At 45.8% G+C, this 461373-nt stretch carries 476 protein-coding genes, 1 tRNA gene, 16 pseudogenes, 10 riboswitches and 3 other annotated features (2 of these 506 only partly in view); of the genes and pseudogenes, 363 read left to right on the top strand and 130 right to left on the bottom strand.

What is annotated here, in order from left to right:
* From metH to BTR1S_RS05335, 3 genes are all read right to left on the bottom strand, one after another.
* A protein-coding gene (gene metH, locus BTR1S_RS05345; RefSeq protein WP_006636790.1) for a methionine synthase crosses the window boundary here: on the bottom strand, positions 1–43 show its start. 3374 nt of this gene lie to the left of the window's left edge; only the first 43 of its 3417 coding nucleotides appear in the window; it begins with the start codon at positions 41–43; its stop codon lies off the left edge, out of view.
* Positions 27–1865 (bottom strand): bifunctional homocysteine S-methyltransferase/methylenetetrahydrofolate reductase, encoded by a 1839-nt coding sequence (locus BTR1S_RS05340; protein ID WP_006636791.1) that lies wholly within the window; start codon positions 1863–1865, stop codon positions 27–29. The genes metH and BTR1S_RS05340 overlap by 17 nt, the downstream gene beginning before the upstream one ends.
* Positions 1866–1942: 77 nt before the next feature.
* Positions 1943–2054, bottom strand: a riboswitch (SAM riboswitch).
* Between the two features lie 82 nt (positions 2055–2136).
* The gene (locus tag BTR1S_RS05335; RefSeq protein WP_029418678.1) at positions 2137–2628 is read right to left on the bottom strand and encodes a YajQ family cyclic di-GMP-binding protein; all 492 of its coding nucleotides are present in this window, start codon (positions 2626–2628) and stop codon (positions 2137–2139) included.
* Positions 2629–2780: 152 nt separating this feature from the next.
* Between BTR1S_RS05335 and BTR1S_RS05330 the strand changes: the two genes are divergently transcribed.
* Positions 2781–3629 (top strand): CvfB family protein, encoded by an 849-nt coding sequence (locus BTR1S_RS05330; RefSeq protein WP_006636793.1) that lies wholly within the window; start codon positions 2781–2783, stop codon positions 3627–3629.
* A gap of 39 nt (positions 3630–3668) precedes the next feature.
* Here the strand turns inward: BTR1S_RS05330 and BTR1S_RS22410 are convergent, their stop codons facing one another.
* Positions 3669–3794, bottom strand: a complete 126-nt coding sequence (locus tag BTR1S_RS22410) for a DUF3941 domain-containing protein (protein ID WP_155910104.1) — start codon at positions 3792–3794, stop codon at positions 3669–3671.
* A 149-nt stretch (positions 3795–3943) separates the two neighbouring features.
* On the opposite strand from BTR1S_RS22410, the gene BTR1S_RS05325 reads away from it, so the two are divergent.
* The gene (locus tag BTR1S_RS05325; RefSeq protein WP_006636795.1) at positions 3944–4153 is read left to right on the top strand and encodes a spore germination protein; all 210 of its coding nucleotides are present in this window, start codon (positions 3944–3946) and stop codon (positions 4151–4153) included.
* A 94-nt stretch (positions 4154–4247) separates the two neighbouring features.
* On the opposite strand, the gene BTR1S_RS05320 is transcribed toward BTR1S_RS05325, so the two are convergent.
* Positions 4248–5108, bottom strand: a complete 861-nt coding sequence (locus tag BTR1S_RS05320; protein ID WP_029418677.1) for a DegV family protein — start codon at positions 5106–5108, stop codon at positions 4248–4250.
* A 185-nt stretch (positions 5109–5293) separates the two neighbouring features.
* Between BTR1S_RS05320 and BTR1S_RS05315 the strand changes: the two genes are divergently transcribed.
* Together BTR1S_RS05315 and BTR1S_RS05310 are read left to right on the top strand one after the other, a co-directional pair.
* Complete coding sequence (locus BTR1S_RS05315; protein WP_006636797.1) at positions 5294–6136, top strand: YitT family protein; 843 nt, start codon at positions 5294–5296, stop codon at positions 6134–6136.
* Between the two features lie 13 nt (positions 6137–6149).
* Positions 6150–6602 carry a BsuPI-related putative proteinase inhibitor gene (locus BTR1S_RS05310; RefSeq protein ID WP_029418676.1) on the top strand — a complete coding sequence of 151 codons (453 nt, stop codon included), beginning with the start codon at positions 6150–6152 and terminating at the stop codon, positions 6600–6602.
* A gap of 64 nt (positions 6603–6666) precedes the next feature.
* On the opposite strand, the gene guaC is transcribed toward BTR1S_RS05310, so the two are convergent.
* The 4 genes from guaC to BTR1S_RS05295 form a co-directional block, all read right to left on the bottom strand.
* Complete coding sequence (gene guaC / locus BTR1S_RS05305; RefSeq protein ID WP_029418675.1) at positions 6667–7647, bottom strand: GMP reductase; 981 nt, start codon at positions 7645–7647, stop codon at positions 6667–6669.
* Positions 7648–7837: 190 nt separating this feature from the next.
* The gene (locus BTR1S_RS05300) at positions 7838–8035 is read right to left on the bottom strand and encodes a DUF3813 domain-containing protein (protein ID WP_006636800.1); all 198 of its coding nucleotides are present in this window, start codon (positions 8033–8035) and stop codon (positions 7838–7840) included.
* Position 8036: 1 nt separating this feature from the next.
* A complete protein-coding gene (locus BTR1S_RS22730; RefSeq protein ID WP_006636801.1) occupies positions 8037–8177 on the bottom strand; it encodes a hypothetical protein in 141 nt (46 codons plus the stop codon).
* Between the two features lie 97 nt (positions 8178–8274).
* Complete coding sequence (locus BTR1S_RS05295) at positions 8275–9087, bottom strand: Cof-type HAD-IIB family hydrolase (protein ID WP_029418674.1); 813 nt, start codon at positions 9085–9087, stop codon at positions 8275–8277.
* 124 nt (positions 9088–9211) lie between these two features.
* On the opposite strand from BTR1S_RS05295, the gene BTR1S_RS05290 reads away from it, so the two are divergent.
* The 11 genes from BTR1S_RS05290 (at position 9212) to BTR1S_RS05240 (ending at position 20713) form a co-directional block, all read left to right on the top strand.
* Positions 9212–9979 carry a prolyl oligopeptidase family serine peptidase gene (locus tag BTR1S_RS05290; protein WP_029418673.1) on the top strand — a complete coding sequence of 256 codons (768 nt, stop codon included), beginning with the start codon at positions 9212–9214 and terminating at the stop codon, positions 9977–9979.
* Positions 9980–10046: 67 nt separating this feature from the next.
* Positions 10047–10355: a metal-sulfur cluster assembly factor gene (locus tag BTR1S_RS05285; protein WP_006636804.1), complete on the top strand. Its 309-nt coding sequence runs from the start codon at positions 10047–10049 to the stop codon at positions 10353–10355.
* A gap of 58 nt (positions 10356–10413) precedes the next feature.
* Positions 10414–10809, top strand: a complete 396-nt coding sequence (locus BTR1S_RS05280) for a VOC family protein (RefSeq protein WP_029418672.1) — start codon at positions 10414–10416, stop codon at positions 10807–10809.
* Between the two features lie 208 nt (positions 10810–11017).
* Positions 11018–12055: an N-acetyl-gamma-glutamyl-phosphate reductase gene (gene argC, locus BTR1S_RS05275; protein ID WP_029418671.1), complete on the top strand. Its 1038-nt coding sequence runs from the start codon at positions 11018–11020 to the stop codon at positions 12053–12055.
* An 18-nt stretch (positions 12056–12073) separates the two neighbouring features.
* On the top strand, positions 12074–13294 hold the full coding sequence (gene argJ, locus BTR1S_RS05270) for a bifunctional ornithine acetyltransferase/N-acetylglutamate synthase (RefSeq protein WP_006636808.1): 1221 nt from the start codon (positions 12074–12076) through the stop codon (positions 13292–13294).
* 13 nt (positions 13295–13307) lie between these two features.
* Entirely contained in the window at positions 13308–14084 is a 777-nt protein-coding gene (argB, locus tag BTR1S_RS05265) for an acetylglutamate kinase (protein WP_006636810.1), read from the top strand.
* Positions 14081–15238 (top strand): acetylornithine transaminase, encoded by a 1158-nt coding sequence (argD, locus tag BTR1S_RS05260; RefSeq protein ID WP_006636811.1) that lies wholly within the window; start codon positions 14081–14083, stop codon positions 15236–15238. The genes argB and argD overlap by 4 nt, the downstream gene beginning before the upstream one ends.
* A gap of 68 nt (positions 15239–15306) precedes the next feature.
* The gene (locus tag BTR1S_RS05255) at positions 15307–16371 is read left to right on the top strand and encodes a carbamoyl phosphate synthase small subunit (protein WP_029418670.1); all 1065 of its coding nucleotides are present in this window, start codon (positions 15307–15309) and stop codon (positions 16369–16371) included.
* A complete protein-coding gene (carB, locus tag BTR1S_RS05250) occupies positions 16364–19462 on the top strand; it encodes a carbamoyl-phosphate synthase (glutamine-hydrolyzing) large subunit (RefSeq protein WP_029418669.1) in 3099 nt (1032 codons plus the stop codon). The genes BTR1S_RS05255 and carB (BTR1S_RS05250) overlap by 8 nt, the downstream gene beginning before the upstream one ends.
* The gene (gene argF, locus BTR1S_RS05245; RefSeq protein ID WP_006636814.1) at positions 19450–20400 is read left to right on the top strand and encodes an ornithine carbamoyltransferase; all 951 of its coding nucleotides are present in this window, start codon (positions 19450–19452) and stop codon (positions 20398–20400) included. Before carB (BTR1S_RS05250) ends, argF begins: the two co-directional genes overlap by 13 nt.
* Before the next feature lie 133 nt (positions 20401–20533).
* Positions 20534–20713 (top strand): YjzC family protein, encoded by a 180-nt coding sequence (locus tag BTR1S_RS05240; RefSeq protein ID WP_006636815.1) that lies wholly within the window; start codon positions 20534–20536, stop codon positions 20711–20713.
* 79 nt (positions 20714–20792) lie between these two features.
* Here the strand turns inward: BTR1S_RS05240 and BTR1S_RS05235 are convergent, their stop codons facing one another.
* Complete coding sequence (locus BTR1S_RS05235; RefSeq protein ID WP_006636816.1) at positions 20793–20978, bottom strand: YjzD family protein; 186 nt, start codon at positions 20976–20978, stop codon at positions 20793–20795.
* A 238-nt stretch (positions 20979–21216) separates the two neighbouring features.
* Between BTR1S_RS05235 and BTR1S_RS05230 the strand changes: the two genes are divergently transcribed.
* The 4 genes from BTR1S_RS05230 to BTR1S_RS05215 all read left to right on the top strand — a co-directional run bounded on the left by BTR1S_RS05230 (position 21217) and on the right by BTR1S_RS05215 (position 23847).
* Positions 21217–21951 carry a hypothetical protein gene (locus BTR1S_RS05230; RefSeq protein ID WP_006636817.1) on the top strand — a complete coding sequence of 245 codons (735 nt, stop codon included), beginning with the start codon at positions 21217–21219 and terminating at the stop codon, positions 21949–21951.
* 90 nt (positions 21952–22041) lie between these two features.
* Positions 22042–22614 carry a hypothetical protein gene (locus BTR1S_RS05225; protein ID WP_029418668.1) on the top strand — a complete coding sequence of 191 codons (573 nt, stop codon included), beginning with the start codon at positions 22042–22044 and terminating at the stop codon, positions 22612–22614.
* A gap of 85 nt (positions 22615–22699) precedes the next feature.
* The gene (locus BTR1S_RS05220) at positions 22700–23653 is read left to right on the top strand and encodes a BMP family ABC transporter substrate-binding protein (protein ID WP_029418667.1); all 954 of its coding nucleotides are present in this window, start codon (positions 22700–22702) and stop codon (positions 23651–23653) included.
* A 5-nt stretch (positions 23654–23658) separates the two neighbouring features.
* Positions 23659–23847: a ComZ family protein gene (locus BTR1S_RS05215; RefSeq protein ID WP_006636820.1), complete on the top strand. Its 189-nt coding sequence runs from the start codon at positions 23659–23661 to the stop codon at positions 23845–23847.
* Positions 23848–23890: 43 nt separating this feature from the next.
* Here the strand turns inward: BTR1S_RS05215 and BTR1S_RS05210 are convergent, their stop codons facing one another.
* A complete protein-coding gene (locus BTR1S_RS05210) occupies positions 23891–24142 on the bottom strand; it encodes a hypothetical protein (protein WP_029418666.1) in 252 nt (83 codons plus the stop codon).
* A gap of 169 nt (positions 24143–24311) precedes the next feature.
* On the opposite strand from BTR1S_RS05210, the gene BTR1S_RS05205 reads away from it, so the two are divergent.
* The 9 genes from BTR1S_RS05205 (at position 24312) to BTR1S_RS05165 (ending at position 34167) form a co-directional block, all read left to right on the top strand.
* Positions 24312–25250, top strand: coding sequence for a beta-ketoacyl-ACP synthase III (locus BTR1S_RS05205; protein WP_006636822.1), 939 nt, complete (start codon positions 24312–24314; stop codon positions 25248–25250).
* A 21-nt stretch (positions 25251–25271) separates the two neighbouring features.
* Positions 25272–26510 carry a beta-ketoacyl-ACP synthase II gene (gene fabF / locus BTR1S_RS05200; RefSeq protein WP_029418665.1) on the top strand — a complete coding sequence of 413 codons (1239 nt, stop codon included), beginning with the start codon at positions 25272–25274 and terminating at the stop codon, positions 26508–26510.
* Between the two features lie 80 nt (positions 26511–26590).
* Complete coding sequence (locus BTR1S_RS05195; protein WP_029418664.1) at positions 26591–27379, top strand: DUF2268 domain-containing putative Zn-dependent protease; 789 nt, start codon at positions 26591–26593, stop codon at positions 27377–27379.
* 178 nt (positions 27380–27557) lie between these two features.
* Positions 27558–28532, top strand: coding sequence for an ABC transporter ATP-binding protein (locus BTR1S_RS05190; RefSeq protein WP_006636825.1), 975 nt, complete (start codon positions 27558–27560; stop codon positions 28530–28532).
* A gap of 4 nt (positions 28533–28536) precedes the next feature.
* Positions 28537–29559 (top strand): ABC transporter ATP-binding protein, encoded by a 1023-nt coding sequence (locus BTR1S_RS05185; protein ID WP_006636826.1) that lies wholly within the window; start codon positions 28537–28539, stop codon positions 29557–29559.
* Positions 29560–29668: 109 nt separating this feature from the next.
* Positions 29669–31315, top strand: a complete 1647-nt coding sequence (locus tag BTR1S_RS05180) for a peptide-binding protein (RefSeq protein ID WP_006636827.1) — start codon at positions 29669–29671, stop codon at positions 31313–31315.
* An 87-nt stretch (positions 31316–31402) separates the two neighbouring features.
* The gene (locus BTR1S_RS05175) at positions 31403–32353 is read left to right on the top strand and encodes an ABC transporter permease (RefSeq protein ID WP_006636828.1); all 951 of its coding nucleotides are present in this window, start codon (positions 31403–31405) and stop codon (positions 32351–32353) included.
* A 17-nt stretch (positions 32354–32370) separates the two neighbouring features.
* Positions 32371–33285: an oligopeptide ABC transporter permease gene (gene opp4C, locus BTR1S_RS05170; RefSeq protein ID WP_006636829.1), complete on the top strand. Its 915-nt coding sequence runs from the start codon at positions 32371–32373 to the stop codon at positions 33283–33285.
* Between the two features lie 129 nt (positions 33286–33414).
* Positions 33415–34167, top strand: coding sequence for a YjbA family protein (locus BTR1S_RS05165; protein ID WP_006636830.1), 753 nt, complete (start codon positions 33415–33417; stop codon positions 34165–34167).
* Positions 34168–34394: 227 nt separating this feature from the next.
* On the opposite strand, the gene trpS is transcribed toward BTR1S_RS05165, so the two are convergent.
* On the bottom strand, positions 34395–35384 hold the full coding sequence (gene trpS, locus BTR1S_RS05160; protein WP_006636831.1) for a tryptophan--tRNA ligase: 990 nt from the start codon (positions 35382–35384) through the stop codon (positions 34395–34397).
* Positions 35385–35436: 52 nt separating this feature from the next.
* Positions 35437–35659 (bottom strand) — a binding site (T-box leader).
* Between the two features lie 460 nt (positions 35660–36119).
* On the opposite strand from trpS, the gene BTR1S_RS05155 reads away from it, so the two are divergent.
* From BTR1S_RS05155 to spxA, 7 genes are all read left to right on the top strand, one after another.
* Positions 36120–37748 carry a peptide ABC transporter substrate-binding protein gene (locus tag BTR1S_RS05155; protein WP_006636832.1) on the top strand — a complete coding sequence of 543 codons (1629 nt, stop codon included), beginning with the start codon at positions 36120–36122 and terminating at the stop codon, positions 37746–37748.
* Between the two features lie 99 nt (positions 37749–37847).
* On the top strand, positions 37848–38783 hold the full coding sequence (locus tag BTR1S_RS05150; protein WP_006636833.1) for an ABC transporter permease: 936 nt from the start codon (positions 37848–37850) through the stop codon (positions 38781–38783).
* Positions 38784–38787: 4 nt separating this feature from the next.
* A complete protein-coding gene (locus BTR1S_RS05145; RefSeq protein WP_029418663.1) occupies positions 38788–39705 on the top strand; it encodes an ABC transporter permease in 918 nt (305 codons plus the stop codon).
* A 13-nt stretch (positions 39706–39718) separates the two neighbouring features.
* Complete coding sequence (locus tag BTR1S_RS05140) at positions 39719–40786, top strand: ABC transporter ATP-binding protein (RefSeq protein ID WP_006636835.1); 1068 nt, start codon at positions 39719–39721, stop codon at positions 40784–40786.
* A gap of 1 nt (position 40787) precedes the next feature.
* The gene (locus BTR1S_RS05135) at positions 40788–41711 is read left to right on the top strand and encodes an ABC transporter ATP-binding protein (protein WP_006636836.1); all 924 of its coding nucleotides are present in this window, start codon (positions 40788–40790) and stop codon (positions 41709–41711) included.
* A gap of 208 nt (positions 41712–41919) precedes the next feature.
* Complete coding sequence (locus BTR1S_RS05130) at positions 41920–42498, top strand: GNAT family N-acetyltransferase (RefSeq protein WP_006636837.1); 579 nt, start codon at positions 41920–41922, stop codon at positions 42496–42498.
* A 177-nt stretch (positions 42499–42675) separates the two neighbouring features.
* On the top strand, positions 42676–43071 hold the full coding sequence (gene spxA, locus BTR1S_RS05125) for a transcriptional regulator SpxA (protein ID WP_006636838.1): 396 nt from the start codon (positions 42676–42678) through the stop codon (positions 43069–43071).
* A gap of 32 nt (positions 43072–43103) precedes the next feature.
* On the opposite strand, the gene BTR1S_RS05120 is transcribed toward spxA, so the two are convergent.
* Entirely contained in the window at positions 43104–43766 is a 663-nt protein-coding gene (locus BTR1S_RS05120) for a TerC family protein (RefSeq protein WP_006636839.1), read from the bottom strand.
* Between the two features lie 168 nt (positions 43767–43934).
* On the opposite strand from BTR1S_RS05120, the pseudogene BTR1S_RS22405 reads away from it, so the two are divergent.
* The 4 genes and pseudogenes from BTR1S_RS22405 to pepF form a co-directional block, all read left to right on the top strand.
* Positions 43935–44060 (top strand): annotated as a pseudogene (locus tag BTR1S_RS22405) (hypothetical protein); the annotation flags it as partial.
* Positions 44042–44680: an adaptor protein MecA gene (mecA, locus tag BTR1S_RS05115; RefSeq protein ID WP_006636840.1), complete on the top strand. Its 639-nt coding sequence runs from the start codon at positions 44042–44044 to the stop codon at positions 44678–44680. The pseudogene BTR1S_RS22405 and the gene mecA, both read left to right, overlap by 19 nt.
* A gap of 178 nt (positions 44681–44858) precedes the next feature.
* On the top strand, positions 44859–46007 hold the full coding sequence (locus BTR1S_RS05110; protein WP_029418662.1) for a competence protein CoiA family protein: 1149 nt from the start codon (positions 44859–44861) through the stop codon (positions 46005–46007).
* A 213-nt stretch (positions 46008–46220) separates the two neighbouring features.
* Positions 46221–48041, top strand: a complete 1821-nt coding sequence (gene pepF, locus BTR1S_RS05105) for an oligoendopeptidase F (RefSeq protein ID WP_006636842.1) — start codon at positions 46221–46223, stop codon at positions 48039–48041.
* Between the two features lie 75 nt (positions 48042–48116).
* On the opposite strand, the gene BTR1S_RS22725 is transcribed toward pepF, so the two are convergent.
* The 5 genes from BTR1S_RS22725 to BTR1S_RS05085 all read right to left on the bottom strand — a co-directional run bounded on the left by BTR1S_RS22725 (position 48117) and on the right by BTR1S_RS05085 (position 51527).
* On the bottom strand, positions 48117–48284 hold the full coding sequence (locus BTR1S_RS22725) for a hypothetical protein (RefSeq protein ID WP_006636843.1): 168 nt from the start codon (positions 48282–48284) through the stop codon (positions 48117–48119).
* 410 nt (positions 48285–48694) lie between these two features.
* Positions 48695–49528 carry a protease adaptor protein SpxH gene (spxH, locus tag BTR1S_RS05100; protein WP_373870167.1) on the bottom strand — a complete coding sequence of 278 codons (834 nt, stop codon included), beginning with the start codon at positions 49526–49528 and terminating at the stop codon, positions 48695–48697.
* A gap of 56 nt (positions 49529–49584) precedes the next feature.
* The gene (locus BTR1S_RS05095; protein ID WP_006636845.1) at positions 49585–49983 is read right to left on the bottom strand and encodes a globin domain-containing protein; all 399 of its coding nucleotides are present in this window, start codon (positions 49981–49983) and stop codon (positions 49585–49587) included.
* 287 nt (positions 49984–50270) lie between these two features.
* Positions 50271–50942 carry a lytic transglycosylase domain-containing protein gene (locus BTR1S_RS05090; RefSeq protein ID WP_006636846.1) on the bottom strand — a complete coding sequence of 224 codons (672 nt, stop codon included), beginning with the start codon at positions 50940–50942 and terminating at the stop codon, positions 50271–50273.
* 12 nt (positions 50943–50954) lie between these two features.
* Positions 50955–51527: a CYTH domain-containing protein gene (locus BTR1S_RS05085; protein WP_029418660.1), complete on the bottom strand. Its 573-nt coding sequence runs from the start codon at positions 51525–51527 to the stop codon at positions 50955–50957.
* Positions 51528–51650: 123 nt separating this feature from the next.
* Here BTR1S_RS05085 and BTR1S_RS05080 point away from each other — a divergent pair, with 123 nt between their 5' ends.
* Genes BTR1S_RS05080 through BTR1S_RS05065 form a run of 4 tightly spaced genes read left to right on the top strand, consistent with a single transcriptional unit; the run spans position 51651 to position 54403 of the window.
* Positions 51651–52016, top strand: a complete 366-nt coding sequence (locus tag BTR1S_RS05080) for a UPF0738 family protein (protein ID WP_006636848.1) — start codon at positions 51651–51653, stop codon at positions 52014–52016.
* 30 nt (positions 52017–52046) lie between these two features.
* Positions 52047–52682: a GTP diphosphokinase gene (yjbM, locus tag BTR1S_RS05075; protein WP_006636849.1), complete on the top strand. Its 636-nt coding sequence runs from the start codon at positions 52047–52049 to the stop codon at positions 52680–52682.
* An 18-nt stretch (positions 52683–52700) separates the two neighbouring features.
* Positions 52701–53501 (top strand): NAD kinase, encoded by an 801-nt coding sequence (locus BTR1S_RS05070; RefSeq protein ID WP_006636850.1) that lies wholly within the window; start codon positions 52701–52703, stop codon positions 53499–53501.
* 59 nt (positions 53502–53560) lie between these two features.
* Positions 53561–54403: an RluA family pseudouridine synthase gene (locus tag BTR1S_RS05065; protein ID WP_206702871.1), complete on the top strand. Its 843-nt coding sequence runs from the start codon at positions 53561–53563 to the stop codon at positions 54401–54403.
* Between the two features lie 15 nt (positions 54404–54418).
* Here the strand turns inward: BTR1S_RS05065 and prpE are convergent, their stop codons facing one another.
* Positions 54419–55159: a bis(5'-nucleosyl)-tetraphosphatase PrpE gene (prpE, locus tag BTR1S_RS05060; RefSeq protein WP_006636852.1), complete on the bottom strand. Its 741-nt coding sequence runs from the start codon at positions 55157–55159 to the stop codon at positions 54419–54421.
* 278 nt (positions 55160–55437) lie between these two features.
* On the opposite strand from prpE, the gene BTR1S_RS05050 reads away from it, so the two are divergent.
* From BTR1S_RS05050 to BTR1S_RS05005, 10 genes are all read left to right on the top strand, one after another.
* On the top strand, positions 55438–57282 hold the full coding sequence (locus BTR1S_RS05050; protein WP_006636853.1) for a monovalent cation:proton antiporter family protein: 1845 nt from the start codon (positions 55438–55440) through the stop codon (positions 57280–57282).
* 58 nt (positions 57283–57340) lie between these two features.
* Positions 57341–57449, top strand: a riboswitch (TPP riboswitch).
* 86 nt (positions 57450–57535) lie between these two features.
* Positions 57536–58237: a thiaminase II gene (gene tenA / locus BTR1S_RS05045; protein ID WP_029418658.1), complete on the top strand. Its 702-nt coding sequence runs from the start codon at positions 57536–57538 to the stop codon at positions 58235–58237.
* Positions 58212–58829 carry a thiazole tautomerase TenI gene (gene tenI / locus BTR1S_RS05040; protein ID WP_006636855.1) on the top strand — a complete coding sequence of 206 codons (618 nt, stop codon included), beginning with the start codon at positions 58212–58214 and terminating at the stop codon, positions 58827–58829. The genes tenA and tenI overlap by 26 nt, the downstream gene beginning before the upstream one ends.
* Positions 58813–59925, top strand: a complete 1113-nt coding sequence (gene thiO, locus BTR1S_RS05035; protein WP_006636856.1) for a glycine oxidase ThiO — start codon at positions 58813–58815, stop codon at positions 59923–59925. The genes tenI and thiO overlap by 17 nt, the downstream gene beginning before the upstream one ends.
* The gene (gene thiS, locus BTR1S_RS05030) at positions 59922–60125 is read left to right on the top strand and encodes a sulfur carrier protein ThiS (RefSeq protein WP_006636857.1); all 204 of its coding nucleotides are present in this window, start codon (positions 59922–59924) and stop codon (positions 60123–60125) included. Before thiO ends, thiS begins: the two co-directional genes overlap by 4 nt.
* A 2-nt stretch (positions 60126–60127) precedes the next feature.
* Complete coding sequence (locus BTR1S_RS05025) at positions 60128–60895, top strand: thiazole synthase (protein ID WP_029418657.1); 768 nt, start codon at positions 60128–60130, stop codon at positions 60893–60895.
* On the top strand, positions 60892–61902 hold the full coding sequence (locus BTR1S_RS05020; RefSeq protein ID WP_029418656.1) for a thiazole biosynthesis adenylyltransferase ThiF: 1011 nt from the start codon (positions 60892–60894) through the stop codon (positions 61900–61902). The genes BTR1S_RS05025 and BTR1S_RS05020 overlap by 4 nt, the downstream gene beginning before the upstream one ends.
* 24 nt (positions 61903–61926) lie before the next feature.
* Positions 61927–62745, top strand: coding sequence for a bifunctional hydroxymethylpyrimidine kinase/phosphomethylpyrimidine kinase (gene thiD / locus BTR1S_RS05015; protein WP_006636860.1), 819 nt, complete (start codon positions 61927–61929; stop codon positions 62743–62745).
* Positions 62746–62913: 168 nt separating this feature from the next.
* The gene (fabI, locus tag BTR1S_RS05010) at positions 62914–63690 is read left to right on the top strand and encodes an enoyl-ACP reductase FabI (RefSeq protein WP_006636861.1); all 777 of its coding nucleotides are present in this window, start codon (positions 62914–62916) and stop codon (positions 63688–63690) included.
* A 105-nt stretch (positions 63691–63795) separates the two neighbouring features.
* Positions 63796–64275, top strand: a complete 480-nt coding sequence (locus BTR1S_RS05005; RefSeq protein WP_006636862.1) for a CotO family spore coat protein — start codon at positions 63796–63798, stop codon at positions 64273–64275.
* Between the two features lie 27 nt (positions 64276–64302).
* On the opposite strand, the gene BTR1S_RS05000 is transcribed toward BTR1S_RS05005, so the two are convergent.
* From BTR1S_RS05000 to BTR1S_RS04980, 5 genes are all read right to left on the bottom strand, one after another.
* Positions 64303–64752, bottom strand: coding sequence for a CotY/CotZ family spore coat protein (locus tag BTR1S_RS05000; RefSeq protein WP_006636863.1), 450 nt, complete (start codon positions 64750–64752; stop codon positions 64303–64305).
* A 159-nt stretch (positions 64753–64911) separates the two neighbouring features.
* Positions 64912–65394 carry a CotY/CotZ family spore coat protein gene (locus BTR1S_RS04995; protein ID WP_006636864.1) on the bottom strand — a complete coding sequence of 161 codons (483 nt, stop codon included), beginning with the start codon at positions 65392–65394 and terminating at the stop codon, positions 64912–64914.
* A 130-nt stretch (positions 65395–65524) separates the two neighbouring features.
* Positions 65525–66031 carry a spore coat protein gene (locus BTR1S_RS04990; RefSeq protein WP_006636865.1) on the bottom strand — a complete coding sequence of 169 codons (507 nt, stop codon included), beginning with the start codon at positions 66029–66031 and terminating at the stop codon, positions 65525–65527.
* A 67-nt stretch (positions 66032–66098) separates the two neighbouring features.
* On the bottom strand, positions 66099–66446 hold the full coding sequence (locus tag BTR1S_RS04985) for a hypothetical protein (RefSeq protein WP_006636866.1): 348 nt from the start codon (positions 66444–66446) through the stop codon (positions 66099–66101).
* Positions 66447–66493: 47 nt separating this feature from the next.
* Positions 66494–66880, bottom strand: coding sequence for a spore coat protein (locus tag BTR1S_RS04980; protein ID WP_029418655.1), 387 nt, complete (start codon positions 66878–66880; stop codon positions 66494–66496).
* A 161-nt stretch (positions 66881–67041) separates the two neighbouring features.
* Here BTR1S_RS04980 and BTR1S_RS04975 point away from each other — a divergent pair, with 161 nt between their 5' ends.
* The 4 genes from BTR1S_RS04975 to spoVIF all read left to right on the top strand — a co-directional run bounded on the left by BTR1S_RS04975 (position 67042) and on the right by spoVIF (position 68522).
* On the top strand, positions 67042–67410 hold the full coding sequence (locus BTR1S_RS04975; RefSeq protein WP_081605349.1) for a DUF1360 domain-containing protein: 369 nt from the start codon (positions 67042–67044) through the stop codon (positions 67408–67410).
* Between the two features lie 293 nt (positions 67411–67703).
* Positions 67704–67913, top strand: coding sequence for a protein YjzK (gene yjzK, locus BTR1S_RS04970; RefSeq protein WP_006636869.1), 210 nt, complete (start codon positions 67704–67706; stop codon positions 67911–67913).
* A 79-nt stretch (positions 67914–67992) separates the two neighbouring features.
* Positions 67993–68130 (top strand): YjcZ family sporulation protein, encoded by a 138-nt coding sequence (locus BTR1S_RS04965; protein WP_006636870.1) that lies wholly within the window; start codon positions 67993–67995, stop codon positions 68128–68130.
* A gap of 134 nt (positions 68131–68264) precedes the next feature.
* A complete protein-coding gene (gene spoVIF, locus BTR1S_RS04960) occupies positions 68265–68522 on the top strand; it encodes a sporulation-specific transcription regulator SpoVIF (RefSeq protein ID WP_006636871.1) in 258 nt (85 codons plus the stop codon).
* Positions 68523–68559: 37 nt separating this feature from the next.
* Here spoVIF and BTR1S_RS04955 read toward each other — a convergent pair whose 3' ends face one another.
* Positions 68560–70842 carry an ATP-dependent helicase gene (locus BTR1S_RS04955; RefSeq protein ID WP_029418654.1) on the bottom strand — a complete coding sequence of 761 codons (2283 nt, stop codon included), beginning with the start codon at positions 70840–70842 and terminating at the stop codon, positions 68560–68562.
* A 115-nt stretch (positions 70843–70957) separates the two neighbouring features.
* Here BTR1S_RS04955 and BTR1S_RS04950 point away from each other — a divergent pair, with 115 nt between their 5' ends.
* The gene (locus BTR1S_RS04950) at positions 70958–71215 is read left to right on the top strand and encodes a hypothetical protein (RefSeq protein ID WP_029418653.1); all 258 of its coding nucleotides are present in this window, start codon (positions 70958–70960) and stop codon (positions 71213–71215) included.
* A gap of 117 nt (positions 71216–71332) precedes the next feature.
* On the opposite strand, the gene uptA is transcribed toward BTR1S_RS04950, so the two are convergent.
* From uptA to BTR1S_RS04915, 7 genes are all read right to left on the bottom strand, one after another.
* Entirely contained in the window at positions 71333–71920 is a 588-nt protein-coding gene (gene uptA, locus BTR1S_RS04945) for an undecaprenyl phosphate transporter UptA (protein ID WP_029418652.1), read from the bottom strand.
* Positions 71921–72014: 94 nt separating this feature from the next.
* Positions 72015–73001, bottom strand: coding sequence for a UDP-glucose 4-epimerase GalE (gene galE, locus BTR1S_RS04940; RefSeq protein ID WP_006636875.1), 987 nt, complete (start codon positions 72999–73001; stop codon positions 72015–72017).
* Positions 72998–73888, bottom strand: a complete 891-nt coding sequence (gene galU / locus BTR1S_RS04935) for a UTP--glucose-1-phosphate uridylyltransferase GalU (RefSeq protein WP_006636876.1) — start codon at positions 73886–73888, stop codon at positions 72998–73000. The genes galE and galU overlap by 4 nt, the downstream gene beginning before the upstream one ends.
* Positions 73889–73916: 28 nt before the next feature.
* Positions 73917–74312 carry a GtrA family protein gene (locus BTR1S_RS04930; RefSeq protein ID WP_029418651.1) on the bottom strand — a complete coding sequence of 132 codons (396 nt, stop codon included), beginning with the start codon at positions 74310–74312 and terminating at the stop codon, positions 73917–73919.
* A gap of 243 nt (positions 74313–74555) precedes the next feature.
* Complete coding sequence (locus tag BTR1S_RS04925) at positions 74556–74975, bottom strand: GNAT family N-acetyltransferase (RefSeq protein ID WP_029418650.1); 420 nt, start codon at positions 74973–74975, stop codon at positions 74556–74558.
* A gap of 9 nt (positions 74976–74984) precedes the next feature.
* Complete coding sequence (locus tag BTR1S_RS04920; RefSeq protein ID WP_006636879.1) at positions 74985–75494, bottom strand: YjcG family protein; 510 nt, start codon at positions 75492–75494, stop codon at positions 74985–74987.
* A gap of 65 nt (positions 75495–75559) precedes the next feature.
* On the bottom strand, positions 75560–76276 hold the full coding sequence (locus BTR1S_RS04915; RefSeq protein ID WP_034325816.1) for an esterase family protein: 717 nt from the start codon (positions 76274–76276) through the stop codon (positions 75560–75562).
* A 263-nt stretch (positions 76277–76539) separates the two neighbouring features.
* Positions 76540–76657: riboswitch (SAM riboswitch) on the top strand.
* Between the two features lie 66 nt (positions 76658–76723).
* Between BTR1S_RS04915 and BTR1S_RS04910 the strand changes: the two genes are divergently transcribed.
* Complete coding sequence (locus BTR1S_RS04910; protein ID WP_006636881.1) at positions 76724–77842, top strand: methionine biosynthesis PLP-dependent protein; 1119 nt, start codon at positions 76724–76726, stop codon at positions 77840–77842.
* On the top strand, positions 77839–79014 hold the full coding sequence (gene metC, locus BTR1S_RS04905; protein ID WP_006636882.1) for a cystathionine beta-lyase: 1176 nt from the start codon (positions 77839–77841) through the stop codon (positions 79012–79014). The genes BTR1S_RS04910 and metC overlap by 4 nt, the downstream gene beginning before the upstream one ends.
* A gap of 53 nt (positions 79015–79067) precedes the next feature.
* Here metC and BTR1S_RS04900 read toward each other — a convergent pair whose 3' ends face one another.
* On the bottom strand, positions 79068–80267 hold the full coding sequence (locus BTR1S_RS04900; protein ID WP_006636883.1) for a DUF819 family protein: 1200 nt from the start codon (positions 80265–80267) through the stop codon (positions 79068–79070).
* Between the two features lie 189 nt (positions 80268–80456).
* On the opposite strand from BTR1S_RS04900, the gene BTR1S_RS04895 reads away from it, so the two are divergent.
* The 10 genes from BTR1S_RS04895 (at position 80457) to BTR1S_RS04850 (ending at position 90561) form a co-directional block, all read left to right on the top strand.
* Positions 80457–80529: transfer RNA gene (locus BTR1S_RS04895), tRNA-Val, on the top strand.
* Positions 80530–80721: 192 nt separating this feature from the next.
* On the top strand, positions 80722–81504 hold the full coding sequence (locus BTR1S_RS04890) for a hypothetical protein (RefSeq protein WP_029418648.1): 783 nt from the start codon (positions 80722–80724) through the stop codon (positions 81502–81504).
* Between the two features lie 1641 nt (positions 81505–83145).
* Positions 83146–83691, top strand: coding sequence for an SMI1/KNR4 family protein (locus tag BTR1S_RS04885; protein WP_006638610.1), 546 nt, complete (start codon positions 83146–83148; stop codon positions 83689–83691).
* Between the two features lie 171 nt (positions 83692–83862).
* A complete protein-coding gene (locus tag BTR1S_RS04880) occupies positions 83863–85755 on the top strand; it encodes a T7SS effector LXG polymorphic toxin (protein ID WP_029418647.1) in 1893 nt (630 codons plus the stop codon).
* On the top strand, positions 85752–86201 hold the full coding sequence (locus BTR1S_RS04875) for an SMI1/KNR4 family protein (protein ID WP_029418646.1): 450 nt from the start codon (positions 85752–85754) through the stop codon (positions 86199–86201). The genes BTR1S_RS04880 and BTR1S_RS04875 overlap by 4 nt, the downstream gene beginning before the upstream one ends.
* A 293-nt stretch (positions 86202–86494) precedes the next feature.
* Complete coding sequence (locus tag BTR1S_RS04870) at positions 86495–86959, top strand: SMI1/KNR4 family protein (RefSeq protein ID WP_029418645.1); 465 nt, start codon at positions 86495–86497, stop codon at positions 86957–86959.
* A gap of 689 nt (positions 86960–87648) precedes the next feature.
* On the top strand, positions 87649–87921 hold the full coding sequence (locus BTR1S_RS04865; protein ID WP_006638604.1) for a hypothetical protein: 273 nt from the start codon (positions 87649–87651) through the stop codon (positions 87919–87921).
* 133 nt (positions 87922–88054) lie between these two features.
* A complete protein-coding gene (locus tag BTR1S_RS04860; RefSeq protein ID WP_006638603.1) occupies positions 88055–88486 on the top strand; it encodes a YrhA family protein in 432 nt (143 codons plus the stop codon).
* A 529-nt stretch (positions 88487–89015) separates the two neighbouring features.
* On the top strand, positions 89016–89282 hold the full coding sequence (locus BTR1S_RS04855; protein WP_006638602.1) for a hypothetical protein: 267 nt from the start codon (positions 89016–89018) through the stop codon (positions 89280–89282).
* Between the two features lie 130 nt (positions 89283–89412).
* Entirely contained in the window at positions 89413–90561 is a 1149-nt protein-coding gene (locus BTR1S_RS04850; protein WP_006638601.1) for a Rap family tetratricopeptide repeat protein, read from the top strand.
* Between the two features lie 180 nt (positions 90562–90741).
* On the opposite strand, the pseudogene BTR1S_RS21630 reads toward BTR1S_RS04850, so the two are convergent.
* A pseudogene (locus tag BTR1S_RS21630) lies at positions 90742–91373 on the bottom strand (IS3 family transposase); the annotation flags it as partial.
* 608 nt (positions 91374–91981) lie between these two features.
* On the opposite strand from BTR1S_RS21630, the pseudogene BTR1S_RS04840 reads away from it, so the two are divergent.
* Both BTR1S_RS04840 and ybaK read left to right on the top strand, forming a co-directional pair.
* Positions 91982–92949, top strand: a pseudogene (locus BTR1S_RS04840) (alpha/beta fold hydrolase).
* A gap of 577 nt (positions 92950–93526) precedes the next feature.
* The gene (gene ybaK / locus BTR1S_RS04835) at positions 93527–94009 is read left to right on the top strand and encodes a Cys-tRNA(Pro) deacylase (protein ID WP_006638599.1); all 483 of its coding nucleotides are present in this window, start codon (positions 93527–93529) and stop codon (positions 94007–94009) included.
* A 205-nt stretch (positions 94010–94214) separates the two neighbouring features.
* On the opposite strand, the gene ynzI is transcribed toward ybaK, so the two are convergent.
* The 3 genes from ynzI to BTR1S_RS04825 all read right to left on the bottom strand — a co-directional run bounded on the left by ynzI (position 94215) and on the right by BTR1S_RS04825 (position 95596).
* Complete coding sequence (ynzI, locus tag BTR1S_RS22720) at positions 94215–94382, bottom strand: small membrane protein YnzI (protein WP_006638598.1); 168 nt, start codon at positions 94380–94382, stop codon at positions 94215–94217.
* A 282-nt stretch (positions 94383–94664) separates the two neighbouring features.
* Positions 94665–95039: a UPF0715 family protein gene (locus BTR1S_RS04830; protein ID WP_029418643.1), complete on the bottom strand. Its 375-nt coding sequence runs from the start codon at positions 95037–95039 to the stop codon at positions 94665–94667.
* Positions 95040–95158: 119 nt separating this feature from the next.
* Positions 95159–95596 (bottom strand): Lrp/AsnC family transcriptional regulator, encoded by a 438-nt coding sequence (locus BTR1S_RS04825; protein ID WP_006638596.1) that lies wholly within the window; start codon positions 95594–95596, stop codon positions 95159–95161.
* Positions 95597–95747: 151 nt separating this feature from the next.
* On the opposite strand from BTR1S_RS04825, the gene BTR1S_RS04820 reads away from it, so the two are divergent.
* Positions 95748–96749 carry an oxidoreductase gene (locus tag BTR1S_RS04820; RefSeq protein WP_006638595.1) on the top strand — a complete coding sequence of 334 codons (1002 nt, stop codon included), beginning with the start codon at positions 95748–95750 and terminating at the stop codon, positions 96747–96749.
* 608 nt (positions 96750–97357) lie between these two features.
* The gene (gene bla, locus BTR1S_RS04815; RefSeq protein ID WP_006638594.1) at positions 97358–98158 is read left to right on the top strand and encodes a subclass B1 metallo-beta-lactamase; all 801 of its coding nucleotides are present in this window, start codon (positions 97358–97360) and stop codon (positions 98156–98158) included.
* A 514-nt stretch (positions 98159–98672) separates the two neighbouring features.
* On the opposite strand, the gene BTR1S_RS23095 is transcribed toward bla, so the two are convergent.
* Entirely contained in the window at positions 98673–98750 is a 78-nt protein-coding gene (locus BTR1S_RS23095; RefSeq protein WP_224254524.1) for a putative holin-like toxin, read from the bottom strand.
* 130 nt (positions 98751–98880) lie between these two features.
* On the opposite strand from BTR1S_RS23095, the pseudogene BTR1S_RS04805 reads away from it, so the two are divergent.
* Positions 98881–99159 (top strand): annotated as a pseudogene (locus BTR1S_RS04805) (dihydroxy-acid dehydratase); the annotation flags it as partial.
* Between the two features lie 109 nt (positions 99160–99268).
* On the opposite strand, the gene BTR1S_RS04800 reads toward BTR1S_RS04805, so the two are convergent.
* A complete protein-coding gene (locus BTR1S_RS04800; protein ID WP_006638592.1) occupies positions 99269–100183 on the bottom strand; it encodes a class I SAM-dependent methyltransferase in 915 nt (304 codons plus the stop codon).
* Positions 100184–100419: 236 nt separating this feature from the next.
* On the opposite strand from BTR1S_RS04800, the gene BTR1S_RS04795 reads away from it, so the two are divergent.
* Complete coding sequence (locus BTR1S_RS04795; RefSeq protein WP_029418642.1) at positions 100420–101205, top strand: alpha/beta fold hydrolase; 786 nt, start codon at positions 100420–100422, stop codon at positions 101203–101205.
* 47 nt (positions 101206–101252) lie between these two features.
* On the opposite strand, the gene BTR1S_RS04790 is transcribed toward BTR1S_RS04795, so the two are convergent.
* The gene (locus BTR1S_RS04790; RefSeq protein WP_034325808.1) at positions 101253–101747 is read right to left on the bottom strand and encodes a YoqH family protein; all 495 of its coding nucleotides are present in this window, start codon (positions 101745–101747) and stop codon (positions 101253–101255) included.
* A gap of 306 nt (positions 101748–102053) precedes the next feature.
* Here BTR1S_RS04790 and BTR1S_RS04785 point away from each other — a divergent pair, with 306 nt between their 5' ends.
* The 4 genes from BTR1S_RS04785 (at position 102054) to BTR1S_RS04770 (ending at position 103899) form a co-directional block, all read left to right on the top strand.
* Positions 102054–102329, top strand: coding sequence for a hypothetical protein (locus tag BTR1S_RS04785; RefSeq protein ID WP_006638588.1), 276 nt, complete (start codon positions 102054–102056; stop codon positions 102327–102329).
* 166 nt (positions 102330–102495) lie between these two features.
* Positions 102496–102834: a hypothetical protein gene (locus BTR1S_RS04780; RefSeq protein WP_155910102.1), complete on the top strand. Its 339-nt coding sequence runs from the start codon at positions 102496–102498 to the stop codon at positions 102832–102834.
* Between the two features lie 45 nt (positions 102835–102879).
* Positions 102880–103209 carry an HIT family protein gene (locus tag BTR1S_RS04775; RefSeq protein WP_006638585.1) on the top strand — a complete coding sequence of 110 codons (330 nt, stop codon included), beginning with the start codon at positions 102880–102882 and terminating at the stop codon, positions 103207–103209.
* Positions 103210–103335: 126 nt separating this feature from the next.
* Positions 103336–103899, top strand: a complete 564-nt coding sequence (locus tag BTR1S_RS04770) for a maltose acetyltransferase domain-containing protein (protein ID WP_006638584.1) — start codon at positions 103336–103338, stop codon at positions 103897–103899.
* A gap of 246 nt (positions 103900–104145) precedes the next feature.
* Here the strand turns inward: BTR1S_RS04770 and BTR1S_RS04765 are convergent, their stop codons facing one another.
* Both BTR1S_RS04765 and BTR1S_RS04760 read right to left on the bottom strand, forming a co-directional pair.
* Positions 104146–104493 carry a hypothetical protein gene (locus BTR1S_RS04765; protein WP_006638583.1) on the bottom strand — a complete coding sequence of 116 codons (348 nt, stop codon included), beginning with the start codon at positions 104491–104493 and terminating at the stop codon, positions 104146–104148.
* Between the two features lie 92 nt (positions 104494–104585).
* Positions 104586–105536, bottom strand: coding sequence for a LysR family transcriptional regulator (locus BTR1S_RS04760; protein WP_006638582.1), 951 nt, complete (start codon positions 105534–105536; stop codon positions 104586–104588).
* A 341-nt stretch (positions 105537–105877) separates the two neighbouring features.
* Between BTR1S_RS04760 and BTR1S_RS04755 the strand changes: the two genes are divergently transcribed.
* A complete protein-coding gene (locus tag BTR1S_RS04755; protein ID WP_029418639.1) occupies positions 105878–107704 on the top strand; it encodes an assimilatory sulfite reductase (NADPH) flavoprotein subunit in 1827 nt (608 codons plus the stop codon).
* 26 nt (positions 107705–107730) lie between these two features.
* Positions 107731–109449: an assimilatory sulfite reductase (NADPH) hemoprotein subunit gene (gene cysI, locus BTR1S_RS04750; RefSeq protein ID WP_029418638.1), complete on the top strand. Its 1719-nt coding sequence runs from the start codon at positions 107731–107733 to the stop codon at positions 109447–109449.
* A gap of 68 nt (positions 109450–109517) precedes the next feature.
* On the opposite strand, the gene BTR1S_RS04745 is transcribed toward cysI, so the two are convergent.
* Positions 109518–110390 carry a LysR family transcriptional regulator gene (locus tag BTR1S_RS04745; protein WP_006638579.1) on the bottom strand — a complete coding sequence of 291 codons (873 nt, stop codon included), beginning with the start codon at positions 110388–110390 and terminating at the stop codon, positions 109518–109520.
* Positions 110391–110490: 100 nt separating this feature from the next.
* Between BTR1S_RS04745 and BTR1S_RS04740 the strand changes: the two genes are divergently transcribed.
* Complete coding sequence (locus BTR1S_RS04740) at positions 110491–111369, top strand: DMT family transporter (protein WP_006638578.1); 879 nt, start codon at positions 110491–110493, stop codon at positions 111367–111369.
* Between the two features lie 66 nt (positions 111370–111435).
* The gene (locus tag BTR1S_RS04735; RefSeq protein WP_006638577.1) at positions 111436–111813 is read left to right on the top strand and encodes a VOC family protein; all 378 of its coding nucleotides are present in this window, start codon (positions 111436–111438) and stop codon (positions 111811–111813) included.
* Positions 111814–111859: 46 nt separating this feature from the next.
* Here the strand turns inward: BTR1S_RS04735 and BTR1S_RS04730 are convergent, their stop codons facing one another.
* Positions 111860–112408, bottom strand: coding sequence for a DL-endopeptidase inhibitor IseA (locus BTR1S_RS04730; RefSeq protein WP_006638576.1), 549 nt, complete (start codon positions 112406–112408; stop codon positions 111860–111862).
* 591 nt (positions 112409–112999) lie between these two features.
* On the opposite strand from BTR1S_RS04730, the gene BTR1S_RS04725 reads away from it, so the two are divergent.
* From BTR1S_RS04725 to BTR1S_RS23085, 3 genes are all read left to right on the top strand, one after another.
* Positions 113000–113770 (top strand): 3D domain-containing protein, encoded by a 771-nt coding sequence (locus BTR1S_RS04725; protein ID WP_006638575.1) that lies wholly within the window; start codon positions 113000–113002, stop codon positions 113768–113770.
* A gap of 62 nt (positions 113771–113832) precedes the next feature.
* A complete protein-coding gene (locus tag BTR1S_RS23090) occupies positions 113833–114171 on the top strand; it encodes a peptidase G2 autoproteolytic cleavage domain-containing protein (RefSeq protein ID WP_236836042.1) in 339 nt (112 codons plus the stop codon).
* Positions 114149–114595 carry a peptidase G2 autoproteolytic cleavage domain-containing protein gene (locus tag BTR1S_RS23085; protein WP_029418636.1) on the top strand — a complete coding sequence of 149 codons (447 nt, stop codon included), beginning with the start codon at positions 114149–114151 and terminating at the stop codon, positions 114593–114595. The genes BTR1S_RS23090 and BTR1S_RS23085 overlap by 23 nt, the downstream gene beginning before the upstream one ends.
* A gap of 21 nt (positions 114596–114616) precedes the next feature.
* Here the strand turns inward: BTR1S_RS23085 and BTR1S_RS04710 are convergent, their stop codons facing one another.
* The 3 genes from BTR1S_RS04710 to BTR1S_RS04700 all read right to left on the bottom strand — a co-directional run bounded on the left by BTR1S_RS04710 (position 114617) and on the right by BTR1S_RS04700 (position 117162).
* The gene (locus BTR1S_RS04710; protein ID WP_029418635.1) at positions 114617–116041 is read right to left on the bottom strand and encodes an MDR family MFS transporter; all 1425 of its coding nucleotides are present in this window, start codon (positions 116039–116041) and stop codon (positions 114617–114619) included.
* An 18-nt stretch (positions 116042–116059) separates the two neighbouring features.
* Entirely contained in the window at positions 116060–116635 is a 576-nt protein-coding gene (locus tag BTR1S_RS04705; RefSeq protein WP_006638573.1) for a TetR/AcrR family transcriptional regulator, read from the bottom strand.
* A 113-nt stretch (positions 116636–116748) separates the two neighbouring features.
* The gene (locus BTR1S_RS04700) at positions 116749–117162 is read right to left on the bottom strand and encodes a YrvL family regulatory protein (protein ID WP_006638572.1); all 414 of its coding nucleotides are present in this window, start codon (positions 117160–117162) and stop codon (positions 116749–116751) included.
* 163 nt (positions 117163–117325) lie between these two features.
* Between BTR1S_RS04700 and BTR1S_RS23550 the strand changes: the two are divergent.
* Positions 117326–118154, top strand: a pseudogene (locus BTR1S_RS23550) (peptidoglycan recognition protein family protein).
* A gap of 96 nt (positions 118155–118250) precedes the next feature.
* Here the strand turns inward: BTR1S_RS23550 and BTR1S_RS04690 are convergent.
* The 4 genes from BTR1S_RS04690 to BTR1S_RS04675 form a co-directional block, all read right to left on the bottom strand.
* Entirely contained in the window at positions 118251–118580 is a 330-nt protein-coding gene (locus tag BTR1S_RS04690; RefSeq protein WP_006638570.1) for a tRNA-binding protein, read from the bottom strand.
* Positions 118581–118617: 37 nt separating this feature from the next.
* Positions 118618–119520, bottom strand: coding sequence for a DMT family transporter (locus BTR1S_RS04685; RefSeq protein ID WP_029418634.1), 903 nt, complete (start codon positions 119518–119520; stop codon positions 118618–118620).
* A 402-nt stretch (positions 119521–119922) separates the two neighbouring features.
* Positions 119923–120330 (bottom strand): immunity 70 family protein, encoded by a 408-nt coding sequence (locus tag BTR1S_RS04680; protein WP_029418633.1) that lies wholly within the window; start codon positions 120328–120330, stop codon positions 119923–119925.
* A gap of 52 nt (positions 120331–120382) precedes the next feature.
* Positions 120383–120652: a hypothetical protein gene (locus BTR1S_RS04675; protein WP_029418632.1), complete on the bottom strand. Its 270-nt coding sequence runs from the start codon at positions 120650–120652 to the stop codon at positions 120383–120385.
* Between the two features lie 265 nt (positions 120653–120917).
* Here BTR1S_RS04675 and BTR1S_RS04670 point away from each other — a divergent pair, with 265 nt between their 5' ends.
* A complete protein-coding gene (locus BTR1S_RS04670; RefSeq protein ID WP_006638566.1) occupies positions 120918–121547 on the top strand; it encodes a poly-gamma-glutamate hydrolase family protein in 630 nt (209 codons plus the stop codon).
* Between the two features lie 20 nt (positions 121548–121567).
* Here the strand turns inward: BTR1S_RS04670 and BTR1S_RS04665 are convergent, their stop codons facing one another.
* A complete protein-coding gene (locus tag BTR1S_RS04665; protein WP_411803010.1) occupies positions 121568–122191 on the bottom strand; it encodes an ImmA/IrrE family metallo-endopeptidase in 624 nt (207 codons plus the stop codon).
* 152 nt (positions 122192–122343) lie between these two features.
* Positions 122344–122697: an HTH-type transcriptional regulator Xre gene (gene xre, locus BTR1S_RS04660; protein WP_006638564.1), complete on the bottom strand. Its 354-nt coding sequence runs from the start codon at positions 122695–122697 to the stop codon at positions 122344–122346.
* Positions 122698–123003: 306 nt separating this feature from the next.
* On the opposite strand from xre, the gene BTR1S_RS23070 reads away from it, so the two are divergent.
* From BTR1S_RS23070 to BTR1S_RS04575, 18 genes and pseudogenes are all read left to right on the top strand, one after another.
* Positions 123004–123252 (top strand): hypothetical protein, encoded by a 249-nt coding sequence (locus tag BTR1S_RS23070; protein WP_029418630.1) that lies wholly within the window; start codon positions 123004–123006, stop codon positions 123250–123252.
* Between the two features lie 24 nt (positions 123253–123276).
* Positions 123277–123459 (top strand): YjzJ family protein, encoded by a 183-nt coding sequence (locus BTR1S_RS23765; RefSeq protein ID WP_488168112.1) that lies wholly within the window; start codon positions 123277–123279, stop codon positions 123457–123459.
* A pseudogene (locus BTR1S_RS21610) lies at positions 123390–123619 on the top strand (ATP-binding protein); the annotation flags it as partial. The gene BTR1S_RS23765 and the pseudogene BTR1S_RS21610, both read left to right, overlap by 70 nt.
* Before the next feature lie 248 nt (positions 123620–123867).
* Complete coding sequence (locus BTR1S_RS04650; RefSeq protein ID WP_029418629.1) at positions 123868–124218, top strand: XkdD/Y8K6 family phage-associated protein; 351 nt, start codon at positions 123868–123870, stop codon at positions 124216–124218.
* Complete coding sequence (locus BTR1S_RS04645; protein WP_029418628.1) at positions 124215–124418, top strand: XtrA/YqaO family protein; 204 nt, start codon at positions 124215–124217, stop codon at positions 124416–124418. Before BTR1S_RS04650 ends, BTR1S_RS04645 begins: the two co-directional genes overlap by 4 nt.
* 111 nt (positions 124419–124529) lie before the next feature.
* A complete protein-coding gene (locus tag BTR1S_RS04640; RefSeq protein ID WP_029418627.1) occupies positions 124530–125033 on the top strand; it encodes a sigma-70 family RNA polymerase sigma factor in 504 nt (167 codons plus the stop codon).
* Positions 125034–125451: 418 nt separating this feature from the next.
* On the top strand, positions 125452–125592 hold the full coding sequence (locus BTR1S_RS04635) for a hypothetical protein (RefSeq protein WP_155910100.1): 141 nt from the start codon (positions 125452–125454) through the stop codon (positions 125590–125592).
* A gap of 94 nt (positions 125593–125686) precedes the next feature.
* Positions 125687–126034, top strand: coding sequence for a cell wall-binding protein YqgA (gene yqgA / locus BTR1S_RS04630; RefSeq protein WP_006638559.1), 348 nt, complete (start codon positions 125687–125689; stop codon positions 126032–126034).
* Between the two features lie 246 nt (positions 126035–126280).
* Positions 126281–127100: pseudogene (locus tag BTR1S_RS04625) on the top strand (glycerophosphodiester phosphodiesterase family protein).
* Positions 127101–127153: 53 nt separating this feature from the next.
* Positions 127154–127423 carry a hemolysin XhlA family protein gene (locus tag BTR1S_RS04620; RefSeq protein WP_006638557.1) on the top strand — a complete coding sequence of 90 codons (270 nt, stop codon included), beginning with the start codon at positions 127154–127156 and terminating at the stop codon, positions 127421–127423.
* Between the two features lie 14 nt (positions 127424–127437).
* Positions 127438–127701 (top strand): phage holin, encoded by a 264-nt coding sequence (locus BTR1S_RS04615; protein ID WP_006638556.1) that lies wholly within the window; start codon positions 127438–127440, stop codon positions 127699–127701.
* A 39-nt stretch (positions 127702–127740) separates the two neighbouring features.
* A complete protein-coding gene (locus BTR1S_RS04610) occupies positions 127741–128814 on the top strand; it encodes a peptidoglycan recognition protein family protein (RefSeq protein ID WP_029418626.1) in 1074 nt (357 codons plus the stop codon).
* A gap of 428 nt (positions 128815–129242) precedes the next feature.
* Positions 129243–129929, top strand: coding sequence for a GntR family transcriptional regulator (locus tag BTR1S_RS04600; RefSeq protein ID WP_029418625.1), 687 nt, complete (start codon positions 129243–129245; stop codon positions 129927–129929).
* A 13-nt stretch (positions 129930–129942) separates the two neighbouring features.
* Complete coding sequence (locus BTR1S_RS04595; RefSeq protein ID WP_029418624.1) at positions 129943–130959, top strand: zinc-binding alcohol dehydrogenase family protein; 1017 nt, start codon at positions 129943–129945, stop codon at positions 130957–130959.
* 16 nt (positions 130960–130975) lie between these two features.
* Positions 130976–132073 carry a mannonate dehydratase gene (uxuA, locus tag BTR1S_RS04590; RefSeq protein WP_029418623.1) on the top strand — a complete coding sequence of 366 codons (1098 nt, stop codon included), beginning with the start codon at positions 130976–130978 and terminating at the stop codon, positions 132071–132073.
* Positions 132049–132897, top strand: a complete 849-nt coding sequence (locus tag BTR1S_RS04585; protein ID WP_006638550.1) for an SDR family oxidoreductase — start codon at positions 132049–132051, stop codon at positions 132895–132897. The genes uxuA and BTR1S_RS04585 overlap by 25 nt, the downstream gene beginning before the upstream one ends.
* A 19-nt stretch (positions 132898–132916) precedes the next feature.
* On the top strand, positions 132917–133933 hold the full coding sequence (locus BTR1S_RS04580; protein WP_029418622.1) for a zinc-binding alcohol dehydrogenase family protein: 1017 nt from the start codon (positions 132917–132919) through the stop codon (positions 133931–133933).
* A gap of 27 nt (positions 133934–133960) precedes the next feature.
* Entirely contained in the window at positions 133961–135229 is a 1269-nt protein-coding gene (locus BTR1S_RS04575; RefSeq protein ID WP_006638548.1) for an MFS transporter, read from the top strand.
* A gap of 299 nt (positions 135230–135528) precedes the next feature.
* On the opposite strand, the gene BTR1S_RS04570 is transcribed toward BTR1S_RS04575, so the two are convergent.
* The 4 genes from BTR1S_RS04570 to BTR1S_RS04555 form a co-directional block, all read right to left on the bottom strand.
* A complete protein-coding gene (locus BTR1S_RS04570) occupies positions 135529–135702 on the bottom strand; it encodes a type II toxin-antitoxin system SpoIISB family antitoxin (RefSeq protein ID WP_029418621.1) in 174 nt (57 codons plus the stop codon).
* Positions 135702–136448: a type II toxin-antitoxin system SpoIISA family toxin gene (locus BTR1S_RS04565; protein ID WP_006638546.1), complete on the bottom strand. Its 747-nt coding sequence runs from the start codon at positions 136446–136448 to the stop codon at positions 135702–135704. The genes BTR1S_RS04570 and BTR1S_RS04565 overlap by 1 nt, the downstream gene beginning before the upstream one ends.
* Before the next feature lie 112 nt (positions 136449–136560).
* Positions 136561–137559: an inorganic phosphate transporter gene (locus BTR1S_RS04560; protein WP_006638545.1), complete on the bottom strand. Its 999-nt coding sequence runs from the start codon at positions 137557–137559 to the stop codon at positions 136561–136563.
* A gap of 12 nt (positions 137560–137571) precedes the next feature.
* Entirely contained in the window at positions 137572–138189 is a 618-nt protein-coding gene (locus BTR1S_RS04555) for a DUF47 domain-containing protein (protein ID WP_006638544.1), read from the bottom strand.
* Between the two features lie 327 nt (positions 138190–138516).
* Here BTR1S_RS04555 and ggt point away from each other — a divergent pair, with 327 nt between their 5' ends.
* From ggt to BTR1S_RS04435, 24 genes are all read left to right on the top strand, one after another.
* On the top strand, positions 138517–140277 hold the full coding sequence (gene ggt / locus BTR1S_RS04550) for a gamma-glutamyltransferase (protein ID WP_006638543.1): 1761 nt from the start codon (positions 138517–138519) through the stop codon (positions 140275–140277).
* Between the two features lie 302 nt (positions 140278–140579).
* A complete protein-coding gene (locus tag BTR1S_RS04545) occupies positions 140580–141605 on the top strand; it encodes a sulfate ABC transporter substrate-binding protein (RefSeq protein WP_029418620.1) in 1026 nt (341 codons plus the stop codon).
* Between the two features lie 21 nt (positions 141606–141626).
* Complete coding sequence (gene cysT, locus BTR1S_RS04540) at positions 141627–142466, top strand: sulfate ABC transporter permease subunit CysT (protein WP_034325803.1); 840 nt, start codon at positions 141627–141629, stop codon at positions 142464–142466.
* Positions 142467–142471: 5 nt separating this feature from the next.
* Positions 142472–143323 carry a sulfate ABC transporter permease subunit CysW gene (gene cysW, locus BTR1S_RS04535; protein WP_006638540.1) on the top strand — a complete coding sequence of 284 codons (852 nt, stop codon included), beginning with the start codon at positions 142472–142474 and terminating at the stop codon, positions 143321–143323.
* A gap of 4 nt (positions 143324–143327) precedes the next feature.
* Positions 143328–144395, top strand: coding sequence for a sulfate/molybdate ABC transporter ATP-binding protein (locus BTR1S_RS04530; RefSeq protein ID WP_006638539.1), 1068 nt, complete (start codon positions 143328–143330; stop codon positions 144393–144395).
* 149 nt (positions 144396–144544) lie between these two features.
* Positions 144545–145189 carry a YesL family protein gene (locus BTR1S_RS04525; protein WP_029418618.1) on the top strand — a complete coding sequence of 215 codons (645 nt, stop codon included), beginning with the start codon at positions 144545–144547 and terminating at the stop codon, positions 145187–145189.
* A 12-nt stretch (positions 145190–145201) separates the two neighbouring features.
* Entirely contained in the window at positions 145202–146941 is a 1740-nt protein-coding gene (locus BTR1S_RS04520) for a sensor histidine kinase (protein WP_006638538.1), read from the top strand.
* The gene (locus BTR1S_RS04515) at positions 146941–148119 is read left to right on the top strand and encodes a response regulator (RefSeq protein ID WP_006638537.1); all 1179 of its coding nucleotides are present in this window, start codon (positions 146941–146943) and stop codon (positions 148117–148119) included. Before BTR1S_RS04520 ends, BTR1S_RS04515 begins: the two co-directional genes overlap by 1 nt.
* A 151-nt stretch (positions 148120–148270) precedes the next feature.
* On the top strand, positions 148271–149569 hold the full coding sequence (locus tag BTR1S_RS04510) for an ABC transporter substrate-binding protein (RefSeq protein ID WP_006638536.1): 1299 nt from the start codon (positions 148271–148273) through the stop codon (positions 149567–149569).
* 27 nt (positions 149570–149596) lie between these two features.
* Positions 149597–150517, top strand: a complete 921-nt coding sequence (locus BTR1S_RS04505; RefSeq protein ID WP_173400957.1) for a carbohydrate ABC transporter permease — start codon at positions 149597–149599, stop codon at positions 150515–150517.
* Positions 150518–150520: 3 nt separating this feature from the next.
* A complete protein-coding gene (locus BTR1S_RS04500) occupies positions 150521–151408 on the top strand; it encodes a carbohydrate ABC transporter permease (RefSeq protein WP_006638534.1) in 888 nt (295 codons plus the stop codon).
* An 18-nt stretch (positions 151409–151426) separates the two neighbouring features.
* Positions 151427–152461: a glycoside hydrolase family 88/105 protein gene (locus BTR1S_RS04495; protein WP_029418617.1), complete on the top strand. Its 1035-nt coding sequence runs from the start codon at positions 151427–151429 to the stop codon at positions 152459–152461.
* 46 nt (positions 152462–152507) lie between these two features.
* Positions 152508–154805, top strand: coding sequence for an AraC family transcriptional regulator (locus BTR1S_RS04490; protein WP_006638532.1), 2298 nt, complete (start codon positions 152508–152510; stop codon positions 154803–154805).
* 13 nt (positions 154806–154818) lie between these two features.
* Positions 154819–155535: a rhamnogalacturonan acetylesterase gene (locus tag BTR1S_RS04485; RefSeq protein ID WP_006638531.1), complete on the top strand. Its 717-nt coding sequence runs from the start codon at positions 154819–154821 to the stop codon at positions 155533–155535.
* Positions 155522–156214, top strand: coding sequence for a YesU family protein (locus BTR1S_RS04480; RefSeq protein WP_006638530.1), 693 nt, complete (start codon positions 155522–155524; stop codon positions 156212–156214). Before BTR1S_RS04485 ends, BTR1S_RS04480 begins: the two co-directional genes overlap by 14 nt.
* A 20-nt stretch (positions 156215–156234) precedes the next feature.
* Positions 156235–156906 carry a YesL family protein gene (locus BTR1S_RS04475; RefSeq protein ID WP_006638529.1) on the top strand — a complete coding sequence of 224 codons (672 nt, stop codon included), beginning with the start codon at positions 156235–156237 and terminating at the stop codon, positions 156904–156906.
* Positions 156907–157019: 113 nt separating this feature from the next.
* The gene (locus tag BTR1S_RS04470) at positions 157020–158888 is read left to right on the top strand and encodes a rhamnogalacturonan lyase (protein WP_006638528.1); all 1869 of its coding nucleotides are present in this window, start codon (positions 157020–157022) and stop codon (positions 158886–158888) included.
* A 121-nt stretch (positions 158889–159009) separates the two neighbouring features.
* Positions 159010–159309, top strand: coding sequence for an SGNH/GDSL hydrolase family protein (locus tag BTR1S_RS04465; protein ID WP_006638527.1), 300 nt, complete (start codon positions 159010–159012; stop codon positions 159307–159309).
* 175 nt (positions 159310–159484) lie between these two features.
* Complete coding sequence (locus BTR1S_RS04460; protein ID WP_029418615.1) at positions 159485–160126, top strand: rhamnogalacturonan acetylesterase; 642 nt, start codon at positions 159485–159487, stop codon at positions 160124–160126.
* A gap of 2 nt (positions 160127–160128) precedes the next feature.
* The gene (locus BTR1S_RS04455) at positions 160129–162129 is read left to right on the top strand and encodes a beta-galactosidase (RefSeq protein ID WP_029418614.1); all 2001 of its coding nucleotides are present in this window, start codon (positions 160129–160131) and stop codon (positions 162127–162129) included.
* A 182-nt stretch (positions 162130–162311) separates the two neighbouring features.
* Positions 162312–164897 carry an exo-rhamnogalacturonan lyase family protein gene (locus tag BTR1S_RS04450; protein ID WP_029418613.1) on the top strand — a complete coding sequence of 862 codons (2586 nt, stop codon included), beginning with the start codon at positions 162312–162314 and terminating at the stop codon, positions 164895–164897.
* Between the two features lie 99 nt (positions 164898–164996).
* A complete protein-coding gene (locus BTR1S_RS04445; RefSeq protein WP_029418612.1) occupies positions 164997–166514 on the top strand; it encodes an extracellular solute-binding protein in 1518 nt (505 codons plus the stop codon).
* A gap of 39 nt (positions 166515–166553) precedes the next feature.
* The gene (locus BTR1S_RS04440; protein ID WP_006638522.1) at positions 166554–167507 is read left to right on the top strand and encodes an ABC transporter permease; all 954 of its coding nucleotides are present in this window, start codon (positions 166554–166556) and stop codon (positions 167505–167507) included.
* Positions 167508–167525: 18 nt separating this feature from the next.
* Entirely contained in the window at positions 167526–168413 is an 888-nt protein-coding gene (locus tag BTR1S_RS04435) for a carbohydrate ABC transporter permease (protein WP_029418611.1), read from the top strand.
* A 44-nt stretch (positions 168414–168457) separates the two neighbouring features.
* On the opposite strand, the gene BTR1S_RS04430 is transcribed toward BTR1S_RS04435, so the two are convergent.
* Entirely contained in the window at positions 168458–169765 is a 1308-nt protein-coding gene (locus BTR1S_RS04430; protein WP_006638520.1) for an APC family permease, read from the bottom strand.
* 338 nt (positions 169766–170103) lie between these two features.
* Here BTR1S_RS04430 and BTR1S_RS04425 point away from each other — a divergent pair, with 338 nt between their 5' ends.
* Positions 170104–171063 (top strand): ring-cleaving dioxygenase, encoded by a 960-nt coding sequence (locus BTR1S_RS04425; protein ID WP_029418610.1) that lies wholly within the window; start codon positions 170104–170106, stop codon positions 171061–171063.
* Positions 171064–171149: 86 nt separating this feature from the next.
* Here the strand turns inward: BTR1S_RS04425 and BTR1S_RS04420 are convergent, their stop codons facing one another.
* Positions 171150–172445, bottom strand: coding sequence for a S1C family serine protease (locus BTR1S_RS04420; RefSeq protein ID WP_006638518.1), 1296 nt, complete (start codon positions 172443–172445; stop codon positions 171150–171152).
* Between the two features lie 167 nt (positions 172446–172612).
* Here BTR1S_RS04420 and proG point away from each other — a divergent pair, with 167 nt between their 5' ends.
* The 10 genes from proG (at position 172613) to BTR1S_RS04370 (ending at position 183056) form a co-directional block, all read left to right on the top strand.
* Positions 172613–173434 (top strand): pyrroline-5-carboxylate reductase ProG, encoded by an 822-nt coding sequence (gene proG / locus BTR1S_RS04415; RefSeq protein ID WP_006638517.1) that lies wholly within the window; start codon positions 172613–172615, stop codon positions 173432–173434.
* 190 nt (positions 173435–173624) lie between these two features.
* Positions 173625–174449, top strand: coding sequence for a D-aminopeptidase DppA (gene dppA / locus BTR1S_RS04410; protein WP_006638516.1), 825 nt, complete (start codon positions 173625–173627; stop codon positions 174447–174449).
* 16 nt (positions 174450–174465) lie between these two features.
* Complete coding sequence (locus BTR1S_RS04405) at positions 174466–175392, top strand: ABC transporter permease (protein WP_006638515.1); 927 nt, start codon at positions 174466–174468, stop codon at positions 175390–175392.
* A gap of 5 nt (positions 175393–175397) precedes the next feature.
* On the top strand, positions 175398–176360 hold the full coding sequence (locus tag BTR1S_RS04400) for an ABC transporter permease (protein ID WP_006638514.1): 963 nt from the start codon (positions 175398–175400) through the stop codon (positions 176358–176360).
* A 3-nt stretch (positions 176361–176363) separates the two neighbouring features.
* Positions 176364–177362, top strand: coding sequence for an ABC transporter ATP-binding protein (locus BTR1S_RS04395; RefSeq protein WP_006638513.1), 999 nt, complete (start codon positions 176364–176366; stop codon positions 177360–177362).
* Between the two features lie 3 nt (positions 177363–177365).
* Positions 177366–179012: a peptide ABC transporter substrate-binding protein gene (locus BTR1S_RS04390; protein ID WP_155910097.1), complete on the top strand. Its 1647-nt coding sequence runs from the start codon at positions 177366–177368 to the stop codon at positions 179010–179012.
* Between the two features lie 84 nt (positions 179013–179096).
* Entirely contained in the window at positions 179097–180020 is a 924-nt protein-coding gene (locus BTR1S_RS04385) for a S66 peptidase family protein (RefSeq protein ID WP_006638511.1), read from the top strand.
* A gap of 23 nt (positions 180021–180043) precedes the next feature.
* Complete coding sequence (locus BTR1S_RS04380; RefSeq protein ID WP_029418608.1) at positions 180044–181132, top strand: dipeptide epimerase; 1089 nt, start codon at positions 180044–180046, stop codon at positions 181130–181132.
* A gap of 3 nt (positions 181133–181135) precedes the next feature.
* Positions 181136–182023 carry a C40 family peptidase gene (locus BTR1S_RS04375; protein WP_029418607.1) on the top strand — a complete coding sequence of 296 codons (888 nt, stop codon included), beginning with the start codon at positions 181136–181138 and terminating at the stop codon, positions 182021–182023.
* A gap of 19 nt (positions 182024–182042) precedes the next feature.
* Positions 182043–183056 carry an ABC transporter ATP-binding protein gene (locus BTR1S_RS04370; RefSeq protein WP_006638508.1) on the top strand — a complete coding sequence of 338 codons (1014 nt, stop codon included), beginning with the start codon at positions 182043–182045 and terminating at the stop codon, positions 183054–183056.
* 42 nt (positions 183057–183098) lie between these two features.
* On the opposite strand, the gene BTR1S_RS04365 is transcribed toward BTR1S_RS04370, so the two are convergent.
* Positions 183099–183965 (bottom strand): dimethylarginine dimethylaminohydrolase family protein, encoded by an 867-nt coding sequence (locus BTR1S_RS04365; protein WP_029418606.1) that lies wholly within the window; start codon positions 183963–183965, stop codon positions 183099–183101.
* A 188-nt stretch (positions 183966–184153) separates the two neighbouring features.
* Here BTR1S_RS04365 and BTR1S_RS04360 point away from each other — a divergent pair, with 188 nt between their 5' ends.
* The 10 genes from BTR1S_RS04360 (at position 184154) to BTR1S_RS04315 (ending at position 192837) form a co-directional block, all read left to right on the top strand.
* Positions 184154–184672 (top strand): acyl-CoA thioesterase, encoded by a 519-nt coding sequence (locus BTR1S_RS04360; protein ID WP_006638506.1) that lies wholly within the window; start codon positions 184154–184156, stop codon positions 184670–184672.
* Between the two features lie 134 nt (positions 184673–184806).
* A complete protein-coding gene (locus tag BTR1S_RS04355) occupies positions 184807–185544 on the top strand; it encodes a DUF421 domain-containing protein (RefSeq protein ID WP_029418605.1) in 738 nt (245 codons plus the stop codon).
* A gap of 250 nt (positions 185545–185794) precedes the next feature.
* On the top strand, positions 185795–187087 hold the full coding sequence (locus BTR1S_RS04350) for a pectate lyase family protein (protein ID WP_006638504.1): 1293 nt from the start codon (positions 185795–185797) through the stop codon (positions 187085–187087).
* 143 nt (positions 187088–187230) lie between these two features.
* Positions 187231–187752 carry a DinB family protein gene (locus tag BTR1S_RS04345; protein ID WP_034325799.1) on the top strand — a complete coding sequence of 174 codons (522 nt, stop codon included), beginning with the start codon at positions 187231–187233 and terminating at the stop codon, positions 187750–187752.
* A gap of 48 nt (positions 187753–187800) precedes the next feature.
* Positions 187801–187902, top strand: a riboswitch (guanidine-I (ykkC/yxkD leader).
* A gap of 61 nt (positions 187903–187963) precedes the next feature.
* On the top strand, positions 187964–188293 hold the full coding sequence (locus BTR1S_RS04340) for a DMT family transporter (RefSeq protein WP_029418603.1): 330 nt from the start codon (positions 187964–187966) through the stop codon (positions 188291–188293).
* Positions 188293–188607 carry a DMT family transporter gene (locus BTR1S_RS04335; RefSeq protein ID WP_006638501.1) on the top strand — a complete coding sequence of 105 codons (315 nt, stop codon included), beginning with the start codon at positions 188293–188295 and terminating at the stop codon, positions 188605–188607. Before BTR1S_RS04340 ends, BTR1S_RS04335 begins: the two co-directional genes overlap by 1 nt.
* Positions 188608–188709: 102 nt before the next feature.
* Positions 188710–189612: a formyltetrahydrofolate deformylase gene (gene purU / locus BTR1S_RS04330; RefSeq protein WP_029418602.1), complete on the top strand. Its 903-nt coding sequence runs from the start codon at positions 188710–188712 to the stop codon at positions 189610–189612.
* Positions 189613–189670: 58 nt separating this feature from the next.
* Positions 189671–189883: a binding site (T-box leader), on the top strand.
* Positions 189884–189943: 60 nt separating this feature from the next.
* Positions 189944–191041, top strand: a complete 1098-nt coding sequence (gene proB / locus BTR1S_RS04325) for a glutamate 5-kinase (protein ID WP_029418601.1) — start codon at positions 189944–189946, stop codon at positions 191039–191041.
* Between the two features lie 13 nt (positions 191042–191054).
* Positions 191055–192302 carry a glutamate-5-semialdehyde dehydrogenase gene (locus BTR1S_RS04320; RefSeq protein WP_006638498.1) on the top strand — a complete coding sequence of 416 codons (1248 nt, stop codon included), beginning with the start codon at positions 191055–191057 and terminating at the stop codon, positions 192300–192302.
* 109 nt (positions 192303–192411) lie between these two features.
* Positions 192412–192837 carry an organic hydroperoxide resistance protein gene (locus BTR1S_RS04315; RefSeq protein ID WP_029418600.1) on the top strand — a complete coding sequence of 142 codons (426 nt, stop codon included), beginning with the start codon at positions 192412–192414 and terminating at the stop codon, positions 192835–192837.
* Positions 192838–192892: 55 nt separating this feature from the next.
* Here BTR1S_RS04315 and BTR1S_RS04310 read toward each other — a convergent pair whose 3' ends face one another.
* Positions 192893–193345, bottom strand: a complete 453-nt coding sequence (locus BTR1S_RS04310; RefSeq protein ID WP_006638496.1) for a MarR family winged helix-turn-helix transcriptional regulator — start codon at positions 193343–193345, stop codon at positions 192893–192895.
* 165 nt (positions 193346–193510) lie between these two features.
* Between BTR1S_RS04310 and ohrB the strand changes: the two genes are divergently transcribed.
* Positions 193511–193924: an organic hydroperoxide resistance protein OhrB gene (gene ohrB, locus BTR1S_RS04305; protein WP_006638495.1), complete on the top strand. Its 414-nt coding sequence runs from the start codon at positions 193511–193513 to the stop codon at positions 193922–193924.
* Positions 193925–193993: 69 nt separating this feature from the next.
* Entirely contained in the window at positions 193994–194638 is a 645-nt protein-coding gene (locus BTR1S_RS04300; protein WP_029418599.1) for a hypothetical protein, read from the top strand.
* Positions 194639–194686: 48 nt separating this feature from the next.
* Here BTR1S_RS04300 and guaD read toward each other — a convergent pair whose 3' ends face one another.
* Entirely contained in the window at positions 194687–195157 is a 471-nt protein-coding gene (guaD, locus tag BTR1S_RS04295) for a guanine deaminase (RefSeq protein WP_006638493.1), read from the bottom strand.
* A 145-nt stretch (positions 195158–195302) separates the two neighbouring features.
* Here guaD and BTR1S_RS04290 point away from each other — a divergent pair, with 145 nt between their 5' ends.
* Positions 195303–195935 carry a histidine phosphatase family protein gene (locus BTR1S_RS04290; protein WP_006638492.1) on the top strand — a complete coding sequence of 211 codons (633 nt, stop codon included), beginning with the start codon at positions 195303–195305 and terminating at the stop codon, positions 195933–195935.
* Positions 195936–196014: 79 nt separating this feature from the next.
* Here BTR1S_RS04290 and BTR1S_RS04285 read toward each other — a convergent pair whose 3' ends face one another.
* The 4 genes from BTR1S_RS04285 to isp form a co-directional block, all read right to left on the bottom strand.
* Positions 196015–196710, bottom strand: coding sequence for a WXG100 family type VII secretion target (locus tag BTR1S_RS04285; RefSeq protein WP_029418598.1), 696 nt, complete (start codon positions 196708–196710; stop codon positions 196015–196017).
* Entirely contained in the window at positions 196711–197022 is a 312-nt protein-coding gene (locus BTR1S_RS04280; protein ID WP_006638490.1) for a hypothetical protein, read from the bottom strand. It abuts the gene before it with no gap.
* A gap of 206 nt (positions 197023–197228) precedes the next feature.
* Complete coding sequence (gene metE, locus BTR1S_RS04275; RefSeq protein ID WP_029418597.1) at positions 197229–199517, bottom strand: 5-methyltetrahydropteroyltriglutamate--homocysteine S-methyltransferase; 2289 nt, start codon at positions 199515–199517, stop codon at positions 197229–197231.
* 149 nt (positions 199518–199666) lie between these two features.
* Positions 199667–199859, bottom strand: a riboswitch (cobalamin riboswitch).
* Positions 199860–199988: 129 nt separating this feature from the next.
* Entirely contained in the window at positions 199989–200942 is a 954-nt protein-coding gene (gene isp, locus BTR1S_RS04270; protein WP_006638488.1) for a serine protease Isp, read from the bottom strand.
* A 260-nt stretch (positions 200943–201202) separates the two neighbouring features.
* Between isp and BTR1S_RS22395 the strand changes: the two genes are divergently transcribed.
* The 3 genes from BTR1S_RS22395 (at position 201203) to BTR1S_RS04255 (ending at position 203793) form a co-directional block, all read left to right on the top strand.
* The gene (locus BTR1S_RS22395) at positions 201203–201388 is read left to right on the top strand and encodes a transcriptional regulator SplA domain-containing protein (protein ID WP_224254526.1); all 186 of its coding nucleotides are present in this window, start codon (positions 201203–201205) and stop codon (positions 201386–201388) included.
* A gap of 143 nt (positions 201389–201531) precedes the next feature.
* Positions 201532–201696: riboswitch (M-box (ykoK) riboswitch) on the top strand.
* A gap of 261 nt (positions 201697–201957) precedes the next feature.
* Positions 201958–203313: a magnesium transporter gene (gene mgtE / locus BTR1S_RS04260; protein WP_006638485.1), complete on the top strand. Its 1356-nt coding sequence runs from the start codon at positions 201958–201960 to the stop codon at positions 203311–203313.
* 87 nt (positions 203314–203400) lie between these two features.
* Positions 203401–203793 carry a hypothetical protein gene (locus tag BTR1S_RS04255; RefSeq protein ID WP_029418596.1) on the top strand — a complete coding sequence of 131 codons (393 nt, stop codon included), beginning with the start codon at positions 203401–203403 and terminating at the stop codon, positions 203791–203793.
* A gap of 43 nt (positions 203794–203836) precedes the next feature.
* On the opposite strand, the gene BTR1S_RS04250 is transcribed toward BTR1S_RS04255, so the two are convergent.
* Positions 203837–204169 carry a MerR family transcriptional regulator gene (locus BTR1S_RS04250; RefSeq protein ID WP_006638483.1) on the bottom strand — a complete coding sequence of 111 codons (333 nt, stop codon included), beginning with the start codon at positions 204167–204169 and terminating at the stop codon, positions 203837–203839.
* 193 nt (positions 204170–204362) lie between these two features.
* On the opposite strand from BTR1S_RS04250, the gene ykzB reads away from it, so the two are divergent.
* The 3 genes from ykzB to BTR1S_RS04240 all read left to right on the top strand — a co-directional run bounded on the left by ykzB (position 204363) and on the right by BTR1S_RS04240 (position 205437).
* Positions 204363–204518 carry a protein YkzB gene (ykzB, locus tag BTR1S_RS22710; RefSeq protein ID WP_006638482.1) on the top strand — a complete coding sequence of 52 codons (156 nt, stop codon included), beginning with the start codon at positions 204363–204365 and terminating at the stop codon, positions 204516–204518.
* Positions 204519–204622: 104 nt separating this feature from the next.
* Positions 204623–204802: a Fur-regulated basic protein FbpA gene (locus BTR1S_RS04245; protein WP_006638481.1), complete on the top strand. Its 180-nt coding sequence runs from the start codon at positions 204623–204625 to the stop codon at positions 204800–204802.
* Positions 204803–204975: 173 nt separating this feature from the next.
* Positions 204976–205437: a MarR family winged helix-turn-helix transcriptional regulator gene (locus tag BTR1S_RS04240; protein WP_006638480.1), complete on the top strand. Its 462-nt coding sequence runs from the start codon at positions 204976–204978 to the stop codon at positions 205435–205437.
* 3 nt (positions 205438–205440) lie between these two features.
* Here BTR1S_RS04240 and BTR1S_RS04235 read toward each other — a convergent pair whose 3' ends face one another.
* The 3 genes from BTR1S_RS04235 to BTR1S_RS04225 all read right to left on the bottom strand — a co-directional run bounded on the left by BTR1S_RS04235 (position 205441) and on the right by BTR1S_RS04225 (position 210670).
* Positions 205441–207288 (bottom strand): DNA ligase D, encoded by a 1848-nt coding sequence (locus tag BTR1S_RS04235; RefSeq protein ID WP_006638479.1) that lies wholly within the window; start codon positions 207286–207288, stop codon positions 205441–205443.
* Positions 207289–207291: 3 nt separating this feature from the next.
* On the bottom strand, positions 207292–208164 hold the full coding sequence (gene ku / locus BTR1S_RS04230) for a non-homologous end joining protein Ku (protein ID WP_006638478.1): 873 nt from the start codon (positions 208162–208164) through the stop codon (positions 207292–207294).
* Positions 208165–208267: 103 nt separating this feature from the next.
* Entirely contained in the window at positions 208268–210670 is a 2403-nt protein-coding gene (locus BTR1S_RS04225) for an EAL domain-containing protein (RefSeq protein ID WP_029418595.1), read from the bottom strand.
* A gap of 260 nt (positions 210671–210930) precedes the next feature.
* On the opposite strand from BTR1S_RS04225, the gene BTR1S_RS04220 reads away from it, so the two are divergent.
* The 5 genes and pseudogenes from BTR1S_RS04220 to BTR1S_RS04205 all read left to right on the top strand — a co-directional run bounded on the left by BTR1S_RS04220 (position 210931) and on the right by BTR1S_RS04205 (position 214743).
* Positions 210931–211554 (top strand): DedA family protein, encoded by a 624-nt coding sequence (locus tag BTR1S_RS04220; protein ID WP_006638475.1) that lies wholly within the window; start codon positions 210931–210933, stop codon positions 211552–211554.
* Positions 211555–211833: 279 nt separating this feature from the next.
* Complete coding sequence (locus BTR1S_RS04215) at positions 211834–212601, top strand: TerC family protein (RefSeq protein WP_006638474.1); 768 nt, start codon at positions 211834–211836, stop codon at positions 212599–212601.
* Positions 212602–212902: 301 nt separating this feature from the next.
* Complete coding sequence (gene sigI / locus BTR1S_RS04210) at positions 212903–213658, top strand: RNA polymerase sigma factor SigI (RefSeq protein WP_006638473.1); 756 nt, start codon at positions 212903–212905, stop codon at positions 213656–213658.
* A pseudogene (locus BTR1S_RS23690) lies at positions 213655–213723 on the top strand (anti-sigma factor domain-containing protein); the annotation flags it as partial. The gene sigI and the pseudogene BTR1S_RS23690, both read left to right, overlap by 4 nt.
* 207 nt (positions 213724–213930) lie before the next feature.
* On the top strand, positions 213931–214743 hold the full coding sequence (locus BTR1S_RS04205; protein WP_241749014.1) for an anti-sigma-I factor RsgI family protein: 813 nt from the start codon (positions 213931–213933) through the stop codon (positions 214741–214743).
* A gap of 12 nt (positions 214744–214755) precedes the next feature.
* Here BTR1S_RS04205 and BTR1S_RS04200 read toward each other — a convergent pair whose 3' ends face one another.
* Positions 214756–214953: an alpha/beta-type small acid-soluble spore protein gene (locus BTR1S_RS04200; RefSeq protein ID WP_006638471.1), complete on the bottom strand. Its 198-nt coding sequence runs from the start codon at positions 214951–214953 to the stop codon at positions 214756–214758.
* 127 nt (positions 214954–215080) lie between these two features.
* A complete protein-coding gene (locus tag BTR1S_RS04195) occupies positions 215081–215800 on the bottom strand; it encodes a DUF1836 domain-containing protein (protein WP_006638470.1) in 720 nt (239 codons plus the stop codon).
* Positions 215801–215939: 139 nt separating this feature from the next.
* Between BTR1S_RS04195 and htpX the strand changes: the two genes are divergently transcribed.
* From htpX to ykzE, 5 genes are all read left to right on the top strand, one after another.
* A complete protein-coding gene (htpX, locus tag BTR1S_RS04190; protein ID WP_029418592.1) occupies positions 215940–216833 on the top strand; it encodes a protease HtpX in 894 nt (297 codons plus the stop codon).
* 154 nt (positions 216834–216987) lie between these two features.
* Positions 216988–218337 carry a TrkH family potassium uptake protein gene (locus BTR1S_RS04185; RefSeq protein WP_006638468.1) on the top strand — a complete coding sequence of 450 codons (1350 nt, stop codon included), beginning with the start codon at positions 216988–216990 and terminating at the stop codon, positions 218335–218337.
* Between the two features lie 100 nt (positions 218338–218437).
* The gene (locus BTR1S_RS04180; RefSeq protein ID WP_029418591.1) at positions 218438–220432 is read left to right on the top strand and encodes a penicillin-binding transpeptidase domain-containing protein; all 1995 of its coding nucleotides are present in this window, start codon (positions 218438–218440) and stop codon (positions 220430–220432) included.
* Between the two features lie 104 nt (positions 220433–220536).
* Entirely contained in the window at positions 220537–220689 is a 153-nt protein-coding gene (ykzP, locus tag BTR1S_RS22705) for a protein YkzP (RefSeq protein ID WP_167373798.1), read from the top strand.
* Positions 220690–220696: 7 nt separating this feature from the next.
* Entirely contained in the window at positions 220697–220879 is a 183-nt protein-coding gene (ykzE, locus tag BTR1S_RS04170) for a protein YkzE (RefSeq protein ID WP_029418590.1), read from the top strand.
* Positions 220880–221101: 222 nt separating this feature from the next.
* Here ykzE and BTR1S_RS04165 read toward each other — a convergent pair whose 3' ends face one another.
* On the bottom strand, positions 221102–222127 hold the full coding sequence (locus tag BTR1S_RS04165) for an acyltransferase family protein (RefSeq protein ID WP_006638464.1): 1026 nt from the start codon (positions 222125–222127) through the stop codon (positions 221102–221104).
* Positions 222128–222419: 292 nt separating this feature from the next.
* Here BTR1S_RS04165 and BTR1S_RS04160 point away from each other — a divergent pair, with 292 nt between their 5' ends.
* The 3 genes from BTR1S_RS04160 (at position 222420) to BTR1S_RS23060 (ending at position 225337) form a co-directional block, all read left to right on the top strand.
* Positions 222420–224633: a PAS domain-containing sensor histidine kinase gene (locus tag BTR1S_RS04160; protein ID WP_029418589.1), complete on the top strand. Its 2214-nt coding sequence runs from the start codon at positions 222420–222422 to the stop codon at positions 224631–224633.
* Between the two features lie 4 nt (positions 224634–224637).
* Entirely contained in the window at positions 224638–225135 is a 498-nt protein-coding gene (locus tag BTR1S_RS04155) for a methylated-DNA--[protein]-cysteine S-methyltransferase (RefSeq protein WP_029418588.1), read from the top strand.
* An 88-nt stretch (positions 225136–225223) separates the two neighbouring features.
* The gene (locus tag BTR1S_RS23060; RefSeq protein ID WP_006638461.1) at positions 225224–225337 is read left to right on the top strand and encodes a hypothetical protein; all 114 of its coding nucleotides are present in this window, start codon (positions 225224–225226) and stop codon (positions 225335–225337) included.
* An 8-nt stretch (positions 225338–225345) separates the two neighbouring features.
* Here BTR1S_RS23060 and mtnA read toward each other — a convergent pair whose 3' ends face one another.
* The 3 genes from mtnA to BTR1S_RS04140 all read right to left on the bottom strand — a co-directional run bounded on the left by mtnA (position 225346) and on the right by BTR1S_RS04140 (position 228717).
* Positions 225346–226428 carry an S-methyl-5-thioribose-1-phosphate isomerase gene (gene mtnA / locus BTR1S_RS04150; RefSeq protein ID WP_006638460.1) on the bottom strand — a complete coding sequence of 361 codons (1083 nt, stop codon included), beginning with the start codon at positions 226426–226428 and terminating at the stop codon, positions 225346–225348.
* A 12-nt stretch (positions 226429–226440) separates the two neighbouring features.
* Positions 226441–227628 carry an S-methyl-5-thioribose kinase gene (mtnK, locus tag BTR1S_RS04145; protein ID WP_029418587.1) on the bottom strand — a complete coding sequence of 396 codons (1188 nt, stop codon included), beginning with the start codon at positions 227626–227628 and terminating at the stop codon, positions 226441–226443.
* Between the two features lie 84 nt (positions 227629–227712).
* Positions 227713–227856: riboswitch (SAM riboswitch) on the bottom strand.
* A gap of 81 nt (positions 227857–227937) precedes the next feature.
* Positions 227938–228717: a carbon-nitrogen family hydrolase gene (locus BTR1S_RS04140; RefSeq protein ID WP_029418586.1), complete on the bottom strand. Its 780-nt coding sequence runs from the start codon at positions 228715–228717 to the stop codon at positions 227938–227940.
* 94 nt (positions 228718–228811) lie between these two features.
* Between BTR1S_RS04140 and BTR1S_RS04135 the strand changes: the two genes are divergently transcribed.
* The 5 genes from BTR1S_RS04135 (at position 228812) to BTR1S_RS04115 (ending at position 233306) form a co-directional block, all read left to right on the top strand.
* Entirely contained in the window at positions 228812–230002 is a 1191-nt protein-coding gene (locus BTR1S_RS04135) for a pyridoxal phosphate-dependent aminotransferase (RefSeq protein WP_029418585.1), read from the top strand.
* Positions 230003–230052: 50 nt separating this feature from the next.
* A riboswitch (SAM riboswitch) is annotated at positions 230053–230153 on the top strand.
* 87 nt (positions 230154–230240) lie between these two features.
* A complete protein-coding gene (gene mtnW / locus BTR1S_RS04130; protein WP_006638456.1) occupies positions 230241–231458 on the top strand; it encodes a 2,3-diketo-5-methylthiopentyl-1-phosphate enolase in 1218 nt (405 codons plus the stop codon).
* Positions 231449–232156: a 2-hydroxy-3-keto-5-methylthiopentenyl-1-phosphate phosphatase gene (gene mtnX / locus BTR1S_RS04125; protein WP_100244890.1), complete on the top strand. Its 708-nt coding sequence runs from the start codon at positions 231449–231451 to the stop codon at positions 232154–232156. Before mtnW ends, mtnX begins: the two co-directional genes overlap by 10 nt.
* Positions 232114–232740 (top strand): methylthioribulose 1-phosphate dehydratase, encoded by a 627-nt coding sequence (locus BTR1S_RS04120; RefSeq protein ID WP_029418584.1) that lies wholly within the window; start codon positions 232114–232116, stop codon positions 232738–232740. Before mtnX ends, BTR1S_RS04120 begins: the two co-directional genes overlap by 43 nt.
* A gap of 26 nt (positions 232741–232766) precedes the next feature.
* The gene (locus BTR1S_RS04115; RefSeq protein WP_029418583.1) at positions 232767–233306 is read left to right on the top strand and encodes a 1,2-dihydroxy-3-keto-5-methylthiopentene dioxygenase; all 540 of its coding nucleotides are present in this window, start codon (positions 232767–232769) and stop codon (positions 233304–233306) included.
* 39 nt (positions 233307–233345) lie between these two features.
* Here BTR1S_RS04115 and fosB read toward each other — a convergent pair whose 3' ends face one another.
* Positions 233346–233798: a metallothiol transferase FosB gene (gene fosB, locus BTR1S_RS04110; protein ID WP_373870170.1), complete on the bottom strand. Its 453-nt coding sequence runs from the start codon at positions 233796–233798 to the stop codon at positions 233346–233348.
* A 1-nt stretch (position 233799) separates the two neighbouring features.
* Positions 233800–234099, bottom strand: coding sequence for a YkvA family protein (locus tag BTR1S_RS04105; protein ID WP_006638451.1), 300 nt, complete (start codon positions 234097–234099; stop codon positions 233800–233802).
* 202 nt (positions 234100–234301) lie between these two features.
* On the opposite strand from BTR1S_RS04105, the gene BTR1S_RS04100 reads away from it, so the two are divergent.
* Positions 234302–234535: an aspartyl-phosphate phosphatase Spo0E family protein gene (locus BTR1S_RS04100; RefSeq protein ID WP_006638450.1), complete on the top strand. Its 234-nt coding sequence runs from the start codon at positions 234302–234304 to the stop codon at positions 234533–234535.
* Between the two features lie 62 nt (positions 234536–234597).
* Here the strand turns inward: BTR1S_RS04100 and kinD are convergent, their stop codons facing one another.
* Positions 234598–236109 (bottom strand): sporulation kinase KinD, encoded by a 1512-nt coding sequence (kinD, locus tag BTR1S_RS04095; protein ID WP_006638449.1) that lies wholly within the window; start codon positions 236107–236109, stop codon positions 234598–234600.
* Between the two features lie 237 nt (positions 236110–236346).
* Between kinD and mhqR the strand changes: the two genes are divergently transcribed.
* The gene (gene mhqR, locus BTR1S_RS04090; protein WP_006638448.1) at positions 236347–236808 is read left to right on the top strand and encodes a MarR family transcriptional regulator MhqR; all 462 of its coding nucleotides are present in this window, start codon (positions 236347–236349) and stop codon (positions 236806–236808) included.
* 23 nt (positions 236809–236831) lie between these two features.
* On the opposite strand, the gene motB is transcribed toward mhqR, so the two are convergent.
* The 3 genes from motB to BTR1S_RS04075 all read right to left on the bottom strand — a co-directional run bounded on the left by motB (position 236832) and on the right by BTR1S_RS04075 (position 240695).
* The gene (gene motB, locus BTR1S_RS04085; protein ID WP_029418581.1) at positions 236832–237614 is read right to left on the bottom strand and encodes a flagellar motor protein MotB; all 783 of its coding nucleotides are present in this window, start codon (positions 237612–237614) and stop codon (positions 236832–236834) included.
* Positions 237607–238410 (bottom strand): flagellar motor stator protein MotA, encoded by an 804-nt coding sequence (motA, locus tag BTR1S_RS04080; protein WP_006638446.1) that lies wholly within the window; start codon positions 238408–238410, stop codon positions 237607–237609. The genes motB and motA overlap by 8 nt, the downstream gene beginning before the upstream one ends.
* 191 nt (positions 238411–238601) lie before the next feature.
* A complete protein-coding gene (locus tag BTR1S_RS04075; RefSeq protein ID WP_006638445.1) occupies positions 238602–240695 on the bottom strand; it encodes an ATP-dependent Clp protease ATP-binding subunit in 2094 nt (697 codons plus the stop codon).
* A 239-nt stretch (positions 240696–240934) separates the two neighbouring features.
* Here BTR1S_RS04075 and BTR1S_RS04070 point away from each other — a divergent pair, with 239 nt between their 5' ends.
* From BTR1S_RS04070 to BTR1S_RS04030, 11 genes and pseudogenes are all read left to right on the top strand, one after another.
* Positions 240935–241969, top strand: a complete 1035-nt coding sequence (locus BTR1S_RS04070; RefSeq protein WP_006638444.1) for a YkvI family membrane protein — start codon at positions 240935–240937, stop codon at positions 241967–241969.
* Between the two features lie 70 nt (positions 241970–242039).
* Positions 242040–242084, top strand: a riboswitch (PreQ1 riboswitch).
* 102 nt (positions 242085–242186) lie between these two features.
* A complete protein-coding gene (queC, locus tag BTR1S_RS04065) occupies positions 242187–242846 on the top strand; it encodes a 7-cyano-7-deazaguanine synthase QueC (protein ID WP_006638443.1) in 660 nt (219 codons plus the stop codon).
* Position 242847: 1 nt separating this feature from the next.
* Positions 242848–243288 (top strand): 6-carboxytetrahydropterin synthase QueD, encoded by a 441-nt coding sequence (gene queD / locus BTR1S_RS04060; protein ID WP_029418580.1) that lies wholly within the window; start codon positions 242848–242850, stop codon positions 243286–243288.
* Positions 243281–244012: a 7-carboxy-7-deazaguanine synthase QueE gene (gene queE, locus BTR1S_RS04055; RefSeq protein WP_029418579.1), complete on the top strand. Its 732-nt coding sequence runs from the start codon at positions 243281–243283 to the stop codon at positions 244010–244012. The genes queD and queE overlap by 8 nt, the downstream gene beginning before the upstream one ends.
* 19 nt (positions 244013–244031) lie before the next feature.
* A complete protein-coding gene (gene queF, locus BTR1S_RS04050; protein ID WP_006638440.1) occupies positions 244032–244529 on the top strand; it encodes a preQ(1) synthase in 498 nt (165 codons plus the stop codon).
* A gap of 310 nt (positions 244530–244839) precedes the next feature.
* Positions 244840–245706: a hypothetical protein gene (locus tag BTR1S_RS04045; protein WP_006638439.1), complete on the top strand. Its 867-nt coding sequence runs from the start codon at positions 244840–244842 to the stop codon at positions 245704–245706.
* Between the two features lie 170 nt (positions 245707–245876).
* Positions 245877–246032 (top strand): DUF8370 family protein, encoded by a 156-nt coding sequence (locus BTR1S_RS23760; RefSeq protein ID WP_488168113.1) that lies wholly within the window; start codon positions 245877–245879, stop codon positions 246030–246032.
* 401 nt (positions 246033–246433) lie between these two features.
* A pseudogene (locus BTR1S_RS21595) lies at positions 246434–246634 on the top strand (tyrosine-type recombinase/integrase); the annotation flags it as partial.
* Positions 246635–247059: 425 nt separating this feature from the next.
* Positions 247060–247439 (top strand): annotated as a pseudogene (locus BTR1S_RS04040) (DUF6262 family protein).
* A 180-nt stretch (positions 247440–247619) separates the two neighbouring features.
* Complete coding sequence (locus BTR1S_RS04035) at positions 247620–248567, top strand: helix-turn-helix transcriptional regulator (RefSeq protein ID WP_029418578.1); 948 nt, start codon at positions 247620–247622, stop codon at positions 248565–248567.
* A gap of 149 nt (positions 248568–248716) precedes the next feature.
* The gene (locus tag BTR1S_RS04030) at positions 248717–249121 is read left to right on the top strand and encodes a VOC family protein (RefSeq protein ID WP_006638436.1); all 405 of its coding nucleotides are present in this window, start codon (positions 248717–248719) and stop codon (positions 249119–249121) included.
* Between the two features lie 332 nt (positions 249122–249453).
* Here BTR1S_RS04030 and BTR1S_RS04025 read toward each other — a convergent pair whose 3' ends face one another.
* The 4 genes and pseudogenes from BTR1S_RS04025 to BTR1S_RS04020 form a co-directional block, all read right to left on the bottom strand.
* Positions 249454–249915: a hypothetical protein gene (locus tag BTR1S_RS04025; RefSeq protein ID WP_029418577.1), complete on the bottom strand. Its 462-nt coding sequence runs from the start codon at positions 249913–249915 to the stop codon at positions 249454–249456.
* A gap of 10 nt (positions 249916–249925) precedes the next feature.
* Complete coding sequence (locus BTR1S_RS23055; protein ID WP_255265703.1) at positions 249926–250105, bottom strand: DNA/RNA non-specific endonuclease; 180 nt, start codon at positions 250103–250105, stop codon at positions 249926–249928.
* A complete protein-coding gene (locus BTR1S_RS23050) occupies positions 250068–250532 on the bottom strand; it encodes a DNA/RNA non-specific endonuclease (protein ID WP_255265704.1) in 465 nt (154 codons plus the stop codon). Before BTR1S_RS23050 ends, BTR1S_RS23055 begins: the two co-directional genes overlap by 38 nt.
* Positions 250533–250637: 105 nt before the next feature.
* Positions 250638–251430, bottom strand: a pseudogene (locus tag BTR1S_RS04020) (ribonuclease YeeF family protein); the annotation flags it as partial.
* Between the two features lie 293 nt (positions 251431–251723).
* Between BTR1S_RS04020 and BTR1S_RS23545 the strand changes: the two are divergent.
* Positions 251724–252844, top strand: a pseudogene (locus tag BTR1S_RS23545) (Rap family tetratricopeptide repeat protein).
* Between the two features lie 185 nt (positions 252845–253029).
* Positions 253030–253230 (top strand): annotated as a pseudogene (locus BTR1S_RS04010) (preQ(1) synthase); the annotation flags it as partial.
* Positions 253231–254141: 911 nt separating this feature from the next.
* Here BTR1S_RS04010 and BTR1S_RS04005 read toward each other — a convergent pair.
* Positions 254142–254609 (bottom strand): DinB family protein, encoded by a 468-nt coding sequence (locus tag BTR1S_RS04005; protein ID WP_224254528.1) that lies wholly within the window; start codon positions 254607–254609, stop codon positions 254142–254144.
* A 155-nt stretch (positions 254610–254764) separates the two neighbouring features.
* Between BTR1S_RS04005 and BTR1S_RS04000 the strand changes: the two genes are divergently transcribed.
* Positions 254765–254947, top strand: a complete 183-nt coding sequence (locus BTR1S_RS04000; protein ID WP_006638429.1) for a helix-turn-helix domain-containing protein — start codon at positions 254765–254767, stop codon at positions 254945–254947.
* Between the two features lie 17 nt (positions 254948–254964).
* Here the strand turns inward: BTR1S_RS04000 and BTR1S_RS03995 are convergent, their stop codons facing one another.
* From BTR1S_RS03995 to BTR1S_RS03990, 3 genes are all read right to left on the bottom strand, one after another.
* Positions 254965–255333: a hypothetical protein gene (locus BTR1S_RS03995; RefSeq protein ID WP_029418576.1), complete on the bottom strand. Its 369-nt coding sequence runs from the start codon at positions 255331–255333 to the stop codon at positions 254965–254967.
* Between the two features lie 434 nt (positions 255334–255767).
* Positions 255768–255863 carry a hypothetical protein gene (locus BTR1S_RS23030; protein ID WP_236835980.1) on the bottom strand — a complete coding sequence of 32 codons (96 nt, stop codon included), beginning with the start codon at positions 255861–255863 and terminating at the stop codon, positions 255768–255770.
* A gap of 71 nt (positions 255864–255934) precedes the next feature.
* A complete protein-coding gene (locus BTR1S_RS03990; RefSeq protein ID WP_006638427.1) occupies positions 255935–256696 on the bottom strand; it encodes an MBL fold metallo-hydrolase in 762 nt (253 codons plus the stop codon).
* 211 nt (positions 256697–256907) lie between these two features.
* On the opposite strand from BTR1S_RS03990, the gene BTR1S_RS03985 reads away from it, so the two are divergent.
* Both BTR1S_RS03985 and BTR1S_RS03980 read left to right on the top strand, forming a co-directional pair.
* Positions 256908–257318 carry an Lrp/AsnC family transcriptional regulator gene (locus tag BTR1S_RS03985; protein WP_029418575.1) on the top strand — a complete coding sequence of 137 codons (411 nt, stop codon included), beginning with the start codon at positions 256908–256910 and terminating at the stop codon, positions 257316–257318.
* A gap of 270 nt (positions 257319–257588) precedes the next feature.
* Positions 257589–258068, top strand: a complete 480-nt coding sequence (locus BTR1S_RS03980; RefSeq protein ID WP_029418574.1) for a GNAT family N-acetyltransferase — start codon at positions 257589–257591, stop codon at positions 258066–258068.
* Between the two features lie 277 nt (positions 258069–258345).
* Here BTR1S_RS03980 and BTR1S_RS23025 read toward each other — a convergent pair whose 3' ends face one another.
* Both BTR1S_RS23025 and BTR1S_RS03970 read right to left on the bottom strand, forming a co-directional pair.
* Entirely contained in the window at positions 258346–258654 is a 309-nt protein-coding gene (locus BTR1S_RS23025) for a GNAT family N-acetyltransferase (protein WP_326190794.1), read from the bottom strand.
* A 206-nt stretch (positions 258655–258860) separates the two neighbouring features.
* Complete coding sequence (locus tag BTR1S_RS03970; protein WP_006638423.1) at positions 258861–259049, bottom strand: YkvS family protein; 189 nt, start codon at positions 259047–259049, stop codon at positions 258861–258863.
* A gap of 168 nt (positions 259050–259217) precedes the next feature.
* Here BTR1S_RS03970 and ykzS point away from each other — a divergent pair, with 168 nt between their 5' ends.
* The 6 genes from ykzS (at position 259218) to BTR1S_RS03940 (ending at position 265744) form a co-directional block, all read left to right on the top strand.
* Positions 259218–259412, top strand: coding sequence for a protein YkzS (gene ykzS / locus BTR1S_RS03965; protein WP_006638422.1), 195 nt, complete (start codon positions 259218–259220; stop codon positions 259410–259412).
* A gap of 231 nt (positions 259413–259643) precedes the next feature.
* Positions 259644–260246, top strand: coding sequence for a cell wall hydrolase (locus tag BTR1S_RS03960; protein WP_006638421.1), 603 nt, complete (start codon positions 259644–259646; stop codon positions 260244–260246).
* Between the two features lie 129 nt (positions 260247–260375).
* Positions 260376–261716: a polysaccharide biosynthesis protein gene (locus tag BTR1S_RS03955; RefSeq protein ID WP_006638420.1), complete on the top strand. Its 1341-nt coding sequence runs from the start codon at positions 260376–260378 to the stop codon at positions 261714–261716.
* Positions 261717–261791: 75 nt separating this feature from the next.
* The gene (gene stoA / locus BTR1S_RS03950) at positions 261792–262289 is read left to right on the top strand and encodes an endospore biogenesis thiol-disulfide oxidoreductase StoA (protein ID WP_006638419.1); all 498 of its coding nucleotides are present in this window, start codon (positions 261792–261794) and stop codon (positions 262287–262289) included.
* 260 nt (positions 262290–262549) lie between these two features.
* Complete coding sequence (locus BTR1S_RS03945) at positions 262550–264457, top strand: heavy metal translocating P-type ATPase (protein ID WP_029418573.1); 1908 nt, start codon at positions 262550–262552, stop codon at positions 264455–264457.
* Between the two features lie 201 nt (positions 264458–264658).
* Positions 264659–265744 (top strand): M24 family metallopeptidase, encoded by a 1086-nt coding sequence (locus BTR1S_RS03940; RefSeq protein ID WP_411803013.1) that lies wholly within the window; start codon positions 264659–264661, stop codon positions 265742–265744.
* A 99-nt stretch (positions 265745–265843) separates the two neighbouring features.
* Here the strand turns inward: BTR1S_RS03940 and BTR1S_RS23020 are convergent, their stop codons facing one another.
* Positions 265844–265978 carry a hypothetical protein gene (locus tag BTR1S_RS23020; RefSeq protein ID WP_006638416.1) on the bottom strand — a complete coding sequence of 45 codons (135 nt, stop codon included), beginning with the start codon at positions 265976–265978 and terminating at the stop codon, positions 265844–265846.
* A gap of 487 nt (positions 265979–266465) precedes the next feature.
* Between BTR1S_RS23020 and BTR1S_RS23540 the strand changes: the two are divergent.
* Positions 266466–266543, top strand: a pseudogene (locus tag BTR1S_RS23540) (peptidoglycan binding domain-containing protein); the annotation flags it as partial.
* Between the two features lie 66 nt (positions 266544–266609).
* On the opposite strand, the gene BTR1S_RS03930 reads toward BTR1S_RS23540, so the two are convergent.
* A complete protein-coding gene (locus BTR1S_RS03930) occupies positions 266610–266837 on the bottom strand; it encodes a hypothetical protein (RefSeq protein WP_006638415.1) in 228 nt (75 codons plus the stop codon).
* Positions 266838–268037: 1200 nt separating this feature from the next.
* Here BTR1S_RS03930 and BTR1S_RS03925 point away from each other — a divergent pair.
* The 7 genes from BTR1S_RS03925 (at position 268038) to splB (ending at position 275836) form a co-directional block, all read left to right on the top strand.
* On the top strand, positions 268038–269009 hold the full coding sequence (locus BTR1S_RS03925; RefSeq protein ID WP_006638414.1) for a LacI family DNA-binding transcriptional regulator: 972 nt from the start codon (positions 268038–268040) through the stop codon (positions 269007–269009).
* A 133-nt stretch (positions 269010–269142) separates the two neighbouring features.
* Positions 269143–269988 carry a glucose PTS transporter transcription antiterminator GlcT gene (gene glcT, locus BTR1S_RS03920; RefSeq protein WP_006638413.1) on the top strand — a complete coding sequence of 282 codons (846 nt, stop codon included), beginning with the start codon at positions 269143–269145 and terminating at the stop codon, positions 269986–269988.
* 222 nt (positions 269989–270210) lie between these two features.
* On the top strand, positions 270211–272310 hold the full coding sequence (gene ptsG / locus BTR1S_RS03915) for a glucose-specific PTS transporter subunit IIBC (RefSeq protein WP_029418570.1): 2100 nt from the start codon (positions 270211–270213) through the stop codon (positions 272308–272310).
* A gap of 99 nt (positions 272311–272409) precedes the next feature.
* Positions 272410–272676 (top strand): phosphocarrier protein HPr, encoded by a 267-nt coding sequence (locus BTR1S_RS03910; protein ID WP_006638411.1) that lies wholly within the window; start codon positions 272410–272412, stop codon positions 272674–272676.
* Positions 272676–274394, top strand: a complete 1719-nt coding sequence (gene ptsP / locus BTR1S_RS03905) for a phosphoenolpyruvate--protein phosphotransferase (RefSeq protein WP_006638410.1) — start codon at positions 272676–272678, stop codon at positions 274392–274394. The genes BTR1S_RS03910 and ptsP overlap by 1 nt, the downstream gene beginning before the upstream one ends.
* Before the next feature lie 112 nt (positions 274395–274506).
* Positions 274507–274734: a splAB operon transcriptional regulator SplA gene (gene splA / locus BTR1S_RS03900; RefSeq protein ID WP_029418569.1), complete on the top strand. Its 228-nt coding sequence runs from the start codon at positions 274507–274509 to the stop codon at positions 274732–274734.
* A 73-nt stretch (positions 274735–274807) separates the two neighbouring features.
* Positions 274808–275836, top strand: a complete 1029-nt coding sequence (splB, locus tag BTR1S_RS03895; RefSeq protein ID WP_006638408.1) for a spore photoproduct lyase — start codon at positions 274808–274810, stop codon at positions 275834–275836.
* 97 nt (positions 275837–275933) lie between these two features.
* Here splB and BTR1S_RS03890 read toward each other — a convergent pair whose 3' ends face one another.
* Positions 275934–276608 (bottom strand): GNAT family N-acetyltransferase, encoded by a 675-nt coding sequence (locus tag BTR1S_RS03890; RefSeq protein WP_029418568.1) that lies wholly within the window; start codon positions 276606–276608, stop codon positions 275934–275936.
* Between BTR1S_RS03890 and BTR1S_RS23685 the strand changes: the two are divergent.
* From BTR1S_RS23685 to BTR1S_RS22375, 4 genes and pseudogenes are all read left to right on the top strand, one after another.
* A pseudogene (locus BTR1S_RS23685) lies at positions 276539–277750 on the top strand (HAMP domain-containing protein); the annotation flags it as partial. The gene BTR1S_RS03890 and the pseudogene BTR1S_RS23685 overlap by 70 nt on opposite strands.
* The gene (locus BTR1S_RS23680; protein ID WP_373926317.1) at positions 277745–278692 is read left to right on the top strand and encodes a methyl-accepting chemotaxis protein; all 948 of its coding nucleotides are present in this window, start codon (positions 277745–277747) and stop codon (positions 278690–278692) included. The pseudogene BTR1S_RS23685 and the gene BTR1S_RS23680, both read left to right, overlap by 6 nt.
* A 106-nt stretch (positions 278693–278798) precedes the next feature.
* The gene (locus tag BTR1S_RS22380) at positions 278799–279584 is read left to right on the top strand and encodes an SDR family oxidoreductase (RefSeq protein WP_029418566.1); all 786 of its coding nucleotides are present in this window, start codon (positions 278799–278801) and stop codon (positions 279582–279584) included.
* A 12-nt stretch (positions 279585–279596) separates the two neighbouring features.
* Positions 279597–280469: an NAD(P)-dependent oxidoreductase gene (locus tag BTR1S_RS22375; RefSeq protein ID WP_006638404.1), complete on the top strand. Its 873-nt coding sequence runs from the start codon at positions 279597–279599 to the stop codon at positions 280467–280469.
* Between the two features lie 56 nt (positions 280470–280525).
* Here BTR1S_RS22375 and BTR1S_RS03870 read toward each other — a convergent pair whose 3' ends face one another.
* A complete protein-coding gene (locus tag BTR1S_RS03870; protein WP_006638403.1) occupies positions 280526–281269 on the bottom strand; it encodes a CAP domain-containing protein in 744 nt (247 codons plus the stop codon).
* Between the two features lie 350 nt (positions 281270–281619).
* On the opposite strand from BTR1S_RS03870, the gene BTR1S_RS03865 reads away from it, so the two are divergent.
* A complete protein-coding gene (locus tag BTR1S_RS03865) occupies positions 281620–283728 on the top strand; it encodes a peptidoglycan D,D-transpeptidase FtsI family protein (protein WP_006638402.1) in 2109 nt (702 codons plus the stop codon).
* Between the two features lie 160 nt (positions 283729–283888).
* Positions 283889–285700: a PAS domain-containing protein gene (locus BTR1S_RS03860; protein ID WP_006638401.1), complete on the top strand. Its 1812-nt coding sequence runs from the start codon at positions 283889–283891 to the stop codon at positions 285698–285700.
* Between the two features lie 21 nt (positions 285701–285721).
* Here the strand turns inward: BTR1S_RS03860 and BTR1S_RS03855 are convergent.
* Both BTR1S_RS03855 and BTR1S_RS22700 read right to left on the bottom strand, forming a co-directional pair.
* A pseudogene (locus tag BTR1S_RS03855) lies at positions 285722–286902 on the bottom strand (aminotransferase A); the annotation flags it as partial.
* 188 nt (positions 286903–287090) lie between these two features.
* Positions 287091–287246, bottom strand: coding sequence for a protein YkzT (locus tag BTR1S_RS22700; RefSeq protein WP_162148085.1), 156 nt, complete (start codon positions 287244–287246; stop codon positions 287091–287093).
* A gap of 173 nt (positions 287247–287419) precedes the next feature.
* Between BTR1S_RS22700 and BTR1S_RS03850 the strand changes: the two genes are divergently transcribed.
* From BTR1S_RS03850 to BTR1S_RS03840, 3 genes are all read left to right on the top strand, one after another.
* Positions 287420–287941, top strand: a complete 522-nt coding sequence (locus BTR1S_RS03850; protein ID WP_006638398.1) for an RDD family protein — start codon at positions 287420–287422, stop codon at positions 287939–287941.
* Positions 287942–288020: 79 nt separating this feature from the next.
* Positions 288021–289337 carry an MFS transporter gene (locus tag BTR1S_RS03845; RefSeq protein WP_006638397.1) on the top strand — a complete coding sequence of 439 codons (1317 nt, stop codon included), beginning with the start codon at positions 288021–288023 and terminating at the stop codon, positions 289335–289337.
* Positions 289338–289399: 62 nt separating this feature from the next.
* Positions 289400–290320 carry a chemotaxis protein gene (locus BTR1S_RS03840; protein WP_006638396.1) on the top strand — a complete coding sequence of 307 codons (921 nt, stop codon included), beginning with the start codon at positions 289400–289402 and terminating at the stop codon, positions 290318–290320.
* Between the two features lie 27 nt (positions 290321–290347).
* Here the strand turns inward: BTR1S_RS03840 and BTR1S_RS03835 are convergent, their stop codons facing one another.
* The 4 genes from BTR1S_RS03835 to BTR1S_RS03820 form a co-directional block, all read right to left on the bottom strand.
* A complete protein-coding gene (locus BTR1S_RS03835) occupies positions 290348–290809 on the bottom strand; it encodes a YkyB family protein (protein ID WP_006638395.1) in 462 nt (153 codons plus the stop codon).
* Between the two features lie 139 nt (positions 290810–290948).
* A complete protein-coding gene (locus BTR1S_RS03830; RefSeq protein WP_006638394.1) occupies positions 290949–292250 on the bottom strand; it encodes an MFS transporter in 1302 nt (433 codons plus the stop codon).
* Positions 292251–292334: 84 nt separating this feature from the next.
* Positions 292335–292835 carry a L,D-transpeptidase family protein gene (locus BTR1S_RS03825; protein WP_029418564.1) on the bottom strand — a complete coding sequence of 167 codons (501 nt, stop codon included), beginning with the start codon at positions 292833–292835 and terminating at the stop codon, positions 292335–292337.
* A 181-nt stretch (positions 292836–293016) separates the two neighbouring features.
* The gene (locus BTR1S_RS03820) at positions 293017–293880 is read right to left on the bottom strand and encodes a metallophosphoesterase (protein WP_006638392.1); all 864 of its coding nucleotides are present in this window, start codon (positions 293878–293880) and stop codon (positions 293017–293019) included.
* A 143-nt stretch (positions 293881–294023) separates the two neighbouring features.
* On the opposite strand from BTR1S_RS03820, the gene fadH reads away from it, so the two are divergent.
* From fadH to rok, 18 genes are all read left to right on the top strand, one after another.
* On the top strand, positions 294024–294788 hold the full coding sequence (gene fadH, locus BTR1S_RS03815; RefSeq protein ID WP_006638391.1) for a 2,4-dienoyl-CoA reductase: 765 nt from the start codon (positions 294024–294026) through the stop codon (positions 294786–294788).
* A gap of 68 nt (positions 294789–294856) precedes the next feature.
* Positions 294857–296077: an EAL domain-containing protein gene (locus tag BTR1S_RS03810; protein ID WP_006638390.1), complete on the top strand. Its 1221-nt coding sequence runs from the start codon at positions 294857–294859 to the stop codon at positions 296075–296077.
* A 110-nt stretch (positions 296078–296187) separates the two neighbouring features.
* Positions 296188–296799 (top strand): DUF3993 domain-containing protein, encoded by a 612-nt coding sequence (locus tag BTR1S_RS03805; RefSeq protein ID WP_162148086.1) that lies wholly within the window; start codon positions 296188–296190, stop codon positions 296797–296799.
* A 428-nt stretch (positions 296800–297227) separates the two neighbouring features.
* Entirely contained in the window at positions 297228–297470 is a 243-nt protein-coding gene (locus tag BTR1S_RS03800; RefSeq protein ID WP_006638389.1) for a YkuJ family protein, read from the top strand.
* Between the two features lie 10 nt (positions 297471–297480).
* Complete coding sequence (locus BTR1S_RS22695) at positions 297481–297630, top strand: hypothetical protein (RefSeq protein ID WP_169802084.1); 150 nt, start codon at positions 297481–297483, stop codon at positions 297628–297630.
* Between the two features lie 58 nt (positions 297631–297688).
* Positions 297689–298207: a ribonuclease H-like YkuK family protein gene (locus tag BTR1S_RS03795; protein ID WP_006638387.1), complete on the top strand. Its 519-nt coding sequence runs from the start codon at positions 297689–297691 to the stop codon at positions 298205–298207.
* Positions 298208–298345: 138 nt separating this feature from the next.
* Positions 298346–298525, top strand: a complete 180-nt coding sequence (abbA, locus tag BTR1S_RS03790; protein ID WP_006638386.1) for an antirepressor AbbA — start codon at positions 298346–298348, stop codon at positions 298523–298525.
* A gap of 183 nt (positions 298526–298708) precedes the next feature.
* The gene (gene cbpB, locus BTR1S_RS03785; protein WP_006638385.1) at positions 298709–299152 is read left to right on the top strand and encodes a cyclic-di-AMP-binding protein CbpB; all 444 of its coding nucleotides are present in this window, start codon (positions 298709–298711) and stop codon (positions 299150–299152) included.
* A gap of 176 nt (positions 299153–299328) precedes the next feature.
* Positions 299329–300204 (top strand): transcriptional regulator CcpC, encoded by an 876-nt coding sequence (gene ccpC, locus BTR1S_RS03780; RefSeq protein ID WP_006638384.1) that lies wholly within the window; start codon positions 299329–299331, stop codon positions 300202–300204.
* Between the two features lie 130 nt (positions 300205–300334).
* Positions 300335–300814 (top strand): flavodoxin, encoded by a 480-nt coding sequence (locus BTR1S_RS03775; RefSeq protein ID WP_006638383.1) that lies wholly within the window; start codon positions 300335–300337, stop codon positions 300812–300814.
* On the top strand, positions 300804–301697 hold the full coding sequence (locus BTR1S_RS03770; protein WP_006638382.1) for a WD40/YVTN/BNR-like repeat-containing protein: 894 nt from the start codon (positions 300804–300806) through the stop codon (positions 301695–301697). Before BTR1S_RS03775 ends, BTR1S_RS03770 begins: the two co-directional genes overlap by 11 nt.
* Positions 301698–301715: 18 nt before the next feature.
* Positions 301716–302168, top strand: coding sequence for a flavodoxin (locus tag BTR1S_RS03765; RefSeq protein ID WP_006638381.1), 453 nt, complete (start codon positions 301716–301718; stop codon positions 302166–302168).
* Between the two features lie 176 nt (positions 302169–302344).
* Positions 302345–303055 (top strand): 2,3,4,5-tetrahydropyridine-2,6-dicarboxylate N-acetyltransferase, encoded by a 711-nt coding sequence (gene dapD, locus BTR1S_RS03760; protein ID WP_006638380.1) that lies wholly within the window; start codon positions 302345–302347, stop codon positions 303053–303055.
* 68 nt (positions 303056–303123) lie between these two features.
* Positions 303124–304248: an N-acetyldiaminopimelate deacetylase gene (locus tag BTR1S_RS03755; RefSeq protein ID WP_006638379.1), complete on the top strand. Its 1125-nt coding sequence runs from the start codon at positions 303124–303126 to the stop codon at positions 304246–304248.
* Between the two features lie 62 nt (positions 304249–304310).
* Positions 304311–304556 carry a YkuS family protein gene (locus BTR1S_RS03750; RefSeq protein WP_006638378.1) on the top strand — a complete coding sequence of 82 codons (246 nt, stop codon included), beginning with the start codon at positions 304311–304313 and terminating at the stop codon, positions 304554–304556.
* 291 nt (positions 304557–304847) lie between these two features.
* Positions 304848–305390 carry a biofilm-specific peroxidase AhpA gene (gene ahpA, locus BTR1S_RS03745; protein ID WP_006638377.1) on the top strand — a complete coding sequence of 181 codons (543 nt, stop codon included), beginning with the start codon at positions 304848–304850 and terminating at the stop codon, positions 305388–305390.
* A gap of 88 nt (positions 305391–305478) precedes the next feature.
* Entirely contained in the window at positions 305479–305937 is a 459-nt protein-coding gene (locus BTR1S_RS03740; protein ID WP_006638376.1) for a TlpA family protein disulfide reductase, read from the top strand.
* Positions 305938–306482: 545 nt separating this feature from the next.
* Positions 306483–307073 carry a transcriptional regulator Rok gene (gene rok, locus BTR1S_RS03735; protein WP_006638375.1) on the top strand — a complete coding sequence of 197 codons (591 nt, stop codon included), beginning with the start codon at positions 306483–306485 and terminating at the stop codon, positions 307071–307073.
* 135 nt (positions 307074–307208) lie between these two features.
* On the opposite strand, the gene BTR1S_RS03730 is transcribed toward rok, so the two are convergent.
* Positions 307209–308165 carry a coiled-coil domain-containing protein gene (locus BTR1S_RS03730; RefSeq protein ID WP_006638374.1) on the bottom strand — a complete coding sequence of 319 codons (957 nt, stop codon included), beginning with the start codon at positions 308163–308165 and terminating at the stop codon, positions 307209–307211.
* Between the two features lie 153 nt (positions 308166–308318).
* Here BTR1S_RS03730 and mobA point away from each other — a divergent pair, with 153 nt between their 5' ends.
* From mobA to moaD, 6 genes are all read left to right on the top strand, one after another.
* Positions 308319–308906 (top strand): molybdenum cofactor guanylyltransferase, encoded by a 588-nt coding sequence (gene mobA / locus BTR1S_RS03725; protein WP_006638373.1) that lies wholly within the window; start codon positions 308319–308321, stop codon positions 308904–308906.
* A gap of 118 nt (positions 308907–309024) precedes the next feature.
* A complete protein-coding gene (locus BTR1S_RS03720) occupies positions 309025–310038 on the top strand; it encodes a MoeB/ThiF family adenylyltransferase (protein ID WP_006638372.1) in 1014 nt (337 codons plus the stop codon).
* A gap of 18 nt (positions 310039–310056) precedes the next feature.
* Positions 310057–311349, top strand: coding sequence for a molybdopterin molybdotransferase MoeA (locus BTR1S_RS03715; RefSeq protein WP_006638371.1), 1293 nt, complete (start codon positions 310057–310059; stop codon positions 311347–311349).
* Positions 311316–311852: a molybdopterin-guanine dinucleotide biosynthesis protein B gene (mobB, locus tag BTR1S_RS03710; RefSeq protein ID WP_006638370.1), complete on the top strand. Its 537-nt coding sequence runs from the start codon at positions 311316–311318 to the stop codon at positions 311850–311852. Before BTR1S_RS03715 ends, mobB begins: the two co-directional genes overlap by 34 nt.
* Positions 311831–312328, top strand: a complete 498-nt coding sequence (locus BTR1S_RS03705; RefSeq protein ID WP_006638369.1) for a molybdenum cofactor biosynthesis protein MoaE — start codon at positions 311831–311833, stop codon at positions 312326–312328. Before mobB ends, BTR1S_RS03705 begins: the two co-directional genes overlap by 22 nt.
* Complete coding sequence (moaD, locus tag BTR1S_RS03700; RefSeq protein ID WP_006638368.1) at positions 312321–312554, top strand: molybdopterin converting factor subunit 1; 234 nt, start codon at positions 312321–312323, stop codon at positions 312552–312554. Before BTR1S_RS03705 ends, moaD begins: the two co-directional genes overlap by 8 nt.
* Before the next feature lie 30 nt (positions 312555–312584).
* Here the strand turns inward: moaD and BTR1S_RS03695 are convergent, their stop codons facing one another.
* Positions 312585–312965 (bottom strand): Rok-like winged helix domain-containing protein, encoded by a 381-nt coding sequence (locus tag BTR1S_RS03695; RefSeq protein ID WP_006638367.1) that lies wholly within the window; start codon positions 312963–312965, stop codon positions 312585–312587.
* Positions 312966–313229: 264 nt separating this feature from the next.
* Here BTR1S_RS03695 and BTR1S_RS03690 point away from each other — a divergent pair, with 264 nt between their 5' ends.
* The 12 genes from BTR1S_RS03690 (at position 313230) to lepB (ending at position 326940) form a co-directional block, all read left to right on the top strand.
* The gene (locus BTR1S_RS03690) at positions 313230–314987 is read left to right on the top strand and encodes an ABC transporter ATP-binding protein (protein ID WP_006638366.1); all 1758 of its coding nucleotides are present in this window, start codon (positions 313230–313232) and stop codon (positions 314985–314987) included.
* A 10-nt stretch (positions 314988–314997) separates the two neighbouring features.
* Positions 314998–316818 carry an ABC transporter ATP-binding protein gene (locus BTR1S_RS03685; protein WP_006638365.1) on the top strand — a complete coding sequence of 607 codons (1821 nt, stop codon included), beginning with the start codon at positions 314998–315000 and terminating at the stop codon, positions 316816–316818.
* 97 nt (positions 316819–316915) lie between these two features.
* Complete coding sequence (gene yknW, locus BTR1S_RS03680) at positions 316916–317599, top strand: YknW family membrane protein (protein ID WP_006638364.1); 684 nt, start codon at positions 316916–316918, stop codon at positions 317597–317599.
* Complete coding sequence (locus BTR1S_RS03675; RefSeq protein WP_006638363.1) at positions 317600–318739, top strand: efflux RND transporter periplasmic adaptor subunit; 1140 nt, start codon at positions 317600–317602, stop codon at positions 318737–318739.
* Positions 318736–319428: an ABC transporter ATP-binding protein gene (locus tag BTR1S_RS03670; protein WP_006638362.1), complete on the top strand. Its 693-nt coding sequence runs from the start codon at positions 318736–318738 to the stop codon at positions 319426–319428. The genes BTR1S_RS03675 and BTR1S_RS03670 overlap by 4 nt, the downstream gene beginning before the upstream one ends.
* A complete protein-coding gene (locus BTR1S_RS03665; RefSeq protein WP_029418562.1) occupies positions 319425–320618 on the top strand; it encodes an ABC transporter permease in 1194 nt (397 codons plus the stop codon). Before BTR1S_RS03670 ends, BTR1S_RS03665 begins: the two co-directional genes overlap by 4 nt.
* A 229-nt stretch (positions 320619–320847) precedes the next feature.
* A complete protein-coding gene (yknW, locus tag BTR1S_RS03660; RefSeq protein WP_006638359.1) occupies positions 320848–321501 on the top strand; it encodes a YknW family membrane protein in 654 nt (217 codons plus the stop codon).
* 180 nt (positions 321502–321681) lie between these two features.
* Complete coding sequence (yknW, locus tag BTR1S_RS03655) at positions 321682–322341, top strand: YknW family membrane protein (RefSeq protein WP_029418561.1); 660 nt, start codon at positions 321682–321684, stop codon at positions 322339–322341.
* A gap of 292 nt (positions 322342–322633) precedes the next feature.
* On the top strand, positions 322634–323389 hold the full coding sequence (locus BTR1S_RS03650; RefSeq protein WP_006638357.1) for a DeoR/GlpR family DNA-binding transcription regulator: 756 nt from the start codon (positions 322634–322636) through the stop codon (positions 323387–323389).
* Positions 323386–324297: a 1-phosphofructokinase gene (gene pfkB / locus BTR1S_RS03645; RefSeq protein ID WP_006638356.1), complete on the top strand. Its 912-nt coding sequence runs from the start codon at positions 323386–323388 to the stop codon at positions 324295–324297. Before BTR1S_RS03650 ends, pfkB begins: the two co-directional genes overlap by 4 nt.
* Before the next feature lie 18 nt (positions 324298–324315).
* A complete protein-coding gene (locus tag BTR1S_RS03640; protein WP_006638355.1) occupies positions 324316–326208 on the top strand; it encodes a PTS fructose transporter subunit IIABC in 1893 nt (630 codons plus the stop codon).
* 171 nt (positions 326209–326379) lie between these two features.
* Positions 326380–326940 (top strand): signal peptidase I, encoded by a 561-nt coding sequence (gene lepB, locus BTR1S_RS03635; protein ID WP_006638354.1) that lies wholly within the window; start codon positions 326380–326382, stop codon positions 326938–326940.
* A gap of 43 nt (positions 326941–326983) precedes the next feature.
* Here the strand turns inward: lepB and BTR1S_RS03630 are convergent, their stop codons facing one another.
* Both BTR1S_RS03630 and BTR1S_RS03625 read right to left on the bottom strand, forming a co-directional pair.
* Positions 326984–327253: a hypothetical protein gene (locus BTR1S_RS03630; protein ID WP_006638353.1), complete on the bottom strand. Its 270-nt coding sequence runs from the start codon at positions 327251–327253 to the stop codon at positions 326984–326986.
* 12 nt (positions 327254–327265) lie between these two features.
* Entirely contained in the window at positions 327266–327508 is a 243-nt protein-coding gene (locus tag BTR1S_RS03625; RefSeq protein ID WP_006638352.1) for a hypothetical protein, read from the bottom strand.
* 177 nt (positions 327509–327685) lie between these two features.
* Between BTR1S_RS03625 and BTR1S_RS03620 the strand changes: the two genes are divergently transcribed.
* Complete coding sequence (locus BTR1S_RS03620; protein WP_006638351.1) at positions 327686–329305, top strand: ABC-F family ATP-binding cassette domain-containing protein; 1620 nt, start codon at positions 327686–327688, stop codon at positions 329303–329305.
* Positions 329306–329362: 57 nt separating this feature from the next.
* Complete coding sequence (locus BTR1S_RS03615; protein ID WP_029418560.1) at positions 329363–329737, top strand: YybH family protein; 375 nt, start codon at positions 329363–329365, stop codon at positions 329735–329737.
* Between the two features lie 152 nt (positions 329738–329889).
* On the opposite strand, the gene BTR1S_RS03610 is transcribed toward BTR1S_RS03615, so the two are convergent.
* From BTR1S_RS03610 to mreBH, 3 genes are all read right to left on the bottom strand, one after another.
* Positions 329890–331122 carry an aminopeptidase gene (locus BTR1S_RS03610; RefSeq protein ID WP_006638349.1) on the bottom strand — a complete coding sequence of 411 codons (1233 nt, stop codon included), beginning with the start codon at positions 331120–331122 and terminating at the stop codon, positions 329890–329892.
* A gap of 86 nt (positions 331123–331208) precedes the next feature.
* The gene (locus BTR1S_RS22370) at positions 331209–331340 is read right to left on the bottom strand and encodes a protein YkpC (RefSeq protein WP_006638348.1); all 132 of its coding nucleotides are present in this window, start codon (positions 331338–331340) and stop codon (positions 331209–331211) included.
* Positions 331341–331413: 73 nt separating this feature from the next.
* Positions 331414–332421 carry a rod-share determining protein MreBH gene (gene mreBH, locus BTR1S_RS03605; protein WP_006638347.1) on the bottom strand — a complete coding sequence of 336 codons (1008 nt, stop codon included), beginning with the start codon at positions 332419–332421 and terminating at the stop codon, positions 331414–331416.
* Positions 332422–332722: 301 nt separating this feature from the next.
* On the opposite strand from mreBH, the gene abhA reads away from it, so the two are divergent.
* The 4 genes from abhA (at position 332723) to ade (ending at position 337142) form a co-directional block, all read left to right on the top strand.
* Complete coding sequence (gene abhA / locus BTR1S_RS03600) at positions 332723–333010, top strand: transcriptional regulator AbhA (protein ID WP_006638346.1); 288 nt, start codon at positions 332723–332725, stop codon at positions 333008–333010.
* A 204-nt stretch (positions 333011–333214) separates the two neighbouring features.
* Positions 333215–334546, top strand: a complete 1332-nt coding sequence (locus tag BTR1S_RS03595) for an ATP-binding protein (RefSeq protein ID WP_029418559.1) — start codon at positions 333215–333217, stop codon at positions 334544–334546.
* Positions 334547–334618: 72 nt separating this feature from the next.
* Positions 334619–335281, top strand: coding sequence for a potassium channel family protein (locus tag BTR1S_RS03590; protein ID WP_006638344.1), 663 nt, complete (start codon positions 334619–334621; stop codon positions 335279–335281).
* A gap of 148 nt (positions 335282–335429) precedes the next feature.
* Positions 335430–337142, top strand: a complete 1713-nt coding sequence (ade, locus tag BTR1S_RS03585) for an adenine deaminase (RefSeq protein WP_373870198.1) — start codon at positions 335430–335432, stop codon at positions 337140–337142.
* A gap of 53 nt (positions 337143–337195) precedes the next feature.
* Here the strand turns inward: ade and rnjA are convergent, their stop codons facing one another.
* Together rnjA and BTR1S_RS03575 are read right to left on the bottom strand one after the other, a co-directional pair.
* Entirely contained in the window at positions 337196–338863 is a 1668-nt protein-coding gene (rnjA, locus tag BTR1S_RS03580; protein ID WP_006638342.1) for a ribonuclease J1, read from the bottom strand.
* Positions 338864–338867: 4 nt separating this feature from the next.
* Entirely contained in the window at positions 338868–339077 is a 210-nt protein-coding gene (locus tag BTR1S_RS03575) for a DNA-dependent RNA polymerase subunit epsilon (RefSeq protein WP_006638341.1), read from the bottom strand.
* A gap of 398 nt (positions 339078–339475) precedes the next feature.
* Between BTR1S_RS03575 and BTR1S_RS03570 the strand changes: the two genes are divergently transcribed.
* On the top strand, positions 339476–340249 hold the full coding sequence (locus tag BTR1S_RS03570) for a Cof-type HAD-IIB family hydrolase (RefSeq protein ID WP_006638340.1): 774 nt from the start codon (positions 339476–339478) through the stop codon (positions 340247–340249).
* 39 nt (positions 340250–340288) lie between these two features.
* On the opposite strand, the gene def is transcribed toward BTR1S_RS03570, so the two are convergent.
* Both def and BTR1S_RS03560 read right to left on the bottom strand, forming a co-directional pair.
* Positions 340289–340843: a peptide deformylase gene (def, locus tag BTR1S_RS03565; RefSeq protein WP_006638339.1), complete on the bottom strand. Its 555-nt coding sequence runs from the start codon at positions 340841–340843 to the stop codon at positions 340289–340291.
* Positions 340844–340967: 124 nt separating this feature from the next.
* Entirely contained in the window at positions 340968–341096 is a 129-nt protein-coding gene (locus BTR1S_RS03560; RefSeq protein ID WP_006638338.1) for a YjcZ family sporulation protein, read from the bottom strand.
* A 304-nt stretch (positions 341097–341400) separates the two neighbouring features.
* On the opposite strand from BTR1S_RS03560, the gene BTR1S_RS03555 reads away from it, so the two are divergent.
* The 5 genes from BTR1S_RS03555 to lpdA all read left to right on the top strand — a co-directional run bounded on the left by BTR1S_RS03555 (position 341401) and on the right by lpdA (position 347414).
* Positions 341401–342024 (top strand): YkyA family protein, encoded by a 624-nt coding sequence (locus BTR1S_RS03555; protein ID WP_051056687.1) that lies wholly within the window; start codon positions 341401–341403, stop codon positions 342022–342024.
* Between the two features lie 397 nt (positions 342025–342421).
* Positions 342422–343537: a pyruvate dehydrogenase (acetyl-transferring) E1 component subunit alpha gene (gene pdhA, locus BTR1S_RS03550; protein WP_006638336.1), complete on the top strand. Its 1116-nt coding sequence runs from the start codon at positions 342422–342424 to the stop codon at positions 343535–343537.
* Positions 343538–343540: 3 nt separating this feature from the next.
* Positions 343541–344518 (top strand): pyruvate dehydrogenase complex E1 component subunit beta, encoded by a 978-nt coding sequence (gene pdhB / locus BTR1S_RS03545; protein ID WP_006638335.1) that lies wholly within the window; start codon positions 343541–343543, stop codon positions 344516–344518.
* A gap of 153 nt (positions 344519–344671) precedes the next feature.
* On the top strand, positions 344672–345997 hold the full coding sequence (locus tag BTR1S_RS03540) for a dihydrolipoamide acetyltransferase family protein (protein WP_029418558.1): 1326 nt from the start codon (positions 344672–344674) through the stop codon (positions 345995–345997).
* Between the two features lie 4 nt (positions 345998–346001).
* Entirely contained in the window at positions 346002–347414 is a 1413-nt protein-coding gene (lpdA, locus tag BTR1S_RS03535; protein WP_006638333.1) for a dihydrolipoyl dehydrogenase, read from the top strand.
* A gap of 32 nt (positions 347415–347446) precedes the next feature.
* On the opposite strand, the gene BTR1S_RS03530 is transcribed toward lpdA, so the two are convergent.
* A complete protein-coding gene (locus tag BTR1S_RS03530) occupies positions 347447–347818 on the bottom strand; it encodes a hypothetical protein (RefSeq protein WP_029418557.1) in 372 nt (123 codons plus the stop codon).
* 421 nt (positions 347819–348239) lie between these two features.
* Between BTR1S_RS03530 and BTR1S_RS21560 the strand changes: the two genes are divergently transcribed.
* Positions 348240–348359 (top strand): GapA-binding peptide SR1P, encoded by a 120-nt coding sequence (locus BTR1S_RS21560; protein ID WP_006638331.1) that lies wholly within the window; start codon positions 348240–348242, stop codon positions 348357–348359.
* Positions 348360–348405: 46 nt separating this feature from the next.
* On the opposite strand, the gene BTR1S_RS03525 is transcribed toward BTR1S_RS21560, so the two are convergent.
* The gene (locus tag BTR1S_RS03525; protein WP_029418556.1) at positions 348406–349878 is read right to left on the bottom strand and encodes an aminotransferase class I/II-fold pyridoxal phosphate-dependent enzyme; all 1473 of its coding nucleotides are present in this window, start codon (positions 349876–349878) and stop codon (positions 348406–348408) included.
* A gap of 240 nt (positions 349879–350118) precedes the next feature.
* On the opposite strand from BTR1S_RS03525, the gene BTR1S_RS03520 reads away from it, so the two are divergent.
* A complete protein-coding gene (locus BTR1S_RS03520) occupies positions 350119–350391 on the top strand; it encodes a UPF0223 family protein (RefSeq protein ID WP_006638329.1) in 273 nt (90 codons plus the stop codon).
* A gap of 39 nt (positions 350392–350430) precedes the next feature.
* On the opposite strand, the gene BTR1S_RS03515 is transcribed toward BTR1S_RS03520, so the two are convergent.
* A complete protein-coding gene (locus BTR1S_RS03515; RefSeq protein WP_029418555.1) occupies positions 350431–351066 on the bottom strand; it encodes a YktB family protein in 636 nt (211 codons plus the stop codon).
* Positions 351067–351306: 240 nt separating this feature from the next.
* Here BTR1S_RS03515 and BTR1S_RS03510 point away from each other — a divergent pair, with 240 nt between their 5' ends.
* The 3 genes from BTR1S_RS03510 (at position 351307) to BTR1S_RS03500 (ending at position 352887) form a co-directional block, all read left to right on the top strand.
* On the top strand, positions 351307–351495 hold the full coding sequence (locus BTR1S_RS03510; protein WP_029418554.1) for a YkzI domain-containing protein: 189 nt from the start codon (positions 351307–351309) through the stop codon (positions 351493–351495).
* Positions 351496–351638: 143 nt separating this feature from the next.
* Complete coding sequence (locus BTR1S_RS03505; protein ID WP_006638325.1) at positions 351639–352433, top strand: inositol monophosphatase family protein; 795 nt, start codon at positions 351639–351641, stop codon at positions 352431–352433.
* Complete coding sequence (locus tag BTR1S_RS03500; RefSeq protein WP_006638324.1) at positions 352426–352887, top strand: GNAT family N-acetyltransferase; 462 nt, start codon at positions 352426–352428, stop codon at positions 352885–352887. Before BTR1S_RS03505 ends, BTR1S_RS03500 begins: the two co-directional genes overlap by 8 nt.
* A gap of 219 nt (positions 352888–353106) precedes the next feature.
* Here BTR1S_RS03500 and BTR1S_RS03495 read toward each other — a convergent pair whose 3' ends face one another.
* Complete coding sequence (locus BTR1S_RS03495) at positions 353107–353295, bottom strand: YlaF family protein (protein ID WP_029418553.1); 189 nt, start codon at positions 353293–353295, stop codon at positions 353107–353109.
* A 155-nt stretch (positions 353296–353450) separates the two neighbouring features.
* Between BTR1S_RS03495 and typA the strand changes: the two genes are divergently transcribed.
* Positions 353451–355289, top strand: a complete 1839-nt coding sequence (gene typA, locus BTR1S_RS03490) for a translational GTPase TypA (protein WP_006638322.1) — start codon at positions 353451–353453, stop codon at positions 355287–355289.
* A gap of 56 nt (positions 355290–355345) precedes the next feature.
* On the top strand, positions 355346–355669 hold the full coding sequence (locus tag BTR1S_RS03485) for a YlaH-like family protein (protein WP_006638321.1): 324 nt from the start codon (positions 355346–355348) through the stop codon (positions 355667–355669).
* 53 nt (positions 355670–355722) lie between these two features.
* Here BTR1S_RS03485 and BTR1S_RS03480 read toward each other — a convergent pair whose 3' ends face one another.
* From BTR1S_RS03480 to BTR1S_RS03470, 4 genes are all read right to left on the bottom strand, one after another.
* Positions 355723–356220, bottom strand: a complete 498-nt coding sequence (locus BTR1S_RS03480; RefSeq protein WP_006638320.1) for a MarR family transcriptional regulator — start codon at positions 356218–356220, stop codon at positions 355723–355725.
* Between the two features lie 73 nt (positions 356221–356293).
* Positions 356294–357790, bottom strand: a complete 1497-nt coding sequence (locus tag BTR1S_RS03475) for a monooxygenase (RefSeq protein ID WP_034325785.1) — start codon at positions 357788–357790, stop codon at positions 356294–356296.
* A 148-nt stretch (positions 357791–357938) separates the two neighbouring features.
* Positions 357939–358145: a YlaI family protein gene (locus BTR1S_RS21555; RefSeq protein ID WP_006638318.1), complete on the bottom strand. Its 207-nt coding sequence runs from the start codon at positions 358143–358145 to the stop codon at positions 357939–357941.
* Positions 358146–358266: 121 nt separating this feature from the next.
* Positions 358267–358881: a YhcN/YlaJ family sporulation lipoprotein gene (locus BTR1S_RS03470; RefSeq protein WP_006638317.1), complete on the bottom strand. Its 615-nt coding sequence runs from the start codon at positions 358879–358881 to the stop codon at positions 358267–358269.
* 154 nt (positions 358882–359035) lie between these two features.
* On the opposite strand from BTR1S_RS03470, the gene BTR1S_RS03465 reads away from it, so the two are divergent.
* A complete protein-coding gene (locus tag BTR1S_RS03465) occupies positions 359036–360364 on the top strand; it encodes a PhoH family protein (RefSeq protein ID WP_029418551.1) in 1329 nt (442 codons plus the stop codon).
* Between the two features lie 51 nt (positions 360365–360415).
* Here the strand turns inward: BTR1S_RS03465 and BTR1S_RS03460 are convergent, their stop codons facing one another.
* Complete coding sequence (locus tag BTR1S_RS03460) at positions 360416–360898, bottom strand: hypothetical protein (protein WP_029418550.1); 483 nt, start codon at positions 360896–360898, stop codon at positions 360416–360418.
* A 119-nt stretch (positions 360899–361017) separates the two neighbouring features.
* Between BTR1S_RS03460 and glsA the strand changes: the two genes are divergently transcribed.
* The 4 genes from glsA (at position 361018) to pyc (ending at position 367376) form a co-directional block, all read left to right on the top strand.
* Positions 361018–361947 carry a glutaminase A gene (gene glsA / locus BTR1S_RS03455; protein WP_029418549.1) on the top strand — a complete coding sequence of 310 codons (930 nt, stop codon included), beginning with the start codon at positions 361018–361020 and terminating at the stop codon, positions 361945–361947.
* 106 nt (positions 361948–362053) lie between these two features.
* Positions 362054–362335, top strand: coding sequence for an Fpa/YlaN family protein (locus tag BTR1S_RS03450; protein WP_006638313.1), 282 nt, complete (start codon positions 362054–362056; stop codon positions 362333–362335).
* Between the two features lie 308 nt (positions 362336–362643).
* Positions 362644–363855, top strand: a complete 1212-nt coding sequence (gene ftsW, locus BTR1S_RS03445) for a putative lipid II flippase FtsW (RefSeq protein WP_006638312.1) — start codon at positions 362644–362646, stop codon at positions 363853–363855.
* A 77-nt stretch (positions 363856–363932) separates the two neighbouring features.
* A complete protein-coding gene (pyc, locus tag BTR1S_RS03440) occupies positions 363933–367376 on the top strand; it encodes a pyruvate carboxylase (RefSeq protein ID WP_029418548.1) in 3444 nt (1147 codons plus the stop codon).
* An 89-nt stretch (positions 367377–367465) separates the two neighbouring features.
* On the opposite strand, the gene BTR1S_RS03435 is transcribed toward pyc, so the two are convergent.
* Positions 367466–368380: a COX15/CtaA family protein gene (locus tag BTR1S_RS03435; RefSeq protein ID WP_006638310.1), complete on the bottom strand. Its 915-nt coding sequence runs from the start codon at positions 368378–368380 to the stop codon at positions 367466–367468.
* A gap of 405 nt (positions 368381–368785) precedes the next feature.
* Between BTR1S_RS03435 and cyoE the strand changes: the two genes are divergently transcribed.
* From cyoE to ctaG, 6 genes are all read left to right on the top strand, one after another.
* Positions 368786–369712, top strand: a complete 927-nt coding sequence (gene cyoE, locus BTR1S_RS03430; protein WP_006638309.1) for a heme o synthase — start codon at positions 368786–368788, stop codon at positions 369710–369712.
* 275 nt (positions 369713–369987) lie between these two features.
* Positions 369988–371055, top strand: a complete 1068-nt coding sequence (gene coxB / locus BTR1S_RS03425) for a cytochrome c oxidase subunit II (protein WP_006638308.1) — start codon at positions 369988–369990, stop codon at positions 371053–371055.
* 32 nt (positions 371056–371087) lie between these two features.
* Entirely contained in the window at positions 371088–372956 is a 1869-nt protein-coding gene (gene ctaD / locus BTR1S_RS03420; protein ID WP_006638307.1) for a cytochrome c oxidase subunit I, read from the top strand.
* The gene (gene ctaE, locus BTR1S_RS03415; protein ID WP_006638306.1) at positions 372956–373579 is read left to right on the top strand and encodes a cytochrome c oxidase subunit III; all 624 of its coding nucleotides are present in this window, start codon (positions 372956–372958) and stop codon (positions 373577–373579) included. Before ctaD ends, ctaE begins: the two co-directional genes overlap by 1 nt.
* Before the next feature lies 1 nt (position 373580).
* Positions 373581–373910 (top strand): cytochrome c oxidase subunit IVB, encoded by a 330-nt coding sequence (ctaF, locus tag BTR1S_RS03410; RefSeq protein WP_006638305.1) that lies wholly within the window; start codon positions 373581–373583, stop codon positions 373908–373910.
* Between the two features lie 28 nt (positions 373911–373938).
* Positions 373939–374829, top strand: a complete 891-nt coding sequence (gene ctaG, locus BTR1S_RS03405) for a cytochrome c oxidase assembly factor CtaG (RefSeq protein ID WP_006638304.1) — start codon at positions 373939–373941, stop codon at positions 374827–374829.
* Between the two features lie 51 nt (positions 374830–374880).
* Here the strand turns inward: ctaG and BTR1S_RS03400 are convergent, their stop codons facing one another.
* Positions 374881–375240 (bottom strand): YugN family protein, encoded by a 360-nt coding sequence (locus BTR1S_RS03400; protein WP_006638303.1) that lies wholly within the window; start codon positions 375238–375240, stop codon positions 374881–374883.
* A gap of 169 nt (positions 375241–375409) precedes the next feature.
* On the opposite strand from BTR1S_RS03400, the gene BTR1S_RS03395 reads away from it, so the two are divergent.
* Together BTR1S_RS03395 and BTR1S_RS03390 are read left to right on the top strand one after the other, a co-directional pair.
* Entirely contained in the window at positions 375410–375856 is a 447-nt protein-coding gene (locus tag BTR1S_RS03395; RefSeq protein ID WP_006638302.1) for a CBS domain-containing protein, read from the top strand.
* 149 nt (positions 375857–376005) lie between these two features.
* Positions 376006–377052, top strand: coding sequence for a CAP domain-containing protein (locus tag BTR1S_RS03390; RefSeq protein WP_029418546.1), 1047 nt, complete (start codon positions 376006–376008; stop codon positions 377050–377052).
* A 26-nt stretch (positions 377053–377078) separates the two neighbouring features.
* Here BTR1S_RS03390 and BTR1S_RS03385 read toward each other — a convergent pair whose 3' ends face one another.
* The gene (locus BTR1S_RS03385; RefSeq protein ID WP_006638300.1) at positions 377079–377954 is read right to left on the bottom strand and encodes a LysR family transcriptional regulator; all 876 of its coding nucleotides are present in this window, start codon (positions 377952–377954) and stop codon (positions 377079–377081) included.
* A gap of 181 nt (positions 377955–378135) precedes the next feature.
* Between BTR1S_RS03385 and BTR1S_RS03380 the strand changes: the two genes are divergently transcribed.
* From BTR1S_RS03380 to coaD, 9 genes are all read left to right on the top strand, one after another.
* On the top strand, positions 378136–379590 hold the full coding sequence (locus BTR1S_RS03380; protein WP_029418545.1) for a sodium:solute symporter family protein: 1455 nt from the start codon (positions 378136–378138) through the stop codon (positions 379588–379590).
* Positions 379572–380816: a Zn-dependent hydrolase gene (locus BTR1S_RS03375; protein ID WP_029418544.1), complete on the top strand. Its 1245-nt coding sequence runs from the start codon at positions 379572–379574 to the stop codon at positions 380814–380816. The genes BTR1S_RS03380 and BTR1S_RS03375 overlap by 19 nt, the downstream gene beginning before the upstream one ends.
* 2 nt (positions 380817–380818) lie before the next feature.
* Positions 380819–381811 (top strand): dimethylarginine dimethylaminohydrolase family protein, encoded by a 993-nt coding sequence (locus BTR1S_RS03370; RefSeq protein ID WP_006638297.1) that lies wholly within the window; start codon positions 380819–380821, stop codon positions 381809–381811.
* 97 nt (positions 381812–381908) lie between these two features.
* On the top strand, positions 381909–382307 hold the full coding sequence (locus BTR1S_RS03365) for a YlbD family protein (protein ID WP_006638296.1): 399 nt from the start codon (positions 381909–381911) through the stop codon (positions 382305–382307).
* A gap of 14 nt (positions 382308–382321) precedes the next feature.
* The gene (locus BTR1S_RS03360; protein ID WP_006638295.1) at positions 382322–382561 is read left to right on the top strand and encodes a YlbE-like family protein; all 240 of its coding nucleotides are present in this window, start codon (positions 382322–382324) and stop codon (positions 382559–382561) included.
* Between the two features lie 265 nt (positions 382562–382826).
* Positions 382827–383276, top strand: coding sequence for a regulatory iron-sulfur-containing complex subunit RicF (gene ricF / locus BTR1S_RS03355; protein WP_006638294.1), 450 nt, complete (start codon positions 382827–382829; stop codon positions 383274–383276).
* A 68-nt stretch (positions 383277–383344) separates the two neighbouring features.
* On the top strand, positions 383345–383617 hold the full coding sequence (locus BTR1S_RS03350; RefSeq protein WP_006638293.1) for a YlbG family protein: 273 nt from the start codon (positions 383345–383347) through the stop codon (positions 383615–383617).
* A 286-nt stretch (positions 383618–383903) separates the two neighbouring features.
* Positions 383904–384470, top strand: coding sequence for a 16S rRNA (guanine(966)-N(2))-methyltransferase RsmD (rsmD, locus tag BTR1S_RS03345; protein ID WP_029418543.1), 567 nt, complete (start codon positions 383904–383906; stop codon positions 384468–384470).
* Positions 384463–384948 (top strand): pantetheine-phosphate adenylyltransferase, encoded by a 486-nt coding sequence (coaD, locus tag BTR1S_RS03340; protein ID WP_006638291.1) that lies wholly within the window; start codon positions 384463–384465, stop codon positions 384946–384948. The genes rsmD and coaD overlap by 8 nt, the downstream gene beginning before the upstream one ends.
* A gap of 17 nt (positions 384949–384965) precedes the next feature.
* Here the strand turns inward: coaD and spoVV are convergent, their stop codons facing one another.
* Positions 384966–386186, bottom strand: a complete 1221-nt coding sequence (gene spoVV, locus BTR1S_RS03335) for a dipicolinic acid transporter SpoVV (RefSeq protein WP_006638290.1) — start codon at positions 386184–386186, stop codon at positions 384966–384968.
* Between the two features lie 322 nt (positions 386187–386508).
* Between spoVV and BTR1S_RS03330 the strand changes: the two genes are divergently transcribed.
* Complete coding sequence (locus BTR1S_RS03330; protein ID WP_029418542.1) at positions 386509–387531, top strand: SepM family pheromone-processing serine protease; 1023 nt, start codon at positions 386509–386511, stop codon at positions 387529–387531.
* A gap of 19 nt (positions 387532–387550) precedes the next feature.
* On the opposite strand, the gene BTR1S_RS03325 is transcribed toward BTR1S_RS03330, so the two are convergent.
* Complete coding sequence (locus tag BTR1S_RS03325; RefSeq protein WP_029418541.1) at positions 387551–388798, bottom strand: nucleotidyltransferase; 1248 nt, start codon at positions 388796–388798, stop codon at positions 387551–387553.
* A gap of 219 nt (positions 388799–389017) precedes the next feature.
* On the opposite strand from BTR1S_RS03325, the gene BTR1S_RS03320 reads away from it, so the two are divergent.
* From BTR1S_RS03320 to gerR, 3 genes are all read left to right on the top strand, one after another.
* A complete protein-coding gene (locus BTR1S_RS03320) occupies positions 389018–389533 on the top strand; it encodes a YceD family protein (RefSeq protein WP_006638287.1) in 516 nt (171 codons plus the stop codon).
* Between the two features lie 23 nt (positions 389534–389556).
* On the top strand, positions 389557–389730 hold the full coding sequence (gene rpmF, locus BTR1S_RS03315) for a 50S ribosomal protein L32 (protein WP_003181522.1): 174 nt from the start codon (positions 389557–389559) through the stop codon (positions 389728–389730).
* A 155-nt stretch (positions 389731–389885) separates the two neighbouring features.
* The gene (gerR, locus tag BTR1S_RS03310; protein ID WP_029418540.1) at positions 389886–390491 is read left to right on the top strand and encodes a sporulation-specific transcriptional regulator GerR; all 606 of its coding nucleotides are present in this window, start codon (positions 389886–389888) and stop codon (positions 390489–390491) included.
* 34 nt (positions 390492–390525) lie between these two features.
* Here the strand turns inward: gerR and BTR1S_RS03305 are convergent, their stop codons facing one another.
* Positions 390526–391005 (bottom strand): N-acetyltransferase, encoded by a 480-nt coding sequence (locus BTR1S_RS03305; RefSeq protein ID WP_006638285.1) that lies wholly within the window; start codon positions 391003–391005, stop codon positions 390526–390528.
* 185 nt (positions 391006–391190) lie between these two features.
* On the opposite strand from BTR1S_RS03305, the gene BTR1S_RS03300 reads away from it, so the two are divergent.
* The 25 genes from BTR1S_RS03300 to BTR1S_RS03180 all read left to right on the top strand — a co-directional run bounded on the left by BTR1S_RS03300 (position 391191) and on the right by BTR1S_RS03180 (position 422966).
* Positions 391191–392075, top strand: coding sequence for a 2-dehydropantoate 2-reductase (locus BTR1S_RS03300; RefSeq protein WP_006638284.1), 885 nt, complete (start codon positions 391191–391193; stop codon positions 392073–392075).
* An 84-nt stretch (positions 392076–392159) separates the two neighbouring features.
* Positions 392160–393776 carry a bacillithiol biosynthesis cysteine-adding enzyme BshC gene (gene bshC / locus BTR1S_RS03295; protein ID WP_006638283.1) on the top strand — a complete coding sequence of 539 codons (1617 nt, stop codon included), beginning with the start codon at positions 392160–392162 and terminating at the stop codon, positions 393774–393776.
* Between the two features lie 125 nt (positions 393777–393901).
* Complete coding sequence (gene mraZ / locus BTR1S_RS03290) at positions 393902–394333, top strand: division/cell wall cluster transcriptional repressor MraZ (RefSeq protein ID WP_006638282.1); 432 nt, start codon at positions 393902–393904, stop codon at positions 394331–394333.
* A gap of 68 nt (positions 394334–394401) precedes the next feature.
* Positions 394402–395340, top strand: a complete 939-nt coding sequence (rsmH, locus tag BTR1S_RS03285) for a 16S rRNA (cytosine(1402)-N(4))-methyltransferase RsmH (RefSeq protein WP_029418539.1) — start codon at positions 394402–394404, stop codon at positions 395338–395340.
* A 31-nt stretch (positions 395341–395371) separates the two neighbouring features.
* A complete protein-coding gene (ftsL, locus tag BTR1S_RS03280; RefSeq protein ID WP_006638280.1) occupies positions 395372–395728 on the top strand; it encodes a cell division protein FtsL in 357 nt (118 codons plus the stop codon).
* Between the two features lie 6 nt (positions 395729–395734).
* Positions 395735–397885, top strand: a complete 2151-nt coding sequence (locus tag BTR1S_RS03275; RefSeq protein ID WP_006638279.1) for a penicillin-binding protein — start codon at positions 395735–395737, stop codon at positions 397883–397885.
* Between the two features lie 152 nt (positions 397886–398037).
* On the top strand, positions 398038–399960 hold the full coding sequence (locus BTR1S_RS03270; RefSeq protein ID WP_006638278.1) for a stage V sporulation protein D: 1923 nt from the start codon (positions 398038–398040) through the stop codon (positions 399958–399960).
* A gap of 210 nt (positions 399961–400170) precedes the next feature.
* Positions 400171–401637, top strand: coding sequence for a UDP-N-acetylmuramoyl-L-alanyl-D-glutamate--2,6-diaminopimelate ligase (locus BTR1S_RS03265; RefSeq protein ID WP_006638277.1), 1467 nt, complete (start codon positions 400171–400173; stop codon positions 401635–401637).
* Between the two features lie 133 nt (positions 401638–401770).
* Complete coding sequence (gene mraY, locus BTR1S_RS03260) at positions 401771–402745, top strand: phospho-N-acetylmuramoyl-pentapeptide-transferase (RefSeq protein ID WP_006638276.1); 975 nt, start codon at positions 401771–401773, stop codon at positions 402743–402745.
* The gene (gene murD, locus BTR1S_RS03255) at positions 402746–404101 is read left to right on the top strand and encodes a UDP-N-acetylmuramoyl-L-alanine--D-glutamate ligase (protein WP_006638275.1); all 1356 of its coding nucleotides are present in this window, start codon (positions 402746–402748) and stop codon (positions 404099–404101) included.
* A 56-nt stretch (positions 404102–404157) separates the two neighbouring features.
* Positions 404158–405258: a stage V sporulation protein E gene (gene spoVE, locus BTR1S_RS03250; protein WP_006638274.1), complete on the top strand. Its 1101-nt coding sequence runs from the start codon at positions 404158–404160 to the stop codon at positions 405256–405258.
* Between the two features lie 78 nt (positions 405259–405336).
* Positions 405337–406437 (top strand): undecaprenyldiphospho-muramoylpentapeptide beta-N-acetylglucosaminyltransferase, encoded by a 1101-nt coding sequence (gene murG / locus BTR1S_RS03245; RefSeq protein ID WP_029418538.1) that lies wholly within the window; start codon positions 405337–405339, stop codon positions 406435–406437.
* A gap of 24 nt (positions 406438–406461) precedes the next feature.
* Positions 406462–407373, top strand: coding sequence for a UDP-N-acetylmuramate dehydrogenase (gene murB / locus BTR1S_RS03240; protein WP_029418537.1), 912 nt, complete (start codon positions 406462–406464; stop codon positions 407371–407373).
* A gap of 203 nt (positions 407374–407576) precedes the next feature.
* Positions 407577–408368, top strand: a complete 792-nt coding sequence (locus tag BTR1S_RS03235; RefSeq protein WP_029418536.1) for a cell division protein FtsQ/DivIB — start codon at positions 407577–407579, stop codon at positions 408366–408368.
* A 29-nt stretch (positions 408369–408397) separates the two neighbouring features.
* A complete protein-coding gene (locus tag BTR1S_RS03230; protein WP_411803015.1) occupies positions 408398–409057 on the top strand; it encodes a DUF881 domain-containing protein in 660 nt (219 codons plus the stop codon).
* Positions 409058–409082: 25 nt separating this feature from the next.
* On the top strand, positions 409083–409808 hold the full coding sequence (locus tag BTR1S_RS03225) for a DUF881 domain-containing protein (protein ID WP_006638269.1): 726 nt from the start codon (positions 409083–409085) through the stop codon (positions 409806–409808).
* Complete coding sequence (locus tag BTR1S_RS03220; protein ID WP_029418534.1) at positions 409808–410176, top strand: small basic family protein; 369 nt, start codon at positions 409808–409810, stop codon at positions 410174–410176. Before BTR1S_RS03225 ends, BTR1S_RS03220 begins: the two co-directional genes overlap by 1 nt.
* A gap of 167 nt (positions 410177–410343) precedes the next feature.
* Positions 410344–411645, top strand: coding sequence for a cell division protein FtsA (gene ftsA, locus BTR1S_RS03215; RefSeq protein ID WP_006638267.1), 1302 nt, complete (start codon positions 410344–410346; stop codon positions 411643–411645).
* A 34-nt stretch (positions 411646–411679) separates the two neighbouring features.
* The gene (gene ftsZ / locus BTR1S_RS03210; protein WP_006638266.1) at positions 411680–412819 is read left to right on the top strand and encodes a cell division protein FtsZ; all 1140 of its coding nucleotides are present in this window, start codon (positions 411680–411682) and stop codon (positions 412817–412819) included.
* Between the two features lie 368 nt (positions 412820–413187).
* Positions 413188–414696, top strand: coding sequence for a S8 family serine peptidase (locus BTR1S_RS03205; RefSeq protein WP_029418533.1), 1509 nt, complete (start codon positions 413188–413190; stop codon positions 414694–414696).
* A 197-nt stretch (positions 414697–414893) separates the two neighbouring features.
* Entirely contained in the window at positions 414894–419201 is a 4308-nt protein-coding gene (locus tag BTR1S_RS03200) for a S8 family peptidase (protein WP_029418532.1), read from the top strand.
* A 202-nt stretch (positions 419202–419403) separates the two neighbouring features.
* Positions 419404–420333 (top strand): sigma-E processing peptidase SpoIIGA, encoded by a 930-nt coding sequence (spoIIGA, locus tag BTR1S_RS03195; protein WP_006638263.1) that lies wholly within the window; start codon positions 419404–419406, stop codon positions 420331–420333.
* 61 nt (positions 420334–420394) lie between these two features.
* Entirely contained in the window at positions 420395–421114 is a 720-nt protein-coding gene (sigE, locus tag BTR1S_RS03190; protein WP_006638262.1) for an RNA polymerase sporulation sigma factor SigE, read from the top strand.
* A 139-nt stretch (positions 421115–421253) separates the two neighbouring features.
* The gene (sigG, locus tag BTR1S_RS03185; RefSeq protein WP_006638261.1) at positions 421254–422033 is read left to right on the top strand and encodes an RNA polymerase sporulation sigma factor SigG; all 780 of its coding nucleotides are present in this window, start codon (positions 421254–421256) and stop codon (positions 422031–422033) included.
* Between the two features lie 135 nt (positions 422034–422168).
* Complete coding sequence (locus BTR1S_RS03180) at positions 422169–422966, top strand: ABC transporter ATP-binding protein (RefSeq protein WP_006638260.1); 798 nt, start codon at positions 422169–422171, stop codon at positions 422964–422966.
* Positions 422967–423075: 109 nt separating this feature from the next.
* Here the strand turns inward: BTR1S_RS03180 and BTR1S_RS03175 are convergent, their stop codons facing one another.
* The gene (locus BTR1S_RS03175; RefSeq protein ID WP_029418531.1) at positions 423076–424197 is read right to left on the bottom strand and encodes a response regulator aspartate phosphatase; all 1122 of its coding nucleotides are present in this window, start codon (positions 424195–424197) and stop codon (positions 423076–423078) included.
* 463 nt (positions 424198–424660) lie between these two features.
* Here BTR1S_RS03175 and BTR1S_RS03170 point away from each other — a divergent pair, with 463 nt between their 5' ends.
* From BTR1S_RS03170 to BTR1S_RS03030, 30 genes are all read left to right on the top strand, one after another.
* On the top strand, positions 424661–425545 hold the full coding sequence (locus tag BTR1S_RS03170) for a putative RNA methyltransferase (protein WP_029418530.1): 885 nt from the start codon (positions 424661–424663) through the stop codon (positions 425543–425545).
* 84 nt (positions 425546–425629) lie between these two features.
* On the top strand, positions 425630–425863 hold the full coding sequence (locus BTR1S_RS03165) for a YlmC/YmxH family sporulation protein (protein WP_006638257.1): 234 nt from the start codon (positions 425630–425632) through the stop codon (positions 425861–425863).
* A gap of 155 nt (positions 425864–426018) precedes the next feature.
* Entirely contained in the window at positions 426019–426858 is an 840-nt protein-coding gene (gene pgeF, locus BTR1S_RS03160) for a peptidoglycan editing factor PgeF (protein WP_029418529.1), read from the top strand.
* A 7-nt stretch (positions 426859–426865) separates the two neighbouring features.
* Positions 426866–427561, top strand: coding sequence for a YggS family pyridoxal phosphate-dependent enzyme (locus BTR1S_RS03155; protein WP_006638255.1), 696 nt, complete (start codon positions 426866–426868; stop codon positions 427559–427561).
* A complete protein-coding gene (sepF, locus tag BTR1S_RS03150; RefSeq protein WP_006638254.1) occupies positions 427558–428010 on the top strand; it encodes a cell division protein SepF in 453 nt (150 codons plus the stop codon). Before BTR1S_RS03155 ends, sepF begins: the two co-directional genes overlap by 4 nt.
* Positions 428011–428017: 7 nt before the next feature.
* Positions 428018–428293, top strand: coding sequence for a YggT family protein (locus BTR1S_RS03145; RefSeq protein WP_006638253.1), 276 nt, complete (start codon positions 428018–428020; stop codon positions 428291–428293).
* A gap of 131 nt (positions 428294–428424) precedes the next feature.
* Positions 428425–429201: a YlmH family RNA-binding protein gene (locus BTR1S_RS03140; RefSeq protein ID WP_029418528.1), complete on the top strand. Its 777-nt coding sequence runs from the start codon at positions 428425–428427 to the stop codon at positions 429199–429201.
* Positions 429202–429295: 94 nt separating this feature from the next.
* On the top strand, positions 429296–429790 hold the full coding sequence (locus BTR1S_RS03135; RefSeq protein WP_006638251.1) for a DivIVA domain-containing protein: 495 nt from the start codon (positions 429296–429298) through the stop codon (positions 429788–429790).
* A 61-nt stretch (positions 429791–429851) separates the two neighbouring features.
* Positions 429852–430082, top strand: a binding site (T-box leader).
* Between the two features lie 49 nt (positions 430083–430131).
* A complete protein-coding gene (gene ileS / locus BTR1S_RS03130) occupies positions 430132–432894 on the top strand; it encodes an isoleucine--tRNA ligase (protein ID WP_006638250.1) in 2763 nt (920 codons plus the stop codon).
* Between the two features lie 174 nt (positions 432895–433068).
* Positions 433069–433434 (top strand): TraR/DksA C4-type zinc finger protein, encoded by a 366-nt coding sequence (locus BTR1S_RS03125; protein WP_006638249.1) that lies wholly within the window; start codon positions 433069–433071, stop codon positions 433432–433434.
* A gap of 45 nt (positions 433435–433479) precedes the next feature.
* A complete protein-coding gene (lspA, locus tag BTR1S_RS03120) occupies positions 433480–434019 on the top strand; it encodes a signal peptidase II (RefSeq protein WP_224254490.1) in 540 nt (179 codons plus the stop codon).
* 1 nt (position 434020) lies between these two features.
* Entirely contained in the window at positions 434021–434935 is a 915-nt protein-coding gene (locus BTR1S_RS03115; protein ID WP_006638247.1) for an RluA family pseudouridine synthase, read from the top strand.
* Positions 434936–435118: 183 nt separating this feature from the next.
* Positions 435119–435667, top strand: coding sequence for a bifunctional pyr operon transcriptional regulator/uracil phosphoribosyltransferase PyrR (pyrR, locus tag BTR1S_RS03110; protein ID WP_006638246.1), 549 nt, complete (start codon positions 435119–435121; stop codon positions 435665–435667).
* A gap of 279 nt (positions 435668–435946) precedes the next feature.
* On the top strand, positions 435947–437251 hold the full coding sequence (gene pyrP, locus BTR1S_RS03105; protein ID WP_029418527.1) for a uracil permease PyrP: 1305 nt from the start codon (positions 435947–435949) through the stop codon (positions 437249–437251).
* A gap of 149 nt (positions 437252–437400) precedes the next feature.
* Positions 437401–438321 carry an aspartate carbamoyltransferase catalytic subunit gene (locus tag BTR1S_RS03100; RefSeq protein ID WP_029418526.1) on the top strand — a complete coding sequence of 307 codons (921 nt, stop codon included), beginning with the start codon at positions 437401–437403 and terminating at the stop codon, positions 438319–438321.
* Positions 438305–439591, top strand: a complete 1287-nt coding sequence (gene pyrC / locus BTR1S_RS03095) for a dihydroorotase (RefSeq protein WP_006638243.1) — start codon at positions 438305–438307, stop codon at positions 439589–439591. Before BTR1S_RS03100 ends, pyrC begins: the two co-directional genes overlap by 17 nt.
* Positions 439588–440682: a carbamoyl phosphate synthase small subunit gene (locus tag BTR1S_RS03090; RefSeq protein ID WP_006638242.1), complete on the top strand. Its 1095-nt coding sequence runs from the start codon at positions 439588–439590 to the stop codon at positions 440680–440682. Before pyrC ends, BTR1S_RS03090 begins: the two co-directional genes overlap by 4 nt.
* A complete protein-coding gene (gene carB, locus BTR1S_RS03085) occupies positions 440667–443882 on the top strand; it encodes a carbamoyl-phosphate synthase large subunit (RefSeq protein ID WP_006638241.1) in 3216 nt (1071 codons plus the stop codon). The genes BTR1S_RS03090 and carB (BTR1S_RS03085) overlap by 16 nt, the downstream gene beginning before the upstream one ends.
* On the top strand, positions 443879–444649 hold the full coding sequence (locus BTR1S_RS03080; RefSeq protein ID WP_029418525.1) for a dihydroorotate dehydrogenase electron transfer subunit: 771 nt from the start codon (positions 443879–443881) through the stop codon (positions 444647–444649). The genes carB (BTR1S_RS03085) and BTR1S_RS03080 overlap by 4 nt, the downstream gene beginning before the upstream one ends.
* Entirely contained in the window at positions 444649–445584 is a 936-nt protein-coding gene (locus BTR1S_RS03075; RefSeq protein ID WP_006638239.1) for a dihydroorotate dehydrogenase, read from the top strand. The genes BTR1S_RS03080 and BTR1S_RS03075 overlap by 1 nt, the downstream gene beginning before the upstream one ends.
* The gene (gene pyrF / locus BTR1S_RS03070) at positions 445553–446272 is read left to right on the top strand and encodes an orotidine-5'-phosphate decarboxylase (protein ID WP_006638238.1); all 720 of its coding nucleotides are present in this window, start codon (positions 445553–445555) and stop codon (positions 446270–446272) included. Before BTR1S_RS03075 ends, pyrF begins: the two co-directional genes overlap by 32 nt.
* Positions 446269–446901 (top strand): orotate phosphoribosyltransferase, encoded by a 633-nt coding sequence (gene pyrE / locus BTR1S_RS03065; protein WP_006638237.1) that lies wholly within the window; start codon positions 446269–446271, stop codon positions 446899–446901. Before pyrF ends, pyrE begins: the two co-directional genes overlap by 4 nt.
* A 190-nt stretch (positions 446902–447091) precedes the next feature.
* Positions 447092–447197: riboswitch (SAM riboswitch) on the top strand.
* A 115-nt stretch (positions 447198–447312) separates the two neighbouring features.
* Positions 447313–447417, top strand: a complete 105-nt coding sequence (locus tag BTR1S_RS21550) for a YezD family protein (RefSeq protein WP_071583799.1) — start codon at positions 447313–447315, stop codon at positions 447415–447417.
* A gap of 87 nt (positions 447418–447504) precedes the next feature.
* Positions 447505–448206 (top strand): phosphoadenylyl-sulfate reductase, encoded by a 702-nt coding sequence (locus BTR1S_RS03060; protein ID WP_029418524.1) that lies wholly within the window; start codon positions 447505–447507, stop codon positions 448204–448206.
* Positions 448207–448217: 11 nt separating this feature from the next.
* Positions 448218–449282 (top strand): sulfate permease, encoded by a 1065-nt coding sequence (gene cysP, locus BTR1S_RS03055; RefSeq protein ID WP_006638234.1) that lies wholly within the window; start codon positions 448218–448220, stop codon positions 449280–449282.
* A gap of 25 nt (positions 449283–449307) precedes the next feature.
* Positions 449308–450444 (top strand): sulfate adenylyltransferase, encoded by a 1137-nt coding sequence (gene sat, locus BTR1S_RS03050; RefSeq protein ID WP_029418523.1) that lies wholly within the window; start codon positions 449308–449310, stop codon positions 450442–450444.
* 16 nt (positions 450445–450460) lie between these two features.
* A complete protein-coding gene (gene cysC, locus BTR1S_RS03045) occupies positions 450461–451054 on the top strand; it encodes an adenylyl-sulfate kinase (protein ID WP_029418522.1) in 594 nt (197 codons plus the stop codon).
* A gap of 157 nt (positions 451055–451211) precedes the next feature.
* Entirely contained in the window at positions 451212–451985 is a 774-nt protein-coding gene (cobA, locus tag BTR1S_RS03040) for a uroporphyrinogen-III C-methyltransferase (RefSeq protein WP_029418521.1), read from the top strand.
* A gap of 1 nt (position 451986) precedes the next feature.
* Complete coding sequence (locus BTR1S_RS03035; RefSeq protein ID WP_006638230.1) at positions 451987–452772, top strand: sirohydrochlorin chelatase; 786 nt, start codon at positions 451987–451989, stop codon at positions 452770–452772.
* Entirely contained in the window at positions 452753–453247 is a 495-nt protein-coding gene (locus BTR1S_RS03030) for a precorrin-2 dehydrogenase/sirohydrochlorin ferrochelatase family protein (RefSeq protein ID WP_006638229.1), read from the top strand. The genes BTR1S_RS03035 and BTR1S_RS03030 overlap by 20 nt, the downstream gene beginning before the upstream one ends.
* A 20-nt stretch (positions 453248–453267) precedes the next feature.
* On the opposite strand, the gene BTR1S_RS03025 is transcribed toward BTR1S_RS03030, so the two are convergent.
* Positions 453268–454983, bottom strand: a complete 1716-nt coding sequence (locus BTR1S_RS03025; protein ID WP_006638228.1) for an Rqc2 family fibronectin-binding protein — start codon at positions 454981–454983, stop codon at positions 453268–453270.
* 144 nt (positions 454984–455127) lie between these two features.
* Between BTR1S_RS03025 and BTR1S_RS03020 the strand changes: the two genes are divergently transcribed.
* The 7 genes from BTR1S_RS03020 to priA all read left to right on the top strand — a co-directional run.
* The gene (locus tag BTR1S_RS03020; protein WP_006638227.1) at positions 455128–457800 is read left to right on the top strand and encodes a calcium-translocating P-type ATPase, SERCA-type; all 2673 of its coding nucleotides are present in this window, start codon (positions 455128–455130) and stop codon (positions 457798–457800) included.
* A gap of 75 nt (positions 457801–457875) precedes the next feature.
* Positions 457876–458751 carry a YicC/YloC family endoribonuclease gene (locus BTR1S_RS03015; RefSeq protein ID WP_006638226.1) on the top strand — a complete coding sequence of 292 codons (876 nt, stop codon included), beginning with the start codon at positions 457876–457878 and terminating at the stop codon, positions 458749–458751.
* A gap of 77 nt (positions 458752–458828) precedes the next feature.
* Positions 458829–459098, top strand: coding sequence for an extracellular matrix/biofilm regulator RemA (remA, locus tag BTR1S_RS03010; RefSeq protein WP_003181657.1), 270 nt, complete (start codon positions 458829–458831; stop codon positions 459096–459098).
* Positions 459099–459106: 8 nt separating this feature from the next.
* Positions 459107–459721 carry a guanylate kinase gene (gmk, locus tag BTR1S_RS03005; protein ID WP_006638225.1) on the top strand — a complete coding sequence of 205 codons (615 nt, stop codon included), beginning with the start codon at positions 459107–459109 and terminating at the stop codon, positions 459719–459721.
* Positions 459722–459724: 3 nt separating this feature from the next.
* Complete coding sequence (gene rpoZ / locus BTR1S_RS03000; RefSeq protein ID WP_006638224.1) at positions 459725–459925, top strand: DNA-directed RNA polymerase subunit omega; 201 nt, start codon at positions 459725–459727, stop codon at positions 459923–459925.
* A gap of 81 nt (positions 459926–460006) precedes the next feature.
* Entirely contained in the window at positions 460007–461224 is a 1218-nt protein-coding gene (gene coaBC, locus BTR1S_RS02995) for a bifunctional phosphopantothenoylcysteine decarboxylase/phosphopantothenate--cysteine ligase CoaBC (RefSeq protein ID WP_029418520.1), read from the top strand.
* Positions 461221–461373 carry the start of a primosomal protein N' gene (priA, locus tag BTR1S_RS02990; RefSeq protein WP_029418519.1) on the top strand. The gene runs 2265 nt beyond the window's last position, so only the first 153 of its 2418 coding nucleotides appear in the window; the start codon lies at positions 461221–461223; its stop codon lies beyond the right edge, outside the window. The genes coaBC and priA overlap by 4 nt, the downstream gene beginning before the upstream one ends.

Here is a 461373-nt window from a genome sequence, read left to right as displayed (position 1 = left end):
GAACGAGAATTTTTTTCTTCAGCTGGTCATTGATGATAGACATTAGTCGTCTCCTTTTCTTTCTGATGGATATATGCTGTAAGCTCGGCGGTCAAATCAGAACGCAAAAACGGTGTGATCAAATAAATGCCGTTGAACAAATCGCATGCGGCATCTAGCAGCGAACGGGCGATGGCGAGCCCTTCCTCAGCCTGCTTTTGTTTATCATCACCTGCGAGCGCCATTTTTTCGCGAATCGCATCAGACAGCTTAATCCCGGGAATTTCGTTGTGGATAAATTCCGCATTCCGGCTGCTTGTGAGCGGCATGATCCCGATGTAGATCGGCGTTTTGAGGTGCTTTGTTTCCTCACGGATTTTGATGAGCTGTTCTTCGGAATAGACGGGCTGGGAAATAAAATAGTCTGCGCCGCAGGCGATTTTTTTCTCGATCCGTTTGACCGCTTTGTCGATGTGTCTGACGTTCGGATTAAAGGCGGCCGCCACAGAGAAATTCGTTTTTTTGCCGAGCGGCTTTCCCGAATAGGACAAGCCTTCATTAAATTGTTTGATGAGGCTGATCAAGTCGAATGACGTCAAGTCGTAGACCGATGTCGCTCCGGGGAAATCGCCGATTTTCGACGGGTCCCCGGTAATCGCCAAAACATCCGAAAGCCCGAGTGTATCAAGGCCCATCAAGTGGGACTGCAGGCCGATCAGGTTACGGTCCCTGCACGTAATATGGATGAGCGATCTCATATCAAGCCGCTGCTTTAATAGGGCGCCGCAGGCCACATTGCTGATTCTCGGTGTGGCAAGCGAATTGTCCGCCAATGTGAGGGCGTCAATGCCGGCTGACTGCAGCTCCTTTGCGGCCCGTATGAATTTTTCAAAGTTTAATTGTTTAGGCGGATCCAGCTCGACGATAATGGAGCGCTTTTCTTTTGCCAGCTCGTTTAAAGCGGGCTCCGTCCTCGCGTTTTGTACGGCCGCTGCCGCTTTCTTCCGGATTTTGACCTGTTTTTCGGTGACCGGCGGAAGGTCTTTGACCGCTTCGGCCATCGCCCTGATGTGGTTCGGGGTCGTTCCGCAGCACCCGCCGATGATACGCGCGCCCTGATTGCGAAATTCGATCGCGCTGTTTCTGAAATATTCATCATCCGTTTCATAGACAAGCCGTCCTTCGACAAGGGACGGAAGGCTGCTGTTCGGATAGACGGAAAGGTAGGCGTCCTCCAACAGAGGAACCTCTTCGAGCGCTGTGATCATGTGATAAGGGCCGAGGCGGCAGTTGATGCCGACAACGTCCGCCCCGAGGCCCGCCAGCAGCTTCAGTCCCTCGCTGAGAGGGGTTCCGTCTTGAAGAACGCCTTCTTCATGCATGGATACATTCACGATGATCGGGAGTTCTGTTTCTTTTCTGGCAATCTTCAATACTTCCCGCGCTTCTTCCAGATCATAATAGGTTTCCAGAAGAAGACCGTCCGGCTGTTCATTCAACAGAAGATAAAGCTGTTCGCGGAAGCTTCTTTTGATGTCATCGAGCGAATACGCGTTTTTATTAAACGTCCGGATTCCGCCGAGCGTTCCAAGAACATAGGCTGATCCGGCCGCTGAACGGGCAAGCCGGACGGCTTTTTCATTGATTTGCTTTGTTTCGTCTTCAAGGCCGTATCTGGACAGCTTGATATAATTTGCGCCGTACGTGTTGGTTTGGATGATGTCCGCACCTGCCTGTACATACGCTTCATGAATGCGTTTCACTTCATCCGGCTTTGAGATGTTCAGCTCTTCGAAGCAGCGGTCGATTCCGTAGGAATAAAGCAGCGTCCCCATCGCACCGTCGGCTATTAACGTTTTCCGTTTTATATCCTCCAAAAAACTCATTGTTCTCCCCCTTGACATTCAGTGATAAATAAAAAAGTCTTCTGAAGAAGAAGACTTTTGAGTGACGCATATCCTTCTTCTTATCTTCCAAGCAGTCCGCTTGCTGGATTTAGCACCTTGGTCATGAACATTCATTCACCGGTTGCTGAGGCTTCATCGGGCCAGTCCCTCTGCCTCTCTTGATAAGAACGGTATTCAGTTTTAAAGAAATCTGATCGCTTTTACTCAATTTACCGAAAATCGGGGGATTAATCAACAGTAAATTAAGAATTTATCGAAAATTTATAAATTGAACATCAATCGGAAGATCGGCGTCCCTCACCATGGAGATGATTTGCTGGAGATCGTCTTTATTTTTTCCGGTTACCCTGATTTGATCATCTTGCACTTGGGATTTAACTTTAAGCCCCGATTTTTTGATCAAGGTGTTGATTTTCTTCGCGTTTTCTTTGTCGATGCCCTGAACCAGTTTTCCACGCTGTCTGATCGTTCCGCCTGAAGCGTTTTCCAGCTTGGAATACTCGATGTTTTTCGTCGGGACATTCCGTTTGATCAGCTTGCTGACGAGGACATCCTTCAGCTGGTTCATTTTAAATTCGTCGTCTGATACGAGCACAAGCTCGTCCCCTTCGAGTGTGATGCTGCTTTTCGAACCTTTGAAATCATAGCGTGTGCCGATTTCTTTCAAAGCGGTTTGGATTGCGTTTTGAACTTCGGGCAGTTCTACCTTTGACACGATGTCAAATGAGCTTTCTTTAGCCATGTGAAAAAACCTCCATCCATTTTACTTATGAATCAATTATAGTAGAATAAGGTGAAACTTCCAATATGAGCGGTTTTGCCTGGCCGTGATCTGGCAATAATTTAAACATTGGAGGAATACTGAAACAGGCGGATAAGAAAGGAAGAAGAAGTATGAAACCAGGGCAGCAATTAACATTGAAAATAGATCATAAAGCAGACTACGGATACTTTTTGACGGATGGAGAAACAGTCATCCTTCTTCACAACAGTGAGATAACCGAGGATATTGAAGAAAAAGAAGAGGTCGATGTCTTCATATCTATCGATCATGAAGGACGCCTGGCGGCTACGATGAGAAAGCCGCTGATCAGCGCTGATCATTACGGCTGGGTGGAAGTCGTCGATGCGGTCGATGACATGGGCGTTTTCGTCGATGTCGGACTCACGAAGGATGCATTGGTTGCAACTGAACATCTTCCGCCCTACGAATCTGTCTGGCCGAAAAAAGGGGACAGGCTTTATTGCATGCTGAAAATCACGAGCCATGGAAGAATGTTTGCCAAGCCGGCTCCTGAAGATAAAATGACCGAGCTGTTTACGGATGCTTCACCCGACTTGATGAATAAAGAGCTGTCCGGAACGGTCTACCGTCTGATCGCTTCAGGCTCTTTTATGATTTCCGACAGCGGGATCAGGGGCTTCATCCACTCCTCTGAAAGAAAAAGGGAGCCGCGCCTTGGAGAAAAGCTGACGGCCAGAGTCATCAAGGTAAAGGAGGACGGCTCTGTCAATTTGTCGCTCCTGCCGAGAAAGCAGGACGCCATGCCGGTTGACGCCGAGGAGATCCTGACGTATTTGAGATCGAGAAACGGGGCGATGCCATATTGGGATAAAAGCGACCCGGAGGACCTTAAAGCGCGGTTTAACATGAGCAAGGCGGCGTTTAAAAGAGCGCTCGGCCACCTGATGAAGCAGGGAAAGATCTATCAGGAAGACGGCTGGACATACGAAAAAAAATAGTGAGGGAGGCGGCGTTTAAAAGAAACGCCGCCTGTTTTTTTATAAATGATGGGGTTTTTTGGAGTCCTGATGCTTTCCAGCCTGCCTGTTCTTTTCAGCGAGCAGGTTTTTTTGATGGTTGACGGCGTTGTTGTCCACCGGTTTTTTATCATCGTCTTTCGTCACGTATAGCACCTCCCAAACATGCTTCACGTATAGATTGCTCACAGGGCCTGAAACTATGTGCTCTGCTTTTTATATCGTTTTTGCCGGGAAGTTTATACCTTCTAAAAAAAACGGCATAAAATACATATTATATGAAAAGGAGAAATGGTATGAAACATTGCTGCTCGATCTATATTCATCAAGTGTCAGACGGCGGGGTCGTCAATTTTGGCGGGGCGTACAGGATCAATCCGATCATGACGTCAAAAACGGTTGAAGGGTCAGGCGGATCGAATACAGGAATTACGTTTGCGGACACGGGAATAACAGATACGAATGTTATGGATGATGACGTTTCTGACGGGCAAATTCTTCCGTAAGGCATTAAAAATCGACGGCTCCTTGTCAAAGACAGGGAGCCATCAGCCTGCATGAGAATCAAACGGCTTCTGCGGCCGGTTCAAGCCGAAAAGATCATCTTTTTTCTTTTCCGGAGAAAAAGACTGCCAATGTGCCCGGACCGGCATGTGCGCCGATGACAGAGCCGATCATGTTGACAACGATGTCTTTCGGATGAAATTCGGCTTCGATGAGGCGCTTGATTTCGCTTGCCGATTCTTCATCATCACCGTGGCTGATGCCGATCGTCTGGCTGCTTAAATCCCGGCCTCTTTCTTTCATCAGTTCAATCATCCGTTTCAGGAGCTTTTTTCTGCCCCTGATTTTCTCGAGGGGGACAAGCTTTCCATCTTCGACATGCAAAAGCGGTTTGATATTCAAAAGTCCTCCGACAAAAGCGGATGCTTTGCTGATTCTGCCGCCTCTTGCCAAATAAGTCAAATCGTCGACTGTGAAAATATGTTCGAGATGGTCGCAAAACTCCTTTACAGACATTTCGATTTCTTGTATTGTATTGCCGTTAGCAGCAAGTTCCAGCGCGTGCTTGACGGCAAGGCCGTAGCCTAATGAAGCGCATTTTGAATCAACGACCCGCAGGTCAAAGTGAGGAAACTCCTCCTTAACCTCGTTTGCCGCCATCACGGCTGTCTGATATGTGCCGGAAAGCTGAGAAGAAAAGGCGATATATAAAGCGGGATTTCCTTCTTTTGCAAGCCGGCTGAACATGTCTGTCAAAAGCTGCAAAGACGGCTGGGAGGTTTTGGGCGCTTTCCCTCGGCGCATCGCTTCATAGACTTCTGCGGGCTGAATCGTCAGCAGGTCGTCATACTCCTTTTCGTCAAGAAGCACCCGCAAAGGAATAAAGGAGATGCGATTCTCATCATAAAAAGATCTAGGCAGATCGGCCGCACTGTCGGCTATCAAATGAACGGTCATGTAAACCCCTTCTTTCATCAAAATGTTCAAGATCAGAAGAACGGCGCTCGCCGCCACTTGCATATAATCCGGCGGAAAATTCGCTTCGTCTTTTGATCAACTATATCATATAATTTTGCTATGGCGTTTTCAAAATATGGTTTTTAGGGTAAACCAAATATATAGAATAAGCGGAGGAACTCAATATGGTAATAGCGGAAGCAAAAAAACTGTTCATTGTCATCATAGGCGCCTTATTAAATGCCATCGGCTTAAATTTATTTTTAATCCCTGCCGATGTCTACGCAAGCGGTTTTACTGGTGTTGCGCAGCTTTTATCAAGCGCGCTTGACCAGTACAGCCCCATTTACTTTTCAACGGGAACGCTGCTCTTTATCTTAAATATCCCAGTCGGCATTTTGGGGTGGCTGAAGGTCGGGCGTTCATTTACGGTTTACAGCGTGTTAAGCGTTGCGCTGACGACCGTTTTTCTCGGAATGCTCCCTGAACTGAGCCTGTCAAACGATATTTTGCTGAACGCTGTTTTCGGCGGGGTGATTTCTGCGGTCGGGATCGGCCTGACGCTGAAATACGGAGCCTCCACAGGAGGTCTTGACATTATCGCGATGATCCTTGCGAAATGGAAGGATAAACCGGTCGGGACCTATTTCTTTATTTTAAACGGAGCCATCATTTTGACAGCAGGATTATTGAATGGTTGGGAGAAAGCATTATATACGCTCGTTACACTTTATGTGACCACGAGGGTGATTGATGCGATTCACACCCGCCACGCCAAACTCACCGTCATGATTGTCACAAAGAAAGCGGAGGAGATAAAGGAAGCCATTTACGGCAAAATGGTCCGCGGCATTACGACCGTTCCGGCCAAAGGCGCTTTTACGAATGAACAAAAAGAGATGATGATTATCGTCATCACAAGGTATGAGTTATACGATTTAGAAAAAATTATTAAAGAAGTGGATCCAAAGGCTTTCACAAATGTTGTGCAAACAACCGCGGTTTTAGGGTTTTTCCGTAAAGACTAGAAAGGGTGAATCAATGAGGCTTGCTTTAGTGATCGTGCTTTTGCTGTTTATTGGAGGATGCGGACAAAACCGGGAGAGCGGACCTGTTAAGGAGGTATCAGGGGAAATGAATAACGGAAGTGTTGTGTTGACGGTTGAGCCGGTGCAAAAACAGGATGAAATCGAATTTAACATGTCAGTTGTGAACCATTCGGATGAAGCGGTTGAGTTTGAATTCAGCAGCGGACAGAAGTTTGAGCTGATCGTAAGCGACAAGGAAGGAAATGAAAGATACCGCTATTCAAAAGGAAAAATGTTTACACAGGCTTTTCAAAAGATGACCTTACAGCCAAAAGAGACATACGATTTTACAGATGTCTGGAAGGAAGTGCCTGAGCCGGGTGCATATGATGTGAATGTCACATTTTTGGGAAGAACGGAACAGCTTGGTGTGCTGAGGGCGGGCAAAACGTTTGAAGTGAAATAAGAAGCGCCTCATCGAATGTATAAAACAACAGAGGCATCCGGCGACGGATGCCTCTGAATATTTGTTAATACTTGTCTCCGTTGAAAATGGAGTTCTTGACGATCACATAGTCGACATTACGGATCGCATCGAGTTTGTTTCCTCCCGCATAAGAAATAGAGGATTGAAGATCCTGCTCCATTTCTGTCAGCGTATCCTTGATCGAGCCTTTATGCTCGACATGCATTTTCTTGCCTTCGACATTCTTTCTTTCCCCTTTTTGATACTCTGAGGCTGAACCAAAGTACTCTTTGTAAAGCTTTCCGTCTTTTTCAATTGTTGCCCCGGGCGACTCTTCGTGCCCGGCGAATAATGAACCGATCATCACCATTGTGGCGCCGAATCTGATCGATTTGGCAATGTCTCCATGAGTGCGGATGCCGCCGTCGGCGAAAATCGGCTTGCTTGCCGCTTTGGCGCACCAGCGCAGCGCGGCCAATTGCCATCCGCCTGTTCCAAATCCCGTTTTGATTTTGGTGATGCATACTTTCCCCGGTCCGATGCCGACTTTCGTAGCATCTGCTCCGGCGTTTTCCAGCTCTCTTACCGCCTCCGGCGTTCCTACGTTTCCGGCGATGACAAAGCTCTCAGGCAAATGTGCTTTGATATGCTGAATCATCGTGATAACAGCGTTTGAATGTCCGTGGGCGATGTCAATCGTGATGTATTCAGGCGCCGCATGTTCCTCTGCTAGCCGCTTTATAAACTCATATTCCTCATCCTTGACCCCGACGCTTATGGAAGAAAATAACCCGCGGGATTTCATATCTTGTATAAACTCAAACCGTTTTTCAGGCTCGAAACGGTGCATTACATAAAAGTAACCGTTTTCAGCAAGCCAAATCGCCAGTTTTTCATCTATAATCGTCTGCATGTTGGCAGGCACTACAGGCAGTTTAAATCTCCGTCCGCCAAGCTGAACCGATGTATCGCATTCAGACCGGCTGCTGACGATGCATTTTGCAGGAATTAATTGAATATCTTCATAATCAAATACGTTATCCATAGTATTCACCCCTAAAAACGAATATTAATTTATAAATAATACATAATGTTCGCCTTTAATAATGTAACCTCTTTTGTTTCCGATGTCAAACGTTTTTATGCCGGATGGGGAAAATAATGGCGTGGAAGTTTGAAGATCGGGTCATCAAAAAAGGAGCTGTGCCGATGACACAGACTCCTGTTTGCGTTTTTTAGGACAATCGATCAAGCTGATCCTGAAGATCGTGAAGCTGGCTCCGCTCTGCGTCAGTGGAATTGGCGTATGCCGAGGAAAGTGCGTTTTGCGCCCTTTCAATCGCTTTTTCCCGTTCGCCGGATTCTGCGCTGTTTGCCATTGTTTCAGCTTCGCGTACAGCCGCTTTTGCCATTTGAAATAATTCGTTCCTCACTTTACAGCCCTCCGCATTCCGTCGGGCCGGATCGCTGCTCCGCTTCTTCCAGTGTGGATCTGTAAGGGAACCTCGCAGCATGCTGTTTGAGCGAGTCTTTGCCTTGCTGAATAAACCTTTTCGATTTGCTTCGTTTACCCATCCTGACTGCCCCCTAAAAACGAGTTGGACGGTCTCTCAAACCGTCTTCCATAGTATTGCCGTTTGAAAAACCTGTTTATGAATGGCAAATTATAAAGTTATAACGAGAAATAATCCTTTAAAAAGACTGCAATGCCGTCTTCTTCATTCGATTTTGCAACCTGGTCGGCGACGTTTTTCACACCTGTGATCCCGTTGCCCATCGCCACGCCGCATCCCGCAAACTCAAGCATTTCCAGATCATTGTCTTCATCCCCGAAAGCGATGACCCGCTCCCGCGGAATGCCGTAGTAATCGGTGATCTTCTGCAGTCCGACCGCTTTGTTAATGCCGCTTTTGATCAATTCGATGACATGCCACGGTGCGGCCCATCTTCTATGGTCGACCATTTCCGCATGAACATCCGACAAATAGGAGCGGATCGCGGGTACATCCTCTTCCTTGGCGTGGATCAAGACGCTAGTGACATCTTCGCCGAGGTTTTTTCTTAAATCACCGACCGTGATATTCGGATTGCCCATTGTAAACACATCGATCAATTTCTCGTCATGGTAATGAAAATACACATCGTCCATGATTTCAGCCAGGATATTATGGACGTTGTACGATTCGCTGACTTCGATAATCTGTTTGACTGCGTCAAGATCAAGCGACGTATGGAATCTTCCCCAGCTCTCATCTTTCGGATGATGGACGAACGCTCCGTTGAAATTCACGATCGGCGTATCGAGCTGAAGCTGGTCATAGTACACCGCGCTTGCCCTGAACGGCCTGCCCGTGGAAATGCACACATAATGCCCATCTTCCTTCAGCTTCCGGATGACTTCGCTTGAGCTTTCGGAAATGGTTTTGTCATCTTTTAATAATGTACCGTCTAAGTCCAATGCAATTAAATATGGTTTCGTTTCCATAAATGCTCCTTTTAACCGTAAATTTAAAAGTTTCTGTCTTACCTATAGTGTATCTTTTTACCTTCTTTATTGTCTACATGTTAAACTGGTGGTGATGGATATCCTAAAGGAGGAAGAAACAGTCGTGATCATTGTTGATAAACAGAACATTTCGGGAATCCCTTTTTTACATATTGTAAAAGAGGAAAAAAAGGAGAAAGCTCTTCCTCTTGTTTTCTTTATACACGGTTTTACAAGCGCAAAAGAACACAATCTGCACTTTGCTTATCTGCTTGCGGAGAAGGGAATGCGGGCGGTTTTGCCTGAAGCGGCATATCATGGGGAAAGGGATGGGCACCTTTCCCAGGAGAAGCTGGCTGCCAGGTTTTGGAGCATTGTCACCAATGAAATTAAAGAGCTTGACGTGCTGAAAAAACATTTTCATGAGGCCGACTTGATAGAAAATGGCCGCATCGGTGTTGCGGGAACATCGATGGGCGGAATCGTGACGCTTGGCGCTCTGACTCAATACGATTGGATCACCGCCGCCGTCAGCCTGATGGGCTGTCCTTCCTATATAGGACTTTTTGATGAACAGCTTGCCTTCTTCAAAGAAAAGCAGGTTGAAATCCCCGTAACTGAAGAACAAATCGCACGGCAGCGTGAGGAATTAAAGCGGTTCGATCTCTCCCTGCAGCCGGAAAAGCTGCAAACAAGGCCGCTTCTTTTTTGGCATGGCAAGCAGGACAGCGTTGTTCCGTTCGCGCCGGCCCGCAGCTTTTATGAATCCGTCCTCCCTCAATATGAAAACAGGCCGGATCTGCTCCGGTTTATCGCGGATGAACGCGCCGGCCATAAAGTGTCGAGAAAAGGCCTTTTGAAAACGGTTGAATGGTTTGATACCCATCTTTAAAAAAAGCACTTTCGTTTTAGAAAATATCAAAAGTGCGTTATACTGATGAAAAAAGGAGTGAAGAAGTGTGGATGAAGCATTGAAAGAAAACATCATGGGCGCTCTTGAACAGGTCGTTGACCCTGAACTGGGCATCGATATTGTGAATCTTGGCCTTGTGTATGATGTGGAGATGGATGAAAACGGAAAAACGGACATCACGATGACCCTGACTTCCATGGGCTGCCCGCTCGCCCCGATTATCGTGGATCAAGTCAAAACCGCGCTGGCCGATTTACCGGAAGTCAAAGAGGTTGACGTCAATATCGTCTGGAATCCGCCTTGGACGCGGGATAAAATGTCAAGATACGCGAAGATCGCGCTTGGTATACAATAAGAAAAAAGAGCCTGTCACCCGTTGAACAGGCTCTTTTTTTAAAAGGAGACTGCCATAGATGACAAAAGTGAAACCATTTTTGATGTTCCAGGGACATGCCGAAGAAGCCATGAATCATTACATATCATTGATAGAGGATTCAGAAATCAGGGGCCTTGTCCGCTACGGAGCAAATGAACCGGGGGAAGAGGGAAGCGTAAAACAAGCCGCCTTTTCATTAAAAGGACAGGAATTTATGTGCATGGACAGCAATGTCAAACACGATTTTACGTTTACACCATCGTTTTCAATCTTTATAACCTGCGATACGGAAGAGGAAATAGACCGGCTTTATCAAGGGCTGGCTGACGGCGGAAGCATTTTAATGCCGCTCGGCGAATACGGATTCAGCAGAACATTTGGCTGGGTCGCCGACAAGTTCGGCGTATCATGGCAGCTTAACTTGCCATACTGAATATTACACAGCGAAGGGACGCTTTTTAGAGGCGTTCCTTTTTTCTTTTTCGGGAAAAACATGTGCGATTGAAATGGATCCGCACATCAAACCAGCAGGGGGAAATGATGAAAACTTAAAGAAAAAATATTAAATATACAATTGAATTAATTTTTATTCATGCTATAATGTTAACTAATTTCACAAAGACCAAGAAGGTGAATTTGTTTTGAAAATAGGTATTATCGGCGCTACAGGCTATGGGGGAGCCGAGATTGTGAGGATTCTCAGGTCTCATCCTTATGTGGATGAATGCATACTATATTCATCGAGTGATGAAGGGGTTCCGTATCATCAGTCATATCCGCACCTTTTCAAATTGACAGACCAGATCCTCAAACCGATCGAGATCGAGCGGATTGCAGGTGAAATTGATTTTTTATTTATGGCAGCTCCACCGGGAGTATCCAGCAGGCTGACACCTCAGCTTGATTCATATGATGTGCCGGTCATTGATCTGTCAGGCGACCTCAGGATCAAAAATCCGGATGTTTATGAAAATTGGTATAAAAGGGATTCCGCTCCCCGGCATGTGCTTGAAAAAGCGGTTTACGGACTGTCCGAACTGAATCGGGAAGAAATCAAAACGGCAACGTACATCGCCAATCCGGGATGTTTTCCGACCGCTGTGCTTCTCGGTTTAGCCCCGCTCATCAAAAACGGGCTTGCAAACGAATCATTTATTATTGTCGATGCAAAGACAGGAGTGTCCGGAGCCGGCAGAAAGGTTTCGGTGGGAACTCATTTTTCCGAGGTTAATGACAATTTTAAAATATATAAGGTAAATGAACATCAGCATACACCCGAAATCGAGCAGGTTCTCGGAAGCTGGAACCCGGCGTGTCAACCGATTACGTTCAGTACGCATTTGGCTCCCATGACAAGGGGAATTATGGCGACCATTTATACAGAGCTGAAGGAAAGTATGACAGTTGACCGCCTGCAGCGTTTTTTTTCTGATTTTTACAAAGATTCCTATTTTGTGAGAGTTCGCAAATCGGGCGAATTCCCGGCAACGAAGGAAGTGTACGGCAGTAATTTTTGCGATATCGGCGTTGCCGTTGACGAACGGACGAACAGGGTGACGATCGTAGCGGTGATCGATAATTTAATGAAGGGAGCCGCAGGGCAGGCCGTTCAAAACTTTAACTTGATGAACGGCTGGAGCGAGACGGCGGGACTTGATTTTACGCCAATTTATCCATAAGACGGGAGAGAATGAACCATGATTCAGGTGAGTGAAGACAGCATCAAAAAAACAGACGGAAGCATTGATTCGCCGAAGGGCTATCAGGCAAAAGGCATTCACTGCGGACTCCGCTATTCCAAAAAGGACATGGGGATAATCATCAGCTCGGTGCCGGCAGTGAGCGCCGCCGTTTATACGCAAAGCCATTTTCAAGCTGCTCCGATCAAGGTCACGCAGGACAGTCTCAAAAAAGGCGCACATCTTCAAGCGGTGGTGGTCAACAGCGCAAATGCCAATGCATGCACAGGGGAGCAGGGGCTTTTGGATGCCTATGAAATGCGCCAAAAAACCGCCGACATCCTTGGCATTGAGCCGGAGCTTGTAGCGGTTTCTTCAACGGGTGTCATCGGCGAATATCTTAATATGAAGAAGATCCGGGAAGGGATCAGCCTCCTTGGTCAAACAAAACCGTGTGAAGGCGCGTTTGAGGAGGCGATTTTGACGACGGATACGGTCGCAAAGAAAACATGCTTCGAATTAATGATCGGAGACAAAAAAGTGACGATCGGCGGCGCGGCGAAAGGGTCCGGCATGATCCATCCCAATATGGCGACAATGCTCGGCTTTGTCACAACTGATGCATCTGTTGAGGAAGGCGCGCTTAATAGAGCTTTAAGAGAAATCACGGATGTGTCGTTCAACCAGATTACAGTCGACGGGGATACGTCCACGAACGACATGGTACTTGTCATGGCGAACGGCTGTGCGGAAAACGAATGTCTTCATGAGGCCCATGAAAAATGGCCTGTGTTTAAAAAAGGCTTGGAGCTTGTTTGCAAGGATCTCGCCAAACAGATCGCAAGAGACGGGGAAGGAGCGACAAAATTGATCGAAGCCCGGGTGACAGGCGCCAAAAGCAATCTCGAAGCCCAGGTTATCGCCAAAAAAATTGTCGGCTCCAATCTTGTTAAAACAGCGATATATGGAACAGATGCCAATTGGGGCCGAATCATCGTTGCAATCGGAGACAGCGCGGCATCTGTTGCGCCTGAACAGCTGGAAATTCATCTTGGCGGCCAGTGCCTTTTTAGGAACAATGAGCCTCAGCCGTTTTCCGAAGAGCTTGCAAAAGAATATTTAAAGAAAAGCGAAGTTCAAATCATCGTGCAGATGTCTGAAGGAGAAGGAACAGGTACGGCCTGGGGCTGCGACTTAACTTATGAATATGTCAAAATCAATGCGAGCTATCGTACGTAAAAAGGGGAAACCAATGGGAAAAACAATCGTTTTTAAATGCGGTGGAAGCGTAATTCGAGAACTTTCCGATGAATTTTTTGAGAATATGAAAGAGCTGGCCGAAGAAGGCTGGAAAATCGCCGTCGTTCATGGCGGAGGACCCGATATCACGAATATGCTGAAGAAATTAAAAATAGAGACGGAGTTTGTCAACGGACAGAGGAAAACGACAAAACCGGTTTTGGAAGTGGCAGAAATGGTGCTGTCCGGTTCCATCAATAAGTTTTTTGTTGCAGAGCTTGTAAAGCACGGGCTTTCAGCCGTCGGTGTTTCTGGTAAAGACGGAGGCCTTCTTGTCGCCGATTATCTAAATGAAAATCAATACGGTCAGGTCGGCCGGATTAAAAAGGTGAATGGCCGGATGGTTGAAACGCTGATGGAACAAGGATTCATTCCAGTCATCGCGCCATTGTCGATGACGGAAAACTGTGAGACGCTCAATGTAAACGCCGATTTGGCGGCGTCGGCCGTCGCCGGTGCCCTGAATGCCGATAAATTAATGTTTGTCACAGATGTCAAAGGGATTATGAAAGATGAAAACATGATCTCTTCGATCACACCGGAAGAAATCAAACGGTACATTTCCGACGGAGTGATTCACGGAGGAATGATTCCGAAGGTAAACTCCGCTGTGGCGGCGCTGACCGATCAGGTGGATGAGGTAATGATTGTCAGCGGAACAGGGTCTTTTCTTGCAAAGCATACGTTCATCGGCACAAAAATCAGGAAACAGAAGGAGGCCGTATCGTGAGTTATTTATTTCAGGCATACAGCCGCTGGAATATCCATATCAAACAAGCGAAAGGCACGATTGCCGTAGATGAAAACGGCAAAACCTATCTCGATTTCGTTCAGGGAATCGCTGTCTGCAACCTGGGACATTGCCCGGATCCGGTGGCAGCCGCGATAAAAAAACAGCTTGACGACGTCTGGCATGTTTCGAATTTATTTCAAAACGGGCTGCAGGAAACAGTCGCTCAGAAATTGGCGAACAACAGTGCAGGCGATCTTGTGTTTTTCTGCAACAGCGGAGCGGAAGCGAATGAAGCGGCAATTAAATTGGCACGCAAACATACGCAAAAAACGAAAATCATCACGTTTCAGCAGTCTTTTCACGGCAGAACTTACGCCGGAATGGCCGCCACCGGGCAGGAAAAGATTAAACACGGATTCGGCCCGATGCTGACCGGCTTTCACTATCTCCCATATAATGAACCAGATGCATTCAACGAGCTGAGTGATGAAGAGGACATCGCAGCGGTCATGCTTGAGACGATCCAAGGGGAAGGCGGCGTCATTCCGGCAAGCGGCGAATTTTTACAAGAAGTGCAGGCTTTCTGCCGGAAGAAACAGGCTCTTCTTATCATTGACGAGGTTCAGACGGGGATCGGCCGTACAGGAAAAGCTTTCGGTTACCAGCATGAAGGGCTGTCGCCGGATATCATCACCGTCGCAAAAGGACTCGGCAGCGGTTTTCCGGTCGGAGCTGTCATTGGGAAACAAGACCTTTCAGCTGCATTTTCCCCAGGGTCACACGGCACGACATTCGGCGGAAACATGCTGGCAATGGCAGCGGCAAACGCCACATTGGATATCATTTTTGAGAAACGTTTTCTCGATGAGGTCAGCGAAAAGGGCGAATGTTTGCGGGAGGAACTGCAAAGCATGCTTCAATTCCCGCTTGTGAAAGAGATCAGAGGGAAAGGCCTGATCGCCGGCATTGAATGCAAAAAACCCGTTCAGCCATTGATTGAAGAGCTTCAAACAGAAGGATTGCTCGTCCTTCCGGCAGGTCCGAATGTCATCAGACTTCTTCCGCCGTTGACCGTGGAGAAACATGAAATCACCGAAGCGGTTGAGAAGCTGAACAATGTCTTTTCACGGCATTCGACCGTAAAACAATAATTTTTTTTCGTTATCTAAGTATAAAAATTCATGAAAAATATTATTTATTCATCAGAGGTGGGCAGAAGATGGAAGGATATTTAGTTCTAGAAGATGGAACCTCCTTCAGCGGAGAATTAGACGGCCGGGAAGGCTGTACAGGGGAAGTCGTTTTTTTCACAGGGATGACCGGTTATCAAGAGGTGCTGACAGATCCTTCATATAAAGGGCAGATCATCGTTTTTACGTATCCATTGATCGGCAACTACGGCATCAATGCGAGCGACTTTGAAAGCAGGAAGCCGCAGGTGAGAGGCGTGGTCGTCTATGAGGCGTGCGGGCACTTTTCCCACCATCAGGCGACGAAAAGCCTGCGGGATTACTTGAAAAAATGGAACGTTCCGCTGCTCTCTCATGTTGATACAAGAGCGGTCGTCAAACATATCAGGGCAAAAGGGACGCTGAATGCCGTTCTGACCGTCCAAAAAGACAGCCTGCCCGCTTCAAGGAGCCGGGAAAATGTTGCCGCACAGGCCGCCGGACAAAGTGGAACCGGCACGTTCGGAGACGGCCCGACACATATCGCGCTGATCGATTTCGGCTATAAAAAATCGATCGCCTCATCACTTGCAGAACGCGGCTGCAAAGTGACGGTCGTTCGTTACCAGGAGATGGACAGCGTCTTAAAACTGAACCCGGATGGGGTCGTCCTATCGAACGGCCCCGGTGATCCAAAAGCCATTATGCCGTACATGGATACACTCCGGAACATCATCGCATCCTATCCGACCCTCGGCATCTGCCTTGGACACCAGCTGATCGCTCTCGCTTTTGGAAGCGATACTTACAAGCTTCCATTCGGCCACAGGGGGGCCAATCATCCGGTGATGGACAGGGAAACCGGCCGCGTTTTCATGACGAGCCAGAATCACAGCTATGTTGTTGATGAAGCGACCATTAACAGAAAGGAATGTTCGGTCAGGTTCCATCATGTAAACGATGGTTCTGTAGAAGGGCTGGTCCACAACACATTGCCCGTGATGTCTGTTCAGTTTCATCCGGAAGCCCATCCGGGCCCGGCTGAAAGCGAATGGATTTTCAACGAATATATGCAGAAATTGAACGAAGCAAGGAGAGAAATCGCCCATGCCTAAAGATCACAGCATAAAAAGCATACTTGTTATCGGATCAGGACCGATCATCATCGGGCAGGCCGCGGAATTTGACTATTCGGGAACACAAGGCTGCATGGCGCTAAAAAGCGAAGGATTCCGCGTCATTCTCGTCAACAACAACCCGGCGACGATCATGACGGATGAATCATTTGCCGATGAAATCTACTTTGAACCGCTGACGGTCGAAAGCCTCACCCAGATTATCAAACGGGAAAAACCTGACGGACTGCTTGCGAATCTGGGCGGGCAAACAGCATTAAACTTAGCTGTAGAGCTGGAAAAAGCGGGCATTTTAAAAAAATACCATGTAAAGCTGCTCGGAACGTCTGTGGAAACGATTGAAAAAGGAGAAGACAGAGAAAAATTCCGCGCCCTCATGAAAGAACTGAATGAACCGGTGCCTGATTCTGAGATCGTCGACAATAAAGAAGATGCGCTTCGTTTTGCGCTCTCCATCGGTTTTCCCATTATCGTCCGTCCGGCTTACACATTGGGCGGCAAAGGCGGGGGGATCGCAAAGACGAAGGAGGAATTCATGCCTTTGATCGAAAGCGCCCTTCTCGCGAGTCCGATTCATCAATGCCTTGTCGAAAAAAGCATTGCCGGCTATAAAGAAATCGAGTATGAAGTGATGCGCGACAAAAACAATACATGCATCACCGTCTGCAATATGGAAAACATCGATCCCGTCGGCATTCATACAGGGGATTCGATCGTTGTCGCGCCGTCACAGACATTAACAGATGCCGATTATCAAATGCTCCGCTCTGCAAGCTTAAAGATTATTTCGGCGCTCGATGTCATCGGAGGCTGCAACATTCAATTCGCGTTAGACCCTGAGAGCAAAAACTATTATGTCATCGAAGTCAATCCGAGGGTCAGCCGTTCATCCGCCCTCGCTTCAAAAGCGACTGGCTACCCGATTGCAAAAATGGCGGCCAAATTGGCAGTCGGCTACACGCTTGATGAGCTGAAAAACCCGCTGACAGATTCGACATATGCCAGCTTTGAACCGGCTCTTGACTATGTCGTTGTTAAATTCCCGCGCTGGCCGTTTGACAAATTTAAAAATGCCGACCGCAAGCTTGGCACAAAAATGAAAGCGACAGGGGAGGTCATGGCGATTGACCGCAACATTGAAGCGGCTTTGCAAAAAGCTGTTGCATCCCTGGAACTGAAAACACAAGGGGCCCATTTGCCCGAGCTTTCCGGCTTTTCCTCCGCTGCTTTGCAGGGAATTTTGAAAACTCCTGATGACCGCCGTTTTTTCGCAGTCATGGAACTGTTGAGCAGGGGAATTTCAATTGAAGAGATCCATGAGAAAACAAAAATAGACCCCTATTTCCTCCATGTTTTCTCAAATATCATTGATCTTGAGAACGAGCTGATGAAGGACGGGGATGAGCTCCCTTGCGATCTGTTGAAAAAGGCGAAAGAAAAGGGATTTACTGACTGCACAATCGCTTCTTTGACCGGAAAAACGGAAGAAGAGGTGAGATCCCTCCGCAAACAACAGGGAATTACCGCTTCATTTAAAATCGTCGATACGTGCGCCGCTGAATTTGATGCGAAAACGAATTACTTTTATTCGACATACTACGGAGAAAGCGACGGGGATATCTCGCGAAAAACAAAAAAACGGGCGCTTATCATCGGCTCCGGACCGATCAGGATCGGACAGGGGGTCGAATTTGACTACAGCGCCGTTTACGGCGTGATGACGCTGAAAAGCCTCGGCTTTGAAACAATAATGCTTAACAACAATCCGGAGACCGTCAGCACGGATTACGAAATGGCGGACCGCCTGTATTTTGAACCGATCACGCCCGAGCATATTCTAAATGTCGCAGAAGCTGAAAATATCGATTTTGCGATCGTCCAGTTCGGCGGCCAATCTGCCATCAATGTGGCAGATGCGATCGAAAAAGCGGGTATCGTCCTGTTGGGAACCTCATCGGAAACACTTGACGTCCTCGAGGATCGGGATCAATTTTATCAGCTCCTCGACGAACTCGGCATCCCTCATGCCAAAGGGGAAACGGCATCATCAAAATCAGAGGCGCTGCAAAAAGCAAACGGCATCGGTTATCCGGTGCTGATCAGACCGTCCTATGTCATCGGCGGAATGGGAATGATGATCGTGCATTCTGAGGGGGAACTGGCAGAGCTGCTCGACGGCACAGCCGTGATGCCGTATCCGATCCTGATTGATCAATACATTTCAGGGAAGGAATTTGAGATTGACCTTGTCAGCGACGGACAGGATTTTTATATCCCGACTTATATCGAACACATTGAAAAAGCCGGCGTCCATTCCGGTGACAGCTATGCGGTATTGCCCGGCCCTTCCGTTACGTCCGGCATGAAGCGCGCAGCCGAAGGCGCGGCCGGAAAAATCGTCCGCAGCCTCGGCTTTAAAGGGATCATGAATATTCAATTTATCGCTGATCCCGATAAACCGGATCAGCTGCTCATTCTTGAAGTCAATCCGAGAGCGAGCCGAACAGTTCCCGTCGTCAGCAAAGTGATGGGAGTGCCGATGATTCCCCTTGCGGCAAAGCTTCTCGCCGGATCAAGCTTGCAAGAGCTCAATCCCGTCAAGAAAAACCGTCATGGGGTGGCCGTGAAATTTCCGGTCTTTTCATCTCATGCCATCCATGACGTCGATCTGAAGCTGGGACCTGAGATGAAATCAACGGGAGAAGGAATGTATGTCGGGTACAATCCGGAAAGCGCGATGAAGAAAATTTTCGCCGATGTGTGGAATGAAAAAGGATCGATCTATTTCAAGGGGGATGAAGAGCTGAAATCCCTTGCTGAGCAGGCGGGATTCATCGTTCAGACATCCGGTTTCAAAGATTGGATCAAACGGACGGACAAAGCGCTTCATATCAATTTGACAGATTCGAACGAAGCCAAACGGGAGCGGAAGGAAGCAATAACCCACGGCGTGGGCATCATGACGGAAGAAGAGACGGTGCGCGCCTTTTTAAGAAGCGGATGCGGGGCGACACAGGCTGTCTCGCTAAAGGATTTATATAAAAAGGAAGTGGAAACATGTCTACTGTAAAAATCGGTGAAACGCTCAAGATCAATTTGTCCGGCAAGGATTTTTTAAGCTTAAAAGATGTCTCAAAAGAGGAGATTTTGTATCTCCTTCAGGAAGCCGCCGCCATGAAAAACGACAAAATTCAAAACATCTTCAAAGGTAAAACATTGGCGATGATTTTTGAAAAATCATCGACGAGAACAAGGGTTTCATTTGAAGCTGGAATGGCGCAGCTCGGCGGAAATGCCCTGTTTTTAAGCAGCAAAGACATGCAGCTCGGCAGAGGGGAAACCATCGCCGACACGGCAAAGGTGCTGTCGGGGTATGTTGACGCGATCATGATCCGCACCTTTGAACACGAAAAAGTCGAAGAGCTTGCCAAACACGCGGCTATTCCGGTCATCAACGGTTTGACAGACATGTTCCATCCTTGCCAGGCGCTTGCCGATCTTTTGACGATTCAAGAGATAAAAGGCGGCTTCAACGGACTGAAAGCTGCCTATATCGGAGACGGAAACAATGTCGCACATTCGCTGCTAATCGGCTGCGCGAAGGTCGGCTGCGACATCACCGTCGCTTCTCCTGAAGGATATGAACCTGATCAGGACGTTGTCAAGCTGGCAAAGGGCTATGCCGAAGAAACGGGTGCACAAGTCAGCATCACAAATGATCCGGTGTCCGCCGTCAAGGATGCAGATGTCATCTACTCCGACGTATTTACAAGCATGGGCCAGGAAGCGGAAACAGAGGAGCGCCTGAACAACTTTGCGCCATACCAAGTGAACAGCACGCTCGTATCGCATGCCAAACCGGACTATATCTTCCTGCATTGCCTTCCGGCGCACCGCGGCGAAGAAGTGACCGCAGATATTATCGATGGACCGAATTCAGCCGTGTTCCAGCAGGCTGAAAACCGTCTCCATGTACAAAAAGCTTTGCTTAAGGCGCTGCTGTCTTAATTGAAAAACTGCTGATCTCTAGGGATCAGCAGTTTTTTTGGGGGGATACGCCCGTTTTTTGGAAAAGCTGCCTTGGGATACGGATGGAAGGAGAAAAACGGGGCAGACTATTTTCTAAAAGGAGTGAAGAAAAATGGGACAGCAGCATCAATTCCGCCCGGGGCAAAAAGCGCCGAACAACGGCATCTATGTGGAAATTGGCGAGACAGGGAGCATGGTCAAAAATCCGCAGCAAATCAAGCTGACGGCCGGCGAATATTTTCCAGAGACATCCAATCATAACCGTCTGTGGACATATAAAAGAAAGCCTTAAAAAAACAACCGTCCTCATGCGGGACGGCTGGGATGACACAAAACAAACTTAAAAACCCCGCCTTTGGACGGCAGGGGTTTTAATGTTGATTTGCATCCTTTTGAACGGGCATAATTTCTCCAAGAACAATGACGATAACGGTGATGATGATCCCCATGATCGAACTGAGCGTAAAGTCGTATTCTGCACCGCCCATGGCTCCGATAATATAGCAAGCCATTTGTGTCAAAATGAACGTCCAAATGAAAGTTACGATAAATCTCACGTTTCCACCTCGTCCTTCTCATTCGATTCTAAAGCTTATCATATCACACATACAGTAAACTAGAAAGGACATTTTAGTGAACACGGCAGAACCAAAGCTTTTCGTTTTCAGAAATATCAGACGTTTGGTTTTGTAAAATTGATTTTCATCATGAAGACTGGGACTTTTCCTTATTCGTTTCTAGCATGCTCCACATAAGATAATGTGCAGATTACGGCAGGAAGGAGGCAGGCAAGTGATGAAAATAACGGAACGTTTTTTCAAAGTCGATTCAGAATGGAACGTCATTCATCTTCCATACAGACCAAACGGTTTCGCGATATTTATTTTCGGCGACAGGAACCATTTCGTTGGGAAGGACTCAAGCTTCTGGCTCCAGCACTACGGCAGAAACCAGCTTCTCCAAAGTTTAAGAAACAAGGGCTACACCCTTGTGAACAGCAATTTATTCGGCAGGCACTGGGGCTCTGAAAAAGCGGTTTCATATGCGAAACAGCTGATCCACTATGTGTTCAGACAGGAAATTTTAAACGAAAAAATTCATCTGCTTGCAGAAGGAACAGGCGCGCTGATCGCTGGTGAACTTCTTCGCTCGATTCCGGATCAAATCCGTTCTGCCGCGATGCTCAATCCTTGCCTTGATCTTCAGGCTCATCATGATCGTGAGAAGGAAAATAAATTTTTCTACAAGCGGTTTATTAAAGAAATTGCGGAAAGCTACGGTATAACTGAGCGGGAGGCCGCCCATTACCCGTTCCAATCGATCTCCCCGTATCATAATCTCGTGCCTGTCCACATCTGGCAAAAGCTGAACGGCTCCCCATATCCCTACATGCTCCACGCCAAAACATTTGAGGAGCGCCAGATGCAAGGCGGGCACCGCGTGGAGCTGACGCTGCATTTGTCTGATCATCCCAGCCGCATTTATTCAGCGATAGCGAGCTTTTTCAAAACGCATGAAAAAGTTTTATAGAGAATAGAATAATAGCAGCCCATGTTTCAATAGGGCTGTTTTTCGCTGTTTAAAACAGCAGAAAAACTGATTCGAAAGGTGGTCTTTAGGATGAAATCGGCACTGGTGTATGGAGCAGACGAATTCTTCGGCCTTTCATTTTGCGAACATCTGATGGAGGAAGGCGTCAGCGTTGACGTTAAATTGGCAAAAGCTAGTGATGACATCAAGCGGCTTTATTTTGAAGAACGGCTGATGTGGCTGGTGAGAAACCAGCATTTTCGCCTGATTGAACAAGAACTGGAAGGCGATTATGACAAGATTTTCATTCAATATACTGGCTGCATGCCTGAAGAAGCGCTTGACGTTTTACCTGAAAACAAGCCTGCTTTTCTACTGGTGTACGAACACCTGCTGGAGGATGTAAAGGAAGCGGCGGAACAAAAGGGCGTCGAAATGATCGTGCTTCCGGATATGTACGGGCCCTGGGATATAAGAAATGAGGACAAAGAAAACAGGGAGTCCGCCTTTTTTGTAGACGATGTCGCTGCACAGCTCGCCTTTTATGCCATTCAAAAAAGCCCTTCACTGCTGCGGTTTGAACGGCAAACCGCAGACGAAGAAGCCGCTGCTAAAATTGAGGAATGGAAAAGACAAATGACTACATTTTTCGACAAAAAATAAGAAAGATCTTCCTTAGTTGTACGTGAAAGGATACAATAAAGATAGATTTCATTTGTTGGTTTTTTGAAAGGGAGTTGAACATGGCATGGTGTACAGGCTTGGCGTGATTTTTTTGATTCTCCTTGTCATGAGCGGCTGCGGACAAACGCCGCTGAATGGGAAAATTGAAAAAGTCGGGTTGCTTGTCCCTGATACAATAAGCGATCAAGTATGGGGAACCAAAGGATATAAAGGATTATTAAGAATACAGTCTGTCTACAATGTCGATGTCTATTATAAAGAAGGAATCGATAATGAAGCCGCAGTCAAAATGGCTGTAGAAGACTTTCAGAAAAAAGGCGTCAACTTAATTTTCGGACATGGAAGCGAATATGAAAAAGTGTTTAACAGCATAAGCGGAAACTATCCCGATATTCATTTTGTGCTGGTGAACAGCAAAGCCGAGCATAAAAATGTGACAAGCATCACCTTTGACGGAAGGGCGATGGGGTTTTTTGGCGGCATGACCGCTGCACATCAATCAAAGTCGGGGAAACTCGGCATACTGGCCACACATTCGTGGCAGCCTGAAGTGAAAGGATTCATCGAAGGTGCGAAATACATCAATCCGGACATTAAGGTCAAAACAGAATATGTCGGGCAGTGGGACGACTCCGAAAAGGCCGTCGCCAAGTATGAAAAGATGAAAAAAGCGGGCGCGGATGTTGTGTATCCCGCCGGGGACGGGTATAATGTCCCTGTCATAGAACAAATCAAAAAAGACGGTCTTTATGCGATCGGCTATGTCAGCGACCAGTCGGAGCTGGGCGAGAACATCGTGCTCACAAGCACCATTCAGCATGTTGATGAAGCTTATGAGCTCATCGCAGACGAATTCAATAAAGGGACGCTTAAGGGCGGCCGGCGGATTTTTGACATTCAGGATGGTGTGATAGAGATGGGCGAATTCAGCCCGATTGTCGATCAGTCATTCCAGGAAAAAATAAAAGGGCTTATCGAACAATACAAAAAAACAGGAAAACTGCCAAATGAGAGGTGATCCAGATGCAGCATGAAAAATCAATGGAATTTTTACAAATCGCCATGAAATACGTGCCGGAAGCAAAGGAAGAAATGGAGAAGGCGGGAATTGAGCTCTCGCCGGAGATGCTTCAGCCGTTTATGACGCTGTTTACCAAAGTGATGGCGGAAGCGTACGAACTTGGCAAAACGGATGCTGGATCAGATTCTTAATCTGGGTGCTGCAGGAAAAGCCACTTATATCTGAAGTGGCTTTTTACATGGAAATCTTATTTTTTAAGGAGCTTACCATCGAGCCGATTTCCTTAAAGACAGGCTTCAATTCATCGATGGAATCCATTATTTGTCCGACCTGATCCAGAATGTGCATATAATCGGGTTCATTGAGTTCTTCCGTTTCCTCTTCATTTTCTATGTCAGGCCGTTCTTCATGTGTAGACTGATTTTCACGGTTGTTGGACGGATTTGCGCCAAACATCATTTTCGTGAAAAAATCGTCAGCCGCCATCCTTATGAGCCTCCCTTCATCTTTATACCTTTACTATATGAAGGTATCGGTCTGCTAGATTAGACGTATATATTGCCAACTGAAAAAAAATAGGGTAGGATTAGTACCAGATACTAATAATTACTCATAACATTAGTTGGAAAAAATCATGAATAAAGGAGTCTTTCCTATGAAAGCTGGAATTATTGGAATTGGCCGGTATATCCCTGAAAAAGTGCTGACTAATTTCGACTTGGAAAAAATGGTTGAAACATCTGACGAATGGATTCGTACAAGAACTGGAATAGAAGAAAGAAGAATCGCAGCCGAAGAAGAGATGACATCTGATATGGCTGTTGCCGCCGCTAAGAGAGCGCTGGAAGATGCAAACATCAAGGCGGAAGATCTTGATATGATCCTCGTTGCGACCGTTACTCCTGATCAGGCATTCCCGACGGTTTCCTGCATGATTCAAGAAAAGCTCGGTGCATTTAACGCGTGTGCGATGGATATCAGCGCCGCCTGCGCCGGATTCATGTACGGCCTTGTGACCGCCAAACAATTTATCGAAGCGGAAACATATAAACACGTACTTGTCATCGGTGTGGAAAAACTCTCCAGTATTACCGACTGGGATGACCGCAATACAGCCGTTTTATTTGGAGACGGGGCAGGAGCCGCGGTTGTCGGACCTGTCAGCGATGACAGAGGCATTCTGTCCTTTGAGCTCGGCGCTGACGGCAGAGGCGGGAAGCACTTGTACTTGGACGAAAAAGATCATACAATCATGAATGGCAGAGAAGTGTTCAAATTTGCCGTGCGCCAAATGGGAGAATCCAGTGTGAAGGTTATCGAAAAAGCCGGATTAACGAAAGAGGATGTCGACTTTTTAGTGCCGCATCAGGCAAACATTCGGATTATGGAGGCGGCGCGGGAACGTTTGGAGCTTCCGGTTGAAAAAATGTCCAAAACAGTTCATAAATACGGAAACACATCAGCTGCCTCGATTCCGATTTCTCTTGTGGAAGAGCTTGAAGCTGGTAAAATAAAAGACGGTGACGTCATTGTGATGGTCGGTTTCGGCGGAGGCTTGACATGGGGAGCCATTGCCATGCGCTGGGGCCGCTAGAAGAAAGGTGAGGTGCAACTTATGAATAGTAAAAGAGTAGTCATTACCGGATTAGGAGCTTTATCACCTCTTGGTAATGACGTCAAAACAAGCTGGAGCAACGCGGTGAACGGAGTTTCAGGAGTTGGCCCGATTACAAGGGTTAATGCGGATGAGTACCCCGCAAAAGTAGCCGCAGAGCTGAAAGATTTTAAGATAGAAGACTATATGGATAAAAAAGAAGCAAGGAAAATGGACCGCTTCACCCAATATGCGGTCGTCTCTGCGAAAATGGCTGTTGAAGATGCCAAGCTTGACATCAATGACAACAATGCCGACAGAGTCGGCGTATGGGTCGGTTCAGGCATCGGCGGCCTGGAAACGCTTGAACAGCAATTTGAAACATTTTTGACGAAAGGACCGAGACGGGTCAGCCCGTTTTTCGTTCCGATGATGATTCCTGACATGGCGACTGGGCAAATTTCAATCGCGCTCGGTGCAAAAGGAGTCAATTCATGTACGGTTACCGCTTGTGCGACAGGTACGAACTCAATCGGAGACGCTTTTAAGGTCATCCAGCGCGGCGACGCGGATGTGATGATCACGGGAGGAACGGAAGCGCCGCTCACCAGAATGTCCTTTGCGGGCTTCTCAGCCAATAAAGCGCTCTCTACAAATCCGGACCCGAAAACGGCAAGCCGTCCATTTGACAAAAACAGGGATGGTTTCGTCATGGGGGAAGGAGCAGGAATCATCGTTCTTGAGGAGCTTGAGCACGCATTAAACCGGGGAGCTTACATCTACGCTGAAATTGTCGGCTACGGCTCGACAGGAGATGCATACCACATCACGGCTCCTGCGCCAAACGGAGAAGGCGGCGCCAGAGCGATGAAAGAAGCGATCAAAGACGCCGGCCTGTCACCTGGTGAAATCGACTACATCAATGCGCACGGAACAAGTACGCCATACAATGACAAGTATGAAACGATCGCGATCAAAGAAGTATTCGGAGAGCACGCGTATAAGCTTGCCATCAGCTCAACGAAATCGATGACAGGGCATCTGCTCGGAGCTGCCGGGGGAATCGAAGCGATTTTCTCTGTGCTCGCCATCAAAGAAGGAATTATACCTCCGACAATTAATATTCAAACACCTGATGAAGACTGTGATCTGGACTATGTTCCAGATAAAGCGCGCCGCCAGGACGTAAATGTCGTGCTCAGCAACTCGCTTGGCTTTGGCGGACATAACGCGACACTAATCTTTAAAAAATTTCAATAACCGTATGAAAACGGCTGCCATCCAAGATGGTAGCCGTTTTTTTCAGCCTGCATAACATACAGGTGAGAGGAGTGACCTGGATGAGTGTCGAACAAACATATGAATGGTATGAAAAAGCTTCATCAATTCGGGAGTTGTCCTTCTATCTTCTGCCTTATTTTAAAGAGGCGAAAGCTGATCAAAGCATGACATTGATCAGCCATCTTCAGGCCCATGGAATGCTCCGCTATTGGTCAGACGGACAGAAGGTGATGAAGGAGCTCAAGGAAAAAGGTGTATTTGAGCATGTGAAAAAAGAGGAACGGCTGCTCAGAAAACGGTGGAAGGGCCCGGATGTTCCGATCATCATCCTTCCTGTCGATGAAAGAAACAGAAAAATACGGGTCGTATTCGGCTCTAAATCAGGCCTTGCCTTTCATGACAAATTATTTTTATTTCTTTCAGCGCATATTTCTCCCTCCTCGATCTCAGCCATCATGACCCATGAGTACAACCATGTTTGCCGGTTAGAAAATATGCCGAAAGAGGAAAAAAATATGACGCTTCTTGATACAATCATTCTCGAGGGAATGGCGGAAACCGCCGTCCATGAAAGATTGGGCGAATCGGAAACCGCCGGCTGGACATCGTTTTATTCAGAAAAACAGCTCGAGCATTTCCAAAATCGACTGGTTCAGCCCCATTTCGAGCTGCGTCGGCAAGATGGCCGGTTATTCTCCAATATTTTATTCGGAAAAGGTTATTATCCTGATATGCTCGGGTATGCTGTCGGTTTTAATATTGTAAAAAAATATTTGTCCGTCAAGAAATTAAAGGTTGCCGATGTGTTGTCGCTTCCATCCGAGGACTTTATAGATCCAACGCTTTAATATATTAAAATATTGGTATTTAATTAATATTATGACAAAACATCTAAAAATTCCTTGCTTTTGTAATGATTATGTAATAATATACAACTATAAAATTTTAAGATAATTCAGTATTATGTTGTGCAATTAGATTCATATCCAATCTATTTAACTTCTGGTCTATGGAAGGGGAATCCGGATGAGCGCATTGCTGGAAGTCAGCGACCTGAAAACCTATTTTTTTAGAAAAAAACAGCCGATACCTGCGGTTGACGGAGTGGATTTTTCGATAAAAAAAGGAGAAACCGTGGCATTGGTCGGAGAATCAGGATCTGGAAAGAGCATCACCTCTTTATCGATTATGGGGCTTGTCGGGAGCTCCGGCGGGAAGATCATGGAAGGGTCCATCAAACTGGAAGGCCGTGATCTCGTTACATACAAAGAACCGGAATTATGCAAGATCCGCGGAAATGAAATCTCGATGATTTTTCAGGAGCCGATGACATCCCTTAATCCGGTATTAACGATCGGTGAACAAATCACAGAGGTGTTAATTTATCATAAAAAACTATCTAAAAAAGAAGCGGAAAAAAAGGCGGTTGAATTACTGAAGCTTGTCGGTTTTTCTAGAGCCGAACAGCTGATGAAAGATTACCCGCACCGCTTGTCCGGCGGCATGAGGCAGCGGGTGATGATCGCGATAGCCCTTAGCTGCAATCCGAAGCTGCTCATCGCCGATGAACCGACAACGGCGCTCGATGTCACAATCCAAGCCCAGGTGCTGGAGCTGATGAAAGATTTATGCGCCAAATTCGGTACATCGATTCTTCTGATTACACACGATCTCGGCGTCGTCTCGGAAATCGCTGACCGCGTCATCGTTATGTATTGCGGACAAGTTGTTGAAAACGCCACGGTCGATGAATTGTTTGACAATCCCCTGCATCCCTATACGCAAGGGTTGTTAAATTCCATTCCGGTAATAGACGGTTCGATTGAAAAGCTGACGGCCATCAAGGGAAATGTGCCTACGCCTGACAACCTTCCGACAGGCTGCCGCTTTGCTCCGAGATGTCCAAGCGCCACTGATAAATGCTGGGGCTCTCAGCCGGACCTGAAAACCCGGGCCGACGGACGGACCGTCAGATGCTTCTTATATGAGGAGGGGGAATGAGGGGATGACTGCATCAGCGGAACAAGTACAGCAGGCACAGACGATAAAACATGATGAAACCCTTTTAGAGCTGAAAGACGTCAAAAAGTATTTTCCGATCCGATCAGGGATCTTTCAGAAAAAGATCGGGGATGTCAAAGCGGTTGACGGCATCAGCTTTTCGTTAAAACGCGGCGAAACGCTCGGAATCGTCGGGGAATCGGGGTGCGGAAAATCGACTGCCGGGCGGACGATGATCAGACTCTACAAACCGACAGCCGGACAAATCCTTTACAAAGGCCGGGACATTTCCGCCCTGTCGGAAGAAAGCTTAAGAAAAAGCGTCCGCAAAAATATCCAAATGGTTTTTCAGGACCCGTTTGCCTCTCTGAATCCGAGAAAAACCTTGCGATCCATCATCAAAGAGCCCTTTAACACCCACCACATGTACAATTTCAAAGAGCGCAATGAAAAAGTGGAAGAACTTTTGGAAAAAGTCGGCCTGCATCCATCGTTTGCAAACCGCTATCCGCACGAATTTTCCGGCGGACAGCGCCAGCGCATCGGGATCGCGCGGGCGCTTGCCTTAAACCCTGAGCTCATCATCGCCGATGAACCGGTTTCGGCTTTGGACGTGTCGATCCAGGCCCAAGTCATCAACCTGATGGAAGAGCTTCAAGACGAATTTAACCTGACCTATCTGTTTATCTCCCACGATTTAAGCGTCGTCCGCCATATCAGCGACAGGGTGGGCGTGATGTACCTCGGCAAAATGATGGAGCTGACAGATAAGCATGAGCTGTATGACAATCCGCTTCATCCGTATACACAGGCACTGCTGTCCGCCGTTCCGGTCACAAGAAAGAAGGGACGCGCAAAGCGGGAGCGGATCGTTCTGAAAGGGGAGCTGCCGAGCCCTGCCAATCCGCCGCGGGGCTGCGTCTTCCATACGAGATGTCCGGCCGCAAAAGCGGAATGCCGAGAAAGGGAGCCCGCTTTCAGGGAAGTGAAATCAAACCACTTCGTGGCATGCCACCTTTACGAATAAAGGGAACGGCCGTCACATATTTAATCCTTGAGAGGGGGAATGTCTTTTTTCAAAATCGGGGGTCAATTCGGCCGGGAAAACAATAGCTCAAAAAGGGGGAATTCGCAAAATGAAGATGCGTAGAAAAACTGGATTTTCGTTTTTAAGTCTGCTGCTGATCTTATCGGTGTTTCTTTCGGCCTGCAACAGCGGCGAAGTCGGAGGGGAGCAGAAAGAAGGCAAATCTGACGGCAAGCCGCAGCAGGGCGGAGACCTTGTCGCCGGATCAACGGGTGAGCCGACGCTGTTTAACGCGCTGTATTCAACAGATACGGCAAGCTCTGATATTGAAAGGCTCCTCTATAATACCCTTTTGGATACCAATGAAAAGCTGGAGGTCGAAAAACAGCTTGCCGAGGATGTAAAGGAGTCGGAGGACGGCCTGACGTTTGACATCAAGCTCAAAAAAGGCGTCAAATTCCACGACGGCAAGGAAATGACCGCCGATGACGTCGTGTTTACGTACAGCATTCCGTTGAGCAAAGACTATGTCGGCGAGCGCGGCTCAAGCTTTAAAATGCTTAAATCCGTCACGAAAAAAGGCAAATATGAAGTTGAGTTTAAACTGAAGCAGCCAGATCCTTATTTTTATAATGTAACGCTGACAAGCTATGGCATCCTGCCGAAGCACATTTTGAAGGATGTTCCGATCAGCGAGCTTGGCGAGCATGAATTCAACCGTAAGAATCCGATCGGAACCGGCCCGTTTAAATTCAAAGAATGGAAGCAGGGTCAATACGTCAAAGTTGAAGCGTTTGACGATTATTTCGCCGGACGAGCGCATCTGGACTCGATCACATATAAAGTCATCCCTGATTCAAATGCGGCGCTGACACAGCTTCAAGCCGGTGATATCGATTATTTTGTCATCACGCCGGGACCTGATTATAAAACCGCCGAAAAATTTAACAATGTAAAAATCGATACAGATTTAGGGTTGAATTACAGTTACATCGGCTGGAATGAAAAGAACGAGCTCTTTAAAGACAAGAAGGTCCGCCAGGCGCTGACGTATGCGCTCGACCGCCAGGCGATGGTCGATCAGGTTCTTGACGGAGACGGGAAAATCGCCAACATTCCTGAAAGCCCGCTGTCATGGAATTATCCGGACAATGAAGCAGGGATTAAAACGTTTAACCACGACCCTGAAAAAGCGAAAAAAATGCTGAAAGAAGCCGGCTGGTCTGATACGGACGGCGACGGCATTTTAGACAAAGACGGCAAAAAATTCTCCTTCGTCATCAAAACAAACCAGGGCAATAAGACGAGAGAAGACCTCGCAGTTGTCGTTCAGCAGCAGCTAAAAGAAATCGGCATCGAGGCGAAGCCGCAAATCGTCGAGTGGAGCGCTTTGATCGAACAGATGAATCCGCCGAATTGGGATTTCGATGCGATCATCCTAGGCTGGAGCCTTGCCACATTCCCTGATCAAAGCACGATCTTCCATTCGAAAGAAGCGGAAAAAGGGCTGAACTATGTGTGGTATCAAAATAAAGAGCTAGATAAGCTGCTTGACGAGTCCAAAACGCTGAAAGACCGTGAGGATTATAAAAAGGCGTATGAAAAGATCTACAAAATATTGGCGGAAGATCAGCCGTACACGTTCCTGTACTATACGAATTACCACAGAGCGATGCCGGCCAACATGAAAGGCTTTGTTTTCCATCCGAAGGAAGATTTCTATAAAGCCGAAAACTGGTGGCTGGATCAAAAATAAAGGAAATTCCCTTAAGGGGAGGGAAGTTTTTCGGCACGCTTCCTTCCCCTTCATTCTTAAGAATTTTGATAAAAAAGGGGATAAAAGATGATTACATATATCATTCGCAGGACGCTCATGTCGATTCCGATTTTGCTTGGGATTACCATTTTGTCATTCGCGATTATGAAAGCCGCCCCGGGAGATCCGATGGCCTTAATGATGGATCCGACCATCAGCGCCGCCGACCGGGAAAAGTTCATCGAAAAATACGGATTGAATGAACCGGAGCACATTCAATATTTAAAATGGCTCGGCAACATGATTCAGGGGGATTTCGGCACTTCGATCATCAGAAAAGGAATGCCTGTTTCCGAATTGATCATGGCAAGGCTTCCGAATACGCTATTATTAATGCTTGTTTCGACCATTCTCGCTCTTCTCATCTCAATTCCGTTCGGGGTGCTTTCGGCGAGGCGCCCGTATTCGAAGCTGGATTACGGGATTACGTTTACATCGTTTATCGGACTTGCCGTCCCGAATTTTTGGCTTGGGTTGATCCTGATTATGTTTCTCGCGGTCAATTTAGGCTGGTTCCCGACAGGAGGCGTCATGACGATCAATTCAGATTTCAGTTTATGGGATCGCGTCCATCACTTGATTCTGCCCGCGTTCGTACTCGCAGCCGCTGACATGGCGGGGCTCACCCGCTATACAAGGTCAAGCATGCTCGACGTGCTCAGGCAGGATTACATGCGGACGGCCAGAGCGAAAGGGTTTAAAGAAAACCGGGTTGTGTACAAGCATGGGCTTCGAAACGGGCTGCTGCCGGTGATCACGATTTTTGGACTGATGATTCCTTCCTTTATCGGCGGAGCCGTCGTTACGGAACAAATTTTCAGCTGGCCCGGCCTCGGAAAGCTGTTTGTCGATTCCGCTTTTCAAAGAGATTATCCGGTCATCATGGCCATGACCGTCATTTCTGCCGCCCTTGTTGTCATTGGAAATTTAATTGCGGATATTCTCTATGCGGTCGTCGATCCGCGGATTGAGTATTAAGAAGAGGAGGACTCGTCATGACACAGCCAAACCCATCGACGCCTTCACCGGAGATCAGACTGCAGGAAAACGTCGCACCAAAGCCGGAAACAATGACAAAAATCTTTTTTGAGAAGTTTTTCAAAAATAAGCTGGCCGTGCTCGGCGGAATCCTGTTATCCATCATTATCCTGTCGGCTATATTTGCGCCGGTGATTGCTCCGTATCCGCCGGAACAGCAGAATCTGCTGGACAAGCTCAAGCCCCCGAGCGCTGAGCATTTGATGGGAACGGACAAGTTTGGCCGCGATATTTTCAGCCGCCTGCTGTATGGTGCTCAGGTATCCTTGCTTGTCGGCTTTGCTTCTGTACTCGGTTCAATCACAATCGGCACCGTGATCGGTGCGATCGCCGGCTATTTCGGCGGGATCATCGACGCGATCATGATGCGGCTGGTCGATATTGTATTATCAATACCCGACATATTCCTGTTAATTACGCTTGTGACCATTTTTCAGCCTGGTGTAGACAAGCTGATTTTAATTTTCGCCCTGACAAGATGGACGACGACGGCGCGGCTCGTCCGTGGAGAATTTTTATCGCTGAGGTCGAGAGAGTTTGTCCTCGCCGCGAAAACGATCGGGACAAGAAGCCATAAGATCATTTTCTCCCACATCCTGCCGAACGCGATGGGGCCGATTATCGTTGCGGCCACGCTGTCCGTCGGAACGGTCATTCTATCGGAGTCGGCGCTCAGCTATCTCGGCTTCGGCGTTCAGCCGCCGATGGCCAGCTGGGGAAACATGCTCCAGGATGCGCAAAACTTCACGATTATGATTCAGGCGTGGTGGTATCCGCTGTTCCCTGGACTGATGATTTTAATCACCGTTTTATGCTTTAACTTTGTCGGAGACGGACTGCGCGATGCGCTTGATCCGAAGAATATTAAATAAGAAAGCCGGGGCGCGGCCGCCCTTGGCTTTTTTTCATGCAGCTTTGCCATAATCTTTGCCGGATGGAATAAATTCCTTCCCCCTTGCCTATACTGTGGACAACAGTTTTTATAAAGTGAGGGGTTAGAAATGTTATTTCTTCATGATGTGTGGGTGAACTGGTTTGAGGGAGAAGAAAATGGCTACAACGTCTGCCACTTTCATGAATGGCGGAAGGAAGACAGCGTGGAACTGCTTGACCAGGTCCCTTTGCTGAGGGTTTCGCCGGTTTTGTTCAACTACATAGAAAATGACCTATCAGAGCTTCCGCCGGAATTATTAAATGAGGTCCATCAAAAAGCGTATATTCGCAAAAACCATGAGCGTACACAGCTTGACCATTGCTTCGTTGTGACGGATGGCATCGGAATCCTTGCGGTCGATACGGCCGGCTATTCGATACCGGTCAGAAAAAGCCGTCTCATTCCGAGGCAGGAGCAGCTTGTATATGAAATGGTGAAGGACGTCGAGCCGCAGGAATATGAATTTTCGCCGGAAAAGCTGCAATCTTCAAAGGAATACCACATTCTATCATTATCACCGGAGCATGTCAGAGGACTAACAAGAAAAGAACGCCAGCTGAAACAGCTGTTATTCATGGCGCTTGATCAGCTGAAAGGGCTCAAAAACCGCGCCGAGATCGCCTACTGGTATACGGAATGGAATCCTTACATGTATGAACAGATTAAACGGATGACATTTGAAGAAATCTGGGACATGCTTTTCAATGAAACAATCGACGGCTGGTCGGAGAAACACCGGGATTTCTGTGAAAATTTAATTAAAGGGCAGCCGTTTTTTGAAAAGCTTTGGGAAATTGAAAATGAGTCAAAAGTCAACTAAATTCAAGAAGGCTGTCGGTAGAAGCGGCGGTCTTTTTCAATGGCTTCCTTTAAAATCAAAAAAGGAAGCCGGTCATTTTTCAGACGAAAGCCATGTTTTCTAAAGCATTTACTTATAGGAAGATCGAGTGTGCCAAGCGGCTGAATCAGTGTATCAGGTTTATGCGTCTGTTCTTTATGAAAAACACCTTCTGATTGTCAAAGGACAATTGAGAAGGTGTTTTTTGTTTAGCGTCTTTTGCGGCCGAGGCCCATCGCATTCTCCATTTTTTTCAGCATCTTTCCGGCCGTTTTGTTCGCGCGTTCAGCGCCTTCGTCCAGAATTTGGTCCAATTCCTCGGATTCGATCAATTCATAGTACCGGTCCTGAATCGGTTTCAGCGCATTGATCACCGTTTCAGCCAGGTCGCTTTTAAATTCGCCGTAGCCTTTGCCTTCATATTTGGCTTCAAGCTCTTCAATTGTGACCTGTCCAAGGATGGAATAGATCGTCAGAAGGTTGGACACGCCGGGTTTATTTTCTTTATCATATTTGACGACTCCCTCAGAATCGGTGACGGCGCTTTTGATTTTTTTCTCCAGCTGTTTTGGATCGTCAAGAAGAGTAATGAACGCTTTTTGGTTCGGGTCCGACTTGCTCATTTTTTTGAGCGGATCGGCAAGCGACATAATGCGGGCGCCGACTTTCGGAATTTTCACTTCTGGCACCGTAAAAATGTCATTGTATTTCTTGTTGAAGCGCTCCGCCAGATTCCGGGTCAGTTCCAGATGCTGTTTTTGGTCCTCTCCGACAGGAACGACGTCTGTGCTGTAAAGCAGGATGTCGGCCGCCATTAAAGGAGGATATGTCAACAAGCCTGAGACGACGGCTTCTTTCCCCTTGGCTTTGTCCTTAAACTGCGTCATGCGCTCAAGCTCGCCGATGTAGGCGACGCACTGCATCATCCAGCCCGCCTGTGCGTGCGCAGGCACCTCGGATTGGATAAACAGCGTCGCTTTTTTCGGATCAAGTCCGACAGCCAGGTAAAGCGCAGCCAGATTGCGGATGTTCTTTCTCAGCTCGAGGCGGTCCTGAGGCACTGTGATTGCATGCTGGTCAACGATGCAAAAATAGCAGTTGTAATCATCCTGCAAATCAACAAATTGCTTCATCGCTCCGATGTAGTTGCCAAGCGTTACAGAACCGCTCGGCTGAATTCCGGAAAAAATCGTTTTCATGAAAATCCCTCTTTTCATTTCAAAATAAAAAGGCCCATTCTTCCCTTAACACAAAAGGGACGAATGAACCGCGGTACCACCCTGATTATTTCATTATGGTCAAAATGAAATCACTTTAGACGTTGTTAACGAAGTCTTCTCCGGCTGAGCCTACTTGCAAATCGTTCGGTCAGCTGCTCCAAAGCCCATTCCACATTCGCCATTATCCGCTCCCAGCGCCGCGGACTCTCTTCAAATGGGAAGAAATGTGTACTCTTCTTTTTCATCGCATTTTATTCATAATTTTATTATATATAAATTTGAAATAAAAGTCACCCGTGTTGAAAAAAAGAATCTGACAATGGGATGAACAAAGTTTCCCGCACCGTGGAAAGTTCTGTATAAAGAATGGGTAATGTTATACGTAAAAAACGTTTCCCGCTGTAAAAAATGACCGATCATTTTAACGAGTTCATGCTTTAAAACAGAGAAGTGTATTCATATCTTTGGCAGATTTGCTGACAAACCTAAATAGTTTGAATAAAAAAATAATTGAAAATTAATATTGCAATAAATTATTCTATTAATTATAATGAATTTGTTCACCTCGGTGTTACAGGTTCTTTACATAATAAATATTCAGAAAAGACGAAACAGAGGAAAAAGTATGGCAAGTGGTCCTATTACTTTTTTATGATAAATCTGAATGTTAAGGAGTAAGGAACTAAAAAAATATGAAACAGGGGGGTTTCTCATTTGAAGAAGCGTTGGTCACTCATCAGTTTAGTTCTTATGTTCACTCTCGTATTAAGTGCCTGCGGTTTCGGCGCAAGTTCTGGCGACGGCGGCAAAAAAGACAGCAAAGGAAAAGACACCCTGAACGTCAATATTAAAACTGAGCCGTTTTCATTAAATCCAGGCCTTGCAAACGATTCAGTTTCTGGAAACGTGCTTCGTCAGACTTTCGAAGGATTGACTACAATCGGAAAAGACGGAAAGCCGGTCGAAGCGGCAGCGGAAAAAATCGAAATCAGCAAAGACCAGAAGACATACACGTTTACAATTCGCGATGGTGCGAAATGGTCAAATGGTGATCCTGTAACAGCAGAGGATTTTGAATATGCCTGGAAATGGGCGCTTGACCCTAAAAACGAATCACAATACGCATACCAGCTTTACTACTTAAAAGGCGGTGAAGCAGCGAACACCGGCAAAGGAAAGATTGACGATGTCGGCGTTAAAGCGGTCAATGACAAGACATTGAAGGTCGAGCTTGAAAAACCGACACCGTACTTCACTGAACTTACAGCATTTTATACTTACTTGCCGGTCAATAAAAAAGTCGCTGAGAAACATCCGAAATGGTATACAAAAGCAGATGAAAATTATGTATCCAACGGACCTTTCAAATTAACATCCTGGAAGCACAGCGGGAATATCGTACTGGAGAAAAACGACCAGTACTGGGATAAAGATTCTGTAAAACTGAAAAAGATTAACATGGCGATGGTCAACGATGCTAATACTGGGCTGAACATGTATAAAAAAGGTGAGCTTGATTTCGTCGGACAGCCTCTTGACGAGATTCCGACAGACGCGATTCCAAGCCTCAAAAAAGAAGGCCTGAACATTGATCCGTTCGCATCTGTTTACCTTTACAAATTCAATACAGCAGCGGCTCCGTTAAACAATGTCAACATCCGCAAAGCCTTGACATACGCGATCAACCGCGAGGCGATCGTCAAGAACATCACACAGGCGGAGCAGATTCCTGCGACTGGATTCGTGCCTCCGGCGGTCACCGGATTTGAATCAAACAAACCATATTTCAAAGATCATGATGTTGCAAAGGCGAAGGAATTTCTGAACAAAGGCTTGAAAGAGCTCGGTCTGAAAAAAGCGTCTGATCTGCCGAAAATCACGCTTTCCTACAACACGGATGAAGCGCATCAAAAAATCGCTCAGGCTGTACAGGAAATGTGGAGCAAGGATTTAGGCGTTAAAGCTGAATTAAGCAATGAAGAATGGAACGTATACATTGATAAGCTCCATACCGGAAACTATCAAATCGCCCGTTTGGGCTGGGTCGCCGATTTTAACGACGGTATGAACTTCCTTGAAACATACCGCGACAAAGAAGGCGGAAACAACGATACGAACTGGGAGAACGCGGAATACAAAAAACTTCTTTCAAAAGCTTCAACTGAAACAAACGAGGAAAAACGCATCGAGCTGATGAAAGAAGCCGAAGCCATCATCATGGATGAGCTGCCGATCGCTCCGATCTACTTCTACACCATGCCTTACATGCATGATAAGAGTTTAAAAGACTTTGTTTTGACAGGTACCGGAGAGATCTATTTCAAAACCGCGCATTTTGAATAAAACTGCATCACAAAGTATATGGGGGCTTTTGGGACTTTCCCCCATATACTTTTATTTATGATAAAAGGTTAATAGACTGAATATTCGGAGGTGTGTAAAATGATTAAATTTTTAGGTCGTCGTCTTGTTTATATGCTGATTTCTCTATGGGTGATTGTCACAGCCACCTTCTTCCTGATGAGGTCGATACCTGGCGGACCTTTTTCAGGCGAGAAGAAGCTTCCTCCTGCAATAGAAGCCAGCCTCAATTCTTACTATGGTTTAGACCAGCCCCTATTTAAACAATATCTCGACTACCTGGTGTCCGTGGCGAAGTGGGATTTCGGTCCATCATTTAAATATAAAGGACAAACCGTGAACGAATTAATCAACTCCGGTTTTCCGATTTCTTTTACACTGGGAATGGAAGCGATTTGCCTCGCATTGGCTTTCGGCGTATTATTCGGCGTGATCGCGGCGTTGAAGCGAAATAAGTGGCAGGATTATACAGCGATGATCATCGCTGTTATTGGCATCTCTGTGCCGAACTTCATCATGGCCGCGCTTCTGCAGTATGTATTGGCGATGAAGCTTGGCTGGTTCCCTGTCGCACAGTGGGAATCATGGGGACATACCGTATTGCCGGCAATCGCCGTGTCATCGATGCCGATGGCGTTTATCGCCCGTCTGACTCGCTCAAGCATGCTGGAGGTGCTGAGCAGCGACTACATCCGTACGGCGAAGGCGAAAGGCTTGAGCACGTTTGCGGTTACCGTCAAACATGCGATCAGAAACGCGATCATGCCGGTTGTTACATATATGGGACCGATGGCGGCCTCTATTTTAACAGGGACGTTCGTCGTTGAAAAAATCTTCGGCATACCCGGACTCGGCATGCACTTTGTCACAAGCATAACGAACCGCGATTATACAGTGATAATGGGCGTCACCGTGTTTTTCGGCGCGATTTTACTGCTTTGCGTCCTCATTGTTGATATTTTATACGGCTTAATTGATCCGCGCATTAAACTGTTTGGCGCTAAGAAAGGGGAGTAAAAGGATGCAGCAAATACCTAAAGACATGTTTGAGCCTGCAGCTGTTGACCAGAGCGAAGCGGAAAAAATCTCAAAGAAAAACCTTTCTTTTTGGACAGACGTATTCTTAAGATTTAAAGAAAACAAGCTGGCGATGTGCGGTCTTGTCGTTCTTATCCTCATAGCTCTGATGGCCATCTTCGCGCCGGTATTCTCGAGCCATGAATATCAGACGACAGATTTAACCAACACGAATAAACCGCCAAGCGCTGAGCACTGGTTTGGTACTGATGACCTTGGAAGGGACGTGTTCGTCCGTACATGGGTCGGCGCACGCATCTCGCTGACAATCGGCCTTGCAGCGGCGTTGATCGACGTTTTGATCGGTGTCATCTGGGGCGCGATTTCCGGCATTAGAGGCGGACGCACAGATGAGATCATGATGAGGATCGCGGATATTTTATGGGCGATTCCTTCCCTGTTGATGACAATCCTTCTTCTCGTCGTAATGGGAAAAGGGCTGATCACCATGATCGTCGCGATGGTCATTACCGGATGGATCAATATGGCGAGAATCGTGCGCGGACAAGTGCTTCAGCTTAAAAACCAGGAATTCGTGCTTGCTTCAAGAACATTGGGCGCGAAAAACTCGCGGATCATCAGAAAGCACCTGCTTCCAAACATCATGAGCCCGATTTTGGTGACGATGACATTAACTGTCCCTACGGCGATTTTCTATGAAGCATTTTTAAGCTATCTTGGTCTCGGCGTTCCGCAACCTTTGGCAAGCTGGGGAACGATGGCAACCGATGGTGTGCAGGGCTTGGAATATTATCCTTGGCGCTTGTTCTTCCCGGCTACATTTATCTGCCTGACCATGTTTGCATTTAACGTTATCGGCGACGGATTGCGCGATGCTTTAGATCCGAAGCTGCGTAAATAAAGGAGTGAGAATGATGAAACACTTACTTGAAGTGAAAGATTTAGCCATTTCGTTTAAAACATATGCCGGAGAAGTCCAGGCCATCCGCGGCGTTAATTTTCACGTTGACAAAGGAGAAACGCTGGCGATTGTCGGAGAATCCGGATCGGGCAAAAGCGTCACTTCACAAGCGATCATGAAGCTGATTCCAATGCCGCCGGGCTATTTTAAAAGCGGACAAATTTTATTTAACGGACAAGATCTCGTGCCTAAATCGGAAAAAGAAATGCAATCGATTCGCGGCAAGGAGATCGGCATGATCTTTCAAGATCCGATGACTTCCCTAAACCCGACGATGAAAGTAGGGCGCCAAATCACAGAAGTGTTGTTTAAGCATGAAACCATTTCAAAAGAAGACGCGCATAAGCGGGCAGTTGAACTTCTCAGCCTGGTGGGGATACCAATGCCTGAACGGCGCGTGAACCAATATCCGCACGAATTCAGCGGGGGAATGAGACAGCGGGTTGTCATCGCGATGGCGCTTGCCGCCAATCCGAAGCTTCTGATCGCCGACGAACCGACGACAGCCCTTGACGTTACGATCCAGGCGCAAATTTTGGAGCTGATGAAGGAGCTGCAGAAAAAGATTGAAACATCGATCATTTTCATCACGCACGATCTCGGCGTTGTTGCGAACGTGGCGGACAGAGTAGCCGTCATGTATGCCGGACAGATCGTGGAGATTGGAACGGTTGATGAAATTTTCTACAATCCGAAGCATCCGTACACATGGGGGCTGTTAGCTTCAATGCCTAGCCTTGATCATAACGGAGAAGAGGAACTGATGGCGATACCGGGATCACCGCCTGATCTGACCAATCCGCCGAAAGGCGACGCGTTTGCATTAAGAAGCCCTTATGCCATGAAGATCGATTTTGAACAGGAGCCGCCAATGTTCAAAATTTCTGATACGCATTATGTAAAATCCTGGCTCTTGCATCCTGATGCGCCAAAGGTTGAACCGCCCGCGGCTGTCAAAAGCAAAATGAGGGAGTTTAAAGATCACTACGAAAAACCGGTTCAAGTGAAAGAAGGTGAATGATATGGCAGAAAAACTGCTCGAAATCAAGAACTTAAAACAGCATTTCACAACGCCAAAAGGAACTGTGAAAGCTGTTGACGGAATCTCATTTGACATTTATAAAGGGGAAACACTTGGTCTCGTCGGGGAATCGGGCTGCGGAAAATCGACGACAGGGCGCTCCATCATCCGGTTGTACCAAGCAACCTCTGGTGAAGTGTTCTTTAAAGGAAAGAATGTGCACGGCAAAAAATCCGCCAAAGAGCTTCTCGAATTCAACCGGAAGATGCAGATGATCTTCCAGGATCCATATGCTTCATTAAATCCGCGGATGACGGTTGCGGACATTATCGCTGAAGGGATCGACATCCACGGGTTGGCCAAAACGAAAAAGGAGCGTCTGGAACGGGTCCACGAACTTTTAAAGCTGGTCGGATTGAATAAAGAACACGCCAACCGCTATCCGCATGAATTTTCCGGAGGTCAGCGCCAGCGGATCGGAATCGCAAGGGCGCTGGCGGTAGAACCGGAGTTTATCATTGCCGATGAGCCGATTTCAGCGCTTGACGTATCCATCCAGGCTCAGGTCGTCAATTTAATGAAAGATTTGCAGAAAGATAAAGGGCTGACATACTTATTCATCGCCCACGATTTGTCAATGGTGAAATACATCAGCGACCGGATCGGCGTCATGTATTTCGGCAAGCTTGTCGAATTGGCGCCGGCAGACGAATTATACGAAAATCCGCTTCATCCTTATACACAGTCGCTTCTTTCAGCGATTCCTCTTCCGGATCCGGATTATGAACGGACACGGGTTCGAAAAACGTACGATCCGTCCGTCCATAAATTGAAAGACGGCGAACAGATGGAGCTTCGCGAAGTGAAGCCGGGTCATTTTGTCATGTGTTCCGAGGAAGAATTTGCAGCATATCAGTCAAAATAAAAGCACAGAAGGCAGCCGAAACGGCTGTCTTTTTTTATATGCTTTTTCAAAAAAAATTGAAACTTTCAGGTGAAACATCCGTCTTAGTATATAAGCAACAAGTTGTTGCCCTTGCTCCTATTCTTTGCAAGAGATATTGGTTTAATTTCATGAGAAAGCGGGTATATCTAAAGTGTGAATCAAAAGAACATCCATAAGGAGCAAATAAATGAACTGGTATGAGAAGCTTAGCGAGTATTTTCCTGTTGAAGAAATGAAGTCGAAAAAGCATATGGAAGCATTATTAAGGGAACGAAGCGATATCTACCATAAAGAGGAAGGCAGGCATCACGTCTTGATGTATGCCGAGTTTGATTCCTTTATATTCATCGACTATTTATTCGTTTCAAAAGATGCAAGAGGCCAGGGGCTCGGTTCAAAACTGATAGAGAACCTCAAAAAGAAAAACAAACCGATACTCCTTGAGGTTGAGCCTGTTGATGAAGATGATGCAGATACAGCGAAGCGTCTTGCATTTTATCAAAAGGAAAACTTTAAACATGCTGAGTCAATCGGCTACCGCCGCCGGTCGCTTGCCACCGGCAAAGTCAATAAAATGGAGATACTTTACTGGTCCCCAAAATCGAATACAGAAGAAGAAGTATTTGAAGCGATGAAAAAAACGTACGAAAAAATCCATACATACAAAGATGAAAAATGGTATGGAGAATCGTTTGAAGATGTGGATGAAGTCTTAACAATCATCGACGAAGAAAAACAAAAAAACATTTTCGATGAGTTAAACTAAATGAGAATGAAATCTGTTTTTAAAAAAGAAAAATCGCAGGATTGTCAAAAAATTTCTTTTGTGTACTGTTCACACTTACTTTTTTATAGTATAATATTCTATAAAGATTACTTTTTTAGATTTATTTCAATTTAATAATAAGCTGATTTCATTCTACTTTTCAAGGAGTGAAGAATTATGGTTACATTATATACATCACCAAGCTGTACGTCTTGCAGAAAAGCGCGCGCATGGTTAGAAGAGCACGACATTCCGTTTAAAGAAAGAAATATTTTTTCAGAGCCTTTATCAATTGATGAAATAAAAGAAATCCTTCGGATGACTGAGGATGGAACAGACGAGATCATTTCAACACGTTCTAAAGTGTTCCAAAAGCTGAACGTCAACCTGGAAACAATGCCTCTTCAGGAGCTGTACCAGCTGATCAATGAGCATCCGGGCCTTTTGCGCCGTCCGATCATCATCGACGAAAAACGCTTGCAGGTCGGATACAATGAAGATGAAATCCGTCGTTTCCTTCCGCGTAAAGTCCGTACATTCCAATTGAGAGAAGCGCAGCGCTTGGCAAATTAAAAAAAGAAGGCTGAACGATTCAGCCTTCTTTTTTAATGTTTTTCAATCATCTGTTCATAATAAATGCTGGCCAATATGACAAAAATAACCGCAAGGACCGGAAAAAGCATTTCAAGGGTGCTGTGTCTTGCCATAAAGGATGACAGTTCCTGCTCCCTGACGATCATTTCACCGCCTGTAAATGCCAGCAGCCCGCTTCCGGCGTAAATGAGCAGCGGGAATTTGGAAAGGGCGCCCTGGATGAGTTTGCTCCCCCAGATAATTACAGGCACCGAAACCATCAGACCGACTACGACGAGCATTAAGCGGCCGTGGGATGCACCGGCAACTGCAATGACATTGTCAAGGGACATAAATAGATCGGCGATTACGATAATCCGAATCGCTTTCCATAAAGATGTCCCGCCTTTGACATGCTGTGCGTCCTTTTTTTCAATCAGGAGCTGGTATCCCAAATACAGAAGGAAGATCCCTCCGATAAATTGCAGATAAGGAACCGCAAGCAGATATACCGCTGCCGTTGTCAGTATAATCCTCATGAAAATGGCAATACATGTGCCGATGATGATCGCTTTTTGTCTTTGGACGGGAGGCAGATTCCTGCTTGCCATGGCGATGACAACCGCATTATCGCCGCCGAGAATCAGGTCGATCCCGATGATGACAAGGAGCGGCATCAGTAATTCGTGTTCCATCAACTGGCACCTCGCTTTTGCATTGTGGGCTCATTCACTGTGTTTGTCGTTTGCTGCTTGTACAACTAATATATGAAGCGGATGAAAAATTATGTTAGGCCGTCGTTTGATGCATTTTTATTTCTTTTATGTCTTTTTTATCATAAAATAGAAATGAAAGATTGATCACGCCACAGGGTTAAGAAGTGGACGTAAAGGGTAAAGTGTAGTAAAGTACAATTAATTGGGAGCTTAGTTATCCCTTCAACATCTTACAAAGAAGGGAAGGTTGGCAAATGGAAATCGAAAGAATAAATGAACATACGGTTAAGTTTTATATTTCCTATGGTGATATAGAGGACCGCGGGTTTGACAGAGAAGAAATTTGGTACAATCGAGAACGCAGTGAAGAGCTATTTTGGGAAATGATGGACGAAGTGCACGAAGAAGAAGAATTTGCCGTAGAAGGCCCCCTTTGGATTCAAGTGCAGGCCCTTGACAAGGGATTGGAAATCATTGTGACGAAAGCTCAGCTTTCCAAAGATGGACAAAAGCTTGAACTGCCGATTCCTGAAGATAAAAAGCAAGACACAGCTGAGGAAACCCTTGACGCATTGCTGGACGATTTTCAAAAGGAAGAACAATCCGAAGAGCAAAAACTTCAGTTCGTCCTGAAATTTGATGATTTTGAGGATGTCATCTCATTATCAAAAATGACCATCAGCGGCTGTCAAACGACGTTATATTCACATGAAAACCGCTATTATTTATTTGTGGATTTCATTGAAATGCCTGATGAAGAGATTGAGAATCAGCTGAGCATTTTGCTTGAATATGCTTCAGAATCGAAGATGACGATTCATATGCTGAAGGAATATGGAAAACTGATTGCGGCTGATCATGCCCTTCATACGATAAACGAACACTTTGCATAAAAAACCGATTTTACTTTAAAATCGGTTTTTTTGCGTTTTATTGGAGATATTTTCGCCTTCGAATCAGCCGTTTTTCCTGAAAATCACCCCGCCATTATTCCGTTTCAAAAGGTTTTGAAGAAAAGGAGCATTGCGCAGATGTGTTGAATAGTTACAGGACAGAAAGGAGAGAATCAATGTGTTCAGCGCAGAGCTTGACGGGGGACGCCTGATTTGTTTGGCTGATGGCTACAAAGCGGATGAACTCAGACAACTGAGAAAGAAACAAAGGTTTTACTGCCCGGTCTGCCATCATGAAGTTGATCTCAAAGTAGGTGACATAAAGCTTCATCATTTTGCACATAAGCCTGATTCGGCATGCACCGTTTCCCATGAACCGGAAAGCCTTTATCATTTGAAAGGAAAACGCCTTTTATACGAATGGCTCAAGCAGCAGAGGATAAAGGCGGTACTGGAACCGTATTTGCGGCAGATCAGTCAGAGGCCGGATGTGCTTGTGGACGACGGAAAAAGGAAAACAGCGATCGAATTTCAGTGCGCTGCTCTCAGTATGACAGAATATCAAAAAAGAACGTCCGGTTTTCTGAAACAAGGTATTCAGCCGTTTTGGATGATCGGCGGTAATCGGTTCAAACGTTTATCAAACAGCTTTTTTCAGCTTTCAGCCTTCCATTGGCAGTTCTGCGAAGAAAGCGGGATGCCTCCAAGGCTCGTGTTTTTTTGCCCCGAACAAAAAGCCTTCCTCATCCTTGAGCATTTAATCCCGTTTTTGACAAACAAGACATCCGCATCATGCCGTGTGCTTCCGCTTCAGCAAACAGACTTACAAGCTTTATCTTCTATTCAAAAACCATCTCCTTATCAGCTTGAGGGCTGGAAAAGAAATGTCCGCAGCTTCAGAATGAAGCCCCCGCGCTTTTTATCAAAGGATGCCAGACAAATAGCGGCGCTGTTTTATGAAAACTTCCAGATTCCCCTGCCGTTTTTTCCATCAGAAGTATTCCTCCCCGTCGCGTCAGGCTCTATTTTTGTTCAGCCGGTTTATGTGTGGCAAGGCTATCTTTATCTGTTTTTGATGAAGCATTCTTCCTTCCGCCTGAAGTCTGCAGTCCTTTATTTGAATCAGCTTGTCAGACACGAAGAGCTGAAGCTGAGGTGGAACAAGCGGGAGAAGGCGGTAAGCGCCGTCACTGAATATATTCGCCTGTTGCATGACAAAGGTTTTTTGACAAAGGAGAACGACATGTATATTCCCGCGCGTCAGGTTTCCCCCGGGCTTCGGCTTGAGGAGCTGTTAAAAAGGGACGCCCGCTATTTTTCCGAATGATCATCAGGCCTTTCGATCAAGCTATAGAAAGGAAGGTGGTGTCTCTGTCTGTTTCCGATCAAAAGATGTGTATTTTGTTTTCTGATTGCTGCATCAAGTATGATTTTTTTCGCAAATGATTTGACAAAAGGCGGTGAAAAAACAGAAGATAAAACCAATACAAGTTTATTGAACATCAATGGACTTGGAGTAAAGAAAGCGAGGGGATTTACAGTGGCTGAAGAAAACCAAACGAAAAAACTGCCTGCAAGAGATGAGGTGAAGCAAGAGGACACGTGGAGACTCGAGGATATCTTTCCATCTGATGAAGCCTGGAATGAGGAATTTCAAGCGGTTAAAGAGCTGCTGCCTAAGCTCTCCGAATTTAAGGGAAGGCTCGGCCATTCCGCCGACGATTTATATGAAGCATTGACATATCAGGACAAGGTCATGGAAAGGCTCGGGAAGCTGTATACTTACGCTCATATGCGCTATGATCAGGATACAGGCAATTCATTTTATCAGGGTCTGAATGATAAAGCCTCCAACCTTTATACACAGGCTGCCAGCGCGACAGCTTATATGGTGCCGGAGATTTTATCGATACAGGAAGACAAGCTTCAGCAGTTCCTTTTAGAAAAAGAGGAACTAAAGCTCTACTCGCATGCGCTTGAAGAAATCAACAAAGAGCGGCCCCACGTGTTGAGCGAACAGGAAGAAGGGCTGCTCGCAGAGGCGTCAGATGTTCTGTCATCTCCGTCCACAACATTCGGCATGCTCAACAACGCCGATATGGAATTTCCGGAAATCACCGATGAGAACGGGGAAAAACGCCAGATCACACACGGAAACTACATCACCTTTTTGGAAAGCGAGAACCGCGACGTCCGCCGCGACGCATTCAAAGCTGTGTATGATACGTACGGCCGCTTTAAAAACACGCTTGCATCAACGCTCAGCGGCGCCATCAAAAAAGATAATTTTTATGCAAAGGTTAAACATTATCAATCGGCCAGGGAAGCGGCCCTGTCGCGCAACAGCATTCCCGAAGAGGTCTATGATAATCTCGTCAGCACGATCAATAAACACCTGCCGCTTCTTCACCGCTATGTTGAGCTCAGAAAAAAAGTGCTCGAACTTGATGAAGTGCACATGTATGACCTCTACACGCCGCTTGTAAAAGATTCCGGCATGAAAGTGACGTACGGGCAGGCGAAAGATTACATGATCAAAGGGCTCGCTCCTTTGGGTGAAGAATATACATCCATCCTCAAAGAGGGGTTAAACAACCGCTGGGTTGATGTATATGAGAACAAAGGAAAACGGAGCGGGGCTTATTCTTCAGGCGCATACGGAACAAATCCGTATATTTTGATGAACTGGCAGGACAACGTTAACAACCTGTTCACGCTTGTCCATGAATTCGGCCATTCCGTCCACAGTTATTATACGAGAAAGCATCAGCCGTATCCGTACGGGAACTACAGCATCTTTGTCGCTGAAGTGGCTTCAACGACAAATGAGGCCCTTCTGGGGGACTATCTGCTGAACACGGTCGATGATGAAAAACAACGCCTTTATATTTTAAACCATATGCTTGAAGGGTTTAAAGGGACGGTTTTCAGACAAACGATGTTTGCCGAATTTGAACATGCGATTCATGTCAAAGCCCAAGAAGGCGAGCCGCTTACACCTGAACTTTTAACGAGCATCTATTATGATTTAAACAAAAAGTACTTCGGAGAAAATATTGAAATTGACAAAGAAATCGGTCTTGAATGGGCGAGAATCCCTCATTTCTACTACAATTATTATGTATATCAATATGCGACAGGCTACAGCGCCGCCCAGGCCTTGAGCCAGCAGATTTTAAAGGAAGGGAAGCCGGCGGTTGACCGCTACATCGACTTCCTGAAAGCCGGAAGCTCTGATTACCCGATTGAAGTGCTCAAAAAAGCGGGAGTCGACATGACGACTTCAGATCCGATCGAAGCTGCATGCAAAAAGTTTGAAGAGCAGCTGAATGAAATGGAAGAGCTCCTGCTAAAAAAATAAAAAAGCTCCCTTATCGGGAACGCCTTTGAGGCTGCCGGCACAACCGGCGGCCTTTTTCTTTAAAAGGAGGCGGGCCTAAAACCCTTTAAATGTCTTGCGGTGATTGAAGCGGCTGATCGTAAAAAGGATCGATACAAACAACAGGGGGGACGTAATATAAAGAGGGAGCATATGCATCCAGCCTAAAATATTCAAAAAGAAAAAAACGACAGTCAATGCTACCCCGAACACAATATGAAGCATAAAAACCCTCCTATGGACTGATAAAATTTTTGAGGTGCGGAAAATAGCTTATAAAGTCGTATGAACCCGCGTTCCACCGCCTTTTTTTACAGACAGACGGCCGGGTTTTTCTGTCCTACTTTCATCATATGATGGGCATCTACCTTTTATGTTTTGTGACAAATATGTGAAAAGTAATAAAATCAGTTGTCAAAACTCGACATGATTTGATATTATAAAGATGTGAAATTGATCACAAACAAACATTTACCCCTTTGTTTGACCGTGAAAAATTTCTCCCATCCCCTTTGTTGTCGTTAAGACATACTAGAAACCGCGCTTATCCCGGCGCGGTTTCTTAATACTTTCAAATAGAACAAATGTTCCTGTGTCATCCATAAAAAAACACGGGAAACCCCGTGTTGTGTTGATTATTGACAGAGCGGTCCGGCATCGGCGTCTTCATTGGCATAACGCCAAAACATGCCGTGCTTGGCTTCAACTCTTTTGACCTTTCCGGAAAAAGCGAGTTTCTTCATTTCACGCTCTACTTGTTCAAGCGTCCAATCATAAACCACGGCGATTTCTTTGTCTGCAACAAATTGAAAGTATTCGACAAATAATTCGAGTGGCGGAGTTTGCGATGGCTTCGGCTCATCTCCAAGCATTTCAAAAAGTACTTCTTCGTATATGTCATATGAATAAAGTCCGGTTACTTTTAAGCCTTCTCCTTCGCGGTGGCTGTTGAAAAAGGTGAGCGTCGGAACGGATGTGACTTCCATTTCGGCGGCGATTTTCATATCGCATTGCAGCGCTTTTACCGCGCTTTGCGAATGAAGGTCTTTTTTGAATTCATTCGAATCGAGCTGCGTACTTTCGGCAATATTGAACAGCACCTGTTCATCGGTAATATCCTGTTTGTTGAGAAACAAACGCTCCTGCATGCTTCGCAAAAACTGCAATCCGGCTTTTCGGCCCTGAAGCTCCGCCGCTTTCAGCGCCAATGAAGCCAAATATGGAGCGGAAAGGGGATTGTCAAACCACAGGCTTCCGTCGCATGACATGCCCGATTTGCTCGCAATCTTTTCCCAGGCTTCTGCGAGGCGGCGCTTTTTGCGTTTCTGAACATTTAGCGCCGTAATGCTGCAGGCGGCGATCATTCGCAATGTGAAAAAACGTCCATAGCGGATTTTCAATTTTTTGATAGCAGGCTCCAAAGCCCAGCATTCCGGGGATAAAGGGTCAACAAACATATAGATTTCCATCGGCTTTTGCGGATGTCCATGGCAATGGGAGAAAAATTGGTCACGCTGATTCAGTGTCAATGCGAACCATCCTCCATTTTAGGCGTGTTTACCATATGCCTGGCTGTTAAAGTCAACCTTTCAAAAAGAAAATCCCTGATATCGCCCTGTAAACCGACATGATCCATTGCCTCATTCATGCATGATAACCAGGCATCCGCCCGTTCCGGTGTAATCGGGAATGGAAGATGCCGGGCTCTCAGCATCGGGTGCCCGTGCTCCTCTGTATAAAGGGGCGGACCGCCTAAATATTGTGTTAAAAATTGCTTTTGTTTTCTCGCTGTTTCCGTTAAATCATCCGGAAATATGGGGGAGAGCAGCGGATGCCGTCCCACTCGTTCATAAAAAGTATCAACAAGTTGCGATAGAAGTTCTTCTCCAATCGCTTCATAAGGTGCGTTAAACGATTGTCCCATGTTGACTACTCCTTTTAAAATGGCTAATAGGAAAAAATGACGGTTCCTATTGCAAAAAATATTTATATTGTGGATCATTTATTATTTCACGATTGTATATATTTATTTTAGCAACCCGGTGCGGATTCTACAAACAAACCGACTTCAGCATTCGCCGGGGAGGCGCTGTTTTTGTTTCAAATATCATATCATATCCGCTTGTTAAATGTGTATTTTTTATATCAGGAGGATAAATTTGGAGGTTTTTATAGGAGAAATAAAAAAACCAGAAAGAAAACCTTTCTGGCTTATGCGTAGTAATTTGCTGTAATCTTTTTTACATAGTTTTGCGTTTCTTTGAATGGAGGAATGCCTCCGTACTTTTGAACATTTCCGGGACCGGCGTTGTATGCCGCCAATGCAAGGTGAACATTTCCGCTGTAGCGGTCAAGCATTTGTTTTAAATATTTTGTTCCGGCTTCAATATTTTGAACGGGGTCAAAGGCGTTTGTGACCCCCAGCGCTTTCGCGGTTGAAGGCATCAGCTGCATCAGGCCGATCGCGCCGGCAGGGCTGACCGCCTTCTGCTGATAGCCAGACTCTTGTTTGACTACCGAATGAATCAGTTTTTCATCAACGCCGTACTTTTGAGCGGCTTTTTTGATGATCTCATCAATATTTTTATTTTGTCCGCCAAAAGAAACCGCGCTTGTTCCAGCGGCTGGAGAAACGTCGGCCGCACTAGGCTTGTCAGCCGCCAAAGCTTGGGCCGGCTGCGTCTGTACGGAGGAAATGGCCCCGGTCTGAACGTGCGGAAGATTTCCTGTTCCTGACTGCAAGCCGCCGCCGGAATTCATTACATACTGGTTTAAAATCGAACTGAAATCAAAGCCCGTATCCTCTGAACCGCTGCCAGGCGTTTGATAAAACGACCGTAATGCCTGCAGCTCCAAAAGGGCGGTCAAATTGTTGATGTTCATTATGTTCCCACCTTATATATTTTTCAGTTTTTGCTCGTAAAAACGGACGATTTTGTTTTTTGTATCGCGTTTTGGGATGCCGAATGATTTCAACAGTTTGGCGAAATCAAGTTTACCCTGTTCATAGTCAGCGACTTCAAATTCTATTTCGTAGTCCTCTACCTTTAAGTATCGGCTGCGATCTAAAACAATTAAGCCCTCCGGCCGTTTTTTTTCTGCGCGGTCTGTTACAAGCGTACCGAAATATGCGAGGTTCCCAGGTTCGATGCCGAGATCTTTCAAACGGTCGTACACGGGTCCTGTTGGAATGCAGAATTGTTCGAGATTCGGCGGGGAGGGCAGCTTTTGGTGGGTTTCCGTCAAGCCGACGGGCGCCGGTTCTTTCAGTGTCAACACATGAACATCTTGTTTTTGGCGGATTCTGAGTGCCGCGCCTTTTTCTTTCAACGAAAATTCTTTTGTATCAAAATAATGATTTTGCTGTGTGACAAACTGCTCTGAGGTGAATTGATAGTATGTTGAAATTTGTTCAAATTCTTCTTTTGTCAGCATATTTTTAAATTCTATTTCAAGCTCCTGGCTCATTTTTTGGCTCCTCTCAGCTGCTGAAATCACATTTTCCTTATTATCTCTTGGATATGAACGTTTATCAATATTGAACTTGATGTGATAAAATGAATCTGTACTTTTATTGTAAAGGAGAACATTATGCAGAACAGAATTGAGATTACAGAAGCGGATCTGCAGAATGACCGGCTTGTTTTGACAAGCGATCTAAAGGATGGGGAACAGCGGAAACCGGCCGGACGGATGCTTGCAGACTCTGATCATTTTGCATTTGTATACATACTTGAACAAGGCGATTCTTTCCAATATGTGATGTTAGATGAAAGGATATGGTCCGATATGAAGTCGGCCCTTGATCAGCATATTCCTGTGTTTTTGAATATCGGAGACCGGCAACTGGAGCTTATCGGGCTTCATGATGAGCTTCGATACCTGATAGAAAATATTAAAGATAATGCAAACTATGGCGAAGAAATGGAGGAAAGAGTGAAGCGGGTATTCCTCTAGAAAAAAGGCGATGAAATTGGGGGAAGGTTTATGGATGAAAAACAATGGGAGCGTTTTTTAGCGCCGTACAGGCAGGCTGTTGAAGAACTGAAAGTAAAGCTGAAAGGGATAAGGGCACTTTATGAATACGAGGAGGAGCATTCGCCCATTGAGTTTGTGACCGGGAGGGTGAAGCCCGTGCCGAGTATATTGGAAAAGGCGAAACGGAAAAACATTCCGCTGCATAACATCGAAACGATGCAGGACATTGCTGGGCTCCGGATTATGTGTCAATTTTTTGAGGATATCCAAATCGTCAAGCAGATGCTTTTGGCGAGAAAGGATTTCACTGTCGTGGATACACGCGATTATATCGCGGAGCATAAAGAAAGCGGCTATCGTTCGTATCATCTTGTGATTTTATATCCTCTGCAGACGATAAACGGAGAAAAGCAAATTTTGGTTGAAATTCAAATCCGAACGCTGGCAATGAATTTTTGGGCGACGATTGAGCATTCTTTAAATTATAAATACAGCGGCAACATCCCCGAAAAAGTGAAATTAAGACTGCAAAGGGCTTCAGAAGCAGCTTCAAGACTTGATGAAGAGATGTCTGAGATCAGGGGTGAAATTCATGAAGCACAGGCGGTTTTCTCACGGAAGAAAAAGGACGAGGATGACGGCTAGGGGAAAGGAGAAATCATGATGAAATTTGCGGTATCGTCAAAAGGAAATCCGGTTTCCGATACATTGAAAAGCAGAATTCAAACGTATCTGCTCGACTTCGGCCTTGAGTGTGATGAGGAAGAGCCTGATATCGTCATTTCCGTCGGAGGGGACGGAACGCTTTTGTACGCTTTTCACAAGTACAGCAGCCGTCTCGATAAAACGGCATTTGTCGGGGTTCATACCGGCCACCTCGGCTTTTATGCAGACTGGGTTCCGGACGAGATTGAAAAGCTGGTGATCGCCATTGCCAAAACGCCGTTTCAAATCGTGGAATATCCGGTTCTGGAAGTGATCGTCCGCTACAATGACGGTGCAAAAGAAGCCCGGTACCTGGCCCTTAACGAGTGTACGATCAAAAGCATTGAGGGGACGCTTGTCACCGATGTCGAAATAAAAGGGGAGCTTTTTGAAACATTTCGCGGAGACGGGCTCTGCCTGTCAACTCCTTCGGGAAGCACGGCATATAACAAAGCGCTTGGCGGTGCGATCATACACCCGTCAATCAGGGCGATCCAGCTCGCTGAAATGGCATCGATCAACAACCGGGTGTTTCGGACGGTCGGTTCGCCGCTCATTCTGCCTGAGCACCACACATGTGTGATCAAACCCCTCAATGATGTTCATTTTCAGGTTGCGGTTGATCACTTAACATTGCTGCATAAAGACGTCAAATCGATTCAGTGCCGCGTGGCGAACGAGAATGTCAGATTTGCGCGGTTCCGCCCGTTTCCGTTTTGGAAAAGGGTGCAGGATTCCTTTATCGGCAAGGGAGAGTAGGAAGGTTTACCGTGAATGATTTTACATTGAGACTAACGATTACAGCGCAGGAACATGGCATGCTCCTGAAAGAGTATGTACAGCGAATGGGTATTTCAAAGAGGATGCTTGCAGATATCAAATTCGGAGGCGGAGATCTTCTCGTCAACGGGGAGCATGTCACGGTCAGATATGTTCTTCAGGAAGGAGACGAGCTTGTGATTCTGTTTCCGCCTGAAAAGGTCAGCGAATCTTTGCAGCCGGAAGCGATCCCGCTTGACATCCTGTTTGAAGACGGCCATGTTCTTGTGCTGAATAAAAAGCCTTTTCTTTCATCAATCCCTTCGCGGGAGCATCCGTCAGGAAGCCTTGCGAACGGGCTCATTCACTATTACCGGCAGACGGGCTGCCAGGCGACCGTTCATCTTGTCAGCAGGCTTGATCGCGATACATCAGGGGTGATGCTTGTCGCCAAGCATCGTTTTGCTCATTCCCTTTTGTCCGGCCTGCAAAAAAAGGGGGAAGTCAAACGGCAATACCGCGCCGTCGTTCACGGTTTGATCAGGGAGGAATCCGGAACGATCGACGCCCCGATCGGCAGAAAAGCAACAAGCATTATTGAACGGGCGGTTATTCCGGAAGGCCAAAAGGCGGTAACTCATTTCAAGGTGAACAGCCGCATCGGACAGCTGACAGATGTTTCGCTAAGCCTTGAAACCGGAAGAACCCATCAGATCCGCGTCCACATGAGCCATATCGGACACCCGCTGTGCGGTGATACGCTTTACGGGGGCACGCGGGATGCCATCAAAAGACAGGCGCTTCACAGTGAGAGGCTGACGTTTATTCATCCGCTGACAAGGGAGAAGCTGACGTTTTCTGCGCCGCTTCCGCAGGATATCCAGCAATTATTGGAGAGCTAAAACAGCTCTCTTTTTTTATGGATTAGCGCGAAATCTTGTTTCATCATAAGGCATTGAGGAGGGGACGGACTCAGTTTGCAGTTCGGGAAATCTGAAGGCGGTCAGCCTGTTGCCGAATACGCATCCCGTATCAATATTAATCGTATGGTGAACCATCCGCGGAGCTTTGACCGGTGTATGGCCGTAGACGACCCATGGTTCGCCCCGGTAATGTACGGCCCAGTCCCGTCTGACCGGACGGCCGTCAGGCAGCGTCTCTCCGGTGATATCGCCGTATAGAACAAATTGTTTGATCTTTCCTGATGGCTTCTTTCCGATGTATTCCGCTTTAATCCCGGCATGGGCAACGACAAGCTCGCCCTGATGCAGGATGTCATAAAGCGGCGCCTGTTCATAGAGACGCATGAAAAGCGCTCTGATATGCTCTTGTTTTTGTGGGGAAAGCTGTCTGTATTCGGCAGCTGTCGTTTCCAGCCCGTGCATGAGTTTAACCGGATTTCCTTTGAAGAAGCGGTAGAGCTTGTTGCAATGGTTGCCGGGGACATAGCGGGCCGCTCCTTTTTCTACAGCGGATGCCACAAATTCAATGACGGCAATGGATTTCGGCCCCCTGTCCGTCAGGTCTCCGAGAAAGACAGGCGTTCTGTTCTCGGGATGGACGGGCACACCCGTTTTGAGAGAATAGCCGAGCTTTTCCAGCAATGCTGTCATTTCATCATAACATCCGTGAATATCTCCGATCACATCGTATTTCACGTCTTTCACCTCACATTGGCAGTTGTGTATATGATAACCCTCATTTGCTTTGTTTATTGGACATCATACCTCGTTTATGCGCTTTTTTCACCTTCAAAAATTTCCGGCGGAGAAAATCAGGCATATCACTTTTATTTCTCGGCCAGCATTGTTAAAATCGATTTTTACACTTGTGAGAAAAGAAAAGCCAGCCGCTCTTTTCTTTCAAAATAAGACCTTTTTATCAGAAAAGGGGAACACTATACTACCCGTAAACCGGTTTTTAGGAGGTAACAATTATGGAGCATACATCTGTATCATCTTTAGTCGTCGTACTCATTGTCGCATTTTTGACCCCCATCCTGCTGCATCGATTAAAACTGAGCATGCCTGTCGTTGTGGCGGAGATCATCATGGGTCTTGTTATCGGAAAAAGCGGTTTGAACCTTGTGGCACAACATGATACGTGGCTTGAGACGCTCTCGATGCTCGGATTTATATTCTTGATGTTTTTAAGCGGTTTGGAAATCGATTTTTCTGTATTTGAAAGGGGAAAGAAAAAGCAGGTTCTCCAAAACGGAAAAGCGGCGCCAAATACCTTTAAAACGGCTGCTATTATCTTTGCCGGGATTTTTATTTTGTCGCTCGGGCTTTCTTACAGCTTTGTACTGGCGGGCTTTATTGACAATGCCTTTTTAATGACGCTGATCATTTCAACGATTTCGCTCGGGGTCGTCGTTCCGACCTTGAAGGAAGATCGTCTGATGAAGACGAACATCGGCCAGATTATTCTTCTTGTAGCGGTGATTGCCGATCTTGTAACAATGATTCTGTTGGCGGTCTTTGCCTCGATATATGGAGACGAAAGCAGCAATATGTGGCTGTTGATCATATTGTTTGCCGCAGGTGTCGTTCTTTATCTTTTCGGGAGAGTGTTTAAAAACCGCTCGTTTATTGAAGTCATGTCAAAAGGAACGATTCAAATCGGCACAAGGGCGATTTTTACCTTGATCATCGTGCTTGTGGCGCTTTCGGAATCGCTGGGCGCGGAAAATATCCTCGGCGCATTTCTGGCCGGTGTTCTCGTGTCACTGCTTTCTCCGAATAAAGAACTGGTCCAGCAGCTTGATTCATTCGGCTACGGCTTTTTGATTCCGATCTTTTTCGTGATGACGGGAGTCAAGCTTGACATTTGGTCGTTATTTGAAAACCCGAAAATATTAATCATGATCCCGCTGTTATTTGTGGCGCTTTTGATCAGCAAGGTCGTTCCCGGGCTGTTTTTGAAGAAGTGGTATGATACAAAAACCGTGCTGGCTTCAGGATTTTTGCTGACGTCAACATTGTCTCTCGTTATTGCCGCGACTACGATCGGCGAACGGATCGGTGTCATAGACGCGCAAATGTCGGGCGCGCTTATTCTTGTGGCCGTGATCACCAGCATCATTACCCCGATCGGCTTCAAAAAGTTAATGCCGAAAGCGCAAAAGGACAAAGAGCAAAAAACGATCACCTTTATCGGCGCCAACCAAATGACGCTGCCGGTTACACTTGAGCTTTCTCCTGAAGAATACCATGTCAGAATTCTGCATGTGCATCAGGAAAAGAAAGAGGAAAAACTGTCAGAGTCCGTTTTTGATGTGGAGGTTTTGCCTGACTATGAGTTCGGAACACTTGAATCATACGGCGTTTTTGAGACGGACATTCTTGTTGTAGCGACGGGCAATGAAGAGCGGAATACCGGAATCGCGCTGTTTGCCAAAGAGCAAAACGTCGAAAGAATCATTGCGAGCGCTGGTTCGCCTGCAGCCGAGTCCGAATTGAAAGAAAACGGAATTGATACATTCTCCATCCTGTTATCAACGAAAACAATGCTTCGCGCACTAATTGAGGCTCCGGGTGTCATGAAGCTTTTGGCGAATCAGGATGCATCATTGTACCAGATCAATATGAACAATGAGAGGTTTGACGGAGTGCTGCTAAGGGAGTTCCCGTTTACGGGGGATGTCATTTTCGTCCGGATTTTCCGGGATGTTGACAGCCTGGTTCCCCACGGCGATACAAGGCTGCAAATGGGTGACAGGCTGATCGCCACGGGTTCGCGCGAATATATCGCGGAATTGAAAAAAACGCTTGAAGACTGATGCTTGACCATTTTCTATTTCGTGTTAAGATAAAAGTATAACTGAATGAAAAAGAAATGTTTTCCACTAGGGGAGTCCTTGATAAGGGCTGAGATAAAAGTGTGACTTTTAGACCCTCATAACCTGAACAGGTTCAAACCTGCGTAGGGAAGTGGCAAGGTATTTGATATGGTTGTTATATGCAAATTCCAAACCACTTTTCCTGCGGGGAAAGTGGTTTTTTCATTTTCTGAATTGAAGGAGGAGCCTCGAAATGAAGTTTTCAGAAGAATGCCGGAAAAGCGCTGCAGAATGGTGGGAGGGCAGCTTTGTCCATCCGTTTATCCAAGGAATTGGAGACGGCTCTTTGCCGGTCGACCGCTTTAAATACTATGTTCTCCAGGATTCCTATTATTTGACCCATTTTGCCAAGGTTCAATCCTTCGCCGCGGCGTATGCGGATGATCTGTATACAACGAGCCGGATGGCGGAGCATGCAAACGGAACTTATGAAGCAGAGCTTTCCCTGCACAGAAAATTCACCGAATTATTGGGAATTACGGAAGAGGAAAAGAATGCGTTCAAGCCGTCGCCCACTGCATATGCGTATACATCCCACATGTATCGTTCTGTGATGAGCGGGAATTTTGCGGAAATACTCGCCGCTTTGCTTCCTTGTTACTGGCTTTACTATGATGTCGGGGAAACGCTGAAAACGTGCAGCCCTGAGAATGACATTTACAAGGAGTGGATTGCGACATACGGAGGAGACTGGTTCAAAGAACTGGTGATCGAACAGGTCAATCGTTTTGACGAACTGGCTGAAAAAAGCACTGCCGGCATCCGTGCGAAAATGAAGGAAAACTTCGTCATTTCAAGCTATTATGAATACCAATTTTGGAATATGGCGCATAAAAAAGAGGGCTGGTCAAAAGGCGGGGTGGAACAGCTTGAGACTTCACGCGATCACCGATAACCGGCACACTTTGGAGGAGCTTGCAGCCAGCATCATATCGATAAAGGACATAGCCGACTTCATCCATATCAGAGAGAGGTCAAAAACGGTCCATGAATTGTCTGAATTAATTGAACGCCTGCTGGCAGGCGGAGTCGATAAACGGAAGCTCATCATCAATGACAGGGTGGATGTCGCCTTGTTTCACAATATACACCGCGTCCAGCTGCCTTCCCACGGTTTTTCGGTTAAATGTGTAAGAAATCGTTTCCCGCATTTGAAAATCGGAAAGTCCGTACACTCTGTTGAAGAGGCGGTGCAGGCTGAGAAAGAAGGAGCGGATTACGTACTGTTCGGCCATATTTTTCAAACAGACAGCAAAAAGGGGCTGTCAGAGAGGGGAACCGGCAGCCTGAAGGAGATCAAAAAAGCTGTCGCCATCCCCGTCATTGCCATCGGGGGAATAACCGAACATCGCCTTCCAGAGGTAAAGCAGGCCAACCCTGACGGCATCGCCGTGATGTCCGGGATTTTTTCAAAAGACCGGCCCGCTGAAGCGGCTGAACGACTTGCATGTCTTGTGAAGGGAGATCTATATGAAAAAGCGCTATGAAACGATCATCATCGGCGGAGGAATCATCGGTGCGTCGATTGCCTATCATCTTGCGAAAGCGGGAAAACAAACAGCGGTGTTTGAAAGCGGAGAAATCGGGAAGAAAGCGACCCGGGCGGCTGCCGGAATGCTCGGCGCCCATGCCGAATGCGATAAACCGGGCACATTTTTCGAGTTTGCGAGAGCCAGCCAGTCGGCGTATAAGCGGCTGGCCCCTGAATTGAAAAAAATAAGCGGCATCGACATCAACCGGCATGACGGGGGAATATTAAAACTCGCCTTTACTGAAAGCGACCGGGTGCGTCTTGCGGCAATGGCTGAGCTCGATTCGGCTGAATGGCTGACGGCCGAAGAAGTATTTGAAAAAGAGCCGCATGCCGCCAAAGGAATCATCGGCGCGAATTTTATCCGGGATGATGTTCATGTTGAGCCTCTTTCTGTTTGCAGGGCTTTCGCCAAAGGGGCAAAGCTGTTTGGCGCGGATATCTTTGAGCATGCCCCTGTTTTATCAGTCGAAGCGGCATCAGGGGGCGGAGTGCGCATAATGACGGCTTCAGGCGCCGTTGAGGCGGAGCACGCGGCAATCGCAAGCGGTGTGTGGAGCGGCGTCTTTTTTAAGCAGCTCGGTTTAAACAAAAGCTTTTATCCGGTAAAAGGCGAGTGTCTGTCTGTTTGGAATGACACCATTCCTTTAACAAGAACGCTTTACCATGATCATTGCTACATTGTTCCGCGCCGCAGCGGAAAGCTTGTCATCGGCGCCACAATGAAACACGGAGACTGGAATGACAAGCCTGACCTGAACGGAATCGAAGCGGTGGTCAAAAAGGCGAAAATGATGCTGCCCGAGATCGGCGGCATGAAAATCGATCAATGCTGGGCCGGGTTAAGGCCTGAAACAGAGGACGGCAATCCGTATATTGGCCGGCACCCTGAAAATGGCAGCGTTTTGTTTGCGGCGGGCCATTTCAGAAACGGCATCCTCCTGGCGCCAGCAACCGGTGAGATGATCACGGATATGATTGTGGGCCGGCCGGTCAATCCGGCCTGGGAAGAAGCGTTCAAAGTGGAGCGGAAGGAGGCTGTGCATAAGTGATTATTCAGCTGAATGGACGGAAAATAGACTGGAAGAATGACGGGGGAACGATTTATGACCTGCTCGCTTCTTATCAGCTGGAAAATCGGGTTGTCGTCGTAGAGAGAAACAGACAAATTATAGGGAAAGAAACATATCAAGAAATCAAACTGGAAGAAAACGATGTCATCGAAATCGTTCATTTTGTCGGAGGGGGATAAACATGTTAAAAATCGCTGATCAACAGTTTTCATCAAGGTTATTGCTTGGAACAGGAAAGTACCCGTCATTTGAGATTCAAAAAGAGGCGGTGCGCGTATCAGAGTCGGAGATTCTCACGTTTGCCGTCAGACGGATGAATATTTTTGAAGAATCACAGCCCAATTTTCTCGAACAGCTTGATTTAAGCCGCTATACACTGCTGCCGAATACGGCCGGCGCAAAAACGGCTGAGGAAGCGGTGCGCATTGCAAAGCTGGCAAAAGCATCCGGGCTTTGCGACATGATTAAAGTGGAAGTGATCGGCTGCGACCGTTCGCTTCTGCCCGATCCCGTAGAAACATTAAAAGCATCAGAGGCGCTGCTTGAAGAAGGCTTTATCGTGCTTCCGTATACATCGGATGACGTCGTGCTGGCAAAAAAACTTCAAGAGCTTGGCGTGCATGCGATTATGCCGGGAGCATCTCCGATCGGCTCCGGACAGGGGATTATCAATTCTCTCAATCTTTCATTTATCATCGAGCAGGCTGAAGTTCCGGTGATCGTCGACGCCGGTATCGGCTCTCCTAAAGACGCGGCATACGCAATGGAGCTTGGGGCCGACGGCGTTCTTTTGAACACGGCGGTGGCAGGTGCAAAAGACCCCGTGAAAATGGCGCTTGCCATGAAGCTTGCCGTCGAGTCCGGGAGACTTGGATACCTTGCGGGAAGAATTCCTGAAAAAGACTATGGCATCGCTTCAAGCCCTGAAGAAGGGATGCTGACGACTTGAACGGTAGGTATTCAAGGCAGGAGCTGTTCCGGCCGATCGGTCCTGACGGCCAAAAAAAATTGCAGGGCGCCCATGTGCTGATCATCGGAGCGGGAGCCCTTGGGTCGGCGAGCGCTGAAATGCTTGTAAGAGCCGGAGTCGGTTCGCTTACAATCGTTGACAGGGATTATGTCGAATGGAGCAATCTTCAGCGCCAGCAGCTCTATACGGAACAGGATGTCAAAGACCAAATGCCGAAGGCGGCCGCAGCTGAAAACAGGCTTCGCCTGATCAACGGCTCTGTCCGGGTTAACGGCATCGTCACCGATGTCACGGCGGAAAAAGCGCTCAGCCTTGCAGAAGGCGCATCATTGATCATTGATGCCACAGATAACTTTGAGACCCGGCTCGTGGTAAACGATGCGGCCGTCAAATCGGGCATCCCGTTTTTATATGGAGCGTGTGTGGCAAGCTACGGGATTGCGTATACAGTCATCCCGGGCAAGACGCCGTGCCTGCATTGTCTTTTGGGACACCTGCCGGCGAACACGATGACGTGCGATACATCCGGCGTCATCAGCCCGATCGTCCAGCAGGTCGCCGCTTATCAAGTGACAGATGCGCTTAAGCTCTTGACAGGGCATGAACCATCCGGAATGCTCCGCTCATTTGATATATGGACAAATGAAAGGTCCGAGGTTCGAGCGGACGCTCTTAAAGATCAAGCATGTCCGACGTGCGGTACCCGTGAATTTCCGTTTCTTTCACCGGAAAATGAAACAAAAGCGGCTGTGCTTTGCGGGCGGCAAACGGTTCAGATCAGACCTGCCGCAAAACAGCCGCCCGGACTGGAGGAGCTGGCCGTCCGCCTAAGAAAAGCGGGCTTGGAAGTAACGGGAAATCCATATCTTGTGTCAGGCAGGGCTGAAGACTTCAAATTCGTCATTTTCCGGGATGGCAGGGCTTTTATTCATGGGACAAATGACATCAACCGGGCAAAAACGATATATCACAGATGGATTGGCTAAAGGCCTAAAAGGAGTGCAGACAACATGAGCATATGTAAAGCGTTGACAATCGCCGGATCTGATTCGGGGGGAGGCGCGGGGATACAAGCTGACCTCAAAACATTTCAGGAGCTTGGTGTGTACGGCATGTCGGCTTTGACGGCGGTAACCGCGCAAAATACACAAGGTGTGCACGGCGTTTTTTCGCTGTCTCCGGAAGCGCTTGGCCAACAGATTGAAGCCGTCGCCGAAGATTTGCGGCCTGACGCCATTAAAACGGGAATGCTTTGGAACGCGGAGATGATTGAAGCCATTGTAAAACAGCTTGAAAAACACGATTTGAGGAATGTGATTGTCGATCCCGTCATGATTGCCAAAGGCGGGGCATCGCTGTTAAATAATGAAGCCGTTGAAACGCTGAAACAGCGGCTGCTGCCAAGGGCTTTTGCGGCGACGCCGAATATCCCTGAGGCTGAGGTGCTGACAGGCAGAAGCATCAAAACGATGGAAGACCGAAAAGAGGCGGCCCGCGATTTGTATAAAATGGGCGTCCGCTATCCGATTATAAAAGGAGGGCATCAGCCGCAGCAGAAAAAAGTGACCGACCTGCTTTTTGACGGAGAGGCCTTCATTGAAATAACAAATCCTTTTATTGAGACAAAAAATACGCATGGAACAGGCTGTACGTTTTCAGCTGCCCTGGCAGCGGAAATCGCCAAAGGAAGCGGCATTCATGAAGCTTTTGAAACCGCAGAATCGTTTGTGCACGAAGCGGTGGCCCACAGCCTTGATATCGGATCCGGACACGGGCCGACCAATCATTTTGCATATCAAAAATCGCTGCAGGGAGGGAGTCGGCTCTAGCTGATCCTTCCTTTGCAACGGCGGGCGGGTTTTGCAGCGGAACGCCCGCTTTTTTTGATAAAAAGTCTCTCATGGCGATTATGAAATTGTCAGCCTGACACAGTTTGTGATACTATATATTATGATCAGGTACTAATAAAATGTTAATCATTAGGAGGATTTATACATATGAACGTATCACTAGAAGGCCGCAATATTGTCGTCATGGGTGTTGCGAATAAACGAAGCATCGCTTGGGGAATTGCCCGTTCCCTTCACAATGCCGGTGCAAGGCTGATTTTTACATATGCCGGTGAGAGGCTTGAAAAATCGGTTAAGGAATTGGCTGATTCTTTGGAGCGCAATGATTCGATTGTTCTGCCATGCGATGTTACAAACGATCAGGAAATTGAAAAGTGCTTTGCCAAAATCAAAGACGAAGTCCAAGTGATCCATGGGATTGCCCATTGCATCGCCTTTGCGAACAAAGAAGAGCTCGCAGGAGAATATTTGAACACGAATCGCGAAGGCTTCCTTCTCGCCCATAATATCAGCTCTTACTCGCTGACGGCGGTTGCCAAAGCTGCGCGCGGCATTATGACTGAAGGCGGAAGCATTGTCACGCTTACATATCTCGGAGGAGAGCGCGTCGTTGCAAACTACAACGTCATGGGCGTCGCAAAAGCCTCCCTTGATGCCAGCGTGAAATATTTGGCAAACGATCTCGGAAAAGAAGGAATCCGTGTCAACAGTATTTCTGCCGGACCGATCCGCACGCTGTCCGCAAAAGGAATCAGCGATTTTAATACGATCCTGAAAGAAATCGAGGAGCGCGCTCCGCTTCGCCGTACAACAACACCTGAGGAAGTCGGCGACACAGCCTTATTCTTATTCAGCGATCTTTCCCGCGGAATGACAGGCGAAAACCTGCATGTTGATTCCGGCTACCATATTATCGCCCGATAAAAACGTATGAAAAAGCGATCCGTTTCAAGGATTGCTTTTTCTTTTCTTCTGATTTTTCCTTTTCCGTCATATAGATATACCATGAACGGATCGGAGGGATAAAAGATGTCTAATAAGAAAAACGATGCGGAGCAAAAGCCGCTCATGTATATTGTACAGCCTGATTATGATGCGGCAGAGGCAAACATGCAGGACATTCTCATCAAAAGAAAAAAAACGGCAAAAGAAAAAGCACTTAAAGATAAGGAAAAACGAAGCGAAGAACATGCAGAAGAACCGGTTTCAAAGGAGAAAGAGGCGGCTGAAGCAGTTCAAAACAGGGAGGCGGACAGACCTGCAAAAGGAATAAAGCCGATTAAGAAACCGCTCAGTAAAATGACGATAACCGAAAAAATCGATTTTTTAACAAGCCTGCCGGGGAATATGCCGAAAACGCTTTGTCTTATTGAAGCAAATGGAAAGACCTACAGGGGGACGCTCATCGAAAAAAAAGGCGATTCTGTCTTCGTGCGGACATCAAGCAAAGGCGATCCTGCTGAGCTGGCGATCGCAAGCATTACTTCGCTCCACCCGCTCGGTTTCTAGCACAAAAAAAGTCCCGTTGCAGGGACTTTAATTTGTGCGGTTGATCAATTGCGGGTTTAAACATTCGATTGCACAGAAGCATTCCAGATCCACTTCGATACAGAAGCTTGTTTTTTCTAAACGAAACACATCGCAAATTTTATCTTTTTCATCTGTGAAATCAAGAATGCGGCGGTTTTCGTCAAAGGCGATCAACAGCCTCAGCGTCGCGCAGCAGTCTTTGATGTTTTCAACTCTGAAAAAAACGGTGCTGAAGCAAGGGCCTGCTTCAAGTTCTCCTACGTTTCCGAAAGCGACAAACGGCTTTGATTTAGATGTGTATATAATAAACGGAATGGTATCGCCGAGATTTCGCGTTGGAGACAGCAGGTTGCTGAAACAGCTTGTCGGGCAGCCATCTTCTTCAATGGCGTTTTGCAGCTCATGGATCTTTTCAACTGCATCGCATACGCAGTTATCGCCTGAAAATATCGTCATGTTATGATCCCTCCTAAATCATGGATTTTCGCTTCGTTTTCAAGACGGCCGGGCTTTTCTATTGGTAAAAGGAGCTGCCGAGAGCCGGCAGCTTTCGTGAGTAAGGCATGCACCAAGCCGTTTTCCGGGTTATACGGCTAAGGATGCAATCTGAATGGTTTAACCGTGATTGTGTTTTTTGTCTGCTGCGCGATCTACGAGATCAGGTGACAGACATTGAATAGCACAGAAACAAGTCAAGTCGACTTCGATGCAAAAGTCCGTTTTTTCAAGCCCGAAAAAGTCAGGGTCACAAGGGTGGCAAACGCTGAGCGTATCGCCGTTTATGTCCACAGGCCTCAGGATTGAAAGAGTTGCGCAGCAATCTTTTAAACTTTCTGCCCGAAAGAAAATAGATTCGAAGCACTGCATATCATCTGAAAATCCTCCGACATTTCCAAAGGTTGAAAACAGGCCGCCCTTTTTGTCATACAAAAGGAACGGAATCGTGTCTTTTCCGGAAACAGTCGGATTCAGCAAGTTGCCGAAGCAGCTTGTCGAGCATGCCGCTGTTTCCTCGACTGCTTCCTGCTCTTCAATAATCTGCTCAACTGCTTCACATACACAATTTTCATGCCGGCCATGGTTTTTTCCGCAGCTCATGGATTTCAGCTCCTTTATATAGGATATTTGACTTTAGTCTTTAACAACATATGTACCCGTGCCCTTGTTGGTGTGGGTAATCGTCTATAAAAATGAAGAAAAGCAGAGCGGGTTGGCTCTGCTTTTTGTATTAAAGAATGCCGACAATAAGCGTTGCGATGATAACTGTAAGTGTTTGGACCGCTGTGGTGATCAATGCAGCAACGTCTGTATCTTCTGTTGTTACTGTGACATCGCGTGAATTGTCGATTACCAGCTTTTGGCGGTTCGTTTGTTTGTTGGCTGATACTTGCAGCAAATCTTGCGATACAAGCTCCGCCAATTCAAAGTCATCAATAATGGCGAGAACAACTGTAACGATTGCTGTCTGAATAGATGTCAGTACAGATGCGACGACTTGGGTATCCTCTGTAGAAACTCTGATATCGCAAGAATCTTTAATAATGATCGTTTCATCTGAAAGCTGCTTGTTAAGGTTGAGCTGATCCAATTCCTGATTGATGAATGCATCGTCTTTGCCGCATTTGCAATTATAGTCGTCACACAGCTGTTTCTTAGGGAATCTCGGATAATACTCGGTTCCCGGATGCTCGCATTCAGGATCAAGCGCAACCCAAGAATATGGTCTTGTTTCCATTTGTATTCCTCCTTCCATTTACTATTATTAAATGTTTGAAGCTTTGAACTTGTATATGGCAAATACCCTAATCCAAATCCCCATTTTTTTCTTCGTTTGCTGCATGATTTTCCTGCTGTCTTCTTTGTTTGAGTTTTTCTCTTAATTTATTTGAACGGTTTCTTCTTCGTTTTGATCTGTCTTCGGATTGCAACGTGTTATCCGACTTGTTCTTTTCTTGTTTTTTCTTCTGCTGCTTGATGACGGCTTCAGACTGTGCTTTCAAATCATCGAGCATTTTTAAAATATTGTTCTTTTCTTCCTCAGACAGCGTCCGTACATTGTCCTTTGAGACCCCGTGTTTTCTAAGGATATTTGTCACGAGCGTACTCATTAATGGATTGACATCTGCTTTGAGTTTTTCTTTATCTGACAATTGATTCTCACCTCAATTTCTAAAGAATATTAGAAAGAAAGAAGGATTTAAAGTATGTCAAGTTCTGTTAAAAGAGCGGTCAGAACGTCAGTCAAGATTTGAACAGAAACTGCGATTTCCAACGAAGAAAGTGTAATTTCGACATGTCGGCTGCCTATTACTTGAATGATCGTCTTTTTCTTGGTTTGCAATCTGTGTACGGCCAGAATTTGTTCCGAGATGAGATCGGCTGTATCCGGATCTTCGATCGTCAGCTGCACCGCCAGAATAATCAGTGTGATGACAATTGCCTGTAGAGAGAGAGCGGCTGTTATGTTTGTCGTGTTTACCGTAACATGTTCAGAATCTATGATTTCAATAAGCTGTTCATATTCCCTGGAGATGTCGTCGAATGTTTCCGTATAGAGTGCTTCGGCATTTTCTTGAAACGACATAACTTTCACTCCTTTCTTATCCACACTTTATTAAATGCAAATTGGTTCCATAGCGGAATGAGAAAAACATACAATTCCGCACCCAAATTTAGCGGCAGCACGCGTTTTTCAAATCATGTTCAGCACGGATGCGGCATATATTTAGAGATCAGACGATATTCATGAGGGGGAGCCATGTGATACAAAGCTGGTTTTTATTGATATTATTTTCGCTTGCGGTGTTTCGGCTGACGCGTCTTGTCGTGTTTGACACGATCACGGCTCCATTGCGAAGCCTGTTTCACGAAGAGGTTGAAGAAAAAAATGAAGCAGGACAGGTTGAAACATATATTGTCATTAAAGGAAAAGGCCTGAGAGCCTGGATCGGTGAACTGTTAAGCTGTTATTGGTGCACAGGGGTCTGGTGTACTGCTTTTTTGCTTGTGTTCTACGCGCTGATTCCAGATGTTGCCGAATGGCTGATCCTGCTGCTTGCCATTGCCGGCCTGGCAGGGGTGATGGAAACGATCGTGTCAAAATGGCTCAGTTGAATGGGGGTTTGTCACAGCAACTTATGAAAAGATGAGTCATATAATGGGATATACGAATGAGAAAGGAAGGAATAGCAATGAGACAAGTGAAAAGGCGGCATCACGGCCGGTTGGCGAATACTTCCAGCAACAATCAATCCACTTTCTCAAAAAAAGTGAAGAAAAAAGGATGCGGATGCGGCAAAAAAAGAAGAGCCCAATAATTTTTTTCAAAAAAAGCCGGAAAAAGATCCGGTTTTTTTGTTTCCATTCTCCCTCTTCATGCATACATAATCATGAGGAGGGAGATCCGCGTGAATCTATTTGAACAGCTGATAGACTCGGTTTACCGCAGGCATGATCAATCTCAGGCGGACCATGAACGAATTATGAAGGAGCAGCAGAGGGAATTGGATCAATTGGACCAGTCGGCAGAACGGTTTGGACATCAAGTCGAACAGTTCGCTGAAACATCTGAAGCATGGCTGGGAGAGGATGCGGGACTGCCGGGCGTATTTAAATAATCCACACAAGCCCTATGCATCTATCCAAGCGAACTCTATCAATTTTCATATGGTATAGGGAGAAAAGGAGGTGCTTTAGATGGGCTTTTATGGCGGAGGAGTTCCTATTGGCTATGGCAATGGCGGCTATGGCGGCAATAGCTATGGCTCAACATTTGTATTGATCGTTGTTTTATTTATTCTTCTCATCATTGTCGGCGCTTCTTTTAGATACTAGTCTTTTAAAAAGAAGGGAGCATAGGGCGCGGCAGTTCTGTGCTCTCTTCTTATAAAAGAATCGGCTGGGAAAGGCACGCGGCGTTTCCAAAAGACATATGATAGCGTATCACTCCCAAAAAAGGAGGCAGGGATATGGACAATCAATTTTTCAAAAACATTGAAAAGAAAACAGGCGTCAGCATGTCGGACGTGATGCAGCTGGCGAACTCTTTGCAAAACGCCAACTTCAAGGATGAAAAAACGGTCCGCAGCGTTATTAAACGCGTTGCCAAATTGGCGAATAAACGGGTTCCAAAAGAAATGGAAGACCGGATTGTCGAATCGATTGTTAGCGGAAAAGAAAAAATGGATTTCAATACGATCGCTAAAATGATGAACAGCAAAAAATGAACACCGCGCCTTCCGGTAAGGGAGGGCACGGTGTTTTTTAACGCGATTGAAGTTCAGCCGCCTGCGGCTGTTTTCTTAAAATCGGCTGCAAAAATCTTGAACGGTAGGCCGTTCTGCTTCTTCTGACCGATGGGACGCTGATATACAGGTTGTCTTCCGCCCGGGTCATGGCGACATAAAGGAGCCTTCTTTCTTCTTCCAAGGCGGTTTCATCACCCTTTCTTGCCGATTCCAATGCGAAGTCATGGGGGATGGAACCGTCGACCGCTCCCAGGATATAGACCGTTTTAAATTCAAGCCCTTTGGCGCGGTGGATCGTTAACAGCTGGACTCCCTTTCCGTCGGGTTTTTGTTTCTCGGCTGCTCTCATATGATCAACATGCGCCAGAAATTCAGGGATCGTTTTGAATCTCTTCGCTGCCGTTTTCAAATCGCGCAGATCATCTGAGCCTTTTTCCAGCTTGTTTCCTTCATTGCCGCGTTTTTTCAGATAGTCGGAAAAGCCCATTTTTTCTTCAGCAAACGTCATCGCTTCGACAGGCTTCATCGTTTTCAGGCTGCTGAAAAAGGGAACGATTTTTTTGATTTTTTCAAGCTGGAACGGTTTGATATCGGTCAATTTTACGAGCGCCTGCACCATCGTACAATCCTCTGTGATTGAGAGCGCCTTTAGCGTATTTAAAGCGGACTGCTTTAAAAAGAGGGCCGGCAATAGCTGTTTGACGGCTTCTGTATCATCTTCATTTTGGCTTAAATAAAGATAGGCGAGCATTTGCCGGACGATCCGCCTGCTGTAGAAGGACTGGACGCCCTGGTCGGCCGTATAGGGAATCGCCGACTCGTGAAGGCGTTCATAAATGGCGCGGCCGCCGCTGTTTGTCCGATAAAGGACGGCGAAATCCTGCGGTTTGGCGCCCATTTGAATTTTCTCGCGGATATCGGAGACGATCATGATCGCTTCTTCCTCTTCATCATACGGATAAAATAAAAGCGGTTTTTTGACATCGTCCCGCACGGCTTCCAGTGTCTTGGCCCAGCGGTTTTTGTTTCTTTTGACGACCGCCTCCGCGCTTGCGACAATGGGGTGGCTTGACCTGTAATTCGTCGCCAGATGAATCGTTTTTGCATCCGGAAAGTCCTTTTCAAAATCAAGAATAAAAGAAGGGCTGCTGCCTCTGAACGCATAAATCGACTGATCATCATCACCGACACAGGTGATGTTGTTTTCAGGGCTGGCCAGAAGCCTGATAATCGCATATTGGACGGGATTGATATCCTGGAATTCATCGATCAAAATCGCATGAAACCGCGATTGGTATCTCTGCAAAACATCCGGACGTTCTTGAAACAGCTCATAGCATGCGGAAGCCATATCATCAAAATCGAATTGGCCGCGTGATTTTTTTTGCTCTTCATAATGGCAGAACAGCCGGTGCACCCGCTTCTCCCATTCGTCCTCAAGCGGAATGCGCTCCCCGGGAAGATAGGCGTTTTTCCAATAGCCGATCTGCTGGATCGCCTGGTCGATCGGAAAATCTTTTTCATCAAGCCCTTCGTCGGCCAATGCCATTTTGATGTACTGCTCTTTTTGCCACTCCCATTTCAGCAGGCGGTCTCCATTCCATTTCGCAGGATCATGATGATAGAGAATTTTATAAAACAGGCTGTGAAATGTTCCGGTTACAAGGCGGCTGACCGTACGTTCCGCCAAGCCGTACTGCGAGGCCATCCGCTCTTTCATTTCCTTGACCGCTTTTGTGGTGAAGGTGACAAGCAGGATGGCAGCAGGCGGTATCTCAAGATGTGACAGCATATAAGCCGTCCTCGCCGTTAATACCCGCGTTTTCCCGCTTCCGGCGCCGGCCAGTACGAGAAGAGGGCCTTCCGGAGCGGAAACGGCCTCAAGCTGTTTTTCATGTAAAGAAACATTCGGAAACATTTGCTCAGCCGATGTTTCGGCTTTGGGAAAAAAATGTTTATGAACAGCCGCCTCTCTCGGAGGCTCCCAAACGCTTGCCGGTGTCTGCGATTGCTCTGTGATCGGTTTTCCTTTCGGCAGGCGGAACACGCCGCTTTCCGTATAAGCCGTTTCTTCTTTTGGCTGATCGTTGAGGCATGCCGCTTCACATTCAGAAAAATCACCTGTTTCCCTGTGAACAAAATGCGGTTCTTCATGGATTGTCAATGCCAACCGAAGCGGCATGCCGCATGTTTTGCATGTAATATGGTCTTTTCTTGCCTCGTCAAAGAGGAATTGAAAATGTTCTCGCGAATATGTATGTAGATGGATGTCTCTGTTATTTAAACGTGCGCATTTCAAAAAGAAGTCCTCCAGTAATTGGTAGTCGTCTTCTTATGGGACAACGTCTATCATATCAAATGACAACCATTTAAAACAGTAGATTTTTGGGAATGCGAGCATGGGAGGAGATACGATGGGATATTTGCCGCCGGTTTACCATGATCAGTATGTACAATACGCCAATCGCACCATCAGCCAGAAATCAAATTATGCATATATCCAAAAAACGGCCTTCGTGCAAAGCAAAAGGTCTTACCGAGAAGTAGAAAAACGAGTGGAAAACCAGACATCTGCAGAAAGAAGAGTGCAGGAACAAAAACGGAAAAAAGGAATGAAGCAGAGAATCTCAGAAAAGAGAAACATAGGCCGTTATGTGAATGAATCGGTTTAATGGCATAGAGCGAATTCCGTGGTGCCTGTTCTGCGGCGGCACGCTGTCATATTTGACAGCTGTCCGGCGGCGGCCTCCCGGATAAGCGAAAACCCCGGCGGTCTGCCGGGGTTTTCATTATTTTTTGCGCAATGTTTTGAGTCCGAAATATAAGATGATTAAAACCGCTGCTCCAAGCATTATCGGAGTTGTATACGTTTTAGCCACATTTTCAACATGATCCCACCGGCTTCCGAGCTGTATTCCGAGGTAAACAAACAAAATCGACCACGGGATGATGGCGAGCACCGTCAGACCGGTGAATTTCAAGAGCGGCATCTTGGCAATTCCGGCGGGAATGGAGATGGCATGCCGGACGACCGGAATGAAACGGGCTGAAAATACGACGCCGCCCCCGTATTTTTCAAACCATTTTTCCGCTGTTTCAATATGATGTTTTTGAATCAGTAAGTATTTTCCGTATTTGTATAGAAACGGCCGACCGCCGTAATAGCCGATCCAGTAGAGAAACAATTGGGCAATCGTTCCTCCGATGACTCCCGCGATGATGGCACCGATAAAAGTGATGGAGCCGTTTGACACCATATACCCTCCGTATGCCAGCACAATTTCGCTCGGGATGATTTCAATCATTAAACCGATCGCTATCCCAAGATAACCGAGATCGGTCAGCCACATTAAAATGTCATTCACTATGCTTCCCATTTTTGTTTTTTCACCCTGCCTTTTTCATTCATCAGCCGAACATTTGGATCATACGGCGTGACTTTTCTCCGTTTGGACGGGAAACAAGCGAATATCAAAACCCGTTCGGATGTGTTTTGTGCCACTCCCAAGCGCTTTGAATCATGGTTTGTAAATCGCTGTATTTCGGCTTCCATCCGGTATCTGTCTGAAGCGCCCGGCTGTCTGCCACAAGCACCTGGGGATCGCCCGCTCTGCGCTTGTCCGTTTGTTTTGGGATGTTTCTTTCCGTGACGTTTTCAGCTGTTTCCATCACGTCTTTCACGGAATGTCCGGCCCCTGTCCCTACATTATAAACATTTTGTTTCAGTCTGTCTTCATACAAAGCATCAAGAGCTGACAAATGGGCCGCCGCCAGATCGAGGACATGAATATAGTCTCTGATGCAGGTCCCGTCGGGTGTCGGATAATCATCGCCAAAGATTGAGATTTTTTCTCTGCGGCCAAGCGCCGTCTGCAGGATGAGAGGGATGAGATGGCTTTCAGGATCGTGGTCTTCGCCGATGATCCCGTCCATGTCCGCGCCTGCCGCATTAAAATAGCGGAGAGCGGCCCATTTGACATGATGCGTTTTCCCGACCCAATGCAGGTATTTTTCAATCATCAGTTTTGATTCGCCGTAAGGGTTGACAGGCTGGAGCGGAGCGGTTTCCCGGATCGGCTTGTCCCCTGCGATGCCGTAAACGGCCGCTGTTGATGAAAACACGATGTGTTTGACGCCTTCACTGATGATATGTTCAAAGAAAGAACAGGATTTTATTGTATTTTCTCTGAAGTAGAGTTCCGGTTTTTCAATTGATTCCGATACAAGGCTTTTTGCCGCAAAATGGATGACGGCATCAATTTCGTGCTTTCTTATGATCGATGTCACCAATCCGTGATCGCTGATATCACCCTCGTAAAAGTGAGGGGTGTGAACGGCTTCACGGTGTCCTGTGGACAGGTTGTCAAGCACAACGGCGTTTATGTTTTGTTTTTTTAATGCCAGAACGGTATGGCTTCCGATGTATCCGGCTCCTCCGGTTACGAGCACTGACTTCATTGTAAAGCTCCTTTCTGCGTTTCTCTTTTGAGGACATTCTCCATGTAGGCCAGCAGTTTCGGCCGCATCTCATCCCGCATGAGCCCCATTTCGATGCTTGCTTTAAAGCAGCCAAGCTTGTCGCCGATATCAAAACGGCTGCCTTCCAACTGCCGGGCATAAATGTTTTGTTCCCGGCATATGTCTCTTAACGCGTCTGTCAGTTGTATTTCATTCCCCGCGCCTTTTTGGGTACGCTCAAGAACAGGGAAAATGGATGGCTCTAAAATATAGCGTCCCATGACGGCGATATTCGAAGGCGCTTCTCGAACAGCCGGTTTTTCGACCAAGTCTTCGATGTCATATACTTTATTTTTCTGCGTGGCTGTCTGAATGATCCCGTATTTGGAGACATCGGCCGGTTCGACACACTGAACGCCGATGACAGATGTTTTATATTCTTTATATACGTCGATGAGCTGCTGCAAGGCCGGTTTTTCCGAGATCATGATGTCGTCGCCGAGCAGGACGGCAAACGGCTCATCACCGATGAAATGCCGCGCCGACAAAACCGCGTGTCCGAGTCCGAGCGGCTCTTTTTGGCGGATGTAATGGATGTTTGCTAAGTCGGCAATGTTCTGAATCTCTTTTAATAGATCATGTTTGTTTTTATTTAATAGATTCTGTTCGAGCTCAGCAGACCGGTCGAAATGATCTTCAATCGAGCGCTTGTTTCTTCCTGTAATGATGAGAATATCTTCTATGCCTGATTGAACGGCTTCCTCCACAATATATTGAATGGCAGGTTTATCAACGATCGGCAGCATTTCTTTCGGCTGCGCTTTTGTCGCAGGCAGAAATCTCGTTCCCAACCCGGCTGCGGGAATAACGGCTTTTCTTATTGTCATGATTATTCACTCCTGTTCATTTCAATTCTTAAGAATTTGTTTCAGGTTCTTGAAACACCCATAGGCGGTTACCGATAAAATTCATCACCATTCCTCCGAGGGTCGCTATGATTTTGCTGGAAAAGAGAGACAAGCCCCCTTTTTGAAGACCGTAGAGGATAAGAAAGGTGATCCCTGAAGCTGCAAGGTTTATCAGGAGAAAACGGAAAATCTCTTGTCCGCGGACCTTTTTTTTCACCCGGAATGTCCACGTGCGATTCCAGATATAGCTGTTTGCCATGCCGGCGGTATATGAACAAACCTGTGCGAGAAGGTAGGGGACATTGACCGCCGTAAGCAGGAAAAATACCCCGAAATCAATCAATGTGTTTCCGGCTCCGACAGTGCTGAAGCGGCATAAGGTGGCGAATTTGGTTTTCATCATAACGGCATTCGATTTTTACCTCCCAACAGGAGAAACGGGCTGTGCACCCTTCCTGAAAGCTTACACATAACCTTAGCGAATAATGTTGAATAAACGATAAACAAAAGATGAACAAACTATGAAATATTGAGGGGCGGGGGAAAAGAAAAACCGTTCCGGATGTGGAACGGTTCATTGGCCCGCAGGAGGAGATATTGGCGGCGTGCGGCACCTGAAGCCCGCTTTTACGCGCCTTGCGGGAAGTTATTCTTTGATCATTTTGACGTGAGGAATATCCGCGTCTAAAAATTCTTCGGAGGCGACTTTGTAGCCGTGTTTTTCGTAAAAAGGAACGGCTTGTGTCTGGGCGTTCAGCATGAATCGGGAAGCGCCCTGTTTTTTCGCTTCCGTTTCCAGCGCCTCCATAATCAGATTGCCGATACCTGAGGAACGGTGGCTTTTTAAAACACAGATTCGCTCCAGCTTTCCGTACCCGTCAACAAGGCGAACGCGGCCGGCTCCGACCGGTTCTTTTCCGTCATAGATGACAAGGTGTGAAGATTCCTGTTCGAGATGATCCATTTCTTCTTCCGGTGAAACATGCTGTTCTTTGATAAATACTTCTGTTCTGACAAAAAAAGCGTCTTTAAGCTGCTGATCATTCTTGACGATGACGGATTTCACTTGTTGTCTTCACACTCCTAAAATAAATGTTTCATAAACGGTCCAAGAGCCGTTGTCCAATTGATAAAGCAGGTGAAAGCGGTCGATGATTTCTTCATGTGTCGCGTCTCTCATTTTAAGCGTTCCAAGGACATCGGAATGCTCATCATCAGAAAGGTTTTGGGCAATCGTCACATGGGGAACAAACGCATACTCCGGCTTGTCTTCCAAAACGCCGCTGTACATTTTTTCATGCAGCTCCGTTAATTCCGCTGTCGGTTCCGCTTTCATATAAATCACATTATTGACCGGGGCAAAAGAACTGAACTTTGTAATTTTCAGCCTGATCGGCTTCAGCTCTTTAGAAAGTTCTCTCAGGTGTGCAACGACTTTGCCGATATCTTCTTCAGAAGATTCAAACGGTGTTCTTAATGTGAGGTGGGGCGGGATTAAAGCGTAATTCGGATCATAGCGTTTCCGGTAGGAATTTGCAATGTCCTGAAGTTTTTTTGATGGGAATAGCACAATACCGTATTTCATTTTGTTCCCTCCTTAGACAATTTATATGGTTTTAGTATATCAAAGATCAGCTTAGATACGGAGAGCTAAAGCATTTTTTTTAAGGCGGGCGTGATTAAAGGCTGCCAGTACGTCCACTTATGGTCTCCGTCAAATGTTTCAAAGTGATAGTTCATGTTCTCGTTTTGAAGCAGCTCCTTCAGTTTTTCATTTGGAGCGGTAAAGTCCAAAATTTGATTGTCGGTCGTTTTGACTTCGGTTTCTTTTACGCCGATTTGGTGGTACACCGAAATGAGCTGCAGCGAAGCGGAGGTTTCGACTTTTTCAAGCACATGGCTGTCGACGTACGGGGACTGCATAATGACATTACCGAACATATTCGGGTAATCGAGCGCAGTCATGAGGGACACGGTTCCCCCGAGTGAATCTCCGATCAGCGTCCTGCCAGATCCGACTTGATATGTTGGATATTCCCGGTCTGCGAAAGGAACCAGTTCATGTGCCAAAAAGCGCTTATACGCTTCGAATTTCGGCCCTTCCGGATGGTATGTGTGCCTTCTTTCCTGAACGCTTTTGTAAGGGACGCCGATGACGATGCACCGTTCAATTTCACCGTTGTGTAACAGTTCTTCGATCTGCCGGCTGATGCGGCCCAAACGGAAATAGTCATGACCATCCTGGGCGATGATGACATGGTATTTGTAGAGCGGGGAATAGCTGGAAGGCAAATAGACCAACAGCTCCATTTCTTCGCCGAGCTCTTTTGAGTAAAGCTTTTTTTCCTGAATGACTCCTGTTTTCATAGTCAAGCTGAATTCCTCCAGAAAGTAGGTTGTTAACGTTTCCAACATTGTAACACGAATAGTGCGAAAATTCTCTTCGTAACTGCAATTTTCGGCTGACCCGGGTTGCGTCCGGACTACATTAGTCTGCCGCTACAATGTGGCAAGCTTTTTCTGATCCGGGATTTCATCATATCATATCAAGGAGATAAAGATTCAAAAAAGGCTCTTGAAAATTCTCCTGAATTGGGGTAAAGTAAAGAACAATCAGAAAATTAAAGACATTCTTATCACGAGAGGTGGAGGGACTGGCCCTTTGAAACCTCAGCAACCGGCTGCACCTGACAATGTCAGTGCACCAAGGTGCTAAATCCAGCAAGCGACATGCTTGGAAGATAAGAGGAAGCGTTTATCCAACCCCTTCTTCTTATGAAGAAGGGGTTTTTACTTTTAAAAGGATGGTGTCATATGACTGAACATGTACAAACAACACTGGCGCAAATCGGAAACCGCAGCGATGAAATAACGGGAACCGTCAATCCGCCGGTTTATTTCTCCTCCGCATACCGCCATAAAGGAATCGGAGAATCCACCGGATTTGATTACATCCGCACAAAAAATCCGACAAGACAGCTTGTGGAGGACGCAATCGCAAAACTCGAAGGCGGAACGCGCGGCTTTGCGTTCAGTTCCGGCATGGCCGCCATTCAGACGATTATGGCGCTGTTTCAAAGCGGAGATGAGCTGATCGTCTCCTCGGATTTATACGGGGGGACATACCGCCTGTTCGAAAACGAATGGAAAAAATACGGACTGCGCTTTTTGTACGATGATTTCTCAGACGAGGACTGTATCAAATCAAAAATCACGGAAAACACGAAGGCGCTTTTTGTAGAAACCCCGACAAACCCGCTCATGCAGGAAACCGATATTAAAAAAGTCGCGGAAATCGCCAAGGAGCACGGCCTGCTGCTGATTGTGGACAATACGTTTTACACCCCGGTTTTGCAAAGGCCGCTTGAGCTTGGGGCTGATCTTGTCATTCACAGTGCGACAAAGTATTTAGGCGGCCACAACGATCTTTTGGCTGGACTCGTCGTGGCAAAAGGCGAAGAGCTGTCAGAGGAAATGTTTCAGCATCAAAACGCCATCGGCGCTGTTTTATCCCCGTTTGATTCATGGCTGCTCATGAGAGGCATGAAGACGCTTGCCCTCAGAATGAGGCAGCATCAGGAAAACGCCCGGGAGCTCGCCGCGTTTTTGGAGGAACAGGAGGAGGTTGCAGACGTTCTTTATCCAGGAAAAGGCGGGATGCTGTCATTTCGCGTTCAAAAAGAAGAATGGGTCAACCCGTTTCTGAAAAGCTTGCAAACGATCTGCTTTGCTGAAAGCCTGGGCGGGGTTGAGAGCTTTATCACATATCCGGCGACACAGACCCACATGGATATTCCCGAGGACATCCGGATCGCGAACGGCGTCTGCAACAGGCTGCTGCGCTTTTCGGTCGGAATTGAGCATGTAGCCGATTTGAAGCATGACCTCAAGCAGGCATTGCAGAAAGTAAAAGAGGAGGCGGTCAACGCATGAGCAAGGGGAGCTGGACGTTCGAAACTAAACTCGTACACAACCAATCAAAAACAGACGGAGCAACAGGAGCCGTCAGCGTGCCGATCCAGCACGCATCGACCTTTCATCAAAGCTCGTTTGACCAGTTCGGCGAATATGATTACAGCCGTTCCGGGACTCCGACGAGAAAAGCGCTTGAAGACGCGATCGCCGAGCTTGAAGGCGGGGCGCGCGGGTTTGCTTTTTCTTCAGGCATGGCCGCCATCTCCACCGCTTTTTTGCTTTTATCAAAAGGAGATCACGTTCTGGTCACAAAAGATGTCTACGGCGGCACGTACCGGATGATTACCGATGTATTGAGCCGCTTTGGTATTGAGCATACTTTTGTCGATATGACCGATTTAAATGAAATTGCACTAAACATCAAGGAAAACACAAAGGTGATTTATCTTGAAACCCCTTCGAACCCGACGCTCGGGATCACGGATATCAGGGGCGTCGTCAAGCTTGCCAAAGCGCACGGCTGTCTGACTTTCCTTGACAACACGTTTATGACCCCGGCGCTTCAGCGGCCGCTTGAGCTTGGTGTTGATATCGTCCTGCACAGCGCGACGAAATTTTTAAGCGGGCACAGCGATGTCTTATCAGGTCTTGCCGCCGTCAAAGATGAAAAGCTCGGTGAAGCTCTCTATAAGCTGCAAAACTCTTTCGGAGCGGTTCTTGGCGTGCAGGACTGCTGGCTCGTCCTAAGAGGATTAAAAACGCTCCAGGTGCGCCTCGAAAAAGCAAGCCGAACAGCTCAGCAGCTCGCCGAATTTTTTGCAGACCACCCGGCTGTCAAGCAGGTGTATTATCCGGGGCTATCTTCACATCCGGGCGCCTCTGTGCATAAGCACCAGTCAAACGGCGCCGGCGCGGTTCTCTCTTTTGAGCTGGAGAATGCTGAAGCCGTTAAAAAAGTCGTGGAGAATGTTACTCTTCCGGTTTTTGCCGTCAGCTTGGGGGCGGTTGAGTCGATCCTTTCCTATCCGGCGAAAATGTCACATGCCGCAATGCCGAAAGAAGAGCGGGAAAAGCGGGGAATTACCGATGGCCTGCTGAGGCTCAGCGTCGGTGTGGAAAACGCGGATGATTTGCAGGAAGATTTTGCGCAAGCCTTGCAAGCTGCAGCAGGGACGCTTGCCCGGTCATGAGCGGGCAAGCGAAAAGGCCGGGAATTTGCTGAACACCCCGGCCTTTATTCGTTTTAAAGCAGACTGGCAAACCAGGTCCCCATGAAGGTTCCGACATAGTTGCCAATGAGGTAGCCGAACGTCCCGACCAGCATGATCGGGGCGACAAGCTCGCGCCAGCCTTTCCCGATCGCCATCGCCGCTGCAGTGGTCGGACCGCCGACTGCGGCGTTGCAGGCCAGGAGAATCTCTTCGAGCCGAAAGCGGAGCGCCTTGCCGGCCGCCAATGAAACCAACAGGTTGGTCATCGCAACGACAAAAACAAACGCTAAAAGGAGAGGCGCATTCGTCAGGATGATTCGCAAGTCCGCAGGAATGCCGATCACGACAAAAAATAAATAAATCAGATAAGTGCCGATTTCCTGTGCACCGCGAAGCTTTTGAAAGTAGCGGGGAAAAGCAAACGTCGCGGAAAGCGTCAGCGTTGTCAGAAGCAGAAACTGATCGCCGAGAATTCCGGATAAAAACTGAATGAAAACCGACCCGCCGTCAGATGGGAAAAGCCCTTTAAAAAAAGAAGCCGCTTTAACTGAAACGGCAACAATCGCGAATGCCGTTCCCAGATTCATGGCAATGTCTCTGAGCGACATGTCTTTTCTCTTCCAGTATGATTCGGCCCGATTTTTTCCGGAATCGGAAATACAGGCAGAGGGAAACCGTTTTTGAAACCATTTTAGCGACGGTATACCCATCAAAATAAAAAAGAGCAGTGCCATCATAAAATTATCGGCAACAACGGTTGAAGAGACATATTCGCCCGGAGTTTGAAACTTTGCCGCCATCGCCGCAAAATTAACACCGCCGCCGATATAAGAAGCGCTGATCATTCCGCCGATTTTATCAAGGTATGGAATCTGATGCCTGAACAAGAAAAACGCAAGTATACTGCCGATGACCGTGCCGACGGAGCTGATGCAGAAAACGAGCAGAAGCCGTCCGCTTTCTTTGAAGATTTTCCGTACATTGATTTGAAAAAGCAGCAAAGGAATCGCAAGCGGAACGACATACGTCCACACCGCGTCATAAACGGGCGACTCGGTCGGAAGAACGCCGACATTCGTAAAGAGCATCGCCCCACCAAGCGCGATCACCGCCCCGGATACAGCCGAAGCCCAGCGGTATCGCTGCTCCAAAAAGATGCTCACAGCCGCCCACACCGCAATAAACCCCCAGAGCACCCACATATCATCAGGTGAAATCAAAGACGAATTCATGTAAGACCCCCTCTTCGCATTGAATATTTTGAATTAACTGATAATAAAACAGTGTAATAGGGAACAGAGGATTGATCAATAGCAAACATTCGCAAACATAAAAAAATGAAAAAAAGTAGTTGACGAAACAATATAATCTGCATATAATAGAACTTGTCAGTAAGACAAATACCCAGTGTTACATATCATGATTCCGTAGCTCAGCTGGGAGAGCGCTACCTTGACAGGGTAGAGGTCGCTGGTTCGAGCCCAGTCGGAATCATACCCAAAACCCTTGCATAGCAAGGGTTTATTTTTTTTGTTCTTTTCTAAAAAACAGCTCGAAAAATTCAATTAAGTAAGCGGAACTTTTTGGCTGGTACCTGCCTGTAAGACCGTGGGTGCCAGGATATATAACTTAGATTGCGGGGCATACTTACAATTTAGTATAATTTTACCTATAGGAGGGGGAGAATTGAAAGAAACACCATTTTACAAAACAAACTGGTTTACCATACTTATGATAATTGTACTTTTTCCAGTCGGTTTAATTCTAATGTGGGTTAATAAAAAATGGACGGTTTTAACACGCATTGTCGTTAGTTCCGTAGTTGTTGTTTTAGCCGCGTTAGGGTATTTTACTCAAAGTCCGCAGTCGGAACAAGTTACAGCACAGGTCAAGGAACATAAAGAAAAAACAAAGCCTGCGAAGGCACCTAACAAAGAGGAAAAACCTCAAAACAATCAAGTAGTAATAAAAGATAATGGAATAAAAAATATAAAAGAAGAGACAAAAAGCGAAAAAGAAGAGCCCGAAGTGACAGACAAAGAAAAGAGTAAAGAGGAGATACAAAAAATAATTGAAAACACTGTCGGTAAAAAATCTGGTAATGAACCGAAGATAAGTGACTTGGAAGTATCGGATCTTCTGGAATCGGATACAAAAACCGTTAGGGCAGTCAACGCAACTTTAAACGGCAAGGATAACCTCACCACAAACATGATTAAAAAAGGGATGCTTATAGAAGCCGAAAAGGTTTTCCCGAAAATTTTCGAAGATAAAAAAGTAGGTCGAGTTATTCTTACGTGGAAATTCCCATTAATTGATACGAAAGGTAATTCGGAATCGAAAAAAGTGCTATCGATTCAAATTGAACGAAAAACAAACAATAAAATCAATTGGGATAATTTCGATCGCGATAACTTTGCAATCGTCGCCGATCATTATTACGAGCATCCCGCGCTAAATAAAGAATAACATACCGCCCTGTCCTTAATCGGATGGGGCGCTTTTTTACGTTAAAACAATTCCTTAAAAATACTTGAGGGTACCGGCGCGCTACAGTCTATAATTGGTATTAATAGAATAAGAACGTTTATAAAACAAGCGTTGACTTAACGCTAATATACCAACGTTTGACTTATCGGATCACTATCGGCTACCTTGGCAAGGTAGAGGGGGCCAGTCGGAATCATACCAAAAACATTAGTATGAAGCCATTCTCGAGATATTCGAGAATGGCTTTTTACTTTTCACTTTAAATAACATCTAAATCGTAGCAGCGATAAAGAAATCGAATACTTATTTCATCATCCAAACGCATTTGCTGTTAATCATGTATGGAATTGATTCGATTGTTGATTCTTTATAGGGGATCATTAAGAATTTTTCATCGACGAAACTCATCACATCATGTGATCAAGTTTTGATAGCAGGCAATACGATCCGATTTTTTAACAATGGGTGTATTTCATTAAGAAATAAAGTATAGAGATTAAGCAATCCTTTTTAGGCATTGACACAATTGTGTAAAGACAATCTGCAAGAACATAAGCAGTCAAATACAATCTTAATAATAAATAAGAAGGAAGTGATTGGCTTGTTTCACCGTCAATATCCTGTAAATCCATATTCTTATCCTATAAGCCCATATTCTTTTCCCATCAACCCATATCTCATGTATGCCAGTGGTCGTCCGTGCCCCGTATTGCCTCCTGGCGCCTGCCAATATATATTGAATGATGAAGGTTATTGTGAATTAGTGTGCATTCAGTAGAAACATTCATTTTACATGGGAAGTATCGCAGCTCTCCATCATCCTACCCTTTTTAAAAAAACTATTTTTCACTAGGAAAAGCCTTGAGTCTTGAAATTTTTGGGCTGTGATCACGCCGCGTTAAATATCCGGTTAAACCAAAATTCCTTGGCAACTCAATTTTTATAACGATTAATAAATTGTGCGGAGGAGAAGGGAAATTAAAATCGAAGGTAAACTATCGAGAATGTCCAAAGTTCCGACGTTAAATCTCTTTTGAGCTAATGTTAAGTCAAGGACGACAGGGAGCAAGCATATTGGCAGATGAACGACTAAGGGAAGAACCCCCTACTTACCAGGCTCACTTTATAAGCAGCTAATGAGTCTTCTCAAGATTTCCATGAAGTAACTGAGCGGTATATTTTGAGCCATCCATAATGTTTTGGTAAGGATCATTCGCATTATTTACCACGAGAATCTTAGCTGGGCCAGACATGAGCTGCATCAAGCCCATATCCCAGCATGTTAACGAAAGCTTCAGTGTTGAAGTTTAATTCCTTTAATTGCGGTGATTAGGTCAGGATTAACACGTATTTGGAGAAGAATACTTGAATAAGACCCATCAGAAGAAAAAGTACCAGACGATGATCCGACAAGAGGAGGTTACAAGCCCAGTTTGAGGAATATATCCAGATTTGATTTGCTGTTTAAGCAATTTGATCTGCTCTTGTATTAGCATTTCTTGTTCATTCTGATAGGTTTCTAGAGATGTCCCGGTTTCGTTTAGAGAAGAGAGTTGGCAGATCGGCCATCTGCAAGCATTTCCTACTATCCTATATTCATCGATATGTGAGGTGTTGCCTTTGACTACTTTTGTAGACAAAACTGTGAATAGCTTGAAAAGTCTTTTAGATCACAATGGAACAATTAAACTATTTGGCTCAGAAGGGTATATTACCGAGTTTCAAGTTACCTTTTCTAATTACGGAGCACGGGATGAAATTCAAAGTTTTGAATTGATACACAGCATATCCTTCCCCAAAGATTACAAGAAATTTTTAGAACAACATAATGGTGCTCGGATTTTCGACATTATTTCAGATGGTGAGAATATAGGTGGAGGGTTGCATTTATTTAGCCTTGAAGAAATTGAAGAAGAATTAGAATATGTGGAATTGTTTGAGGGTATTAACGGGATTCCAATAGGTCATCTCTTGGAAGAATGTCACCTTATAATTGACAAGGATAGACTTAAACAGGGTGATCCTAACTATCTCTATTTATTTGAGGATGGTCTAGACTACAAGTCACTAAATCTTAACTTTGAGATATTTTTAGATCGTTACATTATGTGTCAAGGAGAAGCGTTTTTGGAATGGAGTTACAGAACTGCGGAAAATTATGGATAATGCGGAAGACAGTCAGTATTGGCTGTCCTTTTTTGTACCTAAATAGAATAGTTTTTTTGACCTAATTAATAAGATTCATTTTCATGGATGAACAGGATTTATTCACCAATCCCCTTCTATAAAGTGGTAAACTTTATACTGATTGTAACTTTAGTATTAGAGGGGAATGCCATGAAAACTCTTGACGTTCAGGCGCTGCACGATGCAATTGATCACACGCTAAAACAATTAAAAAAACAGTCGGATGAAATGGCTAAAGTCAAAAAAAGTGTTGAAGCCATCACATCTCTTGACGATGCTTTAAAAGGAAAAGGCGGAGACGCGATTCGTGCCTTCTACGAAGAATGCCATACACCGTTTCTCAAGTTCTACGAAACTTTCATTGATGAATACGAATCAGCTTTAAAAAAAATCAAAAATGCGCTGAATTCTCTTGAACCGAATCACAACGGATATATATCGCAAGCCTTTCTCGATCATGACTTAGAAAACAGCTTGAACGCGGCCGATCGAACAACAAAAAATCTGGTCTCCAAAGCCAACGCCACGATCGCGAAAGTCAGCCATATTGTCGATTTGCCGGATTTGAATGACAACGATTTTCATGAACACAATCAGAAAGCGAAAAAGGAAATCAGCAACACTCTCGAGAAGCTCCATGCTTTTGACAGGGAGCAGACCAACGCTCTCAATACCGCTGAATCAGATCTTGAGACGATGCAAAACTACATAACAAGGCTTGAAAAAATGTATACGGGGTCTAAAATTGAAATCACCGGCTATCAAAAAGGCTTGATTTTAAAACCGGATGAGATGGATGCTTTGCGCGGGGATCAAGAGACAGCGATGGGAGTCATGTTGGCTAAACTAGATAAGAGATCAAAGCTCGAAAAAGAAGTTAGCGAAGTTAGTGAACATGATGTTAAAATATACAAGTTAAAAAAGAAACTTGATAGGACAATTGACAATGGTGAATATATTAAAATTGCTGATGAGATTGGATATGACAATCTAACAACTGAACAAAAAGTGATTTACAATCTAGCTAAATTTAATAAAACCGGCGATGATATTCTTAAAGGTATCGGCGTAGGTCTCAAAGATGTGGCAGTTGATACAGCTACCGGCATATGGGATACAGTAACCCATCCAATAGAAACCTTAGAGGGCATTGGTTATACCATTACACATCCTGTTGACACATTCAATGTCATGAAAAAGGGGATTGAAGAGTCCTTTGAGCGGGATGTCATCAATGGTGATGCCGAAAGCAGAGCGAGATGGTTCACCTATGCTACTGGAATGGTTGGCACATCTATTGTCGGTACCAAAGGTGCAGATAAAGTAGGAAAGGTTGCAAAGGCAGGGAAGGCCGGTCAGGCTGGAGCCAAAGCAGCGGAAGTTTCCAAGAAGGCTGTTGGAAACGGCATCAAGGCTTCTAAAAAGTCAATCCAAAACGCAGCATCAAAGCTAAAGGAAGTACAAATTCACAATCCTTTCGCTCCGCAAGTTCAGCTTGCTGGGGGAGGAAGGCTTCCTTATAATGTTTTTGATGGTCAGAATATTAAGAGCAAGTTAATACAACAAGCAAAGAAAATCTCTGATCTAAGCAGAAAACCGTTTGCAGGTGGGAATATTTCGGTACCATGGTTAAATAAAGAAAGGTATAATGCAGTTGAAGTCAAAGGTAAAGTAAAACCAAGAGGAAATTTAAAAGATGTTGACAGGAGGATTTATCAACTTAAAAACATTGACTTCAACATGAAGCATCCAAATAAAAATATAACTAATTTGGAATTAATGAAAAGCGGAAAAGCGCCCATTGGGGAAGATGGCAAACCAATTAATTTACATCATTTAATACAAAAAGAGCCTGGGACAATGTTGGAGATACTTCATACCACTCATAAAAAATACCATAAAGTACTGCACCAGTTAGTGGAGAAGGGGGATAGCTTTAGAAATAATCCTGAACTGCAACAACAATACGATAGTTTCAGAAGAAAATACTGGATGTGGAGAGCGGAAGAATATGAAAAGAGCTTGAAAGGTGGATCTCAATGATTACCAAAGAATTAATTATAGACTTTATTAACAAGCATGCTAATCCCCATGATTTTACAGGAGGAATTAATGAGGAAAAAATTAAAAAAATTGAAGAAGACTTACAAACCTCTCTTCCTGAAAGTTATAAATGGTTTTTAAGAAACTATGGCTCAGGCGGCTCTTTTGGCGTCGAAATATTGGGGCATGGACTCGTATCCCCTGAAGTCGTAGAGTTCACCAAAGACTATAGGGAACTTTATAATTTACCAAATCACATTGTCGTAGTCGTTGATGTGGATGCATTTGCTTATTGCTTAGATACACAAAAAATGGATGATGGAGAGTGTCCTGTAGTTACATGGGTTTATCAAAGCGGATATGATCACCAAAAGGCTTCTAACTTCCTTGAGTTTTTATGGGAATATTTAAATCAAGCTAAAGAAGATTGGTACGAGGAAGAATAATTTAATATATTCAAGCTCAAGCACTTAACCTTTGATTAAGTGCTTTTTTGTTTAAATCAAGAAAAATCCGATGAGGATGATGGTCGTCATCTTCATAGAAGGAGCAGCTGGAAAATATGAAAAATTGAGCCTGCTTAGTCAAAAGAGCTCACCCAGAGCACTATGATAGAAGAACCTGGCGCAATGCCAGAAATTCCAAATAGCTGGCACACTAAATATAGCAAGGTATTACATGAATTAAAAGGAAATGGAGAGCTAAACAATTAGAGAATCAAGATTTAGAGGTGATTTTAGTGAACTATTCGCAAGTTGAACAATTCATAAAAGAAAATGTTGAAGATGATGACTTTACAGGTAGAATTAGCATCGAAAAAATTAATGAAATTCAAGAAAGCCTAAACGTAAAACTACCCGAAAGTTATAAATGGTTTTTAAAAAACTATGGGGCTGGTGGAATTTATGGTGTGGATATTTTAGATCATGGAAAAGTTTCACCCAGAGTAGTAACAGTTACTGAAAACTACAGAAATCACTATGGTTTAATTGATGGTATCGTAGTGATTGAATACATAGATGAATTCTCTTATTGTCTTGATACAAATAAGATGGAAGGTGGAGAATGTCCAGTTATACTTTGGGAGAATCAAGAGGATTATGGTCGAACAGTAGCTGATAATTTCCTTTATTTTTTTATGGAAGAGCTTGAGGAATCTAAAGAAAACTGGGAAGAAGACGAAGATTGGGAAGATGAAGAGTAATCAAAGTAGCCTCATCCTTATTAAGGGTGAGGTTTTTATTTTTGGAAATTGTAAGAAGGGATTTTCGTTCAAATAATTGTTAAACATAAAAAAGCCCTATAAACTATAAGTAAATAATGGTTTTTAGGAGATGGGGACGTGTTAAATGAAAAAGAAGCACTCCGATAAGAGTTGAGCAGCTTAAAGATGCTGAGATTAATGTCATGCGTAAACTTCGAATGAGATTTACGCAAAGTTGTATGAATTAGACAGTCAAGATGATTCATCCATAACGAATAAAAACATCATTAATTGAGCTGGTAAGTAAAAGATTTAGTTTCCACCCTTAGAAAGCATAAACTTCGCACAAAAGCATCGTGAAGCAGCATAAAGATTTTACAGCAACATAGGTAAAATAAGAGGCTATAAGCTTCAAAAAGAAATTGAGAATGCCAATAATCAACATGACAACTTTTATGCAGGGATTGATGAAATTCCACCTGGTAGTTGAACAATAAAAGATAATTGGGATCACCTAATTTACAGGTCATTGATAAAGCATTTGAGAAAATGAAGAAGATTGGTACAGATAAGTATAAGGGGGCCACTTCATCAGCTATAATAATGATGTATTTGAATAAAGACAGATCAATAGCTGCTTCATATCCTTCATATAGTAAATAGCCTTCTTAAAAGGAGAAAAATAACTTATGAAGCATTTTTATCAATTTGAAAAAGACCCATTCGGTGATTTAAGAATAATCTTGCCAAAAGAAATTAATATTTTTTCTGATTTCATTGAAAATATTATGACAATAGACCAAGCAGATGAGTATATTGATTATCTGAATAAAGTTTTAAATGGAGAATATGAAGATTTTGAAATTCAACTCAATGCGGCAAGCGTAAGCATAAAAAAAGATGTAACCGTTGTTGAACATTTTTATAGAAATGAACCACCGTATAAAAATAAAATTTCCTGAAAGAGATTAATTATGTGAAACGGAAATACCATTGGGAAATGGGACTCATGAGTACAGAACAGCAGAAGAAGATTTTATTAAAAGCGCCTTGTAAAAAAAGAAGAAGAATTTAAAAGAGTGAGCAGGTGATTACATGTTATCCCATTTATTGCAGCGTATCGAAGAGATTGAAAATCAGTATCAAAAATCGATAATGACACCTGCAAATGAAAAAAATATTGAACTGGTTAAAGAATGGATTTCTAAAAACATTAAAAAAAACCTTTGGATAAAGGAATATGGAGATTTTTTAAGAAAAGCGGATGGATTAGAGTTCAATGGCTTGATTATTTATAATGCAAACCCTAATGACGTCAATAATGGAATTATCGGCGCAAATGAAATATGGCACGAAAACGAATGGAACAATAGATATTTATTTTTGGGGGATTCTGATATCTCTTGGTACTGTTTTGATATTGACTATAATGTTTTTGTTGAATTAGATAAACCGAGCGGAGATGTGGTTGAAGAATTCACAAGTTTCAACAAAATGATTGAAGAGGCAATAAACAGTGTAATTTAAGTGAATGACTAAGGCTCTCTGTAAGGGAGCTTTTTCTTGAGAGTTGTGGATGAGATTGATCAGCTCCAAATTTCTCGAAAATTCTGTGAAGAGCATCAAACAAATTGGATTTAATCAAAGCGTTTATAGTTAATAGAAACAAGTATTAGAATGACAGAATATTTTGAGAAAATTGCAACAAAAATGGTTGCCTTTATCTCTTAGTCAAGGTGCTACAGCGGTACTTTGGGCAAGAAAGCTTAAGCAATTGACAGACTAATTTTTATGCAAGGATTGATGAAATTCATCCGGTAGTTGAAAAGACTATCGACGGTCGATATGTTCTCAGAAAAAATAAAGTGAACACAATGAATGAAAGTCCTTCTGAGTAAGGGCTTTTTTGTTTAGAGACTGTTAAATTGACGTATCATAAAAGGAAACGTATATTCGGTTGTGGTGAGATATGAATCCTGTTATTTCTAATGAATGAACAAATGCTATTCACGAAAAATTCATTATTGATCTTTGTATTCATGCAATAGAGATAAGGATGAAGAAAGCCGAATCAGATAAAAGTAAAGAACTGATCGAATATTATGAGGATAAATTAAACAAGCTTTTTTCGATAAGAAAACAACTTAATAATTATTTAAGAAAGGAAAACACAAAGATTCAAGAAGTTGTCGTATGTGATGATATGTTTGAGGAGTATCCTTATTATATAAGAACTGAAGAAGGAGGAATAAAGGAGGGGGCTGCGAGGTATTGGAAAGCTGCGTTGAAGTTGCATATGAAGAATAAATTGAAAGAGCTGTAACTAGATGATTAATTTGTCGATATATTCACTTTCTTTTGAAAATTCCTAAATAATTTCTGTGTCATTCCCTTCTTGTGCTATAATTCTTAATATATGGAAAACGAAAGAATATAGGAAAGGGGTTTGAAAGTTGCCAAGTGAAAGTGTAATTCCTTATGATTTAGTAGCCACTAAAATGAATTTTTGGTATAGCAGGATTAAGAATAACGACATCGGTAATGCGGAGAAAGTTAGAAGAGAAATACAACAAGAGATAAATCAAATGGAAGAGAACCAAGATGTCCTTATCTATTACTCTCTATTAGAGTTTAGACATAAACTTATGCTAGCATACATTTACCCCAACGCAGTCAAAGACATTAAGGAAACCTACGGTGACATCAGGGGCTACGTCGGAAACAGAGAATTGAACGGAATGTTAGAATATTATTACTATTTCTTTACTGGAGAATACCATTTCCGACAAAAAGAGCTTACACACTCATTAACATATTACCGAAAAGCAGAAAAGTGCCTTGATACTATAGATAAAGATAATATAGAACTCGAAAAGGCTGAATTTTATTTTAAACTTTCAGAAATTTTTTATCATATGAAACAGACACATTTTTCAATGAATTATGCGATGCATGCATATGACATATTTAAAAATCAGCCGGAAGTTGACGGAAGTGCTACATACGGTGTCAAAAAAGTACGATGTCAATTCATAATATTCGGAAACTTGGCAGATTGTTATCAATACGGCAAAGCCTTGAAACAGGCGCATGAGGCTTATAATGAGGCTAAAAGACTTCACGGAAAAGAAAAGAATCGTGGACATTTATTACGTTCCTCGCTGTTTAATATTGGTTTATGTTATAATAATATGGAAGAACTGGACGCATCTGTTTCCCATCTTTTTAAAGCACTTGAAATAACCAAACCAGAAAACCATGATTTTATGGCAAGAACGTTGTTCCTCATTGCCTATATTAAGGGAAAACAAAAAGACCTTACGGGGGCTGAGACATTTTATAGACGATCACGGGAAATTGCAGAAAAGTACAAAAATGACGTGATACTTGCTAAGTTAAAGATGGTGAAAGGGCTGTTCTTATCCGAGGACTTAGGATTAGTAAGGGAAGCGTTCAAGATCTTCGAGTCGAAAGATATGTATCCTGACATGGAACACTATGGTGAGTCGATTGCGGACATCTTAGTGAACAAAAAAGATGCTTGGGGTGCTACTGACTTTTATCGACTGGCAATTGAGGCAAAAAGACAAAAGCAAAATTAGTCATCTGTGCAGTTCTTTTATTAGGTGTCGTAACTACGGTAGGTGCTTCACTTGTTAGCCAACAATGATACGATCAAAGTCGCGGAAAGAACTGAAACTTAATTTCAACCTACAATATCGATTAAAGAAAACCCGCCTTTTGGGACTGACCCCATTTTGAGACAGGGATTAAAACACCTTTTATACAGCCAATTGCCGATAGTTTATCGGTGATTGGTTGTTTAGTTTCGTTTGAAAACGAATATTGTTATAATATAGAACGTTTCAGACTTTAGCGAGGAATGAAACGATTCGATGGAGGCATTATTGGACAGGCTCATGGTAATGCCTCTTGCTTTTACGGCTTTCTGATACTCATAAGAAGTATACACGGAGCCTTGGTCACTATGTAGAACACAGTTCTCAGGCAATACTGGGAGCTGGTCAAGTGTATGTAAGACAGAGGCAGTATCTTGCTTTTCTCCAATGCTGGAAGCAATGACTTCTCCATTGTACAAGTCCAATATACTGGACAGATACAATTGTTTCTGTCCATAAGGCAAGTACGTGATATCCGTTGCGAGTTTTTTGAGAGGACGTTCGGAATAAAGTCCCGTTCCAAAATATTCTGAGCCACGGCATACGGCTGCCCCGTATTCCTGCCGTTTCTTTACCTAAACACGGCACTGCCAATGATTCTTCTGCATAATACGTTGAACAGTTTTATGGTAAATGCGCATTCCCTGTTTTAGTATGGCAGTGATTTTGCGATATCCGTATCGATACTTGTGCTTTCGGCGCAACGTGCCGATTTGTTTTTCAAGATCTGACTTGATGATTTCACGCAAAAGCAAAACCCCTCAACTGAGGGAGTTTGATTTTGAAGCTTTTTATCCTGAATTGCATATTTGTTGAGATAGTGATTCTTTGTGACATCGGTACCTTTATGGTCTAACAATTGGGGAACATCTCTAATTCCATCTATACTCCAGCTATTTGACGATTAGCCTTTAACGAATTAAGAAGGGATTGTAATACACCAAACTGGTCAGACAGCATTGTAACTTAAAGATATGAAAGTTTAATAGGGGAATTTGGACAAAGAAGAAATTTACAGAAATAGAACGCCGTCAGAAGTTTGTGATTGAGAAAGTGAGTTTTATAAAGTAAGGGTTAAAAGATGCACAAAAGACAGTCAGCATTGGCTGTCTTTCTTTTTTGAATTCAAACGGGGAGGAGTTGTTAACCTGGATGATTTGATTCATTTTCGTGGTAGGGCATGATTTATCCACCAATCGGTTACCGTGAAATAGTAAAATAATAATTGATAATGAGGGATGAATAAAGGTTTTTGATTCTAAAGCTGAACATAAGAGATTTATTATATGAAATAGACTAATTACAATAAAAATAAACACCCCTATAAACAGGAGGACATAAAGTGTTTTTTTCAACATTCATAGATCGGTTGGCCTTATATGATTTACACAGAAAAAGAAGTAAGGATAAACATTTTTCTGCTTTTTCGTTGGATACAATTGCTAGAGATGAATTCTACAAATCAAAAATTGCTGATGTCTCAATTATTCTGGATGAATCAAGAAAAAAATATATGGTTGGAACATTCAGCTATGAATCCTTAATTCCATCAGGGGATCTCGTCAACGATACTTTAAAAGGGGAGGTTTTTTTTAACAAAACGGATATAGATAAACCCAATGTTATCTTTGTCCACGGCTGGCGAATGGATTCATACGATCGAATAAAAAAATCTTTCATCATCGCATAATGAAAGATTTAGGTTGGAACATGTACTACTTTTCTCTCCCCTATCATTTTGAAAGAGAGCCGGAACATTCACGGTATAGCGGTGAATTGATGATCAGTGCGAATATTGATCGTACAGTTGAATCGACAAGACAGGCTATAGTAGATTTGCGAGCATTAATCCACTGGATAAAAGCAAATAAAACAGGTCCTGTTATCTTAGTTGGGGTAAGTCTAGGAGGATGGATTGCCAATTTAATTGCTACCCTTGAATCTCAAATTGATGTAGTGGCATCAATATTTTATGCCAATCGCCTTTCTTATTCGATATGGAATACAATTCCAGGTAAATTCATAAGAGAAGAATTAGAACAACATGGAGTGACTTATGAAGATTTAATAAGATATTGGGAAATCACAGATCCTAGTCAAGCCGTGCCAAAAGTTAACAAGGATCACATTCTGCTGATTTCTGCTAAATATGATCAATATATTGATATAAAAGATGCTGATTCTTTGTGGGAAAGTTGGGGAAAACCCGAAAGATATCTCTACAATTGCGGCCATGCCGGTATTGTTCTTTGCCGCAAAAAGCTAGCGTTAGATACGCTTTCTTTCATCCAAAAAAAATTAAAAAGGTAAAGATAAGATGCTTATACTCACGGCGTTGCTTTGGCTTACGAGTTCTAATCTTTTTTTCACAAACCCAGAAGATGAAAAAACCAGATGGGGAAGCCACATTAGCTTTTGTGGGGGGTTTTGGGGAAGGAGTGTTCTTCTATCTTATAATTTGGATCATTTCAAATGGATCTGAAACCAGAAAAAATGTCGAATCCATTGTTTTGATTTTAAAGTCTGGAAATTCGGCAAGTTCAAGTAACATGAAGGCCAGCCATCTTATGATCCCGCGAAATATTAGGTTGTCAGCTTTTAGAAGGAATAAGAAAAGAATATAAGTTAATAGAAGGCTTTTAAATAGCATACAGAAAAAAGGCGGCGATTCTATGCGAACGTATTATAATCAGAACAGATTCATCGCTGAAAAGCCTCCTTGCTTTCGTTAGCATGCCTGCAATCCGCGATACGTATGACTTTCTTTTTCAAAAGATACAGATTAGTAGAATATGGCTGTCTCTAATGTTAGTATATGATTATATATGGTTACTTCTTGACCGTAATTAAAGAGACAAAAAAGTTTTTTTGATCGTGGGGGAAGAGCATGGCGAAAAAAATGGCAAAAACAAATGCGGTTCGTTTGATAGAACAGCAAAACATCTCCTATGAGTTATTAGGCTACAAAACAGAAGATGGGCAAACGGTAGATGGCATCTCTGTCTCGGAGAAAATTGGTTATCCCGTCGAGTATGTTTATAAAACATTAGTTGCAACAGCGGGAGCCAATCAATATTACGTCTTTGTTGTACCCGTGGCAGAGGAATTAGATTTAAAAAAGGCGGCAAAGGCAGCAGGTGAGAAGAAAATAGATATGATCCCAATGAAGGAGCTTCTGGGGGTAACTGGCTATGTTCGCGGTGGCTGCTCACCGATTGGCATGAAAAAATCGTTCCCGGCCTATATTGATGCAACCGCAGAAACCCTTGATTTTATCATTGTCAGTGCAGGAAAAATCGGCATGCAGCTAAAGTTAGCACCTCAAGATTTAGCCAAAGCATGCCATGCGAAGTTTGCAGCAATTGTATAAGCAAAGATCGTGATCTTCTGTACGATTCATATTTATTTTTCATCTTAAAAAAGCTTCCCATTTCCCATCTCCCGGGTATGGGCAGCTAAGCGATCATGTTCATTGACGGCTCGCGAAAATTCATTTGGCTTCTGTCAGTGTTATCTTAGCCTTGTGATAAAGGAAAGAAGTAACTGCTTTTTTTAGAAAATGCATCCACGGCGTATTAAAATCCTTGAAGAGTATAAAAAAAATAAATGAATAACACTATTATTGTTACAACAACGAAAACTTCCTTAAAGTAGTTTTTCTCATCCTCTTTCGCTTGTTTCTGTTTTTTCATCTTTTCTCTGTACTTTCTTTGTATTTCTTTCTTTTTAATTTCAATTTTCATGATAAGACTCCTTTCTGAGCCATATACCAGTCATCAACTCGTCAACTTCTTCAGCCATTTTTTCTTTTCTGAATAACCAAATTAGAAACCGCTTCATCCCAGGATTGCAAACACATCCCCCGCACCTTCCTTGTCTTTTGCAGGCAACGATATTCTGCCACTGTTTAACATGTTTAATATCAGCCGCCGCTAATCAAAAAAAGTGGCCAAATCCTTGCTGCAGATAACGAAATCGCCTGCTGGGACATTCCCCGTCATCATTTTTAAAGGAGCTCATCTATTCTATTTCTTCTGAAAAAAGACGGAATCCCAAAACCAATAAATGAGAGCCGAAAGAAAGCTGAAAAGGTACAGTTTATACCATACAAACACAATGAGGCCATTACCCAGCAATAAGGCCGCGGTCGCACAAACGGCAAAAGAGATGATGAAGTAAGCAACCAAATATCGGCTGCTAAATTTTTGGGGGCTGCGATTTAAAAAGATTTGAACCGGTGCAGCAAAAATAAAATAAGCTGCAAACATGAAAAAACTTATCGCCATAAAAGATGCAAAACCATTATTCTCTAGAAACATCACTGTGTAAACGATTGTTGCGGATACAACAGAAAAGGCGGCGGTACACAAATAACTAAAAATTCCACTCAACATTCGCATTAGTTAACTCCTTTTCCGAAACAACTTTCAAAACAGCTCAAAAGCTAGCGCAAAAACGCCATCAAGTTTTTCATCCTTGTCAGCCTCAGGGCCTGGTTTTAACAGAAAGTCACACAATGTTATTCGCCATTATCGGGGATCAGGAGCTTATGTTCGATCGCCTCTGAAAGCACGATAAGCGTTGAAGAAAAACCGTACGGGCTGCATGAATCAAGAAAAGCGGTTAGCGATTCCATCGATGCGGTGATGATTTTCATCATAAAATTATACTCCCCGCTGATCCGGTACAATTCGATGACATCCGGGGATTGCGAGCAAAATTCCTGAAAGTCCAGACAATTGGTTGTCTTGAATAGCACGAATGCCGTGACGTCTTTACCGAGTTTCTTAGGCGAAAGAATCGTCTTGTAGCCGGCGATGATTCCCTTCTCTTCGAGCTTGCGCATCCGTTCGGTTACGGCCGGTTGTGTCATCGCGATCTTCCGGCCGATTTCGGCAATCGGCATTCGCGCGTTCTCATGAAGCAGTGATAGTATTTTACTGTCGATGCTGTCCATAGAGTTTTCTCCTTTATTTTATATTCCATAACGGTTTTTTTATCTTTAATATGAAGAATTCTTCTCCATTATAGCATGATTTATATATGTACATTGTAGATATAACCTTATAAAATGTCATTCAAAGATAAATTGAAGGAGTGGATTTCAATTGATTACCACAACATCACTTAACCTGGATACCCCTCTCACCATTGGCGGCATCGAACTTCGCAACCGATTCATCATGGCGCCCATGCAGCAGTACAAAGGCTCGCCGGAAGGTTATGCGACAGAACATCACGTTCAGCATTATTCAAGAAGAGCAAAAGGTATCGGCTTGATGATCGTCGAATCGACGGCTGTATCCGATAATGGCAGACTGTGGCCTAACGATATCGGCATTTATTCGGATCGACACACCGAGATGCTGAAGAGAGTAACCGATGCCGTTCATACCCGGGATACACCGATATTCGTTCAATTATCTCATGGAGGAAGAAAGTCGGCGCCGGAAGTGACGGATCGGCTGATTGCGCCAAGTGCAATCCCCTATGACGAATCATACGGAAAGCCTGCGGAATTGTCGATTTCCGAGATTGAGGCGCTTATTGAGGATTACCGGATGGCCGCCAGACGCAGCATTATGGCGGGTTTTGACGGAATTGAGGTGCATGCCGCTCACGGATTTTTGATTCATCAGTTCCTGTCGCCGATCTCCAATCTCCGAAATGACGCATATGGAGGGACGCGCCTCGGCAGGATGAAATTTTTGAAAGACACGCTTGCCGCCATTCGTTCTGAAACCGGCCGCAATTACCCGGTTATCGTGCGGATCTCTTCGACCGATTACATCGATGGCGGCCTAAATCCACAGGAACACGCGATGATACTCAAATCACTCGAAGCGGACGGCCTGCTTGACGGAGTTGACGTATCTTCCGGCGGCCTGCTGCCCATCCAGCCGGCCGATATCCATCCAGGTTACCAGTTGCCCGACGCAGCCGCCATTAAGCAGCATCTTCAAATACCTGTCATCGCCGTCGGAAAAATCTATACGCGCAGTTTTGCAGACCGGATCATCAGGGACGGACTGGCGGATGCCGTCGCGATCGGACGACCGCTGCTGGAAGATCCCGATTTCGCACAGAAAATGATCGGTTTAAAGGAGTGAAGCTTTCGGATAGAGCCAAAAAGAAACCGGCTGCCATTCATTCACCAAGCTCATAAGCATACCGCGGACAATGATCAGATTCCTTGAAATAAAAGGGGATATCAGAGTCGAAACACTTGTACAGAAGGCAGCAATTCGATCCCAGTCGGAATCGTACACAACGGTTAGAGATGTTATATCAACGTTTCTAGCCGTTTTTGCTTGCACGGTTACATGCGCAGGGTAGCGGCCCTTACAATTTCACCGAAGTGGAGACGCAGAGTTTGTCCCCAAATAGAACGGGTAAACGCGTGAAGAAGGAGCGCATGCTGCGAAAAACTGCGGTGATAAAAAATCGGAAAGGCATACGGAATCTACGATAGGGCAGTCGAAGAAAATGACGGACTCTTAGAAAAGCGCAATCCAAAAACGCGATGAGTAGGTACGTTATCCGAAAATAATTGTCTGCATGCAGGACGAGTTTTTGGAGTTTGACGACAGCTCATTTTTACAGAGCGTGAATCAGTGATTGATGAGCGTATAGACAAGGATTTCATTCTGTAATGTCTAATATGTTTGATGTCAACGAACTTTTTTGTTGAAATCCAATGGAGAAAGGTGAGATTCATTTGAACATTAGCAATGGGTGGATTGGAAAAGCTGTGGTTCATTTATTACTCATATTATCTGTTGCTGTGGCATCGTTCGGCTATCAAGCGATCGCCCACTCTAAAACTTCATCTCCAGCTCAGATTAGCAACCCGGAAAAGTCAATTGTATTAACGAAATTGAATGACAAAGTATGGGCGCATACATCGTATAATGATTGGAACGGCACAACCTATGACCACAATGGGTTAATCGTATCCACTTCAAAAGGAGCCGTCCTGATTGATACAGCATGGGGGGACGACCAAAAAACTGAAGAACTGTTAAAGATGATCAAAAAACATTTGAACAAAAAAGTTGTTCTGGCACTGATTACTCATGCGCATGATGATAGCATTTCAGGCATTCGGGCGCTGCTGAATGAAGGAATCGATGTGCGCAGTACACATTTGACAGCAAAGCTGGCTAAGGAATATGGATATCCTTCGCCAAATCCGACACTTGATGCAAACCCAGTGATGAAAGCCGGCGGCACAGTGATTGAAGCCTTTTATCCTGGTGAAGGCCATTCACAAGACAACATTACGGTTTGGCTTCCGAAATATAACATATTATTCGGCGGATGTATGATCAAATCATTAGATGCAAAAGATCTCGGAAATCTTTCTGACGCAAATGTAGAACAATGGGATGACTCCGTTAAAAAAGTAATCGAAAAATATCCACATGTCAAAACGGTTGTACCCGGACATGGGAACTGGGGAGATAAGAGCTTGCTCTTCCACACAATTGATTTGATCAACCAACATACCCAAAGCTAACCAAACTATGTTTCAACAGAAAGTCTAGAATGTAAACCCGTCGAGTTCAGTTCAAGCGCTCCTGGAAGAATGCGGGAAATGATCAGGTTTACCGCAGGCGCTAAAGGTACAGAAATAAAGATATAACGGACTTACTCTGGCAAAGACAAGGAGACATTGTTGACCTGAATGTTGAGTCAGCCCTTGCTGCAGGCTCGGCGGTGTTGGAAGAGGAAGTGCCGTTTCCGCGAAATTGAATGGCATGCTTGAAGCGGGCAATGGAGTCAACATAAAATGTAAATTGTTTTATGTTTACTTTTGATTCAACTGTGATACTATATAATTATAAAAAAGTAAACCAAAGCATCTTGTGACACCATTATGCTTATGTTCTGCTTAGAATCTGCATATACTAAAAAGGACCCGACTGCGGTCAACAGTCGAGTCATTCGTACAAAGCGGCCCGACAAGGGCTTGGCTCATATGTCATTTGAAATAGACTTTCCCTTTGAACTTTGGCGGGCTCAAGGGAAGTCTATTTTTCTTTGTTAGACAACACGGCAATTAACATGCCAAAAGCAATCATTAAAGAGATGACTTCATATGTTGTCATACGCATCACCCCCTTTCTAAGGGGATGAGCCAACTTCCCTTGAGTGAGCCGAAACTTTGTACAAAGAATATTTTACCATAACACTCTCAGTTGCCGGGAGTGTTTTTTGCTGTTCAAAAACAGCAATTTTGGGGGATTTTCGGGCGGTTCCCGCGGTTTTGTCGTCGGCCATGTCGCGCCTGAAGCCCAAGTAGGCGGTCCGATTGCATATCTTCAAACAGGCGATATCGTCACCATTGATAGTCAAACCCAGGAGATTTCATTCCAAATTACAGAAGAAGAGCTGAACCGACGGCAAGATCATTGGATTCAGCCTAAGCTAAAAGCATCTTCAGGGGCGCTTGGAAAGTATGCACGCTTAGTATCACCAGCGTCAAAAGGCGCAGTCACAGATATGTTTGAATCTTAAGAAAGTGGATGCATTTTCTCAGGCCATTCATTAGCCTGTTTTTCTTAATAGACAATTCATAAAAAACCGCTCAATCATCCTAACGATTGAGCGGCAATGCAAAGAGAACTTATTTTTTTACGGCATGGATATAATGAATCGTTTCGAATGCCGATAAATCATCCGTTCGATTCTTGAAGAAACGGTCATTTATTTCGGCTGGCGATACATGATCATAAATGAGCAAGCCGGCTGTTTCCAACATGTTCTCGATTTCATCATAAGCGAAACAAGATTTCATTGGCTCCCCGCTTGCTGCTGCCATTTTCACCATGTTTTCAACCCGATTGGATATTCCTTTTTCTTCAAATAATGTTTCATCTGCATAATCAAAAACGATAGAACTGCCTGATGGAACTTCGGCAAACAAATGATTGATCAAGTTTGAGATTTCTTCTTTTGTTAAATAATATGAAACACCTAAAAGGCTAAAGAATGTTTTTTTGTATTCAAACCCTTCATCTAGCAAATGTTGATAGGAAAACGTTTTGGTGAAGTCCATCGAAACAAAATGAAGATGACCCGGAATTTGTAAATCGGCCTCATCCAGTCTTTTCTTTTTAAATTGCTGTGTAGCTGGATAATCGACTTCAAATATGTCTAAGCGGTTTTTCAATTCTGGATGCCGGAAACAAAACGTATCTAAACCGGCGCCTAGTATGACATACTGTTTTAATCCCAACATCACTTCATGAAGCAATACTTTTTCGCAATACGCAGCACGTGCCAAGGGTGTTGGAGAAAGCTGGACTTGAGTGATCCATTTCAACATGTTTTCCGGCTCATCTTGAAATCTTTGAGCAATATCTTTGTTGAAAAACTGTATTCCTTGAATCATATTTTGACTGATATCCGCAAACTCTTTTTCGGTAATGAGATCTTTTGCAATAAAATCATCGAAAATTTTGGGTGTGTCGTATGCGCTGTGATATGCCCGCCCAAAAGCTGATATTAAGGAAGTTAAACTGGACTCATTTTGTTTCATCGCATGATCCTCCTGCATAAAAAAAGATTCCCCCGGCCAGGAGAATCTCATTATACACAAAAAAATCATATAGTTAAATTATAGCATAAATAATTTTTTTTGTCAATATAAAATTGATCAGATGACGATATTTTTTATCCGCCGCAATTAAGGATTCTGCATAAAACAAATACACATTCATTTCTGTTCATCAAAGCGAGTATCTTAATGGTAAGACGTGTGATGGAGGATGTGACGTGGGATACTTTGTTTATGTAGAACCAGGCGTAAAGCTATATGTGGAGGATATCAATCCCGAAAGCAGCAAGACCATCGTTTTTTTACATGGCTGGCCGTTAAGCCATAAACAGTTTGAGTATCAGTTTAATGTTCTGCCGGAAAAAGGATTCCGCTGTATAGGAATTGATTGGAGAGGATTCGGGCATTCGGATAAGCCGATGAGCGGCTACAATTACAATCGATTGGCGGCTGATATTCGCCATGTAGTGGGCGCGCTTCAATTAAACAATGTCACACTCGTCGGCCATTCAACAGGGGGAGCCATCGCGATCCGGTATATGTCCCGGTATAATGGTTATGGAGTATCTAAACTTGTCCTTGTAGACGCTGCAGCTCCTGTGGGCTTCACGAAAGAGACTGCTGATCAATTGCTTCAGCAAGCGTTGCGTGACCGCCCTAAAATGATGCGTGACGTAACAGACACTTTTTTCTTTCGGTATATAACAGAATCATTCTCAGACTGGTTTTTTCAATTGGGGCTGCAGGCGGCAGGGTGGTCAACCAAAGCGGTTATCAAGATGTTAAGGGATGAAAAGCTTTATACTGATCTGCCGAAACTATCAGCACCTGCTTTTATCATTCACGGGATTCACGACAAAGTGATTCCATTTGCACAAGCTGAAGAACTGCATCAAAGCATCAGGAATTCGCAGCTGATCCCCTTTCATTACAGCGGCCACGGCCCTTTCTGGGAAGAGCGGGAAAAATTTAATCGCATCTTGACGCAGTGTATTGGAGAATAGCCGCGACAACGGGATGATCCAGGCTTATCATCGGGAACTTCCCCGCTTCAGCTTCGGCATCCGGATAAAGTATTTTGTAAAACAGCGGGGCCCAACCTTTGGGTTTTCGAATCAGAAAGGCGCACTTGCACTTGCGTATTCGCGGGAAGCTCTAATGATATCTCATCAAATTTGCCTGCCCAAGGAGTTCCGCCAAACCAGCTTGGGGCATCTTCCTTAACAGGATACATCTTAAATCGCCAACTGATTTCACCGGGGATCTGCGCGAATCCTTCATAGCGGTCATACTCTCCAAATGAAGAAGGAAGGGGCATCCAGTCGGCATAGATGCCTACACTTTGCCGTTCCCGAACAGGACTCATCGGCAGATCTGTATACGGTTTTTTCACTTTCGTAATCAAAGCAGCACCCCGGGCATTGGGGATATCCCTGACCGGATGAAGAACAATGCTGCATGGATAGGTGAACGTTTGCGCCTGGATTGTTCCTGCGTGAAGTAAGAATATGATCAGCAAAACCGTCAGCCTTTTGAACAATATCATCGCCTCCACATCTGGCCATAGTTTACCCGATCTCTTGTTCAGAAATTCCTCAAGAATGGTTTAAGACTTTTGATACAGTAAGGGAAATAAGCGGGCTTATAAAAGACCGCTTTTTTTTATTCCTGTTTTCTCCTTCTTCAGCCCCAAAAAATAATATCATGTAGAAAGTATTTCACGTTGAAGGTAAATTGTGGGATAATATCATCAGCAGAATATATCTAAAGACCTGCTGCTCTTTATCTGTGAAGCAGATATTGGCCGTTTACATCAATATTTGAATCGATCACTTGGAAGGGGGCAAATTATATGAATAACAGCCCGACAACAGTAAGAGCGCTCATTTTTCAAACGCATATTAAAAGATTAAAAGAATTAATGACCAAACGGCTTGATCAATCAATCACCAAAGCTGAGCGCCGTGAATTGGCGAAGCTCCATGACGACTGCATTGACATGATGGCAAATGTTTTTCAAAACGGTTGTTCTTTGGATAAAGATTTGATATCGAAAGAAGAAGCGGAAGAAACGATTGCGCTGCTTCATAAAATCATAAAAAGCAGCGGCTCCTTTTCGGATGAGTGATCCGTGAGAAAAAAGCCCCGAAATAACCTACATGCAATTGATGCAGTACTTAATCAGAAACAGGACAATAAGCTGAAAAATCGAGGAAAAGAAAATGAAAAAGTGCTTCAAACGATTCCTTTTTGGATTTGTGATATTTTGTATATTAGGAGGGGTGGTCGCGGGATTGCTCGAAGGGAAATATAAAGAAGGGGATGAGCTGAAATTGGGCTCAGCCATTTACGGGGCTGATACCGTTGAAAATTGGAAGGAAGCCAAGAATCACGGGAGGTTCAATATATTCGACGAAGATGGAGTTGCCATAAAGTCAATACCGCGGCATCAAAGAGTCAAAATCATAAAATTGATCAAAAAAGATGACATGGCTTTGGTGAAAATGTTAGATGGCGCTTATCAAGGCACACAATGGTGGGTGAAAACATCAGAGTTAAAAAAGGAAAAAAGCGCAGGCAGCGGCGGCATCCATACTCACCGCAAAACCAGCCACAGCCATCATCATCATTAATGCCGTATCTGCGTGTCTATATATTTAGATTAAGGAGGATGCAAGATGACTGAAGATTTTTATTGTGATGAAGTGCTCAGCGGGAAAACCGAGGTACATAAAGTGATAGAGACTGAAAATGTATTAGCCTATTACCATACAAGACCTTTTTATCCGGTTCACATTGTAGCGATCCCAAAAAAGCACATCTCTTCCCTTATTACTTTAAAAGAAGAGGATCATGAGCTGCTGCTTGAATTACTGGATGTTGTTCAAAAGGTTGCTGCAATGGTAACGGAAGAACACGGCGCTTGCAGGGTGATAACAAATCTAGGCGATTATCAGGATTCAAAACATCTTCATTGGCATATCGTTTTTGGAAAGCCTTTAAGGTAACTGAATTGTTCGCTTCGGCGGGAGCCGCCTGTTTATCAATGTGGTCCGGGAATTCAGCTTAATCCAAATCATAATATGGTAAAATGATTGTCGAAACAAAAGGGTTTTACAGGGGAGATGAGGCGAATGAAGTCTGAAAAAGAGAAGATGTTAAACGGGGAACTGTATAATGCGGCTGATCCGGTTTTGCGACAAGAAAGATCAAACGCGCGCAGGCTAACAAGTGAATTTAATCAAACTTCGGAAAAAGACGATCATAAAAGAATCGGCCTGCTGAAGGAACTGTTTGGTTCAACAGGAGACGAGGTATACGTAGAGCCGACCTTTCGCTGTGATTACGGCTATAACATTCATGTCGGAGAGAATTTTTATGCGAATTTTGACTGCGTGTTTCTCGATGTCTGTGAAATCCGGGTGGGCGACAACTGTTTGATCGGGCCTGGCGTACATATCTATACGGCAACACACCCATTGAATCCGTCTGAAAGGATCAGCGGAGCGGAGTCGGGAATTCCGGTGACGATCGGCCATAATGTATGGATCGGCGGACGGGCCGTGATCAATCCCGGAGTGCATATCGGCGACAATGCGGTGATCGCTTCCGGGGCGGTTGTGACAAAAGATGTGCCGGCTGGCGCAATAGTAGGCGGGAATCCCGCAAGAATCATCAAACAGCTGGAAGATAAATAGCATCAGAAAAAACACCGATTTTCAATTGATTGGTGTTTTGGTTTTGCCAACATTCAGCTGTTCTAGGATCGGCTATGCGTCTTCGGGCTGCAAATGCAGTATTGCCACCCGAAGACGCATAGCCGATATTCTCTAAAAGTCCTGAAAAAGCGAACCAATATGATCTGCTCCCCTCCAATGCAGGTCAGGTTAAAGAACTACTAAACCCCCGATATATCAGGATATCGGGGGTTTTATTGCTGAAGGCTACCTTGTAACCGTGATATTATTAATGATCGTCTGGCCCAGTGTATTTGTATAGGAAAATATCGCTTTTCCAGGGCTGACGGCTTTTACATAGACGCGGTCTGAGACAATTCTGACCGTAATCGCGCTTCCGCTGTATGAAATGTTCTTAATTCCGACATATTGGTCTTCCTGTCCAACTTTCATCGGCCTGTTGATGACGGCAGCCTGCGGGGAAATGATGCTCTGAATAGAGTGATTCGCCGTTTTCGCCGTCTCTTGGGCCTGAACATGCAAGGGATTTCCTGAAACTGCAAAAGCTCCGGCAAGCAAACATGAAGCAACTAAACCTTTCGTTAACAACTTCATATCATCATCCCTTTTCCATTTGATAATTCCAGGATATGGGTTGTGCGGACGGGAGTCAATGTTTGGAAGCGATGATTCACATGATCGACAAATCAATACAAACAATTGTGTGAAGAGGGAGGATTTGAAGCGCCGGTATCATATTCGTCTCCCGCTTCCAAGTTTGTTCTTTTGTTCAGGGCATTGATAAAAATCTTCACGTTTTTCTTATCCTGCATAATGGGTGAATAAATATATGAAAGCATTCGATTAAATGTTTGATGTTTCAGCTTGATCACAGTCAGGTTTCCGTGCTGTACGTCTCTTTCAATGACGCTCCGCGACAAGAGGGAAAGCCCGACACCCGTCATCAGCGTTTCTTTGATTCCCTGGTTGCTGCTTATCGTCAGAAATGATTTCACTTTCAACCCATTTGAACGGATCACGTGATTAAGATATTCACGCGTTCCTGATCCGACTTCCCGCGTCACCCATGTTTGATTCTGAAGGTCGGCCATCGTCACTTCGCTTTGGCTAGCAAGCGGATGATCGCTTGAAGCAGCGATGAATAGTTCGTCTTGCATAAAAGCGTGGACAGAAAGATCTTTTTCATTTGTCTGTCCTTCGATTAAACCGATATCTACCTTATAGCGGCGGACGGATTGCACGATTTCTTCTGTATTCCCGATAACGGCTTGGAGTTCAAGTTCGGGGTAGTCTGCTTGAAGATCAAACAGCAAAGAGGGAAGAATATATTCTCCAATCGTAAAGCTTGCCCCGATTTTCAGCTCGCCTTTAATGGAATGGTGATGATCGAGAATGTCCTGCTTTGTCTGTTCGTAAATGGCAATCATTTGTTTGGCGCGGTCATATAAAATCTCGCCCGTAGGGGTGATTTTTAGAAATTTCGGCGAACGCTCGAACAGCTTGGTTTGGAATTCTTTCTCAAGGTTTTTAATGTGCATGCTTACGCTTGGCTGGGACATGAGAAGGATTTCGGCGGTTTTTGTAAAGTTTTTCACCTCGGCGAGGGTGACGAATGTCTTTAGTGCATCATAATACAAAACAATCCCACCTTATTATTAAAGATATTAATAGCTGTGATAATTAATATATATTTTACTAATGTTGAGTATTCCAGTAAACTTTAAAGTAGAATCTTTTTTAGGAAATGTTTATCAGGTGCTTGATCAGCCAAGTTCTTATACAGTTTTCAGAAAAATCAGGCTGAGGTGAACGCATACACCCTTTCTTGTAAAAGAAAATGTTCCTAAAACGAAGCCATGTTTTTGCGTTCCCTGCGTCATTAAAACCGATTTCGTTTATCGGAATAGTTGATAATAGGGGCCGTGTTCTGCTGTTACCAACAGTCATCATTTTTTATTCCTTAGTGAGGTGGATATCGTTGCAACTTCAGGTAATGAACAGTCCGTTTAATCAGGAGCAGGCAGAGCTTCTCAACCGTCTTCTGCCGACTTTGACAGAATCGCAGAAAGCTTGGCTGAGCGGTTTTTTGGCCGCTTCCCAGTCATTTGAAGCAGCAGCGGCGCTGGAAACGCCGGCAGCGGAAATTCCGGCCGCTGAACCGGTGCAGCCTGTTTCAAAAGAAGTGACCATTCTTTACGGATCACAGACTGGAAATGCTCAGGGGCTTGCGGAGAATGCGGGCAAAAAGCTTGAAGAGCGAGGCTTTCAAGTAACCGTTTCATCCATGAGCGACTTTAAGGCAAACCAGTTGAAAAAAATACGAAACCTGCTGGTCGTCGTCAGCACGCACGGAGAAGGCGATCCGCCGGATAATGCCCAGTCATTCCATGAGTTTCTTCATGGCAGACGGGCTCCTAAGCTAGATGATCTCCGTTTTTCCGTATTGGCTCTTGGAGACAGTTCATATGAGTTTTTCTGCAAAACGGGAAAAGATTTCGATCAGCGGCTGGAAGAGCTCGGCGGAAAAAGGCTCCATCCCCGTGTTGACTGCGACGTTGACTTTGATGATTCTGCGTCCGCTTGGCTGGAAGGCGTTCTGGGCGGTTTGAGCGAAGCCGGGGGACAAGGTAAAAGCGCCGCTCCGAATCAGGCGGCAGCTCCTCAAACGGCTGATGCGGTCTATTCGAGAAAAAAACCGTTTCAAGCAGAAGTGCTGGAAAATTTGAATTTAAATGGACGCGGTTCAAATAAGGAAACGCGCCATCTCGAATTATCGCTCGAGGGGTCCGGTCTCACATACGAGCCGGGAGATGCGCTCGGCATTTATCCGGAAAATGACCCGGAACTTGTCGATATGCTGTTACAGGAAATGAAGTGGGATCCGGATGAAGTCGTCACCGTTGATAAACAAGGGGAACGGCTCCCGCTGAAAGAAGCGCTGACATCTTATTTTGAAATTACGGTGTTAACGAAGAAGTTTCTTCGGCAGGCAGCGGCACTTACCGAGAATGAAAAGCTGCGGGAGCTTACGGCGCCTGGCAATGAAGACCGCTTAAAAGAGTATATTCACGGACGCGATTTGCTGGATTTCGCCGGGGACTTCGGACCGTTCAGTGCGTCGGCGCAAGAGTTTGTTTCGATTCTCCGGAAAATGCCTCCGCGCCTTTATTCGATCGCCAGCAGCATCGCGGCGAATCCGGATGAAGTCCATTTGACGATTGGGGCGGTTCGCTACAATACGCACGGCAGAGACCGGAAAGGAGTCTGCTCGATTCTATGTGCCGAACGGCTTCAGCCTGGCGACACATTGCCGGTTTTCATTCAGCCGAACAAAAATTTCAAGTTGCCGGAAAATCCGGACACACCGATCATCATGGTCGGACCAGGCACAGGCGTTGCGCCGTTCCGTTCGTTTATGCAGGAGCGCGAAGAAACCGGGGCGAAGGGGAAATCGTGGATGTTCTTCGGCGACCAGCATTTTGTCACGGATTTTCTCTATCAGACAGAGTGGCAAAAGTGGCTGAAAGACGGTGTGCTGACGAAGATGGATATCGCATTTTCCCGCGATTCGGAGGAAAAAGTATATGTCCAGCACCGGATGCTTGAGCATAGCAAAGAACTGTTTGAGTGGCTTCAAGAGGGAGCGGCATTCTATATTTGCGGCGATAAGAACCATATGGCGAAAGATGTTCACAACACCTTGCTGGACATTATCGAAAAAGAAGGCGGCATGAGCCGCGAGGAAGCGGAAGCCTACTTGGCAGAGATGAAGCAGCAAAAACGCTATCAGCGTGATGTATACTGATTTTGACTGAAAGGGGTTTTTCCAAGATGGGGAATCAAATATTAAAAGCGCCGGAAGGCCCGCCAAGCGATGTTGAACGCATTAAAAGAGAAAGCAATTATTTGCGCGGCACGCTGAAGGAATCGATGCTCGATCAGATCAGCGCCGGAATTTCCGATGACGATAACCGCCTGATGAAACATCACGGCAGCTATTTGCAGGATGACCGCGATCTTCGCAATGAGCGCCAAAAGCAAAAGCTTGAGCCTGCATATCAGTTCATGCTTCGCGTCCGGATGCCGGGCGGGGTGGCGAAGCCTGAGCAATGGCTTGTCATGGATGAGCTTGCCAGCCGGTATGGAAACGGGACATTGAAGCTGACGACAAGGGAAACCTTTCAAATGCACGGTATTTTAAAATGGAATATGAAAAAAACCATTCAGAAAATCAATTCCGCGCTGTTGGATACGATTGCGGCGTGCGGCGATGTCAACCGCAATGTGATGTGCGCTTCAAATCCATACCAGTCGGACATTCATGCCGAAGTCTATGAATGGTCGAAAAAATTGAGTGATGATTTGCTGCCGCGTACGCGCGCGTATCATGAAATTTGGCTTGATGAAGAAAAAGTCGCCGGCACCCCGGAAACCGATGAAGTCGAACCAATGTACGGACCGCTTTATCTGCCGCGGAAATTCAAAATCGGGATTGCCGTTCCGCCGTCAAATGACATTGACGTGTTTTCACAGGATCTCGGTTTTATTGCCATCGTGGAAGATGACAAGCTCATCGGTTTTAATGTGGCAATCGGCGGCGGAATGGGGATGACCCACGGCGACAAGGCGACATATCCTCAGCTTGCCAAGGTCATCGGCTTCTGTAAACCGGAGCAAATCTATGATGTGGCAGAAAAAACGATTACGATTCAGCGTGATTACGGAAACCGTTCTGTCCGCAAAAATGCCCGGTTCAAGTACACGGTTGACCGCCTCGGATTGGAAACGGTCAAAACCGAACTTGAAAACCGCCTCGGCTGGAGTTTAGCCGAAGCAAAGCCGTATCATTTCGACCATAACGGCGACCGCTACGGCTGGGTAAAAGGTGTGAAGGGAAATTGGCATTTTACGCTGTTTGTCGAAGGCGGACGAGTGACAGACTATGCTGATTACAAGCTGATGACCGGATTGCGCGAAATCGCCAAGGTCCATACCGGCGAATTCCGGCTGACCGCAAACCAGAACCTGATCATCGCCAATGTATCAAGCCAAAAAAAGAAAAAAATCAGCGAGCTGATTGAGCAGTACGGCTTGACGGACGGAAGGCATTATACGGCGCTCCGCCGCAGCTCGATGGCGTGCGTCGCTCTGCCGACATGCGGACTGGCAATGGCTGAAGCGGAACGGTATTTGCCGGCATTGATTGATAAAATTGATGAGATCATAGAAGAAAACGGGCTTCGGAACGAAGAGATTACCATCCGCATGACAGGATGCCCGAATGGCTGCGCCCGTCATGCGCTCGGCGAAATCGGCTTTATCGGCAAAGCGCCGGGCAAGTACAACATGTATCTTGGCGCCGCATTCGACGGCAGCCGTTTGAGCAAAATGTATCGGGAAAACATCGGTGAGGAAGAAATTTTAAAAGAACTTCGTACAATTCTTCCGCGTTATGCGAAAGAACGCAAGGAAGGCGAACACTTCGGGGATTTCGTCATCCGCGCCGGAGTGATTAAAGAAACGACAGACGGCACGAACTTTCATGATTGAGCACATGGAATGAAAACCGCCTTGGCTTTTTGACCAAGGCGGTTTTTTTGTGTATCAAGGCTACCGATTTAGATTACGTCTGTTTTCAACACCTTAATAAACTCATGCGCCGCCGGCGTTACGTCATCGAATGAGTGCGCGATGACGCCAATATCGCGGGTGATCCGGGGAAAGATGTCCTTTTTGATCAATTGATGCGGTACAGATGAAAGTGTAAAGTTTGAAATAATGCCTATGCCCAAGTTGTTTTTAACCATATTAATCAAGGTTTCGGCATTTTGGACAGTCAAGTTTTCCTTTAATTCAATACGGTGCTGCTGGAACGTGTTTGACATCGCGATTTCATGACCGCCTTTGCAAAAAATAAGGTCATCTTGATATGTGTTGAGGTCGATATGCTTTGCCTGTTTTAATTCGTCATATTGCGGCGGAATGACGGCCACCATATAGTCGTTGCACAATAGTTGATGGTCAAACGGTTCAAATGGAGATGCCGCGATCCCGATATCAACCGTCCGATCCTCGACCCATCCTTTGATTTGCTCAGAGGTCCCCTCAACCAATTCTATGCGGATCAGCGGGTAGTTTGATCTGAATGCCGCAATCGCCTGCGGCATGATATTTGTTGAGACGGCAGGAAATGAACCGATTTTCACCTTCCCGCTTAACAGCTTGTTTTCCCGGTTGGCTACTTGATATATTTTGCTTTCAATCCCCTTCATTTGCCTCGCCAGCAGCAAAATTTCCTTTCCGACGTCAGTCAGCATCAAACCATGATGTTTATCTCTGATCAATAATTTGAGCTGCAGCGAGCTTTCCAGGTTTTTAATCGCTTTGCTTACCGCCGGCTGAGAGATGAACAATTCTTTTGCCGCTTCTGTAATATTCAATGTCTCTGCCACTTTTACAAATATGTGAAGATGGTTCATGTTCATAACCATTTGGTTATACCTCCGATAATAAAAAAGTATTTCAGTTATATATAAATGTAACATATGATAGAAACCAGCACGATATTTCAACAAGAAAGGCGGCTGGATAATGGTAAAAGTCATGCTGGGAATCATATCTGTCACACTTATTTGGGGTTATACCTGGGTTGCGATGAAAGTAGGAATCCACGATATCCCCCCGCTTTTGTTTTCGGCTTTGCGCCTGTTCATCGGGGCGGTTCCTTTATTTCTCATTCTCTTCATTCAAAGAAAAAAACTTTCCATCGGAAAAGAACATGTCAAAAGCTATATCATCATGAGCCTGCTGATGGGTCTGGGCTATATGGGGATCTTAACGTATGGCATGCAATTTGTCGATTCAGGGAAAACCTCTGTTTTGGTGTATACAATGCCTATATTTGTTACGGTGATCAGCCATTTTACTTTAAACGAAAAAATGAATGTGTATAAAACGATCGGGCTGATATGCGGCTTCTTCGGACTGTTATTTATATTTGGAAAAGAAATGCTGAATGTCGATCAAAGCGCTGTATTTGGAGAACTGTGCGTCCTTGCGGCAGCGCTTAGCTGGGGAATCGCGAATGTGTTTAGCAAGCTTCAATTCAAGCATATCGATATCATTCATATGAATGCCTGGCATCTTATGATGGGAGCCGTCATGCTATTGGTTTTTTCCTTTATATTGGAACCCGTCCATTCAGCCGAGTGGACATATCAGGCGGTATGGTCATTGGTGTTTAATGGTTTGCTTTCGACCGGTTTTACATTTGTCGTATGGTTTTGGGTGCTTAATCAAATCGAAGCGTCAAAAGCGTCCATGGCATTAATGTTCGTTCCGGTATTGGCTCTTTTCTTTGGATGGCTGCAATTGCACGAACAGATCACCACGAATATCATTATCGGCGCACTGCTGATATGCTGCGGCATCTTTATGAATACATTCAAATTTTCCCGACATAAAATATGAAATTTTTATGTATATACATTTCCCGGGAGTGATATATGGTAATATCAACTGGGAGGGATGGAAAAAATGAAAATCGAACACATCGCAATCTGGACGAAACATTTAGAGGAAATGAAAGATTTCTACACAAGATTTTTTAAGGGAACAGCAAACGAAAAATACATCAATCCGAAAAAACAATTTGAATCCTATTTTATACAGTTTCAGTCAGGAACCCGGCTTGAGCTGATGAGACGGCCGGATTTGACGCCGGGAAAAGAGGAAATGGAAGGCTATGCACATATGGCGTTCTCCCTGGGCTCCCGTGAAAAGGTAGATGAGATGACCCGCCGGTTAAAGGAGGAAGGGGTGCCTGTTGTTGGAGAGCCCCGTGTGACAGGAGACGGCTATTATGAGAGTGTCATCCAAGATCCAGACGGCAACCTGGTCGAACTGACGGTATAACAATGAAAAAAGCTAATGTCTGCATGTGAGACATTAGCTTTTTTGTTTAGATGGCGGCATCCAGCTGATTGATTTTCCATTTGCCGTTTTCCTTGGTGAATGTGATGTTTCTTTTTGCTGAAGGCGATCCGTCCTTGGCAGGCACGGTAAATTTATATGTGCGGGCATTGCCTTTTTTGGAGATGAGTTTGAATGTTGAATGCTCCCAATCCAACAGGTTGTCCCCATCACCGACTGGAACGGCCATTTTTCCTTTATAGCTGATGATATTGTATTTCTTAAAGCCTTTTTTGATTGCATCTTTTGTAAACACGGGAGTCAGGTAGTCGGTCAGCTTCGCTTTTGTACTAAATTCACTGCACATATAAACATATGAAAGATTTTGATATTCGAATATGTTAGTTTGGCATGTTGATTTTTTGGCTTTCGGGTTATGGCCGCTCATTGTATTCCAAAAATGTTCACGGGCCTGCAATGTCATCGTTAACACCTGTTTTTTCGTTAATTCCCCTGATGTATGATTTTTAGCAGCAGTTGTCGTATGGATAGGTAAAACCAATAAAGCAGCTAACATAAAAACGATAAACTTTTTCACTGTTCTTCTCTCCTTAAGAAAAAATATATCTCTTATGTTACAAATGTTACAATAATTACGGAAAGATTACAAGATATTTTCGAAGAAAATTTTTCCGGCTGCTTATGAAACCGTCATCATCAGTTATCATTGATAAATTGAACAGCAACCCTCCCTTACGGTGAGACCGCCGCTATGAAAAGTGTAAATGGGAAGCAGGATGCGACAGCTCAATCCGGCGGCCTTTTTAACCCGCAAAAGAGTTGGTGAAGCGGACGGTCTTTTTTTTCCTTACTACACAATACCCCAATCCCTCCTTCTTTATTCAGGAATATCCGGATTTGAGAGAATGGTTGTGGATCAGGCGAAACGGCCCAGATAGAACGGAGGATGCCAGCCATAGCGATTAAAGAACAGCCGTGTTACCATTGGCGAATCAGAAACAGGAGGATAGTCCCTACGGGAGAAAATACGAAATTTTAAATAAAATCAAATTATTTCAGTAAAAAAACTGTAACCAAATTCATACCAATCTGTCATGGGGATGACATTTTCCTATGTTACGATCTTTCCTGTTAGTTTCTAAAGAGCTAACAAGGGAGGATTTAACTTATGAAGAAGACAATAATGTCCTTGGCTGCAGCCGCAGCTATGTCAGCGACTGCATTCGGAGCAAGCGCCTCAGCAAAAGAAATTACGGTTGAGAAAGGGGACACGCTCTGGGGGATATCCCAAGACAACGGGTTGAACCTAAAGGACTTGAAAAAATGGAATCAGCTTTCATCAGACATCATTTTTCCTGGTCAAAAGCTGAACATTTCTTCTCAAGAAGAAAACTCTGATCAGAAGCAGTACACCATCAAACCTGGAGATACATTATCAAAAATCGCTCAAAAGTACGGTGTTTCTGTGAACGATCTTAAAGGATGGAACAACCTCAAATCGGACTTGATTTTTGCCGGAAAAACCATGGCGATAACCGGAGATGGGGCGGGTGTGAAAGCACCTGTAAAACAAGCAGCCGTCCAAAGCGAACAGCCTGCGGCACCTGTAAAACGGCAAGCAGCTCCAAGCAGTCAGCCTGAAGCGGCTGCAAAAGAAATCACCGTTAAAGCTACTGCATATTCGGCAAATGACGGCGGCATTTCAGGCATTACAAAAACAGGAGTCGATTTGAATGCCAATCCGGATGCTAAAGTCATCGCAGTTGACCCAAACGTGATTCCGCTTGGTTCCAAAGTGTATGTTGAAGGCTATGGCGAAGCGACCGCTGAAGATACCGGAAGCGCCATAAACGGACATAAAATCGATGTATTTATTTCAAATAAAGAAGACGCGCTCAACTGGGGCGTAAAAACCGTTAAAGTGAAAATATTAGATTGATATAGAGAGACGCGGAATTCCGATTCCGCGTCTTTTTGATTGTGTCATACATTTGCCGCCTATTGAAAACTGTAAAGATATATAAAGGCAGCGGTATCATCGGTTCGAGGGAGTCCCATGCGACAGGCAATAATAATTTTGTTGCAGGATCGGTGCGCGGAAGGGCGGATGGAACGGCACAATCGTCAGCCCTTTCTTCATACAATACGATAAACCCCAACTCAGATTCGATAGCGATGGGATGGGCTGCCGGCAGCACACCTTCCTCAGTGAACCGGAAGATTGAATTGCTTGCGAGAAACGGCACGATTAACCCTTTTCAAGACTACTGCGAGTATTTTGAAAGTCTGACGGGTGAAAAGATTCCGGCGGGGACGCTTGTCGCCCTCCGAAGGCGGTAAGATCAGACCGGCTGAAAAGGGCGACAATCTGCTCGGCGCAATCCTCGGGGAAGCAAGCTTTCATTGGTCCGGCCGCTGCGTCAAAAATGAGTTTGGCGGATATGTTTATGAATGGCAAAAAGGCCTTGACGGTCAAATGCTCTTGTTTCCTAAAGAAAATCCCGACTACCTTCCTGGACAAGACTATAAATCTAGAAAAGAACGCGAAGAATGGAATGTGGTCGGTCTCGCCGGACAAGTGTATGTCAGATGTGATGAGGCGGTCAAGGCAGGTGATCTTATAGAGGCTGACGGCGGAATGGCTGCAAAAGCAGATCTGCCGGGACAGCGCTGGCAGGTCATGAACATCACCTCAGAATATGACAGCGTGCGGAGCTTTGGAATTGCCCGCGTATTTATTCGATTAAAAAAGCAGTCCGGCTAATAAAAGCCGGGCTGCTTTTTTTTATGCATTCTGCGTGTCTTCATGTTTGTCCTTGATCAGGAAAGAAAGCGCCAGCGCAACAATGGCAAAGCCGATTGCGACATAATAGACCGTATGAACGCCTGCGGTCATTCCCTGCATTTGCAGGTCCTTTTCGCTTGTTAAAGCCGATTGATGAATGAACCGGTTTGAAACGGTTGTCAAGATTGTCGTGTATAAAGCGGGGCCGATCGCGCCCGATACTTGGTTGACCGTATTCATAATCGCCGAGCCGTGAGGGTATAAAGGCTTTGGCACTTGATTTAATCCAAGTGTCATCACCGGTGCCATCGTGAAGCCGACGCCGAGTGTAAAGCCCGCATAAAGCATCATTGCGGCTGCCATCGAGGTTTCGCTCGAAATATGTGTAAACAGCCAAAGCACAACGGTGACAATGATTAAACCGGTGAGAAGCAGCGGCCTAAAACCGAGCTTATCAAAAAGGCGCCCCGCTACGAGAGAGGTCAGGGCGAGAACCAGGCCGCCAGGCAGCATCAACAGGCCGGTGTATAACGGTGACAGCTCAAGCGCCATTTGGAAGTAAAGCGGCAAGATCAGCATCATCGAAAATTGCAGCATCATTACGAGCCAAACAAGGATGACCGCTGTCGAGAACACTTTTGACCGGAAAGGCCGCATATCCAGCATCGGTTCTTTTAGTTTGAGCTGACGGCTCACAAATAAAATCAATCCGATCATCCCGGCCGCAAGTCCAATGATGACCTTCGGACTGCTCCATCCGGCTTCCTCTCCGGCGTTGCTGAAGCCAAACACGATTCCTCCGAAACCAATTGTAGATAACAAAATCGATGTGATATCAATTTTCGGACGGGTCAATTCGGTTACATTTTTTAATCGGAATGCTGCATAAAAGATCATGAAGAGCGAGACGGGCAGCATCATGAAAAAGACGATCCGCCATGAATAATGTTCGACAATATAGCCGGAGATGACAGGGCCGATCGCCGGTGCGAATAAAATGACAAGGGTCAGCATCCCGGTCATCGTTCCGCGCTTATGGGGAGGAACCAAGGTCAGGATCACGTTCATGACCAGCGGCAAAATAAGTCCCGTCCCCGACCCTTGAATAATTCGTCCTGCCAGAACGAGAGGAAAGGCAGGCGCCACGCTTGCCAAAAAGGTTCCCAATGTAAATAAGCTCATCGCGGAAAGAAACAGCTGCCTTGTCGTAAAGCGCTGCATTAAAAACGCGGTAACCGGCACCGCGATCCCGATCATCAGCATGTATCCGGTTGACAGCCATTGGGCCGTATTCGCGGAGACGCCAAAGTCTTCGATAATCTTCGGCAATGCCACATTCATGACCGTTTCATTAATCAGAGCAAGGAAATTGCCTACAATTAAAATTGCGATAATCATGAAAGTGCTTTTTTTAGTGTGTTCCATTCGATTTCCCACCCTTGATTATTGTTGTAACAAAAAAGGAATTTGTTCAGCAGCGGCGTGTAACGGCCGCCCGTTCTTTTTCGTGATCGACAGCACATATGCGCCCTCTATCATCGCCTGTATCGCTGTGCTCAGCGTTTTGGCTGTTTCTTTCTCATAGCCGGACTGTATCAGTTTTTCCTCATAGATAAGCCGCCATCCTTCGTACACGCGGTCACATTCTGTTCTGAGCGTTTCGCTGAAAGACCATGTTTCCGAAGCGAATGATGTGATCGGGATGTCTTCGTAATCCTCCATCATGTATTCCTCAAATCCTTCAGCCATCATTCGAATATAGGTTTGAAACGCTTCCGCCGGATCGGTTGATTGGCTGATGGCTGACTTGATATACGTTTTGACCGTTTCACCGGTCATTTTGATCGCTTCGGCGGCAAGCTCTTCTTTGCCTTTCGGGAAATAATAATAAATCGATCCCCTCGGGGCGCCGCTTTCGGCCGTAATTTGATTTAATCCGGTCGCATGATAGCCTTGCTTGCGGAATAACCGTGAAGCTGTGCGCAATATTTTATCCCGGCTGCTTGTTTGGTCTTTCATCCTATCACCTTCTTAATATACTGATCGGTCTATATAATTGTAACGAAAAAAAGCCCCCTCTTAGAAGGCCCTTTTTTGAAATGATTGGAATGGCCTATTTTATCATGCACTTTTTATTCTGCCTCTACGTTTTTCTTTTCTTCAAGATCTTCAAAAGCCTGCTGGATTACGAATAAAAACATACAGGCAAGGAATTCAACATCAAGAGGGATGCTGATGCCTTTTATCACTTCATCGGCAATATGGATCGCAAGCCATGTAAAAAAGCATTCGACCACAAATGTTATAAATTTATGCCCGATCAGCAGGTTGAGAAACTTTTCAGGAATTTCAAATATGAAACCAAGCCCGAAACTTAAAAGAATAAACAACAAAAGAGAACCCGGCGAATCATATGTAACACCGAAAATCGCGAAAAAGCCGGTGACATCAAAAAAATAGCCGCCGATGATGATGGCAAGGGCAAAGATGATCAGCAAAAAGATAAAAGTAACGACAAGCATATGTCCAAGTATATGTTTCATCATTTGGCATTCATTCCTAATCTGGGAGTATACTTCTGATCATAACAAAAAAATATTCAATTGTAATTTACAATCGTAGTAAATATAATCAAACCTTATGAATACTAGGGGGAAAGGGGATATTTTAAAAAACTCTCCCAAAACTTCCCCCAGCTGCTTTTAAAGCTTGGCTAAATGCCTCCATGCCAGTTTTCTAAAAACAAATCTCAACACAATGCAATTGGCGTTGAAATGTGTGTGGAAAGTAACGGCAAGATTCACAGCGTAACTGTTCAAAATGCTGCTGAATTGGTCGCTGGTCTTGCAGACGTTACGGCCTTTCTACAGACAGAATCGTCCGGCATTATGATGTGACAAGCAAAAACTGTCCATCGCCGTGGGTGAGCGATTCCAGCCAGCTTGCTGCCTTCCGGAAGAAAGTTGACAGCCTGCTCGGGAATAAAACTGTATCAAAAACGACGGCACCCACGGCCCAACCGGTCAAATCCACAGGATCGACTATCCTTAAAAAAGGATTGTCCGGCTCAAGTGTAAAGGCGCTCAAAAACGTTTGATTGCCACGGGCTTCTCGCTGCCGAAGTACGGGGCCGATGGCTCTTATGGTGATGAAGCCGTGCAGGCCGTCAAATCCCTTCAAAAGAAAGCCGGGATTATGGCGGACGGCATATACGGACCGGCTACCGAAAAGGCGCTCACGGCCATTGAAGCGAAAAAGAAAAAGCCATCCTCAAGCGGCAATAAATCATCCTACACCCTGCCGTCCGGCATCTATAAAGTCAAAAGTCCGCTCATGAAAGGAACAGCCGTCCGGCAGATTCAGGAGGCTTTAGCTGCACTTTATTTTTATCCGGACAAAGGCGCCGAAAATAACGGGATTGACGGCTATTTTGGGAAGAAAAAGGCGAACGCGGTCAAACGGTTCCAGATGATGAACGCCAGACGGAATCTATGGACCGAAAACGAGAGCAGTCCTTGAAAAGTTGTTAAAGCTATAAATTTTCTTTATTTTTATCTGAAACAATAAAATTTTGTTCTATATCATAAAAAAAGAACACAGATAAATTATATTATCTGTGTTCTAAATGTTTGAGTTATCCTAACCGGTCACCATTTTCCACTTTTTGTTGTGGCTCTATAAGAACAACGCCTTGCTTTGAATATACACCCATTACTAAAACTTCTGAACTGAAATCAGCAACTCTCATAGGGGGAAAGTTAACTACTCCTAATACTTGTTTGCCAATTAAATCATCCAAATCATAACAATCTGTTATTTGAGCACTACTTTGTTTAACACCTATTTCTTCTCCAAAATCAACCCACAGTTTATAAGCTGGTTTTTTTGCTTTAGGGAACGCCTCTGCTCTGATAATTTCTCCAACACGCATATCTAGCTTTTGAAAATCGTCGAAAGTTGCCATAGTATGCCTCCTAAATTTCACATTTGTTTTCCATTATCTATTGAGATATTGAATGGCTTTGTTCTTTTTGGCTATCTTTAATGACAGTTAAGACACCAAAGAGAATTAAAACAGAACCTATCCAAAAGGTTATACTAATCACTTCACCTAGTATTAACCATCCTAATAATGTTCCAACAACAGGTTGGAAGAAAAAGAAAACTCCTCCGCTGGAGGCATTTAGCATTTGTAATCCACGGTTCCATAATAGAAATGCAATAGCTGTCGAAATTACACCCAGATAAATTAATCCTCCCCATATGGTTGGATTAATTAGTTCATTAAATTTTATTTGTGGCAACTTTGGTATGACAAAAGGAGTTAAAACAACAACAGCGATTAAAGTAGCATAGGTTGTGACAACAATTTGCGAATAACCACCAGGTAGACGTTTAATAAGCACGGACATTAACGCCCATGTTAATGCTGCAATAATAAGTGATATTCCACCAAGAGTGCTACTCATATCAATATCGTCAATTCCAACAATGGTAATCACACCTGTAGTTGCTAGAATAACTGAAATCATCTTTTTAATGCTTAAACGTTCTTTAAGGATTAAACTAGCAAACACAACCATAAAAGCTGGTGTTGTAGAAGTTATAATTGCCCCCATTTGGGCCGTAGAAAGCATTGTACCTGTTTCTTGGGTGACAATGGAAATGACATACCCAATAATTGCAATAGCAATTAATATGCCGAAGTGCTGCCCTTTAATTCTCCAGCTTTGTTTAGTCACCAGGCCAATTATGACTAATGCAACAAGTGCCAATAGATATCGCATCCATACAAGTTCTAATGGTGGTATCACTGCCACTACTACTTTAACGACAACGTACATACCTCCCCAGATACATGAAGCTAATATTAAAAATAAAGAACCAATAAGCGTATTTTTCATTTTTGTTCCCTCCATTTTTTAGGCTTGTTTAAGCCTTAACGGAGAGAATTCCAAATAGCACCTTCTCTCCGTTAAGAGCGGGAGAGTGCTGTTGGAACATCATTTTCAAATAAAGGGGCGTAAAACATACTACTCAACTCCTTTAAGAAAAATAAATAATAAATTTAGCATAACAAATATATTTATATATGCAAGATCAGGTCTTTAATTTTAATGGGAAATGATTGATTTTTAAATTGAGTATTCACTTTATTCAGTTATAGAGGCGCTTCTCTGGGTTTCGTCAACAATTTTCGTCCTTTCGTTCATCTTACATGTTTTCACCTCAAATAAAATTATGAACGAATGTTCGCTCGTAGTGTGTATGAGCCGAAGACGAAGGCCTCTTCACAGAGGGCTCATTTATACATTTTGAATTGTCATATCGCATTTATCTTCCTCTGAAGCATCCATTGCTTTGTATAATACTTCAAAAAAAGTTTTGCCGTCACTTGTTGCAAAGTAATTTGATAAATTGGTTACTTTAGGACTTATATTGTTTCCCCAAGGAGGATTTTTTGATAAGTCTTCAATATCCCATATAACCATTTCAGGTGCGAGTTTAGAAAGCTCTGCTTCAATCTCTTTTAAATTCTCTCGTGCTTCCGGAACATCGCTCCATTTTAGCTTATTATGGTATAAATCATTCATGAGCAAAGGATGTTTTGTTCCCCAACCATCTTTTTCTAAATGATATGAAATAGTCGAAAAAAACGAATGAACAAAGTCGCCATGTCCAGCTTCATAAAAGAAACAGTCCAACTCATTCATGGTGTCATCTCCTTGAGATGATTATATAGGAACGTTTGTTCTTGTTTCAGGATTAGAAACTGAATTGGGCATCAAGTTCATTTAATCCCTCAGAAGTGTTTTTGTCAGGCCAGAAATCCCACTTAACTCTTACAGAATTGATGTCTTCAGGCTTACTTAACTTTTTGATTGGGAAAAGAACAAAGCCGTCTGTTTTCGCTCCAGACATGATATCCCCATCGAAGTTCTCACTATGAACACTGGCTTTAATTTGCTCTCTTTTGTGAACATCGGTCAGTTGAAATGTCTTTCTTGCTTTTATTATCGATAATGAAATGGACACCTATCATACTTTATCACCTGATTCAAGATCCTGCTTTACGATACTGACTTGATCGATACTAAACTTCACGTTATTCTTATCCACAGACCAACCAACTTTATGGTTTATGGTATCATCTAAATTTTCTTTTTCGTCCCCAATGGCAAAGGGTTTAGGCGATTTTGTCTCGACATTTTAAAAACCAATAATATTATAATTTACAATCGTCTTGAGTCCCGGTAAACTACATGAAAAACAGGACAATCAGGAGAGGGAAAAACGAAGAATGAACAGGGCAGCTGCTGATCAATACGCTAGTTTCAAAGAATTGTCACAAAATGAAATCGAAGGAACTGATTACAGGGTTTTTGCACAAGCTGCAGGGAACAGCCTGCTCGTCATGTCTCCTCATGGAGGGGGGATTGAACCTGGAATCAGCGAGATTGTCAAAGCTTTTGCCGGTGGTTATTCCGTTTATTTGCTTGAAGGGATTAAATTGCGCGGGAATCATGTGCTTCATGTGACAAGCGACCATTTTGACGACCCGCGTGCCATAGAGATGGCTGCGGGACATGAATATGTTTTGGCTTTTCACGGCTATTATGAGCTTTCGCATTGTCGAACATTAGTTGGGGGAACAGATCGAAAACGCGCAGAGGTATTCGTCGATTCGCTGAGGAGGCACGGCTTTTCAGCCGAATTATTGGAAAAAAGCGCACGTCTTTCGGGTACATCCCCGAAAAGCATCAACAATCGATGCAGAACAGGACTAAGCGTGCAATTTGAAATCAGCACCGCCCAGCGAAAGGCGATGTTTGACCGTTTCAGCAGAAAGGGGAGGGACGCTTCTAAAAATGAAGTCTTCGATCGATATATAAAAGCAGTCAAAGAAGGAGCGGCTGACGCTTACGGATGAGCGCAGCCGGCTGTTTTCGGCTATTTTTCCAGAAGGTATTCCGCTTGCTTTTCGGCAGCAATCCACTTTTTTGCTTTTTTTGTGAAAGGGTACTGATGTCGGTTTTTTCTTTTAAAGCGCGTGAATTCATCTGCCTTATCAAACCGGTCAATGGTCCGCTCTGCAGAAGGTTCTGCATCCTCAAGAAGGCTTGTCTTCCATGCTTTGTGGAACTGGATTCCGATTTGCCGCTTTTCAAATAGTTCCATTCGTTTGGCGGCAAACTCTTCTGTCACATTGAAAAGATCGGCGATCATTTTGACCGCATGGCAGCGAAGTTCGGGAAAATCCAATTTCAGAAGCATAAAGGTCGGAACGCAGAAATGATACATGAATTGATTGGCTTGAAACTCCTGCAGTTCGCGGAACATCTTATTCATATTTAATTGGTTTCCCGCATGTTTTAATACATGGCACAGTTCATGGGCAAAATCTTCCCACTGCTTTTCTTTGGAAAGCCTGCTGTTGAGAATGATGCTGTACATGCCGTCATGCTTGATCATCATGCTGTTCACATCTTCATAATGCACCCAAATATTAAGGGAAGAGGCGATCCGCTGCATGTCAATTTGATACGGTTCAGTAAAACCAAACTTAAGGTACATATTTTTTACGTATTCTTCTAGGTGAGATAAATAAAATTCCAATACGAAGACACCCCTTCGAACAAATGTTCTATTTTTCTGGGAAAGAAAAGCCCTTAAAGGGCCCTATACACTCACATAGACTATCATCTGTTATGTTGAATAGAAATTCCTTATTTATCCTGTCTATCCCCGGGTTTCCGCTTTTTCTCTTTTTCCTTTAAATATTGAATAAATTCAATCGCCTGCTGCCTGCTTTCAGGCGAAAACTCCTGCATGTCCCGATATGCGATTTGAAGATCGGGATCTTCAAACCTTTCTTCAAGAGAACGGCCATTCTCTGTCCCCGTTAATAAATAGTCTATCGTCACTTTATAGTAATCAGCCAATTTTTTCAATGTTTCATAATCCGGCTCGCTTCTTCCATTTTCATAATGGGAATAGCGCGCCCTTGAAACGCCGATCTGCTTCGCTACCTCTTCCTGCGTCCGTTTTCCTCTAAGATTTTTCAGTCTGCCGCCAAGCATAGAATGACCTCTCTTCCTCAATTCGGCATTATGTTATTTATTATAGATACAAAATGTATCAAAATAAACATTTGATAAAAAAAGTATCAAAAAAATGTTGATGATAAGAATTGTATCGTATATAATCAAAAATAAACGATACGTATTGTATCATGGATGAGGGAGTGAAGCATTTGCGGAAACGTTTAATTGAAGAACGATCCAAGCGGGGACTGACGCAAAGGCAGGTGGCGAAAGGCTGAATATTTCTGAAGTTATGTTCGAAAAATCGAAAGGGGTACACGAAACTTTGGCAGGGAAACGATAATGAAGTTTGAAACGCTATATTTCGTAGCAGACCGCGAGCTGTTTCCTGATCTTTTTCAGGCAGGTTTTGATAAATTTCGTATCGATGTAAAGAAAGTGCCGGACATGAACATTGAACATCCGTTCATTACCCAAATACGGACATACGGCTATCCACGGGAAGCTTTGCAAAGAAAACGCATGAGAAAGGACCTGTTTTCAAGGGGTATGCATGGCAGAAAGAAGGAAATAGGATGCAGACGATCTTGATTCCATACAGCGGGGCTCGGTTCGATCTGGAGGCTCTGTGAAGCCGGTGCCTTTATCGCATTTGCGAAAAATGGAATGCCTGTCTTGCAATTTGAAAACAAAGGACAATATGAGCGGTATGTAAAGCTTCAGCTGGGAGCGGAAAGCCGAGGGCGACCGAGTCGCGGGTTGAGCAAACCTACTCTGTTATTAATTACCGGTACTTGAACCATAAGCCGATCCTGCTTTTAAGCGAACTTGATGTTGAACAAATCGTCGGCATAGATGAAGCGCTTGGTACGAGACTGTTTGAAATGTGCCAGGATTACCTTGTCACATGAAAGGGAACTCTTTTGACATCAATCATAGACTGGAGGGAATGGTCTGATGTGCCGTTTGTGCAAAGGACACAATTCCGTTTATCAGGACATCGGCTGGGGGGCGTTTTTCAGCTCCTGCCCGAAAGCAAAGCGGAGATCTAACGGAGACAATCAAAGCTGTATTAAAAATGAAAACAAGGGTGAAGCAAAGTGCTTAAATGTCTGAAAGCGATCGTTCTCATTATGCTGATTTCGGCAAAAAGAGACGCACAAATCAAAAGGTGGCATGAAGAAGACGGAAAGTGAGGAAGAAATAATGGGGAAAGAAGCTTTGGCGTACAGCCCGTTACCGTGGCGCGTCGTCAAAACGAATACGGATGTATATATTTATTCCGCGTACAGTGATGTCGAGAAAAAACGTTTTCCATATTCAAATGGAAGATTAATAGCAAAGGTCGGCGATTATACAGCTTTTTCACAGGAAAAAAACGCTTATTTAATCGCTGCCGCCCCCGAGCTGCTGATTGCAGCAAAGCTTTCTCTCGCTTATCTAAACGGAAGGGAGCCGATCGAACCCGGCTCCGTTGAAAGCAAATTGAAGGGCGTTTTACAAAAGGTGATCACCAAAGCGGAAGCATTTGAACATGAAGAGGAGGAGAGCAATTGAAACAGCCAACACCATTAAAAGCGATTCATGGTACAACTGTCGGGAGCCAGATCAAAGAAGGAAAGGTGACAGTGATCGTGCTTGATGGAGTAAACGGTGCGGCATGGCAGACTGATGCGCCTGAGCACGGAAAAACCGTCATTGAAACAAGAAAGGGAGACCTTGCAAGAGTCGAGTTTGAAATCGGCTATAGGTTTTAGTTTAAAACATCATACGTCCAAGACGGAAAGCCTGCGGACACTGATCATAATGCACAGCATGTGCAGCTGATTGGTGTCCTTTTTTATGTTGAAAAACGGAGGATCACAAAAATGGAAGATTTACTTTTTGAATACAAAAGGACATTAAAAGCGACAAGAACATTATATCGGCCTCTTCAGGATGAAGAGTGGCTGACGCCGGAGCAGCTCAAAGATAAAAAACTGATCAGAAGCATGATCGCCGATTTGGAATATGTCGTCGATTGGCTTGAACAAGGGAGAGAACCGGGAATCAGGCGGGCTATAGACAGACGGGATTCCTATAAACGGATGCTGATCAAAGATCCGCGAATCATGGACACGTTTTCTGAGGGAATCCGCTTTGAGCCGGCGCATGAGGTATCGGCGGCTGACAAAGCGCGGATCGAAGCGGCCCTATCCGTCCTGACGGCCCGGGAAAAAGAAATATTCATTTTGCACAAGGTTGAGCGTTTTTCCTACGAACGGATTGCCGCGATGCTCGGCATCAAAAAATCGACTGTACAGACAAATGTGAAGCGTGCGCAAGCGAAAATGGCAAAGCAAATAGAAAAACCCGCCAATCGCCTGGCATAAAAATGATCATTCTTTTGTCATACGTTTGCCACCTATAAGTGAAGAGAGAAAACCGCGTCATCAGCTTCGATGAAAACAGATGTTGACTGTAAAGATACGAATTGAAAAGAGGAGGGGACGACGTACGATGCCAAGAACGAGGGCCATGCAAAGAGATGAGGCATTCCGGCTCTATCGACAATACGAAGGAAATATTACAAATCGTTTCACCAGATGAGCTCGGCGTTTCCAACAAAAAGATCAGCGCCTGGAAAACTCTCGACCGCCGAAGGACGCATTAGAAAATGACAGAGAACAGCGCGAAAGAGATGACGGCTGGACAAGCTCCATTCTTAACGAAGAGTTGAATGAGCGCCCTACGCTGTTTTGTAAAAGTTTCAATGCCGATCCCCACTGCGAGTTTCTTGAAAAGTCAAAAATGGCAAAAGCAATATACGTATTGAAACTGTTTGCAGAGGCGGTTGTTCCTTATGTGTATGTCAAAATTGCAGGTCTTTCCGACGCTCTTGAAGAAACGAGCAATTTGCATTTGGTGCTTTTGCAGTTTCGGAGAAGCTGAAAAATACGTTTTATTAGAGGCGGTTTTCTTACTTTAGATCAGCTATTGCAGGTTTCATTAGAATGCACAAAAACCAAAAAAGGAGAAATGTTTTATGCCTTGTTCAGATTACTATGATACTTATGTTTTAAAGATTTGTACAGATGCTGATTCCTATTCACCGAAAGCAACTTCTATAGACGTTGTTGCAAAATATGGAGGCGGCAGTATTGCGAATTTTAAATATACGCTTTCGGCTGAAGTTTGGAATAAAGATTATTGGGAATCTCGTAAGTTGCTAACAGGAACTTTTAAATTACAGACACCGACAAAAGTGTTTAAAATTTCACAGCTTAAATTGAAGAAAGGAAAAAATAGTGTTCGTATTAAAGGGTATTTTCACGATACCGTTAATGGAGGGAATTTCCAAGTGAAAACACCTGCTTTTATTGTTAAACGATAAGTTTAAATGCCCAGCACCCTCGGCTTAAGCTGAGGGTGTTGTTTTATTGGAATCTAATTAAATAAGCGAAAAAAAAAGGAGAAAAAGTATCCCGGTTTTTTTTTGCCCTGTGACAAACCGTTGGTACTGAAGAAATCAAAAGATCGGCGCTCATTCTATAAAACTGGTGCTTTAAGGATTTATTTAAGAATATTTTCAAAGAGGAAATTTTTGATATTGATAGTAAAGTATGATATTTTTGATCTTATGAAAAACTTTATTTACCTACTCATTATCGCTCTATTCATTTTAATAAGCGGCTGAGAATTCTACAAAATCAGCCCCCGAGGACAGGTACCATCCTTTAATGATTGCCCACAGGGGAGCTTCTTCGTTAGAACCGGAGCATACGCTATTATCCTATCAACGTGCAGTCAAAGATAAAGCGGATGACATCGAGATCGATCTGCGGCAAACGAAAGACGGAAAACTCGTTGCAATACATGATAAGGATGTCGCCAGAACGACAAACGGAAAGGGGAAAGTTCACGATTTAAAGTTATCAGAGCTTAAAAAGCTTGATGCCGGCAAGGGGCAGAAAATATTGACCATCGAAGAGATCATCAAAACATTCGGGAAGTCAACAAACTATTACATTGAAACGAGAGAAGACGAAAACGGGCAATTGGTCATGGAAAAACAGCTGGCTGATATTCTTGAAAAGAATGATTTAATTGCGGAAAACAAAGTCGTTGTAGAATCGTTCAGCGAAAAAAGCTTGCGGAAAATACGTTCAATCAACAAGGACATTCCGTTGACCCGTCTCCTGCGCGATGACGAAGTCAGCCGTTTAACACCTGATTCGTTAAGAAAAATGAAAACGTACGCCTCCGCAGTCGGACCGAATGCCAAATTGGTCAATGAAGCCATTGTCAAAATGATTCATAAGGAAAACATGCAGATTCATGTGTTTTTTGATGCGGAGAGTGAGAATGGCTTAACAAAGAAAATGCTTCACTCAAAAGTTGATGGATTGTTTACCAATCATCCAGCTTACACTAGGAAACAATTAGACTCGTCTATGTAGACGGGTCTTTATTTTGCCCTCGTTCCTGAGGAGGTGGACAGGAGGAATGCAATATGCCGCAAACGCCGGAATTAGACGTGTTTCAAAAAAGGATCACAGAGCTGAAAGCTGATCAAAAAACGCTCGAGCAGCGCGTCAGTACACTGGAGAGGTCATCTGACCGACACGATCAGCAGATTATGTCGATTAATGAAAAGCTCAACAAAATTGAAGAAAATACAACATGGATTAAGCGCAGCATTACGGGCGCGATCGTCACGGCGGTCAGCACCGGCATCATCAGCGGGGCCATCGCCGTTTTTTATAACCTTTTGCAGAAATAAGGAGGAAAACGCGTATGAAAAGCTTTGACAAAGGCACAGTGGTTCGCACGGCGCTTCTTTTTATTGCATTGGTAAACCAGACGTTGATCATGTTCGGTAAAACAGCCTTGCCGATCAGCGAGGATCAGGTCAACACATTGGCAGATGCCTTATATGTAGCTGGTTCCACGGTGTTTACAATCGTTACGTCTCTTGTCGCCTGGTATAAAAACAATTATGTCACTGACAAAGGAAAGCTGCAAAAAGAGATTTTGCAACAAAAAGGACTGACGAAATGAGGCTGCCGGCAGGGCAGCCTTTTTTCAGGAGTGGTTCAATTGGTTAAGGTTGTGAAAAACTTTGTGAAAGTCAATCAGTACACCCGGCCCGGACTGAAATTGTCGGGAGTGAAAGGCATCGTCATGCACTGGACGGCAACACCCGGGGCGTCCGCATTAAATGAAAGGAATTACTTCAACAGTACTTGCATTGCCGATGAACGCCACGCTTCGGCTCATTATTTTGTCGATCGGAGCGAAGTGCAGCAGATCATTCCGGAGGATGAAGTCGCCTGCCATGCGCATGACGGGAACCGCTGCTATGTAAGCTTCCTAAAGCCGAATGCCAACACGGCGGCAATCGGCGTCGAAATGTGCGTCGAAAAAGACGGTAAAATTCACAGCGAAACCGTTCAGAACACTGCCGAACTAGTCGCGGATTTGTGCAAGCGCTACGGGCTTTTGACTGACAACATCGTCCGCCACTATGATGTGACGAACAAAAACTGTCCGGCGCCATGGGTAAGCGATTCAAGCCAGCTTGCGGCATTCAGAAAAAAAGTCGGCACCCTCCTGGGGAACCAAACGGCAGCGAACACAACGGCGGCAACGAGTCAATCGTGCAAATCGACAGGGACGATTCTGAAAAAAGGCTCGTCAGGCTCAAGCGTAAAGGCTCTGCAAAAACGGCTGATTGCCGCAGGCTTCCCTTTGCCGAAGTCCGGTGCCGACGGCTCTTTCGGAAATGAAACCGCACAGGCGGTGATGTCTCTTCAAAAACAAGCCGGGATCACGGCCGACGGCATTTACGGCCCCGCCACCGAAAAAGCGCTGGCTGCCGTCGCCTCAAAGAAAAAGTCATCTTCAACCAGCAAGACATCTTATACACTGCCCTCCGGCATCTATAAAGTCAAAAGCCCGCTGATGAAAGGGACGGCCGTCCGGGAAATTCAAGAGGCGCTCGCGGCTCTTTATTTTTACCCGGATAAGGGAGCAAAAAACAACGGCATTGACGGATATTACGGACCGAAAACGGCGGATGCGGTGAAACGGTTTCAGATGATGAACGGATTGGCTGCCGACGGTATTTATGGACCGAGGACAAAGGCGAAAATTGAATTGTTATTAAAATAAACAGGCTCTCTGTCATGAGAGCCTGCGGGTATCGAATTGTCCAGGAACTTTTCATAAATAAATCGCAAATAAACCTGCCAAAACAGCCGTCATAAAGTAATCGTCCCCATCCATTTTCGTACCGTTTTTAACGAGAACATTCATTGCCCAATTCATTTTTGTGCCTTCAGCTGTCTTTTTAACAAGATTTTTTCCAATGTTATAATACATAACCTTAAATATAGAAAATCCAACTGAACAGAAAAAATAGAGTAAGACAAACTTACCGAAAAAAATAAGCATTGTGTGCTGGTCACTCCCACAACAATAGTTTGCCAACATCAAAATTTTAACATATGAAGTTCGCCTTTTTATTTTTGAACTTTCAAAAAACAGCTACCGTACTACCATACAAGTATGGTAGTATAAGAAAGAAGGGAGGTGGGATCATGAACATCACTCACTCAAGCGTACGGTCTACAAGGGATCAGGTTTATTATTTGCTTAAGGAAGAGATTATGAAATTTCGGCTCATACCGGGAAGCCACATTTCTGAAAAAGAAATTTCCGAAAAATATGAGGTGAGCAGAACGCCGGTCAGGGAAGCTTTTCTTCAGCTGTCAAAAGAAGGGCTGCTTGAAATTTATCCTCAAAAAGGAACGCGGGTATCGCTGATCGACCTTGATTTGGTGGAGGAAGCGAGATTTATGAGGGAAAACCTTGAAAAGGCGGTTGCCGAATTAGCGTGCCGAGATTTCCCGGGGCAAACGATGATCGAGCTTGAGCAAAATGTGAAGATGCAGGAGATGTCGATCGATCAGAAAAATTATGAGAGTCTGTTTGATTTGGATGAAGCGTTTCACAAAATGATTTTTGAAGGATGCCGCAAAGCGAATATTTGGTCAGCGATCGAGCAAATGAACGTACCGTTTAGGAGAATCCGCTTTTTAAGACTTGCTGCAGATTTTAACTGGGACACGATTTATGAGCAGCACGCGGCCCTCATCAAAGCGATCAAAGCACAACAGCCGTCAGAAGCCCGCCGGATTGCTGAAGAGCATTTAAAGCTGGTCATTGTGGATAAGGAGATGCTGATCGAAGAATTTCCCGGTTATTTTAAAAAGAAAGCGCTTTAAAAGGAGGGGCTGCATGAAAGCAGCGGTAATGACAAAGCCCTTTTCGATTGTTTTTCAAGACCTGCCCCGTCCCGAGCCCGGCGGCCATGAAGTTCTTGTGAAAGTCAAGGCCGCCGGTATTTGCGGAAGCGATGTGCATTTTTACGACGGCTCAAACCCTTATGCACAATATCCGCAAATCTTTGGACATGAGCTGTCCGGCATCATTGAAAAAACCGGGGCTCAGGTGAAGGGCAGATCGCCTGGGGAACGGGTCGTGATTGAACCTGCCATTCCGTGCGGAAGCTGCTATCCCTGCCGAAAAGGGAGAACGAATGCCTGTGTGAACATTGATATGATCGGGTCAGTGCGCAGAGGGGGATTTGCGGATTATATCACCGTCCCGGAAACGCATGTTCATCCCATTCCGGAACAGATGGATTTTGCGACGGGCGCTTTATGCGAGCCGTTTGCGATTGGTGCCCAAGCGATCACGCGCGCAAACATTCATAGCGGTGAAACGGTTGTCATATTGGGGATGGGTCCGATAGGATTAACGATTTTGGGACAGATTAAAAAACGGTTTCAAGCGGTTGTGATCGCCGTTGATCCAGTACGCGAACGTCTGGAGCTGGCGAAATCATTCGGCGCTGATACGGTTATTCATCCACATGAAGAAAATGCGGAACACACTGTTTCCAAGCTGACGAATGGGGAAGGCGCCGGCATTGTCATCGAAGCGGCAGGAATTCCCGCGACCATCGAACAATCCATATATTTAGCTGCTGCGGGCGGGAGAATTGTCATTGTCGGCTTAACAGGAGAACATGTGACGGTCCCTGGCCTCCTTCTGACAAAGAAAGATATTGAAATACACGGAACAAAGCACAGCGTCAATCAATTTCCGGATGTCATTCGATTTTTGCATAGGAATCCGCAGCTGGCCGAATCTTTCATCACTGAAATCATGCCGTTTACGAAAATCGAAGAGGCGCTGAAAAAAGCGAAGAACCATCCCGATCAGGTGACAAAAATCATATTATCTTATTGAACTGGAGGGGCAAGCGATGAAAATGGTGTTCAGATGGTATGGAAAAGGAAATGATACCGTCACCCTTGAGCAAATCAGGCAAATACCAGGTGTTGAAGGGATCGTTTGGGCGCTTCATCATCTCCCCGCAGGTGAGGAATGGCCGCTGGAAGATATCATGGAGATCAAGCGGGTTTGCGGAGAGCACGGCTTTCACACCGATGTTGTTGAAAGCGTTAACATTCATGAGGATATTAAGCTTGGACTGCCGACGAAGGATCGTTATATCGAAAGGTACAAACGAACAATCGAAAACCTGGCCAAGGCGGGCGTGAAAGTGATCTGCTACAATTTTATGCCGGTATTTGACTGGCTCCGTACCGATTTGTACAGAAAAGCGGAAGACGGTTCGACCGCCTTGTTTTATGAACACGCAAAAGTCGACCAAATCGATCCTTTTGAACTTGTTGATAAAATCGCAAACAACGTGGAATTTACGATGCCGGGCTGGGAGCCTGAGCGGCTGGAACATTTGACAAAGCTTTTTGAAGCGTATCAACACGTGACAGAAGAGGATTTGTGGAACCATCTTCAATACTTTTTGGAGCAGATCATTCCAACCGCTGCGCGCTGCGGGATCAAAATGGCGATTCATCCGGATGATCCGCCATGGCCGGTTTTCGGGCTTCCACGCATTATCACCTCCGGGGAAAGCATCGGGCGTCTGCTTCGGCTTGTTGACGATCCTTCCAACGGCGTCACCCTTTGCAGCGGCTCCTTAGGCGCCAATCTGGAAAACGATATTATCCGGATTATCAAAACGTATCCTGATCGGATTCCGTTCGCACATATCCGCAATGTGAAAGTTTATGACAATCAAGATTTTATCGAAACGTCCCATAGGACGACGGATGGTTCTGTTGATATTTGCGGGATTGTCAAAGCCTATCATGACATAGGCTTTTCAGGCTATGTGCGTCCTGACCACGGGCGCCACATTTGGAATGAAAATTGCAGGCCGGGATACGGGCTGTATGACAGGGCGCTAGGAATCATGTATTTATGGGGCATTTGGGATTCGCTGGAAAGAGAAAAACGGGGGGCTTCACAATGCTTGAAATCCATCAATATTTAAAGGGAAAAACGGCTGTCATCACCGGCGGCAGCGGCGTGCTTTGCGGCGAAATGGCGCGGGAACTCGGGCGCCAAGGCATGAAGGTTGCGATCCTGAACCGGAATGTTGAAAACGGGGAGCTTGTAGCCGGCGAAATACAGAATGCCGGCGGCGAGGCGATCGCAGTCGAGTGTGACGTGCTAAATGAAAAAAGCGTTGAACGGGCGGAGCATCTCGTAACACAACGTTTCGGCGGCTGCGATCTGCTGATCAACGGAGCCGGCGGCAACCAGCCAAATGCAACGACATCGAATGAAACCCTGCATCCGGATCACCTCTTACACGAACATGTCACCACGTTTTTTGATTTGCAAGTCGAAGATTTTCAATTTGTTTTCAATTTAAATTTTCTCGGTTCCTTTATTCCAACGCAACGATTTACGAAAACGATGTTGAACAGAAAGGGGGCTTCAGTCATCAATATCTCCTCGATGAGCGCCCAGGTCCCGATGACGAAAGTACCCGCATACAGCGCCGCAAAGGCCGGCATTGAAAATTTTACAAAGTGGCTTGCCGTCTATTTGGCTGAAACGGGAATCCGCGTCAATGCCATTGCTCCGGGCTTTTTCCTGACCAAACAAAACGAGCGGCTTCTACTTGACGATAACGGCGGATTGACGCAGAGAGCGGAAAAGATTATCTCACGCACTCCAATGAAACGGTTTGGACAGCCTGAAGATTTATTGGGAACTTTGCTATGGCTGGCGGATGAAGGGATGTCAGGCTTTGTCACGGGCATTACAGTACCGGTTGATGGAGGGTTTATGGCTTATACGGGAGTCTAGTGATAGGAGGGCGAACCGGATGAAACAAATCGTGTGTGAAAAACCTTATCATTTCAGCATGATCGAAGTGAAAGAGCCTGAACCGACTGATGGTGAAGCACTGGTCAAAATCAAACGCATAGGCATCTGCGGGACTGATTTTCACGCCTATTGCGGCAGACAGCCGTATTTTTCATATCCAAGGGTGCTTGGTCATGAGCTGGCAGGCGAAATTGCCGACATTCACGGATCCAAGAATCTGAAGCCGGGCGACCCGGTCACAGTCATTCCTTATTTGGAATGCGGGAGCTGTGCCGCCTGCCGAAGCGGCAGGCCCAATTGCTGCATGAATCTTAAAGTGCTCGGGGTTCATATTGACGGAGGGATGCAGGAGTATGTGAAGATTCCTGCGGACTGCTTGATCAAAACGGAGAATCTGACATACAGCGAAGCGGCGGTCGTCGAGTGTTTAAGTATTGGTGCCCATGCCGTCAGAAGGGCGGATGTCCAAAAAGGAGAAACTGTGCTTGTCATTGGAGCGGGGCCCATCGGGCTCAGCGTGATGAAATTTTCCAAATTGAAAGGGGCAAAAGTGATCGCGATGGATATCCGCCAAGAACGTCTGGCATTCAGCCGGATGTGGGCGGAGGCTGATGAAGCCGTCATTGCGGGGGACCGTGCATGGGCTGAGATCAAGCGGATCACAGGCGGCGATTTTCCTCAAGCGGTTTTCGATGCGACAGGCCATTCCGCTTCCATGAACGAGGCTTACAAGTACACCGCGCACGGGGGACGTCTTGTATTTGCCGGGCTTGTCAAGGATCACCTTTCGTTTCCGGACCCCGAGTTTCACAAGAGAGAGCTGACCATATTGTCGAGCCGAAATGCTTTGCGGAGCGATTTTGAAATGGTGATTCAAACCATTGCGGACGGCTTGGCCGACGCGGAGCGTTTTATTACCGGATACCTTCCGTTCAGCAGGGTTGCTTCCGGCATTGAATCAGCGCTTGCTCGAGAAGGAAATCCGGTGAAGGTTGTAATCGGTTTGTCGGAATGAGCAAAAATGCAGAAAGAGGGGTTGCCCATGTTTTCAAACGGCCGTGGCTTTGTGCTTGTGATGCTTTTTTTGGCAGGGGTGATTAATTACTTGGATCGTTCGGCGCTGTCTGTCGCCGCCCCGTTTATTCAGGAAGACCTGCACATCAGCCCCGCGCAAATGGGGATGCTGTTCAGCAGCTTTTTCATCGGATATGCGGTGTTTAATTTCATTGGCGGCTGGGCTTCTGACAAATATGGAGCAAAACATACGTTATCGGCGGCAATGGTTGTATGGTCGGTATTCAGCGGAGCCATTGCGCTAACATACAACTTTGCTTCATTGTTTATCATCCGCGTCATCTTTGGAATGGGAGAAGGTCCTCTTTCAGCAGCCACAAGCAAGGCGGTCAACAATTGGTTTCCGAAAAAGGAAAGGGCGAGGGCGCTCGGAATGGCCATGTGCGGAACTCCGCTCGGAGGGGCTGTGTCGGGGCCGATCGTCGGGCTGATTGCGATCCATTGGGGCTGGAAAGCTTCCTTTGTTCTCATTATGCTGATTGGACTGATTTGGACCTGGTTTTGGATGACGCTTATAAAAGACAGGCCGACAGGGGTTCAAAGCGCTGTCGAGGGGAAAGAAGAGCCTCGGGAAAAAGGGGCCGGCATTCCGTTGTCCTTTTATTTAAAACAGCCGACGATCCTTTTTACCGCATTTGCTTTTTTCTCATATAATTACATTCTGTTCTTCTTCTTAACATGGTTTCCGAGCTATTTAACGACCGCCCGCGGGCTGAGCATCCACGATATGAGCATAGCGACGATCATTCCTTGGGTTGTCGGGTTTATCGGTCTTGCATTAGGCGGATTTATTTCAGATTATATCTTCAAGGTGACGGGGAAGCAGATGTTTTCGAGAAAAGCTGTTCTTGTCGTTTGTCTTTTGGCGGCGGCGGTATGCATCGGGGTGGCCGGAGTGGTGACGACGGCATACGGAGCGGTCGCATTAGTGGCATTGTCCGTTTTCTTTTTATATTTGACAGGCATCACGTATTGGGCGATTATTCAGGATATCGTCCATCCTGACCGTGTCGGGGGTGTGGGCGGGTTCATGCATTTTCTCGCAAATACGTCAGGGATTATCGGACCGACTGTCACGGGATTCATTGTAGAGTACAGCGGCGCCTTTACGAGCGCGTTTTTGCTTGCCGGGGGGCTTGCGGTGGCAGGTTCGCTTTGCGTCGCATTCTTTGTAAAACCGATAAAGGCTGATCGGTTGCCGCAATCGCTCTCATCAGAAGAACATTTTTTATCATAGCAAATCATTTTGAAAGCGCTGACATCAAAAGGGAATTCCCAGCTTGGATTGCCGTCATGCCAAGCTGGGGTTTTTTGCGGGTCAGCTCTTCTTTTTTCGTCTGTTTAACGCCTTTATCACCTTCTCGCTTCTTTTCCTGAGGAGAGTCGTATAGTCTGAGAGGCCAAATTTTGCAAAATCGACGTGTTTCACATGCTTCTTCATTTTTTTCACAGCATCACCTGATTGGATTCATTTGGTTTATTGTATGTATGAACGGGGAAAACGGAATAAGGACGGGAGCAATTTCCCGTCCTGAGTCAGGCATTTTTTCGTTTATACTCATCAATCAGCCGTGCATTTTGTCTGAAAATCCGTTCGGTATGAGGGCTGAGTTCATATTTGGCGATATTTGTTCTCGATTGTTTTTTAAATACTTTCCACGCGCCGCGCTTGATTGAACGGTCTTCGTCGTGCTGAAAAACCGGCTCCATCATTCGTCACCTTCCTCTTCGTATGGTAGCAGGAGATCATAGATGCTCGTTAAAGAAGTAAACAGAAGATAATCAAATTCAGTGACAAGGTCCTCGGAAGTCAGTTTCATGACATAGTCGTATTCATGGATAGAAAATGGAATCAGGACCATTTTTCCGTTTTCTTCGTAATATACATCTTTTCGCTCCAGCTTTTCCTGAACAGCGAAACGGTTTTCCATGTGTTCAAGCAAATGATCTTTGCTCTGCTCTGAATTATATTCACAGAGTGAGGCAGATATATTCATTTTTTCGGCAAACCGTTTAATGAGTTTTTCAATGCCTTCTGCATAAGCTTCTATATCTCCATAATAGATGTGAATCGGTTCGTTTTTCAATAGGTATTGGAACGTTTTCAGCCTGTTTTGATAGGTGTGAAGCAGGTCGTTGTTTTCTTCGAGCAGCTCTCTTGTGTCTGTCGCCAGTTCATTGCTGCCCAGTTTTTTAAAGTAGGCGTTTAAGAAAATAAATGCATCGGTCAGCGTGAAAAAAACGGCGACGATCAGATAATGAAGCGGGTCTGTAAAAAGGGACTGCGGATTGTACGTCCAGTAAATCACGGCGCCGATTACATAAAGGAGATACCAGGTTTTCCGGATGGCAATCGTTTTTTCTTTCATCTTTTTTTCAAAGCGCCACACGGCAAAAACGTACAGAGCCAAAGCCAGAACGATAACCCAAACTGAGAATTGATAAAAAAGCAGCATGACTTGTTCCCTCTTCCCGAGAAATGAGTGCAGTACTGCTTCTATAGATATGCCGAAAATCTCTTAAACATGAAAACTCCCGCCCAGATGTTTTTGGACGGGAGCTGATGTATTAAAAGAACAAATCCAGAATAAAGTAGGCAAATGCGCCGAGAGTTCCTGCAATCGGAAGGGTAATCACCCATGTGATGACCATTCGCTTGGCCGTACCCCAGTTGACGCCTTTCACCCTGTGGGCGGAGCCGACTCCGAGAATCGATGAAGAAATAACATGAGTCGTGCTGACAGGCAAGTGAATGATTGTGGCCCCAAAGATGATCGCAGCGCCCGTTAAGTCGGCGGAAACACCGTTGACAGGGCGGAGCTTCATGATTTTGCCGCCGACGGTTTTAATGATTTTCCAGCCGCCGACAGATGTTCCAAGACCCATGGCCAAGGCGCATGCGAATTGCACCCAAAAAGGGACATCGTGCGTGTTGTGCATGCCGCCGGCAATCAATGCCATCGTAATGATCCCCATCGATTTTTGGGCGTCGTTCGTTCCGTGTGTGTAGGATTGCAGCGCCGCTGTCGCGATTTGCACCCGGCGGAACTGCTTGTTTGTTTTGGCAAGGTTGCTGTTTTTAAAAATAAGTTTGACGATGGTGTAGACGATATATCCTACAACAAAGGCGAGAATCGGTGATAAAATAAGTGCTTCGATAATTTTAATAAATCCGCTGTATTTAATCGCGCCGAATCCGTCTGATGCGATAACAGCTCCGGCAATCGCCCCAATAATCGCGTGGGAAGAGCTGCTTGGAATGCCGAAGTACCATGTGACGAGATTCCACGTGATTCCGGCGATCAGAGCAGCCAGAATGACCACTGATCCGTTCTGCAGTTTAAAAGGATCGGCGATATCGCTCGTGATCGTTTTCGCCACCCCCGTGAACGTCATGGCGCCGACAAAGTTCATTAGGGCAGCCATGATAATGGCGTGCCTAGGTTTTAAAGCTTTTGTCGATACCGAGGTGGCGATCGCATTTGCAGTATCATGGAACCCGTTGATAAAGTCAAATGCCAAAGCAAAGATGACAATCAGTATGGTTAACACAAATAAAAGATCCATTATAATCCCTCGTTACGCATTTTTCATTATGATGGTTTCTAAATTGTTTGCTACACTTTGGCATGAGTCCGCGATTTCTTCAAGCGTTTCATAAATTTCCCGGTATTGAATGACTTTAATTGGATCTGTTTCCGTACCAAATAGGTTTTTTAATGATTTGCGGTGAAGATTGTCGCAGTTATGTTCGTATTCTTTAATTTTGATGGCATGAGGCTGAATTTCCTTCAGGCGGTTGTCAGCCATCAATTCGATTGTAATCAAAATTTCTTTCGCACATTCTCTGATATAGCCGCTGAATTTGTCAATGTGTTCGTCTGATGACGTAATCGAGAAAATTTCCATCATGGCTGAAAAGTGTTCGATTCCGTCGAGCACATCGTCAAGGCTGTTTGTCAGCTGAAGGATGTCTTCGCGCTCAATCGGTGTGATAAAAGCCTTGTTCAGTTCCTTAATCATCGTATGTACATAGTTATCTCCTTTTGTCTCATACTCTTTTAAGGTATCTGCAAATTCTTTAAGGGTCGTTTGATTCGTCACTTTATAGTTAACAAAATACTCGGCTGTTTCGTCTAAATTCTTTGCAATTTCCGTCAAAAGTACAGAAAACTTGTCTTTTTTTCTTTTCAACATTTGTAACCCTCCATTGTTTAAATGAGACAATGCACACATCAAAATATTATATTACTTTTTGTCGAAAAAAAACAGGTACAGTCGAAAAAAACAATTAATTTTCAGACGTTGTGATGTTTTTGTAAACAGTATGGCCGAAAAGAAAAACGAAATTTACTTATGAATAGTCTGTTTTTCCTTCCTTCAATTATGCCTGAAGGATCATTGCCGGTTTGTTTTTTAAAAAAACGGGAGTTTTGGTTTAAAATTATCGAATATTGGGATTTTTCTTTATCTTCTGTCCATTTTCTTGTTATAGTAGTAATAAACTGGAAAGGGAGTGAGCAGATGAGACGTTTTGCTATCATGGTTTTTGTTGTTTGTTTAGCGGTTGGTTGCTTTTTCAGTCCAGTTTCGAAAGCAGAGGGCCCGGCTGACAATGGGGATAAGGTTGCCGTCGGAAAAGACGGAATGGTGGCTACAGCCCATCCGTTGGCATCTGAAATTGGTGCGGAAGTGTTGAGAAAAGGCGGAAATGCGATTGATGCGTCGATTGCGATTCAATTTGCCCTGAATGTCACAGAGCCGATGATGTCGGGACTTGGGGGCGGCGGATTTATGATGGTCTACGACGGAAAAACGAAGGAGACTTCGATCATCAACAGCCGTGAGCGTGCACCTCAAGGCGCAACTCCGGATATGTTTTTAGATGAGGACGGCAAAGCGATTCCTTTTTCAAAGCGATCAACACACGGAAATGCAGTCGGTGTCCCGGGGACGCTGAAGGGACTTGAAGCGGCGCATGAAAAATGGGGCACAAAAAAAATGAAGGACCTGATTACTCCTTCGATCAAGCTTGCCGAGGAAGGGTTTCCAATCGATTCGGTGCTGGCTGATGCGATTGAGGAACATCAGGACAAGCTGAGCAAAACGGCTGCGAAAGATATTTTTGTTCCGGACGGAAAACCGCTGAAAGAGGGGGATATTCTCGTTCAAAAAGATTTGGCGAAAACGTTTAAATTGATTAGAGAAGAAGGGTCAAAGGCTTTTTATAAAGGAAAGATCGGCAAGGCGGTCGCGGATGTCGTGCAGGATTTCGGAGGGTCCATGACAGCGGACGATCTGGCCCGCTATGAGGTGACAACCGATAAGCCGATCTGGGGAGAATATCATGGCTATGATATTGCGAGCATGCCTCCTCCGAGTTCAGGCGGGGTTTTCATGCTGCAACTGCTGAAGCTGATCGATGATTTTCACGTTTCCCAGTATGATCCGAAGTCATTTGAGAAATATCATCTCTTGGCGGAAACGATGCACCTGGCCTATGCGGATAGAGCGGCATATGCCGGAGATCCCGAGTTTGTCAATGTTCCGCTGCAGGGTCTGCTGGATGACGATTATATTAAGGAGCGGCAAAAGCTGATCAGCCTCGATTCGGTAAACCGCGACGTGAAAGAGGGCGATCCGTGGAAATATGAAACAGGCGAGCAGAACTATAAAATCGTGCAGCAGCCTGATGATAAAAAGATCGGAGAAACGACGCACTTTACTGTCACAGATCAATGGGGCAATGTCGTTTCATATACGACCACGATTGAACAGCTTTTCGGAACCGGAATTATGGTTCCTGAATACGGATTGTTTTTAAACAATGAACTGACCGATTTTGATGCGGTGCCGGGCGGAGCCAATGAAGTGCAGCCGAATAAAAGGCCGCTGTCCAGCATGACGCCGACCATTGTCTTTAAAGATGACAAACCTGTGCTGACAGTCGGCTCGCCTGGAGGAACGACGATCATCGCGTCCGTTTTCCAGACGATCCTCAATTATTTTGAATACGGCATGAGCCTTCAGGACGCGATTGAGGAGCCCAGGATCTACACGAACAGCATTTCTTCCTACCGTTATGAATCCGGAATGCCTGAAGATGTGAGACTGAGGCTCAATGAATTTGGCCATAAGTTTGGAACGAGTCCGGTCGATATCGGCAATGTGCAGAGCATTTTCATTGACCGGGAAAACAAATCATTTATGGGTGTCGCCGATTCCAGCAGAAACGGGACGGCGGTCGGCGTAAATATTAAAAAATCGGCAAAAGCAAAAAAATAGAAGGCTGAGAAGGCTTGATTGGGCGAAACCCCAGTCAAGCCTTTTGCATGCGGAAAAATATATTTTAAAACATAGTTGACTTGTAGGAATACTTTGAATATTATTGAGATAAATTTGAGCTGAAAAAAGCCTGCTGATCGGAAAACCGAAGGCCCTTGACATGTCTACCACACATATGTCAAGGGTTTTTTTGTACCGATTAAGGGCTTGCCGGGCGCGTTTTTCGCCATTTTAGAGAAAAGAAGAGTAGCGAAACCGCCTATATCAACATATAAAAATAACATTTAAAGGAGGGCTATTTGATGAAATGGTTCAGAAATATTTCGATGCTATTACTCGTTTTTACACTGGTTGGAGCGGGCTGCTCAAGCGGAAACACCCAGTCTTCCGATTCAGATTCCATCGAGCTTTTGAATGTTTCCTATGATCCGACAAGGGAGCTTTATCAGGAATATAATCAGGCCTTTCAAACGTATTGGAAACAAAAGAGCGGCCAAAACGTGACGATTAAGCAGTCACATGGAGGATCGGGCAAACAGGGGAGATCCATCATCGACGGACTTGAAGCGGACGTGGCGACTCTGGCGCTGGCTTATGATATCGACAGCATCGCAGCGCAAGGCCTTTTGTCTAAAAATTGGCAAGAAGAGCTGCCTGACAACTCAACCCCTTATACATCAACGATTGTTTTTCTTGTGAAAAAAGGCAATCCCAAACAGATTAAGGACTGGGACGATTTGGTCAAGGATGGTGTGTCAGTCATCACTCCGAATCCAAAAACATCGGGGGGCGCAAGGTGGAACTACCTGGCTGCCTGGGCATATGCTGATAAGGCCTATAAAGGAAACCAGAAACAAATAGAGTCCTATATGAAAGATTTATACGGCCATGTGGAAGTGCTGGATTCCGGGGCCCGCGGAGCGACGACGACATTTGTCGAACGAGGGCTGGGCGATGTGCTGATTGCCTGGGAGAATGAAGCATATCTCACGTTGAATGAGCTTGGGAAAGATAAATTTGAGATCGTCTACCCATCGATCAGCATTTTGGCTGAACCGCCTGTCGCGGTTGTTGATAAAGTCGCCGAGCGGAAAGGGACGGAAAAGGCTGCAAAAGCATACCTCGAATATTTATATTCCGAAAAAGGCCAAGAGATTGCCGCCAAGCATTACTACCGGCCGAGGGATCAAAAAGTGCTTCAAAAATTTCAAAAACAGTTTCCGCGCGTTGAGATGGCCAATGTAAATGATGCCTTCGGCGGCTGGAAAAAGGCTCAAGAAAAGCATTTCAACGACGGCGGAATATTTGATCAATTGTACAGAAAATAAAAAGAGCTGGAGGTGTAAAAAATCAAAACAGCAGGTGCGCGGTATACAAAAAGAAAAAACATATTTCCCGGATTCGGCATCAGTTTCGGAATCACGATGGCATATCTCGGCATGATTGTCCTCATTCCTTTAACAATGGTGTTTATGAAAACGGCCTCGATGGGATTTCACGATTTTTGGCAGGCGGTTGCCGAACCAAGAGTGGCGGCTTCCATCAGGCTGACGGTGTTGACGGCTCTGGCGGCCGCCATTGTCAACGCCGTGTTCGGCCTTTTAATCGCTTGGGTCATGACCCGTTATACGTTTCCCGGAAAAAAACTGCTAGACGGGCTTGTCGATCTTCCGTTTGCACTGCCGACCGCAGTCGCAGGTATCGCGCTTACGTCACTTTACTCGCCAAATGGGTGGATCGGGCAATTTTTGCATGTCAAAGTTGCGTTTACACCGCTCGGAATCATCATCGCCTTAGTGTTTATCGGTCTTCCTTTTATCGTGAGAACTGTGCAGCCGGTGATTGAAAATATTGAGAAAGAAGTAGAGGAAGCATCAGCCATTCTCGGGGCGGTTCCTCGCCAAACCTTCAGGAAAGTGATTTTTCCCCAGCTGCTTCCTTCTCTGATTACAGGGTTTTCGCTGGCATTTGCCCGCTCCCTCGGCGAATACGGCTCAGTCGTCTTTATCGCCGGCAATATACCGTACAAAACGGAAATTACGCCGCTGATAATCATGACGAAGCTTGAACAGTATGATTACAGCGGGGCAACGGCTGTGGCTTGCGTCATGCTTGTCATTTCATTCTTACTGCTGCTGGTGATCAATCTCTTTCAGTGGCGCATATCAAATCGGTGGGTAAGGAGCTGACAAAATTGAACGTCCAGACGCAAATTCAAACACATCAATCATTTGGCACGAAAACCACGAAGGCGGTGCTGGTCGCCATCGTCTATCTATTTCTATCGATCTTTTTGCTGCTGCCTCTTGCCGCCATTTTTATTAAGGCTTTTGAAAAGGGAGCGGATGTTTATCTGGCGTCCATTACAGACCCGGGCGCTCTGTCGGCCATCAGGCTGACGCTCATTGTGCTGGCGATAACCGTGCCGCTCTCGGCCGTCTTCGGCATAGCGGCCGCCTGGCTGGTGACGAAATATGACTTTAAAGGGAAAAACGTTCTTGTCACATTGCTCGATTTGCCTTTCGCGGTATCGCCCGTGATTGCCGGACTTGTATTCGTTCTTCTCTTTGGAACGACAGGAGTGTTCGGTCCATGGCTGTTGGACCATGGCGTAAAGATTGTCTACTCTCTGCCGGGAATTGTGCTGGCAACATTGTTTGTGACGCTCCCGTTTGTCGCGCGCGAGCTGATTCCTTTTATGCAGAGCCAGGGATCGTCTGAAGAAGAGGCATCGCTGACCCTCGGAGCAGGGGGCTGGAAAACATTTTGGTACATTACACTGCCGAACATCAAATGGGCCCTGCTGTACGGCGTGATCTTATGCGGAGCGAGGGCGATCGGCGAATTCGGCGCCGTATCTGTTGTATCCGGCCATATTAGAGGCGAGACGAATACCATGCCGCTCCACATCGAAATTTTATATAACGAATACCAATTTTCAGCCGCATTTGCCGTCGCTTCATTAATGTCTATTTTGGCATTAATTACATTGGTGCTGAAAAATATTCTCGAGAAAAAGACAAAAACGGCAGGAAAAGGAGCTTAGTAATATGGGAATCTCAATCAAACATGTTTCCAAGTCGTATGGTGAATTTCATGTGTTGAAAGATATCAATCTTGAAATCAAAAAAGGAGAGCTGATTTCCCTGCTGGGGCCGTCGGGGTCCGGGAAAACAACCTTGCTCAGGATCATTGCCGGGCTCGAACAGGCTGATCAGGGAAGCATTTTGTTTGAGGGGGCTGATCAAACAAATGTACATGTGAAAAACCGCAATGTCGGATTTGTTTTTCAGCATTACGCCCTTTTTCGCAATATGACCGTTTTTGAAAATGTGGCCTACGGTTTGAAAGTCCGCCCCCGCAAAGAAAGACTTTCAAAAAAGGAAATCAAGCAAAAAGTTGATGAACTGCTGAACATTGTCAGACTCAAAGAGTTTGGCGAAAGATATCCTTCACAGCTTTCCGGCGGACAGAGGCAAAGGGTTGCACTCGCCCGCGCCCTTGCTGTCAATCCCCAAGTGCTGCTGTTGGATGAACCGTTCGGCGCATTGGATGCAAAAGTAAGGAAAGAATTGAGGCGCTGGCTTCGAAAAGTGCATGACGAATTTCATATTACAAGCGTCTTTGTCACCCATGACCAGGAGGAAGCGCTTGACATTTCAGACCGCGTCGTGATTATGAACGACGGAAGGATCGAGCAGGTCGGCACACCTGAAGCTGTTTATGAAATGCCTGAAAATCCGTTCGTGTACGATTTTCTTGGGACAGTCAATCAATTTAAAGGCCGGCTTGACAGCGGTTATATTTATGATGGGAATTTCAAGTTTGAAGTGCCCGGGGATGTGAAGACGATCAAGACAGCTGCCAGCGGAGTCGGGTTTGCAAGACCTCATCATTTTATCGTTGAAAAAACACCGAACGATGAAAGCGGAATTCATTGCCAGGCGGAACACATCCGGGCGATCGGCTCGACGGTTCAGCTTGAGCTGAAACGAACGGACACCGGGGACATCATCGAAATTGAATTGACAAAAGAGTATTTTCTCAAGCTTCAAATTACAGTAGGGGACGATTTATATGTACGGCCAAAACAGCTGAAAGTCTTCTGCTCTTCGTAAAACCCCTGTTGGGAGCCGTTTGGCTCCCATTTTTCAGCCTCAAGAAAGCAGGAATTATTTGACGGGAATCGAAATATACAAAATCAGACTTTGTTCTGCAAAATGTAAGCGTTTCCGTTGGGTTTGAGATGAGGTAAGGGAGTGGTGTCATGATTCACGTATTGTCGAACGGATTTTACCGGTTTTGCGACTGGGTGATGAGGCTTGCGCTTCTGAATTTGCTGTGGATCGGTTTTTCTGCTGCTGGATTGGTCATATTCGGATTGGCTCCGGCGACTTGCGCCATGTTTGCCGTCACAAGGCAATGGGCGATGGGAAAGACGGATATCCCTGTTTTTCAGACGTTTTTTAGCGAATTTAAAAAACAGTGGGGAAGATCAGTTATTCTCGGACTGGTGTTATCGCTCATCGCCCTTTTGCTGTATGTCGATTTTTCAATCGCCGCCGTCTATTTTCGCGACCAGCCCGCCGTATTAAGCTTATTCATCAGCCTTTTTATGATATATGCCATCATCCTCTTATACGTTTTTCCGATCGATGCCCACTATGATGTGAAACAGATCGAGGTGCTGAAATACAGCTTTATCATCGGCTTTTCCCGCCCGCTCACTTCTTTGTTGATGATGATCAGCGCTTTTGGTTTCGTCCTGCTCGCTTTATTCCACGTCGCATTTCTTTTGTTTTTCAGCGGGAGCGCCCTGAGTCTTGTTCTGAACAAACTGGCGATTCGCGCTTTCCGTGCAGTTGACAGCCGCCATGAGAAAAAACAGGCTTCCTTCATGCGCTTGAAATGAAGGTGTTTGTCCGTGAACCGGTTGCAGCATTTAAAAATTAAAGATCAATTGTTTATTCTGATTTCATTCATTATGGCGGTTTCGCTGATTTTGATTTTGAGCGGCGTCCAATACACTTTTCGGGTGTATGACCAGCAAATCTACAGAAAATCGTCACAGGTGCTGATGATGTCATCAAAAAGCATTGAAGATGAACTAAAAAAAATTGAAGATGTTTCTTATCAAATCACAACAGATCAAAACATCCAAACCAACCTCCTAAAAGCGGGGCAAGACCAAAATAAATACGACCGGTACAAAATCAAGAGAGACATTTGGGACAAGCTTTCCGAATACACCGGATCAAAACGATACATTAAATCCATTCATTTATTTGACGCTTATCAAACGGAATATTCAGCAGGGGCAAGCTTAACAGAGGCGCTTAAAAGGCAGATCGACAGGCTGATTGAAAAAGCGGCGGAACGGAAAGGGGGGAATGCGTGGGTGACAATGCCCGGTGTAAACGGCGAGCTTTTATCAGCCAGGCAAATCCGCTCATATCATCATTTGAATTTTGATCATTTAGGAATCGTCCTGATCGTGGCCGATTTAAAAAGCATTGTCGGCGATCTCCCGCAGGACTGGGGGGAAGGCGCAGGCAAGATTGCCATGTCGGATGGAACGAAACTATTTTTTTCAGAAAGCCCTTTGAAAAAAATGGACGCTCTCCGATTATCCTCCGCTGATCAAAACGGATATGACATCGTGAACAAAAACGGCCGGCGGTTTTTTGTTTCATATGTCAAATCATCATATGAGAATTGGACATATTGGAGCCTGATTCCCTTTGACGCGATGTTTTCGAAAATAACTGCGATGAAGTCCATATTCATCTCCCTTTTTATACTCTTCTTTTTCACAGCTGTCCTTTTTGGAAGAAAAATGGCAAGAGGCATGACAAGCCCGATTGAAAAGCTGGTCGCCGCCATGAAAAACGTGCAAAACGGAGATTTTAAAACAGAGCCGCTCCCTAAGGCGCCTCCTGAGCGCCAGGACGAAGTCAGCGTATTGAACCGCGCTTTCATTACAATGGTTGAACGGATCAACCAATTGATAGCGGAAAATTATGAGAAGCAGCTCATGATTAAAGAGACGGAGTTTAAGGCTCTTCAGGCGCAAATCAATCCCCACTTTTTATACAACACATTGGAGTCGATCAACTGGCTGGCCAAGATGAACAGGCAGCCGCAAATTTCCAAAATGACAGAATCTCTCGGCTTTTTGCTGCGAAATGCCGTCAATATGAAATCAGATGTCTTAACAATCGAGGAAGAGGCTGACATTGTCCTTCACTACTTCACGATTCAGCAGTTCCGCTTTGCGGAAAGGCTGGTGTATGAAGTGGAAATCGATCCTATTGTCAAAATGTGCCCCGTCCCGAAAATGATTCTTCAGCCTTTGGCTGAAAATGCGATTACATATTGTCTTGAGCCTGTCCTTGACCCTTGCCGAATCAGCATAAAGGCATGGAAAAGCGGGGGATTTGCCTATTTGACAGTAAAAGACAACGGCCCCGGCATGGACGAAGATTTTTTGGACAAAGCAAAAAAAGGCCTTGTCCAAACAAGGGGCAAAGGCATCGGGCTGCAAAATATCGATGAACGGATGAAGCTGATGTTTGGCGGGGGCTATGGATTGCATATCTCAAGCCAAAAAAACAAGGGGACAGAGATCACCATTAAAATACCATTTCAAAGCGGGGTGTCGTGATGTATAAAGTTCTGCTTGCAGACGATGAACGGATCATTCTTGAGGGCATCTCAAGCATGATCCAGTGGAAGTCATTCGGTGCGTCTTTGGTCGGCGCGGTGCAGAACGGAATTGAAGCCTACCAGCTGATCTTGCGCGAACGTCCGCATATTGTCATCAGCGATATTAAAATGCCGGGAATGGGCGGACTTGAATTGATCGAGAAGGTTTCCCGAGACCACCCGTCGATCCGGTTTATTTTACTGACCGGTTTCGGCCAGTTTGAATACGCGAAAAAGGCGATGACATACGGAGTCAGACATTATCTGCTCAAGCCGTGCAATGAAAATCACATCACAGCTTCGCTTGAAAGCGTGATCGACGAATTGAAGAAAGAAGAATCGGCAGAACGGGTGAAAACGGAATTGGATCTCGTCCGTCCGCACATCCAAAAACACGCGTTACGAGAGCTGATCAAGGGTGACAAAAGCGATGCCGATGCATATTTGCGCTTTTTTCCCGATGGAAAGGACATCAGGATTGTCTTGTTTTCTGTTCAGGGCGAAGGCGGCGGACATTTGTCCACACTTGAAAAGCTTGCGGGCGGCATCCTGGCATCCTCGGCCATCGCAGCAGTCCTGATCAAGGGTGTGCTTGTTATTGCCGCAGATGGTGAAGAACACCCGGATCGGCTCAGGGATAAAATCGAACACATAAAACATCAGGCGGGCAAACAGCTGCAGGTTCAGCTGCAAGCTGCCGTCAGCCGGAACGGAGACATCAGGGAAGCGGCTGCATTATATGACCACGCGTCCGGCGGGCTCGACAAACAGCTTGTCAAGCCGGGCGGACAAACATCGGTTTTGATTAACAAAATGCTTGACCTGGTTCAAAAAGAAGCGGCCAATCCGAAGCTCTCATTAAAATGGGCGGCCCGCAACATGCTGTATATGAATCCCGATTATCTCGGCAAGCTTTTTAAGCAGGAAACAGGCGAGAAGTTTTCAAGCTATGTCGCAAGAGTGCGGATTGAAAAAGCGATGGCTATCATGAAGCATACGGGCGGCATCCCAATCGGAGAACTGGCCGAGAAATTAGGATTCGGCGACAATCCGAAATACTTCAGCCTTGTCTTTAAAAAATACACCGGCTATACGCCGTCTGAATATCGGAAAAAGAATGAAAAATCGAGACGATAAGCTGCCGGCAGAGAATCCGGCGGTTTTTTATGTGCAAAAAATCGCCGACATCTCTGTTTTTTTAACATTATTCTCTGTTTTTTGAGTTTCTGGAAGAGGTGCCATGAAATTAAAATGAAATGTAAGCACTTACAAAAAGAGGGGGATGTTGATGAGGAAATTCGTACCATTCTTTTTATGCGCCGTGCTGATGCTTGGCCTATACGGATGCAGTTCAAACAGTGAAGAAACGGCCGGCGAAGGCGGCAAAAAATCGATCACGCTCAGGGTCGCCTGGTGGGGCGGACAGCCGCGGCACGACTATACGACGAAGATCATCGAGATGTATGAAAAGGAACATCCGCATGTCAACATTGAGGCCGAATTTGCGAATTGGGATGACTACTGGAAAAAGCTTGCCCCGATGTCTGCCGCGGGTCAGCTGCCAGATGTGATCCAGATGGACACCGCATATTTGTCTCAGTACGGGGGGAAGGGCCAGCTTGAAGATTTGGCGCCTTATTTGAAAGACGGAACGATCAATACCGATTCGATCGATGACAAAGTGATCGAAGGCGGGAAGATCGACGGCAAACTGTACGGTTTTACGCTGGGCGTCAATGTTCTGTCGGTGATTTCCAATGACGAGCTTTTCAAAAAAGCAGGCATCAAGATCAAGGATGACAATTGGACATGGACCGATTTTGAAAACGCCGCGCTCAAAGTGCAGGAAAAGACGGGCCAATACGGATCAAACGGAATGCATCCGCCTGACGTCTTTTTCCCTTTTTATCTCAGAACGAAGGGGGAACGCTTTTACAAGGAAGACGGAACGGGTCTCGCCTATACGGATGACAAGCTGTTTGCCGATTACTTCAAGCGGCAGGTGAAGCTTGTCGAAGCCAAAGCTTCTCCAACGCCTGATGAAAGCGCGCAGGTGAAGGGGATGGAGGATGACTTTATCGTGAAAGGCCGGACGGCTGTGACATGGAACTACTCCAACCAATATTCGGCGTTTGCCCAACTGACGGATGCGCCTCTGTCCCTGCATCTGCCGCCTGAGCACTTGAAAGAAAAAGCGCTCTTTTTAAGGCCGAGCATGCTGTTTTCGGTTCCGAAAAGCTCAGAGCATAAAAAAGAAGCGGCGAAATTCATCGACTTTTTCGTCAACAGTGAAAAGGCCAACTCTCTGATGAAAGGAGAACGGGGCGTCCCGGTTTCGTCAAAAGCGGCTGAAGCGGTCAAGTCTGAATTAAATGAAGCGGAAAAAAAGATTTTTGAATATGTTGAACGGGCATCTCAATATGCCGGAGAGGCCGATCCGCCGGAGCCTGTGGGGAGCGCAGAAGTGATCAAACTGTTGAAGGATACGTCTGACCAGATTTTATACAAAAAAATAACACCTGAACAAGGTGCAGAGAGATTCAGAAAAGAGGCGGACGCCATACTCAAACAAAATCAAGGAAAGTAAGCCGAACATGGGATCATCTCGGCTACAATCAGTCAGGAGGATGCGGATTTGAAGAACAAACAGCGAAAAGACAACCTGGCGGGCTATGCCTTTATTTCTCCGTTTATTATCGGGTTTCTCTGTTTTACCGTCATTCCGATGGGGGCATCGCTGTTTCTGTCGTTCACCAATTACGACCTGTTTACGGCACCTAAGTGGATCGGCTTGGACAACTATAAAACGATGCTGACGGAAGATGAGAAATACTGGGGTTCCTTGAAGGTGACGTTTACCTACGTTCTCGCCGGGGTGCCGCTGAGGCTTGCTTTCGCGCTTTTCATCGCGGTGATATTGAACAGGGCGGAAAAAGGAGTCGGGATTTACCGGACGCTCTTCTACCTTCCGTCCATTATCGGCGGAAGCGTGGCCGTCGCGATTATGTGGCGCAATGTGTTTGGAAATGACGGTGTTATTAATGCGCTGTTGTTTTTTATCGGCATTGACAAGAAAATTCTGTGGTACCAGGATCCGACGAGTGCGTTATGGACCTTGATCCTTTTGTCGGTTTGGCAATTCGGTTCATCAATGCTGATTTTTTTGGCCGGACTGAAGAATATTCCGCCGATGTACCAGGAGGCGGCTAGCGTTGATGGCGCAAACAGAGTGCAGCGGTTTTTTCTGATTACCCTGCCGCTGCTCAGCCCGATCATTTTTTTCAATCTGGTCATGCAGACCATTTCCGCGTTCATGACCTTTACACCGGCCTATATTATTTCCAAGGGCGAAGGCGGCCCGCTCGACGGGACGCTGCTTTATTCCCTTTATCTGTTCCAGCGCGCCTTCAACTTTTTCCAAATGGGCTATGCTTCTGCAATGGCGTGGGTGATGCTCATTCTGATCGGGCTTGTGACCTTCATTTTATTTAAAACATCATCCTTATGGGTGCATTACGAATCAAAGGAGGGATGACATATGGACCCGATGCAGGATATTCAAAAGGAAGCTGCCGCTTTTCCGGCGGAAAAAGGAAAAAGCAAGACGGGCCGGGCGGTCTTCCACATCCTGACCTCGTGCCTTGCCCTTTTTCTTCTATACCCGATCATTTGGCTTTTTGCCAGCTCATTTAAAGAAAGTGCGAGCATTTTTGCAACATCTCATTCACTGATTCCCGATCCCTTTGTTGTGGGCAATTATGCAGAAGGGTGGAAAGGGATTGCAGGGCAGCCGTTTATCACATTCATTAAAAATTCGCTGATCATCGTCGGACTGTCGACGGTTGGCGCCGTTTTGTCTTCCGCCTTGATCGCATACGGGTTCGCCCGGATTCCGTTTAAAGGAAAAGCGTTTTGGTTCGCCTGCATGATGGTGACGATGATGCTTCCTCACGAAGTGCTGATGATTCCGCAGTACATCATTTTCGCGAAGCTTGATTGGCTGAATTCCTTCAAGCCGATCGTCGTTCCGCAGTTTTTCGGACACGCGTTTTTCATCTTTTTGATGATCCAGTTTATCAGAACGATTCCTGTTGAACTGGATGAAGCGGCAAGAATAGACGGCTGCAGCCGTTTCGGCATCTTTTTCAGGGTGATCCTTCCGCTGATCGCCCCTGCGCTTGCGACTTCTGCGATCTTTTCGTTTTATTGGAAATGGGAAGAGCTGATCAATCCGCTTCTATATTTAAATAAACCTGAGCTGTACCCCGTTTCCCTTGCGCTGAAGCTGTTTTTAGACACGGAAACGGCGTCAAACTGGGGGGCGATGTTTGCGATGTCGGTCGTGTCGCTGCTGCCCGTCGTACTCGTCTTTTTTGTATTTCAAAAATCGATCGTTCAAGGCATCAGTATGAGCGGATTAAAATAAAAAAGGGGAGATATATACATGCCGAAGCTTGTTTTTGATGAAGAAAAGCTGTATGAGGTGATCGATAGAATCGTAAAGCGGACGTTTGACATGGATTTTGATTGGGACTGGCCGGGAGGCGTTGCTTTTTACGGTGTGGCGGAAGCGTATGAAGCTACAAAAAATGAAGAATACCTCCGCTTATTGAAAGAATGGGTGGATGAAAGGCTTGAAGACGGCCTGCCAAAGCTTTCGATCAACGGTGTATCAATCGGACACACGCTATTATCGCTGTATCAGGCAACAGGCGATGAGCGCTATCTGGATACGGCGAGGCAGATGGCGGATTATGTCCTTCATGAAGCGCCGCGGTTTGGCGACGGAATCCTCCAGCATACTGTCAATTCCGAAAAGGACGTTTTTCCTGAGCAGGCATGGGTGGATACGATGATGATGGCCGGGCTGTTTTTGCTCAGGATCGGAAAACTTGCGGGCAATGAAGACTATTTTGAAGACGGTCTGCGGCAGTTTCACGGACATGAGGAGTTTTTGCAGGATATGGATACCAATTTGTATTACCATGCATGGGATCATCAGGCGAAAAACCATATGTCAGGGATCTTTTGGGCGAGGGGAAACGGCTGGGCCGCGCTGACGATGGCCAAGGCGCTGCCTTTGATTGATGTGCAACATCCGTCTTATATGATCATTGACGGTTCATTGAGAGATCTTTTGAGCGCGCTCGTCAGGCTGCAGCATTCTTCAGGATTATGGCATACAGTGCTTACTGATCCCGACTCCTATCTTGAGGTCTCAGGTTCGGCCGGAATTGCCGCCGGTCTGCTTGCAAAGGGTTCTTTATACCACAAATACATTCAGAAAACCTTGAGTGCGGTCACAGAAGCCGTCCGCGATGACGGCCGGGTCGAGCGTGTGTCCGCGGGAACGGCGGTCATGCGGGATGTCCAGGGCTATAAGGATGTCCCGTACAAACGCATTCAAGGATGGGGCCAGGGCCTCGCGCTGACCTTCCTGGCCGATGTCGTCCGCTCGACATCACGCGTCTTTCAATAACAATTGATCAAGAAACATTCTTTTTATTTGCAGTGGGGTGAAAGGGATGAAAAAGCTGCATCAAAGACATGTTTCACGGCGAAAGGGGACCTATTTTAAAAAAAGCTTTGTGCTGTTATTGCTGATTACGTGTATTCCCGGTTTATTGACGGGGGCGGGCATCTATTTTTTCTCAGCGGCGAAAATTGAAAAAGAGCTCCAGCATCTGCATGAAAGCCAGGTTTCCCGGCAGATCAGCCAAATTGATGACAAGCTGGAAGGCCTTGAAATCATGCTTTCCCAACTGGCATACGATACCCGGCTGATGAACGGACTGGCCGATGCCGATTTCGAGAGAGACTTCCAAACGACATACAGGCTGTCAAAGTCGCTGTTTTTGCTTCAGGATCAAAATCCGCTTATTAAGAGGGTGGAGCTATTCATTCAAGACCAGGAGCCGCTGCTTTTAAACCCGGAATACAGCGGATTTATCGACAAAAAAGCATTAAAGGCCTATGATTCGCTATTGGCCGGCGACGAAAACGTCTATTGGCAAGAACGTTCATCTGATATAACCCTTGTCCACAAAATACCGGGAGGCGTCTCAAAACCGTTCGGCGCCCTTATTTTAACGCTTGACAGAAGGGAAATGAAACATTTGCTCAAAAGCCTTTCCCCTTATTCAAAAGGAACGGCGCTGCTTTTCAATCGAAAGCAGCAGTCCGTTTCAACGGAAAAGAAAAGCGGTGAAAGCCATTTTGAAAGCGTTTTAAAAGAGAAGGTTGAACAGCAGCGGAAAAAACAAGGATCATTTTTGATTAGGTGGAAGGGCGGCGCATACTCCGTGTCTTATGGACAGATGGCAAGGCTCAACCAGAAATGGACTTATGTTTCCGCATCGCCAATGTCCTCGATTACGGCTCCGGTGTTGTTTTTATCAAAACTCGTCGCCTCAGTCAGCATTGCCGGTATTGTGGTGGCGGTCTTCTTGACATGGTATGCCTCAAACAAAATCTACTCGCCGGTTGCGAGGCTGATACAGCTCTGTTCGGGCGAAGAGAAAAAATCGGGCATCCCTGTTCACCGGGATGAATTTCGTTGGCTTGAAAAACGATGGAATGATATGTCACATGAAAGCGGAAGGCTGAGAAAGCAGGTGGTCAACCAGAGTTCAGAAGCGGCAAGCGGATTTTTCCAACGCCTGCTGCAAGGGCATGTTGCCGGTGAATCAGAAAAAAACCTGGAAACGCGTTTAAAGAACTGCGGCTGGAATGCAGCAGACAGGGTGTTCATCATCGTCGATATTCAGCTGACAGGGCTGTATGGCGGAAACGGTTCCTTTTCAGATAACGATGAAAGCTTGGCCGAATTTATGCTTGGCAACATGACAAGAGAGCTGGCCGCAAACACGTTTACACACGTCTATATCACAGATGCGCGCTCTCTATCGCTTGCACTGCTTTTGATGCAAAGCCGGAAGACGGATGTGCAGAAGGCCGTCGCTGATTTCGTCAGCGAACTGACGCAGACGGTTCACGCATTTTCAGGACTGCATGTCACGGCGACGATCTCAAAGCCGGTGACCATGGTAAAAGACATTCCTGTTATATATGAAGAGGTAAAGACGGGAAAACGATACAGACAGTTTGAAAATTCGAGCCAGATGATCGATTTAAACGAGCGGGAAGAACGGATTCCCGGCGAGTCCTATTATCCGTTTGCCCTTGAAAAACAGGTGATTCAGGCCATTCGTCTTGAGAAAAAGGAGGAAGCCGGACAGTTGATTGCGCGTTTTATTCAGGAGCTTGCTGAAAAAGGAAAAACGGAAGTCCGCATTCAGCCCGGAATGCTTCAATTGTTTGCAAAAATTCAGGAAGAAATTTTACATTCAGGTCTCCATCCCTATGAATTATTCAACCAAAGCCATTTGATTCGGGAACTGTCGGATCTCAGAGAGCCGACGCGTGCCGTCTCCTGGCTGATGGAGCGGATTGTCGGCCCATACCTTAAAGAGCTTGAAGGAAGAAACAACAGACAGCAAAAACGGCTTGTCGAACAGGTGCTGGTCATGATTCATGAAAACTACATGAAGGACATCTCGCTTGAGAGCTGCGCCGATGAGGCGGGGACGAATTCTTACACGTTAAGCAAGGCGTTCAAACATGTGACAGGGATTAATTTTATTGATTATGTGACACGGCTCCGTATTGAAAAAGCAAAAGAGCTGCTGCTTGAAACAAATAAAAAAATCCATGATGTTTCTGAAGAAGTCGGCTACAGGCACAGCTATTTCAACCGGATTTTCAAAAAGCAGGTCGGGATTCCCCCGAGCCGGTACAGACAGATTCACCAGGAATCATCGTGAAAGGGAGGATACAATGGAGAAAATAAATGAAAAGCCGAAGGCGTCCATGTATTTGGCAGGGGATTCGACAGTTGCCGACTGCCCTCCGCATGAAGCTCCGATGGCTGGCTGGGGGCAGCTTTTGCCGGCATTTTTCACAAAGGAGGTCAACATTGTCAATCTGGCCAAAGGCGGGGCGAGTTCAAACAGCTTTATTGATGAGGGAGTGCTTGATGCCATCGCCGGCCGCCTTTTGCCGGGGGATTATTTGTTCATCCAGTTCGGCCACAATGATCAAAAATCATACGGAACAGATCCCTTTACATCCTATCAGGAACAATTGTCCCGCTATATCCACACCGCCAGGAACAACCAGGCCTATCCCGTCCTCGTCACACCGGTGCAGCGCCGGCATTTTGATGAAAACGGCGGCATTGTGAACACTCTCGGCGACTTTCCGAAAGCCATGATGGAGCTCGCCGAATACCTTCAAGTCGCGATGATCGATTTGTGGTCAAAAACAAAAGCGCTCTATGAATCTCTCGGTATCGAAGGATCGAAACGGCTGTTTGTCCATTTTCAGCCTGGCGAGCATCCGCATTATCCGGACGGCATAATAGACAACACCCATTTTTCCGAAGAAGGAGCCCGCCAAACGGCAGGGCTTGTCGCTGAAGCGATCAGGGAGCTCGGGCTTGATTTGCGGGCATATCTTCAGCCGGAAGGGAGGGAGTCCCATGTCCAGCCTTGATGCCAAAGAAGGAGACATCATCTATCAAAACCGCCTGTCATCAAGTGAAGATCTCCGCGGCTGGGTGATGGAGGGAAAAGGAAAGGTTCGTTTTCCGGAGGGCAGAATGCAGTTGGAAAACGAGCTCGACCCAGAGCATTATGGAGATGATGCGCATTTTGTTTATTGGTGTCCTGAGACATTTCCGGATGAGATCATCATCAAATGGGATTTCTATCCTGTAAGAGAACCGGGGCTGTGCATGATATTTTTCGCTGCTGCCGGCCTCCACGGGGAAGATTTATTTGCTCCGCGCCTTGCGAAGAGAAGGGGAAAATATCCGGAATATCATTCAGGCGACATCAATGCCCTGCATCTATCCTATTTCAGACATAAACATCATGATGAGAGGGCGTTTAGAACGTGCAATCTCCGTAAAAGCCGGGGATTTCATCTTGTAAAGGAAGGAGCCGATCCTCTTCCGCCCGCTGATGATGCTTTGCCTCCTTATCGAATGAAGCTGGTCAAAGACAGAGCATATGTATCCTTTTCGATCAACGGTCTGCCGATTCTCGAATGGACGGATGACGGCAGGCGATACGGCCCGGTCTATGGCGGAGGGAAAATCGGCTTCAGGCAAATGGCGCCGCTCGTGGCGGACTATGCCAATTTTGAGGTGCGCCGCTTGCTGCGGGACTAGATGGAAAGGTGGATTGATCCATGCGGGAAAAAGGCGCGATGGCGATGATTTACGGCTGCTGCGAAGCGGCCGCCAGAATCGCCTGGCTGAACGGGCTGTGGCTTCTATTTACATTGTGCGGCGGCATTGTGTTGGGCTGGGCCCCGAGCACGGCCGCCATGTTTGCCGTTGTTCGCAAATGGCTGAGGGGGCATGCGGATGTGCCGGTGTTTCAAACCTTTTATCAAACGTATAAAAAAGAATTCATCAAAACAAACGGACTCGGGCTTATCCTTGCAGCCATTGGATGGATGCTGTTCGTCAACCATCAATTTTTTCAAGGCAGGGCGGATTTGTTTTCGATCATGGTCAGTTATTCAACATGGCTTGCGGGCGTGTTGTATATCATGGTGCTCATGTATATTTTTCCGCTCTATGTTCATTTTGAAATGCCGTTTGTCCGGTACTTTTCTCAAGCTGTGCTGATTGGCATGCTTCGCCCTCTGACCACGATCGCCATGGCCGCATCAGGTGCGGCGGTCGTCTATGTCCTCATGACTGTTCCGGGCTTGATTCCGTTTTACGGCATCAGTTTATTCGCCCTTGTCTGGATGTTTCTCGCTCACCGCTGCTTTCTCGGATTGGGGAATGCTGCCTCTGCAAAAAAAGATAAACAGGCAAAAAAGTACGGATATACAGATGCTGAATATTAAAAGCGTTATTTTCCGTTATCTGCCGATTGCAAGAAAGTACAATTGAATAAAAATGGAAGTCATAATAGAATCCGTTTAAGTAAGCGCTTACAAAATAGCGAAGGGAGACTGTTATGAACAAAGGCAGAAACAGATGGAGGAAACTGCTGACGGCTGCATCTCTTCTGACACTCATGCTGGTTCCAGCTTTATCGGAAAAAGCGGAAGCGGATGCGGGCCGGACGCTGCAGGCGAGACAAATGGAATCACTGAAGCGGGGGCTTGTCGCTGTCAAAACGGATAACGGCGTTTTTATCAGCTGGCGGCTGCTCGGAACGGAGCCGTCCTCCGTTTCGTTCAATGTGTATCGAAACGGACAAAAACTCAACAACGCTCCGATAACATCCAGTACGAACTTTCTTGATTCAAATGGGAATGTAAATTCATCGTATGAAGTGAGGGCCGTGGTAAACGGCGAGGAGCAGCCGTCCTCTGAAAAGGCCGCAGTCTGGGGGGAGAACTACAAATCGGTTCGGCTGCAAAAGCCGTCCGGCGGGCGAACGCCTGATGGCGTCTCATACAGCTACAGCGCGAATGATGCGAGCGTCGGCGATCTTGACGGCGACGGTGAATACGAGATCATTCTTAAATGGGACCCTTCAAATTCGAAAGACAATTCACAAGACGGGTATACCGGAGAAGTATTCATTGATGCTTACAAGCTGGACGGCACCCGGATGTGGAGAATCGGCTTGGGCAAAAACATCCGCGCCGGCGCCCATTATACGCAGTTCCTCGTCTATGATTTTGACGGTGACGGAAAAGCGGAAATCGCGATGAAGACGGCTGACGGAACGAAAGACGGAAGAGGGAAGGTGATCGGGAGCGCTGATGCCGATTACCGCAACGCTCAAGGCCGGATATTGTCGGGGCCGGAATATTTGACGATCTTTAAAGGCGATTCAGGACAAGAGCTGGCAACCGTAGACTATGAACCGGCCCGCGGAAACGTAGCGGATTGGGGAGACAGCTACGGGAACAGGGTTGACCGTTTTCTCGCCTGTGTCGCGTATCTTGACGGAGAGAGACCGAGCCTTGTCATGGCGCGCGGCTATTATACGAGGACGGTATTAGTCGCTTACAACTGGAGGGGCGGGAAGCTGACAAAACTGTGGACATTTGATTCAAATTCCTCCGGAAATCATGGGTATGCCGGACAAGGCAATCATAATTTGAGTGTCGCAGACGCCGACGGCGATGGAAAAGACGAGATTTTGTACGGCGCCATGGCGGTTGACCATGATGGAAAAGGCTTGTATTCGACTGGATGGGGGCACGGAGATGCGATGCACGCCAGCGACCTTGATCCGGCAAGGGCCGGAATGGAGGTGTTTCAAGTCCACGAAAACAGCGGTTCCCCTTACGGATTGTCACTCCGTGATGCAGCGACAGGAAAACTCCTTTGGGGCGTCCATGCCGGCAAGGATGTCGGACGCGGGATGGCGGCCGACATTGATCCGCGCCATCCTGGAGCTGAGGTGTGGGCGAACGGCGGACTGTATACGGCAAAAGGGGTAAAGATTTCGAGCACCCTTCCTTCTTCAACGAATTTTGGCGTCTGGTGGGACGGTGATCTTCAGCGGGAACTTCTCGACAGCAACAGGATTGATAAATGGGATTACAAAAATTCCAAAACGATCAATCTGCTGACGGCTGCCGGAGCTTCTGCAAACAATGGGACTAAGGCGACGCCTGCTCTCTCGGCCGACTTGATCGGAGACTGGCGCGAAGAAGTGATATGGCGCACAGATGACAGCAGTGCGCTCAGAATTTACACGACGACTAATGTGACAAATCATCGCATGTACACGCTGATGCATGATGCTGTCTACCGCCTTGGAATCGCCTGGCAAAACGTCGGCTACAACCAGCCGCCGCATACCGGTTTTTATTTGGGTGAAGGCATGTCTGCCCAACAGAAACCGAATATTTATACACCCTGATTAAAAAGAGAATCAAAAATGAAGGGACAGCTTCGTTCCAGACATACCGATCCAAACACGACATTTCAGGATTATTTGAAAACATATATCGACCGGACCCGGGGAAAAAGGCGGACGGCCAGTGCTTGTCACAACCCAGAGCAAGCGGACATTCGATGAGAACGGCGTGTTTTACAACAGCATCGGAGAGTACCCGAATGCGATGAAAGAACTCGGGCGAAACATGAATGTTCCTGTGATTGATCTGAATCGGAAAAGCATCGCGTATTACAATGCCATCGGGGTTGAAGCGACGAAACAAGTGTTTATGTTTTTAAAGCCTGGAGAAAGCCCGAATTATCCTGACGGAGTGGAGGAAAGGGTTCATTTTCAGGAGTACGGCGCCAATCCAGAAAAACAAAAAAGTATGATTGTGATCTAAAATCCGTTCCCATAAAATGAATAGTAAGCGTTTTCTCGCCTTAGTGTGACGCATCAGGAAAATGGCGGACGCGAGGACAAAAGATGGACAGCCGCGTCCGTCAAATCTTCCGCTTTTTTCAATAGAATTGAAAGGTTGTTTCGTAAGAGATTTGATCAAAAAGGAGTGATAGAATGTGACAACGATTTATTTGGCCGGGGATTCAACGGTCCAGAACTATCAAGCGAACTCGCCTCAAGGCGGATGGGGGGAATTTCTTCAATCTTATTTGTCGGAGGATGTTCAGGTCGTCAATCGGGCAATCGGAGGAAGGAGTTCAAAAACCTTTGTGGAAGAAGGAAGGCTGGCGGCTATCCTGGAGGTCATCAAAAAAGGCGACTGGCTGTTTGTCCAGATGGGCCATAATGATTCATCAAAAGACAAACCCGAACGCTATACTGATCCGTACACCACATACAAACAATATTTAAGGATGTATATTGAAGGAGCGCGCCAAAAGGAAGCCACACCGCTCCTCATTACCCCTGTTGCCAGGCTTCACTACGAGAACGGCGTGTTTTTAAACGATTTTCCTGATTATTGCATTGCCATGAAACAGCTTGCAGAAGAAGAACATGTCCTCTTAATCGACCTCATGAATAAAAGTCTTCAGCACTTTGCGGAAAAAGGATACAGTGACATTTTTAAATATTTCATGATTTCAGAAAATGTAAACGATTATACCCACTTTACGAAAAAGGGCGCCTGGGAAATCGCAAAGCTTGTCTCATCAGGTATGCAGGAGCTCGGGCTGCCGTTTGTCAAAGAGACGGTGTGAGCATGAAACAGCAAAAGCTGTACCACGGTGCCTGTTTTTATCCTGAGTTATGGAATGAAGCCGTCCTCGAAGAAGATATCCATATGATGAAAGAAACGGGGATCAATGTTGTCAGAATCGGCGAATTTGCCTGGTCAAAAATGGAGCCGGAAGAAGGGTGTTTTGATATCAGTTTTTTTGCGCATGTCATTCGCAAACTGGCCGCCAATGAAATTGAAACCGTCATGTGCACGCCGACTGCCACTCCGCCGATCTGGCTGACCCACGGCCATCCCGAAAGAATGCATGTCAATGAAAAAGGTGAAACGATGGGACATGGATCAAGGCAGCATGTCTGTACGAACCATCCGTATTTCAGAGAGCGGGCGCGGCTGATCACTGAGCATATTGCCAAAGAAATCGGCGGGCTGCCGGGGCTTGCCGGCTGGCAGCTTGACAATGAATTGAAATGCCATGTCAGCGAATGCATGTGCGAAACATGCAAAACATTGTGGCACAAATGGCTGAAGGAACGGTATCAATCGATTGACCGGCTGAATGAGGCATGGGGGACCGGCGTCTGGAGCGTGACGTATCAGACCTTTGAACAAATCCCTCAACCCGGTCCGACTCCATTTTTGCATCATTCATCTTTAAAAACGATGTATCAGCTGTTTTCCATGGAAAAAATCACTGAATTTGCCCACGAACAAGCGGCGGTGATCAGAAAGCATTCAGACGCTCCGATCACCCATAACAGCAGTGTCATGTTTGGCGTAAATAATGAGGACCTGTTCAGCGGCCTTGATTTTGCCTCCTTTGATACGTACGCTTCCCAAGAAAACAGAGCCGCTTTTTTGTTCAATTGTGATTTATGGAGAAACATGAAAAAAGGACGGGCTTTTTGGATTATGGAAACAAGTCCTTCCTACAGCGCTTCACTTGAAAGCTATGCGCTGCCTCATGAAGACGGCTATTTGAGAGCTGAAGCGGTATCTTCTTATGCCTTGGGGAGTGAGGCCTTTTGCTATTGGCTGTGGCGGCAGCACAGAGCCGGCTCTGAACAGCCGCACGGTTCAATTCTCAGCGCTTGGGGCGAGCAGGATGTGGGCTATCGGAATGTGCTTGAAGTCGAGCGCGCCAGAAAAGAGATTGAGGATGCCGTGCTCTCGACTGTTCCTGTTCAGGCTGAAACGGCTGTTGTCTATTCAGACCGGGCGAAGGCTTTTTTAAAGACTGAGCCTCACCGCCAGCTCCACTACAGGTCGCTCATCACCGATTTTTATGACCGGTTTTTATCATTGGGCATCCATAGAGACGTGATTTTGGAAGGCAGCACGCTTGCCGGCTATAAGCTGCTGTTTACCCCGTTTATTCATTATTTACCGCCGGAATTCATCAAAAAGGCATCAGCATTCACGGAAAACGGCGGAATTTGGATCACCGGACCTTTGACAGGCGGGCGGACGGAACATCATACCATCCATACCGACTGCGGGCTTGGACCTTTAGAAACATACGCCAGGGTCAAAACGCTGTTTACGTTTCCGCTGCATGAGCGGCGCACAGTGGGGAGCGCTTTTGGGATCAAGGCTCCGCTCAGTCTGTGGAGTGCTGTTTTTGAAGCAGATCCGGCAGAGGCGGTCGGCATCATTGAACAAGGACCGGCCTCAGGGAAGGCTTTTATGACAGAGCATAAACGGGGCAAAGGAAAAATCGTCATGCTCGGTTCGATGCCGGCAGGAGAAGCCGGGGACATGATGCTGAAGAAGATGATCAGCCACTACGCCGAAGAGGCCGGTGTGACACTTAACATGAATGTGACGCCGGGCACAATCGTCGCCCCGCGCATGGGTCCGGACGGTACTCTTTGGGTGATCGTCAATATGGACGGAAAAGGGGGAGAAGTGGTATTGCCAGACAATGCAGCCGATGTGATCACAAATAATAGGGAAGCAAGGGGCCGCCTGAAGCTCGGACCTTATCAATACCGGACCTTACTATTTCCCGCAGCAAGACAATAAAAAGCCGCAGACCTTTGTCTGCGGCTTTTTATTTGCACAATCGAGGTTACAGCAAAACAAAGGCAGGCCGGCAAAAAAGGAGAAATCTGTTTAAGCGCCTCAGGCAAAAAAGGAGCATTGACGGCAAGACGGCCTGAAGGGAAAATACTGGCTAATCCATGAGAAAGGGAGGAGCATTTCAAATGGCAAAGGCTGAATTAAAATGGCTGAATGCAACGCCGAACGCCTCCGGTGGTGTGACTTGGGGAGTCCCGTGGGAAATAGGCGCGCTTCAAAAAGATGATCCGATCTCAATCACCGTACCTGATCAACCCGCTCCGTTTTTGCAAAGCTGGCCGTTGGCGTACTGGCCGGACGGCTCTGTGAAGTGGACGGGGCATGCCGCCGTTTTCAAGGAGGGAAGCGGCGGACGTGTCTTGCTGCAAAAAAGAGGACAGGAAACGCCTGAACGCATTCTTCAACTCAGCGAAAGGGAAAGCAGCATCACCGTCAATACAGGAGCGATGGTCTGCAAACTTGAAAAAACAGGTCCATCCTTGATCAGCTCAATCTCACTTTCAGGCGAACGATTGCTAAAAACCGGACGGCTCATCGCCTTCAAAGAAAAAAAGAGCGGCACAGCATCAGAGACGATCTATCAAATTGAACGATTTGAAAGCATGATCACCAGCGCGGCAATCGAACAAAGCGGGCCGGTGAAGGCGGTTATCAAGGCCGAAGGGGTCCATCGCGACACCCGCTCTGGAACTGCGTGGCTCCCGTTTACGGTCAGATTTTCTTTTTATGCCGGCTCTGCATCCATTCGGATCATGCACACGATATTTATTGATAGTGAGGGGAAAAATGAAAGGGTCAAAGGACTCGGATTGGAATGTTCGGCAAAGTTGAGCGGAGCCCCCTGGAATCGGCATATTCGCTATGCAGCAGACAGCGGGATTTACGGAGAGGCTGCCCAGCTTCTGGTCACCAGAAGGTTTAACGAAGCAAACGGGCTATACGAAAAACAGATCGCGGGCGAGCTGGTGAGCGAAAATGCCGAAACTTCAGAAGTAGTCCGTGATGCAACAGGAAATGCGGTATGGAATGACTATAAGCTTGTCCAGGATTCGCCGCTTCACTACAGTTTAAAAAAACGAACTGACCCGGATTGCGCCTGGGTGCGCGCCATCCATGGCAAAAGGGCGAAAGGGCTGATGTATGCCGGGGGTGAAAACGGGGGAATTGCTTTGGGACTCAGACATTTTTTTGAGAAATATCCGTCATCGCTTGAGGTTTCAGGCCTTCATACAGAAAACGCGAAATTGACCGTTTGGTTTTGGCCTCCTGAGGCTGAGGGAATGGATCTCCGGCATTATTCAAAGACAACCCATGTTGAAAGCGCCTATGAAGGGTTTGCGGAAATGCGTTCGACACCCGTCGGAATCGCCAATACGAGCGAAGTCAATCTCGCCTGTTTTGCAAAACCGCCAAGCAGTGAAGAGCTGAACATCCTGGCAGATGAATGGCAAAATCCTCCGCTTTTGGTGTGTGAACCTGAATACTATTATAAAACGCGCGCTCTTGGAATATGGAGTTTAGAAGATAAAAGCCATCCATTTAAAGCGATGCTCGAAGAACAGCTTGCTCAGTCCTTTTCGTTTTACAAGCATGAAGTTGACCAACGCGGCTGGTACGGCTATTGGCATTTTGGGGATGTCATGCATACGTACGACCCGGTCCGCCATGTGTGGCGTTATGATTTAGGCGGCTATGCCTGGCAGAATACAGAACTGGTTCCGAATTTATGGCTTTGGCAGATGTTTTTCAGATCGGGAAGAGAAGACATTTTCAGAATGGCTGAAGCGATGACCCGCCACACAAGCGAGGTGGACTGCTATCATTTCGGCGAATATAAAGGGCTTGGCTCAAGGCACAATGTCATTCATTGGGGCTGCGGCTGCAAAGAAGTGAGAATCAGTATGGCCGGACTTCATAAAGCTTACTACTATTTGACAGCGGATGAACGGACAGGCGACATTTTATCGGAAGTGAAGGATGCTGATCAAGCGTTGAAAACGTTGGATCCAATGAGGGCGTATTATCCAAAAAGCAAATGCTACACCCATGCAAGGGTCGGACCCGATTGGGCGGCACTCTGCTCCAATTGGCTGACGGAATGGGAAAGAACGGGTAATCAAGCTTATTTGGCGAAAATTCTCAAAGGGATTGACCAACTCAAAGCGCTGCAGCTGCGTTTGCTGTCAGGGCCGACTTTTGAATACGATCCCGAAGATGCAAGACTGCTTCATATGGGAGACGGGAATAAAGGCGGCTATCACATGGTCATCGCTTTTGGCGCCCCGCAAGTATGGATGGAGCTCGCCGGTCTTTTGGAAGACGAGGAATGGAGCGACATGCTTGCGGAATTTGGTGATTTTTATTTGCTGAGTGACGAAGAAAAGCGGAGCAGAAGCGGCGGAATACTTCATGATAGGCTGTTTCACTGGCCGATGTTTTCCGCTGCGATGGCTGCATATGGAGCCCGCCGCCGCCAAGACAGACAGCTTGCCGAAAAAGCATGGCGCCTTTTGCTTGATGAAACGCTGAGCCATACCCCATTGCCGATTACCGTGAAGCAGACGGACTCCTGGAAGCGGCTCGCGGAAATTCCCTGGGTCACGACAAACACCATGTCGCAATGGTGCTTAAACACGATCGCTCTGCTGGAGATTATAGGAGATATGCCCCCTGAAACAGGAGATGCAAGAAAAGGTCATACCGGCAAATAAAGTTTGCTATGCCGGGCAAAAAATGAAGCTTGCCGGAAAAAATGAAAGCGCTTTACATTGTGGTGAAGCAGTCAAACGATCAAAAGGGGGAATCGCATTATGCCGAAAAAAAGGATTAAAAAGTGGCTGGCCGTGCCTGTCGTCTGTTTCATATTTATGGGATGCAGCGCGAATGAAACGTCTCATCAACATGCAAAGGACAACCAAAAGAACACGATCCGCATCATGGCTCCGCTTCTGTCGCCCGAAAGCCCGGGGGAAAACAGCCCTTCTTTAAAGGCGCTTGAAGCGTATACGAAAAAGGATATCAAGGTAACATGGGTTCCGAACTCTTCTTACAATGACAAATTTAACATCGTCATGGCGTCCGGAGATATGCCCCATGCCATCGTCGTCACGGACAAGTCGCCCGGGTTCATCAAATCTGTCAAAGCCGGGGCGTTTTGGGAGCTCTCCAAATATGTGAAGGATTATAAAAACCTCAGCCGGGCCGATGAAAAGGTGATGAAAAACAGTTCAGTCAACGGGGAGGTCTACGGCATATACAGGGCAAGGGATCTGATCCGCGCCTCCATCATCATCAGAACAGACTGGCTTACAAACGTCGGGCTCGATATGCCGAAAACGATCGAAGATTTTTATGAAGTGCTGAAAGCGTTTAAGGAAAAAGATCCTGACAAAAACGGTAAAGACGATACGTACGGCATGGTTGTACCGAAATGGATGGGCCTTGGCAACGGAAGCCCATGGGATATTATGCAGACGTGGTTTGGCGCGCCGAACCGCTATGGCGTGAATGAGAACGGCGAGCTTGTACCCGATTTTACGACAGACGAATATATGGAGGCGCTCCGTTTCTTTAAAAAGCTGTATGATGAACGGCTGATCAATCAAGATTTCGCCGTGATGGATTCGGCGAAATGGAATGATCCAATCGTGAAAGGAAAGGCGGGCGTGATCGTTGATACAGGCTCACGGGCTTCGCAAATCCAAAGCGCCCTTGAAGAAGCCGATCCTAAAAACAAAAATGTCATCGATGTCGTCGGCACGGTAAAAGGCCCAAAAGGAACCTATACCTTTCCGACATCCGGATATGCGGGCATGATCGCAATCCCGAAAGCGAGCGTCAAGACGGAAAAAGAATTGAAGGATGTTCTCGCCTTCCTCGACAAAATGAATGACGAACAAGCCCAGATCATCGCCAACAATGGGGTCGAGGGACGCAATTACAAGCTTGAAAACGGAACGTTTACATCGCTTGAAAAAAACAACAAAAAACTGCTTTATGAGCACGAAGGGCTTGCGCAGTTCAGTATGGGGATCCCTGAGCAGAGATATTATATTGCAGAACAAAAGACCAGGCTTTTCAAGCATCGTCAGCAGGTGGTGAAGGAAGGAGAAAAAATCGCCGTATTCAATCCGGCTGAATCGCTTGTTTCCGATCTATACACCCAAAAAGGCGCTCAGCTCGACAACATCATCCTTGATGCCAAAACGCAGTTTATTATTGGAGACATAGATGAAAAAGGCTTTCAGGATGCTGTGGAGCTCTGGTATAAAAGCGGCGGGGAAGAGTTGATGAAAGAACTGAACGAATTGTATCTACAGTCGAAATAGGACCGTCTCCGGCAGCAGATCGAAAGGAGGATGCGGTATATGGAAATCACAACGAAAACGGAGACGGCCGCTGTTGCAACAAAACGGAAAACGAACGGGCTGGCAGCCTTTAAACGGGATAAATGGCTTTATCTTCTGCTCGTTCCCGGTGTTTTATATTTTCTTATTTTTAAATATTGGCCGATGTGGGGCGTATTGATCGCCTTTAAGGATTATTCGCCTTATCTCGGCTTTTGGCAAAGCGAATGGGTCGGATTTGAGTATTTTCAAGACTTTTTTATGAACCCCGATTTTTTTCGGCTGCTCCGCAATACACTGATGCTCGCCGCTCTCGATTTGATATTTGCCTTCCCGGCGCCGCTCATTGTCGCCCTGATGCTGAATGAGCTGAGGCACGCCATTTACAAAAGATGCATTCAGACATTCATTTATGTCCCGCATTTTGTCTCATGGACGATCGTCGTCAGCATCACGTTTGTCTTTTTCACGGTTGACACCGGCGTCATTAATAAAATCCTTGAACAGATAACGGGAAGAGAGATTTCCTTTCTCTCAGACACCGAATGGTTCAGGCCGATGATCGTGTTGCAGAGTATTTGGAAAGAGACGGGCTGGGGAACGATTCTGTTTTTGGCGGCGCTTGCTTCAGTTGACCAGGAGCAGTATGAAGCGGCCGTGATGGATGGAGCGGGGCGTTTCAGAAGATTGTGGCATATTACGCTCCCGGCGATCAGAAGCACGATCATCGTCCTGCTCATTTTAAGAATCGGCAATTTTTTGAACATCGGCTTCGAACAGATTTTTCTGATGACCAACTCTTTGAACAGGAGTGTGGCGGAGATTTTTGACACATATGTCTATATCGTCGGAATCACGCAGGGAGCTTACAGCTACAGTACGGCAGTCGGCCTCTTTAAATCAGTCGTCGGCATTGCGTTGATTTTCGGCGCCAATTATATCGCGAAAAAATTCGACCAGGACGGTCTGTTTTAGGATGGGGGTGAAGAAAAAATGGCCGGTTCAGAAGCGATTCATAACACGAAAGCCGGGCGGGTGTTTGATTGGTTTAATATCGTCTTTCTCGGCTGCTGCGGACTTGTGACGGTTCTGCCTTTTCTGTACATTATCGCCGGTTCGTTTGCGACAGAAGCAGAACTTTCGGAAAGAAGCTTTTTCATCTTTCCGGAAACATTTTCACTTGATGCATACCGTTATATTTTTTCGACACCGACGTTTATCAGAAGCATGGGTGTATCCGTGCTCATTACGGTGGTCGGAACGATCGTCCAGCTCATGTTTACGTTTACGATGGCATACCCGCTTGCAAAACGGCATCTGAAGGGAAGGAACCTGCTGTTAAATCTTGTGATTTTCGCGATGCTCTTCAGCGGCGGGATGATACCGACGTATATCGTCGTCAAATCGCTTGGTCTCCTGGACTCTTACTGGGCGTTGATATTACCGATGGCCATTAATCCGTTCAATTTAATCATTATTAAAAATTTTTTTCAGCAGCTGCCGAGAGAGCTGGAAGAATCCGCGAAAATAGACGGCTGTTCGGAGATCGGCGTGTTTTTCCGGATCGCGCTTCCGCTTTCGAAACCGGTTGTCGCAACCTTTGCGCTCTTTTATGCGGTCGGCATTTGGAACGATTTTTTCCATGCGCTTCTTTACATCAATGACAGTGCAAAATGGCCGCTGCAAATGGTGCTGCGCCAAGTTACGATTCTGTCGGATTTGACAGGGACCACCAATGACATGATGGAAAACACCGTCCCGCCGGAGCAGTCGATTAAATTGGCCGTCATCGTCATTGCGACCCTCCCGATTTTAGCGGTGTATCCGTTTTTGCAAAAGCATTTTGCCAAAGGGATCTTGATCGGGTCTGTGAAAGGGTAAAAAAGCCGCCGGGTCGTTCCGGCGGCTTCCTTTAGCGGTTGAAGCTATGCTTTTTTCATCCAAACATAAACCGGCAATCCGGCAAGGCCGATCAAGATCGACCATAGGCAGCTGTAGAAGTCTGTTAAGAGCGTGCTGCCGAGGACAAACAAGGAGCCGGCGATTGCCGCGATCGGCAGGTAAGGATAAAGCGGTACACTGTACGATCTTTTCAGCCCGCTGTTTCGTCTGCGTAAAATAAATACCGCGAAAAATGCCATCACATAAAAGATATAGATCATAAAAATTGAAACCTCTGACAGCTTTTCCGGATTGCTGATAATCATTAGCACAACCGCAAAGATGATTTGCACGATGACGGCGATCCACGGGGTATGAAACGTCGGATGAACGTGGGAGATCCAGCGAGAAAACGGCAGCTGTTTTTTTTCAGCCATCGCGAAAATGACGCGCGGAAAGGACAGGACTTTCCCGTTTAAGCAGCCGAAAATACTGACAATGATTCCGATGGAGATCAATTTGCCGCCGATCGGTCCGAAAAGCATCGATGCCGCGGTGCTTGTCGCATTTTCGCCGAGCTTTACGATCTGGTCGGCAGGCAGGATATGAAGCAGTGCCAGATTGATAAACAAATAGCAGGCCGTAACGATCAGAATGCCTCCGGTCATCGCTTTTGGAAGAAGTTTTTCCGGCTGTTTCATTTCTCCGCCGAGCGCGGCAAGCAGTATCCAGCCGTCATAAGCGAACAATGTCGCCAAAACGGCGGCTCCGAAGTTCTGGTCTGCGATACCGCTGCTGACCTCACTAAATATATGCTCGTCGCCTTTCCAAAGGCCGAAGATCACAATGCATACAATGGGGATCAGCTTTCCGACCGTTGTGATCGTTTGAACCGCCCCGCCGTACTTGGTGCCGATAATGTTGACGATGCACAAAAAGGCGACGGATATAATGCCGATAAGCGCGGCAAATGACTTGTCCCATGAAAACAAATTGGCCACGAGTGAGCCGAAATACAATCCGAGCGCGCCGATGATCGCGGGTCCGTAGATAATGATTTGAACCCAGCCGCACAAAAAGCCCCAGAACTCTCCGTAAATCTCTTCAAGATACGTATAAAGGCCGCCCGTTTTCGGAATCTGTGTACCGAGTTCGGCGATCGTCAGTCCGCCTGCAAGCGTTAGAAAGCCTCCCAGAAGCCAGGCGAAAAGTGCGATCTGCGCATTGCCGGAATAAGAAAGAACACTGCCGGGCTTCATAAACACGCCCGAGCCGATGATCGTTCCAATCACCAGAGAAAGCGCAAATAATAAGCCTATCTCTTTTTTTAGTCCGTTTTCTTCTGCATTCATTTGTTACGCCTCCCATTGTTTGATTTCTTTTTCTGAAAAACTATTTTTATATTGTAATACCATTTTTCAAAAACAAAAATAAAATAAATTTTCTGATTTTCGTCGTTTTTTTATTTTTGATGTATTTTGAGGTGGTAAAACGCGTTTTAGAAGATTTATAGTCGAACTTTATTTAGATATATAACTCTTATTGTTAAGATTTTTCGTGTTTTCCTTCACCATCTTGTGTGCCGAGCGTCATCAGTTGACTTTTGACTTGAAATCACATACCTTGGTTATAGAACATATATCTCGAATTCGAGATATTAACATCGCAACCTAATAGGAGATGAATTGTTATGAAAGTAAACGGTATTCACCACGTGTCTGCTTTAACGGCACATGCGCAAAAAAACTACGATTTTTATGTAAAAGGACTGGGAATGAAGCTGATCAAAAAATCAGTCAATCAGGATGAGCCGACGATGTATCATTTGTTTTACGGAGATGAGGTTGCGACGCCCGGATCGGATTTGACATTTTTCGAAATTCCGATGCTGGCGCGCCGTGTGGAAGGCACGAACTGCATTTCATCCGTCTCGCTTCGCGTACCGGGGGAAGAGGCGCTTCGCTTTTGGGAAAAGCGTCTTGATGAGCTCGGCGTTGCCAAAGACTCCATCACCAAGCGGGCGGGGCGCAGCATTCTCCGCTTTTTAGATCCTGAAGGACAAAACATCATTCTCACTGCGGATGAAAACGGCAAAGATATCGGAGTACCTGTGAAAAACAGCGTCATTCCCGGGGAATTTGCCATCAGGGGGCTCGGTCCCGTCGAGCTGTCCGTCGCCGATACAGAACCGACAGCCGCCGTTCTGACAGACATTCTCGGCTTTAAGCAGATTGCCGAAGACTGGACGGAAACAAACCAAAAACTGCTTATTTTTGAATCAGGAGAAGGCGGGGCAGCAACGGAAATCCATGTGAAAAAAACCGAAGATTTGCGGAGAGAGCGGCCCGGTAGAGGCAGCGTCCACCATGTTGCATTCCGCGTCAAAGATGAGGAAGAGCTGCAAAAATGGCATGAAACAATCAGCGCGCATGGCTTCACAAACTCCGGCACCGTAGAACGCTATTATTTTAAAGCGCTGTACTTCAGAGAACCGAACGGCATCCTTTTTGAGCTTTCGACAGACGGTCCCGGTTTTGCCGTTGACGAAGACATCGACCACCTGGGGCAAAGCCTTGCGCTGCCGCCATATCTTGAAAATAGACGGAAAGAAATTGAAGCCCGGCTTACACCGATTCAGACAACAATGTAACCAAGGCCCCCTGATGGGGAGCCTTGGTTTTTTCGAAAATAAAAAAACTGCCGGCAATGCCGGCAGCCAGGGAGGATTTATATTGATTAAGAAGAAGTTTCTTCTTTTTGATCAAGCTTCACTTGTTTTGTCATGGTTTTGCCGTTTCTGATAATCGTCACTTTCACCGTGTCTCCGATCTTTGTATTCTTGTAAAGGATATTGCGGAGGGTGCTTCCTGAATCGGTTTCTTTGCCGTTCAGGCTGACGATGACATCATTTTCTTTGAGGCCTGCTTTTTCAGCCGGAGATCCTGCGGCGACCTGGCCGATGTAGACGCCTTTGTTTAATTGGCTGCCGCTCAATCCGAGCGTTCCTGTTTGATAGTTTTCAGGAACCTGGTTCAGATCCATCATGCTCACACCGATATACGGACGTTCGATTTTTCCTTTTGATTGCAGTTCCTCTGCAATCGGCTTGACGTCATTGCTCGGAATCGCAAACCCGATCCCTTCAACACCGGTTTCACTGATTTTCATACTGTTAATCCCGATGACTTCGCCTTTTGTATTTAACAGGGCTCCTCCGCTGTTTCCTGGATTGATCGCGGCATCCGTCTGAATGACGTTCATCTTGGTTTCCCCGGCTGATGTATCGACGGAAACGGTCCGGTTGACACCGCTGACGATTCCCTGTGTTACAGTGCGGGAAAGGTCTTTGCCGAGCGGGTTGCCGATCGCCACCACTGATTCGCCCGCTTTTAGGCTGGAAGAGTCGCCGAAAGTTGCGACCTTTTCCACATGATCAGCGGAGATTTCAACAACGGCAAGGTCTGTCAGGGAGTCGCTGCCAAGCAGCTTGCCTTCCACTTCTTTTCCGTTAGATAAGGAAACGGTCAGCTTGCTCGCGCCTTCGACAACATGATTGTTTGTGATGATATACGCTTTTCCGTTCGCTTTTTTATAAATAACGCCTGATCCTGTTCCTGTTTCCTCTTCGCTGGAGCTGTTATTGCTGCTTTCAAAGCCGAACATGCCGGTCTGTGACTGTTTTTGATAGTTTGAGATGCCGACGATGGCAGGCGACACATTTTCAACCATGTCCGATACATCTGATGTGCTTGAGTTTGACAGCTTTTCCGTTTTCGTACTTTGCGGCGAAGTCGTATTTGTTGTTTGATTTGTTTGGGTTTGCACTGACGAATTGGTCTTTTCGTCTCCGCTGTGCTGAAACGTCGTCACACCGAGGACGAGGCTTCCTCCGATGATGCCGCTGATGATCGGCGTCAGCCAGGACATTTTGCGTTTTTGATGCTCCGCACGGTTAACGGTTTGCTCCGTCTGCTGTTCAGGAATGATGATTTCATGTTTGGGTTCATGAGGATTTTCCCGATTGTATTCCATATTCTCCACGCTCCTATTGTTATCATAACCTTTGATGACTACATCATAAACAAAGAGTGTGGGATAAACGTGAAAACATTGTGGGAAATTGTAAAAGAAACGGATAGAATAGATAACAGACCGCCCAGCGGCGGATAAAAGACCAATACCCCGAGGTGTTAAAAGCATTGAAAAAAATCGGTTTTATCGGATTTGGAAGCATGGCAGACATGATCGCATCAAAGCTGCTTGAACAAAAAAAGATCAATGAAGATATGGTGGCAATCAGTACGAGGACACCCGGAGGCAGAGCTGAAAGCTTTATAAAACGCTATCCGAATGTTTCCCGCCAATCTCCTGAGGAACTCGCAAATCAATGCGAACTTCTCTTCATCTGTGTACCGCCTATAGCTGTAAAAGAAGCAGTCGCACAGATCAGTCCGCATCTCCAAAAAGATGCGCACATCGTGTCTATCGCGGCCGCGGTCACGATCGAGCAGCTTCACAAGTGGACAGGCAGTCAAGTATCAAGATACATACCGACTCTGACATCTGAAACAGACACAGGTACATCGCTTGTGGTTCACGGAGAACGCGTGGCGGAAAAAAACAAAAAGCGGCTCGAAGAATATCTCGCATCATTTGGCAGAGTAAAAAACATCCGGGAAGCAGATATCGATGCCGCGAGCAATTTAACCAGCTCATCACCGGGATTGATTGCTTCGATTTTTGAAGAATTCGCTCAGGCCGCAGTAAGAAACAGCAGTCTGGCAAAAGAAGAAGCGTTTGACTTCCTGATTCATTCTTTGGTAGGAACCGGGAAACTTTTGTTGGAAAAACAAATGACTTTTGAGGAAACATTGCAAAGAGTGGCGACAAAAGGGGGCATCACCGCCGAAGGAGCCGACGCCATACGACAACAGGCGCCGCAGATGTTTGATGAAGTGTTTTCCAGAACGTTGAAGAAATACGAAGAAATAAAAGAAACGGTCAGCCGCGGCGACCAATAAATAAAAACAGGAGGCTGCCTTAGGAACGGCCTCCTGTTTTTATTCGGCAAATTCCTGTACATTCCACCATTATCTTTATTTTCTAAATTTCCCAACAGTTATTGCAATCCTATTAAAATTCTAATATAATTTGTTAGAATATTCATAAAATAACAAAAAAATTGAGGGATTTTTGACAGGGGGGTTTTCGATGAAGCTGTATATGTCCGTTGATATGGAGGGGATTTCGGGACTTCCGGATGATACGTTCGTTGATTCAAGCAAGCTGAATTATGAGCGGGGCCGGATGATCATGACGGATGAGGCCAATTATGTCATTGAAGAGGCGTTCAAAAACGGCTGTTCTGAAGTGCTTGTCAATGACAGCCATTCTAAGATGAACAACCTTTTGATTGAGCGGCTTCATCCTGAAGCGCAGCTGATCTCAGGGGATGTCAAACCGTTTTCAATGGTTCAGGGGCTTGATGACACATGCGCGGGAGCGATGTTTTTGGGATACCATGCGAGGGCCTCGATGAAAGGCGTGATGTCGCACAGCATGATTTTCGGCGTCAGACATTTTTACATAAATGATCAGCCGGTCGGCGAGCTCGGCTTTAATGCTTATGTGGCGGGCTATTTCGGCGTCCCGGTGCTGATGGTTGCCGGTGACAGCCAGGCGGCGGCAGAAGCGGAGGAGCTGATTCCGAACGTGGCGACCGCGGCCGTCAAAGAAACGATTTCCCGTTCGGCGGTCAAGTGTCTCACACCGGAAAAAGCGGGGCGCCTGTTAAAAGAACAGACGGCTTTCGCGCTGCGAAACAAGGATAAAGTCAAGCCGCTCACGCCTCCCGACAGACCGGTGCTCAGCATCGAATTTGCCAACTACGGCCAGGCGGAATGGGCGAACCTGATGCCGGGCACGGAAATCAAGCCGGGAACGACGGTAGTCCGTTATGAAGCAAAGGACATTTTGGAAGCCTACCAGGCGATGCTTGTGATGACAGAGCTTGCGATGAGAACGACATTTTCCTAGGAAGGTGTGATGAACAATGGCAGGTTACATCATGAAGCGGCTGCTGTCGATGGTAGCGACCATTTTGGTGATTACGACCTTGACCTTTGTGATGATGAAAGTAATACCGGGCTCTCCTTTTAATGAAGAGCGGAACACAAATGAAGCAGTCCAGCGGAATTTGGAGGCTTACTACCATTTGGACGAGCCTCTCTTTGTTCAATATTTGTTTTATTTAAAGTCGATCGTCGCTTTTGATTTCGGTCCGTCGATCAAGCAGCCTTCACAAAGTGTCAACGATATGCTGTCTAGAGGCTTTCCCGTTTCATTTGAACTGGGAATGACGTCTCTCATAATTGCGATTTTGTCAGGGATTGCGCTCGGCATCTTTGCAGCGCTTCGGCAAAACGGGATCATCGACTACGCGGCGATGACGGTCGCCGTCCTCGGCATTTCCGTTCCGAACTTTATCATGGCGACGATGCTGATTCAGCAGTTCGCCGTCAATTGGAACATCTTTCCCCCTTCGACATGGACGAGCCCGATGCATATGGTGCTCCCGACAGTTGCTTTGGCCATGGGGCCGATGGCGATTATCGCCAGGCTGACGCGTTCGAGCATGATTGAAGTGCTGACTCAGGACTATATCCGGACGGCGAGGGCGAAAGGGCTTTCCCCTGTTAAAATCGTCATGAAGCATGCCCTGAAAAACGCACTCATGCCCGTGATCACGGTACTCGGGACGCTGGCAGCCGCCATTTTAACGGGCAGCTTCGTCATTGAAAAAATCTTCGCCATTCCGGGAATGGGAAAATATTTCGTTGAAAGCATCAATTCCCGCGATTATCCCGTGATTATGGGAACCACCGTTTTTTACAGCATCATCCTCATTGTTATGCTGTTTTTAGTCGATTTGGCCTACGGAATCCTTGATCCCCGCATTAAACTGCATAAGAAAGGGTGAGTCATATGAGCCTCCCAGTTCGCACGGAACATGAAGCGCCGCCGGGCGGGCATATCCCGAACGAATGGTTTGCCCCGAAGAAACAGGAAAAGGGCGAACGTGAATCTGTACTCAGACCAAGCCTCTCCTATTGGCAGAACGCCTGGCGCATTTTAAGGAAGAACAAGCTGGCGATGGCCGGTTTGGGCATTCTGATCTTCCTCTTCATCATGGCGGCTTTCGGGCCGGTTTTGTCTCCGCACAGCGTCACACAGCAATCGCTCGCACAGCAAAATCTTCCCCCGTCCCCGCAGCATTGGTTCGGAACAGATGAGCTTGGCCGCGACGTTTTTACAAGAACATGGTACGGGGCGAGAATTTCGCTATTTGTCGGTGTTATGGCGGCTTTGATCGACTTTGCGATCGGCGTCATTTACGGCGGGATTGCCGGCTATAAAGGCGGAAAAACCGACCATGTCATGATGCGGATCATTGAAGTGCTCCACGGACTTCCATACTTGCTGGTCGTCATTCTTTTAATGGTGTTGATGGGACCCGGACTCGGGACGATTCTCATCGCGCTGACTGTCACCGGATGGGTCGGCATGGCCCGGATTGTCAGGGGACAGGTGCTGAAGGTCAAGCATGATGAGCACGTCCTCGCCTCCAAAACGTTTGGGGCGAAAACAATGCGCATCATCAGAAAAAACCTGCTTCCGAACATGATGGGGGCGATCATCGTTCAGATGACACTGACAGTGCCGTCCGCGATATTCGCCGAAGCGTTTTTAAGCTTTCTCGGGCTCGGGATTCAGGCTCCGTTCGCCAGCTGGGGCGTCATGGCGAACGACGGTCTTCCGGTGATTTTGTCAGGTCATTGGTGGCGGCTGTTTTTCCCGGCTTTCTTTATCTCCCTGACGATGTTCGCCTTCAATGTTCTTGGAGACGGACTTCAGGATGCACTAGATCCGAAGCTGAGGAGGTCATGACATTTGCGGAAAAAAATATTGGAAGTCGAGAATCTGCATGTGTCATTTGCGACATACGGAGGGACGGTTAAAGCCGTCCGCGGCGTCAGCTTTGATTTGTATGAAGGGGAAACGTTCGCGATTGTCGGTGAATCAGGATGCGGTAAAAGTGTGACATCACAAAGCATCATGCAACTGCTTCCGAAATTTTCTGCCTTGATCACAGATGGAGCCATACGTTTCAAAGGAAAGGACTTGCGCCATCTGTCTGAAAAAGAAATGAGGACGATCCGCGGAGCCGAGATCTCGATGATCTTCCAGGATCCCATGACGGCGCTGAATCCGACCTTAACCATCGGCGATCAGCTGACAGAAGCGGTTTTGGAGCACCGCGCGGTTTCGAAGGCTGCGGCGAAAGAGGCCGTGGTCTCGATGCTTGAGCTCGTCGGGATTCCGAATCCGGGAGAGCGTTTGAAACAGTATCCGCATCAATTCAGCGGAGGCATGAGGCAGAGGATCGTGATCGCGATGGCGCTGATCTGTGAGCCGGAAATCCTGATTGCCGATGAGCCGACAACCGCGCTTGATGTCACGATACAGGCACAAATCCTTGAGCTGTTTAAAGATATTCAGCAAAAAACCGGCGTGTCCATCATTTTAATTACACATGATTTAGGGGTTGTCGCGCAGACCGCCGACAGAATCGCGGTCATGTATGCGGGGAAAATCGCAGAGACGGGAACGCGGAAAGACATCTTTTATCATCCGCAGCATCCGTACACAAAGGGATTGTTGAAATCCGTGCCGAGGCTTGACCTTGAAGAAGCGGATCTCGTTCCGATCGACGGAACGCCGCCTGATTTATTTTCTCCGCCGGCGGGCTGTCCGTTTACCGCCCGCTGCCCAAATGCGATGGAGGTCTGCGAAAAGCTCTATCCGGCGAAAACGGAAGTGGCGGCAGGGCACGATGTCTGCTGCTGGCTTCAGGATGAACGGGCAAAACGGGTTGTATTTAGTTCTTAATCTATGAAACGGGGGGATTTGATGAAAACATGGTGGAGCGGTTTGATCGTCATGGTGGTTTCCGTCATGCTGTTCGGCTGTACGGCAAATGAACAGGCGGGTCAGAATGCGAATGCGGACGGGAAAGGGAAAGAGTCGAATCAGGAACAGGTTCTGAAGCTGAACAATGAAAATGAACCGACATCATTTGATCCGCCGACCGGCTTTAATAATGTGTCATGGCAGGCGCTGAACAACTTGATGGAGGGGCTGACGAGGCTTGGGGCCGATCATGAGCCTGAGGCCGCATCAGCCGAAAAATGGAGCATTTCCGATGATGGAAAGACATATACTTTTACAATCCGCGGGCAGGCGAAATGGTCTAACGGAGATCCGCTGACAGCGGGCGACTTCGAATATGCATGGAAGCGCCTGCTTGATCCGAAAACAGGTTCTTCCGCCGCGTTTTTAGGATATGTTATTGAAGGCGGCGAAGAATTTAACAGCGGAAAAGGCTCGAAGGATGACGTAAAGGTAGAAGCCTTGAATGACAAAACCCTTAAAGTCACGCTGACAAGCCCGCAAAAATCGTTTTTAAGCATTGTCTCAAATCCTGCCTTTTTCCCTGTCAATCAGAAGGTAGCCGAGGGAAATCCGAAATGGCATGAGGAAGCAGATACGTTTGTCGGGAACGGACCGTTTAAGCTGACGGAGTGGAAGCATGATGAAAGCCTGGCGATGGAAAAAAGCGACACGTACTGGGATAAAAAAACCGTAAAGCTGGATAAAGTCACATGGGCGATGGTCAATGACAGAAATACCGATTATCAAATGTTCCAGTCGGGTGAGCTTGACACGGCCTATGTACCGGCAGAGATGAGCGAAAAGCTGATGGGGTCTGACGAAGTGAAGGTGTTTGATCAGGCCGGCCTTTACTTTTACAGGTTCAATGTCAAGATGGAGCCCTTCCAAAATGAAAACATCAGAAAAGCGTTCGCGATGGCGGTTGACCAGCAGGAACTTGTCGACTACGTCACGAAAAACGGTGAAAAGCCTGCGCGCGCCTTTGTCTCGCCGGGCTTGAAAGGATCAGGCGGCAAGGACTTTCGCGAGGAAGGCGGAGATGTAGTCACATTTAATGCCGATGAAGCGAAAAAGCTTCTTGAAAAAGGAATGAAGGAAGAACATTATAAGAAGCTGCCGGAAATTACGCTGACATACAGCACAAAGCCTGAACATAAAAAAATGGCCGAGGCGGTTCAGCAACAGCTGAAAAGTGTATTGAACGTCAATGTGAAGCTGGCCAATATGGAATGGAACACGTTCCTCGAGGAGCAAAAAGCGCTCAAGTTTCAGTTTTCGCAAAGCTCTTTCCTGGCCGATTATGCTGACCCGATCAATTTCTTAGAAAGCTTTCAAACCGATAATTCGATGAACCGGACCGGGTGGAGCAGCAAAGAGTATGATCAGCTGATCAAAGCGGCGAAACATGAAGCTGATGAAGGAAAACGCAATGAGCTGATGCATCAGGCGGAAAAGGTGTTATTTGAAGGTATGCCGATCATTCCGGTCTATTTCTATAACCAAGTCCATTTGGAAAAGGAAAATGTCAAGGGCATCATCCGCCATCCTGTCGGCTATATCGAACTGAAATGGGCCGAAAAAACATAGAATGATAAAAAAGTCCGCCCGGGACATGTATGTGCGCCTCTTCAGCACGATTCCGGGCGGTTTTTTCACAAGGGGGACTTTGCATTGAAAATCGCGCCTCAAAAACTGAAAACCGGCGATACGGTCGGGGTGATCGCACCGGCGAGTCCGCCTGTCGCGGAAAAACTTGATGCCGCCGTCCAATATTTAAAAAAGCTTGGGCTCCGTGTCAAAATCGGCCGTGCCTCCGGCAAAAAACACGGCTATTTGGCGGGAACGGATGAAGAGCGCCTGCGGGATTTTCATGATATGTTCCAGGATCCGTCCGTCAAAGCGGTGATCTGCGCGTGCGGAGGGTATGGGACGGGACGGATTGCGGAGAAGATTGATTTTGACGTCATCAAAAGCCATCCGAAAATATTTTGGGGATATTCAGACATTACGTTTTTACATATGGCCATCCAGAAGCGGACCAATCTGATCACATTCCATGGACCGATGCTCAGCTCTGATATCGGCAAAGAAGACGTCCATCCATTGACAAAACAGTCCTTTCAGCAGCTGTTTCAAAAAATGTCGCTCACTCTGACCGAAGACGTCTCGCCTTTAGAGGCTGTTGTAAAAGGAAAAGCAAAAGGGGAGCTGATCGGCGGAAATCTCGCCCTTCTTGTGACAACCCTCGGCACGCCGTTTGAAATCGATACAAGGGGAAAGCTTCTCTTTATAGAGGATATCGATGAAGAGCCTTACAAAATCGACCGGATGCTCAATCATTTGAAAATGGCGGGGAAATTGTCTGATGCCGCAGGTATTCTGCTCTGCGATTTTCATGATTGCATTCCGAAAAAGCGCAGTGAATCACTGACGTTAAAGGAGATCATAGAAGATTATATCGTCCCGGAAGGCAAGCCGGCGCTGTCAGGCTTTCAAATCGGCCATTCTTCCCCGAATATCGCTATACCAATCGGGGCTGAAGGCATGCTTGATACTGAAAAAAAACAACTGATGATCGAACCCGGGGTTTCTTAAAACGAAAAAAGAGGAGGGCCGGCATGAAGATAACCGCTATTCATACATACCGAATCGCCGTTCCATTAAAGAAACCGTTCAAAACCGCGCTCAGAACAGTGCATACCGCTGAAGCCGTCATGGTTAACATGTTGGCAGAGGACGCATCAGGCTGGGGAGAAGCGCCCCCGACCGCCGTTATCACTGGAGAAACTCTTGACAGCATCGAAAGCGCGATCAGGGAGGTGTTTGCACCTGCCTTGATCGGCCAAAGTTTATTAAGGGCGGAAGCCGTATTTTGTACAATCGACAAATTGATGTGCGGAAATACAAGCGCAAAGGCCGCTGTTGATATGGCTGTTTACGATTGTTTATCACAAATGTGCGGGCTGCCTTTATATCAATTTTTAGGAGGGTACAGGCGGGAGATTGAGACGGACTTTACCGTCAGCGTCAATCAGCCTGAAGAAATGGGGGAAGACGCCGCCCGCTATATGAATGAGGGTTTTCGTACATTAAAAGTAAAGGTCGGAAAGGACGACATCGAATCAGATCTTGCCCGCATCCGTGAAATCCGCGGACGTACGGGGACGGGAGCGAAAATCCGGCTTGATGCAAATCAAGGATGGACGCCCAAACAGGCAGTCAGGGCGATTCGGAAACTGGAGGATGAAGGTCTTGATATCGAGCTTGTTGAACAGCCCGTCCATAAAGATGATCTTGAAGGATTAAAACAAGTAACAGATGCAGTGGATACATTGATCATGGCCGACGAAAGCGTGTTTTCTCCGGAGCAGGCTTTTCAGGTGCTTAAAACGAGAAGCGCTGATTTGATCAATATTAAGCTGATGAAAGCGGGCGGCATCCGTAACGCTTTAAAGATCAATGCTTTGGCGGAAGCCTGCGGGGTGGAGTGCATGGCCGGAAGCATGATCGAAACTAGGCTCGGCGTTACAGCGGCGGCACACTTTGCAGCAAGCCAAAAAAATGTGACAAGGTTCGATTTTGATGCACCGCTGATGCTGAAGGAGGATATCGTCAAAGGCGGCATCAGCTATGAAGGAAGAAGAATGTTCTTTCCTGATGTTCCCGGTCTCGGCATCTCCAATATAAAAGGGATAAAGGGGGAGTGATGGATGGATGTATATACGGCGGCCGTTTCAGTAGCGAATGTCTGGACACACCCTGAGGCGCCGAGGAAGGTCGATCAAATGATGCTGTCAAAGCCCGTTCGTATCAGAGCCTGGCTTGATTCATTGCCATACGGGCCCCGCCTTGAATTGTGCACGGCCAATCTCATTCAGACACAGGTGCTCTTCGGTGAAGAAGTTCTTGTGCTAGAAGAAAGGGACGGCTGGGCATCGGTCGTCATCCCCGGACAGCCGTCAGCGAAAGATGACCGCGGCTACCCGGGCTGGATGCCGAAAGCTAATCTGGCAAAAAAAAGCCGGCCACAGTCGGAAGTATACGCCGTCATTCAAAAACCGACCGCATATTTATATACAGAGGAAAAAACGAGAGAGCTCGAATTGAGTTTTCTCACAAAACTTGCCATCCTGGATGAAGACAGCGCCTGGTTCCAAGTCGAAACGCCATTGGGACCGAGATGGCTGAAAAAAGAAGACGCAAAAGTCAAAGGAAATCCAAAAGGATCCGGAAAAGACATCGTACAGACAGGCGAAGCTTTTTTAAATCTGCCGTATCTGTGGGGAGGAATGAGCGGATTTGGCTATGACTGTTCAGGTTTTGCCCGCCATATGCTGATAGCGAACGGATATTCCGCGCCCCGGGATGCCGGCGACCAGGCAACGGGCGGAAAAGCGGTTCCGTTTAGCGGGGCGGAGCCTGGGGACCTGTTGTTTTTTGCGTATGGAGAAGGCAAAGGCCGGGTGCATCATGTCGGTATTTACTACGGAAACGGGAAGATGCTTCACTCTCCGAAAACGGGAAAGACCATCGAAATCATATCTCTCGAAGATACGGTTTACGAAAAAGAGCTCTGCGCAATTCGCCGCTATTTTTAATGAAAACGGAGGGATCGGCATGAAACAAGAAACATTGCTGAAAGTCAGCGGATTGAAAATGCATTTTGACGCCGGAAAAGGAAAAACAGTCAAAGCGGTTGACGGCATTTCTTTTCATATAAAAGAAGGAGAGACGTTCGGGCTTGTCGGTGAATCCGGCTGCGGCAAATCGACGACGGGCCGGGTGCTGCTGCGCCTTTATGAGCCGACAGAGGGCGGGGTTCAATACCGCGGGAAACACATTCACAAATTAACTGAAGCCGAATCGTTTCGATACAACCGGAAAATTCAAATGATTTTTCAAGACCCGTATGCTTCATTAAACCCGCGGTTGACGGTCAGGGACATCTTGCTGGAGCCGATGGAAATCCACGGCCTCTACGGAGGGCGGAAGGGGCGCCTTGAAAAAGTGGACGAGCTGCTGGAATCAGTCGGCCTTAATCGAGCCTTTGCCAATCGCTATCCTCATGAATTCAGCGGCGGCCAAAGGCAGAGAATCGGCATCGCAAGGGCGCTCGCCCTGGAGCCGGAGTTCATTGTCGCAGACGAACCGATCTCAGCACTTGATGTTTCCGTGCAGGCGCAGGTCGTCAATCTCCTGAAAAAACTGCAAAAAGAAAAAGGATTGACCTTTCTGTTTATTGCGCACGATCTCTCCATGGTCAAGCATATCAGCGACCGCATCGGCGTCATGTATCTCGGGCACATGGTTGAAATTACGGCCAGCTCCCGATTGTATCAAGAGCCGCTTCATCCTTATACACAAGCCCTTTTGTCGGCTATTCCGATTCCAGATCCCGACATCGAAGATAAACGAAAACGAATCATTTTAAAAGGCGAGCTTCCAAGCCCGATCAACCCGCCCTCAGGCTGCGTGTTCAGAACGAGATGCCCCGCAGCGATGTCGATTTGCACCGCCAAAAAGCCTGTTTTGAAAGAAGCCGAGGAAGGGCACTATGTCGCCTGCCATTTGTATGACGGGGAGGTCAAAAAGGAGGACGATGAAATGGAAGTGACGCTTCAAACAAGATAAGCTTTTTTCTAAAACAAACAGGAGCCGCTTTAGGCTCCTTCCTTACGTACAGCTCCTCTCAAGCGGCATCGTGCAGCATCTGAAAGAACCGCCCGATTTGATAATTTCCGATAAATCGATTTCAATGACCGTGTAGCCGCGCGATCTGAGCTGTCTGTTGACCTCTTTATTATCCGGGAGGCTTATCACGGTCTGATTTCCGATGGAAAGGACATTCGTTCCCAGTGTGAACTGTTCATTTTCAGGCACTTCGATCATATCATAGCGCTTTTTAAGCACCTCGTATTCTTTTTCTCCCAGCGCTTTTGGGTAAACGAGCGCTTCTTGCGGAGAAAGGATGTTGAAGACGCAGTCAAGGTGGAGATAGGTTTCCTCAAATGGAACAGGAATCACTTCATGGGATGGAAGCAGGCGTTTCAGCGCTTGAACGGCCGAAAATGATGTCCGTTCGCTGACCCCTGCGTAAACGGTATGCTGATCGATGAGAATGTCGCCGCCCTCTATTTTATACCCTCCGTTAAACGAACGATAAGCGATGTTTTCTTTGGAAAGCCATTCCTGCAGAACATTTTCTTCACCCTGGCGGATATCGGCTGAAAGCCGGGAGGTAAAAACGGTTTCCCCGATGGTAAACCCGATATCTCTTGTAAACACCTGTTCAGGAAATTGGCTCGAAGCCGGCAGCAGAAACACTTCTACGCCGCGTTTTTCCAATTCATTGATCAAAGTCTCATGTTGGCGGACGGCAATGGTTCTGTCTATATTTTCTTTATGGAAGTACTTTTGTGTTTCATTGATGACATCCTGAATCGCCATATACTCCGGCCGGCATAGGACCACTTTTTTTAGCACGTCATATTCACTTGTGCATTCTGTTTGATGATGTTTTTTCGGCACTGCTGAATCCATGTTCTCTCCCCCGTCTCTCAATATAATACTTTTCATTATTCCCTTCCCGGCGCTGGAAATAAACGTTTTGGCAAGAAAATCTCACAAATCAGCCGGATAAAAAAGTTTAGACAAATGAATTCTAATAGTGTTTAATAAAGAAAAATTCCACTTTACAAACACATCTAGACATCAAAGGAGAAATGGATATGAAGGGACCAGAGAAAAGATATTGCCGGGAATCGAAAGTTGTCAAAACAAGCAGGGTATTTCCGCTTGATACAAACAATCACAACACGCTGTTCGGAGGAAAGCTGATGAGCTATATTGACGACATTGCCTCGATTTCCGCTGCACGACATTCCAGATGTGAGACGGTTACCGCATCAATGGATTCTGTCGATTTTCTCGAGCCGATCAGACAGGAAGATTCCGTTTGTCTGGAGTCTTATGTGACATGGGTCGGAAGAACGTCTATGGAGGTATTTGTCAAAGTGATTAAAGAGCATCTCCTCACAGGGGAACGCAAGCTTGCGGCCACCTCTTTTTTAACGTTCGTGGCTCTGGATCAAGATGGAAATCCTCAGGCTGTTCCAAAGGTTGAGCCGCAGACCGATGAAGAAATCATGCTTCATCAGACAGCGCAACAGCGGGCGGAAGAACGCAAAAACCACCGGAAGCACAGCAAAGCGCTTGCCGCAGCCCTTGCGGTTGACAAGCCATGGTAAGCTGTCCGGATTGAACTGCCAAGACCCCGGTTCTTTTCAAGAAGAGCCGGGGTTTTTTTCTTTGGCGGAATACGTCAGCAAATGATTGCTAAAAATAAGAGAGATGATCAAAAACAGGAAAGAAGATATGGAATATGACGTTCGAACAGCTATGGATTTTTTTCTTCAAGCCGGCTCTGGTATTCACTATCGCTTACATTCTTTTTCGGATTGCCGGGAAAAAAGCCGTTTCTCAAATGACGAATTTCGACCTCTTATTGACATTTGCGATCGGAACGATTATCAGCGAGCCGATTCTCACTTCCAGCATTGGAATGGCGATTTACTATGCCCTCAGTTTTCTCATCTTTTATTTGTGTATTGAAAAATTGTCTTTGCATAATGTTTGGAGGCGCTTTCTTGTTGTCAGTCCAACGGTGCTGATCCGAAACGGACATATTGATGAAAAGGGCCTGAAAAAAGAGCGGCTTACAATCAATGAACTGCTCGGAAAGCTTCGTGAAAAAGGATATGCCGATCCTCACGATGTCGATTTGGCGCTGATTGAAGAATCCGGCCAAGTCAGCGTGATTCCAAAATCAGAGGCAAGGCCTGTGCAGCCGAAAGATTTGAACCTTCAGACGGCACGGAATTTTGTGCCGATTCCGCTGATTCTCGATGGGGAGATTATTGAGCACAATTTAAAATATTTGCAGAAAACGAAAGAGTGGCTGTACGAAAAATTGGAGGAAAAAGGGATAGAGAAGGCAGAGCTGTCTTCGATTACGCTCGGTACATTGCATGAAAATCATGCCATCATGATCGATAAAGATGTCCAACAGCAACCGCAAACACATGATCCGTATTTATATAAACCAGGGGATGACAAATAAAACTTTCGCCGAATAGGCGATTTTTTTATTTTAATTATTCTGAAAAAACTTTTTTGCGATTCAGTCACTTTCCATTTTAACCGCTTTATATCAACGTTTCTAAGAAGAATTATATCGCATGAACCGGGGAAATTGTCATAAAAAGAATAAACTGAGAAACGAAAACATAGGAGGAATTATCTGTTGTTTTTTATATTTTAATAGAATATATTAGTTTTTGTGAAAAAATTAGATAGAAGGTGTGTTTGTAGTGAAGAAAGGTATTGGTTTACTTTTGGCGCTTGCTATGATGGCGGGTTCTTCCCTGCCGGTGCAAGCGGAAGACCATGGGCGTGAAGTGCTCGGATCAAAGGATGGCTGGGGCGCCTATGGCGAAGGAACAACCGGAGGGGCTGACGCTTCTTCCGACCATGTCTATACGGTGCAAAACCGGCAGCAGCTTGTTGAAGCATTGGGAGGCAAAAACAGCGCAAACGGTTTAAATGATACGCCGAAAATCATTTATATTAAGGGAACGATTGATCTTAATGTTGATGATGAGAACAAGCCTTTGGGCTTTGATGATTATAAAGATCCCGAATACAGCCTGGAGAAGTATTTGGCAGCTTACAGTCCCGATAAATGGGGGAAAAAGGAGCCGTCCGGAAAACTGGAAGACGCAAGAGCGCGCTCTGAAAAAAATCAAAAAGAGCGGGTGATCCTCAATGTCGGATCAAATACGACGATCATCGGTCTGGGGGACGACGCGAAAATCCTCGGCGGAGGTTTTTATATCAAACAAGCGAAAAATGTCATCATCCGCAATATCGAATTTGAAAATGCTTATGACTACTTCCCGGCCTGGGACCCGACAGACGGAAGCGAAGGAAACTGGAACTCTGAATTTGACAACCTGTTGTTAGAGTCTTCTGAACATGTTTGGGTTGACCATTGCTCTTTCAACGACGGAAGCAAGCCTGACAACTTTGATGACACCTATTTCGGACGCGTATTTCAGCATCATGACGGACTGCTTGACATCAAAAAACAATCCGATTTTGTCACTGTGTCCTATAATGTTTTCTCAGGCCACGATAAAAATACCATTGTCGGATCAAGCGACAAATATTCCGCCGACAACGGCCATTTGAGAGTGACATTCCACCATAACATGTACGAAAATATTAAAGAGCGGGCACCGCGCGTGCGTTACGGCAAAGTGCACCTGTACAACAACTATTTTAAAAACACGGAAAACAACTATGATTATTCATGGGGTGTAGGATATTCTTCAAAAATTTACGCTGAGGACAACTACTTTAGTCTGCCTGAAGGAACAAAGCCCGAGAAGATGATGAAAGCCTTCAAAGGCGACGCATTACATGAAGAAGATACATTGCTGAATGACCAAAAAATCGATGTTGTCAGCACGTATAACAAAGCGTACAATGCGTCAATCAAAAAATCGACGGGCTGGACGCCTGAGCTGTACGAAAAAATCGACGCCGCCAAAGATGTGCCTAAAATTGTCGAAGAACAGGCCGGCGCGGGGAAATTGCAATAATCCAAAGGAGCGGACATGATGAATGTCCGCTTTTTTGCATTGCAATCCAAAGCTGCGGGTGCTACGATTTTGCCAGGTGGCCCGGTCGGTTCGAATCGAACAAGCCCGTCCGCATGGAAAAGTGGAAATAGAGGAGTGAGGGGATGGCTCTTATTAGAGATTTATCCACGGATGAGAAGATGGCGCCGGCCGTCGGGGTTCTTTTTTCTGCCGTCAACGAAAATATCGGCCGGCTGAAGTCGATCGTTTCCGGCAGCAGCCAGGAGCTGCTGGATGATAAGGGGGAACACGGCAATAAAAACAGCATCGCCCAGCTGATTTATCATTTGATCAATGTCGATATTCGCTGGGTGTACAGAATCAGACAAGAGGAGCTCCCGAGTGAAGTGGAAGAGGCGTTCGGCCCGATGACAGATGAAAACGGACACTTGCCTGAAGTGAAGGGTGTGCCGTTGTCGGTTTTATTACAGCAATATGATGAAGTCTTGGAAGTATTGAAGAAAACTGCAGAACAGCTGACAGAAGAAGATTTGCTGAAGACGGTCCCGTATGAAGGCGGCTTTGCCACTATCCGCTGGGGCATTTGGCATATGTCAGACCATAACCGCTATCATCAGGCGCATATTCAGGCGTTGATCAAAGAATTCCAGAAGCGCAAAGGTTGATTTTGCCGGAAAAGCCTGATAGTCTATTTCATAACTGAAGAATACAGCGTTAAAGTTTTCTAGGGTTCCGCGCATCTGTATGTGGCCTGGTCCGAGAGAAAACACATATGAAGCTTCATATGCACACGGAGGGATAAAAGCCCGGGAGTATCGTATTCACCGATAACCCGGGTTTTTTCTTTTTGCAGAAATATTGAATGGAGGGAACGATATGAGATGGGGAAACGTTGTCTTGGCAGCCTTGTTTGAAATTCTTTGGGTGGCCGGGCTGAAACACGCGGGAACAGCTATCGAATGGATCGGCACCGCATTCGCCGTCGCCGCCAGTTTTTACCTATTGGTCAAGGCCGGGAAGAACCTGCCGGTCGGCACCGTATACGCCGTGTTTACAGGACTGGGCACAGCGGGCACGGTGCTGTGCGAGATCATTCTGTTCAACGAACCAGCCAACCTCATCAAGCTCTTGCTGATAGGCGTTTTGCTGTGCGGTGTAATCGGTTTGAAACTTGTCACACATGAGGAGAAGGAGGAAGCATCATAATGGAATGGATCTATTTAATCGCCGCCGGCTTGCTGGAAATGCTCGGCGTGACGATGATGAACCAATTTCACAAAGACAAGCGCCTGAAATGGATTTTTCTTTTGATCATCGGTTTTGCCGCTTCGTTTATCCTGCTTTCTCTGGCGATGAACACTTTGCCGATGGGAACGGCATACGCGATTTGGACCGGCATCGGGGCTGCAGGCGGAGCGCTCGTCGGCATCCTGTTTTACGATGAACCGAAGGATGCCAAGCGAATGTTTTTTATTGCGCTTATTTTGGCGTCGGCTGTCGGGTTGAAGCTGATCAGCTGAAGAAAAAATCCGTTTCATTAAAATAGGGTTTTCATAAATTGATTTTTCAAAAAACTCCAGTATAATGAAAAGATAGTTTAAGAAAAAGAGGGTTTTCAAACAATGGAATCATATATGAAACAGCAATTAAATCATTATCAAGAGATCAATAATGAAAAAGCGCGCCTGCTTGTCAGCTGTCCGGATCAGCCGGGTATCGTCGCGGCGGTTTCTGCGTTTTTATTTGAAAACGGCGCGAATATTATTGAATCCAGCCAATATACGACAGATCCCGAAGGCGGCCGCTTCTTTCTGAGAATCGAATTTGAAGCCCCGGGAATCCGTGAAAAAATCGCCAAGATGAAAGAAACGTTCACTTCTGTGGCGGAGTCTTTCCAAATGACTTGGAGCATCACCCTTGCCAGCGAATTAAAGCGGGTCGTCATATTTGTTTCAAAAGAGCTTCACTGTTTGCATGAGCTCTTATGGGAATGGCAGAGCGGCAATTTGATGGCTGAGATTGCCGCGGTCATCAGCAACCATGAGGATGGAAGGGAAATCGTTGAATCGCTCAACATCCCGTTTCTATATTTGAAAGCCAACAAAGACATTCGCAAAGAAGTCGAAGCGCAGCAGCTCAAATGGCTTGAAGAGTATCGCGCAGACGTCATCGTCCTTGCCCGCTACATGCAGATCCTGACGCCTGAATTCGTCTCAGCGCATCCGCACAAAATCATCAATATCCATCATTCATTCCTGCCCGCTTTTGTCGGCGCCAACCCGTATAAACGCGCATATGAACGGGGCGTTAAATTAATCGGGGCGACCTCCCATTATGTCACAAATGAATTGGATGAAGGTCCGATTATTGAACAGGATATTGAACGCGTCGATCACAGGGATAATGTTGAGGCCCTGAAAAACATCGGCCGGACGATTGAGCGGAGTGTCCTCGCAAGGGCGGTCAAATGGCATTTGGAAGACCGGATTATCGTCCACGGCAACAAAACGATCGTTTTCAACTAAAAAACGGATGGATTACATCTTGACAGAAGCCGTTTTCCTCGGCATAATGATAAAAAATCAGCGAGCGTTGAAGAGGACCAGTACGCAGTTCTTTCTGTGAAAGAGAGTGAAATGACATGCTGAAACATTTCACCACATGAAACCTGCCGAACCTGCCTCGGAGTCCTGGAGGGAAAACCCAGGCGCTGCCCTGCGTTACAGGGGAAAGCGGAATGCGCGTCCTGCGCATTCAATGAAGGTGGTACCGCGGAAAGCCCTTTTCGTCCTTTTTGTTTTGGCGAAAAGGGCTTTTTTTATTGGCTTCCGCCTGATCATTTCGGAGGGAAGAAACGTGAAAAAACAACGGATAGTCATTAAAATCGGAAGCAGTTCTTTAACGGATTCAAAGGGCGGTATTGACGAGGCAAAAGTCAGTGATCATGTCCGTGCGATCGCCGCTCTGAAAAAAGAAGGCCATGATGTGATTTTTATTTCTTCAGGTGCTGTCGCCGCCGGCTTTTTTCAGCTGGGATATCCGGCAAGGCCTGTTACGTTAAAAGGAAAGCAGGCCGCCGCCGCTGTCGGACAAAGCCTTTTAATGCGGCAATATACTCAGCACTTTGCAGAACACGGCCTGATGCCGGCACAAATCTTATTGACGAGAAATGATTTTGCCAAAAGAGAACGGTATCGCAATGCATATGCGACCATCATGGAGCTGATCGAGAGAGGGCTTGTTCCGATCATTAATGAAAACGATTCAGTGTCTGTAGAAGAGCTGACATTCGGCGACAATGATATGCTTTCTGCGCTTGTCAGCGGCTTGATTCATGCCGACAAATTGATCATCTTAACGGATATCAACGGCCTTTATGATTCAAATCCGGCGGAAAACCCGGAGGCCCGGCGTTTTGATTATATCCCTGAAATCACTGATGATCTATTAAGCTATGCCTCCTCCATCGGCTCGAAAGTCGGAACGGGAGGCATGAAGTCAAAGCTTTTGGCTGCAAAAACCGCTCTTTCTCTCGGTGTCAATGTATTTATCGGCACAGGAGCAGGAGAAGAAAAATTAAGTCGGATTTTAAAAGGCAGAGGGGACGGCACTTACATCGGTCAGTCAGATTTGTCATCGGTGAACAATCACAAACAGTGGATCGCCTTTCATTCACCCGTATCGGGGAAAATTATCATTGATGAAGGTGCTGAGCTGGCGCTGACCGAAAATGGAAGCAGTCTGCTCCCGGCGGGTGTGACCGATGTGTCTGGTGATTTTGCCAAAGGAGCGGTCGTCGAGGTCTACGGGCCGAACGGATTGGCAGGCAAAGGGCAAACGCTGTATTCAGCGGAAGAGCTTCTCGAAGTGAAAGGAAAGAGAAGCGGGGAATTTCCGCATGAAAAGGGAATAGAAGTCATCCATCGAAATGATTGGATAAGCATAAAAGAATAGGGGGCTGATCAACATGAGCGAAGTGATTGAAAAAGCGAAAAGAGCAAAAAAAGCGAAAGACGAGCTGGTGCATCAGACGACAGAATATAAAAACGAAGCGCTCACGTTAATTGCTGCAGCGCTTCGGGCCAAACAGGACGTCATTTTAGAGGCAAACGAAAAAGACATTGCCGCCGGCAAGGAAAAAGGGTTTTCGCCAGCGCTGTTAGACCGGCTTTCCTTAAATCCGAAACGGCTGAGCGATATCGCGGATGCCGTCATTCTCCTTACTAAGCTTGATGATCCAGTGGGGGAAAGCCTTGAAACCATCCAAAAAGAAAACGGACTGCTTATTGAGAAGGTCCGGGTTCCGCTGGGCGTTGTCGGTATGATCTATGAAGCGCGCCCGAATGTGACGGTCGACGCCGCCACGCTTTGTTTAAAAACGGGAAACGCTTGTATACTCCGCGGCAGTTCATCTGCGATCAACAGCAATAAAGCGCTTGTCAGCGTGATACAGGAAGCTCTTGAAACATCAAAGCTTCCAAAGGACGCCGTTCAGCTGATCGAAGATACGAGCAAAGAAACCGCCAAACAGCTGTTTACGTTAAATGATGGCCTGGATGTCCTGATTCCACGGGGCGGCAAAAATCTCATCGACATGGTTGTACGGGAATCAACCGTTCCTGTGCTTGAGACAGGTGCGGGAAACTGCCATATCTTTATTGACGAATCAGCGCAGAGCGATATGGCGCAGCAAGTTGTAATCAACGCCAAAACACAAAGGCCGTCCGTCTGCAATGCGATCGAAACGGTGCTGATCCATGAAAACTGGGCGAAGCGTTCAGTCCAAGAGCTGCTGCAAAGGCTGGAAAAAGAAGGTGTGGAGATTAGGGGAGACCAGGCGGTTTGCGAGCTGCTTCCTTCCGCTGTTCCCGCTGAAGCGCTCGATTGGGAGACGGAGTTTTTGGCGCCGATCGTCAGCGTCAAAACCGTCCGTGATGTGAATGAAGCGATTCGGCATATTCACCGGTACGGAACGCGGCATTCAGAAGCGATTATTACCGAAGATGATCAAAATGCCCGCTATTTTCTAACGTCTGTTGATGCAGCAGCGGTCTATCATAATGCTTCAACCCGGTTTACCGACGGATTTGAGTTTGGATACGGCGCAGAAATCGGCATCAGCACACAGAAGCTCCATGCCAGAGGTCCGATGGGTCTTCAAGCACTGACGTCCTCTAAATATATCATTAAAGGAAACGGACAAATTCGGATATGACAAACTGACATTCCGCCTGAATCTGAAGGCGGAATGTTTTTTTATTGCATCTCTAATTTATATTTTGTAAAATCTAATTGTGCACAATTAAAAATAAAGGAGATCAATCATGAAAAAATTATTATTTACATCCAAAGCTACTGCCAAAGGGGGCAGGGATGGACAAGTAGCCTCCCCTGACGGCGCACTGGCATTGGAGCTTGCCATGCCGGGAACGCCGAAAGCAAAGGAGAAAGGAGACGCCACCAATCCTGAACAGCTGTTTGCCGCGGGATATGCAGCTTGCTTTGACAGCGCGCTCCAGCTGACCGCCAAAAAAGCGCGCCTGCATATTGACACTGAGGTGACGGCCCATGTCAGCCTTCTCAAGGATGAAGCGGACGGCGGATTTAAGCTTGGCATTACACTCCAAGTGAAAGGAACAGGTATTGAAAAAGCGGAACTCGAGAAACTCGTTCATCAAGCACACGGTGTCTGCCCGTATTCAAAAGCAATTTCGGGAAATGTCGATGTCATACTTGAGGTCATGTCATAAAAAAAGGGCGCCTTCCATTGAAGGCGCCTATTCGGCTTTATAACAGGCATTTGACTTACGCTTTACCGTTTTCCTTTGTCAAGGAATCAAGAAGAGTACGGAGCGCCTCCTTTAAATGCATCAGCTTATCAGCAGGCAGGTTTGTCTGTGCCAGCATGTCAGTTGGGATGCATCTTGCTTTTTCTTTCAGAGAGGCACCCTCCGCCGTCAGCTTGACGATAACGGAACGCTCATCCTCAGGGGACCGTTGTCTCGTGATCAAGCCGCGCTGTTCCATTCTTTTCAGCATCGGGGTCAAAGTCCCGGAATCCAAATAAAGAAGCTCCCCCATTTTTTTCACGCTCAAGCTTTCATGCTCCCATAATAAGAGAAGCGCCAAGTATTGCGGATACGTAATGCCGAGTTCATCGAGCAGAGGCTTGTACAGCTTTGTCATCTCCCGCGAACTGGCGTAAAGCAGAAAACAAAGCTGTCTGTCAAGCTTCATATGTTCAAAATCATTTACCATCTGTTCACCAACTCTTATTTGTTCTTTTTTTATTGTATACGATTTTTTCTCCTTTTCCTATTCTTTCACAGACAGAGAATATTGTTCAATTCGCGGTCTATATGTTTAAAAAGTCCGTTTTGTGAAATATAAAGAATAAGGAATAATCGCAAGGAGGAATATAAGATGACGACATTATTTACAGCAAGCGTAACAGCTAAAGGCGGAAGAGCTGGACATGTGAAATCTGACGACGGTGTTTTGGATCACAGCATTGTGATGCCGAATCAAAAAAAAGATGGCGAGGCAGGAACCAATCCTGAACAGCTGTTTGCCGCCGGGTATGCGGCATGCTTTGGGGGAGCTTTGGAACATGTCGCAAAGGAACAAGGCATTGAGATTGATTCTGAGGTGGAAGGCCGGGTCAGTTTAATGAAAGATGAGAGTGACGGCGGGTTTAAGCTTGGCGTTCAGCTCGTTGTTTCAGCGAATGGGCTGGAAAAAGAAAAGGCGGAAGAGCTCGTCAAGGCCGCACATGATTTTTGCCCGTATTCCAAAGCGACGAGGGGAAATATCAATGTCGACCTGCAAGTCAAATAACCTTCTGAGACGGGAAAGCAAACATAAGGTTGTTTGCTTTCTTTTTAAAACATTCGAAAGGGGCAGCATATGAAATATATGAAAATGACACTGATGCTGACTGTACTGCTTGTGTTTACCATGTTCACAGGCTGCGGCGGCGCACAAGAAAGCGAGCAGCAAAAGCCGGCAGATCAGCACGCTCATAAAAAACTTGATTTGAAAAAATATTCTTATGATAAAGGCAGGAATTCAGAAGATGATTTTGATCTGATCGGCCAGTATATTCAAGCCGAGGATGATCAGCTGACGATCAAAGTAAAGGACCGGGAGCTGATTATTCCGAAAAGCAGACATTTTAAGAACAAAGAAGACTACGATGATCTCATGGGAAAGCTTGTGAAGGTAGAGGTGGATGGAAAAAGCCAGGAAGCGGAAGAGCTTGAACTGACGCCTCAGGCGAAAGCTGATGAAAACGGCGTATATGAGCAGGAAAGCGACGGCGGCCAAAAAGTGATCGGAACGCTTGTCAATGAAACCGGCCGGAACGTCACAGTCAAAGTGGCATCCGGGAATCAAACGTTTCAAAAAACAGCGGACTTTGAAAGGGACGTAGCAGAGAGTCCGCAAAAGCTGAAAGGGAAAACCGTAAGGCTCGAGATCCAGAAGGATGGAAAAGCAGAAAGTCTGGATTTTGAGGCGGAAGATCAGCATCTTGATTGGTATAAAAAATGAACCGCAGCCATTGAAAAGGAGCTTTCCGATGAAGGAAAGCTCCTTTATTTAATATTCTGTTTTATCGTCCGTATGCTCCCATGTCAGGAATGGCTCAAGCTTGTCCCGCAGCTCTATGTTGTAAAACGGAATGTTTCGTTCGCTTTGATCTCGTGTGAATTCCTCATAAATAAATGAATCGTCGAAACCGGCTGATGCGGCATCAGAATGCTTTGCCGCGAAATACACTTCCTTCGGCCTCGCCCAGTAAATCGCGCCTAAACACATCGGACAAGGCTCACAGCTTGTATAAAGAATGCAGTCACTAAGCTGATAATCGCCGAGCGCTTCACAGGCAAGCCTGATGGCCGTTACTTCGGCATGCGCTGTCGGATCATTGCTTGTTGTGACATTGTTTTTTCCTTCGGCAATGATTTTGCCATCCTTGACAATGACGCAGCCGAAAGGTCCGCCTGTCCCGTCTTTGACGCTTTCGACGGCAAGATCAATCGCCCGCTGCAAAAATGCTTCATGGTTCATGTCTGTATCCTCCTTGGTTGTCCTCATGTTTTATTATAGCTTACAGACGTAAAAAAAAGAAAATGGTTCAGAATATTCAAATGTTTTAATTTAGACTGTTTCTCACATAAAATAAACATAAGAAGAAAGGATAGGAGAGGATTGTTTGCTTACCTTATATATTGCCAGACACGGACAAACCGAATGGAATATTGATAAGAGAATGCAAGGCTGGGAGAATTCAGACTTAACACCTTTAGGTTTGGCGAATGCGGAGGCGCTCGGTAAAAAGCTGAAAGGTATTCAATTTCAGGCGGCGTATGTCAGTACAAGCGGGCGCGCCGTTGACTCTGCACGGGCGATGCTCCAAAACCGTTCCATTCCTTTTATCAAAGACGATTTGTTTCGCGAGATTTCCCTCGGTTCATGGGAAGGAAAAACATATGACGACATTCAACAACACGATCGGGGCAGGTTTGAAGCCTATTTCAAAGCGCCTGAGCAGTATATTTCCGATGGAGGGGAGAGCTTTGCCGAATTTGAAGTCCGAGTCAGACAGGCGCTTGGCCACATTGTTCACAACCACCAGGAAGGGAGCGTGCTGCTTGTCACGCATTCCGTTTTTATCCTGATGCTCCTGAATATTGTCAAGAACCGGCCGATCAATGAAATATGGAATTCCAGCTATGTCCATGATACGGCGCTTGCAGTTGTCACCATTTCTGAAAAAGGAGACATGACCATTTTAAAAGAAGGAGACGGTGATCACCGAATAAAACAAGCGGATGTGACATGGTAGGCCAATACATATTGACCACCGAAAAAGAAGCCTTATTCCGATAAAAGGCTTCTTTTTTCAAAAGGCGGTTCATGAAGCGCTACGGCTTTGTTGTGTCTTCACGCTGAAGATGTCCGCCATGGCGGCGAGATATTGGGAACCGTTTCACATCAGAAGCGGCTGCTTTCGTTTTGATGCTTGCAAAAGCCAAGACTGTACGTGAAAGAGAGCCTCCTACAGTTTGGTTGTATGCGAGAAGGCACATATTGTCCGTGATGCTGCTGCTTAACAGTCTGCGTACAGCCCAAAGCTGGTTCCTGCCTTGCTCATCTAGCTGAAAATAGAGGACGCGGCCTCTCAAGAACAGGCCTGACAGGCCGTTTTCTCGCAATTGTTTCAGCAATGCGAGCGGTTCAGATAATAGCGATGCCGTCAGCGTGAATCCGACGGTCGGGCATTTTGAGGCCAAAAAGCTCATAATGGGCGGATAGTCGGCTAAGTATCCGCCGCATTGATAGAGCATCTCCGCCAGCATTTGATCTGTTTTCATCATTTGTACTTCAGTGTGTGAAAGCAAATGCTCCAGATCATCGAGTGTATGCAAGTATCCTTTGAGTTCATGTTCCATTTCGGTTTGAGCTTGATCAATATCGCTTGTTTTTGCTGTCGTCACACTTGAAAGCAACACTTGCAAATGACGATTCAAAAGACGCATCAAATCGCTGATTTGCTCGTGTGAATACCGAAATTGGCGGGCGAGTGCGTGTAGATCATTTACATTCAGACGAATACTCATTTAAAGCTCCCTGGCTTCCAGCTCAAGCCTTTCAATCTCCTCGGCAACGCGCTGTTTAATGGTTCTCAGCCTGTTATACACGCGGAATTCCACGCGGTCAAGATCGTCCAAAAGGGCATCATACATTTCCCGTGCCTGTCCCCGCCATCCGTTGATATACATTTGATGAGCTTTTAAAATGCATGAACTTTCATGCCTCAGCTCTGTTATGACTGAATTCAATTCTTTGACATAAAGCTTGAGAGAGTGAATGTCGTCATCATAATTTTTTCGTTTTAATCCTTTTTCTGGGGCTTTTCCATCGTCAATCACTACATATTTTCCTTCCCTTCCATCATCTACTACGAATATGTTAAAAGAAAAGAATCTGGAAAGAAATCGTACGAATGAATCAAAAGTCATAATGAGGCATCATCAATTAGAGCTCGTTGAATAATTCTTTAGAACTATAATGAGCGGCGCCCAACAGAAAGAACCACCCGCTGTTTCGGATGGTTCTTTTTGAATTTTTTCGTAACTTAAACGGTTTGGGCCAGCTGATCTCTTGCTTGTTTTGCGGCTTCAACCATATTTTTCAAAGCGGCGATCGTTTCTTCAGGCTGTCTGGTTTTCAAGCCGCAGTCGGGATTGACCCAAAAACGGTCGGCAGGACAGACCTTAAGCGCATCCCGGATAATCGAAAGCATTTCTTCGGCAGGAGGGACGCGCGGGCTGTGAATGTCGTAAACCCCAAGGCCGAGCCCTTTTAAATAAGGGTGCTTCTCAAGGTAATCGAGGAATCCGCCGTGGCTTCTGCTGTGTTCGATCGTAATCACATCTGCGTCAAGGTCTTCAATCGTGTCGACGATATCTTCAAAATTGCTGTAGCACATATGTGTATGGATTTGCGTCGTATCCTTCACAGATGAAGTGGACAGTCTGAAAGCTTCGGCGGCCCATGAGAGATACTCATCCCAGTCGCGTTCCTTCAGCGGAAGGCCTTCCCTTAAAGCAGGTTCGTCAACTTGTATGATTTGAATACCGGCTTTTTCAAGCGCCTCTACCTCTTTTCTAAGGGCATGTGCGATTTGAAAAGCGATTTCTTTTCTCGGAAGATCATTGCGGGCGAACGACCAGTTTAAAATCGTGACAGGCCCGGTCAGCATTCCTTTTACTTGTTTGGAGGTCAGAGATTGGGCGTAAACTGTTTCTTTTACCGTCATCGGCTCTTTAAATTCGACATCCCCGTAGATTACCGGCGGCCTGACACAGCGGGAGCCGTATGACTGTACCCAGGCGTATTTGGTAAAAGCGAATCCGCCCAGTTTTTCGCCGAAATATTCGACCATGTCCGTCCGTTCGAATTCTCCGTGGACAAGTACGTCAAGACCGATCTCTTCCTGAATATCGATCCATTTTTTTGTCTCGGCTTTGATAAATGACTCGTATTGCTCATCTGACCATTCTTTTTTCCGCCATTTTTGCCGTGCGCTGCGCACTTCAGCGGTTTGCGGGAAGCTTCCGATCGTCGTAGTCGGCAGAACCGGCAGACCGAGGGATTCATTTTGGATGCGGAGACGTTCTTCAAATGGCGTCGGACGTGAAAAGTCGTCCCGGGTCAGGCTGTTTCTTTCTTCGGCGAAAGCCGTGTCCGCGGCGGTTCCGAATTGCTTGAGTGCCTGCAGATGTCCAGCGGCTTCATTAATTTCAGCACGGACGGCCGCTTTTCCGGAAACTAAGCCCTGTTTCAGCAGATTGAGCTCCAACAGCTTTTCCTTTGCGAAAGATAATCCGTTCAGCAAATCATCGGCAAGCTGTTCATCAGGGTGTTTGGCGACAGGAACATGAAGCAGGCTGTTCGAAGGCTGGATCCACACTTCTGTTGCCCCGAGACCGCCGATCAGCTCCGTTATCCAGTCGAGGCGTTCTTCAAGATTGGCTCTCCAGATGTTTCGTCCGTCCAGAATTCCTGCGGCAAGCACTTTATCTTGAGGGAAGCCATGGGCTTTCAGCTGTTCGAGATTCTTTCCTTTGTCATGGACGAAATCAAGCCCGATTCCTTCGACCGGAAAGGAGATCAGCTCCTTGTATCCATCAACTGAATCAAAATAAGTTTGCAGAAGGACATTCGGCCCGGCGACTTCGGCTCTGATCGTCTGATAGATTTCTTTTGCTGCAGCCACTTCATCAGGAGAAGCCGTGACAAGTGCTGGTTCGTCAATTTGCACCCACTTCACGCCTTCTTGTTCAAGCTCTTTCAGAACCTGGATGTAAAGAGGGATCATGCGTTGATAAATATCTTGAATATCCTGTTTTTCATAGCCCTTTGCCAGCGCCACAAAGGTGTAAAGGCCGAGAATGACGGGCTTTGTTTCGATCCCCAATGCTTCTTTTGCCCGTCGGTAGTCTTCGAGCGGCTGATTTTTGGTGAGACGGAATTGTGCGTCTTTTTCATATTCAGGAACGATGTAGTGGTAGTTTGTGTTGAACCATTTTGTCATTTCGCACGATACCGCTTCCTTTGTGCCTCTCGCCATTGCAAAATAAGTATCTAAAGGATCGTTTACATGCTTGAACCTTTCGGGGATCCAGTTGAACATCACCGCCGTGTCAAGAACATGGTCATAAAATGTAAAGTCGGAAACCGGTATGATATCGATTTGCTGATCAAGCTGTGTTTTGAGCGCCGCAATAAATTGTTCGTCCATTTCGTTCAGGAATGTCTCTCGGTCCGTCTTTCCTTTCCAATAAGCCTCAAGCGATTTTTTCCATTCCCTGTTCAAGCCGATTCTTGGAAATCCCAAGCTGCTTGTTTTCACAGTTGTCATTCGATCTCCTCCTTTTAATTTTCAATAAAAAAAGACACTCACTTTCCGGGTAGCCTGAAGGTGAATGCCTGAAAACAGCATATTTGCGAACGAGAAATAAACGTAGCTTTTGTTACGTCAACTCGAACACCTCCTATCGACCGTAGGTAAATGGTGCGTCAGAACAGGCAGGTCTCCTGGCTTGTGAATCAACGGTTATTTCACCCTTCCCGTATCGAAACAGTGGGTTTAATCTGAAATAACCTCCTCATTTACAGTGGCGGGACCGCGTTGGATTTTCACCAATCTTCCCTTTTAAAATCTAGCATTGCGCTAGATTACCATGCTCCCGGCGATGAAATTGTTTAGTAGATTATATACCGTCATGACCTTTTAGTCAAAATAATTTTTGTATTCTTATAATTAAAAAGATTCCATAAAAGTTTTCGGGGAATAAAAAAGGCTGCCGGCATTGTCGGCAGCCCCTGCTGTTTAAAGGGAAAGAAGTTTCTTTTCGCCGGCCTTTTCGGCTAATACCTCAGGCGCGGTTAAATATAAAAAGCCGTTTCCGATCAGCGCTTTTGAGTAATCAAGAGGAAGGGTTCTGCGGATTAATTGGGCATATAGCTCAGGCTCAGTCAACTTCCGTTTAAATGCGTCTTCTTCGAAGGATTTGATCAGGGCGAGCGCGCCGCTCACGTGCGGAGTGGCCATCGATGTTCCGCTCAGCTTCCCGTATTGCCTGTCCGGCAATGTTGACAGGATTTCTTCGCCTGGTGCAACCAAATCAATTTCTTTATTGGCGTTCGAAAATTCCGACGATTCCCGCGTCAGTGATACAGATCCGACTGCGATCACTTCATTATAGGCGGCGGGATATGAGTATTCCTCTGTACGGTCGTTTCCGTCGCCTTCGTTTCCGGCGGCGCAGACAACGAGAACACCGCTTTTGACGGCATTTTCTACCGCTTCTTTTAATTCCGGAACATCGGCAGGGCCGCCGAGCGACATCGAAATGATATCGGCTTTTTGTTCCACTGCGTAATTCATGCCGTTGATGATCCATTCGTATTGGCCGCTTCCGTCTTCGCCGCCGAGAACCTTGACGATTAAAAGGTTTGCCTCGGGTGCAACGCCGGAAACCCCGCCGTTTTGATCATTGGCGGCAATCGTTCCCGCTACATGGGTGCCATGTCCATTATAATCATTGAATTGATCTTCTTTTCCATTGTCATCATCTGTGAAGTTTTTGCCTCCGATGATTCTGTCCGCTAAATCGGGATGGTTGACATCACAGCCTGTATCAAGAATCGCGACGGTGACATCTTTTCCTTTAAAACCTTGTGACCACAGCTCCGGCGCCTTAATCGCATCGATTCCTTCCGGCAGTTCATTAACGTCCATAATCTTTTCGTCCGTCACATAAGGAATTAATCGCATTTGCATATAAAAGCCCTCCCTGTTTTGTGCTGCTTTAGATGGGTTACAAGGTGCGTGATACTATTGTAAAACATTTATTTTGTTAAAAAAAGGTTCATTTGTATGAATTTTATGAAAAATCTAAAAATATAGATAATAGGGGAGGAAAGTCGAATCATCAGGGATAATGTTGAGATTGTAAGCCATAAGACCTAAGTGCTCGATCTAACAGGAGAGAGAATAACTAGATGACATGACGCGTTTCATATTGCGCCGGCAAAAGGGGCATTCTATGTGAAAAAGGAGATGATGTATATATGAAAGAAAAAGAATTCCGCGATAAGGACGAGCTGTCCGTCAATCAGGCGGAATATGTTCCCCATCCGAAGTTTGACGGAGAATATGCGCTGCTGCTTCACGAAAACTACCATTTCCTATCACAAGAAAATATTTCGGATGAAAATGAAGAATAAATGGGGCTTAGATGGTGCACTTGGCGAAAGAGCAGGTTTATTTTTGGCGAAAAAGAGAACAAACGCATTTAGAAAAGGGATAAAACCGTTTTTGTTATTGACAGTCACCCTTTTTTTCTGTAATCTCATTGTGTCCGGTAAATACAGCTCTTCGTTAGGTGAGGCTCCTGTATGGAGATACGCTGCTGCCCAAAAATGTCCAAAGACGCCAATGGGTCAACAAGAATCATCGACATAAGGTGATTTTTAACGCAGCTGGCATGATGCCTATGCCATACAGTGCTAAAGCTCTACGATTGAAGGCGTTAGGGTTTTATTCTGTATGGCTTTTAACACCTTCATTTTTTGAAATAGGTGTTTTTTTATTTTTTGAAAAAAGTAATGAGCCGTATTTCCAAAACACGAAAACCAGGAGGTGTGAGTATGGATTCTCCCCATTCGAGGCGGTATCAGCATACGAAAACATTTATTAAGCACAAAACACTGATTCATCACGAGGAGATCCTTATCCCCCGCACCTTCTGCTATGGTGATGTAAGGGTCTCCTAAAAAAGGAGGTACAGATTGCCATGGTACAAAACATGACATATGATGAACTGATTTTACGAATTATTATTTTGCTTAGAGACGGGAAACGAAAAGAGTTTCAAACCGTTTTAGAAGAATTGCAGCCTTATGATATGGCTATCTTATTTAAAGAAATGCCTGAAAAGCACCGCGGCCGGTATTTGTCTTTTTTAACAGTTGAAGACATTACCGATCTCATGGGCGAGCTTGAAAAAGAAGAACAGCTTACCGTACTGAATAAAGTCGGGAAAGAAAAAGCGGCCCATGTCATGAACAAAATGGACAATGACGATCTCGCCGCCCTTCTTGAAGAAATGGAGCCCGCCTTAAAGGATCAGCTACTTTCAAGCATGGAAGCGGAGGAATCAGAAGCGGTCAGGGTGCTGATGAACTACCCGCCGGAAACAGCGGGAAGGATCATGACAAACCGCTATGTGTGGATTCCGCAGCATTATACGGTGAAAGAAGCCGTGATCAAGCTGAAAAGCTTTGCGGAAATCGCCGAATCCATCAACTATTTGTATGTCATCAATGAAGCCAAACAGCTTGTCGGTGTTTTATCATACAGAGATCTGATTTTAGCCGAACCTGATGAAAAGGTTCAGGATTTAATGTTTACAAGGGTGATCTCGGCTGAAGCCCTTCAAGATCAGGAAGAGGTTGCAAGGCTCATTGAACGCTACGATTTCCTTGCGATTCCGGTTGTTGAAAAGAACCAGGAGCTCGTCGGGATCGTGACGGTCGATGATATTATCGATATCGTCATCCAGGAGGCGAATGAAGACTATGAAAAATTCGCCGCATCGGGTAAAGCGATCACGTTTGATACGAAATCGTATGTGGCCGCTTACCGCCGGCTCCCTTGGCTGATTCTGCTTTTGTTTATCGGCTTGATTTCCGGCAGCATCATGAGTTATTTTGAGGATACGCTTCAGCGGGTTGTCGCATTGGCCTTTTTCATGCCGATGATTGCCGGGATGACCGGAAATACGGGGACGCAGTCATTGGCCGTTGTCATCAGAGGTCTTTCTAAAGAAGAACTCAACAAAAAAACGATTTTTCGCTTGATTTTTCGCGAATTGAGAGCCGGGATCATCATCGGTGTCGTGTGCGCCGTCGTCATTACGGGAATCGCGATTGTCTGGCAGGGAAATTTGCTGCTCGGATTTGTGGTGGGAACTTCGCTTTTTGCCACGCTTATTATCGGAACGATGGCCGGAACGATCGTCCCGATTATTCTCCACAAATGCAATGTCGACCCTGCGATCGCTTCAGGGCCGCTGATTACAACGCTGAATGACATTTTATCTCTTTTAATTTATTTTGGTATTGCAACTGCTTTTATTCATGCATTATAAACAGAGCCCTCCATTTATGGAGGGTTTTTTGCTTGCCAGGCGCCCCCGTCATTTTATATATTTTAGCGAGAGAAGGGGGTTTGGGATATGCCAAGAATAGCTGCGGTGATATTGTGCCTGGTTTTCGGCGTCATTGCCGGCTGTCAGGACAGTGATGATGAAGGGAAAGACCGTCGGCTTGCCGCCGCGGAAGATATGCTTGAGGCCATTATAGAAGATGATCTGCATAAAATGAAACAGCTTTACGTGGAAGGGGCGACTCCTTCGCCTGAGCAGGTGCTTAAAGCAAAAAAGAAATGGGGGATTTCCGGGCTTAAGATGGATGATTTTCGAATCGCTGAAGCAAGCATCCATGTGTTTCACGCTTCATATAAGATAGAGGGCAGCGGAGAGCCCGGAAAAATCGCGTTTAGAATCCGCAATGATCCAGACAAGGGTGTCATGATTGATTATATCGGACAAATAGCGGACAAGCCGTGACTGACAGCGGGGCGAATCGTTCGATGGTGAACGATTCGTTTTTTTACCGGTTTCTGTATTTAAAATGGGCGTTAAGCTGCCCTTCGAGCATTTTTTTTCGGAGCTGCTGGTCGTTTTTTAGGCTTTGCTCTTTTTTGCGCATATCCTTGAGGATTTCCGCTGTCTGAACGCCGTCCTCGCGTTTGTTCGCGATATCCATCAGCCGCTCCACATCCGTGAAAGAATACTTTCTCGTTCCCCTTGATGAACGCTGCGGGTAGATCAATTTCCTTTCTTCATAGTAGCGGATTTGCCTTACCGATAAACCCGTCAGCTCGCTGACGATTCCAATGGAAATCACTTTTTTATCCTTATAAGAAAGATCTTCGACTGTCATTTTCCCACCCCTAAGATGACTTTTTTTGTATTATATAAGAAAATGCGATAAAAAAACTGACATTTGTCAGAAAATCTAACATAGATTAAGAAATTTTTAAAAAACCACGGAAGAAAAGTTTACAGAAAGGATGCAGCGGGAATATCACCCCTGTATGCTTTAGCTATAGTGCTGATTAGGGGGGAATATATTCGTGAAAGAACATCAAGCCATCTTACTCGCTAAAGAAATCGTTGCATTGGACAACAAAAGGGATGAGCTGTTCGAGACATTAATGAAGCTCGCCGGAAAAGATGCATTTCCGCTTCTCAGGGCGGTGCAGAACGGCCTGTACCAAAAATCCTCTTGATTTGAAAAAAGGAGGCGGACAACTTTAACATGATCTTCATAAACCATTAACAAACAAGAGGTATTCTTGCCTTATACAATACCACGAAAATGAAAGGAGACCCCATGAGCAAACTGTTGAAAAACGCATTGGAAAAAGAAAGAAAGCATTATTCTGAAAAACTGATGTCAATCGGAGTATATAATCGGGACAATTTGCAGAGGATGACGATCACAGAGCTCAGAAACGAATATTTTTATTTTTTCCGCAAAAACAAAGCCCCTTCTCAAAATAAGATATTTTGAAAAAAAGGGGCTTCTTTTTAATCTGTTCAAAAAATAAGAAGGAGTTTTCTTTCGAATAACGAAAATATATACATATCGAATATAGGAAAAATATCGCCCTTTTTTTTCTTGCTTTGTAAGGGTTTACATTTTTCTGTATTCGTTTTAAGAAAATTGTATAAGAGGTAGATGATATGAGACTTTCGTTTAATGAGGAAGAAGTTCACCGTGCTATGTCACTGTACAAGGTTTTCGCCAGGGCTTTTAAAAGCGTTTCAGAACATAGTATACGGGACAGTAAGGAACATGGCTTTAACCCTACGGAATTTGCTGTATTGGAGCTTTTGTATACAAGGGGAGCCCAAAAGCTGCAGCAAATCGGCTCAAGGCTGCTCCTTGTAAGCGGTAACGTGACGTATGTGATCGACAAATTAGAAAAAAACGGTTTCATCAAACGAGAGCAGGATCCAAAGGATAAACGGTCTGTTTACGCGAGCTTGACGGAAAAGGGCAAATCTTATCTTGATGAGATTTATCCGATTCACTCTTTAAGAATCGCGCGGGCTTTTTCAGGTCTGACAAAAGAGGAGCAGGAACAGCTGATGGCTCTTTTAAAAAAAGCCGGCATCCACAGCCAGCATCTTTTGTTCCGTTAATCATCAGCTTCCCGCCCGTTGCGTGTCTTTTAAGTGATTGAGAATCGCTTTGATCTGTTGATCCTGGGGCTGTCTGAAAAAACCTTCGAAAGGGCATCCCAATTCTTTTGTCCGTTTGATGACAGCCTCCATTGTAAAATCAGCGGGAGACAGGTTTTGACCGACCTCCTCCCAAAAAAGCGGAGCAGCAACCGTGCCGATCCCGTTTCCTCTTGCGGAGTACGGGCAGATGATCGTCTTTCCAGGCGCATGCTGGACATAGTCAATGTAAAGCTTTCCGCTCCTGTTTTTAATCAGCCGTTCTGTTGTAAACAGATCGGGAAAAAGCGAGACGCAATAAGTGGCGGCAAAGCTAGTAAAGGTGCGGGTGTCTTCATAAGTAAATGCGTTTTTTGAAATCGGTATATAGATCTGTATCCCTTTATTACCCGACAGCTTCGGAAACGAAATGAGGCCGAGCTGGTCGAATAAACGGCGGAGCTCTTCCGCCGCGCGAACGGCGAGCGGAAATTCCGATTGTGATGGAGGATCAAGGTCAAATACGATTTCGGTCGGATCTTCCGTATCGGCCGTTTGAAAAGGGATATGAAATTCCAGTGCAAGCTGATTGGCAAGCCAGAACAAAACGGAGTAATCGTGGCAGACGATGTGCTCGTGTTCGTCATCCTTGATGGATGTCACAAACTCCGGGGCGTAGTCAGGCTTATTTTTTTGGAAAAAAGATTCCCCGCCGGCTCCGTGGGGATAGCGGATGACGGTAAGGGCCCGGTTTTCTAAAAAAGGGAGCAGAAAGTCGCCGATCTCTGCAAGATAGCTGATATAGTCGGCTTTCGATTTTTCACTTTCCGGAAAAATCACTTTGTCAAGGCTTGTCAGCTGCAAGGATGGATGAACATGTCTTGAGTGAAGCAAAAGCCGTGTATATGTGCATTCTTCCCATGACATATCAAATTCAAATGAAACAAACGATACTTCTCGCAGTGTGCCAAAATGTATCGTCAAATAATGCACCGTCAAACAAATCGAAGGGTCAATCGCATATTCTCCGGCCTTTGTTTCTCTTCCATGTTCTTTTACGATGGCGAGAATGGCGTTTCGTTCCTGCTCTCCGAGCCCGTGGGAAACAGATCCCATTTCCCTGATTTGTCCGCGGTCGGAAACGGAAATCGTCATATAGCCGTTTGCCTTATTGTATCCCGTCATAAAGACGGCGGCTTTTTTATAGTTTTTAAGCTTAAGCCATTCCGCCGTTTTTTTATTTTCCAGCCAGCGGCTGTCTTTTTTCTTCGCGACAATTCCTTCGCCATCAAACCTTTTGACCGCGTCCCAAAGTGAATGAAAATCCTGAGTCTCCGGGATATACTGAATCCGTTCAGTTGAGCGGGGCTCGGGAGCCATGGGCAGTCCGAGTCGTTTCAGCAAGTCAAAAAGCTTCTGTTTCCGTTCTGTATAAGGTAATGAAGCCACCGCTTCCCCTTTGTATGTCAGCAAATCAAAGGCGAGATATTGGCACGGTTTTGTTTCGGCCGCTTTCCCGATGAGATCGTTCCTTTTCATCATGCCTCTTTTTTGTACATACTCAAAGCTTGAACGAAAGCGGTTTGTCAAGGATACGATTTCGCCGTCGACCGTAAAGGGGAGAAGGTCTTCGAGGGTCGTCAGCTTGGTTTTGGCATCCATCACAATCTCGGGAAACAGCTTATCTAAAGGCTGGCTGTTTCTGCTGATCAATGAGACCCCGGTCTTGGAGACGCTCAGAAGGGCCCGATAGCCGTCGTACTTGGCTTCGTACCGCCAATGTTCGCCTAAGGGGGGCTCGGACGTGAGAACGGGCTGCATTGTGATGGCCATGTTTTACTTCGCTTCGGAGGCTTTTTTACGCGAGGTTTTCCGTTTTTTATCCTCCGCTCCTTTCGGTTTGATGGCTTTTTCGGCTTCTTGTTTTTTCGGGGCTTTTGTCCGCTCGATGCTTGCCTGAAGGGCGCTCACGAGATCGATGACATCTTCACGCGGACCGGCTGTTGGACTTGGCGCAACACCTTCATTTTGATCGATTTTTTCTTTTATTTTATCCATGACAGCAATTCTGTAAGTATCTTCATATTGTTCAGGCGCAAAAGAAGTCGTGAGTTCATCGATAAGCGAAATGGCTGTTTGCAGCTCTTTTTGATTGACCTCCGTTCCTTCAGGCACACCGGGGACATGGGCGGCATTCCGCACTTCATCAGGGTAGTGGATGGATTCCATTAAAATGCAATTTTCATATACGCGAAGAATGGCAAGCTGCTTTTTTGAGCGGATGGTGATGTGGGCGATTCCGATTTTTTCCGTCTGCCTCAGCGCTTCCCGCAGCAGGGTGTATGCCTTTGTTCCATTGTCTCCCGGTCCGACGAAATATGAACGGTTAAAATAGATCGGATCAATTTCCTTTAATTGGACAAAGTCAACGATTTCAACCGATTTCTCTTCCTGCTCTTCTTTCAGCTGCTTGAGCTCCTCATCTGTTAGGACGACATATTTGCCTTTGACATATTCGTATCCTTTGACGATATCCTCCGGAGCCACCTCCTCATGGCAATTTGTGCATTTTTTTTCATATTGGATGGGGGAGCGGCATTCTTTATGGAGTGATCGCAATTTAATGTCTTTATCTTCAGTCGCTGCGAACAGTTTAATCGGAATGTTGACAAGACCAAAGCTGATGGAGCCTTTCCACATCGTATGCATTTGTCCAACTCCTTTTTTCCTTAGTGATTCCTCGGTGCAGATTGTTTCATGAATAGTAACTTATGGATGTAAGGAGCATCGACAAAAAAAGCAGCAGTCAGAATTACATCTGAATGCTGCCGGCATGCATGCTTTGGTCATATATAAGCTTTTCCGCTTCCTCGGCGGACAGGAGACGGCTGTCGTTCCGCTGAAAAACATCACAGCCGTTTGCTGTTAAAAACTCTGCCTGCTCCGCGGTTTCAACTCCCTCTGCGGCGATATCAAGCGAAAGATGACGGGCGAAGGAAATAATCGCCCCGGCCATCTGTTCAGACTTTGAGCCTGAATGAACCCCTTTAATGATGGATTTATCGATTTTAATTTTGCTGATGGGGAGATCAAAAAGGGTGTGCAATGAGCCGCCGCCGCTTCCAAAATGATCAAGGCAGATAGGGACGCCAAGCTTTTGTAATGATGTAAGCCTTCTTTTTGTGTATGGCGAAGCCTTCATAAGGACGGCCTCTGCAACTTCCGCTTCGAGAAGTCCGGATGGAAGCCGGAGCTTTTTTATGCTGTTTTCAAAGGCCGACATGAACGGCTCAGAATCGAAGTGCCGGGAAGACAAGTTAACGGAAATGGTCAGCGGAATTCCGTTATCATGCCATTTTTTAGCCTGCCGGCAGACTTCATCTATCATCCATTCTTCCAAGTCTGCGATCAGAGCGGCGGCCTCGGAAAATCCGTGAATCATCCCATCTGACGCTTTTAGGCAGACCAGCGCTTCAACGCCCGTCATTTTTTTGGATGATGAGCTGAATTGCGGCGCATAGCGGAGGATAAACCGCCTGCCGGTCTGCGCCTTCTGAAGTTCGGCCTCTTTTTTTAAGGACGGATCGTACTGCATTCCAATGGAAGGTGAGAAATATTGATATTTGCTTTGATTTTGTTTTTTTGCGGCGTACATGGCTATATCCGCTTTTTTTATCAGCTCTTCGCCGTCAGTCCCGTCAGTCGGAGAAATTGCGATACCGATGCTGACAGATGTGTTCAGCCTGTGTTTTTTAATATAAAAGGCCGACTCAAACTGCTGGATCAACCGTTCTGACAGCCTGTCAATGTTCTGTCTGTCCGGGTCCGCCGGGATGATGATAATAAATTCATCACCGCCCAGCCGGGCAATAAATCCTTGTTCAGGTACGCATTCCGCCAATCGTTTTGCCGCCTCTATCAGCAGCAGGTCGCCGATATTGTGGCCAAGATCGTCATTAAAAGCTTTAAAGCGGTTCAAATCCAAAAATAAAACGGCTGTCGCTTTCTGTTGTTGATGAAGCACATGTTTCAAATGGCTGACCGCGTACCGTCTGTTCGGCAGATCAGTTAAAGCATCGTAATGGGCCATTCTGTGGATTTTCCGTTCGGCTTCCCGCTGCTTCGTCATATCCTTGCAGATGACATATATACTGTCCAGCCGGCCTTTGACACACACTGGGATCATCGTCAAATTCAAGTCGAACCGGTTATCAAAAAGCGTGATTTGCGTGTCGCGGTTAAGCGCCTGAAGCTCATGTTTCACCTGATGAAACCAGCCGAGAAGCTTTTCATGGTCTTCCCGCCGAAAAAGACCTGAAAACAGGCCATATTCAACGCCCATCATTTTCAGGAACATGTATCCGGCCGAATTGGCGGACAGCATGCGTCCTTCAAGCGAGAAAACGTAGATGGGATCAATATTATGGTTAATCAAGGACTGAAACCGTTCCTCATTATCTTTGACTTTTTCTGCCTGGAACAGGAGGCGCTTGTCGGTAATTGCGCCGAAAATCAAAAGAGCCTGGAGGAACAGGGTGATCATGACAACCCCGATGCCCAGCTGGACGGCATCTATCCCCGTATAATCGGTGCGGTGTCCTTCAGTCATATGTAGGGAGGCTGCCGCCATTCCCGTATAGTGCATCCCTGAAATAGCGCCGCCCATGAAGAGCGCGCTTCCGATTTTAATGAAAAGCATCCGGAAGGAACCTGTTTTTTTGGCGAATACAAATGAAAGTTTCAAGGCTGCAAAAGAGGCCGTAATGGCAATTGCGAAAGATGCCGCATAAAGAGCGGGATTATAGACGATCTTTATATGGTCCATCGACTCCATCCCGATAAAGTGCATTGATGCAATGGCGCTTCCCATTGCAAAAGAAGCGGCCCAAAGCCTCAATTTCGGCAGGTTCTTTCCATTCGCCACGTAAAATGAAAGAAGTGAACTAATAAAAGCGACAAAAATCGACAAAATGACCAGCCGCGGATCGTATGTCATGTCAGCTTCAGTTTGAAATGACATCATGCCGATAAAATGCATGGACCAGATGCCAAGTCCCATCGTAAGGGATCCCGCCAGGAGCCAGCCTTTGTTTTTCCATCCTTTTGTATGTACGACGCGTTCTGATAAATCAAGGGCGGTATAAGCTGCCAAAACGGCAGTTATATAAGACAAAACAATCAGCCCCGCATGATATTCACCAAATACTTCTGTCACTTTTCTCTCCGCCTTTTTACTAATGGTGTAACATGTAAATCTATATTTGCTGATAAAGGCGACTGCCGTTTTGTTTGTAGCGGTATGATTTGTGAATTATACTACATTTCATGATATTCGCCAATGAACCATGATCTCCTGCTGTCCTGTGGAGTTATGTTTTTTCTCTTCAAATCCCCCGGAATGTGTTAAAATCATTTTGTGCGTTCTTTTGAACTTAAAAATACCAATCGTTAAAGGTTGTGATCGATATCGAAGAAATGATTTTATCAATGGCAGAAGCATTTAAAAGTCTTTCGTATTTCGGCATTTTTTTGGCGCTTTGCATCGAGTTTGTGCCGGCTGAAATCGTCCTTCCGCTTGCGGGATACTGGGTCTATCAAGGGGACATGTCCCTTTGGGGCGTCGTTCTGGCAGGTTCGCTTGGCGGTGTTGTCGGGCCGCTGACTCTTTACTGGCTCGGCAGATACGGCGGGCGACCGTTTTTAGAACGGTATGGTAAATATTTTTTCATCAAACCTGAAGCGCTTGAGAAGTCAGACCGCTTTTTTGAGAAGCACGGCGGCTTTGTCGCATTCAGCGGCCGGTTTATTCCAGGGGTCAGGACGCTTATTTCGATTCCTTGCGGGCTGGCCAAAATGAATGTATGGGCTTTTTGCATATATACATTTATTGCAATTACACCGATTACGTTTGTTTACGTCTATTTAGGCTTTTACCTCGGTGAAAACTGGAAAACCGTCGGCAGCCTCCTTGACGGGTACCTTCTTCCGCTCGGAATCGCTATTGTCATTCTGTTTGTCCTGTATCTTTTTTTGAAAAACAGGAGGAACAAAGTAAAATCGCAAAGAGTTTCTTCTTTTTTAAATAAAAATAGGGATTGACAGCTCATTCATCTGAGGTTAGTATTATCTTATAATTCAATATTTTTTCTTTTTTCCCAAAGGGGAGTAGCGTCCGGTCTGAATGAATGAACCGGAAACAAAGTCGTCAGTTCATGGATGTCCATCCATCGGCTTTGTTGGCATGTTTTAATCAATGATAACCATGTCTAGCAAGACCTTTGCCTAATGTTGGCAGAGGTCTTTTTTGTTTGCTGAAAATACCCTGCCGCATTAGCGGGAATAAGAGAAAGAAACAATCACTTAGGAGGGATTTTTGAAATGGATGCAGCATTGTTACTTGAATATGGTTGGGTTCTTCTCATTTTAGTCGGGCTGGAGGGGATTTTGGCTGCTGACAACGCACTCGTCATGGCGGTCATGGTTAAACACTTGCCTGAAAAAGAAAGGAAAAAAGCGCTCTTCTACGGGCTGGCCGGCGCATTTGCGATGAGATTCGGCGCATTGTTCGCCATCTCATTTCTTGTGAATGTTTGGCAGGTCCAAGCGATCGGAGCTCTCTATCTGCTTTATATTTCCATCCATCATATTTTGAAAACCCATGTTCTGAAAAAAGGCGAAAAAGTGAAGGAAACGAAAAAAAGCGGTTTTTGGCCGACTGTTATTAAGGTCGAACTGGCGGATATCGCCTTTGCCGTAGACTCTATTTTAGCCGCGGTGGCGCTGGCTGTTACGCTGCCCGCAACAAACCTTCCGCAAATCGGAGGGCTTGACGGCGGCCAGTTTATCGTCATCCTGGCGGGAGGTATCATAGGACTTGTTATCATGCGTTTTGCCGCAAGTGCGTTTGTAAATGTGCTGAAGAAGCGTCCGAGCCTGGAAACGGCTGCATTTCTGATCGTCGGCTGGGTCGGTGTCAAACTGGCGCTTTACACGCTTGCACATCCGCAAATCCATATCGTATCCGAGCATTTTATCCATTCTGGAACATGGAAATTCATCTTCTGGGCTGTACTTCTTGCGATCGCTCTCGGAGGATGGTTCTTGACAAATCCGAAAAAACAAGAAACAAAAGCTGTTCAGGAGTAGCATATTTGAGGCCGCCGGCATGTTCCGGCGGCTTTTTTGTTGCGGACAAAAAAACCCAAAGTTCGGCCTTTTCCGCGTAAATGTTGTCGCTTTTAAACGAAATAACATTTCATTTTATTAACAAGGATGTTACAAAAACAGCGGAAAACCCCCCTAATCAACAAGTAAATAACGAATTGATCTATAAGATAAAGCAATTGATTGTCATATTTGAAAAAATAGAAATGAATTCCACCTTTTCTCCTTTGCGAATCCCTATCAAATTAGCTATCATAAATGAGTAGTATAGGGAGGAACTGAGGTGAAACCAGTGCTTAGCCTTTTGTTTAAGACGGGAAAAAAGAAACCGACATTGGAAGAGTCTGTGATCAGCATACAAAAAGGAAATCAGCAGTTGCAAAACGAGCTTATTGAGCAATATAAGCCTTTTGTGGCTAAAACGGTTTCATCTGTGTGCAAACGATATATAGATGAAAAAGACGATGAATTCAGCATTGGCTTGATCGCTTTTAATGAAGCCATTGAAAAATATTCTTCTGAAAAGGGAAATTCCCTGCTTGCATTCGCAGAACTGATTATTAAACGAAAAGTGATAGATTATATAAGAAAAGAAGCAAGAAACGCCCAAAATGTGAACATGGATTTACAAGAAGGAGAAGAGCAGGAATCATCTCAAAGTGTGATTGAAGCGGAACTTTCAATAAACGAATTTAACCGCCAGCTCGAACAGGAACAAAGACGGGAGGAAATTCTGCATTTTAAAGCCAGGCTGAAAAGCTTCGGTTTGTCGTTTTCAGATTTGCTGGAGAACTCCCCTAAACATACGGATGCCAGGCAAAACGCCATTAAAGTGGCACTGACGCTTGTCGAGCATGAGGATTTGCTGGCGATGCTGTTTCAAAAAAGGCAGCTGCCCGTTAAACAGCTGGAGAAGCTGGTGGCTGTAAGCAGAAAAACAGTTGAAAGAAACCGAAAATATATCATCGCCATGGTCATTATTATAACCGGCGATTATGTTTACCTTAAAGATTATCTAAAAGGGGTGCTCAACTCATGAGAAGAGGGATTATTGTAGAAAAAAATAAAAAATTCGTCACATTGCTAACCCCTGACGGACAATTTTTAAAAGCAAAGAAAACAGAGGAAGACTATGAAATCGGTCAGGAGATTACATTCCCCGCGGAGACCAGAATGGCAAGGAGGCGCGCTGGTTTTTTTGATCTGCTTTCACTTCGGCCGTTAAAAGCCGGCGTTTTCTCCATCGCGGCGATCATGTTGTTCGCTTTTATGATCATTCCTGATGTTTTGAACAACAAAGCATATGCATACATGACGATTGACATTAATCCCAGCTTTGAATTGACGCTTAACAAAAACTGTGAAGTCGTGGACTTGGTCCCGCTGAATAAGGATGGAAAAGACTTAGTGGGAAGGATAGAAAATTGGAAAAATTCAGACTTCAAAGAAGTTGTCAGTGAAATCGTTGAAGATAGCGATAAATTAGGATATGTCAAAAAATCCAAGGAAATATTGATTGCCACAGTATATGAAAATAATGAAGATGATACATATAAAGCAACGATTAAAAGCGAAATTGATGATGTCGCAAAAAAATATCAAGAACGGGATTATAAGATGGAGTCCGTAGAATCAGACCTTGATACACGCGCAAAAGCTCAAAAGGAAGGGATTTCCACAGGCCGCTATATCCGGTCCCATGAAAAAGAAGCGCAAGATCCAAACGCTGAAGATGGACAGGATGCAACACAAGATCAAAACCAAGAAGATGCTGAAAAAAATGAAAAAGACAAAGCTGTTAAAGAAGAAGACCAGACTGAACATGACGCAAATGATGAAGATTCCGAAACCGAAGATCAGCCGGACGACCAAAAATCTTCAAGCCATGATCAGAATGAATCTGATCAGGATATAAAGAAAGAAGAGGAGACAAATACCCCAAACAATCAAAACCCTCAAGAAAAATATAATAATGACAATAACGAGCAGCAGCCGGAGGAAGGAAATGCTAAAAAAGGTTCTGGTTCAGAGAGCCCTCATCAAACCAAACCTCCGATTCAAAAGGAGAAGAGACCCTCTGAACATTTAAATCAAGAATATCCGCCGAGCAGTCCCGGCGAATAATTCAAGAGGTATTTATTTGTCAGTATTTCCATTGAGCTGAGCTTGTGCCTGCTGTACAAGACGTTTTGTCATTTCCCCGCCAACAGATCCATTTGAGCGAGCGACTGAATCTGATCCGAGCTGTACGCCGAATTCTTGAGCAATTTCGTATTTGAATTGGTCTAGTACTTGCTCTGCCCCAGGGACAACCAATTTGTTTGTTCTTGCCATGTTTTCAACTCCTTTTTTAAGTGTGCTGGCTTGTTTAGTTTGAAATGGACAGGGGCTTTTTATGCTGGCAATTGTTGAAGTCCATATGAAAAGCGCCCGGCTGTATCAAGCCAGGCGCGTCAAAAAATCATTTCATGTCGTGTTTTGTCAGCACGCTATCGATCATCGCCTGAGCCGTCGCCTGAATATGGGAGGCGATGACAGACAGTACCGTGACCGCGGTGATATCTCTAATTTTCTTCCATTCCGGATCAGGCAGATCATGATAAAAATCCCGCAGGTGATCCGTTTCCTGAAAGACGATCGTTTCCAATGCAGATTCTTTCCGTGTATAATCCTTTATCTGATGGACATGATCAAGAACACGAGCACAGCCTTCGTAAAAGCGGAGCGGACTGACGACGTCGTCAGATCGATCAGTAATCGTGTTGAAAATCGTTTTTAAAATGGGCCGGATCGTTTCAAAGTCATAAACTGATTTTAAATCCCGTACAATAAGAAGGATGACGGCCTGGTCAATCGAATACTTCTTGCCCAGTTCCGGATGGCCCATCAAGTCTTTAATATCACGTTTAATCCAGTTTTGGATGGCGGTTGATTTTAAAGAGGTTAATTCACACAGATTACCGAGCTCGACAATTTCGTTTGTGGATAGCCCGTGTTCAGTTTTTTGTTTTTTGCGTTCGTAGCGGATGATGAACTCGGGGATCTTCAAATGGTCTTCCGCTTCTTCGATTGTCAGGTCGGCTGACCGCAATAGAATAGTAAGCGGACTTAGATCCAGTTGTCCTTTGAGCGAATACATCAGTTTGGCCATTTCCAGGCGAGTCAGTTTAAAAGGTTCCATATTCCACCTCGATATGTCATTAAAAATGAAATAGCAAACATAAACATTATCTTACGTCTTATCACTTGCATTTTCAATTCAATGCCGTATAATTTTATTATACGAGTTCATTTGATCTTATTATAACATGGAGGTAATTATGGGAAAACGAATCCTTCTCTTTCTTTTATCGAACATTTTGGTCATCACGACCATCGGCATCGTTTTATCGATCATCGGTTCGCTGACAGGCGTCGGGACGTATTTTACAGCCGGTGGGGGCATTCATATAGGCGCCCTTCTCGTCTTCAGCGCGGTCGTCGGTTTTGTCGGTTCCTTTATGTCGCTTTTGATGTCAAGATGGATGGCGAAAATGGCGATGGGCGTTCAGGTGCTGAACCCCGAAAAGCAGACGCTCAGCTACGAAGAGCAGCAATTGGTTGACCGCGTTCATAAATTGGCGCGGGCTGCCGGATTGACGAAAATGCCTGAAGTCGGGATTTACAACTCCCGTGAAGTGAACGCGTTTGCGACAGGACCTTCTAAAAACCGCTCGCTTGTCGCTGTGTCAACAGGGCTTCTTCAGGAAATGGATGATGATGCGGTCGAAGGCGTCCTCGCTCATGAAGTCGCACATATCGCGAACGGCGACATGGTGACGATGACCCTGCTTCAAGGTATTGTCAACACATTCGTCGTTTTCTTTGCAAGGATTGCTGCGTGGGCGGTATCCCGAGTCGTTCGTGAGGAGCTGGCTCCGATCGTTCACTTTATCGCGGTTATTGTGTTCCAAATCGCATTTTCCATTCTCGGAAGCCTCGTCGTTTTCGCCTATTCGCGCCATCGCGAGTACCATGCTGACAGAGGAGGAGCAGATCTTGCCGGCAAGGATAAGATGATTCACGCGCTTCGTTCCCTCCAGCAGTACACATCAAGAATCAAAGAAGAACAGGCTTCTGTGGCGACATTGAAAATCAGCGGTAAAAAACATTCTTCACTGTTTTCGACCCATCCTGATTTACACGATAGAATCCGCCGTCTGGAAGCCAAATAAAAAACGAAATAACCCCCTTTCAAAAGGGGGGTTATTTTTTTAAATTCAAAAATATGAATTCACCTGTACACAAAAGAATGTTTCCTTTAAAATGGAACACGTTATACAAGAAAATGATGTTACAACTATTGAATACGAAAAAGAAGGATCGATTATGAAAGTTTTACTGAACAAGCTTTTGCGTGTCCTGTCTCCTGTACAGCTGATCGCACTATATTATTTTTTGGCGGTTTCTGTTTCCGTGATATTATTAAGCCTCCCCATAGCACATCAAAAGGATGTGGAATGGTCATTTATCGACGCTCTGTTTACGGCTGTGAGCGCCGTGAGCGTGACCGGTTTGACGGTGGTCGATACGGCCGATACATTCAGCACGGCCGGAATTTGGATTTTGGCGTTCGTGCTTCAGTTTGGGGGGATCGGCATTATGACGCTCGGAACCTTTGTGTGGCTGATCTTCGGTAAGCGAATCGGCTTGAAAGAGCGTCGCCTGATTATGACAGACCAAAACCAGTCCAATTTATCAGGGATTGTCAAGCTGATGAAGCATGTGCTTGTGCTGATCCTTTTGATCGAATTATTTGGCGGACTGATCCTCGGCACTTATTTCCTCAAGTATTTTGATTCGCCGGGGGAAGCGTTTATACATGGCTTTTTTACCAGCATCAGCGCGACAACGAACGCCGGTTTTGATATTACCGGTGATTCGATGATTCCGTTCCGGCATGATTATTTTGTGCAATTTATCGTGATCATGCTGCTCATTTTCGGAGCGATCGGTTTTCCGGTCCTGATTGAAGTGAAGGACTTTCTGCTCAACAAAGAGCGAAAATTCACCTTCAGTTTATTTACAAAGCTGACGACAATCACTTTTTTCCTTTTAGTCGTCGGAGGTGCCATCGCCATTTTCGCCATGGAAGCCCGCTTTGCCTTTTTGGGGAAAACATGGCATGAAATTTTATTTTACTCTCTGTTTCAGTCCGCGGCGACGCGAAGCGGGGGACTCGCCACAATGGACATCAGCCAATTTACAGATACGACGATATTGTTTATGTGCATGCTGATGTTTATCGGCGCGTCGCCGAGTTCTGTCGGCGGGGGGATCAGAACGACGACTTTTGCTTTAAACCTGCTGGCCTTATTCCATTTCGCAAGAGGAAATAAATCGGTGAAACTCTTTAAAAGAGAGCTGCATCAGTCCGATTTGATGAAATCGTTGGTCGTGACGATGGTAGCGGTGCTGCTTGTCCTTTGTTCAACACTCATTTTAACGGCGACTGAAAAACACTCGTTGCTGGAATTGATGTTTGAAGTATGTTCGGCTTTCGGTACGACCGGTTTATCCCTGGGAATTACGGCTGATCTCAGCACAATAGGAAAAATCGTCATTATGACGCTGATGTTCATCGGACGGATCGGAATTGTAACACTGCTTTATTTAATAGGAAGAAAAGAAGTTGAAGCAAATTACCACTATCCAAAAGAAAGAATTATTATCGGATAAAAAAGGCGGCCCATGCGGCTGTCTTTTTTTATCCACATAAAGTCACTATTTGTATGATATAATGCTTAAATGGCGGACTTGAAAAAAAGGGGGAAACGAGATGAAAAAGAGAATCGTCCATTTGTTTATGGCCGCCGGATTTCTATTGCTTGTCGGGGCTTGTTCGAACGAACCGACGGCAAAAGAAAGCATGGATCAATATGTAGACAAATGGAACAAGCAGAATTTTGAAGAAATGTATGATCAGCTGTCTACGGAAGCGCAAAAATCGATTTCAAAAGACGAATTCGTGAAACGAAACAAATCCATTTATGAACAGGTCGGGGTTTCTGACCTTAAAGTGTCGGCCGTTGATCAGGACGAAAAAAATAACGACAAAAAAGAAACGCAAACGATTCCCTATAAAGTCAGCATGAAGACATTGGCCGGACCCGTTTCTTTTGAAGGAAAAGCAAAGCTTGTGAAAGAGGAGAAAGATGGCAAAACATCGTGGAACATTAACTGGAATCCATCCTTTATTTTTTCACAGCTGAAAAAAGGGGAAACGATCCGGATTACCGCGAAGGAACCTGTGCGGGGCAGCATTTATGACAGGAACGGCAAGGCGCTTGCAACGAATGCGACTGTACCCGAAATCGGCGTCGTCCGCGGAGAACTCGGGGATGATAAAGACGGAGTGCTGAAAAAGCTGGCCGGCATACTGGACATGAAAAAAGAAGATATTGAAAAACAGCTGTCCGCCGAATGGGTGCAAGATGATTCCTTTATCCCTCTTAAAAAAGCGAAGCCGAATGAGAAGGACGTTATCAAAAAAGCGACCTCTCTCCCTGGGGTTTTAAAACAGGACACGACTTCCAGATTTTATCCTTACGGTGAAAAAGCGGCTCATCTTACCGGATACATAAGGCCGATAACCGAGGAAGAATTAAAGCAGAATAAAGATAACTACAGCCAAACGTCACTGCTTGGCATCGTCGGACTTGAACACATTTATGAAAAGAAGCTGAGGGGTGAAATCGGCTGGACGATTTCGATTCCGGAATCAGGTGCAACGATCGCTTCAAAAGATGCCAAGGATGGAACCGATATACACACGACAATCGATATCAAAAAACAGGAAGAACTCTACAGCCAATTGAAAGATGACTCCGGAGCCGCGGTAGCGTTGCAGCCGCAGACAGGGGAGACATTGGCGCTTGTCAGCGCACCTTCCTACGATCCAAACGGGTTTTTGTTTGGCTGGAAGAAGGGGGAATGGGAAAAGCTCAATAAGGATGGAGCGGCTCCGTTCACAGCTAAATTCAACAAAACGTATGCACCCGGTTCAACCATTAAGCCGATTACGGCTTCAATCGGGCTGAAAAACGGTGCAATCAAGGCGGATGAAAAGAAACAGATCATCGGAAAGGAATGGCAGAAAGATTCGTCATGGGGCGGATATAAAGTCGCACGGGTTTCCGAGCAATTAAGCGAAGTCGACTTGGAAAATGCATTGATCACCTCTGACAACATCTACTTTGCCCAGACAGCCATTGACACGGGTAAGGACAAATTTATCGAAGGGCTGAAATCGTTTGGTTTTGAAGAAAAGCTTGATTATGAATTTCCGACAACGGCGTCTTCCATCTCAAACGACGGAATCGACTCAGAAATTCTGCTGGGCGATACAGCATACGGACAGGGGCAGATGCTCATGTCTCCGATTCATTTGGCAGCCGCCTACACGCCATTTTTAAATGACGGGGATTTGATCAAGCCGCGCCTGATCAAAAAGGATGGCGATGAGAAGGAAATCTGGCACAAACAACTCGTCACACCAGACGAAGCTGCGGCCATCACAAAAGGCCTGAAAGGCGTTGTGGAAGACCCGCGCGGTTCAGCTTATAAGCCGGTCGCTCAGGGACTGACAATCGCAGGCAAGACGGGGACCGCCGAGCTGAAAAAGAAAAAGGACGAAAAAGGAAAAGAAAACGGCTGGTTCACCGCCTATGATTATAAAAACAAAGATCTTTTGATCACAATGATGATTGAGGATGTGTCAAACCGCGGAGGCAGCTCATACGTCGTCAATAAAGTGAAGCAAATATTTAAGTAAGCACCGGATATCCGGTGCTTTTTTTCTTTCCGGAAAATGGATGTGTGGAAGGATGTATTTAGGAAAGGATATGAATGAAAACCCGGGAAGAAAGGAATGTCAGCATGAAAAGAAAAGTTGCCAAAAATGAAGCCGCCCTTAACAATAAAACACCGACTGAAAGCATGCATGATCATCAATATATGACACAATTTGATGCTGAAAACGGAGACAGGGGCGCAAACCGCAATTCAAAGCAAGGAAAACAGGGAGACTGATGGAGCGGTGGAGAAAAATCAAAAAAGCAAGGACATGCAACATCATAAAAAGCCGATGAACAAAAAAGTGCTTCAGGAGGAATTTTCGGGCGAACTCGGCGATGTCAACGCCTTTAAATTTATAGACGTAATCGAGCAGAACAAAAAGAAGAAAGAGAAACAAGCCGAACAGGATAAACAGAATGACTGACTGGAAGGATGGGTCCCCTGAAACAGTAAAGGGGGTCCTTTTTATATATATGAGGAAAAGGGGATGTATTCGGACTGAGAGGGTTATATTTTTTTTGCCTCTTCATCATTTTTCACAACAAGAATCCCCCTCATTTGTTCACTGTAAAAACAAATAAGGGGGATTCGCTTTTGATATTGAGAGAGATGCTCTGAAGAATAGGTAAGTGGCCCGCCCACTCTCCTATTTTGAATAGGCGTTATACCTGCCCTGTTTTTTTAACCATTTCATTAAATTCGTCATTTTCAATTCGATTACCGGCTGTGCCACCGTTTTGACAAAGCTGCTGGACAAGAAGAAGGTCAAGACGGCGGTTGCGATGATCAGCACGGTCAGGCTCTGATAGTCGGCGAGCCATTCTTCCGCACCGGTTTTTCTGAATGATTTGATAATAAAGCCATGCAGCAAATATACATAAAACGTCCGCGTCCCCCAAAGGGTAAAGAAATACCGTTTTTCAGGAACGAGCGCCATAAATCCGAAGGTTGAAGCAAACGTCAGCACAAGGAGCGCGACGCGGTTCAGGCCGCTTTTGATTCCAACGTCTCCAAATTCGGAGTAGGGCTTGGAGCCAAACAGCCATGAGTAATCAAAATCGACGAAGAAATAAAAAACAAATGTCGCCGCCAAAACGGCTAATGCCGCCTGCTTTCCTTTCCAGCCCTTCAGCATTTTGAAATGATCTTTTTTCAGATAGTACCCTGCCAAAAAGACCGGGAAGAAAACAAACGTCCTTGATAAGCTGAGGGTATCGCTGACGGCGTCGACATAGCCGACGAGAACGGCGATCGCAAGGCTTGCGGCAAACGCCCATTTTCCCGGTAATGCTGTAAAAGGAAACAAAAGAAGATTCCAAAAAAACAGGCTGAGCAGAAACCAAAGCGACCACTGCGGTTCAAACGGATTGGCCGCGGACAGGCTTTGGTCATCTATAAACGAATAAAAAACCGTATAGATTCCCTGGAAAATCAAATAGGGGACAATCAGTTTCAACGCGATTTTTTTCATATATCCGGGCCTGTTAAATCCTTTTGCAAAATAGCCTGAAATGAGGATAAAAGCCGGCATATGAAATGTGTAGATGAATTTATAAATATGAAGCAGCACATCATTGTCATTGATATATGACCGAATGATGTGGCCGAATACGACAAGAAAAATTAAAAGAAATTTGGCGTTGTCAAAATAGCTGTCACGTGAATTCGACATAACATCACCCTTTATTGAAAAGTTAACAGCAGAACAGCTGAAAGCCGGAGGCCTGTTTGGCATGCGTCTTTATCATTGTTGCCCGCCAATTAAATTTTAAAATAGAAACGCTGTCTTTTCCTATGAAGTAAGCCTCATTGTTAGGGCCATGTAACTGAATCGTAAGAAACTTTTTTATCGTCATCAACCTGTAAAATCGGTGGAAATCTTGTAAATGTTTGAAACAAATGAAGGAAGATCGAACGGTTTGTAGAATAATTGAAGGATAGGTTTTGAAGAAGGAGTGTAACAAATGGCGGAAACTCTTGATTTGAAAGAATCTTTACATCTGCAAAACCAGCTGAAAAAACTGAAGAAAGAAAACGAAAAGTTAAAGGCGGATTTGTATCAGTATGAACTGATGTTCAACGGAACGCTTGATGCTATTTTTATTTTGGATCAACAGATGAACATTGTTCAGGCGAACGATGCCGCCTGCAACATCCTGCAAAGCAAAAAAAAGAATGTGCTGAACCGGTCGGCGCTCGATTTTTTGCATGCTGTTCCGCCTGAAGAATTACATCAAAACGTGCACCGCTTTTTAGAGCGGGGATATGCGAAAAAAGAAGCCGCGATCAGACTGGATAACGGCTCAGTCAAATATATTGAATTTACGGCGAACAAAGGAATTAAGGAAGATTGCTTTTTTGTCGTGATGAGGGATATTTCATCCAAAAAAATATTGGAACGGGAACGCAGCATTAATGAAAAGCTTTTTAAAGACTTGTTTCACAGGGCGGTTGAGGGCATCGTCATTTTTGATAAACAGGGCCGCTTTATTGATGCCAACCAGTCGTTTTGCCAAAGCTTCGAAATTGAAAAAGACGAGCTGTCAAAATTAAAGCTGGCGCAGTTCGTTTCCGCCGAAAACGCCGGCAAGCTCGACAGTATTTGGAGCGCTCTTTTCAGAAGGGGTAAAGCGAAAGGTGAATTACCTGTGAGGCTGAGGTCGGGAACATACAGGCTGTTTGATCTGACGATTACATCTAACATTTTAAACGGCTTTTATATGTCGATCATGAGGGATATCACAGAAAAACGCTCAATGGAAAAACAGCTGTTTAAAAGCGAGGAGCGGTTTCGGGAAGTATTTGAAAATGCGATGGATGCCATCATTATTATGAACAATGACGGCCGGATCGTAAAAGCGAATCAATCCGCCTGCAAAATCTTTGAACTGCCGATGGATGAGCTCCTGCATAAAAAAATGTGGGATTTTATTGATAAATCCGATAAGCGGTACCTTTCCATTCAAGAGCAGTACAATGAAAAAGGGGAAATCAGAGCTGAACTGTTGTTCCGCATGGCAAACGGGCAATATAAAGAGCTTGAGTTCACATCAAAGCGCATTATGTTCGACAGCCAGGATTTAACCATCTTGAGAAATGTCAGCGACAGGAAGCAGATGGAAAAAGAACTGCGGGAAAGCGAGCTGAAATTCAGGAAAGTGTTCGACGGCTCAATGGACGGGATCGTTCTCTTCAACAACCAATACGAGATTATAGATGCGAACCCGCTGGCCGGAAAGATTTTCAGCCTGCCCCTTGAACGGTTAAAAACCGCCAATCTTCTTGACGTCATCTCCGGCTATCAGATAGAAAACGCGGCCTCCCCGGCAAAAACCATTTCCTTTGAGGAAATGGACAATGACATACCATTTCTATTAACCGATCAAAAACGAATCTTGGAATTTTCATTTAAGAGAAATATTATCCAAAACATGAATCTGGCGATGTTCAGGGATGTGACGGAACGGAAGGAGCTGGAAGAACGGCTGCGTAAATCTGATACGCTCCATGTCGTCGGCGAGCTTGCGGCGGGGATCGCCCATGAAATCCGCAATCCGATGACGGCATTAAAAGGGTTTATCCAGCTGTTAAAGGGCAGCATTCAAGAGGGGGATCACTCACTTTATTTTAATGTGATCACATCTGAGCTTAAACGGATTGAATCGATTATTACGGAGTTTCTCATCCTTGCGAAGCCGCAGGCGATCATGTATGAGAAAAAGGATGTCGTGAGAATCATGCAGGACACCATGGATCTTCTGCATGCACAGGCAAACCTTGACAATGTGCAGATGCATCTCGATTGCGAGGGGCAAATTCCGCTGATTTATTGTGAACCCAATCAGCTCAAGCAGGTCTTCATCAATATTTTGAAAAATGCAATCGAAGTCATGCCTGACGGGGGCAATGTCTATGTGACCATCAAACCGAAAGATGACGATCATATCATCGTATCGCTCACCGATGAAGGAATCGGTATGACAGAGGATAAATTAAAGCGGCTGGGGGAGCCTTTTTATACGACAAAGGAGCGGGGCACTGGACTTGGGCTGATGGTCAGCTATAAAATTATTGAAGAACACAACGGAAAAATAGAGGTTGAGAGTGAAGAGGGGAAAGGCACGACATTCCACCTGACTCTCCCGATCCGGCAGCAGCATGAGGAGGAGGCTTTATAGCATCATGGGTTTTTACATTGAAATGACTACGCCTTTTGGACAGGCATACCTTGTGGAGCAAACTGAACATATCACACATTTGCTTTTTGAAAAAGAAGAATTGAACGGCATGATCAAAAAGGATCAAGAGCTGAAGCAGAAGAAAACGGCGTTGCTGCAAAAGGCAAAACAGCAGCTGGAAGAATATTTCAGAGGAGAGCGCACAACGTTCACGCTCCCCATGCATCAGGAAGGGACGGATTTTCAGAAAAAAGTGTGGAAGGCGCTGCAAACCATTCCTTACGGGGAATCACGCAGCTATTCCGACATTGCCCGGGAAATCGGCCAGCCAAAAGCGGTCCGCGCGATCGGCCAGGCGAACAAGAAAAACGCGCTTCCGATTTTCATTCCGTGCCACCGTGTCATCGGAAAAAATAAAACACTGACCGGCTATGCCGGAAATGAAATCGATAAAAAAGCGATTCTGCTTGAAATCGAAAAAATTCCTTATAAAGGAAAATAATGAAAACATGCTGTTTCTTTTTTTCTCTTGCGACATATAATTTTATTAAGTTAAAAATGTTGGCCTCGGTGAAAAGGAGGACGAATAGATGAAAACAAACCGCCCGCAAAAAATTGCAGGCTACGCTGAATTATTCGTCAAGCTGCATGTCCTGACAAAAGAACAGAAACAAGACATTATCCAATCGATGAAAAACCGCTAAAGCCTTTTTTAATAAAGGGCCTTAGCGGGAGCATCCGGGCGGGGCACGGAAAAGAGCGCGGCGATTTCCGCTTCAAACCTGTCGGTGATAATCCCCTTTTCTGTGATAATCCCTGATATTAAATGATGGGGAGTGACATCAAAGGCCGGATTGAATACAGGCACCTCTTTCGGCGCAATTTGCGCACCTGCGATTTGTCTGACTTCATCCGGATCGCGTTCTTCAATCGGAATGGCGTCACCTGTTGAAATCGATGGATCAAAGGTTGAAAGGGGAGCGGCGATGAAGAATGGAATTTGAAAGGCTTTCGCTAAAATCGCTAAACCATAGGTTCCGATTTTGTTCGCTGTGTCACCGTTTCTGGCGATCCGGTCGGCTCCGACGATGACCGCTGAAATATTTTTTTCTTTCATCGTGTGTGCGGCCATGCTGTCGGTGATGAGCGTGACGTCGATTCCGCCCTGCATCAGCTCCCACGCTGTTAATCTCGCGCCCTGAAGAACGGGGCGTGTTTCACATGCGTATATATGGAGATGAAGGTCTTTCGTTTTCGCCAGATAAAAAGGAGCAAGCGCCGTTCCGTATCTGCTTGTCGCGATCGAACCCGCATTGCAGATCGTCATGATGTTATCGCCTGATTTAAACAGCTGCAGCGCATTTTGTCCGATTTGCCGGCATGTTTCTTCATCTTCAATCTGGATCTGAATCGCTTCATGAACGAGATCGGTCTTTGCTTCATTAACCGATTTCGCCCCTTCCGCGCTTTTCACAAGCCGTTCAAGCGCCCATGATAAATTGACAGCCGTCGGTCTTGCCCCATTCAATTCATCCTTGATTTGTCTGACTTTGCTCAGGAATTCGGAAACATCCGCCGTATCGATGCTTTGGGCGCAGAGAGCCAGACCGAACGCGGCAGTGATGCCGATGGCCGGAGCCCCGCGGACTTTTAAGGTTTTGATCGCATCATAGATGTCCTCCTTTGTTGTTAAATGGAGATATTCCGTCTTCCCGGGCAGCTTTTGCTGATTTAAGATTTTAATGGATGTTTCTTCCCACTCTACAGAACGGGGGACAGCAAATTGCTCTGACATGTCATTCACTCCTCAAGCTAGTTCTTTAAACGTATTAATGATGTCCTGCGGCGACCGGAAATCCGCGCGTTTTTTAATCAGCCTTGAGCCGATGGCAAGGGCGAGTTTCTTTTGGCTGATCCGCCGGGCAAATGGAACGATTGTATCAAGATCCGCCACATGTGAAAGCCCGATGGTCCGGCGGATCATTTCACACCCGGCAAAGCCCACGGCGTCTTCGAACGCTTTTTTCAGCGTTTCTTCAAGGCTTCCGTGCGTGTTTCGGTACGCGCTCCGGGCATCCTTTTTCCACGCATCGCTGAAAGTCCTGCTGAATGTGTCCCATACAGTTTCAACATGGGTGTATAGCGGGGCGCGTTCTGCGTCTTCCCGGGCCAGCGCATTTAAAAGCAGGTTGGCGATAAACTGTCCGATATCAAAACCGATCGGTCCGAAAAACGCAAATTCAGGGTCGATGACCTTTGTTTCCTTTTCTCCTGCAAAAATGCTGCCTGTGTGTAAATCACCGTGAATAAGCGTTTCCGCAGACGTCAAAAACCGGTTTTTCAATTTCGCAGCCTCGCGTTTTAATTCATCATCAGCCCATATGGTCTCAGCTTCATCACGAAGCTCCTCTTCAAAGTCATTTGTCTCATGGTCAAAGAAAGGATCTGTGAACACGAGATTTTCCGTGATGTCGCATAAATCAGGGTTCTCAAACTGTTTGACCAGCCGCTCTTTGATATGCGGATCAAGGGCATAATCGGAAGAATAAAACAATGTATTCCCGAGGAATTCCCCGATATCCCGCGATAAATTCGGATAATCGTTGCCCGCGATCAATCCTTTTCTGGCGATTTCCAAGTGTGAAAGATCCTCCAGGACGGTCACGGCGAGTTCCGTGTCTGAATAATAAACCCGCGGTACGAGATGCGGGACGTGTTCAGCCTGCCTGATCAGCGCGCTGCTTTCAATCCTTGCTCTGTCCAGCGACAGCGGCCAGCTTTCACCGACAACTTTTGCATAAGGGACAGCCTGTTTAATGATCAATCCTTTCTGTTGCTCTTTATCATAAACATGGAAGACAAGATTCAAGTTTCCGTCTCCGATTTCCCGGCAGGTCAGCGTGCTTTTGCTCGAAAAGAGTCCCAGGCGCACGGCGAGTGCAGCCGCCGAGCTTTCTGTCAATGTTTCGTATACAGCGGTTTTCGTTACAGTCATATTTGATTCCCCCTAAAGTCGTTTGCAAAAAATAAAAAGCCTCTTTCTCTGTGAGAGAAAGAGGCTAATTCGTCGTGTCCGCCTCTCTTATCTCTCAGAATGCAATCTGATGGAATTAGCACCGTGCCCTAGCGGCGCAAACATGTTCGCGCCCCATTTCACAATGGTATTACGGTCGGTTGCTGTTGGGATCATAAGGCCAGTCCTTCACCCAACTCTCGATAAGAGAAATCAATATAAAATTTTAAAATTTCAGTCAGTCAGTTGCTGAAAATGTTACCAGCAACGATGTTTATTTGTCAACACTTTTTAATATAAATCTTTGCGAATGTCTTCGAATACCGGAATATGGCCCCTGGCTTTTTTGATGTCATCAAGGTCAATTTCGGCTCTGATCACCGTTTCTCCATGCCCGGCTTCGGCGAGGATATGTCCGAGCGGATCAATGATCATGCTGTGGCCCGCAAATTCGTTTTCCGGGTTATGCCCCGAGCAATTGCAGGCGGCGACAAAACATTGATTTTCGATCGCTCTGGCCGTTAATAGAGTCCGCCAATGATCGAGGCGCGGATACGGCCATTCAGCTGATACAAATACGATGCCGGCTCCTTTTGACGTGTGTTTCCTGATCCATTCAGGAAAACGGATGTCATAGCAGATAAAACCCGCTGCTTTGACGCCTTCAAGCTCAAAGCAGCCTCCGCCCGATCCCGGAGCTAAATAAAGATGCTCATCCATCAGCTGAAAAAGGTGAGCTTTGCTGTATTCTTTTACAAGTCTTCCGTTTTTGTCGGCGATGTACATCGTATTGTATACGCCGCTTTTTCTCTTGACGGCGACTGAGCCGCCCACAATGTGGACATTGTTCGCTTTCGCCGTTTGCCGGAGCCATTCTTTGGTCTGCTCTCCTTCATCGTCTCCGATTGCATCAAGGTTTTTTAGATCATAGCCAGTCGTCCAAAGCTCGGGAAGAATCAAAATATCCGCGTGCCGGCTTTCACTTTCGACCAGCCGGCTTGCTTTTTTGAAATTTTCTGAAGGGTTTCCGTATGATATATCGAATTGCAGGCAGGAAATCGTCCACTTCACTTTGAGCCACCTCATTTTTTGCTTTACATTTTATCTTTAACAATATATGATGATGGACTATCATTTCAAGAATTTTTCAAAGCGGGTGAAAAAAATGAAATTTGAGCTTTCTGATCTATTGAAACAGCTTCCCGAGCAATTTTTTGCTTCTTTGGTCAAAAAGGTGAACGAAAAGATAGCCGCCGGCCATGATGTGATCAATCTCGGTCAGGGAAATCCCGATCAGCCGACACCGGGACACATTGTTGACGCGATGACAGAAGCGGTCCGGAATCCCGAAAATCATAAATATTCCTCTTTTCGGGGGAGCCGTTCGCTGAAACAGGCGGCCGCTGAATTTTATAAAAGGGAATACGGCGTCTTGCTTGACCCTGATAAAGAAATCGCCGTATTGTTCGGAGGGAAGGCGGGGCTTGTAGAGCTGCCGCAATGCCTCTTGAATCCCGGCGATACGGTGCTTGTTCCCGACCCGGGCTATCCGGATTATTGGTCAGGCGTCGAACTGGCAAAAGCGAACATGGAAACGATGCCGCTGTTGGAGAAAAACGGCTATTTGCCGGATTACAGCCAGATTCCAGTACATATAAAGGAAAAAGCGAAGCTCATGTATCTGAACTATCCGAACAACCCGACGGGAGCCCAGGCGACGCCGGCGTTTTTTGCGGAAACGGTCAGCCTCGCGAAAACGCACGGGATCTGTGTTGTTCATGATTTTGCCTATGGGGCGATCGGCTATGACGGGCAAAAGCCGGTGAGTTTTCTTGAAACTGATGGAGCAAAAGAAGCCGGCATCGAAATCTATACGCTCTCCAAAACATATAATATGGCGGGCTGGAGAGTCGGATTCGCCGCCGGAAATGCTTCGGTGATTGAAGCGCTGAACCTATACCAGGATCATATGTATGTCAGCCTCTTTAAAGCAGTCCAGGACGCCGCGGCGGTCGCGCTTCTTTCAGATCAAAGCTGTGTCAAGGAACAAAATGAACGCTATGAAAAAAGACGCAACGTTTGGATGAAAGCCGTCAGCGCCATCGGTTGGGAAGCGCAGGCCCCAGAGGGCTCATTTTTTGCATGGATGCCTGTTCCGGAAGGCTTTACATCTGAAGGGTTTTCCGATTTTCTCTTGGAAAAAGCGCATGTCGTCATGGCGCCCGGCAAAGGATTCGGAGCATTTGGCGAAGGATATGTGAGAGTCGGCCTATTGACAAGCGAAGAACGTCTGCGGGAAGCTGCCGACCGGATCGCCGAGCTGAATATTTTCAAAAAGTCGGAAGTCTCTCATTGACAACCGCGGAAAACGGTGGGATAATTCAAAATAATTTATAAAAAACAATATTCTTATCAAGAGCAGGTGGAGGGACGAGCCCGATGAAGCCCGGCAACCGACTTATAAAAGCACGGTGCTAATTCTTGCAGCTGCCGCTGAGAGATAAGGATTCGACACGCAGAAACGAAACCTCTTTAAGCGAATGCAGCGCAAAAAGAGGTTTTTTATATGCACGAAACAAGGAAGGAGCTAAAGAATGAGCGAACTTTTGGCAACATATGTCCTGACGGATCCCGGCAGCGATCCGGAAAAAAAGGCCGAACAAATTGCATTAGGCCTTACTGTGGGGTCCTGGACGGATTTGCCGCAATTAAAAAAAGAGCAACTAAAAAGGCACAAGGGGCGGGTCGTCCGGATTGAGGAAATCGAAGGCGATCAAGGAGAGCATCAGGCAAAAGTCACCATCGCCTATCCGGAACTCAATTTTACGGACGATATCCCGGCCGTCCTTACGACCGTTTTCGGAAAGCTGTCCCTTGACGGAAAAGTCAAACTGACGGACCTCGAATTTTCCGAGGCCTTTAAACGATCATTGCCGGGGCCGAGATTCGGCGTCTACGGGATCCGCAAAAAAATCGGCGAATTTGAAAGACCGCTTCTGATGAGCATTTTCAAGGGCGTCATCGGCCGGAGCATGGAGGAGTTAAAAGAGCAGCTAAGGCAGCAGGCGCTTGGCGGGGTGGACTTGATCAAGGATGATGAAATTTTATTTGAAACAGGCAGTGCACCGTTTGAAAAGCGGATTACAGAAGGGAGAAAGGTTCTTCAGGAGACCTATGAAGAAACCGGCCATAAAACGCTTTACGCCGTCAACCTGACGGGAAGGACGATGGAGCTGAAAACAAAAGCGAAAAAAGCCGCTGAGCTTGGCGCCGATGTCCTGCTGTTTAATGTGTTTGCCTACGGGCTTGATGTGCTGCAAAGCCTCGCGGAGGATGATGACATTCCGCTGCCGATTATGGCGCATCCGGCGGTAAGCGGCGCATTTACGTCATCACCGTATTACGGCTTTTCCCACCGGCTGCTGCTTGGAAAGCTGAACCGCTATGCGGGCGCCGATTTCAGCCTGTTTCCTTCCCCGTACGGAAGCGTCGCCCTTCCAAAACGCGAAGCACTCGCCATTCATGAAGAATGCACGAAAGAAGATGTCTTTCAGCCGACCTTTGCCGTGCCGTCGGCCGGCATTCATCCCGGAATGGTCCCGCTGCTGATGAAGGATTTTGGGATTGATCATATCATAAACGCCGGAGGCGGCATCCACGGCCATCCGAACGGAGCAATAGGAGGAGGCAGGGCATTTAGAGCGGCGATTGAAGCGGTACTGGAGGCTGAACCTGCCGAAGAGAAGGCAAAGCGCTCTCCCGATTTAAGGCTTGCCCTTGAGAAATGGGGAAAAGTTGAGGCATCTGTATGAGAAAGCCGCTGATCATTTGCGATTTTGACGGGACGATTACGAAAAATGACAACATCATCAGCATCATGAAAACATTTGCTCCGGAAGAATGGCATGCCTTAAAAGATGCGGTCCTTTCAAAAGACCTGTCGATCAGGGAGGGTGTCGGCAGCATGTTCAAGCTGCTTTCCAGCGGCTTGAGGGAAGACATTACGGCATATATCCTCAAACAGGCGGAAATCCGCGCGGGCTTCCAAGAATTTGTTTCATTTCTGTCCGGGTGCGGACTTCCTTTTTACGTCGTCAGCGGCGGCATGGACTTTTTCGTATATCCGCTGCTTGAAGGAATCGTGGAGAAAGAGCGGATTTACTGCAACCAGGCTGATTTTTTTGGCGACAGCATATCGGTCAAATGGCCGTATCCGTGCGACGATCAATGCCAAAATGAATGCGGCTGCTGTAAGCCGTCGATCATCCGCAAGCTTCAGGGTCCAGATGATTTTATCGTGATGATCGGGGATTCCGTTACAGATGTGGAGGCGGCAAAGCGCGCTGATTTATGCATCGCGCGGGATTATTTGCTGAAGGAATGTGAAGACCTGCAATTGCGCCATGCCGCATTTGAAGATTTCTACGATGTGAAGCGGGCGCTTCTCGGCGTCAAGGAGGTGGAGGAATGGATGCAGGAAAAAAGCGCTGGCAGGAGCTGGCCGAAGTGAAAAGAGAGCTTGCGGCGAGAGACTGGTTTCCGGCGACGAGCGGCAATCTGTCCATCAAAGTGTCAGATGATCCGCTTCGCTTTTTCGTGACGGCGAGCGGAAAAGATAAACGAAAAGAAACCGATGAGGATTTTCTCCTGGTAGATGAAGAAGGCATGCCGGCGGAAAGCGGTCATACCCTGAAGCCGTCGGCAGAAACGCTTCTTCATACGTATGTTTACAAAAAAACAAATGCCGGCTGCTGTCTTCACGTCCATACGATTGACAACAACGTGATATCTGAGCTTTATGGACAAGAGAAGCAGGTCAGCTTTAGAGGCCAGGAAATCATAAAAGCGCTCGGATACTGGGAGGAAAATGCCGAGGTCACCGTCCCGATTATTGAAAACACCGCCCATATCCCGGATTTGGCGGCAGATTTTGCCGCACATCTGACAAAAGATTCAGGCGCTGTCCTGATCCGCAGCCACGGCATTACCGTCTGGGGACGCACGGCATTTGAAGCGAAACGCATGCTGGAGGCTTATGAATTTTTATTCAGCTGGCATTTAAAATTAAAATCATTTCAAACGCAATATGCGTAAAGAGTGCACTAAAGGGGGAGAAAAGCATGGCAACGATCCGCATCCATGATGAAGAAAACACAACAATCGAAAACCAGGAAGAGGTAGAACAATTTTTGAAGCAGCAGGAAGTCATTTATGAAAAATGGGATATCGAAAAGCTGCCTGCTGGGCTAAGAGAAAAATATGATTTGACCGACGAAGAAAAACAGCAGATTTTAGACGTGTTCGCAGCGGAAATTTCAGATATTTCAGAGCGCCGCGGCTATCAGGCACAGGATGTCATCTCGCTTTCGGATCAACATCCGAATCTGGATGAGCTGCTGAAAAACTTTAAACAGGAACATCACCATACAGATGATGAGGTCAGGTTCATCGTCAGCGGCCATGGAATTTTTGCGATTGAAGGAAAGGACGGCGCGTTTTTCGATGTTCTTTTAAATCCCGGCGATTTGATTTCCGTACCGGAAAACACACGCCACTATTTTACGCTTCAGGAGGACCGGAAAGTCGTCGCCGTCAGAATTTTCGTCACCACTGAGGGATGGGTGCCGATTTATGAAAAAGACGAGCTGAAGCAATCATAAAAAAAGCGCTTCCGGCATAGCCTTGCCGGGGCGCTTTTTTTACTTGTTTTTTTCATACAATGCTTTAATATTGGCTTCGTGAAAGGACAGGTGCGGCTTTTCTTTTTGATAGTAAGCGAGCCTGTCCAGCACAGAGCCGGTGTGGAGCTCGAATTTATGGCCGTCAGGGTCGGTAAAGTAAATCGAATCTTTATCGCCTTTATGGCGTTTTCTTCCTTTTAGCACGTTTACCCCAAGGGCGGTTAATTTCTTTTCCCACTCAGGCACATCCTCCTGTTTGATCGAAAAGGCGATATGCGTGTAGGAGTCATGAATCTCCGTCCGCGGAATATTTTTTTCCTCGTTCAAGGCAAGCCAGATGCCGTTTAGATCAAAATATGCTGTTTTTTCGGCTTTTACAAGCCATTTGGCGCCAAACACCTTCTCATAGAATGCGATAGAAGCCTCGAGGTCTGAGACGGAAAACAGCAGGTGGTTCAGGCCGTGAATCATTCTATCTTCCATTGTCCCATCCCTCCAATGCTTCAAAATCAGCCAGCTCTTTAACGATTTGTCTAAATAAAAAAGCGAGAACGGCCGCGTCATCAATCCATCCCGGCCCTATAAGAACATCGGGAATCAGGTCAACAGGGGAAAGGATATAAACGAGAGCCGCAGCAGCGAGTAAAATCGTTTTTTTCGGAAAAAGGGGGTAATCGCCTTTTCGCCAGGCTCTAAAGGCTCTGAAAAACAGCGGGATACCTGTTATAGCTTCTTTGGCTGCAAAAAGCGCCTTTAGCCTTTTTAACACCATAAAAAAGACCTCCTGTATATCATAAGCGTTTATCTTTTTTGATCAGCGGGTAATACAACTTTAATCCAACAAATCTATTATACTCGATTTCAAAACTTTTTTTCAAAAAATAGGTTTACAAAATAAGTATAATCTGTAATAATGCTCAAGTACGCAAATCTGCAAGGTTTTCGAAGTTTGCTGGCGATAAGGGGTGAAGCGTATGCATGAATATTCACAAGAAGAATTGCTTTTTTCCATCAACGAAAAGCGGCAAATGATGGTTGAAGCTGCTGAGCTTTATGGGTATACAGGGGATGAGACGATAAAGCGCAGCCAGGAGCTGGACCAATTAATCTATCAATATCAAAAAATGACAATGGATGAACATCATTCATCAGACAAGCCATTGCATGATCTCTTAGATGTGCTTGTCATTGAAAAGTGTACGGCATAATGAGAAAAGAGCTGCCGTTGAACGGAAGGACAGCTCTTTTGAGGGACCGGAAAGTATGATGCTTAATCTTGCTGCTCATTTGAAATCGGCAGCGTGATGGTTACGGTTGTTCCTTTATGCCGTTCACTGTCAATCTGAATCGTTCCTCCGTACATTGAGATGATACGTTTGCACACAACAAGACCGAGTCCGGTTCCTTTTTCTTTTGAGGTGACAAAAGGCTGAAAAATCTTTTCTATCATTTCTTTAGGAATTCCTTCTCCGTTATCCTTCACCACAATTTCCGCCGCCTTTTCATCATGTTCAATGTTAATCAACAGCTTTCCACCGTTTTTCATCGATTCCAGCGAATTTTTAGCGACATTTAATACGACTTGCTTGATGTGGTCCTTTTTGCAAAATACGTATGCAGGATTTTCCGCCTGGTCTTGAAATGATACTTCGACATTGTATAAATTGGCTTCAGAATGAATAATCGGCATGATTTCATCGATCATTTCACTCATTGAATTCAGTTTCCATTGTTCCGCCGTCGGTTTTCCAAGCACAAGGAATTCGCTGACAATCTGGTTGATCCGCTTGATTTCCTGATCGATGACAGAAAAGTACATTTGATCTTCTTCAGATTTATATTTTTTTTGAAGAAGCTGGATGAATCCGCTGATCCCTGTCAGCGGATTTCTGATTTCATGTGCGGTGCTGGCCGCAAGCGTGCCGATCAGTTCAAGCTTCTGCGCTTCATTTTGGGCGCGCTCCTGCTTGGTGCGCCGTTTTAGCAGTACATATTGAAGCAATACAAACAAGATGTTAAGCAAAATAAAAATGCTTAAGAAGGAAAGCAGGAGACCGTGAACGAGTTCATCAAGCTGAACCGGCTCAGGATATACTTCAAGTTTCCAGTCGATCTGGTCCAAAAAAGCATCTACCGTCTCCTCCGTTTCTTTTTCAGGGGGCGTATGTCCCGCCGTAAAGACGATTTGGTCTTTCTGATTGAGTATTTTGATAGAAAGCTCTGGGCTTAACACATTCATGATATTTTTCAAATAATCGATGCGGATGGAAGCAAGCAAAAAGTTTGTCGCATGCCCTTCAGGACTGAAGACAGGGGTTAATATGCTCAGCTCCCGATTATTCATCATGTTGTCGGTGTCATCTGTGATGACAGATTTCTTTGAGCTTTCCGCTTTTTGCAGAATGCTTTTGTATGGAAGCGGCTGTTTCTCTTTAGCCGGCAGTGTGCTGACCATGACTTCGCCGTTTTTGTTGAGCAGGTACAGAGCCGAAAAGCGCGGCTCCTTTTTATAGGTTTCCGTCAGGATGTGTTTGATATGTTTATCATTGACAGGATGATTAAGGGCCGTCGCCATCGCGCTCAGCCGCGCCTCTGTTTCGCCGATCAGATAATTGATCTGGTTGCGGTGGATATTCAGCATAAGCGTCGCCGTCTGCCGATGCTTCTCAGTAATATTTTCCCGTTCTTGTTCGTATACAAAAAAGCTGATAATGAAAGCCGGGACCATCACAAGGATCAAATAAAGCCTCATTTTCTTCCATATATTTTTCAAATTGCTCATTTTTTCACTCTCTCCCAATCAATACAGGAATAGAGGTATTATATCACTAGTAGGGGCTGATTTATAGAAAAGATAACCAATACCTTGAAAATAGGACACAATACCGTGGAAGGTCCGGAAATATCGATTTGGTTCTTAGGGCCTATTATCAAATGAGGGAATGTAATGTTAACAGTTGACATTTTCCTCATAGTTTATTAATGTTTTCCTGTAGTTGTTTCTTTGGAGATGAGAGATATGAGTAACAGAGAACAGGAACAGTCATTAAAATTATTTATCGTACTATCAAGAGCATACAGATCAATTAATGATCATATGAATAAACATATTCATAATCATGGTCTGAATCCAACCGAATTCGCCGTTTTAGAGCTTCTCTATCACAAGGGAGACCAGCCTCTTCAGCAAATAGGGGACAAAATTCTTCTGGCGAGCGGAAGCATTACATATGTGGTTGACAAGCTTGAGCAGAAAGAACTGATCATCAGACGAGCCTGCACAACCGATCGCCGGGTCACCTATGCCCAAATTACGGACAAAGGAGTCAAGCTCTTGGAGCAGATCTTCCCCGGCCACGCGCAGGAGATTCATCAAATGATCAGCGTTTTAAGCGGCGAGGAGAAAGAAGCCTGCATCGACATGCTGAAAAGAGTGGGCTTAAATGCAAAAAACTTTTATAAGAACAAGGACAAAGAATAAGGAAGCGGCTAATCGCCGCTTCCTTATTCTTTTTCATTCAGATTTTCCTGGCCCATCGGCAGGATGAGAATTTCAACACGTCTGTTTTTTCTTCTTCCTTCCTCCGTTTTGTTTGAAGCGATAGGCTTGTATTCCCCGTACCCTTTAGCGCTGAATACTTTGGCGTCAAGCTTTGGATTTTCGATCAGGAGTCCCATGAAATTAACGGCCCGCATTACGCTTAAATGCCAGTTTGATTTAAATTGCGAGTTTCGGATCGGCACATTATCGGTATGTCCGCTGATCACGATATTACGCGGCGGGTTTAATACGAGCAGATCGGAAATTTCTCTTGCGAGCGGGATGTCCTGCTCGCGAATGACCGCTTTTCCGGAATCGAAAAAGATATTGTCTTCAATCGAAAGGAGCAGCCCTTCATCTGTGAGCTTCGTATTGACCTGCTTCTCAAGCTTTTTATTTTTTATGAACTGATTGACCTGCTCCTGAATTTTTTTCAGCGCCTCCTGGTCTTTTTCTTTTGAATTAGAACGCTGGACGTCTTTTGGTTCAGCGGGTTTTTTTCCGTCCTCTTGTGTAGGCGATTTCGGCTCGACGAAGCTGGAATAATCCATCATGCCTGTACCGCCTGTCAGCACGGCATTGAATGATTTTGACAGCATATCAAACTTTTTGGCGTCTATCGAGCTCATCGCAAACAAGACGATGAAAAGGGCCAGAAGGAGTGTAAGCAGGTCGGCATAAGGAATGAGCCAGGACTCATCTACATGCTCTTCATGGTCTTTATGCTTTTTCTTTTTTTTAGCCATTGTCGCTTTCCCCTTTTTCTCCTTCTTGAGTAGCGATGCTGGAACGTTCGCTAGGAGAAACATACATCATCAGCTTTTGCTCGATGACCTTTGGAGCCTGGCCTTCCAAAATGGAAAGGATGCCTTCAATCATGACTTCGCGGACTTTCACTTCCTGCTTCGATTTACGCTTCAATTTATTTGCAAAAGGGTGCCACAGCACATAGCCTGTAAAGATCCCGAGAAGGGTGGCGACGAATGCGGCGCTGATCGCGTGTCCGAGCGCTTCGGTGTTGCTCATATCGGCCAGTGCGGCGATCAGTCCGACAACGGCTCCCAAAACTCCGAGCGTCGGTGCGTATGTTCCCGCCTGTGTAAAGATGCCGGCTCCGACCTGATGCCTTTCTTCCATCGCCTCGACTTCTTCTGTCAGAACGTCCCGGATGAATTCGGCGCTCTGTCCGTCCACAGCCATGCTCATGCCGTTTTTCAAAAATTCGTCATCGATTTCGTTAAGGTTTGCTTCCAAAGCGAGAAGGCCTTCCCGTCTGGCGATTTGCGCCCATTGAGTAAACATGGGGATCAGCTCGTTGATTTCAATCATCTTTTTCTCTTTAAATAAGATGCCGAACAGTTTTGGAACCTTTCTTATTTCGCGTGTTGGAAATGCGATGGTAACTGCTGCGATTGTCCCGACAACAATGATCAGCCATGCAGCCGGATTGACAAGAACTGAAGGGCTGACGCCTTTCATCACCATGCCGACACCTACTCCGATGATAGCTAGAATGATTCCAATTAACGATGTTTTGTCCATTTTTTTCACCAATTCCTTTAACTAACTTTTCTATCGTTATTATCGGTGCCACAAGATAGGAACTTTAGGGTGTTTCAGAAATTGTTATAAAATCCAGATGAATAGGGACTTTTGGGTTATGAAATGGGATGAATTGGATATTGGGGCAGAGAAAAAATGCCGGCCTCCGTATAGGAAGCCGGCAGACGGAACTATGCGACCGGTTTTACCGCGATATCGCCGTTTTCAACTGTAACATGGAAACCTGAGATGTGTTCTTCTTCAAGAAGCAGGTCTGTCATTTGATCTTCGACCGTTTCCTGAATCGTCCTTCTTAAAGGACGGGCGCCAAATGCAGGATGGTATCCGATTTCTGCAATCTTTTCTTTCGCTTCTTCGGAGACCTGCAATGTCAGATGCTGGTCGCTTAATGTGTCCTCAAGATCTTTCAGAAGCAGATCGACGATTTTTACCAGATCTTCTTTTTCAAGAGGCTGGAACTCGACAATGCTGTCAAACCTGTTCAGGAATTCAGGTTTAAAGTAGCTGCTTAAAGAGTCAATCAATGATTGTTCGCCCATCAGCCGTTCTTCTCTGTTAAAGCCGACGGTTGTCTGCTTTTCGGAAACGCCGGCATTGCTTGTCATAATGATGACAGTATCTTTAAAGCTGACTGTCCGTCCCTGGCTGTCGGTCAGACGACCGTCCTCCATGATCTGAAGGAACATGTGCTGAACATCAGGATGGGCTTTTTCGATTTCATCAAGCAGAACGATGCTGTACGGGTTTCTCCGGACTTTTTCCGTCAATTGCCCCGCTTCATCGTGTCCGACATATCCAGGAGGCGAACCGATCAGTTTTGACACGGCGTGTTTTTCCATGTACTCGCTCATGTCAAGACGGATAATCGAATCCTTCGTGCCGAACAGCTCTTCCGCAAGCCGCTTGGAAAGCTCAGTTTTACCGACGCCTGTCGGGCCGACGAATAGGAATGAACCGACAGGCCTGTCTTTTGCTTTCAGACCGGCGCGGCTTCTTCTGACGGCTTTCGCCACCTTTTTGACGGCTTCTTTCTGTCCGATGACGCGGCTTCCGAGATTTGCTTCAAGCTCTTTCATTTTTTTCTGATCATCATGCTGCAGCTTTCCGACGGGAATGCCGGTTTTTTGTTCGATGATCGCCTGAATGTCTTCAGCGCCGACCGTTGCTTGTTTTTCCTCTGTTTTTTTCTCGAGCGCATTGTGCAATGCTTCTTCTTCATCACGAAGTTTTGCGGCAAGCTCATAATTTTCTTCCTGAAGCGCTTTTGCCTTTTCCGCTTCAATTTCTTTCAGCCGTTTTGAAGCTGCTTCACCGCTGACGGTATCGATCTTCAAGTTCGCTTTTGAACCGGCTTCATCGAGAAGGTCGATCGCCTTGTCGGGAAGATGGCGGTCCTGGATGTAGCGGCTTGAAAGGACGACACAGGCTTTCACAGCTTCATCTGTATAGGAAACCCCATGATAGGTTTCATATTTTTCTTTCAGGCCGTTCAAAATGGCTGTTGCCTCTTCGATTGTAGGCTCATGCACCATGATCGGCTGGAAGCGTCGTTCCAAAGCGGCGTCTTTTTCAATTTGACGATACTCTTTCAATGTGGTTGCACCGATGACTTGCAGTTCTCCCCGGGCAAGGGCGGGTTTTAAAATGTTGCCTGCATCCATGGAGCCCTCCGCAGAACCGGCGCCGACAAGAAGATGAATTTCGTCAATAAAGAGAATCGCGTTTTTGCGTTCTTTCAGTTCTTTCATCAGCTGTTTCATTCGTTCTTCGAATTGCCCTCTGATGCCGGTATTGGCGACAAGGGAGGCCACATCCAACAAGTAAAGCTCCTTGTTTTTCAGTTTGTTTGGAACATCACCTTCGGAAATTTTCAATGCAAGGCCTTCGGCGATGGCAGTTTTACCAACACCCGGCTCCCCAATTAATACCGGATTGTTTTTATTTCTGCGGTTTAAAATTTCGATCACGCGCGCCACTTCATCATCGCGGCCGATCACCGGATCAACCAATCCCGTTTTCGCGGCATTCGTCAAATTGACTGCGAGCTCATCAAGCAAGCCTTTTTTGGCAGCCGTTTGCGGCTGTGCTTGAGAAGGCTGGCTAAAGAAGGAACCCCCTCCAAAAAAGCTGCCTCCGGAATACATAGAAGGCTGAGTCAATTCTTTATAGCAATCTTCACATAAGTCCATTTGTTTTTTTGTAAAATTGATTTGCATGTTTAGGCGAATCGTCGCCTCGTTTTTTTGACAATGTTGACAACGCATTTGCCAAAACCCCCTTTAAAAATGATTTGACCTTTTTTGACCAATTGCCGGTTAAAAAATGGCCGTTTGTTTGACCATCTCTGACTATTAGTATACATTGACTAACTTTGACTTTCAAGATCTATGCTTTTTCCTTTTTGTTCCGGTATTTGAAGTTGTCCTTCTTTTTAAGGAGCATGTCTCATATGATGGAGAAAGGGAATTTGCGGAAATCACGTTTCATTTTACGGGGGAGAAATATGAGTCAAACACGAGGATCAGCTTTTCAACTTGCATTTGTCTATGTAGGCACGGTTGTCGGGGCTGGATTTGCGACGGGCAGAGAAATCGTTGAATTTTTTTTAAGATTCGGCTGGGCGGGTTTGGCCGGCATTTTCATCAGCGGGCTGATGTTCACCTGTCTCGGTGCGAAAATCATGCTGATCTCAGTCAGGATCAATGCCAGATCTTATCAGGAGCTGAACAAATTTCTGTTTGGACAAACGCTCGGAAAATTCGTCAATGGCTTTATGCTGATGGTTCTGCTCGGTGTGACTTCTGTCATGCTGTCAGGGGCCGGGGCGATTTTTAAAGAACAGCTCGGGCTCTCCAGCCAGGCGGGAATGCTTGTAACGGTTGCTTTGAGTCTGTTTGTCACGATGAGCGGCGTCAAGGGGATATTCAGCGTCAATGTCATTGTTGTGCCATTATTAGTGTTTTTTTCGTTGATTGTGCTCTTTGATTCGTTTATTTTCAGGGGCCCTTCCGTCCACGAATTGCCGGGTTTTTCGGCAAGGCCGGACTGGATTGTGTCGGCTGTTTCATACGGCGCTTTTAATTTGTCGCTAGCACAGGCCGTTCTTGTACCGATCGCCTCTGAATTGAAGTCAGAACGGTTGATTAAAAGAGGCGCGTTTATCGGAGGAAGCATGCTGACCCTTGTATTAATCGCAAGCTTTTTGTCTCTTTCCACATTGCCGAATGTCCTTTTATATGAAATTCCGATGGCGCAGGTGGTCTATATCGTTCAGCATTCCGTCCATGTCATCTATCTGTTTATCATTTTTGGGGAAGTCTTTACATCGGTCATCGGTAATCTCTACGGGCTTGAAAAGCAGATAAACGAATATATTCATATCAAAAGTCTTTATATATTTATTCTCATCCTGCTCACAGTCTACTTAACCGGACAGATCGGCTATGGAAAATTGATTTCCACCATCTATCCTTTATTTGGTCAGCTGAGCCTTGTGTTCATCTTCTTTCTGATCATAAAAAAACTGCCGAATCGTTAGTGCTTGGCGAAACCCCGGATTTGTGGTAAGATGGCGAAAGAAAATTGAACAAAATCCGCTCGAGATAACCGCGGGAGAGGTTCTAGCAAAACCCTCTATAAAAAACTAAGGAAAGCTGTATCCTTGGGGTATGGCCTTTTTTATTGATTTTTTGCTAGAACACCTTTCCTTTAAAGAAAGGTGTTTTTTAGTTGGTGAAAGCGGAGAAGGAGGAATTATGAAACAGGAAAAAGCGGTCGTCGTATTCAGCGGCGGTCAGGACAGTACGACATGCCTTTTATGGGCCTTGCAGCAATTCCAAGAGGTGGAAACGGTCACCTTTCATTATAATCAGCGGCATCAGCAGGAGATTGAAGTGGCGCAAAATATCGCTGAAAAGCTTGGCGTAAAAAACCACCTGCTGGACATGGCGCTTTTGAATCAGCTGGCGCCAAACGCTTTGACAAGAGATGACATCAAAATTGAGGCGAAAGAAGGCGAGCTTCCGTCCACTTTTGTTCCCGGACGAAACCTTGTATTTTTATCCTTTGCTTCTATTCTCGCCTACCAAATCGGGGCGCGGCATATCGTGACGGGAGTCTGTGAGACGGACTTCAGCGGCTATCCGGATTGCAGGGATGAATTCGTCAAATCGTGCAATGTCACTGTCAACCTGGCGATGGAGCGCCCGTTTGTGATTCATACGCCGCTTATGTGGCTGAACAAGGCGGAAACATGGAAGCTGGCCGATGATCTCAATGCACTCGAATTCGTCAAAAATGAGACACTGACGTGCTACAACGGCATCATCGCCGACGGCTGCGGAGAATGCCCGGCTTGCAAACTGCGCGCGAACGGCTACAACGAATACATGAAAATGAAAAGGGAGAGAGCTTAATATGCTTACACAAGTCTACCCGCAAACAAACCACCCGTACGCTTTTGAACTCAATAAAGATATGCAGGTATCAGCGGCCCACTTTATTCCGAGGGAAGATGCGGGCGCATGCAGCAGGATTCACGGCCATACGTATACAATCAATATCACGATCGCCGGAGATCAATTGAATGAGTCCGGTTTTCTCGTGAATTTCAGCACCATTAAAAAATTGGTGCACGGTGAATACGATCACACGCTGTTAAACGACCACAGCGAATTTTCCGGGGAAAGCCGCGAGCAGATCCCGTCGACTGAGGTGGTGGCGAAAACGATTTATGAAAAAGTCGACGCCTATTTGAAAGGCTTGGAAAACCGGCCGCACTGTGTTCAAGTGTTTGTCAGGGAAACGCCGACAAGCTATGTCGTCTACCGTCCAAAACAAGGTGAGCCAAATGGCTAAACCGATTCCCGTACTCGAAATTTTCGGCCCGACCATCCAGGGTGAAGGAATGGTCATCGGCCAGAAAACGATGTTTGTCAGAACCGCGGGCTGCGATTATTCGTGCAGCTGGTGCGATTCAGCCTTCACATGGGACGGATCGGCCAAAAAAGACATCAAATGGATGTCTGCGGAAGAAATATACGAATCGCTCAGAGAAATCGGCGGAAACGCTTTTTCACATGTCACCATTTCAGGAGGAAATCCGGCTCTTTTAAAACAGCTTGACGGACTGATTTCCCTTTTGCAAGAAAACGGCATTCGCACGGCGCTTGAAACACAGGGCACGTTTTATCAGGACTGGTTTACAAAAATCGATGATTTAACCATTTCGCCGAAGCCGCCAAGCTCAAATATGAAAACGGATCTTACGAAGCTGGACCATATCGTCGGCATGCTGAAGGACCATGGACGGCTTTCTGCGGCAAGCCTGAAGGTCGTCATTTTTACCCCTTCAGATCTTCAATTTGCAAAGAGCATTCATCACCGTTATCCGGATATCCCGTTTTATCTGCAGGTCGGAAATGATGACGTGCATACCGAAGACCAGGGGCGGCTCGTCGAAAAGCTGCTTCGAAAATATGAAGAACTGGTCAAAGCGGTCACGCACGACCCTGAATTAAACCGCGTCCGCATTCTGCCGCAGCTTCACACCCTCATCTGGGGAAACAAACGCGGAGTTTAAGATAGAAAGGAAGAAAATAATGACAACAAGAAAAGATTCAGAACTTGAAGGCGTAACCCTCCTCGGAAACCAGGGGACAAACTATTTGTTTGACTACTCACCTGATGTACTGGAGGCTTTTCCGAATAAACACGAAAACAGGGACTATTTTGTCAAATTCAACTGCCCGGAATTTACATCCCTCTGTCCGAAAACAGGGCAGCCCGATTTCGCAACGATCTATATCAGCTATATCCCTGATAAAAAAATGGTAGAAAGCAAGTCTTTAAAACTGTATCTCTTCAGCTTCCGCAACCACGGCGATTTTCACGAAGACTGCATGAACATCATCATGAACGATTTGATCGAATTGATGGACCCCCGCTACATCGAAGTCTGGGGCAAATTCACCCCGAGAGGCGGCATCTCGATCGACCCGTACACCAACTACGGCCGTCCGGGCACCAAATACGAGAAGATGGCCGAGTACCGGATGATGAATCATGATTTGTATCCGGAGACGGTGGATAATCGGTAAGAGGTGCCCGAGAAGGGTGTGATCATGCTGTTAAGTGACTACTTTAAAGAAAGACTTGCCTCTACAGACCCTATTATAGGAGGGCAAAATTAAAGATTGATTTTTTGAAAGCACCGAAATAGGTGCTTTTTTATATCAGAATCTTTAAGTCCAAAATGCAAAATTTGTAGACTTATAGGTGTAAAGGGAGTGATATTGCTAATTTATTACTAATAATGTAGAATTATAGATATAAGTGTAAAAATATCAAATACAGTTAATTTTTTAAATAAAATTTAAGAATTTTTAGGAAAAGGGGTGCGGGGAACACGTGGTCAGTATCCATGAAGCAGTTTATATTAACGGAAAAGAAAAAGCATTGATTAGTCTAGATGATATTAATATGGAAGACTATTTGAAAAAGTATAGAGAAAAATTGTTTTGTACTACAACTGATTGCAAGGCGAAATTATCTTATGTAAACAGACCTGGGAATAAGAGTCATTTTAGAACTTGGAGAGAAAGTCGACATTCAGAATCTTGTATTCATTTTTTTGAAAAAGAAGATGGAAGAGTTGGTGTTAGACAGTCGGGTGTTCAAACTGGAAGTGTTTCAACAGATCAAATGAGAAGGTCGGTAAGAGAAGCTTTTGAATTGGAAATTTTAAGTGAGGAAGAAAGAGTAAGAAGAAGAGAAGCAGATAGACAAAAACGACAAAATAGAAAACGGCGTCGAAAAGTAACTGCTACAGTAGAGCAGCCAGCAATTAGAATAGTAACAGATCCTGCTGAAAAGTCAGAAGATTCAAATAGGATTAATGGAAGACTATATAAAAGGAATGCTGATGCATTAAAAGAAACAGATTTAGGTCATACAAGAACAGTAACCGGAATAGTTAAAAGCGTTGAAACAGGAAAGAAAAGGGCTATGGTTAGAATTTATAAAAATGGTACGTTTGTAAATATTAAGTTTGAAGAAGCTTTCTTTGCTGTAACGCCTCAATATGAAGGATTATTTCATTATATAGGTCGGTTCGCAGAAGAGAATAATGATGTAATATTTTGTGCTGTCGGGGAAGTTAGGCAAAACAAACAAAGCCAAGAATTTGAATTAGTAGTCTTTGAGAGGGAAGGTTTGCTAATTCACGGAAGAACACTACCTTCTCTAGCTGCTTTTTACTCAATAGAACAAATATAAATCAAGGAATAACGGAAAAAGAAAGAACTTTACTGTGAAAAATCCATTTATATATTATTTTTGCAATGGAGATAAGTCTTACAATAAAACTGAATTGGGGATTTGAACAATTGAAAATAAGTGAAATATTTAACTTAGAAAAAGATTAAAGTCGATCAGATTTTGTAGATATTGAAGAAGACTTACCCTTATTTTTAGATCCATACTTTTTATCTTTAAGATCTGATTTTTGGTCGGTTGATGCTCATAGAACAATTCAAAGGTTCTTTATGTTCTTGACTTGTACAAAGCTGGAAGAAAGCAAGAAGCCAGGGCTTTATTTGTAAATCACAGTGAACCAAATGAAACATGTCTTGGTGTCTCTACGTCTAATCCAAGGGTAAGAGGAGTTGGAACTGATGAAATATTGTAGCGGTTGTGTGATCCGGTTGCATAAAAAGTGCGACCTGTAAAAACAGGGTATTTAAAAGTGGTTTGATCGGAGAAATAATGGGCAGATTGAATGAGGTTGTGGTCAAGATGCGTACTGTACGCGTTTTTTTTGAAATCTCGCCAACTATTACAACGGTGGGCCGGATCGGATGTTAGATCGAATATACGAAACGCATTCGATACATTAGACGAAAGGGAAAAGAATAAAACTTCGCACTCGCCTCTATAACGTTTCCCGTGCGTTAGTTCGTCGTTAAATATGCAACTCCTTCGTTCGGTTTTCGTTCGATCTTCCGTTCACCCCCATTTACTTCGTCATACACACGCAACCATATTTTACAAACAGACCAATGATCTTAAACAAGTCCAAGAACGTTTAGGTCACGCACATATTCAGACAACAGCCAATTTATATTTGCATCCTTCAGATGATGAAATTCGTGAGAATTGGGAAAAGGCAAAAAGTTCATTCATTATACAACCTACGGAGGTCTAAGTAAGCATATATGACAGAGCAGCACATTTTAAATTACACTACATGCGATTATAAAAGTATTTTTCGAGAGCATATTTCTAAGGTTATTCAAGAAAACTTAATAGAAATTTCCTCCTTCAACCACATAGATGAAATCACTAACTAATTTGTAGATAGGGATATATGGAATATAAGGACCTTTGGGACAATCTCGAAATTTATCAATGATTATCAGAGATATAACGGATTTAAAGTAAATATAAAATTTACATACAATCCACTTCTAAAATGGTTGAAGTAGCGAAACAATACGGACGTGAAGAAATAGCACAAAAAAACCAGAAGAATTTAGAGAGACTCCAGGATATTTATAATACGATTAAACAAGGCAATATAATATTCGGACGAATCGAAAGAAAGAATAAAATCTAAGCAGGGGGCATAATATGGCCACATATGACCGCAAAAAGCATCTAAAGCAAATTCATGAAAGTCGAAAAGCCATTACCATGAGTAAAGTAGATGAGGCTATTAAAAGGCTCGTTAGAGCCAATCAAGAAATTAATTTTAATAGTGTAGCCAGTGAGGCCGGAGTGGCAAAGCTACGCTATATAATAATGTGACATTACGTGAGCGAATTGAAACACTACGTCAGCAGCAGATAAAAAGCCCTTCTGTAAAGCAGGTTAGGCATAAAATGAATGAAAATAATAAAGAAGTGATTATCGAATCATTAAAGCGTAAAGTTAAGCGATTAGAGCACGAGAACAAGGATTTGCGAGACCAATTAAAGGTAGCGTATGCAGAAGTCTACAAGAAGATATAAGCTGAGGCACCTTCCCTTTCTTGTTCAATTAAAGGGCCAGTTAACGGAATAACACAAACAGAAGCCTTGCCCTTATTTTGTAGAGATTTCTGAAAGATGCCAGCACCAGGTTCGTTATATCATCTTCTCTATTAAGGCGTGGTACTATTATTCTTTATTAAACATCAAGGTGGGAAACCAATGAACAAAACAGACCGTTTGTTAGCCATCGTGCTGGAGTTACAACGTAAAGAAGTTGTACGTGCCGAAGATTTGGCAACTAGATTTGAAACGAGTGTTCGGACCATCTACCGTGACATTCAGGCGCTAAGTGAAGCAGGCGTTCCGATCATAGGTGCTCCTGGGACAGGATATTCTCTGATGGAAGGCTATTTCCTGCCGCCGATCAGTTTCACGGTACAAGAAGCCGTAAGCTTGTTGATGGGAACGGACTTTATTGAACAACGATTTGATGATGATTATCGTGTCAGAGCACAAGCTGCCCGCGGCAAAATCGAGGTCATTCTACCGGAGAGCGTTCGCAATGAAACATCACGTGTACGCAAGGCTATACGTTTGCTCATTTCCGATAAACAGGTCACGCCATCAAAAGAAAAAGAATATCTAGAAAAGATTCGTCGAGCGATATTAGACGAGCGAAAGATCAGCTTTCATTATGTAAAAAAACTTGCAGATTTCGATGGGAATCGCCATAGTGTTCGTACCGTTTCCCCCTATGGATTAGTTCTCGTTCAAGGATCATGGATGCTCGTGGCCCGTTGTGAACTGCGCCAAGACATTCGCCATTTCCGATTGTCTCGAATGACGGAATTTATTGCTCTGGAAGAACGATTTGAACGACCAGCGCATTTTAACTTAAGGGAGTATACCCCTCCGGACGATCGGCATTTGCGAGTTCGCCTCCGATTTAACCAAGACATCGCAGATAAGGTGAAGGAATCAAACAATCATTACATAGAGGATATGGAAGAGCATCAAGATGGATTGCATGTGGTCTTACGCGTTCGTCAACTGGACGAATTGCTGCGATGGGTGCTTGGCTGGGGAGCCGATGTGATTGTATTAGAGCCTGAATCATTTCGAAATCGGATTCGTGAGGAAGCCCAAAAAATGTTAAAACGCTACTGACATAATGTTGTCAGTAGCGTTGTTTTATAATCGGAGTCAGTAAAATGATTCAGTTTTTGAATGAATTTGGTTTTTACTGGAAAGTTTATAACAAAATAAAGTGTATATGGTATTGTTGTATACATTTATTATTGGAAGGATGGTATCTTGTGAATTTTGCTTCTGTACGCATCATTACAGACGACGTGGATCGTCTAGTCAAGTTCTATGAGAAAGTCATGGGTTTATCAGCGGAGCGTCCCGCGCCCGTCTTTGCCGAACTCGTTGCGCCATCGTGCACCCTGGCGATCGGCCACTCCCAGACTGTGCCACTGTTCGGTGAAGGTTCAGCAGTGGCGGCCGACAATCACTCTGTCATCATAGAGTTCCTTGTCCACGATGTCGATGCCGAATACGAACGATTAAAGCCGTTTATCGAGGAGTGGGTAAAGGAACCGACCACGATGCCGTGGGGGAACCGTGCTATACTGTTCCGTGATCCAGACGGCAACCTCGTTAACCTCTTCTCGCCGGTGACCGAGGAAGCGATCAAACGATTCACTGGTAGGGCTTGATGGACAGTTGAAATGAGTGAGGCCTCAATTTGGAGAGTTGGTAACGATTCGTAAAACATATGGCCCAGCTGGTTTAAAATGGCCAAAAAAACAGGAATCGTTGTCGTACTCCTCTAAATATAATAGAATTATCTTCAAATCAAGTATTCAGTCAACGGGCGCTTTAATTGAATAAAAGAAGAGCACATATTATACATGACTAATATGTGCTCTTCTTTATTTTTAAGGATTTTTATAATTTAGGTCTTGATAAACAGTCACCGTCTGGAAACAATATTCACTAGGTTTTTGAGGATAGACCGTAACTTTTCTTGAATTCCGTACTTAAAAGTTTATTTTTCTATATCAGACTTTTTCACTTCTTCAAACCATAAGTCAAAAATATCATCAGGCAATAGTTCATCATCATTGGAATATACTAAATCATATCTATACTGACCTTTCAAACTGTTTTGTTTAACATCGTAAATTAATTTTATTTCTGTAGGCATCTCATGGCCAAATTCAGTACATTTTTTATGGATTTCTTCTAAATTTTTTATCCCGATATCTAAAACAGCTTCTTGACGATTTTCTGATGTATCGTATTTTTCATTCTCTTCTACTGCATCGTTAAGCTTATGCTTATAAACCAACTTACCATTTATTTTATAAAATACGTCAAAGGAATACATTTCAGGTTCATATGAGCAATAAATATAAATAGCATCTGCCTGATTACCAACATATTCAAGACAAATAGCAACCATATCTGTTTGTAATTCAGATAAATAGTCTTCAAATGTTTTAGCCACACAATCACTCCTAATTCTTTAAAGTTACTTTCTTTAAATTTCCATCGATACTGTATTTTATCTCAAAACTCTTTGGTCTAGGATTGTTCCCGTCATAATTAACTTTAACATTAACTGATACTTTTTTCTTATCTGAAATGGCTTTGGCCCATTTATTTTCTAGCTTCTTGTATTTGCTTTGATTTAACATTACTTGATTGAGAAACGAGATTATCTAATTCAGGAGAGCCTCCGAATCTATCAGCAGCTAAATGGCCAGCATGATCGCCAAGTTGTTTACCAGGTGTTTTGGGATTATGCGGCAATCTCTTGTCTCGTTTTGTTAATTTTAAGTCATCAGCTTGAAACTCTTTAATTCTTGCTTCTTTATCGGTTTTGTATATGTAATTGTATTCCCCGGCTTGATACTTGACATTGGATTTCAATTTTCCACTTTTAGTTATATGGCTTCCATCTTTAATGATTTCATTTTTCTTGACTATACCAACATCCCTAGCCGTTCTCGCGTCTTTCTCAATCTTCGAAACCTCGTCAGCTTTCAAAGGGTTTTCGGTTAGAGCTTTCCTGATTTCACTTGCCCTTCCGAATTTGCTTATCTTTCCGGGTCCCCACGGCATTTCAAATCTTTTAACTTGAACATCAGGTGTTTTAATTTTATATTTTATAAACTTTAATTTATCTATATTGTATACTGATTCATTGTGAATTTTGTACTTTTCTATTAATTTTTTAACTCGGTGAGGGGTTGCGAGTGTTTCAACGTTAGTATCTTTCTGTTCTCCCAGCTTTTCCAACATCGTCTTCATCGCTGAGGATTCGGCATTTTCTAACGCTCCTTTGAGACCGCTGACCGGACCGTTGATGGTTGTATTCTCATCCGGCTTTAAAATTGAACCCTTTTGATAACTTGCGATCTCGATTTTCGGGCCTGTATACATTTTCTCAAGCCTCGCGATGTATGTTTGCATCGTTTCAAGATCATTTTCGGCTATTTTAAGCGCATTGGTTTGTTCTCTGTCAAACGTATGCAGCTTTTCAATCGTCTGATTGATGTCAGTTAATGCTTTTCGATTCTGTTCATGAAAATCGTTGTCATTCAAATCCGGCAAATCGACAATATGGCTGACTTTCGCAATTGAAGCGTTGGCTTTGGAAACTAAATGTTTCGTTGTTCGATCAGCTGCGTTCAAACCTTGTTCCAGATCGTGTTCTAGAAAGTCTTGCGAAATATATCCATTGTGATTCGGTTCAAGGGAGTTCAGTGCATTTTTGATTTTTTTCAATGCCGATTCGTATTCATCGATAAATGATTCATAGAACCGCAAAAAAGGGAGTGTGGCATTCCTCATAAAAAGAACGAATTGCTTCGCCGCCTTTCCCTTTTAAAGCATCGTCAAGAGACGTAAGAGCATCTACGCTTTCTTTCACCTTTTCGATTTCTTCGGCCTGTTTTTTTAATTGTTCTAGCGTTTGGTCAATCGCATTATGCAGCGCTTGAACATCCAGAGTCTTCATGGCATTCTCCTCTAATACTGAAGTTCAATCAGTATAGATTTTACCACTATTCGGAAAAAATTGGTGAATAAATCCTGACCACCCATGAAAATGAATCTTATAGATAAGGTCTAAAAACTTATTCTACTTAATTTTTAATTTGTTTCCATATTAGAGTTTATAGTGGGAATGATAACAATATTTGGTTGTAAATAATAGGCTTATTTTGTAGAATAATTACTATGCAGATAAAGGAAGTTTAATATTTTAATTTTTCTAAAAACTTTTAATCTTGAGAGAAAGGAAGAGACGGTGTGGATGTTATTCCTTATGATTTAGTTGCGACGAAAATGAATTTTTGGTATACGGCTTTAAAAAACAATTGGCCAGGCCGGGCGGAGGATACTAGGAAAGAAGTTGAAAGAGAATTAGAGCGAATGGAACAAAACCAAGACGTGGTTGTCTATTATAATTTATTGTTGTTCCGACACAACCTACAATTTGATTATATGTATTCTGATTCTGGCGGTAATTTAGCTAGTCGATTTGAGGAGTTCAAAAAAATTCGAGATCAGAACAACCCGAAGGAATGTTGGAATATTATTATCAATTCTTCGCGGGGATGTATCATTTCAGACAAAAAGAATTAATACTTGCGTTGAACTTTTATAGGAATGCCGAAAAACAACTCGATTCTTTTGAGTGTGACGATCTAGAGAAAGCTGAATTTTATTTCAAGGTATCCGAAGTTTATTACCATATGAAACAGACATTTTTTTCAATGAATTATGCGAGTCGCGCCTATAATATTTATAAAAAGTATGACACTTATGGAGAACGTAGAGTTCAATGTCAATTCATTCTTGCCGGCAATCGTCGAGATCAAATGCTTCCTGAAAAAGCCTTGCCTAGCTTAAATCAAGCATTGAGTGAATCAACAAGATTAGACTCCCCTCATTTAATTGGTTCATCGCATTTGAATCTTGGAATATGTTATAATCAACTTGAAGAACTTGAAAAAGCTACCGATCATCTCCAAAAAGCCCTTGAAGTGTATAGAGAGGTTAATCATAGTTTTTTACCAAAAGCCTTTTTTAACCTTGCACACGTTAGAGCGAAGCAGGCTGAGTTGGTAACAGCCCACGACCTTTATTTTGAAGGAAAAGAATATGCCGAAAAAATTTGTAATTCATATGACCTTGCAAAGCTTGAAATGCTAAAAGGGCTTTACTTGATTCATGATCTGGATTTAGTTAGAGACTCTTTTAAGTTCTTCAAGGAAAACGGTTTGTATGCAGATGCGGAAGATTACGGAATCATTGCGGCGGAAATTTTGGAAACTGAAGAAAAGATTCGTGATGCCTGTGATTTTTACCGTATTGCATGCGATGCAAGAAAACAAATTCAAAGGAGTGGTTATGTAAATGAAAGCTAAATTTTTGATTTGTGCTGTTTTACTATTAGGTACAGTAAGCGCGGTTAGTTCCGTATATGTTCAAACAGATAACACTTCTTTTAAAGTCGCAGAAAGATTCGCATCTTAATTTAGATATATCGTTATTCCGTTTTCATAAGAAAAAAATAAGCACTCAAAGCCCTTCTCATTAGAGTTGGGCTTTCTGCATGAAGATCATCATGAACGATTTGATCGAATTGATGGACCGCCGCTACATCGAAGTCTGGGGAAAATTCACCCCGAGAGGCGGCATCTCGATCGACCCGTACACCAACTACGGCCGCCCGGGGACGAAATACGAGAAAATGGCGGAATACCGCTTGATGAATCATGATTTGTATCCGGAGACGGTGGATAATCGGTAATACTTCTGTTCGGTGAAACGAAGTGAGATCACGCAATATATCAGATCGTGAGACCCGTACATTTTTGCATTGGTGGATTGACCTTTGCGGTTGTGACCGAGACGCGTACTTGTTACGCGTCTTTTTTTATTGAAATTTAACCGGATATTATAAGGCGTGCTGGACCGGATGTTAGATCGTCAATATGAAGCGCGATTCAATTCGTTAATCGAAGTGCAAAAATGAGATCACACCGTCATCTGTCTCATTTACGTCTTCGTTCGTCTGTTCGTCGCCTATCCCGTATCTTCATCGTTCGTATGTTTACGTGTAATCGCAGTTATCGTAGCGTCCGTGGCGAACATCCGGATACTCCTTATCATCATAGCCCTTTGTTTCGTAATCCATCCGTCTCAACCTCTGATTATGACCGTCCAATTCAACGCCATTCATGAAACAAAGGAACCCGCAGCAAACCGTTCTTTGTTTTGATCGGTGTTTCACCCGGCAACCAATCGGCTCAATATAGACGAATTTCTCCGCTTCCTTATCGCATTATCCGCTCAACATGTAACCTCCGCTAAGCATCGTAGGGCATAACCTCCATAATACCGGATATTGTCCGTCCAAGTACGAAAATTCCGGTTGTGAAAACGTCGGTATATTTTATTTGTAATTCACGACCTTCAGCCAGCGATCTGACCGTCTGTTCTCCGCATAAATCAAATCAACGCGCTCCATAACGTCCCCCATAACGTCCCCTCGATCTTGTTCTCGCGGACTAATTCAAGCAATCCGCAGCACGGCTGCGTACACTATCGACTACCTTAACGTTAGGATGATCGGTATTCAGGCCGGCCAGCAGTTCCTTTCGCTTATACAGCGGCTTAGACGTAACCGAAACGCCGTCACCCCGTTAGGTTAATAACTTATTATTTATGTATAGCAAATGCCTTTTCAGGTAGTCCCAAAATGTCTGTATTATTAGGAATATAACCAAGCAACCGTAGCATTGCTACAATTTGCCCCTTATGATGAAATTCATGCGTAATAGAATGGATTAGTAATTGGTGCGGCGTTTTTCTTACAGCCCCACCGCCTACTTTCCAAGAAGGCTCTTTTTCGATAATATCGTCAAATTTATCAGTGAATTGTTCAAATACAGTATCTACATATATATTCGCCTGTTGAAAATAACGTTGAATATCCTCTATCTGCATATCATTGATTGTTTCCTTTGTTAATAGTGGTGAAGCTGTTTGTGAAAGCACAAAAGAACCCAGCCAAGCGTGATAACAACCCGCCACATGAACTAAAGAATCTCTTATGCTTTGAAAACCAAATCCAAATTCTCTTGTAAAATCATTTTCTTTCAATTCTTTACACTGATCTAGTAAAATCTGTCTCGTTTATTTTACCCACTCATATTCGTGTTTTTCCATCACTATCCCCCCGTAGAAATAATAAATACCAGAATATTCTTCCAATTATACACAAATAGGTACCATCATTAAACACCTCGTATAATCAGATAAACAAAACGAGGTGAACACGAATGAAGATAACGGTAAGACCGAAATTATCGGAAGTAATGGAGGCGAAAGGGTGGAAGCAAGTTCCGCTGTCGGAAGCGTCAGAAATTCCGCAAGGCAGTATTAGCCGATTCGATAAGAACGAAAGGCATCTCGACTGGCGCGTTCTCGCAATAGCAAACGCGCCAGTCGAGATATACGGCTAATTTCTAGCATCTAAAGACTAATCCTGCGACAAATAATTAAAAGCGGTCTCTTTAAAATCCGGCATCTCCTTATCAATCCTCAGCAAAGCCAATATTTCATTCACATAATCACGAATAGCAAGCATATCAAAAGGAAAATCAAAATCAAATTCTTTCTCAACATATAAAGTATCCAAGAAATATGTGCAATTGTGTTTCATTCCTAATAGTTCATTAAGAAAATGTAACACGTCTTGATAGGGTGAATCAGGTAATTCAAAATGAGTAATGAGATAAGCGTTAATCAGATTGCCTTCATCAAAATCCCGCAATCCTTTATCAAAATCGGATAATCCCTTATCGTAAATTAACAAATAACAGCACCTTTCACCATCACTCACTTCCACTTGGTAAAATTCAATATCCCGCAATCTCAGCAAACGTTTAAAACTTGTATGTAAAAGTGCCATTCCCGATCTCCCTTTCTTCATTTCCTCGACTTAAAATATTATACTGCCCCATGGTATATTGGACCAAAAAACAAGTCAAACAAGTACTAAAATTGATTGACATTTTTCGGCGTCTCTTCAATTCCGAATGAATTTTAAAGAGGTGGGGGCACCTGGGGAAATACGGATTTAAACCGGGAAATCGAATCAACTGTGACCTTAAACGTATTGCACGTCTGTTTTTCAGACAATTAAAAAATACCCTTGCAGGGCCTTTTGATTCTTTAGAAAATTAGGCAATAGTCTGAAGGTGAATGTCATGCATATCAACATGAACCTTTTCTCAATAATCTTGCCGTCAGCAATCCGTAAAAATGTCATAAGAGACATTCTTACGGGTCGTCCCGTTGCGGGAACGTGCCTGTATGCGCACCTTCAAATACAAAATAAACGGCCGCTTGATCACTTTCAGCAACCATGCTTTTCATCGGCAGCTTGAAGCCTGGAAAAGCATCGAAGTTTTTCTTTTCCGATGCTATTAGACTTCTGCGCCGGGCATTTAAAATGTGTATGATTCACCATCATCAGGCACTAAAACCTGAGAGGAGATTCCTTTTTCGCCAATAAAGGATTTCAATTCTTCTCTGGATAATGTCCAATGGTTGACGGCTTCCATATGGCTCGCAATTATTTTTGCGCGGGGAGCAGCCTTATATACTTCATAGATGTCATCTTTTCCCATGACAAGTGAACCGCCTTCAAAGAATTGATTATCCCCGCCATTGACAACAATGATGTCCGGCTGATGTGCATCGATCTCTTCTTGAACACCTTCATACCATACCGTATCTCCAGCTACATATAATGTTTTTTCATTTTGGTGTTTGAAAACAACGCCGCATACCAGACCCGCAAGTTTTAGAATTTCTCCTCTTCCGTGTTCACCCTTTGTTTTGATGAGTTGAATACCCTCAAAGACCGTAGCTTCTGTTAAAACCTCAACATGTTGAAAACCGGCGTTTCTTACTTCTTCAGCATCTTCTTCATTTTGGACAAACATTTTGATATCTTTTGGCAATACATCTTTGGCAGCATCATCAAAATGGTCTAAATGCAAATGAGTGACAATAACTGCATCTAAATCATTGATGATATGATCCATCGACATTGGCAAGCTGACTAAAGGATTATTTTGATCTTGTCTTAACGAATTTGGGAAAGGAGGGTAAGTGCCTTTCTCAGCCAACATTGGATCTATTAAAAACATTTTGCCTGCATATTCGACAAGTAGTGTTGCATTTCGAATTTGTGTGATTTTCATGTTTAAAACTCCTTTTCTTTGATTTACGTATAGTTTATAGAGGATCAATTTAAAAATACATGGATTAAATCAAGTCTTTATGCGGTTTGACTTGAATTTTGAAAAAACGTATTTTATTTATGTAAAAGAACATCGAACGCACTCCTGATTGAAGAGAATGGAAAGTACAGACCACTGGAAGGTAATGCTTCTATTGAAAGGATTTGATTTTATGTTGGATCACACAGACAAGCGGATATTAGAAGAACTGTCCAAAAATAGTCGTATGACGATGAAAGAATTGGGAGAGAAAGTTCATTTGACAGGACAGGCAGCCGCTTCAAGAGTTGCCAAGCTGGAAGATCATGGAGTGATTGAGGGGTATACCATTCAGGTGAATCAAGTTAAATTAGGGTGTTTTATACATGCTTTTATTAACATCTATATCAACAGCACCTATCATCAACCTTATCTCTCATTTATCAAAACACAAGCCAACTATATCATAAACAATTATAAAATTAGTGGAGATGGCTGCTATCTGCTTGAATGCAAATTTCCATCCCATGAACGATTAGATCAATTTTTAGAAGACTTAAACAAGCATGCGAACTATAAATTATCGATCGTTATAAAAAAATAGTGCATTTTTAGGCAAGGAAAGGGTAAAATGGGAAAAATCTCTGAAAAGCTTCTAACATATTGGCTGGCTGTTCCCAGACAGGTGAGAGTTTTTTGTCTGTCTCTTTTTACAAGCTGTTTTTTTGGTTATATGATCTATTTGGGAATAAAAAGGGTGTTGCAATTTCACACATTGAATCGACCAGAAACTATTCTTTGTGGGATTGTTTCGCTCTTCATTTTATTTGCCTTGAATCATGCAAACAATGGGAAAAATACTGGAGGGGATGACATGAAAATCGTTTCAACAAAGGATTTGCCAAAACGGGCGGTTTCACAATTTTTTACGACGCATTGGGGAAGCCCGGTCATGGTGAATTCAAACGGCACATTTCAGTGCGATGAACTGGAAGGATATGCAGTTTTGGATGAAAACAGAGAGATCACAGGTTTAATCACGTTCATTATTAACGGAACCGAATGTGAAATCATTTCATTGGATAGTATCATTGAAAATAACGGGATTGGCTCTGCCCTTTTAAAAGAAGTGGAACGGGCTTCAGAGCGAGAGCGGTGTGAACAAGTGAAGTTAATTACAACCAATGATAATGTTAGAGCGATCGGATTCTATCAAAAGAGGGGTTATGTGTTAGCTGGGTTATTTGTGAATGCTGTTGAAAAGGCAAGAAAAATAAAGCCCGGGATTCCTTTCACAGCTGATAATGGGATTCCAATCCGAGATGAAATACTATTAGTAAAACGGCTGACATAAATCAATAATTGGACTGGTCACGATCTGGGCCTTTATCTTATATATATTCACAAAGGGTTGGCACCTGGGTAAATATTAATATAAATAGAAGCCCGTCTGTAGATGCAAGTAAGCCCGCTTCCGAGACGGGCTTTTGCGGTTTTCCCGCGATATCCCAGCTCTCATCAACCTTCTTTATAGAAAGGGAACAGTATTTTTTCTCCAACAACTCCATCAGATGTTTTTTCGCTGTCAATGATGCTGTAGAACACATTGTCATGAACAGAACCGTCTTTCTTTATTCTATGTATACGAAACGTGTCCTTCTTTTACTGCCCCTATTCGCTCGACTGCTTTTTGGTACCGCACAGAAAATTGGACATGGATCGATTTTAACACAATATTGAAGCAGCAAGAACTCAGATTCCGTGTTAACCCCTGTTCTCCAATAAGCAGGAGAAAGCCAAGTCCAGCCAATTTCAACATTTCGGTTTTGTACATCGATGCCACCGATGCTGGTTGTTCCTATGACTTCCCCGGTTGTTTTTTCCTTAATAATAAAAAGTATTTGAACGTTGTCTACAGCTGTTGTCAACATGTCTTTGATATCATTGGGCCAAGTATATGGCCGAACCTCAAGGATTTTTAAGGCTTCATATCATTCATCCTATAAAGGAATCAGGCGAATTATATTCCCTTCTAACACGATGTAGGGAGCAGGGGAAAAAACCGCCATACCACAGAACGGCGGTTTTTTTCTTTTTCTGAAGATCGTGCGGAATGTGTTCAGGTTGCGTGTCGTGCGGAGAATGATTAATGAAAGGAGTCTTTAATAATTTTATAGTTTTTATGGTTAACGACAGTTAAGGAGTCCAATTCCAAGTCTCTGTAGTTATCCATGATGGTGACATCAACGATAACCGAGTTTTCGTTTACTTTTTCGACGACTCCGGTGAGTCCGTTTTTGAATTCGATGACGTTCCCGACTTTTGCAATTTTCAAGTGGCTTCCTCTCCTTTAAAGTGATTTAACCTATTGAAAGTATTTTGCAATATTTTCATGGAGAAGTAAAGCGATAAGGGAATAGGCGGCACTATTGTTGTACGGCTGTATACTTAGTGGTATAGTTAATTAGTTAAAGATCATTTTCGGGAGAAGGAGAGAGGAAAATTGACAGAGGAAAATGCGATTGAGCTGATCGAGAATTTGAGATCAGGCAGCATTCATGAACTTCGTGTGAAAAAAGAGGATTTTCTTTCTTTTAGAGCCATCTTGACGAAACAAGAAGATTTTAAGCATTTTCGGGGAATCGCCCAGCGCGGGGGAGACATCATTTTTCAATATATGAAAGAGCCAAGAAGCTGAAGGCTTTCTCAAGCGGTGAGAAAGCCTTTTAATATAGGGAAGCATCCAGCACAAGTATTGCTGGATATTTTGTTTTTTTCTGTTAAAAATCCGCGGTGTCTATACAATTATGTGCCAGTGGGACGCTTTGATGGAAAGCCTGCCAAAAATTTATCAGTGAAATCAATCAGTTGTCTTGTTACTGTAAGACATATGTTTTTTTCGAAGAAGTGTTTGACTAGGAGGAATGGAATGAAATCGAAATTTGCTGCGATAGCTGCTTTTTTCATCTGTATGCTCCCAGCGGCAAGAATCGAACATGCACAGGCTGTCAAGTTATTCTCGAAAAAAGACAGACAGGAAATGAAGCGGCTGATTGCCAGCATTGATCAAGAACAGCATCCGGTTTTTTCTCAATTGACGGATGAAAAAAATCTCATCGAATTTGCGCCCCGGCCGGATGCAGAACAGAAAGAAGAAGAGAATGAAGAAATAAAGTTGACGAGCGGGGAAAAAGATTTATTGTCAAGGCTTGTACACGCGGAAGCCAAAGGCGAATCGTTTGAAGGAAAAGTGGCAGTGGCCGATGTCGTACTGAACCGCGTGGAGCACGGCGGATTTCCTGACAGTATAAAAAGCGTGATTTACCAAAAGAACGCTTTTGAGCCTGTTCTCAACGGGAGCATAAATAAAAAGGCGGACCGTGAATCAAAGAAAGCAGTAGAAAAAGCGGTCGATCAACATAAAAAAGAAACAGATGCATTATATTTTTATAATCCGGACACTGCATCAGATGACTGGATTAGAACGAGGAAGATCGTGAAACGCATCGGCAATCATGTATTTGCGATCTGACCATGGCAGTCAAGACTTATCGTCTTGGCTTTTTTTATGCCTTTTTCCAAGTGAAAACATGAAAAAGAAAATAATTTTTGAACTTGTCTCATATGATGGGATATAACCAGTGAGACAAGGGGAGACCTCATGAACCGTTTTGTGAAAGGAATCGTTCTTCTATCGCTAGCTGCTTTTTTTGCAGAATGCCTTGAGTTCGTCATTAACATGATTCTCGCGCGGGAACTTGGAGAGCATGGCATGGGGCTCTATATGAGTGTATTGCCTTCCATATTTTTGGTCGTCGTGATCGCGAGCCTTGAGCTTCCCATTTCAATATCAAAATTCATTGCGGAATCCAATCCGAAACTCCATGAAAGCATGCTGAAGCATGCCTTTCGAATGACAGCGGTTTGCACGGCTTTTTCTACGGCGGCCGCTGCCGTCATCCTTCCTTTTATTCCGATATTTGATTCATACCATCCCTTTATCAGGGGCCTTGTGATCGGAATGATTCCCACCGTTGCCTTTACCTCGATTGCAAGAGGGTACTTCATGGGCGTCCAGCAAATGGGGAAAATCGCTATGGCGAATGCATTGAAAAAAATCTTTCAGCTGATCGGCTTGTTTTTATTTTTCCAATGGTATTCCTTTGAACTGGATACGTCGGTTTTGATTTCATTGTTCGTTCTTGTCGCAAGCGAAGTGGTTGTGTTTGTTTATTTATATTCCCAGTTTATTTTAGTCAGACGCGCCGCCGCAAAAGGCCAGCATGTTCATCTGCGGAGAAATGACGTGCTGAAGCGGTTATTGACCGTTTCCATACCGACGACAGGCCTGCGTGTGTTTCATGCCATTGCTAATGCGGTCGAGCCTTTTTTGGTGAAGGGCACGCTGCTTGCGGCAGGCGTTTCGCAAACGGCGGCCATCGATCAGTTCGGCATGCTCTCCGGCGTTGCGATGACGATCGGTTTTTTTCCGGCTTTTATCGCCCATTCACTCATGATCGTCATGATTCCCAGCATTTCCGAAAGCTATGCCTATGGACAATATGACAGAGTCATTAAACGGATCAAACAGGCGATTCTGATTACCCTTCTTTACGGCATACCGTCTGTTTTGGTGATGTATCAGTTTGCAGAGCCGCTGACCCACTTGTTTTTTGATTCTGTAAAAGCCGCGTTTTATCTGGAACTATTATGGCCGTATTTTTTATTCCACTTTTTCGTGATGCCGCTTCAGGCCTGTCTCATTGGCATGGGGCTTGTCAAAGATGCGTTCTATCATAATGTCTGGGCAAGCGTGATATCGTTTTTGATGATGTATTTCCTCGGATCAATGGAGAATTTACAGATGACCGGGGTCATTCTCGGGATGAACACGGGGATGATTCTGCTGACAGCCCTTCATTATGCAACGATCTGCAAGGAATTGGGCGTGAACTTGATATTAACGAATAAGACGGGGGCGCCGAGAATCCAGAGCCGCTGAAGGAGGGGCGCGCTTTTCTCTTCATAGTTTTTGGATCCGGAGGGGATGCTAAAGAAAAAAAGAAGGGGAGATTACATGAAAAGAAAAGGCTTCCTTTGCCGTCCGCTCATTCTGCTGTTCTCAGCGGGCATGCTGTTTTTTCAGCCTCAGGCCCTTGCCAAACAGGCTTCACCGGCCGTGATGCAGATGAAAACAATAGAGGGGCAGCGTGTGCTTATTCCAGCGGAAGGCCAAAAGACGATCATCCATTTTTGGACGACCTGGTGTCCGCCGTGCCGGGAGGAGCTTCCCCGCTTTCAGTCCTATTATGATGAAAAGCATGCCGATGTTGAACTGATTACCGTCAATTTGCTGAATGTGGAGAAAAATGAACAGTCTGTCAAACGCTTTATCAAAGCGAATCATCTCTCATTCCCGATAGTTTTTGACCGCACCGGCGACATGATGAAAAAATATAACGTCATGACGATTCCTTCAACATTTTTTATCAATGAAAAAGGGGAGCTTGAGAAATCGGTCGTCGGACCGATCACCGTTGAACAAATGAGGTCATGGGCAGAGAAAAAAAGCTGAAATCGCCTTTCAGCTTTTTTTTATGGGCGGATGCAAATGATAATTAATATCAAAAAGAAATTATAATAATTATTACTTGAAAGCTGTTGATGCCATGCTATAATAAAAAAGAAGATTCCCGTTTTTGTCTGAGCATAAAACGGGGAAACCCATAATATAAACTAAATACTTATCTTTTATGCTGCCTCAAATGGCGGCAATTTGTTTTTTATAAGGGAATTGATGATGAATTACATTCTCAATTAGGGAGGACGCTAATAATGCAATTAGAGATTCGAAAACAATCTAAGCATCAGCATACGCTATTTCGCTTTCAAAACGTAAAGGAGCATGGGGAATTGGCTGCCGCCCTTTTATCAGGCAACCTGATTGCCGCCGGCTGGCTGTGCTCAGGCCATGAGACACTGTCCATCGCACTGTTTCTGTCCGCATTCTGCATCGGCGGCTTTGCCAAAGCAAAAGAGGGAATTCTCGAAACCCTTTCTGAAAAAACGCTGAATGTCGAGCTTTTGATGATATTTGCAGCGGTCGGCTCTGCCTTGATCGGCTATTGGGCAGAAGGCGCCATCTTGATTTTTATATTTTCTCTCAGCGGAGCCCTTGAGACATATACATTAAATAAAAGCAAACGCGATTTGACGTCCTTAATGAAATTGGAGCCGGAAGAGGCCGTGTTGTTGGACGGCGCGGGACAGCGAAAGGTTGCCGCAGCCGAACTGAAGGCCGGAGATCTGATCATGGTCAAGCCCGGCGAACGAGTCGCCGCAGACGGAGATATTGAATCAGGACAGACAAGCATCGATGAATCCGCGCTCACAGGTGAATCGATTCCGGTCGAAAAAACGGCCGGTGATCCGGTATTTGCCGGCACCGTCAATTTAAACGGCTCTTTGACAGTACGTGTGAAAAAAGCGAACGAGGATTCTCTTTTTAAAAAAATCATCAAGCTGGTCGAATCTGCGCAAAACAGCGTGTCACCGTCCCAAGCGTTTATTGAACGATTTGAAAACATGTATGTGAAAGGTGTTTTGCTCGCTGTCGGACTGCTTCTGTTTCTGCCTCATTATCTGCTTGGCTGGAGCTGGAGTGAGACATTTTACAGGGCGATGGTGTTTATGGTCGTCGCTTCGCCTTGTGCGCTTGTCGCTTCTATCATGCCTGCCGCTCTGTCGCTGATATCAAATGGAGCAAGAAACGGACTTCTTGTCAAAGGAAGCGTCTTCCTTGAAAAGCTAGGCAACAGCAAAATCGTCGCCATGGATAAGACGGGAACAATTACGAACGGCAAACCGGCCGTGGAAAACATGATTCTGGCGGAAGGCATGGACGAAAATGAATACTTGGAAGCTGCGGCTGCCATCGAGAAGCAGTCAAACCACCCTCTTGCAAAAGCGATCGTCGAGTTTGCCGAAGCAAAAGGCATTCACCCGCCTGGAAACGTAGCGATTGAAGAGACATCGGGATTCGGGGTGAAGGCGCAGTTTGAAGGAGAAATATGGTTCATTGGCAAAGCCGGATTTGTCGGGGAAGAGGAGGCGGATCACGTCTTTGGGGATGCAGTTCAACAGCTCGCCGGGCAAGGAAAAACGATTGTTTACGTGAAAAAGGGCGGGCGGCTTGCGGGCTGTTTTGCGCTGAAGGATCAAATCAGACCCGAAGCCAAAGCGGTGATCAGCGAGCTCAATTCCCTCGGCATTCAAACGGCAATGCTGACAGGAGACCAGCCAGAAACGGCAGCGGCGATCGCGGAAGAAGCCGGACTGAAAATCGTCGTTTCCGAATGTCTGCCTGATAGCAAAGTAAAGGAAGCCGAACAGCTTAAAAGAACTAACGGAACGATTGTCATGGTCGGAGACGGCATTAATGACGCACCTGCTCTTGCGGCGGCGGATGTCGGGGTCGCCATGGGGGAAGGAACGGACGTAGCGCTTGAAACAGCGGATATTGTATTGATGAAAAACGATTTAACAGGACTGACGAAAATGATCCGGCTGTCGCGAAAAATGAACAGGATCATTAAACAGAACGTCGTGTTTTCTCTTGCTGTGATCTGCTTGTTAATCTGCAGCAACTTCCTCCAGATCCTTGATCTGCCGCTCGGCGTCATCGGCCATGAAGGAAGCACGCTGCTTGTGATTTTAAACGGCCTCAGGCTGCTAAAATCGTAAATTCTATACCAAAACGGCTGCTATTCATATTGGCAGCCGTTTTCTTGTTCCTGTACCATGGCAATCATCACCAGCGGCCATGAAAAGAAACCGGCTCCCCGGCGGGCAAGCGCCGCAAAAAACTGATACAATATAAATGAAGGTTTACATAGATCAGTTGAACAGAATTTTCTTTTTAGGAGGGAACCGGATTTGAAAAGAATGGAGCATATCTCTTCCTGGCTGAGGGAAAAAGACATTTCGGCGGCTTTTATTCATTCAAAAGAAAATGTATTTTATTTGACGCACTTTTATACAGAGCCCCATGAACGGCTGATGGGCGTGTTTGCGTTTCAAAACGAGGAGCCGTTTTTTGTTTGTCCGCTGATGGAAAAAAGCCAGGCAAAAGAGGCGGGCTGGGCATATGACATCATCGGTTATGAGGATCATGAAAACCCGTGGGACCTCATATCCGCCGCACTGAAAAAACGCAATCTGCCATTGGCGAAGGTGGCAGTCGAAAAAGAAGCGATCTCCCTTTCGCGCGCCGACATGCTGAGAGCCGTCACAAACGGGGCTGAGCTTGTCTCTGCCGAAGAAAAGCTGAACGAACTCCGCGTCGTTAAGGATGAACAGGAAATCGCCATTCTCCGGGAAGCGGCAAAGCTAGCTGATTACGGGGTGGAAGCGGGAGCGGCCGCTTTAAAAGAAGGCGTCGCGGAAATCGAAGTGGTCGCGAAGATTGAATATGAATTGAAGAAAAAAGGAATCCAGGGAATGTCGTTTTCAACGATGGTCTTATTCGGAGAGAAATCCGGTCAGCCGCACGGAAATCCCGGCAGCCGGACATTAAAAGCGGGAGATTTCGTCCTGTTTGATTTAGGCGTGATCATTGACGGGTATTGCTCAGACATTACGAGGACGCTTGTTTATAAAAACGCGAGCGACCGTCAGAAAGAAATATATGAAACGGTGCTTCAGGCTGAAACGGCCGCACTGGAAATGAGCAGGCCCGGCGTCAGAATCGGCGATCTTGATTTAAAGGCGCGGGGGATGATTGAAAAAGCCGGCTACGGAGATTATTTTCCGCACCGCCTGGGCCACGGGCTCGGTATCTCGACACATGAGTATCCTTCCATGAGCCATAATAATGATGCACTTTTAAAAGAAGGAATGGTATACACGATTGAGCCCGGCATCTATGTGCCGGAAATCGGGGGCGTCCGAATCGAAGATGATGTGCTCGTCACCGCAGACGGAGCAGAGGCGCTTACCCGGTATCCGAAACAGTTCACTGTGATTTCATAAATTAGGGAACCCGCTTCATGGCGGGTCCTTTTATGTTTATGATAAAACTGCGGTCATTCCTTCCTCTTTATTCTGACATCTTTTACGAAAAGAAAGGAATCAATCCTTGGAAATAAAGAAGTCATCAAAAGAGCGGAACGGCTTGACTTCATGTTTTTCTTTAAGCGGTTTCATCGCCGCTTTTGAAGACAGTACGATGATGCTGCATAAGAGGATCAGAATGAAAATACCCAATTTTTTCTTCTCCTTTCTAAATGAGAACGTGATCTGCACCGGTGCTGTTTTCATTGTAAAGTATGAAACGCATACCATAGCAATAGTTATTTTAAACAAAGAAAACCCTTGGTTTATCAAGGGTTTGTCCTTTTTATTAGTCAATAAGAATCATTAAAAATAACATTTTAATACAATTCTTCACGAAATCCCGATTTTGATGATATTTCCGAAAGTCTTTTGCACTTTTTGGGAAGCGGCCTGTCTCATCTTTTTGTGTATAAATTTTCATTGTGGTTTTCATGTCGTCATGCCCGCTCTTTTCATAAGACACCGGCCTTGCCATCCGTTTCCCTCGCAAAAAACGAAATTCTGCTCATAGAGATTAACCCTGACAAGATGCTCTGCAAACGGTGGAGGAACAGCATTTCCGCACCGCTCAATCTCTTTTGCCAGATTTGCTTTAGCTTTAGGTGGGTGGAAAGCCCCTTAAGTCACCAAAGCCGTTAAACTCTTTCAAAAGGCGAAAGGTCTATTCGTGGACGGTATCACCGGAAAAGCAGCATGGACAAAACTGTTTGCATAACAAAAAAGCCCTTCGAGATTGAGGTCCAAAGCAAAGCGCCGGCTAATGTCGGTGCTTTGCTGTTGTCTAAAAAATATTTACTGTAATTACAACCCAAGCTATAACCAGTAATATGGGACTTTTCTCTTTCCTATCTAAATATCCAGACATGAAGAATCCGAGACTAAGCATGATATAGGATGCAAATTTAAATAATACTTGAATGGATTCAGGTGTCGCTGCCCAAACAAGGATGGATACGAGAGATAGAATATAAGCTGTTTTCTCTATAATTCTCAATTTATCTTCGTCCAATTCTATTAACCTCCAATTGCGAATTTTCTGCAAACTGAATTGAAAGTTATTACTCTGATAGTGTATTTAACCTATATTCTCAGGTAATTACATATAACAAATATAACACGAAAGGATGCGAGAAAAATTTGGTATGCCTGCATTGTGGGGGCGGCTTTCTTCCCGTACCCATCACATGCTGCCGAGAATGAAAGCGTGTCATTCACCCCAACGGTTGTGAAAACTGAACTACAGCAAATTGCGGAACTCTTAAAGGTTTCCGTTATGGACGAGGACGGAAGTGTACATATTCAAGCCGTTCCTCCGGTTAGCTAATGAAAGATTGTTGACCACTTCCGGGGCAATACTAAGTTTATGGATACAGCTTAAGAATTTGCTGCTAGACTTGTAGTTTCGTTGCCAGGACTTAAATGGAAATGGGCTGCTTTGTTTGCATACACTGTCTTCCCAGCATTCTATAAAAAAAGTCGACATGTTATCTACACAATATGTAGCCAGTGATAAAAAATACACATACATCATGATTGAAATGTATATCTATAAAGATAAAAAGTAATCAAAACAAATTGGTTACGAATATAAGATGTTTAAAAATACCTATAAGATGAACAGAAAAAAGATGAAAGAGCCCTTCTGACTGACGAAGCGCCTATTTCATTTCCACGCCAACAGCATCCTCAAATTTAATGAAATTGGCGTCTCCTTTTGAATCCACGACGTGAAAAATCTTGCTGATCTGAGTTTTCCTTCTACATAAATAACTTTCTGGACCGTTTAAAAGAGGCGGCGGCTAACTGGACCGAGGAATTAAACTCCATCGCTTCACATATTACTCTATCCAAATCTTCTTTTTAAGCACCGGCCTTTTCACTCTGTTGTGGTTGCGTTTAATTCGAGAAGAAATTCGGTGTGTTCCGGCATCATGAAACCCATCTATTTTAACATGCCCTGATCTTTTAAGTTGTCATTTTTCACGGTGTTCATCCCCTTCTAAAAACTCATTAAATGAGAACTAATGTTCTGTTCTCGGATTCTATGTTATGATTAAAGAAAGGGGCGAAAAACGACGATTTTAAAAAATGCAAACATGAGTGCTTATAGGGAAATTTAGCTGATTCGATCCGGTCCGAAAATGTGCGAAAATAGTACATATGACAAAACGCATACCATAGCAAGAACGAAGTGAAAGAAGGGAATCAAATGGCGAATATCAGGGAAATAGCTGAGGCGGCTGGCGTTTCGATTACGACCGTTTCAAGGGTTCTCAACGGCCACCCTTATGTAAAAGCAGAAAAGCGGAAAAAGGTTCTTGATACCATTGAGCGGCTTGAATATGCGAGAAACGTGCATGCGGTCCACCTCTCAAAAGGCTTTTCAAACATGATCGGCGTGGTTTTGCCGACGATCAGCCTTCCTTATTTTAGTGAATTAATTGAAGGAATTGCGGAGGAAGCGGCCAAGTCGGAGGTCCACTTTGCGCTTTACCAGACAAATTATCAGCTGGAAAAGGAAACGTTCGCATTGGAACAGCTGAAGCATCGGCAGGTGGACGGCTTGATTTTTTGTTCAAAGGCAATGTCGGACGAAGAGCTTTTGAATTGGCGGGACACGGGGCCATTCATTCTCTGCCAGGATTCAAGGGAGCGCCTTTTTTCAACGGTCAGCATTCCGCATCATGAGGCATTTCGCCGCGGGCTTGATTTTCTGATTGAAAAAGGGCACAAAAAAATAGCCATCGGCTTGGCGAGGAAACATGGCGTGAACAGTCATTACCGCTTGGAGGCATATAAGGAAGCACTGGCCGCCATTGGTGAACCTTACCGGGATGAGTGGGTTTTTGAGCGGTCGCTGACGATTGCAGACGGACAAACATTATTTTCCGCATGGAGCCGGATGGATGATAAACCGACGGCGATTTTTGTGGCAAATGACCAGGTTTCTGCAGGGCTTTATCTTGAGGCCCGCAAGCATCAGGTCCAAATTCCGGAAAACCTCGCCATCTTGAGCTGCGACAATCAGCCGATCAGCGAATTGCTCGGTATTTCTACCATTGAAATCAAGACGAAAGAAATGGGAAGGCATGCGTTTCGCCTTCTTCAAAAAGGAATCAGGGGAGAGGAGGCTGAAAAGAAAATTCTCCCCTACAGGCTGATTGAAAGATCGACGGTATAAGTGAAAAACAAATTGTTTTCCAATCGGTGATAAAAATTCGACATTTTTCATCAAAAACGGCAAAATAAATTGACGCGCTTTCATGAGTTTTGTACGATATGAGAGATTGAATGACAAAAAGGAGCTGAGGATCGTGAACAGATCCTTCACTGTTGAAAAGGTACTCAATAACAACGTTTTAATCGCCCTCCACGAGGATTACAAAGAAGCCGTCTTGATTGGAAAAGGGATCGGATTTGGCAAAAAGCGCGGAGATCTTATCGAACATGAGAACTATGAAAAAATGTTTATTCTGGAAAATGATAAAGAACAATCACAGTATAAGAAGCTCCTCACATATGTCGATGAAAAAATGGTTGATATCGCCAATGATGTCATTTACCATATCGCGCAAAAAATCGGTCAGCCGCTGAATGAACATATCCATGTCGCGCTGACGGACCATATCGCATTTGCTGTCAAGCGTTTGGAAAAAGGGTTTGACATGAAAAATCCGTTTTTGCTTGAGACGGAATCCCTTTATCCGAAAGAATACGAGGTTGCCAAAGAAGCCGTTGAGATGATCAACCAGCAATCCGACATTCAGCTGCCTGAAGGTGAAATCGGATTCATCGCCCTTCATATCCACAGCGCTTTGACGAACAGGCCGCTTTCGGAAGTCAACCAGCATTCACAGTTAATATCGCGGCTTGTCCAGGTGATTGAAGACGCGTTTCAGATGAAAGTCAACAGAGAAAGCGTCAACTACCTGCGCCTGATCCGTCATCTTCGTTTTACGATCGACAGGATCACACGGGAGGAGCCGATTCAGGAGCCGGAAAAATTAATGTTGCTGTTGAAAACGGAATATCCGCTATGTTACAATACTGCTTGGAAGATGATCAAAATCTTGCAGCAATCGCTCAAGAAACCTGTTCATGAGGCAGAAGCCGTTTACTTAACATTACATTTGTACCGTTTGACTAATAAAATTTCATAACGCCTTTATAACGTGTTACTGATTCGATCAGGCATGAGTGAAAAAAGGGAAGAAATGAAGATGCTGTCTTTCGTTTCTTGATGTACCCGCTTTCACCATGCCTTTTTTGACGTTTAAAAAAGGAAATGTAAACGGTTAAATTGAAAAAAAGTCGTCTTTTGAACGAGTTTGTCATGTTTTTTTTGCTGTAAGGTCAAACTATCCTTAGAGGGGGTAAACATCATGTTTAAATCGCTATTCGGCGTGCTCCAGAAAATTGGACGGGCGCTTATGCTGCCTGTTGCGATTTTGCCGGCTGCAGGAATCCTGCTTGCCCTGGGTAACGCCATGCAAAATCCGCAAATGACGAAGGTCGCGCCGTTTTTAACCAATGGCACGATCCAGCTCGTTGCGAAAGTTATGGAAAATTCGGGAGACATCGTCTTCTCCAACTTGCCGCTCCTGTTTGCGGTCGGTGTCGCCATCGGTCTGGCAAATGGCGACGGTGTCGCAGGGATTGCCGCTATTATCGGATATCTTGTCATGAATGTCACGATGAGCGCCGTTCTTTTACAAAACGGATCAATTCCGAGCGATGCAGTTGAAAGAGCGAAATTTTTCGCGGAAAACCATCCGGCATATACGACAATGCTCGGCATTCCGACACTGGCAACCGGGGTGTTCGGCGGTATTATCGTCGGGGTGCTGGCTGCCGCCATGTACAACAAATTCTTCAAGATCGAGCTTCCGCAATACTTGGGATTCTTTGCCGGTAAGCGTTTTGTGCCGATTGTCACATCTGTCTGCGCCTTGATCCTCGGCTTGATCATGCTGATCGTCTGGCCGCCGATCCAGGGAGCTCTTAACGGCTTCTCAAACGGACTGCTTGCAGCCAATGAAGCGCTTGCCGCGTTTGTCTTTGGTATTATCGAGCGTGCGCTGATTCCTTTCGGCCTGCACCACATTTTCTATTCTCCGTTCTGGTATGAGTTTTTCAGCTATACCAATAAAGCCGGAGAAATCGTCCGCGGTGACCAGCGGATTTTCATGGCGCAAATTAAAGACGGCGTCCAATTGACAGCCGGAACGTTTATGACCGGTAAATATCCGTTTATGATGTTCGGTCTGCCTGCCGCAGCGCTTGCGATTTATCATGAGGCAAAACCGAAGAACAAAAAGCTTGTTGCCGGCATCATGGGTTCAGCCGCATTGACATCTTTCTTAACAGGTATCACTGAACCGCTTGAATTTTCATTCTTGTTCGTCGCGCCGATTCTTTTTGCGATTCACTGTGTGTTTGCCGGTCTGTCTTTCATGATCATGGACATCTTGAATATCAAAATCGGTATGACGTTCTCCGGCGGGCTGATCGATTTCTTCCTGTTCGGAATTCTGCCTAACCGTACCGCTTGGTGGCTTGTCATCCCTGTCGGCTTGGTGCTTGCCGTTATTTATTACTTCGGATTCCGATTTGCGATCCGCAAGTTTAACTTGAAAACGCCGGGACGCGAGGATGCCGAAGCTGAATCATCTTCCGAAAAAGGCGGAGAATCAGCCGGTGATCTGCCGTATGAAATTCTTGCGGCAATGGGAGATAAAGAAAACATCAAGCACCTTGATGCGTGTATCACAAGATTGCGTGTAACGGTCAATGATCAGAAAAAGGTTGACAAAGAACGCTTGAAACAGCTTGGCGCATCAGGGGTTCTCGAAGTGGGCAATAACATTCAGGCCATCTTCGGACCAAAATCAGACAATTTAAAATCGCAAATGCAGGATATTATGTCAGGACGCACGCCAAGACCTGAAAAAGCTCCTGTCGCCGGCGATGAAGTCGAGCAGCAGGTTGAAGAGGTCATGGTAGAACCGCTTCAAAATGAAGCGGGTGAAGAAGTGTTTGTTTCACCGCTTGCCGGAGAGATTCATCCGATTACTGACGTGCCTGACCAAGTATTCTCAGGAAAAATGATGGGCGACGGATTTGCCATCCTTCCATCAGAAGGCACGGTCGTTTCTCCTGTAAAAGGGAAAGTGTTGAATGTCTTCCCGACAAAACACGCGATCGGCCTGCAATCAGACGGCGGCAGAGAAATTCTGATCCACTTTGGAATCGATACGGTCGGCTTAAAAGGCGAAGGCTTCACATCATTTGTTTCCGAAGGGGACCGTGTTGAGCCTGGACAGAAGCTGCTTGAAGTCGATATTGAGAAAGTGAAGGATCAAGTGCCTTCTCTCATGACGCCGATCATCTTCACAAACCTGCAAGAAGGAGCAAGTGTACACTTGCAGGCGGAGGGCTCTGTCAGCCTGACACAGGAAGACATCGTCCGCATTGAAAAATAAGTTCATAAAATGGCCGTACTTGTCAGATGACACGTACGGCTGTATGATATAATATTGTGAATGTATTAAAAGCTTTAAATTAAAAGGAGATTGATAAAAATGGCACAAAAAACTTTTAAAGTAACTGCAGATTCTGGTATCCACGCGCGTCCAGCGACTGTTCTTGTACAAACAGCAAGCAAATATGATGCTGATATCAATTTGGAATATAACGGCAAAACTGTAAACCTAAAATCGATTATGGGTGTTATGTCACTTGGTATTGCGAAAGGTGCCGAAATTACGATTTCTGCTTCAGGCGCTGACGAAAATGATGCACTTGCCGCTCTTGAAGATACAATGAAAAGCGAAGGACTAGGCGAGTAATGCTTGAATTGAAAGGAATAGGCGCTTCAGCCGGTATTGCGATTGCAAAAGCATATCGGCTGGAAGAACCTGATCTAACGGTTGAAAAGAAAAACATCTCTGACCTTGAGGCGGAAGTAAATCGTTTTGAACAAGCAATCGAGAATTCCAAACAAGAGCTTGAAACTATTAAAAATCATGCGTTAAAAGAGCTTGGCGAAGATAAAGCAGAAATCTTCTCCGCACATCTTTTAGTATTAAGCGATCCTGAACTTTTAAATCCTATAAAAGACAAAATCAAATCCGATTCCGTTAATGCGGAATTCGCTTTGAAAGAGACGGCTGACATGTTCGTTTCCATGTTCGAATCAATGGACAACGAATATATGAAAGAACGCGCCGCAGACATCCGTGATGTCACAAAGCGTGTCACAGGACACCTTCTCGGCGTAGAGATTCCGAATCCGAGCCTGATTTCTGAAGAAGTCATCATCGTTTCAGGAGACTTGACTCCGTCTGACACAGCGCAATTGAACCGCCGTTTTGTAAAAGGGTTTACAACAGACATCGGCGGACGCACATCCCATTCAGCCATTATGGCGCGCTCTTTGGAAATTCCTGCGGTTGTCGGTACAAAAGCGGTGACTAAAGAAATTCAAAACGGCGTGACAGTCATCGTCGACGGCATCAACGGCGATGTAATCATTGATCCTTCACAGGACGTCATCAGCCAATATGAGCAAAAGCACCAAAAGTTTTTGGAGCAAAAAGCGGAATGGGCGAAGCTTGTCAATGAACCGACTGTAACAAATGACGGTCACCATGTTGAGCTTGCCGCCAACATCGGTACGCCTGACGATGTCAAAGGCGTTCTTGAAAATGGAGGCGAAGCCGTCGGACTCTACCGTACAGAGTTTCTTTATATGGGCAGAGACCAGCTTCCGACTGAAGAAGAACAATTTGATGCCTATAAAACCGTTCTTGAGCGTATGGGAGGCAAGTCAGTTGTCGTTCGTACCCTTGATATCGGCGGAGACAAAGAGCTTCCATATTTAGAGCTGCCAAAAGAAATGAACCCTTTCTTAGGTTACAGGGCCATCCGTCTTTGCTTGGATGAGCAGGAGATTTTCAGAACGCAGCTGCGCGCACTGCTTCGGGCAAGTACATATGGAAACCTGAAGATTATGTTCCCTATGATCGCGACGGTCAATGAATTTAGGCAAGCGAAAGCGGTTCTTCTTGAAGAAAAAGAAAAGCTTCAAGCTGAAGGCCATCAAGTGTCCGATGACATCGAAGTCGGTATGATGGTGGAAATTCCGGCTACTGCGGTGATCGCCGATCAGTTCGCCAAAGAAGTCGATTTCTTCAGCATCGGAACAAATGACCTGATTCAATACACGATGGCTGCTGACCGGATGAATGAACAGGTGTCATACCTTTATCAGCCATACAACCCAGCGATTCTGCGCCTAATTACGCTTGTTATTGAAGCGGCTCATAAAGAAGGAAAATGGGTTGGCATGTGCGGAGAAATGGCAGGAGATGAAATTGCGATTCCGATTCTTCTCGGCCTTGGACTGGACGAGTTCTCAATGAGTGCGACATCAATCCTTCCGGCAAGAACGCAAATCAGCAAGCTTTCTAAGAAAGAGACCGAATCTTTTAAAGAACAGATTCTCTCTATGAGCACAACAGAAGAAGTTGTCCAATTCGTAAAAGAAAACTTCAAATTGTCTTAATTGACATCTGAACCCAGACGGCATTTACGCTGTCTGGGTTTTTTGTGTGTTGCATCAACTTCTGGTTGCGGGGAGATAATATATGCTGATGCAAACAGGAAGGAGTTTTTTCATGTCAAAGCAAAATATCAAGGCGGGGGACCGCGTATATGTCATCTACAGGAACCCGCATGCGGCGAGCGTCGCTCATATTAAGGAAGCCGAAGTTGTCGAACACCCGATCCACGAAGGCGAGCTGGCTTTGTTTATTTATGATACATATCACGCGTTTGCCGAGGATGATGCCGTTTTTTCTTCATACGAAGAGGCCGAACGGCTGTATCGCGATTTATTTGAATAATCTTCTTTTCGCATAAGGAAACGGCATTTTGCAAAAAGTATGGGAAATAAGTTAAAGGATGTGTCTGTTTCCGATGGTCAAACCATTTGTTCCCCAGCTTGTTTATATAGAGCCCCGCGCTTTAGAATATCCCCTCGGAATAGAGCTGCGAGATAAATTTTCCCGCATGGGCCTTGAAATCAGAGAAACGACTTCACACAATCAGGTGCGGAATATTCCCGGAGAAGGCCACCTGCAAAAATACCGGAATGCAAAATCGACACTGGTCATCGGCGTCAGAAAAACGTTGAAATTTGACTCATCAAAACCTTCCGCAGAATATGCGATCCCTTTTGCGACCGGCTGCATGGGGCACTGTCACTACTGCTATCTGCAAACGACAATGGGGAGCAAGCCCTATATCAGGACATATGTCAATGTTGAGGAAATTCTTGATCAAGCCGATCAATATATGAAGGAACGGGCTCCACAGGAGACGAAATTTGAAGCGTCCTGTACGTCAGATATTGTCGGGATCGACCATTTAACACATACATTAAAACGCGCGATCGAGCATTTTGGACAAACCGATCTCGGCAAATTGCGTTTTGTCACGAAATTCCACCACGTCGACCATTTGCTTGATGCGAAGCATAACGGCAAAACAAGGTTCAGATTCAGCGTCAACGCCGATTATGTCATTAAAAACTTTGAACCAGGCACATCTCCCCTGGACAAACGGATTGAAGCAGCCGTGAAAGTCGCTGAAGCAGGCTATCCGCTCGGCTTCATCATCGCGCCTATTTACATTCATGAAGGCTGGCAGGAAGGGTACAGGATGCTGCTCGAAAAACTGGACCATGCACTGCCGCAGCATGTCAGGAATGATATTACATTTGAAATGATTCAGCATAGGTTTACAAAGCCGGCCAAGCGCGTCATCGAAAAAAACTATCCGAAAACAAAGCTCGAACTTGACGAAGAAAAGCGCCGCTACAAATGGGGAAGATACGGGATCGGCAAATACATTTATCAAAAAGATGAAGAACAGGAGCTGCGGAGCGCATTGGAATCATATGTCGACAGGTATTTCCCCGAATCCAAAATCGAATATTTTACATAACAGAGCCCATTCTTCCCAAACGGGCTCTGTTTCACTACCATCAGTGCCGTTTTTGAAATAAGGAACCTCTGTTTCTTATAGAAACAGGGGGGGATTTTTATTGCCGATCATGATAAAAAGGATTTTTCCACTCCATAAGGACCGCATGGCCAAGCGATTCTTCATCATCAAGGTAGTCCGGAATGATGCAAAGAGGCGACCGTCCGCAATGCAGAAGAAATGAAAGGACAGGATCCCGTTTTTTGCCGTCCAAAACAGCCTGCACATACTGTTCCGGCGACAGGCTTTCAGCTGATTGATGGTAGTGGGGGATTCGTCCGCCCCCCAACAGCCTTTCAAGCCCTTTAAACACCGTTAATTCATACATGGTTTGCATCAGCCATTTTCCGATTCCGAGCTTCCGGTAGCTGGGAGAGACGGAAATATCAACGACATAAAGGGAATTTCCTCTGCTCACGTGATTCCGGATGTATCCGTGATCAGTCACCTCTTCCCATTTATGGCGGGGATGGTCCGGATCAAAATGGACGATCAGACCTGTCATTGAACCAATGATTCTCCCGGCGGCGACCGCGCAAAGCGCACCTTCCTGAAACACATCAACATAGGAGCGCAGCTGTTTTTCATTCCATAAAAGCTCTTCTGGAAAAGGCGGGGGAAAGCATTCTTTTTGCAAAGAAATCAAAGCCGGAATATCTTCATATGAATAATTGCGGATCTCCACCTTTTGATAAGAAGCGCCTGCATCGACATAGATCTGCTTACGGATCATCCATCACCCCTTTTTCATTTCCTTCCATTATAAAGATATTTTTTCGTCCTGTCTTAAATGATGAGGAGCGAAAGCCGATAAAAAGGATGAAAGTGTATGAAAAAGGAGGGGGTCGCGTGTTTAAAAAACTGCACATTAAAATTGCGGGATTCGTTGCTGTCATGCTGATTCTGACAGTGGTCATTCTCCAATTATCAACAACATTTATCCTCAAATCGATGCTTCAGGAAGAGGCGAAAGATTCTACTTCAAGCCTGCTCGGTTCGCTTAAAGGAAACATCGAGCTTCAGCTGGAAAACTATGAAACAGTCCTGAAGCGCATCAGCGACGGGCAAATGGCCCAAACGTTTATCAAGGATAGGAACAACAATATCACGCAGCTTGTCAGCGATGAATTAAAACAAGTAAAAGAGAAAGATGAGTTTGTCAATTTAGCCTATATAGGCACTGATAAAAAGGAAATGTTTACATTTCCGAAAACAACATTCGCAAAAGATTATCATCCGGCTGAGAGACCATGGTATGCCGAAGCCGAAAAAAAACCGGACAGCGTCGTCTGGACTGAGCCATACAAAGACGCGGTTTCCGGGGAGATGATCATTACGGCGGCAAAAGCGATCGTCGTTGATCAAAAAGTAAAAGGCGTCGTCGGCTTTGACCTTTCATTAGAATCAATCAACAAAATCATTGAAAACCAAAAAATGCCCTATGACGGATATGCATTCTTAATCGATCAAAACGGCACGATGCTGGCGCATCCGTCAAAACAGGGCGAGGATATGTCTCAGGATCAGACATACAAAGGCATCCTCTCTGCAAAGGACGGCATAAAGATAGGAAAAGACAGTGTGATCGCTTATCAGACCGCCGGCGGTACAGGCTGGAAAATCGGTACGCAATTTGAAACCAAAAAACTGCTTTGGGTCGCTGATGAAATGAACAAAATGGTGATCATGATTTCAGTCATTGCTCTGGCTGCCGCGATTCTGTTAAGCTACTTCCTGGCCAAAACGATTACCGGTCCGGTCAAGCAGCTCATTGCCAAGACAAAAGCTGTCGCTGAAGGAGATTTAACCGTACAAACTGCCGTCAAATCAAAAGACGAAATCGGAACGCTGACAAAGGACTTTAACAAAATGGTCGACCATATGAAGGAGATGATTCTTAAAGTCAGGGCATCTTCCGGAAAAGTATCGGAATCGACCGACCAGTTGAGCGTTGTTTCTGAGGAAACGGTATCAACGAGCAACGAAATCGCCGAGGCGATTGAAGAAGTGGCTTCAGGAGCGACAGAACAGGCGGCAGAAGTTGAAACCGTAAATGAGAAGTCTGAGCGGCTGTCCGTCAAAATTAAAGAAATCGAGAACCATGCCGACAGCATTCAGAAGCTTTCAAGAACGTCAGAGGATGCGAGCTATCAGGGAATTGATGCGCTTGGACAGCTTTTGGCAAAGTCGAATGAAGCCAATGCGGAAACGAAAAAAGTAGAGCAAATGCTTCAAAAGCTCGAAGAAAAAACGAAAAATATTGAAGAAGTCGTCACAGCGATTTCGGCAATCTCCGACCAGACCAACCTGCTTGCCCTTAATGCGAGCATAGAGGCTGCACGGGCGGGAGAGAGCGGACGCGGCTTCGCCGTCGTAGCGGAAGAAGTCAGAAAGCTCGCCGAACAATCGGCTGCATCTTCACAGCATATCAATGAAACCGTCAAGCAAATTCAGCTGGAAACAAAAGAAGCCGTTTCTGCCATGACGGAAGCCAGCAAGATGAATGAAGAGCAAAATGCCATGATTCATGAGACAGGAGAAGCGCTCAGCAAAATTACCGCTGAAATGCAGGCGCTTGTCAAATCGATTGACCACATTTACGCAGAGATATCGGTGATGAGTGATGAACAGCAGAAAATGACCGATTCGATCCAAAGCATTTCAGCTATTTCCCAGCAGTCGGCCGCGGCCGCGGAAGAAGTCAATGCTTCTACAAACGAACAGCTGACGGCTTTGGAAACGATTGCGAAATCAACTGAAACGCTAAGCAGCGCAAACAAAGAACTGTTGGACGCGATTAACAAATTCAACGTATAAATATCCGGCCCCCTCATGCAGTCAGAGGGGGTTTTCTTTTTACTCTCCAAATCCCAATTTTCTGACTATACATGGTACACTATAAAAAAGAAGGGAGCTGATATCTGTGGATGTAAAGATGAAAGGAAAAACGGCACTTGTGGCTGCAAGCAGCAAGGGGCTCGGAAAAGCGATCGCCGCCGCGCTTGCTGAAGAAGGCGCCAATATCATGCTGTCCGGCAGAAATGAAGCCGCCCTGCAAGATGCCGCACAAGAACTGAATGTGCTGGGCGGGGGTTCGGTGTCATATGTTGTATGCGACCTTGCCAACGGGGAGGATATTAAAGCTCTTGTTCATAAGACAGCTGAAACCCATGGATCGATCGATATGCTTGTCAACAATGTCGGAGGACCAAAAGGCGGCGGTCTTTTAGATCTCACAGACGAAGATTGGACATCATCGTTTGAACTGCACCTGCTCAGCTATATTCGTTTAATCAGGGAGTCTCTGCCTTATCTGAAGAAAAGCGGCGGACGGATCATCAATATCGCTTCATCATCAGTCAAACAGCCGATTCCGGGTCTTCTCTTGTCAAATACGTTCCGGATGGGTATCGTCGGTCTCACAAAATCGCTTGCGGAAGAACTGGCGGAACACCGGATTTTGATTAACACGCTGGCGCCGGGAAGAATCGCGACAGACCGCGTGGCAGAGCTTGACCGGCAAAAAGCCGAACAAACAGGGCTTTCCCAAGAGGAGGTCAAAGAAGACTATGAAAAGCAAATCCCGCTGGGGTCTTATGGAAAACCGGAGGACTTTGCCCAATATGCAAGCTTTCTTTTATCAGAGCGCAATACATATATGACTGGACAAACGTTGTTGATCGACGGCGGCATGGTAAAAGCAATTTAAGGAGGAAACAGCATGAAAAAAACAATCGGATTCATCGGCCTCGGAGTCATGGGAAACAGCATGGCGTCCCATATTTTACAAGAAGGCTATCCAGTAGTCGTCTATACGCGAACGAAACAGAAGGCGGACAGCCTTCTGGAACAAGGAGCAGAGTGGAAATCCTCCGTTAAAGAACTGGCGGAAGCGGCAGATGTGATCATTACGATGGTCGGCTATCCGCAGGATGTTGAAGATGTATACTTTGGAAGCGGCGGCATTATTGAAAATGCCAAAAAAGGCTCATACCTCATTGATATGACAACCTCGAAGCCATCGCTGGCCAAAAAAATCGAAGCGGCGGCCAAAGAGAGATCGCTTCATGCGTTGGACGCCCCTGTATCAGGAGGAGACATCGGCGCGCGTAACGGAACGCTCGCCATTATGGTCGGCGGAGAGCGCAAAGCTTATGAAGAGTGCCTCCCGATTTTTCAAATCATGGGTGAAAACATCCAATATCAGGGGCCGGCAGGCAGCGGGCAGCATACGAAAATGTGCAACCAAATCGCGATTGCCGCAGGAATGATCGGCGTTGCGGAGGCGATGGCCTACGCCAAAACTTCAGGTCTTGATCCGGAACACGTCCTAAAGAGCATCACCACGGGAGCCGCAGGAAGCTGGTCGCTTTCCAATCTTGCGCCAAGGATGCTGAAAGGCGATTTTGAACCGGGCTTTTACGTTAAGCATTTTATTAAAGATATGGGAATTGCCCTTGAAGAAGCAGAGCTGATGGGAGAGAAAATGCCGGGTCTGGAGCTCGCGAAAACCCTTTATGACCGGCTCGCGGAAAAAGGCGAAGAAAACAGCGGCACACAGAGCATCTATAAGCTTTGGACAGACTATCAGTAAAATAAAAACCACTTGCTTTCCATTTGGAATGCAAGTGGTTTTTTGTTGGCTCAGGCTTACTTTCCGATAAACTGCTGAGTCCAGATGTTCCCGTCTTTCACATATCCGACACCGATATGTGTAAAGTTAGGATTCATAATGTTTTTTCTGTGACCTTCACTGTTCATCCAGGCTTGTACGACTTCTTTAGGCGTTCTTTGGCCTTTCGCGATGTTCTCGCCGGCTGTACGGTAAGTGATGCCGAATTTCTTCATCATGTCAAATGGCGAACCATAAGTCGGGCTGTTGTGGTCAAAGTAGTTTTTATCTTTCATATCCTGAGACTTCTTGCGGGCGACACTGCTTAGTTTTTCATCCAATGTCAGTGGTTTTAAGCCCTGTTTCTTTCTTTCGGCATTTGTCAGATCAACGACTTCTTTTTCATATGCGCTTACTGAAGAAGCTGTTGTCGTGTCTTGCTTTGTCTTTGAAGCCTGTTCTTTAGAAGCTGCAGGCTTAGAGGCTTCTTGTTTTTGAGTTTGCGCGCTTTTTGGTTTAGCAGATTGTTGAGCAGACGCGGATGGTTTCGGCTGATTTGATTGCTTCATATATGAACGGAGCAGAGACTGAATTTTTTCCTGGTCAGCTTTAGATAGCTGGTCTACATTTTGAATATTCAGCTTGCCGGCTAGATCAGAAACATTTATTGAATGGATGGTTTTCACTTGAACGTGCTGCTGTTCCTTGGCATCTGCATGCTGGCCGCTGAACGTGAAGATCGATGCTGCAGCAGCAGCTGATAAAAGAAAAGCTTTTTTCATAAATGATGGTCCTCCTAAATGTTGTAGTTTTATGTGGTACACTAGCATGATAACATGGGGTTTTTGAAATATTTGATCCATATATTCCCTTTGACATGGGTTTTTTGTTAATTTTGACATATAATAATGAAAATCCTTTGCTGACAGGGTGCCACCAAGCAGCTGTTTTGCACGTCTTGTCATAAACGTACCAAATTTTTAATATGTTAGATAAATTTTTATAGAAATAGAGATTGACAGGCATTTTCAAAACTTTAGATTGTAACAACCATTACAAAAGTGTTACAATATATATCAGGTGACTAGTTAATTATGTAAAAATTGAATATTGTGAGAGGAGAGAGTTTTGGGTGACTGAAACTGGACATGATCCGGCTGAAATAAAAAAAAGCAAGCGCTCACGCATGTGGAGAATTAATTTGTATTTCTTTGCGGTGTTCACTTTATTTGCTGCGTTGATTGTGAAGCTTGGACTTGTGCAAATCGTCAACGGAGAGGAATATGAACGGCAGGCTTCAAAAACCGAGGCCAAAATCGCGTCATATCCGGCTCCGCGCGGCAAAATGTACGATAGAAACGGCCGGGTGGTCGTCGATAATCAAAGCGTTCCGGCGATCACGTATACGGTGATGACAAGCACCAAAACGAAAGAAAAAATCAGCACGGCGAGAAAACTCGCAAAACTGATCGATATTGATACATCATTTCTGAAAGAGAGAGACCTGAAAGATTACTGGCTTGCCGCACACCCGAAAAAGGCTGAGGCGCTTTTAAGCAGTAATGAGAAAAAACTGGAGTCTGCCAAAACATACGCCCTTCAGGTTGACCGGGTTCCCGCCGAGGAGATCAAGGCTCTTAAAAAGGATAAGCAGGAGCTTGAAACAGCGGCGATTTTTAGAAGGTTCTCCGGCGGATATGCCTATGAACCGCAAATTGTAAAAGCGATGGATCCGAAAACAGCGGCAAAAGATGATGCCCAGCTGCTTGATGAAAAAACTTCAAAACAGCTTCCTGCCCGCGATTTAACGTATGAAGAAGTATCGCGCGTTTCCGAGCATCTCGAAGAGCTGCCGGGGGTCGACGTCATCATGGACTGGACGAGGAAATACCCTTACGAAACGACGCTGCACTCAATTTTCGGAGGTGTTACAACACCTGAGCAGGGTCTGCTCAAGGAACGGCAGGATTTTTACTTGACGAGGGGTTACGCCCGTAATGACAGGGTCGGAAAAAGCTATCTCGAGTATCAGTATGAAGAATATTTAAATCCTAAAAAAGCGAAGGTGCAATATACGGAAAACCGTTCGGGCGAGGTCGTCAGCCAGGAAACGGTCGATGAAGGAAGGCGCGGCTATGATCTGCAGCTGACGTTCGATATAGAGCTCCAAAAGAAAGTCGAAAAGATCATTGAAGAAGAGCTGAACAAGTTCCGCGGCTCAAACTACATGCTTGACAGAGCGTTCGTCGTCATGATGGACCCGAACAACGGAGATGTCTTGTCAATGGCCGGAAAGCGGATCGTCGACGGCAAAATAACCGATTATGCGATCGGCACTTTTACGACCCAGTATGAAATGGGGTCGGCGGTCAAAGGCGCGACAGTGCTTGCCGGCTATCAAAGCGGCATGCCGCACGGACAACACTATTTAGATACAAAGTTACACTTTGCTGGTGGTGTTGAAACGGGATCCTACACCGGAAACAGCATCGGCTGGACCGATGAAGTCAGAGCGCTTGAAAAAAGTTCGAACGTGTATATGTTCCATGTCGCGATGTATATCGCAGGTGTCAAATATAAACCTTATGGAGCCCTTCCAGCGGATCAGGAAGACTTAAATAAAATGAGAAATTACTACAGCCAGTTCGGGCTCGGCGTGAAAACAGGCATTGATCTACCGCAGGAGTCAGCAGGAATGCAGACGACCCCGGATGCAGTCGGAGGGCTGATCCTCAATGAAGCTATCGGACAATATGATACGTACACACCTTTGCAGCTCGCGCAATATATTTCTGCGATTGCAAATGGCGGGTACAGGGTTCAGCCAAGAGTCGTGAAAAGCATCCGCCAGCCTGAAACCGAAAAGCTCGGACCTGTCGTTGAGGAACGATCCGCCAATGTGTTGAATAAAATAAACAACTCGAATAGCGACATCGAAATCGTCAAGAGAGGATTAAAAAGAGTGACCCAGACTGGGACTGCCGCCGGCGCATTCGGTTCGCTTGACGTATCAGGCAAAACCGGAACTGCTGAAACGAAATATTACGGCACAAACCGAAGCTGGTGGGGCACACCAACTTACAATATCACCTTTGCAGGCTATTACCCATCGGAAAATCCGCAGGTTGCCTTCAGCGTTGTCGTCCCGTCTATTGACGATAAAACGAAGATGAACAAAAACATCGCCGCCAAAATCGTCAACGCTTATGTCGATCTGCAAAAAAAATACAGCAAGGATTAGACAAAAAAGAACACGGACGTGATCCGTGTTCTTTTTTTATTATCAAAATTTGACGAATGCTAGAAGTTTTGAAGGAGATTTCTCGTATTTTAGCGAATCCTTTTAAACAAAATCGTTTTATTGAATGCTGGTGGTGAATAGGGTATAAAGGAGGGATACGATGGAACAAAAAACAAAACGTTTTGAGCAATATAAACCTCATATGAATTTGCAGGCAGTCCTTTCAGCAAACGGCCGTTTTATATACATATCTGCAAACTGCAAAGAGCTGTTAAGCTACGAGCAGAATGAACTGATCGGTACGTATTTGAAGGACTATTTACACGAAGACGATCTTTTTCTGGTAGAAAGTTATTTTTACAATGAACATCATTTGCTGCCATGCACCTTCAGATTTGTGAAAAAAGATTATACGATGATCTGGATCGAAGCATCGATTGATTTTGTGACGACCCATGTTGGAGAAAAAGAACGGGAAATTGTTCTCAAAATGAAAGTGTTTGAAGACCGTCCCTCTAAGAAGAACAGCTCTTTAAAAGAGGATGCCGAGCTTGGGGAACCTGCCGGAGCTCCGGAAAAAGAAGAATTTGAAGCAATGGTAGAAGGCTTGCCCAGTCCTTTGTGTATCAGCGTTCAAGGAAAAATTGTCTATGTCAATGACGCGATGGTCAGCCTGCTCGGGGCGGAGCACAAGCGGCAAATTATCGGAAAGTATTCCTATGATTTTATTGAGAAAGAGTATCATGAAATTGTTAAAAACCGCATTAAAAGAATGCAGAAAGGGCTTGAAGTGGGTATGATCGAGCAAACATGGAAAAAGCTCGACGGCACCCTTGTTCACCTTGAAGTAAAAGCGTCTCCGACCGTTTTTCAAAACCAAAAAGCGGAGCTTCTGCTGCTCATTGATATTTCGTCAAGGAAGAAATTTCAAACCATTTTGCAAAAAAGCAGAGAACGCTATCAGCTTTTGATCCAAAACTCTATTGATACGATTGCCGTGATTCATAAAGGAAAATGGGTATTTATGAATGAATCCGGCATCCGCTTGTTTGAAGCGAAAACATATGAAGATTTAATCGGCAAGGATATTTATGAACAGCTTCATCCATGCGACCATGAAGGCGTGAAAACGAAGCTCAAACGAATCACAGACCGCCAGTCTGAATCAGAAATTATCAAACAGACGTGGTATACGTTTGAAAAACGGCTCATTTATACAGAAATGGTCTGCATTCCGACGACATTTTTCGGCGAAACGGCAGTTCAGGTCATCTTAAGGGACATTTCTGAACGAAAGCAGACCGAAGAGCTGATGCTGCGGTCTGAAAAACTGTCGATTGCCGGTCAGCTGGCAGCCGGAATCGCCCACGAAATCCGCAATCCGCTCACTGCTATTAAAGGATTTTTACAGCTGATGAAGCCGACGATGGAAGAAAATGAGCATTATTTTGATATTATATTTTCCGAATTAAGCAGAATCGAATTGATCTTAAGCGAGCTTCTCATGCTGGCCAAGCCGCAGCAAAACGCCCTCAAAGAAAAGCTTGACCTGATCAGGCTCATCCGCGAAGTGACGGCTCTTTTGGAAACGCAGGCCAACTTGAACGGTATATTAATCAATACAAAACTGTCAGGTGAAAAAATCTTTATTAAGGGTGATCAAAATCAATTAAAGCAAGTGTTTATCAACCTGATTAAAAATGCTGTCGAATCAATGCCGGACGGCGGTACAGTCCATTTGGAAGTCAAGGAAACCGCTGACGCGGTAACCGTTACGGTCCAAGATGAAGGCGAAGGGATACCTGAACATGTCCTCAAGCGAATCGGAGAGCCGTTTCTAACGACAAAAGAAAAAGGAACAGGCCTCGGACTTATGGTCACCTTTAACATCATCGAAAATCACAACGGAACGATAGAAGTAAAAAGCAAAGTCGAAAAAGGCACGACTTTCATCATTTCTTTTCCAAAATAAATATAAAAAAACAACGGCGTAAAAGCCGTTGTTTATGTAGTCTGAATCGATTGCCGCTTATTGAATACAAAGGACTCCAGCCGGTCAAGCCCCTCGCGCAGCGTATCAGGAGAATAAGCGTATGAGATCCTCACATAGCCTTCCCCATATTCTGAAAACGAGCTGCCCGGCACAATCGCAAGCCCCTCTTCCTCAAGAAGTGAAGTGCAGAAATCGAAGGAAGTCATTCCCAGCGATTTAATGGAAGGGAAAATATAAAACGCTCCGGACGGCTTGACGACATCGAGACCCATCGTCACAAGCCTATCGTAAACATAGTCAAGGCGTTTTTTATACTGCTCCCTCATGATCAGCGAATCATCAAACCCGTTTGTGACGGCTTCCAAAGCCGCTTTTTGAGAAATGGAAGAAGCGCATGACACATTGTACTGGTGGACTTTTAAAATATGTTTGGCAATTTCTTTAGGTGCGAACAAAAACCCGATTCTCCAGCCGGTCATGCTGTGGGATTTGGATAGTCCGCCGATGACGATCGTCTGATCTCTTAAAACCGATGCAATCGAATGATGAGGTCTGTCAAAGGTAAGCTCGCTGTATATTTCGTCTGAAAGGACAAACACATTCCGCCCTTTCAGAAGGGAAGCGATCTCCTTCAATTCTTCCTCAGAAAGCGTCATACCCGTCGGGTTTGACGGATAAGGAAGAACGACACATTTCGTTTTAGGGGTCAGCGCTTCCTCAATCAGCTTTGCCGTCAGCTTAAACCCGAAAGACGTTGTATCAATGATCACCGGTACTGCGCCGCACAGCTTGATAATCGGTTCATATCCGGGATAGACCGGTCCGGGGAGGATCACTTCATCGCCCGGCGATAAAATGGTGCGGAATGCAGCGTCTATCCCCTGGCTGGCACCCGTTGTGATGATGATTTCGGTCTCGGCTTCATAGTTTAAATCGGTCTTCTTTTTCATATACAATTGGACAGCTTGTCTCAGCTCCGGATAGCCCGCGTTGTGGGTGTAAGATGTATGGTTTTCGTCTATCGCTTTTTTTGCGGCCTGCTTGACATGGTGGGGTGTGAAAAAGTCAGGCTGGCCGATTGTTAAAGAGATTACGTTTTCATACTGGGATACAAGATTTGAGAATTTGCGGATTCCCGAAATTTCAATTTCTTTTACATTTGGATTTAGCAAATGTTCCATTTTTCATCACCTTAAAAAATGTTATGGTTGATCTTATTTTACCATCATCAGTTAAATTGTCATCTTTTAATCAATCAATTTTATGAAAACTAAAACAAGTATATGCAAAACTTTAAATGGTATGCAGGCCGGCGGCTAAACCGCGATAGAAAAAAGGCAATCAAGCGATTGCCTTATGATATGGAAGATCAATATCCATATTCTGAATCAAGATCTTCTTTCCATGATATGTAAATGTCATCTTCGCGGTCTGAAGCATCCTTGATCATTTTTGTGTACAGCGCTTTGCTTGCATCTTCTAAAACGGTTAATTCGTGATCCTTGATCATCACAATTGTTCCCATCATGAACACCTTTCTCGTAAAAAATCCTTGATTATTGTAACACGATATCGCTGAAAGTCAATGATCATCATGTGAGCTATACATTAATTTAAGCTTAAAAAAACGTTTTACGTATTGATAAAAATCGGCAAACCTTAGTAGTATATAGAAGTCAGATGTTAGGAGGAAGTAAATTGGAATTAAGTAAAAAAGAAGCCGCTCTTTCAGTGGAGAGCGAATACGCCGGAATCGGCTTCCGCTTTCTAGCTTCTCTTATTGACGGAGTCATTCTCGGTGTCCCGTTATATATACTCACAGTTGTGTTTACAACAGTGATGTTTATGGGAGATCCCGACGTCATGCGCATAGTGGAGAAAAATCAAGAAATCGTAACAGAACAGGAAATTCTCATTACTTTATTCGCCTTTCTAAAAATATTTGCGATTATAGGGGTCTTCACGTTTCTTGTTTATTTTCTTTATTACACGCTGATGGAATCATCCAAATGGCAGGCAACGCTCGGTAAGAAGATCATGGGAATTCGGGTGGCGGATACAGAAGGGGGAAAAATCTCCTTTGGGCAAGCCGCCGGACGTTTTCTGGCAAAAAGTTTCTTATCTCCGATTTTAATGATCGGTTATATTTTAGCGTTTTTCACTGAGAGGAAACAAGCGCTCCACGATTTGCTGGCCGGAACAATTGTTTTAAAAAAATAGCGGATACAATAACAGCACGCTTTCGGCCGAAATGCGTGCTGTTAGACGTCAGGATTAAAAAATAGGGGGCATCTATATCATGATTGAGCTGGAACGTGAACGGGCTGGAAAACAGACGCCGAAAAAAGGGTTAAAGCTGTTTCTTACGCTGCCGATTATCTCCTGGGCTCTGTACGATTTTGCGAATACGATATTTTCATCAAATATTGTCACGATCTTTTTCCCTTTTTATTTGCAGGAGACAGTCGGTGAGAACGCAAGCATGAATCAGGTGGCAAGTACGTTTATATCATACTCAAACGCCGCCGCAAGCTTTTTGCTCGTGATTTTTACACCGCTGTTCGGAGTGATGATTGACAGGACGGGGAGAAAGAAAAAATATATCGGGCTGTTTACAATGATTTGCGTGGCCTGTACGGTCTTCATGGGGCTTTTGGCGGGTGTTTCCTTTGAACAGAAGGTTTACGGTCTGCCGTTATCTTTAATTCTCGTTATCATAATGTTTGTGACGGCGAAGTTTTTTTATCACTCCAGCCTGGTGTTCTATGATCCGATTTTGGCTGATTTAGGAACAAAGGAAGAGATCCCGCTCATTTCCGGATTTGGAACAGCAGTTGGATACATTGGCACACTGGCCGGTCTGACGGTCTACCTGATGGTTGGCAACCACGATTTTCATAAGGCGTTCATTCCGTCCGCTCTATTGTTTCTGATCTTTTCTCTTCCGTATCTTATCTTTACGAAAGAGCGCAGAAGGCCTGAACCGAAAGAGAAAAAGTCGTTTTTCAGCGGCTACAGGGAAATCGTGCAAACCTTTAAGGACATTCAATTATACCGTCCGGTCTTCCTGTTTATGATCGCATACTTTTTTCTCAATGACGCGCTTGCCACGACTGTGGCGATGATGGGGGTATATTCCAAGGCCGTCATCGGTTTTTCGACGGGACAATTTATCCTGCTTTATCTTGTTTCAACCGTAGCAAGCATCATCGGTTCATTTCTTCTGGGCTATGTAACAAAGAGGATCGGGGCAAAACGGGCGGTCAGTGCAGTTGCCGTCATTTTGATCATCTCGTTGCTCATCGCTGTATTTACTACATCGGCAGCGCTGTTTTGGATTGCGGGCAGCCTGTTTGGCATCGCGCTCGGCGGGACATGGGTTGCGTCAAGAACACTGATTATTGAACTGACGCCGGAGAAAAAACGGGGCGAGTTTTTCGGACTGTTTGCGTTTTCCGGAAAAATTTCTTCAATTTTCGGCCCGTTTCTTTACGGTTCAATTACCTTGATGTTCAAGGACCTCGGAAATATAGCGAGCAGGATGGCTTTCGGTTCTTTGATTGTATTGGCCCTGATCGGTCTTGTCATCCATCAAAATGTAAAAGCAAAAGCTTGAACTTTTAAATAAAGACGCCGATATAAAAAGTACAACACAAAGTAGGATAGAGAGGGATATCAGTGTCTTTAAACAACCAGGAAATTTTATTAAGTTCCGGAACGAATGAACTAGAAATTGTAAAATTTGAAGTGGGTCACAATGTGTTCGGTATAAATGTCATGAAGGTCAGAGAAATCATCCAGCCTGTCGGGATCACAAAAGTGCCCCATTCCCACAGGCATATGGAGGGAATGATCACCCTGCGCGGCGAAATTCTTCCCGTCATCGATCTATTCTCTTTTTTCAATGTGGAACACGGAGAAGAAGAAAAGCAGGAAAAATTTATTGTCACCGAATTCAACAAACGAAAAATCGTCTTTCATACAGGCTCCGTTTCGCAGATCCATCGGGTGTCATGGGGGGAAATCGAAAAGCCGACAGCGTTGAATCAAGGAATGGAAAGGCATTTGACAGGAATTATCAAGCTTGAAGGAACGATGATCTTCCTGCCTGATTATGAGAAAATCATTTATGACCTCGAGTCTGAATCAGGTATTAATCCTTATCAGATGAGGGATGAGAAGTTCGACAAAAGAAGAACGGATAAAAAGCTGATCATTGTCGAGGATTCACCTTTGCTGCTGCGCCTTTTAGTCGAAAAGCTGAATGAAGCGGGCTACAATAACATCATGTCGTTTGAAAACGGCAAGGATGCCTATGACCACGTCATGACGCTGATCGAGGACGGCGCAGAGCTTCAGGAAAAAGTCGATTTAATGATAACAGATATTGAGATGCCGCAGATGGACGGACACCGCTTGACAAAGCTGTTAAAAGACAATCCGTTAAGCGCCGGAATGCCGATATTGATTTTTTCTTCGCTTATTACAGACGACCTGCGCCATAAGGGAGAACAAGTCGGGGCAGATGAGCAGATCAGCAAACCCGAACTGAACGAACTCATTGAAAAGCTTGATAAATATATTTTCCAAAGCAAATAAAAGCCTCCTTCGGGAGGCTTTTTTTGATTAAAAATAACTTTCGCCAAGCTTCTTGAATACAGGCTTTGCAGAAGAGCGCTTTCGGTTCGTGACGAGCGGCTTCTCCTTCAATCCCGTGTAGTTTTGAAGCAGCTGCTTCGCTATGTTCAATGACATATGAGCTTTTGGATTCCGATAAGAATGATTTAGTGTACCTAAGTGCGGAAGGTTATCGAAGTCTTCTTTGGTTGGAGGCATGTGAAAAAAGTAGTCTCCGAGAGAAATGAGCACATCTGACTGTTGCTGGCTGAATTTTGGGTTTTTCGAAAAGTGAAGTCCTACCTTTTTACCTTTTCCTTCATTGATGAGCTTTTGTAAAGCTTTCTTTTTCAGGAGATACAGGTATTTGGGATCGGTCGCGGTTTTAGCATGACGATTGACCGTGTAAATCGCTTTTGAAAGGTTTTCGATGGTTGGTTTTAATTCTTTAGTATGATTATGGTCGTCCATTTTTCCTCTCCTATCCATTCTTTCCTCATCACCTCCTAGGGATGTAAGGCTTATGTCTAAATTATACGAAATACAAGAGAAAATGCAAATATTCCATAAAAAAACGCGCGAATTTGTTAATGAATCGCGCGTTTTCTCTTTATAAAGCGGAGTTTATTTTCGCTTTTGTATTTTTTTGTCTTTTTAATGCGGCTTGAACATCGACCTCTGCCGTCTGGGTGCTGAATCTGGGCAACGCGATAAAATAGTATAATGCGGCCAGCAGAATAACCCCCGCCAATCCGTAATATATATAATCAACATTGCCGATGATGCCCGGGAATAAGAGGGCGATCAATCCGAGCGCCGAGGATTGGGCCAGCATCATAAGCGGATCCGTCCAGCCGCTGACTCTTCCCATCAGCCGCGGATGAACGATTTTAGGGATCCATCCGCCAAGGGCGGTATTGATGGGCCCGATGCATGTCCCAGCGATAAAAGCGGCCGCATAGTAAATCGGCAATTGATCCGTAAATCCGAGCAGGATGATAAACACGCCAGCTATAAAGATCGGAACTGACATCAAGTATTCTGGCTTCACTTTTTTGGAAAGAAGAACGCCGCCGCCGACCCCCACCAAAAGTCCGATACCGAGAACGACCGTAAAGAGAGAGGTATGCCACTCATAGCTGTCAGGGGACAGCTCGTATTTCATTTTAAACATCGGCAGAACGGATAAACCGCCGCTTACAAGCCCAAAAATAAAATATCCGAACACAAGCGAGGCCAGTAATTTATTCTTCAAAATATACACAATGCCTTCCTTAAAGTCATGCATTGAACTTTTAACCGTGATGTGTTTCCAGCCTTTTTCTCCGTTCGGCTGCCGCGCTTCAAGCGGAATATTACAGGAACGGATCAAAAACCCGGAAATAATAAAGCTGATAAAATCAAGGGCGATCGCTCCATGCAGGCCGATCGTCTTATACATAAATGCGCCGAGGCCGACGCCGAACAGCATGAACAAGCTGAAAAGCATTTGATTCAGACCGGCTGCCTGGGCATATTGGTCCTTTCTCAAAATCGCCTGGACCAAACTTGCTTCGGCAGGGTAGAAAAACTTTGTCACCGCGCTTCTGATAAACAGAACGCAAAATACAAGCGGAATGGATTGGAGATACAACACAAAAAAGAAAACGACAGTTAAACCCGCTCTGATCCAATCACAGTTTTCAGCCACCTTCTTGCGGTCAAAACGGTCAGCAACCACACCGACGAGAAAGAAAACGAAAACCGTCGGAAGTGAATACATCAGCTCGGCGATTGTCGTGTATGCCGGCTGGCTGCTGAACCTGTCGAGCAAGAAGAAAGCGAAAGCCATATTTCCAACTGTCGTTCCCATTTGAGAAGCGAGAGCTGCGAAAAAAAGACGGACGAAATTACGATTTTTAAAAATATCCATAAATACGCTCCTTACCCTAAAGGTCCCATTCTATCTTAATATAAGATTCAACATAGTTCAAATTTGTTTAATATTGCAATCGGTTTACGGTGTGATGGAAACCCGGGTACCGTTAGGCACAATGGAAGCAAGTGCGAGAACATCCCGGTTGTGCATCCGTATGCATCCCTTTGAAACAGCTTTGCCAATTGAAGCGGGGTTATTCGTGCCATGGATGCCGTAGTGCCTTTTTGACAGACTCAGCCAATAGGCGCCAAACGGACCGCCGGGATTTGGCTGGCGGTTGACAATGACAAATTCGCCTCTCGGCGTCTGCGAAAGTATTTTTCCAACAGCAATCGGATATGTTTTCATCAGTCTCCCCTGATGAAACAACTTCAGCGTTCTGGCGCTCAGGGAAACGACAATCCTGTAAGGAATTGTATTTGGATCTCTGAGCCCCGGGATGACAATGGTCTGTCCTGGTATAATTGGTTGCCCGCCGCTCAAGCCGGGATTGGCTTGGAGCAGGGCGGATAACGGGATTCTGAAATCGCCGGCGACCATCTCCAGCGTTTCTCCCGGTTTCACTTGATACATCAGCAATTTGTAAGACATCTCCTTTTCTAAAACGAAAAAGGAGCCTTTTCCCGTTGCTAATCCTACTATATAGACGGAAAAAGGCCGGGGAAGTTTCGTTTTTTACTAAGCTTACAGGAGCGGGAATTTTTTCTATTCGTCTTAATGTATGCAGATATACCTCATTTTGAGCCAATAGGCACAGCAGTTACATCATCTCGGCTGCCAGTTCAAAAACGGTGATTTCCGGCTTTGATAAAAACCGGAGCGGAAGCCTCGTCGTCCCGATGCCGCGGTTGACATAGACTTTCATTTCGCCTATTTCGTACATCCCTTCCGTATAGATTTCACCGTAAGGAGGCGTAATAAGGGGACCGAACAGGGGAAGCTGCACCTGGCCCCCATGGGTGTGCCCTGATATTTGCAGATTGACGGGATAGTCTTTTGCCGTCAAGGCCGCGTCAGGTTCATGCACGAGCAAAATTGAAAAGGCGTCTGTGGTGAGTTTGGAGAGGGTTCCTTTATAATTCGGTCTGCCGAGCATCACATCGTCGAGCGACGCAATCTCAATCATGCTGCCGTCGATTAATTCCAGTTTGATAAGATCATTTCGCAGCACACGAAAGCCGGCAGACGCCATAAGGGTCTGATAGACTTTCGTCCCATAGCCGCCGTGATCGTGGTTTCCGTAAATCGCCAACTTTCCGTAAGGGGCGCTGAGCTTCTGTAAAGCTTGAACGGCTCTTTCGTGTTCCCGGTAGCGATGCGGCTTATCGATTAAATCCCCGCTGAATACGATCAGATCGGGATCAAGTCTGTTCATATTGCGGACGACATCCAAAAGCTCGCGTGCCGTAAAGTGCTCGCTTAGATGAGTATCGCTGAATTGCACAATCCGGAACCGATCAAATCCTTTTGGAATCAGTGGATGTTTAATGGGGACAAAGTTAGTTTCAAGCATGTGCGGTTCAAGATAGCGCGCGTAGCCAAAGCCGCCGGCCGCAGTAAAAATCCCGGCTGCGGAAAGGCCCAAGAGCCCTTTTAAAAATTGTCTTCTGGATGGATTTTTCATGATCAACCAACCTTTAATAGAATCAATACATTATATCATCCAAGTACTCAAATAAGGACAGACTTTCAATTTGTTAATTTTTTTTAATGGATATGATAAACTGTTAAATGAATGATTACTCATTCATAACAAGGGGGATGAACATGGACAAAAAAGTTGTCATTGTAACAGGCGGGTCAAGCGGAATGGGGAAAGCGATTGCCCGAAAGCAGGCTGAGGAAGGGTGGAATGTCATGATTACGGGAAGGACGCAAGAAACCCTTGAAGCGGCCAAAGAAGAAATCGAAACGTTCGCAGGACAAGTCGAAATATGCCGGATGGACGTCAGATCGATCGAAGACGTGGAACATATGATCAATGAAACGGCCGCCCGCTTCGGTACGATAGATGCTCTTGTCAACAATGCGGCAGGCAATTTTATATGTCCGGCGGAGAAGCTGTCTGTTAACGGCTGGAAAGCAGTCATCGACATCGTATTGAACGGGACGTTTTACTGCAGCCAGGCAGCCGGCCGCTATTGGATCAAACATAAAAAGAATGGGCTGATATTAAACATGGCGGCGACCTACGCATGGGGTGCAGGAGCCGGTGTCGTCCATTCCGCGGCGGCCAAAGCAGGCGTATTATCCATGACGAGAACGCTTGCTGTCGAGTGGGGGAGAGCGTACGGGATCAGGGTCAATGCGATCGCTCCTGGACCGATCGAGAGGACCGGCGGTGCGGAAAAGCTCTTTGAATCAGAGGAAGCCGCACTCGCCACGATCAAAAGCGTTCCTTTAGAAAGACTCGGCACCCCTGAAGAAATCGCCGGCCTTGCCTCATTTATGCTTTCCGAAAAAGCGGCGTATATAAACGGGGAATGCGTGACGATGGATGGGGGACAGTGGCTGAATCCCCGCCCGTTTTAAGATTTCAAATTCACTGGTGTGGGCCAATATGGTATAATCAGACAAAGATGAGAAGCAGGTGATGTGCCATGTTGGATCCACTCGATATTTTAACAAACATAGAAGATGTCATTCCATACTATCAGCCTATCTTCAGCGCCGAGGAGCAAAAAGTGATCGGCTATGAAGTGCTGGGGCGCATTCAGATAGACTCCGAAGTTCAGAGCCTCGGTCCGTTTTTCGCAGATCCGTCGATTCCTGAGGAATATAAGACAGAGGTAGACCTCAAAGTGATCCGCCAGGCGCTGGATCATTTTGTAGACAGTGACCGGGACTTGTTGATTTTTATGAATCAAGATGCAAATGTTCTGATGATGGACCACGGAGAAGGGTTCCTCGAACTGCTGATGGAGTATCGGGACAAGGGGATTGAACTGAACCGTTTTGTTATTGAGATCACAGAACAGAATTTTGAAGGGGATATCGAGCAGCTGCATCATGTACTGACATATTACCGTACATACGGCATTAAAATCGCCGTTGACAATATCGGAAAAGGCAGCAGCAATCTTGACAGAATCGCGCTTTTGTCACCTGATCTGCTAAAAATCGACCTTCAGCCGCTCATGCAGTCTTCTCCTTCGCCTTCCTACGAATACGTGCTGTACAGCATATCGCTGCTCGCCAGAAAAATCGGCGCCGCTTTGCTGTACGAAGACATTGAAGCTAATTTTCAGCTTCAATACGCCTGGAGAAACGGAGGCCGGTATTTTCAGGGGCAGTATCTGCAGCTTCCGAGGGGGCGGTTCATTGAAAGGGATCTGCTCAAAGACCGGCTGAAGGCGGAGTTTCATCAATTTATCATACACGAGAAAAAGAAGCTCGAAATCTTATATGAACACTCAGAACAGTTTTATAAACGGGTTCATCAGCTGGTCGCTCCGCTCAAAAAAGCGAGTCAGAGCGATGATGACTTCCTTATGACCCTCGGGCGGGAACTGACCGACTGCAGCTTCAGGATCTATATGTGTAATGGAGACGGCTTTCAGGTGACCAAAAACGTGTTCAAACATGAGGGAACATGGATGTTCCAGCCTGAATACATCGGCAAAAACTGGAGCTGGCGCCCATATTTTTTAGAAAACATTATGAGAATGAGAACGATGAGAAAAGGATTTTTCAGTGATTTGTACAGCGATATTGAAACGGGGGAAATGATCAGAACGTTTTCTTATCCGATGGATGAAGAACTGTATCTGTTCATCGACCTGCCTTACTCTTATTTATATGAACAGGATGGTTTGATTTAAAAAGCGGCGGAATGCCGCTTTTTCTTTTGGAACAAATGAATTTCGGGAAGTTTGTTTTTCATATATTAAGGAAATGCAACCATATAAATGCTAAAAAAGAGGTGGAACCTATGAACGTTTGGCTATCCCTGATATGTGCGCTTTTCGCCTTTATGGCTGTTTTTTTACAAGGAGATATTGGCGCGGCATACGGCAAGCCTGAAAGAGAAGCGGTGTTTGAGACGCTCGGATCTATAGCAGATGTCCATGAAAAGCTCACCGAAAAGGAAAGAACAAAAGAAGACATGACCGCCCTCCTGGAACCTTATATGGATAAGAATTTTGCCGCCAGATATGTGGAGGTAAATGCCCGTCCGGCGGAAAATGGCTGGATTTTTGATAGTACCGACGCGCCTGAGCTTGCGATTCCGTTTTTCAGCTATGATAACCATACGAAAATCAATGAGGCCCACGGCGTGTATACAGTATATGAATACGTCGGACATGATAAGGACGGGCCTGTTTCGTTTAAAGATGAATATTTGACAACAACATTGAAGGAAATCAAAGGCAAAATGAAAGTGACGGATATCGGCCGTTCAAAGATAGAACCGCCAGGAAATGAAATCCCTTCAGAATATCCGCAGAAAGAAAAGCATGTTGAAGATAGAGCGGCAGAAAAAGCGGTTTTTCCGCTTCTGCCAATCGATTGCAACTTGTTATTAACAAGGATTTTTCAATAAAAAAAGAAATTGGCGAGAAAACTGTTGACAATGATAGTGATAATCATTATCATTTAACTATAGAGAGATGAACCTCTCTGTTCCCCAACCCCTCTATCAGATCAAGATTTTAAAAAACTTGGCGCTGCCCCCGCCAAGTTTTTTATTTGCAACTAAACGCTTCCTCTCTACATGCAGGAATAAGACAATCTGCATGATCCATAAACCTAACGTATGGCTGCACCCGAATCGCCTCCGTGCAAAAAATATTTTTTATGTATGACATTTCAAAGAAAATCCAAACTATGAAAAGCAGTTTTTCTTTTTCCCGATTAGAAAAGGAAAAATGTCATCGGCTGATACTTTGTGGTATGATGCGTGTAGAACTTGTATTATAATTAATACTTGTTTGATCCTGAAGTTGTTTTTTGAAAGGAGTCTTTTTTAGAATGTCACAATTAATGGGTATCATCACGAGACTGCAGAGCCTGCAAGAGACTGCGGAGGCAGCTGGCGAACCGACGCAGCGCTATTTCGAAGTAAACGGGGAAAAAGTATGCAGCGTGAAATATTTCGAAAAAAACCAAACGTTTGAGCTGACAGTTTTTCAAAAAGGAGATAAGCCAACAACATTTCCGTTTGACAACATCGATATGATTTCAATCGAGATCTTCGAACTGCTTCAGCAATAGGAGGATATGTATGAGAGCTTTTCCAAGCGTTATTTTCCCGCATTGCCGCCGCATGCAGCATATTGATCAAGTCCTGACAGCCCAGTCTAATCAAAACGTGATTTACACGTGCGACAGCTGCGGTTTTACCTTGAAAAATATACCGACAAAAAAGGGGTAGCAGAAAAAACAAGGACGTTCATCTTCGGTGCAGATCATAAATGAAAAGGGGCATTCCAATGGCTGATTCTTTTCTATTTTACAATCTTTCTGAAGATCAAATGACATTTCCTGAAGTGGTCGAGAGGCTGAAAGCGTTCATTCTCAAAGATCCGCGATCAAGCTACCTGCTTTCAGTCGGAACAGACTCTCAGATCCATCAGAACTGTACAAAGTTTATCACTGCTATTCATTTGCACCGCAAAGGCAAAGGTGCATGGGGCTGTTTAAAAAACACCATTGTCAAAAGACCGGTACATAGCCTCAGGGAAAAAATATCGCTTGAAACAGCTTACAGTCAAGAAATTGCTGCATACCTTCTGAACGACTATTTTACCGAAATCACCGATCTGCTTCTTCCGTTTACGGACGAGGGAGCAGATTTAACCCTTGAAGTTCATTTGGACATCGGAAAAAAAGGGATGACGAAAGACTTGATCCAGGAGATGACAGGGCGGATCACGTCGATGGGGATCAATGCCAAAATCAAGCCCGACTCTTATGCAGCTTCAAGCTACGCAAATCGATATACAAAATAATTGTTTGAAAGAAAATCGGACAGATGTCGAAATGTGCGGTTGACGTTTGATTTTCAATTTCTTATTCTAGCCCTATAGAAACTAGTGAGAGGACATAGTTTCTCGCTCTAGCTAAATCAATTAGGGGGCTGGTTAAGAATGGAACGCTTTTCAGAAGAAGAGAGAAAACTGTTGCTGAATGTACTGCTGAATCATGAATACGCCGTAGAGCTGTTAAGCAGTGAGATCAATGATATAGAAACGGGTACAAAAAATGTGGATAGCCTGACATATAAAAAGCTGGTTACCTTATATGACCGTGTCCGGTCTGAAAATTAGGTCAGATTATATCAATTGATACTCATTAGAGTATCTTTTTTATTTCAACATTAGCTGTCATCGCAGAAGCCGGCCCGCTGAAAAAGAGGAAAGTTTTTCGACAAATATTGATATAGTTTATATTATAGTAGTATAGGGAATATATGCGTTGATGGATTAAAGCTGAAAAGGAGTCGAATAATCATGATTAGTTTGCAATCAGATGAACTTCTTGAAACAACAGTGGGGAATTACATGATCGATGCTGATAAAGTAGCCCACGTCCAAGTCGGAAACAATTTGGAACATGCTCTTCTCGTCCTGACGAAAACCGGTTATACAGCCATCCCTGTACTTGACCCGTCTTTCCGCCTGCACGGATTGATCGGAACCAACATGATTATGGATAAGATTTTCGGACTTGAAAGGATTGAATTCGAAAAGCTTGACCAGATTCATGTCGAAGAAGTGATGCTGACAGATATTCCCCGTTTAAAGATAGATGACCCCATTTTAAAAGGCTTCGGCATGGTCATCAACCATCCGTTTGTCTGCGTGGAAAATGAAGATCAGGTTTTTGAAGGCATTTTTACACGCCGGGTCGTGTTAAAACAATTAAACAAGCATCTCAGAACATTGAATAAATAGGCGCGGCAGCTGCCTATTTTTTATTTGCAGCGGTTTCATCCACCTCTTTCTTTCGCTTCAACATCCCCCCTTCAATTTTGTTTATGTAAAGTTCATATGCCATAAAAACTTGATAAAGAAATAACAGATTCATTAAAATGAATGATAAGAAAAACTTATTGGAATGAGGAATATACATGCAGCTTCAAGAGCTTCATATGCTTGTCGTTTTGGCGGAGGAATTGAATATGCGCAAGGCAGCAGAGCGTTTGTTTGTTTCACAGCCGGCTCTGTCCCAGCGCCTTCAGACGATTGAGAAATCGTGGGGCACGCAAATTTTTTTGAGGTCCCAAAAAGGGCTTACCGTCACATCGGCGGGAGAAAAAATTATTCAGTTTGCAAAAGATGTCACAATTGAGCAGGAAAAGGTCAGAGAGAATATTGATGAACTTGAAGGCGAAATTCACGGTACATTAAAACTGGCGGCGGCCTCTATTATCGGCCAGCATTGGCTGCCAAATGTCCTGAAAACATATGTGAAGCAATATCCGAATGTGAAAATCTCCCTTGTCACCGGCTGGAGCAGTGAAATGCTGAAAAGTCTTTATGAAGACCACGTCCATATCGGAATTATCAGAGGCAACCCTGAATGGAAAGGTCCAAAGCATTATCTCATGAGGGATGAATTGTACCTCGTCGATACGGAAATTAAAAACATCGATGATATCACAAAGACTGAACGGCCATTTATCCAGTTTAAAAGCGACAGCACGTACTATCAGGAAATCCAGCACTGGTGGCATCAGAAATTCAAAACATCGCCGAAACAGACGATCATCGTCGACCAGATTGAAACATGCAAACAAATGGCGTTCCACGGGATCGGCTATGCGATTCTCCCTTCTGTGACGCTTCACGGCAGCGGCAGCCATGTTCACAAGATCCCCCTGCTGGATGTGAAAGGAAATGCGATCGGCAGAGATACGTGGCTGCTCGGGTATGAACCCGCTTTTCAATTGAAGCAGGTACAGGCGTTTTTAGAGGTTGTAAAAACGTGTTCAGCAATAGAATGAACATTCATAAAGACAGGATTCCAAGAGGAAGACTGTCTTTTTCTGTGTACTTATTGACATTGATAATCATTTTCATTTAAAGTTATCTATATAATAGTGAAAATCATTATCAATTATAGAGGTGGTTCAGTTGGCTAAAGCGCTGATTACGTTCGCCAGCATGTCTGGCAATACTGAGGATATCGCAATGATTATTAAAGATACATTCACAGAGCATTCAATCGATGTCGAATATATGGAGATGGACGATGTCGATGTTGATACACTGTCTGAATATGACTACATATTGATCGGCACATATACATGGGGAGACGGAGATCTTCCTTATGAAGCGGAAGCGTTTTATGAAGACGTGTCATCCCTCGTATTAAAAGGAAAAAAAGCTGCATGCTTTGGTTCCGGAGATTACGCGTATCCAAAATTCTGCGAGGCGGTTAACACGTTTTACAGCATGCTTGAACAGACGGGGGCGGATCTTTTTTCCGAAACACTCAAAGTGGAGCTTGCACCTGAAACAGATGAAGATATTGTGTGCTGCAAAGAATTTGCTTTGAGTTTTATCAAATGGGCGGAACATCAAAGGGGGCGGGCTGAGTCCCATGTTTCATAAAGGAGCAACAGCGGTCGCCGCTTCAAGGCGTTCCGGGTACTTTGTAGCCGTGAAACGGGAAGGTATTTTTCATTATTCGGTTGACCAAGGCTGGAAAAAGCTTTTTCAATTAAAGAGTAAAATTTGTTCGATTACATACATCGGCCGTTATGTATTCGGGGTGGGGGAATCAGGAACGATCATCAGATCAGCGGATGAAGGCGAATCATGGACGATGTCCAGCTTTCCGACAAACGCCACCATATGGTCCATAACCGGCAGTAATGACGGTTTTGTATGTGCACACGGAAAACATTGCATTTATACATCCGATGATTTCGGCGTGTCATGGAGAATCGTAAAGCCGTTTTCAGATTTGGCTGCTCCGCCCGTCATCAGGTCGCTGTGCATTCATGGCCATCATCTGTACATCGGAACACAGATCCATCATGTGCATGGCGGAATATGGGCTTATGATCTGGAAAGAGAGACGGTTTTCATGGTGAAAAAAGAAGCGGATCGCATGACGGCCTCCATGATTGTCTTTGACGGGGAATGGCTCGTTTGTGCGATGGGGTCAAAGAAAGGGAAGCATGGAGCCGTCGAAGTCCTCAACGTCTATACACATGAACGACGAACGATCCGTTCAGACATCGTCGAAAAGGAAGAATCTTTTCTTGACGTATCAGAGGATAACGGCGTCATTTATGTGACATCTGCACAGGATCACAACAAATTCTCAAGAATCTATCAGCTCGATTTCTTCGAGTGTGAGCTGAAATGGTTCGATACGATAAAAGGACACGGACTCAGAGTAGCCAATCAAAAGGAAAATTTCTTTTGTGCCGGCCTTTATGAATGTAAATTTGTCAAACCGTTTGAACGGTCGATGATTGCACATTAAATATCAGGAGGAATCAGCATGGGAAAGGTTTTACTTGTTTATGCAAGCATGTCGGGAAACACGGAGGCGATGGCCGATTTAATTGAAAAGGGTCTTTTGGAAGGAGGAGCAGAAGTTGACCGCTACGAAGCGATGGATATCGATGCAGCGCTGTTTGATGAGTATGAACACATTATATTAGGCGCCTACACATGGGGAGACGGAGACCTTCCCGATGAATTTTTGGATCTTTATGATGACATGGAAGACCTTGATTTCAGCGGCCGGACATTTGCCATTTTCGGTTCGGGAGACACAAGCTATGAGCATTTTTGCGGAGCTGTCGACATCCTTGAGGAAAAAATCAAGGAGCTTGGGGGAGAGATCATCCTTCAATCCGTCAAAATCGAGATGAATCCGGAGGGTGAAGAAGAAAACATGCTGCTCGAATTCGGCAAAGAATTTGCCAAAAAGTGCGAAGTTCCCGCCTAAGCTTCAGCGGCTGGCGGTCACGGAAATACCGCTGCCGCCTCACCTGGAAAAGCCGGTTTCCCGCTCAGACAAAGTGAGGATGTCAGTCGATTATTCGGCGGGCTCCTTTTTTTCTTGTCTTTAAATCTTACCTTTGATACAGTAATGGGGTAGAAAAGAGAAGGAGGACGTACATAATGAAGATGATGGACGCAAATGAAATTATTTCATTTATTCAAAATAGTAAGAAATCAACACCTGTAAAGGTGTATGTAAAAGGCGAGCTTGAAGGAATCGACTTCGGCGCTTCTGCGAAAGCTTTTATCACAGGAAACACAGGGGTTGTGTTCGGCGAATGGGATGAGATCAGTGCCGCGCTTGAGGCGAATAAAGGCAAAATCGAAGACTATGTGATCGAAAACGACCGCCGGAATTCAGCCATTCCAACGCTGGATTTGAAAAACATCAAAGCGCGCATCGAACCGGGTGCGATTATCCGCGACCAAGTGGAAATCGGCGATAACGCCGTCATTATGATGGGAGCTTCCATTAACATCGGCTCTGTGATCGGAGAAGGAACAATGATCGACATGAATGTGGTGCTCGGCGGACGGGCAACAGTCGGAAAAAACTGTCACATCGGAGCGGGTTCTGTGCTTGCAGGTGTGATTGAGCCGCCTTCAGCAAAGCCGGTTGTCATTGAAGATGATGTCGTCATCGGCGCAAACGCCGTCGTTCTTGAGGGCGTGACAGTCGGAAAAGGAGCTGTCGTTGCGGCGGGAGCGATCGTTGTCGAAGATGTTGAACCTTACACAGTAGTTGCGGGAACGCCTGCAAAAAAAATCAAAGACATCGATGAAAAAACAAAAGGCAAAACGGAAATTAAACAAGAATTGCGTCAGCTCTAATAAGCGGCAACAACGGTGCGTGGATGTAACAATCCACGCCTTTTCGTATAGGCGGGAGGTTAAAAAAGATGAAATTGGAGCAATTAACAGCCATTCGACGGGATCTGCACCAAATTCCCGAACTCGGATTTCAGGAACATAAAACCCAGGCTTATATTCTCGATCATTTGCGAAAATATCCCGAGAACAGGCTTGACATCGAAAAGTGGAAAACGGGTTTGTTTGTCAAAGTGAAAGGGACAGCGCCCGACAAGATTTTAGCGTATAGAGCGGATATGGACGGGCTTTCGATCCGGGAGGAGACCGGCTATTCTTTTTCTTCCGTCCATCAGGAGAGGATGCATGCATGCGGACACGATTTTCATATGACCATCGCGCTCGGATTAATTGATCATTTTGTCCATCATCCGGTTAAACAGGACCTTCTGTTTTTATTTCAGCCTGCAGAAGAAGGGCCGGGGGGAGCGGAACCAATGCTTGAGAGCGACGTGTTCAAAAAATGGGAGCCGAGCATGATCACCGCATTGCATATCGCGCCTGAGCTTCCGGTGGGAACGATTTCGACAAAAAGCGGGCTTCTCTTTGCCAATACTTCAGAGCTTGTCATTGAGCTTGAAGGAAAGGGCGGACATGCGGCATATCCCCATCTTGCCGAAGATATGGTGGTCGCAGCAAGTTCGCTTGTCACGCAGATGCAGTCGATTGTGGCAAGAAATGTAGATCCTCTTGACAGTGCTGTCATTACAATCGGCACAATCAAGGGAGGATCGGCGCAGAACATCATCGCCCAGGAAGCCAAGCTTGAAGGCACGATCAGGACGCTGTCTCCCTCATCAATGAAGCTGGTCAAGACAAGAATTGAAGCGATGGTCAAAGGCCTGGAGGCGGCCTATCATTGCAAGGGAACAGTCAGCTATCCGGCGGCCTATCATCAGGTGTACAATTCAAGCGACCTAGTCGAAGACTTTATGCAATTTGTAGCTGAAAAGGGACTTGCCAAGGTTGTTCGTGCAAAAGAGGCGATGACAGGAGAAGACTTTGGCTATATGCTGAAAAAATATCCGGGCTTTATGTTTTGGCTCGGCGTCGATTCAAAGTACGGACTGCACCATGCAAAACTGCAGCCGAAGGAAGAAGCGCTTGAAACGGCGGTTCAAGTCATGACAGCTTATTTTTCTGTTTATGCCGGTTAGTTCCTCCAGCCGGTATAAAACACCGGCAAAAGTGGCATCTTAGATGATGGAGGTGTTTCTTCATGCCGAAAAAAATCGGAATTGAACAGTCCCTTTCAGATGTAGAGGCTGCTTTAAAGGAAAAAGGGTATGAGGTTGTATTGATGAAAACGGAAGATGACGCAAAAGGCTGTGACTGCTGTGTTGTAACAGGTCTGGATTCCGATATGCTCGGGATTTCAGATACGATGACCGGTGCTTCCGTCATTCAGGCATCAGGTTTGACCGCAGATGAAATCTGTGACCAGGTTGACCGAAAATTTCATTAATAGACGCTAAGTTAAAGCCGAAGTTCACGCTTCGGTTTTAACTTGTACCCAAAAAAGTATGCTGATGATTTGTTTCTTCACTGCACAACGTGTTAAAATTTTTATAGAACGAACCCCTCCTGAAAGGAGGGTGTGCTAATTTAAATTCATTATCAATTAATATTGACTAAAAAAACGATTGGCGCTATAATTAATTATGTGAAGTTGTTAACTAAATGAGAATTTATGATTTGAATTCTCATTTTAATATGGGTAGCAGAACCCAAAAATTATATTGGAGGGATACATAAAATGCCAGAACGTATGGTAGGTAAACAAGCGCCCCGCTTTGAAATGGAAGCAGTACTTCCAAACAAGGAATTCGGAAAAGTAAGCCTTGAGGAAAACATGAAAAACGACAAATGGACTGTTCTTTTCTTCTATCCTATGGACTTTACTTTCGTATGTCCGACAGAAATTACGGCAATGTCTGACCGTTATGACGAGTTCGAAGATCTTGATGCAGAAGTGATTGGCGTTTCTACTGACACGATCCACACACACCTTGCCTGGATCAACACTGACCGCAAGGACAATGGTCTTGGACAGCTGAAATACCCGCTTGCCGCTGACACAAACCATGAAGTTTCCCGTGAATACGGCGTTCTTATCGAAGAAGAAGGTGTCGCTCTTCGCGGACTGTTCATCATCAATCCTGATGGTGAAATGCAGTATCAAACGGTTTTCCATAACAACATCGGCCGTGATGTAGATGAAACTTTACGTGTTCTTCAAGCGCTGCAAACAGGCGGACTTTGCCCGGCAAACTGGAAACCAGGTCAAAAAACACTTTAATTTCGTCTTTGCGGGATGAAAAGGAATTGGAAAGGTCTAACATTTGTTAGACCTTTTTAATCGATCAAATGAAAATGGAGGAAAAAACATGAAACTACGTCAGCCTATGCCAGAGCTTACCGGCGCAAAAGAGTGGTTAAACGGAGAAGTGTCAAAAGAAGAGCTGATCGGCGAAAAACCGACTTTGATTCATTTCTGGTCAATCAGTTGCCATTTATGCAAAGAGGCAATGCCGCAGGTCAATGAATTCCGCGACCGGTACAGCGGCAAGCTAAACGTTGTAGCCGTCCATATGCCGCGTTCAGAAGACGATTTGGACGTTAATAAAATCAAAGAAGTAGCTGCTGAACACGATATCACACAACCGATTTTTGTCGATAGCGACCATAAATTAACGGATGCGTTTGAGAATGAATATGTCCCCGCTTATTATGTGTTTGACAAGACAGGCCAGCTTCGCCATTTCCAAGCCGGAGGCAGCGGAATGAAAATGCTCGAAAAACGTGTAAACCGAGTTCTTGCTGAAACAGAGCAGTCTGCTGAATAAGGATAAAAAACCCCGTTTTTTTGGGGGTTTTTTATTTATCCGGCTGCCGACAGAAAAAAATTTTAAAAAATTTCCGCGTGCCGCCCCTTTTGTTAAATGAAACAATAGACCCTTTTTATTTATTTTGATGAGTCTAATTTACTATTTTTGATAAAGCGTCATTTTGCCCGTTCCCCGTCCATACATATATGAGGTTTCGACATCTGAAATCAGCCAATTTTGAATATTCTGGATTTATAAGCCGTAATAATCAGCGTTTTCTCAGACTTTCCTTTTATCAGATCTAAATGTTCAATCACTTAATTATGTTCTTCTCAAAAGTAATTTTCTAGGTTTCTTCATTATTTACCATTTTTCGACAAAGGGGCTAAGATAGGCCGATGTGCTTCAAAAAACCCCATGGATTCAACCTTCTTAGAAATTTAGTTCTATTTTCTTAACGGAAAGTAACAGTAGAAAAACGAAAAAATAATTGATAAAATTAGTTTGGTAATCTAATATTTTTATTAGAGGGTTATTTATTCTGATAGGAGGGTAAAAACGGTATGTTTAACGAGAGGGAAGCATTGCGTTTAAGATTAGAGCAGTTAAATGAAGCTGAGGTTAAGGTCATTAGGGAGTATCAGATTGAGCGTGACAATATATATGCAAAGCTGCGTGAATTGGATCGCCCATCCAGCTTTAATAATGATACAAAAAAAGATTTTCGCACAGACCGAAAAAGCGAATCACTTCCTGTTTTAGCTGAATTAGCTGCACAGGAGATGAAAAGCTACCAGCAGCAACAGCAGCAGGCGCAGTCATCTCAAAAAACTCAGCAGCAGACTTCTCAGCAAGCCTCTGTTCTGCCGGCCGGAATTCCAGACGGTACGACACGGCGCAGAAGAGGCACAGCACGTCCGGGTTCAAAAGCTGCAAAACTTCGTGAAGCGGCCATTAAAACGTTGAAACGTCACAATGCGGCAATCAAAAGCTCCGAACTTCAAAAAGAGATTGAAAAAGAAAGCGGACTTGAAATTCCTAATATGACAACCTTCATGCAAAGCCTCATTAAAATGTACCCGGAAGTCAAAAAACCATACCGCGGTCAATATATATTAGAGGGTGACATCTCTACTGAGACAGAACAGCAATAGGGTTATCCTTATTTACCCAGATAGCGTTTGCATTTTGGGAAGAAGGAGTGCGGCCGTATGGCCGCTGTCTTATGATAGCTGCTTGAGCATATGCTCAAGCAGTTTTTAAATCCATATTTTTACTTAAAGTTGTATTTAATTTAAAGGTTTTGTTTCTTTCTCCTTACGTTTAATTTTATAAATCAACTTTTGAGATGGATTTTCCTCTTTAGACTGTTTTTTCCATTCGTCGATTTTTTGTTCCATCATGCCGTCGTTTTTCCGGATGACATTCAGCTGTTTTTGCAGGATGCCAACTTGTTCTGTCACGGATTGAAGAACCGCTTCAATATGCTCTGAGCGCTCGAATAAGGCGCTGTCCTGCTCCGCTTCCTTCTTTGTTTGATAAGATGTGTCAATATCGGCAAAATGAGAAGCAATCCACTTGTCGCTTTCATCAAGCTGTCTTTTGTAAGAAAGGATGGTTTCGTAAAAGAGGGCTTCCTTCGTTTTTTCCGCTTCTGCAATCCGGCTTTTCATATCAATCATCCGCTCTTTCAATAACGCCACATCAGCTTCGATCTGATGGAGCTGAACATTTTTGGCCTGAAGATCGCCTTTCAGGCGGCTGTTCTCTTCCGTTCGTTTTTCCAGTTCTTGTTCCACTTGCTGCCTGATTCTTTTTTCTTCTTCCAATTGCTGCTGATCAGCTTTGATTTGCCTATGCAGGCTTTTGTTTTCCTCTGAGGCTTTCACGTTGGTTACATGAAGGCGGTGTTTTTCTTCTATTTCTTGTTTTCTTTTAAACGTTTCATTTTGAAGAAGCTCCTGCAGCACAACAATTTTCTCGAGCAGTTCGCTTTTGATTCGGTTCAGCGTTTCATCCGCACCGTCCTGGTTGTTTTCCGACACGCGCTGCAATTTTAGTGTCAGCTGTTGAAGCTCCTGTTTCATCGAGGCATTTTCTTGATGAAGTTTCTGGTTTTTTTGATGGAAATAGCTGGCTTCAAGCTCATGGATCAATTGATGACATCTGGCCAGTTCGGCTTTTAAAAAAAGGTTTTCTTGTGACAGATCATGAAAGAAAGGCAGCGAACCTGATGTTTTTTTCATGGCGACCCAGCCTCCTATAGAAGTTACAACTACAATATGCTGTTTTTGAACAGCTCATGCCTTTTGAAAAATGCATTTTAGAGACTTGTTCCTTTTTCACCTGTTTTGCTATGATTTTCACAACACATCTATCTGAAGGAAGGATGGGAAGCGATGAAGCCCGTTTATGTCCTTTTGGCGGGAGGCTTATCAAGCCGTTTTGGGGACCCGAAGGCATTTGCTTTATGGAAAAACAAACCTCTTTATCAATGGTGCAAACAAGCTTTGGGGGGAGAAGCACTCATTTTAAGCCGTCCCGGGCTCACAGACCGTTTCAAGTCACAAGGGGAAACAGCGGTCCTTGAGGATGTTGAGCCATTTAAAGGAAAAGGCCCCCTGGCCGGAATATATACGGCGATGGAGCATCAAGCCGGAGACATTTATATCGTTCTGGCCTGTGACACGCCTCTTATCCGGAACGAAACCATTTCGTCTTTGAAAAAACAGATTGCTTCTGGCGCCGATGCCGTTGTGCCTGTTGCCGGCGGGAGAGCACAGCCGCTTGCTGCGGTCTATCATAAAAGAGTCAAACAAACGATCTGCGAGCAGCTTCGGCGTGATGAATTGAAAATAAGCGATTTCCTTGACCGGATCTCCGTAAAGTATATCGACGCAGAAAAAATCGGCGCGAAAAATGAAGAATTTGTGAATGTCAATAAAAAGTCAGATTTAGAGAGATTAGAAGCGTTTTACCCGGAATAATTGCTTTCATCATGGCTTGCAGGAGCCTGACGGCCGAGGGGAGCGTCGGTATAGAAAGAGATTTTTTCAACGGAAAAATGATATGATATTAAAAAAGGTAGTAAAGGAGAATATCCTGATGCATGAACGGTATTCAAGGCAAATCAGATACCAAAACATCGGACAGGCCGGGCAGGAGAGAATTAGAAAAAGCCGCGTTTTGATTGTCGGCGCCGGGGCGCTCGGCACGGCTGCGGCTGAAGGGCTTGTGCGCGCGGGTGTCGGCGATTTGTCTATCATAGACCGCGATTACGTGGAGTGGAGCAATCTGCAAAGGCAGCAGCTCTATACGGAAAAAGATGCGGAAGACCGCCTTCCGAAAGCAATAGCGGCCAAGAACCGCCTGTCAAAAATTAATCGCGATGTCAGATTGCATACATATGTTTCAGAAGGCACTGCAGAGACGCTGAAGCCTCTCATTGAAGAAGCGGATGCGGTCGTTGATGCAACGGATAATTTTGAGACCCGTATGATCATCAATGACCTGGCGCAGCAGACGAATACCCCCTGGGTTTACGGGGCCTGCGTCAGCAGCCAGGGGATGTACATGACCATCGTTCCCGGAAGAACGCCTTGCCTCGCCTGTCTGTTTGAAGAAATACCAATCGGCGGTGCCACGTGTGATACATCGGGTATTATCTCGCCCGCTGTTCAAATGGTATCAGCTTATCAGCAGACTGAAATATTAAAGCTTTTGACCAATCGGAAAGAAGCGCTTCAAACCGCTTTTGTGACGTTTGATTTATGGATGAACACCCGTTTTGAGATGCAGATAAGTAAACACGACGAATGCCCGTCATGCGGCCGGGCGCCGATTTATCCATATCTCAGGGATGCAGGCCAAAAAAGGGCGGACGTGCTGTGCGGAAGGGAAACCGTCCAGATTCGCAGCGAAACGCTAAAACGGATTCCAAAACGGGAGCTCATCGATAAACTGGCCCGCATAGGCAAAGTTGAAGCAAATGATTACCTGCTTCATGTCTCATATGAAGCGTTCCGCATCGTGATTTTTCATGACGGGAGAGCGCTTGTTCACGGAACGAACGACATAAAGGAAGCCAACTCGATATTAGCCAGACTTATCGGTATGTAACAACAGGAGGTTTTTTGAATGATTGAAAAAAGAACACCCATTCCGGTTTTTGAAGCAGCGGCACTTGTCTCACAGCATCATAAATACGGTGAAACAGAGTGGGTCCATCTGGAGGAAAGTCTGCACAGATATGTAGCCGAGGATGTAATAGCTGATCACCATGTGCCGTCTTTTGACCGGTCTCCATATGACGGCTTCGCTGTCAGGGCGTCCGATACTGCCGGCGCATCACGGGAAAATCCGCTTCGATTCGAAGTCATCGATCATATCGGTGCGGGGGTTGTTTCAGAAAAAAAACTCGGTCCCCATCAAGCGGTCCGGATCATGACGGGCGCGCAGATTCCCGAAGGCGCGGATGCCGTCGTGATGCTGGAGCTTGCGAAAACCTATTCTGAAGGCGGAAAACACTATATGGAGCTGAAGCGGTCTTTTCAGCCAGGTGATAATATTTCAAAAATGGGGGAAGATGCGGAAAAAGGATCAGTTCTTTTAACAAAAGGAACAAGGATAACGCCCGGGGTGACTGCTGTGCTCGCGACCTTCGGCTATGCATCGGTCCCCGTGGTGAAAAAGCCGGTCATCGGCATCATCGCCACAGGAACAGAGCTGCTGAATGTCAGCGACCCGCTCGTTCCTGGGAAAATCCGCAACAGCAATGCAAGCATGGTGATTGCTCAAGTTGAAGAGGCCGGCGGAAAACCCCTTTATTTGGGGAAAATTTCGGATCAGTTCGAGGAAAGCTTTGACGCCGTCAACAATGCACTAGAAAAGGTTGATTTTCTGATTACGACCGGCGGGGTTTCGGTGGGAGATTTTGATTTTTTGCCTGCGATTTATGAGAAGCTCGGTGCAGAGGTGCTGTTTAATAAAGTGGCGATGCGTCCTGGAAGTGTGACGACAGTCGCTCATTTGGACGGAAAGCTGCTATTTGGGCTTTCAGGAAACCCGTCAGCATGCTTCGTTGGGTTTGAGCTGTTCGTCAAGCCTTCCGTCAAGACCTGGCTTCTTGATCAAAAGCCGTATGCCTTGTGCGCTGAAGCTGTTTTAACCAAGGATTTCCCGAAACCGAATCCGTTTACCCGCTTTGTCCGTTCTTTTGTTTCGGTCAAAGATGGGATGCTCCAGGCAGAGCCTGTCGGCTTGGATAAATCAGGCGCCGTCACCTCGCTTGCGAATGCGAACGCACTCGTCGTGCTGCCAGGCGGGACAAGAGGCTATGAAGCCGGAAGGCGTGTGCATGTTCTTTTATATCGGGAAGAGATCGGAAGTGAACAGCTGTGGCCCGAAATGTTCCAATCCTCCAGATCGTAGGCTATCAAAACAGCGGCAAAACAACCTTTGTCGAAAGGCTTTTGGAAAAGCTTGAAAGTCTTGGCGTGAAAGCGGGCTGTCTGAAGCATCACGGACATGGGGGAGAGCCGGACCTTATTGGAGAAGGAAAGGATTCCGCCCGTTTTTTGCTGGCTGGGGCGGCGGCTTCCGGTGTAGAAGGAGATGGTGTTTTTCAGTTTACAGCCCGCGGCGGCTGGACCCTTGAGAAGCTGATTGCCGTTTATGGGCTGTTATCGATTGACTGCCTGTTGATTGAAGGATTTAAGCAAGCGTCATATCCGAAGATCGTGATGGTCAGAAATGAAGAGGATCATCAATTGGTTGAGCAGCTAGATGGTGTTCTCGCTGTCATATATCAGCGCGGCAAACCGCCTGTGACAACACCGGACATAAAATCCTTCCATATTGAAGATCCTGGCGCTGTGTCATTCATATTACAACATCTAAAGGAGGAAGGCGTTTGTCTGAACGATTTAATGTAACAAATGAACCGATCGCGATCGAAGATGTCGTCAAAAAAGTGGAGAAAAGAGAAGCCGGAGCGATTACGACATTTATCGGCACTGTGAGAGAATGGACGAATGGAAAAAAAACACTCTATCTCGAATATGAAGCTTACGTCCCGATGGCGGTCAACATGCTGGCCCAAATAGGGGAAGAGATCGAAGAAAAATGGCCGGGGGCGACAACGGCGATTACCCACCGGATCGGGAGGCTGGAAATATCGGACGCAGCAGTGGTCATCGCCGTTTCTTCTCCTCATCGGAAAGCCGCATATGAAGCGAACGAATATGCGATTGAAAGAATTAAGCAAATTGTGCCGATCTGGAAAAAAGAGCATTGGGAAAACGGAGAATCCTGGATCGGGGACCAGCTTGAAACCACCGCCTATCCGGAAGGGGAACCAAACATCGAAGCGGCTGCTTCAACGAAAGGAAGAGGTGCTGAATGTGATTAAAATTCTCTTATTTGCCGGTCTTGCAGAACAAGCAGGCACTCAGAGCATCATGATGGAGGAAGAGCACACGACAACAGACCGCATCAGGTCATTTTTAAAAGAAACCTATCAGCTTCAAGGAACAGACCGGGCGATGATCGCGGTTAATGAAGTGTACAAGAGGGGCAACAGTGACGTAAAGTCAGGTGACACAGTCGCGTTCATTCCCCCGGTCAGCGGAGGGTGAAAAGCAATCAGGCAATCGGTTACGCATACGCTATAACCGATTGTCGTTTTTATTAGAAGAATTTCCGAGGTAAAGAAAACAGCCCCGTCGTTCTTTGGAAATGTTTGGTTCTAATTTTTGAATCAGGTCATAAAGCTCACTAATACGGTGAACATTAAAATTGGTCCGTTCTTTTAGTTTCATTTTAAGCTCTTTTGTCGTTACGATTTTTCCTTGCTGCTGTTTAATAATTTCCACGCAATGTGCTGCATAATACTCTTTATTGGAGCGTCTATATCGCTGGATTTCCCTGTCAAGCTCGCCTAGTCTGGCATAGATGACTTCCCGTTCTTTCCGGATGTCTTTCCAGATTTTTTGCTCCAATTCACCTAATAGGAGAAGCCGTTTTTTTAAAGCCTCTCTTTTCGACATTGCAATCAACTCCGTTATTCAGTATTTGATAACTTTTTCTATTATTTTACATCATCTTCCTTCATTCATCAAAAAATTTCCTTTATATTTTTAAAATCCGGGAAAAAAATATATATTTATAGACCAAGAGGGGATTCCGGCATTAGTGGTAATATGTCTACATAATGAGTCTGAATTTTTTAAAAACGGTGGAATTTTATTTCGGAAACCGATATATTAAATGATGTGCTCTTGTTTACATGAATTGGAAAGGTGCTGGTGCGAATGGAGTCGCTGAAAAAACTAAAAGCCTTTTATTGGCCTTATAAAAAATTTTTTGTATGGTCGCTCTTTTCAATGCTCTTGATGACGGCCATTACGGTTGTTTATCCGATTATGCTTCAGATGACGATTGATGTAGTGATTCTCGACGGCCAATATGACTGGATTATAGGGCTCAGCTTAGGTTTCATTGCCGTGATGGCGGCAAAAGGAGCTGCAACTTTTTTTCATCAATATCTCGGAGATATGTTTGGCATTCAATCAGTTTACCGGTTGCGGAAAGAACTGTATGCCAAGCTTCAGAGACTTCCGTTTACGTATTATGACAGCGCCAAAACGGGGGATCTCATGTCCCGTCTGACCGCGGATGTCGAGGGGATACGATTCTTTTTATCTTTCGGCTTTGCAGAAGCGATCAGGTTTGTATTGCTCGTGACGCTCAGCCTGGCTGTCATGTTTTCTTATTCTGTTCCGCTTACGCTTGTCACCATCGCCTCGCTGCCGTTTTTGGGGGCGGCTGTCTATCGCTTTGATAAAAAGGTGCATCCCGCTTTTCGGAAAATCAGGAAATCATTTGCCCGTTTAAATACGAAAGTCCAGGAAAACATCAGCGGAATGAACACCGTCAAATCCTTATCAAAAGAAGACTACGAGATTCAGAATTTTACCGATTCGAATGAACATTTTCGGAATAAAAACTTAAACGCATCATTCATCATGTCGAAATACTTTCCTTTAATGGAGTTTATCGGCAATATATGTCTCGTTGCCCTTCTTTCGTTTGGCGGCTGGCTTGTCATTCATAACCGCCTGCAGCCGGGTGAACTCGTCGCTTTTTTCAGTCTTGTCAATTACATGATGTGGCCGATCATGAATCTCGGCTATGTGATCAACTTGTTTTCACAAGCGAAGGCATCGGGAGAGCGGCTTTTGGAAATTATTGAGGCCGATGAGAAAATTACCGACTGCGGTCATCCGGAGGAAGGCGGCAGGATTCATGGAGATGTGGTATTCAGCGGCGTTTCCCTTCAATATTCAAAAGGAAGTGCAGACGCTTTACATGGGGTGTCCTTTGAAGCGCCCCGCGGAAAAACGATTGGCTTAATCGGGGCGACCGGTTCAGGGAAGAGCAGCATTATTCAATTGCTAAGCCGTTTTTATGAACCGACAGCGGGAAACATCGCGATTGATGGAAAGCCCCTTTCCCATTATTCGTTAAAAATGCTCCGCTCCAACATCGGGATAGTGCCTCAGGAATCGTTTTTATTTTCATCCACCATCCGTGCAAATATTTCCTATGGCAGACCTGATGCATCGCTGGATGACATTATCGAAAGCGCGAAACGGGCCCAGGCTCATGATTTTATCATGGAGCTTCCCGATCAATATGAAACAATGCTCGGAGAAAGAGGGCTCGGGCTGTCGGGAGGTCAAAAGCAGCGGATTGCGATAGCGAGAGCGATTTGTCTAAATCCCAGCATATTGATTCTGGACGACTCGACAAGCGCTGTCGATATGGAGACAGAGCACAGGATTCAGCTGGCGCTTCAGGAAGTGATGCGGGGCAGGACGACATTTATTATCGCCCACCGGATTTCATCCTTAAAGCATGCCGACGAAATACTCGTTCTTGATAACGGCGCTGTAACAGAAAGAGGAACACATGAGGAATTGCTTGAAAAAAACGGTTTGTACAAACGGATTTTCGATTTGCAATATAAAGACAAACATATACTGAATGAACCGCATTTTGCAGGGTAGGGGGTCGCATATGGAAAATCAGGCGAGAAAACAAACGATCCAGAACCGGTTTTTTTACGCTTCAGACCAAATCATTGAAAAGCCTTTTAACTGGGCGCAAATGTGGCGGCTGCTCACATATTTAAAGCCTTACCGTAAAAACCTGCTTCCTTTGTCTTTTATCACGGTGATCATCGCCGCTGCTGTCAGGCTGACAGTCCCGATCTTGATCGGCGTCTATGCGCTCGATCAAGCGATCGCGGGCAAGGATATGAATCTCTTATTGATATTAATATGTGTCATCAGCATCATGTACCTGATCAATTATGGAGCCAATGTCCTGAGAATCCGCTGGATGAACAAGCTTGGACAGCATGTGATTTACGATCTCAGACAGCATTTGTTTACACATGTCCAGCGCCTTTCACACCGTTTTTTCGATGAACGGTCGGCAGGCTCCATTCTTGTCCGCATCATGAACGATATCAATTCTTTGCAGGAGCTGTTTACGAGCGGGGTCATCAATTTGCTGATGGACATTTTGCTGCTCCTTGGAATTATCGTGATTCTCTTTTCGCTCAGCCCTGAGCTGACGATTGCGATCATGGTTACCTTGCCTGTCATGTTCTTTATCTCCACCAATCTGCGTCGGAAAATCAGACGTTCATGGCAAAAGGTCCGATTGAAACAATCGAAGCTCAATTCCCATTTAAATGAAAGCATCCAGGGAATCCGGGTTACGCAAGCCTTCACACAGGAAAAAGAGAATATGATGTATTTTGACGGAGTCAACAGTGAAAACCTGGAGTCCTGGCGCGAAGCAACGAAAAAAAACGCGACATTCCGCCCGCTTGTTGAAATGACAAACGCAGTCGGAACGGCCATTTTAATTTGGTACGGATCAAGCCTGATCATCAATGAAACGATTACGATCGGCGTCTTCGTATCTTTTGCCTTTTATCTCGGAATGTTCTGGGAGCCGATTTCAAGGCTTGGTCAAGTCTACAACCAGCTGCTGATGGGGATGGCCTCTTCTGAACGGATCTTTGAATTTCTTGATGAAAAGCCGAATGTCGCTGATAAAGAAGACGCGGTCAGCATAAAGGAATTGAAGGGACTTATTGAATTTGAGGAGGTTGAATTCTCTTACGACGGAAAGCGAAAAGCGCTTCATAGCATATCCTTTGACATTCCCGCCGGAACTTCATTGGCGCTCGTCGGTCATACGGGATCAGGAAAGACGACAATCGCCAGTTTAATCAGCCGGTTTTACGATGCCACAGGGGGAACGATCAAAGTGGACGGAATTCCGATCACCGATGTTTCACTGTCTGACCTTCGTTCACAAATCAGCATCGTCCTGCAGGATACTTTTATTTTCTCGGGAACGATCATGGAAAATATCCGTTTTGGCCGTCCCGACGCGACAGATGAAGAAGTGATGGAGGCGGCAAAGGCCGTCGGGGCCGACTCGTTCATATCGGAGCTTCCGAACGGATATGCCACAGAAGTGGAAGAACGAGGCAATATTCTGTCGGCCGGGGAAAGGCAGTTAATTTCATTTGCAAGAGCGCTTCTGGCCGACCCGCGCATCCTCATTCTGGATGAAGCGACAGCCAGCATTGACACGGAGACAGAGGTCAAAATCCAGGCGGCATTGAAAACCCTGCTTCACGGCCGGACGGCGATTATGATCGCTCACAGGCTTTCAACGATAAGGGACGCCGATAACATTATGGTGCTTGACCGCGGCCGAAAAATAGAGGAGGGCAGCCACCGGGAATTAATTCAGAAGCGCGGAATGTATTATGAGCTAGTAAAAGCGCAGTATCAAATGTTTCAGGCGGAGTGACAGCATCGTCACACCGTCTGTTATTATGTTGTTATACATGAAACATTTTTTACCTTCCATACGTACAAACAGATAAAAAAGAATAGGGGGAATGAAAATGGAAAGTCAGCTAGATCTATCAAAAGAAGGAAGAAGACCGTCTTTATTGGGATTGATCACTAGTCCGGGAGAGCAGTTTGAGAGAATGAGAGATAAGCCGGTTTTCTGGCTGCCGCTTGTAGTCGTTCTCATCATATCCGTTGCCGGAGCTTATTTTCTCAATCAGAAATTGAGTATCTCCTCTGAACTTCAAGAGCTGCCAAATGCTGAACTGATCACATCAGTGTTAAGTGTCATCAGTATAGTCGGGAGTATCATTGGCAGTACTATTTCCCTGCTCGTCAGCGCTCTCATCTACTGGCTGATCGTTAAAATCGGGAAAGGACAGACCGATTATGTCCACATGTTTTCGCTTGCCGTTTTTATATATTTCATCGGAGCGATCGGACAATTGATCAACGGCGCTGTCATCTCCTTTGCGAATATTGATCCCGAGGTTATCGTGACATCTTTAAACGGTGTCATTCCGGCCGGGCAACCGCTAAAGTCGCTTTTGGCGGTGTTTGAAATTTTTGCGATCTGGAAGCTCATCCTGCTTGCTTTAGGTTTGCAAAAAGTAGGCGGCATTTCAAAAAAAGCCGCTTGGACCGGGGTCGCTGTTTTATTTGTCATTTCCATTTTGCTGGCGCTAATAGGCGGTTTGTTTATAAACTTTTCCGAGTCATTTGAAGGAGCGTTATAAATGAAAAAAATCTGGATCGCTATCGGGATTGTTTTTGCAGCCGCACTTTTAATCGGGATCAACATCTACCGCTCTGTACAAACGAGCGGTGGAGAAAACGGAGCGATGGAAATCGTCAGTCTTCAAGAAAAAGAAATCACATCAACTGTCATGGTCCCCGGGACGCTCATGTTTGCAAATGAGCAATACGAATATGAAGATCCTGATAAAGGAAAAATTGCTGAAGTCAAAGTGAAAGAGGGAGACCGCGTCAAAAAAGGGGACGTGCTATTCACCTACTCCAATGAGGAAATGGAGCTTGAAAAAAAACAGAACGACCTTTCCATTGAATCCAAGGAGCTTCAGCTTGAACAAATTCAAAAAAAGATCAGTCAATTAGCAGCTAAGGAAAAGGACTTAAAGGCTCAGCTTGGCGCAAAAGCAGCCGAAAAGCAAATTGATGAAGAGCGGGATCAGCTTGAAATGGAGAAGCAAACGGCGCAGCTTGAACTGAAGCAAGCCCTCTTGCAGAAGGAGACGCTTCAGAAAAAAATGGCCGCGTTTGATGTGAAAAGTGAAATCGATGGAACTGTGATCACCGCGGATAAAGAAGCAGCAGGCAAGAAAACGGACACCCGGCGGCCCATCATACATATCGGCAATGATAACAAGCTTGTCGTCAGAGGTGTGCTGTCAGAATATGACGTATTAAAAGTGAAGAAGGGGCAAAACGTAACGATAACTTCAGATGTCATTCCTGATAAAGAATGGAGAGGCAGAGTATCTGCAGTCGGACTGGCTCCGGAGCAGCAGGAGGCTCCAGGAACGCAAACCGGCAAGGAAGAAAATGCGGTGAAGTATCCTTTCGAAGTGAAGGTCAGAGGAAAGCTTTTTCAAGCCAAGCCGGGTTTTAAAATGATCATGAACATCCAGACAGATAAAAGAACGGTTCAAGTATTACCTTCAGGCGCCGTCAAACAAGAAGGCGGCGAATCGTTTGTATTTGCCGTGAAAGAAGGAAAAACGAAAAAGACCAAAGTGAAAACGGGAGAAAAAACGGACGGCGAATTTGAAATCACCGCGGGTCTGACAAAAGAAGATCAGATCATCGCCAACCCGGACGATGACTTGAAAAGCGGAACGGAAGTGAAGCTTAAATGATTGAGCTTTCCAAGTTGAAAAAAAGCTATCAAATCGGACGGGAGACCATCGATGTCCTAAGAGGAATCGATGTCAAGATTGAACAAGGCGAATATCTTTCCATCATGGGGCCTTCAGGCTCGGGAAAATCGACGCTGATGAATATTATCGGCTGTCTGGACAGGCCGACATCAGGCGTCTACAAGCTGGAAGGGGAAGATATTTCTTCGTACGGGGAGAAGGAGCTCGCCCGAATCAGAAACCGGTCAATCGGTTTCGTGTTTCAGCAGTTCCAGCTGCTGCCGAGGCTGACTGCCTTGAAAAATGTCGAACTGCCAATGATCTATGCGGGCATTCCAAAAAAAGAACGCCGTGAACGGGCGGAGCTAGCTCTTGAAAAAGTCGGGCTGGAGGACCGGATGGACCATATGCCGAACGAGCTTTCCGGCGGCCAGAAGCAGCGTGTGGCGATCGCCAGGGCGATTGTCAATGAACCGAAGCTGATTTTGGCGGATGAACCGACGGGCGCGCTTGACACAAAGACGAGCATGGCGATTATGGAGCAATTTACCCGATTGAATGGGGAAGGGACAACGGTTGTACTCGTCACACATGAACCGGAAATCGCAGAATATACCAGCCGCATCATTATGATGCGTGACGGAGAAATGGTTCCTGCTGAAAGAGAGCGGAGGGGAGCGGCAGAATGAATCTCACGGAAAATGTCAGAATGGCCTTCAGCTCCATTCTGGCCCATAAGCTTCGTTCAATCCTTACGATGCTTGGAATCATCATCGGTGTAGGCTCTGTCATTGTCGTTGTTGCCGCAGGACAGGGCGGGGAGCAGATGCTTAAGCAGTCAATCAGCGGACCTGGAAACACGGTTGACATCTATTATAATCCAAGCGAGGAAGAGCTGGCCGCCGACCCGAATGCGTACTTGAACGCCAGTTTTACAGATGAGGATATAAGAAGCTTAAAGTCTATTGAAGGAGTGAAGCGAGTCGTTGCCAAAGCGACCCAGACCATGAATGTCCGGTTTCGCGAGGAAGAATCCGAATCGACGGTGAACGGGATTCATGACGGATATATCAGCATCAATTCATTGAAACTCGCAGAAGGCAGAATGTTTACGGAAACCGAATATAGGACGGGGAAAAGGGCGGCGATCGTGTCGTCAAAACTGGCGGAAGAATTGTTTTCCGGCCAATCTCCGCTCGGTCAAATTGTCTGGATCAACGGGCAGCCTGTTCAAATCATCGGCGTTTTGAAAGATGAAGCCGGATTGCTTTCCTTGGGGATGAATGAAATGTACGTTCCATTCACGATGTTAACGTCTTCATTCGGCATTAGTGATTACAGTTCTGTCTCTGTACAGGCCCGGTCTCCTGATGATTTGCAGGCTGTCGGAAAACGGGCGGCGGAAATTGTAAATGGCAATCACGGCACAAAAGACTCCTATGAAGTGATGAACATGGAAGAAATCGCGGCCGGGCTCAGCCAGATTACGACGATTATGACGATGTTTATCGGCTCAATCGCAGGCATTTCTTTATTGGTCGGAGGGATCGGCGTCATGAACATTATGCTTGTATCGGTCACAGAACGGACGAGGGAAATCGGTATTCGGAAATCGCTTGGTGCGACAAGAGGCCAGATTTTGACCCAGTTTTTGATCGAATCCTCTTTAATCACCCTGATCGGCGGAGTACTGGGGATCGGGCTTGGATATGGAGGTTCTTCTCTGATATCATTGATTGCCGGCTGGCCGCCGCTTGTCTCCTGGCAGGTTGTTCTCGGCGGTGTCTTATTCAGCATAGCAATCGGTATCCTCTTTGGTCTGATCCCCGCCAATAAGGCGGCAAGGCTTGATCCAATTGAAGCATTGCGCTATGAATAAAAACTGGCCCTCGCCGAATGCGCTCTGGGCATCTCGCCCGCATAATCTTCAGGCAGATTGCGGGATTAAAAGACCGTTTTTGAAACGGTCTTTTTTGATGCGAATGTCCCCAATTTCATGCAAAATTAAGCTAATTTTAAAAAAACAGACGATGAATCAATGATAGACTTGAAATTGCTGTGAAATTGAGCTTCATAGCATAAAAAGGAATGTTTAGGAGGGTTCGAAAGTGGAAGCGGATATGACCACAGGAAATGAGAAAAAGCCGTCTTTGTTCGGTCTGATCACAAGCCCTGTCCGGCAGTTTGAAAGAATGGGTAAACGGCCGGCCATTTGGCTGCCGATGGTGATTGTCCTGGCTTTATCAGCGGCATCTACATATCTCAATGTCGCAACATTTTATTCGAGTGTGCAAAGATTCGAAATAACAGCATATTTCCAATCACTGTCTATTTTATTGGATATTCTCAAGACGGGCATATTTTTCTTTTTAAGCGCTCTAATATTTTGGCTGATCGCTTCAATCGGAGGCGGGAAAACCAATTTTCTAAGCATGCTATCATTGTCTATTTTTATCAGTTTTATTGCGACAAGCGGACATGTGATTAACAACCTCGTTTATTATGTATCAGAAGGCAAACATGAGGCTCCGGTCACTTCCTTGCAAGGCATCATTTCAATAGGCGAGCCTTTTCAAAGCATGTTGGGCGTATTCGATATTTTTACGGTATGGCCGCTTATTTTAATTGGTGTTGGTCTCCAGCATGCGGGGGGAGCATCAAAACGGGCTTCCTGGATCGGAGTGGCCGTTTTGTTCGCTCTGATTTTTCTAGTCGCTAGTTTATTCGGGCTGGCTAAAGCATTTTTTTCGGCCACGTTCTAGAGGCTTGAGCCCAATATCGGGTCAGGAACACTCGGTGCTTCTCAAGACTGAGGAAAAAGCAAATTTCCGCCCGATTTTATTTGACGTAAGCTATCTTTAAAAAAACAATTCCTTTGACACACAATAGACTGGAGATTGATTTTAATTTTATAAAAAGGAATGATCAGGAGGAATAAGAAAGTGGAAGTAAATGTGGAAACAGTGAAAGAAAAAAAGCCGTCTTTGATCGGCCTTATCACGAGTCCTGTCCAGCAGTTTGAGAGAATGAAAGAACGGCCTGTCATCTGGCTGCCAATGATCATCGTGATTGCATTATCTGCCTTATCCGTTTATCTCGTCACCTCGAAATTTGCCGCAGATGCAGATTATGTAGTGCATTTTAGTGCTTTAAAAAGCGGTGTAGCCGTTTTTCGTGATATTTTTCAATCTATTATCTTCTTTGTGCTCAGTGCTTTGGTGCTATGGCTGCTCGCAAAAATCGGCGGAGGAGCAACCAATTTTATTTGCATGGTCTCATTATCCGTTTTTGTAAACTTCATTCCCGTCGTTAGGGATGTCATCATCAGCGCCATTTATTATATAACAGATTCTGAAGCGGCCTTTTCTGTGACGTCGCTGGACGGGATCATCCTTGCCGAGGAGCCTCTTCTGACCGTTTTAAGCGCCTTTGACATTTTTACGATCTGGAGTTTTGCTTTAACGGCTGTAGGTTTGCAAAAAGCGGCCGGATCTTCAAAGCGGGCCGCATGGATTGGTGTAGCCGTGTTATTTATCCTTAAGCTTCTTTTTGCGTATTTATTCGGGATGTTACAAGTTTTAGTGGAAAATATGCCTAGTTAACAAGACGGACTTTTGTCGGCCTCATGCTTCTGCATGAGGTTTTATTTTGCTTAATTTTTCTCTTCGGCGAATGAATGAATTCAGAATAGATCATAATAATGTCACATATTTTTGCGGATTTTTATCGCTTATACAGTTTACAAATGGTACATATCACGTTAAGATGTTGAAATGTGAAAGATTTTGATGGTTATTGAATGAATTTGAAAGATTTTTGTTGAGTTATGTCGAAAAAGCGTTTACAATAGAATTGTAAGCTAAATGAAGGCGTTTCCAAAAGAGGGGTGGTAATGTGTTGACTCCCGAACGGCATCAGCTGATCATCGATGAAATTGAAAAGCATGATGTCGTGAAAATCCAATACTTAATGAATTTGACAAAAGCATCTGAGTCAACGATCAGAAGAGATTTGTCGACGCTAGAAGCCCGCGGATATTTAAAGCGTGTTCATGGAGGGGCATCAAGGCTGTCCGATATTCGGAAGGAGCCGGATATGCTTGAGAAATCATCCAAAAACCTTCATGAAAAGAAAAAAATCGCCAAGGAAGCTGCCTCTCTGCTTGAAGAAGGCGATTGCATTTATCTAGATGCCGGGACGACCACTTTGCAAATGATCGACTTTATAGATCAAGAGAAGGATATAATCGTGGTCACAAACGGGGTCATGCATATCGAGGCATTAATCAAAAAGGGCATTACTTTTTATTTATTGGGCGGACATGTGAAGCACAAAACAGGCGCGATTGTTGGCGGCTCCGCTTTGACGGATATCGGCCGGTACCGGTTTGACAAAAGCTTTATCGGTGTCAATGGGATTCATAAAGAAGCGGGTTTTACAACACCTGATCCTGAAGAAGCCCTCTTGAAAACGAAAGCTGTCAAACAGGCAAAAAAAGCCTTTGTTTTGGCGGATGCTTCCAAGTTTGGGGAAATGTCTTTTTCTGCCTTTGCAAGTTTAGACGAAGCAACTATCATTACAGCAGGATCTGCAACGCATTCATTTGATAACTATCAAGAAAAAACTGTCGTAAAGGTAGTGAAAACATGATATACACTGTAACTCTCAACCCATCAGTCGACTACATTGTTCACGTTGAAGACTTTACTCTAGGCGGATTAAACCGTTCAGTCTATGACTCGAAATATCCAGGAGGAAAAGGGATCAACGTCTCACGGGTATTAAACAGACACCATGTGCCATCAAAGGTTCTCGGTTTTGTCGGCGGTTTTACCGGGGGATATATCAAGTCATTCTTGGAAGAAGAGAAGCTTGAGACAGCCTTTCATGAGGTGAATGGGGATACCCGGATCAATGTAAAGCTGAAAACCGGTGATGAAACGGAAATCAACGGACAGGGCCCTGCAATCACAGATGAAGACTTCGCTGCATTTTTAGAGCAGTTTTCCGCAATGAAAGAAGGGGACATCGTCGTATTGGCAGGAAGCATTCCAAGTTCACTGCCTCAAGATACTTATGAAAAGATTGCGGAAAGATGCAGGGAGCAAAACGTCAAGGTTGTCGTCGACATCTCAGGGGAAGCGCTGCTAAAGGCGCCGAAAATGAATCCGCTTTTAATGAAGCCGAACCATCATGAACTCGGAGAAATGTTTGGAACAACGATTCAGTCTGCTGAAGAAGCGGTTCCTTACGGGAAAAAGCTGATTGAGCAGGGGGCGGAGAACGCCATCGTTTCAATGGCCGGCGAAGGCGCTCTTTTATTCACAAAAGATCAGGTCTACCATGCCAATGTACCTAAAGGAAAGCTCGTAAACTCCGTAGGCGCGGGAGATTCAGTGGTTGCCGGTTTTCTTGCGGGAGTCGAAAAGCAGCTGGACATCAAAGAGGCGTTTCGGCTAGGGGTTGCTTCAGGAAGCGCTACTGCTTTCTCTGAAGAGCTCGGAACGGAAGAGCTGGTCCAAAAACTGCTCCCTGAAGTTCAGGTCAAAGCCATCTAAAGGAGGAAAGGGAACGTTATGAAAATAACAGAGCTACTTACGAAGCATACGATCAAGTTGAACCTTGAGAGCGGCAAGAAAGAAAACGTTATTGAAGAAATGGTAACGGTTTTGGATCAAGCCGGAAAATTAAATGATAAAGAAGGCTACAAGGAAGCGGTCATTAACCGTGAAAAACAAAGCTCCACAGGGATCGGCGAAGGAATTGCCATTCCCCATGCGAAAACAGCCAGCGTTAAAGAGCCGGCGATCGCATTCGGCCGTTCGAAAGAAGGCGTCGATTATGAATCATTGGACGGACAGCCGAGCCATCTGGTCTTTATGATCGCGGCAACCGAAGGTGCGAATAACACCCACCTTGAAGCCCTGTCCAGACTGTCAACTTTGCTTATGCGTGAAGAAATCCGCAAGCAGCTCCTTGAAGCAGAAACAGAAGATGAAATCATCGACATTATCAACAAGCATGATTCAGACGATGAAGAGGAAGAACAGGCTGATGAGCCTCAAGCTCCTTCATCAAAAGGAAAAATCCTTGCGGTTACAGCTTGTCCGACTGGTATCGCGCATACCTTCATGGCAGCTGACGCTTTGAAAGAAAAAGCGAAAGAAATGGGCGTTGACATTAAAGTAGAAACAAACGGTTCCGGCGGAATCAAAGGGGCGCTGACGGCTCAAGAAATTGAAGACGCCGTGGCCATCATCGTCGCTGCCGATAAGCAGGTTGAGATGGAGCGCTTTAAAGGAAAACACGTCATTGAAGTGCCTGTTACGGCAGGAATCAGACGGCCAAAAGAACTGATTGAGCAGGCGTTAAAGCAAGATGCGCCAATCTATCAGGGAACAGGCGGAGGTAAAGCCGCTTCCGAAGATGGAGCCGGAGCTGCAAAAGGAAAAGGCGGCGGTTTTTACAAGCACTTGATGAGCGGTGTCAGCAACATGCTTCCGTTTGTCGTCGGCGGCGGAATTTTAGTTGCCATTTCGTTCTTCTGGGGTATCAACTCGGCAAAACCGGGAGACCCTTCTTATAATGAATTTGCGGCAGTTTTAAATGCAATCGGCGGCGGCAACGCATTAAAATTAATCGTCGCTGTATTGGCCGGATTTATCGCGATGAGCATTGCGGACCGTCCTGGTTTTGCGCCTGGTATGGTCGGCGGATTTATGGCAACTTTGGCTGATGCAGGGTTCTTGGGCGGATTAATCGCCGGATTCCTTGCCGGTTACATCGTTGTTCTATTGAAAAAAGCATTTGCAGGTCTTCCGCAAGTGCTTGACGGATTAAAGCCTGTTTTAATCTATCCATTGTTCGGTATCTTCTTTACGGGAATTATCATGCATTATATCGTCAACACGCCTGTCAAGATGATCATGGATGGCCTGACACATTGGCTTGAAAGCCTTGGCACAGGAAACCTTGTCGTCATGGGTATTATTTTAGGCGGTATGATGGCGATTGATATGGGAGGTCCGATTAACAAAGCGGCCTTTACATTCGGGATTGCGATGATTGACGCAGGAAACTTTGGTCCGCACGCGGCCATCATGGCAGGCGGTATGGTGCCTCCGCTCGGTATCGCGCTAGCGACGACATTCTTCAGAAACAAATTTTCAAAACGTGACCGTGAAGCTGGTATTACGTGCTATTTCATGGGTGCGTCATTTATCACTGAAGGCGCGATTCCGTTTGCGGCAGCCGATCCGGCGCGGGTTATCCCTGCTTGTGTAATCGGATCAGCAATCGGGGGCGGATTGTCTCAATTTTTCCGTGTCACGCTTCCTGCTCCACACGGAGGATTGTTCGTCTTTCTGACAACAAACCATCCGCTTCTCTATTTGGTGAGCGTCGTGATCGGAGCGGTTGTCACAGCCGTCTTGCTCGGCATTTTGAAAAAGCCGGTTCCAGCTGAATAATAAGTGCTAGAAAGTGCCGCCTCGTTCTCTGTGCGGCACTTTCTTTTTTACTGTTTTTCCCGGCAGACGGCATGCTAATTAGGAAATTTCCCATGACATATGATAAAGTATAGGAAAAGCTGTTATTTTTCAATCTGTAAAGCGTGATAGACTGTTTTAGGAGGAAGCGTTTTGAGTGAAGAAAAATCCACCAAAAAGAAAAGTTCTCTCTTTGAATGGGTAAAAGCCATTATCATTGCAGTGGCTCTGGCTTTATTGATCAGGACGTTTTTATTCGAACCGTATTTAGTGGAAGGGACGTCCATGGATCCGACTCTCCATGACGGAGAGCGTCTGTTCGTCTATAAAACCGTGAAATACATTGGAGAATTTAAACGTGGGGACATCATCATTATTGACGGCGATGAAAAAAATGTCCACTATGTAAAACGCCTGATCGGTCTGCCGGGAGATACTGTGCAAATGAAGGATGACACGCTTCTCATTAACGGGAAGAAAGTGGATGAGCCATATTTGGCGGGAAATAAAAAAGAAGCCGAGTCAGTCGGCGTGAAGCTGACGGGCGATTTTGGCCCGGTAAAAGTTCCTGAAGACAAATACTTCGTAATGGGGGACAACCGCCAGAGATCGATGGACAGCCGGAACGGCCTCGGGCTGATTGATAAGAAGCGGGTGGCCGGGACATCGCAATTTGTGTTCTTTCCGTTTAATGAAATCCGAAAAACAGACTGAAAAAAGCCTGATGTCCGCTCTGGATATCAGGCTTTTTTGCTTTTTATGCTGAAAGTGACGCCAGCACGACAATAAACAGTACCGTCACAAACACTGAAGCGGTTATCAAGAGCACGCTGTAGAGGATTCTGACGTCCGCTGCTTCTTTTCCCCGCTTTGCCAGCATTCGTTTTGCCGCCATATGTACAAACGTATAGATAAGGGCGATTCCGATATAAAGGCCAAGGTCGCGCGCCGTAAAACCTGTCACGGCCAAATAAACCCCGGCAAAAAAAATAAACATGCAGTACTCTGTCAGAGTGATAAGCTTCATGTTGTCCTCCGTCTAATTTTCCGAGTTTTCCCCATAGATGACCTTTTTATAATATACCTTTTGAAGCCAGCCTACAAGAAGGCCGAATCCGGTCAAAAGACACGAAAAAATAAAAAAGTCTGAAGTCCACATATCATATCCCTTGAACAATCCGATGGACATTGTCGATATCACCATTGCAAGCGAAACAAACAGCGCATACCACGGCCTCATGTTAATCCATCGCTGAATATCAGGATCATCTTTAATATTCATGTTTCCATCCCCCAATCCACATTAATTGTAACATATTGTCACTATCCAGATGCATAAAAAAAGCGTGAAAACGGCTGCAATGGCTTTAAAACTTTATTGCAAAAAAGCAAAGCATTTCTATTAAGGGATATTCGTGTTATACTCTTTTTAATGAAGTATAGTGATGGAGGATATTAAATGATAGCTGTTAGTAATGTCAGCTTGCGGTTTGCAGACCGCAAGCTATTTGAAGATGTCAATATAAAGTTTACTCCCGGCAATTGCTACGGATTAATCGGGGCAAACGGAGCAGGAAAATCCACTTTTTTGAAAATTTTGTCAGGTGAGATTGAACCTCAGACGGGTGATGTGCACATGAGCCCGGGGGAGCGCCTCGCCGTTCTGAAACAGAACCATTTTGAGTATGAAGAACATGAAGTGCTGAAAGTCGTGATTATGGGCCATAAGCGTTTATATGAAGTCATGCAGGAAAAGGATGCCATTTACATGAAGCCGGATTTTTCCGATGAAGACGGGATTCGCGCTGCAGAGCTCGAAGGTGAATTCGCCGAGCTGAACGGCTGGGAAGCCGAAGGGGAAGCCGCGATTTTGCTGAAAGGGCTCGGTATTCCCGAAGAGCTTCATACAAAGAAAATGGCTGATCTCGGCGGTTCTGACAAGGTGAAGGTGCTGCTTGCCCAAGCGCTTTTCGGAAAGCCTGACGTGCTTCTTTTGGATGAGCCGACAAACCATTTGGATATTCAGGCGATCCAGTGGCTCGAAGAGTTTTTGATCAACTTTGAGAACACGGTCATCGTTGTATCGCATGACCGCCATTTTTTAAATAAAGTATGCACCCATATCGCCGACTTGGACTTTAACAAAATCCAAATCTATGTCGGCAACTATGACTTCTGGTATGAATCAAGCCAGCTTGCGCTTAAAATGGCGCAGGAAGCCAATAAGAAAAAAGAAGAGCAAATCAAACAGCTTCAGGAGTTCGTCGCACGATTCAGCGCAAATGCGTCCAAATCAAAGCAGGCGACTTCGAGAAAAAAATTGCTTGAAAAGATAACCCTTGACGACATTAAACCGTCATCACGGAAATATCCGTACGTCAACTTCACGCCGGAACGCGAGATTGGCAATGACGTCCTGGCCGTTAAAGATCTTTCGAAAACGATTGACGGCGTGAAAGTTCTTGATTCAGTGAGCTTTATGATGAATAAGGACGATAAAATCGCGTTTACGGGCCGCAACGAGCTTGCCGCCACAACGCTTTTTAAAATTTTGGCGGGGGAAATGGAGCCCGACAGCGGAACATTTAAATGGGGCGTCACAACCTCACAAGCCTTTTTCCCGAAGGATAACAGCGAATTTTTCGAGAACAGCGATTTAAATCTGGTAGACTGGCTTCGTCAATTTTCGCCGCATGATCAAAGTGAGAGCTTTTTGCGCGGATTTCTCGGCCGGATGCTCTTCTCGGGAGAAGAAGTGCTGAAAAAGGCAAGCGTGTTGTCGGGAGGAGAAAAAGTCCGCTGCATGCTGTCAAAAATGATGCTTTCGGGAGCAAACGTATTAATGCTCGATGAGCCGACAAACCATTTGGATCTGGAATCGATTACCGCATTGAACAACGGCTTAATCAGCTTTAAAGGCGCCATGCTGTTTACGTCCCACGACCATCAGTTTGTACAGACGATCGCCAACCGGATCATCGAGATCACGCCAAACGGCATCGTAGACAAGCAAATGAGCTATGACGAGTTTTTGGAAGACAAAACGGTACAGGAGAAGCTTGCCGAACTTTACGCATAATTCAAGAAAGCCCGCTTAAACAGCGGGTTTTCTTATATCATAAAGGAGATGGTCGCTGTGTCATGCCGAAAGGCTCTTGATCAATATATAAAAGCAACAAACACGCATGTGTTCGCAAATGTCAAAGAGCTCCTTGACCGCGACGCGGTGTATTGGTTCTCGGATCAAACGTGCTCGGGCTTTGAGGAGATTCAGCGTTACTTTGAAAACGCCTGGAAGCAAATCGAAAACGAAGTATACAGCGCCAAGGATGTCAGTTGGATCACTGAAACAGACGAACAGGCCGTTTGCCTGTATACGTACGAATGGAAAGGATTTTATCAAGGCGAACCGGTTTCCGGGGCAGGCCGTGCGACAAACGTATTTATAAAGGACGAGTCGGGAAACTGGAAGCTAAAGCACGAGCATTTAAGCAGCTTGCCGAAATCGTGATGAAACGGAGAGGTGTGCTTTGCCGGGATCATTGGACGCTTTTTGGCCGTTACAGTCACCGGCTGAAGAGTGAACGGGTCGGAAGTTTCTTCGTCTTCAATCCCATATAAAAGGACCTCAGAAGCTTTCTGAGGTCCTTTTTTCGGGGGATCTTAAATCGCCCAATTGCCGTTTCGGAAAATCGGTTCTCTTTTTCCATCGGCCGTTATTCCGTCAATATCCATTTCACCTGAGCCGATCATGAAATCGACATGGGTGATGCTTTCATTTAAACCTTCCTTCGCCAGCTCCTCGCGCGACATCGTTTTGCCGCCTTCAATGTTAAACGCATATCCGCTTCCGATTGCGAGGTGGTTTGAGGCATTTTCATCAAACAGCGTGTTATAAAACAAAATATTTGATTTGGATATCGGCGAATCATGGGCGACCAATGCGACTTCGCCCAAGTAATGAGAGCCTTCGTCTGTTTCGATCAGCTCTTTTAAAATGTCTTCGCCCTGCTCTGCTTTGACATCGACAATCCGTCCGTTTTCAAATGTCAGTGTAAAGCCGTCGATGATGTTTCCGCCGTAGCTCAGCGGTTTCGTGCTTGAAACGGTTCCGTTCACCCCGTCCTTTTTCGGTGCGGTAAACACTTCTTCCGTCGGCATGTTGGCCATGAATTCGTCGCCTTTTTCATTGACGCTTCCGGCGCCGACCCAGACGTGTTTTTCAGGGAGTTCGATCGTCAGGTCCGTACCCTTCGCTTGATAGTGGAGGGCTTGATAGTGTTTTTCGTTTAGCACGCTCACTTTATCGCGAAGCGATTGGTCATGATCTTTCCATGCTTGAACAGGATTCTCCCGGTCAACTCGGGTCGTCTTAAAAATTTCATCCCACAGCTTTTGCACCGCTTCTTCCTCACTGCTGTCCGGAAATACTTTTTTCGCCCATTGAGGCGATGGCGCGGCCACAACAGTCCAGCTGACTTTGTCCGACTGGATCATTTGTCTGTATGTATGTAAAGCTTTTCCGGCCGCTTTTTGCTGTGCCGCAATCTTTTTGGAGTCGATTCCTTTCAAAAGATCAGGGCCTGACGAGACGATGGAAATAAAGGCAGCGCCTTCCTTCGCGAGCGTTTCCATGCCCTTTGCTTCCCATTCCGGAAATTCTTCAAATGCTTCAAAAGGAGCAAGCTCATATTTCAGCCGTGTGACTTCATCATCCTGCCAGCGGACTGTCACATGTTTTGCGCCTCTTTGATAAGCGCTTTTCACCAGCAGGCGGACAAAATCGCGGATTTCTGTCGAAGCGTTGATGACGACCTGCTGGCCCTTTTGAATATTGACGCCGACTTCTGCTACAAGCTGTGCATATTTGCTGAGTTTATCGGTAAATGTATTCATCCTGCAAAACCTCCTTTATTGTCCATAACATCATATCAAATATTCGCTTGAAAATAAAAAGTTCGCAGCTGCGGCTGCGAACTTTTTTAACGATTTATTTTTGCTGTTTGGCCGGGAGGGGAGCTTGGCATATTTGCGAGCGATATGCTCATTCCCCCGAGAATGATGCCGCTTAAAATAGCGGTAATGGCCACGCGTCTTCCCAAATCTCTAAGCATGTTCTTCCTCCTTATCGTTTCTCCATTTCAAACGATATGTCGGAAGTCTGCAAAAAAGACGTCAAATATAAAATTATTTAGCGGCTTTTTGAAGTTTATCAATCACTTCAAGAGAACGGCCCGTCCCGATGGCCACGGATTCAAGCGGATTTGCGGCGACATGGACCGGAACGACGATTTCCTGTGAAAGCCATTCTTTGATGCCGTTCAAAAGGGCGCCTCCCCCGGTTAGAATCACGCCGCGGTCGACGATGTCTCCGCTCAGCTCTGGAGGACAGTCCTCAAGCGTCGCTCTGATGGCTTCAATAATGTGGAGAAGAGATTCGCGCATCGCCGCCTGAATTTCGCTGGATTCAAGTGTAATCGTTTTAGGCAGGCCGGTTACGAGATCGCGCCCCCTGACTTCCATCGTTTTTGTTTCATGCTCGATCAGTGCATAGCCGATTTCGATCTTGACTTCCTCGGCGGTACGTTCTCCGATCAGCAGGTTGTATTTCTTTCTGACAAATGACATGATGTCTTCATCAAGCTGATCGCCGCCGATCCGGATGGAATGGCAGGATACGACGCCGCCGAAGGAAATGATCGCTACTTCAGTCGTACCGCCGCCGATATCGACGACGACATTGGCGACAGGCTCATCGACTGGAAGGTCTGCGCCGATCGCTGCTGCGACAGGCTCTTCAATCAGATGCACTTGTTTTGCTCCGCAATTTTTGACGGCATCGCTGATGGCCCGTCTTTCGACAGCTGTGGAACCTGACGGCGTGCAGACGACGACGCTCGGTTTTCTAAACGTAAAGCCGATGTTTTTTCCCGCTTTTTTCATAATTTGCTTTAAAAGATCTGTCGTCATGTCGTAATCGGCAATGACTCCGTCTTTCAATGGCCGGACCGCGACAATTTTGCCCGGGGTCTTTCCGATCATGTTTTTCGCCTCGGTTCCGACCGCCAGGACGGTTTTTGTCTCCGTATCAACCGCCACGACTGAAGGCTCGTTTAAAATGATGCCTTTGTTTTTGCTGTAAACCAGTATGTTCGCTGTTCCTAGATCAATCCCGATCTCGGTTGTTTGAAACATGTTTTCACCCAATCTCTATTTAAAATTTTTTGAAATACGAAATGTTTTTTCTTCGTGTTGAAAAAAAGATTTTCATTTAAATTTTCTCAGAAAAACATCGATTTTTGGGGGTTTGTGACGAGATTGAAAAAAACCTGTAAAAAGATGACCTCATATTTACATCATGAGAAAATTATTTCATTTTTCTTACGTGAAGTTTTGCTAAAAGAGGGAAACCTTTTTCGTTTATTGTTCGTCTATCGTTATGCTAAGACAATATCTTAGAAAAGAAGAAACAAAATGAGGAAGTAGGCGAAAGATTTTGAAATCAATAGGAGTTGTGAGAAAAGTAGATGAACTCGGCCGCATCGTGATGCCGATTGAGTTAAGAAGGGCGCTGGATATTTCAATAAAAGACAGCATTGAGTTTTTTGTAGATAAGGATAAAATTGTTTTACAAAAATATAAACCCCATGGGGTCTGCCTGATAACCGGAGAGATTACATCCGAAAACCGCGAATATGCAAACGGAAAAATCACGCTGAGCCCAGAGGGCGCTGAAATGCTGTTGGAAGAACTGAAAACTGCGCTGCATCAGGCAAAATCCTGACGAAAGACCCTGCCTTTTACGCGGCAGGGTTTTTCTAAAGCTTTTTTGCCAAATGGTATGCCAAAGCAATGTTCAAAAGATGACCGAAAACCCACATTATTGAAAGATTCGCCATTTGAGACGATAAATACTTCGAACAATCCTCTCAAAGATGGTGTAAAGAATGTTACAATTAACTGAGAAATACAAGTGGCAGGTGGGGGCATGAGAAGATATCAAGGACGGATCATTGCAACCGTTTTGGCAATGACCTTTATTATGTTCTGGAATTATTTATTTTACGGTGTATTGGGAAATAAAATTAACTGGACGGTTGATCTTCTGTTTACACTGGTGACATTGGTCAGCGTGTGGTGGCTGACGCTGTATATCGATGAATCGAATCAGCTTGTCTATAAGCTGAAGGAAAGTGAAAAACAATATAAAGAGCTTTCGGCTGAAACGAACCGGATTATGGACAACCTTCAGGAAATCGTGTTTCAGACCGACAGAAAAGGAATCATTACCTTTTTGAACCAGGCATGGACCACTTTGACCGGCTACAGTGTAAAGGAAAGCATTGGAACGATGTACAATGATTACTTTGATCATGAAGAACGGATTTCGAATCACCTGATCGCTCAGCTGAAGAACAGGGAGCGTGAGGGGAGAATCGAGGTGCTGTATCATCGAAAGAACGGAAGCAAGTTTTGGGGCGAAGTCCATTATAAATTGTATTATACAAACGGCCAATTTACGGGAAGCTTAGGCACGCTTACAGATGTCACAGAGCGGAAAAATGCGGAAATGGAGCTGCTGAAATCAAATCAGCGGCTCGCCATGCAGTCCCAAAAGCTGGCGATGGCCGGCCAGCTTGCCGCGGGAATCGCGCATGAAGTGAGAAATCCCCTTACATCTGTTAACGGATTCCTGCAGCTGATGAAAACGGAATACCCAGACAGAAGCCAATATTTTGATATTATCTTTTCTGAAATTAAGCGGATTGATTCTGTGCTTGGGGAGCTCCTTGTATTGGCAAAACCCCATCAGGTTCAGTTTAAAAAAATCAAGATCAACTCCGTTCTTCAGCAGGTGACGACTTTGCTGGAGACGAATGCGGTGCTTGCCCATATCGAAATTAAAAAAGCTTTTGAGCAAGGAAAAGAGTGGGAAATAAACGGTGATGAAAATCAAATTAAGCAAGTGTTTATCAATTTGATCAAGAATGGAATTGAAGCGATGCCGGACGGAGGCAAAATCACGATTTCTTCTGAGCAGGAAGGGGATTTTGTCAAAATCAGCATCAAAGATGAAGGCGGAGGCATTTCACAAGATGACCTGGACAAGCTTGGCGAGCCTTTCTTTTCCACAAAAAAAGAAGGCACAGGACTCGGGCTCACAATCTGCTTAAATATTATCGGCGCCCACAACGGGGAAATGAAGATAGACAGCAAATTGGGGGAAGGCAGCACATTCCACATTTTGCTGCCGCTTGACAACCAGATGGAGAAAGCTGAAAAAACGAAACCATACATCATGCCTTCTAAAATGATATAACATATGAATAGAGGAAAAATTCCTCATCATATGATAGAATTTTTTAAAGATTGACCCATGGAGGAATAACCGATGAAAAAAGAATACGCAGTGATTGGACTCGGCCGGTTCGGCGGCAGCATTTGCAAGGCATTAAGTGAAGAAGGTCTTGAGGTGATGGCGATCGACAGGGACGAGGACCGCGTGAACGAATACGCGAAAATCGCTTCGCACGCCGTAATAGGCGACACAACGGATGAATCTGTACTTAAAAATCTTGGACTGCGCAATTTTGACCATGTCATTGTGGCGATTGGAGAAAATATTCAAGCGAGCATCCTGACCACGCTCATGCTAAAAGAACTCGGTGTAAAAATGATTACGGTAAAAGCCCAGAATGATTATCATGAAAAGGTTTTATCCAAAATCGGAGCTGACCGGATCGTTCATCCGGAGCGTGAGATGGGCAAGAGAATCGCTCATAATATCGTGTCCAACAATGTGCTTGATTACCTGGAACTGTCAGACGAACACAGTCTTGTAGAAATTGTTGCGAACAGCAAATTAGCGGGAAATACGCTGCTTGACCTAGATATCCGCGCAAGATACGGCATCAATATCGTTGCGATTAAACGCGGAAAAGAAGTGATTGTGTCTCCGCTTGCCACCGAGGAGATTCAGGAGGAAGATATATTAATTGTCATCGGCTCTAATCCTGATATTGACCGCTTTGAGAAAAAGGTTTTTCAGCAATAATAGTTTTCAATATATTATATTTATGCCGCAAGCATTTTTCAGCTTGCGGTTTTTTGATCTTTTCGTTGACTGTTGCATGCGATTCGGATAGGATATTGAACCATATACATTACAAAAAGAGAGGGGCTATACACCTTTGGACAAAGAGATGTTCATTCACCGGCTTGGCGCTGCCGGTCATCGCAGAAAAGCCGATACGGTTATCAAAAACGGAAAAATAATGGATGTTTTTAATCAAGAATGGATAGAGGCAGACATCGCTATCGTAAACGGAGCCATTGTCGGTTTGGGCGATTATGAGGGGGAGGAGATCATTGATGCGAAAGGGCAAATGATTGTTCCCGGTTTTATCGACGGCCATGTACATATTGAGTCTTCAATGGTGACGCCTCCCGAGTTTGCGAAGGCGGTTATTCCCCATGGTGTGACGACCGTGATTACAGACCCTCATGAAATCGCGAACGTCTCAGGTGCAAAAGGTCTCCGTTTCATGATGGGCCAGGCCGATCTTACCCCGCTGAATATTTATTTCATGCTGCCTTCATGCGTTCCGGCGGCGGCATTTGAAAAATCCGGCGCTGTTTTGCGTGCCGAAGATTTAAAACCATTTTACGGCCGGGATGAGGTGCTCGGGCTTGCAGAAGTGATGGATTATGTTTCTGTAGAAGCTGCAGAGCCTGATATGGCGCAAAAATTGTTTGACGCCCATGCAGCGGGTAAGCGGATCGACGGGCATTTGGCAGGGCTGTCAGCTAAATTTGTCAATGTCTACCGGGCAGCCGGCGTGCTGACTGATCATGAAGTAACAACCCCGGAAGAAGCGCTGGAAAGAGTCAGAAGAGGAATGTATGTCATGCTTCGGGAAGGATCTGTGGCGAAGAATGTCCGCCGTGTATTGCCTGCCGTAAACGAAAAAAATGCAAGACGCTTCTTTTTCTGTACGGATGATAAGCATTTGGACGAACTGATCGAGGAAGGGAGCATTAATCACCAAGTGAAGCTCGCCATTCAATCAGGACTCGATCCATTTCTCGCCTACCAGCTCGGAAGCCTTAATGCCGCCGAATGCTACGGCCTGCACACAAAGGGGGCGATCGCTCCCGGCTATGATGCGGATCTCCTCTTTATCAGCGACTTAACAAATGTACAGATCACTCAGACGATGATCAATGGGACGATTTACAGGGCAGCGAATGATGCGGGCGCAGCTCTCTGCAAACCTGAGCAAGACATGCTGCAAACAGTGCATTTGCCTGATTTAGAGACAAAAGATCTTCAGGTGCCGATTGTTTCGGACAAGGATATCCGCATCATCGAAATCATTCCCAATCAGCTTGAGACAAAGCTTGTCGTTGCCAAGCCGAAAGAGAGGGGTTTTTTCAAAGCTGATCCAGAATCCGACTTGTTGAAAATCGCGGCGGTCGAACGCCACCGGGGCATAAAGGAAATCGGGGTTGGAATTGTCAAAGGATTTGGTCTGAAAGATGGGGCGATTGCGGCGACAATTGCGCACGATTCCCACAATGTAATCGCAGTCGGTACGAATGATCAGGACCTATTACAAGCGATCGAAACCCTCAAAGAGATCGGGGGGGGGTTGACCGTCGCCAAAGGAGGAAAGGAGCTTCATTCCGTCGCGCTGCCGATCGCAGGCCTTTTATCCGACAAACCGCTTGAGGATGTGAACGACAGTTTGAAAGTCCTTCATGAAGCCTTGAAGCAAACTGGTTTTTCAGGCGATTTCAATCCCTTTTTAACGCTTTCCTTTTTGGCGCTGCCGGTAATTCCTGATATGAAAATGACGACGGAAGGGCTTTTTGATGTCAAAGCCTTTACACATATTCCGGTGCAGTCATCATAAAAAAAAACGGATCCACCTTTTTAGGTGCATCCGTTTTTTATATCGGGCCGATATTATACTTCCATAATAATAGGAAGAATCATCGGACGGCGTTTCGTTTTTTCATACAAGAAAGGCGCGAGCGTGTCTGTAATTTCATTTTTGATTTCAGACCACTGTGTCGTTTTCCGCTCCATTACTTTTTTCAGATGGCCGGCAATGAGTTCCTGTGCATCATTGATAAGATCACCGGATTCCCTCATATAGACAAACCCTCTTGAAATTAAATCCGGTCCCGCGGACACTTTGAATTCTTTCATGTTAATGCTGACGACGACGATGACAAGTCCTTCTTCAGAAAGGATTCTGCGGTCGCGCAAGACGATGTTTCCGATATCGCCAATTCCGCTTCCGTCAATGTACACATTGCCTGAAGGGATTTTTCCGGCAACTGTCGCTTCTTCGCTTGTTAAAGCAAGCACTTCGCCGTTGTCCATGATAAAGCAGTTCTCTTCCGGAATTCCGCAGTCAGTCGCCAATTTCACATGCATTTTTTGCATTCTGTACTCACCGTGAATCGGCATGAAAAACTTCGGCTTAATCAAACGCAGCATCAGCTTTTGCTCTTCCTGGCCGCCGTGTCCAGATGTATGGATGTTTGTTACGGCTCCGTGGATAACATCCGCACCTGCGCGATACAGCTGGTTGATCGTGCGGCTGACGCTGATCGTATTGCCCGGGATCGGAGATGATGAAAATACGACCGTATCCCCCGGGTTGATGGAAATTTGACGGTGCGTTCCGTTTGCGATCCTTGAAAGGGCGGCCATCGGCTCGCCTTGGCTTCCCGTACAGAGAATCGTCACTTTTCCTGCCGGAAGCCTGTTGATTTCATTGGCTTCAACAAATGTGTTTTTGGGGCATTTAATATACCCGAGCGTTTGTCCGATTTCAATAGCAGATTCCATGCTTCGTCCAAATACGGCAACTTTCCGGCCGTTGGCAACAGCCGCTTCAATCACCTGCTGCAAGCGGTGGATGTTTGAGGCAAAGGTGGCAAAGATGATTCTGCCTTCAACCTTGCGGAAAATGTCATCAATGCTTTCCCCGACTTTGCGCTCCGACATCGTGAAATCCGGAATTTCGCTGTTTGTGCTGTCGGAAAGGAGGCAGAGAACGCCTTCTTTGCCGATTTCGGCCATTTTGGTCAAGTTGGCAGGTTCGCCTACCGGCGTAAAGTCGAATTTAAAGTCGCCGGTATGTACGATGTTGCCCTGCGGTGTTTTTACGACAATCCCGTATGAGTCCGGAATGCTGTGGGTCGTCCTAAAGAAAGAAACAGACGTTTTTCTGAACTTCACAATATCGTCCTCTTCAATCGTATGAAGTTTTGTCTGGCGCAAAAGACCATGTTCTTCAAGCTTTTTTCTTAAAAGGCCGATCGCAAGCTGACCTCCGTAAACGGGAATGTTTACCTGCTTCAGCAGGTACGGAATTCCGCCGATGTGGTCTTCATGTCCGTGCGTAATAAAAAGGCCTTTGATTTTTTCTTCATTTTTGACTAAGTAAGTGTAATCAGGAATCACATAGTCGATTCCGAGAAGCTCGTCTTCCGGAAACTTAATTCCCGCATCGATAAGGACGATTTCATCCTGAAATTGAACACCGTACGTATTTTTGCCGATCTCCCCCAGTCCGCCCAGGGCAAAAACGGCCGTTTGATCGTTTTTAACAAATTTCATTCATTCATAACTCCAATACTTTAAAATTTTCGCTTTGCTTTTCATATTCTAAAAAAGCGCCTTCAACTTCCTGTATAAACTCAATGTTGTAATTGTATTGTTTTAATTTAGATCTGACTTCACGTTCAGATTGAGCTTCCACAAAAATTGAATCTGTTTTTTCACGAACAGGTACTTCGTCATTACTGCTCTGAAAAAATACCTTATAAATCATCCAAATCTCTCCTTAACTGCCGATTGTTAGACTCATCTTTCTATTATATGCGAAATTGCTTGATAAGAAAAGCATTGAGAAAAAAAGGACCTGTTCACCTGTGTGAAGGTCCTTTTAAGCAATTGATTTTCTGCGTATCATGCCGTTCAATTGTTTTTTTATTTTTTTTCGAAGACGGCGAAGCATTTCGATTCCTCCTTTCGCTGACTTGTCCTAAACCGGCCCTACTACCTTTAGTTCTATTATATGATGAATTCGTTTATTGTTACATGGATATTATTGGAATGGCGGTTCGTTTTTATTTTAGGGTGAAAAGGTTTTCTGGGCGCCTCAGTTTTTGTATGATGGAACAGAAGGACGATAAAATTTATACAGCTAAGGGAGAAGGATTTACAGTCATGGATAAAAAACTGATTTTTTTTGATATCGACGGAACCATTTATGACCACGATAAACAAATCCCGGCAAGCACGAAAACAGCCATCCGCCATTTAAAGGAGCGCGGACACCATGTATTCATTGCGACCGGAAGGGCTCCGTTCATGGTCAGCCCGGTGCTTGAAGAGCTTGGGATCGATTCTTTTATATCCTACAACGGGCAATATGTCGTTTTTGAAGGGGAGGTCATCTATAAAAACCCTATTTCTGCGCAATCGCTTGAAGCTTTGCTTCAGCATTCGGAAACATGCGGACATCCGCTCGTTTTTATGGGGGAAGAGGGGATGCGCTCTTCCGTGGACGACCATCCTTTTGTTCATGAGGGAATCGGCAGCTTAAAAGTGGAACATCCGAAACATGACCCTTCCTACTATAAAGGCAGAGACATATTCCAGGTGCTTTTGTTCTGTGAAGAGCCCGATGAACCTCAATACGGTCATTTTCGCGAATTCGACCTCGTTCGCTGGCATGAGCGTTCGACTGACGTGCTGCCTGCCGGAGGCTCGAAGGCTGAAGGAATTAAAAAAGTCATTGAAAAGCTCCCGTTTGACAGAGAGGATACATATGCATTTGGAGACGGCTTGAACGATTTGCAAATGATCGAATTTGCAGGGACTGGAGTCGCCATGGGCAATGCCGTGCCAGAGCTGAAAAAAGCAGCAGACTTTATCACAAAGCCCGTTGATGAGGATGGAATTGCGCATGCGGTCGAAGCGCTCGGCCTCTTGGCGTAATTCGAAAAAAAGCGGATCATCGCATGATCCGTCTTTTTATTATCTGCCAATCGGTATCGCCTGTTCAGGCTCTTTGAATGGATTCTCTTTATCGATATGGTCATAGAACATAATTCCGTTTAAATGATCGATTTCATGCTGAAACACGATGGCCGGGAACCCTTTTAAACGAATGTCGATGTTCTCGCCTTCAACTGTTGTTCCCTTCACTCTGATCCGCGCGTATCGGGGAACATATCCCGGAATCGCCTCATCGACGGAAAGGCACCCCTCGCCGCTCGTCAAATAGCTTTTCTCGACTGAATGGCTGACAATCCTCGGATTGAACAGCGCATAGCTGTATAATGTACCGTCCTCGCTTTCGGCATGCACGGCGATCATTCTTTTATTGACATTAATTTGCGGCGCTGCAAGGCCGACCCCAGGACGAAGATTGTATTTTTGGGCGATTTCAGGATCCTGACTGTTTTTCACAAATTCGATCATTTCAGTCAGCTGTTTGATTTCTGTTTCGCTTGCCGGCAATTGAACTTCTTCGGCGACGGTTCTTAAAGCGGGATGACCGTCGCGGACAATGTTTTCCATTGTGATCAACATCTTCACTCCCAACGATTAATATGTAAAGTATAGCGGATGATGAGGATGGTGCGCAATGTCTGAATCATAACGCATGGTTAACATGACCAGCCTGTTCCGGCTGGTCATGATATCGGCGGTGCTAGCAGCCTAAATAAGCGGCACCTACAATAATCAGCAATATAAATAGAACAACGATCAAAGCGAATGTGCGGCCGTAACCATAACCGCCGTACCCGTATCCATAACTAGGGCAGCAATAACCGTACATAGTAAGACCTCCTCCATGAATTTACGCAAAGCCTTTATCGAGTAGGCATAGCGTCTAATATAAATTATGTAAAAGCGCCAAGGTTGTATAGTCGAATGCCCACTTTCGCGCAAATTTCCGGGCAAAGGCTGTTCTAAATTGAAAAACGGATACATACCGATTCTGTATCAGCTTGTCCGATTAAGCGGACTTCGGTTGTCAAACAAGCACAGACGTTTTATAGTTGAATTTGTGTTTAGATTGGGGGAAATACGGAGTGGAATCTTTTAAAAAGCGCGTACCGGCCGGTCTTGCTGTTTTTTGTATGGCGGCTTTTCTGTTAACGGGATGTCTGTGGGAGGATCCGGTAAAGTCGCTGCATGGCTCGCTGGAAAAGGTCGTCGAACTGGAAAAACCGTTTCAAAAGGAGCAAAAATCTCTCAAAAGCTTGGAGCAAAACGAATCAAAGCTGTATGAAAAGATGATAAAGCTGAATATGGATGATTTTGACCAGGTCGTTGCACTTTCTGAAAAAGCGCTTAAATCAGCAAAAGAACGCGAACAGCATTTGCGTTCGGAAAAAGAAAGCATCGATAAGGCAAAAAAGGAATTTGAAGCGAATAAAGCGTCCGCTGAAAAAATTGACGACCGCAATGTCAAAAAGAAAGCGGAAAGCGCTGTTTCCTACATGGAAAGGCGCTATCAAGCCTATGATGCTCTCTACAAGGCTTATAAGAATGCACTCGGCCTTGATCAGGAATTGTACAAGCTCCTTCAAAATAAAGAGCTTGGACTAAATGAACTGGAATCGCAGCTGGGGAAAATAAACAAATCATATGCGGAAGTCATGAAGCAAAGCGAGCATTTTAATGCTTATACAAAAGACTACAACAAAGCGAGAAAAGATTTTTACAAAGCTGCAGGATATCATGTCAAGGAGAGCCGTTGATTCGGCTCTCCTTTTTCGACAAATTCCGCACATCTATTGTAATACAGGTTGTGTCCTATACTAGCACAGTTTTGAAACAGGTGGATCAGCGTGAAAACAGGATTTTATAAAAGCGAATACATTTATTGAAATTCGGGAATGAAATCGATTGACGAGTATCATCCGCTGGTGTAAACTTAGCCTTGGTGGAACTTGTTGTATTAGTTTGTTGTAAACTTTAAATGATACAGTTTTAGAACGCATTGGGCTGTCCTTACATAATAAGTTTCGACAACCAGCAAAGCGGCTAATATGAAATAAATATGAGTTGCGCCCGTCAATTTAGGACACCCTAATTCTGTATGTATAAGGATTACACGTCTATGACTGTCAAAAGAAAGGAAGAGGTGACTTTAATATGGCTGCAAAAACGAAAAAAGCAATCGTTGATAGCAAAAAGCAATTTGATGCCATTAAAAAGCAGTTCGAAACGTTTCAAATTTTGAATGAAAAAGGCGAAGTCGTTAACGAAGCGGCAATGCCTGATTTATCAGATGATCAATTAAAAGAATTAATGCGCCGCATGGTGTATACGCGTATTTTAGATCAGCGTTCTATCTCTTTAAACAGACAAGGCCGCCTGGGATTCTACGCGCCGACTGCAGGTCAGGAAGCTTCTCAAATTGCTACTCATTTTGCACTTGAGAAAGAAGATTTCGTGCTTCCGGGCTACCGCGATGTTCCGCAGCTGATTTGGCACGGTCTTCCGCTTTATCAGGCGTTCCTGTTCTCTCGCGGACATTTCCGGGGAAATCAAATGCCTGACGATGTTAATGCGCTTTCACCGCAAATCATCATCGGTGCACAGTACATTCAGACAGCCGGTGTGGCACTCGGTCTTAAAAAACGCGGCAAACAAGCTGTTGCGATTACTTATACTGGTGACGGAGGCGCTTCTCAAGGTGATTTCTACGAAGGAATCAACTTTGCGGGTGCATACAAAGCTCCGGCAATCTTTGTTGTACAAAACAACCGTTATGCGATTTCTACACCTGTTGAAAAACAATCTGCTGCTGAGACGATTGCTCAAAAAGCTGCAGCCGCAGGTATCGTCGGTGTTCAAGTCGACGGAATGGATGCGCTTGCTGTATACGCGGCGACACGCGAAGCGCGTGAACGCGCTGTAAACGGCGAGGGGCCAACCCTGATTGAAACGCTTTGCTTCCGCTACGGTCCGCATACAATGGCCGGAGATGATCCGACAAAATACCGTACGAAAGAAATCGAGAATGAGTGGGAGCAGAAAGATCCGCTTGTCCGTTTCCGCAAGTTCTTGGAAGGCAAAGGTTTATGGTCTGAAGAAGAAGAAAACAAGGTAATCGAAGAAGCGAAAGAAGAAATCAAGCAGGCGATCAAGAAAGCCGACGAAGAGCCGAAGCAAAAAGTGACTGACCTGATCGACATCATGTATGAAGAGCTTCCTTATAACCTTGCAGAACAAAAGGAAATTTATAAAGAGAAGGAGTCGAAGTAAGCCATGGCGCAAATGACAATGATTCAAGCAATCACTGATGCGTTACGCACAGAACTGAAAAATGACGAAAATGTCTTAGTTTTCGGAGAAGACGTCGGTGTTAACGGCGGCGTATTCCGTGCGACTGAAGGATTGCAAAAAGAGTTTGGTGAGGATCGCGTATTTGACACTCCTCTTGCTGAATCTGGTATCGGCGGTCTTGCACTCGGCATGGGCTTACAAGGCTTCCGTCCGGTAATGGAAATTCAATTCTTTGGTTTCGTGTACGAAGTAATGGATTCAGTTTCCGGCCAAATGGCCCGGATGCGCTACCGTTCAGGCGGACGCTGGCATTCTCCTGTGACCATCCGTTCTCCGTTTGGCGGCGGTGTTCACACACCTGAGCTCCATGCCGACAGCCTGGAAGGCCTTGTTGCACAGCAGCCTGGTCTAAAAGTGGTCATCCCTTCAACTCCATACGATGCGAAAGGACTTTTAATTTCTGCGATCCGCGATAACGATCCGGTTGTTTTCCTTGAGCACATGAAACTTTACCGTTCATTCCGCCAGGAGGTTCCTGAGGAGGAATACACAATCGAAATCGGTAAAGCCGACGTGAAGCGCGAAGGTACAGACCTTTCCATCATCACTTATGGAGCGATGGTTCACGAATCATTAAAAGCTGCTGAGGAGCTTGAAAAAGAAGGCGTTTCAGCAGAGGTTGTCGACCTGCGCACAGTCAGCCCGCTTGATATTGAAACGATCATCGCTTCTGTTGAAAAAACAGGCCGTGCAATCGTTGTTCAAGAGGCGCAAAAACAAGCAGGCGTTGCTGCAAACGTCGTAGCCGAAATCAATGACCGCGCGATCTTAAGCCTTGAAGCGCCAGTGCTTCGCGTGACTGCGCCTGATACAGTATTCCCATTCTCTCAAGCTGAAAGCGTCTGGCTTCCAAACCATAAAGACGTGCTTGAAACTGCTAAAAAAGTATTGGAATTTTAATTTGATTATCCAAAAGGGAAAAGATGCCATTCATCTTTTTCCTTCATGCATTTCCACAGTCAGACGGGGGACTATAGCCGTGTAACTGACGGTCGGCCGGAAGCCGGCTGACGATTTAATCAACTACGTAATTATCTTAGGAGGTCGAGAACTGTGGCATTTGAATTTAAACTTCCGGATATCGGGGAAGGAATCCACGAAGGCGAAATCGTAAAATGGTTCGTCAAGCCAAACGACGAGGTAAACGAAGATGACGTTTTGGCAGAGGTGCAAAACGACAAAGCTGTTGTAGAAATTCCTTCACCTGTTAAAGGAAAAGTATTAGAATTAAAAGTTGAAGAGGGAACAGTCGCAACCGTTGGGCAGACCATCATCACATTTGATGCACCGGGTTACGAGGATCTTCAATTTAAAGGTGACTCAGGCGACGCTAAAACAGAAGAACAAGTTCAGTCATCTGCCGAAGGCGGTCAGGACCTGGACAAAAAAGAACGTCCTGAAGAGCCGGCTCAAGAAACAGGCGCAGGCAAGCAGGACCAAGCGGATGCAGATCCGAACAAACGCGTAATCGCGATGCCTTCTGTCCGCAAATACGCTCGTGAAAAAGGCGTTGAGATTACGAAGGTTGCTGGCTCCGGCAAAAACGGACGCGTTCTAAAAGAAGATATCGACAGCTTCTTAAGCGGCGGAAATGCCGAAGCTCAAGCTGCACCAGCAGACCAAAAAGCGGAACCTGCGGCACAGCCTGCAGCTGCAGCTCAAGCACCGGAAGGCGAATTCCCGGAAACTCGCGAAAAAATGAGCGGAATCCGCAAAGCAATCGCAAAAGCAATGGTAAACTCAAAACATACGGCTCCACACGTTACATTAATGGACGAAGTCGATGTTACAAACCTTGTCGCACACCGCAAGCAGTTTAAACAAGTTGCGGCTGACCAAGGAATTAAGCTTACTTACCTCCCTTACGTGGTAAAAGCTTTAACATCAGCTCTTAAAAAGTATCCAGTACTGAACACATCAATTGATGACAGCACTGATGAAGTGATCCAGAAGCACTACTTCAACATCGGAATCGCAGCAGACACTGAAAAAGGCCTGCTTGTGCCGGTTGTTAAACATGCGGATCGCAAAGCTATCTTTGAGATTTCAAATGAAATCAACGAGCTTGCTTCAAAAGCGCGTGAAGGAAAGCTTGCTCCTGCAGAAATGAAAGGCGCTTCCTGTACGATTACAAATATCGGTTCTGCGGGCGGACAATGGTTCACACCGGTTATCAACCATCCTGAGGTTGCTATTCTTGGAATCGGCCGCATCGCTGAAAAAGCCGTTGTTCGCGACGGAGAAATTGTTGCTGCGCCTGTTCTGGCTCTTTCCTTGAGCTTTGACCACCGCATGATCGACGGAGCAACTGCACAAAACGCGTTAAACCACATCAAGCGTTTACTGAACGATCCACAATTAATTTTAATGGAGGCGTAATGTCATGGTAGTAGGAGATTTCCCTATTGAAACAGATACTCTTGTCATTGGTGCGGGACCTGGCGGCTATGTAGCTGCCATCCGCGCTGCTCAGCTTGGACAAAAAGTAACAATCGTTGAAAAAGGCAATCTTGGAGGCGTATGTCTGAATGTTGGATGTATCCCTTCAAAAGCGCTGATCAATGCAGGCCACCGTTATGAGAATGCAAAGCATTCTGAAGATATGGGGATCACAGCTGAAAACGTAACAGTAGACTTTACAAAAGTTCAAGAATGGAAAGCCTCTGTCGTGAAAAAGCTTACCGGCGGTGTTGAAGGCCTTCTGAAAGGCAATAAAGTCGATATCGTGAAAGGTGAGGCATATTTTGTAGACAGCAACTCTGTCCGTGTCATGGATGAGAATTCAGCTCAGACTTATACATTCAAAAATGCGATCATTGCAACAGGTTCTCGCCCTATCGAATTGCCAAACTTCAAATATAGCGACCGCGTACTGAATTCAACAGGCGCTTTGGCTCTTAAAGAAATTCCTAAGAAGCTTGTCGTCATCGGCGGCGGATACATCGGAACAGAGCTTGGAACAGCGTATGCAAACTTCGGAACTGAACTTGTTATTTTAGAAGGCGGAGATGAAATTCTTCCTGGCTTCGAAAAACAAATGAGTTCTCTTGTCAAACGCAACCTTAAGAAAAAAGGCAATGTTGAGATCCATACAAGCGCGATGGCGAAAGGCGTTGAAGAAAAAGCTGACGGCGTAACAGTCACTTTTGAAGTCAAAGGTGAAGAAAAAACCGTTGATGCTGATTACGTACTGATCACTGTCGGACGCCGTCCAAATACCGATGAGCTTGGCCTTGAGCAAGTAGGCGTCGAAATGACAGACCGCGGCATCATCAAAACAGATAAGCAATGCCGCACAAACATTTCAAACATCTACGCAATCGGCGATATCATCGAAGGTCCGCCGCTTGCACACAAAGCGTCTTACGAAGGTAAAATTGCCGCTGAAGCCATTTCCGGTGAAGCTGCGGAAATCGACTATCTCGGAATTCCTGCAGTTGTCTTCTCTGAACCTGAGCTTGCATCAGTCGGTTATACCGAAGCACAAGCTAAAGAAGAAGGCATCGAAATCACTGCTGCGAAATTCCCGTTTGCTGCTAACGGACGTGCACTGTCATTAAATGAAACTGACGGTTTCCTTAAACTTGTGACACGCAAAGAAGACGGACTTGTCATCGGTGCACAAATCGCCGGCGCAAGCGCTTCTGATATGATTTCTGAGCTGAGCCTGGCAATCGAAGCAGGAATGACTGCCGAAGATATTGCCATGACGATCCACGCCCACCCTACATTGGGAGAAATCACAATGGAAGCTGCAGAAGTGGCGATCGGCATGCCGATTCATATCGTAAAATAACAATAAAAAATCCCCCTTTTCCGGGGGATTTTTTATCGTTTTAATTCTCTTCGAAGACGTTCCACGATTTTTTCTTTATCTTTTATTCCTTCGATCTTGACCAGTACTGTTTTGCCACTGACAAGCAGCAGGCACGGAAATGTTTGAACTTCCTTTTTCCATTCTCCTTTATCATGTAAGATTTCCATATTGGAAACCTGCCGGGGAAATTCTTGTTTTAAATCCAAAAGAGCATCATAATAAGCGACTTCCCGCCCCATATGATCGTTATCGGAAAAAAAGAGAAGCTTGGCGTGACGTGTTTTGTCATTTTGAACATTCTGATCAGCTGTGACTTGGGATAAAGAACATCCGCTCATTAAAAAAAGGATACAAACCGCGGTGAAAATAGCTCGATACAACATGCCGTCGCTTCACCTCTCTAAAAAATGCAAGTCAAATTTCCTGTTTTTTCATATCCGCTCATTTAGTAAACAATTCCTATTTTATCATGATAATAGAAGAATTCTTTCATTGTTACCCATTTGTTACATAATTGATAACTCCTGTTTTATTTTTGGAATGTTTGATATTGACGCCGGTTTGAATGGGTCACTAGGCCATATGACATAGACTGGAAAATTGGTCTGTATATAGCCATGGTGTGAATAAACATGATGTATCAGGCTGATATGTGAATCATCAGCCTTCTTAAACTCATATAATGTACATAAAAATGATTTAAATGTGTTATACAATTTATCATTGACAACATTAATGTGACATCATATTATAAGGGTAACCAAATTAAACGCTTCCATTTTGAAATGAAAAGGGGAATGAAAGATGGGAACGATCGTTTGTCAAGACTGTAACGAAACCATTCAGCATTTTGAAGATGAAAAGGTGACGATTCTTTACGGAACATGCGGACAGTGCAACTGCCATCTTGAAGAAGAGAACTAAAAAAAGGCATGCGGCTTTAGATTCAATCTGCCGCATGCCTTTCGTTTTAAAGGATTGCCTGCTGTTCTTTGATGACACGGATCATATGAAGTGTGTCGTCTTCAGGCCCTTGAACAGGCAAACCTGCTTCAAGGTTTTTTTCAATGTATTTGATGTTTTCTTCCGAGATGATCTCGCCCGGAATGAAAATCGGTATTCCAGGAGGATAGACCATGACAAATTCGGCGATAATTCGTCCTGCTGCTTTTTTAAAAGGAACGATTTCCGTATTTGCATAAAACGCATCACGAGGTGTCATGGCAAGAGCCGGGATATCGGGAAGAAGGACTTCGGGCTTGCTTTTGCTTTCCTGCGATGAAACGGCCTGACGGGCGATTTCTTCAAGCGCTTTGATGAGCATTTCCGCATCTTTCCTGCGGTCTCCAGGCGTAAAGATGCAGAGGATATTGTACAGGTCGGAAAGCTCCACTTCGATCTGATACGCTTCGCGAAGCCATTTTTCTACGTCATGCCCCGACAAGCCCAGGTTTTTTACTGAAATAATGAGCTTCGTCGGGTCGTAGTCATAGGCTGCTTTTGAACCGAGAATATCTCTGCCGGGACAAAAAAGCCCTTTGATCTCATTGATGCGGTTCCGCGTCTCATTGGCAAGCTTGATCGTTTGATCAATGAGTTCATGCCCTTCCGTCGCCAGACGCTTTCTGGCGACATCGAGGGACGCAAGCAATAAGTAGGATGTCGACGTCGTCGTCAACATGCTTAAAATCGATTGCACCCTCTCTTTTGACACAAGTCCTTCTTTCATATTGAGCACTGAGCTTTGTGTTAATGACCCTCCGAGTTTATGAACGCTCGTTGCCGCCATATCTGCTCCCGCCTGCATGGCTGACAGGGGAAGATCTTCATGGAAGTGGATATGGACGCCGTGAGCTTCATCCACAAGGACAGGAACGTTGAATGAATGCGACAATTCCACGATGCTTCTGAGGTCAGCTGCTATTCCAAAATAAGTCGGATTGATTACGAGAAGCCCTTTTGCGTCAGGATGCTCTTGCAGCGCTTTTCGTGCCGACTCAGGTGTAATGCCGTGAGAAATTCCCAGCTCATCGTCGATTTCAGGATGAATGAAGATCGGCACAGCTCCCGAAAATACAATCGCCGACATGACGGATTTATGGACGTTTCTCGGAACAATGATTTTGTCTCCAGGTCCGCAGACAGCCATCACCATCGCCATGATGGCTCCGCTTGTTCCTTGAACGGAAAAGAACGTGTAATCGGCTCCAAATGCTTCGGCGGCCAAATCCTGCGCTTCCTTGATGATTCCTTTTGGAGCATGTAGATCATCAAGCGGCTCAATATTGATTAAATCTATACTTAAAGCATTTTCACCGATAAATTGTCTGAATTCAGGATCCATTCCAGAGCCTTTTTTGTGGCCGGGAATATGGAATTGAATCGGATTCTTGCCAGCGTGCTTCTTTAAACCGGTATATAAGGGTGTTTCGTGCTGCAACAATTGTTTTCCCACCTTCGTGTAATGCCTACTCTTATTCTTTATCAAATATCAGGGAGTTATTTTACTTTTTCCTTGATGGCATAAAACAAATGAATTATATTATGTTCTTGAAAGAATGTAAAGAACAATTTAAGATCTTTCCTAAGGTGAGGAAAAACCCCTTGGATAGACGCAAAACAGAAAACGAATAATAAAGATAGAAAAGCCGTCAGAACGAACTGTATAAGGAGATGAATCAGAATGGAAGAATATCAATATCCGATGAATGAGGACTGGAGCACAGAAGAAGCAATTGATGTCATTTCGTTTTTTCAAGCGGTCGAGCTCGCTTATGAAAAAGGAGTGGAGCGCGATGTATTAATGAGCGCATATCGCCGTTTTAAAGAAATCGTGCCTGGAAAGGCGGAAGAAAAAAAGCTATGCAGCCAGTTTGAAGAGGTGAGCGATTATTCTCCGTACCGGGCAGTGAAAAAAGCGAAAGAGCTGACAGAAGATACGAAAATTAAAATGTAGAAAAGGGATGGAGCATTTCATCCCTTTTTCATTATTTGATTAAAGCGCAACCTTTTGTGTTAAGCGATAAAGGAAGGCAAGCTTTTCAAAAGATGCTTCAATTTCGGAAAGGAATTCCTGTTCGTTCATTTGGAGCACCTGTTCTTTTGACAGCTGAATTCCGCACAAAACCTCGGCTTTTTTCACCTTTGCAAGCCGGTCAAACAGCTTTTCGAGCCCTTCTGCATCCATGTCGGCTTGTTTTCGGGCTTCGGGTTTCGTATGGTCGGCGGACCAGAAAAAGCTGTCAGGCACCCTGCTCTTGATTTCTGACAGGTGTTCTTTAAACAGCCTTCCGTACTCTTCCTTGAGGGGGGATTCATAAATCAATGCAAACCAGACGAAAACATGGGTTTTCCAAAGGCCGATTTGAAAATGGGGCAGCTTTTTATAGCCGCGCTTATTGTTTGCAAACGCAACCCAGCTGTCATCAGGCGGATTGACAGAGCGGCGGGCATGCTTGGCAACGTGAACGAACATTTCGTCTCCGGTCAGAACGGAAAGAACAGGTGCAAAATGTTCCCCCAGCCCCTGGAGTTTAGGCCGTACGGTTTCTTTCAAAACGCCCATCCGCGCATCTAAGCCTTCTATTGTAAACGTATGAAAATCTTCTTCAGTGAAACGCAGATTGTTCATTCTTTTCCTCCTTGTCCAATCAGTAATGATATTTTATCACAGTTAACTTTCCAAATAAAAAATAACGTTTGAAGCTTCACTTTTGTGGGAAACGGTAGGTAAACACACAATTTTTAGAATCACGTTGCGAAAGCATCAGCGATTCATACGATATGAATAAGAAAATATAAAAATGCCGCAGAAGCTATGACCAGAAGGATGCCTTTTACATTCAATTTTCTCTGGAAGGGGCGTAGGGAAATGAAACCGATTGTAAAACAAGGGGCTATGGCAGAAAAAGATAACCGGGCCGCCGTTTGGAAGCTGGAAGTCGATTATGAACTGGCAACACTTTACGAAGCCATGGAACAAAAGGATGAAACCCAGATTGAAATCAGCAAACGAAAATTGGAGCGGCTTAGAAAAGAATGGATTAGATTGTATGGATGAAACCATAATAAAAACGAACCTGGCAGACGGTTCGTTTTTATTCGGCGCCGGAAATCTTTTTTCATTTTTCTTGCTTTTTTTCGATCAATATCAGTATGCTATGAATAAAACAACACGTATACATAGAAAAGAGGTTGTGAGAGATGACAAACTGGAAGGAAATCGACCGGCTTGCAAAAAGCTGGGTGAAAGAAGCTGGACAAAAGATCAAAGAATCGATGAAAAAAAAGATGACGATTGAAACAAAATCGAATCCGAATGACCTTGTCACAAATATTGATAAGGAAACAGAGCGTTTTTTTATCGAAAAAATTCAAGCGGCTTTTCCTGATCATCATATTCTTGGCGAAGAAGGCCAGGGAGACAAGCTCACGTCTTTGGATGGGATCGTCTGGATCATCGATCCGATCGACGGAACCATGAATTTTATTCATCAAAAACGGAACTTCGCGATTTCAATCGGCATTTTCGAAAACGGAACAGGCAAAATCGGGCTGATTTATGATGTAACACACGATGAATTGTACCACGCGTTCCGCGGAGAGGGTGCATATATGAATGACATCAAGCTTGAAAAGATGAAGGAAGTGCCCCTTGAAGAAGCCATTCTTGCCATTAATGCGACCTGGATAACGGAAAATCGGCGAATTGATCCAAGCGTTTTATCCCCGCTTGTCAAACGGGTCAGAGGAACGCGCTCTTACGGATCTGCTGCTTTGGAGCTGGCATATGTGGCAGCGGGCAGAATGGATGTCTATGTGACCATGCGGCTTGCGCCTTGGGACTATGCCGCAGGCTGCGTCCTGTTGGATGAGGTCGGAGGCACATATACAACACTTGATGGAAAACCGGTCAATTTTCTCGAAAACAACAGTATTATAGCCGGCAATCCCGCCGCTCATCAAACGATCTTCAGAGATTATCTGCCCCATGAATAGCAGACCTTTTTCATCCTCTGACCTCGCATTTTTCGAAGAGCTGATCAAAGCGAGCCCAGAATGGGCCAAAGAAGAGCTAAACGGGGAAAACGCAGAAAGCTATATGCGCTCCTATGCGATGCACAACGGAAGCTGGCTCGTCTGGGAGGCTGAAGCGCGCCCGGCGGCGGTCAGCTTCCATCTTGATTGGGCACCGTCAAATGGCAAACCATGGCTCGGCACATTGCTTGTCCACCCCGATTTTCGAGGGAAAGGACGCTGCAAAACAATTATTGAGCAAATCGGGAGCAGCTTGAAAAACGCAGGCCATAAAGCGCTCTTTGCCGCCGTCCCCTTCGATCGGGACGAATGGCAGCAGACGCTGGCCCATTGCGGTTTTGAACAGCTGAAAACGGAAAAGGATGAAAAGGGAAAACAATATGTAATTATGGTTTTACCGCTGACGCACACGTGAACTTGTTTCGCGTGTGTGTTTTTGTATATTTGAATTTTTTGCTGATCCGGTTGTATTGATGATGATATACCTTCTCTTTTTTTAGAAAACCGGCGGGGAACGCCCGCCGGTTTCGTTTCAATCGCAAGTTGCACATCCGTTGATGTCAACTTTTAAAATCGATTCAGTGGATGGAAGAGTGGGGTTATGAAAAAAAGCCCCTTTCCCAAGGGGCTTTTGCTATTCAAGTATCCCTTTTTCGCGCATTTTCTTTTTAAGCGTAAATCCAGCCCCCATAATCACGATCACAGCAGCCAAAGCGCCTGTTACCCCGAATACGCTTTTTTCGGCGATCGCAACCCCGATCAGCATGATGCTCGCGACCGCGGCGAATGCGAACAATAAGAAAATCCATTTGATTTGCTTCATCTGTTTTCCATCCCCTTTTTTGGTCTACTGTTAGTTTACAGAAAAACGTTTAAAATATAAAGAGGGAAGCGCTTTATCTTGCTAAACAAATTGAAATGCCTGCAAATCTCATGTATAATATGAAAGATTATCTGAATTTTTTAGGAGATGAAAATGTGAAACTTCGAGAAGATCTTCGCAATATTGCTATTATCGCCCACGTTGACCACGGAAAAACGACGCTGGTGGATCAGCTTCTCCATCAGGCCGGTACATTCCGGGCCAATGAAAACGTGGCTGAGCGCGCAATGGATTCCAACGATTTGGAAAGAGAGCGCGGCATCACGATTTTAGCAAAAAATACAGCGATTAACTATAAAGATACACGCATTAATATTTTGGACACTCCCGGACACGCGGACTTTGGCGGCGAAGTTGAACGGATTATGAAAATGGTTGACGGCGTTCTGCTTGTCGTTGACGCATATGAAGGCTGCATGCCGCAGACCCGCTTTGTCTTGAAAAAAGCGCTCGAGCAAAACTTGACGCCGATCGTTGTCGTCAATAAAATCGACCGCGATTTTGCCCGCCCCGAAGAGGTCGTTGACGAAGTGCTTGATTTGTTCATCGAACTCGATGCAAACGAAGATCAACTGGAATTCCCGGTTGTATACGCTTCGGCGATCAACGGTACCGCTTCAACCAATCCGGATCAGCAGGATGAAAACATGGAGGCTTTATTTGAAGCGATTGTCAGCCATATTCCGAGCCCTGTCGATAATCGCGAAGAGCCGCTTCAATTCCAGGTCGCTCTGCTTGACTACAATGACTATGTCGGCCGTATCGGGATCGGCCGCGTATTCAGAGGCACGATGAAAGTCGGACAGCAGGTGGCGTTAATGAAGCTTGACGGCTCTGTCAAGCCGTTCCGCGTAACGAAAATCTTCGGCTTCCAGGGGCTGAAGAGAGTTGAGATCGAAGAAGCGAAAGCCGGCGATCTCGTCGCGGTATCCGGAATGGAAGACATTAACGTCGGGGAAACCGTCTGCCCGATCGATCACCAGGAAGCGCTGCCGGTTCTCCGCATCGATGAGCCGACGCTTCAGATGACGTTTGCCGTCAACAACAGTCCTTTTGCCGGACGCGAGGGCAAATATGTCACCGCAAGAAAAATCGAAGAGCGCCTTGAACAGCAGCTGCAAACAGATGTAAGTTTGCGGGTTGATCCGACGCCTTCGCCCGACGCTTGGATCGTCTCAGGACGCGGGGAGCTTCATTTGTCCATTTTAATTGAAAACATGCGCCGTGAAGGCTTCGAATTGCAAGTGTCAAAACCTGAAGTCATCATAAAAGAGATCGATGGCGTCCGCTGCGAACCTGTTGAACGCGTTCAAATCGATGTCCCTGAAGAACACACCGGGGCGGTGATGGAATCAATGGGCGCCCGCAAAGGCGAAATGATCGACATGATCAATAACGGAAACGGCCAGGTCCGCCTGATTTTCAATGTGCCTTCACGCGGATTAATCGGCTATTCAACAGAGTTTATGTCGCTGACACGCGGCTTCGGAATTTTAAACCACACGTTTGACAGCTATCAGCCGGTCGAGCCTGGCCAAGTCGGCGGCCGCCGCCAGGGAGTCCTCGTATCAATGGATACCGGAAAAGCATCCGCCTATGGAATTCAGGGCGTTGAAGAGCGCGGCGTTATTTTTGTTGAGCCGGGCACAGAAGTGTACGAAGGTATGATCGTCGGCGAACACAACCGTGAAAATGACCTGGTTGTCAATATCAACAAAGTGAAGCAGCAGACAAACGTGCGTTCAGCGACGAAAGACCAGACCGTCAGCATGAAAAAACCGCGCATCATGTCTCTTGAAGAATCGCTCGAATATTTGAATGAGGACGAGTATTGCGAGGTAACACCTGAATCGATCAGATTAAGAAAGAAAATTCTCGATAAAAACGAACGGGAAAAAGCAGCGAAAAAGAAAAAGCTGGCAGGATTGTCTTAACTCACGCAGAATTGAAAAAAGAGAAACCCAACTAAGCAAAGGGGAGGGGAATCTTTTTGACTGATGTAAGCGAACGGCTTTCATTTTTTGCCGCTCTTTATAAAGTGGATCAAAATCCCGAGGCAGGGATGTGGTGGCTTTATATCACCATCTTCATCCTGTCCGCTGTTGTTTTTCAATTGGGGTTTGCCAAGCGGCTGCCCCTGTTGAAAACAGCAGTCATTTATGTCTTTCTTGCTTTAGGATGTACGATTCTGACTTTTTTCGGCGTGTTTTTGCCGGTCGGCGAAGGTCTGATCGTGGCGGCTCTGATCCTGACGATCTACAAAATCCGGCTGCACCGCTCCAAAAAGGAACAGGAGACAGGCGTCAGTCCTTAAAAGATGAGATGAACACAAAAAAGACACGGCCCATTTCAGGGCTGTGTCTTTTTTCATTGTTCTGCCAAAAAATCACTCAGTAATAAGTCGCTGAACAGCCTTCTGGCAAAAAGGATTTCGTCTGCTGAATAACGGTCCAAAAAGTCTTTAAAACGCTGTTCGATTTGATCATGTTGCCGCTGATGGATGACATGCACTTTTCTCCCTTTAGCGGTTAAGCGAAAATAGACTTCTTTTTTATTATCGCTGAGCTGGGTTTTGCTGATGAGTCCTTTTTTGATCAGCTTCGCTGTGATTCTTGAAACGGTTGCTTTTGAAAGGCCCATTTTCCCGGCGATAGAGGTGACGTTAATCGGTTCATAATCTCCGATGCAGGCGATGGCATGTATGTCGGACATGTTCAGCTTCAACTCAGAGCCAAGTTCCTGCTCCATGTTTTCGATCTGTACCGACATTCGCTTCTCCATGATGCTTTCTTGCTGTTCTTGCTGATGAATGAGTTTAATGTACATGTCAAATATCTCTTGTTTGGCGTGTGTCAAATGTTCCATGCAGAAAACGGTCTCCTTTTTGATCGATTTTCTGCTACTATTATATCATTTTGTTTCAGGTGAAACAAAATGATTATAAGAATGGAATTGGAACGTGTCCGCACCACCGCTGAAGACCCTCGGAAATCAGCCGTTTCGCGTCTGTTTCGGAATGGTCGACGGCCCAGGCGACATAGCCGTCCGGCCGGATCAGGGCTGCCTTGACATCCTTCCATTCCGGACGCTCCAACATGCTTTTAGCTTCCACTGTTTTGATATGAGGGAGGCTTGGAAGCTGGATTGATTCTTCGTCAAACGTAACAAATACAAAACTTCCGGAATGAAGGAACGAATAGAGCTGCTTAGACGTACCGTCGCGAAGCATGACCTCGAAATCGGGAAGCCGCTTTCCGTTCAGCTGATGCTCCGGCATCTTTTCGTCAGGCAGGCAGGTTACGCTGAGCGCTGTAATTTGCTCTGCCAGATAACGATTGACCTCAGGGAATGTGAGGAGGTCTGACAACAGTCCACGCATATGAAGTCCGTCCCTTGTAAAATCAAACAGCTTCGTTTGAATTTGCGTATTGCGAAGAAGCTCTGCACCGACAGGATGTCTTTCCTTGTGATAGCTCTCCAGCAGCCAGTCAGAGGCTCTGCCGTTGATGACGGCTGCAAGCTTCCAGCCGAGATTCATCGCGTCCTGAAGTCCCACATTCAGTCCTTGTCCGCCGGCAGGGAAATGGATGTGCGCTGCATCTCCAGCCAGAAAGACCCGTTGTGAACGGTAGCGTTCGGCCAGCCTGCTGGCATTGCCGAATCGCGACATCCATACCGGATGATTGATCCCGAAGTCAGTGCCGCAGATCCGCAGAAGGTCTTTCTTTAATTCCTCCAATGTCACCGGCTCGTGCAAAAGCCGCTGCGGCATATGCGGCGCTATGCTGAGAACACGGTAAATGCCCGGTGACAATGGTACGATGACAACGGCTCCTTCTTCATTCATGCTCGTATAGAAGTTCGAGTTAGGCGGATTATCAAGCGATACATCGCCAAGGACGGCTGTAATACTTGCGTCGGTTCCGGGAAAAGCGATTCCCGCTTGTTTACGGACGGTGCTTCCAGCCCCGTCGGCGCCGACAATGTAAGCCGCCGTTAAAAAAGTCAATCCGTCAGGGCCTTGGACGACAAGCTCTGCATTTTCATCGTTCTGCCGGACGGCAAGCACTTCATGGCCGCGAAGGATGCAGACATCCAAACTGCGCGCATGTTCATCAAGAACTTTCTCCGTCTCGGTTTGAGGAAGAAACAGCGTATAATTGGATCGTGTATCAAGCAAAGAAAAATCCAATGCCGGGTTAAGGCCCGCAAAATGTCCGCTTGGAAGCGGCCTGCCTTTTTCTTTAAATCGATCAAACAAACCGCGCATTTCCAATAGTTCGATTGAACGCGGATGCAGTGTCAGCGCTTTTGAATAAGGAGAGGGTTTTTCCAGGCGTTCAACGACGCATGTACGCACACCGGCCATTGCTAATTCTGAAGCGGTCAACAGACCGACCGGGCCACCCCCGACAATTAAAACATCAAAATCCATGATTTATCACTCCTTTTTTGTTTCGTGTGAAACAATTTGAATATACTACAAATGAAAATGTTTATCAATTAATTCCTCTTTTTTTGTTCCTTGTGAAACAAAAATGAGAAAAAAGACATGAATTCCTGTTCATGTCTATACGGTGCTTTTACGATTGTATCTGCTCTTTGTTTTTTCTGTGCGGATATAATTTAAAACGGCCGGTTTTCATCCGGTTCTCGGTTTTGATTTTAATTCGTTCGTAGCATTCATTGCACATATACGTATGTATGGGCCGGTTTCGAAGACGCTTGGCAATCAGTGTGTCATCATCGATTAGATCAATTTTGTCACACAATGAACACTTTACCCTCACTTTTTTTCACCTCGCTTATGATTCATTATATCACCAATGCCAGGACAAAAAAATTTTCTGCAAAAGAAAAAAGGAAAAAGCTTATGCCGGAAAGAAGGTAAAGGCACAAGCTTTTTCAAGATTATTGCTGTCTGTTTTTCATGTATTTATTCGATTGATCGTTCTGTTGTTTTTCAAGCTGTTTTTGCCGGTTGCCGTTCAGCTGGTCATTGTTCGATTTTGTCGGGTTTGTATTTTGGTCGTCTGTTGCATCATTCGGTACTTCCGGAAGAACGCGTCCGACAATTGCTGCCAGTTCATCAAGGATACCTTTGACAGGCCTTCCCGCCTGTATTTCTTTGCCCATCGCTCTGAGCCGGTTTACCGTGTCGGGATCGGCTACCACAGCCGCGTTTGCGCCATATGGATCATTTTGCAGGGCTTGGGCGACCGAGTATTTAATCGATTCGACTTTACTTCGCTCCAAATTATCTTTTACATCAATGCCGACGACGGCGAGCCTTCCGAGGACGATGGCTGTCGCGTCATTAACTCCGGGGACGCTCTCGGTTATTTTGACAAGGCGTCTTGAAATCGCCTGGCCATCTTCACGGTTAACCGGCTCCTGGGCTGTGTTCTTCACCTGAACAGGCTTATTGCCCGGAAGTTCATTCGCGTTATCTCGGGCATTATTTTGAATGCCGCAGGCTGAAAGCAGCATAACGGTTTGAATTAGGATCAAAAAAATGATTCGCACTTGAGGTTGCCTCCTTATAAATGCTTTCAATATTTTTATTGTTGAATTAACCTTCTATCTTTATTCACAAAAACATATATTTTAGCGGGCGCTCCATCAGCTTTTAAACCACTTCAAAATAAAAGGCTAAAAATCCTGATCAGGAGGCGGAAGATTGAGTAAAATTTATGTGTTAGATACGAATGTGTTATTGCAGGATCCGAATTCAATCTTTTCTTTTGAAGATAATGAGGTTGTCATTCCGGCTGTCGTATTGGAGGAGGTCGACTCTAAAAAACGCTATATGGATGAAATTGGGAGAAATGCAAGGCGCGTATCTAAACTGATCGATGATTTGCGTTTAAGAGGAAGGCTGTATGAAAATGTACCGCTTCAAAACGGAGGAAGCATAAGAATCGAACTCAACCACCGCTCCTTTCACCAGCTTCAGGAAATTTTTGTAGAAAAAACGAACGACAACCGCATTTTAGCTGTTGCGAAAAATTTGAGTCTGGAGGAAGAAACGAAAGAGGACGGACGTCCCGTCATCCTTGTCAGCAAAGACATGCTCGTCCGGGTCAAAGCCGATGCAATCGGTTTGATGTCGGAAGATTTTCTCCATGACCGGGTTGTTGAAAACGATGATATATACAGCGGTTTTACCGATTTATACATTCATGCCGACCAGATGAACGCATTTTATGAAAATCACTTTTTGCCGCTTGATGAAGTCAGCAGTGAATCATTTTGTCCGAATCAATTCGTCATTATGAAGGATGCGCTCGGCGGTTCATCCTCGGCGGTCGGGATCGTTGATCAAAGTGGAAAAGCCGTCAAAAAGCTGGTTTTTGATCAGGAGCAGGTCTGGGGAATCCGGTCGAGAAACGTTCAGCAGACGATGGCGCTCGAGCTTCTGTTAAGGCAGGATATCCCGCTTGTCACATTAACCGGAAAGGCCGGAACAGGGAAGACGCTGCTAGCGCTGGCAGCGGGGCTGTTGCAGACGGAAGACTTGGGCAATTTCAAAAAGCTGGTCGTCACAAGGCCGATCGTTCCGGTCGGCAAGGATATCGGATATTTGCCGGGAGAAAAAGAAGAGAAGCTGCGCCCTTGGATACAGCCGATTTTTGATAACCTGGAATATTTATTTAATGCAAAAAAGCCCGGCGAACTCGAAGATATTTTAGCGGGGATGGGCTCCATTCAAGTTGAAGCTCTCACCTATATACGGGGCAGAAGCATTCCTGATCAATTTATTATCATCGACGAGGCCCAAAATCTGACCAAGCATGAGGTGAAGACACTGCTCACGCGTGTCGGGGAAGGCAGTAAAATCGTCCTGATGGGGGACACGGAGCAAATCGACCATCCGTATCTGGATGCGATGAATAACGGCTTGGCTTACGTCGTGGAGCGTTTCAAAGATCAGAAAATTTCCGGGAACGTAAGACTTTTGAAAGGGGAGCGCTCAGGGCTTGCAAGGCTTGCGGCCGATTTGCTCTAAAGAAAAAACCTGGATATGCTGTCCAGGTTTTTTCAAAGCGGCTAAAACCGCCTATTGAACGTGAATTTCTGTTACACGTTTGATCGGATTTGTCCGGTTTGAGCCGTCCGCAAAATAAACATGGACAGGCCCGTCTTCTGTCAGCGGCTTTCCGTTTTGGCTGAAACAGAGAATGATGCCGCGCGCTTTTTCGATCGGAACCGGGACATCGCCTTCTTTTGTTTTAAAGATGCACAGATTGGCGGACGCTGACAATTCCGCGTTGTTTAAAAAAGGTTCCAGCTTGATCGCGAACGTTCCATCAAGCAGTTTTTCCCTTTCATACTTTTTCTCCGATTTTAATGTCGGCGGCGACACAGCGCCTTCCCTGATGATGCGCTCCCGGTCAATCTCAAGGTCAGCCGGCTCTTGTTCCCTTTCTTCACTGTTTGAAAAAAATTGATCCAGTTCGAACTTTCGATCATCAAAAATCCATACGCTTGGATCAAGTGTAATCGGGTATTTCACATTTCCTGTAATTGTCACAATCATCATGTTTCTCACCACTCCCTCACAGAGATTATAAGCGCTTTCTTTCGGATTGTCACTTCTCATAACACAGCCATCCTCAGGGAAAGGTAAAAGAAAAGCCGCTTAGGATGGAGGATGTAAACTTGAATTGCCGGCATAATGATGAGCTCGAATATTTTGTCACAGAAGCGAAAAAAGTCACCTCGAAAGGAAAGGTGGCCTCATACATACCGGCCTTGGCGGAATCATCAGAAGATGATTTGTCGGTCGCGGTCTACTATACGGACGGCACATGCATTTCGGCAGGAGATGTGGAAAAGATGTTTACGCTGCAAAGCATTTCTAAGGTGCTGGCGCTTGCTCTTGTGTTAATGGATCACGGCCCGGAAAAAGTGTTCGATTTTGTAGGGAAGGAACCGACAGGGGATCCGTTCAATTCCATCATCAAGCTTGAAACCGTAAATCCGGGTAAGCCGCTGAATCCGATGATCAATGCCGGGGCATTGGTGGTGACGAGCATGATAAAAGGAGCGGCGGCATCTGACAGAATCGGCGGCCTTTTAGATTTTGTCAGGGAGCTTGCGAATAATCGGAACATCTCTGTTTGTGAAAAGGTCGCGGAATCAGAGTTTCAAACATCGATGGTGAACAGGGCCATGTGCTATTACATGAAAGAGCATGGTATTTTCCAGGCGGATGTGGAAGATGTCATGGATTTATATACCAAGCAGTGCGCTATTCAAATGAACAGCCTTGACCTGGCCAAAATCGGCTGTGTTTTTGCCTTGAACGGAAAGCATCCGGAAACGGGAAAACAGCTCATTCCGAAAGATATCGCGAGAATCTGCAAAACCTTTATGGTGACCTGCGGCATGTACAATGCCAGCGGCGAATTTGCCATCAAAATCGGAATTCCGGCGAAAAGCGGAGTCTCCGGCGGAATTATGGGGCTCGTCCCATACAGCTTCGGCATCGGCATATTCGGGCCCGCATTGGACGAAAAGGGAAACAGCATAGCCGGAATCCGCCTGCTGGAGCTGTTGTCGGCGAATTACAGCCTGAGCATTTTTTAAGTTTGCAGAATCCGGTGAAGGGGCAGAAATAGCTTGCATTTTTATGGGTTAGGCTTTATTATAAATAGAAGAATTAGGTACTCGCCTGGGGAACGGAGGGATACTTTTGGCGTCTGAGATTGTAGTCGATCATCGTGAAAAAGCACTTGCCTTGTTAAAACGTGATGCTGATAAAATTTTGAAGCTGATTCAAGTGCAAATGGACAACTTAACGATGCCTCAATGTCCTCTTTATGAAGAGGTTTTAGATACACAAATGTTCGGACTCTCAAGAGAAATTGACTTTGCTGTCCGCCTTGGATTAGTAGAAGAACAAGAGGGAAAAGAACTGCTTTACAGGCTGGAGCGAGAATTGTCTGCGCTGCATGAAGCATTTACAAACAAATAAACGGATCACTCAGGGGATACTTCTTTAGTCTGAGTCAGCTTGTCGACAATATGTCTGTTCATACAGATGGCCGGCAGGCTTTTTTTGTTATAGCGGAATTCCGGGGTTGATGAAGGAGCATAAGGTGTTTGCAAAGAATAAACGAAGACGCCCATTCTGCCGATATGAAAAGAACAGGTGGAAGACGGACGATTCTTTCAGCGGAATGTCGAAGGTCTATAAAAGGGTATCCTTCGTTCTTTTTAAGAAAGTGTAGTAAAATAACGAAGGATCAAATATTTTAAGGGGAAAGTAAGGAAGAGGATAATATGATAAAAAGAATGCTCAAATCCTATGATTATTCATTAATCTTTGCTGTATTCCTCCTGTGCGGGTTCGGTCTCGTGATGGTGTACAGCTCAAGCATGATTACGGCGGTGACAAGATTCGGAAAGGACAGCAGTTATTTTTTCGATAAACAGCTCATATTCATGGTGTTCGGAACGATAGTGTTTTTATTCACGGCACTTTTTCCGTATAAGGCATTCGCCAATCAAAAATTCCAAAAAATATTGCTGCTTGCTTCCGTCATCGCCTTGGTCGCTCTGTTTGCAGTCGGCCATGTTGCGGGAAACGCTCAAAGTTGGTACAAATTTGGAGGTTTAAGCATTCAGCCGGGAGAGTTTGCCAAACTGACCGTCATCTTGTATCTTTCTTCCGTTTATGCGAAAAAACAAAGCTATATCGATAATTTGGGAGCGGGAATCGCCCCACCGGCGCTTATCACGCTCATCATTTGCGCATTGGTCGCCGTCCAGCCTGATTTCGGTACGGCATCCATCATCGGTTTAATCGCTTTATGCATTATTTTGTGTTCAGGATTCAGCGGAAAGACGCTGCTGAAGCTCCTGATGCTGACAGGGATTGTTCTCCTGCTTGTCAGCCCGTTGATTTTATTAAATATGGACAGCATTTTAACCGAAGGGCGGATGAATCGCTTTGAAAGCTATCAAAACCCGTTCAAAGATGCTCAAAAATCAGGGTTTCAGGTCGTCAATTCCTACCTTGCGATCGGTTCCGGAGGGCTTTTCGGCCTCGGGCTCGGCGAAAGCGTCCAAAAATACGGATATCTGCCTGAATCGCATACTGACTTCATCATGGCGATCATTGCCGAGGAGCTCGGCATATTCGGCGTTTTGTTTGTCATTCTGCTGCTCAGCTTCATCGTATTGAAAGGATTTTATATTGCGAGAAAATGCGACGATCCGTTTGGAAGTCTGCTGGCGATCGGAATATCAAGCATGATCGCGATCCAGTCATTCATCAACCTGGGGGGCATTTCAGGCCTGATTCCTCTGACCGGGGTCACGCTGCCGTTTATCAGCTATGGGGGGTCATCGCTCATGGTGCTGATGGGAAGCGCCGGGCTGCTGGTGAATATCAGTATGTTTAATGAATATTTTGATAGATACAAGCGCAAAGAGCCTATTAATACTACAAAAATTAAAGAAAATCAATATAAAAAAAGTATAAATTATTAAAAAACTAATCGTGTACAGGCTCATCTGATTGATTTAGAATAGGATACATACTAAAACAGCGGATGAGGGGGAACGACATGTCACAACAGCCTATACAAAAAGTTCTTGTTGCGAACAGAGGGGAGATTGCAATCCGCGTGTTCCGCGCCTGTACAGAATTGAATATCCGTACGGTTGCGATTTATTCCAAAGAGGACAGCGGATCTTATCACAGATACAAGGCTGATGAAGCCTATTTGGTAGGCGAAGGAAAGAAGCCGATAGATGCTTATCTGGATATTGAAGGAATCATTGAGATTGCAAAGCGGAACCATGTGGATGCGATTCATCCAGGCTATGGATTTTTATCGGAGAATATCCAGTTTGCCAAGCGCTGTGAAGAGGAAGGCATCATTTTTATCGGTCCGACCTCTGAACACCTTGATATGTTCGGCGATAAAGTCAAAGCCCGTGAACAGGCCGAGAAAGCGGGCATCCCGGTAATCCCGGGAAGCGACGGACCTGTGAAGGATGCAGAGGATGTCAAGCGCTTCGCTGAAGAAAACGGATATCCTTTTATTATCAAAGCGTCCCTTGGCGGCGGAGGCCGCGGCATGAGGATCGTAAGAAGCGAGTCTGAATTGCAGGAGTCCTATGACCGGGCGAAATCAGAAGCGAAAGCCGCTTTTGGGAATGATGAAGTGTATGTTGAAAAGCTGATCGAAAAGCCGAAGCATATTGAGGTTCAGATTATCGGAGACAAGGAAGGGAACGTTGTTCATCTGTATGACCGGGACTGCTCCGTGCAAAGGCGTCATCAAAAAGTCATTGAAATCGCACCAAGCGTTTCTCTTTCCGAGTCGCTGAGGGAAAAAATCTGCGATGCCGCCGTCGCACTTGCGAAAAACGTCAATTATATCAATGCCGGAACGGTCGAATTTTTAGTCGCGAACGATGAATTTTTCTTTATTGAAGTCAATCCGCGCGTTCAGGTCGAACACACCATCACAGAAATGGTGACAGGCGTCGATATCGTCCAGACGCAGATTATGATCGCCGGGGGGCTGAGCCTGAAGAGCAAAGAAGTGAACATCCCGTCACAGGATGCGGTCACTCTTCACGGCTTCGCGATCCAGTCACGGGTAACGACAGAGGACCCGTCAAACAACTTCATGCCTGATACAGGCAAGATTATGGCCTACCGGTCTGGCGGGGGATTCGGGGTCCGGCTGGATACGGGAAACAGCTTCCAGGGAGCCGTGATCACCCCGTACTACGATTCTCTGCTCGTCAAACTGTCGACATGGGCGCTGACGTTCGAACAGGCTGCTGCGAAAATGGTCCGAAACCTTCAGGAATTCCGGATAAGAGGGATTAAAACCAATATTCCTTTTCTGGAAAACGTGGCAAAGCACGAAAAGTTCCTGACAGGCCAATATGATACGTCTTTTATCGATACCACGCCTGAGCTCTTTGTGTTCCCTAAACAAAGAGACCGGGGAACAAAAATGCTGACATATATCGGGAATGTAACGGTGAACGGCTTCCCTGGCATCGACAAAAAGAAGAAGCCGGAGTTTGATAAGCCGCAAATCGTCAAAACCGATGTGGATCAGCCGATTCCAAACGGCACAAAACAGATCCTCGACCAACAGGGGGCCGACGGACTTGTCAAATGGGTGAAAGAACAGGAATCCGTGCTGTTGACGGATACGACGTTCCGCGATGCCCATCAGTCATTGCTCGCGACAAGGGTCAGAACCCATGATCTGATGAAGATTGCCAATCCGACAGCGGCTCTCTGGCCTGAGCTGTTCAGTCTTGAAATGTGGGGCGGCGCAACATTTGACGTGGCCTACCGCTTCTTAAAAGAAGATCCTTGGAAAAGGCTTGAAGACCTGCGGAAAGAAATTCCGAACACGATGTTCCAGATGCTGTTAAGATCGTCAAACGCCGTCGGCTATAAGAACTATCCCGACAATCTGATTAAAAAATTCGTCAATGAATCGGCGGCTGCGGGAATCGATGTGTTCCGCATTTTTGACAGTCTGAACTGGGTGAAAGGCATGACGCTTGCCATTGACGCCGTCCGTGATTCCGGAAAACTCGCCGAAGCGGCGATCTGCTATACCGGCGACATTCTTGATCCGGCAAGAACGAAGTACAACCTTGAGTATTATACTTCTATGGCCAAGGAACTGGAAGCGGCCGGTGCCCATATTCTCGGCATTAAAGACATGGCAGGCTTGCTAAGGCCTCAGGCGGCCTATGAATTGGTGTCTGCGTTGAAAGAGACAGTCGATATTCCGGTCCATCTGCACACGCATGATACAAGCGGAAACGGCATTTACATGTATGCGAAGGCGATTGAAGCCGGCGTCGACATTGTCGACGTAGCCGTCAGCTCCATGTCCGGACTGACATCCCAGCCAAGCGCAAGCTCTCTGTATCATGCGCTTGAAGGCGATAAACGCCGTCCGCAATTAAATGTTGACGCGATTGAATCTTTATCCCAATATTGGGAAGCCGTCAGAAAATATTACAGTGAATTTGAGAGCGGGATGAATGCCCCTCATACCGAAATTTACAAGCATGAAATGCCTGGTGGTCAATACAGCAATCTTCAGCAGCAGGCCAAAGGAGTCGGTCTCGGCGACCGCTGGAATGAAGTAAAAGAAATGTACAGACGGGTCAATGATCTGTTCGGAGATATCGTAAAGGTCACGCCGTCTTCCAAAGTGGTGGGGGATATGGCGCTTTACATGGTGCAAAATAAACTGACTGAAAAAGATATTTTCGAAAGGGGAGAATCCCTTGATTTCCCTGACTCGGTCGTTGAGATGTTTAAAGGGTATCTCGGCCAGCCTCACGGAGGATTCCCGGAAAAGCTGCAAAAGCTTATTTTAAAAGGGCAGAAACCGATTACCGTCCGACCTGGAGAACTGCTTGAACCGGTCTCTTTTGACGAGATAAAAGCGGAATTTTTGGAGAAACACGATGTTGAACTTTCTGACCAGGATGCTGTCGCTTATGCGCTTTATCCGAAGGTGTTTACAGAGTATGTCAAAACGGCTGAGCTGTACGGCGACATTTCTGTGTTGGACACGGCGACCTTCTTCTACGGCATGACGCTCGGTGAAGAGATTGAAGTGGAAATTGAGAGAGGAAAAACACTGATCGTTAAGCTGGTCTCAATTGGAGAACCGCGTCCTGATGCGACAAGGGTCGTCTACTTTGAACTGAACGGACAGCCGCGTGAAGTCGTCATTAAAGATGAAAGTATCAAATCATCGGTTCACCAAAAAGTGAAAGCGGATCGTTCAAATCCGAACCATATCGCAGCAACTATGCCGGGAACGGTCATCAAGCTCCTGGTTGCTAAAGGCGATAAAGTCAATAAAGGCGACCATTTGATGATTAATGAAGCGATGAAAATGGAAACAACCGTCCAGGCGCCGTTTTCAGGTACCATCGAAAACATTCATGTGGCCAACGGAGAAGCTATTCAAACAGGAGACCTTCTCATTGAAATGAAGAAATAAACAAAGTCAGGCTGCCGATTGGATCGGCAGCTTTTTTAGAACGAAAAAAAGCCCCTGCTTCCTCAGCAGGGGCTTTTGCCGTCTGTTTTTCAGCTTTGTGCTTTGGTTTGATGACGGTAGCGGGTAACCAGCAACAAGAAATAACAGAAGATCCCGAACAAGCAGGAAATAAAGAATGCATGGGCAAGCGCGAAGCTCAATTCCAGGCGCGTCAGGACAACTAAAATTCCGGACAGGGCTTGGAGGAAAATCAGGATGACCGATATCATCCAGCCCCAATAAATCCGCTTCTGGGTTTTATAATGTCTTGCCGCATGAACCGCTGCGATGACAATCCAGGCGAAAAGAAGAAGGGCAGCGATTCTGTGGCCCATCTGCACCCACTCGTGGAACTGGGACGGCAGCCAGCCGTTCGTCCTGCTGCACATCGGAAAGTCCAGGCAGGCAAGGCTTGATTCCGTATGCCGGACATAGGCGCCTGTATAAACGACGATATACGTGTACACGATGATGCCTGCCATATGAAACTGCATCGTTTTTCCTATATGGAAAGATGATGCTCTTCCACTGCTGTCCGCTTCAAACACAAGGAGTGTCAGAAGAAGAACCGAAGCAAAGGAAATCAGCGAAATTCCAAAATGCAGAGCCATGATTATAGCGGATGACCCGAACACGACGGCTGCGGCTCCGAGAAGAGCCTGAAGAATAAGAAAAATAACCGACATAATGGCGAGGAACTTCGTTTCCCTGATATGGCCGATTTTTTTCCAGGTCCATACCGCCAGAGCCAAAACGAGAATACCGGAGGTACCGCTCACAAACCTGTGACTCCATTCAATAATTGATTCCAGTGTCAGCGCAGGGAATATACTGCCGTTGCAGAGGGGCCATGATCTGCCGCATCCCATTCCGGAACCCGTCTTTGTGACAAGAGCCCCGCCGATCAGGACAAAGAGCATGGCGATAGTCGTAATAATTCCCAGGGCTTTTAATGCTTTATTCATAAATTCAATTCCCCTTTTAATCCAAACTGACTGATAAAAATAATTTTTACCCACTCTCAAGTTTAAGCGAATTGATGTTCTCCTGCAATTCTTAACAATTATTGTTCACAAAAATGCAATACAATGCGTTCACATTTTTCTTGGAATTGGAGACTTGATTATTCCGGCCCCGTTTGATAGAACTATATTAGAATGCCGAAGGTTTCTCGGCTGTTGTTCACAATTTTTCCTTCATCTGTATTGAAAGTCATAAAAAGTTCACAAATATAAACCGGTTTGTCGATTAATATCCAATAGGATGTTTTTTTCCAACCGGTAATCTTGTATGATAGAGTTGTAGGTTTTTATTGAATATACCGCTTCTCTTGACGTGATGAAGGTTTGAGTAAGGGGGGTTAACATTATATGGCTGAACCAAGAATTGCAGCTGGTACAGCAATGAATGGACAAATAGAAGAAACAACGGCATGGAAGGATTTCCTCGCCCTTATCAAGGTCGGGATTGTTTACTCAAACCTGATAACAACTTTTACGGGTATGTGGCTCGCTTTTTATTTATCGAATTTGAGCTTTCTCGGAAATCTGGATATCGTGCTGTTCACTTTAGCAGGATCGTCGCTGATCATTGCAGGTTCGTGCGTTATCAACAACTACTATGACCGGGACATTGACCAGCTGATGCAGCGGACGAAAACAAGGCCGACTGTGACCGGCAAAATCCAGCCTTCCCAAGCTTTGTGGTTTGGAATTTTGCTGATTGCGCTCGGTTTTATCATGCTCCTCATGACCACGATTACGGCTGCTGTCGTCGGAATGATCGGCGTCTTTACGTATGTTTTTCTGTATACGATGTGGTCAAAGCGCCGTTATACGATCAATACGATCATCGGCAGCATTTCGGGAGCTGTTCCTCCTTTGATCGGCTGGACTGCCGTCGAAGGGTCAATCGGAGTTGTCGCATGGGTGCTGTTCTTAATTATGTTTATTTGGCAGATTCCCCACTTTCTGGCGCTGGCCATTAAGAAAACGGAGGAATACAGAGCCGCGAACATACCGATGCTGCCGGTTGTCCATGGATTTGAAGTGACGAAAAGACAAATTATCATTTGGACCGCCTGCTTAATGCCTCTGCCGTTTTTCCTCGGCGGGTTGGGCATGCCGATTGTCGTCCTCGGAACCGTATTGAATATCGGTTGGCTCATCTGCGGCCTTTTGGGCTTCAGAAGCAAAGATATCATGAAATGGGCGACGCTTATGTTTGTATATTCATTAAATTATTTGACCATATTCTTTGTAGCAATGGTCGTTCTTACACTTTTTAAAATTGGATAGAAACTCTATACTCATCACATTGAAGGCTGTCACCTAAACACGGAAGCAGACAACAATCAAGTAAAAGCCGCCTGATTCGATTTTCGATCATCTTATATGGGCGGCTTTACGTTCATACATAGATGGTATTTTGAGTAAAAAACATCATTATTTAAGAAAAGAGGAAATGTAAGTGCTTTATTGTGTGTGAGTAGTCTGATGGGTGAATGGATGTTCTATAAAAGCTTGAGTAGTGAAAGTCTCAAAAGGATTGATTGAAAAGGGGTTGGGATGAAATGTTAAAGAAATGGCGTCTGATTTCGCTTTTCACTATTTTGGCGCTCGTTTTAACAGGGTGTGGAGAACCGTTTATATCGACGCTGAAACCTGCCGGTGAAGTGGCTGATCAGCAATATTTCCTCATGATACTGAGTACGCTGATCATGGTTGTCGTCGTTATAGTCGTAAGCTTCATTTTCGTATTTGTCATTGTCAAATACAGAAGGTCTAAGCTCGGCGAAGACCACATGCCGAAACAGATTGAAGGAAACCGCAATTTAGAAATTTTATGGACTGTTATTCCGATTATTCTTTTGCTTGTGCTGGTTGTCCCTGTTGTCGCGCATACGTTCAGTCTGGCCGATACGAAGCCGATGGATAAGAAAAACAGAGACCCTGAAAAAACGCTTGTTGTCAATGTCAGGGCAAACCTTTACTGGTGGGAATTCGAATATCCTGATTACGGCGTCATCACGAGCCAGGAGCTGGTCGTTCCGACAGATGAACGCGTTTACTTTAAACTGAAAGCTTCGGATGTAAAACATTCCTTCTGGGTGCCTTCCGCGGGCGGAAAAGTTGATACGAACACAGATAATGAAAATAAATTCTACCTGACGTTCGATTCAAAGCGGGCCAAAAAAGCGGGTAATTATTTTTACGGGAAATGCGCCGAACTTTGCGGACCTTCGCACGCCTTAATGGATTTTAAAGTGAAAGCCGTTTCGAAGGATGAATTCAAAAAGTGGATGAAGAGCATGGAAAAAGATAATGCGAAGCCGAAAACAGACCTCGCTGTTGAAGGTGAAAAGCTGTTCAAAGAGAAAAACTGCCTGAGCTGCCACGCGACAGATGCGAAGGACAAGAGGGCGGAAGCGGCCAGAACAGCGCCGAATCTCGCCAATTTTGGAGAAAGGACGAAAGTAGCCGGCGTTAAAGATTTTAATGATGAAAATCTGCGGGCCTGGCTCAAGGATCCCGAAAGCATCAAACCGGGAAATAAAATGACGGGGACATACCCGGCTTTAAACGATGGGGAAATTGATGCACTGACCGAATACTTAAAGGGGTTAAAAACGCAAGATTAACGCTTCAAAGGGACAATGAGGGAGGTTACATTGTGAGTACGCTTAGAAAAAAGCAAGGTTTTGGGGCTGTGTTATGGGACTATTTAACAACTGTCGATCATAAAAAAATAGCCGTGCTTTATTTAGTAGCCGGGGGATTCTTCTTTGTGCTCGGCGGAATCGAAGCGGTGATGATCAGAATTCAGCTGATGATTCCGGAAAATGACTTCGTCAGCGCCGGAGTCTACAATGAAGTGATGACGATGCACGGCACTACGATGATCTTTCTGGCGGCTATGCCGCTCCTGTTTGCCTTGATGAATGCCGTTGTGCCGCTTCAAATCGGGGCGAGGGATGTCGCGTTTCCGTTTTTAAATTCTCTTGGATTTTGGCTGTTCTTATTCGGCGGTATTTTTCTGAACCTAAGCTGGTTTTTGGGAGGGGCGCCTGATGCCGGCTGGACGTCTTATGCTTCACTGTCTCTAAATTCTGAAGGGCACGGGATCGATTTCTTTGTGCTCGGACTGCAAATCTCAGGTATCGGTACGCTGATTGCGGGGATTAACTTCCTTGCGACGATCATCAACATGAGGGCGCCTGGCATGACCTATATGAGACTTCCGCTTTTTACGTGGACGACGTTCGTCTCTTCGGCTCTCATATTGTTCGCTTTTCCTCCTTTAACGGTCGGAATCGCGCTCTTAATGCTTGACCGTCTGTTCGGCACAAGCTTTTTCAATCCCGAATTGGGCGGAAACACGATAATCTGGGAGCATCTGTTCTGGATTTTCGGTCACCCGGAAGTGTATATTCTCATTTTGCCGGCATTCGGAATTTTTTCTGAAATCATTCCGGTTTTTTCAAGAAAAAGGCTTTTTGGCTATTCTTCAATGGTCTTTGCCACGGTATTGATCGGGTTTTTGGGATTCATGGTATGGGTTCACCACATGTTTACAACGGGCCTCGGCCCTGTTGCAAATGCGATTTTTGCTGTAGCGACGATGGCCATTGCGGTCCCGACGGGAATTAAAGTATTCAACTGGCTGCTGACGATCTGGGGCGGCAGCATTAAATTTACAACGCCGATGCTTTACGCGGTATCATTTATTCCGTCTTTCGTGCTCGGCGGGGTAACAGGGGTCATGCTTGCTGCTGCGCCTGCAGACTACCAGTTCCATGACACGTACTTTGTCGTTGCCCATTTCCATTACGTCATTATTGGCGGCGTTGTGTTCGCGATCTTGGCTGGAGCGCATTACTGGTGGCCGAAAATGTTCGGCAGAATGCTCAATGAAGCTTTAGGAAAGATTACGTTTGTACTCTTTTTTATCGGCTTCCACCTGACGTTTTTCATTCAGCACTGGCTCGGGTTGTGGGGAATGCCGAGACGTGTGTTCACATATCTGCCGAATCAGGGATTTGACACGGCGAACATGGTCAGTTCGATTGGAGCGTTTATGATGTCGGTGGCCGTCATTATCCTCGTGATCAATATCATCGTAACGGCAATCAAAGGAAAAAAAGCCGGCAGCGATCCGTGGCTTGACGGAAGAACGCTGGAGTGGGCTGTTTCATCTCCGCCTCCGGAATACAATTTTAAGCAGCTGCCTTTAGTCAGGGGACTTGATGCTTTATGGATTGAGAAAAGAGCGGGAAAACGATCATTGACGGCTGCGGAGCCTCTGCAGGATGTCCATATGCCGAACGGATCGATTCTTCCTTTCATCATCTCTCTGGGGCTTTTTGTATCGGCGTTTGGCTTTATGTACCGGACAGAATTTGCGTGGGGATTACCTGTCATCCTGACCGGACTTGGCATCACTTTCTTCTCGATGCTTCTCCGGTCGGTGATTGATGATCACGGATACCATATTCATAAGGAAGATCTGATGGATGACGATGACAAAGGGGTGAAGGCGTAATGCATACAGAAGAGAAATTAACAGCTGAAACCTTCCCGGCTTCTCCTGAAAAAGCAACCTTAGAAGGAAAAAACAAATTTATCGGATTTTGGCTATTTCTCGGAGGGGAGACGGTATTGTTTGCGTCTCTCTTCGCAACCTTTATCGCGCTGAGGAATTCAACCGCAGGAGGGCCGAAAACGAGCGAAATGTTTGACATCGGCCTTGTCTTTCTTGCGACAATGCTTCTGTTGACGAGCAGTTTGACAAGCGTATACGCGATGTATCACATGAAAAATTTCACCTTTAAAAAAATGCAGATATGGCTCGGGATTACCGTTTTGCTGGGCGCGGGCTTTCTTGCGCTTGAGATTTATGAGTTCACACATTACATCCACGAATATGAATTCACCATTACGAGCTCCGCTCTCGGCTCTGCTTTTTATACGCTTGTCGGCACACACGGAGCACACGTCACTTTCGGGCTGTTTTGGATTCTCGCGCTGATGATCAGAAACGCAAGACGCGGATTAAACCTGTACAACGCTCCGAAATTTTACGTGGCAAGTCTTTATTGGCACTTTATCGATGTTGTCTGGGTGTTTATCTTTACCGTTGTATATTTAATGGGGATGGTGGGGTAACATGGTCAATAATGAAAACAGAGGCAACCCTAAAACAGACCTCGTGTACCGCAGGAAGAAAAATGCGGAGGACATGAGATATCAGGTGATTTCATTCGGTTTAATGATCGGTTTGACTGTTGTTGCTTTTTTAACAGTTGCATCTGATGCCGGTGTATGGTTTACGGTTCCGTTTATCCTTCTGCTTGCGGTGATTCAGGTGGCGTTTCAGCTGTATTATTTTATGCACATGAGCCAGCGCGGGCATGAAGCGCCGTCCTTGTTCCTCTACTCAGGGGTTTTGGTGGCATTTGTAACCGTTTTGGGTTTTATGACAATGATCTGGTGGTAACTGACTGAGAGAAAGGAGGATGCTCGGGATGGGCAGCCTTGAAATATTCGGTTTTCGCGCCCTTTGGAGCCCCTACTACCTAGGGGCCGTCCTTTTGCTGATCGGTCTTTATTTTGTGCTGATCAAACGTTTTGGATCGGAACACGAACGGGCTTCAAGGAAAGAAATCATCCTGTTTGTAACAGGCATGGTTCTTTTATATGCTTCAAAGGGAAGTCCGCTTGATTTGCTCGGGCATATTATGTTCAGCGCCCATATGGCACAGATGGCGATCTTATACTTGGTCGTGCCCCCGCTCCTCATTCTTGGAGTGCCGGCATGGCTGTGGAAAAAGGCGATTTTTCGTCCGGTTGTCAAGCCGCTGTTTCAGTTTTTTTCCAAGCCTTTAATCGCAATCATCGTATTCAATGGATTATTTTCAATGTACCATGTTCCGCTTGTGTTTGATTTTATTAAAACAAATGCCGTTTATCATGCGGCTGTCACGGTATTGATTTTTATCGCCGCTTTTTTCATGTGGTGGCCGCTTATTCACCGGGTCAAAGAACTGCCGCACATGGGCGGTCTCTTGAAAATGGGCTATATTATGGCTGACGGCATATTGCTGACGCCTGCATGTGCTTTGATTATGTTCAGCGGCACTCCCCTGTATTTGACTTATTCAGATCCTTCCGCATGGGTGGAAGCGATGAAGCTGTGCGTTCCGCTGGATACGCTGAGCGGGATGACGCTTACTGGACCGGAGATGTTCAGCAGCATGCCCGTTCTTGAAGATCAGCAGCTTGGAGCCATCGTGATGAAAATTATCCAGGAGATTGTGTACGGCACGTTTTTGGCGATTGTCTTTTTTAGCTGGGCTAAAAAGGAAAGAGCCAAAGATGAAGCGGAAGATCCTTATTCTCCGTCAACGGTTCATTAAACTGAAAAAAGGGGTACGGCCGGCAAGCGGCTGTACCCCTTTTTATGTAGATTACACTTGGAGTGCGGAAACTTTTTCTTTGAGTTTTTTTAAAACAGATTCGCTTGTTTGCAGCAATTGCTTTGGAAAATGCTCATCTTCCCCATACTCCACTCCGTGGGGATAATAATATTTTCCTAAAAGCGGAGTCATCAGTTTGATGACCGCTCGTCTAGCACCGACATCGCCTTCAACCGCATAGCCAAAAACACGGAGATAGTATCTGCCCTCAACCATGTCAAACCTGCGGTCATAGGTGACCCGTTCATAATCCCATTGTCCGGCCCTGACAAACCCTTCATTTTCCATGATATCGTCCAGCCGATTCAGGTCAGCGGTCAGCCCTTCAATACCGGATTCTTCAAATTTCATCCCTGAAAGCCCCCTTTTAAAAAAATTACCTTTACTGACAATCATAGTATGAAAGCGTTAAACTTTCAATCCTGCTTCATATAAATATTTTGATGAAAGTATGAATCATGAAAGGCTTGACGACAATAGGAACAAATACGAAAGACAGTCACGAAGAGGAGGTCTTTTTTTGACTAGTGTTAAGGAGATCATGACAAAAGATTTGTTATATTGTACAGTTCTCGATAATGTATATGAGGCAGCTGTGAAAATGAAGGAAGGCAATGTCGGTGCGATTCCTGTTGTGCGTGATGACAGTTTTGAACTTGTCGGCATCGTAACTGACAGAGACTTGGTCTTGCGGGGAATAGCCGACAAAAAACCAAATTCGCAAAAAGTGACAAACGTCATGACGACAGAGCTTATCACATTGAATGAAGATGATTCACTTGAAAAAGCCATTGAACTGATGGGAGAATACCAGATCAGGCGGATTCCGGTCACAAACGGGAAAACATTAACGGGAATGATTACGCTCGGGGATGTCTCGACTTACGAAAAATCAAATCGCCAAGCCGGGGACGCTTTGACATTTATTTCGGAAAATGAAGAACGACGTGGGGATTTTCTTCATTAAAAACATATTTGTCTCCTCATGATAATAGGCTGTATTGTAATTGAAAATTCGCGTAAGTTCTGTTTAAATGACACTAAAGACGAGTTTTTTGGCGGAAGGTGATGAGTCCGTTTATGTAATAGATTGATCCGTTGGCAGGAGGTGGAAATTTGAAGAATATTTTTAGAGCTTTCTTGATCCTTCTCATCGTTGCGGCTTCATACGCTCTTTTTATCCAATACGGTTCGACCCCCGAGAAGATTGTAAAAGAAGACAAGCCGCAGGTATCCAACAATGATGCCAAAAAGGAAAACACGTTAAACATTCCTTCATCCGGTTTGCTGTCATTTATCGGGGAATCAGCTGAAACTGTTGAGAAAAAGCTGGGCAAACCTGATAGAATCGACCCGTCTGCTTATGATTATGAATGGTGGGTGTACAATAAGGGAGCAAAACAATATGTTCAAATCGGCATTCTCAACGATAAGGCTGTTACTCTTTTTGTGACAGGCGACAAGGTCAATACGGCTCCGTTTACAATCGGTCAGCCTGCAAGAGACGTGTTTAAAAAAACACAGATTGCTCCGCATGTCAATGTCAAGTATGACGGCAGTTCGTACCGTTTTGAATTTTCAGAGGAAGATATGAACACCAGGCCCACTGTGAAACTGGAAAATGTCTATGTTCAGCTTTATATGGATAAATTCGAAGGGAAGCTGTCAAGCATCAGGGCGTTTGATGCAGCAACATTGATTAAGCAGAGGCCGTATGAGGTCGTTTACAGGGGCTCCTTGATTGAACCGAAAGCGCTGACTGAATCGGATTGGCAGAAAATTGAGAAGGCGAATGAAAAACAGATTTTTGATTTGACAAATGTGATCCGCTCACGACACGGCCTTTCTCAGCTTGAGTGGGATGAAGCCGTGGCCAAGGTTGCCTATGGCCACAGCAGCGATATGAAGGATCACCGTTATTTCTCCCACGTTTCGAAAACGGAGGGTACGCTGAAGGACCGTCTGGAAAAAGGGAACGTGAATTTTGAACAGGCGGGAGAAAATATCGCTCTCAATTATGTCGACGGCCCGGCTGCTGTTGAGGGCTGGCTTAACAGCGAAGGACACAGAAAAGCTCTCTTAAACGCCGACTATACCCATCTGGGAGTCGGGGTGGATGAGAAATATTATACGCAGAACTTTATCAAACAGTGGAACGAATGACAGCCCGGGTTATTCCCGGGCTTGTCTTATATACGATTCCACAGCAATTCGATCGTCCTGATAAATGTTTGAACAGTGGCGGTTTCTTTTTTATGTGCGGGTGTAATCAGCGAGGTTTTGACTTGAATGGTTTTATGCGCTCCTTTTATCGCCTGGAGAATACCTTTTTTAATTTCTTCCTTTACGAGATTGCTGCTTAATAAGGCAACTCCCATTCCTTTCAAAACCGCTGCTTTAATCGCCTTTTCACTTTCGACTTCAACGGTTTTTTCAGGAGAATAACCTGACCGCGACAAAAACTCCTCCATCATGGTTTGGTAGTAGCCGTCTGTCCGGTATTTAAAAAAAGGAAGGTGCTTCATCAATTTTTCGGGTGAATGATGAAACAGCCTTTTAGCGGCGACAAGAACCAGTTCTTCTTCTTCAATCAGGATGTTAGTGATATTTTTATTGGTAAGTTCGCCGGCAATGATCCCGACATCATAATGATTGTTTTCAATTCCAGTTATGACTTCATTGTTTGCACGGGAAAGAATGTGAATGTCTACTTCAGGATGCTGTTTCAGATATTCAGAAACGATGGGAACTAAATAATTGGCGCAATAAATCTCGGATGCGGCGATCATTAACTGCCCGTTCGGCTTTGCCAGCCTTGATAATGATGATTCCATTTGTTCAATTGTCAGAAACAGACGGTCTGTATAATGTTTCAGCAGCTTCCCGGCAGGGGTGAGATATGTCTGTTTTCCGATTCGGAAAAACAGCCGCTGCTTTAATTCGCGTTCGAGTGAGTGAATCTGGGCGCTGACAGCAGGCTGAGTAAAATTTAAGCGCTCCGCTGCTTTTGTGAAATGGAGAAGATCGGCAGCCACTTGAAACGTTTTTAAATGTCTTAATTCCATCTGGAGCCTCCCGAATATGTGTCATTTTTGATATGTTTAAAATGGTTCCTTCGTAAAAGCAAGCAAATCGTGAAAAAACGTGACATAAAAAGTTGTGATGGAATCATAATGAATGTCGATTTTTCTGCAGCACCTTCCTATGTTAAATTTACAGATAAGTCAGAAAATAAAAGGAGGGCGCATGAAACACATTGATCTATTCATTATGATTCTTTATTTCTCTGTCATTTTGTTTGTTGGGTGGATGGGCTCAAAAAAGGTGAAAACCTCTGAATCTTACGCTGTTGCTGAACGAAATCTCGGTTTTTTCATGTACTTGTCATGTATGGCGGCTGTTGTGCTGGGCGGCGCTTCTACAATCGGCACAGCTAAGCTGGGCTATCTGCACGGCATATCAGGTGCATGGATGGTCATCATGCTGGGGGCGGGGATCATTTGTCTCAGTCTTTTTCTAGCGAAAAAGATTTACGGTCTGGATGTTTTGACGATCAGCGAGATGCTCAGCAGGCGCTATAAAGGAGAGACAAGGCTGATCAGCGCGATTGTCGCCTGTACGTATACGTCTTTAATGGTTGTCACGCAAATCATCGGCATGGGAACGATTCTAAATGTTTTTCTCGGCTGGGGTCTTTTTCCTTCCATTTTGTTAAGCGGAGGGATCGTCCTTTTCTATACGCTTCTCGGCGGAATGTGGGCGATTACCATGACGGATGTCGTTCAATTTGTCATTATGACGGCAGGCATTTTCTTTATTATGCTCCCCGCAAGCCTTATTCAGGCAGGCGGCTGGGAGGGCATCACAGAGCGGCTTCCTGATTCTTATTTTAATATAGGTACAATCGGAGGCGGAACAATTTTTCAATATTTTTTATTGTTTACCCTCGGCATGATCGTCGGTCAAGAGCTTTGGCAGCGCACTTTTACGGCGAAATCGCTGAAAATCGTCAAAGCAGGCGGAATCGGCGCCGGAATCTACAGTATGTTTTACGCCATTGGCGTCAGCCTGATCGGGATGTGTGCGTATGCGGTCTTTCCCGCTCTTGATCAGCCGCAGAATGCTTTTGCTTATATGGCGCTTCATACCCTTCCTTCCGGTCTGCTGGGAATTGTGCTGGCAAGCGTCATATCAGCGCTGATGTCGACGGCTTCGGGTTCGCTTTTGGCATCTTCTACACTGCTTGTTAACGACATCATCAAGCCGAAGCTTGTTCCCGATATGACTGAAAAGAAGTTTCTTTTTTACTCGCGCGCCGTGACCTTGATTATCGGTCTTTTCAGCATCATTTGCGCCCTTTGGATTCAAGATGTTCTGACGGCTTTAGATATCGCTTATGCAATTTTGTCAGGTGCGATGTTTTTCCCGATCATCCTTGGTTTCTTCTGGAGAAAAGCGACCGCCGCTGCGGCCTTCTGGTCGATTCTCATCAGCGCCGCCGCTGTTATCGGGGGACTTGTCTGGAAAGGCGCCGACTCTGGAGAACCGATTATGTATGGACTTGCCGCCGGCGGGATGACGATGGTGCTGGCTGTATATGCTCTGCCCGCAGCAAAGCCGGCTGATCATGAATCTTCTCTAGAAACGGCCAATCTTCAAGATGCGGGAAAAGGGGGAGACGTATGGAAACGATCGATGTAAACTCGTCCAGGTTGGACGAAAGCCTGAGAGAGATGTCCATGATTGGAAGAAACGAAAATGGCGGCATATCAAGGCTGGCTTTAACTGAGGAAGACGGGAGAGCCCGGCTTTTGTTTAAAAGATGGTCCGAAGAACTCGGAATGGACGTCAGACTCGACGACCTTGGAAATATGTATGCCCGGTATGAAGGAGTGAATGATGAACCCCCCGTTCTGATCGGCTCCCATTTAGACACTGTTGAAAACGGAGGTGCTTATGACGGGGTCTACGGATTATTAGCCGGACTCGAAGCAGTCAGGGCATTGGCGGAGAGCGGAAAAAGGCTGACGCGCCCGATCGAGCTGGTCAATTTTACGAATGAAGAGGGGGCGAGATTTGAACCGTCCATGCTTGCATCAGGCGTTCTCGCCGGACGATACTCGAGAGAAGAAGCATATGAAAAAGCGGATAAAGCGGGAATTTCTTTCTCGCAAGCTTTAGAGAATCTTGATTTTAAAGGAGACCGAAAGAACAGGGTTCAGAATGCTTCATGCTATATCGAACTGCATGTTGAACAAGGGCCTATTCTAGAACGGTCAAGGGACCAGATCGGGATCGTCGAGGGAATCGTCGGGCTCACGTGCATTGAAATCACAATCAGCGCAGCACCCAATCATGCCGGGACAACACCGATGGACATGAGACATGACGCCCTTGTTGCGGCATCATCTATCATCACCCGGATTCCGGATCTGGCGTCTTCGATTGATGACGGATTAACTGCGACGGTTGGGCGTTTTGACATCAGCCCAAACATCTACAACGTCATACCGGGTGAAGCGGTTTTTACAGTGGATGTACGCCATGCCAAAAAAGAAGTACGGGAAGAAGCCGTCCTCCGTATCATCCGGCTCGCTGATGTTCACGTCCGTGAGGCGGAGGCGGAGATGGATGTGAAGATGCTGTGGAAAACGGAGACCACCTTTTTTTCAAAAAAGATGATGGCTCTTGCAAAAGAGGCGGTCAGCCGTCTTGGCTATTCCTTCCGGCCGATGTTCAGCGGTGCTGGGCATGATGCGCAATTTATCGCTTCATTATTCCCGTCCCTTATGCTGTTTATCCCGAGCGCTGATGGGAAAAGCCACTGTCCTGAGGAACATTCTTCATCAGAAGATTGCAGAAGGGGGGCCGAGGTGCTGCTTCAAACCGTTTTATTATTGGAACATCAATATGCAAAGGAGATGTAATGATGCCACTGCCGACACAGGAATTTTTAGGAGAAAGCATGATTCAAAAAAGCTTTCATGATGAAGAGACACTGCAAAAAGTGTGGGGAAGAAAATGGGGAGTGACCAATCACGTCGGAGCGATTCAAACTGTTGTTTTGCACCGCCCCGGCAAAGAACTGGAGCTGCTTAGGAGCGGAACGTACGAGGAGCGGATCGATGCCCGTGTGCTGAGAGACCGCGATTCGCAAATTCAGGGATACACGTACGGCTTTGAATCGATTGATCCGGAGCTTGTCCGGCGCCAGCACGATGGCTTGCGAAAGGCGCTGTTGGACGTCGGGGCAGAGGTAGTCGATTTGCAAGGGGGAGGTCCGTTTCATACGAAATCCATCTATACGAGAGACATTGGGCTTGCTGTCCCGGGCGGGGTGATTTTGACCAGGTTCGCATTAAAAATGCGTGAGGGAGAGGAATATTGCGCCTATCAAACCTTTGCAAAAATGGGCGTTCCGATTTTAGGGACGATACAGGGCAACGGATTTATTGAAGGCGGAAGCTTCTGTATGCTGAATAGGCGGACGGCTTTGATTGGACGTTCTGTCCGCGTCAACCAGGAAGGGATTGGCCAGCTCGAGCAAATTCTGTCATGGCAAGGGATAGAGCTTGTAACAGTTGATTTGCCGGCTGACAAGATTCATCTTGATGAAGTCTTTTTAATGCTGGACAGCGAGACTGCTCTTGTTGATCCGGCCCGGCTGCCGTACTGGTTTATGGAAGAGATGCGCAGGCGGGGCATTAAGCTGTTATTTGCCGATCCTGAAGATCCGGTTCTTTCCGTCAATTGTCTGGCCGTTTCACCAGGTAGAGTATTATTCTCGGCCGATGCGCCGCGTACAATGGAAGTTTTGGAGAGAAGCGGCATAGAGGCGATACCTGTGGATGTTTCCGAGATCAGAAAAATGGGAGGAGGCATTCACTGTTCGACTCTCCCGCTTGCAAGGGAAGATATGTAAAGTTTTGAACGCCCGCCTCGGGGAATTTAGGCGAACACATTTCACCTGTTAAAGATACACTATATTAGGCACTTGTTTTTCGGAGGGGGTGTTGACGTTGGCGAATCAAAACGCACAGTCATCAGTCGATGAATTTAAGCGGTTTGTTAAACGGCATCCTAAGCTGATTTCCGCCGTGCGGAAAGAGGAAAAAAGCTGGCAGGAAGTTTATGAGAACTGGGTGTTGCTGGGGGAAGACGACGCGATTTGGGAGCCTTATAAAGAAAAGAAGGGAACACAGGAAAAGCCGTCCGGTGAGAGCGGAAAAAACGATTTTATCTCTAAAATGGTGACGGCTGTCAGGAGAATGGATGCTGACAAAATGAACGAACAAATCAATAAAATGAGCCAGTCCATTTCTTCGCTTCAAAGCCTGCTCAGCCAGTTTTCGGGAGGCAATCAAAAACATGCGGACCACCATGGGGGACATCATCCGTTTTCTTTCCGGAAAGATTAGCAAAGGAGTTTGTCATGCGTAAAGAAGTGCAGGAATTTGTGTTCGCAAATGAAGAGCGCCGCCGTTTTATCCGCGAGCAGCCGGTCTGGTACCGCAAGCTCTCCCGCCGTCCTGATGATTTGTCCGGTTTTCAGCTTGATATGATGAATTTTTACGAAAAAACGATTCCCCATCGTGTGAACCAGTTTTCAAGCAGCCTTCAGATGGCTCAAATGATGATTCAAATGTTTCAGGCTATGCGAACTCAGGATTAACCGGACCTGAGTCTTTTTTTGTGATCATAAAAACGGGCCCATCCGTCAAAACTAGTGGGCAAGGGAGTTGATCCAAATGAAGAAATGCTGTCTGATTCTGTGTCTTTGCTTTCTGCTGGCTGGCTGCTCTACATATAAACCGAAACCAAAAGGCATGACAGACGCCGGTCGAGCCGTTGAAATTTCAGCATGCGGTGTTCCACATGACATAGACATTTTGAAAAATCCCATTTTATGATACACTAATACTCGGAGGTGCATGTCAATGTATGCCACAATGGAATCCCTGCGGCTTCAGAATGAAGCGGATGTTTTGGCCAGCATGATTCTTCAATCAGAGGCGGCTGAACATTACCGAGAGTGCTACAAGCGTCTCCAAGAAGATGAAGAGGCTGGGCGTATTATCGCTTCATTTACGAAAATAAAAGAGCAATATGAGGATGTGCAGCGTTTTGGAAAGTATCATCCTGACTATAAAGAGATTTCAAAAAAAATGAGGGATATAAAACGAGAGCTGGACCTTCATGATACGGTTGCCGATTTTAAAAAGGCGGAAACCGAGCTGCAAAGCATACTTGATGAGGTCAGCGTTGAAATCGGCCGGGCTGTTTCAGAGCATATTAAAGTACCGACCGGAAATCCTTATTTTGATAATCTTTCATCCTGCGGCGGCGGCTGCGGATCAGGCGGAAGCTGCGGCTGCAAAGTTTCCTGACGAGACCCTTTTTAGTCTCGTCTTTTTCATAGAAGTTTTGGTTACATAGCGACAGGCAGGTGAAAAATATGGAAGAAAAACGTCAGGGATTAATCGTCTGGCTTCACTCTCTAAAGCAGGCGAAAATGCTCAGGAAATTTGGGAATGTTCACTATGTTTCAAAACGGCTGAAATATGTGGTCGTTTACTGTAATATGGATGAGGCGGAAAAAATAGCGGCCAAGATCCGTTCGTACTCGTTTGTCAAACAGGTCGATCCATCATATAAGCCGTTTTTGAAAATGGAATTTGAATCTAAGCTGGACAAAGCAAAGGAATACGATTATAAAGCAGGAATTTAATATTTTGTTTAAAAAAATCCCCGCAGAATACCCTGCGGGGTCCTTCTATTCCTTAACGAGTTAAGGAGAAGGCAAAGGGAGAGGAGAAACCGGAGGAAGAACTTATGGGGAAACGTAAGTCTTCTCCGCGGTTGGCAACAACATCAATCGATGCTGTTGCTACTATTATCACCATGTGTTCAGTCTCCTATACATAAGAAATCGACTTTGATTGTTTGTGCCCAAAAACACTTTATGATAAGATAGTGATGATTTTTTTCGAGTTTGAAGAAAAAGTGGTGGAAATATGAGAGTGATTTCTGGGACTTATAAAGGGCGTGCATTAAAAGCGGTTCCCGGCACGTCAACCAGACCGACGACAGACAAAGTGAAAGAGTCCATCTTTAATATGGTCGGCCCTTATTTTGACGGAGGAGAAGGCCTTGATCTGTATGCCGGAAGCGGCGGATTGGGCATCGAAGCGCTCTCCAGAGGGTTTGACCGATTCGTATTTGTCGACCGGGACTTTAAAGCGATTCAAACGGTAAAAAGCAATTTGAAAACGCTGGGACTTCAACAGCGCGCGGAGGTCTACAGAAATGACGCTGAACGGGCTTTGCATGCGGCGGTGAAAAGGGGCTTGACATTTGACGCGGTTTTTTTGGATCCGCCTTATCGTGAGCAAAAGCTGGAAGCGCTCTTATCAATCATTGACGAAGCAAATATACTGACTGATAAAGGGTTTATTTTGGCGGAGCATGCGAAAGAAGTGGTGCTTCCGGAGACAGTGGGCGAACTCCTGATGACACGGCAGGAGATATACGGTGTAACCGGAGTAACCATATATAGAAAGAGAGGGAATGGGGATGGCTAGCATTGCCGTTTGTCCCGGAAGTTTTGATCCGGTGACCTTTGGACATTTGGATATTATCAGGCGCGGAGCAAAAGTATTTGACCGGGTTTATGTATGCGTTTTAAATAATTCCTCAAAACAGCCGCTGTTTACGGTCGAGGAGCGCTGTGATCTGCTGCGTGAAGTAACGCGGGACATTCCAAACGTCCATGTTGAATCTTTTCAGGGGCTTTTGATTGAATATGCGAAAAGCAAGCAGGCCAATGTCATTTTGCGAGGGCTGAGAGCCGTCTCCGATTTTGAATATGAGATGCAGGGAACCTCGATGAACAAAGTGCTTGACGAGAATATTGAAACGTTTTTCATGATGACGAATAACCAGTATTCATTTTTGAGCTCAAGCATTGTCAAAGAGGTTGCAAAATACAAAGGATCTGTAGCAGAGCTCGTACCGGAAGCGGTCGAAGCTGCGCTTCAAAAAAAGTTTGCAAAAAAATGAGCAGCCAAAACGGCTGCTCATTTTTTCACAGTTGCCGACTGTCTGCTGTAAAGAACGATATAAAGCAAAAGGGTCGCAATCGTAAGAAGGGGACCTGTTTGTACGATAAAATTCCATGTCTGTATGAGAAATGATTCACGTCCTCCCTCCCGCAAAAATGAGAAGACCGGCTCACTTGGAGAAGAGAAGGCCGTATAAAGGGGCTTCCAAAGGATGAGCGCAAATAAAGCCGCATAGATTCCCTGCAAGAGGCGAGCAATAAAAAACGGTTTGAAGCGAATGTCCGTTTCAGCCAAAATTCCAGCAACTTGAGCCTGTACACTGAAACCGCTGAATCCGAGAATGAAACTGACGATGACGGCTTTTTGCAGCAAAACGGCATCCGTTGCACTGACAAGTTTGCTTCCGAGCGTGATCTCAAACAGACCCGACAATAAAGGCTTGTCAAAGTCTGCAGGGAAATGGAGCGCCGTCATGACCATCCGGGTGGCATAAGAGAGGACATCTGCAATCTTCACGACGGACAGTATGTTATTAAAGACAGAAAAAAGAATGATGAATCCGCCTACCATCAGCAAGGTCTGTACGGAAGAAATCACGGCATCGCTCAATAGTTTTCCGAGCGGCCTTTTTTCTTCAAGCCTTGCTTTATGGAGTGCTTTAAATGCTTCTTTCATGGAAGGCACAGGGAGCTTTTTTCTTCTCGTATGGAGGATTTCTTCTTTTCTTCCGTAGGAACGCATTGTCAGCCCGACAGCCAAATTGCCTAAATAATGGGCTGCCGCAAGCACAAAGCCCAGTGACGGATTATGAAAAAAACCAACCGCGACAGCTCCGAAAATAAAGAGCGGGTTCGAGGAATTGGTAAATGAGACGAGCCGCTCGGCTTCTACACGGGAAATTTGCCGCTCCTGTCTGAGTCTTGAGGTCAGCTTTGCACCTGCCGGGTTTCCGGAGGCCATGCCCATCGCGAGCACGAATCCGCCGACTCCGGGAACCCGGAAAACCGGCCTCATGAAAGGTTCGAGGAGGAGGCCGACAAATTTGACGATTCCAAATCCGATCAAGAGCTCAGATAAAATAAAAAAAGGCAATAAGGAAGGGAACACGACTTCCCACCACATGGCAAGTCCGCTTTTTGAAGCGTTGAGCGACTCCTGCGGGTGGGTGATGACGGCGGCGGTAAACAAAAGCAGCACACCGGCAATGAGTAAAGTCTTTATCTTTGACATGTCCATTTCTAACCCTCCTTACGGCTGTAAAATTCACATTGGAAACAGGTTCATGATAAAATAAGCAGGAGTTATGTCGGCAAGCCTGAGAAGCCCCCTTTTCAGAAACTTCTTTATCATTATACGAGGCTTGGTCCAAATTTTAGACCATCAGATTCTCCCCCCTGAGGTTTTTTGACAAAAAGCTGAACATACTAAATTGAAAAAAACCCTTCTCTTGAAATCGGATCATTAGAAGGTATTCAACGATTTGTGGATTCATGCAGGCCGGGCAAATGAAACGGATCTGCTTTCAGCTGTTATATTGAAGAAGGAGGGTTACGTTTTCATGCAGAAAAGAAGATTGATCCGTATCGCATTATTGGTTATCATCCTCGGGGCCGCTCTTACGTTCGTGAAGCTGCCTTATTACATCACAGAGCCGGGCGAAGCGACAGAGCTGAATCCTTTAATTAAGGTGGAGGACGGATACCCTGAAAAAGGCAGTTTTTCTTTGATGACCGTCAAGGTCGGACCTGCCAACCCCATTACATACTTATGGGCGAAAATGCGCCCTTACCATGAAATTCTACCTGAAGATAACTTTAAACAAAAAGGCGAATCTGATCAGGAGTATATGAAAAGACAGCTGCAGATGATGAGGGATTCCCAGGAAAATGCGATGATCGCCGCCTATAAGCGGGCCGGGAAAAAAGTCAGTTACACATCGAACGGCGTCTATGCCATGGCTGTTGTCGACGGCATGCCCGCTAAAGGAAAGATAGAGGTCGGAGATCAAATTAAGAAAGTTGACGGAAAAACCTTTCAATCGGCGGAAAGGCTCGTCCGCTACATCGAAACGAAAAAAGCGGGAGACAGCGTGGAAGTGGTCATCAAAAGGGACAAAAAAGAAATGTCATTCGGCCTGAAGCTGAAAACGTTTAAGGAAGATCCCGACAGAGCGGGGCTGGGCGTCTCTCTCATTACAGACCGGAATGTGAAAGTAAAACCCGATGTCAACATGGATATCGAAAACATCGGCGGACCGTCAGCAGGTCTGATGATGTCCATGGAAATCTATAATCAGCTGACAAAAGAAGATGAAACAAAGGGACACCATATTGCCGGGACAGGAACGATTGATGATGAAGGAAAAGTGGGGCCGATCGGGGGAATCAGCCAAAAGATCGTCGCTGCAGACCGCGCGGGAGCGGACATCTTTTTCGCACCGAATGAAGGCGGACGAAAAGGATCAAATTATGAGGAAGCGGTCAAAACGGCCAAAGACATTAAGAGCGCTATGAAAATCGTCCCTGTCGACACGATGGATGATGCGATTCACTATTTAGAAAAGAAAGTAAAAAGCGCCTGATGAAAGTTCAGGCGCTTTTTTATTTGCGCAAAAATTCCCGGCGGTCTTCATCATATCTGATCGGTGACAGCGAATACTCCTGTTCTGTCAGCATCGATCGTGCAGGCTCCTTCAGAGGCGCGCTGAACACTTTTCCGGCTTTTACGTCCAGGCTAAGGGACGGGTGAGAAAAAGATCCGATCTTCGTGATGAGTGGAACGCAGAGCTGCTTTTTCTTTTTCGAGAGGTACGCCTGTCCCTTTTTGGTCATCCCGAGAAGCCTGATGTAGGCAGGTCGCTCTTCAGAAAGAATGCGGCGGATATCGGTTCTTTTTGTTCTTGTTAAAATATGCGTATTCATCCGCTGCAGCCTTGTCCATGTATAACGCTTCGTTTTTAAAAGCTCCATGTATTCCAAAAATGACCCGGCAGTGCGGATCGCCCTCATAATACGGTGCTCAAGCCCTTCTTCAACCTCATAAATTCCGCGGAGCTCTTCCATATCCATCGTATGAAGGGTGTATTTCAAAAAGGAAAAATAATCTTCAGCCGAGTGCCAAAGGCCGAAGGTCCGGGCGTATTCCTCGAGTTCATGAACCGATGTTTCAGGGAGGAAAGAGCTCGCGGATGCGAGGCTTCCTTGATCCAGCATTGATTTGCGGACGCTTGTCGCGCTCGCGATGCGGCTCGATCCCTCAGGGAAATAAGCATCATGATAGTTTGAGGAAAGGCGCTTGACAGTCGCGGGTTTCATCTGGATATCCTTCTCGAGGATCGTTTTGACATATTGAAATCCGAGGATATTGTTCGGTTTGGAAAGGTCGAGCATGCCGCCGTCTGTCACGGCGCGGAACGCTTTTGCCATTGCGGCCGGATAGCTTATGCCGGTGGATATTTGCTGTTTGACTTCTTCATCAAGCGCTTTTTTATGTTTCATGGTGTACGCCGCTGCCTTAAGAAACGTGTCAATATCGCCATTTTCGCTGCCGAAAAACAATGAACCGCACTGCAATTCCCCGAGGATGGAGACGGCGCCTTCGGCAAATGTTTCGGCCTTTTGAACGGCGAAAGCATAAGGAAGCTCGACGACGAGATCAGCATGCGATGCAAGCGCCATTTTCGTCCTCGCCCATTTGGAGACGATGGCGGGCTCGCCCCGCTGCAAAAAAAAGCCGCTCATCACGGCAATCGCCACATCGCTTTCAGTTTGTGCTTTTGCTTCTTTTAGATGGTATAAGTGCCCGTTGTGAAACGGATTATATTCGACCACAACGCCGACTGCTTTCATTTTTCCGCCTCCCTTGCATCTGTTGAAATAGATATGATACATTTACACATGGAATGTACAGGGTGTCCGCTTGGAGCAGCGTTTTTTCTAAGTGTATGAATTGTCGTGCACGATGTCAACGAATCAATGATGCGGGCCTGTGATCTGTAAAGAAAAAATATTGACAAAAAACATGATGAAAGCTATAATCATGTTTGTTGCTCTCTTAGAGGTGATACAATGAAATGGACGATACATCAGCTCAATCAAATGCCGAAGACAGGTTTTGAATTTGATGAAACAGTTGATCTGAACGAACTCTCTCAAATCTCGGATATACGCAGCATTTCACCGGTGCGGGTGAAAGGAAGAGCGGAAATCCGGTCAAAGCAGGCTGCATTTGATTTTACAATTTCGGGCGAGATGATCTTGCCTTGTTCTAGAACGCTTGTTGATGTTCGTTATCCATTCAGTATTTCAACAAAAGAACTGTTTATATTTCATAAGACCGATGAAATCGAAGATGAAGACGTCCACATGGTCGAGGATGATCTGATCGACTTGACGCCGGTCGTAAAAGAAGAAATCCTTCTTGAGATCCCTATGCAAATCTTTTGTGAATCTGTTCAAAAAGAAGAAGGTGCTCCGCAAGAAGGCAGGGATTGGAAGGTCATTACAGAAGATGACCGGAAAAATCGAATCGATCCCAGACTGGCCGGTCTTGGGAAGCTCTTAAAACAAGAAGATGAATCTTAACGCTCTTTAAGGAGGTGGGAATAATGGCTGTACCTTTTAGAAGAACTTCTAAAACGAAAAAAAGACTTCGTCGTACTCACTTTAAATTGCAAGTGCCTGGTATGGTAGAATGCCCAAACTGCGGTGAGATGAAACTTTCACACCGCGTCTGCAAAGCATGTGGATCATACAAAGGAAAAGACGTAAAAAGCAACTAATCCATAAGAAACAAAAACACAAGACTTCCGGTCTTGTGTTTTTTTATGCAGAACCCCCACTCTCATCCTTTTATTTCCTGAAAAGAAAATAGTCTATCTACTCTATTAGCTGCATATGTATGAGGTAAATTCATAAAGCCATGGGGGGATTTTTTTTGACGGTTACAAGACAGGATGCGTGGACGCAGGATGAAGATATATTGCTGGCTGAAGTTGTGTTAAGGCACATCAGGGAAGGCGGCACACAGCTGTCGGCGTTTGAGGAAGTCGGCAAAGCATTGAGCAGAACGGCCGCCGCCTGCGGCTTCCGCTGGAATTCTTTTGTCAGAAAGCAGTATCAATCTGGAATTGAACTGGCTAAAAAGCAGCGCAAAGAATTGCGGAAAAAAATCGGGATTCACGCGGCAAACATGCCGAATTCGGTGAAAACCGTTTCCGGAGACAAAGCCGATAACCTGACGATCGATGATGTCATCCGCTATTTAGAAAAGCTGAAACAAGCGCCGTCCCAAAAAGATGCCGGCGAAGAAAAAAAACGGCTCATTGAAGAAGTCAACGCGTTGAAGGAAGAGGTCGAGAAGCTGAAGAGCGAGAATGAATCACTGAAGAAACAGCTTGAACTGACAGAGGAGGATTATAAAGCGCTGATTGAAATCATGGAGCGCGCCAGAAAAATGGTTGTACTCCAGGAGGATGAGCGGAACAAAAAGGTTAAGTTTCAAATGGAGCCGAACGGCAATCTGGAACGAATGGAGAAGTAGGGAACCGGCCATAAGCTTTCGGCCGGTTTTTCGTTTATGCGGATTCAGAGCTTTGATTGCTTTCGCTGTCAGGATGCCAAACGAGCGGATTTTCCCCTTTGTCCCGGGCCATATCGTATTTTACCGCGGTAAAGCCCATTTTGTTCCAAAAATCGGATGACTTGACACGAGGGCTTGTGCGTATCGGCAGACCGAAAGATTTGGCGAATTCCACAAGCTTCGTCCCGTACCCGTTGCGCTGGTATCCCGGCAAAACTTCAAGTTTCCAGAGCTCAAGGTAATCCTGGCCTTCTTCAAAATATTTGTTGAATTTCCCATCCTCTTTATACAGGCTCATTCTTGCCACGAGCCGATCCCCGTAATAGATGCCGTAGAACGGCGAGTCGCTGTCGTTTTCAATCATGTTGCTTTCAAGGTCCTCCAGCATGGAGAGTTCTTGAATCCCGTATTCCCTGAATTTTTTGAATTCCTCAAGTGTTTTATAATTGATCAGCAAACGTTCGACTTTAACCATTTTGTTACCCCCTTGTTTGTGTTCTACCTATATTGTAATCGCTTTTTTATAAAAATCCAAATGATAAAAATTTTCTAATATAATGTAGAAAAACGGTTTTCTGAAAATTTGAAACACCAAGCAAGTCATCTGATTCAATTTTTGCTATGATATACAGTATATAAAAAACAGCAGGATGTGAGGATTTGAGAATCGGAGTGATTGGAGGAGGCTCAGTCGGGCTTCTTTTTGCGTACTATTTTTCGTTCCGCCATCAAGTGACGGTCATCACGAGAAGAAAAGAGCAGGCGGAGGCCATCCGGCGAAACGGAATCCGTCTTTTGACAGACGGAGAAGAACATATCGCCAAAACTGAAGCGGAAGTGAAACCGGATGCGGGGTATGATCTGCTTTTTGTCGCGGTGAAAGAGCATCAGCTTGGAGCCGTTTTACCTGATGTAGAGCGCGCCGCTCCCCGTAATGTCATGTTTTTGCAAAACGGGATGGGTCACATTCCCGTGCTTGAGAGGCGGGATGCCGGATCGGACATATATGTCGGATCGGTGGAACACGGCGCCGTCAGGGAAGATGACTGCACAGTTCGCCACACCGGAAAAGGAGCGGTCAAATGGGCTGCGTTTAAAACGGCTTCACCGCCTGATCAGCTTGAAAAAGAGCTTGCGTCTGTTCATACAGCTTTTCCGTTCATTTGGCGGGAAGATTGGCATGACATGCTTGCCGGGAAATTGATTGTTAACGCCTGCGTCAATCCGATGACGGCTCTTTTGCGGGTGGAAAACGGGAAGCTGATTGAACAGCCGGCATATTTATCATTTATGAGGCTCGTATTTGAAGAAGCGAGCCGGATTTTAGCAATTGAAGACCGGCAGGCATCATGGGAAAATGTTCTTTCGGTCTGCCGGCAGACAAAGAGGAATACATCCTCGATGCTGGCGGATGTCCTTGCCGGGAGAAAAACGGAAGCGGATGCCATTATGGGCTATTTGTTGAAACGGGCGGAAGAATCGGGGGAGAGAGCTCCCCACCTCGCCTTTTTATATGACAGCATCAAGGCGCTGGAAAAGGAATGAAGCTAAATCTTTTGACCAATTCGCCGAACGTGCTATACTCTTTTCGGAAAGCTAACTATTTACTGGAGAAAGGAAGTTCGAAAGATGCAGCTTACTGAACTTTCCATAAAAAGTCAAAACCCTTTTGTGCGAGACTATATAGATGGAAAAAAGGATGTCGGGCCGTTTTTTGATTACGGCTTAAACAGAGAAGATTGGGAAGTCCGGTTGTGCGATCTTTCCTCCCGGACATATGACCGCGGCGCCTTAGCCGACTACTTGCTCAATTACCACAGCAAATTTCAGTCAAAAAAGATGAACGGGGCAATCGAGCGTCTGCGCGATCCCGCCAGTGTCGCCGTTGTCGGGGGGCAGCAGGCGGGCCTTTTAACAGGACCTCTTTACACCATACATAAAATTATATCGATCCTCGTGTTTGCGAAACAAAAAGAACAAGAGCTGAATGTACCTGTCGTGCCTGTTTTTTGGGTGGCGGGGGAAGATCACGACTTGGAAGAGATCAATCACCTCTATATTTCAGACAGCGGAAAAGTGAAAAAACACAAGCTCACACAGCCTCATTGGAAGAAAAGCCAGGCGGCTAAAACGGAGCTTGATGCCGGCAAAGCCGAACAATGGCTGAACGGGGTATTCGCTTCTTTTGAGGAGACCGAATACACAAACGGCCTTCTCTCCAAATTGAAGCGATGTATGCGGCAGTCTTCATCCTTTGCCGATTTTTTTGAGTACATCGTTGCCGATCTGTTCCAGCATGACGGGCTCGTCCTCTTGAATTCGGGAGATCCTGAACTAAGGTCTCTTGAAGTCCGTTTTTTTCAGGAGTTGCTGAAAAATAATGATGAGCTGGCAGAGGCCGTAAAGCATCAGCAGGCGCTCATGAAAGAAATGGGCTACTCCCCGATCATTGAAGGGGCGGCGCAGCATGCGAATATATTTTATGAACATGACGGGGAGCGGTTTTTGATCGAGAAAAAGGGTGAAGCCTTTGTCGTGAAGGAGCTTGATCTCGAGTGGACGAAGCCTGAGCTGTATGATCTGATCGGCGAACAGCCGGAAGCCTTCAGCAATAATGTCGTGACAAGGCCATTAATGCAGGAATTTCTTCTTCCGACATTGGCGTTTATCGCAGGACCCGGAGAAATCAACTATTGGGGAGAGCTGAAATCGGCTTTCCAGGTGATGGGCTTTAAAATGCCGCCTGTTGTCCCGAGGCTGTCAATCACGATTTTAGAACGGCATATTGAAAAGAAGCTGGCAGAGCGCGGCGTTGAACTGAGGGAATCGATCGAAAAGGGAGCTGCCGCCAAAAAAGAAGAGTTTTTCGACAGCAGGGTTCCGGCGGATTTCGCCGATGCTGTAAAACAGGCGAAAGAACAAATTGACAGCATTCATTCCGCCGTCCGGTCAGAAGCGCTCGAAATTGACCGCAGCCTTGAGCCGCTTTTAAAGAAAAATGCCGGCTTTATTCAGGATCAGCTTTCATTTCTGGAAAGGGCGGTCATCAGGAAAATCGAAGAAAGAGAAAACAACATTCTGCGCGATTTTGACAAAATTCAAACGAGCATCAGGCCGTTGGGCGCTCCTCAGGAGAGAATTTGGAATATCATGTATTATTTGAACAAATACGGTCCTGATTTCTTGGAAAACTACAAAAAATTACCATATTCATTTCAAAATATGCATCAAGTTGTCAAACTTTGAAATAATTTTTTAAAAAACCTTGACTAGTTCAGGGTTTTTTTTTGTTCTAAAACAGTGTAAAATGAATTTGTGGAGAGAAGTGGTGGATAGTGGTGAGTTAAGGATGGAAGGTGGGGGCCGAGATCATGTTTATGGGTGAATACCAGCATACGATTGATTCCAAAGGCCGCATGATCGTTCCGGCAAAATTCAGAGAAGGCCTCGGCGACCAGTTTGTACTGACGAGAGGGCTTGATCAATGCCTGTTTGGCTATCCCATGTCCGAATGGAAACTCATCGAAGAAAAACTGAAGGCTCTTCCTCTCACAAAGAAAGATGCACGCGCTTTTACCCGCTTTTTTTTCTCCGGAGCCACCGAATGCGAGCTGGACAAGCAGGGCAGAATCAACATTGCATCGCCGCTGTTAAGCTACGCAAAGCTTGAAAAGGAATGCGTGGTCATCGGAGTTTCAAATCGAATTGAATTGTGGAGCAAAGAGATTTGGGAACAATATGTAGAAGAGCAGGAAGATTCGTTTGCCGAAATTGCTGAAAACATGATCGGCTTTGATATATAATGAATCTTTGCGCGAGACAGCGTTTCTGCAATCAGTTCATTTGAAGAAAAGGTGGGACTTTTAAAAACATGTTTCAGCATAAAACAGTACTATTAAAAGAAACAGTTGATGGTTTAAACGTAAAAGCTGACGGTACATATGTAGACTGTACATTAGGCGGTGCGGGCCACAGCGCATATTTGCTTTCACAGCTGTCAAAGGACGGCAGATTAATCGCTTTTGACCAGGACGAAACCGCACTCCGCCACGCAAAGGAAAAACTGGCGGGTTATGAAGGACAAGTAACGTTCATAAAAAGTAATTTTCGGTATTTAAAAGACCGTCTAAACGAAATCGGCATTATCCAGGTGGACGGTGTTTTATTTGATTTAGGCGTCTCATCTCCTCAGCTGGACACGCCCGAAAGGGGATTCAGCTACCATCATGATGCTCCGCTTGATATGCGGATGGACCAATCGGCGGGTCTCTCGGCGAAAGAGGTCGTCAATGAGTGGCGCTATGAGGATCTGGTGAAGATTTTCTTCAAATACGGCGAAGAAAAGTTCAGCAAACAGATTGCCAGGAAAATTGAAGAGGCAAGAGGGAAATCGGCTATTCAAACGACAGGGCAGCTTGTCGATATCATAAAAGAAGCAATTCCCGCGCCTGCAAGACGAAGCGGCGGCCATCCAGCCAAACGGATTTTTCAGGCGATTCGGATTGCGGTAAATGACGAGCTGAAAGTATTTGAAGAAGCGCTTTTACAGGCGGTCGATGTGGTAAAGCCGGGCGGTAGGGTCTCGGTCATCACATTCCACTCGCTGGAAGACCGGATCTGTAAAACGACGTTCAAAGAATTGTCTTCACTTCCTGAACTGCCTCATGGATTGCCGGTGATCCCCAAGGAGTTTGAACCGAAATTAAAATTGGTGAATAAAAAACCGATCACTCCTTCAAAAGAGGAGCTTGAAAACAATAACCGCGCGCGGTCAGCGAAGCTGCGCATCGCGGAAAAAGCACGAGAATAAGCTGTACGAATAAAAAGGAGGTCATCAGTCTATGAGCAATTTAGCTTATCAAGCGGAAAAACAGCAAAGACAGACACAGCAAAGTCCGGAAAAATCCGTTGTCATCCGGAGAAGGGCATCGATTACATTGGGGGAAAAGGTACTGATCGTCCTGTTCGCCCTGGCTGTTCTCGGCGGTTCGCTCTTTATGATTTCAAGAGCTTTCGCCGCATATCAGACCAATATTGAAATTCAAAAACTCGAAAAAAAGGTTGAAACGGAAGGCAATAGAGTTGATGACCTCAAAAAGACGGCAGATGAGCTGAAGGAACCTGAGCGGATCATGGATACCGCACGGAAAAAAGGGCTTAATTTAACGAATAAAAAAGTGAAAACCATACAGGAATGATGCATAATGCCGAAAAAGAATAAATTCATGAACAGAGGAGCGGCAATACTCAGTATTTGTTTTGCCCTCTTTTTCTTTGTCATTTTAGGAAGATTCGCCTTTATTCAAGCGACAGGCAAAGTAAACGGCGAAGTCCTTGCCGTCAAGGCGAAGGAGCAGTATGAAAAAAAACGGACGATCGAAGCGCACAGAGGATCGATTCTTGACCAAAACGGGAAGGTTCTGGCAGAAGACACCTCGACTTACAAGGTTGTCGCGATTCTGGATAAAAATATGACCGTCGATAAGAAACACCCGCAGCACGTCGTCAATAAAGAAGAGACGGCCAAAAAACTCGCGCCGATTCTTGGCATGGACGAGGGGGAAATGCTCGACATTCTCAATAAAAAAGGGTTTCAGGTCGAGTTTGGTGCGGCCGGACGCGATATTTCGTACAGCCAAAAAGAAAAAATCGAAAAGCTCAACCTCCCGGGCATCGCCTTTATCCGCGATACAAAACGGTATTATCCGAACGGAATCTTCGCCTCAAACCTGATCGGCTATTCGCAGATCAACGAAAAAACGAAGGAAATGCAAGGCATGATGGGCCTTGAAAAAACGTTGAACAGCTATTTGAAAGAAACGGATGGATACATGTCATATGACACCGACAGGACGGGGTGGCGGCTGCCAAACAGCGGGGAGAAGGTGAAAGCGCCCGATAACGGCGACAATGTATATTTGACGATCGACCAGAAGATTCAAGCCTTTTTGGAAGACAGCATGACGACGGTTCAAAAGGAGTATCAGCCGAAAAAAATCATGGCGGCGGTCGTCGATCCGAAAACGGGCAAAGTGCTTGCCATGGGGCAAAGACCGAGCTTTGATCCGAATAAGCGCGATGTCACCAACTATTACAATGACCTGATCTCCTACAGCTTTGAGCCGGGTTCAACGATGAAAATCTTCACCCTGGCGGCCGCGATCGAAGAAGGCGTCTACAACGGCGGAGAATCTTACAAGTCTGGGACATACTCGGTTTCCAAAAAAGATAAACCGATTAAAGACCACAACAACGGCAACGGCTGGGGGCCGATCACATTTAATGAAGGTGTTGAACGCTCCTCAAACGTCGCCTTTGCCATCCTAGCCAATGAGAAGCTTGGAACAGACCGCTTTAACCAGTATTTAAGAAAGTTCCACTTCTATGATAAAACAGGCATTGACTTGCCTGGGGAAGCATCGAGTAAAATCAATTTCGAATATCAGCGCGACAAAGTATCAACCGCGTACGGACAGGCATCGGCCGTTACCCCGATCCAGCAGCTTCAGGCCGCCACGGCGGTTGCCAACAACGGAAAGATGATGAAGCCGTATGTAATCGATCATGTCGTCGATCCGGACAGCAATAAAACGGTCTTACAAAACAAACCAAAAAAAGTCGGCCAGCCGATTTCTGCAAAAACGGCAAAAGAAGTGCGCGACCTGCTTGGAAACGTCGTCACTTCCAAAAAAGGAACGGGACGGCCGTATCAAATCGAAGGATTCGATGTCGCCGGAAAAACGGGAACGGCGCAAATTGCCGGTCCTGACGGCAAGTATTTAACCGGCCGGGAAAACTATGTGTTCTCCTTCATGGGAATGGCGCCGAAGAACGACCCCGAGCTTTTGGTCTATGTCGCTGTCCAGCAGCCGAAGCTGAAGGATACAGAAACAGGGTCTGAACCTGTGTCAAAGATCTTCAATCCAGTCATGAAAAACAGTCTTCACTATTTAAATATTACGCCGTCCAGCAGCAAGAAGGACGACGGAAAAGAGCAGGACGAGCAAATGACAATGCCTGATATGACAGACAAACGCACAGAGTCTGCGGTGAAAGAGGCAAAAGAAGAAGGCCTCGATCCGGTCACGATCGGCGACGGAATGGCCGTGAAAGACCAGTATCCGAAAGCAGGCGAAGCCGTGCTGCCGAATGAGCGGGTCTTTCTGAAGACAGACGGAAACATTGCGATGCCAGATATGACAGGCTGGTCGAAGCGCGATGTCCTCCGATTCGGTTCGATGGCGGGCATTCACATTGAAACGAACGGAGAGGGCTATGTGACAAGCCAAAGCGTAAAGAAAGGCAAGAAGGTAAAAACCAATACGGTGATAAAAGTCAAATTGAAAAACTCTTAAAACAGATCGGAAGGCTGTCGGCAAAAGTCGATGGCCTTCTATATTGCCTTGCGCCTCTGATGCTTGCCCGAAATTAGAGATTACACGGCCGTTCTATCAAACAGCTCCGGGGCATAAACTGAAACAAGCCCATATAAGGAGTGAACGGTCTCTTGCGCGTTTCTAATGTGACAGTCAGAAAACGTTTATTATTCGTTCTGGTTTTTGGCGTGGTCATCTTTTTGATTATCGATACAAGACTCGGATATGTCCAGTTTGTGCTGGGGGATAAGCTGACGTCCCTGGCAAAGGACTCGTGGAGCCGGAACCTTCCCTTTGAACCGGAAAGAGGGGAGATTCTTGACCGAAATGGGGTCAAGCTTGCGACGAATCAAAGCGCGCCGTCGGTTTTGGTCGTTCCGAAGCAGGTCGAAAACCCCATCAAAACGAGCAAGCTGTTGGCCAATGTTTTAAATATGTCGGAAGAAAAAGCCTACAAACACGTCACGAAAAAAACATCGATTGAAAGAATCAATCCGGAGGGACGGAAAATTTCCCATGAGAAAGCAAAAGAAGTCAGGGATTTGAATTTAAAAGGCGTCTATATCGCGGAGGACAGCATTCGCCACTATCCGTTCGGCAGCTATCTGTCCCATGTCCTGGGCTTTGCGGGGATTGACAACCAGGGTCTTCTTGGACTTGAAGCTTTTTATGATAAGGAGCTGAAAGGCGAAAAAGGCTATGTGAAGTTTTACTCTGATGCAAAGGGAAAGCGGATGCCGGGGGAAGCCGATGACTATACCCCTCCGAAAGACGGCCTTGATATGAAGCTGACGATCGATACAAAGGTGCAGACGATCATGGAGCGGGAGTTTGATATCGCGGAAGCCAAGTACAATCCGGACGGGATGGTCGGCGTGGCGATGAACCCGAAGAACGGAGAGATTCTGGCGATGGTGAGCAGGCCTGATTTTGATCCGGCTAACTATAAATCAATCGATCCCAAAATCTATAACCGTAATTTGCCTGTATGGAGCACATACGAGCCCGGATCGACATTCAAGATTATTACGCTTGCGGCGGCTTTGGAAGAACAGAAAGTCAATCTGCAAAAAGACCATTTCTATGATAAAGGGTCAGTTGAGGTCGACGGAGCCCGGCTGAAATGCTGGAAGCGGGGCGGACACGGCTCACAGTCTTTTCTGGAAGTCGTCCAAAATTCCTGCAACCCCGGCTTTGTCGAGCTCGGCCAGCGGCTCGGCAAGGAAAAGCTGTTCAGCTATATTAAAGATTTCGGATTTGGCAAAAAAACCGGAATCGACCTTCAGGGAGAAGGAACAGGCATTTTATTCCCGCTTGACCGCGTGGGCCCTGTTGAACAGGCGACAACCGCATTCGGACAGGGGGTATCGGTCACGCCGATTCAACAGGTGGCGGCCGTCTCGGCAGCGGTGAATGGAGGAACCTTGTACACGCCTTATATCGCCAAAGAATGGATCGATCCGGTCACAAAACAAACCGTCAAACAACAGACGCCGTTGCCTAAAAAGAAAGTGATTTCTGAAGAAACATCCAAGCAAATCCGCTATGCGCTTGAGAGCGTCGTCGCCCAAGGGACGGGGCGGAACGCGTATGTCGACGGCTATCGTGTAGGCGGAAAAACGGGGACGGCGCAAAAAGTAAAGGACGGAAAATACTTAAAAAACAACCATATCGTTTCATTTATCGGCACGGCGCCTTCTGACGATCCAAGCATCGTCGTTTACGTCGCCGTCGATAACCCGAAAGGGACGATTCAATTCGGGGGGACTGTAGCGGCTCCGATCGTCGGCAATATTATGAGAGACAGCCTCCCGCAGCTCGGGATTGAAAAGCGGAAAAATCAAATCGAACGCAAATACCAGTGGCTGGACAAAAAATTGGTGGAAGTCCCGAACCTTATAGGGCTGTCTGTGACAGAGCTTGAGCCTTTGCTCATCAACCTCAACCTGAAAGCATCGGGAGAAGGGGACGTCGTCGTTCAGCAATCTCCAAAACCGGGTGAGAAGGTAAAAGAAGGTTCAACGATCCGCATATATCTAGACGATCAAGACTGATATGATGATAGGCGAAAACGGCAGCCGGCTCTCAACCGGTTGCCCGTTTTTCCCATATTAAAAAATATATAGATTTTGCAGGATTAGCTGGATGTCTCCTCTTTTTTACGCTAAAATATGAACTGTATGCCTGCATGAAGTCCGTGCAGCAACGAACCGAAATCACAGGATACTGATTTAGAACGAATAGAACTCGAGAGGTTTGATACGATGAAATTGACAAAGCTTCTTACATATTTAAAAAACGAACCTTCCTATAACGGCCAAGAAGACCCTGACATTACTTCAATTGAGATGGACTCCAGGGAAGTCAAAACAGGGAGTCTTTTTGTTTGTATAAAAGGATACACGGTCGACGGGCACGAATATGCCCGGCAGGCTGCTGAGAGAGGAGCGGCGGCGATCGTGGCCGAAAGGGAAGTCGACGCGGATGTTCCCGTAATCATCGTCCGCCATACGAAGAGAGCGCTTGCTGTTTTATCTGATGCCTTTTACGGCCAGCCGACCAAGCAGCTCAAGCTTGTCGGCATCACCGGTACAAACGGGAAAACATCGACGTCCCACATGGCCGAAGAGATTTTCAGAAAAGCGGGAAGCCGGACGGGCCTGATCGGCACGATGTATATGAAAATCAATAATGAGATATTTGACGTGAAAAATACGACGCCTGAAAGCGTCACTCTTCAAAAAACATTCAAAAAAATGGTTGACCAAAACGTGGATACAGCCATCATGGAAGTTTCTTCACACGCTCTTCATATGGGCCGGGTACACGGCTGTGATTACGATATCGCCGCGTTTACCAATCTGACGCAGGATCACCTCGACTATCATCAGACAATGGAAGAGTATAAGCATGCGAAAAGCCTTCTTTTCTCCCAGCTCGGCGGTGCTTTTAACCACGAAAATCCGAAGTGGGCCGTTTTAAATGCCGATGACCCCGCTTCCGAATATTTTGCCCAGGTGACGTCAGCCCATCTGCTGACATACGGAATTTCCAACTCCGCCGATATTATGGCGAAACATATCGAGATGGCTCCGAAAGGGACAACCTTTGATCTTGTGACGCCAAAGGGAACGGAACGGGTGACGATTCCGCTCGTCGGCCGGTTTAATGTATATAACGTGCTGACAGCGGCGGCGATCGGCTTTGCTGCAGACATACCGTTTGACGTGATTGTCGAAGCGATTAAAGGACTGCAAGGCGTCAGGGGAAGATTTGAGCTGGTTGATGCCGGACAGGATTTTCCGGTGATCGTCGACTACGCCCACACACCGGACAGCCTTGAAAATGTCCTGAACACGTGCAGAGGCCTGACAGAAGGAAAACTGTTTGTCGTCGTCGGCTGCGGGGGCGACCGCGATAAGACTAAGCGCCCGAAAATGGCGAAGATCGCCGCCGAATTGGCGGATGAACCGATCTTTACGGCCGATAATCCGAGAAGCGAGGACCCGCTCGCCATTCTGCATGACATGGAAGAAGGCGTAAAAGGGTCGTATTACCACAGCATCGTCAATCGCGAACAGGCGATCTTTTTCGCCATCGCCAACGCCAAAAAAGGCGATGTCGTCCTCATCGCCGGAAAGGGCCATGAAACCTATCAGCAGATCGGCGGACAAACCTTTGATTTTGATGATGCCGAAGTGGCGAGAAGAGCCATTCTTGAATTGAAATAAACTGAAAAAGAAATAGAGGAAAGAGTTGTTAAAGTGATGGATGCGTTCAAAATAAATCAACATATGAGAAAAAACAGTGAATATGATAAATGCGTATGCTGCTTCTTAAACATGCGGGAAGGGGATGAGAACCATGCTTGAACAAGTCATATTGTTTACCATCTTATTGGGCTTTTTAATCAGCGTTCTTTTATCTCCGATATTCATCCCGTTTTTAAGAAGGCTGAAATTCGGCCAAAGCATCCGTGAGGAAGGGCCGAAGTCCCACCAAAAAAAATCGGGCACACCGACAATGGGCGGTGTGATGATCATTTTATCGATTATCGTCACAACGGTCGTAATGACATTCAAATTTTCCGAAGCCAGCATGAATATGTTTCTGCTGCTGTTTGTTACGGTTGGATACGGTCTGCTCGGCTTTTTGGATGATTATATAAAGGTTGTCATGAAGCGGAACCTTGGTCTTACATCAAAGCAGAAGCTGATCGGACAAATTGTCATTGCTGTCGTGTTTTACGCGGTCTACTATGCACAGGGATTGCCGACTTACATCCGGATTCCGGGCACTGACATTTCGTTTGATTTCGGCTGGGCTTATCTGATCCTTGTCATCTTCATGCTTGTCGGAGGCTCAAACGCCGTCAATCTGACAGACGGGCTTGACGGGCTTTTGTCGGGTACTGCTGCGATTGCGTTTGGAGCATTTGCGATTTTGGCCTGGAACCAGTCGCAATACGATGTCGCGATTTTCTCGGTTGCCGTTGTCGGCGCTGTTTTGGGATTCCTTGTATTTAACGCCCATCCCGCTAAGGTCTTTATGGGAGATACAGGCTCTCTTGCCCTCGGCGGCGCGATCGTGACGATTGCGATTTTAACAAAACTGGAGATCCTGCTGGTCATCATCGGCGGCGTATTCGTCATTGAAACCCTGTCTGTCATTTTGCAGGTGATCTCTTTTAAAACGACAGGAAAAAGAATTTTTAAAATGAGCCCGCTTCATCACCATTATGAGCTTGTGGGCTGGTCGGAGTGGAGAGTTGTCGTTACATTTTGGACAGCGGGTCTTCTGCTTGCCGTCTTAGGAATTTACATCGAGGTGTGGTTATAAGTGGATACTCAAGATCGATTACAAAATCAAAACGTCCTTGTATTAGGACTGGCAAAAAGCGGATATGCGGCTGCTTCGATCCTGCATGAAAAAGGCGTTCACGTCGTGGTGAACGATCAAAAGCCTTTTGAAGAAAACGAGCCGGCGCAAATTCTCGCCGGAAAAGGGGTTGAAATCATCTGCGGCTCCCACCCGACAGAGCTGTTCGACCTCCATTCCATCGACATTCTGATCAAAAATCCGGGTATCCGCTATGAAAATGTGATGGTCGAAGAAGCGCTGAAAAGGAACATCCCCGTCTGGACGGAGGTAGAGCTTGCCTACCATCTGACAGATGCGCCGTTTATCGGCATTACGGGCTCCAACGGCAAGACGACAACAACAACGCTTGTTTATGAAATGCTGAAAGCCGATTCAAAAAAAGCGCTGGTTGCGGGAAATATCGGAACGGCGGCAAGCGAAGTGGCCAACCTGGCGAAAGGGGATGAATGGATCGTCACAGAGCTTTCATCCTTTCAGCTGATGGGGACCTATCGGTTCAGGCCCAAAATCGGGTTATTATTAAACGTATTTGACGCCCATCTTGATTATCACCATTCGCGCGAGAATTACGAGCTTGCCAAGCAGCAAATATACCGAAATCAAGCGGAAACAGACGTTGCCGTTGTCAATTTGGATGATGAGACCGTCGTCCGGCTCGCCGAGTGTTCAAAAGCGGAAAAGGTCTGCTTCTCTGTCCGCCAGGTGCTGGAGCGCGGAGCCTGCGTCAAAGACGGCATGATCATGTTCAATGATCAGCAGGTGATGCCGCTGAAAGACGTCGTGCTGCCTGGTGAGCATAATCTGGAAAATATATTGGCCGCGCTTTGCATCGTCAAGACGGCGGGAGTTTCTGATCAAGCCGTCCGCCAGGTGCTGACGACCTTTACAGGGGTCAAGCACAGAATGCAATATGTGGCGACGATCAAAAACAGATTGTTTTATAATGACAGCAAAGCGACAAACATCCTGGCGACAAAAAAGGCGCTCTCTTCCTTTCAAAAGCCGGTGATCCTGCTCGCCGGGGGGCTTGACCGCGGAAATGAATTCGATGAATTAAAGCCGCATATGTCCTTTGTCAAAGCGATCATCACATTTGGCGAAACAGCTCCGAAGTTCGAGAAGCTCGCTGAAGAAATGGGAATACAACAGGTGAAACATGTCGATAATGTTGAACAAGCAGCATTTGCGGCGTTCAGCCTGTCAGATGAAGGAGATGTCATTCTTCTGTCACCGGCATGCGCAAGCTGGGATCAGTACAAAACATTTGAAGAACGTGGTGACATGTTTGTAAACGCCGTGCATATGCTTAAATAAGGGGCTTGTCTTCAACGGTCTTAGCCCCAAAGAAATGAAGCTTGGGGTGTTCGGCTTTGCAAACGAAAAAAACGTCACCGGATTTTTTACTGGTTATCATTACGTTATTATTGTTAACAATCGGGCTCATCATGGTATACAGCGCCAGTGCGGTATGGGCGACATACAAATATGACGATTCCTTTTTCTTTGCCAAACGGCAGCTGTTGTTTGCCGGCATCGGGGTCATCGCCATGTTTTTCATCATGAACGTCGACTATTGGACATGGAGGACTTGGGCGAAGGTGCTGATCATCGTCTGTTTCTTCCTGCTTGTCATCGTTCTGATTCCGGGAATCGGCATGGAACGGAACGGATCGCGGAGCTGGATCGGCGTCGGCGCATTCAGCATCCAGCCGTCCGAATTCATGAAGCTTGCGATGATCGCATTTTTAGCCAAGTTTCTATCTGAAAGGCAGAAAAACATCACATCGTTCAGGAAGGGCTTTGTGCCGGCGCTCGGCATCGTCTTTTCCGCTTTTTTCATCATCATGATGCAGCCGGACCTTGGGACAGGAACGGTTATGGTCGGCACATGCATCATTATGATCTTTGTGGCCGGGGCGAGAATTTCGCATTTTGTGTTTCTCGGCCTGATCGGCCTCAGCGGATTTGCCGCTCTTGTCCTGTCGGCTCCGTACCGGATTAAAAGGATCACCTCTTACTTAAATCCTTGGGAAGATCCTTTAGGGAGCGGCTTTCAAATCATTCAGTCGCTTTATGCGGTCGGTCCAGGGGGACTTTTTGGCCTCGGACTCGGCCAAAGCAGACAAAAATTCTTTTATCTTCCTGAGCCGCAGACGGACTTTATTTTTGCTATTCTTTCGGAAGAACTCGGATTTATCGGAGGATCGCTGATTTTATTGCTCTTCAGCATTCTTTTATGGAGAGGCATCAGAATCGCATTGGGCGCGCCTGATTTATACGGCAGCTTTGTCGCTGTCGGCGTCATCTCCATGATCGCGATTCAGGTGATGATCAATATTGGAGTTGTGACCGGATTGATTCCTGTGACAGGCATTACCCTGCCGTTCTTGAGCTACGGGGGATCGTCACTCACCCTGATGCTGATGGCGGTCGGTGTTCTGCTGAATGTCAGCAGATATTCTAGATACTAGTCAAAATCGTTTTGCCGGATAACCCTGTGCCTAAAGCAGGGTTATCGTCATGTACATAAGAAATAAGGGGGAAGACAGATGCGGATCGTTGTAAGCGGAGGCGGTACGGGCGGACACATTTATCCCGCCCTTGCATTCATAAAAGAAGTCAAACAGCATCATCCTGACGTGGAATTTTTATATATCGGAACAGAAAAGGGCCTGGAGAAAAATATCGTCGAGCGGGAAAACATCCCGTTTAAAGCGATTGAAATCACGGGCTTTAAAAGAAAGCTTTCATTTGAAAACGTCAAAACCGTAATGCGCTTTTTAAAAGGTGTCAGAGAGTGCAAGAAAGAATTAAAGCGATTTAAGCCTGATGCGGTGATCGGAACGGGCGGCTATGTATGCGGACCTGTTGTGTACGCCGCTTCAAAATTGGGAATTCCGACGATCATTCACGAGCAGAACAGCCTGCCGGGGCTCACCAATAAATTTTTATCCAAATATGTTGATAAGGTAGCGATTTGCTTTGAAGAAGCGAAAGCTCATTTTCCTGCAGAAAAAGTTGTATTCACAGGAAACCCGAGAGCGTCTGAAGTCGTCTCTATAAAAGGGGCCAGGTCACTGACGTCTTTCGGGCTTCAGGAGGACAAAAAAACGGTTCTCATTTTCGGAGGAAGCCGCGGCGCCGCTCCGATTAACAAAGCTGTCATCGAGATGCAGCGGGAGCTGAAGACGCGGGATTATCAGGTTCTTTATGTTACCGGGGAAGTTCACTATGATAAAGTAATAGAAGAGCTGAAAAAAGTGGGCGCGGCTGAAAATATGTCCGTTCAGCCGTTTTTGCATCAAATGCCGGAGTATTTACAGGCGCTTGATGTCATCGTGGCGCGGGCCGGTGCGACGACAATAGCGGAAATCACCGCGCTCGGCATTCCGAGCGTCCTGATTCCGAGCCCGTATGTCACGGCCAACCATCAGGAAGTAAACGCAAAATCGCTCGGCGACCGTAACGCCGCCGTCGTTTTAAAAGAATCAGAGCTTAATGGAGAGCGCCTTATTCAGGCGATCGATCATATTTTACAAGACGGCAACACATTAATAGAGATGAGCGAACGCACAAAATCCCTCGGTGTTCCAGACGCGGCCCAGCGTTTGTATGAAGTATTAAAAGAGCTGAAACAGCAAGCGAAATAATGACAGAGATTTTGGAGGTTTTCCATGGATAAGGTAATACAAGAATTAAAAGAGCTGCAAGTTGGCAAAGTTCTGGAAAATGAACCGCTCGCAAACCATACGACGATTAAAATCGGAGGTCCTGCCGATGTTTTGGTTGTTCCGAAAGACATTCAGGCGGTTCGGGATACGATGAAAGTCGTGAAAAAGCATGGCGTCAAATGGACGGCCATCGGCAGAGGTTCAAACCTGCTTGTTCTTGATAAAGGTATAAGGGGCGTCGTCATCAAACTCGGAGCAGGACTTGATCATATGGAAATCGATGGCGAGCAAGTGACGGTCGGCGGGGGTTACTCTGTTGTACGGCTGTCTACAGGCATCAGCAAAAAAGGACTGTCAGGCCTTGAATTTGCTTCAGGCATACCGGGATCTGTCGGCGGAGCCGTTTATATGAATGCCGGCGCCCACGGATCAGACATCAGCCGGGTTTTGGTCAAAGCGCTGATTCTCTTTGAAGACGGAACAACTGAATGGCTGACGAACGAAGAAATGGAGTTTAGCTATCGTACGTCCGTCCTGCAAAATAAACGGCCGGGGATTTGCCTCGAAGCGGTTCTGAAGCTTGAACAAAAAGAGCGTGATGCGATCGTCGCACAAATGCAAAAAAACAAAGACTACCGGAAAGAAACACAGCCCGTCTCAAACCCTTGTGCGGGAAGCATTTTCAGAAACCCTCTGCCTGAGCATGCCGGACGGCTCGTTGAACAGGCGGGGCTGAAAGGCCACCAGATCGGAGGGGCAAAGGTTTCCGAAATGCATGGAAACTTCATCGTCAATGCTGGCGGGGCGACCGCAAAAGATGTTCTTGACTTGATTGCGTACATCCAAAAAACGATTAAAGAAAAATATGATATCGATATGCACACAGAGGTTGAAATCATCGGAGAAAAACGATAAACATCCTCTGAAACAAGCCAGCCTTATGATATAATGAACAAAAACAAACGGCATCCTCAGTATGTCGTTTGTTTCACTAACGGAAGTTTTTCTGTTTGCAGCTGACATCGTGTCCCATTTGGAGACGCGCGTCTTTTTTTCGAACTAAAATAGAGCAAATAAAAGTTTTTTGTCTGCTTGATTGAACCTGAGGTGAGCCCAACGTGAAACCCGGTATTGATAAGGAAAAAGTAGTAAATATAGAAGAGCGGATTCCGAAAATCAAAGAACAGAGAAAGCAAAAGGCAAACCGCCGGCTGATCACTTTCATCCTGCTTTTTTTTACGATGATGCTGATCATCATCTACCTTCAGACGCCGATCAGCAAGGTGTCGAATGTCGAGATTAAAGGTAACCGGAACGTTCCGGCAGAAGACATCATTTCCCTGTCCCAAATTTATAAAGGACAGACGGAATACTGGAGCCTCAATAAAGAAAAAACGGCAAAAAAGATTGAGAAAAATAAATTAGTCAAAAAAGCCGAAGTTTCCAAGAAACTGCCCAACAAAATTGAAATCTCCATCGAAGAATATAAAAGTATTGCGTTTTTACAAAAAGATCATGTGTATTATTCCGTGCTTGAAAATGGGACGGTTCTTCCCGAAGAAGTGACCCCGAATGACAAAGGGCCGATATTAAATGACTGGCCGGAAAGCGAAAAGCTCATTCAAATGGCCAAACAGCTGAACAAACTCCCTGACTCCGTAAAGAAATCGATTTCTGAGATCAACTACACGCCTCAAAAATCAAACCCTTGGCTTATCAGGCTGTATATGAATGACGGCTATATGGTAACGGCTTCGATCAAGACATTTGCGAAAAACATGGAGAACTATCCCGCCATTGTCAAGGAGCTTCCCAAAGGAGAAAAAGGCATCATCCATTTGGAAGTCGCGGCATACTTTGAATCTTTGAAAAAAAAGTCCGAAGACCATAAAAAGGAAGAGGAACGTTGAAGAGGCATACAGTCAACCTCTCTCTGGCCATGCTCGTTCTCGGCTTTCTTTTGGCTTTTTCATACCAATTCGCAAAAGAAAACAGAGACCGCGTGGAAACCGCGGAGGAGTGGAAAAAGGAATATTCCCTGCGCGACAGGCTGATTAAAGAGGAAAAGCAAAACAAAGCGCTGGAAAAAGATTTATTTAAGAAACAGCAGGAAGTTCGGAAAACGGAAGCATCGCTCAAAAACGAAAAACAGGAATATTACAATATTCTTGAAGATGTTGAGAGATACAGGATGTATGTCGGCGAAATCGGCGTTCAGGGCGAAGGCATTGAAGTCACGCTGAAAGATTCCTCATATGTGCCTGAAGGGGAGAATGTAAACAATTATATCGTTCACGAAAGCCACATTTTCCACCTGCTGAATGAGCTCTGGATCTCCGGCGCAGCCGCGGTATCGATCAACGGACAACGCGTAACGCATCATTCCTATATCTCCTGCAACGGACCGGTCATCACGGTTGACGGAACTCAGCATCCGGCTCCGTTTGTCATTTCAGCGATCGGGGAAGCGGACGTGCTTTTGCCGGCGCTGAACATAGCGGGCGGCCTGATTGACCAGCTGACCCGGGACCATGTGTCAGTCAGCATTGAGAAACAAGATAAAATCGAGATGGAGCCTCTTTTAAAACAAGGGGAATGAAAGGTGAAAAGTTGGTGGGCGGATCTTGAAAAAACAGTATCGTTTCATTGGTTTAAGCGCTCTGATGCTCATATTCGGGCTTATGCTGTCCGTGCAGTTTAATTCCCTGAAAGAGCCCGAGGTCCGCGATACGAGGGACATATGGCAGATTCGCGAAGATTTAAAAAAGGAACAGAAAAAGCAGCTTGAACTGATCAGCGAGATCGATAAATATGAAAAAATGCTCGGCACATACAGCCGCGAAGAAGGCCATTCACAGACAAAAGCGCTGAATGAAACGCTTCAGCATTTAAAAAAACAGGCCGGTTTTACTGATGTCACCGGCAGCGGCATCACGATCACGATTTCCCGGCTGTTTTCTGATGAATTAGCGGGAGAGTCCCTTCAAAACCCGCCTCCTGATCTTTTGAAAAAACTGATCAATGAATTAAACATGTACGAAGCAGAGGACATTTCCATCAACGACAGGAGAGTCGTGAATACGACCGTGATCAGGGACATTAACGGAACGACGAAAATAGACGGTTATCCATTGGACAACTACCCGATAACAGTAAAAGTCATCGGGAAAGACGCCGATAAACTATATAGCCGAATGAATGCTTCAACCCTTCAAGATCTGTTTGCGGGAGAGAATCTGGATTTGCAAATTAAAAAGCCTGAAAAACGTATCAAAATCAAAGCTTATGAAGGTTCAATGCAAGTCAAACCATTGAAACCGCTTGAAAAATCAAAAGGAGAGAATTCCTAATGTGGCTTCCGGTTTTAGGTCTTTTGCTTGGAATTGCCATCGGGTTCACCACGAACTTTACAATTCCGGAAGAGTACTCTAATTATTTGTCCTTAGCCATTCTCGCATCACTTGATACGCTGATCGGAGGAATAAGGGCTCATTTAGAAAGTGTATACGATGAACTAGTTTTTGTGACAGGCTTTTTCTTCAATATTCTTCTCGCGATAAGTTTGGCTTTTCTGGGCGTTCATCTTGGTGTAGACTTGTACTTAGTCGGTATGTTTGCATTTGGCGTCAGGCTGTTTCAAAACATAGCCGTCATCAGAAGAATACTGCTCGCCAAATGGACGGCATCAAGAAGAAAAAATAAAAAAAATCAGATTTAAAAGAGGATATACATAGGATATAACGAATATTCACAGTAATCCTAAAACTAAAAAGCAGAGTGTTGGTTCGTTATGTATTGTTACACACTTGTAAAACCAGATTCATTGTATTGTTGTTCGGCAAATAATAGAATAGAATTGACTGAAATGTGAGGAGGTGCCATAGAATGAACAACAATGAACTTTACGTCAGTCTAGACATCGGTACGTCCAATATAAAAGTGATCGTCGGTGAAATGTCGGACGAGTCGCTTAACATTATCGGAGTCGGAAATGTTCCCTCAGAGGGGCTGAAAAAAGGATCAATCGTTGATATAGATGAAACGGTTCATTCTATAAAAAAAGCGTTTGAACAAGCAGAAAGAATGATAGGTTTTCCGCTGAGACATGCCATTGTCGGCGTGAACGGAAACTATATCAATATTCAAGATACGAACGGTGTTGTGGCGGTTTCAAGCGAAAACAAGGAAATCCACGTCGAAGATGTGCGCCGGGTCATGGAGGCGGCCCAAGTCGTGTCCATCCCTCCTGAACAGCTGATCGTCGATGTGATTCCGAGGCAGTTTATCGTTGACGGAAGAGGCGATATAACAGATCCGAAAAAGATGCTCGGTGTCCGCCTTGAAGTTGAAGGATCGCTGATTACCGGTTCAAAAACGATTCTACATAACCTGCTCCGCTGTGTAGAACGGGCGGGAATTGAAATTATGGATATATGCCTGCAGCCGTTGGCTGCCGGATCTGTCGCATTATCAAAAGATGAAAAGAACCTCGGGGTGGCGTTAATCGATATCGGCGGAGGATCGACAACTGTCGCCGTCTTTGAAAACGGCCATCTTCTTGCGACCCGCGTCGTTCCCTTGGGAGGCGAAAACATTACCAAGGACCTATCGATCGGCCTCCGCACCTCCACTGATGAGGCTGAACGGGTGAAAAAACAGTTTGGACATGCTTTCTATGAAGAAGCGTCAGAAGAGGAAGCATTCGAGGTCGCCGTGATCGGGACGGACCAAAAACAAACGTTCACTCAGCGGGAAGTGGCTGACATTATCGAAGCCAGGCTCGAGGAAATCTTCTTGTTTGTGGCAGAGGAACTGCGGAACATGGGAATTAAAGAATTGCCGGGAGGATTTGTACTCACGGGCGGACAGGCGGGGATGCCGGGTGTCCTCAGTCTCGCACAGGATGTTCTTCAAAATAACGTCAGAGTGGCTAGCCCGAACTATATCGGTGTAAGGGAACCCCAATACATGACAGGGGTCGGACTCATTCAGTTCGCATACCGAAACGCAAAAATCCAAGGCAGAAAAGTAGGTTTTAAAATGCCGGCGGAAGCGGTTCAGGAAGTCGCGGCTTCCCATCAAAAAGAAGTGCAGCAGCGTCCGAAACCAAAATCAAAGCAGCAGCAGGCCCAAGCTGAGAAAAAGCCGAGCAAAATGAAAAAAATATTTAACTTCTTTTGGGAATAGAGATTAGTCATTCGACGGATTAGGAGGATTTAGCATGTTAGAGTTTGAAACAAATATAGACGGCTTAGCATCGATTAAAGTAATAGGAGTAGGTGGCGGCGGAAACAATGCTGTCAATCGGATGATCGAAAATGACGTACAGGGAGTCGAGTTTATCGCGGTCAACACGGATGCTCAAGCCCTTAACCTTTCCAAAGCAGAAACGAAAATGCAGATCGGCGCGAAGCTGACGCGGGGCCTTGGAGCGGGAGCCAACCCGGAAGTCGGCAAAAAAGCCGCAGAGGAAAGCAAAGAACAGATTGAAGAGGCGTTAAAAGGCGCAGACATGGTGTTCGTTACGGCCGGAATGGGCGGCGGAACAGGCACAGGAGCTGCCCCGGTCATCGCACAGATTGCAAAAGAATTAGGCGCGCTCACTGTCGGCGTCGTGACAAGACCGTTTACTTTTGAAGGCAGAAAAAGACAGCTTCAAGCTGCGGGCGGCATTACAGCGATGAAAGAAGCCGTCGACACCCTGATCGTCATTCCGAATGACAGACTTCTTGAGATCGTTGACAAAAATACGCCGATGCTTGAAGCGTTCCGTGAAGCGGACAACGTCCTGCGCCAAGGTGTACAGGGTATTTCAGACTTGATTGCGACACCTGGATTGATCAACCTTGACTTTGCCGATGTGAAAACCATCATGTCAAACAAAGGTTCAGCATTGATGGGAATCGGTGTTGCCACAGGTGAAAACCGCGCTGCCGAAGCCGCTAAAAAAGCTATCTCAAGTCCGTTACTTGAAACAGCGATTGACGGTGCACAAGGTGTTCTTATGAACATTACGGGCGGATCAAACTTAAGTTTGTATGAAGTTCAGGAAGCAGCTGATATTGTAGCCGCCGCATCAGATCAAGATGTAAACATGATTTTCGGATCAATCATTAATGAGAATCTAAAAGATGAAATTGTTGTTACCTTAATTGCGACCGGCTTTATTGAACAGGAACAAGATGCCGCAAAGCCGCAAAGCAGACCTTTAAATCAAGGCTTAAAACAGCATCACAGCGTTCCGAAGCGGGAACCGAAGCGCGAAGAACAACAGCCAAGCATGCCTCACCGCAGCCCATCACAGCCTGCAGAGGATACGCTGGACATCCCGACATTCTTGAGAAACCGCAATAAACGATAAGAATAAGAAAGGCTGCTGATTTTAATCGGCGGCCTTTTCATGTGTTGCACATCAGGCAACCGTTCGATAAACGGGCCGCGCCTTCCCATCCTCCTGATCCACCGCACGACAGACTAGCTTCTTCGTTCACTCTTTTGTCCCGGAGGACATCTTTTTGTCGTCATCCCCATCAGCACACCGAACTATTTTTAAACATGCGTATATGTAAAAAGTATGAATTTACATGTCAATTCTACAAAAATGACAAAAGTCGACAAAATCTATAGGTTTTTTCTTTTACATTATACATATCTTCTTTTTTCTACACATAGAAATGCAAGAAGCTGCAAAAGCGACTCGTTTCGCGATTCACAAAAGGAGGATGTCATTTGAAGAAAAAACCCATTTACCGCACATTCGTGTATGCAGCAGTGATCGGTGCGCTTTTGGTCCCAGGTGCTGCCCAAGCCAACAGTGGCACAGCCGGAAAAAGCGCGAAAGTGCAAGCGAAAATATCAAGCTCTCTTTACAAAAGCTTTGGCAAAAATGAAAAGGTCACATTTTTGATTAAAATGAAAGACCAGGCCAATGCGCAGCAAACAGCAAATGTGACTGAGAAAAATGCCAAGGCGAGCATCATGACGAAAAAAAGGGTCAAACAGCTGAAACGTTCAGCGGTTCTGACTTCTTTAAAGACAAAAGCTGAACGAACGCAAAAAGACTTGAAAACGTATTTGGAAAAAGAAGAGAAAAAAGGCACGGCAAAGCAAGTGGAATCATTTTATATCGTCAACGGGATGGCGGTGACGGCAACAAAAGAAGTGATGGAAAAAATAGCGGCGTTTCCAGAAGTGGAAAAGGTGCTGCCAAATCAAACGATCAAATTGAGCGAAACAGAAAAAGCCTCAATCGAAACGTCGAAAAAAGCATCAGCTTCTGAGGCTGCCGCCAACATCCGCCAAGTGCGTACACAGGATGTCTGGAAGAAAAAATATAAAGGCAAAGGAACGGTCGTCGCATCGATTGACACAGGGGTTGAATGGGATCATCCGGCATTAAAGAAAAAATACCGCGGATATAATCCATCAAAGCCGAACAGCCCGAACAACGAATATAACTGGTTTGACGCCACAAGCAATAAAAAAACGCCGTATGACGATCTCGGGCACGGCACACATGTGACCGGAACGATGGTCGGCTCTGAATCAGGCGGGAAAAATCAGATCGGTGTTGCCCCAACTGCGAAATGGATCGCTGTTAAAGCTTTTGGAGAGGATGGCGGAAGTGAAAAAGACCTTTTGGAAGCGGGCGAGTGGATTTTGGCGCCGAAAGATGCAAAAGGCAAACCGCATCCGGAAAAAGCGCCTGATGTCGTCAATAACTCCTGGGCAGGCGAACGCGGGCTTAATGAATGGTACCGCGACATGGTGAAAGCGTGGCGCGCGGCCGATATTTTCCCTGCATTCGCGGCAGGCAATGTAAGTGAATTCGAGCCGGGCGGACCGGGATCAGTAGAAAATCCTTCAAACTATCCCGAATCTTTTGCGATTGGCGCTGTTGACAGCACGAACGCTTTAGCCGATTTTTCATTGCAAGGCCCTTCACCATACGATGAGATCAAACCGGATATTTCCGCGCCTGGCGCGAGCATCCGTTCTGCCTATCCTGGGCACAGATACGCTGCGATGGACGGCACGTCAATGGCAACTCCGCATGTTTCGGGCATTGTGGCATTAATGAGGGAAGCCAATCCGAATATCACAGTTGATGAAATAGAACGCATTTTGATAAAAACGGCAAAGCCTTTGACAGACAAAACGTTTGACAGTTCACCAAACAACGGGTATGGATACGGATTGGTCGATGCACTGAAAGCCTTCAACGAGGCAAAAAAATAAAGGAATCTTAGAAAGACAAAACCTTTAAGCGGTTTTGTCTTTTTTTAACGGATTTTAAACAAATCCTTGACAAATAACGACAAAAAAATAAACCAATATTTACTATATTAAAGAGAACACCACTGTCAGACAAAACAATCAAAAGAAAGGAGGGCCGTCTGCCATATCACATTCAACCTGAAAAAGGGGGATTTCATTTGAAAAGAAAGCTGAAAAAGAAGGCGCTCTGCTCCATTTTGAGCGGGCTTATAGCCGGATCGATGCTTATGCCCGCCGCTTCTTCCGCCGCAGAATCGGCATCACCGCTCACATCCTACAAAGAACAGGCCAAACAAAATGCTTCCACCGGGAAAAAAATATCGGCATCACTTGTAAAACGTTTCAAAAAAGAAGATATGGTCACCTTTTTGATTAAGATGAAAGATCAAGTCGATACGCAAAAAGTCGCAAAACAAGCGGAAAAGAAAGCAAAAGCGAAATCATTGAGTTCAGCTAAAGCGGAATACCAAAAGCGTTCAGCCGTTGTTTCTTCATTAAGAATCAAAGCCGATGAGACGCAGGAGCGTTTGCAAAGCTATTTAAAAAAGCAAGCGAAAAAGGGAAACGCTAAAGATATTCACTCGTTTTATATTGTCAACGGAATGGCTGTCCGTGCGACAAAAGAAGTCATGGAGCAGGTGGCCGCCTTTCCGGAAGTTCAAAAAGTGCTACCGAATGAAAAAAGGCAGTTGATCAAGCCGGCCAAACAGTCTGTCAAACAAAAACCGGTGCAAGCCCGCGGCGGGATTGAATGGAACATCGATCAGATCAGCGCACCGAAAGCGTGGGGATTAGGATTTGACGGAACCGGGACCGTTGTGGCTTCAATTGACACAGGGGTTGAATGGGATCATCCGGCTCTAAAAGAAAAATACCGCGGATATGACCCGGCGCATCCTGACAGTCCTGATCATGAATTCAACTGGTTTGACGCTACGACTGGCGGTTCTGAGCCATATGACGATCTGGAACACGGAACGCATGTGACAGGAACAATGGTTGGCTCAGAGTCCGGGGGCCAAAATCAGATCGGTGTGGCGCCGGGTGCAAAGTGGATTGCGGTGAAAGCCTTTAATGAGGATGGCGGCACAGATGAGGATCTCCTTGAAGCTGGCGAATGGATATTGGCGCCTAAAGACAAGGATGGCAATCCACACCCTGAAATGGCCCCGGATGTCGTCAATAACTCATGGTCCGGCGGATCGGGCCTTGATGAGTGGTACAGGGATATGGTAAAGGCATGGAGAGCCGCCGATATCTTCCCTGAATTTTCCGCAGGCAACGTGGATTTATTTAATCCGGGCGGGCCCGGCTCCATCGCAAACCCGGCAAACTATCCCGAAGCGTTCGCAACAGGGGCGACTGACATCAACAAACAATTGGGCGATTTTTCTTTGCTTGGTCCGTCACCATATGATGAAACAAAACCTGAAATAACCGCTCCCGGTGTCAACATTCGGTCATCTGTTCCGGGAAAAGGCTATCAAGACGGCTGGGACGGGACCTCAATGGCCGGGCCGCATGTATCGGCCGTTGCAGCGCTTTTAAAACAAGCGGATGCATCGCTTTCTGTCGATGAAATGGAACAGATATTAATCAATACGGCAACACCTTTGACAGACAGCAAGTTTACCGAATCACCGAACAACGGGTACGGCCACGGGCTTGTCAACGCGTATGAGGCGGTATCTGCCGTCACGGAAGGACTCGGCAAAGCCGAAGGCCGTGTTGGAAAAGAAGGAGAAGACAGCAAACCGCCGGTTTTAACCCATGAACCGTTTAAAGAGGTTTTTTCAGGTTCTGACATTTCCTTTACAGCTGAAGCTGAAGACGATGTCAGCATTGCGTCAGTCAAACTGGCCTATCAAATCGATTCTTCCGAATGGCGGACTGTTGCTGGCAAACAAATCAGCGGCGATTACAAGAAAGGAACGTTTGAAGCGGTCATTCCTTCTTTGGATGGCAAAATCCTTTCCTACAAGTGGATCGTCACAGACTTCGGCGGAAATCAAACGGAGTCCAATTTATATGAAGTTCCGATCTCATTTGCTGTGACAACAGGATATAAACAAAGTTTTGAGACTCCGGCAGCCGGTTGGACAAGCTACGGAGTAAACGATTCATGGCAGCAGGGCGTTCCCGAGTCGGGACCGAAATCGGCCGCATCAGGTAAACAAGTATATGCAACGAATTTGACAGGGCCGTATCAAGATTCGGCGAATATGAATCTTTTGATGCCTAAGGTTCAAGTGCCTAAAAATCAAAAGCTTTATCTCCATTTTAAATATTGGCATGAATTTGAAGAGGATTTTGACTATGGCTTCGTCTATATCCAGCCCGAAGGAGAAACGGAATGGGTGCAGGCCGCTCAATTCACCGGGGTGACTCCGGATTGGATGGATGAAGAAATTGACTTATCCCAATACCAGGGGCAGTCCATTAAGATCATGTTTAATCTGCAATCAGACGAAGACATTTCAAAAGACGGGCTGTACATTGATGATGTCGAGCTTGTCAAAGAGCCGAAAAGCACAGGCAAGAAAAACCGCTTAGGCGTTGAAAAACGTACAGGCAGCATGAAGGACAAGAAAACGAAAAAGCAAACGATCGATCCGAAACAAGCAAAACCGGCTGACGCCGTCCGGCAGGACATACAGAGAGGGAAAGCATCTCCGGCAGTCCTTCCGCTGCGGGCGAAGGTGAGCGTGCTTGAAACGGGAAAATCCACATACTCAAGCGAGAACGACGGCTCATACAGCATAGCCCATCTGCCGGGAACTTATACGATAAAAGCAGAAGCGTACGGATATGAATCAAGCACCCAAACGGTAAAAATTGAAGCCGACAAAACGACAACTGCCGACTTTGTGATGAAAGAACTGAAAAAAGCCACACTGAAGGGGATCGTGAAAAACAAAAAAAGCGGCGAACCCGTTCGACATGCAAAAATCTATCTCGTTGAAGACGCGGCCGTCAAGCCTGTACAAACAGATGAAAACGGTACGTATTCAATCACAGCCTATGAAAACTCATACACTGTGAAAATCGCCGCGAAAGGCTATTACAGCAGTCAATTCACGGTTGATCTAAAAGGAGATGCCACAAGAGACATCGAGCTTGATCCTTATATCGGCTACCCCGGTGAAATCGGCTATGATGACGGCACTGCAGAAAATGCCTGGGCTTTTTATGAAGCAGACAATGCCATTGCCGTTAAAATGTCCCTTGACAAAGGACAGGAACAAGCGATGCTGAAAGGCGGACTATTTAAATTCTGGGAAGCTGATTTTCCAGATCCGGGCGGCACCGATTTTGCAGTCGAAGTCTATGACGCTTCAGGCGAAAAAGGTTCTCCAGGCAACAAGATCGCCGGACCGTTCACAGGGGAAGCGCTTCGCAACGGCGAATGGACCAACGTTGATCTGAGTGATGAGGGCATCATGGTCGGAAAGGACTTCTATCTCGTCTATGTGCAAACAAAGGACATGGATCACTCTCCGGCTCTCGCGTCAGATGAAGACGGCGAGAACTCCGGCCGGAACTGGCAATTTACGGACGGTGCCTGGTCGAAAATACCTGTGGAACAAGGCAATTTCATGATTCGCGCTTTAGTCGACTACGAAGTTTCCGTACCGGTGATCACGTCGCCGAAAGACGGGCTTGTCACCAATCAGAAGAAAACCGTCATAGAAGGAACGTCTTCTCCGACAACAACCGTGCATCTATTTAACGGCAAGGAAGAAATCGGAACGGTACAAACCGGAAAAGACGGCACATTTTCAAAAGAAATCGCGCTTCAAAAAGGAGAAAACATCATAACCGCTAAAGCATCTGCCGCTTCCGGAACGACTGATGCTTCCGCTCCGGTCCGGATCGTGCTTGACCAAACCAAACCGAAGCTTTCGATCACTGCGCCGGAAGACGGATCAAAGCTCAATAAAGAAACCGTAACTGTAACAGGCACCGTCTCAGACGACCATTTGGACTCTGTCAAAGTGAACGGGAAAAAAGCAGCCGTTGAAAACGGCGAATATTCGGCCCGGATTCTCCTTGATAACGGGAAAAATGAAATTAAAGTCACGGCTGCTGACGCAGCGGGCAATAAAACAACTAAAAAAGTGGCGGTCGATGTGAATGTTGAAGGGCCGCAAATCACAAACCTCAAGCCGGCTGAGGACATACAGCTGAAGACGGGGGAAACGGTGAAAATCGAGTTTGAAAGCACCGCCGATCTCGATGCGGTCTTCGTCGTCAGAATGCCGCTGACCAACTTCAAAACAGCCGCACAAAACGTGACGGAACTTCCGCTCAGAGAAGTGTCATCAGGCAAGTATGAAGGATATTGGACCGCCACCTCCACTGCGAAAGCAAAGGGAGCGGAAATCGAGGTCATTGCCCGCGATGACTATGGAAATGAAGTGAGAAAAACGGCAAAGGGCAAGCTGTATATTAATGAAAAATCTTAAATTCATGAGAAGCGCCGTCTGTTTTTAGACGGCGTTTTTTTTCTTTCGGACATCGACAAATTCAGTATGAATTTCTCAAAAAATGTGCCATTTGCGCAACATTAATTGACAGACTTTACCTCCGGGCTTGCTTTATACTTAGGAAAACAAACATATGGTCAACCGGTCGCAGAAAGGGAATACGCAAGGAAAGGGGACGGACGTGGAGATTTATCTGGATGCGATTTGGCTGTTAAACTTTTGTTTTGATTTGCTGCTTTTACTGATGACCGCGTTTATATTGAAGCGAAGGGTAAAAAAGCGAAGGTTCATCCTTGGGGCGCTCGTTGCGTCAAGCATCGTTCTGTTTATGTTTACCCCTTTATCGCCATATGTCCTTCACCCGGCCGGCAAGCTGTTTTTTTCCATCTTCATCGTTCTTGTGACGTTTGGATTTAAACGGTTTCGCTTTTTTTTGCAAAATTTGTTTTCTTTTTATTTTGTCACTTTTTTAATGGGAGGGGGAATGATCGGGGTTCATTCTTTGCTGGAAACGGATTCGATCATGGAAAACGGCGTCTTTATGACAAATTGGTCCGGTTTTGGCGATCCCGTCAGCTGGCTGTTTGTCGGAGCCGGATTTCCGGCTGTATGGCTGTTTTCAAAAAAACGCTTTGAAGACGCCGAGGCAAAAAAGATTCAATACGAGGAACGCGTACGCCTTCAGGCGGATATCGACGGACATACGCTTCATTTTAACGGATTGATTGATTCTGGAAATCAGCTGTACGACCCGATTACAAAAACACCTGTCATGATTGTCAATATTGAAAAACTGAACGGCATATTGGGCGAAGAGGCCAGCTCGGTCATCATGGAAAACAGTCCTGTTGACGCCATCGGCCTGCTTGATGATGCATTTCCGCATATCGGCAGGATTCGTTTAATCCCATACAGGGGCGTCGGCCATCAGCATCAGTTTTTAATGTGCCTCAAGCCTGATCATGTGCTGATATATACGAAAAAGGAGGTGCTCGAAGCGCCGAAATGCCTGATCGGAATCAGTACCTCGCCGCTGTCGGCGGATGATGAGTTCGATGCGATCGTTCACCCGAAAATGCTGTCCGGCCATCCTGTCAAACACGTTTCATAACACCTCGGGACCCGTTACACTATCATACTCCCGGGGACGCTTATTTAGAAGGGGGAGGAAAATGAAAAAACTAAAATTAAGGCTGACCTATCTCTGGTATAAACTTTTAATAAAGCTCGGATTGAAAAGCGATGAAATTTATTATATCGGCGGAAGCGAAGCGCTGCCGCCGCCATTATCAAAAGACGAGGAGCAGGTGCTTCTTCATAAGCTGCCCGACGGCGATCAGGCGGCGCGGGCGATTTTAATTGAACGCAATTTGCGGCTTGTTGTATATATCGCCAGAAAATTTGAGAATACAGGCATCAATATCGAGGATCTAATCAGCATCGGTACGATCGGCCTCATCAAGGCGGTGAACACCTTTAATCCCGAGAAGAAAATCAAGCTGGCTACATATGCTTCAAGATGTATAGAAAATGAAATTTTAATGTATTTAAGACGGAACAATAAAATCCGTTCAGAAGTATCGTTTGATGAACCGCTAAACATCGACTGGGACGGAAATGAATTATTGCTGTCAGATGTGCTCGGAACGGAAAATGACATCATCACGAAGGATATCGAGGCAAACGTTGACAAAAAGCTGCTGAAAAAAGCGCTCGAGCAGCTGAATGACAGGGAAAAGCAAATTATGGAGCTTCGCTTCGGACTTGTCGGAGGCGAAGAAAAAACGCAAAAAGATGTGGCGGATATGCTCGGTATTTCGCAGTCATATATTTCCCGGCTGGAAAAAAGAATCATCAAAAGACTGAGGAAAGAATTTAATAAGATGGTTTAATTTTTTTATAAAAATTGAATCGTTGCCAGCAAAGGGTTTGTCTTCCTGTCTTCTTATTTTTGGAAATTAACGATGCATATTTTTCCCACCCAAGGAGATACTGAACTTTGTACAGCAGCTCCTGTAGGGAGGGAAAAAAGTGTCGAGAAATAAAGTTGAAATCTGCGGGGTTGATACATCAAAACTGCCCGTGCTCAAGAATGAAGAGATGAGAAAGTTATTCAAGCAAATGCAGGAAGAAGGAGACCGCTCAGCAAGAGAAAAGCTTGTTAACGGCAATTTGCGCCTTGTCTTAAGCGTCATTCAAAGGTTTAACAACAGAGGAGAATATGTTGATGACTTATTTCAAGTCGGGTGTATCGGACTAATGAAATCAATTGATAATTTTGACCTGAGCCACAATGTTAAGTTTTCAACATATGCTGTACCGATGATCATTGGAGAAATCCGCCGTTATCTGCGAGACAACAACCCGATTCGCGTATCGCGGTCACTCAGGGATATCGCGTATAAGGCGCTGCAAGTGCGGGAACGTCTTATCAGTGAGACAAGCAGGGAGCCGACAGCAGAGGAAATCGCCAAAGAGCTTGAAGTATCGCACGAAGAAATCGTCTTCGCCCTTGATGCCATCCAAGATCCTGTATCACTGTTTGAGCCCATCTACAATGACGGAGGAGATCCGATCTATGTGATGGATCAAATCAGCGATGAGCGGAACAAAGATTCCCAATGGATCGAAGAGCTTGCATTAAAAGAGGGAATGAGACGGCTGAACGAGCGTGAAAAAATGATTCTCAGAAAACGCTTCTTCCAAGGCAAGACGCAGATGGAAGTCGCAGATGAGATCGGAATTTCCCAGGCTCAAGTATCACGGCTCGAAAAAGCCGCAATCAAACAAATGAATAAGAATATCCATTAAGCCGCAGACAGTCTGCGGCTTTTTACATGTTAAAATTGGAAAACTATCATTCACTTTGCTGCGATTATGAGCTATAATAAAAGAATTATATTTTAATTTATCAGAAAATTTACATAACTGGAAAGGGGCACAAAAATGGTTTTACAGCTTGAACATGCATCACTAAAGCGGAATGGAGAATGGATCCTCAGCGATGTAGACTGGACGGTGAAAAAAGGGGAGCACTGGGCACTATACGGTTTAAACGGCGCCGGAAAAACGGCTTTGCTCAACATGCTGTGCGCTTACTATTTTCCGACTTCAGGGAGAGTGAATGTACTGGGACATGAGTTTGGCAAAACAGAGCTCGGAGAAAAGCTCCGCCGCAAGATCGGACTCGTGTCAGCCGCATTGCAGCACAAACTTTACCCTGAGGACAGCGCCTTTGAAATTGTGCTCAGCGGCGCGTTCGCATCGATCGGACTTTATGAAACACCTACTCAGGATATCAGGGAAAAAGCGATTTCCTTCCTGGAGGAATTCGGCTCTCTCAAGTATGCGGACAGAAGGTATGAAACCCTCTCCCAGGGGGAAAGGCAAAAGGTGCTGATCTCAAGAGCCTTGATGGCCGATCCTGAGCTCCTGATTCTGGATGAACCTGTTACAGGCCTCGATTTTATCGCGCGGGAACAAGTGCTGGAAACGATCGACAGGATAGCGAAAAAAAAGAATGCGCCATCCATGCTGTATGTCACCCACCACGCCGAGGAAATACTCCCTGTTTTCAGCAAAACGCTGCTGCTTAAAAAGGGGGAAGTATTTGCACAGGGGAAGACGAGAGACATGATGTCAGACGACAGTTTGTCGGCCTTTTTTGAGATGCCGGTCAAAGCCGTTTGGACGGATGACAGACCGTACTTATCGAAGAAAAAGCCTGCAAATGTGAGCGGTTAAACGGTGTTTCCGCGTCAGCTTCCAAGAATGGCGAAGCTTTACAGGAGCCCTTTTCATAAAAAAGGGCTCCCTCGCATGTATGTCAAACGGCGGCTTGGCATATGGAACCTTATGCGATGGTGCTGCCGCGGGTTGAGGCAGGTGATGATGACTCCTCTATTAATGCAAGCATTTGGTCTTTCGCCTTGCATGCTTCTTCAAAATATTTCACCGCTATATCGCTGTCTCCCCGCGTTTTGTGGTAAAAAGCCGCTTGTAAAGTCAAATCCGCTACGTCAGACCACAGTTTTTGATCCTTTAGCTGCTGTAAGGCAGTTTCAACGGCAAGCAAATCATGGCGTTCATACAGCGAGCAGATGATGCCCAATTTGACTTTATAGATCGGCTCGTTTTCTTTGTCCGCCCATTCAAGGCTTTTCCAATACCATTTGCGTGCTTCATGATGCAGGTTAAGCTTATAATTGATTCTGCTCAGCATATATGTGCTTCGAACGGCAAACATTGAATGTTGCTGTTCGTGAATGACTGCCGCCCGCTCAATATATCGTTTTGCTCCAGACAACAGATTCCTGCGTTCATAGCATATTCCCAAATGAAAGCATGCATTGCTTTCTGTCAGAGGGTCAAGAGAAGCGGCCTCTTTGAGTGCGTGCTTATAAAGCTGTTCAGCTTTTTCATCATGTTCCAAATCCGCTTCGTTTGCCGCTATCACCATTTCGCATTTCAGCGTTTTCGCAAGATAAGAGCCATGGGCTTTAAATGAGTCGAGGGCTTTTTCAGCATGGCTTAGCGAAAAGTAGTTTTGCCGGATTTTATAATAAACGATTGACAGGTAGTAATGAAACTCCGCTTTTTCGATTTCATCGTCAATGTTAGCGAGTTTTTGTTCAGTAATTCTAAAAAAATCGATGGCTTTTAGGAAATTTTTTTGATCAAACTGATACATACCGGAAAAAAAGTAAAAATAGTATTGAAGCATATGATCGGTTTTAGTATGCACTCCTTCCTGCAACACATGTCCGGATCGATTGAAATGCTCTGTCAGTTGAGTAAAACGCGAATCAAGCAATTCGAAATAATGTGAGAGATGCCGATTCTCCTTGATTTGGGGTAACAGCATCTCAATGACTTTCCGCCATTCAGATGCTTTTGTCAGATTGTTTTCTTTCAAGGACTTATACCATTCATTCAGCATGTTTCCGATCTTTTCATCAACGATTTTTGCTGCCAATACCGTCCATCCTCTCTTTATTTCATTTATAAAATCAAGTGATGTGAATTATTGTACAAAACAAAATATAATATGACAATATATTTATTTTTTGGTTCATTTTAGGATTTTTTGTCTCTTTTTGGGTGTTTGATCATAGTCTAAAACGACTGTGCCAATGGCTTTTTGTTGATCCTGGAACTTAAGTTATTTGCATTTATAGGAAAAAGGTCTCGGAAAATATTTTTTATGTAAGGTGTCGCTTGAATATAAGACTTCACAATTAAAAAAGAGCTTGATAAGATGTCTATGAAAGGAGAGCGGGTTCACTATGATCATCCAATTCATTCGTTATAGATAATGGAAGGTATAGACGAATCATCAACATCCACACCGTCGGGTTTTTTAAAATCGCGAGGGGGCGGGTGTATTTGTCTATGCCTTTTTCATTTATCCAAAACATGAATGAATGAGGTGTATCATCGTGAAGAAGAGATTGCAAAGCGCCGCGCTCATGGGGAGATTTGAAACGATGTTTCAATGTCCGATGTGCGCCGCAGAAATGACCGTTGCCGACCGGAAAAGCTTAATTTGCAAAATCGGCCATACATTCGATATTGCCAGACAGGGATATGTCAATGTCATGACGCATTCTCCCGCTGTAAAATATGATAAAGGTCTGTTTGAAGCCAGAAGGACGATTGCCGGCAGCGGCTTTTTTGAACCGCTGTGCGAAGCGCTGGCAGACCGCATCAAACGAGTCGGCCTGCCAGCCGGAAAAACCGTCAAAATCCTTGATGCAGGATGCGGGGAGGGCTCGCATTTGGCACGGATCACAGAGGAACTTCAAATCCGCTCCGGACGGCGGCTTTTAGGCGTGGGGATGGATTTGTCGAAAGCGGGGATTATAGCGGCAGCCAGGCAGGATAGAGAGGCGATCTGGTGTGTCGCCGATCTGGCAAACGCTCCTTTTCGGAATCGGTCAATGGATGTGATCCTGAGTATATTGTCGCCTTCTAATTATGCGGAATTCAAGCGGCTTGTATCAGATGACGGCATTGTCATAAAAGTGATTCCCAAAAGCGGCTATTTGCAGGAATTAAGGGAAGCGTTTTTTGACGCCCCCCAAAAGCTGGCTTATTCCAATCAGGATACCGCAGACCGGTTCTGTGCGCATTTTGACCTGGAAGACAGGATGGAGCTCACTTACAGCAGCGTGTTAACTCAGCGGCTTCTTCTGCCGCTTATCAACATGACGCCTTTATCCTGGACCGCGGAGAAGGATCGGATCAACTCCTTTTTAAAGAAGGAATCGGCCGCCATTACCGTCGATCTCGATGTGTTCATCGGCAGGAAAAAAGCGAAATAAAGTCATCTGAAGGCAGTCTAAATGAGAGACTGCCTTTCATATAATCATAAAAGGACAGTAGAACAGGGAGGCGTGCCCAACAATATGATGAACATTTCCGATTTCCAGGTGAAGGATGTTGTAAATGTTTCAAACGGAAAAAGGCTCGGAAGCATCGGCGACATTGACATCAATGTTACGACAGGGAAAATTCAGGCGATCGTCATTGGTGGAACGGGAAGGATATTCGGATTTTTCGGAAAAGAAGAGGAGATCGTTATTCCGTGGCGAAATATAGTTAAAATTGGAGAAGACGTCATTTTAGTTCGTTTAAGCTGATATTCAACAAACCGGTCGAGGTAAAGCGCCAAAATCAGGAGCTCATATTTCAAAAAATACATTTCGTTTAGTTTTTTGAAACGAAACTAAACGAAAGCAGAAAGATGTGTTAAAATAGGAGCGATATGATGACATTTGTCGAAAGGCTGATCACCATGAGTACATATAAACCCTTTCGTCTTGATGCTCCGTCAATTCTTTTGATTGAGGATTGGAATCAGACGGCCAAAACCGGCGGAGCGCTTACAGCCGGATTTACGACAAAAAACGGCGGGGAAAGCGAACCGCCTTTTCAATCATTAAATACAGGACTGCACGTTCAGGATCATGAGCGGCATGTCGCAAATAACCGAAAAAAAGTTGCCGAAATTTTGCAAACAGACCTGGATGAATGGGTGTTTGCCGATCAGACTCACGAGGACCGCATTCAAAAAGTGACACATGAACACCGCGGCAGGGGAGCTTTGCGTTACGAAACGGCTCTCGCGGCAACAGACGGGCTTTATACAAACGAGACAAATTTATTTTTGGCGCTCTGTTTTGCCGATTGTGTTCCTGTTTATTTTTACGATCCCGTCCGCTCGCTTGTCGGAATCGCCCATGCAGGATGGAAAGGCACCGTCAAGGGGATTGCCGGGAAAATGATTGAAACCTGGAAGAGCCGTGAAGGGTCTAATCCAGGGGACATCCACGCCGTGATCGGGCCTTCGATCGGCGCTTGCTGCTACACGGTCGATGACCATGTGATCAGCAAAGTCAGACAGCTTCCTCTTCAGGAACAAGACAGAGCTTTTGTGCAGATAAAAGAAGGGGAGTACCGCCTGGAGCTAAAAGAGGTGAACAGACAGCTTCTTTTACATGCGGGAATTCCCGACGGGCAAATCAAAGTGAGCTCGCTGTGCACGAGCTGCGAGCGTTCGCTGTTTTTCTCCCATCGAAGAGATCGGGGAAAGACCGGACGGATGATGTCCTTTATCGGGTTAAAGGAGGTATAGCTTACAGGTGGATGTGAAAAGCAATTTACGACATATACATGACAGAATAAACGAAGCGTGTAAAAGATCAGGCAGGACACCTGAAGAAATATCCGTCATCGCAGTCACCAAATATGTATCGCCTGAAAGAGCGCGGGAAGCGCTTGATGCAGGAATCAGGCATTTGGGAGAAAATCGGGATGCCGGGCTGCTTCATAAGTGCGAAATGCTGAAGGATGAAAGACCGGTATGGCATTTTATCGGTACGCTCCAAACAAGAAAAGTAAAAGCGATTATCGATCATGTTTCATATATTCATTCTTTAGACAGGCTTTCTTTAGCAGATGAAATTCAAAAAAGGGCGCAAAAACCGGTTGACTGTTTTGTACAGGTCAATACGTCGCTCGAACCTTCCAAACACGGAATGGCAACAGATGAGGTGCTTCCTTTTGTAAAGAAGCTGTCCGCTTATGAAAACATCAAAATCGCCGGATTGATGACAATGGCGCCATTTACGGATGATGAAGCGGTCATCAGGAGCTGTTTTCGCCAGCTGCGAGAGCTGCGCGGCGAGGTTCAGAAGCTGGATCAATGGAACGCTCCGTGCAGCGAGCTGTCGATGGGGATGTCGAATGACTACACAATTGCTGTCGAGGAAGGCGCGACCTTCGTCAGAATCGGATCTTCCTTAGTCGGAAATGAAACTGGAGGTGGACAATCATGAGTTTGAAAAACAAATTTAAAAACTTTTTTTCCTTAGAAGATGAGGAGTACGAATACGAATATATTGAAACAGACAGGGAGGAGCTCCCTGAAGAACAGGAATCAAAAGACAGAACCGCCTACCAGTCAAAATCGGCGGGGAAGCAGAATGTAGTAAGTTTGCAAAGCGTTCAAAAATCTTCTAAAGTAGTGTTAAGTGAGCCTCGGGTGTACGCAGAAGCCCAGGAAATTGCAGATCATATTAAAAACCGCCGCGCAGTCGTCGTCAACTTGCAGCGCATCCAGCATGACCAGGCGAAACGGATCGTCGATTTCTTAAGCGGGACGGTTTACGCCCTCGGCGGCGATATTCAGCGGATCGGCTCCGACATCTTTTTATGCACGCCTGAAAACGTCGATGTCTCCGGCACGATTTCCGAGCTCATAGAAGAAGAACACCAGAGGTGGTAAATCGCAGATGATCCTATTTTATATTTATAAAATTTTAAGCATGCTTTTAACCGTTTATTCGTTTGCGCTTATTATTTACATTTTTATGTCCTGGGTGCCGAATGCTAGAGCAACATCATTCGGCAGAGTGTTGGCATCTGTTTGTGAGCCTTATCTTGAACCGTTCAGAAGAATCATTCCTCCGCTTGGCATGATTGACATTTCTCCGATTGTGGCGATCTTTGTCCTGCGGTTCGCAGATATGGGGCTTATTGCGGTCTTCAGAATGCTCGGCGCTTTTTAAAACATTCTATTTCCGGTCCCTTTAAGGATGGCACGGAGCCTGAAGAAAGTGCCGAAGCGTTGCCTTCAACGTTTGCTGGCAAGTGGGGGCTTGGCTCTAAGCCAAGCCCGTTGACTTAGAAAGGAAAGACAATGAGCGATATTTACCAGCATTTCAGAAAAGACGAAGAGCCGTTCATTGACCAGGTTCTCGAATGGAAACAAATAGTGGCTGATCAATATCGGATGAAGCTGACCGATTTTTTGGATCCCCGGGAGCAGGTGATTCTGAATTCTCTCGTTGGTCAGCCGGATGAGGTGAAGCTCGGGTTTTTCGGCGGCTTTTCTGAAGCCGAACGAAAACGGGCCATCCTTTATCCGGAATATGCCGAGCCGTCCGCGGAAGATTTTCAGCTTCAGGCTTATGAAGTGCTGTATCCGCAGAAATTCGCCTCCATTGAACATCGCGAGCTTCTAGGATCTTTAATGGGGATCGGGCTGAAGCGGCAAAAGTTCGGTGATCTGATCTATGCCGGCGGGATATGGCAGTTTGTTTGTTCGGAAGAAGTTGCTGATTTCGTGTTTTCCCAGCTCGGGCAAATCGGCAAGGTGAAAGTATCTCTGGAAAAAATTCCGCTGTCAAAGCTTAAAGTACCGGAGCAAGATGTCGAAATAATGGATGATACAGTTTCATCTTTAAGGCTTGATTCTATTTGCTCGGCAGTGAGCAGACTGTCTCGGCAAAAAGCCCAGGCGCTTGTCAAAAACGGACTCGTCAAAGTGAATTGGAAGGTCATCGAAGACCCCTCATATTCACTTGCGGAAGGGGACAAGCTGTCTGTTCGCGGCTTTGGGCGCTTCACGCTGAAAAGCATTGACGGCAAAACGAAAAAAGGCAAGTGGAGATTGACATTTGAAAAACAAAAATAAGCCGTTTTACAGTTTTTTCTCCACCCGGTCGAATTTTGCTTTATAATGTTGAATAGGACAATTGTACATAAAGAAAATAATGGAGGTGGGCAGCATGCCATTGACGCCAAATGACATTCATAATAAGACATTTACCAAAGCGTTCCGCGGCTATGATGAAGACGAAGTGAACGAATTTCTGACCCAGGTGAGAAAGGATTACGAGATCGTGCTTCGCAAAAAAACAGAGCTTGAAGCGAAGGTAAATGAACTCGATGAGCGTCTCGGACACTTTTCAACGATTGAAGAGACATTGAATAAATCGATTCTTGTCGCACAGGAAGCGGCAGAGGACGTAAAACGAAGCTCTGAAAAAGAAGCGAAGCTCATCGTCCGCGAAGCCGAGAAGAACGCAGACCGGATCATCAATGAAGCTCTTTCTAAATCGAGAAAGATCGCAATGGAAATCGAAGAGCTGAAAAAGCAGTCAAAAGTATTCAGAACCCGCTTCCAAATGCTGATCGAAGCCCAGCTTGACCTGCTGAAAAATGATGACTGGGATCATTTGCTTGAGTATGAAGTAGACGCAGTCATGGACGAAAGGGAATAGATTTTCCTTTCAATCTTGACATGTTCTGATCAGTTCGCATATAATACGTTCATAATTGAGATGAAAAACGTTTGAGAGGGACAGACATCGATTCCTAAAAGCAATCGAAGCGACCCGGGGGAGGTGTGAGCCTGGGATTGCCGGAATTCATGTGGATCAGCCCTCGAGTTTCCTTTCTGAACCGTGCAGTAGGAAAGGACGTTCCGTCACGTTACGATGTTTGAGAGGATAAGCCGAATTCGGCTTGTCTAAAAGGGTGGTACCGCGAGATCAAAGCCTTCTCGTCCCTTATGGGATGAAAGGCTTTTTTTGTTTTAGAAAAATGTTTTGGAGGAATGGGAATGGATTACAAAGACACGCTCTTAATGCCGAAGACGGATTTTCCAATGAGAGGAAACCTGCCGAAGCGGGAGCCTGACATTCAGGAGAAATGGGAAGATATGGACATCTACCGCCTCGTTCAGCAACGGACAGAAGGCAGGCCGATGTTTGTTCTGCATGACGGCCCTCCGTACGCAAACGGTGACATTCACATGGGGCATGCGCTTAACAAAGTTTTGAAGGACTTCATCGTCCGTTCAAGGTCGATGAGCGGCTATCACGCGCCATATGTACCCGGCTGGGATACCCATGGACTGCCGATCGAAACAGCGCTGACGAAAAACAAAAAAGTAAAGCGCAAAGAAATGACGGTAGCCGAATTCCGCAAGCTTTGCGAAGAATATGCGTGGCAGCAAATCGAAGGCCAAAAAGCGCAATTTAAGCGCCTCGGTGTCAGAGGAGATTGGGAAAACCCGTATGTCACGTTAAAGCCTGAATTTGAAGCACAGCAAATTAAAGTGTTTGGCGAAATGGCGAAAAAAGGCTATATCTACAAAGGCTTAAAGCCTGTTTACTGGTCTCCTTCAAGTGAATCGGCATTGGCTGAAGCGGAAATCGAGTATCAGGATAAACGCTCACCATCCATTTATGTCGCTTTTGACGTGAAGGACGGAAAAGGCGTTTTGACAAACGGCGAAAAAATCGTTATCTGGACGACGACGCCTTGGACGATCCCGGCCAACCTCGGAATCGCCGTGCATCCCGACTTAGAATACAGCGTCGTGGCTGAAGGCGGTTCCCGCTATGTGATCGCAAGCGCATTGGTGGAAAGCGTAGCAAAAGCGGTCGGCTTTGAGAATCCTGAAGTTGTACAGACCGTCAAAGGAAAAGACTTGGAGCATATTGTGGCCGTTCATCCTTTATACGGAAGAGATTCACTTGTCATGCTTGGCGAGCACGTGACGACAGACGCCGGCACAGGATGTGTTCATACCGCTCCGGGCCACGGGGAAGACGACTTTATCATCGGTCAGAAATACGGACTTGACGTTCTCTGCCCTGTCGATGAGAAAGGAAATATGACGAGCGAAGCGCCAGGCTTTGAAGGGCTGTTCTACGATCAGGCCAACAAGCCGATTACGGAAAAGCTTGAGGAAAACGGCGCTTTGCTGAAGCTTGATTTCATCACCCACTCCTATCCGCATGACTGGAGAACGAAAAAGCCGACGATTTTCCGGGCGACCGCTCAATGGTTCGCGTCGATCAAAGACTTCAGAAACGAGCTGCTCGAAGCCGTCAAGGAAACAAAATGGGTGCCTGAATGGGGCGAAACGCGTCTCTATAATATGATCCGCGACCGCGGCGACTGGTGCATCTCCAGACAGCGCGCATGGGGCGTGCCGATTCCGGTATTTTATGCTGAAAACGGCGAGCCGATCATCACCGATGAAACGATTCAGCACGTTTCTGATTTGTTCAGGGAGCACGGGTCAAACATCTGGTTTGAAAAAGAAGCGAATGAACTGCTTCCGGAAGGCTTTACACATCCGGGAAGCCCGAACGGGAAGTTCACGAAAGAACAGGATATCATGGACGTCTGGTTTGATTCCGGTTCATCCCACCAGGCTGTATTGGAAGAGCGCGATGACCTGGTCAGACCTGCGGATTTATATCTCGAAGGTTCTGACCAATACCGCGGCTGGTTTAATTCATCCATTTCAACGGCTGTCGCTGTCACTGGAAAAGCCCCATATAAAGGCGTGCTGTCGCACGGATTTGCGCTTGACGGAGAAGGCCGCAAAATGAGTAAATCGCTCGGCAATGTGGTTGTTCCGGCAAAAATCATGAATCAGTTTGGAGCCGATATTTTGCGGCTGTGGGTTGCCTCTGTCGACTATCAAGCAGATGTCCGCGTATCTGACGCGATTTTGAAGCAAGTCGCTGAAGTGTACCGGAAAATCCGCAATACATTCCGCTTCCTTCACGGGAATATTGCCGATTTTGATCCGGCAAAAGACGCGGTGGCTGTAGAAGATCTTCGCGAAGTCGATCAATACATGCTGATCAAGCTGAACAATGTCATTGAAAAAGTTAAAAAAGCTTATGAAGAATATGATTTTGCGGTGATTTACCATACCGTTCATAACTTCTGTGCAATTGAACTGAGCGCGTTTTATATGGATTTTGCCAAAGATGTCGTTTATATTGAGCACGCCGATCATAAAGACCGCCGCAGCATGCAGACCGTTTTTTATGAAACATTGGTCGCGCTCGTCAAGCTGGTCGCACCGATCTTGGCGCATACGGCAGATGAGATGTGGAGCCATTTCACATTTGTAACGGAAAAAAGCGTTCAGCTTACCGATATGCCTGAAACACAGCACATTCCGAATGCAAAAGAGACGGAAGAGAAATTCGACCGCTTCATGAAGCTTCGCGACGACGTGTTAAAAGCCCTTGAAACAGCCCGGAATGAAAAAGTGATCGGAAAATCTTCCGTTGCAAGCCTGACGCTGTATCCGAACGAGCAGTCAAGAACTTTGCTGTCTTCCATCAACGAAGATCTAAAACAGCTCTTTATCGTTTCAGAATTGACGATCGCCGGTACTGAAGCTGAAGCTCCGGAAGATGCACAAACGTTTGAGACAGGGAAAATTGTCGTTGCACAGGCTGAAGGAGAAACATGTGAACGGTGCCGCATGGTATCGAAAGAAATCGGCCAGGATTCCGACCATCCTGAACTTTGCCCTCGCTGTGCAAATATTGTCAAAACCTATTATTAATATGAATCAAAAAGCGGTCCGCATTCCCGGACCGCTTTTTTTTCGTTTTCTGAAATATGGCTGAATCCCAAACTTGACACTGATTTGAACGTCAGGAAAAATCTTATGGGCTTGGAGATCCAAGTTGGCGGCAACACTAAAAGCACAACGATAAGAGCAGGAGTTGATAAAGGCGTGAATAATCAGCTGGCGAGCATACAAAGCGAACTTCTTCAAATGAAGCAGGAACTGGAATCAAGATTGTTTGAATATTCCTTTTTTCAACAAGATTCACCGTCAATCAATTCATATCAGCAGGCGACTCTTATATACCATGTGAAAGAAGAACTCCAGGATGTGCTTTTAGCCCTGTCAAAAATAGAAAACGGGACATATGGGATATGCGAAGAAACGGGGCAGCCGATTCCGTACGCGAAAATGGCCGTTTTGCCGACGGCAAGGACGGCAAATGATTTTTTGTACCATATCCAATTTGAAAAAAAGACGCTGCCCATTTGGGCTGAAACTGATGATCCCTACAATGAGGCGCTTTATTCATGATGTTTGGAAAAGAGGGCAGACGATCTGTCCTCTTTTAGGATGTCAATGAATATTCCTTTACTCCTATACTTTTTCTTGATAAAATGCTTAAATGAAGAAAAACAGAAACTGGAGGAACGATTTGTGCCTTATTACATAATTGCACTGTTTATTATCGGTATCGATCAATTAACAAAATGGCTCGTTGTCAGCAATATGGTATACGGGGAAAGCATTCCTGTCATCGGCGGCTTCCTGCAGATCACATCGCACCGGAATACCGGCGCGGCATGGGGAATCCTCGCGGGGCAGATGTGGTTTTTTTATATCATTACAACGATTGTCATTGTCGGCATCATCTATTACATCCAGAAGCATGCAAAAGGGCAGAAGCTGCTCGGGATTTCGCTCGGCTTGATGCTTGGCGGCGCAATCGGCAATTTTATCGACCGGGTGTTCAGACAAGAGGTGGTCGATTTTATTCATGTGACGATCGTCAACTATCATTATCCGATTTTCAACATCGCTGATTCATCTTTATGCATCGGCGTCCTGCTCTTGTTTGTACAAATGCTGTTAGACGGAAAGAAAAAGAAGGAGCTGTAAAATGGAGCATTATGAAATGACCGTTCAGGAAGACCATAAGAGTGAACGGATTGATAAATATTTGACCGTGATGGAAACGGACTGGTCACGGACACAGGTTCAACAATGGATTAAAGAAGAACGCGTACAAGTAAACGACAAGGCTGTTAAAGCCAATTACAAGGTCCAGCCCGGTGATGTGGTCATAGTCGATGTTCCTGAGCCGGAACCGCTGGATGTTTTGGCAGAGCCGATGGATCTTGACATTTATTATGAAGACCAGGATGTCCTTGTCGTCAATAAACCGCGCGGGATGGTGGTTCATCCGGCTCCCGGCCATCTGACGGGAACGCTTGTCAACGGTTTGATGGCGCATTGCGATGATTTGTCAGGCATAAACGGCGTGATGCGGCCGGGGATCGTGCACCGGATTGATAAAGATACATCAGGCCTCTTGATGGTCGCAAAAAACGATATGGCCCATGAATCGCTTGTCAACCAGCTTGTCAAAAAGACGGTGACAAGGAAATACACGGCCCTCGTCCATGGCGTTATCCCGCATGACCACGGCACAATCGACGCTCCGATCGGAAGGGACAAAAAAGACCGGCAAAGCATGACGGTCACAAGAGAGAACGGAAAGCACGCCGTCACCCATTTCGAAGTGAAAGAACGGTTCGACGATTTTACGGTCGTTGAATGCCGGCTCGAGACGGGGAGAACCCATCAGATTCGGGTGCATATGAAATATATCGGCTTTCCTCTTGCCGGAGATCCTAAATACGGGCCGAAGAAAACGATCGATTTCAATGGACAGGCTCTCCATGCCGGAGTCTTGGGGTTTGATCATCCGCGTACGGGAGAGTATGTTGAATTTGAAGCGCCATTGCCTGAAGATATGAAAATTCTTCTCGACAATCTTCGAAATAAACATTGACAGACGATTTCTTTTTTGAAATAATAAACGAAGCTGAACAGATTCTTTAACACAGTCCAGAGAGGCTGAGAAGGATATCGGACAAGTGAATGATATGATTCGCTTAAAGAACCCCTCTCTGCCTTTTATGCAGAAGGGGTTTTTGTTTGATCCTTTTTAACAAAGAGATGAGGTGCGAAGGTCATGAGTGAACAGGAAAAGGCTGTTGTGCTTGACGAACAGGCGATCAGAAGGGCATTGACAAGGATCGCCCACGAAATGATTGAACGAAACAAAGGAATGAACGACTGCATCCTTGTCGGCATCAAGACGAGAGGCATTTATTTGGCGAAGCGCCTCGCCGAACGCATTGAACAAATTGAAGGAAACCGGGTGATTGTAGGAGAACTCGACATTACCCTGTACAGGGACGATTTGTCCAAAAAAACCGCCAATGAAGAGCCGCTTGTCAAAGGCGCGGATATTCCGGCTGACATTACCGATCAAAAGGTGATTGTCGTCGATGATGTCCTTTACACGGGAAGGACGGTCAGAGCGGCGATGGATGCGCTCGTCGACGTCGGACGGCCTTCGGCAATCCAGCTCGCCGTGCTTGTCGACCGCGGCCACAGGGAGCTGCCGATCAGAGCCGACTTCATCGGAAAAAACATTCCGACTTCTAAATCCGAAAAGGTCATGGTTCAGCTGGAAGAAGTTGACGGACGTGATCTTGCGGCAATTTACAAAAAATGAATGACAGCTTAGCTTGAAAACGTCCTGAAGTCGGGGAACAGTGAGCACCGAAGTGCAGCTGTGACGGCGAATGCAAACGTTTGTCAGCAAGCTGAGAATCCTTTTTTAAATGCATTCCAGTGAGTTTGCAAAGAGGGATGAGACACTTAGGAGTCACGCCAGCAGTGACGATTTTTGTCTGCCTCTTTGCGCATATGCAAAGAGGCTTTTTTAATGGGCGTTTTCTTTTTAGAGAGTAAGACATCATAGACAGTGAATCGATCATCAGGAGGAAAAATTATGAGTCAGAAAAACGTTAACTTAGATGTAAGAGAAGTGCCAAAACCGCTGAATTGGGTTTCGTTCAGTCTCCAGCATCTGTTCGCCATGTTCGGATCGACCATTCTCGTGCCGAAGCTGGTCGGCTTGAGTCCAGGCGTTGCACTGATCACAAGCGGACTTGGAACACTCGCATATCTCTTGATTACAAAAGGACAGATTCCGGCTTACTTAGGTTCATCATTCGCGTTTATTTCCCCGATCCTTGCTGCAAAAGCGGCCGGCGGACCGGGAGCGGCCATGATCGGCGCCTTTATGGCGGGTATCGTCTACGGATTGATCGCCCTTTTCATCCAGCGGCTTGGCACAGGTTGGCTGATGAAGCTTCTCCCGCCGATTGTCATCGGACCGGTCATTATCGTCATCGGACTCGGGCTGGCGAGTACAGCGGTCAATATGGCCATGTACGAAAATCCAAACGCCGAAACGCTTGTCTACAGCGCCAAACACTTCGGTGTCGCCGGGTTTACGCTTGCTGTGACTGTCATCTGTGCGATTTTCTTACGCGGGTTTTTCAGCCTGATTCCCGTGTTAATCGGAATTATCTGTGGATACTTGTACGCGCTCACTCAAGGAATTGTCGACTTTCAAATGGTAGCTGACGCCAAATGGTTTGCGGTTCCCGATTTCGTTCTTCCGTTTGTTGATTATACGCCGAGTGCAGCTGCGCTCATCATCGGACTTGCCATGGTGCCTGTCGCTTTCGTGACGATGTCTGAGCATATCGGACACCAGATGGTGCTGAGCAAAGTGGTCGGCCGGGATTTCATCAAAAAACCCGGACTTCACCGCTCCATCTTCGGGGACAGTGTGGCGACGATGCTCGCTTCATGCATCGGCGGACCGCCGACAACGACCTATGGAGAAAACATCGGCGTGTTAGCGATCACAAGGGTATTCAGCGTATTTGTCATCGGAGGAGCCGCAGTCATTGCCTTGTGCTTCGGATTTGTCGGCAAAATATCAGCACTGATCAGTTCGGTTCCTTCAGCCGTCATGGGAGGCGTTTCCTTCCTGTTGTTTGGCATCATCGCCTCAAGCGGGCTCCGCATGCTGATTGACAATAAAATTGATTTGGAAAACAAACGAAACCTGATTATTTCATCCGTCATTCTCGTCATCGGCGTCGGCGGCGCATTTATCAAAATTTCGGGATTTGAGCTGTCCAGCATGGCGCTTGCGGCAATTGTCGGAGTGATATTGAATCTTGTCCTGCCGGAAGCCAAGGAAGAACAGGACGGGACAGAGGCAGAAAATCATATATAGAAGACCTTTTAATGGAAGTCCAGAGAGGCTTGAAAGGGTTGCTGAAAAGAGAAGTGGGTTTTCACATTCTCTGATTCACTATACCCCAAGCCGCCATGGCTTGGGGTTTTTTTATAGAAAATTCCGATGAAAGCGGAGGCGAAAATATAGTGAAACATTTAACCGCAATGAACGAGTTGAGTATTGAGGACATTTTCGGGCTGATAAAAGAGGCGGAAGATCTGAAAAAAGGCAAAGCTCATCACACACTTTCCGGAAGGTTTGCCGCCAACTTGTTCTTTGAGCCGAGTACGAGGACACGCTTCAGCTTTGAAGTCGCAGAAAAAAAACTCGGGATGAATGTTTTGAATCTTGACGGTGTCTCGACAAGCGTCCAAAAAGGGGAATCTTTGTACGATACAGTGCGGACGCTTGAATCGATCGGAGCCGATGTTTGTGTGATCAGGCACTCAGAGGATCATTACTACAAGGACTTGGTTGGCCGCGTCGGCATCCCGGTGGTCAACGCCGGAGACGGCTGCGGCCAGCATCCTACACAATCTCTGCTTGACTTAATGACGATTTACGAAGAATTCAGCAGCTTTAACGGACTGACGATATCGATTCACGGCGATATCAAACATAGCAGAGTGGCCAGATCAAATGCCGAAGTCCTGACAAGGCTCGGCGCAACCGTTCTTTTCTCAGGACCTGACGAGTGGAAGGATAAGGATAATCCGTACGGGACGTATGTGCCGGCAGATGAAGCTGTTGCGAATTCAGATGTCGTGATGCTGCTTCGGATTCAGCATGAACGCCATCAGACGAAAGCGGATGACCGCGATTATTTGCAAACATTCGGTTTGTCTGCTGAGCGGGTAAAACGAATGAAAAAGGACGCGATCATCATGCATCCCGCCCCGGTCAACCGCGGCGTCGAGATTGACAGCACGCTGGTGGAATCTGCTCAATCAAGGATTTTCAAACAAATGGAAAACGGCGTCTACATCAGAATGGCGGTTTTAAAACGGGCGCTCGAACAAGGCGAAAATGAAAAAAGGGGAGATCAAGCTTATGTCTTATTTAATTAAAAACGGCTTCATGCTGAATGAAAATGGCGAAACAGTAAAACGGGATATCAGGATTACAGGCGAAGTCATAAGCGAAATCGGAAACATTGAAGCCGCACCGGCTGAATCGGTTATTGATGCAGAGGGGCTGCTCGTCTCCCCGGGGCTTGTCGATCTTCACGTCCATTTCAGAGAGCCTGGCGGAGAAAAAAAGGAGACGATCGAAACGGGTGCAAAAGCGGCGGCAAGAGGCGGGTTTACGACAGTCGCCGCAATGCCGAACACACGCCCGGTTCCCGATACGAAGGAACAGATGGAATGGCTGACAAACCGCATTCGGGAAACGGCTTCTGTAAGGGTACTTCCGTACGCATCGATCACTATTAGACAAATCGGTGAAGAAATGACCGATTTTGAAGGGCTCTCAGCTGCAGGCGCATTCGCCTTCACTGATGATGGCGTCGGCATTCAAAACGCGGGGATGATGTATGAAGCGATGAAAAAGGCGGCGTCTTTAAATAAAGCGATTGTCGCCCATTGTGAAGACAATTCTTTAATCTACGGGGGCAGTGTACACGACGGTGAATTTGCCAAATCCCACGGCTTAAACGGGATTCCTTCCGTATGTGAAGCAGTCCATATCGCAAGGGATGTGCTGCTCGCGGAAGCGGCCGGCTGCCATTATCATGTCTGCCATATCAGCACGAAGGAATCGGTCAGGGCCGTCCGTGATGCCAAAAAAGCGGGAATCCGCGTCACGGCTGAAGTAACGCCGCACCATCTGCTGCTCTGTGACAGCGACATACCCGGACTTAATACAAATTACAAAATGAATCCGCCTCTCAGAAGCGAGGAAGACCGGGAAGCGCTTTTGGAAGGACTGGCTGACGGGACGATTGATTTTATCGCAACTGACCATGCGCCGCATACGGAAGCGGAGAAACAGCAGACCATGAGCCTCGCCCCGTTTGGAATCGTCGGATTGGAAACGGCTTTTCCGCTTCTTTATACGCACTTTGTCAAAAACGGCGAGTGGACATTAAAGCAGCTGCTTGATTATATGACGGTTAAGCCTAGCGAGGCGTTCGGGCTGCCTTATGGAAAACTTGAAGAAGGCCGGCCGGCTGACATTACATTGATCGATCTCGAAAAAGAAGAAAAGATTGATAAAAACAGCTTTCTTTCCAAAGGGAAAAATACGCCGTTTGACGGCATCAGCTGTTTCGGCTGGCCGGTTATGACAATGGCCGGAGGAAAACTCGTTTACAAAGAGGGGAGACTTGTAAAATGAAAAGACGTCTAGTACTTGAAAACGGAACGATATTTGAAGGGAATGCCTTCGGCAGTCTGGAAAACAGCATGGGGGAAGTCGTCTTCAACACCGGAATGACAGGCTATCAGGAAATCCTCTCAGACCCGTCTTACTGCGGACAGATTGTCACCTTAACCTATCCTTTGATCGGAAACTACGGCATTAACAGAGATGACTTTGAATCGATCACGCCTTATGTCAAAGGGTTTATTGTAAAAGAGTTATGTCAACTTCCATCAAACTGGCGTTCGGCATACACGCTTGATGAATATTTAAAAATGAAAAACATTCCGGGCTTATCCGGCATCGATACAAGAAAACTGACAAGAATGATCCGCACGGCGGGTACGCTGAAAGGGGTGTTTGCCGGTCCTGACGAGGATGTGGACGCTTTGGTCAGAAAAATGAAAGAAACAGAGCTTCCGACGGATCAGGTCAGCCGGGTGTCAACGAAAACAGCATATCCGAGTCCTGGAAGGGGGAAACGGATCGTGCTTGTTGATTTCGGCATGAAACACGGCATTTTAAGAGAATTGAATAAGCGCAAATGCGATGTTATCGTGGTGCCCCACAATATCACAGCTGAAGAAGTCATGCAGCTGAAGCCAGACGGGGTCATGCTGTCAAACGGACCGGGGGATCCAAAGGATGTGCCTGAAGCGATCGCCATGATCCAAAACATTCTCGGCAAGGTGCCTTTATTCGGTATCTGCCTCGGACATCAGCTGTTCGCGCTCGCCTGCGGCGCAGAGACCGTCAAAATGAAGTTCGGCCACCGCGGCTCCAATCATCCGGTAAAAGAGCTTAAAACCGGCAGAGTATCGATTACGGCGCAAAATCACGGCTACACGGTATCATCCGTTGAAAATACGCCGCTTGAAGTGACGCACGTGGCGATCAATGACGACACGATTGAAGGGCTGAAACACAAATACATGCCCGCTTTTACCGTTCAGTATCACCCGGAAGCTTCACCGGGACCTGAGGATGCCAACCATTTATTTGACCAATTTCTGCAGATGATTGAAACTACAGAGAAAGAAGGGGAAACGGTATGCCTAAACGCGTAGACATAAAAAAAATCTTGGTGATCGGATCTGGGCCGATTATTATCGGCCAGGCGGCGGAATTTGATTATGCGGGTACACAAGCCTGCCTCGCTTTAAAAGAAGAGGGCTATGAAGTCATTCTTGTCAACTCTAATCCGGCGACGATTATGACCGATACGGAAATGGCGGACAGGGTCTATATCGAACCGCTGACACTCGAGTTTTTAACGCGGATTATCAGAAAAGAGCGGCCAGACGCGATTCTGCCTACCCTTGGCGGCCAGACGGGGCTGAACTTGGCGGTCGAATTGTCAGAGCACGGCATTCTGGCGGAATGCGGCGTTGAAGTGCTAGGCACGAAATTGTCAGCGATTCAAAAGGCGGAGGACCGCGATTTGTTCAGAAGCTTGATGAATGAGCTGAATGAGCCGGTGCCTGAAAGCGATATTATCCATTCTTTAGAAGAGGCGCGCGATTTTGTCGAGCGAATCGGCTTCCCGGTTATCGTCAGACCTGCCTATACGCTTGGCGGAACAGGCGGAGGGATCTGCTCAAACGAAAACGAACTGAAGGAAATCGTGGAGAACGGTTTGAAAATGAGTCCTGTTCACCAATGTCTGCTTGAAAAGAGTATCGCCGGATATAAAGAAATTGAATACGAAGTGATGAGGGATTCAAGCGACCATGCGATTGTCGTCTGCAACATGGAAAACATCGATCCTGTCGGCATCCATACGGGGGACAGCATCGTCGTTGCGCCGAGTCAGACTTTAAGCGACCGCGAATATCAAATGCTCCGCAATGTATCCTTGAAGATCATCCGGGCGCTTGAAATCGAAGGCGGCTGCAATGTGCAGCTGGCGCTTGATCCGGACAGTTTTCAATACTATATCATTGAGGTCAATCCGCGCGTCAGCCGCTCATCGGCGCTTGCCTCAAAGGCGACCGGCTACCCGATTGCGAAGCTTGCCGCCAAAATCGCCGTCGGTCTGTCTCTTGATGAAATGATGAATCCTGTGACAGGAAAAACGTATGCTTCTTTTGAACCGGCGCTGGACTATGTCGTCTCAAAAATCCCGCGCTGGCCGTTTGATAAATTTGAATCGGCAAACCGCAAGCTCGGCACACAGATGAAAGCGACGGGCGAGGTCATGGCGATCGGCAGAACGTGGGAGGAATCGCTCCTGAAAGCCGTCCGCTCACTTGAAGCAGATGTGTACCATCTCGAATTGAAAGACGCTGCAGACATCACGAATGACGTGCTTGAGAAGCGGATCAAAAAAGCGGGCGACGAACGGCTCTTCTACTTGGCGGAAGCGATCAGAAGAGGCTATACCATCAGCCAGCTCCACGAATTTTCAGCGATTGACCTTTTCTTCCTCCATAAGCTGGAGGGCATCATCCGTTTTGAAGAGACGCTGAAAGCGGGACGCGGCGATCTCGGGCTGCTCAAAGAAGCGAAAGAGCTTGGTTTTTCCGACCACTTCATCAGCCGCCTGTGGGCTATGCCTGAAAGACAGCTGTATGAGCTCAGAAGAGAAGCGGGCATGATTCCGGTTTATAAAATGGTGGATACATGCGCGGCCGAGTTTGAATCGGAAACGCCTTATTTCTACAGTACGTATGAAGAAGAAAACGAATCGGAGAGAACCGCGAAAAAGAGCGTGATCGTTCTTGGCTCAGGGCCGATTCGGATCGGCCAGGGGGTTGAGTTTGATTATGCCACAGTGCATTCGGTCTGGGCGATCAAAGAAGCAGGCTATGAAGCGATTATCATTAACAACAACCCTGAGACGGTTTCGACTGACTTCAGTATTTCCGACAAGCTCTATTTTGAACCGCTGACAATTGAAGATGTCATGCATGTCATTGATCTGGAACAGCCGGAAGGCGTCGTCGTCCAGTTCGGCGGCCAGACCGCGATCAACCTCGCCAATGAATTGGCGGAGCGGGGCGTCAACATTCTCGGAACATCGCTCGAAGATTTGGATCGCGCCGAAGACCGCGACAAGTTTGAGCAAACGCTTGAAACACTGAATGTTCCGCAGCCGCTCGGGAAGACGGCGACATCTGTAGACGAGGCCGTTACAATCGCCGGACATATCGGCTACCCTGTGCTTGTGCGTCCATCATATGTTCTCGGCGGACGGGCGATGGAAATCGTCTACCACGAAAACGAGCTTCTCCATTATATGGAACACGCGGTCAAAATCAATCCGCAGCATCCTGTGCTCATCGATAAATATTTGATCGGAAAAGAAATTGAAGTCGATGCGATTTCTGACGGCGAAACGGTCGTCATACCGGGAATCATGGAGCATATCGAACGGGCCGGCGTCCATTCCGGAGACTCAATTGCCGTCTACCCTCCGCAATCGCTCTCAGAAGAGATCAAGAAAAAGATCGAACAGTACACGATTGAGCTTGCGAAAGGGTTAAACATTATCGGACTGCTTAACATTCAATTCGTCCTGTCAAAAGACGAGGTCTATGTCCTGGAAGTGAATCCGCGGTCAAGCCGCACGGTGCCGTTCCTCAGCAAAATCACCGGAATTCCGATGGCGAATCTGGCGACAAAGGTCATTCTCGGCGGAAAGCTTGCAGACTTTGGCTTTACTCAAGGCCTTCAGAAAGAACAGGAAGGCGTCTATGTAAAAGTTCCCGTCTTCTCCTTCGCAAAGCTGAGAAGGGTGGACATCACACTCGGCCCTGAAATGAAATCGACGGGTGAGGTCATGGGGAAAGATACGACATTGGAAAAGGCGCTTTACAAAGGGCTGATTGCCTCAGGCATCCAGATTCCGAACTACGGATCTGTGCTCCTGACCGTCGCTGACAAGGACAAAGAAGAAGGCCTTCATATCGCCAAACGCTTCCATGCCATCGGCTACAACATATTGGCTACGGCAGGTACGGCAGGCTATCTGCGGGAAGCATCCATCCCAGCGAAAACCGTCGGGAAAATCGGCGAGGAAGGCACGAATCTGCTTGACGTCATCCGCAATGGGGAAGCGCAGTTCGTCGTCAATACGCTGACAAAAGGAAAGCAGCCGGCAAGAGACGGGTTCAAAATCAGACGCGAATCCGTCGAAAACGGTGTGGCCTGCCTGACGTCATTAGATACGGCCGAAGCGATTTTACGGGTGCTTGAGAGCATGAGCTTCCGCGCGGATCATATGCCTGCTGCCAACATGGCTCAAGAGGCGGCTGCCGTCAAATGAAAAAGGGATATATGACGGTTCGTTCCAATGATTGCATCGCTGACGGCATTTACCAAATGGTGCTGAAAGGGGAGCTCGCTGAATCGTGCAGCGCCCCCGGCCAGTTCCTTCATTTGAAAGTCGCTGAATCTGTCGCTCCTTTATTACGGCGTCCGATCAGCATCGCCCGGATTGATAGGGACAAACAGGAAATCACGATCATTTTTCGGAAGGATGGAGAAGGAACCCGGCTCCTTTCCTTAAAGGAAAAAGGCGATCTCGTCGATTGCCTCGGCCCTCTGGGAAACGGATTTCCGGCAGACGAGCTCAAATCCGGCGGAACGGCTCTTCTAGTCGGCGGAGGGATCGGCGTCCCCCCTCTCTATGAACTGTCCAAACAGCTGACAAAGCGGGGCGTCCATGTTGTGCATGTGTTGGGGTTTGCGTCAGCCAAAGACGTGTTTTACGAGCGGGAATTTGCCGAGTACGGCCCTGTATATATTGCCACAGCGGACGGCACCCATGGGGAGAAAGGATTTGTCACCGATGTCATCGAGGCAAAAGGCCTTCAATTTGACTATCTGCTCGCCTGCGGCCCGACCCCTATGTTAAAGGCTTTGAAAGACCGCTATCCCGAAAAAGAGGTTTATTTATCGATGGAAGAGCGGATGGGCTGCGGAATCGGCGCCTGTTTTGCCTGTGTATGCCATACGGATCAAAGTGAAAAACCGTATGTAAAAGTTTGTCTGGACGGACCTGTTTTCAAAGCGCAGGAGGTGCTTTTGTAATGCTTGACGTAAATTTGCCCGGCCTCAAATTAAAAAATCCGATCATGCCGGCATCCGGATGCTTTGGTTTTGGAAAAGAGTTTGCAAACCTTTATGATCTTTCATGCCTCGGGGCGATCATGATCAAAGCGACAACGAGCGAGCCCCGCTTCGGGAATCCGACGCCAAGGGTCGCAGAAACACAAGCGGGCATGCTCAATGCGATCGGATTGCAGAATCCCGGTCTTCAGGCTGTCATGGAGCACGAGCTTCCGTGGCTGGAACAATTCGATACACCGATTATCGCCAATGTAGCCGGATCACAGCTTGAAGATTATGTGGAGGTTGCCGAAGAAATCAGCAAAGCTCCGAATGTCCACGCGCTTGAACTGAATATTTCCTGCCCGAATGTCAAAACAGGCGGGATCGCGTTCGGTACACGTCCGGAAATGGCAGCCGAGCTGACAAAGGCTGTTAAACAAGTGTCCAGCGTTCCGGTCTATGTCAAATTGTCTCCAAATGTCGCCAATATCACTGACATCGCCTTAGCCATTGAAGAAGCGGGGGCAGACGGTTTGACGATGATCAACACGCTGATCGGCATGAGGCTCGATCTGAAAACGGGCAAGCCGATTTTGGCAAATAAGACCGGAGGATTATCTGGCCCGGCCGTAAAACCGGTAGCCATCAGGATGGTTTATGAAGTCAGTCAGGCGGTAGACATCCCGATCATCGGCATGGGCGGCGTTCAGTCTGCGGAAGATGTGCTTGAATTCCTGCTGGCGGGGGCAAGCGCAGTCGCGGTCGGCACTGCCAATTTTGTCAATCCATTCGCCTGCCCGGAGATCATTGAAGAACTGCCGCGCGTTTTAGAAAAATACGGATACGGGTCTTTGACCGAATGCATCGGAAGGAGCTGGAAGCATGAACAATACGCCGCCAATCATCGCGCTTGACTTTGCATCTGCGCCGGAAACATTTGCGTTTTTGAACCGGTTTGACGGAGAGGAGCTTTTTGTGAAAGTCGGGATGGAGCTGTTTTATCAGGAAGGTCCTTCAATTCTTGAACAATTAAAACATAGAAACTGCCGCATTTTCCTTGATTTGAAGTGCCATGACATTCCGACGACCGTATATAAGGCAATGAAAAGGCTGGCGGGGTTTGGCGTCCATCTTGTCAATGTGCACGCTGCAGGCGGAAAACGGATGATGGAAGCCGCTCTTGAAGGTCTTGAGGCGGGGACGTCCGCCGGACAAAAACGTCCGTCATTAATCGCCGTAACACAGCTGACGAGCACATCTCCGGAAATGCTTCATGAGGAGCTCCTGATCAAAACGCCGCTTGCGGAAACCGTTCTTCACTACAGCAGGTTCGCAGAGGAAAGCGGGCTGGACGGCGTTGTCTGTTCCGTCCATGAAGCAGAGCGCATCTATCAGGAGGTATCTCCGTCGTTTCTGACTGTGACGCCTGGAATCCGGTTGGCTGATGATCAGAAAAACGACCAGGTCAGAGTAGCGACCCCGGCCGATGCAAAGGAAAAAGGCGTGTCGGCGATCGTTGTCGGCCGTTCTATCACCAAAGCTGAGGATCCGGTTGCTGCATATCAGAAAATAGTACGGGAATGGAAGGGGATCAAAGCATGAAAACAGAAATTGCAAGCCATCTTTTAGCGATCAAGGCGGTTTTCCTGCGGCCGAACGAGCCGTTTACATGGGCGAGCGGCATGCTGTCGCCGATTTACTGTGACAACCGTTTGACGCTGTCATATCCCGAAGTGAGGGATGATATCGCGTCAGGCCTCGCCGGGCTGATAAAAGACAAATTTCCGGAAGCGGAAATGGTCGCAGGCACGGCGACAGCGGGCATACCGCATGCCGCCCTTGCCGCTGACAGGCTCCGTTTGCCGATGTGCTATGTCAGAAGCAAACCGAAAGCGCACGGAAAAGGAAATCAAATTGAGGGGACGGTCAAGAACGGACAGAAAGTCGTTGTTATTGAAGATTTAATCTCGACGGGCGGAAGCGTGCTTGAAGCGGTTTCCGCTCTAAAAAAGGCCGGCTGCGATGTCCTCGGCGTCGCCGCCATCTTCACATACGGTCTTCCGAAAGCGGACATCGCCTTTAAGAATGCGGATGTCGAGTATCACACCCTGACCGATTACGATACATTGACGGAAACCGCGCTTGCCGGAGGATACATCAGTGAAGCCGATGCCGGAAAACTGAAAGAGTGGAAAGCAAATCCCGAGTCGAGAGCTTGGATTGAAAAATAAGAAAGCCGTCTCCCTTTTTAAGGGAACGGCTTTTTTAATTTGATGAAACCGCGGTTTTTCTGTTTTTTTCATGCTTTTGACCGGTTGAAATATAGTAAAATAGCATCATTTTTATTTTTCATTAATCCTATAAAAAAAGTCGGGTTGACTTTTGTTCGAATTGTGCTAAAATTTTAAAATAACAAAAGCAGACTTATCAAGAGCGGTGGAGGGACTGGTCCGATGAAACCCGGCAACCTGCGTGCAAGCGCAAGGTGCTACATCCAGCAAAATGCGCTCATTTTGAGAGATAAGGAATATGTAAAGTTCCTCGTCTTTCTTTCAAATTTGGAAGAAAGATTTTAATTTTTTAGGGCAGAGGAGGAGCTGGCAATGAAAAGAGATGAGCAGCTCGAAAAAGTGATCATCAAAATGAAAGACATGCTGAAAGACATGAATTACGGATCCATCACATTCGTTGTTCAAGATGGAAAGGTCATTCAAATCGAAAAAAATGAAAAAATAAGATTGAAATAGCTGACTAGACAAACTAGAGGCGGTTTTCACAGAAGTTTTTTTCTGCTCGAAGCCGTTTTTTTGTTGGCGAAAAAGGGGGAACCGAAAATATTTACTTACAGTACATGGGAAGAACCAAAAATCGCTTTTCAAGAGGATGATTCATATAAAGGGGCATTATCGGTCCTGAAATGGGCGTACGGCCATTACGGGGATCAGCTCGTATACGCATGCAGCTTCGGAATCGAAGGGATCGTCCTGATTGATTTGATTTATAAGGTGAAAAAGGACGCCGTCATCGTATTTCTTGATACAGGTCTGCATTTTAAAGAAACGTATGACACGATTGAGGCTGTCAAAGAACGATATCCGGGCCTTCAGATTATCATGAAGAAACCGGAGCTTACGGTTGAACAGCAGGCTCAGCAATACGGGGACAAACTGTGGGAGACCAATCCGAATTTCTGCTGTGAAATAAGGAAGGTCATTCCACTCCGCGAGACGCTGTCAGCTTACCCGGCATGGCTGTCAGGGCTGCGCCGCGAGCAATCCGAAGGGCGGAGAAAGACGAACTTTTTAAATAAAGACGAAAAATTCAAGTCTATCAAAGTCTGTCCGCTCATCCATTGGACATGGAAGGATATTTGGAGATATGTGACAAAACACGATCTGCCGTACAACCCGCTCCATGACAAAGGATACCCGAGCATCGGCTGCGCGCCGTGCACCTCTCCGGCTTTTACGATGGACGATCTCCGCTCCGGCCGCTGGAATGGATCAAATAAAACAGAATGCGGATTACACGAGTAAGGAGATGAGTTATGGAACTTGCCGCCATTTTATTTAGCATGTTTTTTGCGATGAACATCGGAGCGAGCGGTGCAGCGGCTTCCATGGGCATCGCCTACGGATCTGAAGCGGTGAAAAAAAAGCTTCACGCGCTCTTGATCTGTGCGGCCGGCGTTCTCTCCGGAGCCGTCATCGGCGGGGGGAACGTCGTGAAAACGATTAGTTCGGGCATCATTCCCGAGCGGGTGATTTCGCTTGAAATCGTCTGCATTATCATCGGGTCCGCCGCCTTGTCGCTTTTTATCGCAAATGTTCTCGGCATCCCGCTTTCAACGAGTGAAGTGACAGTCGGATCTGTCGTCGGAGTAGGTGTCGCATATCAAGTTTTGTTTGTCAAATCTTTGTTTGTCATCGTCCTGTTCTGGGTAGTCGTTCCGGTCGCAGCTTTTTCTTTTACCTTTGCCATGGCAAAGTTTATGAAGAAAACAATAAAGCGCCGCGCTGCGGGGAACAAAGCGAAGATTTTGACGGTTCTGCTGTTAATCAGCGGATTTTTTGAGGCTTTTTCAGCGGGAATGAACAATGTCGCGAACGCTGTCGGCCCTTTGGTGGCGGCACATGTTTTGACAGTCGGGGAAGGAACGCTGTACGGCGGACTGTTTGTCGCGCTCGGCGCCCTTTTATTGGGCCGCCGCGTTCTTGAAACAAACGGCAAAAAGATTACCAGATTTTCAAAAGGAGAAGGAATCCTTCTTTCAAGCACGGGAGCCGGGCTTGTCATTCTCAGTTCCATGTTCGGCCTTCCCGTTCCGCTCGCACAGGTGACATCATCGTCTATTATCGGGATGGGCATGGCGAAAAACGGCGGCAATGTTTTTCATAAACAGGTGGTCAAAACGATGCTGAAAGTGTGGATCGTATCGCCGTTCCTTTCATTAAGCCTGTCTTATATGCTGGTCAGCCTTTTATTAAAAGGAGACTATTATGCTCTCATCGTCGTTACGAGCGTTCTTTTGGCATCTGTCGGGACGATCAGCCTGGTGAGGGCAGTGAAAAAAGAACATAGCTCCGTCCATGAACAGGGCGGGGGAATTTAAACATCTAGTAGGGGGAAATAATGTTATGAGTTTAGCGCCACACGGCGGTGTATTGGTTAACCGCGTCAATGAAGCATATGATGTTCAACATATCGCACTGGAAATCGAACTTGATTTGATCGCTTTTGCCGATTTGGAGCTGGTTGGAATCGGTGCATACAGCCCGATCCAAGGCTTTTTAACAGAAAAAGACTACCTATCAGTCGTTGAAAATATGAGACTTGCAGGCGGTCAAGTCTGGACGCTTCCGATCAGCCTTCCCGTCAACGAACGAAAAGCCGCCGAGCTAAAAATCGGCGATACCGTCCGTCTCACATATCAAGGGGAAACATACGGGGTCATTGACATCGAAGACATCTATACGCCCGACAAGAAAAAAGAAGCGGTCAACGTCTATAAAACCGATGATCTCAACCATCCGGGCGTAAAAAAATTGTTTGAACGGGGAAACGTCTATGTCGGCGGCCCGATTACACTCATCAAACGCAGCGAAAAACAGTTTCCCGCTCATACGTTCGAACCGGCGGAGACAAGACGGAAGTTTGCCGAGCTCGGCTGGAAAACGATTGTCGGATTCCAAACCCGGAATCCGGTGCACAGAGCGCATGAATACATCCAAAAAACCGCGCTGGAAACCGTCGACGGACTTTTCCTCAACCCGTTAGTCGGGGAAACCAAATCAGACGATATTCCGGCAGACGTCCGGATGGAAAGCTATCAAGTGCTTCTTGACGGATACTACCCGAAAGACCGCGTCTTCCTCGGCGTCTTTCCGGCAGCCATGCGCTATGCAGGCCCGAAAGAGGCGATCTTCCACGCGCTCGTCAGAAAAAATTACGGCTGTACCCATTTCATCGTTGGAAGAGATCATGCGGGAGTCGGCGATTATTATGGAACATATGAGGCACAGGAGCTGTTCGATCAATTCACACCTGAAGAAATCGGCATCACGCCGCTGAAATTTGAACACAGCTTTTACTGCAATGTATGCGGCTCGATGGCGACGGCGAAAACATGCCCTCACGACAAAGAACACCATGTCATTTTGTCCGGCACAAAGGTACGGGGAATGCTGAGAAACGGCGAATTCCCGCCAAGCACATTCAGCCGTCCTGAGGTCATTCAAACATTAATCAAAGGCTTAGCGGCCGGAGTTTCTTAAAAAAGGGGGGAGACTGTTGGTGAATAAAGACATCGTTTGGCATGAAGCATCCATTACAAAACAGGAATATCACGAAAAAAACAAGCATAAAAGCTCGATCATTTGGCTGACGGGTTTAAGCGGATCGGGGAAATCGACGATTGCCAACGCAGCCGCCCGCCAACTGTTTGAAGAAGGCTTTCAGGTCACAGTGCTTGACGGTGATAATGTCAGACACGGCCTGAACAAAGATCTCGGTTTTTCCGATGCGGACCGTAAAGAAAACATCCGCCGGATCGGCGAAGTCGCCAAGCTGTTCGTCGAACAGGGCACGATCGTGATTACGGCGTTTATTTCTCCTTTTAAAGAAGACCGCGATCTGGTCAGACAGCTCGTCGAGAAAAACGAGTTCCATGAAGTGTATGTCAAATGTGATTTGGCAACGTGTGAGCAAAGAGATCCGAAGGGCTTGTACAAAAAAGCGAGAAACGGAGAAATTCCATTTTTCACGGGAATCGATTCACCATACGAAGAACCGGAAGCGCCTGAACTCGTACTCGATACGGGGAGTCATGACCGGAACGAGTGCAAAGACCGGCTCGTCGAATATGTGAAAGCGCAAGCGAAATAAAAACCGAAAACGCGTGAATAGGAAAGTGCAGCAGATGCACTTTCCTATTTCATAAAGAAAACGTTTGGTACCTGTGATATTTTCAACAACCGAACGCTTTCTTTATGATTTATAATGAAGAGAAAAGATTTTGATTCGATCGGGGGAAAGAAACAAAATGGGGAAAGTGTATATCGTTGGGGCAGGTCCTGGAGACCCCGATTTACTGACAATCAAAGCTTTAAAAGCCATCCAAAAAGCCGATGTTATTTTATATGACCGGCTTGTCAATAAACAGATTTTACAGCATGCAAAAGCGGGGGCAGACCTGATCTACTGCGGAAAACTTCCCGATTATCACATGATGAAGCAGGAGACGATCAACCATTTTCTCGTCAAATATGCGAAAAAGGGAAAAACCGTAGTCAGGCTAAAAGGGGGAGATCCTTTCGTGTTCGGCAGAGGCGGCGAGGAAGCTGAAAGCCTCGCAGAGAACGGGATTTCTTTTGAGATCATTCCGGGAATCACCTCGGGGATCGCAGCCGCGGCGTATGCCGGCATTCCCATGACCCACCGGGAGGCGAGCTCAAACGTTGCGTTTGTGACAGGCCACTATAAAGAAGAAGAAGACTTTGAAGAGAAATGGAAAGCGCTGGCGACGGGAATCGATACCCTTGTCATTTATATGGGGATCAAAAACGTCAAGCAAATCGAAAGGCTGTTAATAGAAAACGGCCGCGACCGGTCGACACCGGCGGCTTTCATTCATTGGGGGACGACAAACAAGCAGAAAACGGTGCTTTGCACGGTTGAGTCGCTTGCCGCAACCGTTGAAAATGAAAAAATTTCCAATCCGAGTCTCATCGTCGTTGGTGATGTGGTCAATTTCAGCTCCCGTTTAAACTGGTTTGAAAACGGACTGAAAAATAATGAATTAAGCGAGGCGCTTTAAGATGAAACAAGCGATACTGTATATCGGCCACGGCAGCCGTCTGACAAAAGCCCAAAAAGAAGCAGCCGCATTTTTGGAAAGCTGTAAACAACATATGTCTGCGCCCATTCAGGAAATCTCATTTTTGGAGCTTGCAGAACCTGATATTGAAACGGGATTTAAAGCCTGCGCGGAAAAAGGCGCGACACATATCGCAGCGGTTCCGCTTTTGCTTTTGACCGCCGCACATGCCAAACAAGACATCCCCGAGGAAATCGCGCGAGCGTCTTCGCGATATCCTTCCATCCATGTCACTTACGGCAAACCGATCGGCGTCGATCAGGAAGTCGTCAAAGCCGTTTTCACACGGATTGAAGAAACGGGAGTTCCTTATGAACATGCGAGGGTTGTCCTGATCGGAAGGGGCAGCTCAGATCCGGATGTCAAACGCGACATCACTAAGATCGCCGCCCGCCTCAAAGCGCTCGCACCGGTCGCCGAGGTCATCCCTTGTTTTATGACTGCTTGTGCCCCGAATTATCTCGATGTTTTTGCAGAGCTTAAAGAAAGCGGCGGAAAAACGACTTTCATCGTTCCGTATTTGCTGTTTACCGGGATGCTGATGAACGAGATTAAAAGGGAGACCGAAAAACTGAAGGAAGTCAATCCGGATGTTGTGCTGTCTGAATATCTCGGCTTTCACCCGCATGTCAAAAACGCGTTTTTAAACCGGGTGAAGGAAGCCGTTTGCAATCAAGATCCATCTTTTGTCTTCAAAGGAGCAGCCTATGCTTCCCCTTCACATTAATCTGAGCGGAAAACAGGTCGTCATCGCCGGAGGAGGACGGATCGCGGCAAGGCGGCTGCGGACGGTGCTGGATGAAGGGGCGTCTGTCACCGTCGTCAGCCCGGAAGTATCGGCTGCTATGCTTGAGCTGATTGAAAAACACCGGATTTGCTGGAAGCGGAAAAAAGCGGAGCCGGAAGATGCAGAAGACGCTTTTCTCGTCATTCTCGCCACCGATGATCCCGAGACGAACAAGCGGATAGCCGATTCAGCGCGAGACCGCCAGCTCGTGAATGTCGCGAGTGAGGCGGAGCGCGGGAATGTATACGTACCGAAAATCATCAAAAAAGGAAACATCACCATCAGCGTCTCGACAAACGGCGCAAGCCCGGGCCATGCGATTGAATTGGCCGGGCGGATCGACGGGCTGGTCGATGATCAGCTCGTCCGGGAGATCGATGAGCTTTTCCGAAAAAGAAGAGGCCCGAACCGTTGACGGTTCAGGCCTTTTTACATTCAGCGCGACTTCTTCAGCTTGATGACGAGATCTTCATCAGGCGTCACAAAAACAGTTTGCTGCCGATCATAGGTGACAAACCCTGGCTTAGCCCCATTCGGCTTTTTGACATGGCGTATTTTCGTATAGTCGACAGGAACTGAAGCGGAGTTTTTGGCTTTACTGTAGTAGGCCGCGATCTGGGCCGCTTCAAGGATCGTTTTCTCGTCGGGATCGCTTGATCTAATCACGACGTGTGAGCCCGGGATATCTTTTGTGTGAAGCCAGATGTCGTCGCGGGCGGCGAACTTCATCGTCAAATATTCGTTCTGCTTGTTGTTTTTTCCGACCAAAATCGTCACTCCCGCTGTGGATTCGTACGTTTCAAGGGAAGGTGCCTGCTTCTTTTGTTTTTTCTGGCCGGGCTGCTGTTTGGCGCGCAAATATTTTCCCTCTTGCAGCTCCTCGCGGATTTCGTGCAAATCTTTTGGCGAAGCTGAAGCCAGCTGCTGTATCAGCTGGTCGAAATAAGCGATCTCTTCTTCGGCGAGTCTGATTTGTTCTTTGACGACCTCTACCGAATTTCTCGCTTTCTGATATTTTGTAAAATAGCTTTGGGCGTTTTCAGACGGCGTTTTATTCGGATTGAGCGGAATCGTGACCTCCCCGCCGTTTTCATCATAATAGTTGATGACTTTGGCTGTTTTATCGCCTTTTTTCAGTTGATAAAGGTTTGCCGTCAAAAGCTCTCCGTAAAGCTGGTAGGTCGTGGCGTTTTCTGATTGCTCAAGCGTTTTTTCCAGCTTTTTGATCTTGTTTTCGTTCTTTTTCTTTTCGTTCATGACGAATCGTTCCAAATCATGGGCCTGTTGTTTGACGCGGTCCCTTTCCGCTTTTCCGAAATAATAGCGGTCAAGGAGTCCGCTCAGCGACTCAAATATTCGTTTTTCCCCTTTTATATGCGTCAAATCAAGGAGATAAAAATATTCCTTTCCGTCTTCCGTTACAAGCTGGGGCGCGAATCTCCGCTCTTTGATGTCTGCGAACATCTTCATCAGCGCAGCAGGCAGTGTTGCCCTGTTTGCAAGACCGGCCCGATATACGGCTTCCTTCGCAAACAGCGGGGAAACTCCCGAAAACGTTGCAACAATCTGCCTGTCCAATTTCCCTTCTTGAAAATTCAGGTGGCGGAGAATGTCTTCTTCTTCCGTCTCAAGCGGTGACCGCTTGTTTTGCGCGGGAGGCAGGATGTAATCGTAGCCGGGAAGAACGGTCCGGTAGCTGTTGACCGATGGCGAAAGATGTTTCAGACTGTCAATGATCACGTCTTTTTCCCCGTCAGTCAAGACGATATTGCTGTGCCTTCCCATGATCTCCACCACGAGCTTTCTGATCAGTGTATCACCGACTTCATTTCGGCTTCTGATGTGAAATACCATCACCCTGTCCAAGCCGATCTGTTCAATCTGCTCGACAAAGCCGCCCTCTAAATGCTTCCTGAGCAGCATGCAAAACATCGGCGGAGCGCTCGGATTGTCATATGCTTCCTCTGTGAGATGAACCCGGGCATAACTGGGGTGGGCTGAGAGCAGCAATTTGCGGTTTTTGCCGTTCGCCCTAATGTGAAAGATCAGCTCATGCTTAAACGGCTGGTGGATCTTCGTGATCCGGCCGCCCTGAATGGTTTCGTTCAGTTCTTTAATCATTCCGTATGTGAAAATGCCGTCAAAAGACATATCAAAAACACCCTTTTCTCATTAATCCTCTTCCTCAATTGTCCGTCGAATAATTATAGCATGATTTTGGACGAGTCTGAATAAATTGACTTATAGAGACTCAATTCTCAGAAAGCTTTAAGGGCAGGAGGAGTGGACGATTCAATGAAATGGCACGAGATGGGACAAACCGAATTGCTAAACGTAACAAAAACGTCCATTAGCAAAGGATTAACAGAAAAAGAAGCGGCAAAGCGGCTTGAAAGACATGGTGCAAATGAACTTCTTGAAGGCGAAAAAACCTCGGCATTGGTCTTGTTTTTTTCGCAATTTAAAGATTTCATGGTTCTTGTGCTGCTTGCGGCGACACTCGTTTCCGGTTTTTTGGGTGAATATGTCGATGCGGTAGCCATCATTGCGATTATCTTCGTCAACGGCATCCTCGGGTTTTTCCAGGAAAGAAAGGCGGAAAAATCGCTTCAGGCGCTGAAGGAATTGTCGGCACCGCAAGTGACGGTGCTCCGCGAAGGAAGCTGGATCAAAATTCCTTCAAAAGAACTTGTGCCTGGAGATGTCGTTCGCTTTTCAAGCGGCGACAGGATCGGCGCCGATCTCCGGCTGATCGAGACGAAAAGCCTTGAAATCGAAGAATCGGCTCTTACCGGCGAATCCCTTCCTGTGTCTAAGCACTCGGAACGTTTTCACGCTTCTGATGTCTCATTGGGCGATTTGACGAACATGGCCTTTATGGGAACGCTCGTAACAAGGGGGAGCGGCACCGGAATCGTTATTGGCACGGGGATGAACTCGGCGATGGGAAAGATCGCCGATATGCTAGAATCGGCCGGAAATACAGCAACACCGCTGCAAAGAAGGCTTGAAGAGCTCGGGAAAATCCTGATCATCGCCGCGCTGTTGCTAACACTGCTTGTCGTGGTGGCGGGCGTTGTTCAAGGACATGATGTGTACAGCATGTTTTTAGCCGGGGTTTCCCTTGCCGTCGCCGCCATCCCCGAAGGATTGCCGGCGATTGTCACGGTCGCCCTTTCCCTCGGCGTTCAGAGGATGATCAGGCAAAAGTCGATCGTCAGAAAGCTGCCTGCTGTTGAAACATTGGGATGCGCCTCGATTATTTGCTCTGATAAAACGGGGACGATGACGCAAAACAAAATGACGGTCACCCATGTCTGGTCAGAGGGGAAAACGTGGAATGTGTCGGGCATCGGGTATGATCCGCAAGGCTCCTTCAGTATCAACGGCCGGGACATTCAAATCAAAAACCACAAATCTTTGCAGCAGGTGTTGCTGTTTGGCGCATTGTGCAATTCATCCTCCATCATCGAAGAAGACGGCGAGTTTCGTTTGGATGGCGACCCGACGGAAGGCGCTCTGTTGACGGCCGCAAAAAAAGGCGGATTTACGGACCGGTATGTAGCCGAACACTTTAAGATTGTCGAAGAGTTTCCGTTTGATTCCGCCCGGAAAATGATGTCCGTGATCGCGGAGGACAGAAACGGCAAGCGCTTTGTCATTACAAAGGGCGCCCCCGATGTTTTAATGAAACGTTCTTCAACGATTTTAAACGAAGGCAGGCGTGAGCCGTTTACAAAAGAAAGGCTGGCCGAAACCGGCTCCGTGCTGGAAAAGCTCGCCTCCCAGGCACTGAGGACCATCGCCGTCGCCTATAAACCGATCAAGGAGACGGGAAATCTTACGCTTGAAAAAGCGGAGTCGGATTTAACATTTATCGGGCTGTTGGGAATGATTGATCCGCCGCGTCCGGAAGTGAAAAAGGCGATTAAAGAATGCCGCGCCGCCGGAATCAAAACGGTCATGATCACAGGCGATCATGTGACAACGGCAAAGGCGATTGCGAAAGACCTGGGCCTTTTGCCGCGAGGCGGAAAAGTGATAGACGGACAGAGGCTGAATGAGCTCACACAGGAAGAGTTGGCGGAAATCGTTGACGATGTATACGTGTTTGCAAGGGTATCGCCCGAACACAAGCTGAAAATCGTCACCGCCTATCAGGAAAACGGCCATATTGTCGCGATGACCGGAGACGGCGTCAATGATGCGCCTGCCATCAAGCAGGCCGATATCGGCATCGCCATGGGCATCACCGGAACAGACGTCGCCAAGGAAGCTTCGTCACTGATTCTCGTCGATGATAATTTCGCCACCATCAAGTCGGCGATCAAAGAAGGGCGCAACATCTATGAAAATATTAGAAAGTTCATCAGATATTTGCTCGCCTCAAATGTCGGCGAAATTCTGGTCATGCTGTTTGCGATGATGCTTGCCCTGCCGCTGCCGCTTGTTCCGATTCAGATCCTTTGGGTCAACCTTGTGACAGACGGACTGCCTGCCATGGCGCTCGGGATGGATCAGCCGGAAGGCGATGTGATGAAGCGGAAGCCGCGTCATCCGAAAGAGGGGGTCTTTGCCAGGGGTCTGGCCTGGAAGGTCGTATCGCGCGGCTTTTTAATCGGTGCGGCGACGCTCGCGGCGTTCATGTTTATTTACAACCGCAATCCCGATGCGCTTGTATATGCCCAGACCGTCGCTTTTGCAACCCTTGTGCTCGCCCAGCTCATCCATGTGTTTGACTGCCGGAGTGAACGGTCCATTTTCGACCGCAATCCGTTTGAAAATATCTATTTGCTCGGCGCTGTGCTGTCATCGATTTTGCTGATGCTGGTCGTCATTTATTATCCGCCGCTGCAGCCGATCTTCCACACCGTGCCGATTTTAATGGCGGACTGGCTCTTGATTATCGGAATGTCGGCCCTCCCAACTTTTTTGCTTGCCGGGTCACTTTTGACAAGAAAAAAATAGGCTTGTATGATATAATCTTAAAGGTAATAGAGGTTTCTATTGCCTTTTTCACTTATAAAGAATTGGGTGTGTTTTATGATACGGAGTATGACCGGTTTCGGCAGCGCGAGCAAAACGGAGGATGGACTGACAGTGGCTGTTGAGCTGAAATCTGTCAACTATCGGTTTAAAGAAGTGAACGCCCGCATGCCAAGGCCATTGCTCTATTTAGAAGACAAAATAAAGCAGACGATTTTTAAGCATATACAAAGAGGACGGTTGGAGCTGTTCGTTTCTGTTGACGGCGAGGCGCTGGTCAGCCGGAAAATCAAGGTTGACTGGCCGCTGCTTGAGGAATATATGAAGACCGCTGACGAAATGAAGGGCCGCCATAAGCTTTCGGGCGAGATCACGCTTCGCGACGCGCTGCAGTTCGAGCACGTCATCCAAATCGAAGAGGAGCCCGTTCGCCATGAACAGCTTGAACGGGTGCTTCTTGAGGCGGTTGAAGCGGCTGTTCTTGAACTGTGCGGGATGCGCGAAGCGGAGGGGCGGAGGCTTAAAGAAGACTGCCTTCAGCACATCGCCAAGCTTGAAAAGCTGACAGACGACATCGCTGCGCTCGCTCCCGCGGTTGTCGGCCATTACCGCGAACGTCTGGAGGCGAGGCTTGAAGAATGGTCGTCAGACCGTTTGGACGAAAGCCGCCTCCTGACGGAAGTGGCCCTGTTCGCAGACCGTTCTGACATTACCGAGGAAGTGACAAGGCTGAAAAGTCATTTCCGCCAGTTCCGCGATATTTGTGACACTGGCGGCGCTGCCGGGCGCAAGCTCGACTTTCTCGTTCAGGAATTAAACCGCGAAGCCAACACGATCGGCTCAAAGGCAAATGATCACCAAATCACAAAACATGTGGTCGAAATGAAAAGCTCTATTGAAAAAATAAAAGAACAAGTGCAAAATATAGAATAGCGATTGTGCGTATTGTTTACGGACGATCTCATCAGGTTAAACTAGAGACGTCCAAAAATACAGGGGGAACGTATAGGATGACGATTAAACTGATCAATATCGGCTTTGGGAATATCATATCCGCGAATCGGCTCATCTCCATTGTGAGTCCTGAATCCGCGCCTATCAAACGGATGATCCAGGATGCGAGAGACCGCGGCATGCTCATAGATGCTACATATGGAAGAAGAACGCGTGCGGTTGTCATTATGGACAGTGACCATATCATCTTATCTGCCGTCCAGCCTGAGACAGTAGCACAAAGGCTTTCTGTTAAAGAAGAAATCATGGATGAAGGGCAGGGATAAAAAGCTTTATGAATGAAAGAGGATTATTAATCGTTCTCTCCGGCCCTTCAGGCGTCGGTAAAGGGACAGTCAGACAGGCGCTGTTTGCTCAGGAGGACACAAAATTTGAATATTCGATTTCCGTGACGACGAGAAAGCCGAGAGAAGGCGAACGGGACGGAGTCGACTACTTTTTTAAAACGCGTGAAGAGTTTGAAGAAATGATCGAGAACAACAAGCTGCTCGAATGGGCTGAATATGTCGGCAACTACTACGGAACGCCCGTCGACTACGTCGAAAAAACGCTTCAGGAAGGAAAGGACGTTTTTCTTGAAATCGAGGTTCAGGGCGCGCTTCAAGTGAGAAAGGCGTTTCCTGAAGGGCTCTTTATCTTTTTGGCGCCCCCGAGCCTTGCCGAACTGAAAAACCGGATCGTCACAAGGGGGACGGAAACAGAAGCCCTCATTGAAAACCGGATGAAAGCGGCGAAGGAAGAAATCGAATTGATGGACGCCTATGATTATGTTGTCGAAAATGACAGCATCGAGCTTGCTTGCGAAAAAATTAAAGCAATCGTTCTCGCCGAACATTTAAGGCGCGACCGCGTTGCCCCGAGATATAAGAAAATGCTGGAGGTTGAATAACATATGCTAGATCCGTCTATTGACTCTTTAATGAATAAGCTTGATTCAAAATATACGCTTGTGACTGTAGCTGCAAGACGCGCCCGCGAAATGCAGATAAACAAGGATGAACAGATCGAAAATCCGAAGTCGCATAAATTTGTCGGCAGAGCCCTGGAAGAAATCGATGCCGGCCTGCTTACATTTGAAAAGGAAAATCGCTAATAGCCGGAAAAATAGCAACCTATCCATTAGGTTGTTATTTTTTTCAGGGCCGTCTCACAAAAATGATAAGGGGGATAAAAGATGCTGAAAAACCGAAACATCTTGCTGTGCGTAAGCGGAGGGATCGCGGTCTACAAAGCGGCCGCATTGACGAGCAAGCTTGTGCAGGCAGGGGCAAATGTCAAAGTCATCATGACGAAATCCGCCTGTGAATTTGTTTCCCCGCTCACCTTTCAGGCGCTCTCGCGTCATGACGTGTATACCAATACATTTGAAGAGCCGGATCCGCGCGTCATCGCCCACATCGATGCTGCTGATTGGGCAGACCTTGTGATTGTTGCTCCGGCAACGGCCAATGTGATCGGAAAACTCGCCTCAGGCATCGCCGATGATATGCTGACGACGACGCTTTTGGCAACGACAGCGCCGGTATGGATCGCTCCGGCGATGAATGTCCATATGTATGGCCATCCGGCCGTCAAACGGAATATCGAGATTCTCCATCAAGACGGCTACCGGTTTATTGAGCCGAGTGAAGGGTACCTTGCATGCGGATATGTCGGCAAAGGCAGACTGGAAGAGCCGGAGCGGATCGTCGAATTGGCTGAAGAGTATTTTTCAGGCGGACAGACCGGGCCGCTGCACGGAAAACACGTTGTGGTCACAGCAGGTCCGACAAGAGAGAAAATCGATCCCGTCCGCTTTTTCTCAAACCGTTCGACAGGGAAAATGGGTTACGCCTTTGCTGAGGAAGCGGCAAGGCTCGGAGCCCGCGTGACATTGATTACCGGCCCGACGACGCTCGGAGATCCGGCAGGCGTCGATGTTGTCCATGTCCAATCAGCCGATGACATGTATCATGCGGTTTTATCTGTCTTCGAGGACAGCGATATTGTCGTGAAAACAGCGGCTGTTGCGGACTATACACCAAAAACCGTCCATGACCATAAAATGAAGAAGCAGGACGGCAGCCTGGTGATCGAGCTTGAAAGGACGAAGGATATTTTAAAAGAGCTCGGACAGCGGAAGACAAAGCAAATCCTGATCGGCTTTGCAGCGGAAACGCAGCAAGTGGAAGAATACGCCCGCAAAAAACTGGTATCGAAAAACCTCGATATGGTAGTCGCCAACAACATTGCGGCAGAAGGCGCCGGCTTTGGAACGGAAACCAATATTGTGACGGTTTATCATAAAAACGGAGAAAAGAAAGAACACCCTCTGATGACGAAACGGGAGGTCGCCGCAGAAATCTTGAAAGAAGCCGCAGAGCTTGCCGAACGGAGCGGAGCATCTTCATGAATTTTGCTGAAGTAATCGTCGATGTCACGACAAAGAATATGGACAGGCCGTTTGATTACCGCATCCCCGAGAAATGGAGAGGGATGATCCAAAAAGGAATGAGGGTGATCGTTCCTTTCGGCCCCCGGAAAATACAAGGGTTCGTCATC

It is taken from the genome of Bacillus sonorensis NBRC 101234 = KCTC 13918 (assembly GCF_001592005.1).
Classification (GTDB): Bacteria; Bacillota; Bacilli; order Bacillales; family Bacillaceae; genus Bacillus; species Bacillus sonorensis.
The sequence above is the reverse complement of the archived record's forward strand: the minus strand, read 5'-3'. Positions and strand labels throughout refer to the sequence as shown.

Excerpts from the sequence above, each read along its gene's own strand:
- BTR1S_RS05310 (WP_029418676.1), top strand. The coding sequence starts at position 6,150 with ATGAGGCTTGCTTTAGTGATCGTGCTTTTGCTGTTTATTGGAGGATGC.
- ftsW (WP_006638312.1), top strand. The coding sequence starts at position 362,644 with ATGATAAAAAGAATGCTCAAATCCTATGATTATTCATTAATCTTTGCT.
- BTR1S_RS04875 (WP_029418646.1), top strand. The coding sequence starts at position 85,752 with ATGATTACCAAAGAATTAATTATAGACTTTATTAACAAGCATGCTAAT.
- cbpB (WP_006638385.1), top strand. The coding sequence starts at position 298,709 with ATGATTAGTTTGCAATCAGATGAACTTCTTGAAACAACAGTGGGGAAT.
- BTR1S_RS03090 (WP_006638242.1), top strand. The coding sequence starts at position 439,588 with ATGAAAAGACGTCTAGTACTTGAAAACGGAACGATATTTGAAGGGAAT.
- BTR1S_RS05165 (WP_006636830.1), top strand. The coding sequence starts at position 33,415 with ATGTTATTTCTTCATGATGTGTGGGTGAACTGGTTTGAGGGAGAAGAA.
- BTR1S_RS04580 (WP_029418622.1), top strand. The coding sequence starts at position 132,917 with ATGAAACAAATCGTGTGTGAAAAACCTTATCATTTCAGCATGATCGAA.
- BTR1S_RS04770 (WP_006638584.1), top strand. The coding sequence starts at position 103,336 with ATGAAGTCTGAAAAAGAGAAGATGTTAAACGGGGAACTGTATAATGCG.
- abbA (WP_006638386.1), top strand. The coding sequence starts at position 298,346 with ATGGAACGCTTTTCAGAAGAAGAGAGAAAACTGTTGCTGAATGTACTG.
- mhqR (WP_006638448.1), top strand. The coding sequence starts at position 236,347 with ATGAGTAACAGAGAACAGGAACAGTCATTAAAATTATTTATCGTACTA.
- htpX (WP_029418592.1), top strand. The coding sequence starts at position 215,940 with ATGGGAAAACGAATCCTTCTCTTTCTTTTATCGAACATTTTGGTCATC.
- BTR1S_RS23055 (WP_255265703.1), bottom strand. The coding sequence starts at position 250,105 with ATGTTAAATCAAAGCAAATACAAGAAGCTAGAAAATAAATGGGCCAAA.
- ku (WP_006638478.1), bottom strand. The coding sequence starts at position 208,164 with ATGCATACGATGTGGAAAGGCTCCATCAGCTTTGGTCTTGTCAACATT.
- BTR1S_RS23050 (WP_255265704.1), bottom strand. The coding sequence starts at position 250,532 with ATGCCGTGGGGACCCGGAAAGATAAGCAAATTCGGAAGGGCAAGTGAA.
- mraZ (WP_006638282.1), top strand. The coding sequence starts at position 393,902 with ATGTTTATGGGTGAATACCAGCATACGATTGATTCCAAAGGCCGCATG.
- mtnK (WP_029418587.1), bottom strand. The coding sequence starts at position 227,628 with ATGACTGTAACGAAAACCGCTGTATACGAAACATTGACAGAAAGCTCG.
- BTR1S_RS04255 (WP_029418596.1), top strand. The coding sequence starts at position 203,401 with ATGCCAAGAATAGCTGCGGTGATATTGTGCCTGGTTTTCGGCGTCATT.
- BTR1S_RS04365 (WP_029418606.1), bottom strand. The coding sequence starts at position 183,965 with ATGGATTCAGCAGTGCCGAAAAAACATCATCAAACAGAATGCACAAGT.
- BTR1S_RS03720 (WP_006638372.1), top strand. The coding sequence starts at position 309,025 with ATGCATGAACGGTATTCAAGGCAAATCAGATACCAAAACATCGGACAG.
- opp4C (WP_006636829.1), top strand. The coding sequence starts at position 32,371 with ATGACACAGCCAAACCCATCGACGCCTTCACCGGAGATCAGACTGCAG.
- ahpA (WP_006638377.1), top strand. The coding sequence starts at position 304,848 with ATGCCAGAACGTATGGTAGGTAAACAAGCGCCCCGCTTTGAAATGGAA.
- BTR1S_RS05130 (WP_006636837.1), top strand. The coding sequence starts at position 41,920 with ATGAACTGGTATGAGAAGCTTAGCGAGTATTTTCCTGTTGAAGAAATG.
- BTR1S_RS03180 (WP_006638260.1), top strand. The coding sequence starts at position 422,169 with ATGGTTTTACAGCTTGAACATGCATCACTAAAGCGGAATGGAGAATGG.
- BTR1S_RS03030 (WP_006638229.1), top strand. The coding sequence starts at position 452,753 with ATGCTTCCCCTTCACATTAATCTGAGCGGAAAACAGGTCGTCATCGCC.
- BTR1S_RS03080 (WP_029418525.1), top strand. The coding sequence starts at position 443,879 with ATGAAAAAGGGATATATGACGGTTCGTTCCAATGATTGCATCGCTGAC.
- BTR1S_RS03640 (WP_006638355.1), top strand. The coding sequence starts at position 324,316 with ATGAAAATAACAGAGCTACTTACGAAGCATACGATCAAGTTGAACCTT.
- spoVV (WP_006638290.1), bottom strand. The coding sequence starts at position 386,186 with ATGGACATGTCAAAGATAAAGACTTTACTCATTGCCGGTGTGCTGCTT.
- rpoZ (WP_006638224.1), top strand. The coding sequence starts at position 459,725 with ATGCTAGATCCGTCTATTGACTCTTTAATGAATAAGCTTGATTCAAAA.
- mecA (WP_006636840.1), top strand. The coding sequence starts at position 44,042 with ATGGAAATCGAAAGAATAAATGAACATACGGTTAAGTTTTATATTTCC.
- queC (WP_006638443.1), top strand. The coding sequence starts at position 242,187 with ATGAAACAGGAAAAAGCGGTCGTCGTATTCAGCGGCGGTCAGGACAGT.
- BTR1S_RS04700 (WP_006638572.1), bottom strand. The coding sequence starts at position 117,162 with ATGATGAAACATATACTTGGACATATGCTTGTCGTTACTTTTATCTTT.
- BTR1S_RS03795 (WP_006638387.1), top strand. The coding sequence starts at position 297,689 with ATGGCTGATTCTTTTCTATTTTACAATCTTTCTGAAGATCAAATGACA.
- rnjA (WP_006638342.1), bottom strand. The coding sequence starts at position 338,863 with ATGAAATTTGTTAAAAACGATCAAACGGCCGTTTTTGCCCTGGGCGGA.
- BTR1S_RS03940 (WP_411803013.1), top strand. The coding sequence starts at position 264,659 with ATGGAGCATATCTCTTCCTGGCTGAGGGAAAAAGACATTTCGGCGGCT.
- BTR1S_RS04500 (WP_006638534.1), top strand. The coding sequence starts at position 150,521 with ATGGACCCGATGCAGGATATTCAAAAGGAAGCTGCCGCTTTTCCGGCG.
- ynzI (WP_006638598.1), bottom strand. The coding sequence starts at position 94,382 with ATGAAAATTGAAATTAAAAAGAAAGAAATACAAAGAAAGTACAGAGAA.
- BTR1S_RS04405 (WP_006638515.1), top strand. The coding sequence starts at position 174,466 with ATGGCAGGTTACATCATGAAGCGGCTGCTGTCGATGGTAGCGACCATT.
- BTR1S_RS04215 (WP_006638474.1), top strand. The coding sequence starts at position 211,834 with ATGGATGCAGCATTGTTACTTGAATATGGTTGGGTTCTTCTCATTTTA.
- BTR1S_RS05085 (WP_029418660.1), bottom strand. The coding sequence starts at position 51,527 with ATGAGCCAGGAGCTTGAAATAGAATTTAAAAATATGCTGACAAAAGAA.
- mraY (WP_006638276.1), top strand. The coding sequence starts at position 401,771 with ATGCTTGAACAAGTCATATTGTTTACCATCTTATTGGGCTTTTTAATC.
- lspA (WP_224254490.1), top strand. The coding sequence starts at position 433,480 with ATGAATATTCCTTTACTCCTATACTTTTTCTTGATAAAATGCTTAAAT.
- BTR1S_RS04360 (WP_006638506.1), top strand. The coding sequence starts at position 184,154 with ATGAAGGGACCAGAGAAAAGATATTGCCGGGAATCGAAAGTTGTCAAA.
- cyoE (WP_006638309.1), top strand. The coding sequence starts at position 368,786 with ATGGCTGAACCAAGAATTGCAGCTGGTACAGCAATGAATGGACAAATA.
- yjbM (WP_006636849.1), top strand. The coding sequence starts at position 52,047 with ATGGATGAAAAACAATGGGAGCGTTTTTTAGCGCCGTACAGGCAGGCT.
- BTR1S_RS03960 (WP_006638421.1), top strand. The coding sequence starts at position 259,644 with ATGAAATCGAAATTTGCTGCGATAGCTGCTTTTTTCATCTGTATGCTC.
- BTR1S_RS04565 (WP_006638546.1), bottom strand. The coding sequence starts at position 136,448 with ATGCTGCTTTTTTATCAATTCTCAGTTTGGGTTATCGTTCTGGCTTTG.
- BTR1S_RS04585 (WP_006638550.1), top strand. The coding sequence starts at position 132,049 with ATGCTTGAAATCCATCAATATTTAAAGGGAAAAACGGCTGTCATCACC.
- BTR1S_RS03505 (WP_006638325.1), top strand. The coding sequence starts at position 351,639 with ATGACAAACTGGAAGGAAATCGACCGGCTTGCAAAAAGCTGGGTGAAA.
- BTR1S_RS04705 (WP_006638573.1), bottom strand. The coding sequence starts at position 116,635 with ATGAAAGACCAAACAAGCAGCCGGGATAAAATATTGCGCACAGCTTCA.
- BTR1S_RS04250 (WP_006638483.1), bottom strand. The coding sequence starts at position 204,169 with ATGACAGTCGAAGATCTTTCTTATAAGGATAAAAAAGTGATTTCCATT.
- BTR1S_RS03375 (WP_029418544.1), top strand. The coding sequence starts at position 379,572 with ATGGAAACGATCGATGTAAACTCGTCCAGGTTGGACGAAAGCCTGAGA.
- BTR1S_RS04765 (WP_006638583.1), bottom strand. The coding sequence starts at position 104,493 with ATGAAGTTGTTAACGAAAGGTTTAGTTGCTTCATGTTTGCTTGCCGGA.
- BTR1S_RS03325 (WP_029418541.1), bottom strand. The coding sequence starts at position 388,798 with ATGAAAGCAGTCGGCGTTGTGGTCGAATATAATCCGTTTCACAACGGG.
- isp (WP_006638488.1), bottom strand. The coding sequence starts at position 200,942 with ATGCAAATGCGATTAATTCCTTATGTGACGGACGAAAAGATTATGGAC.
- BTR1S_RS04900 (WP_006636883.1), bottom strand. The coding sequence starts at position 80,267 with ATGAATTCGTCTTTGATTTCACCTGATGATATGTGGGTGCTCTGGGGG.
- trpS (WP_006636831.1), bottom strand. The coding sequence starts at position 35,384 with ATGAAAACGATTTTTTCCGGAATTCAGCCGAGCGGTTCTGTAACGCTT.
- ctaG (WP_006638304.1), top strand. The coding sequence starts at position 373,939 with ATGGGCAGCCTTGAAATATTCGGTTTTCGCGCCCTTTGGAGCCCCTAC.
- BTR1S_RS03330 (WP_029418542.1), top strand. The coding sequence starts at position 386,509 with ATGCAGAAAAGAAGATTGATCCGTATCGCATTATTGGTTATCATCCTC.
- BTR1S_RS04880 (WP_029418647.1), top strand. The coding sequence starts at position 83,863 with ATGAAAACTCTTGACGTTCAGGCGCTGCACGATGCAATTGATCACACG.
- BTR1S_RS03830 (WP_006638394.1), bottom strand. The coding sequence starts at position 292,250 with ATGGATATTTTTAAAAATCGTAATTTCGTCCGTCTTTTTTTCGCAGCT.
- BTR1S_RS04670 (WP_006638566.1), top strand. The coding sequence starts at position 120,918 with ATGAACAGGGCAGCTGCTGATCAATACGCTAGTTTCAAAGAATTGTCA.
- BTR1S_RS04340 (WP_029418603.1), top strand. The coding sequence starts at position 187,964 with ATGAGATGGGGAAACGTTGTCTTGGCAGCCTTGTTTGAAATTCTTTGG.
- BTR1S_RS05150 (WP_006636833.1), top strand. The coding sequence starts at position 37,848 with ATGATTAAATTTTTAGGTCGTCGTCTTGTTTATATGCTGATTTCTCTA.
- BTR1S_RS04735 (WP_006638577.1), top strand. The coding sequence starts at position 111,436 with ATGAAAATCGAACACATCGCAATCTGGACGAAACATTTAGAGGAAATG.
- BTR1S_RS04910 (WP_006636881.1), top strand. The coding sequence starts at position 76,724 with ATGACTGAACATGTACAAACAACACTGGCGCAAATCGGAAACCGCAGC.
- BTR1S_RS22725 (WP_006636843.1), bottom strand. The coding sequence starts at position 48,284 with ATGCTTCATATTGTGTTCGGGGTAGCATTGACTGTCGTTTTTTTCTTT.
- BTR1S_RS03590 (WP_006638344.1), top strand. The coding sequence starts at position 334,619 with ATGAAAAAAGAATACGCAGTGATTGGACTCGGCCGGTTCGGCGGCAGC.
- BTR1S_RS05185 (WP_006636826.1), top strand. The coding sequence starts at position 28,537 with ATGACTGCATCAGCGGAACAAGTACAGCAGGCACAGACGATAAAACAT.
- BTR1S_RS05255 (WP_029418670.1), top strand. The coding sequence starts at position 15,307 with ATGGAAGGATATTTAGTTCTAGAAGATGGAACCTCCTTCAGCGGAGAA.
- rok (WP_006638375.1), top strand. The coding sequence starts at position 306,483 with ATGTTTAACGAGAGGGAAGCATTGCGTTTAAGATTAGAGCAGTTAAAT.
- BTR1S_RS03435 (WP_006638310.1), bottom strand. The coding sequence starts at position 368,380 with ATGAATAAAGCATTAAAAGCCCTGGGAATTATTACGACTATCGCCATG.
- BTR1S_RS05175 (WP_006636828.1), top strand. The coding sequence starts at position 31,403 with ATGATTACATATATCATTCGCAGGACGCTCATGTCGATTCCGATTTTG.
- BTR1S_RS21550 (WP_071583799.1), top strand. The coding sequence starts at position 447,313 with ATGAAAGACATGCTGAAAGACATGAATTACGGATCCATCACATTCGTT.
- mtnW (WP_006638456.1), top strand. The coding sequence starts at position 230,241 with ATGAGCGAACTTTTGGCAACATATGTCCTGACGGATCCCGGCAGCGAT.
- BTR1S_RS04120 (WP_029418584.1), top strand. The coding sequence starts at position 232,114 with ATGGATGCAGGAAAAAAGCGCTGGCAGGAGCTGGCCGAAGTGAAAAGA.
- BTR1S_RS03555 (WP_051056687.1), top strand. The coding sequence starts at position 341,401 with ATGGCGGCTTTTCTGTTAACGGGATGTCTGTGGGAGGATCCGGTAAAG.
- BTR1S_RS04440 (WP_006638522.1), top strand. The coding sequence starts at position 166,554 with ATGGAAATCACAACGAAAACGGAGACGGCCGCTGTTGCAACAAAACGG.
- stoA (WP_006638419.1), top strand. The coding sequence starts at position 261,792 with ATGAAAAGAAAAGGCTTCCTTTGCCGTCCGCTCATTCTGCTGTTCTCA.
- BTR1S_RS04345 (WP_034325799.1), top strand. The coding sequence starts at position 187,231 with ATGGCTCTTATTAGAGATTTATCCACGGATGAGAAGATGGCGCCGGCC.
- ade (WP_373870198.1), top strand. The coding sequence starts at position 335,430 with ATGTTCATTCACCGGCTTGGCGCTGCCGGTCATCGCAGAAAAGCCGAT.
- coaBC (WP_029418520.1), top strand. The coding sequence starts at position 460,007 with ATGCTGAAAAACCGAAACATCTTGCTGTGCGTAAGCGGAGGGATCGCG.
- BTR1S_RS04690 (WP_006638570.1), bottom strand. The coding sequence starts at position 118,580 with ATGGCAACTTTCGACGATTTTCAAAAGCTAGATATGCGTGTTGGAGAA.
- spoVIF (WP_006636871.1), top strand. The coding sequence starts at position 68,265 with ATGGACAATCAATTTTTCAAAAACATTGAAAAGAAAACAGGCGTCAGC.
- rpmF (WP_003181522.1), top strand. The coding sequence starts at position 389,557 with ATGGCTGTACCTTTTAGAAGAACTTCTAAAACGAAAAAAAGACTTCGT.
- BTR1S_RS04600 (WP_029418625.1), top strand. The coding sequence starts at position 129,243 with ATGAACATCACTCACTCAAGCGTACGGTCTACAAGGGATCAGGTTTAT.
- pyrR (WP_006638246.1), top strand. The coding sequence starts at position 435,119 with ATGAGTGAACAGGAAAAGGCTGTTGTGCTTGACGAACAGGCGATCAGA.
- BTR1S_RS04915 (WP_034325816.1), bottom strand. The coding sequence starts at position 76,276 with ATGAAAACAGGAGTCATTCAGGAAAAAAAGCTTTACTCAAAAGAGCTC.
- BTR1S_RS03275 (WP_006638279.1), top strand. The coding sequence starts at position 395,735 with ATGCCGAAAAAGAATAAATTCATGAACAGAGGAGCGGCAATACTCAGT.
- BTR1S_RS05210 (WP_029418666.1), bottom strand. The coding sequence starts at position 24,142 with ATGGCGGCTGACGATTTTTTCACGAAAATGATGTTTGGCGCAAATCCG.
- BTR1S_RS03695 (WP_006638367.1), bottom strand. The coding sequence starts at position 312,965 with ATGTCGAAAAGAGAGGCTTTAAAAAAACGGCTTCTCCTATTAGGTGAA.
- BTR1S_RS04000 (WP_006638429.1), top strand. The coding sequence starts at position 254,765 with ATGAAGATAACGGTAAGACCGAAATTATCGGAAGTAATGGAGGCGAAA.
- BTR1S_RS03320 (WP_006638287.1), top strand. The coding sequence starts at position 389,018 with ATGAAATGGACGATACATCAGCTCAATCAAATGCCGAAGACAGGTTTT.
- BTR1S_RS03265 (WP_006638277.1), top strand. The coding sequence starts at position 400,171 with ATGAAATTGACAAAGCTTCTTACATATTTAAAAAACGAACCTTCCTAT.
- murG (WP_029418538.1), top strand. The coding sequence starts at position 405,337 with ATGCGGATCGTTGTAAGCGGAGGCGGTACGGGCGGACACATTTATCCC.
- BTR1S_RS04435 (WP_029418611.1), top strand. The coding sequence starts at position 167,526 with ATGGCCGGTTCAGAAGCGATTCATAACACGAAAGCCGGGCGGGTGTTT.
- BTR1S_RS04680 (WP_029418633.1), bottom strand. The coding sequence starts at position 120,330 with ATGAATGAGTTGGACTGTTTCTTTTATGAAGCTGGACATGGCGACTTT.
- BTR1S_RS04400 (WP_006638514.1), top strand. The coding sequence starts at position 175,398 with ATGAGCCTCCCAGTTCGCACGGAACATGAAGCGCCGCCGGGCGGGCAT.
- BTR1S_RS04355 (WP_029418605.1), top strand. The coding sequence starts at position 184,807 with ATGACGTTCGAACAGCTATGGATTTTTTTCTTCAAGCCGGCTCTGGTA.
- BTR1S_RS03620 (WP_006638351.1), top strand. The coding sequence starts at position 327,686 with ATGATAGCTGTTAGTAATGTCAGCTTGCGGTTTGCAGACCGCAAGCTA.
- motB (WP_029418581.1), bottom strand. The coding sequence starts at position 237,614 with ATGGCTAAAAAAAAGAAAAAGCATAAAGACCATGAAGAGCATGTAGAT.
- BTR1S_RS04185 (WP_006638468.1), top strand. The coding sequence starts at position 216,988 with ATGAAAGTTTTACTGAACAAGCTTTTGCGTGTCCTGTCTCCTGTACAG.
- BTR1S_RS04425 (WP_029418610.1), top strand. The coding sequence starts at position 170,104 with ATGAAAGTAAACGGTATTCACCACGTGTCTGCTTTAACGGCACATGCG.
- BTR1S_RS04495 (WP_029418617.1), top strand. The coding sequence starts at position 151,427 with ATGCCGAAGCTTGTTTTTGATGAAGAAAAGCTGTATGAGGTGATCGAT.
- BTR1S_RS04320 (WP_006638498.1), top strand. The coding sequence starts at position 191,055 with ATGAGCGAAGTGATTGAAAAAGCGAAAAGAGCAAAAAAAGCGAAAGAC.
- BTR1S_RS03670 (WP_006638362.1), top strand. The coding sequence starts at position 318,736 with ATGATTGAGCTTTCCAAGTTGAAAAAAAGCTATCAAATCGGACGGGAG.
- BTR1S_RS04475 (WP_006638529.1), top strand. The coding sequence starts at position 156,235 with ATGCGGGAAAAAGGCGCGATGGCGATGATTTACGGCTGCTGCGAAGCG.
- BTR1S_RS03925 (WP_006638414.1), top strand. The coding sequence starts at position 268,038 with ATGGCGAATATCAGGGAAATAGCTGAGGCGGCTGGCGTTTCGATTACG.
- ricF (WP_006638294.1), top strand. The coding sequence starts at position 382,827 with ATGTATGCCACAATGGAATCCCTGCGGCTTCAGAATGAAGCGGATGTT.
- spxA (WP_006636838.1), top strand. The coding sequence starts at position 42,676 with ATGGTTACATTATATACATCACCAAGCTGTACGTCTTGCAGAAAAGCG.
- cobA (WP_029418521.1), top strand. The coding sequence starts at position 451,212 with ATGGGGAAAGTGTATATCGTTGGGGCAGGTCCTGGAGACCCCGATTTA.
- uptA (WP_029418652.1), bottom strand. The coding sequence starts at position 71,920 with ATGGGAAGCATAGTGAATGACATTTTAATGTGGCTGACCGATCTCGGT.
- BTR1S_RS04455 (WP_029418614.1), top strand. The coding sequence starts at position 160,129 with ATGAAACAGCAAAAGCTGTACCACGGTGCCTGTTTTTATCCTGAGTTA.
- BTR1S_RS04070 (WP_006638444.1), top strand. The coding sequence starts at position 240,935 with ATGAGTCAAACACGAGGATCAGCTTTTCAACTTGCATTTGTCTATGTA.
- BTR1S_RS05340 (WP_006636791.1), bottom strand. The coding sequence starts at position 1,865 with ATGAGTTTTTTGGAGGATATAAAACGGAAAACGTTAATAGCCGACGGT.
- fabI (WP_006636861.1), top strand. The coding sequence starts at position 62,914 with ATGAACGTATCACTAGAAGGCCGCAATATTGTCGTCATGGGTGTTGCG.
- BTR1S_RS04995 (WP_006636864.1), bottom strand. The coding sequence starts at position 65,394 with ATGAGCTGCGGAAAAAACCATGGCCGGCATGAAAATTGTGTATGTGAA.
- BTR1S_RS03910 (WP_006638411.1), top strand. The coding sequence starts at position 272,410 with ATGGCACAAAAAACTTTTAAAGTAACTGCAGATTCTGGTATCCACGCG.
- BTR1S_RS22700 (WP_162148085.1), bottom strand. The coding sequence starts at position 287,246 with ATGGGAACAATTGTGATGATCAAGGATCACGAATTAACCGTTTTAGAA.
- BTR1S_RS04235 (WP_006638479.1), bottom strand. The coding sequence starts at position 207,288 with ATGGCCATCACAATGCAGCCCGTTCTCACGTCCGAGCCCCCCTTAGGC.
- BTR1S_RS23680 (WP_373926317.1), top strand. The coding sequence starts at position 277,745 with ATGGTCGACCATATGAAGGAGATGATTCTTAAAGTCAGGGCATCTTCC.
- BTR1S_RS03750 (WP_006638378.1), top strand. The coding sequence starts at position 304,311 with ATGCCGAAAAAAATCGGAATTGAACAGTCCCTTTCAGATGTAGAGGCT.
- thiD (WP_006636860.1), top strand. The coding sequence starts at position 61,927 with ATGAGCATATGTAAAGCGTTGACAATCGCCGGATCTGATTCGGGGGGA.
- coaD (WP_006638291.1), top strand. The coding sequence starts at position 384,463 with ATGGCTAGCATTGCCGTTTGTCCCGGAAGTTTTGATCCGGTGACCTTT.
- BTR1S_RS03625 (WP_006638352.1), bottom strand. The coding sequence starts at position 327,508 with ATGAATATTAAAGATGATCCTGATATTCAGCGATGGATTAACATGAGG.
- BTR1S_RS04300 (WP_029418599.1), top strand. The coding sequence starts at position 193,994 with ATGAAATATATGAAAATGACACTGATGCTGACTGTACTGCTTGTGTTT.
- carB (WP_029418669.1), top strand. The coding sequence starts at position 16,364 with ATGCCTAAAGATCACAGCATAAAAAGCATACTTGTTATCGGATCAGGA.
- BTR1S_RS04220 (WP_006638475.1), top strand. The coding sequence starts at position 210,931 with ATGATTTTATCAATGGCAGAAGCATTTAAAAGTCTTTCGTATTTCGGC.
- BTR1S_RS04285 (WP_029418598.1), bottom strand. The coding sequence starts at position 196,710 with ATGAGTATTCGTCTGAATGTAAATGATCTACACGCACTCGCCCGCCAA.
- BTR1S_RS04620 (WP_006638557.1), top strand. The coding sequence starts at position 127,154 with ATGCCGCAAACGCCGGAATTAGACGTGTTTCAAAAAAGGATCACAGAG.
- BTR1S_RS03115 (WP_006638247.1), top strand. The coding sequence starts at position 434,021 with ATGGAGCATTATGAAATGACCGTTCAGGAAGACCATAAGAGTGAACGG.
- spxH (WP_373870167.1), bottom strand. The coding sequence starts at position 49,528 with ATGGAAATCTATATGTTTGTTGACCCTTTATCCCCGGAATGCTGGGCT.
- BTR1S_RS04615 (WP_006638556.1), top strand. The coding sequence starts at position 127,438 with ATGAAAAGCTTTGACAAAGGCACAGTGGTTCGCACGGCGCTTCTTTTT.
- BTR1S_RS21560 (WP_006638331.1), top strand. The coding sequence starts at position 348,240 with ATGGGAACGATCGTTTGTCAAGACTGTAACGAAACCATTCAGCATTTT.
- kinD (WP_006638449.1), bottom strand. The coding sequence starts at position 236,109 with ATGAGCAATTTGAAAAATATATGGAAGAAAATGAGGCTTTATTTGATC.
- BTR1S_RS04165 (WP_006638464.1), bottom strand. The coding sequence starts at position 222,127 with ATGTCGAATTCACGTGACAGCTATTTTGACAACGCCAAATTTCTTTTA.
- BTR1S_RS23095 (WP_224254524.1), bottom strand. The coding sequence starts at position 98,750 with ATGACAACATATGAAGTCATCTCTTTAATGATTGCTTTTGGCATGTTA.
- remA (WP_003181657.1), top strand. The coding sequence starts at position 458,829 with ATGACGATTAAACTGATCAATATCGGCTTTGGGAATATCATATCCGCG.
- BTR1S_RS03820 (WP_006638392.1), bottom strand. The coding sequence starts at position 293,880 with ATGAAAAATCCATCCAGAAGACAATTTTTAAAAGGGCTCTTGGGCCTT.
- BTR1S_RS04685 (WP_029418634.1), bottom strand. The coding sequence starts at position 119,520 with ATGAAAAATACGCTTATTGGTTCTTTATTTTTAATATTAGCTTCATGT.
- BTR1S_RS04990 (WP_006636865.1), bottom strand. The coding sequence starts at position 66,031 with ATGGAAACAAGACCATATTCTTGGGTTGCGCTTGATCCTGAATGCGAG.
- BTR1S_RS03755 (WP_006638379.1), top strand. The coding sequence starts at position 303,124 with ATGAAATTGGAGCAATTAACAGCCATTCGACGGGATCTGCACCAAATT.
- BTR1S_RS05050 (WP_006636853.1), top strand. The coding sequence starts at position 55,438 with ATGGAGCATACATCTGTATCATCTTTAGTCGTCGTACTCATTGTCGCA.
- BTR1S_RS04430 (WP_006638520.1), bottom strand. The coding sequence starts at position 169,765 with ATGAATGCAGAAGAAAACGGACTAAAAAAAGAGATAGGCTTATTATTT.
- yqgA (WP_006638559.1), top strand. The coding sequence starts at position 125,687 with ATGCCTTGTTCAGATTACTATGATACTTATGTTTTAAAGATTTGTACA.
- BTR1S_RS03570 (WP_006638340.1), top strand. The coding sequence starts at position 339,476 with ATGGATAAAAAACTGATTTTTTTTGATATCGACGGAACCATTTATGAC.
- BTR1S_RS04560 (WP_006638545.1), bottom strand. The coding sequence starts at position 137,559 with ATGGATCTTTTATTTGTGTTAACCATACTGATTGTCATCTTTGCTTTG.
- BTR1S_RS04965 (WP_006636870.1), top strand. The coding sequence starts at position 67,993 with ATGGGCTTTTATGGCGGAGGAGTTCCTATTGGCTATGGCAATGGCGGC.
- BTR1S_RS04745 (WP_006638579.1), bottom strand. The coding sequence starts at position 110,390 with ATGGTTATGAACATGAACCATCTTCACATATTTGTAAAAGTGGCAGAG.
- BTR1S_RS04710 (WP_029418635.1), bottom strand. The coding sequence starts at position 116,041 with ATGGAACACACTAAAAAAAGCACTTTCATGATTATCGCAATTTTAATT.
- coxB (WP_006638308.1), top strand. The coding sequence starts at position 369,988 with ATGTTAAAGAAATGGCGTCTGATTTCGCTTTTCACTATTTTGGCGCTC.
- BTR1S_RS03730 (WP_006638374.1), bottom strand. The coding sequence starts at position 308,165 with ATGAAAAAAACATCAGGTTCGCTGCCTTTCTTTCATGATCTGTCACAA.
- BTR1S_RS03685 (WP_006638365.1), top strand. The coding sequence starts at position 314,998 with ATGGAAAATCAGGCGAGAAAACAAACGATCCAGAACCGGTTTTTTTAC.
- BTR1S_RS03480 (WP_006638320.1), bottom strand. The coding sequence starts at position 356,220 with ATGGAACATTTGACACACGCCAAACAAGAGATATTTGACATGTACATT.
- fabF (WP_029418665.1), top strand. The coding sequence starts at position 25,272 with ATGAATAGTAAAAGAGTAGTCATTACCGGATTAGGAGCTTTATCACCT.
- BTR1S_RS03495 (WP_029418553.1), bottom strand. The coding sequence starts at position 353,295 with ATGAAGCAAATCAAATGGATTTTCTTATTGTTCGCATTCGCCGCGGTC.
- queE (WP_029418579.1), top strand. The coding sequence starts at position 243,281 with ATGGCTAAACCGATTCCCGTACTCGAAATTTTCGGCCCGACCATCCAG.
- BTR1S_RS05335 (WP_029418678.1), bottom strand. The coding sequence starts at position 2,628 with ATGGCTAAAGAAAGCTCATTTGACATCGTGTCAAAGGTAGAACTGCCC.
- pyc (WP_029418548.1), top strand. The coding sequence starts at position 363,933 with ATGTCACAACAGCCTATACAAAAAGTTCTTGTTGCGAACAGAGGGGAG.
- ccpC (WP_006638384.1), top strand. The coding sequence starts at position 299,329 with ATGCAGCTTCAAGAGCTTCATATGCTTGTCGTTTTGGCGGAGGAATTG.
- guaD (WP_006638493.1), bottom strand. The coding sequence starts at position 195,157 with ATGAACCATGAAGCATTTTTGCAGCGGGCGATTGATCTTGCCGTCGAA.
- BTR1S_RS04480 (WP_006638530.1), top strand. The coding sequence starts at position 155,522 with ATGTCCAGCCTTGATGCCAAAGAAGGAGACATCATCTATCAAAACCGC.
- pdhB (WP_006638335.1), top strand. The coding sequence starts at position 343,541 with ATGGCGCAAATGACAATGATTCAAGCAATCACTGATGCGTTACGCACA.
- BTR1S_RS03980 (WP_029418574.1), top strand. The coding sequence starts at position 257,589 with ATGAAAATCGTTTCAACAAAGGATTTGCCAAAACGGGCGGTTTCACAA.
- BTR1S_RS03890 (WP_029418568.1), bottom strand. The coding sequence starts at position 276,608 with ATGATCCGTAAGCAGATCTATGTCGATGCAGGCGCTTCTTATCAAAAG.
- murB (WP_029418537.1), top strand. The coding sequence starts at position 406,462 with ATGGATAAGGTAATACAAGAATTAAAAGAGCTGCAAGTTGGCAAAGTT.
- yknW (WP_006638364.1), top strand. The coding sequence starts at position 316,916 with ATGGAAAGTCAGCTAGATCTATCAAAAGAAGGAAGAAGACCGTCTTTA.
- ileS (WP_006638250.1), top strand. The coding sequence starts at position 430,132 with ATGGATTACAAAGACACGCTCTTAATGCCGAAGACGGATTTTCCAATG.
- BTR1S_RS03305 (WP_006638285.1), bottom strand. The coding sequence starts at position 391,005 with ATGGTTAAAGTCGAACGTTTGCTGATCAATTATAAAACACTTGAGGAA.
- pyrF (WP_006638238.1), top strand. The coding sequence starts at position 445,553 with ATGAACAATACGCCGCCAATCATCGCGCTTGACTTTGCATCTGCGCCG.
- BTR1S_RS03800 (WP_006638389.1), top strand. The coding sequence starts at position 297,228 with ATGTCACAATTAATGGGTATCATCACGAGACTGCAGAGCCTGCAAGAG.
- BTR1S_RS04370 (WP_006638508.1), top strand. The coding sequence starts at position 182,043 with ATGAAACAAGAAACATTGCTGAAAGTCAGCGGATTGAAAATGCATTTT.
- pyrP (WP_029418527.1), top strand. The coding sequence starts at position 435,947 with ATGAGTCAGAAAAACGTTAACTTAGATGTAAGAGAAGTGCCAAAACCG.
- BTR1S_RS04775 (WP_006638585.1), top strand. The coding sequence starts at position 102,880 with ATGACTGAAGATTTTTATTGTGATGAAGTGCTCAGCGGGAAAACCGAG.
- BTR1S_RS04390 (WP_155910097.1), top strand. The coding sequence starts at position 177,366 with ATGAAACGGGGGGATTTGATGAAAACATGGTGGAGCGGTTTGATCGTC.
- BTR1S_RS04920 (WP_006636879.1), bottom strand. The coding sequence starts at position 75,494 with ATGAAATACGGTATTGTGCTATTCCCATCAAAAAAACTTCAGGACATT.
- BTR1S_RS03350 (WP_006638293.1), top strand. The coding sequence starts at position 383,345 with ATGGAAGAAAAACGTCAGGGATTAATCGTCTGGCTTCACTCTCTAAAG.
- BTR1S_RS05215 (WP_006636820.1), top strand. The coding sequence starts at position 23,659 with ATGCAGCATGAAAAATCAATGGAATTTTTACAAATCGCCATGAAATAC.
- BTR1S_RS05225 (WP_029418668.1), top strand. The coding sequence starts at position 22,042 with ATGAAATCGGCACTGGTGTATGGAGCAGACGAATTCTTCGGCCTTTCA.
- BTR1S_RS03025 (WP_006638228.1), bottom strand. The coding sequence starts at position 454,983 with ATGTCTTTTGACGGCATTTTCACATACGGAATGATTAAAGAACTGAAC.
- BTR1S_RS03630 (WP_006638353.1), bottom strand. The coding sequence starts at position 327,253 with ATGAAGCTTATCACTCTGACAGAGTACTGCATGTTTATTTTTTTTGCC.
- BTR1S_RS04525 (WP_029418618.1), top strand. The coding sequence starts at position 144,545 with ATGATTCACGTATTGTCGAACGGATTTTACCGGTTTTGCGACTGGGTG.
- BTR1S_RS04665 (WP_411803010.1), bottom strand. The coding sequence starts at position 122,191 with ATGTACCTTAAGTTTGGTTTTACTGAACCGTATCAAATTGACATGCAG.
- queD (WP_029418580.1), top strand. The coding sequence starts at position 242,848 with ATGCTTACACAAGTCTACCCGCAAACAAACCACCCGTACGCTTTTGAA.
- BTR1S_RS04335 (WP_006638501.1), top strand. The coding sequence starts at position 188,293 with ATGGAATGGATCTATTTAATCGCCGCCGGCTTGCTGGAAATGCTCGGC.
- BTR1S_RS22730 (WP_006636801.1), bottom strand. The coding sequence starts at position 8,177 with ATGGGTAAACGAAGCAAATCGAAAAGGTTTATTCAGCAAGGCAAAGAC.
- BTR1S_RS05325 (WP_006636795.1), top strand. The coding sequence starts at position 3,944 with ATGAAACATTGCTGCTCGATCTATATTCATCAAGTGTCAGACGGCGGG.
- BTR1S_RS05005 (WP_006636862.1), top strand. The coding sequence starts at position 63,796 with ATGTCTAATAAGAAAAACGATGCGGAGCAAAAGCCGCTCATGTATATT.
- BTR1S_RS04240 (WP_006638480.1), top strand. The coding sequence starts at position 204,976 with ATGAGACTTTCGTTTAATGAGGAAGAAGTTCACCGTGCTATGTCACTG.
- BTR1S_RS04860 (WP_006638603.1), top strand. The coding sequence starts at position 88,055 with ATGTTATCCCATTTATTGCAGCGTATCGAAGAGATTGAAAATCAGTAT.
- pdhA (WP_006638336.1), top strand. The coding sequence starts at position 342,422 with ATGGCTGCAAAAACGAAAAAAGCAATCGTTGATAGCAAAAAGCAATTT.
- ctaF (WP_006638305.1), top strand. The coding sequence starts at position 373,581 with ATGGTCAATAATGAAAACAGAGGCAACCCTAAAACAGACCTCGTGTAC.
- BTR1S_RS03770 (WP_006638382.1), top strand. The coding sequence starts at position 300,804 with ATGTTTCATAAAGGAGCAACAGCGGTCGCCGCTTCAAGGCGTTCCGGG.
- BTR1S_RS04420 (WP_006638518.1), bottom strand. The coding sequence starts at position 172,445 with ATGGAATACAATCGGGAAAATCCTCATGAACCCAAACATGAAATCATC.
- BTR1S_RS04640 (WP_029418627.1), top strand. The coding sequence starts at position 124,530 with ATGGAAGATTTACTTTTTGAATACAAAAGGACATTAAAAGCGACAAGA.
- BTR1S_RS03990 (WP_006638427.1), bottom strand. The coding sequence starts at position 256,696 with ATGAAAATCACACAAATTCGAAATGCAACACTACTTGTCGAATATGCA.
- BTR1S_RS05065 (WP_206702871.1), top strand. The coding sequence starts at position 53,561 with ATGCTCCTGAAAGAGTATGTACAGCGAATGGGTATTTCAAAGAGGATG.
- BTR1S_RS03385 (WP_006638300.1), bottom strand. The coding sequence starts at position 377,954 with ATGGAATTAAGACATTTAAAAACGTTTCAAGTGGCTGCCGATCTTCTC.
- BTR1S_RS03675 (WP_006638363.1), top strand. The coding sequence starts at position 317,600 with ATGAAAAAAATCTGGATCGCTATCGGGATTGTTTTTGCAGCCGCACTT.
- BTR1S_RS04470 (WP_006638528.1), top strand. The coding sequence starts at position 157,020 with ATGAACAAAGGCAGAAACAGATGGAGGAAACTGCTGACGGCTGCATCT.
- BTR1S_RS22370 (WP_006638348.1), bottom strand. The coding sequence starts at position 331,340 with ATGCTTAGAGATTTGGGAAGACGCGTGGCCATTACCGCTATTTTAAGC.
- BTR1S_RS04445 (WP_029418612.1), top strand. The coding sequence starts at position 164,997 with ATGCCGAAAAAAAGGATTAAAAAGTGGCTGGCCGTGCCTGTCGTCTGT.
- carB (WP_006638241.1), top strand. The coding sequence starts at position 440,667 with ATGCCTAAACGCGTAGACATAAAAAAAATCTTGGTGATCGGATCTGGG.
- BTR1S_RS04570 (WP_029418621.1), bottom strand. The coding sequence starts at position 135,702 with ATGGAGCCGGTTTTTCAGCACGACGAAGACCGTTCAATCAAGCGCGGC.
- BTR1S_RS04115 (WP_029418583.1), top strand. The coding sequence starts at position 232,767 with ATGGCAACGATCCGCATCCATGATGAAGAAAACACAACAATCGAAAAC.
- galE (WP_006636875.1), bottom strand. The coding sequence starts at position 73,001 with ATGAAGTCAGTGCTCGTAACCGGAGGAGCCGGATACATCGGAAGCCAT.
- BTR1S_RS04450 (WP_029418613.1), top strand. The coding sequence starts at position 162,312 with ATGGCAAAGGCTGAATTAAAATGGCTGAATGCAACGCCGAACGCCTCC.
- BTR1S_RS04035 (WP_029418578.1), top strand. The coding sequence starts at position 247,620 with ATGAACAAAACAGACCGTTTGTTAGCCATCGTGCTGGAGTTACAACGT.
- BTR1S_RS04310 (WP_006638496.1), bottom strand. The coding sequence starts at position 193,345 with ATGGTAAATGATTTTGAACATATGAAGCTTGACAGACAGCTTTGTTTT.
- ctaE (WP_006638306.1), top strand. The coding sequence starts at position 372,956 with ATGCATACAGAAGAGAAATTAACAGCTGAAACCTTCCCGGCTTCTCCT.
- BTR1S_RS03230 (WP_411803015.1), top strand. The coding sequence starts at position 408,398 with ATGCTCGTTCTCGGCTTTCTTTTGGCTTTTTCATACCAATTCGCAAAA.
- BTR1S_RS03020 (WP_006638227.1), top strand. The coding sequence starts at position 455,128 with ATGAAATGGCACGAGATGGGACAAACCGAATTGCTAAACGTAACAAAA.
- BTR1S_RS03475 (WP_034325785.1), bottom strand. The coding sequence starts at position 357,790 with ATGGATTTTGATGTTTTAATTGTCGGGGGTGGCCCGGTCGGTCTGTTG.
- BTR1S_RS03140 (WP_029418528.1), top strand. The coding sequence starts at position 428,425 with ATGAGCGATATTTACCAGCATTTCAGAAAAGACGAAGAGCCGTTCATT.
- BTR1S_RS05070 (WP_006636850.1), top strand. The coding sequence starts at position 52,701 with ATGAAATTTGCGGTATCGTCAAAAGGAAATCCGGTTTCCGATACATTG.
- BTR1S_RS03135 (WP_006638251.1), top strand. The coding sequence starts at position 429,296 with ATGCCATTGACGCCAAATGACATTCATAATAAGACATTTACCAAAGCG.
- BTR1S_RS04485 (WP_006638531.1), top strand. The coding sequence starts at position 154,819 with ATGGAGAAAATAAATGAAAAGCCGAAGGCGTCCATGTATTTGGCAGGG.
- BTR1S_RS05280 (WP_029418672.1), top strand. The coding sequence starts at position 10,414 with ATGACAAAAGTGAAACCATTTTTGATGTTCCAGGGACATGCCGAAGAA.
- BTR1S_RS04975 (WP_081605349.1), top strand. The coding sequence starts at position 67,042 with ATGAGGGGGAGCCATGTGATACAAAGCTGGTTTTTATTGATATTATTT.
- ptsG (WP_029418570.1), top strand. The coding sequence starts at position 270,211 with ATGTTTAAATCGCTATTCGGCGTGCTCCAGAAAATTGGACGGGCGCTT.
- queF (WP_006638440.1), top strand. The coding sequence starts at position 244,032 with ATGACAACAAGAAAAGATTCAGAACTTGAAGGCGTAACCCTCCTCGGA.
- BTR1S_RS03945 (WP_029418573.1), top strand. The coding sequence starts at position 262,550 with ATGCAATTAGAGATTCGAAAACAATCTAAGCATCAGCATACGCTATTT.
- BTR1S_RS03835 (WP_006638395.1), bottom strand. The coding sequence starts at position 290,809 with ATGGACGACCATAATCATACTAAAGAATTAAAACCAACCATCGAAAAC.
- BTR1S_RS04180 (WP_029418591.1), top strand. The coding sequence starts at position 218,438 with ATGAAAAAGAGAATCGTCCATTTGTTTATGGCCGCCGGATTTCTATTG.
- BTR1S_RS05295 (WP_029418674.1), bottom strand. The coding sequence starts at position 9,087 with ATGGAAACGAAACCATATTTAATTGCATTGGACTTAGACGGTACATTA.
- BTR1S_RS03515 (WP_029418555.1), bottom strand. The coding sequence starts at position 351,066 with ATGAACAATCTGCGTTTCACTGAAGAAGATTTTCATACGTTTACAATA.
- uxuA (WP_029418623.1), top strand. The coding sequence starts at position 130,976 with ATGAAAATGGTGTTCAGATGGTATGGAAAAGGAAATGATACCGTCACC.
- BTR1S_RS05140 (WP_006636835.1), top strand. The coding sequence starts at position 39,719 with ATGAAACACTTACTTGAAGTGAAAGATTTAGCCATTTCGTTTAAAACA.
- pyrE (WP_006638237.1), top strand. The coding sequence starts at position 446,269 with ATGAAAACAGAAATTGCAAGCCATCTTTTAGCGATCAAGGCGGTTTTC.
- BTR1S_RS04830 (WP_029418643.1), bottom strand. The coding sequence starts at position 95,039 with ATGCGAATGTTGAGTGGAATTTTTAGTTATTTGTGTACCGCCGCCTTT.
- BTR1S_RS05220 (WP_029418667.1), top strand. The coding sequence starts at position 22,700 with ATGGTGTACAGGCTTGGCGTGATTTTTTTGATTCTCCTTGTCATGAGC.
- BTR1S_RS03740 (WP_006638376.1), top strand. The coding sequence starts at position 305,479 with ATGAAACTACGTCAGCCTATGCCAGAGCTTACCGGCGCAAAAGAGTGG.
- BTR1S_RS04075 (WP_006638445.1), bottom strand. The coding sequence starts at position 240,695 with ATGCGTTGTCAACATTGTCAAAAAAACGAGGCGACGATTCGCCTAAAC.
- galU (WP_006636876.1), bottom strand. The coding sequence starts at position 73,888 with ATGACAATAAGAAAAGCCGTTATTCCCGCAGCCGGGTTGGGAACGAGA.
- BTR1S_RS03955 (WP_006638420.1), top strand. The coding sequence starts at position 260,376 with ATGAACCGTTTTGTGAAAGGAATCGTTCTTCTATCGCTAGCTGCTTTT.
- BTR1S_RS03985 (WP_029418575.1), top strand. The coding sequence starts at position 256,908 with ATGTTGGATCACACAGACAAGCGGATATTAGAAGAACTGTCCAAAAAT.
- BTR1S_RS04105 (WP_006638451.1), bottom strand. The coding sequence starts at position 234,099 with ATGGTGTTAAAAAGGCTAAAGGCGCTTTTTGCAGCCAAAGAAGCTATA.
- BTR1S_RS03810 (WP_006638390.1), top strand. The coding sequence starts at position 294,857 with ATGTTGGATCCACTCGATATTTTAACAAACATAGAAGATGTCATTCCA.
- sigE (WP_006638262.1), top strand. The coding sequence starts at position 420,395 with ATGAAAAAACTAAAATTAAGGCTGACCTATCTCTGGTATAAACTTTTA.
- argJ (WP_006636808.1), top strand. The coding sequence starts at position 12,074 with ATGATTCAGGTGAGTGAAGACAGCATCAAAAAAACAGACGGAAGCATT.
- BTR1S_RS04635 (WP_155910100.1), top strand. The coding sequence starts at position 125,452 with ATGGCAAAAGCAATATACGTATTGAAACTGTTTGCAGAGGCGGTTGTT.
- BTR1S_RS03595 (WP_029418559.1), top strand. The coding sequence starts at position 333,215 with ATGAGAAGATATCAAGGACGGATCATTGCAACCGTTTTGGCAATGACC.
- BTR1S_RS03765 (WP_006638381.1), top strand. The coding sequence starts at position 301,716 with ATGGGAAAGGTTTTACTTGTTTATGCAAGCATGTCGGGAAACACGGAG.
- BTR1S_RS23060 (WP_006638461.1), top strand. The coding sequence starts at position 225,224 with ATGAAAACAAACCGCCCGCAAAAAATTGCAGGCTACGCTGAATTATTC.
- BTR1S_RS04790 (WP_034325808.1), bottom strand. The coding sequence starts at position 101,747 with ATGATATTGTTCAAAAGGCTGACGGTTTTGCTGATCATATTCTTACTT.
- BTR1S_RS04865 (WP_006638604.1), top strand. The coding sequence starts at position 87,649 with ATGAAGCATTTTTATCAATTTGAAAAAGACCCATTCGGTGATTTAAGA.
- rsmH (WP_029418539.1), top strand. The coding sequence starts at position 394,402 with ATGTTTCAGCATAAAACAGTACTATTAAAAGAAACAGTTGATGGTTTA.
- BTR1S_RS23070 (WP_029418630.1), top strand. The coding sequence starts at position 123,004 with ATGAAGTTTGAAACGCTATATTTCGTAGCAGACCGCGAGCTGTTTCCT.
- BTR1S_RS23030 (WP_236835980.1), bottom strand. The coding sequence starts at position 255,863 with ATGAAAAGCATGGTTGCTGAAAGTGATCAAGCGGCCGTTTATTTTGTA.
- BTR1S_RS03610 (WP_006638349.1), bottom strand. The coding sequence starts at position 331,122 with ATGAATACATTTACCGATAAACTCAGCAAATATGCACAGCTTGTAGCA.
- BTR1S_RS04855 (WP_006638602.1), top strand. The coding sequence starts at position 89,016 with ATGAAGAAAGCCGAATCAGATAAAAGTAAAGAACTGATCGAATATTAT.
- BTR1S_RS05080 (WP_006636848.1), top strand. The coding sequence starts at position 51,651 with ATGCAGAACAGAATTGAGATTACAGAAGCGGATCTGCAGAATGACCGG.
- BTR1S_RS03510 (WP_029418554.1), top strand. The coding sequence starts at position 351,307 with ATGAAACCGATTGTAAAACAAGGGGCTATGGCAGAAAAAGATAACCGG.
- BTR1S_RS03715 (WP_006638371.1), top strand. The coding sequence starts at position 310,057 with ATGATTGAAAAAAGAACACCCATTCCGGTTTTTGAAGCAGCGGCACTT.
- fosB (WP_373870170.1), bottom strand. The coding sequence starts at position 233,798 with ATGATTCACGGCCTGAACCACCTGCTGTTTTCCGTCTCAGACCTCGAG.
- BTR1S_RS05120 (WP_006636839.1), bottom strand. The coding sequence starts at position 43,766 with ATGGAACACGAATTACTGATGCCGCTCCTTGTCATCATCGGGATCGAC.
- BTR1S_RS04510 (WP_006638536.1), top strand. The coding sequence starts at position 148,271 with ATGAGGAAATTCGTACCATTCTTTTTATGCGCCGTGCTGATGCTTGGC.
- ggt (WP_006638543.1), top strand. The coding sequence starts at position 138,517 with ATGAGACGTTTTGCTATCATGGTTTTTGTTGTTTGTTTAGCGGTTGGT.
- BTR1S_RS03360 (WP_006638295.1), top strand. The coding sequence starts at position 382,322 with ATGCGTAAAGAAGTGCAGGAATTTGTGTTCGCAAATGAAGAGCGCCGC.
- motA (WP_006638446.1), bottom strand. The coding sequence starts at position 238,410 with ATGGACAAAACATCGTTAATTGGAATCATTCTAGCTATCATCGGAGTA.
- BTR1S_RS03805 (WP_162148086.1), top strand. The coding sequence starts at position 296,188 with ATGAACGTTTGGCTATCCCTGATATGTGCGCTTTTCGCCTTTATGGCT.
- purU (WP_029418602.1), top strand. The coding sequence starts at position 188,710 with ATGGAATCATATATGAAACAGCAATTAAATCATTATCAAGAGATCAAT.
- BTR1S_RS04160 (WP_029418589.1), top strand. The coding sequence starts at position 222,420 with ATGGCGGAAACTCTTGATTTGAAAGAATCTTTACATCTGCAAAACCAG.
- mobA (WP_006638373.1), top strand. The coding sequence starts at position 308,319 with ATGAAGCCCGTTTATGTCCTTTTGGCGGGAGGCTTATCAAGCCGTTTT.
- BTR1S_RS04200 (WP_006638471.1), bottom strand. The coding sequence starts at position 214,953 with ATGGCAAGAACAAACAAATTGGTTGTCCCTGGGGCAGAGCAAGTACTA.
- ftsZ (WP_006638266.1), top strand. The coding sequence starts at position 411,680 with ATGTTAGAGTTTGAAACAAATATAGACGGCTTAGCATCGATTAAAGTA.
- BTR1S_RS03860 (WP_006638401.1), top strand. The coding sequence starts at position 283,889 with ATGGAACAAAAAACAAAACGTTTTGAGCAATATAAACCTCATATGAAT.
- BTR1S_RS04100 (WP_006638450.1), top strand. The coding sequence starts at position 234,302 with ATGCATGAATATTCACAAGAAGAATTGCTTTTTTCCATCAACGAAAAG.
- BTR1S_RS05230 (WP_006636817.1), top strand. The coding sequence starts at position 21,217 with ATGAAAATAACGGAACGTTTTTTCAAAGTCGATTCAGAATGGAACGTC.
- ftsA (WP_006638267.1), top strand. The coding sequence starts at position 410,344 with ATGAACAACAATGAACTTTACGTCAGTCTAGACATCGGTACGTCCAAT.
- BTR1S_RS05180 (WP_006636827.1), top strand. The coding sequence starts at position 29,669 with ATGAAGATGCGTAGAAAAACTGGATTTTCGTTTTTAAGTCTGCTGCTG.
- BTR1S_RS05135 (WP_006636836.1), top strand. The coding sequence starts at position 40,788 with ATGGCAGAAAAACTGCTCGAAATCAAGAACTTAAAACAGCATTTCACA.
- dppA (WP_006638516.1), top strand. The coding sequence starts at position 173,625 with ATGAAGCTGTATATGTCCGTTGATATGGAGGGGATTTCGGGACTTCCG.
- BTR1S_RS05025 (WP_029418657.1), top strand. The coding sequence starts at position 60,128 with ATGTTAAAAATCGCTGATCAACAGTTTTCATCAAGGTTATTGCTTGGA.
- BTR1S_RS04375 (WP_029418607.1), top strand. The coding sequence starts at position 181,136 with ATGGATGTATATACGGCGGCCGTTTCAGTAGCGAATGTCTGGACACAC.
- BTR1S_RS05190 (WP_006636825.1), top strand. The coding sequence starts at position 27,558 with ATGAGCGCATTGCTGGAAGTCAGCGACCTGAAAACCTATTTTTTTAGA.
- fadH (WP_006638391.1), top strand. The coding sequence starts at position 294,024 with ATGGACAAAAAAGTTGTCATTGTAACAGGCGGGTCAAGCGGAATGGGG.
- BTR1S_RS22375 (WP_006638404.1), top strand. The coding sequence starts at position 279,597 with ATGAAAAAAACAATCGGATTCATCGGCCTCGGAGTCATGGGAAACAGC.
- BTR1S_RS05000 (WP_006636863.1), bottom strand. The coding sequence starts at position 64,752 with ATGACGATATTTTCAGGCGATAACTGCGTATGCGATGCAGTTGAAAAG.
- BTR1S_RS04205 (WP_241749014.1), top strand. The coding sequence starts at position 213,931 with ATGACGATTGACATTAATCCCAGCTTTGAATTGACGCTTAACAAAAAC.
- BTR1S_RS04530 (WP_006638539.1), top strand. The coding sequence starts at position 143,328 with ATGGGAATCTCAATCAAACATGTTTCCAAGTCGTATGGTGAATTTCAT.
- pfkB (WP_006638356.1), top strand. The coding sequence starts at position 323,386 with ATGATATACACTGTAACTCTCAACCCATCAGTCGACTACATTGTTCAC.
- cysI (WP_029418638.1), top strand. The coding sequence starts at position 107,731 with ATGGGGAATCAAATATTAAAAGCGCCGGAAGGCCCGCCAAGCGATGTT.
- BTR1S_RS05205 (WP_006636822.1), top strand. The coding sequence starts at position 24,312 with ATGAAAGCTGGAATTATTGGAATTGGCCGGTATATCCCTGAAAAAGTG.
- BTR1S_RS03690 (WP_006638366.1), top strand. The coding sequence starts at position 313,230 with ATGGAGTCGCTGAAAAAACTAAAAGCCTTTTATTGGCCTTATAAAAAA.
- BTR1S_RS04595 (WP_029418624.1), top strand. The coding sequence starts at position 129,943 with ATGAAAGCAGCGGTAATGACAAAGCCCTTTTCGATTGTTTTTCAAGAC.
- BTR1S_RS04740 (WP_006638578.1), top strand. The coding sequence starts at position 110,491 with ATGGTAAAAGTCATGCTGGGAATCATATCTGTCACACTTATTTGGGGT.
- gmk (WP_006638225.1), top strand. The coding sequence starts at position 459,107 with ATGAATGAAAGAGGATTATTAATCGTTCTCTCCGGCCCTTCAGGCGTC.
- xre (WP_006638564.1), bottom strand. The coding sequence starts at position 122,697 with ATGCTTGGCGGCAGACTGAAAAATCTTAGAGGAAAACGGACGCAGGAA.
- BTR1S_RS04980 (WP_029418655.1), bottom strand. The coding sequence starts at position 66,880 with ATGTCGTTTCAAGAAAATGCCGAAGCACTCTATACGGAAACATTCGAC.
- BTR1S_RS04195 (WP_006638470.1), bottom strand. The coding sequence starts at position 215,800 with ATGGAACCTTTTAAACTGACTCGCCTGGAAATGGCCAAACTGATGTAT.
- BTR1S_RS04135 (WP_029418585.1), top strand. The coding sequence starts at position 228,812 with ATGAAATTTGAGCTTTCTGATCTATTGAAACAGCTTCCCGAGCAATTT.
- sat (WP_029418523.1), top strand. The coding sequence starts at position 449,308 with ATGAGTTTAGCGCCACACGGCGGTGTATTGGTTAACCGCGTCAATGAA.
- metE (WP_029418597.1), bottom strand. The coding sequence starts at position 199,517 with ATGACAACTGTGAAAACAAGCAGCTTGGGATTTCCAAGAATCGGCTTG.
- BTR1S_RS03220 (WP_029418534.1), top strand. The coding sequence starts at position 409,808 with ATGTGGCTTCCGGTTTTAGGTCTTTTGCTTGGAATTGCCATCGGGTTC.
- BTR1S_RS04155 (WP_029418588.1), top strand. The coding sequence starts at position 224,638 with ATGGGTTTTTACATTGAAATGACTACGCCTTTTGGACAGGCATACCTT.
- mtnA (WP_006638460.1), bottom strand. The coding sequence starts at position 226,428 with ATGTCAGAGCAATTTGCTGTCCCCCGTTCTGTAGAGTGGGAAGAAACA.
- splB (WP_006638408.1), top strand. The coding sequence starts at position 274,808 with ATGGTCAAACCATTTGTTCCCCAGCTTGTTTATATAGAGCCCCGCGCT.
- BTR1S_RS04315 (WP_029418600.1), top strand. The coding sequence starts at position 192,412 with ATGAAAAAATTATTATTTACATCCAAAGCTACTGCCAAAGGGGGCAGG.
- BTR1S_RS03145 (WP_006638253.1), top strand. The coding sequence starts at position 428,018 with ATGATCCTATTTTATATTTATAAAATTTTAAGCATGCTTTTAACCGTT.
- BTR1S_RS03460 (WP_029418550.1), bottom strand. The coding sequence starts at position 360,898 with ATGATGATTGTGACAATTACAGGAAATGTGAAATACCCGATTACACTT.
- BTR1S_RS04245 (WP_006638481.1), top strand. The coding sequence starts at position 204,623 with ATGAGCAAACTGTTGAAAAACGCATTGGAAAAAGAAAGAAAGCATTAT.
- dapD (WP_006638380.1), top strand. The coding sequence starts at position 302,345 with ATGAAGATGATGGACGCAAATGAAATTATTTCATTTATTCAAAATAGT.
- thiO (WP_006636856.1), top strand. The coding sequence starts at position 58,813 with ATGAAAAAGCGCTATGAAACGATCATCATCGGCGGAGGAATCATCGGT.
- ykzP (WP_167373798.1), top strand. The coding sequence starts at position 220,537 with ATGAAAAGAAAAGTTGCCAAAAATGAAGCCGCCCTTAACAATAAAACA.
- BTR1S_RS04800 (WP_006638592.1), bottom strand. The coding sequence starts at position 100,183 with ATGAAACAAAATGAGTCCAGTTTAACTTCCTTAATATCAGCTTTTGGG.
- mreBH (WP_006638347.1), bottom strand. The coding sequence starts at position 332,421 with ATGTTTCAAACAACCGAGATCGGGATTGATCTAGGAACAGCGAACATA.
- splA (WP_029418569.1), top strand. The coding sequence starts at position 274,507 with ATGTCAAAGCAAAATATCAAGGCGGGGGACCGCGTATATGTCATCTAC.
- bshC (WP_006638283.1), top strand. The coding sequence starts at position 392,160 with ATGCAGCTTACTGAACTTTCCATAAAAAGTCAAAACCCTTTTGTGCGA.
- ftsL (WP_006638280.1), top strand. The coding sequence starts at position 395,372 with ATGAGCAATTTAGCTTATCAAGCGGAAAAACAGCAAAGACAGACACAG.
- ohrB (WP_006638495.1), top strand. The coding sequence starts at position 193,511 with ATGACGACATTATTTACAGCAAGCGTAACAGCTAAAGGCGGAAGAGCT.
- BTR1S_RS04785 (WP_006638588.1), top strand. The coding sequence starts at position 102,054 with ATGAATAACAGCCCGACAACAGTAAGAGCGCTCATTTTTCAAACGCAT.
- ptsP (WP_006638410.1), top strand. The coding sequence starts at position 272,676 with ATGCTTGAATTGAAAGGAATAGGCGCTTCAGCCGGTATTGCGATTGCA.
- lpdA (WP_006638333.1), top strand. The coding sequence starts at position 346,002 with ATGGTAGTAGGAGATTTCCCTATTGAAACAGATACTCTTGTCATTGGT.
- BTR1S_RS03370 (WP_006638297.1), top strand. The coding sequence starts at position 380,819 with ATGCCACTGCCGACACAGGAATTTTTAGGAGAAAGCATGATTCAAAAA.
- BTR1S_RS04575 (WP_006638548.1), top strand. The coding sequence starts at position 133,961 with ATGTTTTCAAACGGCCGTGGCTTTGTGCTTGTGATGCTTTTTTTGGCA.
- BTR1S_RS05195 (WP_029418664.1), top strand. The coding sequence starts at position 26,591 with ATGAGTGTCGAACAAACATATGAATGGTATGAAAAAGCTTCATCAATT.
- BTR1S_RS04650 (WP_029418629.1), top strand. The coding sequence starts at position 123,868 with ATGGGGAAAGAAGCTTTGGCGTACAGCCCGTTACCGTGGCGCGTCGTC.
- pyrC (WP_006638243.1), top strand. The coding sequence starts at position 438,305 with ATGTCTTATTTAATTAAAAACGGCTTCATGCTGAATGAAAATGGCGAA.
- BTR1S_RS03500 (WP_006638324.1), top strand. The coding sequence starts at position 352,426 with ATGAATAGCAGACCTTTTTCATCCTCTGACCTCGCATTTTTCGAAGAG.
- BTR1S_RS04490 (WP_006638532.1), top strand. The coding sequence starts at position 152,508 with ATGAAAAAGCTGCATCAAAGACATGTTTCACGGCGAAAGGGGACCTAT.
- sepF (WP_006638254.1), top strand. The coding sequence starts at position 427,558 with ATGAGTTTGAAAAACAAATTTAAAAACTTTTTTTCCTTAGAAGATGAG.
- cysP (WP_006638234.1), top strand. The coding sequence starts at position 448,218 with ATGGAACTTGCCGCCATTTTATTTAGCATGTTTTTTGCGATGAACATC.
- ybaK (WP_006638599.1), top strand. The coding sequence starts at position 93,527 with ATGGCGAAAAAAATGGCAAAAACAAATGCGGTTCGTTTGATAGAACAG.
- BTR1S_RS05320 (WP_029418677.1), bottom strand. The coding sequence starts at position 5,108 with ATGACCGTTCATTTGATAGCCGACAGTGCGGCCGATCTGCCTAGATCT.
- BTR1S_RS03400 (WP_006638303.1), bottom strand. The coding sequence starts at position 375,240 with ATGAAATTTGAAGAATCCGGTATTGAAGGGCTGACCGCTGACCTGAAT.
- BTR1S_RS04725 (WP_006638575.1), top strand. The coding sequence starts at position 113,000 with ATGAAGAAGACAATAATGTCCTTGGCTGCAGCCGCAGCTATGTCAGCG.
- pgeF (WP_029418529.1), top strand. The coding sequence starts at position 426,019 with ATGAGTACATATAAACCCTTTCGTCTTGATGCTCCGTCAATTCTTTTG.
- BTR1S_RS04825 (WP_006638596.1), bottom strand. The coding sequence starts at position 95,596 with ATGGACAGCATCGACAGTAAAATACTATCACTGCTTCATGAGAACGCG.
- BTR1S_RS04930 (WP_029418651.1), bottom strand. The coding sequence starts at position 74,312 with ATGATGAAAACCAAATTCGCCACCTTATGCCGCTTCAGCACTGTCGGA.
- guaC (WP_029418675.1), bottom strand. The coding sequence starts at position 7,647 with ATGGATAACGTATTTGATTATGAAGATATTCAATTAATTCCTGCAAAA.
- metC (WP_006636882.1), top strand. The coding sequence starts at position 77,839 with ATGAGCAAGGGGAGCTGGACGTTCGAAACTAAACTCGTACACAACCAA.
- BTR1S_RS03035 (WP_006638230.1), top strand. The coding sequence starts at position 451,987 with ATGAAACAAGCGATACTGTATATCGGCCACGGCAGCCGTCTGACAAAA.
- BTR1S_RS05095 (WP_006636845.1), bottom strand. The coding sequence starts at position 49,983 with ATGGGACAATCGTTTAACGCACCTTATGAAGCGATTGGAGAAGAACTT.
- BTR1S_RS03665 (WP_029418562.1), top strand. The coding sequence starts at position 319,425 with ATGAATCTCACGGAAAATGTCAGAATGGCCTTCAGCTCCATTCTGGCC.
- BTR1S_RS03575 (WP_006638341.1), bottom strand. The coding sequence starts at position 339,077 with ATGATTTATAAGGTATTTTTTCAGAGCAGTAATGACGAAGTACCTGTT.
- BTR1S_RS04515 (WP_006638537.1), top strand. The coding sequence starts at position 146,941 with ATGTATAAAGTTCTGCTTGCAGACGATGAACGGATCATTCTTGAGGGC.
- BTR1S_RS03165 (WP_006638257.1), top strand. The coding sequence starts at position 425,630 with ATGATGAACATTTCCGATTTCCAGGTGAAGGATGTTGTAAATGTTTCA.
- BTR1S_RS05315 (WP_006636797.1), top strand. The coding sequence starts at position 5,294 with ATGGTAATAGCGGAAGCAAAAAAACTGTTCATTGTCATCATAGGCGCC.
- tenA (WP_029418658.1), top strand. The coding sequence starts at position 57,536 with ATGAAGTTTTCAGAAGAATGCCGGAAAAGCGCTGCAGAATGGTGGGAG.
- BTR1S_RS05330 (WP_006636793.1), top strand. The coding sequence starts at position 2,781 with ATGAAACCAGGGCAGCAATTAACATTGAAAATAGATCATAAAGCAGAC.
- BTR1S_RS03845 (WP_006638397.1), top strand. The coding sequence starts at position 288,021 with ATGATTGAGCTGGAACGTGAACGGGCTGGAAAACAGACGCCGAAAAAA.
- mgtE (WP_006638485.1), top strand. The coding sequence starts at position 201,958 with ATGGTACAAAACATGACATATGATGAACTGATTTTACGAATTATTATT.
- BTR1S_RS04380 (WP_029418608.1), top strand. The coding sequence starts at position 180,044 with ATGAAGATAACCGCTATTCATACATACCGAATCGCCGTTCCATTAAAG.
- BTR1S_RS03520 (WP_006638329.1), top strand. The coding sequence starts at position 350,119 with ATGGAAGAATATCAATATCCGATGAATGAGGACTGGAGCACAGAAGAA.
- BTR1S_RS03015 (WP_006638226.1), top strand. The coding sequence starts at position 457,876 with ATGATACGGAGTATGACCGGTTTCGGCAGCGCGAGCAAAACGGAGGAT.
- BTR1S_RS03870 (WP_006638403.1), bottom strand. The coding sequence starts at position 281,269 with ATGAAAAAAGCTTTTCTTTTATCAGCTGCTGCTGCAGCATCGATCTTC.
- BTR1S_RS05090 (WP_006636846.1), bottom strand. The coding sequence starts at position 50,942 with ATGAACATCAACAATTTGACCGCCCTTTTGGAGCTGCAGGCATTACGG.
- BTR1S_RS04555 (WP_006638544.1), bottom strand. The coding sequence starts at position 138,189 with ATGTTGAAAAGAAAAAAAGACAAGTTTTCTGTACTTTTGACGGAAATT.
- BTR1S_RS05145 (WP_029418663.1), top strand. The coding sequence starts at position 38,788 with ATGCAGCAAATACCTAAAGACATGTTTGAGCCTGCAGCTGTTGACCAG.
- rsmD (WP_029418543.1), top strand. The coding sequence starts at position 383,904 with ATGAGAGTGATTTCTGGGACTTATAAAGGGCGTGCATTAAAAGCGGTT.
- BTR1S_RS03380 (WP_029418545.1), top strand. The coding sequence starts at position 378,136 with ATGAAACACATTGATCTATTCATTATGATTCTTTATTTCTCTGTCATT.
- BTR1S_RS03075 (WP_006638239.1), top strand. The coding sequence starts at position 444,649 with ATGCTTGACGTAAATTTGCCCGGCCTCAAATTAAAAAATCCGATCATG.
- BTR1S_RS04545 (WP_029418620.1), top strand. The coding sequence starts at position 140,580 with ATGAAATGGTTCAGAAATATTTCGATGCTATTACTCGTTTTTACACTG.
- BTR1S_RS03530 (WP_029418557.1), bottom strand. The coding sequence starts at position 347,818 with ATGTTGTATCGAGCTATTTTCACCGCGGTTTGTATCCTTTTTTTAATG.
- argB (WP_006636810.1), top strand. The coding sequence starts at position 13,308 with ATGGGAAAAACAATCGTTTTTAAATGCGGTGGAAGCGTAATTCGAGAA.
- BTR1S_RS03560 (WP_006638338.1), bottom strand. The coding sequence starts at position 341,096 with ATGTACGGTTATTGCTGCCCTAGTTATGGATACGGGTACGGCGGTTAT.
- BTR1S_RS05240 (WP_006636815.1), top strand. The coding sequence starts at position 20,534 with ATGGGACAGCAGCATCAATTCCGCCCGGGGCAAAAAGCGCCGAACAAC.
- BTR1S_RS22695 (WP_169802084.1), top strand. The coding sequence starts at position 297,481 with ATGAGAGCTTTTCCAAGCGTTATTTTCCCGCATTGCCGCCGCATGCAG.
- BTR1S_RS04950 (WP_029418653.1), top strand. The coding sequence starts at position 70,958 with ATGGGATATTTGCCGCCGGTTTACCATGATCAGTATGTACAATACGCC.
- argF (WP_006636814.1), top strand. The coding sequence starts at position 19,450 with ATGTCTACTGTAAAAATCGGTGAAACGCTCAAGATCAATTTGTCCGGC.